Origin of the sequence: Shewanella metallivivens, from assembly GCF_028750675.1 — a bacterium.
GTDB lineage: Bacteria > Pseudomonadota > Gammaproteobacteria > Enterobacterales > Shewanellaceae > Shewanella > Shewanella metallivivens.
Map to the genome: position 1 here is coordinate 115,343 of NZ_JAQQPZ010000001.1, position 461,373 is coordinate 576,715.

Annotated in this window: 383 protein-coding genes, 3 tRNA genes, 3 rRNA genes and 5 pseudogenes (2 of these 394 only partly in view); 237 read left to right on the top strand and 157 right to left on the bottom strand. The window is 42.2% G+C overall.

Translation table 11 applies throughout. The features are described from left to right. From PQR79_RS00505 to PQR79_RS00525, 5 genes are all read left to right on the top strand, one after another. Positions 1-479: the 3' portion of an alpha/beta fold hydrolase gene (locus tag PQR79_RS00505; RefSeq protein ID WP_238106040.1), read on the top strand. 397 nt of this gene lie to the left of the window's left edge; the window shows 479 of its 876 coding nt (coding positions 398-876); its start codon lies beyond the left edge, outside the window; its stop codon occupies positions 477-479. A gap of 57 nt (positions 480-536) precedes the next feature. Then, positions 537-2,231 (top strand): olefin beta-lactone synthetase, encoded by a 1,695-nt coding sequence (oleC, locus tag PQR79_RS00510; RefSeq protein ID WP_238106039.1) that lies wholly within the window; start codon positions 537-539, stop codon positions 2,229-2,231. A 9-nt stretch (positions 2,232-2,240) separates the two neighbouring features. After that, a complete protein-coding gene (gene oleD / locus PQR79_RS00515) occupies positions 2,241-3,302 on the top strand; it encodes a 2-alkyl-3-oxoalkanoate reductase (RefSeq protein WP_238106038.1) in 1,062 nt (353 codons plus the stop codon). A gap of 126 nt (positions 3,303-3,428) precedes the next feature. Then, on the top strand, positions 3,429-4,613 hold the full coding sequence (gene megL / locus PQR79_RS00520) for a methionine gamma-lyase (protein WP_238106037.1): 1,185 nt from the start codon (positions 3,429-3,431) through the stop codon (positions 4,611-4,613). A gap of 779 nt (positions 4,614-5,392) precedes the next feature. Next, on the top strand, positions 5,393-5,674 hold the full coding sequence (locus PQR79_RS00525) for a GIY-YIG nuclease family protein (RefSeq protein ID WP_238107716.1): 282 nt from the start codon (positions 5,393-5,395) through the stop codon (positions 5,672-5,674). Positions 5,675-6,633: 959 nt separating this feature from the next. Here PQR79_RS00525 and PQR79_RS00530 read toward each other — a convergent pair. Genes PQR79_RS00530 through PQR79_RS00540 form a run of 3 tightly spaced genes read right to left on the bottom strand, consistent with a single transcriptional unit; the run spans position 6,634 to position 9,892 of the window. Next, the gene (locus PQR79_RS00530) at positions 6,634-7,134 is read right to left on the bottom strand and encodes a hypothetical protein (protein ID WP_238106036.1); all 501 of its coding nucleotides are present in this window, start codon (positions 7,132-7,134) and stop codon (positions 6,634-6,636) included. Continuing rightward, the gene (locus PQR79_RS00535; RefSeq protein ID WP_274408350.1) at positions 7,134-9,224 is read right to left on the bottom strand and encodes a bifunctional diguanylate cyclase/phosphodiesterase; all 2,091 of its coding nucleotides are present in this window, start codon (positions 9,222-9,224) and stop codon (positions 7,134-7,136) included. Before PQR79_RS00535 ends, PQR79_RS00530 begins: the two co-directional genes overlap by 1 nt. Before the next feature lie 20 nt (positions 9,225-9,244). Continuing rightward, complete coding sequence (locus PQR79_RS00540; RefSeq protein WP_238106034.1) at positions 9,245-9,892, bottom strand: transglutaminase-like cysteine peptidase; 648 nt, start codon at positions 9,890-9,892, stop codon at positions 9,245-9,247. Between the two features lie 2,409 nt (positions 9,893-12,301). Between PQR79_RS00540 and PQR79_RS20245 the strand changes: the two genes are divergently transcribed. From PQR79_RS20245 to galU, 20 genes and pseudogenes are all read left to right on the top strand, one after another. Next, positions 12,302-12,883: a hypothetical protein gene (locus tag PQR79_RS20245; protein ID WP_368389120.1), complete on the top strand. Its 582-nt coding sequence runs from the start codon at positions 12,302-12,304 to the stop codon at positions 12,881-12,883. Positions 12,884-13,504: 621 nt separating this feature from the next. Next, positions 13,505-14,119 (top strand): O-antigen ligase family protein, encoded by a 615-nt coding sequence (locus PQR79_RS00550; RefSeq protein ID WP_274408351.1) that lies wholly within the window; start codon positions 13,505-13,507, stop codon positions 14,117-14,119. Further along, the gene (locus PQR79_RS00555; RefSeq protein WP_238106030.1) at positions 14,116-15,069 is read left to right on the top strand and encodes a hypothetical protein; all 954 of its coding nucleotides are present in this window, start codon (positions 14,116-14,118) and stop codon (positions 15,067-15,069) included. The genes PQR79_RS00550 and PQR79_RS00555 overlap by 4 nt, the downstream gene beginning before the upstream one ends. Before the next feature lie 52 nt (positions 15,070-15,121). Continuing rightward, entirely contained in the window at positions 15,122-16,117 is a 996-nt protein-coding gene (locus PQR79_RS00560; RefSeq protein ID WP_238106028.1) for a hypothetical protein, read from the top strand. 22 nt (positions 16,118-16,139) lie between these two features. Continuing rightward, positions 16,140-17,183, top strand: a complete 1,044-nt coding sequence (locus PQR79_RS00565; protein ID WP_238106027.1) for a glycosyltransferase family 4 protein — start codon at positions 16,140-16,142, stop codon at positions 17,181-17,183. Next, positions 17,183-18,004 (top strand): 3-deoxy-8-phosphooctulonate synthase, encoded by an 822-nt coding sequence (gene kdsA, locus PQR79_RS00570; protein ID WP_238106026.1) that lies wholly within the window; start codon positions 17,183-17,185, stop codon positions 18,002-18,004. Before PQR79_RS00565 ends, kdsA begins: the two co-directional genes overlap by 1 nt. 22 nt (positions 18,005-18,026) lie before the next feature. Further along, complete coding sequence (locus PQR79_RS00575; protein ID WP_238106024.1) at positions 18,027-18,587, top strand: KdsC family phosphatase; 561 nt, start codon at positions 18,027-18,029, stop codon at positions 18,585-18,587. A 12-nt stretch (positions 18,588-18,599) separates the two neighbouring features. Beyond that, positions 18,600-19,364, top strand: a complete 765-nt coding sequence (gene kdsB / locus PQR79_RS00580) for a 3-deoxy-manno-octulosonate cytidylyltransferase (protein WP_238106023.1) — start codon at positions 18,600-18,602, stop codon at positions 19,362-19,364. Then, the gene (locus PQR79_RS00585) at positions 19,342-20,271 is read left to right on the top strand and encodes a KpsF/GutQ family sugar-phosphate isomerase (RefSeq protein WP_238106022.1); all 930 of its coding nucleotides are present in this window, start codon (positions 19,342-19,344) and stop codon (positions 20,269-20,271) included. Before kdsB ends, PQR79_RS00585 begins: the two co-directional genes overlap by 23 nt. 2 nt (positions 20,272-20,273) lie before the next feature. Then, positions 20,274-21,557, top strand: a complete 1,284-nt coding sequence (locus PQR79_RS00590) for an oligosaccharide flippase family protein (RefSeq protein WP_238106021.1) — start codon at positions 20,274-20,276, stop codon at positions 21,555-21,557. A 263-nt stretch (positions 21,558-21,820) separates the two neighbouring features. After that, a pseudogene (locus PQR79_RS20250) lies at positions 21,821-22,116 on the top strand (adenylyl-sulfate kinase). A gap of 124 nt (positions 22,117-22,240) precedes the next feature. Continuing rightward, positions 22,241-22,414, top strand: coding sequence for an adenylyl-sulfate kinase (locus PQR79_RS20255; protein ID WP_368389123.1), 174 nt, complete (start codon positions 22,241-22,243; stop codon positions 22,412-22,414). A gap of 180 nt (positions 22,415-22,594) precedes the next feature. Further along, positions 22,595-23,995, top strand: coding sequence for an undecaprenyl-phosphate glucose phosphotransferase (locus PQR79_RS00595; protein WP_238106014.1), 1,401 nt, complete (start codon positions 22,595-22,597; stop codon positions 23,993-23,995). Between the two features lie 722 nt (positions 23,996-24,717). Next, complete coding sequence (locus PQR79_RS00600; protein ID WP_238106006.1) at positions 24,718-25,920, top strand: outer membrane beta-barrel protein; 1,203 nt, start codon at positions 24,718-24,720, stop codon at positions 25,918-25,920. A gap of 8 nt (positions 25,921-25,928) precedes the next feature. Next, positions 25,929-26,462 (top strand): polysaccharide biosynthesis/export family protein, encoded by a 534-nt coding sequence (locus PQR79_RS00605; protein WP_274408374.1) that lies wholly within the window; start codon positions 25,929-25,931, stop codon positions 26,460-26,462. Continuing rightward, on the top strand, positions 26,462-28,672 hold the full coding sequence (locus PQR79_RS00610) for a GumC family protein (RefSeq protein WP_238105989.1): 2,211 nt from the start codon (positions 26,462-26,464) through the stop codon (positions 28,670-28,672). Before PQR79_RS00605 ends, PQR79_RS00610 begins: the two co-directional genes overlap by 1 nt. Further along, a complete protein-coding gene (locus PQR79_RS00615) occupies positions 28,672-29,400 on the top strand; it encodes a tyrosine-protein phosphatase (protein ID WP_238105986.1) in 729 nt (242 codons plus the stop codon). Before PQR79_RS00610 ends, PQR79_RS00615 begins: the two co-directional genes overlap by 1 nt. Before the next feature lie 179 nt (positions 29,401-29,579). Next, complete coding sequence (locus PQR79_RS00620; RefSeq protein WP_238105977.1) at positions 29,580-30,284, top strand: hypothetical protein; 705 nt, start codon at positions 29,580-29,582, stop codon at positions 30,282-30,284. A gap of 391 nt (positions 30,285-30,675) precedes the next feature. Further along, positions 30,676-32,013, top strand: coding sequence for an O-antigen ligase family protein (locus PQR79_RS00625; RefSeq protein WP_238105974.1), 1,338 nt, complete (start codon positions 30,676-30,678; stop codon positions 32,011-32,013). Positions 32,014-32,654: 641 nt separating this feature from the next. After that, a complete protein-coding gene (gene galU / locus PQR79_RS00630; protein WP_238105972.1) occupies positions 32,655-33,545 on the top strand; it encodes a UTP--glucose-1-phosphate uridylyltransferase GalU in 891 nt (296 codons plus the stop codon). A gap of 361 nt (positions 33,546-33,906) precedes the next feature. Here galU and mnmC1 read toward each other — a convergent pair whose 3' ends face one another. Then, entirely contained in the window at positions 33,907-35,988 is a 2,082-nt protein-coding gene (mnmC1, locus tag PQR79_RS00635; protein WP_238105965.1) for an FAD-dependent 5-carboxymethylaminomethyl-2-thiouridine(34) oxidoreductase MnmC1, read from the bottom strand. A gap of 132 nt (positions 35,989-36,120) precedes the next feature. Between mnmC1 and fabB the strand changes: the two genes are divergently transcribed. The 9 genes from fabB (at position 36,121) to purF (ending at position 50,229) form a co-directional block, all read left to right on the top strand. After that, the gene (fabB, locus tag PQR79_RS00640; RefSeq protein ID WP_238106162.1) at positions 36,121-37,335 is read left to right on the top strand and encodes a beta-ketoacyl-ACP synthase I; all 1,215 of its coding nucleotides are present in this window, start codon (positions 36,121-36,123) and stop codon (positions 37,333-37,335) included. Positions 37,336-38,316: 981 nt separating this feature from the next. After that, a complete protein-coding gene (locus PQR79_RS00645; protein ID WP_238105945.1) occupies positions 38,317-39,444 on the top strand; it encodes a 4-phosphoerythronate dehydrogenase in 1,128 nt (375 codons plus the stop codon). A 166-nt stretch (positions 39,445-39,610) separates the two neighbouring features. Continuing rightward, complete coding sequence (locus PQR79_RS00650; RefSeq protein WP_238105942.1) at positions 39,611-40,627, top strand: aspartate-semialdehyde dehydrogenase; 1,017 nt, start codon at positions 39,611-39,613, stop codon at positions 40,625-40,627. Between the two features lie 297 nt (positions 40,628-40,924). Beyond that, on the top strand, positions 40,925-44,917 hold the full coding sequence (locus tag PQR79_RS00655) for a FimV/HubP family polar landmark protein (RefSeq protein WP_238105933.1): 3,993 nt from the start codon (positions 40,925-40,927) through the stop codon (positions 44,915-44,917). Between the two features lie 155 nt (positions 44,918-45,072). Then, positions 45,073-45,858, top strand: a complete 786-nt coding sequence (gene truA, locus PQR79_RS00660; protein ID WP_238105931.1) for a tRNA pseudouridine(38-40) synthase TruA — start codon at positions 45,073-45,075, stop codon at positions 45,856-45,858. Positions 45,859-46,082: 224 nt separating this feature from the next. Next, a complete protein-coding gene (folC, locus tag PQR79_RS00665) occupies positions 46,083-47,357 on the top strand; it encodes a bifunctional tetrahydrofolate synthase/dihydrofolate synthase (RefSeq protein ID WP_238105921.1) in 1,275 nt (424 codons plus the stop codon). A 45-nt stretch (positions 47,358-47,402) separates the two neighbouring features. Further along, complete coding sequence (locus tag PQR79_RS00670) at positions 47,403-48,032, top strand: SPOR domain-containing protein (protein ID WP_238105905.1); 630 nt, start codon at positions 47,403-47,405, stop codon at positions 48,030-48,032. 152 nt (positions 48,033-48,184) lie between these two features. Then, positions 48,185-48,673 carry a CvpA family protein gene (locus PQR79_RS00675; RefSeq protein ID WP_238105897.1) on the top strand — a complete coding sequence of 163 codons (489 nt, stop codon included), beginning with the start codon at positions 48,185-48,187 and terminating at the stop codon, positions 48,671-48,673. A gap of 41 nt (positions 48,674-48,714) precedes the next feature. Further along, positions 48,715-50,229: an amidophosphoribosyltransferase gene (purF, locus tag PQR79_RS00680; RefSeq protein ID WP_238105888.1), complete on the top strand. Its 1,515-nt coding sequence runs from the start codon at positions 48,715-48,717 to the stop codon at positions 50,227-50,229. A 919-nt stretch (positions 50,230-51,148) separates the two neighbouring features. On the opposite strand, the gene PQR79_RS00685 is transcribed toward purF, so the two are convergent. Next, on the bottom strand, positions 51,149-51,847 hold the full coding sequence (locus tag PQR79_RS00685; RefSeq protein ID WP_274408352.1) for a tRNA (adenine(22)-N(1))-methyltransferase: 699 nt from the start codon (positions 51,845-51,847) through the stop codon (positions 51,149-51,151). A 435-nt stretch (positions 51,848-52,282) separates the two neighbouring features. On the opposite strand from PQR79_RS00685, the gene PQR79_RS00690 reads away from it, so the two are divergent. Both PQR79_RS00690 and msrA read left to right on the top strand, forming a co-directional pair. Continuing rightward, complete coding sequence (locus PQR79_RS00690) at positions 52,283-54,238, top strand: DNA topoisomerase III (protein ID WP_238105875.1); 1,956 nt, start codon at positions 52,283-52,285, stop codon at positions 54,236-54,238. 388 nt (positions 54,239-54,626) lie between these two features. Beyond that, complete coding sequence (gene msrA / locus PQR79_RS00695) at positions 54,627-55,220, top strand: peptide-methionine (S)-S-oxide reductase MsrA (RefSeq protein ID WP_238105851.1); 594 nt, start codon at positions 54,627-54,629, stop codon at positions 55,218-55,220. A 73-nt stretch (positions 55,221-55,293) separates the two neighbouring features. Here the strand turns inward: msrA and PQR79_RS00700 are convergent, their stop codons facing one another. Continuing rightward, the gene (locus tag PQR79_RS00700) at positions 55,294-56,229 is read right to left on the bottom strand and encodes a LysR family transcriptional regulator (RefSeq protein WP_238105842.1); all 936 of its coding nucleotides are present in this window, start codon (positions 56,227-56,229) and stop codon (positions 55,294-55,296) included. A 138-nt stretch (positions 56,230-56,367) separates the two neighbouring features. Between PQR79_RS00700 and PQR79_RS00705 the strand changes: the two genes are divergently transcribed. The 5 genes from PQR79_RS00705 to PQR79_RS00725 all read left to right on the top strand — a co-directional run bounded on the left by PQR79_RS00705 (position 56,368) and on the right by PQR79_RS00725 (position 61,071). Beyond that, on the top strand, positions 56,368-57,393 hold the full coding sequence (locus PQR79_RS00705; RefSeq protein ID WP_238105840.1) for a zinc-binding alcohol dehydrogenase family protein: 1,026 nt from the start codon (positions 56,368-56,370) through the stop codon (positions 57,391-57,393). Between the two features lie 48 nt (positions 57,394-57,441). After that, complete coding sequence (locus PQR79_RS00710) at positions 57,442-57,732, top strand: putative quinol monooxygenase (protein WP_238105838.1); 291 nt, start codon at positions 57,442-57,444, stop codon at positions 57,730-57,732. A gap of 162 nt (positions 57,733-57,894) precedes the next feature. Then, a complete protein-coding gene (locus PQR79_RS00715) occupies positions 57,895-59,373 on the top strand; it encodes an ATP-binding cassette domain-containing protein (protein WP_274408353.1) in 1,479 nt (492 codons plus the stop codon). A 254-nt stretch (positions 59,374-59,627) separates the two neighbouring features. Further along, positions 59,628-60,173, top strand: coding sequence for a thioredoxin family protein (locus PQR79_RS00720; protein ID WP_238105836.1), 546 nt, complete (start codon positions 59,628-59,630; stop codon positions 60,171-60,173). Positions 60,174-60,414: 241 nt separating this feature from the next. Next, positions 60,415-61,071, top strand: coding sequence for a nitroreductase family protein (locus tag PQR79_RS00725; protein WP_238105834.1), 657 nt, complete (start codon positions 60,415-60,417; stop codon positions 61,069-61,071). A 131-nt stretch (positions 61,072-61,202) separates the two neighbouring features. Here the strand turns inward: PQR79_RS00725 and PQR79_RS00730 are convergent, their stop codons facing one another. Further along, on the bottom strand, positions 61,203-62,492 hold the full coding sequence (locus PQR79_RS00730; RefSeq protein WP_238105824.1) for an alpha/beta fold hydrolase: 1,290 nt from the start codon (positions 62,490-62,492) through the stop codon (positions 61,203-61,205). A gap of 169 nt (positions 62,493-62,661) precedes the next feature. Between PQR79_RS00730 and PQR79_RS00735 the strand changes: the two genes are divergently transcribed. From PQR79_RS00735 to PQR79_RS00775, 9 genes are all read left to right on the top strand, one after another. Continuing rightward, entirely contained in the window at positions 62,662-63,306 is a 645-nt protein-coding gene (locus PQR79_RS00735) for an MBL fold metallo-hydrolase (RefSeq protein WP_238105822.1), read from the top strand. Positions 63,307-63,426: 120 nt separating this feature from the next. Next, on the top strand, positions 63,427-64,446 hold the full coding sequence (locus tag PQR79_RS00740; RefSeq protein ID WP_238105820.1) for an XdhC family protein: 1,020 nt from the start codon (positions 63,427-63,429) through the stop codon (positions 64,444-64,446). Positions 64,447-64,448: 2 nt separating this feature from the next. After that, positions 64,449-65,066, top strand: coding sequence for a nucleotidyltransferase family protein (locus PQR79_RS00745; RefSeq protein ID WP_274408354.1), 618 nt, complete (start codon positions 64,449-64,451; stop codon positions 65,064-65,066). A 133-nt stretch (positions 65,067-65,199) separates the two neighbouring features. Further along, positions 65,200-65,652 (top strand): (2Fe-2S)-binding protein, encoded by a 453-nt coding sequence (locus tag PQR79_RS00750; RefSeq protein ID WP_238105787.1) that lies wholly within the window; start codon positions 65,200-65,202, stop codon positions 65,650-65,652. A gap of 2 nt (positions 65,653-65,654) precedes the next feature. Then, a complete protein-coding gene (locus PQR79_RS00755) occupies positions 65,655-67,898 on the top strand; it encodes a xanthine dehydrogenase family protein molybdopterin-binding subunit (RefSeq protein WP_238105784.1) in 2,244 nt (747 codons plus the stop codon). A 451-nt stretch (positions 67,899-68,349) separates the two neighbouring features. Next, on the top strand, positions 68,350-69,795 hold the full coding sequence (locus PQR79_RS00760; RefSeq protein ID WP_238105767.1) for a methyl-accepting chemotaxis protein: 1,446 nt from the start codon (positions 68,350-68,352) through the stop codon (positions 69,793-69,795). 91 nt (positions 69,796-69,886) lie between these two features. Continuing rightward, a complete protein-coding gene (locus PQR79_RS00765; protein WP_238105765.1) occupies positions 69,887-70,576 on the top strand; it encodes a cupredoxin domain-containing protein in 690 nt (229 codons plus the stop codon). Positions 70,577-70,578: 2 nt separating this feature from the next. Next, positions 70,579-72,912, top strand: coding sequence for an EAL domain-containing protein (locus tag PQR79_RS00770; RefSeq protein ID WP_238105763.1), 2,334 nt, complete (start codon positions 70,579-70,581; stop codon positions 72,910-72,912). 3 nt (positions 72,913-72,915) lie between these two features. Further along, positions 72,916-74,184: a hypothetical protein gene (locus PQR79_RS00775; RefSeq protein ID WP_238105748.1), complete on the top strand. Its 1,269-nt coding sequence runs from the start codon at positions 72,916-72,918 to the stop codon at positions 74,182-74,184. A gap of 86 nt (positions 74,185-74,270) precedes the next feature. Here PQR79_RS00775 and xthA read toward each other — a convergent pair whose 3' ends face one another. From xthA to PQR79_RS00825, 10 genes are all read right to left on the bottom strand, one after another. Further along, positions 74,271-75,077, bottom strand: coding sequence for an exodeoxyribonuclease III (gene xthA, locus PQR79_RS00780; protein WP_238105739.1), 807 nt, complete (start codon positions 75,075-75,077; stop codon positions 74,271-74,273). Further along, complete coding sequence (locus PQR79_RS00785; RefSeq protein WP_238105737.1) at positions 75,077-75,376, bottom strand: YciI family protein; 300 nt, start codon at positions 75,374-75,376, stop codon at positions 75,077-75,079. The genes xthA and PQR79_RS00785 overlap by 1 nt, the downstream gene beginning before the upstream one ends. Before the next feature lie 36 nt (positions 75,377-75,412). Next, complete coding sequence (locus tag PQR79_RS00790) at positions 75,413-75,964, bottom strand: septation protein A (RefSeq protein ID WP_238105719.1); 552 nt, start codon at positions 75,962-75,964, stop codon at positions 75,413-75,415. Positions 75,965-76,074: 110 nt separating this feature from the next. Continuing rightward, positions 76,075-76,983, bottom strand: coding sequence for a transporter substrate-binding domain-containing protein (locus tag PQR79_RS00795; RefSeq protein WP_238105717.1), 909 nt, complete (start codon positions 76,981-76,983; stop codon positions 76,075-76,077). Positions 76,984-77,138: 155 nt separating this feature from the next. Then, positions 77,139-77,942, bottom strand: coding sequence for a tryptophan synthase subunit alpha (trpA, locus tag PQR79_RS00800; RefSeq protein WP_238105701.1), 804 nt, complete (start codon positions 77,940-77,942; stop codon positions 77,139-77,141). Further along, positions 77,935-79,146: a tryptophan synthase subunit beta gene (gene trpB / locus PQR79_RS00805; protein WP_238105691.1), complete on the bottom strand. Its 1,212-nt coding sequence runs from the start codon at positions 79,144-79,146 to the stop codon at positions 77,935-77,937. Before trpB ends, trpA begins: the two co-directional genes overlap by 8 nt. 56 nt (positions 79,147-79,202) lie before the next feature. After that, positions 79,203-80,606, bottom strand: coding sequence for a bifunctional indole-3-glycerol-phosphate synthase TrpC/phosphoribosylanthranilate isomerase TrpF (gene trpCF / locus PQR79_RS00810; protein ID WP_238105682.1), 1,404 nt, complete (start codon positions 80,604-80,606; stop codon positions 79,203-79,205). Further along, positions 80,599-81,642 (bottom strand): anthranilate phosphoribosyltransferase, encoded by a 1,044-nt coding sequence (trpD, locus tag PQR79_RS00815; RefSeq protein ID WP_238105674.1) that lies wholly within the window; start codon positions 81,640-81,642, stop codon positions 80,599-80,601. The genes trpCF and trpD overlap by 8 nt, the downstream gene beginning before the upstream one ends. Then, complete coding sequence (locus PQR79_RS00820) at positions 81,642-82,244, bottom strand: aminodeoxychorismate/anthranilate synthase component II (RefSeq protein ID WP_238106160.1); 603 nt, start codon at positions 82,242-82,244, stop codon at positions 81,642-81,644. The genes trpD and PQR79_RS00820 overlap by 1 nt, the downstream gene beginning before the upstream one ends. A 29-nt stretch (positions 82,245-82,273) precedes the next feature. After that, positions 82,274-83,830, bottom strand: coding sequence for an anthranilate synthase component 1 (locus PQR79_RS00825; protein ID WP_238105672.1), 1,557 nt, complete (start codon positions 83,828-83,830; stop codon positions 82,274-82,276). A 448-nt stretch (positions 83,831-84,278) separates the two neighbouring features. Between PQR79_RS00825 and rnm the strand changes: the two genes are divergently transcribed. The 4 genes from rnm to scpB are packed head-to-tail and all read left to right on the top strand — an operon-like array spanning position 84,279 to position 87,255. Next, on the top strand, positions 84,279-85,139 hold the full coding sequence (rnm, locus tag PQR79_RS00830; RefSeq protein WP_238105663.1) for an RNase RNM: 861 nt from the start codon (positions 84,279-84,281) through the stop codon (positions 85,137-85,139). Then, positions 85,136-85,756 (top strand): L-threonylcarbamoyladenylate synthase, encoded by a 621-nt coding sequence (locus PQR79_RS00835; RefSeq protein ID WP_238105660.1) that lies wholly within the window; start codon positions 85,136-85,138, stop codon positions 85,754-85,756. Before rnm ends, PQR79_RS00835 begins: the two co-directional genes overlap by 4 nt. Before the next feature lie 33 nt (positions 85,757-85,789). Further along, positions 85,790-86,578 (top strand): segregation and condensation protein A, encoded by a 789-nt coding sequence (locus tag PQR79_RS00840; RefSeq protein ID WP_238105652.1) that lies wholly within the window; start codon positions 85,790-85,792, stop codon positions 86,576-86,578. A gap of 35 nt (positions 86,579-86,613) precedes the next feature. After that, positions 86,614-87,255, top strand: coding sequence for an SMC-Scp complex subunit ScpB (scpB, locus tag PQR79_RS00845; protein WP_238105649.1), 642 nt, complete (start codon positions 86,614-86,616; stop codon positions 87,253-87,255). Between the two features lie 28 nt (positions 87,256-87,283). Here scpB and PQR79_RS00850 read toward each other — a convergent pair whose 3' ends face one another. Then, positions 87,284-88,207, bottom strand: a complete 924-nt coding sequence (locus PQR79_RS00850) for a LysR family transcriptional regulator (protein ID WP_238105639.1) — start codon at positions 88,205-88,207, stop codon at positions 87,284-87,286. A 187-nt stretch (positions 88,208-88,394) separates the two neighbouring features. Here PQR79_RS00850 and PQR79_RS00855 point away from each other — a divergent pair, with 187 nt between their 5' ends. The 5 genes from PQR79_RS00855 to PQR79_RS00875 all read left to right on the top strand — a co-directional run bounded on the left by PQR79_RS00855 (position 88,395) and on the right by PQR79_RS00875 (position 94,489). Next, positions 88,395-89,474, top strand: coding sequence for an efflux RND transporter periplasmic adaptor subunit (locus tag PQR79_RS00855; RefSeq protein ID WP_238105637.1), 1,080 nt, complete (start codon positions 88,395-88,397; stop codon positions 89,472-89,474). A 3-nt stretch (positions 89,475-89,477) separates the two neighbouring features. Further along, positions 89,478-92,561, top strand: a complete 3,084-nt coding sequence (locus PQR79_RS00860; RefSeq protein ID WP_238105622.1) for an efflux RND transporter permease subunit — start codon at positions 89,478-89,480, stop codon at positions 92,559-92,561. A 213-nt stretch (positions 92,562-92,774) separates the two neighbouring features. Then, positions 92,775-93,647, top strand: a complete 873-nt coding sequence (gene rluB / locus PQR79_RS00865; RefSeq protein WP_238105620.1) for a 23S rRNA pseudouridine(2605) synthase RluB — start codon at positions 92,775-92,777, stop codon at positions 93,645-93,647. A 176-nt stretch (positions 93,648-93,823) separates the two neighbouring features. Further along, positions 93,824-94,156, top strand: a complete 333-nt coding sequence (locus PQR79_RS00870; RefSeq protein ID WP_238105617.1) for a hypothetical protein — start codon at positions 93,824-93,826, stop codon at positions 94,154-94,156. A 247-nt stretch (positions 94,157-94,403) separates the two neighbouring features. Further along, positions 94,404-94,489, top strand: a tRNA-Leu gene (locus tag PQR79_RS00875). 310 nt (positions 94,490-94,799) lie between these two features. Here the strand turns inward: PQR79_RS00875 and PQR79_RS00880 are convergent. After that, positions 94,800-95,075 carry an HU family DNA-binding protein gene (locus PQR79_RS00880; protein WP_238105615.1) on the bottom strand — a complete coding sequence of 92 codons (276 nt, stop codon included), beginning with the start codon at positions 95,073-95,075 and terminating at the stop codon, positions 94,800-94,802. 270 nt (positions 95,076-95,345) lie between these two features. Between PQR79_RS00880 and PQR79_RS00885 the strand changes: the two genes are divergently transcribed. The 3 genes from PQR79_RS00885 to rplY all read left to right on the top strand — a co-directional run bounded on the left by PQR79_RS00885 (position 95,346) and on the right by rplY (position 98,009). Further along, positions 95,346-96,767 (top strand): L,D-transpeptidase family protein, encoded by a 1,422-nt coding sequence (locus PQR79_RS00885; protein WP_238105613.1) that lies wholly within the window; start codon positions 95,346-95,348, stop codon positions 96,765-96,767. Positions 96,768-97,054: 287 nt separating this feature from the next. Next, positions 97,055-97,606 carry a peptidoglycan L,D-endopeptidase MepK gene (gene mepK / locus PQR79_RS00890; protein ID WP_238105603.1) on the top strand — a complete coding sequence of 184 codons (552 nt, stop codon included), beginning with the start codon at positions 97,055-97,057 and terminating at the stop codon, positions 97,604-97,606. 115 nt (positions 97,607-97,721) lie between these two features. Further along, entirely contained in the window at positions 97,722-98,009 is a 288-nt protein-coding gene (gene rplY, locus PQR79_RS00895; RefSeq protein ID WP_238105601.1) for a 50S ribosomal protein L25, read from the top strand. 64 nt (positions 98,010-98,073) lie between these two features. On the opposite strand, the gene tamB is transcribed toward rplY, so the two are convergent. Both tamB and PQR79_RS00905 read right to left on the bottom strand, forming a co-directional pair. Next, positions 98,074-101,943: an autotransporter assembly complex protein TamB gene (gene tamB / locus PQR79_RS00900; protein WP_238105591.1), complete on the bottom strand. Its 3,870-nt coding sequence runs from the start codon at positions 101,941-101,943 to the stop codon at positions 98,074-98,076. Next, on the bottom strand, positions 101,940-103,730 hold the full coding sequence (locus PQR79_RS00905; protein WP_238106159.1) for an autotransporter assembly complex protein TamA: 1,791 nt from the start codon (positions 103,728-103,730) through the stop codon (positions 101,940-101,942). Before PQR79_RS00905 ends, tamB begins: the two co-directional genes overlap by 4 nt. Before the next feature lie 210 nt (positions 103,731-103,940). Here PQR79_RS00905 and PQR79_RS00910 point away from each other — a divergent pair, with 210 nt between their 5' ends. The 3 genes from PQR79_RS00910 (at position 103,941) to hrpA (ending at position 109,486) form a co-directional block, all read left to right on the top strand. Next, positions 103,941-104,975, top strand: coding sequence for an isoaspartyl peptidase/L-asparaginase family protein (locus PQR79_RS00910; RefSeq protein ID WP_238105582.1), 1,035 nt, complete (start codon positions 103,941-103,943; stop codon positions 104,973-104,975). 141 nt (positions 104,976-105,116) lie between these two features. Continuing rightward, positions 105,117-105,533 (top strand): CBS domain-containing protein, encoded by a 417-nt coding sequence (locus tag PQR79_RS00915; protein WP_238105579.1) that lies wholly within the window; start codon positions 105,117-105,119, stop codon positions 105,531-105,533. Positions 105,534-105,610: 77 nt separating this feature from the next. Next, positions 105,611-109,486, top strand: a complete 3,876-nt coding sequence (gene hrpA, locus PQR79_RS00920; RefSeq protein ID WP_238105570.1) for an ATP-dependent RNA helicase HrpA — start codon at positions 105,611-105,613, stop codon at positions 109,484-109,486. Positions 109,487-110,079: 593 nt separating this feature from the next. Here the strand turns inward: hrpA and PQR79_RS00925 are convergent. From PQR79_RS00925 to ackA, 3 genes are all read right to left on the bottom strand, one after another. Continuing rightward, positions 110,080-110,532: a hypothetical protein gene (locus PQR79_RS00925; protein WP_303648137.1), complete on the bottom strand. Its 453-nt coding sequence runs from the start codon at positions 110,530-110,532 to the stop codon at positions 110,080-110,082. A 652-nt stretch (positions 110,533-111,184) separates the two neighbouring features. Further along, the gene (gene pta, locus PQR79_RS00930) at positions 111,185-113,332 is read right to left on the bottom strand and encodes a phosphate acetyltransferase (RefSeq protein ID WP_238105561.1); all 2,148 of its coding nucleotides are present in this window, start codon (positions 113,330-113,332) and stop codon (positions 111,185-111,187) included. 53 nt (positions 113,333-113,385) lie between these two features. Further along, the gene (ackA, locus tag PQR79_RS00935; RefSeq protein WP_238105552.1) at positions 113,386-114,588 is read right to left on the bottom strand and encodes an acetate kinase; all 1,203 of its coding nucleotides are present in this window, start codon (positions 114,586-114,588) and stop codon (positions 113,386-113,388) included. Positions 114,589-114,815: 227 nt separating this feature from the next. On the opposite strand from ackA, the gene yfbV reads away from it, so the two are divergent. Further along, entirely contained in the window at positions 114,816-115,253 is a 438-nt protein-coding gene (gene yfbV / locus PQR79_RS00940; protein ID WP_372940608.1) for a terminus macrodomain insulation protein YfbV, read from the top strand. 53 nt (positions 115,254-115,306) lie between these two features. Here yfbV and pflA read toward each other — a convergent pair whose 3' ends face one another. From pflA to cysK, 6 genes are all read right to left on the bottom strand, one after another. Continuing rightward, on the bottom strand, positions 115,307-116,044 hold the full coding sequence (gene pflA / locus PQR79_RS00945) for a pyruvate formate lyase 1-activating protein (protein WP_238105540.1): 738 nt from the start codon (positions 116,042-116,044) through the stop codon (positions 115,307-115,309). A 79-nt stretch (positions 116,045-116,123) separates the two neighbouring features. Beyond that, on the bottom strand, positions 116,124-118,406 hold the full coding sequence (gene pflB, locus PQR79_RS00950; protein ID WP_238105538.1) for a formate C-acetyltransferase: 2,283 nt from the start codon (positions 118,404-118,406) through the stop codon (positions 116,124-116,126). Between the two features lie 383 nt (positions 118,407-118,789). Beyond that, entirely contained in the window at positions 118,790-120,322 is a 1,533-nt protein-coding gene (locus PQR79_RS00955) for a DUF3360 family protein (protein WP_238105530.1), read from the bottom strand. 895 nt (positions 120,323-121,217) lie between these two features. After that, on the bottom strand, positions 121,218-122,114 hold the full coding sequence (locus tag PQR79_RS00960; RefSeq protein ID WP_238105528.1) for a LysR substrate-binding domain-containing protein: 897 nt from the start codon (positions 122,112-122,114) through the stop codon (positions 121,218-121,220). Positions 122,115-122,316: 202 nt separating this feature from the next. Continuing rightward, positions 122,317-125,157, bottom strand: a complete 2,841-nt coding sequence (locus PQR79_RS00965) for a TonB-dependent receptor domain-containing protein (RefSeq protein ID WP_238105512.1) — start codon at positions 125,155-125,157, stop codon at positions 122,317-122,319. A 743-nt stretch (positions 125,158-125,900) separates the two neighbouring features. Next, positions 125,901-126,866 carry a cysteine synthase A gene (gene cysK / locus PQR79_RS00970; RefSeq protein ID WP_238105504.1) on the bottom strand — a complete coding sequence of 322 codons (966 nt, stop codon included), beginning with the start codon at positions 126,864-126,866 and terminating at the stop codon, positions 125,901-125,903. Positions 126,867-127,254: 388 nt separating this feature from the next. On the opposite strand from cysK, the gene PQR79_RS00975 reads away from it, so the two are divergent. Both PQR79_RS00975 and PQR79_RS00980 read left to right on the top strand, forming a co-directional pair. Next, complete coding sequence (locus tag PQR79_RS00975; protein ID WP_238105483.1) at positions 127,255-128,376, top strand: beta-ketoacyl-ACP synthase III; 1,122 nt, start codon at positions 127,255-127,257, stop codon at positions 128,374-128,376. Between the two features lie 37 nt (positions 128,377-128,413). Beyond that, on the top strand, positions 128,414-129,643 hold the full coding sequence (locus PQR79_RS00980; protein ID WP_238106157.1) for a response regulator: 1,230 nt from the start codon (positions 128,414-128,416) through the stop codon (positions 129,641-129,643). 64 nt (positions 129,644-129,707) lie between these two features. Here the strand turns inward: PQR79_RS00980 and PQR79_RS00985 are convergent, their stop codons facing one another. Continuing rightward, positions 129,708-132,053, bottom strand: a complete 2,346-nt coding sequence (locus tag PQR79_RS00985; RefSeq protein WP_238105474.1) for a carbohydrate binding family 9 domain-containing protein — start codon at positions 132,051-132,053, stop codon at positions 129,708-129,710. Positions 132,054-132,228: 175 nt separating this feature from the next. Beyond that, positions 132,229-133,002: a sulfate transporter CysZ gene (gene cysZ / locus PQR79_RS00990; protein ID WP_238105472.1), complete on the bottom strand. Its 774-nt coding sequence runs from the start codon at positions 133,000-133,002 to the stop codon at positions 132,229-132,231. A gap of 160 nt (positions 133,003-133,162) precedes the next feature. Here cysZ and smc point away from each other — a divergent pair, with 160 nt between their 5' ends. The 8 genes from smc to PQR79_RS01030 all read left to right on the top strand — a co-directional run bounded on the left by smc (position 133,163) and on the right by PQR79_RS01030 (position 143,137). Beyond that, positions 133,163-136,588 (top strand): chromosome segregation protein SMC, encoded by a 3,426-nt coding sequence (smc, locus tag PQR79_RS00995; RefSeq protein ID WP_238105470.1) that lies wholly within the window; start codon positions 133,163-133,165, stop codon positions 136,586-136,588. A gap of 21 nt (positions 136,589-136,609) precedes the next feature. Continuing rightward, complete coding sequence (zipA, locus tag PQR79_RS01000; protein ID WP_238105461.1) at positions 136,610-137,653, top strand: cell division protein ZipA; 1,044 nt, start codon at positions 136,610-136,612, stop codon at positions 137,651-137,653. 137 nt (positions 137,654-137,790) lie between these two features. Further along, entirely contained in the window at positions 137,791-139,803 is a 2,013-nt protein-coding gene (gene ligA, locus PQR79_RS01005; RefSeq protein ID WP_438270799.1) for an NAD-dependent DNA ligase LigA, read from the top strand. Positions 139,804-139,857: 54 nt separating this feature from the next. Further along, positions 139,858-140,364, top strand: coding sequence for a DUF2919 domain-containing protein (locus tag PQR79_RS01010; RefSeq protein ID WP_238105436.1), 507 nt, complete (start codon positions 139,858-139,860; stop codon positions 140,362-140,364). Between the two features lie 65 nt (positions 140,365-140,429). Further along, the gene (locus PQR79_RS01015) at positions 140,430-141,629 is read left to right on the top strand and encodes a cyclic di-GMP phosphodiesterase (protein WP_238105434.1); all 1,200 of its coding nucleotides are present in this window, start codon (positions 140,430-140,432) and stop codon (positions 141,627-141,629) included. Positions 141,630-141,645: 16 nt separating this feature from the next. Beyond that, a complete protein-coding gene (locus PQR79_RS01020; RefSeq protein ID WP_238105415.1) occupies positions 141,646-142,452 on the top strand; it encodes an SDR family oxidoreductase in 807 nt (268 codons plus the stop codon). A gap of 50 nt (positions 142,453-142,502) precedes the next feature. Then, complete coding sequence (locus PQR79_RS01025; protein ID WP_238105413.1) at positions 142,503-142,736, top strand: RNA-binding S4 domain-containing protein; 234 nt, start codon at positions 142,503-142,505, stop codon at positions 142,734-142,736. An 11-nt stretch (positions 142,737-142,747) separates the two neighbouring features. Next, positions 142,748-143,137, top strand: a complete 390-nt coding sequence (locus PQR79_RS01030) for a ribonuclease E inhibitor RraB (RefSeq protein WP_238105411.1) — start codon at positions 142,748-142,750, stop codon at positions 143,135-143,137. A gap of 77 nt (positions 143,138-143,214) precedes the next feature. On the opposite strand, the gene PQR79_RS01035 is transcribed toward PQR79_RS01030, so the two are convergent. The 3 genes and pseudogenes from PQR79_RS01035 to PQR79_RS01045 form a co-directional block, all read right to left on the bottom strand. Beyond that, positions 143,215-143,415 carry a hypothetical protein gene (locus tag PQR79_RS01035; RefSeq protein ID WP_238105408.1) on the bottom strand — a complete coding sequence of 67 codons (201 nt, stop codon included), beginning with the start codon at positions 143,413-143,415 and terminating at the stop codon, positions 143,215-143,217. A 343-nt stretch (positions 143,416-143,758) separates the two neighbouring features. Continuing rightward, positions 143,759-144,001 (bottom strand): annotated as a pseudogene (locus tag PQR79_RS01040) (hypothetical protein). Positions 144,002-144,373: 372 nt separating this feature from the next. Further along, positions 144,374-145,051 (bottom strand): SDR family NAD(P)-dependent oxidoreductase, encoded by a 678-nt coding sequence (locus PQR79_RS01045; RefSeq protein ID WP_238105397.1) that lies wholly within the window; start codon positions 145,049-145,051, stop codon positions 144,374-144,376. A gap of 403 nt (positions 145,052-145,454) precedes the next feature. Between PQR79_RS01045 and PQR79_RS01050 the strand changes: the two genes are divergently transcribed. The 5 genes from PQR79_RS01050 (at position 145,455) to PQR79_RS01070 (ending at position 153,636) form a co-directional block, all read left to right on the top strand. Then, positions 145,455-146,216 (top strand): TSUP family transporter, encoded by a 762-nt coding sequence (locus PQR79_RS01050; protein ID WP_238105381.1) that lies wholly within the window; start codon positions 145,455-145,457, stop codon positions 146,214-146,216. 80 nt (positions 146,217-146,296) lie between these two features. Continuing rightward, positions 146,297-147,640 carry an exonuclease subunit SbcD gene (sbcD, locus tag PQR79_RS01055; RefSeq protein WP_238105372.1) on the top strand — a complete coding sequence of 448 codons (1,344 nt, stop codon included), beginning with the start codon at positions 146,297-146,299 and terminating at the stop codon, positions 147,638-147,640. Further along, positions 147,637-151,332, top strand: a complete 3,696-nt coding sequence (locus PQR79_RS01060; protein ID WP_238105363.1) for an AAA family ATPase — start codon at positions 147,637-147,639, stop codon at positions 151,330-151,332. The genes sbcD and PQR79_RS01060 overlap by 4 nt, the downstream gene beginning before the upstream one ends. A 321-nt stretch (positions 151,333-151,653) precedes the next feature. Continuing rightward, positions 151,654-152,928 (top strand): peptidoglycan DD-metalloendopeptidase family protein, encoded by a 1,275-nt coding sequence (locus PQR79_RS01065; protein ID WP_238105351.1) that lies wholly within the window; start codon positions 151,654-151,656, stop codon positions 152,926-152,928. 291 nt (positions 152,929-153,219) lie between these two features. Next, positions 153,220-153,636 (top strand): VOC family protein, encoded by a 417-nt coding sequence (locus tag PQR79_RS01070; protein WP_238105342.1) that lies wholly within the window; start codon positions 153,220-153,222, stop codon positions 153,634-153,636. An 81-nt stretch (positions 153,637-153,717) separates the two neighbouring features. On the opposite strand, the gene PQR79_RS01075 is transcribed toward PQR79_RS01070, so the two are convergent. Then, entirely contained in the window at positions 153,718-154,983 is a 1,266-nt protein-coding gene (locus PQR79_RS01075; protein ID WP_238105340.1) for an MFS transporter, read from the bottom strand. A 675-nt stretch (positions 154,984-155,658) separates the two neighbouring features. On the opposite strand from PQR79_RS01075, the gene PQR79_RS01080 reads away from it, so the two are divergent. Both PQR79_RS01080 and PQR79_RS01085 read left to right on the top strand, forming a co-directional pair. Next, entirely contained in the window at positions 155,659-156,096 is a 438-nt protein-coding gene (locus PQR79_RS01080) for a GNAT family N-acetyltransferase (protein WP_238105338.1), read from the top strand. Then, complete coding sequence (locus PQR79_RS01085; RefSeq protein ID WP_238105336.1) at positions 156,097-156,471, top strand: VOC family protein; 375 nt, start codon at positions 156,097-156,099, stop codon at positions 156,469-156,471. 120 nt (positions 156,472-156,591) lie between these two features. Here the strand turns inward: PQR79_RS01085 and PQR79_RS01090 are convergent. From PQR79_RS01090 to PQR79_RS01105, 4 genes and pseudogenes are all read right to left on the bottom strand, one after another. Beyond that, positions 156,592-157,250: pseudogene (locus PQR79_RS01090) on the bottom strand (nitroreductase family protein). 321 nt (positions 157,251-157,571) lie between these two features. After that, a complete protein-coding gene (locus tag PQR79_RS01095) occupies positions 157,572-158,126 on the bottom strand; it encodes a M48 metallopeptidase family protein (RefSeq protein ID WP_238106156.1) in 555 nt (184 codons plus the stop codon). A gap of 179 nt (positions 158,127-158,305) precedes the next feature. Continuing rightward, on the bottom strand, positions 158,306-158,743 hold the full coding sequence (locus tag PQR79_RS01100; RefSeq protein ID WP_238105334.1) for a DUF3010 family protein: 438 nt from the start codon (positions 158,741-158,743) through the stop codon (positions 158,306-158,308). A 135-nt stretch (positions 158,744-158,878) separates the two neighbouring features. After that, positions 158,879-160,234, bottom strand: a complete 1,356-nt coding sequence (locus tag PQR79_RS01105) for a DEAD/DEAH box helicase (RefSeq protein ID WP_238105331.1) — start codon at positions 160,232-160,234, stop codon at positions 158,879-158,881. Positions 160,235-160,424: 190 nt separating this feature from the next. Here PQR79_RS01105 and rssA point away from each other — a divergent pair, with 190 nt between their 5' ends. From rssA to nrdG, 3 genes are all read left to right on the top strand, one after another. Beyond that, positions 160,425-161,369 carry a patatin-like phospholipase RssA gene (gene rssA, locus PQR79_RS01110; RefSeq protein WP_238105329.1) on the top strand — a complete coding sequence of 315 codons (945 nt, stop codon included), beginning with the start codon at positions 160,425-160,427 and terminating at the stop codon, positions 161,367-161,369. A 229-nt stretch (positions 161,370-161,598) separates the two neighbouring features. Beyond that, positions 161,599-163,716 carry an anaerobic ribonucleoside-triphosphate reductase gene (nrdD, locus tag PQR79_RS01115; RefSeq protein ID WP_238105315.1) on the top strand — a complete coding sequence of 706 codons (2,118 nt, stop codon included), beginning with the start codon at positions 161,599-161,601 and terminating at the stop codon, positions 163,714-163,716. Beyond that, complete coding sequence (nrdG, locus tag PQR79_RS01120; protein ID WP_238105292.1) at positions 163,716-164,186, top strand: anaerobic ribonucleoside-triphosphate reductase-activating protein; 471 nt, start codon at positions 163,716-163,718, stop codon at positions 164,184-164,186. The genes nrdD and nrdG overlap by 1 nt, the downstream gene beginning before the upstream one ends. Here the strand turns inward: nrdG and PQR79_RS01125 are convergent. Continuing rightward, positions 164,173-165,411, bottom strand: coding sequence for an NADH:flavin oxidoreductase/NADH oxidase family protein (locus PQR79_RS01125; protein ID WP_238105291.1), 1,239 nt, complete (start codon positions 165,409-165,411; stop codon positions 164,173-164,175). The two genes, nrdG and PQR79_RS01125, sit on opposite strands and share 14 nt — an antisense overlap. A gap of 266 nt (positions 165,412-165,677) precedes the next feature. After that, on the bottom strand, positions 165,678-168,128 hold the full coding sequence (locus PQR79_RS01130; RefSeq protein ID WP_238105289.1) for a TonB-dependent receptor: 2,451 nt from the start codon (positions 168,126-168,128) through the stop codon (positions 165,678-165,680). Positions 168,129-168,604: 476 nt separating this feature from the next. On the opposite strand from PQR79_RS01130, the gene PQR79_RS01135 reads away from it, so the two are divergent. The 3 genes from PQR79_RS01135 (at position 168,605) to PQR79_RS01145 (ending at position 170,554) form a co-directional block, all read left to right on the top strand. Further along, positions 168,605-168,961 (top strand): YibL family ribosome-associated protein, encoded by a 357-nt coding sequence (locus tag PQR79_RS01135; protein WP_238105274.1) that lies wholly within the window; start codon positions 168,605-168,607, stop codon positions 168,959-168,961. A gap of 37 nt (positions 168,962-168,998) precedes the next feature. Continuing rightward, positions 168,999-169,607: a GTP cyclohydrolase II gene (ribA, locus tag PQR79_RS01140; protein ID WP_238105251.1), complete on the top strand. Its 609-nt coding sequence runs from the start codon at positions 168,999-169,001 to the stop codon at positions 169,605-169,607. Between the two features lie 146 nt (positions 169,608-169,753). Further along, the gene (locus PQR79_RS01145) at positions 169,754-170,554 is read left to right on the top strand and encodes a hypothetical protein (RefSeq protein WP_274408356.1); all 801 of its coding nucleotides are present in this window, start codon (positions 169,754-169,756) and stop codon (positions 170,552-170,554) included. 66 nt (positions 170,555-170,620) lie between these two features. Here the strand turns inward: PQR79_RS01145 and PQR79_RS01150 are convergent, their stop codons facing one another. The 9 genes from PQR79_RS01150 to suhB form a co-directional block, all read right to left on the bottom strand. Further along, positions 170,621-170,983, bottom strand: a complete 363-nt coding sequence (locus PQR79_RS01150; protein ID WP_238105225.1) for a VF530 family protein — start codon at positions 170,981-170,983, stop codon at positions 170,621-170,623. Positions 170,984-171,093: 110 nt separating this feature from the next. Further along, entirely contained in the window at positions 171,094-172,554 is a 1,461-nt protein-coding gene (locus tag PQR79_RS01155) for a carbon starvation CstA family protein (RefSeq protein ID WP_238105211.1), read from the bottom strand. 164 nt (positions 172,555-172,718) lie between these two features. Continuing rightward, entirely contained in the window at positions 172,719-173,429 is a 711-nt protein-coding gene (btsR, locus tag PQR79_RS01160; protein WP_238105209.1) for a two-component system response regulator BtsR, read from the bottom strand. Further along, positions 173,426-175,102 carry a sensor histidine kinase gene (locus PQR79_RS01165; protein ID WP_238105190.1) on the bottom strand — a complete coding sequence of 559 codons (1,677 nt, stop codon included), beginning with the start codon at positions 175,100-175,102 and terminating at the stop codon, positions 173,426-173,428. The genes btsR and PQR79_RS01165 overlap by 4 nt, the downstream gene beginning before the upstream one ends. A gap of 103 nt (positions 175,103-175,205) precedes the next feature. Then, positions 175,206-175,550, bottom strand: coding sequence for a replication protein RepA (locus tag PQR79_RS01170; protein ID WP_238105187.1), 345 nt, complete (start codon positions 175,548-175,550; stop codon positions 175,206-175,208). Then, positions 175,537-176,205 (bottom strand): AAA family ATPase, encoded by a 669-nt coding sequence (locus PQR79_RS01175; protein WP_238105093.1) that lies wholly within the window; start codon positions 176,203-176,205, stop codon positions 175,537-175,539. Before PQR79_RS01175 ends, PQR79_RS01170 begins: the two co-directional genes overlap by 14 nt. A gap of 100 nt (positions 176,206-176,305) precedes the next feature. Beyond that, complete coding sequence (locus tag PQR79_RS01180) at positions 176,306-176,608, bottom strand: PilZ domain-containing protein (protein WP_238105082.1); 303 nt, start codon at positions 176,606-176,608, stop codon at positions 176,306-176,308. Positions 176,609-176,790: 182 nt separating this feature from the next. Next, positions 176,791-177,201 carry a phosphate-starvation-inducible protein PsiE gene (locus PQR79_RS01185; RefSeq protein WP_188924509.1) on the bottom strand — a complete coding sequence of 137 codons (411 nt, stop codon included), beginning with the start codon at positions 177,199-177,201 and terminating at the stop codon, positions 176,791-176,793. Between the two features lie 161 nt (positions 177,202-177,362). Continuing rightward, complete coding sequence (gene suhB / locus PQR79_RS01190; protein WP_238105068.1) at positions 177,363-178,166, bottom strand: inositol-1-monophosphatase; 804 nt, start codon at positions 178,164-178,166, stop codon at positions 177,363-177,365. Between the two features lie 149 nt (positions 178,167-178,315). On the opposite strand from suhB, the gene trmJ reads away from it, so the two are divergent. From trmJ to PQR79_RS01255, 13 genes are all read left to right on the top strand, one after another. Continuing rightward, positions 178,316-179,038 carry a tRNA (cytosine(32)/uridine(32)-2'-O)-methyltransferase TrmJ gene (gene trmJ / locus PQR79_RS01195; RefSeq protein WP_238105066.1) on the top strand — a complete coding sequence of 241 codons (723 nt, stop codon included), beginning with the start codon at positions 178,316-178,318 and terminating at the stop codon, positions 179,036-179,038. 17 nt (positions 179,039-179,055) lie between these two features. Continuing rightward, on the top strand, positions 179,056-179,877 hold the full coding sequence (gene cysE, locus PQR79_RS01200; RefSeq protein WP_238105064.1) for a serine O-acetyltransferase: 822 nt from the start codon (positions 179,056-179,058) through the stop codon (positions 179,875-179,877). 231 nt (positions 179,878-180,108) lie between these two features. Continuing rightward, positions 180,109-180,570, top strand: a complete 462-nt coding sequence (gene iscR, locus PQR79_RS01205; protein ID WP_160054303.1) for a Fe-S cluster assembly transcriptional regulator IscR — start codon at positions 180,109-180,111, stop codon at positions 180,568-180,570. A gap of 82 nt (positions 180,571-180,652) precedes the next feature. Beyond that, a complete protein-coding gene (locus PQR79_RS01210) occupies positions 180,653-181,867 on the top strand; it encodes an IscS subfamily cysteine desulfurase (RefSeq protein WP_238105061.1) in 1,215 nt (404 codons plus the stop codon). A 32-nt stretch (positions 181,868-181,899) separates the two neighbouring features. Then, entirely contained in the window at positions 181,900-182,283 is a 384-nt protein-coding gene (iscU, locus tag PQR79_RS01215; RefSeq protein WP_188920068.1) for a Fe-S cluster assembly scaffold IscU, read from the top strand. Positions 182,284-182,303: 20 nt separating this feature from the next. Then, positions 182,304-182,627, top strand: coding sequence for an iron-sulfur cluster assembly protein IscA (iscA, locus tag PQR79_RS01220; RefSeq protein WP_188920066.1), 324 nt, complete (start codon positions 182,304-182,306; stop codon positions 182,625-182,627). A 48-nt stretch (positions 182,628-182,675) separates the two neighbouring features. Then, a complete protein-coding gene (hscB, locus tag PQR79_RS01225) occupies positions 182,676-183,200 on the top strand; it encodes a co-chaperone HscB (protein ID WP_238105044.1) in 525 nt (174 codons plus the stop codon). Between the two features lie 64 nt (positions 183,201-183,264). After that, positions 183,265-185,124 (top strand): Fe-S protein assembly chaperone HscA, encoded by a 1,860-nt coding sequence (gene hscA, locus PQR79_RS01230; protein WP_238105042.1) that lies wholly within the window; start codon positions 183,265-183,267, stop codon positions 185,122-185,124. Between the two features lie 8 nt (positions 185,125-185,132). After that, complete coding sequence (fdx, locus tag PQR79_RS01235) at positions 185,133-185,468, top strand: ISC system 2Fe-2S type ferredoxin (protein WP_188920057.1); 336 nt, start codon at positions 185,133-185,135, stop codon at positions 185,466-185,468. 146 nt (positions 185,469-185,614) lie between these two features. Further along, positions 185,615-186,526: a 30S ribosomal protein S6--L-glutamate ligase gene (rimK, locus tag PQR79_RS01240; protein ID WP_238105021.1), complete on the top strand. Its 912-nt coding sequence runs from the start codon at positions 185,615-185,617 to the stop codon at positions 186,524-186,526. Between the two features lie 123 nt (positions 186,527-186,649). Beyond that, entirely contained in the window at positions 186,650-187,081 is a 432-nt protein-coding gene (gene ndk / locus PQR79_RS01245; protein WP_238105019.1) for a nucleoside-diphosphate kinase, read from the top strand. A 1,109-nt stretch (positions 187,082-188,190) separates the two neighbouring features. Then, positions 188,191-190,866 carry a TonB-dependent receptor gene (locus PQR79_RS01250; protein ID WP_238105016.1) on the top strand — a complete coding sequence of 892 codons (2,676 nt, stop codon included), beginning with the start codon at positions 188,191-188,193 and terminating at the stop codon, positions 190,864-190,866. A 1,090-nt stretch (positions 190,867-191,956) separates the two neighbouring features. Next, complete coding sequence (locus tag PQR79_RS01255) at positions 191,957-194,476, top strand: TonB-dependent receptor plug domain-containing protein (RefSeq protein ID WP_238105005.1); 2,520 nt, start codon at positions 191,957-191,959, stop codon at positions 194,474-194,476. A 90-nt stretch (positions 194,477-194,566) separates the two neighbouring features. Here the strand turns inward: PQR79_RS01255 and PQR79_RS01260 are convergent, their stop codons facing one another. Then, positions 194,567-194,932, bottom strand: a complete 366-nt coding sequence (locus PQR79_RS01260; protein ID WP_238105003.1) for a TraR/DksA family transcriptional regulator — start codon at positions 194,930-194,932, stop codon at positions 194,567-194,569. Between the two features lie 141 nt (positions 194,933-195,073). After that, a complete protein-coding gene (gene dusC / locus PQR79_RS01265) occupies positions 195,074-196,018 on the bottom strand; it encodes a tRNA dihydrouridine(16) synthase DusC (RefSeq protein WP_238105001.1) in 945 nt (314 codons plus the stop codon). Positions 196,019-196,360: 342 nt separating this feature from the next. On the opposite strand from dusC, the gene PQR79_RS01270 reads away from it, so the two are divergent. From PQR79_RS01270 to PQR79_RS01300, 7 genes are all read left to right on the top strand, one after another. After that, complete coding sequence (locus PQR79_RS01270) at positions 196,361-196,789, top strand: HvfA family oxazolone/thioamide-modified RiPP metallophore (RefSeq protein WP_238104985.1); 429 nt, start codon at positions 196,361-196,363, stop codon at positions 196,787-196,789. Between the two features lie 112 nt (positions 196,790-196,901). After that, entirely contained in the window at positions 196,902-197,750 is an 849-nt protein-coding gene (locus PQR79_RS01275; protein ID WP_238104975.1) for an HvfB family MNIO-type RiPP peptide maturase, read from the top strand. A 44-nt stretch (positions 197,751-197,794) separates the two neighbouring features. After that, positions 197,795-198,553, top strand: coding sequence for an HvfC family RiPP maturation protein (locus PQR79_RS01280; protein WP_238104960.1), 759 nt, complete (start codon positions 197,795-197,797; stop codon positions 198,551-198,553). Positions 198,554-198,928: 375 nt separating this feature from the next. Then, entirely contained in the window at positions 198,929-199,294 is a 366-nt protein-coding gene (locus PQR79_RS01285; RefSeq protein WP_238104947.1) for a YbaN family protein, read from the top strand. Between the two features lie 132 nt (positions 199,295-199,426). Further along, positions 199,427-199,978, top strand: a complete 552-nt coding sequence (gene apt / locus PQR79_RS01290; RefSeq protein ID WP_238106155.1) for an adenine phosphoribosyltransferase — start codon at positions 199,427-199,429, stop codon at positions 199,976-199,978. Positions 199,979-200,127: 149 nt separating this feature from the next. Beyond that, entirely contained in the window at positions 200,128-202,980 is a 2,853-nt protein-coding gene (dnaX, locus tag PQR79_RS01295; RefSeq protein WP_238104945.1) for a DNA polymerase III subunit gamma/tau, read from the top strand. Positions 202,981-203,123: 143 nt separating this feature from the next. Beyond that, complete coding sequence (locus PQR79_RS01300) at positions 203,124-203,456, top strand: YbaB/EbfC family nucleoid-associated protein (RefSeq protein WP_188921788.1); 333 nt, start codon at positions 203,124-203,126, stop codon at positions 203,454-203,456. Between the two features lie 54 nt (positions 203,457-203,510). On the opposite strand, the gene PQR79_RS01305 is transcribed toward PQR79_RS01300, so the two are convergent. Next, the gene (locus tag PQR79_RS01305; protein ID WP_274408357.1) at positions 203,511-203,657 is read right to left on the bottom strand and encodes a hypothetical protein; all 147 of its coding nucleotides are present in this window, start codon (positions 203,655-203,657) and stop codon (positions 203,511-203,513) included. A gap of 516 nt (positions 203,658-204,173) precedes the next feature. Between PQR79_RS01305 and PQR79_RS01310 the strand changes: the two genes are divergently transcribed. The 8 genes from PQR79_RS01310 (at position 204,174) to nadE (ending at position 212,059) form a co-directional block, all read left to right on the top strand. Further along, positions 204,174-204,671 (top strand): hypothetical protein, encoded by a 498-nt coding sequence (locus PQR79_RS01310; RefSeq protein ID WP_238104943.1) that lies wholly within the window; start codon positions 204,174-204,176, stop codon positions 204,669-204,671. Then, complete coding sequence (locus tag PQR79_RS01315) at positions 204,664-204,897, top strand: helix-turn-helix transcriptional regulator (protein WP_238104941.1); 234 nt, start codon at positions 204,664-204,666, stop codon at positions 204,895-204,897. The genes PQR79_RS01310 and PQR79_RS01315 overlap by 8 nt, the downstream gene beginning before the upstream one ends. Before the next feature lie 186 nt (positions 204,898-205,083). Continuing rightward, positions 205,084-205,683: a recombination mediator RecR gene (gene recR / locus PQR79_RS01320; RefSeq protein WP_238104939.1), complete on the top strand. Its 600-nt coding sequence runs from the start codon at positions 205,084-205,086 to the stop codon at positions 205,681-205,683. Positions 205,684-205,952: 269 nt separating this feature from the next. Then, entirely contained in the window at positions 205,953-207,866 is a 1,914-nt protein-coding gene (gene htpG, locus PQR79_RS01325; protein WP_238104929.1) for a molecular chaperone HtpG, read from the top strand. A gap of 65 nt (positions 207,867-207,931) precedes the next feature. Next, positions 207,932-208,795 carry a tetratricopeptide repeat protein gene (locus PQR79_RS01330; protein WP_238104927.1) on the top strand — a complete coding sequence of 288 codons (864 nt, stop codon included), beginning with the start codon at positions 207,932-207,934 and terminating at the stop codon, positions 208,793-208,795. Positions 208,796-208,930: 135 nt separating this feature from the next. Further along, positions 208,931-209,575 (top strand): adenylate kinase, encoded by a 645-nt coding sequence (gene adk / locus PQR79_RS01335; protein ID WP_238104919.1) that lies wholly within the window; start codon positions 208,931-208,933, stop codon positions 209,573-209,575. Between the two features lie 216 nt (positions 209,576-209,791). Then, the gene (locus PQR79_RS01340; RefSeq protein WP_238104899.1) at positions 209,792-211,096 is read left to right on the top strand and encodes an inosine/guanosine kinase; all 1,305 of its coding nucleotides are present in this window, start codon (positions 209,792-209,794) and stop codon (positions 211,094-211,096) included. Between the two features lie 132 nt (positions 211,097-211,228). Then, a complete protein-coding gene (gene nadE / locus PQR79_RS01345; protein ID WP_238104897.1) occupies positions 211,229-212,059 on the top strand; it encodes an NAD(+) synthase in 831 nt (276 codons plus the stop codon). Here the strand turns inward: nadE and PQR79_RS01350 are convergent. After that, entirely contained in the window at positions 212,056-212,613 is a 558-nt protein-coding gene (locus PQR79_RS01350; protein WP_238104895.1) for a DUF6942 family protein, read from the bottom strand. The genes nadE and PQR79_RS01350 overlap by 4 nt on opposite strands. Positions 212,614-212,690: 77 nt before the next feature. On the opposite strand from PQR79_RS01350, the gene PQR79_RS01355 reads away from it, so the two are divergent. Next, positions 212,691-214,142: an alpha/beta hydrolase gene (locus PQR79_RS01355; RefSeq protein ID WP_238106154.1), complete on the top strand. Its 1,452-nt coding sequence runs from the start codon at positions 212,691-212,693 to the stop codon at positions 214,140-214,142. Between the two features lie 47 nt (positions 214,143-214,189). Here PQR79_RS01355 and PQR79_RS01360 read toward each other — a convergent pair whose 3' ends face one another. Further along, positions 214,190-215,095, bottom strand: a complete 906-nt coding sequence (locus tag PQR79_RS01360; RefSeq protein WP_238104893.1) for a substrate-binding domain-containing protein — start codon at positions 215,093-215,095, stop codon at positions 214,190-214,192. A gap of 205 nt (positions 215,096-215,300) precedes the next feature. Between PQR79_RS01360 and PQR79_RS01365 the strand changes: the two genes are divergently transcribed. The 7 genes from PQR79_RS01365 to PQR79_RS01395 all read left to right on the top strand — a co-directional run bounded on the left by PQR79_RS01365 (position 215,301) and on the right by PQR79_RS01395 (position 222,734). Next, positions 215,301-216,749, top strand: a complete 1,449-nt coding sequence (locus PQR79_RS01365; protein ID WP_238104891.1) for a sigma-54-dependent transcriptional regulator — start codon at positions 215,301-215,303, stop codon at positions 216,747-216,749. Between the two features lie 283 nt (positions 216,750-217,032). Beyond that, positions 217,033-218,922: a TonB-dependent receptor plug domain-containing protein gene (locus PQR79_RS01370; protein WP_274408358.1), complete on the top strand. Its 1,890-nt coding sequence runs from the start codon at positions 217,033-217,035 to the stop codon at positions 218,920-218,922. A 3-nt stretch (positions 218,923-218,925) separates the two neighbouring features. Continuing rightward, positions 218,926-220,341 (top strand): ATP-binding cassette domain-containing protein, encoded by a 1,416-nt coding sequence (locus PQR79_RS01375; protein ID WP_238104887.1) that lies wholly within the window; start codon positions 218,926-218,928, stop codon positions 220,339-220,341. 2 nt (positions 220,342-220,343) lie between these two features. Further along, positions 220,344-221,051, top strand: a complete 708-nt coding sequence (locus PQR79_RS01380) for an energy-coupling factor transporter transmembrane component T (RefSeq protein ID WP_238106153.1) — start codon at positions 220,344-220,346, stop codon at positions 221,049-221,051. Positions 221,052-221,076: 25 nt separating this feature from the next. After that, positions 221,077-221,622 (top strand): core component of ECF transporter, encoded by a 546-nt coding sequence (locus PQR79_RS01385; RefSeq protein WP_238104885.1) that lies wholly within the window; start codon positions 221,077-221,079, stop codon positions 221,620-221,622. Next, the gene (locus PQR79_RS01390) at positions 221,619-222,413 is read left to right on the top strand and encodes a DNA-binding protein (protein WP_238104883.1); all 795 of its coding nucleotides are present in this window, start codon (positions 221,619-221,621) and stop codon (positions 222,411-222,413) included. The genes PQR79_RS01385 and PQR79_RS01390 overlap by 4 nt, the downstream gene beginning before the upstream one ends. Positions 222,414-222,428: 15 nt before the next feature. Next, the gene (locus tag PQR79_RS01395; RefSeq protein ID WP_238104881.1) at positions 222,429-222,734 is read left to right on the top strand and encodes a hypothetical protein; all 306 of its coding nucleotides are present in this window, start codon (positions 222,429-222,431) and stop codon (positions 222,732-222,734) included. 119 nt (positions 222,735-222,853) lie between these two features. Here the strand turns inward: PQR79_RS01395 and PQR79_RS01400 are convergent, their stop codons facing one another. Continuing rightward, the gene (locus PQR79_RS01400; protein WP_238104879.1) at positions 222,854-225,019 is read right to left on the bottom strand and encodes a diguanylate cyclase; all 2,166 of its coding nucleotides are present in this window, start codon (positions 225,017-225,019) and stop codon (positions 222,854-222,856) included. Between the two features lie 352 nt (positions 225,020-225,371). Between PQR79_RS01400 and PQR79_RS01405 the strand changes: the two genes are divergently transcribed. The 4 genes from PQR79_RS01405 to PQR79_RS01420 all read left to right on the top strand — a co-directional run bounded on the left by PQR79_RS01405 (position 225,372) and on the right by PQR79_RS01420 (position 230,032). Next, positions 225,372-225,638, top strand: coding sequence for a DUF4212 domain-containing protein (locus tag PQR79_RS01405; RefSeq protein WP_188921825.1), 267 nt, complete (start codon positions 225,372-225,374; stop codon positions 225,636-225,638). Positions 225,639-225,649: 11 nt separating this feature from the next. Then, positions 225,650-227,368 (top strand): sodium:solute symporter family protein, encoded by a 1,719-nt coding sequence (locus PQR79_RS01410; protein ID WP_238104877.1) that lies wholly within the window; start codon positions 225,650-225,652, stop codon positions 227,366-227,368. A gap of 130 nt (positions 227,369-227,498) precedes the next feature. Beyond that, a complete protein-coding gene (locus PQR79_RS01415; protein ID WP_238104875.1) occupies positions 227,499-229,346 on the top strand; it encodes a DUF294 nucleotidyltransferase-like domain-containing protein in 1,848 nt (615 codons plus the stop codon). An 8-nt stretch (positions 229,347-229,354) separates the two neighbouring features. Then, on the top strand, positions 229,355-230,032 hold the full coding sequence (locus PQR79_RS01420) for an exonuclease domain-containing protein (RefSeq protein ID WP_238106152.1): 678 nt from the start codon (positions 229,355-229,357) through the stop codon (positions 230,030-230,032). A gap of 100 nt (positions 230,033-230,132) precedes the next feature. Here PQR79_RS01420 and PQR79_RS01425 read toward each other — a convergent pair whose 3' ends face one another. After that, entirely contained in the window at positions 230,133-231,218 is a 1,086-nt protein-coding gene (locus tag PQR79_RS01425) for a ketoacyl-ACP synthase III (RefSeq protein WP_238106151.1), read from the bottom strand. Between the two features lie 97 nt (positions 231,219-231,315). Then, a complete protein-coding gene (locus PQR79_RS01430) occupies positions 231,316-231,990 on the bottom strand; it encodes a GntR family transcriptional regulator (protein WP_238106150.1) in 675 nt (224 codons plus the stop codon). A 213-nt stretch (positions 231,991-232,203) separates the two neighbouring features. Here PQR79_RS01430 and gmhB point away from each other — a divergent pair, with 213 nt between their 5' ends. The 9 genes from gmhB to PQR79_RS01475 all read left to right on the top strand — a co-directional run bounded on the left by gmhB (position 232,204) and on the right by PQR79_RS01475 (position 245,181). Next, positions 232,204-232,755, top strand: a complete 552-nt coding sequence (gene gmhB / locus PQR79_RS01435) for a D-glycero-beta-D-manno-heptose 1,7-bisphosphate 7-phosphatase (protein ID WP_303648141.1) — start codon at positions 232,204-232,206, stop codon at positions 232,753-232,755. A 699-nt stretch (positions 232,756-233,454) separates the two neighbouring features. Next, a 16S ribosomal RNA gene (locus PQR79_RS01440) occupies positions 233,455-234,996 on the top strand. 217 nt (positions 234,997-235,213) lie between these two features. Then, a tRNA-Ile gene (locus PQR79_RS01445) sits at positions 235,214-235,290 on the top strand. 138 nt (positions 235,291-235,428) lie between these two features. Continuing rightward, positions 235,429-235,504: transfer RNA gene (locus PQR79_RS01450), tRNA-Ala, on the top strand. 534 nt (positions 235,505-236,038) lie between these two features. Further along, a 23S ribosomal RNA gene (locus tag PQR79_RS01455) occupies positions 236,039-238,932 on the top strand. Between the two features lie 230 nt (positions 238,933-239,162). Beyond that, positions 239,163-239,278 (top strand): 5S ribosomal RNA (gene rrf, locus PQR79_RS01460). The 16S, 23S and 5S rRNA genes sit together here with 2 tRNA genes alongside, the layout of an rRNA operon. A gap of 977 nt (positions 239,279-240,255) precedes the next feature. After that, positions 240,256-241,281, top strand: a complete 1,026-nt coding sequence (locus tag PQR79_RS01465) for an HlyD family secretion protein (protein WP_238103363.1) — start codon at positions 240,256-240,258, stop codon at positions 241,279-241,281. Positions 241,282-241,296: 15 nt separating this feature from the next. Then, on the top strand, positions 241,297-244,053 hold the full coding sequence (gene rbbA / locus PQR79_RS01470) for a ribosome-associated ATPase/putative transporter RbbA (RefSeq protein WP_238103364.1): 2,757 nt from the start codon (positions 241,297-241,299) through the stop codon (positions 244,051-244,053). A 3-nt stretch (positions 244,054-244,056) separates the two neighbouring features. Then, positions 244,057-245,181: an ABC transporter permease gene (locus PQR79_RS01475; RefSeq protein ID WP_238103365.1), complete on the top strand. Its 1,125-nt coding sequence runs from the start codon at positions 244,057-244,059 to the stop codon at positions 245,179-245,181. 91 nt (positions 245,182-245,272) lie between these two features. On the opposite strand, the gene PQR79_RS01480 is transcribed toward PQR79_RS01475, so the two are convergent. After that, positions 245,273-245,503: a hypothetical protein gene (locus PQR79_RS01480; protein WP_188740784.1), complete on the bottom strand. Its 231-nt coding sequence runs from the start codon at positions 245,501-245,503 to the stop codon at positions 245,273-245,275. A gap of 363 nt (positions 245,504-245,866) precedes the next feature. Here PQR79_RS01480 and PQR79_RS01485 point away from each other — a divergent pair, with 363 nt between their 5' ends. Then, entirely contained in the window at positions 245,867-246,313 is a 447-nt protein-coding gene (locus tag PQR79_RS01485; protein ID WP_238103366.1) for an Hsp20 family protein, read from the top strand. 135 nt (positions 246,314-246,448) lie between these two features. Here PQR79_RS01485 and soxR read toward each other — a convergent pair whose 3' ends face one another. After that, positions 246,449-246,892: a redox-sensitive transcriptional activator SoxR gene (soxR, locus tag PQR79_RS01490; protein WP_274408359.1), complete on the bottom strand. Its 444-nt coding sequence runs from the start codon at positions 246,890-246,892 to the stop codon at positions 246,449-246,451. Positions 246,893-246,992: 100 nt separating this feature from the next. Here soxR and PQR79_RS01495 point away from each other — a divergent pair, with 100 nt between their 5' ends. Continuing rightward, positions 246,993-247,409 carry a VOC family protein gene (locus PQR79_RS01495; protein ID WP_238103367.1) on the top strand — a complete coding sequence of 139 codons (417 nt, stop codon included), beginning with the start codon at positions 246,993-246,995 and terminating at the stop codon, positions 247,407-247,409. 55 nt (positions 247,410-247,464) lie between these two features. Here PQR79_RS01495 and pepE read toward each other — a convergent pair whose 3' ends face one another. Further along, complete coding sequence (gene pepE, locus PQR79_RS01500) at positions 247,465-248,175, bottom strand: dipeptidase PepE (protein WP_238103368.1); 711 nt, start codon at positions 248,173-248,175, stop codon at positions 247,465-247,467. A gap of 256 nt (positions 248,176-248,431) precedes the next feature. Between pepE and htpX the strand changes: the two genes are divergently transcribed. Both htpX and PQR79_RS01510 read left to right on the top strand, forming a co-directional pair. Continuing rightward, complete coding sequence (htpX, locus tag PQR79_RS01505; RefSeq protein ID WP_238103370.1) at positions 248,432-249,295, top strand: protease HtpX; 864 nt, start codon at positions 248,432-248,434, stop codon at positions 249,293-249,295. 313 nt (positions 249,296-249,608) lie between these two features. Beyond that, positions 249,609-252,101: a sensor domain-containing protein gene (locus tag PQR79_RS01510; protein ID WP_238103372.1), complete on the top strand. Its 2,493-nt coding sequence runs from the start codon at positions 249,609-249,611 to the stop codon at positions 252,099-252,101. A 62-nt stretch (positions 252,102-252,163) separates the two neighbouring features. Here PQR79_RS01510 and PQR79_RS01515 read toward each other — a convergent pair whose 3' ends face one another. After that, complete coding sequence (locus tag PQR79_RS01515; protein ID WP_238103374.1) at positions 252,164-252,523, bottom strand: hypothetical protein; 360 nt, start codon at positions 252,521-252,523, stop codon at positions 252,164-252,166. A 49-nt stretch (positions 252,524-252,572) separates the two neighbouring features. Then, positions 252,573-252,836, bottom strand: a complete 264-nt coding sequence (locus PQR79_RS01520) for a hypothetical protein (protein ID WP_238103376.1) — start codon at positions 252,834-252,836, stop codon at positions 252,573-252,575. Between the two features lie 135 nt (positions 252,837-252,971). Between PQR79_RS01520 and PQR79_RS01525 the strand changes: the two genes are divergently transcribed. The 6 genes from PQR79_RS01525 to PQR79_RS01550 all read left to right on the top strand — a co-directional run bounded on the left by PQR79_RS01525 (position 252,972) and on the right by PQR79_RS01550 (position 258,787). Next, positions 252,972-254,483, top strand: a complete 1,512-nt coding sequence (locus PQR79_RS01525) for an ATP-binding protein (protein WP_238103378.1) — start codon at positions 252,972-252,974, stop codon at positions 254,481-254,483. Between the two features lie 2 nt (positions 254,484-254,485). Then, positions 254,486-255,190, top strand: coding sequence for a response regulator (locus PQR79_RS01530; protein WP_238103380.1), 705 nt, complete (start codon positions 254,486-254,488; stop codon positions 255,188-255,190). A gap of 496 nt (positions 255,191-255,686) precedes the next feature. Continuing rightward, the gene (locus tag PQR79_RS01535; RefSeq protein ID WP_238103382.1) at positions 255,687-256,559 is read left to right on the top strand and encodes a 6-carboxytetrahydropterin synthase; all 873 of its coding nucleotides are present in this window, start codon (positions 255,687-255,689) and stop codon (positions 256,557-256,559) included. A 68-nt stretch (positions 256,560-256,627) separates the two neighbouring features. Beyond that, entirely contained in the window at positions 256,628-257,494 is an 867-nt protein-coding gene (locus PQR79_RS01540) for a M23 family metallopeptidase (RefSeq protein WP_438270800.1), read from the top strand. Between the two features lie 152 nt (positions 257,495-257,646). Next, positions 257,647-258,042 (top strand): ACT domain-containing protein, encoded by a 396-nt coding sequence (locus PQR79_RS01545; protein ID WP_238103386.1) that lies wholly within the window; start codon positions 257,647-257,649, stop codon positions 258,040-258,042. A 100-nt stretch (positions 258,043-258,142) separates the two neighbouring features. Then, entirely contained in the window at positions 258,143-258,787 is a 645-nt protein-coding gene (locus tag PQR79_RS01550; protein ID WP_274408360.1) for a DUF3047 domain-containing protein, read from the top strand. A gap of 56 nt (positions 258,788-258,843) precedes the next feature. On the opposite strand, the gene PQR79_RS01555 is transcribed toward PQR79_RS01550, so the two are convergent. The 4 genes from PQR79_RS01555 to PQR79_RS01570 all read right to left on the bottom strand — a co-directional run bounded on the left by PQR79_RS01555 (position 258,844) and on the right by PQR79_RS01570 (position 262,940). Beyond that, on the bottom strand, positions 258,844-259,179 hold the full coding sequence (locus PQR79_RS01555; RefSeq protein WP_160054244.1) for a TehB family protein: 336 nt from the start codon (positions 259,177-259,179) through the stop codon (positions 258,844-258,846). Between the two features lie 66 nt (positions 259,180-259,245). Further along, positions 259,246-260,391 (bottom strand): NADH:flavorubredoxin reductase NorW, encoded by a 1,146-nt coding sequence (gene norW / locus PQR79_RS01560; protein ID WP_238103389.1) that lies wholly within the window; start codon positions 260,389-260,391, stop codon positions 259,246-259,248. After that, positions 260,388-261,875 (bottom strand): anaerobic nitric oxide reductase flavorubredoxin, encoded by a 1,488-nt coding sequence (gene norV / locus PQR79_RS01565; RefSeq protein WP_238103390.1) that lies wholly within the window; start codon positions 261,873-261,875, stop codon positions 260,388-260,390. Before norV ends, norW begins: the two co-directional genes overlap by 4 nt. Positions 261,876-262,106: 231 nt before the next feature. Beyond that, the gene (locus PQR79_RS01570) at positions 262,107-262,940 is read right to left on the bottom strand and encodes a LysR family transcriptional regulator (protein WP_238103391.1); all 834 of its coding nucleotides are present in this window, start codon (positions 262,938-262,940) and stop codon (positions 262,107-262,109) included. A 102-nt stretch (positions 262,941-263,042) separates the two neighbouring features. On the opposite strand from PQR79_RS01570, the gene PQR79_RS01575 reads away from it, so the two are divergent. From PQR79_RS01575 to PQR79_RS01590, 4 genes are all read left to right on the top strand, one after another. Then, positions 263,043-264,254: a YbfB/YjiJ family MFS transporter gene (locus tag PQR79_RS01575; RefSeq protein ID WP_238103392.1), complete on the top strand. Its 1,212-nt coding sequence runs from the start codon at positions 263,043-263,045 to the stop codon at positions 264,252-264,254. A gap of 120 nt (positions 264,255-264,374) precedes the next feature. Then, a complete protein-coding gene (locus PQR79_RS01580) occupies positions 264,375-264,689 on the top strand; it encodes a hypothetical protein (RefSeq protein ID WP_238103393.1) in 315 nt (104 codons plus the stop codon). A 66-nt stretch (positions 264,690-264,755) separates the two neighbouring features. Further along, on the top strand, positions 264,756-265,214 hold the full coding sequence (locus PQR79_RS01585) for a GNAT family N-acetyltransferase (protein WP_238103394.1): 459 nt from the start codon (positions 264,756-264,758) through the stop codon (positions 265,212-265,214). A gap of 10 nt (positions 265,215-265,224) precedes the next feature. Further along, positions 265,225-265,503 (top strand): hypothetical protein, encoded by a 279-nt coding sequence (locus tag PQR79_RS01590; protein WP_238103395.1) that lies wholly within the window; start codon positions 265,225-265,227, stop codon positions 265,501-265,503. A 64-nt stretch (positions 265,504-265,567) separates the two neighbouring features. Here PQR79_RS01590 and PQR79_RS01595 read toward each other — a convergent pair whose 3' ends face one another. Together PQR79_RS01595 and PQR79_RS01600 are read right to left on the bottom strand one after the other, a co-directional pair. Beyond that, complete coding sequence (locus PQR79_RS01595) at positions 265,568-266,137, bottom strand: VOC family protein (RefSeq protein ID WP_238103397.1); 570 nt, start codon at positions 266,135-266,137, stop codon at positions 265,568-265,570. 39 nt (positions 266,138-266,176) lie between these two features. Further along, a complete protein-coding gene (locus PQR79_RS01600) occupies positions 266,177-266,659 on the bottom strand; it encodes a L,D-transpeptidase family protein (protein ID WP_238104159.1) in 483 nt (160 codons plus the stop codon). 211 nt (positions 266,660-266,870) lie between these two features. Between PQR79_RS01600 and PQR79_RS01605 the strand changes: the two genes are divergently transcribed. Together PQR79_RS01605 and PQR79_RS01610 are read left to right on the top strand one after the other, a co-directional pair. Continuing rightward, positions 266,871-267,701, top strand: a complete 831-nt coding sequence (locus tag PQR79_RS01605) for an ion transporter (protein ID WP_238103399.1) — start codon at positions 266,871-266,873, stop codon at positions 267,699-267,701. A gap of 83 nt (positions 267,702-267,784) precedes the next feature. After that, the gene (locus PQR79_RS01610) at positions 267,785-269,278 is read left to right on the top strand and encodes an MATE family efflux transporter (RefSeq protein ID WP_238103401.1); all 1,494 of its coding nucleotides are present in this window, start codon (positions 267,785-267,787) and stop codon (positions 269,276-269,278) included. Between the two features lie 77 nt (positions 269,279-269,355). Here the strand turns inward: PQR79_RS01610 and PQR79_RS01615 are convergent, their stop codons facing one another. From PQR79_RS01615 to PQR79_RS01630, 4 genes are all read right to left on the bottom strand, one after another. Continuing rightward, positions 269,356-269,583: a DUF2986 domain-containing protein gene (locus tag PQR79_RS01615; RefSeq protein WP_238103403.1), complete on the bottom strand. Its 228-nt coding sequence runs from the start codon at positions 269,581-269,583 to the stop codon at positions 269,356-269,358. A gap of 216 nt (positions 269,584-269,799) precedes the next feature. After that, the gene (locus PQR79_RS01620; protein ID WP_274408362.1) at positions 269,800-270,249 is read right to left on the bottom strand and encodes a hypothetical protein; all 450 of its coding nucleotides are present in this window, start codon (positions 270,247-270,249) and stop codon (positions 269,800-269,802) included. A gap of 149 nt (positions 270,250-270,398) precedes the next feature. After that, positions 270,399-270,755 carry a glutaredoxin family protein gene (locus PQR79_RS01625; protein ID WP_238103407.1) on the bottom strand — a complete coding sequence of 119 codons (357 nt, stop codon included), beginning with the start codon at positions 270,753-270,755 and terminating at the stop codon, positions 270,399-270,401. Positions 270,756-270,861: 106 nt separating this feature from the next. After that, the gene (locus PQR79_RS01630) at positions 270,862-273,975 is read right to left on the bottom strand and encodes a DUF748 domain-containing protein (RefSeq protein WP_274408363.1); all 3,114 of its coding nucleotides are present in this window, start codon (positions 273,973-273,975) and stop codon (positions 270,862-270,864) included. Between the two features lie 303 nt (positions 273,976-274,278). Between PQR79_RS01630 and PQR79_RS01635 the strand changes: the two genes are divergently transcribed. The 4 genes and pseudogenes from PQR79_RS01635 to PQR79_RS01650 all read left to right on the top strand — a co-directional run bounded on the left by PQR79_RS01635 (position 274,279) and on the right by PQR79_RS01650 (position 276,107). Then, positions 274,279-274,662 carry a GNAT family N-acetyltransferase gene (locus PQR79_RS01635; protein ID WP_238103410.1) on the top strand — a complete coding sequence of 128 codons (384 nt, stop codon included), beginning with the start codon at positions 274,279-274,281 and terminating at the stop codon, positions 274,660-274,662. 149 nt (positions 274,663-274,811) lie between these two features. Further along, the gene (locus PQR79_RS01640) at positions 274,812-275,510 is read left to right on the top strand and encodes a DUF445 domain-containing protein (RefSeq protein WP_238103411.1); all 699 of its coding nucleotides are present in this window, start codon (positions 274,812-274,814) and stop codon (positions 275,508-275,510) included. 72 nt (positions 275,511-275,582) lie between these two features. Then, positions 275,583-275,932 (top strand): annotated as a pseudogene (locus PQR79_RS01645) (VOC family protein). After that, a complete protein-coding gene (locus PQR79_RS01650) occupies positions 275,913-276,107 on the top strand; it encodes a DUF1289 domain-containing protein (RefSeq protein ID WP_372940316.1) in 195 nt (64 codons plus the stop codon). Before PQR79_RS01645 ends, PQR79_RS01650 begins: the two are co-directional and overlap by 20 nt. On the opposite strand, the gene PQR79_RS01655 is transcribed toward PQR79_RS01650, so the two are convergent. The 4 genes from PQR79_RS01655 to PQR79_RS01670 form a co-directional block, all read right to left on the bottom strand. Continuing rightward, positions 276,104-276,607 (bottom strand): GNAT family N-acetyltransferase, encoded by a 504-nt coding sequence (locus PQR79_RS01655; protein ID WP_238103413.1) that lies wholly within the window; start codon positions 276,605-276,607, stop codon positions 276,104-276,106. The genes PQR79_RS01650 and PQR79_RS01655 overlap by 4 nt on opposite strands. Before the next feature lie 144 nt (positions 276,608-276,751). Then, positions 276,752-278,416: an asparagine synthase B gene (asnB, locus tag PQR79_RS01660; protein WP_238103414.1), complete on the bottom strand. Its 1,665-nt coding sequence runs from the start codon at positions 278,414-278,416 to the stop codon at positions 276,752-276,754. Positions 278,417-278,864: 448 nt separating this feature from the next. Next, positions 278,865-280,517, bottom strand: coding sequence for a M28 family metallopeptidase (locus PQR79_RS01665; RefSeq protein WP_238103415.1), 1,653 nt, complete (start codon positions 280,515-280,517; stop codon positions 278,865-278,867). A gap of 312 nt (positions 280,518-280,829) precedes the next feature. After that, positions 280,830-281,576, bottom strand: coding sequence for an HAD-IIA family hydrolase (locus PQR79_RS01670; RefSeq protein WP_238103416.1), 747 nt, complete (start codon positions 281,574-281,576; stop codon positions 280,830-280,832). Positions 281,577-282,087: 511 nt separating this feature from the next. Between PQR79_RS01670 and PQR79_RS01675 the strand changes: the two genes are divergently transcribed. Beyond that, positions 282,088-283,704: a methyl-accepting chemotaxis protein gene (locus PQR79_RS01675; RefSeq protein WP_238103417.1), complete on the top strand. Its 1,617-nt coding sequence runs from the start codon at positions 282,088-282,090 to the stop codon at positions 283,702-283,704. 72 nt (positions 283,705-283,776) lie between these two features. On the opposite strand, the gene PQR79_RS01680 is transcribed toward PQR79_RS01675, so the two are convergent. After that, complete coding sequence (locus PQR79_RS01680; protein WP_238103418.1) at positions 283,777-285,153, bottom strand: L-serine ammonia-lyase; 1,377 nt, start codon at positions 285,151-285,153, stop codon at positions 283,777-283,779. A gap of 221 nt (positions 285,154-285,374) precedes the next feature. Here PQR79_RS01680 and nagZ point away from each other — a divergent pair, with 221 nt between their 5' ends. Next, positions 285,375-286,400: a beta-N-acetylhexosaminidase gene (nagZ, locus tag PQR79_RS01685; protein WP_238103420.1), complete on the top strand. Its 1,026-nt coding sequence runs from the start codon at positions 285,375-285,377 to the stop codon at positions 286,398-286,400. A gap of 219 nt (positions 286,401-286,619) precedes the next feature. Here nagZ and PQR79_RS01690 read toward each other — a convergent pair whose 3' ends face one another. From PQR79_RS01690 to PQR79_RS01700, 3 genes are read right to left on the bottom strand one after another with little or no spacing between them, the layout of a single operon-like run. Further along, entirely contained in the window at positions 286,620-287,615 is a 996-nt protein-coding gene (locus PQR79_RS01690; protein ID WP_238103421.1) for a peptidoglycan binding protein CsiV, read from the bottom strand. Next, positions 287,615-291,139, bottom strand: a complete 3,525-nt coding sequence (mfd, locus tag PQR79_RS01695) for a transcription-repair coupling factor (RefSeq protein WP_238103422.1) — start codon at positions 291,137-291,139, stop codon at positions 287,615-287,617. The genes PQR79_RS01690 and mfd overlap by 1 nt, the downstream gene beginning before the upstream one ends. A gap of 49 nt (positions 291,140-291,188) precedes the next feature. Further along, the gene (locus PQR79_RS01700) at positions 291,189-291,785 is read right to left on the bottom strand and encodes a hypothetical protein (RefSeq protein WP_238103423.1); all 597 of its coding nucleotides are present in this window, start codon (positions 291,783-291,785) and stop codon (positions 291,189-291,191) included. 157 nt (positions 291,786-291,942) lie between these two features. Between PQR79_RS01700 and PQR79_RS01705 the strand changes: the two genes are divergently transcribed. Genes PQR79_RS01705 through PQR79_RS01720 form a run of 4 tightly spaced genes read left to right on the top strand, consistent with a single transcriptional unit; the run spans position 291,943 to position 295,383 of the window. Beyond that, a complete protein-coding gene (locus PQR79_RS01705; RefSeq protein ID WP_238103424.1) occupies positions 291,943-293,187 on the top strand; it encodes a lipoprotein-releasing ABC transporter permease subunit in 1,245 nt (414 codons plus the stop codon). Further along, entirely contained in the window at positions 293,187-293,894 is a 708-nt protein-coding gene (gene lolD / locus PQR79_RS01710; RefSeq protein ID WP_238103425.1) for a lipoprotein-releasing ABC transporter ATP-binding protein LolD, read from the top strand. The genes PQR79_RS01705 and lolD overlap by 1 nt, the downstream gene beginning before the upstream one ends. Continuing rightward, the gene (gene lolE, locus PQR79_RS01715; protein WP_238103426.1) at positions 293,891-295,132 is read left to right on the top strand and encodes a lipoprotein-releasing ABC transporter permease subunit LolE; all 1,242 of its coding nucleotides are present in this window, start codon (positions 293,891-293,893) and stop codon (positions 295,130-295,132) included. Before lolD ends, lolE begins: the two co-directional genes overlap by 4 nt. 14 nt (positions 295,133-295,146) lie before the next feature. Next, a complete protein-coding gene (locus tag PQR79_RS01720; RefSeq protein ID WP_238104160.1) occupies positions 295,147-295,383 on the top strand; it encodes a DUF3624 domain-containing protein in 237 nt (78 codons plus the stop codon). 9 nt (positions 295,384-295,392) lie between these two features. Here PQR79_RS01720 and PQR79_RS01725 read toward each other — a convergent pair whose 3' ends face one another. Further along, on the bottom strand, positions 295,393-296,187 hold the full coding sequence (locus PQR79_RS01725) for a siderophore-interacting protein (RefSeq protein ID WP_238103427.1): 795 nt from the start codon (positions 296,185-296,187) through the stop codon (positions 295,393-295,395). A 139-nt stretch (positions 296,188-296,326) separates the two neighbouring features. Here PQR79_RS01725 and PQR79_RS01730 point away from each other — a divergent pair, with 139 nt between their 5' ends. Continuing rightward, positions 296,327-296,761 carry a MarR family winged helix-turn-helix transcriptional regulator gene (locus tag PQR79_RS01730; RefSeq protein ID WP_238103428.1) on the top strand — a complete coding sequence of 145 codons (435 nt, stop codon included), beginning with the start codon at positions 296,327-296,329 and terminating at the stop codon, positions 296,759-296,761. A gap of 78 nt (positions 296,762-296,839) precedes the next feature. On the opposite strand, the gene PQR79_RS01735 is transcribed toward PQR79_RS01730, so the two are convergent. Then, positions 296,840-297,349 (bottom strand): DUF2062 domain-containing protein, encoded by a 510-nt coding sequence (locus PQR79_RS01735; protein ID WP_238103431.1) that lies wholly within the window; start codon positions 297,347-297,349, stop codon positions 296,840-296,842. A 76-nt stretch (positions 297,350-297,425) separates the two neighbouring features. Here PQR79_RS01735 and PQR79_RS01740 point away from each other — a divergent pair, with 76 nt between their 5' ends. Genes PQR79_RS01740 through PQR79_RS01755 form a run of 4 tightly spaced genes read left to right on the top strand, consistent with a single transcriptional unit; the run spans position 297,426 to position 302,882 of the window. After that, positions 297,426-299,849, top strand: a complete 2,424-nt coding sequence (locus PQR79_RS01740; RefSeq protein ID WP_238104161.1) for a DNA internalization-related competence protein ComEC/Rec2 — start codon at positions 297,426-297,428, stop codon at positions 299,847-299,849. A 37-nt stretch (positions 299,850-299,886) separates the two neighbouring features. Then, positions 299,887-301,698, top strand: a complete 1,812-nt coding sequence (gene msbA / locus PQR79_RS01745) for a lipid A export permease/ATP-binding protein MsbA (RefSeq protein WP_238103433.1) — start codon at positions 299,887-299,889, stop codon at positions 301,696-301,698. Between the two features lie 10 nt (positions 301,699-301,708). Beyond that, positions 301,709-302,716, top strand: a complete 1,008-nt coding sequence (lpxK, locus tag PQR79_RS01750; protein ID WP_238103434.1) for a tetraacyldisaccharide 4'-kinase — start codon at positions 301,709-301,711, stop codon at positions 302,714-302,716. Beyond that, the gene (locus tag PQR79_RS01755; protein ID WP_238103435.1) at positions 302,706-302,882 is read left to right on the top strand and encodes a Trm112 family protein; all 177 of its coding nucleotides are present in this window, start codon (positions 302,706-302,708) and stop codon (positions 302,880-302,882) included. The genes lpxK and PQR79_RS01755 overlap by 11 nt, the downstream gene beginning before the upstream one ends. A 290-nt stretch (positions 302,883-303,172) precedes the next feature. On the opposite strand, the gene PQR79_RS01760 is transcribed toward PQR79_RS01755, so the two are convergent. The 4 genes from PQR79_RS01760 to PQR79_RS01775 form a co-directional block, all read right to left on the bottom strand. After that, positions 303,173-304,060, bottom strand: a complete 888-nt coding sequence (locus PQR79_RS01760) for an MBL fold metallo-hydrolase (protein ID WP_238103436.1) — start codon at positions 304,058-304,060, stop codon at positions 303,173-303,175. Positions 304,061-304,164: 104 nt separating this feature from the next. Then, a complete protein-coding gene (locus PQR79_RS01765; protein ID WP_238103437.1) occupies positions 304,165-307,230 on the bottom strand; it encodes an efflux RND transporter permease subunit in 3,066 nt (1,021 codons plus the stop codon). Continuing rightward, entirely contained in the window at positions 307,227-310,478 is a 3,252-nt protein-coding gene (locus tag PQR79_RS01770; protein WP_238103438.1) for an efflux RND transporter permease subunit, read from the bottom strand. The genes PQR79_RS01765 and PQR79_RS01770 overlap by 4 nt, the downstream gene beginning before the upstream one ends. Before the next feature lie 12 nt (positions 310,479-310,490). Beyond that, positions 310,491-311,561, bottom strand: coding sequence for an efflux RND transporter periplasmic adaptor subunit (locus PQR79_RS01775; protein ID WP_238103439.1), 1,071 nt, complete (start codon positions 311,559-311,561; stop codon positions 310,491-310,493). A 296-nt stretch (positions 311,562-311,857) separates the two neighbouring features. On the opposite strand from PQR79_RS01775, the gene rhlP reads away from it, so the two are divergent. Continuing rightward, positions 311,858-312,688, top strand: a complete 831-nt coding sequence (gene rhlP, locus PQR79_RS01780) for a rhombotarget lipoprotein (RefSeq protein WP_238103440.1) — start codon at positions 311,858-311,860, stop codon at positions 312,686-312,688. 59 nt (positions 312,689-312,747) lie between these two features. Here rhlP and PQR79_RS01785 read toward each other — a convergent pair whose 3' ends face one another. Next, the gene (locus PQR79_RS01785; protein WP_238103442.1) at positions 312,748-314,034 is read right to left on the bottom strand and encodes a citrate synthase; all 1,287 of its coding nucleotides are present in this window, start codon (positions 314,032-314,034) and stop codon (positions 312,748-312,750) included. Positions 314,035-314,445: 411 nt separating this feature from the next. On the opposite strand from PQR79_RS01785, the gene sdhC reads away from it, so the two are divergent. The 9 genes from sdhC to PQR79_RS01830 all read left to right on the top strand — a co-directional run bounded on the left by sdhC (position 314,446) and on the right by PQR79_RS01830 (position 325,026). Continuing rightward, on the top strand, positions 314,446-314,841 hold the full coding sequence (gene sdhC, locus PQR79_RS01790; RefSeq protein WP_238103444.1) for a succinate dehydrogenase cytochrome b556 subunit: 396 nt from the start codon (positions 314,446-314,448) through the stop codon (positions 314,839-314,841). Then, complete coding sequence (sdhD, locus tag PQR79_RS01795; protein WP_238103446.1) at positions 314,835-315,182, top strand: succinate dehydrogenase, hydrophobic membrane anchor protein; 348 nt, start codon at positions 314,835-314,837, stop codon at positions 315,180-315,182. The genes sdhC and sdhD overlap by 7 nt, the downstream gene beginning before the upstream one ends. Beyond that, positions 315,183-316,949 (top strand): succinate dehydrogenase flavoprotein subunit, encoded by a 1,767-nt coding sequence (gene sdhA, locus PQR79_RS01800; RefSeq protein ID WP_238103447.1) that lies wholly within the window; start codon positions 315,183-315,185, stop codon positions 316,947-316,949. Positions 316,950-316,965: 16 nt separating this feature from the next. Then, a complete protein-coding gene (locus PQR79_RS01805) occupies positions 316,966-317,673 on the top strand; it encodes a succinate dehydrogenase iron-sulfur subunit (RefSeq protein WP_160054164.1) in 708 nt (235 codons plus the stop codon). 200 nt (positions 317,674-317,873) lie between these two features. Further along, positions 317,874-320,696 carry a 2-oxoglutarate dehydrogenase E1 component gene (gene sucA / locus PQR79_RS01810; RefSeq protein ID WP_238103448.1) on the top strand — a complete coding sequence of 941 codons (2,823 nt, stop codon included), beginning with the start codon at positions 317,874-317,876 and terminating at the stop codon, positions 320,694-320,696. 29 nt (positions 320,697-320,725) lie between these two features. After that, positions 320,726-321,916: a 2-oxoglutarate dehydrogenase complex dihydrolipoyllysine-residue succinyltransferase gene (gene odhB, locus PQR79_RS01815; RefSeq protein WP_238103449.1), complete on the top strand. Its 1,191-nt coding sequence runs from the start codon at positions 320,726-320,728 to the stop codon at positions 321,914-321,916. 76 nt (positions 321,917-321,992) lie between these two features. After that, positions 321,993-323,159, top strand: a complete 1,167-nt coding sequence (sucC, locus tag PQR79_RS01820; protein WP_238103450.1) for an ADP-forming succinate--CoA ligase subunit beta — start codon at positions 321,993-321,995, stop codon at positions 323,157-323,159. Continuing rightward, positions 323,159-324,031 carry a succinate--CoA ligase subunit alpha gene (sucD, locus tag PQR79_RS01825; RefSeq protein WP_188916543.1) on the top strand — a complete coding sequence of 291 codons (873 nt, stop codon included), beginning with the start codon at positions 323,159-323,161 and terminating at the stop codon, positions 324,029-324,031. Before sucC ends, sucD begins: the two co-directional genes overlap by 1 nt. A gap of 68 nt (positions 324,032-324,099) precedes the next feature. Continuing rightward, positions 324,100-325,026 (top strand): AEC family transporter, encoded by a 927-nt coding sequence (locus PQR79_RS01830; protein WP_238103451.1) that lies wholly within the window; start codon positions 324,100-324,102, stop codon positions 325,024-325,026. A 63-nt stretch (positions 325,027-325,089) separates the two neighbouring features. Here the strand turns inward: PQR79_RS01830 and fur are convergent, their stop codons facing one another. Continuing rightward, positions 325,090-325,521, bottom strand: a complete 432-nt coding sequence (fur, locus tag PQR79_RS01835) for a ferric iron uptake transcriptional regulator (protein ID WP_188916637.1) — start codon at positions 325,519-325,521, stop codon at positions 325,090-325,092. A gap of 356 nt (positions 325,522-325,877) precedes the next feature. Between fur and cobB the strand changes: the two genes are divergently transcribed. Further along, entirely contained in the window at positions 325,878-326,609 is a 732-nt protein-coding gene (cobB, locus tag PQR79_RS01840) for a Sir2 family NAD+-dependent deacetylase (RefSeq protein ID WP_238103452.1), read from the top strand. Between the two features lie 43 nt (positions 326,610-326,652). Continuing rightward, a complete protein-coding gene (locus PQR79_RS01845; RefSeq protein ID WP_238103453.1) occupies positions 326,653-327,081 on the top strand; it encodes an AAA family ATPase in 429 nt (142 codons plus the stop codon). A 53-nt stretch (positions 327,082-327,134) separates the two neighbouring features. Here the strand turns inward: PQR79_RS01845 and PQR79_RS01850 are convergent, their stop codons facing one another. From PQR79_RS01850 to ggt, 3 genes are all read right to left on the bottom strand, one after another. After that, on the bottom strand, positions 327,135-329,231 hold the full coding sequence (locus tag PQR79_RS01850; RefSeq protein ID WP_238103454.1) for a bifunctional 2',3'-cyclic-nucleotide 2'-phosphodiesterase/3'-nucleotidase: 2,097 nt from the start codon (positions 329,229-329,231) through the stop codon (positions 327,135-327,137). Between the two features lie 414 nt (positions 329,232-329,645). Next, the gene (locus tag PQR79_RS01855; protein ID WP_238103455.1) at positions 329,646-331,817 is read right to left on the bottom strand and encodes a M3 family metallopeptidase; all 2,172 of its coding nucleotides are present in this window, start codon (positions 331,815-331,817) and stop codon (positions 329,646-329,648) included. A 223-nt stretch (positions 331,818-332,040) separates the two neighbouring features. Further along, positions 332,041-333,792: a gamma-glutamyltransferase gene (gene ggt, locus PQR79_RS01860; RefSeq protein WP_238103456.1), complete on the bottom strand. Its 1,752-nt coding sequence runs from the start codon at positions 333,790-333,792 to the stop codon at positions 332,041-332,043. A 113-nt stretch (positions 333,793-333,905) separates the two neighbouring features. Between ggt and PQR79_RS01865 the strand changes: the two genes are divergently transcribed. Then, positions 333,906-335,081 carry a GNAT family N-acetyltransferase gene (locus PQR79_RS01865; protein ID WP_238103457.1) on the top strand — a complete coding sequence of 392 codons (1,176 nt, stop codon included), beginning with the start codon at positions 333,906-333,908 and terminating at the stop codon, positions 335,079-335,081. 15 nt (positions 335,082-335,096) lie between these two features. Here the strand turns inward: PQR79_RS01865 and PQR79_RS01870 are convergent, their stop codons facing one another. From PQR79_RS01870 to PQR79_RS01880, 3 genes are all read right to left on the bottom strand, one after another. Continuing rightward, on the bottom strand, positions 335,097-335,714 hold the full coding sequence (locus tag PQR79_RS01870; RefSeq protein ID WP_238103458.1) for a LysE family translocator: 618 nt from the start codon (positions 335,712-335,714) through the stop codon (positions 335,097-335,099). Between the two features lie 101 nt (positions 335,715-335,815). Next, positions 335,816-336,856: a 4-hydroxyphenylpyruvate dioxygenase gene (gene hppD, locus PQR79_RS01875; RefSeq protein WP_238103459.1), complete on the bottom strand. Its 1,041-nt coding sequence runs from the start codon at positions 336,854-336,856 to the stop codon at positions 335,816-335,818. 68 nt (positions 336,857-336,924) lie between these two features. Next, complete coding sequence (locus PQR79_RS01880) at positions 336,925-338,085, bottom strand: homogentisate 1,2-dioxygenase (RefSeq protein ID WP_238103460.1); 1,161 nt, start codon at positions 338,083-338,085, stop codon at positions 336,925-336,927. Positions 338,086-338,303: 218 nt separating this feature from the next. Between PQR79_RS01880 and PQR79_RS01885 the strand changes: the two genes are divergently transcribed. Further along, entirely contained in the window at positions 338,304-339,230 is a 927-nt protein-coding gene (locus tag PQR79_RS01885; RefSeq protein ID WP_238103461.1) for a LysR family transcriptional regulator, read from the top strand. A 136-nt stretch (positions 339,231-339,366) separates the two neighbouring features. Continuing rightward, a complete protein-coding gene (locus PQR79_RS01890; protein WP_238103463.1) occupies positions 339,367-340,155 on the top strand; it encodes a TIGR00266 family protein in 789 nt (262 codons plus the stop codon). A gap of 65 nt (positions 340,156-340,220) precedes the next feature. Here the strand turns inward: PQR79_RS01890 and PQR79_RS01895 are convergent, their stop codons facing one another. Together PQR79_RS01895 and PQR79_RS01900 are read right to left on the bottom strand one after the other, a co-directional pair. Then, the gene (locus PQR79_RS01895; RefSeq protein WP_238103465.1) at positions 340,221-340,682 is read right to left on the bottom strand and encodes an EVE domain-containing protein; all 462 of its coding nucleotides are present in this window, start codon (positions 340,680-340,682) and stop codon (positions 340,221-340,223) included. A gap of 97 nt (positions 340,683-340,779) precedes the next feature. Next, the gene (locus PQR79_RS01900; RefSeq protein WP_238103466.1) at positions 340,780-341,190 is read right to left on the bottom strand and encodes a YccF domain-containing protein; all 411 of its coding nucleotides are present in this window, start codon (positions 341,188-341,190) and stop codon (positions 340,780-340,782) included. 221 nt (positions 341,191-341,411) lie between these two features. Here PQR79_RS01900 and PQR79_RS01905 point away from each other — a divergent pair, with 221 nt between their 5' ends. Continuing rightward, positions 341,412-342,374, top strand: coding sequence for a 1-aminocyclopropane-1-carboxylate deaminase/D-cysteine desulfhydrase (locus tag PQR79_RS01905; protein ID WP_238103467.1), 963 nt, complete (start codon positions 341,412-341,414; stop codon positions 342,372-342,374). Between the two features lie 175 nt (positions 342,375-342,549). On the opposite strand, the gene PQR79_RS01910 is transcribed toward PQR79_RS01905, so the two are convergent. From PQR79_RS01910 to PQR79_RS01930, 5 genes are all read right to left on the bottom strand, one after another. Next, positions 342,550-342,723 (bottom strand): hypothetical protein, encoded by a 174-nt coding sequence (locus PQR79_RS01910; RefSeq protein WP_188924209.1) that lies wholly within the window; start codon positions 342,721-342,723, stop codon positions 342,550-342,552. Positions 342,724-343,361: 638 nt separating this feature from the next. Then, a complete protein-coding gene (locus tag PQR79_RS01915; protein ID WP_238103468.1) occupies positions 343,362-344,039 on the bottom strand; it encodes a ChrR family anti-sigma-E factor in 678 nt (225 codons plus the stop codon). After that, complete coding sequence (locus PQR79_RS01920; protein WP_238104162.1) at positions 344,032-344,694, bottom strand: sigma-70 family RNA polymerase sigma factor; 663 nt, start codon at positions 344,692-344,694, stop codon at positions 344,032-344,034. Before PQR79_RS01920 ends, PQR79_RS01915 begins: the two co-directional genes overlap by 8 nt. 144 nt (positions 344,695-344,838) lie before the next feature. Next, positions 344,839-345,429: an LON peptidase substrate-binding domain-containing protein gene (locus PQR79_RS01925; RefSeq protein ID WP_238103469.1), complete on the bottom strand. Its 591-nt coding sequence runs from the start codon at positions 345,427-345,429 to the stop codon at positions 344,839-344,841. 53 nt (positions 345,430-345,482) lie between these two features. Further along, positions 345,483-346,037: a lipocalin family protein gene (locus PQR79_RS01930; protein WP_238103470.1), complete on the bottom strand. Its 555-nt coding sequence runs from the start codon at positions 346,035-346,037 to the stop codon at positions 345,483-345,485. 184 nt (positions 346,038-346,221) lie between these two features. Here PQR79_RS01930 and PQR79_RS01935 point away from each other — a divergent pair, with 184 nt between their 5' ends. Beyond that, the gene (locus PQR79_RS01935) at positions 346,222-347,166 is read left to right on the top strand and encodes a chemotaxis protein CheV (RefSeq protein WP_238103471.1); all 945 of its coding nucleotides are present in this window, start codon (positions 346,222-346,224) and stop codon (positions 347,164-347,166) included. Between the two features lie 100 nt (positions 347,167-347,266). On the opposite strand, the gene PQR79_RS01940 is transcribed toward PQR79_RS01935, so the two are convergent. Both PQR79_RS01940 and PQR79_RS01945 read right to left on the bottom strand, forming a co-directional pair. Continuing rightward, the gene (locus tag PQR79_RS01940; protein WP_238103472.1) at positions 347,267-347,908 is read right to left on the bottom strand and encodes a hypothetical protein; all 642 of its coding nucleotides are present in this window, start codon (positions 347,906-347,908) and stop codon (positions 347,267-347,269) included. Positions 347,909-347,995: 87 nt separating this feature from the next. Continuing rightward, the gene (locus PQR79_RS01945; protein ID WP_238103474.1) at positions 347,996-348,355 is read right to left on the bottom strand and encodes a DUF2750 domain-containing protein; all 360 of its coding nucleotides are present in this window, start codon (positions 348,353-348,355) and stop codon (positions 347,996-347,998) included. Positions 348,356-348,580: 225 nt separating this feature from the next. On the opposite strand from PQR79_RS01945, the gene PQR79_RS01950 reads away from it, so the two are divergent. From PQR79_RS01950 to ushA, 5 genes are all read left to right on the top strand, one after another. Further along, entirely contained in the window at positions 348,581-349,828 is a 1,248-nt protein-coding gene (locus PQR79_RS01950; RefSeq protein WP_238103476.1) for a lytic murein transglycosylase, read from the top strand. Positions 349,829-350,003: 175 nt separating this feature from the next. Continuing rightward, positions 350,004-350,486, top strand: coding sequence for an FKBP-type peptidyl-prolyl cis-trans isomerase (locus tag PQR79_RS01955; RefSeq protein WP_238103478.1), 483 nt, complete (start codon positions 350,004-350,006; stop codon positions 350,484-350,486). Positions 350,487-350,585: 99 nt separating this feature from the next. Beyond that, the gene (locus PQR79_RS01960; protein WP_188916519.1) at positions 350,586-350,813 is read left to right on the top strand and encodes a DUF3389 family protein; all 228 of its coding nucleotides are present in this window, start codon (positions 350,586-350,588) and stop codon (positions 350,811-350,813) included. 73 nt (positions 350,814-350,886) lie between these two features. Further along, on the top strand, positions 350,887-351,552 hold the full coding sequence (locus PQR79_RS01965; protein WP_238103479.1) for an alpha/beta hydrolase: 666 nt from the start codon (positions 350,887-350,889) through the stop codon (positions 351,550-351,552). A 307-nt stretch (positions 351,553-351,859) separates the two neighbouring features. Beyond that, a complete protein-coding gene (gene ushA, locus PQR79_RS01970; protein WP_238103480.1) occupies positions 351,860-353,584 on the top strand; it encodes a bifunctional UDP-sugar hydrolase/5'-nucleotidase UshA in 1,725 nt (574 codons plus the stop codon). A gap of 94 nt (positions 353,585-353,678) precedes the next feature. On the opposite strand, the gene PQR79_RS01975 is transcribed toward ushA, so the two are convergent. The 6 genes from PQR79_RS01975 to PQR79_RS02000 form a co-directional block, all read right to left on the bottom strand. Then, positions 353,679-354,524, bottom strand: a complete 846-nt coding sequence (locus PQR79_RS01975; protein WP_238103481.1) for a D-hexose-6-phosphate mutarotase — start codon at positions 354,522-354,524, stop codon at positions 353,679-353,681. Positions 354,525-354,631: 107 nt separating this feature from the next. Beyond that, a complete protein-coding gene (locus tag PQR79_RS01980) occupies positions 354,632-355,246 on the bottom strand; it encodes a DUF938 domain-containing protein (protein ID WP_238103482.1) in 615 nt (204 codons plus the stop codon). Then, the gene (locus tag PQR79_RS01985) at positions 355,246-355,908 is read right to left on the bottom strand and encodes a response regulator transcription factor (protein ID WP_238103483.1); all 663 of its coding nucleotides are present in this window, start codon (positions 355,906-355,908) and stop codon (positions 355,246-355,248) included. The genes PQR79_RS01980 and PQR79_RS01985 overlap by 1 nt, the downstream gene beginning before the upstream one ends. A 189-nt stretch (positions 355,909-356,097) precedes the next feature. Beyond that, the gene (locus PQR79_RS01990) at positions 356,098-356,535 is read right to left on the bottom strand and encodes an acyl-CoA thioesterase (RefSeq protein WP_238103484.1); all 438 of its coding nucleotides are present in this window, start codon (positions 356,533-356,535) and stop codon (positions 356,098-356,100) included. A 104-nt stretch (positions 356,536-356,639) separates the two neighbouring features. Beyond that, a complete protein-coding gene (locus PQR79_RS01995; RefSeq protein WP_238103485.1) occupies positions 356,640-356,906 on the bottom strand; it encodes a Rho-binding antiterminator in 267 nt (88 codons plus the stop codon). A 28-nt stretch (positions 356,907-356,934) separates the two neighbouring features. Beyond that, on the bottom strand, positions 356,935-357,480 hold the full coding sequence (locus PQR79_RS02000; RefSeq protein ID WP_238103486.1) for a SixA phosphatase family protein: 546 nt from the start codon (positions 357,478-357,480) through the stop codon (positions 356,935-356,937). 238 nt (positions 357,481-357,718) lie between these two features. Between PQR79_RS02000 and PQR79_RS02005 the strand changes: the two genes are divergently transcribed. Continuing rightward, a complete protein-coding gene (locus PQR79_RS02005) occupies positions 357,719-358,957 on the top strand; it encodes an HD-GYP domain-containing protein (protein WP_238103487.1) in 1,239 nt (412 codons plus the stop codon). Between the two features lie 94 nt (positions 358,958-359,051). Here PQR79_RS02005 and PQR79_RS02010 read toward each other — a convergent pair whose 3' ends face one another. Together PQR79_RS02010 and ppsR are read right to left on the bottom strand one after the other, a co-directional pair. After that, positions 359,052-360,116, bottom strand: coding sequence for a 3-deoxy-7-phosphoheptulonate synthase (locus tag PQR79_RS02010; protein ID WP_238103488.1), 1,065 nt, complete (start codon positions 360,114-360,116; stop codon positions 359,052-359,054). Positions 360,117-360,320: 204 nt separating this feature from the next. Then, the gene (gene ppsR, locus PQR79_RS02015) at positions 360,321-361,133 is read right to left on the bottom strand and encodes a posphoenolpyruvate synthetase regulatory kinase/phosphorylase PpsR (RefSeq protein ID WP_238103489.1); all 813 of its coding nucleotides are present in this window, start codon (positions 361,131-361,133) and stop codon (positions 360,321-360,323) included. Between the two features lie 126 nt (positions 361,134-361,259). Between ppsR and ppsA the strand changes: the two genes are divergently transcribed. From ppsA to PQR79_RS02045, 6 genes are all read left to right on the top strand, one after another. Next, positions 361,260-363,629 carry a phosphoenolpyruvate synthase gene (gene ppsA / locus PQR79_RS02020; RefSeq protein ID WP_238103490.1) on the top strand — a complete coding sequence of 790 codons (2,370 nt, stop codon included), beginning with the start codon at positions 361,260-361,262 and terminating at the stop codon, positions 363,627-363,629. A gap of 117 nt (positions 363,630-363,746) precedes the next feature. Continuing rightward, positions 363,747-366,797, top strand: coding sequence for a D-2-hydroxyglutarate dehydrogenase YdiJ (gene ydiJ, locus PQR79_RS02025; protein WP_238104163.1), 3,051 nt, complete (start codon positions 363,747-363,749; stop codon positions 366,795-366,797). 9 nt (positions 366,798-366,806) lie between these two features. Further along, positions 366,807-367,244, top strand: coding sequence for a DUF1285 domain-containing protein (locus PQR79_RS02030; RefSeq protein ID WP_238103491.1), 438 nt, complete (start codon positions 366,807-366,809; stop codon positions 367,242-367,244). Between the two features lie 295 nt (positions 367,245-367,539). Further along, entirely contained in the window at positions 367,540-367,959 is a 420-nt protein-coding gene (locus PQR79_RS02035; RefSeq protein ID WP_188916505.1) for a MarR family winged helix-turn-helix transcriptional regulator, read from the top strand. 315 nt (positions 367,960-368,274) lie between these two features. Next, entirely contained in the window at positions 368,275-369,612 is a 1,338-nt protein-coding gene (locus PQR79_RS02040) for a M24 family metallopeptidase (protein WP_238104164.1), read from the top strand. Positions 369,613-369,656: 44 nt separating this feature from the next. Next, entirely contained in the window at positions 369,657-370,313 is a 657-nt protein-coding gene (locus PQR79_RS02045) for a Bax inhibitor-1 family protein (RefSeq protein ID WP_238103492.1), read from the top strand. A gap of 459 nt (positions 370,314-370,772) precedes the next feature. Here the strand turns inward: PQR79_RS02045 and PQR79_RS02050 are convergent, their stop codons facing one another. The 10 genes from PQR79_RS02050 to PQR79_RS02095 are packed head-to-tail and all read right to left on the bottom strand — an operon-like array spanning position 370,773 to position 378,710. Next, a complete protein-coding gene (locus PQR79_RS02050) occupies positions 370,773-372,482 on the bottom strand; it encodes a Na(+)/H(+) antiporter subunit D (RefSeq protein ID WP_238103493.1) in 1,710 nt (569 codons plus the stop codon). Beyond that, the gene (locus tag PQR79_RS02055; RefSeq protein ID WP_238103494.1) at positions 372,472-372,786 is read right to left on the bottom strand and encodes a hypothetical protein; all 315 of its coding nucleotides are present in this window, start codon (positions 372,784-372,786) and stop codon (positions 372,472-372,474) included. The genes PQR79_RS02050 and PQR79_RS02055 overlap by 11 nt, the downstream gene beginning before the upstream one ends. Position 372,787: 1 nt before the next feature. After that, positions 372,788-374,254: a monovalent cation/H+ antiporter subunit D family protein gene (locus PQR79_RS02060; RefSeq protein ID WP_238103495.1), complete on the bottom strand. Its 1,467-nt coding sequence runs from the start codon at positions 374,252-374,254 to the stop codon at positions 372,788-372,790. Beyond that, positions 374,251-375,741: a monovalent cation/H+ antiporter subunit D family protein gene (locus PQR79_RS02065; protein ID WP_238103496.1), complete on the bottom strand. Its 1,491-nt coding sequence runs from the start codon at positions 375,739-375,741 to the stop codon at positions 374,251-374,253. The genes PQR79_RS02060 and PQR79_RS02065 overlap by 4 nt, the downstream gene beginning before the upstream one ends. 5 nt (positions 375,742-375,746) lie before the next feature. Continuing rightward, positions 375,747-376,106, bottom strand: a complete 360-nt coding sequence (locus tag PQR79_RS02070; protein ID WP_188916495.1) for a cation:proton antiporter subunit C — start codon at positions 376,104-376,106, stop codon at positions 375,747-375,749. Further along, the gene (locus PQR79_RS02075; protein WP_238103497.1) at positions 376,103-377,083 is read right to left on the bottom strand and encodes a DUF4040 domain-containing protein; all 981 of its coding nucleotides are present in this window, start codon (positions 377,081-377,083) and stop codon (positions 376,103-376,105) included. Before PQR79_RS02075 ends, PQR79_RS02070 begins: the two co-directional genes overlap by 4 nt. Next, positions 377,080-377,439: a monovalent cation/H(+) antiporter subunit G gene (gene mnhG / locus PQR79_RS02080; RefSeq protein ID WP_238103498.1), complete on the bottom strand. Its 360-nt coding sequence runs from the start codon at positions 377,437-377,439 to the stop codon at positions 377,080-377,082. The genes PQR79_RS02075 and mnhG overlap by 4 nt, the downstream gene beginning before the upstream one ends. Continuing rightward, positions 377,432-377,713, bottom strand: coding sequence for an MrpF/PhaF family protein (locus PQR79_RS02085; protein WP_238103499.1), 282 nt, complete (start codon positions 377,711-377,713; stop codon positions 377,432-377,434). Before PQR79_RS02085 ends, mnhG begins: the two co-directional genes overlap by 8 nt. A 2-nt stretch (positions 377,714-377,715) precedes the next feature. After that, positions 377,716-378,237, bottom strand: a complete 522-nt coding sequence (locus PQR79_RS02090; RefSeq protein WP_238103500.1) for a Na+/H+ antiporter subunit E — start codon at positions 378,235-378,237, stop codon at positions 377,716-377,718. Then, positions 378,234-378,710 carry a Rap1a/Tai family immunity protein gene (locus PQR79_RS02095; RefSeq protein ID WP_238103502.1) on the bottom strand — a complete coding sequence of 159 codons (477 nt, stop codon included), beginning with the start codon at positions 378,708-378,710 and terminating at the stop codon, positions 378,234-378,236. Before PQR79_RS02095 ends, PQR79_RS02090 begins: the two co-directional genes overlap by 4 nt. 434 nt (positions 378,711-379,144) lie before the next feature. Between PQR79_RS02095 and PQR79_RS02100 the strand changes: the two are divergent. Together PQR79_RS02100 and PQR79_RS02105 are read left to right on the top strand one after the other, a co-directional pair. Beyond that, positions 379,145-379,535, top strand: a pseudogene (locus PQR79_RS02100) (hypothetical protein). A 48-nt stretch (positions 379,536-379,583) separates the two neighbouring features. Next, complete coding sequence (locus tag PQR79_RS02105) at positions 379,584-379,988, top strand: NUDIX hydrolase (protein WP_238103504.1); 405 nt, start codon at positions 379,584-379,586, stop codon at positions 379,986-379,988. Here the strand turns inward: PQR79_RS02105 and PQR79_RS02110 are convergent. Then, positions 379,950-380,972 (bottom strand): Gfo/Idh/MocA family protein, encoded by a 1,023-nt coding sequence (locus PQR79_RS02110; protein ID WP_238103506.1) that lies wholly within the window; start codon positions 380,970-380,972, stop codon positions 379,950-379,952. The two genes, PQR79_RS02105 and PQR79_RS02110, sit on opposite strands and share 39 nt — an antisense overlap. A gap of 3 nt (positions 380,973-380,975) precedes the next feature. Continuing rightward, the gene (locus PQR79_RS02115; RefSeq protein ID WP_238103507.1) at positions 380,976-381,290 is read right to left on the bottom strand and encodes a putative quinol monooxygenase; all 315 of its coding nucleotides are present in this window, start codon (positions 381,288-381,290) and stop codon (positions 380,976-380,978) included. 106 nt (positions 381,291-381,396) lie between these two features. Here PQR79_RS02115 and PQR79_RS02120 point away from each other — a divergent pair, with 106 nt between their 5' ends. Next, positions 381,397-382,263 carry a LysR substrate-binding domain-containing protein gene (locus tag PQR79_RS02120; RefSeq protein WP_238103508.1) on the top strand — a complete coding sequence of 289 codons (867 nt, stop codon included), beginning with the start codon at positions 381,397-381,399 and terminating at the stop codon, positions 382,261-382,263. A 43-nt stretch (positions 382,264-382,306) separates the two neighbouring features. Here PQR79_RS02120 and PQR79_RS02125 read toward each other — a convergent pair whose 3' ends face one another. From PQR79_RS02125 to PQR79_RS02140, 4 genes are read right to left on the bottom strand one after another with little or no spacing between them, the layout of a single operon-like run. Then, the gene (locus tag PQR79_RS02125) at positions 382,307-382,708 is read right to left on the bottom strand and encodes a CBS domain-containing protein (RefSeq protein ID WP_238103509.1); all 402 of its coding nucleotides are present in this window, start codon (positions 382,706-382,708) and stop codon (positions 382,307-382,309) included. Further along, complete coding sequence (locus PQR79_RS02130; protein WP_160052915.1) at positions 382,705-383,055, bottom strand: P-II family nitrogen regulator; 351 nt, start codon at positions 383,053-383,055, stop codon at positions 382,705-382,707. Before PQR79_RS02130 ends, PQR79_RS02125 begins: the two co-directional genes overlap by 4 nt. A 3-nt stretch (positions 383,056-383,058) precedes the next feature. Beyond that, positions 383,059-383,826 carry a DUF1538 domain-containing protein gene (locus PQR79_RS02135; protein WP_238103510.1) on the bottom strand — a complete coding sequence of 256 codons (768 nt, stop codon included), beginning with the start codon at positions 383,824-383,826 and terminating at the stop codon, positions 383,059-383,061. 21 nt (positions 383,827-383,847) lie between these two features. Then, positions 383,848-384,585 carry a DUF1538 domain-containing protein gene (locus PQR79_RS02140; protein ID WP_238103511.1) on the bottom strand — a complete coding sequence of 246 codons (738 nt, stop codon included), beginning with the start codon at positions 384,583-384,585 and terminating at the stop codon, positions 383,848-383,850. 245 nt (positions 384,586-384,830) lie between these two features. Here PQR79_RS02140 and PQR79_RS02145 point away from each other — a divergent pair, with 245 nt between their 5' ends. Then, positions 384,831-385,952, top strand: coding sequence for an energy transducer TonB (locus PQR79_RS02145; protein WP_238103512.1), 1,122 nt, complete (start codon positions 384,831-384,833; stop codon positions 385,950-385,952). Positions 385,953-385,972: 20 nt separating this feature from the next. Here the strand turns inward: PQR79_RS02145 and PQR79_RS02150 are convergent, their stop codons facing one another. The 5 genes from PQR79_RS02150 to PQR79_RS02170 all read right to left on the bottom strand — a co-directional run bounded on the left by PQR79_RS02150 (position 385,973) and on the right by PQR79_RS02170 (position 391,241). Then, positions 385,973-386,317: a hypothetical protein gene (locus tag PQR79_RS02150; RefSeq protein WP_238103513.1), complete on the bottom strand. Its 345-nt coding sequence runs from the start codon at positions 386,315-386,317 to the stop codon at positions 385,973-385,975. Between the two features lie 358 nt (positions 386,318-386,675). Continuing rightward, positions 386,676-387,062, bottom strand: a complete 387-nt coding sequence (locus tag PQR79_RS02155; RefSeq protein WP_238104165.1) for a CBS domain-containing protein — start codon at positions 387,060-387,062, stop codon at positions 386,676-386,678. A 186-nt stretch (positions 387,063-387,248) separates the two neighbouring features. After that, positions 387,249-388,988: a bifunctional ornithine lipid synthase OlsF gene (gene olsF / locus PQR79_RS02160; RefSeq protein ID WP_238103515.1), complete on the bottom strand. Its 1,740-nt coding sequence runs from the start codon at positions 388,986-388,988 to the stop codon at positions 387,249-387,251. A gap of 13 nt (positions 388,989-389,001) precedes the next feature. Next, the gene (locus PQR79_RS02165) at positions 389,002-389,904 is read right to left on the bottom strand and encodes a UDP-2,3-diacylglucosamine diphosphatase (RefSeq protein WP_238103516.1); all 903 of its coding nucleotides are present in this window, start codon (positions 389,902-389,904) and stop codon (positions 389,002-389,004) included. 305 nt (positions 389,905-390,209) lie between these two features. Next, positions 390,210-391,241 (bottom strand): Glu/Leu/Phe/Val dehydrogenase dimerization domain-containing protein, encoded by a 1,032-nt coding sequence (locus PQR79_RS02170; protein ID WP_238103517.1) that lies wholly within the window; start codon positions 391,239-391,241, stop codon positions 390,210-390,212. A 279-nt stretch (positions 391,242-391,520) separates the two neighbouring features. Between PQR79_RS02170 and PQR79_RS02175 the strand changes: the two genes are divergently transcribed. Continuing rightward, complete coding sequence (locus tag PQR79_RS02175; protein WP_238103518.1) at positions 391,521-391,961, top strand: DUF4826 family protein; 441 nt, start codon at positions 391,521-391,523, stop codon at positions 391,959-391,961. 448 nt (positions 391,962-392,409) lie between these two features. Here PQR79_RS02175 and PQR79_RS02180 read toward each other — a convergent pair whose 3' ends face one another. The 6 genes from PQR79_RS02180 to PQR79_RS02205 all read right to left on the bottom strand — a co-directional run bounded on the left by PQR79_RS02180 (position 392,410) and on the right by PQR79_RS02205 (position 398,300). Beyond that, entirely contained in the window at positions 392,410-393,549 is a 1,140-nt protein-coding gene (locus tag PQR79_RS02180; RefSeq protein ID WP_238104166.1) for a ribosomal protein uL16 3-hydroxylase, read from the bottom strand. Between the two features lie 86 nt (positions 393,550-393,635). Then, on the bottom strand, positions 393,636-395,006 hold the full coding sequence (purB, locus tag PQR79_RS02185) for an adenylosuccinate lyase (protein WP_238103519.1): 1,371 nt from the start codon (positions 395,004-395,006) through the stop codon (positions 393,636-393,638). A 39-nt stretch (positions 395,007-395,045) separates the two neighbouring features. Beyond that, positions 395,046-395,678 carry a high frequency lysogenization protein HflD gene (gene hflD, locus PQR79_RS02190; RefSeq protein WP_274408364.1) on the bottom strand — a complete coding sequence of 211 codons (633 nt, stop codon included), beginning with the start codon at positions 395,676-395,678 and terminating at the stop codon, positions 395,046-395,048. A 3-nt stretch (positions 395,679-395,681) separates the two neighbouring features. Next, positions 395,682-396,800, bottom strand: coding sequence for a tRNA 2-thiouridine(34) synthase MnmA (gene mnmA / locus PQR79_RS02195; RefSeq protein WP_238103520.1), 1,119 nt, complete (start codon positions 396,798-396,800; stop codon positions 395,682-395,684). 237 nt (positions 396,801-397,037) lie between these two features. After that, positions 397,038-397,571: an NUDIX hydrolase gene (locus tag PQR79_RS02200; RefSeq protein ID WP_238103521.1), complete on the bottom strand. Its 534-nt coding sequence runs from the start codon at positions 397,569-397,571 to the stop codon at positions 397,038-397,040. A 51-nt stretch (positions 397,572-397,622) separates the two neighbouring features. Next, entirely contained in the window at positions 397,623-398,300 is a 678-nt protein-coding gene (locus PQR79_RS02205; protein ID WP_238103522.1) for a pseudouridine synthase, read from the bottom strand. A 379-nt stretch (positions 398,301-398,679) separates the two neighbouring features. On the opposite strand from PQR79_RS02205, the gene PQR79_RS02210 reads away from it, so the two are divergent. Continuing rightward, positions 398,680-400,902 carry an NADP-dependent isocitrate dehydrogenase gene (locus tag PQR79_RS02210; RefSeq protein ID WP_238103523.1) on the top strand — a complete coding sequence of 741 codons (2,223 nt, stop codon included), beginning with the start codon at positions 398,680-398,682 and terminating at the stop codon, positions 400,900-400,902. A gap of 130 nt (positions 400,903-401,032) precedes the next feature. On the opposite strand, the gene cspD is transcribed toward PQR79_RS02210, so the two are convergent. After that, positions 401,033-401,239: a cold shock domain-containing protein CspD gene (gene cspD / locus PQR79_RS02215; RefSeq protein ID WP_160052900.1), complete on the bottom strand. Its 207-nt coding sequence runs from the start codon at positions 401,237-401,239 to the stop codon at positions 401,033-401,035. A gap of 196 nt (positions 401,240-401,435) precedes the next feature. Here cspD and clpS point away from each other — a divergent pair, with 196 nt between their 5' ends. Beyond that, entirely contained in the window at positions 401,436-401,744 is a 309-nt protein-coding gene (gene clpS, locus PQR79_RS02220; RefSeq protein ID WP_238103524.1) for an ATP-dependent Clp protease adapter ClpS, read from the top strand. A 43-nt stretch (positions 401,745-401,787) separates the two neighbouring features. Beyond that, on the top strand, positions 401,788-404,046 hold the full coding sequence (clpA, locus tag PQR79_RS02225) for an ATP-dependent Clp protease ATP-binding subunit ClpA (protein ID WP_238103525.1): 2,259 nt from the start codon (positions 401,788-401,790) through the stop codon (positions 404,044-404,046). A 235-nt stretch (positions 404,047-404,281) separates the two neighbouring features. On the opposite strand, the gene infA is transcribed toward clpA, so the two are convergent. The 3 genes from infA to aat all read right to left on the bottom strand — a co-directional run bounded on the left by infA (position 404,282) and on the right by aat (position 405,995). After that, positions 404,282-404,500, bottom strand: coding sequence for a translation initiation factor IF-1 (gene infA, locus PQR79_RS02230; RefSeq protein ID WP_011496276.1), 219 nt, complete (start codon positions 404,498-404,500; stop codon positions 404,282-404,284). A gap of 78 nt (positions 404,501-404,578) precedes the next feature. Then, positions 404,579-405,298, bottom strand: a complete 720-nt coding sequence (locus PQR79_RS02235; RefSeq protein WP_238103526.1) for an arginyltransferase — start codon at positions 405,296-405,298, stop codon at positions 404,579-404,581. Beyond that, entirely contained in the window at positions 405,288-405,995 is a 708-nt protein-coding gene (gene aat, locus PQR79_RS02240; protein WP_238103527.1) for a leucyl/phenylalanyl-tRNA--protein transferase, read from the bottom strand. The genes PQR79_RS02235 and aat overlap by 11 nt, the downstream gene beginning before the upstream one ends. Positions 405,996-406,047: 52 nt before the next feature. Between aat and PQR79_RS02245 the strand changes: the two genes are divergently transcribed. Beyond that, the gene (locus tag PQR79_RS02245; RefSeq protein WP_238103528.1) at positions 406,048-406,536 is read left to right on the top strand and encodes an outer membrane lipoprotein; all 489 of its coding nucleotides are present in this window, start codon (positions 406,048-406,050) and stop codon (positions 406,534-406,536) included. Between the two features lie 110 nt (positions 406,537-406,646). Here the strand turns inward: PQR79_RS02245 and PQR79_RS02250 are convergent, their stop codons facing one another. After that, on the bottom strand, positions 406,647-407,000 hold the full coding sequence (locus tag PQR79_RS02250) for a hypothetical protein (protein ID WP_238103529.1): 354 nt from the start codon (positions 406,998-407,000) through the stop codon (positions 406,647-406,649). Between the two features lie 341 nt (positions 407,001-407,341). On the opposite strand from PQR79_RS02250, the gene PQR79_RS02255 reads away from it, so the two are divergent. Both PQR79_RS02255 and PQR79_RS02260 read left to right on the top strand, forming a co-directional pair. Next, entirely contained in the window at positions 407,342-408,094 is a 753-nt protein-coding gene (locus tag PQR79_RS02255) for a Nif3-like dinuclear metal center hexameric protein (RefSeq protein WP_274408375.1), read from the top strand. A 44-nt stretch (positions 408,095-408,138) separates the two neighbouring features. Beyond that, positions 408,139-410,091 (top strand): monovalent cation:proton antiporter-2 (CPA2) family protein, encoded by a 1,953-nt coding sequence (locus tag PQR79_RS02260; RefSeq protein ID WP_238103531.1) that lies wholly within the window; start codon positions 408,139-408,141, stop codon positions 410,089-410,091. 141 nt (positions 410,092-410,232) lie between these two features. Here the strand turns inward: PQR79_RS02260 and metG are convergent, their stop codons facing one another. Further along, on the bottom strand, positions 410,233-412,269 hold the full coding sequence (gene metG / locus PQR79_RS02265; RefSeq protein ID WP_238103533.1) for a methionine--tRNA ligase: 2,037 nt from the start codon (positions 412,267-412,269) through the stop codon (positions 410,233-410,235). 155 nt (positions 412,270-412,424) lie between these two features. On the opposite strand from metG, the gene apbC reads away from it, so the two are divergent. Genes apbC through PQR79_RS02310 form a run of 9 tightly spaced genes read left to right on the top strand, consistent with a single transcriptional unit; the run spans position 412,425 to position 419,515 of the window. Then, the gene (apbC, locus tag PQR79_RS02270; protein ID WP_238103535.1) at positions 412,425-413,540 is read left to right on the top strand and encodes an iron-sulfur cluster carrier protein ApbC; all 1,116 of its coding nucleotides are present in this window, start codon (positions 412,425-412,427) and stop codon (positions 413,538-413,540) included. A 9-nt stretch (positions 413,541-413,549) separates the two neighbouring features. Beyond that, complete coding sequence (gene udk, locus PQR79_RS02275; RefSeq protein WP_238103537.1) at positions 413,550-414,188, top strand: uridine kinase; 639 nt, start codon at positions 413,550-413,552, stop codon at positions 414,186-414,188. Positions 414,189-414,210: 22 nt separating this feature from the next. Beyond that, positions 414,211-414,795: a dCTP deaminase gene (gene dcd / locus PQR79_RS02280; protein ID WP_238103538.1), complete on the top strand. Its 585-nt coding sequence runs from the start codon at positions 414,211-414,213 to the stop codon at positions 414,793-414,795. Between the two features lie 5 nt (positions 414,796-414,800). Then, positions 414,801-415,628, top strand: coding sequence for an aminodeoxychorismate lyase (gene pabC, locus PQR79_RS02285; RefSeq protein WP_372940419.1), 828 nt, complete (start codon positions 414,801-414,803; stop codon positions 415,626-415,628). Beyond that, positions 415,628-416,638, top strand: coding sequence for an endolytic transglycosylase MltG (gene mltG / locus PQR79_RS02290; RefSeq protein ID WP_372940421.1), 1,011 nt, complete (start codon positions 415,628-415,630; stop codon positions 416,636-416,638). Before pabC ends, mltG begins: the two co-directional genes overlap by 1 nt. Then, complete coding sequence (gene tmk, locus PQR79_RS02295) at positions 416,638-417,282, top strand: dTMP kinase (RefSeq protein ID WP_238104169.1); 645 nt, start codon at positions 416,638-416,640, stop codon at positions 417,280-417,282. Before mltG ends, tmk begins: the two co-directional genes overlap by 1 nt. A gap of 17 nt (positions 417,283-417,299) precedes the next feature. Next, on the top strand, positions 417,300-418,298 hold the full coding sequence (holB, locus tag PQR79_RS02300) for a DNA polymerase III subunit delta' (RefSeq protein WP_438270802.1): 999 nt from the start codon (positions 417,300-417,302) through the stop codon (positions 418,296-418,298). A 46-nt stretch (positions 418,299-418,344) separates the two neighbouring features. Then, positions 418,345-418,671: a PilZ domain-containing protein gene (locus PQR79_RS02305; protein WP_188916460.1), complete on the top strand. Its 327-nt coding sequence runs from the start codon at positions 418,345-418,347 to the stop codon at positions 418,669-418,671. Between the two features lie 55 nt (positions 418,672-418,726). Beyond that, positions 418,727-419,515, top strand: coding sequence for a TatD family hydrolase (locus PQR79_RS02310; RefSeq protein ID WP_238103542.1), 789 nt, complete (start codon positions 418,727-418,729; stop codon positions 419,513-419,515). A gap of 269 nt (positions 419,516-419,784) precedes the next feature. On the opposite strand, the gene rsmF is transcribed toward PQR79_RS02310, so the two are convergent. Then, positions 419,785-421,239, bottom strand: a complete 1,455-nt coding sequence (gene rsmF / locus PQR79_RS02315) for a 16S rRNA (cytosine(1407)-C(5))-methyltransferase RsmF (protein WP_238104170.1) — start codon at positions 421,237-421,239, stop codon at positions 419,785-419,787. Positions 421,240-421,360: 121 nt separating this feature from the next. Between rsmF and PQR79_RS02320 the strand changes: the two genes are divergently transcribed. Continuing rightward, complete coding sequence (locus PQR79_RS02320) at positions 421,361-422,587, top strand: nucleoside recognition domain-containing protein (RefSeq protein WP_238103543.1); 1,227 nt, start codon at positions 421,361-421,363, stop codon at positions 422,585-422,587. 382 nt (positions 422,588-422,969) lie between these two features. Here PQR79_RS02320 and PQR79_RS02325 read toward each other — a convergent pair whose 3' ends face one another. From PQR79_RS02325 to PQR79_RS02335, 3 genes are all read right to left on the bottom strand, one after another. Next, the gene (locus tag PQR79_RS02325; RefSeq protein ID WP_238103544.1) at positions 422,970-425,612 is read right to left on the bottom strand and encodes an MlaD family protein; all 2,643 of its coding nucleotides are present in this window, start codon (positions 425,610-425,612) and stop codon (positions 422,970-422,972) included. After that, positions 425,599-426,195 carry a paraquat-inducible protein A gene (locus PQR79_RS02330; RefSeq protein ID WP_238104171.1) on the bottom strand — a complete coding sequence of 199 codons (597 nt, stop codon included), beginning with the start codon at positions 426,193-426,195 and terminating at the stop codon, positions 425,599-425,601. Before PQR79_RS02330 ends, PQR79_RS02325 begins: the two co-directional genes overlap by 14 nt. 88 nt (positions 426,196-426,283) lie before the next feature. Further along, positions 426,284-426,913 carry a paraquat-inducible protein A gene (locus PQR79_RS02335; protein WP_238104172.1) on the bottom strand — a complete coding sequence of 210 codons (630 nt, stop codon included), beginning with the start codon at positions 426,911-426,913 and terminating at the stop codon, positions 426,284-426,286. Between the two features lie 211 nt (positions 426,914-427,124). Between PQR79_RS02335 and PQR79_RS02340 the strand changes: the two genes are divergently transcribed. The 14 genes from PQR79_RS02340 (at position 427,125) to PQR79_RS02405 (ending at position 450,655) form a co-directional block, all read left to right on the top strand. Beyond that, positions 427,125-427,418: a YebG family protein gene (locus PQR79_RS02340; RefSeq protein ID WP_238103547.1), complete on the top strand. Its 294-nt coding sequence runs from the start codon at positions 427,125-427,127 to the stop codon at positions 427,416-427,418. A 50-nt stretch (positions 427,419-427,468) separates the two neighbouring features. Beyond that, the gene (locus PQR79_RS02345) at positions 427,469-427,927 is read left to right on the top strand and encodes a GAF domain-containing protein (RefSeq protein WP_238103549.1); all 459 of its coding nucleotides are present in this window, start codon (positions 427,469-427,471) and stop codon (positions 427,925-427,927) included. A 274-nt stretch (positions 427,928-428,201) separates the two neighbouring features. After that, positions 428,202-428,822: an RNA chaperone ProQ gene (proQ, locus tag PQR79_RS02350; protein WP_238103550.1), complete on the top strand. Its 621-nt coding sequence runs from the start codon at positions 428,202-428,204 to the stop codon at positions 428,820-428,822. Between the two features lie 21 nt (positions 428,823-428,843). Beyond that, entirely contained in the window at positions 428,844-430,895 is a 2,052-nt protein-coding gene (gene prc / locus PQR79_RS02355) for a carboxy terminal-processing peptidase (protein WP_238103551.1), read from the top strand. A gap of 117 nt (positions 430,896-431,012) precedes the next feature. Beyond that, a complete protein-coding gene (gene pepN, locus PQR79_RS02360) occupies positions 431,013-433,574 on the top strand; it encodes an aminopeptidase N (RefSeq protein ID WP_238103552.1) in 2,562 nt (853 codons plus the stop codon). Positions 433,575-433,666: 92 nt separating this feature from the next. After that, on the top strand, positions 433,667-433,882 hold the full coding sequence (locus tag PQR79_RS02365) for a DUF2835 domain-containing protein (protein WP_238103553.1): 216 nt from the start codon (positions 433,667-433,669) through the stop codon (positions 433,880-433,882). 316 nt (positions 433,883-434,198) lie between these two features. Beyond that, on the top strand, positions 434,199-436,247 hold the full coding sequence (locus PQR79_RS02370) for a DUF1302 domain-containing protein (RefSeq protein WP_238103554.1): 2,049 nt from the start codon (positions 434,199-434,201) through the stop codon (positions 436,245-436,247). Positions 436,248-436,260: 13 nt separating this feature from the next. Next, a complete protein-coding gene (locus PQR79_RS02375) occupies positions 436,261-437,625 on the top strand; it encodes a DUF1329 domain-containing protein (protein ID WP_238103555.1) in 1,365 nt (454 codons plus the stop codon). A gap of 49 nt (positions 437,626-437,674) precedes the next feature. Continuing rightward, on the top strand, positions 437,675-438,685 hold the full coding sequence (locus PQR79_RS02380; RefSeq protein ID WP_238103556.1) for a WD40/YVTN/BNR-like repeat-containing protein: 1,011 nt from the start codon (positions 437,675-437,677) through the stop codon (positions 438,683-438,685). 49 nt (positions 438,686-438,734) lie between these two features. Further along, entirely contained in the window at positions 438,735-441,041 is a 2,307-nt protein-coding gene (locus tag PQR79_RS02385) for an efflux RND transporter permease subunit (protein WP_238103557.1), read from the top strand. A 326-nt stretch (positions 441,042-441,367) separates the two neighbouring features. Then, positions 441,368-446,212: an NAD-glutamate dehydrogenase gene (locus PQR79_RS02390; protein ID WP_238103558.1), complete on the top strand. Its 4,845-nt coding sequence runs from the start codon at positions 441,368-441,370 to the stop codon at positions 446,210-446,212. Positions 446,213-446,272: 60 nt separating this feature from the next. Further along, entirely contained in the window at positions 446,273-447,292 is a 1,020-nt protein-coding gene (pyrD, locus tag PQR79_RS02395; RefSeq protein ID WP_238103560.1) for a quinone-dependent dihydroorotate dehydrogenase, read from the top strand. Positions 447,293-447,463: 171 nt separating this feature from the next. After that, positions 447,464-447,997, top strand: coding sequence for a cell division protein ZapC (locus PQR79_RS02400; protein ID WP_238103561.1), 534 nt, complete (start codon positions 447,464-447,466; stop codon positions 447,995-447,997). 363 nt (positions 447,998-448,360) lie between these two features. Continuing rightward, positions 448,361-450,655 (top strand): putative bifunctional diguanylate cyclase/phosphodiesterase, encoded by a 2,295-nt coding sequence (locus tag PQR79_RS02405; protein ID WP_238103562.1) that lies wholly within the window; start codon positions 448,361-448,363, stop codon positions 450,653-450,655. A 135-nt stretch (positions 450,656-450,790) separates the two neighbouring features. On the opposite strand, the gene PQR79_RS02410 is transcribed toward PQR79_RS02405, so the two are convergent. The 5 genes from PQR79_RS02410 to PQR79_RS02430 all read right to left on the bottom strand — a co-directional run bounded on the left by PQR79_RS02410 (position 450,791) and on the right by PQR79_RS02430 (position 455,444). After that, positions 450,791-451,540, bottom strand: a complete 750-nt coding sequence (locus PQR79_RS02410) for an SDR family oxidoreductase (protein WP_238103563.1) — start codon at positions 451,538-451,540, stop codon at positions 450,791-450,793. A 74-nt stretch (positions 451,541-451,614) separates the two neighbouring features. Then, positions 451,615-452,316, bottom strand: coding sequence for a histidine phosphatase family protein (locus PQR79_RS02415; RefSeq protein ID WP_238103564.1), 702 nt, complete (start codon positions 452,314-452,316; stop codon positions 451,615-451,617). Between the two features lie 2 nt (positions 452,317-452,318). Next, positions 452,319-453,386 carry a phosphotransferase family protein gene (locus PQR79_RS02420; RefSeq protein WP_238103565.1) on the bottom strand — a complete coding sequence of 356 codons (1,068 nt, stop codon included), beginning with the start codon at positions 453,384-453,386 and terminating at the stop codon, positions 452,319-452,321. Next, a complete protein-coding gene (locus PQR79_RS02425) occupies positions 453,386-454,213 on the bottom strand; it encodes an SDR family oxidoreductase (RefSeq protein WP_238103566.1) in 828 nt (275 codons plus the stop codon). The genes PQR79_RS02420 and PQR79_RS02425 overlap by 1 nt, the downstream gene beginning before the upstream one ends. A 10-nt stretch (positions 454,214-454,223) precedes the next feature. Then, the gene (locus tag PQR79_RS02430; RefSeq protein ID WP_238103567.1) at positions 454,224-455,444 is read right to left on the bottom strand and encodes an acyl-CoA dehydrogenase family protein; all 1,221 of its coding nucleotides are present in this window, start codon (positions 455,442-455,444) and stop codon (positions 454,224-454,226) included. 174 nt (positions 455,445-455,618) lie between these two features. Here PQR79_RS02430 and PQR79_RS02435 point away from each other — a divergent pair, with 174 nt between their 5' ends. Continuing rightward, on the top strand, positions 455,619-456,554 hold the full coding sequence (locus PQR79_RS02435; protein ID WP_238103568.1) for a LysR family transcriptional regulator: 936 nt from the start codon (positions 455,619-455,621) through the stop codon (positions 456,552-456,554). 46 nt (positions 456,555-456,600) lie between these two features. After that, entirely contained in the window at positions 456,601-457,740 is a 1,140-nt protein-coding gene (locus PQR79_RS02440) for a sensor domain-containing diguanylate cyclase (protein ID WP_274408366.1), read from the top strand. A 141-nt stretch (positions 457,741-457,881) separates the two neighbouring features. Here PQR79_RS02440 and PQR79_RS02445 read toward each other — a convergent pair whose 3' ends face one another. Then, positions 457,882-458,196, bottom strand: coding sequence for a hypothetical protein (locus PQR79_RS02445; protein ID WP_238103571.1), 315 nt, complete (start codon positions 458,194-458,196; stop codon positions 457,882-457,884). A gap of 201 nt (positions 458,197-458,397) precedes the next feature. Between PQR79_RS02445 and PQR79_RS02450 the strand changes: the two genes are divergently transcribed. Together PQR79_RS02450 and PQR79_RS02455 are read left to right on the top strand one after the other, a co-directional pair. Next, entirely contained in the window at positions 458,398-458,892 is a 495-nt protein-coding gene (locus tag PQR79_RS02450) for a putative 4-hydroxy-4-methyl-2-oxoglutarate aldolase (protein ID WP_238103573.1), read from the top strand. Positions 458,893-458,917: 25 nt separating this feature from the next. Continuing rightward, positions 458,918-460,756: an AsmA family protein gene (locus PQR79_RS02455; RefSeq protein WP_238103575.1), complete on the top strand. Its 1,839-nt coding sequence runs from the start codon at positions 458,918-458,920 to the stop codon at positions 460,754-460,756. Between the two features lie 72 nt (positions 460,757-460,828). Here PQR79_RS02455 and PQR79_RS02460 read toward each other — a convergent pair whose 3' ends face one another. Next, positions 460,829-461,373, bottom strand: the final stretch of a protein-coding gene (locus PQR79_RS02460; RefSeq protein WP_238104173.1) for a lytic transglycosylase. 1,009 nt of this gene lie beyond the right edge of the window; only the last 545 of its 1,554 coding nucleotides appear in the window; the start codon falls outside the window, past its right edge; its stop codon occupies positions 460,829-460,831.

The window sequence follows — 461,373 nt, forward strand, 5'->3', positions numbered from 1 at the left end:
CGTTTCATTTGCCTAAAACCAAGCCGTTTCCGTGGGCATTATGGATTTGCCGTGAAACCTTACTCGGCACCTTACTGGTTCGTGGTTTAAATGCGTTTTCGTCAGCGGCATCGTACGTGGGTGTTAAGCGTAAACCCATGAGTAAAGAAGTGCGCGAAGCCTATGTCGCCCCGTTTAATTCATGGAAAAACCGCATTTCAACGTTGCGTTTTGTGCAAGATATCCCCTTAAAGCCAGGCGATCGTAACTATGATCTTGTAACCCGTATCGGCGACAGCTTAAGTCAATTTACGACAGTGCCAACATTGATTTGTTTTGGCTTAAAAGACTTTGTATTCGACAAGCACTTTTTGGCAGAATGGCGCCAACGCATGCCTCATGCGCAGGTACACGAGTTTGCTGACTGCGGTCATTACATTCTCGAGGACGCCAGCGATGAAGTGATAGAGCTAATTAAAGACTTTATCGCCCAAAACTAATTAATAAAAGGCTCACTTGAGCCTTTTATTTGTTTTAACCGTCTACAATGATTGCTTATGACTCAAACATCCACTCAAGCTAATGCTAATATCTGCCAGCACCTTCAACGTGCTGCGCAAAACATGCCGACAGCGCTAGCGGTAGCTGTGCAACAAGCCAAGCAAGGTCAGTTTAAATATCAAGAAATCGACTTCAGCACACTGCATCAACAATCAGACACGATTGCCAAAGGTTTATTGCAGTTTGGCCTTACGCGTGGCATGAAAGCCGTGTTGATGGTCACCCCAAGCATTGAGTTTTTTTCGTTAACATTTGCGTTATTTAAAGCCGGTGTTATCCCTATTTTAGTCGACCCAGGCATGGGCATTAAAAACCTCAAACAATGCTTTGAAGAGTCACAACCAGACGTGTTTATTGGTATTCCTAAAGCGCATATCGCCAGGCGGGTATTGGGCTGGGGTAAAAGTAGTGTAAAACAGGTCATTAATGTCGGCGGTTCAGGTTTACAGCGTTGGTTAGCTAATGCAACAAGCCTTGAAACCATCATCGAGCTTGGCCAAAACGTCAGACAACCATTTTTTATGGCAATGTTAAAACCTAACGACATGGCCGCCATTTTGTTTACCAGTGGCAGCACCGGTACCCCAAAAGGTGTGGTGTACAGCCACGGCATGTTTGAAGCACAAATCAGTGCGCTTAAAAATGATTATGGCATTAGCCCTGGTGAGCGCGATTTAGCCACGTTTCCATTATTCTCGTTATTTGGTCCAGCCTTAGGCATGGCTTCAATTGTGCCAGACATGGACGCCAGCAAACCCATTACCGCTAATCCCGCAAACTTATTTGCCGCCATCGAGCAGTATCAATGCAGCAATATGTTTGTTAACCCCGCCTTACTTGAACGTTTAGGCCAGGCAGGCGAGCAAACTCAGCATAAGTTAAGCAGTGTACAAAGAGTCATTTCAGCAGGTGCTCCCGCGACCATTAGCGCCATAAAACGCTTTAGTAAAATGCTCAACCCTAATGTGCAAGTGCTTAATTCTTATGGCGCTACCGAGTCTTTACCTGTCAGCATGATAGGCAGCGATGCGTTATTCAACACAAGTAATCTTACCGATCAGGGTAAGGGGATATGTGTGGGTAAACCTATTTCGTCGGTTGATATCAGCATCATCGCGATAACCGATGACCCCATCGAAAACTGGGACAGCATTACCCCATTAGCCGCAAATCACATTGGTGAAATTGTGGTTAAAGGCCCTATGGTGAGTCAATCATATTATCAGCGTGACCAAGCCACTAAAAATGCCAAAATTAATGACAGTGAAGTCTATCGTCACCGCATGGGCGATGTCGGGTATCTAGACGATGACGGATTATTATGGATGTGTGGCCGCAAAGGGCATATTGTTGATGCAAAACGTGGCGAGCAACGGTTAAAACGCTATTTTACCATTCCGTGTGAGCGCGTATTTAATACACATCCGCAGGTAAAACGTTCGGCATTGGTTGGGGTTGATGTTGCCGGTCATACCGTGCCGGTTATCTGTATTGAATTAAATAAAGACATCGTATGTTCAAATGCGAATGTGCTGTACCAAGCGTTAATCAAACTTGCAGAGCAACACCCTCACACCGAAGGCATTAACCGCTTTTTAATCCACCCTGATTTTCCGGTAGATGTGCGCCATAACGCCAAAATTTTCCGTGAAAAGCTCGCCGTTTGGGCACAAGCAAAGTGGCGAGAGTAAGGATACTGCATGAAACTAACTGATTTAGCCCCCCAAGAGCAAAACGCTTTAACCTTGCTAAGCGCTCAAGTCAATAAGGTGTTTGTCACTGGCGCGGGTGGCTTTTTAGGTTTTGCCATTTGCCAGCGTTTACTGGCCGCAGGCATTAGCGTGGTTGGGTTTGCCCGTAGCAATTACCCTCATCTTGTTAAGTTGGGTGTTGATATGCACCGCGGCGACATTAGCGATTTTGCCAGTGTCAAACAGGCTATGCAAGGTTGTGACATGGTGTTTCATGTGGCCTCAAAAGCGGGTGTTTGGGGGAGTAAACAAAGCTACTACTCACCCAATGTTGATGGCGCAGCCAATATTATCAATGCTTGTCAGGCGCTTAATATTCCATCACTTGTGTATACCAGCACCCCAAGTGTCACCTTTGCTGGCGTTGATGAAAACGGCATTAATGAGTCAGCACCTTATGCCAACCAGTACCTCAATTATTATGGCGAATCAAAAGCAATCGCTGAACAAATGGTGCTAGCCGCCAATAGCGACAGCTTAAAAACAACCGCGTTACGACCACACCTTATTTGGGGGCCACATGATCCTCATTTAGTGCCACGAGTCATTGAGCGAGCCAAAGCAGGGCGATTAAAGCTGGTGGGTAAACAAGATAAACTGGTCGACACCATTTATGTCGACAATGCCGCCTATGCCCATATTCTGGCTGCGGTCGATTTAGTCAATGCGGCTAACAGTGCCGGTAAAGCGTACTTTTTAAGTAACGATCAACCCATCACCATGGCCGCGATGTTAAATCAAATTTTAGCGTGTGCCAATTTAGCCCCTGTCACTCAGCGCGTGCCTGCTGGTGTTGCTTATGCCGCAGGTGTAGTGCTTGAAACCGTATATGGCCTGCTGAATAAAGCGCAAGAACCCATCATGACCCGCTTTGTCGCCAGGCAACTATCGACCAGTCATTATTTTGATATCAGCGCTGCCAAACGTGATTTAGGCTACCAACCCTTGGTGAGCATAGCGCAGGGCATGCAACGACTAAAGCAGTCTTTAAATGCAGACACAACGATGTAACATTGTATTTACAACCTATCTCACGCTTATTTAATACTAACGACTTGGCTAACCTGCAATCCTCTGTATCTTAAAACCTGACCACGACCAAAATAACTTAATAACAAAGTGGTTCAGGGAGAGACAATGTCACACAACAAGCACAAAGCATGGAACCCAGCTACCTTAGCCATTCATGGCGGTCATCAACGCGAAGCCTTTGGCTCGCTCACTACGCCACTTTATCAAACAGCCACCTTTGTATTTGACAGCGCAGAACAAGGTGGTGCCCGCTTTGCAGGCGACGAGCAGGGCTATATTTATACCCGCCTAGGTAATCCAACAACAGCAGAGCTTGAGCGTAAAATGGCACTGTTAGAAGGTGCAGAAGATGCCGCCGCAACCGCATCTGGCATGGCTGCTGTATCAAGCGCACTGTTAACCCATTTGCACGCAGGCGATCACTTGGTTGCATCAAAAGCAGTTTATGGCTGCACCTTCGCCCTCATGACCACCCAACTCACGCGCCTAGGCATCAGCACCACATTAGTCGACTTTACCGACATGCAAGCCGTTGAAGCCGCAATAAAACCCAATACCAAAGTGTTGTTTTGCGAAACCCCAGTCAACCCTCATTTGCAAGTATTCGACCTCAGTAAAATGGCAAGCATCGCCAAAGCCCACAACTTAGTGTCGATAGTCGATAACACCTTTATGACGCCACTATTGCAGCAACCGCTCGCCCTAGGCATAGACATGGTGATCCACAGCGCCACCAAATACTTAAATGGTCATGGCGATGTAATCGCAGGTATAGTGTGTGGAAACGCAGAGCACATGCACCACTTAAAGTTTGAAATATTAAAAGACTTTGGCGGCGTCATATCGCCCCACGACGCATGGTTAATATTACGTGGGCTAAAAACCTTAGATGTACGCTTAACCCGCCATTGCGACAACGCCGAACAGCTAGCAACATATTTAGACAACCACCCTAAATTTAGCCAGGTATTCTACCCTGGTTTAGCCCATCACCAGGGCCACTGCTTTGTGGGTAAACAAATGAAACGTGCTGGCGGCGTTATCGCATTCGAACTTAAAGGCGACAAACAAGATGCGATTAACTTCGTCAACCGACTCCAACTATTCACCATCGCCGTCAGCCTAGGCGACGCCGAATCCCTCATTCAACACCCAGCCTCCATGACTCATTCACCCTACACCCCAGAAGCCAGACAAGCCGCAGGCATCACCGACAATTTACTACGCATCTCAGTGGGGTTAGAAGATGTACAAGACTTAATCGCCGACATAGAACAAGCCCTGCTGTAACTTGGCTTTGACTGTTGGTCTTTCTTGCAGGACGAAGTCCGTGATTGTCACTTGCAGCTAAGCGACCTTGATACTTAACAGCAATACCTGGATCCCTGATAACAGATCTCAGGGATGACGGCAAAAGATGACGGGCGGTGAAGAAACACCTGGATCGTCCCGGTAACTCTTATAAATCCGGGATCTAAGCCCTCAGGGATGACGGCAAAAGATGACGAGCGGTGAAGAAACACCTGGATCCCCGCCAAAGGCATGCGAGGATGACGTGCGGGTGGGGCATGACAGCGATGACCATAGCAGCATCATTCAACCACGCCTACTACTCCGTCATTAGCTGATTCGTATTCAGATGACGCCCACTACACCGTCGTTCCGGCAATGCTTTTGAGCCGGAATCCAGGTGTTGGCTTTTGCTCTTATGTCTTTTCTTGCAGGACGAAGTCCGTCCTTGTCACTTGCGGCAAAGCGCCCTTGATACTTAAAAGCAACACCTGGATCCCTGATAACAGATCTCAGGGATGACGGCAAAAGATGACGGGCGGTGAAGCAACACCTGGATCCCCGCTAAAGGCATGCGAGGATGACGAGCATAAAGAGCAACACCTAAAACCAAACGCCGCTTACTACTCCGTCGTTCCGGTAATGATTTTTGAGCCGGAATCCAGGTGTTGATTTTTATCTTTTGTAATTGGTTACAGATTTAAAGCTCTGACGCTGTGCAACGAAGCTCACAATTAACTGCTATATTTTTTACATTATTTAAGCAGAGCAAAATGTTTATGGTTAAGCAATCATATATCTACATAATGGCGAATCGGCCTAATGGCACATTATATATTGGTGTAACCTCTAATTTGGTGAGGCGCGTGTACGATCATAAAGCCGGTTTAAATGATGGTTTTACTAAAAAGTATTCAATTAACCAATTGATTTACTACGAAGTGTTTGATGATATATATAATGCAATTTCGAGAGAGAAACAGCTTAAAAATTGGAAGCGAGAATGGAAAATAGGATTAATTGAAAAATTTAATCCACGCTGGGAAGATCTTGAAATCTAGAGATTAAAAATAAGGTCAAAAGAAACACCTGGATCCCTGATAAAAGCACTCAGGGGTGACGGCATAGAGCAACACCTGGATCCCCGCCAAAGGCATGCGAGGATGACGTGCGGGTGGGGCATGACAGCGATGACCATAGCAGCATCATTCAACCACGCCTACTACTCCGTCATTAGCTGAATTGTATTCAGATGACGCCCACTACACCGTCGTTCCGGCAATGTTTTTGAGCCGGAATCCAGGTGTTGGCTTTTACTCTTATGTCTTTTCTTGCTGGACGAAGTCCGTCCTTGTCACTAGCAGCGAAGCGACCTTGATACTTAACAGCAACACCTGGATCGTCCCGGTAACTCTTATAAATCCGGGATCTAAGCACTCAGGGATGACGGCATAGAGCAACACCTGGATCCCCGCTAAAGGCATGCAAGGATGACGTGCGGCTGGGGCATGACAGCGATGACCATAGCTGCATCATCCAACCACGCCTACTACTCCGTCATTAGCTGATTCGTATTCAGATGACGCCCACTACTCCGTCGTTCCGGCAACGCTTTTAAAGCCGGAATCCAGGTGTTGGCTTTTGCTCTTATGTCTTTTCTTGCAGGACGAAGTCCGTCCTTGTCACTTGCAGCAAAGCGCCCTTGATACTTAAAAGAAACACCTGGATCCTCAATGGAAGCACTCGAGGATGACGGCAAAAGATGACGGGCGGTGAAGCAACACCTGGATCCCTGATAACAGATCTCAGGGATGACGGCAAAAGATGACGGGCGGTGAAGAAACACCTGGATCGTCCCGGTAACTCTTATAAATCCGGGATCTAAGCACTCGAGGATGACGGAAAAAACTGACGAGCGGGTAGAGCAACAATACCTACCAGCTACCACCTAGTTCCTTCTTTTACAAACACCCACAAAAAAGCCCATATTAATGGGCTTTTAATACTTATATCGGGCTAATTAGTTGCCAGAAGCACCAGCTCCGCCGCCGCCACCACCGCCGCCATTATTACCACCGCTGTTACCGTTACCACTGCCAGGGTTTGGTCTATTAGCCGCTGCAATCGCTACAGGGTTGTTAGAGTTAGCAGCGTTATTCGAACCAGCAGCAGTTGCAGCATTGGTTGCCGCAGTCACTACACTAGCAGACACGCCGTTTACTGCAGCAACAGCTGCAATTTTGTCTTGTGATACACCTGCTGTGGTCGCAGCAGCAAGAATTTTAGCTTGTGCAGCTTCGTCAGTGCCAGCCGCTTGTAGTGCAGCTGCCAAAATGGCTTCTGCTTCTTCTGCGGTTGCTCCAGCAAGCATTTGTTCAGTGTAATCGCCTACAGTGCCAGCGGCTACTGCGGCTTCTAAGCCTGCGTTGTAATCGTCCAGGCTGGCAGCTGAAACACCGGCAGACATCCCAGTTGTCAACAGCGCTGAAACAAGTAATAAAGAGAGTTTATTTTTACGCATTATGTTGCCTCGTGATTGGTTGATTGACTAAAGTCGTTCAGCTGCAATGCACATGTCCATGAGTGGTTAGCGTTTGCAGGAATAATTGTACTGAAATTCCGTACGGCATACAATCCATTACCTTGCAATCCGTCTATATTCATGAGTGAAAAATGTTCACCTATCAGAGCCGACTCTACCTGTGGCGCAATGATTTTTATGCCAATGCCATGGCATATTTGGGTCACGGTTTGCACAAAAAAGCGCGTATCAGCCTGGGCGATATCACGCACATAACTAGGATCAATCTTAATATAATCAATGTTTAAGTTTCTAATGTAACAAAACGAACTTAAGCTAGAACCAAATCGCTCAATGGCAATATCAATATCTAATTGTTTTGCGCGGCGAATAAATTTCTCGGTCGATTCCAAAGAAAGCATGGCGCCCGACTCGTTAAATTCATACAAAAGTGGTGGAAGCGTTTTGTGCATTTTTTGATAAATATCGAACAACCAATCAGTAAATACCGGATTATGTAGCGCACGGTTACTAATATTAATGGCCACACGGGTATGTTCAATGTGCGAAAGCTTATAAAATATAAAACACACAACGGCTTGTTCAAGCTCCTGTAACACACCTAAACGTTCTGCCATGGCAAACACGTCTAATGTCGACAACATTTCACCGTCTACTTTAAAACGCACAAATGACTCAACATAAAGAATCGACTGATTGTCGTCCACAACAGGTTGCAGCATTAAATCAAATATCTTGTCTAGCGGAATACACTTAATGGCAAAGTCATTTGGATGACAATGGCTAATCTCATTTGTAAAATACTCAGTAAACTGAGTTAGCATACCCACCCATTCTTCTCGAGTGTGATTCTTTTGCATTGACTGGGGCGTCACTAAGCCTTTGTCGTTTTGTGCATACTGATTATGCACAAGTTGATGGTCTAAACGCTTAACCACCTCTGCAAATTCCTCTTGGTGATTAACCCGCGTAAGCGAATGCTTAGCAAAACCATGTACAAACCGATCAGAGGCTTCGATGTTAATACTACTGGCAATTTGCTGGTCTATTGTTTTAGCGGCGTCTTCAGTTAATAAGCTTAAAAAAGCAAACTCAGAGCCTGAAATACGGTACAAAGTCGCATCTTGTAAGCTGCTCATCTGCTGACTAAATAACTGCGCCCCAGACAAAATATAATCATCACCACTGCCATAACCCTCCATGTCGTTAATGTGTTTTAACGAGGTCATAGACACTAAACCCAAATAAAATCGATTACCGTGTACATCATATTCTGCCTGAATCGACTCAAAACGTTTTAACAATGCACGGCGGTTAGGCAAGCCGGTGTGTGGGTCAATGTAAACCTCTTGCGACAGCGCTTCAGCAAGCTTGGTTTGCTCGTTAAACGAGCGCTGCACATTTTCAACCATGCGGTTAATGGCATTAACCACGGTGCGCAGTTCAGAGGTAAACGGATTAATCGAATTAAGCGTAAAACGTTTTTGAATAACTGACTCAGCTTGTTTTTCAATGTGGCGTAACGGATTAAGCACCGCTTTTAAAATCAAATAAGCGCAAATCATTGCCACAAACAACTGCAACAAGGTTGCGGCTAAACTGCTAATGGCATGGTCCCATAAACTTTTATAAGAGGTACCCGCATGCGACTGTACTTCTAATGTGCCAGCAATACGCCAGCCGTCGCTTACTTCACTGGTCATTATCGGAGGGTGCAAGGTAAACCAGTCAATAAACCACTGAGGTACAGCAAAATTACCATTAGGATTGTCGCGTTTAAATAAAACCTTTCCATCAAGGTCGGTAAACGTAATATGCTGATAATAACCAGAATCAAAAATGGCATTGGTCATGGTTTCGGCAATCACCAGGCCTGCTTCGTCCATGTAAGGTGATATAGACAACCCCAAACTGTGGGCTGCACCTTGCGCATGCGAGGCTAGTTGCTCATTTAAATAGTCGCGCATGTTCGACACATTGTTATACAGCGCCGCGCCAAAGCTAAATAAAGACAAACATGCAATCAATAAATACAATTGCAACCGTAAAGACATTCCCTTTCTAAACATAATTGTCAACCTTGTAAAAGTTATTCACCATTTTCTATTCGCTGCATTAATATAGACCAATCATTAGTCCCTTTACTGTCTGGTTTAGTTGAACTTAAACCATGTGCCTTTGCTAACCACAACCCTTGGCCATTAAAAGAATAAATGGGCTTTAAGTCTGGCCTACGGTTTGCCGACAACACTTTGCGGTTAAGATTATCTAACACCAGCGGCAACGACGACGGCGTCTCAAAATAAATCAACACCATGTGCGGCTCGTCATAAGTTAATGCACGCACGTACATTAAGCGCAGTTTGTGTTCATCCATGCCCATGGCAATCAGAGTCATGTACTTAAAAATGGCATAATCTTCACAGTCACCACTACCAGTACCCAGCGACTCACTGGGCGTTGCCCAGTAGTCTAATTTGTTCCAATGGGCTAAATCAGATTTAAACTCAATCCGCTCATTAGCAAACCGATTTGCCAACAATAAACGCTCGTAATCATCACTATTTTGGCCATCATTAATTGCTGCATGCCAATCAACAAAATCATCAACCTTTTGTTGGCCGTAACGTTCGCTTATTCTAGTAAAAAAAGCATCAGTAAATAAGTTGTCACTCAAAGAAGCAAAACACACAGCCGAAAACACCACCGGTACAATTAGCCAATGGCGATAAGTCATGTTACTAAAAAAAGTAAAACAGCTGTTCAAAGTACCTACTGTCAATGCCTATTTAAAAGTGCTTGTAATAAATCTACATAAATGAATTTATAGCAGCGCACATCATAATCTAGTTAGTCTTAAAACGACAATAAAATGGCGACAAAGACAACTCCCCAGCGTTTAAAACGTGACACTTTATTTTAGATCATTCAAAAGTTGTACAAGTCACAGGACCAATTTGTTATCTCAAATTAGCCACATTTACAATTAAATTTGACGCTGTCAATTTGTTGGCATGTTAATTGTTTGTTGTAGATTGAACCTTGGTTATTACACAGTCACTAAGTATCGCTGCGAGCATATAACACGCAAGTGTTGAGTAAAATATAAACATAATCTGTGCAATTAAAACGCACGCGCGCACAAAATATAACCTAAAAAACATACGAAATAAAACTAAAAATCATTAAAAACAGTACCTTGTTGTTTTGTCTTTATTAAGCGAAAGGTTAAGGCAATACAAATGCAAAAAAAGGATATATCCAAAGTGATGTATTTTGGATTGCACCAAAACAGTACTTTTTGACCCAAAATGTGACATATAAAGTGCCAATATATTTCACAGTCAGTTAAATTACACAACGAGTCGGGTTGGTCATAAATATGAACAGGTCAATTAATAGGCACTCTTATCGTCAAGGTTATCAAGTGGGGATTATTGTCGTTAAAGTGTAGTTACAAGTGTTTAAAATCAGCAAAAGTGATGCAAAAATAACATTTAATAAAATAGCGTCAAAAAACTGTCATTAAATTACGGTATACATTATAATTGCCGAATCATTAAGAGGACTGACGTAAAAACAGAGAGTAGAAAGGGAACATTCATACAAGGCATGACGCCACCGAGAACTGTTGTTGAGGTACAAAATCAGCCGATTTTACCTCATTAGTTACCGATGCGATCTCATATCGTTGTTGTTTCCTATTGTGTCCAAAATACATACTTTTAGGTGTAAAGCCTCAATGGCATCACCATTTTAAAATGTATGGCCAGCTGCAATAAGTGGTAGCAAATAAAGCATCACTTATCAGCCAAGCAAGCGAGCATTAGCCGCAGGACCTTTTCTACAGTTTCCCTCAAAACGTCAATACCTTAAAAGAAATACAAAATACAAATAAAAATAACAAGTTAGCAGGTTTTACAGCAATCTAGAGGCTGCAATCTAGTGGCGGTAGCGTGCCTTTTTTCAGGCAAAAGCATCTTTCACCGTCACCTTAGCTTCACCGCACGTCATCCTCGAATGCTTAGATCCCGGATTTATAAGCGTTACCGGGACAATCCAGGTGTTGGTTGCATGCTTTACCTTCTCAGCCCGTCATCCTCGAATGCTTAGATCCCGGATTTATAAGAGTTACCGGGACGATCCAGGTGTTGCTCTAAAGGCTGTTGCTTCACCGCTCGTCATTCCTGAATGCTTGTATCAGGAATCCAGGTGTTGCTCTATTAAAGCGGTAAAAAGCTGGATTCCGGCTCAGAAACATTACCGGAATGACAAAATAGGGAACCCAGGTGTTTCTCTTGATTTAGTCATAAAAGCTGGATTCCGGCTCAAAGCATTGCCGGAAAGACGAAGTAAGGGCCTAGTGTTGCTCTAATCTGTCATCCCTGAGATCTGTTATCAGGGATCCAGGTGTTGCTCTTGATTTAGTCAAAAGCTGGATTCCGGCTCAAAGCATTGCCGGAAAGACGAAGTAGGGCCCTAGTGTTGCTCTAATCTGTCATCCCTGAGATCTGTTATCAGGGATCCAGGTGTTTCTCTTGATTTAGCCATAAAAGCTGGATTCCGGCTCAGAAACATTACCGGAATGACGAAGTAAGGTCCAAGCGTTGCTCTAATCTGTCATCCCTGAGATCTGTTATCAGGGATCCAGGTGTTGCTCTTGATTTAGTCAAAAGCTGGATTCCGGCTCAAAGCATTGCCGGAAAGACGAAGTAGGGCCCTAGTGTTGCTCTAATCTGTCATCCCTGAGATCTGTTATCAGGGATCCAGGTGTTTCTCTTGATTTAGCCATAAAAGCTGGATTCCGGCTCAGAAACATTACCGGAATGACAAAATAGGGAACCCAGGTGTTCACTTGATTTAGTCATAAAAGCTGGATTCCGGCTCAGAAGCATTACCGGAATGACAAAGTAAGGGCCTGCTGTTGGTTGCATGCTTTACCTTCTCAGCCCGTCATCCTCGAATGCTTTAATTGGGGATCCAAGTGTTCTCTTGATTTAGTCAAAAGTTGGATCCGGCTCAGAAGCATTACTGGAATGACAAAGTTAGGAATCCAGGTGTTGCTTTATCTTTATGCTTTTACCTAGAACATCACTCTATCAAATACGCATTAAAACCAATTTACGATCAACAGGAAGTTAATCAAATGAAAATTGCCATCGCAGGCACAGGCTATGTCGGCCTTTCTAATGCAATGTTACTGGCACAACATCACGAGGTTGTGGCTGTCGATATTATCGAGCAAAAAATTAGCCAGCTAAACGATAAAATCTCGCCAAAAGCCGATGTTGAAATCGAAGACTTCCTCGCCAACAAGCCGTTAAACTTTACCACGACCCTAGATAAACACGCTGCTTATACCAATGATGAAATTGATATTTCGCGTGGTGATGCCATCGTTAAATCAAATAACCCAGATACTACGTCAGAATTGTTCGAAGCAATACTTGTTTCGATGGACGAAACAGCAGTGCAACCAGATAAAGACTACGAATTTAAAGTAGGCACAAAAATCACCTTACAAAATGTAGCAGTAAACGGACTACTACTTAACAAAATATATTCGTATAACATACATAGGTCTAGTCCAGTAGTTATAGATGAATATAATAGTGTTCATGGTACAGGCTCATTTATTGTAATTGATAAGCTCGCTAACGTGACCGTGGGTGGCGGATATGATTGCCGAGAAATAAATTCATCAAATAATAAAAATGAATCAGTTTGAAAATACAAAAAGCTGAAGTTTAATTAAATCACTATATGTGTGAAATTATCCTGGATAGGGTCGTAAATTTAAATGATTGAAAACAATATTATGGAAAGAATTATTTTTAACAATGTGTTCATTCAGAAGTTATAAAGCATAGGCATATTAATATGAAATATATTGGTTATACCTCTGTTTTTAGTTTGTCTTTAGCATTCTTTTTTATGGCGTTTGAGAGTGCTTATAGATTATATTCATATTTGTTTTTATTTCTGTTCGTTTTTGCATCTTTTGTAGGCGTCTTATTCTTAAAAAGAAATTTCAAAGTTATAAAGTTTAGTCTCGATGTAAAACTACTTTTATTGATAGTTTCTTTTCTTTGTGCAATGAATATTTATTGTAGTTACAAAACAAACAACTACATGGAGTGGTTTGATATTTTTAGAGTGGTTTATGTTTTATTGGTTATTCTGAGTTTGCATATGTCTATAAGCATTTNNGGGGGGGTGGTATACTGATAAGTTAGTCATATTTATAACCTTTTTTAGTATTTTATCTTTATTTTTATATCGCTTTGGATTTTATTTAGATAGCACTAATTTTTATGCTTCCATGCTGTTGCTACCTGCAATGCATCTATTGATTGAAAGAAAGTACAAATATTTTACTTTTGTTTTAATGCTAACATTAGTTTTAGGTTTTACTTTTGAAGCAAGAGGTGCATACATGGGGGTTATATTATTCCTATTAGTTTATTGTTGCAATCGTTTAGTTAAAATACCTCCGTTTATTATGATGTGTGGCATAACTTTTATTCTTTTAAACCAAATTCTATTACTACTGAACCCAAGCATCATTGCTGATGAGATTTTAAGTTATAGACCAACAATATGGAATTATTATATTTACGAAGGCTTAGAAAATTTCTTGTTTGGTGGAGGTCCAATACTAACATATGTTTCTGAGGGCGCTGCAGCATACTATCAATCTATGATTGGAAGAGGTGTTGGAACAGCATATGGGACACAGTCAATGTACGTATTGTATTTTTATGAATCGGGTATCATTGGCTTGTTTTTGTTAATGTTTATTATGTTTATTGTTTTTTGTTCTAAATCAAAGTATGTAATTCCATTTTTTTCAATTTCAGTTTTAGCATTTATGGAAACAATAAAAATAGGTGCAGTTTCAATATATGGCTTGCCATTCACTTATTTTTTAGTTTTATCCCTGGTTACAAAGAGTAAACAATGAAAACGAAAATATACCTACATATCGGCTACCCTAAAACAGCTACTAGCGCAATGCAAAAACATGTGTTCCCTGAAATCAAAGGTTTAAATTACTTAGGTAAAAATGAGAATGCAAAATTTAAATTTGAGAATAAATTATTAGAAGGTGTGTTGTATAACGCTTCAACTATGGAACATTCTTTATTTAGAAAGCAGGTAATTCGAGAAGATTTATTTCAAGGTTTTGATGGTGAATTATTCTTATCAGAAGAAGTATTACTTTTCAATATATTTAGGCCAACACTTTGGCAGAGTAAAACTCTATGCATTCAAGATATTGTCAGAAACCTTAAACTCCTAGAGACTACTTGCGACGTAGAATTTCATATAATTATTTCAATTAGAAAGCAACTTGAAATGTTAACGTCAATATATGCGCAGTGCTTCAACAGTTGTTATTCTAGACTTGACGAAACTCAAAGCTTTGAAAGTTTTTTAGATTATTTTTTTAAATGCTCACAATTTTATAATGCTCTAAATTATGACTACGTTTTTTCTAAATTCAATGAGGCATTCGAAAAAGTAGAGATAATGGTTTATGAAGAGCTTAAATATAACAAAAAATTGTTTTTGTCCTCTCTCGGTGAACATATGGGAGTAATAATAGATATAGGTGAAATTGAAAGGGATAATGTAAGAAATACAGGCAGTTATAAAAAGGTGGATGACTTTTCTCTTTCTGACTTACTTGGTAGAATGAGACATAAAATTTACTTTCTTAGAAATATTAAGTTTCCTCGTTTAAGAAAAGCTTTTCATAAAGTCAAATTAAAAAAGATGGCAGATGTTTCAACAACTATTGTAATAAACGACGATAAAAAAAACTTTATTGTTGGTTTTTATAAAGATTCAAATAAAAGTTTAGAGTACAAATATAACATTGATTTAACTCGGTACGGTTATTTCAAGTGATGATAGTTCACATTCTAACGTATAATAATTAAATTATAGAAATGGTCATTATATGAATATTTTATTTTTACAACAGAAAAGCTACTTTTCCGAGCTAGGTATTGAGTTTGAAGGTTGTGAGTCTACGTTTGGGTGCATTTTTACATTTAAATTGACTGCGTACCTGAAAAAATTTGATCTAATCGTTAGTTGTCTAGAACATGACAAATCAGCAAGAGAGGTAATTAATTTTGCAAATGCTATCGGTATTCCAACAGTTTTTTTAATGGATGGAATTTACGATGATGCTAATGCAAAGAAAAATCCTCTTCTTAAAAGTATGAATATTGATTTTTTCTCTCCGTGTATTTATTCAAATGTGTTTTTGTTGAATAATTCCTTTAAAAATTACCTAGAAAATGAATTTGATACTAGATGTTTTCTGTATACACCCAAAAGGGCAAGGCTAATTATTGACGACACAACCAAAAAAAATGGGTTCCTTATTACAACTGCAATAACCCCATATTTTAATAATGCTGAATTTAATGTTTTGATTGTATGGATTAAAAGGTTGTTGGTCGATTTGCAAGATCTCGATCTAAAGTTTTTTGCACGTATATTTGATGAGAAAATATTAAAAGAAATTCCTGAATTAAAAGGTTGTAACAATACTTTCGAATCACTCTCAACAGCTATTTCGCGTTCAAACGGCGTTATATGTACTCCATCGACAGTGTTGCATAGTGCAAATCTTTATGGTTTTAAAACTATGGTTTTAAATTATAGAGGAGGCAGTACATATTTCGATTGTGACTATGATATTAAAGATTTAATACAGTTGAAAACTAGTTTGTCTACTATGAGTTTTAGTCACTCCAAAGATGCTCGTTATATCTGGAGTAGTATAAATTTAAAAGATTATACTTATCATAAAAGGAATGGGGTTGAGACTAAATGGAAAGGTTTATATATTAATATAGGGTATATACAGCGTCTAATATACAACAGTTTGCCGAAAAGGATGAGATGTAAAATTAAAGACACTTTAACAAAAAAGGTTATATAATTTGAATCTTACAGTTTTACACATGGCGGAAACATTGAAAGGTGGGATCGCTTCAGTAATAAATGTAATTACTTTAGATGATTTATCTGAAAGCTTTGTTTGCGGCCCTGACGAGCATGAAGATTATATCGAATCAAATAATTTTATCGGGTTCAAAGGTAGTTCTAGAGGGGTTTTTAGGACTGTTTTATTTGTAACTGCTGCTGTGAAAGCTGTATTTAAAATTAAGCCTGATATAGTTCACTTGCATAGTTCAATCGCTATTTTGGTTGTTCCATTTATTTTTCCTTTAAAATTAACAGGAAATTTTAAAATTGTTTATCAGCCACATGGGGTTTTTTACGACCCTCAAAAACGTGGTAAAAATATTATAAAAAATATAATTATATTAATTGAATTTTTATTAGGTAAATTAGTGGATAAGGTAATTGCTATATCTCTCTATGAATCCAAATTGCTTAATAAAGTTTTTAATAGCAAGACGACAGTTTTGTACAATCCTTGTACTAATATGCCTATGAACTTAAACCTAAATAGTAATTTAATAAAAGAGCGGTATTACCTTTTTATAGGTCGATTAGATGAGCAGAAGGGGTATGATTTATTAATAAAAAATTGGTCATTTGTGTCGGACAGTACCTTAAAGATAGTCGGTGAAAACGTTATTGGTAACTTCGATAAATCAAAGGTTACCAACGAAAATATAATCTTTTTAGGGTGGCAAAATAAGGATGAGATTTCCCAATTACTTTTTGGTGCAGAGGCTTTAATTGTGCCAAGTCGCTGGGAGGGGTTTGGTTTAGTTGCGATTGAGGCTATGGCTCATGGTGTGCCAGTTATAGCATCGAACAGAGGTGCTTTACCTGAGATTGTTACTAATGATATTGGTTCTATTTTTGAATTAGATAACTTTAGCGCTTCCCTTAAAGAATCAATAGCAGCTATTCAACAAAAAGATAATGTATACTTAAGAAACAATTGCATTGCCTATTCTAAAAAATTTAATAGCACGAATTATATTAATGAATTACATAATTTATACAAAAAATTATCAAAGGATAAATAATGAAATATTCAAACCAAAGTCCATTCACCCTCTTTGGTGGAATTAATGTTTTAGAAGATTTAGATTCTACGCTATTTGCATGTGCAAAGTATGTTGAAGTTACTGATAAGCTAGGTATCCCCTATGTATTTAAGGCTTCTTTTGATAAAGCGAACCGGTCTTCGGTCGATTCATTTCGTGGCGTTGGTTTAGATAAAGGGTTGGCAATATTTAGCAAGCTTAAAGAAGAATTTGGTGTCCCAATTATTACAGATGTACATGAAATACCTCAAATATCACCCGTTGCAGATGCAGTTGATATATTACAAATTCCTGCTTTTTTAGCGCGCCAAACCGATTTTGTAGTCGCAGTTGCAAAGGCTGGTAAAGCTATAAATATCAAAAAACCACAATTTATGAGCCCAACACAAGTAAAGCACATTGTGACCAAATGCCGACAAGCAGGCAACGACGATATAATACTTTGTGAACGAGGTAGCTGTTTTGGTTACGATAATTTAGTAGTCGATATGCTGGGTTTTTCACAAATGAAAAAAGTATCAGATAACAGCCCTATTATTTTTGATGTAACACATAGCCTGCAACAACGCGACCCATTAGGTGATGCGTCTGGTGGGCGAAGAGAGCAAGTGTTAGAGCTTGCTAAAGCTGGGATTGCGTTGGGTATAGCAGGCTTATTTTTAGAAGCCCATCCAGATCCTGATAATGCAAAATGTGATGGACCCAGTGCGCTTCCATTAGATTTATTAGAGCCTTTTTTAAAACAAATTAAAGAGCTTGATGATTTAATTAAATCTCAGCCAAAGATAGTTATTCAATAATTTGATAGAAAGGTAACTAAAATTGAAGAATAACCATAACTTAAAAAATATTAAACTTGTTTTACTCGATGTCGACGGTGTTATGACAGATGGCTCTATTTATATTTCTGAAAATGGAGAAAGTGTTAAAAAGTTTAACGTTAAAGATGGCTTAGCTATTGAGTTATTGCGCTGTCATGGTATTTATACTGGCGTTGTTTCTGGTAAAGCCAGCGCAGCACTTACTTCTCGTTGTGAGGCGTTAGGCTTTGATTTTATTATAACTGGTTGTAAAAATAAGTTGCCTAAAGTTAATGAGGTTTGTCAGTCCCTTGATATTTCTATAAATGAAATAGCATTTTGCGGTGATGATATACTCGATTTACCTGTAATGGAGCCTTGTTGTGTAAGTTTTGCTCCTGCTGATGCACATGAACTAGTATTAAAAAAAGCTGATATTGTATTAAATGGTATTGGTGGTAGTGGTGCGGTACGTGAACTCGCCGACATGATACTACTTAGCCGATTACCCTCATTGGAAGATGTTTATCGACCTTTGTTAACTAAAATTGCAGCAGATGATGTAGTTTCACTAGAACAGTAAATTGAGTACAAAATGATTAAAGTAGTTATTCCGGCAAGGTTTGGTTCGTCACGTTTACCGGGTAAACCTTTACTTGAGTTAAAGGGTAAACCTTTATTTTGGCATGTTGTTCAACGTGTTTTAGAGTCAGGTGTTTGCTTAGAAGATATTATTATTGCAACAGACGATAATAGAATTTTTGAAGTGGCTAAACAGCTGAGTCTTCCTGTTTTAATGACCAATAATCAACACGAAAGTGGAACAGATAGGGTAAATGAAGTTGCCAAACATTTCGGCTGGGAAAGCGATACTATAGTTGTTAATGTACAGGGGGATGAGCCATTAATTCCACCTTCTGCAATTGCAAGCGTAATTGCGTTTGCTGTTAAAAACAAAAATTATGAGATTACGACTGCTGTGTCAACAATCGAGTCAATGATTGACTTAAATAACCCAAATATTGTTAAGGCAATTGTTGCAGAAAATGGGCGTGCACTTTATTTTACGCGATGTGCTGCACCGTTTAATCGAGATGAACCAGATACAATTTTAAATTGTTTTAGGCACATTGGCATTTACACTTATCGATGCAATGTTTTAAACAAGCTGTGCTCGTTAGCGCCAGCTAAATTAGAAAAAATTGAAAAGTTGGAACAGCTAAGAGCTTTGAGCCATGGTTATTCAATTGGTGCAACAGTTCTTAATAATGCTCCACCTCATGGTATTGACACTTTTGAGGATTACAAAGATTTACTCAAATTAATGGAAGATGAAGATGGACTTAAAAAGTATCGCTAGGGAAGTGATAAACACGGAAATTAAAGGTTTAGAGCATGTTGCGGAAAATATTGATGCTAACTTTAGTGGCGCTGTAAACGAAATTTTATCCACTAATGGCCGAGTTATCATTTGTGGGATGGGTAAATCAGGTATTATTGGAAAAAAAATAGCTGCGTCTTTTGCAAGTACAGGTACTCCCAGCTTTTTTATGCATCCCGGCGAGGCTTTCCATGGTGATTTAGGTATGGTTACACCTGATGATGTTTTTGTTGCTATTTCATATAGTGGAGAAACTGATGAGGTTTTAAAGCTATTACCTTTTTTACGTAATAACGGCAATAAAATAATTTCTATTACAGGTAAGCCACATTCTACATTATCGATAAGTTCAAATTTTAATTTAAATGTCGCAGTACCAAAAGAGGCCTGCCCATTGCAATTGGCTCCTACAACTTCAACTACAGCTACGTTAGTTTTAGGCGATGCATTAACTGTCGCGCTAATGAAGTCAAGAGGATTTAAGGAAGAAGGTTTTGCCAAGTTTCACCCTGGCGGGAGTTTAGGTAGAAAGTTATTAAGTAAAGTAATTGATGAAATGATCACTGAAAATCTACCTATTGTAAATAAAACAACAACAGCATCAGATTTAATTCAAATTATGACTTCAAGCATGCAAGGGTTGGCAATTGTATGTGAATCAAACCAGTTATTTGGTATTGTAACGGATGGTGATTTACGTCGTGCAATGAAAAAGTTTGGTTCAGAAGTGTTCACTAAAAAAACTGAAGATATATGCTCAATTGGGGCTAAAACAATTTCACCAGAGTCTTCTATGGAATTTGCTTTTGATTTAATGACTGAACTGTCAGTTAATTCACTTATAGTGACTGACAATAACACTGTTGTCGGAATATTGAAGAAATAAATGTGAAAAATGAACTCTTATTAAAATCATTACAAGTATTCTTTGTCAGAGGTTTTGGTGCCGCAGCGGGCTTTTTTTTAACACTTACGGTAACTAACATAGGTAGCACTCATGATGCAGGGTTGTTTTTGTTTTGCTTTGCCCTTATTAGTGTTTTTGCGACTTTATTAACATTTGGTGCGCCACAGGCTCTTATACGTATCGTCGGTGCTAATCACGGTAACTGGAGTGTAATTAACTACCAATTTTCTATTATTATAAAAATTGTGTTTGTTTCTTGTTGTTTGCTGTGGGTGCTTTTTTATTTTTTTAACAGAGAGGCAGCTCTTTTTCTGCTAAACAATCCTCTATTGGCGGACTTATTACCTTTAGCAGGATTAGCTGTTTTACTGTTTGCCTTTGTACAGATTTTTGCTTCAGCGCTTCAAGGAAAGCAGTACTCTGTTTTAGCTAGTATGGTTCAAAATGTAATAATGCCTGCATGTTTTATTGTATTTTTGGTTGCTATTTTTTTATTAGGGTATGAAGTTAAAGCAATACACTTTTTAATTATTTATATAGCTAGTTTATTTGTAGCTTTATGTGTAGGTGTATGTTTTTGGCTTAAGGATTCAAATAGTTATATTAGTTATCAAGTTGGCTTTCCTGCAGAATTACGTTCGAGTTTATATCCATTATGTATAGTTAGCGTAATGACTCTAAGTGTTCAATGGGCAGGGCAATTTGCTACTGCACGCTATTTAGACACTTCTGAGATTGCTTTTTTTGCGTCTGCACAGCGCACAGCACTTTTAGCTAGTTTTGTTTTAATTGCTGTAAACTTAGTTGTAGCTCCCAAATTTGCACGAGCCTTTGCTGGAGGGGATTATAGTGATGTTAATCGTTTATCCCTTTTATCAAGTCGTTTGATGGTGGTTATGGCTTCACCGATTTTGTTATTCATGTTTATATTTCCTGATTTTTTAATGGGCTTATTTGGTGAGCAATATGTAATTGCTGCTCCATTATTACAAATTATGGCAGTCGGGCAATTCATTAATGTAATAACAGGTTCGGTTGGCTATTTATTAACTATGACTAATCATGAAAAGGATTTTAGAAATGTAGTTTTATTTTCTGGTCCGTTGGCAATTATATTAGCATTCGTATTAACTAAAGAATTTGGTGTAATTGGTGCCGCTTATGCTACAGCCATTGCGCTAGCTACTCAAAATTTATTAGCAGTTGCGATGGTTAAAAAGCGCTTAGGGTTTAACACGCTTAATATTTTTAGAAAAATAGTATAAAGCCCACTTTGATTAGTTTTCATTAGGATGATATGTAGTGCTTTGTGCTTTGTTAATTGTCTATTGCTGAAATAAAGTTTAGGTTTGGCTATTAAATTAATGTGATGGTTTATTCTTCTGGTCAATATAGATTACTAGGCAATATTAAATTTTTTCTTTCAGTTTCAATAGTGTATTTGGTTACCGCTATTTATGTAAGACCTAAGGTGTATGGGTTTCAATAGTTATTCTTAGATGTTTTTAAATTAATATTCGAGATATCAATGGTTCAAAGCCAATATAGACAAATAATTCAGCCAAATAGTAAATCAACTGATGTCGTTTGGCATCAGTCAACGGTTAGCCGCCAAGAATGGAGGGAAAGAAACGGACACAAACCTGTACTCTGGTTTACTGGGCTAAGTGGTTCTGGTAAATCTACCATAGCGAATGCGGTTGATAAATTGTTGTATATTGGCTGCCAAACTTATGTATTGATGGTAACCAGGTTCGCCATGATTTAAATGGTTATTTGTTGTTTATTGATAAAGACCGTATTGAAAACATTCGACGTGTATGAGAGGCCGTTAATCTTTTCGCTGATGTAGGGTCTTTGATTTTAGTAGTCTTTATTTCACCATTTCAACCTGCACGTAAAACGATATAAAACAATTCTACAAGACGAATTTATAGTGATTTTTTAGATACGGCGATATCGTTTTGTAAGTAGCGAGACCCCAAGGGTATATAAAAAGGCATGGCTTGGTGTAATTAAACATTTTATAAGCATTGAGTCTACTTATGAGGAACCAACAAACGCTAATGTTATTGTCAAAACAATAAGTTGTAAAGTTTTTAGCTCTTTATGGTTATATTAAAAATCATAATTAATGAAGGTAAAGTGTTTGCAGCGTTTAATTAAACGACTGCAACTACCATTTGATAATATGTGGTCCAGTGTTAAATTGTTAATCTGATAATTAATTATTCAATAGTCGAGTTTTGCTGTTATAGGCAAAAACCAAATTTTAGTTTAGTAACTTTTTTAGGTGAGTCAAATGGACAGACCATCCAAATTCCAATTTGTTGGTTCTTCTTCTAGTTTTTTATTGCGCATTATTGATATGTCGTTGGTGGTATTTGCCTTGTTGGTGATAATGCAAGGCTATAATGTTGCCTTTAATAAAGATTACTTATTAACCTTATCTGGTGTGTTATTACTGTTTAGTTATATTGGCGAGTCTGTTGGGTTATACCGTTCGTGGCGTTTGGGTAAGTTTGCTCACATGTGCCGTTTATTAATTGGTGTTATTACTGTTTGTTTTTTACTTATTTTTACTGTGATGTTTTTGTTTAAGTACACTGAAATTTATTCGCGTGTGGTGATGGTAGGTTGGTACCTATTTACGGTGACGTTATTACTGAGTTGGCGTTTATGTGTGCGCGAAATAAAACGCGTAAGACGCAGTAAGGGCCTGAGTGTTGAAAAAGTCGCGATTGTGGGGTTAACCCAAACCGGCATGAATTTGTATAACGAAATTTGGAAACACGATGAATTAGGTTTTGACTGTGTTGGTTTTTTTGACGACAGAGAACCCAGCAGAATAGTCGATTTAGAACCTAAGTTAATTGAGGGAAATATTAATCACGCGATTGAGTTGGCCAAAAGTGGTGCAATTCAAAAGTTGTATATTTGTTTGCCCCTATTAGCAGAGAAACGCATTGCTGATATTATTGAGCAGCTTGGTGACAGTACTGTTGATGTGTTAATTACCCCAGACTTTTTAATGAAAAACTTAATGAACGGCCGTATTGGCAGTGTGGGTGAAGTAGACACCATTAGTGTATTTGAATCGCCGGTAAATGGTATGAAACGTTTTTATAAACGCAGCTTTGATATTGTATTTAGTTTGTGCGCCATTATGGCAATTTCGCCTGTGTTGTTAATTGTTGCCATTGCAGTTTATATGTCGTCCCCAGGCCCTGTGTTATTTAAACAAGACCGTTATGGTTTAGATGGTCGCAAAATTAAAGTGTGGAAGTTTCGCTCTATGACGGTGACCGAAAATGCCAGCAAAGTCACCCAGGCACGTAAAGGTGATGCGCGTATTACTAACGTGGGGGCATTTATTCGCCGCACCTCATTAGATGAGTTACCACAGTTTTTTAATGTATTAAAAGGCGATATGTCGGTGGTTGGCCCGCGGCCTCACGCGGTAGCGCATAACGAAGAATACCGTAAATTAGTGACTTACTACATGCTGCGCCACAAGGTGTTACCCGGCATTACCGGTTGGGCACAAATTAATGGCTGGCGCGGCGAAACCGACACCCTGAATAAAATGGAAAAACGTGTTGAATTTGATCTTGATTACATACGTAACTGGACACTCTGGTGGGATGTAAAAATCGTATTTTTGACTTTTTTTAAAGGCTTTGTTGGCAAAAACGTATATTGATTTTAAGTCAGTCATTCTTTTAATTTTTAGTACGTCATTCCAGTAACGTTTTTAAAGCCGGAATCCGGGTGTTGGCTCTTAAGACAAGCACAAAAGCAAAAGCAACACCTGGATCGTCCCGGTAACTCTTATAAATCCGGGATCTAAGCACTCAGGGATGACGAGCGGTAGGGCAAAAGCATTTACGTTATACCGGTAACGCCTGCTACTACGTCGTTCCGGTAATGCTTCACCTTCGTCATTCCGGCAATGATTTTCAGTCGGAATCCAGGTGTTTAGTACGTCGTTTCGGTAACGTTTTTAAAGCCGGAATCCAGGTGTTTAGTACGTTATTAAGGCAACGTCAAAAAGCAACACCTGGATCCCTGATACGAGCATTCAGGGATGACGGGCGAAAAGATGACGAGCGAATAAAGTATTTGAGGTTGATGAGCCGGTTTAGATTTTACGATTTTTAGTCCTAATTGTTGGATACCGATTTGTAATTTAGGGAGGTGATGGCACTTGGTTATAAAGCACTCTTTGGATTTAGTGAATAACGTTGGATGTTACTTTGTAGCAATTCAATTTGTGAGCTGAACAATTAAGGCGATTTTTGTTACTGGGTCATAAATCAATATACCTCTGCAAATTTTAATTAATAGTTTAAAGATAAAAGCGACGGGTGAAAGTGAGCAGATAAATCACTTCTCTTGTTACCTATGGTTTATATAAGGATATAAATGATGAACATTCCATTTAAAAAGCGTTATTGTTTTGCTGCTTTAATTTGTGTTGCAATGTCGCCAGCGATGGCGGCCGAAGAACAAGCTGGTGTGATACAAACGGCCTCTGGTGTTGACTTTATCCCCTATTTAACAACTGGGTATCGATATGACGACAACATTGCCAGTACCAAAACATTTAAAACCGACAGCTGGATTTTAGGTGTGACGCCTGGTTTGCAGGGACAGTTACTAGATGGTAATAGCGAATACCTTTTTGAGACGGGCATTGATTATGGTTCGTTTTCAAGTGGCTCAGACGATAACTATTTAGATTTTAATTTAAGTGGCTCGGCTGATGTTGAGTTAAACCAATCGAATTCATTTAACGTAAACGCGGCTTATAACATGGGCCATGAAGAGCGTGGTAGTGGGGTGTTTGAGGGTGCGGGTGATGCACAAGACGAACCTGCTACATTTGATACTTACAATGTAGGTGGTTATTACGAGTATGGGGCAAAGTCGACACCTGCCCGTATACAGGTTAATGCCAATTACTTTGACAAAGAATTTACTAACTTTGAAGCGTTAACCTTGTATCGTAATTATACTGATACCGATTTTGGCGCGACCTTTTTTTACGACAGTGGTGCCTCGGTCAGTTGGGTGTTTGATACTAGCGTGATTACGACCAATTACGATAACGTTGACCCTACCGGTGACCGCGACAGCACCAACACTAATTACCGCGTGGGTGTTGACTGGGAGGCGACAGCGTCTACCTCTGGTTCTATCCGTGTTGGTAACCAAGAAAAAGACTTTGATAATAGCGCACGTAAAGATTTTAGCGGTTTATCGTGGGATGCCAGTGTGACCTGGTCACCTTTAACTTATTCTGCTTTTACCTTTAGTAGCGGCAACAGTGCAAAAGACCCAAGTAGCGATGGTGACTACATTGAGGCCACCACTTATGGCGTGAGTTGGAACCACGGTTGGAGCGACTTTTTGTCGACTAATGTGGCTTATAACCAAACTGATGAAGACTATGTGGGGGTAGACCGTAATGATAAGTTGAAAGTGTATTCGCTTTCGGCTTCTTATATTGCGTCGCGTTGGTGCACTTTGGTTGCGGGGGTTGACATAACTGAGAGTTCGTCTAGCGATGCAACTTACGGTTTTGACCGCAATGTTTATTATATTAATGCTCAGATGACACTATAGGTTTTATGATGAAGTTGTTTTTTATATCGTGTTTATTTGCCTTGCTTACGTTGTTAAGCCCTATGACTTTTGCCGATGAAGTTGATGACGGTTATCGTTTAGGTGCTGGCGATACTATTGTCATTAAAGTGTTTGGTGAAGATGATTTAACACTCGAAACGCAAATTACCAATAGTGGCAAAGTAAATTATCCTTTTTTAGGCACCATTTCGGTTAAAAATTTGTCGATAAAGCAAGTCGAAGAGTTGGTGTATAAAGGCTTAAAAGGAGATTATTTGGTTGAGCCTAATGTGTTTGTGGGCATTGTGTCTTATCGACCATTTTATATACACGGAGAAGTAAAACAACCTGGTGGTTACCCCTACCAACCTGGCATGACAGTGAACCAGGCTATTGCGTTGGCAGGGGGGCTTACCGAGCGTGCGTCGAAAGATAAAATTTTTATTTCGCGCGAAGGGACAAAATCAGAATCAGTGAACGGCACGATTAGTAGTCAAATTAACGCTGGCGATACTATTACAATTGAACAGAGATTTTTTTAATGACGTCCCAAGCTAATGTATTAATGAACGATCCTAATTCGGCGCAACAACCTAATGAGCAGGTCATTGATTTACGCAAATTAATTAAGCCAGTGATGCAGTCTAAATGGCGTATTTTGGCATTTGCGTTGCTTATTACCGCATTAACCACTTTTGTGGTGTTTAGTTTAACGCCTATTTTTAAGTCAACTGCGACACTGTTAATTGAGGCTGAACAAGCTCGTGCGATTAAAATTGAAGAAGTGTATGGCATTAACTCTGGCCAACAAGAATACTATTTAACCCAGTTTGAAATTATTAAGTCACGTTCTATCGCTGAGCGAGTATTTAATGATTTAGACTTAATTAACCATCCTAGTTTTGAAGCTAAACCGTCGATAATGTCGCAGGTTAAGCAATGGTTAGACTTTTTACCTTTGCCGCAAGCAGAGGCAGAAAGTGAGGCGGTTAAAAAACAAAAGTTAATTGATGAGTTTATGGAGGACATAAATGTGTCGCCAGTGCGTAAAACTCAGTTGGTTTATATTAGCTACGATAGCCCAGATGCAGAATTAGCCGCCAAAGTGGCTAATGCTATAGGTGATACGTATATTTTAAGCCAGTTAGAAGCCAAAATGGGCATGACTAGCAAGGCTAATACCTGGTTAGGCGGGCGTTTAGAAGATTTACGTTTAAAGCTTGATGCTTCTGAGCAAAAACTGGAACTTTTTAGAACCCAAAATGGTTTGGTTGATGTTGAGGGCGTAACGGCACTTGATGCCAAAGAGTTAGAACGTTTAAGCGACGAAATTACCGTTGCACGCTCAAATAAAACCCAGGCTGAAAGCTTTTTGGCTGTGGTCAGAAAGTACGGAAAAACTGACATTAGCCGCCTAGAGAGTTTACCTGAAGTGACCTCGCACATATCGATTCAAAACGTCAAAAAAGAAGTGGTGTTGGTTGAGCGTAAAGTGGCTGAGCTTAAGCAAGTGTATGGCCCTAAGCACCCTAAAATGATTGGTGCTAACGCTGAGCTTAAAACTGTACAAGATAACTTGCGCGTGCAAATTGGCCGTTTAGTGCAAGGTATTGAAGACGATGCGCAGTCTGCTACACAAAAATTACAGGCATTAGAGGCGCAATTTAATCAGTCTAAGGGCTCGTTTCAAAATTTAAGCGCTGTTGATACTGATTACCGCAGACTATTGCGAGAAGTGGCGACAAATCGTCAGTTGTTTGAAAGCTTTTTATCGCGCCAAAAAGAAACCGAAGTGACTGGCGACTTTGACTCGCCAGTGGCCCGTTTTACCGACCGTGCTGTGATGTCATTAGAGCCTGTTAAGCCTAAGAAAAAGTTAATTGTGGTGTTGGCGTTTGTTGCTAGCCTTGGTTTAGGCATTGTGTTGGTGTTGGTGTTTGACTCAATGAACGACACAATTAAGTCTACGGCAGATGTAGAGCAATTGTTGGCACAACGTGCTTTAGGTTATATCCCTAAAGCGGCTAAGAGGGCGTCTTTTGAGCAAATTAACTTTGCGTTTTTTGACCCCGAGCAGAGGTTGCATTCTGAAAGCGTTAGGTCAATTAGAACTTCTTTGTCTTTATTGGCTATTGGTGAGCCTTTATCTGTGATTGAGGTGACATCGTCGTTTCCTAACGAAGGGAAAACCGCTGTGTCGATGAATATTGCATTTGCTTATTCTGCTATGGAAAAGGTATTGATTATTGATGCTGACATGCGCAAACCTAATATGGGGATGCGTTTTGGTTTACCGTCGTTTCAACACGGTTTAGCCAATTATTTAACGGGCACTGATGCTATTTCGCAATGTATTGTGAAAGACGTTAAGCCCAATGTTGATTTGATGCCAGCTGGGGCTGTGCCGTTAAATCCGTTGGAGCTTTTGTCGTCACCTCGATTTGCCGAACTGTTGGCAGAGCTTAAAGGTCAGTACAGTAAAATTATTGTTGATACCCCACCCGTGCATGCTGTGAGTGACGCTTTAGTGATGTCGTCGCATTGTGATGCGGTGATAGCTGTGGTTAAAACCGGTTATACACGTACAGAAGCGATTAAGTTAACCCTGGCTAAATTAACCCAGGCCCGTGGTAAAGTGTTTGGTGTGGTGTTAAACCAATTTAATACTGACGAGGCGCGCCAATATTACGGACAGTATGGTTACTACCAGGCTTATGGTCACGACGTTGATACGGCGGAGAAACCTGCTTAGTGATTGATTTACATTGTCATATATTACCTGGCATTGATGATGGAGCTAAGTCTGTTGACGAGGCTCTAGCATTAATTACGTTAGCCGAGCAGCAAGGTATTACCCATATGGTGGCAACACCACATATTCATTTGGGGATTTTTGATAATAGTATAAGTACCATTACTGCAGCATTTAATTTATTGCAACAGAAACTGGCTTTGTCGGCAGTTGGCGTACAGGTTAGGGCGGCCGCTGAGGTTAGGATTTGCCCTGAGATTATGTGGTTTATTGAGCAGAAACAGTTGCCTTTTTTGGGGCGTTATCAGGATATGGATGTATTGCTACTTGAGTTACCAAGTAGCCATATTCCACCCGGTACCGATAAGTTAATTAATTGGTTGTTAGGTAATAATGTTGTTCCTATGATTGCTCATCCAGAGCGAAATAGAGAGTTGCAGGCTTACCCTGATAGGATTAACTTGTTTGTTCAATCTGGTTGCTTATTGCAACTGACCGCGGCATCTTTACTTGGTGATATGAGCCACGCTGCCCAGCTAGTTGCAGAGCAATGGGTTACTGAGAAACGCTACACCGTGGTGGCATCTGACTGCCACAGCCTATTGAGGCGTCCTCCTAAATTATCGCAAGCTTGGCAAAGGATTAGTGAGCTTACTGATATTCATTATGCCAATGATGTTACTCGTATTACGCCTGCGTTAATTTCTTCTTGTTTGTTCAATGACTAACTCGATAATAAACGCCTTTCAAACAGCCTTTTTCCTTGTAATTGTATTGAGCCGACAGAAAGTAGGCGAGCGATTGACACATTATTTCGCCCTGTTAGCACCGCCAATGGCAAGCGTTTAACGTTTTGGTTTTTAATAGTATAAGTGCATACTTCATCTCGAGTTCAGGTTCATTATTTATGTCGATAACACTTTATTTTCGCCAGTTTTTTATTTTGTTGATGTTATTCGGCTTGGGGGGGCTATTACCTTTTGTTTTTAACCAAGGGGTGGCCAGTGCATATCATTTTAAGTCGAGTTATTACTTAAATGCGTGGGAAGGCAAAACGACGGTTGATGAGATTGAGTACCGCGATGCGTATTCTGCTGCGTTAAATGCGTATGAGAGAGATAGCTTGAGCCCACATTACCGCATCAGACTGTCGAAGGTGATGGAGTGGGGTGTGTATTTGGGCTTTGATTCATTTTCTAACGATGAATTTAATACCCTATTAAGTGGTGCTATTGCGTTACGCCATAATTGGCCTTCAGCTTATAGTGATTATGGATTTAATTTGGCTTTTTATCAGGACAAGCCTGATTTAGCATTTGAACAATTACGGATAGGTTTAGAGTATGGCCCGTTTGAGCCAGAGGTGATACAAAAGATATTAACCATAGGGTTTGCGTATTGGTCCACTCTTTCGATGGACGATAAGTATTTAGTGTTTGAAAGCTTAAAGCTTGCTCCAACCATGAATAATGCAACCCGAAATCATTTAGTTAAATCGGTTAGCTTGTATGATAAAAAATCATTAGTGTGTAGTTACTACAGCTACCTCCCAGAGCCATTACCCGAAAACACAGCAAATTGGATAGCACATAATTTGTGTAAAACGACTTAAAGCAACACCTGGATCCCTGATACAAGCACTCAGGGATGACGGGCGGTAGAGCAAACGCATTTACGTCATTCCGGTAATGTTTCACCTTCGTCATTCCGGCAATGATTTTGAGCCGGAATCCAGGTGTTTAGTACGTCATTCCGGCAATGATTTTGAGCCGGAATCCAGGTGTTTACTTCGTCATTCCGGTAATGCCAACTATTACGTCATTCCGGTAATGCTTCACCTTCGTCATTCCGGCAACGCTTTTAAAGCCGGAATCCAGGTGTTGGCTCTTAAGGCAAGGCCAACTACTACGTCATTCCGGTAATGTTTCACCTTCGTCATTCCGGTAATGTTTTAAAGCCGGAATCCAGGTGTTGATATTTCACAAGAGGTTATTTTACATTTCATGAAGCCATCTTTATCGGCCAGCAATTTTTTTATCTTGGCCCTTTGTTTTCTTATTATTTGGATACCAATCCCACTTGCCAGTAATCGTATTTGGGCATGGTCTATGGTTGAGTTTTATATTATTGCTTTGACGATTGTGCATCTTGGATTTTGCTTGGTTCGAAAGCAATTGTTGTTTACTCAGCCATGGCAAAAGTATTGCTTGCTGCCCATTTTGTTTTTATCGCTATTTACCCTTATTCAATGGTCTGGACTGGTTAGTAGTATCAACACTGTTGATGTTTTTCAAACAAAGCAGCAGCTAATTAAAACTGTGTGTTTTGGGTTATTTATTTGGTTATTGTCTGTACATTGTATTTCGGCAAGAATGCTGCGTTGGGTATGTGTTGCCATTATAGTCTCTGCATGTATCCAGGCTTTTTATGGCAGCGTGTTGAATTTAATAAATCTTCCAACATCGCCGATTTTTGGTTTTATTGATGGCGATAGAGCTAAAGGTTCGTTTGTTTATCAAAACCATTTTGCTAACTTTTTAGCATTATCGATTAGCATTGCTTTTGGCTGGCTAATCTCTGAACTAAAAACAACTCGTTCTGGGCGGTTTGACTTTAGAACCTTTATGTTGGGGGTCTTTGAAACGTTAATTAGTAGTAAGATTATTTTACGTCTTGCGATTGTAATTATGATTATTGGTTTAATTTTAAGTCGTTCACGTATGGGAAATGCGGGCTTTTTTACGGCATTAATTGTAGTGTCTTTACTGGCATTATTGATTTATCGTAACCCTCCTAAAATGTTGAAACCTCTGGTTATTAGTATTTTTATTTTAGATTTAATTATTGTTGGGTCTATTTTTGGTGTTGAAAAAGTAAAACAGCGAATTGAAGATACTTCTTTTGCCGCTGAAACTCGTGACGATGTAGTCCGTGACAGTATTCCCATCATTGAACAACATTGGCTGACAGGGAATGGTGCGGGTAGTTTTTATACTGTGTTTCCTCAATACCAATCTGTGCCTTACTCAAGTTTTTACGACCATGCCCATAATGAATATATTCAGTTTGCTGTTGAATATGGTGTCGTGGTGACCGCTATTTTAGGCTTGTGGGTGTTGTATGCCTTATGGTTAGCCTGCCGAACCATGTATTTGCGTAATAACAAACTTTATAAAGGCATTGCTTTTGGTTGTGCAATGGCCATTGTGCACATGCTGATCCATTGTACGGTGGATTTTAATTTGCAATCACCAGCCAACACTTTGCTGTTTTTAACTATTTTAACTTTGTGTTGGCTAGTGCGGTATTTACCATCGGATAACCCCAAAAAATCGAGATAAGCGCAAACCCGCGGTTGGTTTATCTTTTTTGCTCGTCATCCTCGAGTGCTTAGCTCCTGGATTTATAAGCGTTACGGGACGATCCAGGTGTTTCTTTTGCTCTACTGCCCGTCATCCTCGAGTGCTTTCATTGAGGATCCAGGTGTTTCTTTTAAGTATCAAGGGCGCTTTGCTGCAAGTGACAAGGACGGACTTCGTCCTGCAAGTCAATGCATTCGAGCAAGAGCCAACACCTGGATTCCGGCTTAACAGCATTGCCGGAACGACGAACTTTACACCTGGATTCCGGCTTAACAGCATTGCCGGAACGACGTAGTAGGAAGTAATACTGTAACGACTGGCGTAGTGGGCATTGCAGGATGAAGTAGTGGCTGTTTTTTGAATGTTCCACCCGCTCGTCATCCCTGAGATCTGTTGTCAGGGATCCTGGTGTTGTTCTTTCTGCTTGTCATCCTCGAATGAATTTAAGAGATCATGTAGTTGTGAGCATTGATGACATGGCCTAATTTTGTTTTACTAACTACTTGTCACTTGTATCTTTTTACTTTTTACTTTTTACTTTTTACTTTTTATTTTTTATTTTTTATTTTTTATTTTTTATTTTTAACTTTGCTATTAGCGCACGCTAAATAAGGATATCTATGAAAGTTGTTATTCCCGTTGCCGGTTTAGGTACTCGTATGTTGCCTGCCACAAAAGCAATCCCAAAAGAAATGCTGCCTTTGGTGGATAAACCGCTTATTCAGTATATTGTTGATGAATGTGTGAGTGCCGGGATTAAAGAGATTGTGTTGGTGACCCATGCCAGTAAAAATGCCATTGAAAACCACTTTGATAAATCTTATGAGCTTGAATCTACTTTAGAGAAGCGTGTTAAGCGTCAGTTATTGCACGAAGTACAGTCTATTTGCCCTAAAAACGTGACCATTATGCACGTACGTCAGGGTGAAGCTAAAGGGCTAGGGCACGCTATTTTATGTGCAAAACCTTGTATTGGTAATAATCCGTTTGCGGTTGTGTTGCCTGATGTCATTTTAGATTCGTATTCAGCTGATCAACGTACTGAAAATTTAGCGTCAATGTTAATCCGCTATCGTGAGTCTCAAGCTAGCCAGATTATGGTTGCGCCTGTTCCAGAAGACCAGGTACATAAATACGGTATAGCTGATTGTGGCGGTGAAACCATTAACCCAGGCGATTCGACTAAAATCTTTAATATGGTTGAAAAACCAGAAACGGGTACCGCACCTTCAAATCTTGCCGTTGTTGGCCGTTATGTATTGTCAGAAAAAATTTGGGATTTATTAGAGCGCACACTTCCTGGTGCCGGTGATGAAATTCAGCTGACAGATGCTATTGATATGTTGATTGAATCAGATACGGTAGAAGCATTTAACATGACAGGTAAGTCACACGATTGTGGTGACAAATTAGGATACTTAAAAGCCTTTGTGGAGTATGGGTTACGCGACCCTAAACTTGGCGGTGACTTTAAGAAAGAGCTTGCAGGTTTATTAGAAGAGTACAGATAAGTTTTGTTCTGTTCGCCGTCATCTTCGAATGTTTTAGGTATTGTGGTTTTATTAAGAGTAACTGGGACTATCCTGCTGTTTCTTAGTTTTTAGGCCCTTGGCTTTGCTCCACCCGCTCGTCATCCTCGAATGCTTTAATTGAGGATCCAGGTGTTTCTTTTAAGTATCAAGGGCGCTTTGCTGCAATTGACAAGGTCGGACTTCGTCCTGCAAGTCAATTCATTCGAGCAAGAGCGAACATCTGGATTCCGGCTCAAGAGCATTGCCGGAACGACGGAGTAGGAAGTAATACTGGAACGTCGTAGTAGTGGGTGTTGCTTTTCTTTTATGTGTTCCTGAATTGTCATGTCTTTATCTGCATTTAAAAAACCCACATCAATGCTTTGCCTTTTAATAGCTTGCGTAGCCACATTCTATTAGGGCTGAGTAGGGCTTGTAACTCCAGATTGAGAGGTGACAGTTGGCCACATAAGTTTGCGGCTAAACATTCGGCAACGAGTGGGCCTGAGCTTAGGCCACGTGAGCCGAGGCCGCCTAAAACATATAAGCCGTCATAAATAGGTGCTGGCGTTGTTTGCCAGTAACGTTGCCATTGGCTAGGTTTGTCTTTTGATTGTTGCTGCAGAGCATATCGCTTAAATAACTCATCAACATCAGTTGCGCATCCCATTACAGGGAAGTGATCGCGGCTGACCATCCTTACGCCAACTCTGGCATCGTTGTTTGAAACATCAATATCGTTTGGCCAGTTTGAATTTGGGAAGCTTTGCTTCATTTTTAGGCTGTTTTCGTGTTGTTCTTGCGGGCAAAAATCAAGATGGGTTGGGTCTTTTACATAACTTGCGCCTACGCAATGCAGTTGATTATGTTGCGGGGTTAAGTAGCCGTTTGCACAAATGACAGTAGACAATTGTGCCAATTCTCCTTGTGCGGGGATATGGCTAACCTGGCCTCTAAAGCCACTGATTTGTAATTGTTTTGTTTGCTCGTAGTCGGTAAGTTGTGCGCCCGATGCCACAACTAATTGTTGATGGGTTGCAATGGCCAATTTTGGGTTGTCGCTAAACAGTTGCCAGCCTTGTGAGCCTGATTCAATGCGATTGATTTGACTATTATAGACAACCGTGACGTTAGCGAGTGTTTGCGCTTTGCTAATGGCCGCTTGTGCAAATTCAAACGGGCACACCCAGCCGCCGAGTGGATAATAAAAACCAGATTTATCGATTTCGAGGTTGGCGAGTAGACTTGCTTGTTTGGCATCAACTGCTGTCGCGATTTCGGTTGGCCATTGTTGGCCGTTGATGATTTTGGTTAACCTGGTTTCGCTGCGCTCGTCAAACCCGGTGTGCAATACGCCGCACCATTGATGACCAATGTTATAGCCGTCATCAATTAACGATTGGATTTGACGACGACTGAATAAAAACGCTTGTTGAAAAAACTGACTTAACGAGCCATTTTCTGGGGTGAGTAGTGGATAAATGGCCCCTTGTTTATTGCCTGATGCCCCCTGGCCAAGTTGTGCATCTTTACAATAAATAATACAGCTTTTACCCCGCTGAGCTAACGACAGTGCAAGGCTTGCTGCTGCAATGCCACCGCCAATGATCGCAATTGTGTCATCTTTATCGCTTATTGATGGTAAGGGGTTATAAGCAAATTGTTGATTAAGGTGTTGCCTCATCGCTTGGCGCTCTGCCATTGCAATATCATCAATGCTTGTGGGTGTTTCTGCTAAAATAGTATTAAAGCCGCAAAGGGTTAATTGCTTATCGATTGCGTTTGGGCAGGTGTCTGAGGTTGTAGTTGACGCTCTATAAAAACTGGCGTTATCACTGCTGAATCGAGCATATTGCCATAACACGGTTTGATTAAAATAGTGATCTACTTGGTTTGGTTGGCTCGTATCGGGTAGGGCAAACCAATGTTGAATGCGTTGTTTGCATGGTGTAGCAACGCGTTTAAGCTGTTTGAGCGGTTCGCCATAATACACATCAATTATCAGCCGAGTGTTATTGAGTGTTAAACGCTGACAACCATCGATGGCGGTGAGTTCAGTATTAAGTAGTGCACTGGCGTAGGGCATTAATGGATGCTTGACGTCTAATAGCCCTTGTTGTTGCCAGTTTTTTTGCAGCTGTTGTCGATTGATAGATTGATTAGCAATAACAATAAGGTGGACACTTAAGTGAGTATTTTTGTGGATTGCCGCTTGCAACAATAATATTTCATGGGCATCGGCAATACCTAACTGGCCAAGAGTGAGTAAATTATCTTGGTTATGTGCAATAGATTGACCGTCACTGGTTTGCAATACAGTGTCGATATACTGCTGTACTAATTGATAATATTGATTTTTGTAAACGCTATTATCGTCCAACAATTGGCTTTTATGCTTAGGTTGTTGATTGTGTAACGCAGATAACAAAGTGGTTTTATTCAAAATATTTTACTCAGGCCACATAACTTGGCATTATTTTACCTGCGTTTATGGAAAGCTGACCACTTAATTGCTTCAAACCAGCTATGATTGCCGCAATTAAGTACCGACATGTACCAAATGGATAGCAAAAAAATGAAAAGAGTTGTGATCACCGGAATGGGTGTTGTTTCAAGTATTGGTAATAACAAGCAAGAAGTAACAGAGTCGCTAAAAGCGGGTCGTAGCGGTATTACTCACTCAGCGCAGTTCGAAGAAATGAAATTACGCAGCACTGTTTGGGGTGATATTAAAATCAACCCAGCTGACCACATTGATCGTAAAGCACTTCGCTTTATGGGTGATGCCGCCGCTTATGCATATATTGCGATGCAAGAAGCTATTGCTGACGCTAACTTAACTGAAGAACAATATTCTAATTTCCGTGTTGGCCTTGTTGCTGGTACGGGTGGTGCGTCATCTAAAAACCAGGTTCAAGCTGCAGATACACTTCGTGAAAAAGGCGTTAAGCGTGTTGGACCTTACATTGTGCCACGTATTATGGCCAGTACGGCAAGTGCTTGCTTAGCTACTCCATTTAAAATTAAAGGTGTGAACTACTCAATTAGTTCTGCTTGTGCGACTTCAGCACATTGTATCGGCCACGCTGTTGAGCTTATTCAAATGGGTAAGCAGGACATGGTATTTGCTGGCGGCGCAGAAGAAGTTGATTGGACGTTAACCATGGGCTTTGATGCTATGGGCGCGTTATCAACTAAGTATAATGATACACCTGAAAAAGCGTCACGTACCTACGATGCAGACCGTGATGGTTTTGTTATCTCTGGCGGCGGCGGGATAGTCGTTGTTGAAGAGTTAGAGCATGCGTTAGCACGTGGTGCAAAAATTTATGCTGAAATCATTGGTTATGGCGCATCTTCTGATGGTTATGACATGGTTGCTCCGTCTGGTGAAGGTGCTGTACGTTGTATGCAAATGGCACTTGCTGATGTTGATGCGCCAATTGATTACATCAACACTCATGGAACATCAACCCCGGTTGGTGACATGCGTGAGCTTGAAGCATTACGTGAAGTGTTTGGTGACAACGTACCTGCAATTGCATCGACCAAATCTTTGACGGGTCACGCGTTAGGTGCTGCTGGTGTACATGAAGCTATTTACAGCATGATCATGATGGAAAACAATTTCCTTGCGCCAAGCATTAACATCGATAACCTTGATGAAAAAGCCGCTGGCATGCCAATTGTACAAGAAATGCGTGAGGCAGAACTTAATACTATTATGAGCAACAGCTTCGGTTTTGGTGGTACTAACGCCACACTAGTGATGCGTAAATACAAAGCCTAATATAGTGTTAGCAGCATAGATTGCTAAACTTCATAAAAGCCAGCATTGGAAACAACGCTGGCTTTTTTGTATTTTTGCTCACGTCATCCTAATAATGCTTTCTACTCCGTCATCCCGGTAACGTTTTTTAAAGCCGGGTTCTAGGTGTTTTTTTGCTTTTACACAAGATCAAAAGAAACACCTGGATCGTCCCGGTAACGCTTATAAATCCGGGATCTAAGCACTCAGGGATGACGGGCGAAAAGATGACAGCGAAGAAGAAAGCATTCGCTATTTTCTACGTCGTTCCGGCAATGCTTTTGAGCCGGAATCCAGGTGTTGGCTCTTAAGGCAAGGGCAAAATCATTTACGTTATACCGATAACGTTCAACTACTACGTCGTTTGCTCATTCGTACTCAGATAACGTCCACTACTACGTCGTTCCGGCAATGATTTTTAGCCAGAATCCAGGTGTTGGCTCTTACTCGTTTGCATTAACTTGCAGGACGAAGTCCGTCCTTGTCACTTGCAGCAAAGCGCCCTTGATACTTTAAAGCAACACCTGGATCCTCAATTAAAGCATTCGAGGATGACGTGCGGGTGGAGCATTCAAAAAAACAGCCACTACTTCATCCTGCAATGCCCACTACGTCTGTCGTTCCAATATTGCTTCCTACTCTGTCGTTCCGGCAGTGCTTTTGAGCCGGAATCCAGTTGTTGGCTCTTGCTCGTTTGTATTGACTTGCAGGACGAAGTCCGTCCTTGCCACTTGCAGCAAAGCGCCCTTGATACTTAAAGCAACACCTGGATCGTCCCGGTAACTCTATAAATCCAGGATCTAAGTTCTCAGAGATGACGGCGTTAATTCGTTGTTTCTGCAACTAAGGTTCTATAAAAACGTAAATGACTTTTTTCTCGTTCCTTTGTTGGCTTTGGTATAAGATACGGCGCATAAAAATGCGATGTGTAGTCGTTAAATTCGCTGACAAATAAGATACCCGATGAAAATAATTGCTGATGAAAACATGCCGTATGTTGATGCCCTGTTTGGCGACCTCGGTGAGATTGAATATGTTAATGGCCGTAATCTAAGCGCAGAACAAGTGAGTGATGCTGATGTGTTGCTCGTGCGCTCGGTGACTCCGGTTAACGCCGCATTACTCGACATTGCACAAAAGCTTAAGTTTGTGGGTAGTGCCACCATTGGGACTGACCATGTAGCAGTCGATTATCTTGCCTCGCGTGGTATCCCTTTTAGCAATGCGCCAGGGTGCAATGCCACTGCGGTGGGTGAGTATGCATTTATTGCCATGCTAGAGTTAGCTCAACGTTTTGGTGAAACCCTACAGGGCAAAGTGGTAGGGATTGTTGGCGCTGGTAATACGGGCACTGCCGCTGCTAAATGTTTAGAGGCTTATGGCCTAAAGGTATTGTTGTGTGATCCCGTTAAAGCTGAACAAGGCGATATCAGAGAGTTTGTGTCATTGGATACGTTAATCGCTCAAGCCGATATTATTAGCTTACATGTGCCAATTACTAAGATTGGCGAGCATAAAACCTGGTATTTATTTGATGAAGCACGTTTAAATCAACTACGACCTAATACCTGGTTGTTAAATTGCTGCCGTGGTGAAGTGATAGATAATCGCGCGCTAATTGCTTTTAAGCAGCAACGCGACGATGTCAAACTGGTGCTTGATGTATGGGAAGGCGAGCCCAACCCTATGGCTGAGTTAGTGGCTTTAGCTGAGTTTGCTACCCCGCACATTGCTGGTTATAGCTTAGAAGGTAAAGCTCGCGGTACCTTTATGTTGTATCAAAAACTGTGTGAGGTGTTAAACCTTGAGGCGAATAAATCATTAACTAGTTTGTTGCCACCTTTTCAATTTAGTCAGGTTTGTCGTCAGGATGAGTTGAGTGAAGGGCAGTTATTAACCTTGTCGCGCCTAGTGTATGACTTACGTGATGATGACCGAAAGTTTAGAGGCTGTTTTGCCACGGCAACAGGGTTTGATCAAATGCGTAAAAATCATACTTATCGCCGCGAGTACAGTGCCATTACACTCAAGAGTGAAACAGCGGTAACGCCTGTGGATCATTTAATGTTACGTACATTAGGTTTTAATTAATTTGCAGCGATAAATGGGCATGATAATGATAAAAGTACGCTTTTTTGTCCAGTTGAGAAAAAATCACTTGAAAGCAGGCTTTTTTAACACATTAACCCTAGTAAAGCACAACGAAACTAGGGTAGATTGATTGCTCAAACAGGATAATAGGAGTCGAGCGTTAATTATGTCTCAGGAATTTAATGTAGTCGTTTTAGGTGCATCGGGCGCAGTGGGTCAAACTATGATTGAGATCCTCGAGCAGCGTAATTTTCCGGTAGCTAAGTTGTTTCCATTAGCGAGCAGTCGCAGTGCTGGCGAAACGGTCAGTTTTCACGGTAAACAAGTAGAAATTCTTGACGTAGAAACGTTTGACTGGAACCAGGCTCAAATTGGTTTCTTCTCTGCTGGTGGTGATGTGTCTGCTAAATGGGCACCAATTGCAGGTGATGCTGGTTGTGTGGTTATTGATAACACATCACATTTCCGTTACGACATTGATGTGCCATTAGTGGTTCCAGAAGTTAACCCAGAAGCGATTGCTGATTTTCGTAACCGCAACATTATCGCCAACCCAAACTGTTCGACCATTCAAATGTTGGTTGCACTCAAACCCATTTATGATGCGTTTGGTATTTCGCGTATAAACGTTGCGACGTACCAGTCTGTGTCTGGTACGGGTAAAAAAGCCATTGAAGAATTAGCGGGTCAATGCGCTAAGTTACTCCAAGGTTTACCTGCTGAGCCGTCTGTTTATCCTAAGCAAATTGCGTTTAACGTATTACCGCAAATTGATGTGTTTATGGAAAATGGCTACACCAAAGAAGAAATGAAAATGGTGTGGGAAACTCAAAAGATTTTTGGTGATGACGAAATCGTGGTTAACCCAACTGCGGTACGCGTACCTGTGTTTTATGGTCATTCAGAAGCGATTCATATTGAAACACTTCAACCTGTTGATGCAGAAGACGTTAAAGCTGTTCTTCGTAACGCGCCAGGTGTCGAGTTGTTTGAAAGCGATGACGAATACCCAACGGCAGTGACTGAAGCTGCGGGCAATGATCCAGTATATGTTGGTCGTATCCGCAAAGATATTTCTCATTCTCATGGTATAAATTTATGGGTTACTGCCGATAACATTCGTAAGGGTGCGGCTTTAAACAGTGTGCAAATCGCTGAAATTTTGATTAGAGATTATTATTAATTGAGCTTTGCTCAAGGTTAATTCATTAATCAATAAGTGATTTAGTTTAAAAAGCCTGCAGCCAGCAGGCTTTTTTTGTTTTACTTGTGCCAGTAGTAGCAGGGCTGGCGGAACTAGTTTATAGTCGTAAACGTATCATTTTTAACATCTATACCGCTTTTTTAGATGCAAACGTTAGCTTAAAATCGATGTGATTTGATATAGTAATGACATATACATAATAAATATTAATGATAAAAATTGCCTATAGCCTGTTGCCAAGATGGTAACTCAATTGCGCTTAAAGGGAAGGATTGGATGACTTTGCGTACTTCTTATATTTTGGGTTTAATTGCCTGTACGACCGTTGGTTTCACCAGTTTACAGTTAATTGATTCTGTGCATGCAGAAACACTGAAAATTACGGGGCCAAATGGCGAGGTTAAGCAGCAAGCTAAACGCCAGTATGGTCCAACAACGTCAAGAGACACCTTTTGGAGTATTGCCCAAAAAGTTAGACCCAATGATCGCGTGAGCGTTTATCAGGTGATGGCGGCATTGTTTGACGCCAACCCCCATGCGTTTAGTGGCAATAATTATAATACTCTCGAACGAGGGATGATTTTATTAATCCCATCTGCAGAGGTGATGGCTGCCATTCCTGACGATGTTGCTCGTCGCCGCGCTGAACAAGATGACCGCCAAATTAGTCGCCCTGCAACTGCCGCAAAAGTGACCCCACAGCCCGCTTCAACTAAACCTTCTCCAATTGTAGAGGTCGTTAAAAAACCTAATACTGATAAACCGCTGCAAATTGTGCAAAACACCCCTGCTGTTGAAGTACAAACTCAAGCATTAAAACAAGCCAATGCCGCAGAAGTAAAAGATCTTAATAGCGTCCTTGATAAAGCGAATGCTAAAACCTTGATGTTGACTGACGAGCTTGCCCGCGCTCAAGACGAATTAATGGTGAGTCACAATGATAATCAAGTGCTTAAAAATAAAATTGAGCAGATGTCGTTAAACATTTCATCGCTTGAAGAAGACTTACAACTGCTAAATGAGAAGCACGATAAATTAAGAGCCGAGTACGAAAAGCTATTACAACAAGCCGATAATAAAGAGCCTGTTGTTGAAGAACCTACAAATTTTTGGCGCAGCTTAACAGACAACACCATGCTGTTGATTGTGGCTGCATCAGTGCCGTTATTATTACTGTTTGGGCTTATTTTTTGGTTATTAACACGCCGTAAAAAAACCACGCAACAGGCTGAAAATGAAATTGCCTCAAGCGATGACACCGAAACTGTAGCGAAACAGGCGAGTACTGCAACAGCGTTAAATGAGGACGATAATGCCGATGATGTTGTGATCCATTTAGATTCTGATGACGATGAGTCCATTGACGATTTATTAAATATAGACAGTGATGAATTACAGCCAGAAGTTTCAATGGCTGGCGACAGTGAAATGGACTTGGCGTCTGAGATGTTGGTTGGTGAAGACTCTGACGATGACGAGGGGTCGTCGTTAGATGATTTATGGGCCGAAGCTATGGAGGAGCAAGACTCTGAACTGGAGCCGCTTGACGACGACGATGATTTAGACAGCCTACTCGCCGGATTAGATGATTTACCCGCTTCTACTGTTTCTTCTGCTGCTCCAGAAGATGATTTAGACAGTTTATTGGCCGATCTTGATGAGGGTGTTAATAATAATGATGAGTTAGATGATTCAGCAGAAAATGATATTGACTCGTTACTCGCTGAATTTGATATGCCAGCAGAACGCGAAGAGTCTGCAGAGGAGCAACCTGAAGTTGTTGATGAGTCACTCTCAAACGATGATGACATTGATTCGCTGTTAGCTGAATTTGATATGCCAGCACAAACTGACGCAGAGCCCGTCACCGAAGCTGATGAACAAGCAGAATCGAGTGAAGAATCTGATGATTCAAACGTTGCATCCGATGATGATATTGATTCGCTGCTAGCAGAATTTGATATGCCAGCACAAACTGATGCAGAGCCCGTCACCGAAGCTGACGAACAACCAGAATCTAGCGAAGAACCTCGCGAAGAATCGAGTGAAAAGCCCGGTGAAGAACCTGATGATTCAAATGTTGCATCCGATGACGATATTGATTCGCTGCTAGCAGAATTTGATATGCCAGCACAAACTGACGCAGAGCCCGTCACCGAAGCTGACGAACAACCAGAATCTAGCGAAGAACCTCGCGAAGAGTTGAGTGAAGAGTCGAGTGAAAAGCCCGGTGAAGAATCTGATGATTCAAATGTTGCATCCGATGACGATATTGATTCGCTGCTAGCTGAATTTGATATGCCAGCAGAAACTGACGCAGAGCCCGTCACCGAAGCTGATGAACAACCAGAAGCTAGCGCAGAACCTCGCGAAGAATCTAGCGAAGAATCGAGTGAAAAACCGGGTGAAGAATCTGATGATTCAAATGTTGCATCCGATGACGACATTGATTCGCTGCTAGCTGAATTTGATATGCCAGCAGAATCTGATGCCGAATCTGAACAAGAATCGGCTCAAGAACCTCAAAACGAAGCCTCGTTAGATGCTGAAGACATTGCAGAGACGTCTGACCGTGATGAGCTATTGGCTGAGCTTGAGATTGATGATAGCGATGAAGAGGCCAGTGATGATGATATCAATGCATTACTCGCAGAATTAGAAGCAAGCCCAGATGAAGAGGCGACACAATCGCTAAATAGTGAAACCGTGAATGAGCAAGATGATATCGCGGCGTTGATTGCGGCAGAGCTGCAAGATGAAGATGAAGATGAAATTGAAGCAAGCTCTGAAGTAGATGACCAAGACATTGATGCGTTACTGGCAAGTTTAAACGAACCGGTTATTGAATCAAGTGTGGCCGATATTAGCACTGCTGAAAATGCACCTGCAGATAATAATGAAGATTTATCTGAGCAAATTGCGGCTGAATTAGCTGACGAGTCTTTTGAAACGGAAACACTAGATTCAAGCGATGATGATATCGATGCTTTACTCGCAAGCTTTGACCAAGACGATGATAAAGATGATATTGCAGCGCAAATAGCAGATGAGCTAGATGATAGCGACGATGAGGCAATTTCAGCCGATGTGACCGACAGCAGTGATGAAGACATTGATGCACTGCTAGCCAGCTTCGATGAGCCTGAAGTCACGCCATCATTAAATCTTGATAGAGAAGATGACGAAACACAAGCCATTGACACGTATCAATTAGATGATTCAATTGAAGTTGAAGACCAAGATTTATTTAATGAGCTTGATGCATACTTAAATGATTTAGATAATTCGCGTAAACAAGCTGACACAGGTGCACAGCCTGAAGATGAGCACGATAAAACCTTTTTCGACCCTGGTTTAGATGCGTTATTGGCAGAAAGCACTGCAACTGAGTCAGCTGACGAAACCGATGCTAAAACTGATGATACTGTTGTTAATGATGAGACAGAATCATCAGATGATGAACTTGAGTTTAGCCTAGATGCTGAAGACATAGATGGGCCATTAGTTGAGGACATCAGTGACCAAGATGCAGAAGATGAGCTTAATGCGCTACTGGCTTCAATGGGTGATGACGATGTCAGTCTGTCGTTAGATGACGATGCAGAAGAAGTTGATGAATCTACTCAAAATGCTGCGGCAAAGGCGAATCGAGATTCTGGTTTTTTTAATGATTTAAAAGCCAATAAACCTAAACCTGCCATGCTAGATTGGGAAAGCGATTTACTCAAGGCTGCTGAGTCTGCAGTTGATGAGCAAGAACCGCAACCTACTGTTAGCGATGATGATTTATTAGCGGCGTTTTCACAGTCGTTAACAGAGGATGACAGAGACAATTACACCTCTGAAGATGATTACCTTCTTAACGATGACAACCTCACGGTCGATGAAGCGCTTGCCGCATTAGACGAAAAAGAGCGCAGTAAATCAGCTCAATATAGCGTTAGCGATGACGACTTAATGAGTTTTGAGCGTGAAAACGGTTATATTGATATTGATAAACTGCTGAATGATGCCGATGAAGACGTTGATAAAACCGACCAGTATAAAGACGTTGATGTTGATGTAGGTGAGGTTAACTCGTTAATTGGCAACGCAGATATGATTGATGTCGATGACGAAGAAAACTCAGTTAATGCGAAATTAGATCTTGCACGTGCTTATATTGAAATTGAAGATCAAGACAGTGCCAGGGCTCTGTTAAAAGAAGTTCAAATTGATGGTAATGAACGCCAAAAGGCAGAAGCCGCCTCGTTGTTAAAAGGATTTTAATCAGCTTTTAAGCCATAAAAACGGTGCAAATGTATGCACCGTTTTTTTATTGCGAACATAACTCCCATCTCGAATGCGATGACTCGTGCCAAATCATTACAAAATGGATCAAATTGATATAAACTTCGCGCCATTAAATTGCTGAGGAAATTGAAATGCGAGTTGCGTTAGGTATTGAATATGATGGTAGTGGTTTTTTCGGATGGCAGCGCCAGGCCGATGTCGATTCAGTGCAAGCTCAGCTTGAAAAAGCATTATCATATGTGGCAAATGAATCAATAGAAGTCTTTTGTGCCGGCAGAACCGATTCTGGTGTACATGGCACAGGTCAGGTGGTGCATTTTGACACCACCGCTAAACGCCCATTAACCGCGTGGACATTAGGCATTAATGCTAATTTGCCCGACACCATTGCTGTACGCTGGGCCAAAGAGGTTGACGACAGTTTCCATGCTCGCTTTAGTGCGACAGCACGCCGTTATCGCTATGTGATATACAACCATCAATTACGCCCAGGAATATTACGTTCAGGAGTGAGTCATTATCATGGTGATATTGATGAAACCTTAATGCATCAAGCTGCACAATTATTGTTAGGCGAAAATGACTTCACCAGTTTTCGTGCTATTCAGTGTCAATCGAATACCCCATTTCGTAACGTGCATAAAGTATCGGTTACGCGCCAAGGGATGTATGTGATGGTTGATATTCAAGCCAATGCATTTTTACATCATATGGTGCGTAATATTGTGGGTTCGTTACTTGAAGTTGGATTAGGTAATAAACCGATTGAGTGGATAACTGAATTACTGGCACTTAAAGATCGCAATCAAGCTGCCGCAACGGCCAAGCCTAATGGCTTATATTTAGTTGATGTGACGTACCCTGAGCAGTATCAACTGCCTAAACTGGCACTTGGGCCGTTATTTATGTTGGATTAAGCCATTGTTAAAAATGTATGTCTAATCAGATTTTGCGGTATAAACTGAGACGAAATCTCGGCAATAAAAATCAATACATTTTGAAATGAATCAGACTCGCAACGTAATTGACCCATTAGGTTAAAAGAAGCAAATTTTGTTATTTTGGCTTATTTACCCCACCTCTTAACCTGAGTTAAGGTTAAACAAGTAACTCGTTAGTAGAGTTTAAATGGTATTTATATATGTCGACCATCAATGAAGTAAATGTGCCTGAGCAAGATGCTAGTCTAGCGCAATGGCTAGATTATTTACTGGCTATACACCCAAGCGAAATCGATATGGGCCTGACCCGTGTTGAACAAGTCGCAAAGCGGTTAGATTTATTAAGTTTAGCACCAAGCAAAGTGATTACCGTTGCCGGAACGAATGGTAAAGGCACAAGCTGCGCCATGCTAGAGTCTATTTTGCGTCAATCTGGCCTATCTGTTGGGGTATACAGCTCGCCACATTTATTGCGCTATAACGAGCGGATCCGTATTAACCAGCAAGATGCCAGCGATGCAGCATTGATTGAGGCTTTTTGTGCCATTGAAGCTGCCCGTGGAGATATTTCACTGACTTTTTTTGAATACGCCACACTTGCCGGTTTGTATTTGTTTAAAGCTGCAAGCGTAGACGTTGCTATTCTTGAGGTGGGATTAGGTGGGCGTTTAGATGCCACTAACATTATTGATTCAACGGCTGTGATCTTGACCTCAATAGATCTTGATCATCAAGAGTATCTTGGAGACAGTCGCGAACTCGTTGGCCGTGAAAAAGCCGGGGTATTTCGGCAACATTGTGTTGCCGTAGTGGGAGAGCCTGACTTACCTAAATCAGTTAAAGATTATGCTGAGTATATGCATACTAGTTTGTACCGCGTGGGCCATGAATTTAACTACCAAGTGTCTGATGCCGATTCTGCACTGTGGGACTTTACATCAGTACAAAACAACTATTTAGGTTTACCTGTGCCGAGTTTACCCCTACCTAACGCAGCTAGTGTAGTAGCGTTAGTTAGCCAATTATGGCCGCAGATCACTGAGCAGCAAATTGCCGATGGGTTAGTACAAGCCAAACTCGCAGGGCGCTTAGAGCAAGTTAGCCAGCAACCATTAATTTTACTGGATGTTGCCCATAATCCACATGCTGCACGCTATTTAGCTAACCAGTTACAAGCTTATCAAGGCAAACGAATTGTGGCTGTGTGTGGCATGTTAAAAGATAAAGATATCAAAGCGGTGATACAGACACTTTCTCCGCACATTAACCAGTGGAATCTAGTGAGTTTAGATAACCCTCGTGGGGCGTCTGCACAATTATTGTATGATGCATTACCACAGGCGAGTAAATTAAACGCGCAACAATATCACGATATGAGCAGCGCGTGGGACGGTGTACAAAAAGACATCAGTGAAGACGATGTGGTTATTGTGTTCGGTTCTTTTTATACTGTTGCAGGTTTTAAGTCTGTTTAGTTCGTTTTAGTTTGATAGGTTAATTTTTTTAAAAGGGAATTCGCTTTGAATCGTCAATTTCAAAATCGTTTGGTCGGAACCATCGTGCTTGTGGCTTTAGGGGTGATTTTTTTACCTGATCTATTAGATGGCAAAAAGACCCAAGTTGTAGAAGAGTTTACTGAAATACCGTTACGGCCTTTAGCCAAAAATACCCACAATTCAACCGAAAGTGACCAAGCTAAAGACACCATCGAAGAGTTTCAGGTGTTAACCATTGCTGAGCCACAAGATTTAAACAGTGATGTGGTTGAACTCGGTGACGATAAGCCCGTAGAGGTGGCTCAAAAAACTGACCCAAAACCGCAAGCGACAACACCAGTTAAGCCTCAAGCTAAACCGACCGTCGAGATGACGCAAACAAAAACACCTGCAAAAACTGCGATAACAGCAGGTTACACTTTACAGTTAGGTGGGTTTAATAACGCCGCCAATGTCAGTGCGCTAGTGGCACAACTGCGTAAAGCTGGGTTTACCGCTTATACCTTGCCTGTTAAACCGGTTGATGGAAAACTGACTCGGGTATTTGTTGGGCCTGAGGTGTCTGAAGCTAAACTTAAAGCTCGTCAGGAGCCTATTTTCAAATTAACTGGATTAAAGGGCAAGATCATCGCCTACAATCCTCAAGACCATTAACCTGTTCAGGCGGTAGACTCAGTGCGTGGTTGAAAATGTCAAATTGATTGTTCGCAATCGCGCATGAATAATTTATGCAATCAGGGGTGAGAAACATCTCTGTCTCTGTTAGAATCGCGCCGTCTTGAACCCTATACCGGATCCCCATTTTCATGGTTTGGATTGATTACGCAATTATTATCATTATCGGGTTATCAACTATTATTAGTTTAATCCGCGGATTCGCAAAAGAAGCCATGTCACTTGTGGTTTGGTTTGCCGCTTTCTTTATCGCTAGCCAGTTTTACCTCGATCTTGCCGCGCATTTAACTCAAATGCAGGACGAGTTAGTGAGAAACGGTGTCGCGATCGCCATTCTGTTTGTCGTTACCCTGATCCTAGGGGCTTTAGTCAATTATTTATTAGGTCAGTTAGTGTCTAAAACTGGCTTGTCAGGCACAGACCGTGTACTTGGTTTGTGTTTTGGTGCCATTCGTGGTGCTTTGATTGTAAGCGCATTACTGTTTTTTATGGATGCATTTACTGCGTTCCCAGATACCGTTTGGTGGAAGGGCTCAGTACTTGTACCCGAATTTGGCGTGGTTATTCAGTGGTTTTTTAACTATCTCGAAAACACCTCCAGCTTTGTACCCAAAATCTAAAATTATAAACATAAAACACCTTACAGTGAGGAACCTTACCCATGTGTGGTATCGTCGGAATAGTAGGAAAATCAACAGTTAACCAAACCATTTATGATGCGCTGACTGTGCTTCAACATCGTGGACAAGACGCAGCAGGCATTGTGACGGTAGACATCAATGCGTTTCGTTTACGTAAAGCAAATGGCTTGGTTAAAGATGTGTTTGAACCCAAACACATGCAACGTTTACAGGGCAATGCGGGTATTGGCCATGTGCGTTATCCTACCGCGGGTAGTTCAAGTGCATCTGAAGCACAACCGTTTTATGTTAACTCGCCGTTTGGTATTTCGTTAGCGCATAACGGCAACTTAACTAACACGCTTGAGTTAGCTGAAAGCCTGGTCAAAAAACGTCGTCATGTTAATACCACCTCTGACTCAGAAATCTTGCTTAATTTATTAGCCGATGAGTTACAAGAAACCCGAAGCTTGTCGTTAAGTGCTGATGAAGTATTTGATGCCGTTGCTAAAGTGCATGCGCAAACACGCGGTGCTTATGCTGTAACTGCGATGATTATTGGCCAAGGCTTAGTTGCGTTTCGTGATCCATTTGGTATTCGTCCATTGGTGCTCGGTAAAAACGAAACTGCTACTGGTACTGAGTATATGGTTGCTTCTGAAAGTGTTGCATTAGACGCTGTAGGCTTTGAAGTGATGCGTGATGTCGCTCCAGGTGAAGCGATTTATATTTCACTTGATGGACAGTTATTTACTCGCCAATGTGCTGTTGACCCAAGCTATGCGCCGTGTATTTTTGAATTTGTGTACTTTGCTCGTCCTGATTCAAGTATCGACAAAGTGTCTGTGTACGCAAGCCGCGTTAACATGGGTGCTAAGCTAGGTGAAAAAATCAAAAAAGAATGGGAAGATCACGATATTGATGTGGTTATTCCTATTCCTGAAACTTCGTGCGATATCGCATTAGAAATCGCCCGTTGCATGGATTTACCGTACCGCCAAGGTTTTGTTAAAAACCGTTATATTGGCCGTACCTTTATTATGCCGGGTCAGCAAGAGCGTAAAAAGTCAGTGCGTCGCAAGTTAAACGCGATTAATACCGAGTTTAAAGGTAAAAACGTGTTGCTAGTGGATGACTCGATTGTGCGTGGAACAACGTCAGAGCAGATCATCGAAATGGCCCGCGAAGCTGGTGCTAAAAAAGTGTACTTTGCTTCAGCGGCACCAGAAATCCGCTTCCCGAACGTGTATGGCATCGACATGCCTACTTCAAATGAGTTGATTGCTCATGGTCGTGATGCTGATGAAATTGCAAAAATCATTGGTGCTGATGGGATTATCTTCCAGGATTTAACTGACTTAGTTGAAGCCGTAAGAATGGAAAACCCAGAAATTAAGCGTTTTGAAACCTCAGTATTTGACGGCCATTATATTACCAACGATGTTAACCAGTCTTACTTAGACCACTTAACTCAGTTGCGTAATGACGATGCTAAAGCTAATCGAAACAAAGATATTGGTACCAACTTAGAAATGCACAACGAGTGCCATCCATAAGTTAACCACGTTATTGCTTCGACTTAAAAAACCAGCATAAAACATGCTGGTTTTTTTATGGGCCTAAAATGGCTTAAATGCTAAAACCTAAAACCTAAAACCTAAAACCTAAAACCTAAAACCTAAAACCTAAAACCTAAAACCTAAAACCTAAAACCTAAAACCAAAATCGACAGCTACACCTGGATCCCTGATAAAAGCACTCAGGGATGACGGGCGATAGGGCAAAAGCATTTACCTTATACCGATAACGTTCAACGACTACGTCGTTTGCTCATTCGTACTCAGATGACGTCCACTACTACGTCGTTCCGGCAATGCTGTTGAGCCGGAATCCAGGTGTTCAGCCCGTCGTTCCGGTAATAATTTTAAAGCCGGAATCCAGGTGTTCGCTCTTAAGGCAAGGGCAAAAGCAACACCTGGATCCCTGATAAAAGATCTCAGGGATGACGGGCGAAAAGATGACAGCGAAGAAGAAAGCATTCGCTATTTTCTACGTCGTTCCGGCAACGCTTTTTAGCCGGAACCCAGGTGTTCAGCCCGTCGTTCCGGCAATGCTTTTTAGCCGGAATCCAGGTGTTGTTTTTACGTTTCAAGCAAAGTCAAAAGCAACACCTGGATCGTCCCGGTAACTCTTATAAATCCGGGATCTAAGATCTCAGGGATGACGGGCGATAGGGCAAAAGCATTTACGTTATACCGATAACGTTCAACTACTACGTCGTTTGCTCATTCGTACTCAGATGACGTCCACTACTACGTCGTTCCGGCAACGCTTTTTAGCCGGAATCCAGGTGTTCGCTCTTAAGGCAAGGGCAAAAGCAACACCTGGATCGTCTCGGTAACTCTTATAAAGCCGGGATCCAGGTGTTTGCTCTACGCTTTTACAAGCCCACAAAACGAGTGACTCTTCTGATTTCTAAAAGCGAACCATTCGGTAATCTTGCTGCGCTTGTGCTGCTTTTTGCGGATTAGACAGACTTATTTTTTGATAATGTGTCAGCACTTTATTTAAATAACGCTGCGCAATATCACGTTGTGCTTCAGAGTGGTACTGCCACAGTTTACTGCCGACAGGGCTAATAAGAGTGCTTGGATCATTGTCATGTGACGATGCTTTGCTGTGGCGAGATACATACAATATTTCATAAAATCGGTGGTTTTCTTCAAGCAAAATTTCGTTAATTAAACGGCAATTAAGTTGAATCAACTTTTGGCGTAATTCGTATTGGTGGTGTACGGGGCAGAGCATAAAGTCGATGTGTTGTTCAGGGTTATTACGGCAAATGGAATTAACGAGCTCTATCATCAAATCGCCACCCACGCCGGCGATAATAACCAATGGCGTTTCAGGATGATCAGACAACGGGATTTGGGCAACATCCATACAATGGACTTGCCATTGCGGGGGAGTTTGCAGTGGGTAAAAGCGTTCGAGCTTACGTTCAAGCTGTTGCATCAAATTTGGCACAATATCGACAAAATGAATGGTCGTTGCCGCCTGTCTTGATAATAACGCCGCACCCAATAAACCATGGTCGCAGCAACAATCCCAAATGTGCGTATAGCCTGTTGGGATCATGTCATTAAGTTGGGTTAAGCGCTGGCCAAGTTTCATTGTGTTATACCAATTCCATTAATTATGTGRCCAATCAGAGTCACTCAGATTGTTCAGTTTGAGGCGCATTGTTGAAATAATGGTTATTCCCTTCTAAGRCAATGCAACAAAGAAATGAACGGTCTGAGTGTCTCCTGCAAGGCGGGTTTCTGTGCCTTCTATACTGCTTAATAGCATTTTGACGTAGAACAACTATGTCTTCAATCCTATTACTTGCCTAGAAGGCACAGAATTCCCGCTGAATGACCAGATAATTAGTGGAATTGGTATTATTCATTTATAAAAATAAAACCCGCATTGTAATGATTTTTACCGTGAATACTATGTGATTTGCAGCAAGATAAATTTACAGGTAATCTATACTGTAATTTTATACAGTTAATTGGTGCAATTCATGTTTGCGTTCACTGAATCTTTGCGACCTGATAATGGATTATGATTTTATATATTGCTGAAAAACCCAGTTTAGGCCGAGCGATTGCCGATGTGCTGCCAAAGCCTCACAAAAAAGGTGATGGTTTTATAACGGTTGGCAACGGTGATTGTGTGTCATGGTGTATTGGTCATTTGCTCGAACAGGCTGAGCCAGATGCCTATGATGATGCCTTTAAATCATGGAAACTTGAGCATTTGCCCATCGTGCCACAAACCTGGAAGCTACAACCAAAACCTAAAACCCGCAGCCAACTAACCGTGCTGCGTAAACTGGTTAAGCAAGCATCATCAATTATTAATGCTGGCGATCCGGATAGAGAAGGGCAATTGCTGGTCGATGAAGTAATTTCATATTTAGGCATAAAAGGCGACAAACTCAATCAAGTTCAGCGTTTATTAATTAGCGATTTAAACCCACAGGCGGTAAAACGCGCGCTAGGGCAGTTACGCAGCAATCGTGAGTTTGTGCCGTTATCAACCTCAGCATTGGCACGCAGTCGCGCCGATTGGTTATATGGCATGAACATGACCCGTGCTTATACTATTCAAGGGCGTAAAGTAGGTTATCAGGGAGTATTGTCGGTAGGCCGAGTGCAAACTCCCGTGCTCGGATTAGTGGTGCGCCGCGATGATGAGATTGCCAACTTTACCCCCAAAGCATTTTACGAAGTGCTAGCCCATTTACTGACTGACCAACAACAAGCATTTACTGCTAAATGGCAACCGAGCGAAGCGTGCCAACCCTACATGGATGAAGATGGCAGAGTGCTAGCCAAAGGGTTAGCTGAAAACGTTGTTTCGAGAATTACCGGTAAACCTGCAGAAATCACTAAACTAGAAGCAAAAGATAAACGGCAAAATCCACCACTGCCATACAGTTTATCGTCATTGCAAATCGATGCTGCCAAACGCTTTGGCTTGTCTGCTAAAGAAGTGCTCGACACTTGCCAGAGTTTATATGAGCGACATAAGTTAATTACTTACCCACGTTCTGACAGCCGTTATTTACCCAAAGAGCAGCATGCATTAGCCCCAAAAGTATTAGATGCTGTGCTTAAAGGCGCTGCAGGGTTAGTTGAAGGCTGTGATGCGCCTAATGCCAAACTTAAATCTAAAGCTTGGGATGACAGTAAGGTGGACGCTCACCATGCGATTGTACCTACCGAAAAAGCGGCGAACTTATCAGCATTATCAAGTAATGAGGCTAAGTTGTACCAACATGTCGCGTGCCAATACCTTGCGCAATTTTACCCCGCTTATGTGTATGCCGAAACTGCCGTTGAGGTGACCATTGCTGGTGGCTTATTTACCACCAAAGCGCGCCAGGATAAAACGTTAGGTTGGAAACAACTGTTTAAGCGGGCAGCAGCAAGCCAAAACCAATCAAGTAACAATGAAGATGAAAACGACGATGCAGTACAGTCATTGCCGCCGTTGGTAAAAGGGCAAATACTGCAATGTGAGCGTGGTGAATTATTAGAAAAAATGACTCAAGCGCCGAAGCATTTTACTGACGCGACCTTATTAGGTGCCATGACGGGCATTAGCCGTTATGTGACCGATAGCGAGATTAAAAAAATCCTCAAAGAAACTGACGGCCTAGGCACCGAGGCCACACGTGCAGGCATTATTGAGTTGCTGTTTAAGCGCGGATATTTGGTTCGCCAAGGGAAAGCCATTAAAGCGACGCCAGTGGGCGTTGGCCTAATACGCAGTTTACCCGATTCTGCCACCACACCCGACATGACCGCATTATGGGAAAACAGCCTCGATGCTATCAGCCAAAAACGCTTAAAGTACGATGCCTTTATGCAGCCATTGTTGAGCCAGTTAGATAGCCTAATTACTCAAGCATCAAATCAGTTACCCTCTGCATTACAAGGTGTTGCCAGTAGTGCGCCAAAGCGTAGTTTTAAAAAACCGTATAAAAAGAAGACTAATACCATTGCGCGTTAGCAAGTGATCTCTCAGCGAGAATTTAAAAGGGCTTAAACAAGGCGAATGACTGAATGAATAGTTATTCTCTTTCGAAGTCATGCAACGCAGTGTAAGCCCTTTTAAAACTCGCCTGAAAGGAATGCCCCAGCCGCTTTTGCTTTACGTTCTCGCTATTTGAAAGGGAACAACCATTACTACATAGCGGCGCCTTAATCAAAAACCGCTGGACGCATTCTGAGTGGTCACTTATTAATGCGCAATGGTATAAGGCAAAAGCGAAATAATTTAGGGTATGTTAATTGGTATGGTAAAAGGATTACAGAGCATCAATGCCAGAGTGAACTTTTACGTCATTCATTACATACTGTAAGTATATAAATATAGATACAAATTAAAGGAGGGTGCTATGAAAAACACACTAGTGTTAACCGTGCTTGCTGCAAGTTTATTGGCTTATGCGTCGAATGCCTGTGCAGATAAAGCCATTTTGGCTGGCGGGTGTTTCTGGTGTATGGAGTCTGATTTTGAAAAGCTTGATGGTGTCACTGATGTCGTTTCTGGATTTACGGGCGGAAACATTAAAAATCCTACATACAATGGTAACCATCGAGGTCATTATGAAGCAGTTGAAATCACCTATGACCCTAGCAAAGTCAGCTACACCGAGCTGTTAGAGCATTACTGGGTCAACATTGACCCTTTTGATGCCCAAGGCCAATTTTGCGATAAAGGCTCGAGCTATTTAAGTGCTATTTTTGTGGCAAACGAGACAGAAAGATCGATTGCACAACAGTCTAAAAGCAAAGTCGAAAAGCAGTTTCCTAATAATAAAGTGGTCACCCCTATTTTAAATGCGTCTATATTTTATCCGATAAAAGACGATGAGAGTTACCATCAGGACTACTATAAAAACAATCCACTTCGCTATAATGCTTACCGCTGGAGCTGCGGCAGAGACAAAAGGTTAGCAGAGATTTGGGGTGACAAAGCAACACATTAGGTTTGTGCTTATGCCCTGCGATTACTGACGTTCGTGGTCACAGGACACATTCTTCATGCCAACAATTGACTAATTAATCCAGCACACTTTTATCTAAAATGCCTTTAGCAATTAATTGTTGTAACAAGTCGCGGGTTTGCTGTTTGAGCATGTCGCGTAATAATCGGGTAGCTGGGGTGATGGATTGTCTGCTCGGAAATATTAACCACAGTTCAGTGGATTTGACCTGATAGTCTGACATGATGGTGACAAGTTTATTTGTCAGTAAATCATGTGCCAAATCTAAGCATGATTTTGCTGCAATGCCTTTGCCGTTCACACACCAACGTCGTACTAAGTCAGCATCATTGGCGACACGATTACCTGATACTTTCACTTTAATGCTGTCATTGCCCTGGGTAAATTCCCATATGTCGTGGGTTAAGTTTTGTAGTTGATACAGCAGCGCATTATGTTCGGCCAAATCTTGTGGGTGTGTTGGCGTACCATGCTGGTCTAAATAGGATTGTGAGGCACAGATTAATCTTGGCACATTGCAAATTTTAAACCCATATAAATTTGCATCATTGGGTGATCCATAGCGTAATGCTAAGTCAACTGAGTCGCGGTAAAAATCAACGTTAGTATCACTAATACTGACGCGTAAACTCACTTTTGAGTGAGTATCCATAAAGTCGTCAATCCAAGGGATAACGACATTACGTCCCAAATCAGATGACACCGATAAGCGTAAGTCACCGTCAATGACATCAAGCTCACCTTTCATATTTTGTTTGGCTTGATCAAGCATCAACATGGCTTGCTCGCATTGCGGAATGTATTTCTCGCCGGCGCTCGATAAGCGTAATTGCCGTGTGGTGCGAATAAATAACTCTGCGCCTAAATGGGCTTCAACTCGCTTTAACGCTGCACTGGCTGTGGCTGTGCGCATGTCTAAATGGGTTGCTGCAGCGGTAATACTGCGAAACTCGGCAACCTTGAGCACCACTTGTAAGTCTTCTAAAAGCATGATTATCCATTTTTGATTGATAATGTTTCAATTATTATGCTGTTTATGGCGAATAAAACAAGCGCTAATATAGCTTCATCAAGTTAGAACCTTATTTTATAAATATTAATTGCCCATTAGATTATTAGGAATAACAGCATGAAAGCCATCGGATATAAGCAGTCTTTACCTATCACAAACCCAGAATCATTAATTGATGTCACTTTAACGCAGCCTATTGCAACAGGTCGTGATTTATTAATTAAAGTGAGTGCCATTGCAGTTAACCCTGCAGATTATAAAGTGCGCTTAAACATGCCGCCTGCAGACGGTGAAGTAAAAGTGATAGGCTGGGATGCAGTAGGTGAAGTGATTGCGGCCGGTGACAAGGTAAGCCAATTTAAGCCGGGTGATATTGTTTACTATGCGGGCGACATTACCCGCCCAGGCAGTAATGCTGAATATCAATTGGTTGATGAGCGTTTAGTGGGCTTTAAGCCAAAGAGCTTATCAAATGCTGAAGCCGCAGCGTTACCTTTAACAGCCATTACTGCATGGGAGTTATTGTTTGAGCATTTAACCATTAAGCAGCAAAGTCCAGGCGTTACTGAGAAATCTGACGAAGTGATTTTAGTGGTTGGCGCAGCGGGCGGTGTGGGCTCTATTTTTGTGCAAATTGCTAAAGCCATTACCGGCGCGACTGTGATAGCAACAGCGTCACGTCAACGTTCTAGCGATTGGGTTAAAAAGTTAGGAGCCGACTATGTTGTTGACCACACCAAACCACTTACTGCGCAAATAGAGGCCTTAAACATTGGGCCTGTGACCCACGTTGCTAGCTTAAATAGCACCGATGTCTATTTTGACAGTTACACCGAAGTGTTAGCGCCATTTGGTAAAATCGCCATGATTGACGATCCCCAAGCGCTTGATGTTACTAAACTTAAGCTTAAGAGTTTGTCATTACACTGGGAATTTATGTTTGCTCGTTCAATGTTTCATGCCGCAGATATGCAAGCGCAAAGTCGTTTATTGAATCGTGTGGCAGATCTTGTTGATCAGGGCTATATTCAAACCACCTTAGGCCAGCACATGGGCGCAATAAATGCCGCTAACTTACGTGCAGCTCATGAAGCATTAGAAGCAGGGAGTGCGATAGGTAAAATTGTACTTGAAGGTTTTTAATATTAAGTCATATAAAATATCAATTAGACCCAATGTATAGGATATAACATGTCGCAATTAACGATTGTTGCCAATATCATAGCTAAAGCAGATAAAATTGAGTTCGTGAAAGCGGAATTACTTAAACTGGTTGAAGTGACGCGCACAGAAGAAGGTTGCATTAACTACGACCTACATCAAGATAATGCCAACCCTGCTCATTTTATGTTTTATGAAAACTGGCAGAGCCGTGAGTTATGGCAAGCACATATGGGCAACCAGCATATCGCTGAGTATGCGGCCGCGGTTGAAGGTGCTGTTGTCGAGTTTGTATTAAATGAAATGACGGTTATCGCCTAGATTTTGCAGTTTATACGATGAAAAAAGCAGATCATGACAATGATCTGCTTTTTTTTTCGATAAATGAAGGCTTGGTTGGACACTCAATCAATGTAACTGATATAACAGGCATATTTATCCCTGGTTCAGGTTGTTTAGTGTAGAGCGTATGGAAGGGTAACAATGGAAATTAGATTTGCACAACTGCAATGCAGTTCTTCTAGTGTCACGATGAAAATTGATGATTGGCTTATTGAATCGCAACAATCTTGGGGAGTGTTTAGTACCGAAGGTGATGTAGGCGAAATGCTCGGACAATTATTGACCCAACCTGATGACGACAAAGCCCTAGTGTATTCTGGGCAGATCACTGGGGCAGATCCATCACAGGTCGCATTTGTTTCATTGCAACAACAACAGCAATTGTTGGAAAATATTTTAGCCCAGGATGACAGCGAGTCTCTGGGGTATACCGATCCTAAATCGACCGTTTTTAGAGTTATTTTTGATCAGTGCCATGATAACAACTTAACCCATCAATTGTTGCAACAGTTAGATTTAACTCACCTCAGTCAAAGCAGTTTTAGCCAATTATCGACCGGTGAAGGCCGCAGAGTCATGTTGGCGAGAGCTTTAGCTACTCAAGCGCCTTTTTTAGTATTAGATGAACCCTACGCGGGGCTCGATGTGGAGCATCGCAGCACCTTAACGATGTATCTTGAGCAATTATCACGCACTCTACAAATGCTGGTGGTGGTATCACGTGAAGAAGATATGCCGCAGTGGATAGAACACGTAGCCTTGTTTAGCCAGGGGAAATTCGACAGCGTGATGAGTAAAGAGCAATGGGTTAATCACCCTGTTATTCATCAATTAACCGCACAATCTGGGCAGCAGAGCGAAGAGTTATTAGCACTTATTCGGCGTCATCGTCACAGTGCTAAGTTTGCCGACCCTGTATTTGAGCTGCATAACGGCCGAGTTGCTTACAGCGATAAAGTGATTTTTTCTGGGGTGAATTGGCGCATTGACAATGGCGTGCATTGGCAAGTTAAAGGGCCAAATGGCTGTGGTAAAAGCACCTTGCTAGGACTTATTTTTGGCGACCATCCGCAATGTTATAGCAACGATATCGATATTTTTGGTAAAAAAAGAGGCTCGGGCGAAACCATCTGGGAAATCAAACAACATATTGGCATGGTGTCGTCGGCTTTACATATGCAGTATCGGGTAAATTGCAGTGCCATTGATGTGATTGTATCGGGTTTTTATGACTCGATTGGCTTGTATCAAAAGCCGACGCAACAGCAAGTAGCCATCGCAACGGAATGGTTAGCCATGTTACATATGGGGCATTTAGCTAAAACAGCGTTTAAACAATTAGAATATGGCCAGCAACGTTTATTGTTAATTGCTCGGGCGATTGTTAAACAACCCACGTTGTTGATCCTCGATGAGCCCTACCAAGGCTTAGATTACTTAGGCCGCAGACTGATTAAAAACTCACTTGAATTGATTGCCAAAGAACAGCTAACCCAATTGCTATATGTATCACATTATCAACAGGATAGCCTTGATAGCATTGAGCACTTTATTGAGTTTGTTGTCGACGATGCCCACCAAGGGTATCGGGCTGTAGTCTCTGGGCCAACGATAAAATAAGTCATTCTGAATACTTGTGGTTTATTTTGCTGTCCTGCTATAGAGGATGGCCATCTTGTGGATGTGTTTCATCTGCCGATGAGCGCTGGTCTTTCATTCGATTATTAAATAAAAATTGAAAATGTTTCAATTTTTATGATGTTTATGGCGACTTAAAATCTCGGTATGATGACCTCAACAAAACATGGATTGCCAGAGAGTTGATGTGAGTTAACTTAAGTGCAGCATACACCCATTAATAGTGGTAAATAGATATGTTACTCGATACGCCCATTTGTGACTTTGGCTGGAAAGCTCCTGATTTTACTTTGAAAAATCCTAATGGTGATGCGTTTACGATGAGTGAACATTTGGGTGAAAAGGGCTTGTTGATTATGTTCATTTGTAATCATTGTCCTTATGTTAAAGCCATTGCATCGCGTTTATCCAAAGACACTCAACAATTAATGGCAGAAGGGATTAATGTGTTGGCTGTGATGTCGAATGACTATCAAACAGTAGACGCTGATTCGCCAGCTAATATGCTTCGCTTTGCCGAGCAACACGGTTTCTCATTTCCGTATTTAGTCGATGAAGACCAACACGTCGGTAAGCAGTATGGTGCGGTGTGTACCCCTGACTTTTTTGGCTTTAATCACCTTGGTGAGTTGCAATATCGTGGTCGTCTAGACGATGCACGCTTACAAGATGACTCGAATCGAGTGCCTGAGTTAGTCAATGCCATGCAACTGATTGCTGCAATTGGAAAAGGCCCTAAACAGCAAACCGCCAGCATGGGTTGTTCAATTAAATGGCGTTAATCATACATTGAAAAAACAAACCTAAGCACAATATTGGTATAACCCTTTAATGAGCGCCTTGTATACATCGCGCTATCGTGAACGAATTTTTCCACAATACAGCTCTGACTAACCAGAGTGGTATTAAGCAATATTTGCTCATTATCAACACTCTGATAATGAGTAACAAAGGCTATCGATAATCGTGTTGATATCGATACCTCAACATTATTAGTCGTTTAACATTTTTACGGAGCATCACATGACCCACGCTATTATTTCTGATTTAGAAAAACGTTACACAGCAAAACGCTACGATGCGACTAAGCGCGTATCCGCTGAAGATTTAGCCGTTATTTACGATGCAATGGTGTTATCACCTTCATCAATTAACTCTCAACCATGGAAATTTATCGTGATTGAAAGTGATGAAGCCAAGCAGCGTTTGCATGACTCTTTTGCTAACAAATTCCAGTTTAACCAGCCACATGCTAAAGCGGCTTCGCACACCGTGTTGTTTGCTTATAACCCTAAGTATACTCGTGAAGATTATGCCAAAGTGGTTGACCAAGGGATTACTGATGGCCGTACTAAGCCTGAAGATCGTGAAGGTGCATTTGGTGCGTTTGCGTTTGTGGATTTAAACACAGACGAAGCTGGTAACAACGCGGCTTGGACTAAGTCACAAACTTACCTTGCACTGGGTAATACCATGCACACACTTGCACGTTTAGGCATTGACTCTACTCCAATGGAAGGCGTTGACAGCGACATGCTTGGACAGATTTTTGAAAAAGAATTAGACGGTTATGTTTGTGATGTCGCGTTAGCCTTTGGTTATCACCATTCAGATGAAGACTATAACGCTAAATTACCTAAGTCTCGCTTAGCTGCTGAGCAAGTCTTACAAGTATTGTAATGGGGGTATCGTTGTAAAACGATCCTGTCTCGATAAAAACAGGGCGCAAGACAGAGTCTTACGCCCTGTTTTTATTTTTAAGGTATTAATAACAATTCATTAATCCAAATAATGGCTTACGTAAACAATGGCTAACGCAAACAATGACCACGGTTAAGGCTAATGAGTTTATCTAAAATACGTTCGCCATCCATACGAATGCCGTTGTGTTCATACTCTGAGGTGAGCCAATATTTAAGGTTATTGACTTGCTTGGTTGTTTCTAAACTGTATTGCATCTCTACATACATATCTTCGCTATAAATGGCTGCCGCTACCGGCACCTTATTCGCGGCCAGTGTCTCAAGGTTATACAAGCTTGGCCAATCTTTTTTCGCCGCAATTAAGTTTGCAGCCTGCTGTAGTGGTTCAAGTTGTTCAAATTGTGAAAACATCCACGGATAAATCATTTCGCCAGTAAATAATAATGGTTTACCGGGTCGATAGTTAAATTGACTAAACTCGGCTCTGACTCTGTGCGCAGCCCAGGCAGATGCTTGTTGTTGGCAATAAATAGACTCGTGCATTAAGGCAAAAATTGGGTTGGTATTGTAGTCGAGAAATTGACTAAATTGATGTAAAAATAATGGATTTATATCTGTGCCATGGGCGGTTTCAATCAAGGCTTGCTCCAGCAAATAATAAACAGCTTCTGGCCCTTGTTCCATGCCTAAATTAATGCCCAGGAGCTGGAGTTTTTCAACGGTGAGTAATTCACCTGTCGCCAAATACACTTTATTGTCGAAAATATACTTTGCCAAATTGTCGACTAAAGTCCGAGCATCGTTAAAGCGGCTAAAAAAATCGTTGTTTTTGGCAATCACCCGCTGATAAGTGGCTTGATAGACATCATCTGCAGTGCGGGTTAATGATGGAATACCGCCAGTGATGTAGGCTTCTTTAAGTCCTTCTGGTGCAGCAGACAAATAATGCAATACACAAAAACCACCGAAGCTTTGACCTAAAATACTCCAAGGCTCGCTAGGTGACAGTTTGGTGCGAATATACTCGGCATCGCGAATAATATTGTCAGCGCGAAAGTGAGTTAAATAATCAGCTTGGTCTGTGGTGCTCATGTAACTTAAGCTGGTGGCATTGACTGGCGTAGATAAGCCCGTTCCTCTTTGATCAAGCAATAACACTCGGTACTCCGTTAAAGCCCGCTTAATCCAACCACTATTATTCAATGGTCTTACGGCCGCAAACCCCGGACCTCCTTGAAAAAACACTAAATAGGGCAGTTGCTTATGTTGATTTTCAACGCTAACAATTTCTCTAACAAAGACGGTAATTTGCTTACTGGGACTTTGTTGATAATCGAGCGGTACCGAGAAAAAGTGTTTACGAACTTTGATGTCTGCTAAGGTGTTATCAATGTGCATATTTAGCCTGCTGAGTCTTTGCGGGTTGCCATCGCATTTTTTTATTACCTATATTGTACATCAACAATGCAAAGCTTGATGGGTATCACATTAAAAAGCTATCTAGATCAACACTGCCTAGGTAAAATTAACCGATAATCAACATATGATCATAAGCGCGAGGTTGTCGATGAAGTATCAAATCATCCCTGTCACCCCTTTTCAACAAAATTGCAGTGTTATTTGGTGTGAAAAAACCTTAAAAGCCGCGGTAGTTGATCCCGGTGGTGATATTGAGCGAATTTTGGCTGAAGTGACCAAATTGGGGTTAACGGTGGACAAAATTTTACTGACCCACGGGCATATTGATCATGTTGGTGGCGCAGCCAGTTTGGCGGCTAATTTATCTGTGCCCATTATTGGCCCGCATGAGGCAGATAAATTTTGGTTAGACAACTTAGTGAAGCAAAGCCAAAATTTCGGTTTTGCGCGTGCAGAAGCATTTGAACCCACGCAGTACCTTAATGAAGGCGATGAAGTGACGGTTGGCGAGCAAACCTTAAGTGTATTGCATTGCCCTGGTCATACTCCAGGCCATATTGTGTTTTACAACGCCAGTTCTAATTTAGCCTGGGTAGGTGATGTGTTGTTTAGAGGTTCAATTGGCCGTACCGACTTTCCGCAATCTAATCATCAAGACTTATTACATTCTATTACCACCAAACTATGGCCATTAGGTAAAAATGTAAGCTTTATTCCCGGCCACGGGCCAATGTCGACATTTGCCGAGGAGCGCCAACACAATCCGTTTGTGGCAGACCAGTTATTTGACTAAAAATTAACTGTTTGCATGCCATTCATAAAATTAAGACATAAATTGAAACCATTGATTCTTTGCATTGTAAAGGCAGTCTGTTAGCTTAGAAGACTGCGTTTATTATGATGGACAGTTTTCATGGTTCAACACCTTGTTGATTTACTCGATGCCTGGTTACCTACTTATCAAGAAGACTGGGTTGTAGCAGTGTTAACTCAAGTGCAAGGGTCTTCTTATCGTAAACCCGGCGCTATCATGTTATTTCACCCTATGGGTAAAAGTTTAGGCATGTTAAGTGGCGGTTGCCTTGAGGCCGATCTTCGTCGCCATGCCCAGCGAGCAATCCAAACCCAACACGTTTTGCAATTAACTTATGATGCGACTGATGAGTCTGACACCAGCTATCAACTAGGTTGTGGTGGTATCGTCAACATTATGATGGTGTCGCTCAATAAAGCGAACAATTACTTGGGTTTAGTCAACGTTCACGATGCATTAATGCGGGGGGATAGCGGCTTCTATAAACTCAATATTGCTGATGATGGCGCGCCGAGCAATGCGGTTTCTGGAACCTTCATTGAACAAGGTCTGGATGGGCAAATTACCGTTACCCTGAATACCAAAACCGAAAAAGTGTTTGAGCAAGGCACAACCTTGTTAACGATTCCGCTTCGCCCTCCGGTTCATATTGGGATTTTTGGTGGTGGTTTAGATGCAAAACCCATTGCGCAAATGGCCCAAACCATGGGCTGGAAAGTCACTGTTTTTGATGAGCGTACCGCCTACGCACGTAACTATGATTTTCCTGGTTGCCAAATTATTAAGCACCCGTGCTCAAGTGTCTCTTCCGACGTACTCAACACCTTAGATGCGGCATTTGTGATGAGTCATAATTTGCAAATAGATGCTAAAACATTAGCGACTTTGCAACCTCTGTCTTTAGCCTATATCTCGTTATTAGGTCCAGCGCATCGCCGTGAAAAAGTGCTTAACTTAGCCCAATTAAGCGTAGATGACTTTAGCGGATATTTTTCAGCTCCAGCAGGTTTAGCATTAGGTGGCGAGCTACCTGGCTCGGTAGCATTAAGTATTTTATCTCAATGCCATGGTGTGCTGTACCACAGCAAATTAACCAGCCTTGATAGTGTGATGTTATAACCATGGCAGCGAATGTTACGGTCAATATCGCGACGGTTATTTTGGCCGCAGGTGCCAGTCGCCGTTTTAATGGCTGTAAAATCACTGCACAGATTCAGAACGGGCAAAGCTTATTAGCCCATAGTATTGCAACGCTCAAGCAGGTGACTCAAACTGCCAATATTCCCCCTGCCGCGGTAGTGTTAGGCGCGCACATCAATGATGACATTATGACAATAACCGAAGGCTTGCCACGGATAATGAATTCGCACTGGCAAGCAGGGTTATCCAGTTCAGTGAAACACGCTGTGGCTTATGCAATTGACGTTAACGCCGATGCATTATTGTTAGTATTGGCGGATCAAGTGGCCATCACTGTAGATGAGTATTTGAGTTTAATAGAGGCTTTTTTGCATAAAAGGAAAACCTGCTGCAGTTTTTATCTGCAAGATGTGGGCGTGCCTGCTATTTTTTTAGCTGATGATTTTAGCGCGTTAATGGCGATTGAAGGTGATAAAGGTGCTAAAAGCGTGTTAAAGCAACATGCAAAAAATAATAATATTTTGATGTTGCCTATCGAGAATGCCGCAAGTGATATCGATACCCCTGCCGATTTAGCCCATTGGTTAAATCAACAATAATCCGTTTACTTAACTAGAGCGAGTTCAGCTAAGTTTAATCGAGTTCAAGTAACGTTATGCCAATGCAAACAATAATAAGCGTGACTGCAAGTATTTAGTGTAGTCAATCGTTTGCCCTAATTAAGGAGTGATTATGACAACCCCAACACAAAAACTACTGGTCAATGGTAAGGATTTCACCCTTGATGCCGACCCCAATATGCCGGTGTTATGGGCGTTACGTGACATCTTAGGTTTTACTGGAACCAAGTTTGGTTGCGGCGCGGGCTTGTGTGGCGCCTGTACTATTCATGTAGATGGAAGTCCAATGCGGGGATGTTTAACCACTCTTAAGCAAGTGCAGGGCAAACAAGTCACTACGATTGAAGGTCTTGAAGCACAAAAACTCAAACAGGCATGGCTTACACATAATGTGCCTCAATGTGGTTATTGCCAGGCCGGGCAATTAATGTCTGCTGCAGCGCTATTAAAAACCACCGCAACGCCTACAGATGCGCAAATTGATGATGCTATGTCGGGCAACATATGCCGTTGTGGTACTTATCCGCGTATTAAAGCCGCGATCAAATCAGTGTCGGAGGCTTAATCATGACGACATTTACCGCAGTTGAAAATATTAGCCGTCGTAATGTACTCAAGTTATTTGGTGCCGTAGGGGGTGGTTTAGCCCTTGGTGGAACCAGTTTAGCGTGGAGTCCAATGGCACTGGCACAAGACAAACAAGCCTTAATGAATTTATTTGTCGCCATTGGTGAAGACAATAAGGTGTATTTAACTTGTCATCGTTCTGAAATGGGGCAGGGTATTCGTACTGGTATACCGCAGGTGTTAGCCGATGAACTCGAAGCTGACTGGGACAAGGTGGTTGTGGTGCAAGGGTTGGCTGATAAACGTTATGGCAGCCAAAACACTGATGGCAGCCGCAGTATTCGTAAGCATTATCAGCGTATGCGTCAAATGGGGGCCACGGCTCGTACCATGCTAGAACAAGCCGCAGCCCAGCAATGGAATGTGCCCGTTTCTGAGGTGTATGCCAAGGCACATAAGGTGCATCATAAGGCAAGTAATCAGTCTTTATCTTATGGTGATCTGGCAATTGCTGCGTCAACATTGACTATGCCTGAGCTCGATACGGTGTCACTTAAACCGGAAAGTGAATTTGTGCATATTGGCAAGTCACATACCATTGTTGACATGGATGCCATGCTTACCGGTAAAGCCAAGTATGGTTACGATATCAAGCTTGATGGCATGTTATACGCCAGTATTACCCGTCCTCCCGTATTAGGCAGCGACGTGGTGAAACTTGATGACACCAAGGCTCGTAGTATTGCAGGCGTTGTGGATATTATTACCTTGCCAGTGCCTAAAGGCGCGCCATTATTTCAACCGCTTGGAGGCGTAGCTGTTATTGCCACTAACAGCTGGAGTGCGATTGAAGCACGAAAAGCCTTAGTGATTACCTGGTCTGAATCTGTCAATGACAGCCATGACTCTGATGTGTACTTAAAAGCATTGGTTGAGCGAGTAAAGCAGCCTGGCAAAGTTATCCGTCAATTTGGCGAGTCTGTCACGGATTGGCCAGCAGATAATACCGTGAATGCAGTTTATACCGTCCCTTATTTAACCCATGCCATGATGGAGCCGCCCGTTGCCACCGCAAGTGTTACGGCCGATGGGTGTGAAATATGGGCATCGACGCAAACACCGCAAAGTACTCAACAAAATGTCGCGGGCGCACTTGGGTTAACGCAAGAGCAAGTAAAGGTTAATGTTACCTTGCTAGGCGGCGGTTTTGGGCGTAAATCCAAGCCCGACTTTAGTGTTGAAGCGGCGGTGTTATCACAAAAGCTAATGAAGCCGGTTAAAGTGTGCTGGAGCCGTGAGGATGAGATCCAAAACGGTTATTACCATGCGATTAGCGCGCAAATGTATCAGGCTAAAGTTGATGATAATAAGTTACCAACAGCATTGCTTGCGCGTACCGGGTTTCCGGCGATCAGTTCAACCTTTGCTGAAGGTGTTGAATATCCGTCCGACGGCGAACTTGATCTTGGTTTTAGTGATGTTCCCCTTGCACTTGAACATATTCAACTTGAAGCAGTAAAAGCCACCGCCCATACGCGTATTGGCTGGATGCGTTCGGTTTGCAATATTCAGCATGCATTTGGTATGGGCAGTTTTGTGGATGAACTGGCGGTTAATGCCAACACACCCTGTATTGATATGTGGCGCCAATTGTTAGGTAAAGCTCGCATTGAAAACTTTGAAAACAACGGTTTTAAATATGGTAATTACGGCGAAGAATTAGCCGACCATCCTGTGGATGTGGGGCGTTTTTTGAACGTGTTAGACACACTAGAAAGCGCACTTGCTAAAGCGCCTAAAGCTGCTAAAAATCAAGGCTGGGGCATGTCGGTTCACCGCAGTTTTGTCAGTTATGTTGCGGTGGCAACCCTAGTTGAGGTGGTTGATAACCAACTTAAGGTGATCAAATCTATTGCGGTAATGGACGCTGGCACTGTGGTGAACCCCGATAGAGTGCATTCGCAGTTAGAAGGTGCGGTGATTTTTGGCCTGAGTTTGGCAATGATGGGCGATATTAGCTTTAAACACGGTAAAGTGGTGCAATCTAATTTTCATGATTACCCATTAATGCGTTTACCTCAATGCCCAGACATTGAAACCCATATTGTGGCGTCTACAGCTAAACCTGCTGGTGTCGGCGAGCCAGGCGTACCACCTGTTGCGCCAAGTTTAACCAATGCGATATTTGCAGCAACCGGTAAGCGATACCGTGATTTGCCATTAAATAAAGTATTATCTGTGTAGTATTTTTAAAACGTGTTTTCTGCGAAATATGTGAACATGAACACTTTAGTTATTTTACCTTAAGTCGATAATATTTAAGCCAAATGCCTATGTGTATTAGCACATAGGCATTTTTTATATTGAGTGACAGTTCACCATGGATTGGCCTTGTTCTACTATACTGAACAAGGTGTAACTCTTTCATTAATTTGTTTATTAGGCTAGGCCCTGTTGATATTTGCTGGTTGAATGTTGTTTGAGTTAAAAACGTTTTAAGCCGAACCCTACGGGCAGCGTTTGTTGGTCATTTTTACTGCGTTATCGACTTTTTTTGTAGAATAACTACGCCTCAAAGTCTCTGCAGCGCAGTTGTATATGTGAATAATGGCCAACAATTTGCTGCAAAAACAAGCTTGAAAGTTCAACAGGTGCTAGCTTTAGCTTGCGGTAAATTGCCTTAGGAAGCGTGAATATGAAACAGATCCAGTTTAGAAAAATTGACGCAATCATGATTAAATTCAGCCTCAACGGTAAATTTTGGATTGTGTGTTCAATCGTCGCGGCAATTACCAGTGTGATTGCATTACTTAACTATCAGCAAGCGAGCAATCTTATTGCGCAGGCATCGCAAGCAAGAGTCAGTGCCAGCGTACAAAGTTTTGCTGACGTCGCTAAGCAACAGGATTTATCCACAGCCGAACTCCAACAGTTTGCGTCGAATAACCAATTGCAGTTGATCCATAAAGACAACACTGGCCGAATGGATGATACAGTCACTGCTGCCGCAAGTGTTGGTAATCAATATTTATCTTTACATCAAGATGTCAGCCAATGGGAGCAAGAATCACTGAGTGATGCGCAATTTATGCTGTTCATCGCGCTAGTGGGATTACTGCCGCTGTTTCAACTAAGCTATTGGATTTCGACCTCATTGGGCGGTGGGCTGTGGGATATGTACATGGCTATTAAACGCTTAGCTGATGGGGATTTAAGTTATAGGCTGAACTTTTTTGGTACCGATGATTTTAGTTTAATCGCCAGAGACATTGACCGCTGTGCTGATAACATGAGCGAAATGGTGCAAGCCATACGCAATAATGCACAAACGTTAGCAACCGCTGCGAATGAGTTTAATCATCAGGCGGTGACGAATGACGAGCTTATTGATCAACAACATCACTTTTTAGATTCAGTGTCTCATGCCATGGAACAAATGACCTCAGCCATTGCTGATGTGTCTCACCATGCGAGCGAGACCTCGTCATATACGCAAAATAATGCGCAGCAAATGAAGTTGAGCCAGCATAAAATTGATGATGCGGTTAAGCGGATTAACTACTTATCTGAGCGCATTGGCGAGGCATTTTCATCGGTAGAGCAGTTGTCTCTTGATGCGACTCAAATTAATGAAGCTGTGACCACCATTGACAGTATTTCAGAACAAACCAATTTATTGGCGCTAAATGCAGCCATTGAAGCAGCTCGCGCTGGAGAACAAGGCCGTGGTTTTGCCGTTGTTGCTGATGAGGTGAGAACCCTTGCTGGCCGGACTCAGGAAGCCACAGTGCAAATTCAGAAAATGATTGAAGGGTTGCAAAAGGGCTCTAAAAATTTAACCAATATTACCAATGTGATAGTTGAACAAGCCGATCAAAGTAGTGACAGTATTAAAGGCGTAGGTGATGATATTACCCACATGGCTGGCTCTATCAATTCTGTATTTGATATGAGCAGTCAAATTGCCGCATCAGCCGAACAACAGAGCACATCAGCAGGCGATATTTCAGGGCAAATTAATCGTATTCGCCAACAATCTGAAACCATTAGAACCTCTGCTAAGCAGTCAACTGTATTAGCTAAAGAACTTAATGACTCGTCAAAAGGTCTTTCTGAAATATTAAGCCAATATAAAATTTAGCCAATATTGAAATAAATCATGTTGTTGTTTGGTCTATTATCAGTGGGTATGACCCAGACAATAATAACTTGGTTAAGTGAAAGGAATGTTGATGGCAGTTTTATGTATAAGTAGTGTTAAGTTAAAATCAAGCCTCAAAATGTTGTTGGTTAGCATAGTCGCTTTGCTGTTTACTCAGAGGGTTTTAGCGCAACAAATTACCGTGCTCAATCAACAAGGGCAACCCGCAGTCGATTTGGTGGTGTACTTACAACCGCACAACGAAGCTAACCTTGTGGTTGAATTTGTACCAGTAAAAGCTGAAGTTCATCAAAAAGATAAGCGTTTTTCACCTTACATTACTGTGGTGCAAAAAGGCCAAGAGGTTGCGTTTGTTAACCAAGATGACATTACTCACCATATATACTCAGCACTAGGTCCAAAACGTTTTTCGTTTAAATTGCGCAATGAGCAAGAACAAGAGTTAATTTTATTTGAAAAGTCCGGCCATGTGTCGATGGGATGTAATATTCATGACTGGATGTCGGGACACTTGTTGGTGGTTGATACCCCATTTTATGCTATCACTGACAGCCAAGGGCAGGTTGTTTTTGATTCACTGCCAGAGGATGACTTTACTGTGCAGGTTTGGCACCCGCAATTAAAGCTCACCGACAACCAACAGTCACAAACATTTCATTTACCTCAAGAACACCCACTGACCATTACCTTAGAGGCAGAATTTGATAGTATCCCTAAACAACAAAGTTTAGATGAATTTGAATTCCTAGAGGGATATTAATATTGGTTTTGTTTAATCGTCTGCAGACACGGATTTTTGCGTTTTTTGTATTGGTTATTATTGCGGTACTGGCCCTGTCTTTTTGGCTTTCATATCAATCTAATCAACGACTCGAACAACAATATGTTGCCAATCAACTTGAGGTAGCGAGTTTGGTGTTTGAGTCGCAATACGATAATCGTAATTATTATTTGGCGGCGTTTGCGTCGACTGCGGCAAAAGACTTCGGCTTAAAAGACATATTTATTGACGGTGACAACCGCAGTTTTTTGGTGGCGCTCAATAATCATCGTGGACGGATTAATGCGTCACTCGCCATGGCGGTGTCGGCTGATGGCACGGTAATAGGGCAATTGGTTGCTTCACAAGATGATTTGGGCCAAGAAATCGTTGCGTTAGGTTCAGAGCAGCATGCGTCTTTTCGTTATCATATCGACACTGAGTTTGACCAAATTAGTCCATTTTATTTACTCGATGATAAGTTATATCAAATCAAGTTTTCGCCCTTGACGAGTGGCGGTGATAGCGTGATTGGTTGGGTGGGTTTTGGTTTTTTAATTGGTGATTCATTAGCCAACTCTTTGCAAAAACTCACCGGTTTAAACAGCGGCTTTATGTTAATTGAGCAAGACGCAATCAGTCATGTAGGTCATTCTGGCTTGGCAATTGAACAACATGATACTCAGCTAGTTACCCAATATATTGTTAACGATCAGCTAGATAGCGACTATATTTTATGGAAGCAATTTTTAGGTGAGGTGGATGATAAATCATTACATGCCTACATGTATAAATCGCGCTCTGATTTACTGGCATCATTAGAGTCGCAATGGTTACAGCAAGTGGCGGTGCTACTGTTGATGCTACCAGTGTCGCTATTATTGGCATTTTGGATTTCGGGTACCATTACCCGTCCTATTAAGCAATTGATTGGCCAAGCGCGATTTATTGCCAAAGGAAATTACCATTCTAATGTGAGTGTCGATTCAAGTGTTGAGTTACAGCAGTTGGCTAGCGAGTTTACCTCGATGCAGCAAGCGATTGTGGCGCGTGAACAAGCCATTGAGCATCAAGCCTTTCATGATCCCTTAACGAATTTAGCTAATCGAAACCAACTGCACAGGGTGTGTGAACCCTGGATTGAGGCTGGTTCATCGATGGCGATATGCTTAATTAATATTCGCCGTATGACCGAGGTGAACGTGACTTTAGGTCATGTTGTGGGTGATGAAGTGATTAAAGAAGTGGCTAAGCGTTTGTGTCATATCAATCCAAATGCCTTAGCATGCCGTTTGTCGGGTGATGAGTTTGTACTGGCTTTTAAAGAGTTTGAGCACTCAACGTTTGACCGTTTTCTCGCGATGCTGCAAGTACAAATTGGTCAACACTATTGCTATAAAGATATCTCGTTGCATCTACAATTTACTGCTGGAGTGAGTTTTTCTCAGCCTGGTGTAGATATTGTGACCTTATTAAGACAAGCAGATACCGCATTGCAGCATGCTAAAATTAATAAGCGCGATTATCAAATTTACGATGCCAATATTGATAAAAACAGTATTGAACGTTTTCAATTAATTAATGAACTGAAAGAAGCCATTGAACAAAATCAATTAGTGCTTTACTACCAACCTAAATTGAATTTAGTTCAGCAAAAAATTACTCATGTTGAAGCATTAGTGCGTTGGATACATCCTAAACGCGGCATCATTCCACCAGATACCTTTATCCCCATTGCTGAAAAAACCATGCAAATGGACGCGCTTACTCGCTGGGTGATTACCGAGGCAATGGCGCAATATCATCGTTGGCAGGCTAAAGGGGTCAACATGAGTATTGCAGTGAATATTTCGGCCGAAAACCTAAAAGATGAGCTGTTTTGTCACTGGGTTATCGAGACGTTAGCGCAACATAGCGTCCCGGTATCGGCTATGACCCTTGAAATCACCGAAGATGCGGTCGTGTCAGACCCTGAGCTTGCGATTAAACAGCTGACCTTATTGCGTAACAATGGCTTAACTTTGTCGATTGACGACTATGGCACGGGGTATTCATCGTTGGCGCAATTAAAACAATTGCCTGTTGATGAACTAAAAATTGATAAGTCTTTTGTGCAAAAGTTACTTCATACTGAGGCCGACCAGATTATTGTGCAATCAACCTTACAATTGGCGCATAATCTTGGGCTTAAAGTGGTCGCAGAGGGCATTGAAGATAATGAGACGTTGCAGTGGTTAACTGAGCGCCACTGTGAAATGGGCCAAGGTTTTTATTTGTCTAGGCCGTTGCCTGAGTTACCGTTTAACGACTGGCTCAGCCAATCAGAGTTTAACTAGGAGTTGCTTATTTACCGCTTAATCATCATTGCTTGTGGTTTATTGGGTATTAATCAGGTCAAGGCTGAGTCGAATGATTTTGCTTTGAGCAATGTAGAGCATAGCATCCATGGTGTCGTTGATATCCGGGTTGGCTATGCTGATACTATAGACTCTTACCTTGATGGCGGATTAGGTAAGCTCGCTGCCAACAATGGCGGCCAAGTCGCACTGTCTCAATTAGGGCTCAGTTATCACAGCCAATGGGGCGACGCGTGGTCGAGCCGTATTGTGGCTAATGCCTATGTCGATGGGATTAATAATGGTATTGGGTTAACTGAAGCCATGGTGCGTTATCGCGATATTCCAAGCGAATCGGGTATTCGTCTCGACGTAGAGTTTGGCTTGATGTACCCCAAAATTTCATTAGAAAACGTCGCCACAACATGGGCATCGCCTTACAGTTTAAGTTATTCAACAATGAACAGCTGGCTTGCTGAAGAGGTGAGGCATATCGGTTTATCGACCACGGTTGAGTCTTTAGGTAAATACCGTCAATCAGCCCATGATTTTTCGTTAACAGCCGAAGCGTTTATGTATAACGACACCACGGGCGCGATGTTATCTTGGCATGGTTGGACCCAAAGTTCACGCCAAACACTGCTGCAAGAAACCCTTCCCATCACTGCCATACCAGCAATGCAACCCGGTGGTATGCTTGATGAGCAAGCGGCAAACTCAGACCCTTTTAAAGAACTTGATGATCGTATTGGGGCGCATGTAGTGGCTAAGTGGACTTGGCGCAACAACGGCAGTGTGCAAGCGGGTTATTACGACAATAACGCGGATACCTTAATTGTTAAGCAAGGCCAATATGCGTGGTTAACTCAATTCGGTCATATTGGCGCCAAATGGCGTTTGCCTATGGGGATCAATTTAATCAGTCAGTATATGCAAGGCAGTACGATAATGACCAATACCGATGGTTGGCCTGTGGTCGATAATGACTTTCACTCAGGTTATATCATGCTAAGTAAGCGTTGGTCGCAGCATAGAGTGAGCTTGCGAGTAGAAGACTTTTCAGTGACCGATAATGACGACACGCCAGAGGATGATAACAACGAAGATGGCCAGTCGATGACCTTGGCTTATCAATATCAACTTGATAGACCTTGGTTTATCCAGCTTGAATACAATGTGATTGATTCAACTCGCCCGGCAAGAAGGTACCTTAATCTGCCTATCGATCTGATTGAGCAGCAATGGCAATTGTCGAGCCGCTACTTTTTTTAAAGCCAATAAAAAACGCTACACCATTAATGGCGTAGCATTTTATTGCTGAACTATTTCACTGCCGAACTTAAGTGCGCTGAGTGAGCTTAACTTAACCTGGTCCAAATAGGCGCATGATCAGACGGTTTGTCGATACCGCGTAAATCATAATCAACGTCAGACTCAACCACACGAGACACCAAAGATTGGGTCACTAAAATGACATCAATACGCAGACCGCGATTATCATCAAAGCCTTTACTGCGATAGTCAAACCATGAATAACGCTCTGTGCGACTTGGGTGCAAGTAACGGAAACTGTCGATAAATCCCCATTGTAGCAAGCGCGCTAACCATTCACGTTCTTCTGGCTGAAAACTGCATTTGCCGGTTTTTAACCAACGCTTTGCATTGACATCGCCAATGCCAATATCTAAATCAGTGGGTGAAATATTAATATCACCAATAATTGCGATGTCTTCATCTGCTTGATGGTGCCTTTCTAGGTGCAGCATCAAATCTTGATAAAACTTACGCTTGGCTGGGTATTTGGTTTCATGGTTAATGTTTTCACCTTGCGGGAAATAACCATTGAATACCGTTAATGTACGGCCATTATCTTGTCTGAACTGGCCAATGATTAAGCGGCGCTGGGCATCTTTATCGTCGGTTTCAAAGCCTTTAATAATATTAAGCGGCTCTGCTTTAGACAGCATAGCGACACCATAATGGGCTTTGCCACCATGGTAATGCACCTTATAACCCATGGCTTCAACGTCGGCGACGGGAAAAGCTTCGTCGTGTACTTTGGTTTCTTGCAGGCCAATGATGTCAGGAGAGTGGCTGTCGATTAGCGCTTGCAGTTGATGCAAGCGAGCACGTAAGCCATTAATGTTAAATGAGACAATTTTCATTAAGGCAAAACTCGTTTAAACGGTTTAACGATAACGCTTTTGTATACACCTGCACCAATATAGGGGTCAACGTCAGCCCAAGCTTGCGCGTCTTCTAAAGACGGGAAGTCTGCGACGACTAACGAGCCAGTAAAACCGGCTTCACCTGGGTTTTCATTGTCGATAGCTGGGTGGGGGCCTGCGGTTAATAAGCGGCCTTCGTCGGCTAAAGCTTGTAAACGAGCTAAATGCTCTGCACGTACTGATAAGCGTTTTTCTAAACTATTTTCAACGTCTTGAGATGAAATCATGTACCACATATTGACGGCTTCCTTATTAAAAGTACGAATTGATGATCATTGACCATCTTCAGGTTTTATTGGTTCATCTTGCATATTTCTGTACAGATAAACCACGGTAATCACAGTGTTGATTAAGGTGAGGGCGGTAAGGCCAAACACTTTAAAGTTTACCCAGGTTTCAAGAGGCAAACTAAAGGCAATATAAATATTTGCTAAACCACATAGTACAAAAAAACTGACCCAATACCATGTGAGCTGAGTCCAGATTTTGTCGTCTACTGTCATTTCTTTTCCTAGCATGCTTTTCAGCGCCGGTTTTCCCATGACTTGTGACACAATTAACCCCATTGCAAATAAGGCATAGACGATAGTGACTTTCCATTTAATGAAGGCATCATCATGAAAAAACAACGTCAGTGAACCAAACACTGTGACCATGGCAAAGGTGGCTAAATGCATTTTTTCAATGTGTTTGTATAGTAGGTATGTCACCACTAATTGAATGGCGGTAGCTACGATTAACACACCTGTAGCAGTATAAATGTCATAAAATTTATATACGGCAAAGAAAATGACTAAGGGTAAAAAATCTAACAATTGCTTCATAAATATCTCAAACAGAATGGGTCTACAAAACCAGCGTTGTGGTTTATCCAACGATATAATAAGGCTCGATTGTACATGAGCAGCCTCGGTTTATGAACAGCAAGCTTGTGCTATTGATATGTTGGGGTGTTTTTTGGGGTTAGGGTGATCCACAGTTGTGGCTCATTAAGTAGCGAGGCACTTTTTTTGGAAAGGTAGGGGTTGGTTAGTACAATTTCTGTACGTTGATCCAGTTGAGATTTTTGGATCATATCTTGGGTGATGGGGTGGTGATAAAATAGGTCATCAAAACTGCCATCAACGATTGATTTTCGCAGACCATATTCTATACGTTCAGCTAACCGGGTGTTGGCCTTATTCACAAAAAAATAAATTGGTGCCGGGTAGTTTAGCAAAAATCGCTTATCTAATATCACGTCTGGATAACGAGCCAGATCACGCCATGGTTCATGTATTGCACGAGGGTAATAGTCAAACCGGCCTTTTAGTAACATGGCAATGAGCTTTCTATCAATACTGCCGATAACCTTAAAACCATTACTGTGTAAAATGTCTATATCGGGCCAGTCAGTGCCTTGGCCCATTAATGTTTGCTTAATGCCACTCGCGTCCATTTTTTCAAATGTTGCTTGATCGCGTTTACGAATAAGACCAATTCTGTAGCCCATTAATCCTTTTAATAGTGGGATGTAAATCGCTTGTAATTGTGCTTCTCGTTCTATACTCGTCATGGTCCACACTACGTCAATGATGTTGTTTTCTTCCACCATTTTCAGAGCACGGCCTTGAGGCATATCAATCATGACAGCGTTGAGTTGATAGTCGCCATATTGATCGCGACTTTTTTCTAATGCCAATTCGAGTAACGAAATAAAGTAAGCTTGTTTAGGGTCTATGCCCTGAATCGCTGCGTTATAATAAACTACAGTTTTAGGTTTAGCAGAAGCGTCAACGGTATTAAAGCCGCTGTATATCGCAAGAAAGGTAATCGTTAAAATCCTTATCAACGAACGTGTCATTTTTGTGCCCCGGATGTAATACTCAATGTAATTTTGTTAGTCACATTGCATTTTATTGAGTATAGCGGGGATAAAAAAAGGAGCAAACACGTTGCTCCTTTTTTAATCAACCAAGATGCTTGTTTAAGTGATTGGCTATATGCATAAATTATCGCTTATGTTGCCGCTTTCATTGCCGTGGTAAACGCTGCAAGCTTAGCCAACAATGTGGCTTCATCATGTTGGTGTGCTTCAATGATCTTGACCACTGCCGAGCCTGAAATTGCGCCTGCAGCGCCTGCGCTAATGGCGTCACGCACTTGCTCTGGCTCTGCTATACCAAAACCGAGCAAGGGTGGTGGTGCATTAAACTCTGCAAGCTGGGCTAAGATAGTCTCAATGGGTTGGCCTGCTTTTGATTCGGTACCCGTGACACCTGCGCGCGACAATAAGTAGGTGTAGCCTTGGCCATGCTCACTGACTAACTTTAAGGTATCTGCATCGGCATTTGGCGGTGCAATAAAAATAGGCGCGATGCCGTGTGCTTTAGCAGCTTGGCTAAAGGGGGCTGACTCTTCAACCGGCACATCGGCAATTAATACAGAATCAACACCAGCTGCTTGGGCTTTGGCATAAAAAGCATCAATACCATTAGCAAACACCAGGTTAGCGTACAGTAATAGCCCTATTGGTAAATCAGGATGTTGTGCGCGTACTTTCGCGATGAGCTCAAAACAATCCTTTGGCTTAGTGCCTGCTGCTAACGCGCGTAAGTTAGCGCCTTGAATCACTGGGCCGTCGGCGAGGGGATCTGAAAACGGAAACCCTAATTCAAGGGCATCGGCACCGTTATCAACCAAGGTTTGAATGATTTTTAACGACAGCTCTAGGCCTGGGTCGCCAATGGTCACAAAGGGAACAAACGCGCCTTTTTGTTGAGCCTTGAGGGCTGAAAATGTTGCTTGATAACGGTTACTCATTGCCACTCTCCTGTTGCTCTTTTTTGGCTGCTAAAATGTCTGATACGGTGAAAATATCTTTGTCACCACGGCCTGATAAGTTAACCACCAGAATGGTTTCTTTGGTGGCTTCTTTGGCTAGGCGTACAGCGTAAGCTAACGCATGGGCAGACTCTAATGCCGGGATAATCCCTTCGCAGCGAGCTAACTCTTGGAACATGTCTAATGCTTCATCATCGGTTGCAGACTCATAACGAGCACGGCCAATGGCGTTTAAATGTGCATGCTGTGGACCAACAGAGGGGAAATCAAGCCCCGCAGACACTGAGTATGACTCTTCAATTTGCCCTGAGCTGTCTTGCATTAATGGTGACTTCATCCCAAAGAAGATTCCGGTTTTACCGTGCTTAAGCGGTGCACCGTGCATAGGGGTATCGATCCCTTTGCCGGCAGGTTCAACGCCAATTAATTCAACCGACGGCTCATCGATAAAGTCTGCAAACATGCCAATTGCGTTAGATCCACCGCCGACACAGGCAATGACGGCATCTGGTAAACGGCCTTCTTTTTCAAGTATTTGCTTTTTAGTTTCAGCGCCAATCATGCGCTGAAATTCACGCACGATAGTTGGAAAAGGATGTGGACCCGCTGCAGTACCTAATAAATAATGCGCTTTGTCGTAGCTTGCAGACCAGTCTCGCATGGCTTCGTTACAGGCATCTTTTAGGGTTGATGAGCCAGAGGTTACAGGGATAACTTCTGCGCCCATGAGTTTCATGCGGAACACGTTTGGCGACTGACGCTCAACATCTTTGGCACCCATGTAGACTTTACATTTTAAACCTAAAAGTGCACAGGCTAGGGCGGTGGCAACACCGTGTTGGCCCGCACCCGTTTCGGCAATAATTTCTTTTTTGCCCATGCGTTTAGCAAGTAAAGCCTGACCTAATACTTGGTTCGTTTTGTGTGCACCACCATGGAGTAGGTCTTCACGCTTAAGGTAAATTTTTACCATTGGGTTTGGGCTAAGGTTGCGGGTTAAGGTTAATGCTGTTGGGCGGCCCGCGTAATTTTTTAATAAATCGTTAAATTCAGCATGAAAGCTTTCATCTTGTTGTGCATCAACAAAAGCTGCTTCAAGTTGCTTTAATGCTGGCACTAAGATTTGTGGTACGTACATACCACCGTATTCGCCGAAATAAGGGTTAAGCTTGAGCTCGGTCATAAATGTTCCCTTTGAGTCATCGTGTTATTGCTAAAAATGTTGTCGTAATGTGCAAACTAGTTACGGCGTAATTGGGTGAATGCTTCAATCAGTTTTTGATGATCTTTATGGCCCGGTGATGATTCTACCCCAGAGTTAATATCGACCCCATAAAAGCCTTGCTGACTGGCCTGATAAACATTGTCTGGCGTTAATCCGCCGGCCAACATGGCATCGGCTTTATTGTCGATATCGGCTTGCCAATTAAAGGTGTGGCCGGTTCCGCCAAATTGCTCGGCCGACTTGCTGTCGTATAAATACTTGTCAGCGCCTTGGGGTTTGTTGGCTACTTCACCTGTTTGGCTGTCAATAGCAACCGCTTTCCAAATTTGAGTACTGAGCTGCTTTTGCGTGAATAATGCGTGCAGGGCATCAATCTCGAGCGTGGTTTCATTGCCGTGTAATTGCACCGCAAATAGCTTAAGCGATTGGGCTAGGTTGGCGATGATTTCAGGCTGCTCATTAACAAATACCCCAACCATGTTCAGGGCAATGTGTTGTTGCTGCATTTGCGCAATCAGTTCTGCTGCCTTTTGTGCGCTAACCGCTCTTGGCGATTTAGGGTGGAAAATCAATCCACCAAAAACGGCGCCGGCTTTTGCTGCCGCGGCGATGTCGTCAATGCGAGTTAAACCGCACACTTTATTATTGCCATAAATTAACTGGCGACAGGCTAAATCGATATCGGCTTGTGCCATGATAGAACTACCAACAAGGTAACCATCGACCAAAGGATTTAAGCGCTGAGTTTGCTGGTGGGTATAAATACCTGACTCGCTAATGACAACTCGGTCTGCCGGGATATGGGGTGCTAAACGTTCTGTGGTGGCTAAGTCGGTACTTAAATCACGCAGATTACGGTTGTTAATGCCGATAATCGGGGCGTTGAGCTCAATTGCGCGTTGTAATTCCGGCTCATTACTCACTTCAGTTAAGGTATCGAGTTGATACTTAGCTGCTTCGTTAGCCAGTAGTCGATATTGATCGTCATCGAGCACAGACAGCATTAATAAAATGGCATCGGCCCCTTGATGCGCTGCGAGCTTCACTTGATATGGGTCGACAAAAAAATCTTTACAGATAATCGGCTGGGTGACGCGTACACGCACCCTAGGGATGTAGTCCATGTCGCCTTGAAAAAACGCTTCGTCGGTGAGCACCGAGATCCCCGCTGCGTATTGAGTGTAAATGTCGGCAATGGCTTCAACATTAAAATCTGCGCGGATAAGGCCTTTAGAGGGACTGGCCTTTTTGCATTCTAAAATAAACTGTGCATTTGGTGCTTTGAGCGCATGGTATAAACTACGATCAGATTGTTTGGGCTGCAAACTGGCTTCAGGAAAGCGCAGTTTTAGGGCAGCAATATGGGCAACTTTGGTATCAACAATGCGTGTTAATACGTTACTTTCAGGGTTACTCATGGTTTTCTCCAGCTTGGCTTGCCGCGGCTAAATCAGTTAACAATGTATAGGCTTTGCCTGTTGCGAGTGTAGCGAGTGCCAGTTGGGTGCCTGCATGAACCGAATCACAAATCCCGCTAACGTACAGCGCACAACCAGCATTAATGGCAACCGCATCACGATGGGCTATTTGGCCTTGCCCTTGTAAAATCGCTTGAGTGATTAGCGCATTGTCGCTTGGCTCGCCGCCTGTGAGCGCACTAATGTCTGCGCGAGTGACCCCAAGGTCTTCAGGGGTGAGTTCATAGGTACGTACAGTTCCATCTTTTAGTTCTGCTACATGGGTAATATCGTGCAGTGCCACTTCGTCTAGGCCGCTACCGTATACCACCATGGCGCGTTTTACACCAAGGGCATTAAGCACTTGTGCTATCGGTTCAATTAACTCGAGTTTGTACACGCCAAGTAGCATTGCTTCAGGCTTTGCCGGGTTAATTAATGGCCCAAGCACATTAAAAATCGTGCGGGTTTTAAGTGCCGCTCGAACAGGAACCGCATGCTTTACCCCGCCATGATAGTGCGGTGCAAATAAAAAGCATAATCCGAGTTTATCTAAGCACTGGCTGGCGGTTTCGGGCGCCATGGTTAGCGCGATACCGCAATGGGATAATAAGTCAGAAGAGCCCGATTTACTCGACACACTGCGGTTGCCATGCTTTGCCACTTTAGCGCCAGCAGCGGCGGCCACAAAAGCCGCGGTGGTTGAGATATTAATGGTGTTGTAACCATCGCCGCCAGTGCCGACAATATCGACAATACCGCTTTCAATCGATTGCGCTGAGCGAGGGAAAGGTTTGGCAGCTTGTCTTAACGCATCAGCTGCACCAGTGATTTCGTCAATGGTTTCACCGCGCATTTTTAAGGCGACTAACATCCCTGCCATGGTGGCCGGTTCCATTTCGCCGTTGATGATTGCGCTAAAAATTTGCGCTGTTTGCTCACGAGTTAAGCCATTGCCTGTATAAAGATGGTCAAATAAAGGTTGTAGATTGTCCATTATGCGCCTCCTTTTGCAGTGTTGTCTTGGGTTAAATAGGCCAAGGTTTGGGTCAATAATTGGCTACCTAAGGTGGTTAATATTGACTCTGGATGAAACTGAAATCCAATCGCCTGGTGTTGTGGGTGCAATAGTGCCATTGGCATATCATCTGTGGTGGCTATCACTTCAAGGCAATCTGGTACCCGTGTTGCCACTAAGCTATGGTAGCGCGCGACCGGCAGTGGCGAGGGAAGGTTAGCAAATACGCCTTTGCCATTATGAAAGGTTGGGCTGGCTTTACCGTGTACTACAAAAGGGGCGCGCTCAACTTTACCTCCGTAGTATTCAGCCATTGCCTGATGGCCTAAACAAATACCTAGCATGGGCACTTTACCGGCCACTTTACCAATCAGTTCCATCATGCAACCGGCTTCGTGCGGGGCTCCTGGGCCTGGGGATAATACTAAAGCGACTTTGCTGGTTTCATTGATGAGTTTTTCAGCTAAATAGTCGGCGCTTACATCGTTACGGTAAATTAATACTTCACAGCCTAAACTGCGGAATTGATCCACCAGGTTGTAGGTGAATGAGTCGAAGTTGTCGAGTAGGTATAATTTCATTGGCGCGCTTGTTTGTTCGGTCGTGTTGCTCATAGTCCACCTCCCATTTTGATGGCAGAAATCACTGCCTGGGCTTTTTGACGGGTTTCGTCGGCTTCGGCTTGGGGATCTGAGTCAAACACGACCCCTGCACCAGCTTGAATATAAGCCACGTCATTTTTAACAAAGGCTGATCGGATAACAATGCAGGTGTCCATGTCACCTAAACCGTTGACATAGCCAACGGCCCCGCCATAACTGCCACGACGGGCTTTTTCTGCTTCGCGCACTAGCTGTGAGGCGCGTACTTTTGGCGCGCCCACTAAGGTCCCCATGTTCATACAGGCCTGATAAGCGTGCAGGGCATCTAAATCGAGACGTAATTGGCCGGTAACTCGACTGACTAAATGCATCACGTGGGAGTAACGATCAACTTTTAATAGTTCGGCCACTTTACGGCTACCACTTTGGCTAATACGGGCGATGTCGTTGCGGGCTAAGTCGACCAACATTAAATGCTCAGACAGTTCTTTTTTGTCTAAACGCAGCTCAAGCTCGATGCGGCTGTCTAAATCAAAATCAATCTCGCCTAGGGCGTTTTTACCGCGCTTGCGGGTACCGGCAATAGGATACACTTCGACTTGGTTACTGGCGGCATCGTATTTCAGGGCGCTTTCTGGCGATGCGCCAAATAAGGTGAAATCTGGACCACGGAAGTAGAACATGTAAGGACTTGGGTTGGTTAATCTAAGCGCGCGGTAGGCTCCTAGGGTATTAGGGCAAGGCAAACTGAAGCAACGAGACGGCACAACCTGGAAAATATCGCCAGCGACAATGTGCTCTTTTAAATCCACGACTGTTTCTTTGAATGCTTCGTCACTGATATTTACGCCAGTGTCAGCATCGACAGGCTTTAGTACAGCAACATCACCTAATGTTGTACATTGCTGACTGACGGTGTCGATTTGAGTTTGCAGTTGCGTTTTAATCGCAGGATCTTGATTAAATTGATGGCTAACAATATCTGCTAGTTGCGTTTGGTGATCGATTAATATCAAGGTTTCAGCAAGGTAAAATAAATAGTCAGGGCAATCGTTATTGGCATTAGGTGCAGCGGGTAGGGGTTCTACCGTGTCGATTAAGTCATAAGCCAGTACACCACCTAAAAATAAGTCTTCAAATTTAACCTCATTATTAGTGTGAATGTGCTGCACAAACATGCGTAAACCATCAAGCGGTGATGTCGACTTTAAGCGCGCATCTTCATCTTGTAACTCGGTGGCTTTTTGCAAGGTGACGATTAATTGATTAGGTTGGCGTTGTAAGCTTGCGTGGCTAAAGAATGTGGCAATTGGCTCAAGTAAGCTGGCGCCATTATCGGTTAGGGCGCTAAACGTCAGTTGATAACCATCACAGCGGATCATCATTGCAGCGTGAGTTAACACGATGCTTTTAAGATGATCTTTACTTTCGACTTCGGCAGATTCAAGCAGCATAGTATGCGGCGCGTTTTGGGTGATTTGCTGGTACAGATTCAGTGGATCTGTATGGTAGGTTAACGCCTGTTTTTGCGTGCTAACCTGAGCGAGTTGAGATTGTGTAGTCACTATGCTGCCGCTCCTTGGGTAATTATGTTTATCATCTGGTTTGCCTTAACTGTTGTTTAACCCGGTAATTCCTATGGGCCAAATAACAATAAAGCCCACATTTCTGCGGGCTTTTTGGTAAAATCTTGTCTCTTAAAATGAGCACAACGCTTCACACCACCCGTTAATTTGGGAAGTGCCACCACCAAGAAATGTGTAATGAAGCTACAGAGTGTGTCATTGTTAATCGCTATTTTAGGGTTCATCTTTCGTGCCTATAGGAAACCCCAGCTGGGCATTAAAGTCAATTGAATATTACTCAAAAACCGCTAAAAAATGTGTTGAGTCCTGTCTGCTGATGATTTATTGAACGTAATGTAAGGCGTTAGCCTAAAAATAGTTGTTATTTACTCAGATTTAATCATTAATCCCAGCAGTATTTTTATTGGTATTCTTGTACAATAAACAGATGATTACACAGACACTATTGGCCGATCTTCATAGCCACACGACCGCCTCTGATGGTCAACTGACTCCAACTCAATTAATTGCTCGCGCCGTTGAAAAGGGCGTCGAGATGTTTGCTATTACCGACCATGACACCGTTAATGGCTTAGCTGAAGCCCACATTGCCAACCAAGCGCATGAGACGCCACTAAAGTTGATAAACGGCTGTGAAATCTCGACGCGATGGAACAGTTTTGATATTCATATCGTTGGGCTTAATATTGATATTACTCATGCAGGGTTATTAACTTTTTTAGCTCATCAACGCCAACTGCGTGAAGTGCGAGCACAAGAAATTGGCGAGCGTTTGGCCAAAGCAGGCATCGAAGGGGCATACGCCGGTGCTAAAGCCATTGCTGGCGATGCGGCGTTAAGCCGGGGTCACTATGCACGTTGGTTAGCTGATAATGGCCATGCGACAGATATGCCCAGTGTGTTTAAAAAGTATTTAGCCCGCGGTAAAACAGGGTACGTGCCCAATAATTGGGGCGACATGGCCACTGCCATTGAGCAGATCCATCAAGCGGGAGGGCTTGCGGTGCTGGCCCACCCTAGCGGTTATAAGTTGTCGGCAAAATGGCTTAAACGCCTTGTGCGTGAATACGCCGAAGCGGGTGGCGATGCCATGGAAGTAATTTTGGGCCAACAAACATTGGACGATCGCAACAATCTTATTGCACTGAGTAAACAGAATAATCTGCTTGCCTCTGTGGGCAGTGATTTTCATTTTCCGAGTAATTGGATCGAACTAGGTAAGAACTTATACCAACCCCAGGGGGTCGAGTGGGTTTGGCAATCTCATAATTGGATGGAACGGACATGAGTCAATTTTTTTATATTCATGATGAAAACCCACAAGCTCGCCTGATTACTCAGGCTGTGGCGATTCTCAAACAGGGTGGGGTCATTGTGTATCCTACCGATTCGGGTTATGCACTGGGTTGCATGATTGGCGACAAAAATGCCATGACCCGTATGGTGCGTATTCGTCAGATAGAAAACGACAATAATTTTTCGTTAATGTGCCGCGATTTATCTGAACTGGCAAACTTTGCCCGGGTTGACAACCAAGCGTATCGCTTACTTAAAAGTTGCACACCAGGGCCATACACCTTTATTTTTAAAGCAACCAAAGAAGTGCCGCGCCGCTTACAGTGCGATAAAAAACGCACTATTGGTATCAGGGTGCCGAATAACTTGATTGCATTAGCGCTGCTTGAAGCGCTGGATGAGCCAATGATGAGCACTAGCTTGGTGATGCCAAACGAGGAGTTTGCTGAGTCAGACCCTGAACATATTCGCGATATTTTAGAGCATCAAGTTGATGGCATTATCCACGGTGGTTATTTACCTGAAAAGCAAACCACAGTGATAGATATGTCTGAAGATGAGGTGGTGATTTTACGACGTGGTGCTGGCGATACCAGTACGTTTGAATAAGCCTCTTGTTAAACTGAATCCAAAGGAATAATCATGCAAGGCACTCAACAAAGCCTTCCGCTAGCAGTCGTGCGCGGCCAAGCGATAGACAGCATGCCGCTAGACTTGTTTATTCCGCCAGAAGCGCTAGAAGTATTTTTAGAAACCTTTGAAGGCCCTTTGGATTTACTGCTGTATTTAATTCGTAAACAAAAACTGGATGTGGTTGATTTACCTATTCAGCAAATTACTCATCAGTATTTGGCTTACATTGAGATTTTAACCGAAGCGCGTATTGAGTTAGCTGCAGATTATTTGGTGATGGCCGCTACCTTAGCCGAAATTAAATCGAGATTATTATTGCCTAAAATGGCCAACGAAGATGACGAGGAAGAAGATCCTCGTGTGGTGCTTATTAGGCAGCTAAAAGCCTATGAAGTGATAAAACAAGCCGCCGCCGATTTAGATGAGCTCCCTCGTATTGACCGCGATGTGTTTCAAGCCTCTGTAATGGCCGCTCCCAGTATTAAATCTGTTGTTGTACCACCAGAGGTGTCGCTAGCCGATATTGCCCGGGCATTTGGTGAGGTGCTTAAACGCATTGATGCGAATGAAGATCACCATGTTAAGCGCGAGCAGTTATCAACTCGTGAGCGCATGAGCCAAATTTTAGCCATGTTATCGAGCTCTGACTATATTAGTTTTGAGCGTTTATTTGATGTGAGTGAAGGACGGGCTGGAGTGGTGGTGAGCTTTTTGGCGTTAATGGAGTTGGTTAAAGAGTTGCTGGTTGAGCTTGTACAAAATGAGCCATTTTCACCTATTTATGTTAAAGCGTTTTAACGGCCGTTTACCATTGTTATTGAGTCCTGGGTGCTATGAATCAAATTAATGCCATTCAATTAAAACAACTTATCGAAGCCAGTCTGTTTGTATTGGGTAAGCCTTTAACCGTCAAGGCATTAAACGAAACCGTATTGGCCGACTTTAGTGTGTCGCGCGTGCGTATTCAAGACGCTCTTGATGAGCTGCAGTTAGATTATCAAGACCGTGGAGTGCAGCTGGTTAAAGTTGCCAGCGGTTATCGGTTCCAAACGCAAGAAATTCTTAGTCCATTTTTACAGCCGCTATGGCAAGAGAAAGCGCCTAAGTATTCACGTGCCACCATGGAAACGCTTGCCGTTATTGCTTATCGTCAACCGGTAACTCGTGGTGATATTGAGCAAATTCGTGGTGTGGCCATTAGCAGCCATATTATTAAGAGCCTACTTGATCGCCATTGGATTAAAGTGGTTGGCCATAAAGAAGTGCCCGGCCGACCAGCTCTGTATGCCACAACCAATCAATTTTTAGATTATTTTAGTTTAAAAAAATTGGCAGATTTACCGGCGCTAACCGATGTTGCATCATTGCAGGCATTGTTTGATAAGGCCAGTATCGCCCTCGATGAACCACTGCCTGATGATGACAGTGAACAAATTGATAGTGATAACAAGCAGCAGGCTGACTCTAGCAAATAACCCCTAATCTAGTTTTTTGAGCGAACGGTTAAATCCAGGGTTTGGCACCCACATTTGAATGAGGTGTGTTTTGGAGTGGAAGCTCAGCTTGCATGAAGTTTAGCAAGCGTTGCCCTGTTAAATTAAAAAAGCGTCGTGACGGGTAAACTAAATACACCACCCCAATATAGGGAGGTAAATCATCAAATAAGCGCAACAGTTTACCTTGTTGCACATCCTCTACACATAAACCTTCTGGTAAATAACCAATTCCTCTACCTAACCGAGTGGCCTCATAAGCGAGATGAATGCTATTGGTACACAGGTTGCCTTTTACCGCTTGCAAAACATCATTTGCTAACGGCACTTCGCTGAACGTCTTACCGTTTGGAAAACGAAATAAAATGGAATTATGTTGCTCAATATCAGCAAGTTTCAGTGGCGTTCCTGCTTTTGCGAGGTATTCTGGGCTGGCAAAAAAGCACATTGCTTCACTAAGGATGGGTTTGGCCACCATATCAAACTCGGTAAAGGTTTCATTGATCATGAAAGCGATGTCAATGTTGTTACGCACCATATCGAGTGGTTCTGTGCTGGTGATGATCTCAATAGAGACTTTTGGATTTTCATCCATAAAGGCAAATATTTTGCTGATCACATTCATTATTTGTGGCACTGGAAATATTAAGATACGTAAATGAGCAGTTAACTCCGCTTTGGTGTCAGTGATTTCTGCTAAGGTTTGCTCAAGATCTGCCAACATTGTTAAGGTTTTTTGATAAAACTGACTGCCAGCAGATGTTAACGAAATAGAACGGCTTAAGCGATGAAACAGCTTAATATTTAATGATTCCTCTAAAGAAATTAACCGGCGACTGACGGTCGATTTTGGTAAGTTGAGTAGGTTTGCTGCTTCAAGTATGCTGCCGGTTTCGACAATACGGTGAAATAAGGCAATGTCTTCGGTTTTCATTCATTGTGCCCAAAATTGTAACGGATAAGTCAAACTCAAATAATGGGATTGATATTCCCAAACAAACCCGTTTAATGCAACTGTAAATCAGCGTATTGTTGTCGTACTTATGTCAATATTTATCCCTCTTCGGACTTATTATCTTTATACCTATGTCTGTTGCATTATTATCACCAAGGATTTTTCGATGAAATATCACTCAATGTTACCGCTAACATTGCTGGTTTCTGTGTTTTTTGCTGGTTGTTCGCAAGCTGAAAAAACCGTAGAGAAAGACGTTATTCGGCCTGTTAAATTATTTGAAGTCTCTGAGACAGCGGCTAACCAAATACATAAATTTCCTGCGAAAGTGGCGGCTAATAGTCGTGCTGAATTATCGTTTAGAGTGTCAGGTCAGTTAGTCAAACTTGATCTTGTTGAAGGCGAACAAGTTGAACAAGGTTATTTGCTGGCAAAGTTAGATGATCGTGATGCTAAAAATAACCTCATGACGAGCGAAGCTAATTACGAGTTTTTGTCGGCAGAGTTTACTCGTAATCAAGCCATGTTTAGCCGTAAATTGATTTCTCAAGCGGCCTTTGACAGCAGTAAAGCACAATTAAAAACGGCTAAAGCAACCTTAGAAGCCGCGAAAGATCAACTCAGTTACACCCGCCTTGAAGCGCCTTTTAGTGGCACCATTGCTAAGCGCATGGTTGATAACCATCAAATAGTACAAGCTAACCAAGGTATTTTGACTCTCCAAAATAATCACTTATTGGATATTAGCATTCAAGTGCCAGAAGCGATCGTCGCCAAGTATGTACAAAAAGTGAACCACGACTTAAAAGCTAAAGTGCGCTTTAGCGCGATGAACGACAGAGAGTTTATCGCGAGTTTTAAAGAATACTCTACTCAAGTGACACCCGGGACCCAGGCGTACGAAGTGGTATTTTCATTAGTGCAACCTCAAGATGTGCGTTTACTGCCTGGTATGAGCGCTGAATTAACGATTAGTGAAACGTCGATTGATGACAGTGTTTTTACCGCAGTGGTCCCGATTACCGCTGTGGATAAAGCTGATACTAATGGCCAAGTGACGGTGTGGAAGTTTGATCCAAAAAACGGTGTTGTTAGCCCTGTAAGTGTGACACTCGGCCGCGTGAGCAATGAAGGTGTTGAGGTGTTAACCGGCTTAAATAAAGGTGACTTTATTGTTGCCGCAGGTATCTCTCAGTTGAGCGCAGGTATGAAGGTCAAGCCATTACACTGGCAGCGAGGAGTATAAGCGATGAGTGTTGCTGAGTACTCAATTAACAACAAAGTGATTAGCTGGATGTTTACGCTATTGCTGCTGATTGGCGGTAGTGTGGCATTTACTGGTTTAGGCCAGCTCGAATTTCCTGAATTTACCATCAAGCAGGCGTTGGTTATTACCGCATACCCTGGAGCATCGCCAGAGCAAGTTGAAGAAGAGGTGACCCTGCCGCTTGAAAATGCCTTACAGCAGTTAGACGGGGTAAAACACATTACTTCAATTAACAGCGCTGGTTTATCGCAAATTCAAATCGAAATTAAAGACAGCTACGATAAATCTCGTTTGCCCCAAGTGTGGGACGAAATGCGTCGTAAAGTCAGCGATACCGAAGGCCAATTACCACCCGGAACGGCTACACCACAAGTGATTGATGACTTTGGTGATGTGTACGGTATTTTACTTAATTTATCGGGCGATGATTTTAACAACCGTGAATTAAGTAACTACGCAGACTTTTTACGCCGTGAACTCGTGTTGGTTCCTGGGGTTAAGAAAGTGTCTGTTGTAGGCAATATTACTGAACAAGTGGTTATTGAAATATCTCAACAGAAGCTGTCTGCTTTAGGATTAGATCAAAGCTACATATATAGCCTAGTGAACAATCAAAACGTGGTGTCTAATGCCGGCAGTATCGTTATTGGCGACAATCGTATCCGATTGCACCCAACGGGTGAGTTTAGTTCAGTAAAAGAGTTGTCTCGTCTCGTGGTGAGTTCACCGGGTAGTACCGAACTTATTTATTTGGGCGACATAGCCCATATTGCCAAAGATTACGATGAAACACCGAGTGTGATTTATCACAACAGAGGCCAGTTAGCGCTCAGTTTGGGGATTTCATTCTCAAGCGGGGTCAACGTGGTTGATGTGGGTGAACGCGTCAATCAGCGCATACAAGAGTTAGAGTCGCAACGACCTATCGGTATGGCTTTAGATACTGTTTACAATCAAAGTCATGAAGTTGATAACACGGTTCAAGGCTTCTTAGTTAACTTACTTGAGTCAATTGGGATTGTTATCGCCGTATTGTTGCTCTTTATGGGGCTTCGGTCAGGTTTATTGATGGGTCTTATCCTGTTACTGACCATTTTAGGTACTTTTATCATGATGAAAGTGCTTGGCATTGAGCTGCAGCTTATTTCGTTAGGAGCATTGATTATTGCACTAGGAATGCTGGTTGATAACGCCATTGTGATCACTGAAGGAGTGCTCATTGGATTACAGCGTGGTAAAACTCGTTTAGCCGCAGCGAAGCTGATTGTATCGCAAACACAGTGGCCGCTATTAGGTGCAACCATTATTGCCATTATCGCTTTCGCACCAATTGGTTTATCACAAAATGCAGCGGGTGAGTTTTGTCGCTCGCTATTTCAAGTATTGATGATTTCATTGTTTATCAGTTGGATTACGGCTATCACATTAACGCCATTTTTCTGTAATGTGTTGTTTAAAGATGCAGAGCCAGGTGATGAAGAAAGTGACCCTTACAAAGGTTGGTTATTTACCGCTTATCGCGGCACATTATCATTCGTGCTTCGTAATCGTATTGTCACCTTATTGTTAGTTCTGGTTATGTTGATATCGGCCGTGTTTGGTTTTGGCTACATCAAAAATGTGTTTTTCCCTGCGTCGAATACGCCGATTTTCTTTGTGGATGTATGGATGCCTGAAGGAACAGACATTAAAGCTACCGAGCGTTTTATATCACAGATAGAACAAGAGCTGATGCAAGAGGACGAGAAAAACAATACCGGCATGGTGCATTTGTCGAGTGTTATTGGCCAAGGCGCACAACGTTTTGTATTGCCATATCAACCTGAAAAAGGTTATGCCGCATTTGCACAGATGCTCATCGAAATGGAAGATTTAGATGCCGTTAAAGCGTACATGCCAAAAGTTGAACGCTATTTAACGCAACGCTTCCCGCAAGCGCAATACCGATTCAAAATGATGGAAAATGGTCCTTCGCCAGCAGCGAAAATCGAGGCTCGTTTTTACGGTGAAGACCCTCAAGTGTTACGTGCTTTAGCAACGAAGGCCGAAGCTATTTTCCGTGCTGAGCCGGCAATGGATGGTGTACGTCATGATTGGCGTAATCAAGTGCCTGTTATCCGCCCGCAATTACTCAATGCCCAAGCTCGTGAGACTGGGATCAGTAAGCAGGATTTAGATAACGCGTTACTGCTTAACTTTAGTGGTAAGCAAATTGGCATATACCGTGAAACCAGCCATTTATTGCCGATTATTGCTCGTGCCCCTGCGGAAGAGCGATTGCACGCAGACAGTTTATGGAAAATGCAAATTTGGAGTACCGAGAACAATACTTTTGTGCCAGCAACGCAAGTTGTCAGTGAATTTACTACTGAATGGGAAAATCCTTTGGTGATGCGCCGAGACAGGATCCGCATGTTAGCTGTGTTGGGCGATCCTAAGTTAGGTTCAGACGAAACCGCTGACTCAGTGCACCGCAAGGTAAAAGCAAAAGTCGAAGCCATTGAGTTACCCTCAGGTTACCGATTAGAGTGGGGCGGCGAATACGAATCCGCGGGCGAAGCGCAAACGGCTGTATTTAGCTCTATTCCACTGGGCTATTTGGCAATGTTTTTAATTACCGTATTGTTGTTTAATTCGGTAAGGCAGCCTTTAGTGATTTGGTTTACTGTGCCACTGGCGGTTATTGGGGTATCAGCAGGCTTACTGTTGTTTGACGCACCTTTTAGCTTTATGGCTTTGCTTGGTTTGCTGAGTCTGTCGGGCATGGTGATCAAAAACGGTATTGTATTAGTTGAACAGATAAACCTTGAACTTCATGATGGCGCGGCACCGACAAATGCATTAGTGCATTCTTGTGTAAGTCGTGTACGCCCAGTAATGATGGCAGCCATCACCACAATGCTGGGGATGATCCCGCTCATTAGTGATGCCTTTTTTGGCTCTATGGCGATCACGATTATCTTTGGTCTTGGGTTTGCATCTTTGTTAACTCTAGTGGTATTGCCAGTGATGTATAGTTTATTGTTTAACATTCGTTTCGATAAACAAGATATCCCTCACGGTTAAATACAAGGTAAGTTAAACTTAATGACCGCCGCCTCATCTCTCTGGGTTGGCGGTTTTTTTTGTTATTTTTTGCTCGTTTGCCACATTCAGCGTATAATCAGCGCACTTTTCTAATTGTATGCGCTATAGGCGGGTACAATCCTAAAAAGACAATAAAGCAAAATGTAATGAACCTTTTGCTTTTTATAGAATTTCTTTAAAGAGTCCCCGCTAATGAGTGAAAAATTGCAGAAAGTCTTGGCCCGTGCAGGCCATGGCTCCCGTCGTGAGATGGAGGCATGGATTGCTGCAGGCCGAGTTAGTGTTGACGGTGAAATTGCCAGTTTAGGCGATCGTGTTGAAGCTGATGCTAAAGTACGTATTGATGGCCGCGCGATTTCATTAAAATCAGCAGATGACATTATTTGTCGTGTGCTTGCTTATCATAAACCTGAAGGTGAAATCTGCTCGCGTAAAGATCCTGAAGGCCGTACAACCGTATTTGAACGTTTACCTAAAGTGCGCGATGCACGCTGGGTTGCCGTCGGTCGTTTAGATATAAATACCTCGGGTTTATTGTTATTCACCTGTGATGGTGAATTAGCTAATCGTTTAATGCATCCATCAAACGAAGTTGAGCGTGAATACGCCGTGCGTACCTTTGGTGAAGTGCCAGAGGCAGCGGTACAACGTTTACGAACAGGTGTAACGTTAGAAGACGGCCCTGCACAATTTGATAGCATTAAAGCGGCTGGTGGTGAAGGTATTAACCAATGGTGGCATGTGACTCTACGTGAAGGGCGTAACCGTGAAGTGCGTCGTTTATGGGAATCACAAGAAGTGCAAGTAAGTCGCTTGATCCGTGTGCGCTATGGTCAGGTTGAGTTACCCAAAACCTTACCCCGTGGTGGTTGGATTGAGCTACCCATTGATCAAGTTAACTATTTACGTCAACTTGCTGGTTTAGAGCCTGAAACTCGTTCACTGCTTGGCACAGACAAACACAGTGTTGCCCGCTCTAAAGTGAAAAGTGCTAAAATCCGCCGTGCTGTTCGCAAGCATAAAGTGGGGTCAAACCACGGAAAGCCAACCCGCCAACGTGACTAGTTACAGTGGTTGGGTTCTACTCATAAAGGTCGCTTAGGTGGCCTTTTTTATTGGCTGATATTTTAGATTAAATTCTACTTGTTTAAAGTCCAATCTCAGATATGATCCGCACCGTAATTAAGGCTATACCTTACAAGCTCTTTGTCAGGCTTAGGTATTATTGTGAGTGTTTGAAAATGATGAAAAAACTGTTTGTATGTCTATTGGTGTCGTTGGTGGTTGGTTGTGCGTCAGCACCAAGCTGGGAAGGCATGTCTGAGCGTGAAATTAGTCAATGGAAATCAATAGGTTTTGATGCCACTCAAGCTCAAAACTGGCGAGTAAGAGGTTTTAGCGCTAACGAGGCCGATGGTTGGGTGCAAGCTAATTTTAGTTTAGACACTGCCACTATTTGGGCTAAAGAGTCTTTTAATGTAGAAGAAGCGCAGGTGTGGTCAGAAGCGGGCTTTGACATTGATGACGCAGTGACCAACCGCAGTAAAGGGTTAACACCTGTTAGAGCGAATTAATTACGCGAGTGGTGAAGGATAATATAGAAGACTGCTGAGGTTAACTTACTCAGTTTGCTGTAATTTAAATCGAATTGACGAATTTTGAAGCGTTCAGTTCTGTTAAGATAATATTTTTGTTGCTTGGTGTAAAAAAATCAGTAAAGTATGCACCAAGTTAAGCGGGACGCGAAAAACGACCTAAATTAACTTGGTGAAAATCGAAATTTAGTGCCTTGATATTTGATATCAAAACACAGCAAGTTTTGCCCGAGTGGTGGAATCGGTAGACACAAGGGATTTAAAATCCCTCGCTGAATAAGCGTGCCAGTTCAAGTCTGGCCTCGGGTACCATTATTTACAGTAAGAAATGACATACGTAAGTATGGTGTAAAAAAGCCTCAACTCATGTTGGGGCTTTTTTGCATCTGTCATTTAACCTTTAACCTTTAACCTTTAAAGTTAAAGGTTAAAGTCAAAAGTAAAATCCCTCGTGCTCTGGTTGAACATCAGGCGTGCCTACATTCTTGGCCTGCATTGCTATTGGGGGGAGTTTAAGCGTATGAGGAAGCCTATTAGCCTCAATCATGCTAAGTAAGAGGCTAATCAATTAGGTTAGGGTACGCGTTTAGGGACGACGAAAACCTGTATAAGTAGACACGGTTTAGTCATTGAGTGATGCTTTTAACGCTGGCGCCGCTTTAAAACTAGGTTGGTTAAACCCGTCAATCTCGATGGTTTCACCTGTTTGTGGATTTCGGCCTATTTTAGGTAAATGGAAGCGGAGCTCAAAGGTGCCAAATTGCGGAATATAGATTTTCTCACCTTCTGATAAACCTTGATGAATGACGTGTAAAATTTGATCAAGCTGCTGTTTGACTTGAGTTTGAGGGATATCCATTTTGATTGCCATCGATTGGATAAGTTGCTTTTTATTCATTGTTTCCTCTTTGCTAAATGCGCTGCTAGCGCACCTTATATCAATTCACATTCTGTCTTCCTAGTTGTCTATCCATTAATTAATGTTAACTGGTTAATTTTTATATTCATGCATGATTTGTGTACTGGTAGGTAACGCTTTGGTATGAAGTTTTGTTACTTAAATGTATCTGTCATTCAAAGGTGATATTTTTTGCCATAATCAATTTAGCGATTTAACCATGATGTGAAACGTGACAATATGGAGGTGTAGTGGCAGATGGAGAAGTGCATGCTTAACAAATCGAAGCGGCCAGTCGTTGTAAGTATTATCAGTTTATGGCTGATATGTTTGCTACCTTCTTCATTGGTTCAAGCCTCTGAGCAGTATAATAATTTAACTCAACATGTCTTACTGCAATATTTAGCTGAGCCCACGGCTGAGCGTCAAAAATACCTCGCTATTTTACAATCAGGATCTGCCGCTCAACAATTAGAATATATCGATAATATCCAACAAAGTGTGGCTGACTTTTGGCATAAAAAACAAGTGTCATTAGCTTTTGATACGTTAGATGGTCATGCATCTGTGATTGATAAAAATATTGCCTTAGAGCCTGCTGTCGATGATTACCTTGGGGTTATCAATTATCTGCGTAAATTAATGTGGTTAGCCGAAACACAAGAATGGCAAGCCATTGAGCCTGGTGGCTTACTGCGACCCGGTGATGGCCATCCGAGTATCAAACAAATTAGTCAGCGCTTGTGGTTGCTCGGTGATGCCAATGAATACCTTGCCGATGAAGTGGTGTATTTGCCGACTTTGGCAGAGAGTGTGCAGCGTTTTCAATCTCGTCACGGTTTAAAGGCCGACGCGGTTATTGGCCCAAGAACTTTATTTTGGTTAAACCAAACACCTCAACAACGCGCAACAATGTTAGCCAAAAGTTTTGTTGAAAAAACGACCTACCTAAGTCAATTGCCGCAACCTTATCTGTTGATTAATATCCCCGCATTTCAAATGGTTTTAGTCGACGATGATCAGGTGGTATTGTCATCGAAAGTGATTGTTGGAAAGCCATACCGACAAACCCCGCAGATGACGGGGCAAATATCGAATATCATTATTAATCCGACCTGGACAGTGCCAAGGCAACTGTTGACTCAAGACATTTTGCCGCATGTGAGGCAGAACGGTCATTACTTCACTGACAAACGTTTTGATGTGTTTGATTATGAGGGTAATCGAATTGATTATACGCCGCAGCAATGGCAGCAAGAGGCCAGAGGACGCTTTCCTTATCGTGTGGTGCAACGCCCAGGTGGTGATAATGCGCTAGGTCGATATAAATTTCATTTTAATAATGATCAAAACATCTATTTACATGACACTCCAACCAAGTCTTTGTTCGCGCAGTCTGATCGTGATTTATCGTCTGGATGTGTGCGTATTGAAAAAATACAGCAATTGGCAGATTGGTTTGCTAACCGCCTCGTGATCGACAAGCGTACCTGGAAACGCTTACAGGCTAATTATACCAAAACTCAGTGGTTTGCTCTGTCGTCGACCTTGCCCGTGCACATGGTGTATTGGCCTGCTTGGGTCGACGAGCATCACCTTGCACAATATCGAGATGATATTTATCAATTGATACCGCCACAATCACTGAACTTATTAAGCCAGAAAGAACAGCCTAAAGGTGTCGTGCAATAACGATGGTACTCGCAGCAACTGTAAAACGATAAGATAACTGTTTAAATGAAACAAAGTTAATAAATATCTTGTTTTAGCTAACCGCTTGAGCAGTATCACACTATTACCTCCATTTGTGTGTCAATCGCCTATCCCTACATTACCAGACTTGCATTTATCGCTATTAATGTTTAATTTACTCATCAGTTGGATAAAAAAGCAACAATGCAAGTCTGGCGTTGTGATGACGAAAATCGTGCTTTAATAGCCGATAAGTAATGTAAATTAGTAATTAAAGTGGTGTGTAAATGACAATTGAGTGCCTAACTCGTCGGCAAGTTTTATTAGGCTTAAGCGGTGCCGCTGTGGCAACGATGTTGCCCAATACCGCGCAAGCAAGCCGTTCTACTCACGGTGTTAAAGAACTTCATTTTTATAATCGCCATACAGGTGAAAGCAGCCAAGGTAGTTTCTGGGTTGATGGCCAATATCAAGCAGATATTTTGACTGAGTTTAATCAGGTTTTGCGCGATCATCGCCAAAATGTAGCTGCACCTATTGATAAACGTTTATTTGAATATTTGTATAAATTGCAACTTACATTAAATAATCAAGATGAAATCCATGTTATTTCAGCTTATCGTTCGCCTAAAACGAATCAAATGTTGGCCTCAAAAAGTAAAGGTGTTGCAAAAAAGAGTTATCACATGAAAGGTATGGCAATGGACATCGCGATTCCTGGTGTTAGCACTAAAAACCTTCGTGACGCGGCGGTGTCTTTAAAGCTGGGGGGAGTGGGTTTTTATCCTCGTGATGGCTTTATTCATGTTGATTGTGGTCCGGTCAGGCGTTGGGGTTAACATTCGCTTGTGAGGCTTCATCGGTTATGGTAATATCCGCGCGCTTTATTTGAGTCATCGTTGGTCGAAAATGATGACGCCTTTATACTTTTATTATTAAGTGAGTGACTAACTAATGTCTTACACATTCAACGCACAAACCCGCACTGAAATCGGGAAAGGTTCGAGCCGCCGCCTACGTCATGCTGGTCAAGTTCCTGCTGTTATCTATGGTGCTGGTCAAGAGCCTGTATCAATCAAGATTGCACACAAAGATGTCATCAACCTTCAATTAAACGATGATTTCTACACTTCTGATTTGACTATCGTTTTAGATGGTAAAGAAATCAAAGTACGTGTACAAGCTGTACAACGTCACGCGTTCAAGCCAATGATTGAACACTTTGACTTCAAATTCGCTTAATAGCTAATTTGAAATAAAAAGCGCCCAAGGGCGCTTTTTTTGTGTCTTAATTTTATGCTAGAACCTAGTCGATTTCGAAACTGTAGTAGATATCTAACGACTGGCTCAACGTGCTTGATACACTTTCAAGGTACAGTTGTGACAATAAATAATAGCGTACGGTCATTTCATACCCTGGATTAAATACTCCTACACCATATTTAATCATTAAATCTTCACCGATATAGCCACTCACTGCGACTTTGCCATCATCATTGGTATCTAGTTGAACGTTAGAGAAACCAAATTTCTCAATTAATCCTGTCGCAGTGCTGCCGATACTGTTCATGGCACCACCATCAAACTGGGCCCCTAAACTGAGTGCCGCTCCCATCATTAATGAGTTACTTTGTTCATTTGAAGTAGAGGTAAACCCTTTACCTGTTAAAATATAAGATAACACTTCAGCTTGTTCTTTTACCGGGCTAGAAAACAATGTCACTACTGGTCGCATTGGGGTTCCTGTGACTCTTACGCCAGCGGTAATATCTTCATCTTTAATATCGCGGGTCGCTTCAATATTCAGATTAGGCACTGATATTGGTCCGACAAACTGAACCTCACCAGTATCAATGGTGAGTGTTTGCCCCATAAATTTGTAACTGCCATTATTGATCTTAACATCACCAAATAACATTGGTGGCTTAAAGGCTTGTTGTTGTAATAGTAAATTACCAGAGAGCTTTCCTTTAAGGCCCATGCCATCAACGGTAAGGTTTTTGCCTACATTGACATTAACATCCGCAGTAATGGCATACGGACTGGTTTTCACCGTCTGTTCTGAAATCGAGTCGTTAAACACAACGTCATTTGATACAGCGATACCGCCCTCTGCTAGTGGCACAATCTTGATCTGTCCAGATGGCACATTTATCTGACCTTTTACAGCAAATAATTTTTGGTCGAAGGTCATGTTAATGTCAGGAGAAACACTTAAAATCGCCATTGGCGGCTGAATAACGGCCAAATTACTGCCTTTAATATTTATATCACCACTAAACTGGCCTTGTGGCCATGCTAGAGTTCCTTGTGTGCTCACTTCGCCATCGCCCATATGCCATTGGCCGCTGAGTTGTCCTTGTTGGCCTTCTAGCGCTAAAGACAAATACAGCTTGTCAATCAATGTTGGGTTAGAAGAGAGGGCAAACGCTCCATCATTGAGCTTAATATTACCTGATACGCGTGGTTCCATAAGCGAGCCATTTAATGTTAATCGACTAGACAGTAAGCCTTCTAAGGTTGCAAGCCTTGGGAAAAACTCACCAAATGGAGCCAAATTTAATGCATTAATGTCGATGTTACCTTGCAATGTCCTATCTGGGGTGATGTTGACACTCAGTTGGCTTTGCCAATTAGCAATACCTGATGAATTAAAACTAAGGCTACTGTTGACTTGTTTTTCATCGAGTGATGCATGGAGTAATAATTGTTGATAATCAATGCTCACCGGCTTTGTTTTAGCGCGGGTGAGGGTAATGTTGCCTGGCATTAGGGTAAACTGTAAATCAGCGGTTGGTTTTTTGCCTTTGGCCCAATGGATTTCGCTAGTAAGGGCTGCTTGGCCGTCCCAGGTTATTTTTTTCGATAAAATCGGGGCAAATAACTGCCCAGGATTACCTGAAAAATTAATATTTGCTTGCCCGGTATGACCTAAATTGATGTCGTTGACTAAACAAAGTCTATTGTGTGGGTGCACTAGGCAAAAACCACTGAGCTTGCCGATTTGCTTTGATTGGTCCCAGTTTATGGTTATGGGGGTGTTTTGCTGCCATATGCCGAGCGCATTCGCTATATTGAACTGAGTCAACACGCCTTCAAACCGTTGTTTATCAAGGTCACTGGTACTGGCTAATTGGCTGTTAATTACGATATCGCCGAGCGTGCTCAGTGTGGTTTGTTGCTGATGTTGGTCACCTTCGCTGCGTAAGGTCAGTTCACTTAATTTGTAATTGTTCCAAAAAAGTAACGAGTTTTTGATGTCGATACTGTAGCGATGCTGCTCATAAGGTTGGTAATTGGCAACCAATGACACGTTATCGATTTTACTGCCGTGATAACTTAACTTATTAATTTGCGCGTCAACATCAACAATCGGATTGGCGCTATTACCACTGACATCGACCTTAGCATATATACTGCCGCGACCACCTTTGAGCCATTGTCTTAAATCGGGCACATTGAGTTCAGCATCAATATCCCAAATTGTGTCGGCGGTGCCGTTAACGATTAAATGTGCTCCTAACGCGTGTGCCTGCAAGTTATCAGCATTGATAGCAAGCGCCTGGTTGAGCGTAATATTGCCTTGTAGATTGAGTGGATACCCATTAAGGCGTCCGCTAAGATCAGCCTGTTCAATTGCTACTTGCCAGTTGTTTTTATTCACCATGCCCTGGTGAGTAAAGTGGCCACTAAATAGACTTGTCATCGGGCTATATTGACTGAGGTAGTCGATATGCTGCAGTTGAATATCATTGGTTATCACGTTGACTTGCCAGTTGAGATCATTTTTATATGATAACTGGCCGTCTAAATCGATATTGCCAGCAATTGACTTGACACTTAACTGATTAACTTTAAGTGTTTTATTACGATTATCAATATCGGCAACAATATCAAGATTAGGGTGATAAGGTGTCGTCAATTGCCCTTGTAATTTGGCTATTTGGTCGTGTAAATCACCTTGACTACTTAAGTGTTTTATTTGAGTGATATACTGAGGTTGTAGCATTGGCCATTGTATATAGGTATCGCTAAGCTCGAGCTGGTAAGCAAGCTGTGCTGAGGTGAGGTCTACGGTTGCTGCCAAGTTAAACCGATTATCACCTTTGGCGATGGCATTTATATTGAGCTGAGATAAGTCTTGAGTTAACTCAAGACGTAAACTGTGATTTGTTAACCCTGGCAACTCATCCACTTCTTTGATATTAGCCTGGAGTTTGAGCGTTAGCGGGTAGTTTTGTTCAAACGCGATATCACCAATTACTGTCACATCGCCATAATCATGTGCGATGTCGAGTTGGCTAATACCAAGCTGGAAGGCTCTAAAGTTAGCCCCTAATCTGATGAGGCTAAAATGATCAACCCGCTCTCCAATAATCAGCTCGCTTTGTGTTGCCTCTAATTGTTTTACTTTCAGCGGAAATGGCATGTATATTTGCGGCAAATTGGCTAGTGGCCAATCGTTTTCGTTGAGGTCATCTGCCAGGTTTTGTTGGGTTGACGTTGGGGTGGTTGGAATGTTGACCATCAGACCTAAACTGCTTAAGTGGTCAATTTGCAAACCGCTTTCATTCCAAATCGCTTCTGTTGCCAACTCATCAGCGTGAAAAATCATCTTGTTAACGGTGACATCAACTTGTTTAAATTGCGCTTTATTAAGGCTTATCGTTATAGGTAATAGTAACTCTTGATGACTGGTTTGTTCAGGCTCTATGGCCTCGCCATGGCTAGGCGTACTATGGGGAATATCATCAGTAACAATATCAACCTTAAGCTTTGATGCAGAGAGGTTTGACACGCACACCTGACTGTTAATAAGGCAGGTCGGTATCCAATTAAGTTCAACGTCTTGTGCATCAACACTGATGCCGGGCATTGTCCATGATAAGTGATCTAATGTTAAGTCACTATTAAGCGTGCCTGATTGATAGTGCGCGCTAATATCACTAACAAATTGATTAACTAGCACGACAGTCACTTTACTGCCAAAAGGTGTACCAATTAATACCGCAATCAGCATCAATAATATCAGTGGCACATAGATTAAAATGCGGGTGTAGAGCTTTATAAAACGCCATATTTTGGCTTGTAAGCTCAGCGGTGCGTGCTTTTGCTTTGTCGTGGTTTGTGTGTTGTCATCCACTGGCGGGGTTTGTGGTGTTGTTTTATCTATCATAAGTCTGTCCCCATGGTTAAATGGAAACGATAAGAACGTGCAACCGTTTCGGTTTCTTTTAAACCAAAACCTAAATCAAGTTTGATGGGGCCAATTGGGGAAATCCAGTGAACCCCCCCCCCCACAGCGACAACAGGTTCAAGTTGACCAGTATCAAAAGCATTACCCGCATCAACGAAGCTAGCAACTCGCCAGGTAGGGGTTAAATAATATTGATATTCGATACTTCCCACCGCCAAATAACGCCCCCCAACAACTTGGCGCGATAGGCCTCCCTCGCTATTGGTATAATCAATATAAGGGCCGAGCTCTTGATAACTGTAACCACGAATACTTTGATCTCCACCGGCAAAATAACGCAAAGACGGCGGAATTTGGCTGATATCATTATCACTGGCAATGTTGGCGCCTAAATCAATCCGCGCCACAAAACGGTGATTATCGAATATCGTTTCTATCCATTTAAAGCGAGCTTGCAAGCGGGCTAAACGGATGGTCGACCCTAAAGACGGATCGGCATATTGCACACTGTATGTTTGTCTAAATCCCGATTTAGGGTCCAAGGTATTATCACCACGGATAGTTTTGGTGAGGTTATAACCCATTAAATATAAGCGCGGGTCATAATCGGTATCTTCTTGCTCATAAAACTCTCTAATAGACTCAAGAGAATAGCCATATAGCCAATTGTGTTTTGAGCGTAATTGCCTCGACAACCCCAGTAGATATTTTTCAGACTCTAATTGGCCTGTATTCTCGAATGAGCGACTTTCTTCGTCATAATCCTGAGTGACGCCATAAGTGTCGCGTAATAAACCAGCCTTTATTTTTAGCTGGTCATTTAACGGATGACTCAATGGAATGGTATAGGTGGTTAAGATTTTTGGGCGCTCAGGAGACCATTCAGCAGTGGTTTCTTGAAAGTGACCATAACGGTTAATTTGCGGGGTCCGCCAAGTGAGTCGCACTCTAGGTTCAAAGGTGTCTTCGGTACTGTTACCGATGTCGGCACCTAAACCGACTTCAATTAAATGGCTTGGTTTTGGGCTTAACTCTACTTTGATAGGGACCAGACCATCGTTGATTTTATCTATTTGCGGCAAGACTTTAATATTACTAAAGTAACCTGTATCTAATAGGTTACGGTTAAATTCGGTTAATTGCTGAGTCGCGTAGGGGGCGGAGGCATCAAATGGAATTAAAGCTGCTAGTACGTCCTCATTTAATGTGCTGCCATTAAAATCGACTTCTCCAAACACATAACGTTTGCCGGAATCAAACTGTAAATTAATTTGTGCAGTATTTAAATCACGATTGATGCTGATTTCTGAGCGGGTGTATTGACCATCAAAATAACCTCTTGCTAATGCAAGGGTAACCAGTTGTGATTTTATTGAATCATATACCCCATGATTTAAGGTGTCGCCAGGCTTTATTTTGAGGGTGTTTAGCCATAAAGCAAACATGTCATCTTGCAGCATGTCGCCAGTGAAATTAATATCAACCCATTGAATAACAACCGGATCGCCAGGAGTAATATTGATATTAAGCTCCCAAGGGCCTGACTCCGTTTCTTTAATGTCAATATCGACAATCCCATGGTAATACCCCATTGACTCTAAGGCATCTTGAGTATTGTCTTCGACGGTAAATAAAAACGCTCTGCGCTGCACATCAGAGTCAGGCAAGGTGCCCAGATGCGCATTGATATTATTGGTTAGCTTTTTGTTGGCACCACTGATGTTCACTTTTAACCAATTTGCGTCAGCCAGCGCAAAGCCTGACATCAGTAAGGTCAAAAATAATAATAACAATTGGCCAAAAGTAATACGTTGAGTGGACAAATTAAGCAAATTTTCCAAAAGTGATGCGGGTGACATGTGTCACCATGATTAGAATGCTATTGTCGCTATAAAGATGAAAACTCGCAACATTATCATTGTAATAAGTCATATAAATGGTTACAAAGATATACGTGTTTCAAGGACTTGCCGATCATGAATAAATTATATTTAACCTTTGCCTTATGTTTAGGCCTTGGCGCTAATAGCGTACTAGCTCAAGAACAAAGCCCGATTACCATTGCCATTCACGGTGGCGCAGGCACTATTAATGCGGCTGATTTGACCGCAGAGCAACAACAAGCCTACCGCGACAAGCTGACTGAAGCTGTTAATCGCGGTTACCAGATATTAGAGCAGGGAGGAGAGAGTGTTGATGCGGTAAAAGCAGCAATTAACATTTTAGAAAATAGCCCATTATTTAATGCTGGTGTTGGCGCGGTCTATACCTTTGATGGCGGCCACGAACTTGATGCGTCAATTATGGACGGTAAAAGCATGAATGCCGGTGCCGTCGCTGGGATAAAACACATTAAAAACCCAATAGATTTAGCGATAGCAGTCATGCACAAATCACCCCATGTCATGTTGTATGGCGAGGGGGCTGAGGAGTTTGCCTTAACTCAACAATTTGACTTAGTGCCAAATAGTCATTTTGATACCGCACATCGTTATTCACAATTACTTGATGCCAAAGCCAGTATTATCAAGGCTGAACATGCTAACGGTGGTGATTATCAAGCGTCTGTTAGTATGTTAAAAGCGCATTATAAATTTGGCACCGTTGGCGCAGTTGCGCTTGATAAAAAGGGTAACTTAGCGGCTGGGACGTCAACGGGTGGTATGACAGCCAAACGCTTTGGCCGTATTGGCGATTCACCCGTCATTGGCGCGGGCACTTATGCTGAAAATGGCGTTTGTGCTGTATCTGCAACAGGGCATGGTGAATACTTTATACGTTACCAAGTGGCTGGCGATATTTGTGCAAAAGTAAAATACCAACACAAAACCATTATCCAAGCCGCAGATGAGGTGATTAATCATACCTTAGTCACCGCAGGTGGCACAGGTGGGGTTATCGCGATTGATCAACAAGGTAACATTGCAACGCCATTTAATACCCAGGGAATGTACCGCGCAACTCGTCATCAAGGACAAGAAGCCAAGGTCATGATATGGCGAGAAAACTAATTGTTTATTAACCGATTAAGTTAATCGGTTAAATTTACTGTCCAGATAATTATTCTTGACTAAACTTAAGTTATATCGGCATTAATCGATATGCTTTTTATGTTTATATTTGCACCAATTGTTGTGCATTTTGGGGGTTATATGGATTCGATTAAAATTAAAGACCACATGGATAGACGTCCTGTTTTACTCAATAAAAATATGTCGTTAGCCATTGCAGTTGAACAGCTGCTTACTCACAATAAAAGTGGTGCACCGGTTGTAGATGAAAAAGGTGAGCTGGTGGGCTTTTTATCGCAACAAGATTGTTTAGCTGTGATGTTAAAAAGTAGTTACCACTGCGATATGACCAGTATTGTTGAAGATTGCATGAAAAGCCCGGTGTTATCTGTTGCGCCCGATGACAGTATTTTACAATTAGCTGAGCAAATGCTCGGTGCTAAACCCAAAATATACCCAGTAATAAGCAGTGGTAAAGTGATTGGTACGATTAATCGTACCAATGTACTTAACGCCATGAATACCTATATGCAACAGTGTTATCTCACTCCGGCATAACAATCGTCAAAATCAATACCATTATGCTGTTTTCCTTGCTAGGATCGCTTTTTTCGATGTAAGCAAGGGAATCAGATTTGAATTCGGACCTTCACCCGCTATCTAAGGCGTATCTTAATCTTTGTTATCAAACCGATGCTGCTAAAATCCGTCGTCGATTATTTCGTATTAATAAAGAAGCCGAGTCTGAAAAAAAATCTCAAACGTTAGCGCAACTCACCGAAGAGGCAAAAAAAGCCTATGCCAAAGCGCAACAACGTTTGCAATCAAGGCCTGTCGTAAGCTACCCAGACGAACTTCCGGTATCGCAAAAGCGCGAAGACATCGCTTCAGCCATTGCCAATAATCAAGTTGTGATTGTGGCCGGTGAAACGGGCTCAGGTAAAACCACTCAGTTACCTAAAATTTGCTTAGAGTTAGGCCTAGGAACACGCGGCCTTATTGGGCATACTCAACCGCGCCGTTTAGCCGCCAGAAGTGTTGCCAATCGCGTCGCTGATGAGCTTAACAGCCCACTGGGTGAAGTGGTTGGTTTTAAAGTGCGCTTTGCCGATGCCATTAGTGACAATAGCTACATCAAGCTGATGACCGATGGTATTTTGCTGGCAGAATTAACATCAGATCGTTTTTTAAATCAATACGACGCCATCATTATCGATGAAGCCCATGAGCGAAGCCTTAACATTGATTTTATCTTGGGGTATTTAAAGCAAGTACTCAAAAAACGCCCAGATTTAAAAGTCATTATCACTTCGGCAACTATCGATGTTGAGCGTTTTTCTAAGCATTTTAATCATGCGCCTGTCATTGAAGTCTCAGGCCGTACGTATCCTGTTGAAACTCGATACCGACCACTTGTACGAGATAACGACGCCGACCTTGATGTCAGCGACGGTATTTTTGCCGCGGTAGATGAGTTAATCGCTGAAGGCCCAGGCGATATTTTGATCTTTATGAACGGTGAGCGCGAAATTCGTGACACCGCAGAGTTACTGCGTAAACAACAGTACCGCGACACAGAAATTTTACCTTTGTATGCGCGCCTGTCGTATGGCGAACAGTCTAAAGTGTTTAAAAGCCATATTGGCAGGCGGATTGTGTTGGCCACCAACGTGGCAGAAACCTCATTAACCGTGCCAGGTATTCGTTATGTGATTGACCCAGGTACTGCACGCATTAGTCGTTATAGTTACCGCACTAAAGTACAACGCTTACCCATTGAGCCAATATCGCAAGCCAGCGCCAATCAGCGTCAGGGGCGTTGTGGTCGTGTTGGCCCGGGGATTTGTATTCGTCTTTACGATGAAATGGACTTTATTCAGCGTCCTGAATTTACCGATCCTGAAATTTTGCGTACCAATCTCGCTTCGGTTATTTTGCAAATGTTGGCAATTGGCTTAGGCGATATTGCTGGTTTTCCATTTATTCAGCCACCCGATCAAAAACACATTCGTGATGGTTTTTTATTGCTTGAAGAACTGCAAGCCGTTAAAAAACACCGCAATGACCTAGTGTTAACGCCTCTGGGTAAAGATTTAGCCAAAATCCCACTCGACCCACGATTAGCCCGTATGGTCATCGAAGCCAATAAGCTAGGCTGTTTACATGAAGCGTTAGTGATTACTTCAGGCTTGTCGATTCAAGATCCACGTGAGCGCCCCATTGATAAAAAGCAAGCTGCCGACGAGTGTCATCGCCGCTATGCCGATAAAGACTCAGACTTTGTTAGTTGGGTAAAACTGTGGGATCACGTTAAAGATCAAAAACATGAATTGTCTGCGAGCCAATTTAGAAAACAATGTCGCGACGAGTTTTTAGCCTATTTACGTGTGCGTGAATGGCAAGATTTATACACCCAAGTTAAACAAGCAGTACACGAGCTTAAATGGCGCGTGAGCGACAATGCCGCCAGTTATGAGCAATTACACAAAGCCTTATTGTCAGGCTTGCTCAGCCATATTGGCTTTAAAGGTGAAAACAACGAGTATTTAGGTGCCCGTAATCGTAAGTTCTTTGTGTTTCCTGGTTCGCCGTTAGCCAAAAAAGGCCCTAAATGGATTATGGCCGCCGAGTTGACTGAAACATCACGTTTGTTCGCCCGTTGTTGCGCCAAAATAGAGCCAGAATGGTTGGAGTCTCTGGCCTCGCATTTGGTGAAAAAGAATTATGTAGAACCGCACTTTGAAGCCAAAGCAGGCAGTGTTATTGCACTTGAAAACCAGGTGTTATACGGCTTAACCATCGTTAATCGCCGCCGCGTGCAATATGGGCCAATTGATGCTGTCGAGGCGCGTGAGATCTTTATTCGTAGTGCATTAGCAGAAGGGCAGTTACAAACCAAAGAGGCCTTTTTTGTTAATAACCAAACATTGCTTAACGATATTGAATCGTTAGAGCATAAGTCGCGTCGTCGCGACATTTTGGTAGACGAACAAGTGCTGGTGGATTTTTACGAACCGCTGATCCCTGCCGGTATTTACAATGCACCCTTGTTTTTTGCTTGGTGGAAAAAAGCCCGTCAACTCACTCCTGACTTATTAGATTACAGTCAGGCTCTGTTGATGCAACGCAGTGCTGATCATATTTCGGCGTTGGACTTTCCTGAAGTGTGGCACAAAGCTAATTTGGCATTAAAAGTCAGTTACCATTTTGAGCCTGGCAATGTTGATGATGGCGTGTCGGTGCACATTCCTGTGGCGCTGATAAACCAAATTGACGATAGTGATTTTGATTGGTTAGTGCCAGGACTGCGTGAAGAAAAGCTTGTGGCTTTAATTAAGTCGCTTCCCAAAAACTTGCGGCGTAATTTTGTGCCCGCACCAGATTATGCCCGTGCTTGTTATCAAGCGATGAAACCATTTGAACTGCCTATGATTGAGTCCATGTGCAAGCAATTGCTGCGCATGAGTGGCGTGCGGATTTCAGTTGATGACTTTGATTTAACCCAAATCACTGAACATCTTAAAATGAATTTTAAGATTGAAGATGATAAGGGCCGCCTTGTGGCGCAAGGGCGAGATTTAGAAACACTAAAAGGGCAGTTGCAAGGCGTAGTGGCAAAAGCTATCCGTAAGGTGGCTGATAAAGGCATTGAACAGGAGGCCATTACCCGTTGGACCTTTGGTGACTTGCCCGTGCAGTACCAGCAACGTAAAGGCAACTACGAAGTTAAAGCTTATCCGGCCCTAATCGACAACAAAACTGATGTGTCGATTAAACTGTTTGATGATGAGCATGAAGCTAAGCGTCATCACCGAGTGGGCTTACGCCGGTTATTGCTAATCAATATTCCGTCGCCCGTTAAGCATTTGCAGCAAGCGTTACCTAATAAAGCCAAATTGGCGATGTACTTTAATCCGTTCGGGCAAGTACACATTTTGATCGAAGACATTATCAATGCGGCTGTACAGCAGTTACTTGATCAAAAGCAATTAGATATCCGTAATGAGGCTCAATTTGAGCAAGCCAAAGATTGGGTTCGCCAAGAGCTTAACCCAACCGCGGAACACATAGCCTTAAATGTTGAGCAGGTGTTGACCATTTACCAGCGGATTAAAAAACGCTTAAAAGGTAAAATCAGTTTAGACATTGCCTTTGCAATGAGTGACATTCAAACCCAGTTAGACAGCCTCGTTTACAAAGGGTTTGTTGAAGACTGTGGTTGGCAACGCCTCGCTGATGTTGCACGCTACCTTAAAGCGATAGAAAACCGCCTAGAGAAATTACCGGTTGATCCTACTCGTGACCGCTTACATATGCACAGTATCAGTAAAGTGCAGGATGCACTGACGGCACAACTGGCAAAAGTGCCTCGCTCTCAACCTGTACCGCAACAATTGGTTGAGGCGAGGTGGATGATTGAAGAATATCGAGTGTCATGCTTTGCTCAGGTGTTGGGCACTGCGTACCCGATTTCAGAGAAGCGGATCCTTAATCATATTAATCAAGTCTAGCTTAGTGCCGCTGACATTCGTTCAGTAAATAGGCCTTTTAGTTGCTGCACTGCCAATAACACATCGATGTCCGCATAGATGTGTTATTTTTTTTGAAAGTCTTTCATTATTTCTAACGTAAAACAGTGTTTTCTACCATTTTTGACTTAAAAAGCGTACAAAACTGAAAGTTTTTTGTAATTCGCTGTTTGAAACCGAAGGGACTATTGCTATACTCGCCAGCAGAAGAACGTGATTGGAACTCTTCTCTGTGTAAGGTAAATGTCATCCCTCACATCGATATTGTGTATTGAGAGGTACATAAGTTGATGAATAAAATAAGACAGGCCTTCTCCCCCCCTACGACCTAGAAATACTGGAGTGATTATGGAAGTTCATGAATACGAAAATGCTTATTACCAAGTAAAAGATGACGTGTTAGAGTCTTTACCTTCTGACGAAGAATAAGATGTTTGAACGAGCATATTAATGCCATGGTATACGTGCCAACACATTAAATACTCCGCGACACAGCAATAAAAATAGCAGCCTAGGCTGCTATTTTTATTGCTTATTTTCTAATTAATTTTATTGGTTAACTTGTCATATTAACATTAACCTTCAATTCTGCCTTTTTCGGGTAGGATTTCAACAATCACCCAAGAGTTACCTTTTTTGTGTAAACGGATTGTGCGATCGTCTATCCACTCTCGGCCGCCTTTTAATCCTTCCATTTTTACCACAACGGTAACATCGTCAGTAAATTTACGGAAAAAGTCGATATCAATTTCATCAATCGACATCGTAACTTGTTTCATCGATAAGCCGAGCACATGACGCTGCACAGCTGAAGCGATATGATAATGATCCATCACCTCTGCGATATCAGCGGCGACAAACTGTTTGGCTTTTTGTACATCTTTGTCGATGTAAATGGCTTGAAAAAATCCAAGTGATACTTGCTCAGGGGTGAGTTTAGGTTGACCATTTTCAGCCGACTGCTCACACCCACTGAGAAACATTAATAACAGTAGGGCAATTAATTTAATTGGGTTTATTTTTAACATAAGCTTATGACAACTCAGTATTTTAACTTTTGTATTTTAACCTAGTATTGCTATTTATCATGGCTCTGACAAGGTCGGTAATCGTTTTATTCTCTTGAATGAATAAAACTTAGTCATCGTTGACTGTACATCATTGGCGTGAGGCTAAGTTAACCATCTTTAATACTAACAACATACAAATCACTGTCGTATTTGTGTAATTAAAACACAGCTTAGTTATATTTTGCGCAGTTAATCACTATTTTAAAGGGTTACAGGCTGATTTACTTGACGATTCAAACAACGCATGTCATACATAACTATATTAGTTAATTAGATCATATTTGATCGCAGTGTTGATGCACTAAAATTAACAATTATTGTGGATGCTTATCGTTGTAGTTTTATAACGAATATAGGCGTCATAAAAGTTAATGTTATCCACAGAAACTGTGGACAAGTTTGTTGATGACTGTGAGTTGTTTGCGTAACTCACTGTAAACGTTTTTGTTTTTTTTGCGGTTAAAAAGTGCCTCTTCTGTAGTTCTCCGTCATTTTCTTCACTAACCCCGTAAAATCCGCAATACGTTCTAAATTGTCACTGATAGAAAAAAGCACTGATATTGAATCAGTGCTTTTTTGTTGGTGCGATTTACCCCTAGGGAATGAATCGTTACTTGTTGCTGTTTTGCGATGCCTGAATAGCCGTTAACGCTATGGTATAAACAATATCATCAACCAATGCGCCACGAGACAAGTCATTAACTGGCTTACGCATACCTTGAAGCATTGGGCCAATACTGATTAAATCAGCACTACGTTGTACCGCTTTGTATGTGGTGTTACCCGTGTTTAAGTCTGGGAATACAAATACTGTTGCTTTACCTGCTACTGGGCTATTAGGCGCCTTAGACTGAGCAACGTTTGGCATGACAGCTGCGTCGTATTGTAATGGGCCATCGATAACTAAATCTGGGCGTTTTTCTTTAGCAATACGTGTCGCTTCACGGACTTTGTCCACGTCAGATCCCGTACCTGAATTACCCGTTGAGTAACTGATCATTGCTACGCGTGGCTCAATACCAAAGGCCTTTGCTGATTCTGCAGACTGAATAGCAATATCGGCAAGTTGTTCAGCGTTAGGATCAGGGTTAATGGCACAGTCACCGTAAACTAATACTTGATCAGGCATTAACATAAAGAAGATTGACGATACTAGGCTCGAACCCGGTGCCGTTTTAATTAACTGCAATGGTGGACGAATTGTATGGGCTGTCGTGTTGACCGCACCAGACACAATGCCGTCAACTTCATTTTCTGACAACATCATGGTACCTAATACCATGTTGTCTTCAAGTTGTTCACGCGCTACGACTTCAGTTAAGCCTTTACTGCGACGAAGCTCAAGCATAGGTTCGACGTATTTTTCGCGTACCGATTCTGGTTCAATAATCTCAATGCCATCACCAAGCACAACATCTTGTTGTGAAGCAACACGCAAGATTTCTTCGCGGTTACCGAGAAGCACACAACGAGCAATACCGCGCTCAGCACAAATGGCCGCCGCTTTAACTGTTCTTGGTTCTTCACCTTCAGGCAGTACGATGGTTTTACGAGCAGCTCGGGCAAGTTCAGTCAACTTATAACGGAATGCTGGTGGTGACAAGCGGTGTTCACGAGGCGAATCTTGAGTCACACTCTCAATCCATGTTTGATCAATGTGGCTGGCAACATATTCTTGTACACGTTCAATACGCACAGCATCATCAACAGGCACTTCATGATCAAAACGTTGAATATTCAGCGATGTTTGCCAAGTGTTAGAGTCAATTAAAAACACTGGCAAGCCTGTTTCAAAGGCCTGTTCACATAATCTCATGACTTCTGGTTCTGGCTGATACCCTCCAGTAAGGAGAAGTGCACCTATTTTGACGCCATTCATTGCGGCAAGGCATGCTGATACGATGACATCTGAGCGATCGCCAGAGGTGACCAGTAACGAATTGGCTTTAAAGTGCATTAGCATGTTTGGAATGCTGCGAGCACAGAATGTCACTCGGCGCATACGACGGGTGTGCATTTCACCTGCGTTGATGATTTTGGCATTTAAATGCTTAGCTAAATCAGATGCTCTTGGTGAAATGAGCTCTAAATTGTAAGGCACGCTACCTAAAATACGCAGTGGGCTTTTTCCCGGTAACTGGAACATGCCAGAACTGTCAACGGCTTGGGTTTGTTGATCGTCAAACACTTCAGATAAATCTGGACGCGTACGACCTTCATCATCCACAGGTGCACCAATTTTATTGATGATGGCACCAATAAGACGTTTGTTCTTTTGACCACCCCATGAATTGTACGCAATCTCTAGACGGTTCATTAAGGCATTTGGGGTATCGTTACCCGGTGTAGCTATAAAGATAACGTCAGCATCAAGTGCTTTAGCTATTTCATAGTTAATGTCGTCGGCAAACGGGTGGCTGCGCGTTGGCACTAAACCTTCAACCACTAAGGTTTCTGTGTTGCTGGCACATTCAGCTGCACGAGCAATAATTTGCTCCATTAATACATCTAATTGCTCTGAACGAATTAATGCTTCAGCGTGAGCCATGCTAAACGGCTCCAATGGGTTTACCGTTGGCGATGTACTTAAAATAGTGGTTGAGCGCTCAGGACCATTATCGCCAGGACGAATTTGGGCGATAGGTTTAAAAAATTGCACTTTAACGCCTTTGCGTTCGAGTGCACGAACCATACCTAAACTTAACGATGTTAATCCCACTCCAATACCAATGGGAATAAGCATAATATTACGAGACATGATGACCTCTTAAATTTGTGTTAATCATGTGAATTAATCAAAAAGTAAGTGTCTTACTTTGCTGCCACTAATTTCATTGCGTCTTCTGCAATAACCCATTCTTCATTGGTTGGGATAACCATTGCGACAGTACTACCAGGTTTTGTGATCACGCCTTCTTGGCCAAAACGTGCGGCTTTGTTTAAGGTGTTATCAACTTCAAAGTTAAAGATCTCAAGAAGATTAAGAACTTTTTCACGAATAAGATCTGAGTTTTCACCAATACCGCCAGTAAAGATTACAGCGTCTAAACGTCCTAATGGTACAGTGTAAGAGGCGATATATTTAGCCAGTCTGTAGCAGAAAATGTCTAATGCTAATGTGGCGCCTTTATGACCATCTTGATAGCCTTCTTCAATGCCGCGACAGTCATTAGTTAATTCAGAAATACCCAATAAACCACTTTGTTTGTTTAGCAGGTTATTCACTTCATCAAGGGTGTAACCAAGTTGCTTCACTAAATGGAAAATGATTGATGGATCTAAATCACCACAACGTGTACCCATGACTAAGCCTTCTAACGGGGTTAAGCCCATTGAAGTATCAACGCTTTTGCCACCTTTAATAGCCGTAACAGATGCACCGTTACCAAGGTGAGCACAAATGACGTTAGTGTCGGCTAATTCTTTGCCTAATACTTTGGCTGCTTCACGGCTTACAAATAAATGGCTAGTACCGTGCATGCCATAACGACGAATACCATGCTCACGATATAATTTGTAAGGTAGGGCATAAACGTAGGCTTTTTCTGGCATAGACTGATGGAAAGCAGTATCAAACACAGCAACTTGCGGTAATGTTGGGAATGATGCAATCGCAGCGCGAATACCAATTAAATGAGCTGGGTTATGCAAAGGTGCTAATGAAGCACAATCTTCAATGCCTTGAATGACTTCAGGTGTAATGATCACAGAGCGAGTGAACTTTTCGCCGCCATGTACGATACGGTGGCCAATGGCTTTAATTTGAGCCGCTAGCTGTGGTTGAGCACCTAAGATGTTATTTACAATAAACTCGACTGCTTCACGGTGCGCGGTAAATGCGCCAAGTTTGGCTTCATTTTTGCCGCCATTGAATTTCCATTTAATGCGAGAATCTTCTAAACCAAAACATTCCGCAAGACCTGAAATTTGTTCATCGCCTGTTTGAGCATCAATGATGGCAAATTTTAATGATGAACTACCGCAGTTGAGTACGAGTACTAATTTGTCTGACATGTTAACGCCTTCTAAGTCAATGAAACTAAATTAAATTGTAAAAAGTCCATTTCGGTTAAGGTTTATATTCACTCATAAACATTACACTTGGTTAAACCGGTTGAACTGAACCGCTATAAATGAAACGCTGTATATAGCGGTTAATTCAGCAGTGTATTTTGGTCGATACACTGTATTATGTTATTGTTAAACCCATGTACTAGGTCGTTTAGGTACCCATATTGAACATGAATTTGCTTACTTTATTTGCTGATGGTCGTCGTTATATGAAGACCTGGCCAATGGTGCGACAACTGGGGTTATATTTCCCTGAATACCGTGTTGTCAAAGCCACGCAATTAGCCATTATTGTGATGCCCATTTTGGGTTTGGTTGCCGCAGCAAGTCAGCTTTATGTATTGGGCTGGGACTATTTACCGCAAGCTATCACTGTGTTGTTATTTTTTATCAGCTTACCCATTCAAGGTTTGCTGTGGCTTGGTTGGCGAGCTCGCCACCCTTTGCCATTGTCATTATTCGATTGGGGCAACCAACTCAGTTCGACTTTGACTGAAATGGGTATTGCTTGCCAACCTCTAGGCGCCAGAGCTTGTTATTTAGACATGGCCGCCATTTTAAAATTGGCCTTTGAACGTTTAGACCGAAGTTACTGGGATGAATTATAATTCATCTTGTACTTAAACGGTCGCTAATTTAGCGTTAAAGGCCGTGATCAGGTTTAGTATGTTGCTTTTATGCCCCGTTCTAAAAACACTTGTTGCAGTTGCTGCATGGTTTCTGAACTTGGTGCTTGAACGTTCGCCAATGCGTAGTCTTCACCAAAGGCTTGCCACTTGTGTTCACCAAGGGCGTGATAGGGCAGTAATTCAACTTTTTCGACATTTTGCATCGGTTTTATAAAGTCTGCTAATGCAATTGCTGACTCAACATCTTCGGTATAGCCCGCCACAACAACATAACGGATCCAAGTGCGTACTCCTTTTTTAGCGAGGTATTGAGCAAATTGCAGGGTGCGCTGATTACTGACTTTAGTTAAGTCGATGTGTTTTGCATCATCCATTTGCTTGATATCAAGTAACACAAGATCGGTATTGTCGAGTAGTTCATCAATAACAGGTTCGTATTTACGTACAAAGCCATTGGTGTCTAAGCAAGTGTGGATACCTTGGCTTTTACACGCTTTGAACAGTTCACTGACAAATTGTGCTTGCAGTATGGCTTCACCACCGCTGGCTGTAATACCGCCGCCACTGGCTTCCAGAAAAGGTTGGTAAGAACTCACTTGGCTCATAATGTCGTCAACAGACATTAATTTGCCGCCATCTAGATCCCATGTATCACGGTTATGGCAATATTGACAGCGCATTAAGCACCCTTGCATAAACGCGATATAGCGGATGCCTGGCCCATCGACTGTGCCAAATGATTCCACTGAATGAATACGACCTAGCGTCATTGAAGTTCCTTACTATGTTAATAAAAAAAAGGCTGTATCAAGAATGGTTATTCTTAGATACAGCCAATTTTAGCAGAGACTACAGACCTTTAGTGAAAGTACGTGTGATAACGTCTTGCTGTTGCTCAGGTGTCAGTGCATTAAAGCGTACTGCGTAACCTGATACACGGATGGTTAATTGTGGATATTTGTCTGGATTCACAATTGCATCTTCTAGCATTTCACGGTTCATCACGTTCACGTTTAAGTGCTGGCCACCTTCACGGTTTGGTTTACTTAGGAAGTAACCGTCCATGAGTGACGCTAAGTTAGCACGACGACCTGTGTCATCTTTACCTAGTGCATTTGGCACAATTGAGAAGGTATAAGAAATACCGTCTTGTGCGTGAGCAAATGGCAGTTTAGCTACTGAAGTGAGTGATGCGATTGCACCGTTTTCATCACGACCATGCATTGGGTTTGCACCTGGAGCAAATGGCGCGCCTGAACGACGACCGTCTGGTGTATTACCTGTTTTCTTACCATAAACCACGTTAGAGGTAATGGTTAAGATTGACTGAGTCGGTACGGCGTTGCGATACATTTTCTTATCGCGAATTTTTGCCATAAAGCGTTCAACTAAGTCGCAAGCAATGTCATCAACACGTGGGTCGTTATTACCAAATTTTGGATAATCGCCTTCAATGTCAAAATCAACTGCAATGCCGTCTTCATCACGGACAGGCTTCACTTTAGCAAATTTAATAGCAGATAATGAATCCGCAGCAATTGATAAGCCAGCAATACCACAAGCCATAGTACGGCGAACGTCACGGTCATGCAGTGCCATTAGTGCTGATTCGTAAGAATACTTGTCATGCATAAAGTGGATTGCATTAAGTGCTGTGACATATTGAGTTGCTAACCAATCCATTAAGCCGTCTAAACGGGACATTACGTCATCAAACTCAAGTACGTCAGCGGTAATTGCGTCTGCTTTTGGTGCGATTTGTGTTTTCAGTTTTTCGTCAACACCGCCATTGATAGCATAAAGCATGGTTTTGGCTAAGTTGGCACGAGCACCGAAGAACTGCATGTGTTTGCCCACAACCATAGGGCTTACACAACAGGCGATAGCATAATCGTCAGACTCAAAGTCATTACGCATTAGGTCGTCGTTTTCATACTGAATAGAGCTGGTATCAATTGATACTTTTGCACAGTAGTTTTTAAACGCTTGTGGTAACTGAGTTGACCATAATACTGTGATGTTTGGCTCTGGGCTTGCACCCATGTTGTATAACGTATGTAAGTAACGGAAGCTTGATTTAGTCACCAATGTACGACCATCAATACCCATACCGGCCATTGATTCTGTTGCCCAGATTGGGTCGCCAGAGAATAACTCATCGTATTCAGGGGTACGTAAGAAACGAACCATACGAAGTTTCATGACGAAATGGTCAACCATTTCTTGTGCTTGTTCTTCAGTGATTAAACCATTTTTAAGATCACGTTCGATGAAGATATCGATGAACGTTGAAGTACGGCCTAAAGACATTGCCGCGCCGTTTTGACTTTTCACTGCAGCTAGGTAGCCAAAGTAAGTCCATTGGATAGCTTCTTTAGCGGTTTTAGCCGGTACAGAAATATCGCAACCATATTTAGCTGCCATGGTTTTCATTTGTGCTAATGCGCGATGTTGTTCAGCAATTTCTTCACGTAATTGGATGACGCTTGATAAGTCATCACCTGCTTCCATTTGTGCTTGAAGCGAAGAGAATTGGTTAAACTTATCTTTCATTAGGTAGTCGATACCGTATAACGCGATACGACGATAGTCACCAATAATACGGCCACGACCGTAAGCATCAGGTAAACCAGTTAATACACCTGATTTACGACAAGCCATAATTTCTGGAGTGTAAACATCAAATACGCCCTGGTTATGAGTTTTGCGTAATTCTGAATAGGTGTATTGAATGTCTTTATCAAGTTCACGCCCATAAGCTTGGCAAGAACCTTCAACCATGCGAATACCACCGTTAGGTAACATTGCACGCTTTAATGGTGCGTCAGTTTGTAAACCAACGATTGTTTCAAGATCTTTGTTGATGTAACCCGCATCGTGAGAAGTAATGGTTGACACTAAGTCTGTGTCAAAATCGACAGGAGCGTGAGTTTGGTTTTCTAACTTGATACCTTCCATCACTTTATCCCATAAAGATAAAGTGGCAACGGTAGCACCTGCTAAAAATGATTCGTCACCCTCATAAGGCGTGTAGTTCTTTTGGATAAAGTCACGCACGTTTACTTCTGTTTTCCAATCGCCTGCTACGAAACCTTCCCACGCGTTGGCAAATAGTTCGGTTTTATCTGTCATTTACTTAACCCTCTGGTTGATTAACTACGGCTAGGATGCGAGTAAAATTGCTTGCCTATCCGTTGAGTGTTTGCATTCTTGTCTAGGGACATTCGCTAGACTGAGTCGTTTACCGCTTCTGCGACATTCTTGGCAACTTGTGTACCTAACTCACTTAATGACGCTTCAGATGTAGTAACCGGCTAATGGTTTAAATTGGTAAGACCATTTATCCATATATTAATAATAGCACAAGACTTTGGTATTTTCGGCACAATTCGTTAATCGATTGGCAAAAGTGTTAACTGCATAGCATATCTTTTTGTTCTTAGGTGTAAGTCAATATCAAAAAAAAGCGAAACCGGTGAGTTTCGCTTTTTTTACGATTTTATAACATTGGCCCGTTATAGCAGCGCTGGAATGCCTTCAATCATCCCAACGGCGAGCATAGCCGCTAAACAAATCACAAAGGCAAGACCCGGAATAACAATACGATCAGCAAATGATAATGTCTTAGGACGCTCTTTATCACCAATCAAACCATTATTATCAAGTAGCATGGTTAAAGCCCACGCCAGTACAGGGTTTGCAACAAATGCCGCAAAAATACAGATGCCAGCAGCTTGTGAGCTTGTGGTGTCTTTTACCATTTGTAAGCCTGCTTCAAGTAAAGGTAAAAATACCCCTACAAGCAATGCGATAGACATGACCGGACGCCATACCGTGATATCCATTGGATATCCCACAATCGCAACAATAATACATAAACTACCCAGTAAAATGGCTCCGGCTGGAATAGGGCGCTTAGCGATGGCCGCAGGGATCATGTATGTTCCCCAAGATGAAGTGATGTTACCACCACCCACGGCAGTGCCGACCATCTGTCTGATTGAACATGTGGTCATGGTGTCATCCACATCCATTAAGACTTTTTCTGCGCCTTTAGGGTAGTTCAACTCTTGGAAAATACGATGACCTAAAAAGTCCGGTGACCACATTGCTACAGCTAAAATGGCAAACGGTAATGAAGCAATAAAATGTGCCATATCTGGTAAGCCTAATTGCCAACCTTGCTCAGTTGAGCCCCACCAATAAACTGGGTTTAAGTTAGGAATGCCAGGGGCTGTAGTGAACTGCAGGTCAAGCCCTGCGCCTAAACCGAAAGACAGTGCAATTGCGGCAATTGAACATAACGGAATCGCTAACCAGCGTTTACCAAATTTAGCTAATGCAGCGTAAATCACCACGTTAATCACTAAAATAATAAAGGCAACATAGCCCAAAGAGTAATCTAAGGCATGCTTAGCTTGCAGTCCGCCAGCCCAATCAAATAATGAGCCAATTTGGCTTTTTGCGCCCATAAATCCCAGGAACACTAATAAGCCACCTGCAACTCCGCTACTGGTTAGGTTGACCAGTTTTGAGCCACCTTTAAAGTAACTTAACAGTAAACCAAATATACCAATTAAGATTGCAAGCGCTAATGGGTGAGCACCGGCAAGCGCAATGGTACCAATTAACGGGATCATTGGGCCATGGTTGCCACCCAAGTTCGCCCTAGGGTTAATTAAGCCTGAACTGATAATACAAAATAGTAATGCGGGGATAAGCATTTCAACACGAACAATTTGAATCGCAAACTCAGCGCCTAGATTTACATGCTCCCATTTTTCACTGAGACCTGCAGCCCATGCAGCCATCACCGCCGAGTACATCACTGTAATACCGATGGTACCAGCAATGGCGGGGACTAAGTCTTCCCACTCAAAACGAAAATCTCGTCCAGGAAGGTTAAGACCCCAGCGTCTTGGCTTCATGATTTTGAGTTCGTTTTCAAGGTAGGCATCGCGGGTTTCAAATTCACTCGCAGGGCGGTGAAGTTCGCTATAGCTTGCTTCTTTTTTAGGTGTTTCTGAATTGCTGACTGTTTCTGACATATTTCTCATTCTCCGAAAAGAACAGGTTATTTCATCAATTGATGAAGTTGAGTGTGTTCCATTGAGTGATGGCGGTGCCCATTAGGTCAGCTAGCCAATGAGCCCTATGAGCTCGGGTCACTATATCTATTCACGGTGATATTTTGTTCAAATTTACCGCAAAGATGTCCATTTATCGGCTTACTCTTCTTGGTAAGACCAATTTACCTAGCGAATTTTAGCATAGGGGATGCGTGTCATCACTTGGTATCGATAAAGTTGATGCTTTGATTGCTCGAACTGCGAGCTGGTTAACAAGTTGGCAGCAAAATACGATCAAGAATACGATGTCAAAACACCTTAAATTCATCAAATTGGGGTACTAAAATAGAGAGTATCAATTTTTTTGATAGTCCATAGTAATAAAGAGTATATGCAACGATTGATATTTGGGTGGGTGTGTTGGCTATTTTTTAAGATAACGATCTTGGTAATCATTGTTTTTAGCAAATAATCGTTTTTGCAAATTTCGGTATTGCACAACTGAAACACTCAACATGACACCATAACGCTCGTGATTGATGGTAATAACAATCCGCATTAATAAGTGACCAGGCAGAATGTGTTCAACGGCGTTTGATTAAGGCATGGCTATACCGTCATGGTCGTCCCCTTTCAAATAGCGCTAACGCAGAGCAAAAGCGGCTAGGGTATGCCTTTGTGGCGTGTCTTTAAAGGGCGGAGACTGTAGCGGTGTACGGGGTGGACTCATTGAGGTTTAACAGTAGAAAGAGCGTGCGAGATAATGATTATCGAGATGATTATTAATAAGATAGCTTTTGTCGATGAGCTATCTGTTACGCATTGACGGACTTATCTATGGGCTCTTATCGGAGCCCATAGAGGAAAGAAAAGATTATAAAATGTTACGAGCGACTCGTTTTGCTTCAGATATTAAGCAGTCTCTTAGCGGGTTTTCACCAGTGTCGTGACGCCAAATAAACGATAAGTTTCGATTTAAGTTCAGTTCTGGTGTGCTTAACATGACTAGCTCACCGCTCGCGATGTCTTTTTCGACATCAAAATAGGGCAGACAACTTAAATAGACACCATTTTTCACTAAGGCTTTTAATAATCCCACTTGTTCATATTCTTTCCACACGTTGAGTTTGCCCATCAAACCATGAATAGCGGCATCAAAAATACGTCTGGTACCTGCGCCCGGTTCTCGTAGCACCCATTTAGCTTGTTCTAACTGGGATATGCTGGTTTGTTTACTTAACGCAAAAGGGTGGTGAGGTGACGCTATCACCACAAGGCGGTCATCAACCCAGGGTTCTTGGTGCAAGCGGCTATCATCAATTCGTCCTTCAATGACCCCAATATCAAATTGATAATCGAGCACTTCTTTTGCAACATGATCACTATTTTCAACGGCAATTTCTATCCTAAGCTCAGGGAAGTCATTATCGATTTTGCTGATAAGACTGGGTAATAAGTGTTCAGCTGCCGTTTGGCTTGAACATAATTTTACGGTGCCACTGATAATATGTTGTTGATGAAGTCCTAATGCAATTTGTTGTGCATCTTGAAGTAATTTTTGTGCTTTAGGCCGTAGCCATTGGCCCCAGTGACTGACAATAAGTCGGTTACCTTGACGAATGAACAATGGTCGCCCGAGTAAATGTTCTAGCTGGCTTAATGACATGCTGACCGCAGATTGGCTCATGGATAACTTTTTTGCAGCCGCACTGACACTTTCTAAGCTGGCTACAGCATCGAAAACTGCAATTTGTTTAAGTGTATAGTGCATAAGTTACCTATTGATAAATCAGTTTTTAAGTGGTTATGTTCGACTATTTTTATGACAAGGTATAGTCGCGATTACTGGTTTTGTGGCGCAGTTAGCAGTAATTTACCTCAACTCAAGATATGGACACGTTTTAATGGCCTGATAAATAAAAAACGGCATCCGAAGATGCCGTTTGCTTACTATTAATTAAAACAACTCACGATTAAAATTGATAAGTTGCTGTAGTGTGGAAGTAACGACCTACGTTGTCATAAGCTGAACTTGCAGCTTCAGTACCTGTAGTACCGTAAGGTAAATCCCGGTTAAATATGTTGTCGATACCAAATTTCAGCGTAACGCCTGAGTCGAAGGTGTAGGCTACAGATGCATCACTAATATAGTAATCACCGTATGCCATTGCGCTGCTTGGGTTTGCGTTATTGTCTAACGTGTAGTTAGTGTATAAATCTACGGCTTGAATATAACGTGTTCTCCAAGAGTAATCCCAGTTATCAAGTGCAAAGGTGATACTCCAATTGGCTTGCCACTCAGCATAGCCTGCAGTGCCAGCTAACTCCTCATATGTGTCTGGCTCATCTTGGAAAGAGTAGTCATCACGTTTTAGCAAGTGTGTGGCAATTAAGTTGGTGCGAACATCGCCCTCAAATGCTTCGAAGGTGTAGCTGATATCAAAGTCGATACCCGCGGCTTCAAGTGCAGCGATGTTTAAGGCAAACTGTCTAATTTGAGTGACTTCACCTGTGGTTGAATCACGAGTAATTAAACTGCAGTACTGGTTATTTACGCCATTTGTTGAATCAACACAGCGGTCAAGAATGTCTTGAGCTCCTACAGCGCTAATGGCATTCTCGATTTCAATGTTCCAGTAGTCAGTTGTAATTGATAAACCATCAATAAAGCTTGGCTGATAGACCACACCGATTGTGTAACTTTTTGATTCTTCCTCTTCTAATTCTTCATTACCGCCGCTTAACCCTTCAAGGGTTTTGTCGTCGTAATCTGAGTCAAAGCTGCTTGAAACACCTAGCGCCGAACAGTTAGCTTCGCGAATTGATGAGTCACTTAAATCGCTTAAGTTAGACGTACGGCATGGGTCGTCAACACTGAAGAACGTTTGACTTGCTGCGCCATAAAGTTCACTGATGTTAGGGGCTCGGATAGCTTCAGCATACGTGGTACGAACACGAATTTCATCATCGACTTCCCAGCTTAAACCGGCTTTCCAAGTTGTTGCATTACCAATGGTGCTGTAGTCTGCAAAACGAACTGCTAAGTCAAGGTCTAACTGGCGAACCATGGGTAAATCGGCAAGTAACGGTAGAGTGATTTCAGCAAAAATTTCGCTAACGTCAAATTCACCTTTGTCTTCACCTAATACGTTAAAGAAAGTTCCTTCTGCATTGTCTGGTTCAAAAATTTCACTTTCTTCTTTACGGTACTCAACACCCGTTGAAAAACCAACATAACCCGCTGGAAGCTCAAACAAACCTGAGTTTGTCATGGTGCCACCTAGTACTGTTTGTTTAATAACAGAGGTACCCGTCGACGTAGTATTGATATAATCAATGGCTTCTTGGCTTGGTGCGCCGTAACCAAAAATATCAACCGCGACACAGCCTTCAGCTCTTGCGGCTTCGTCACGACAAACTGCTTCACCATCAACTAAAATTGAATCTAGTGCATTTTCATAGTTACTGAAAACAAGGTTGTTACTGTTAATACGTTCTAGGTCGGTTTGACCGTAAACGGCATACACGTCGTAATCCCAATCTTCAAAAACAACACCTTCAAAACCCAAGACATAACGTTGTGTTTCGCGAGTATCATCTTCAACACGCACTCCTAGGTCTGTCATAAAGCGGCGTATATTAATACTATCAACGTCATTGGCTTCCATGAGTGACACAAGCTCAGAGCTGATAAATGCGTTATCGATGCTGACATCATTGGTTGGATCAGCAAAGAAAAATGCTGGTTGACCTTCGTCTTTAGACTGACTATTAGCGTATTTAGCTTCAAAATACACGTTATGGTCATCGTTTAGTTGGTAGTTTGTTTTGAAGTTAACGTTATAACGTTCAAATTCTGGCTGTAAAATCACAAACTGGTTTAAGTTAGTGAAATCACAATCAGAACAGCGAATGCCATCAACGTTCTCGCCTAAATACACATCTTTCATTGAGCCGTCGGCATTAAAGGTTTTCCAACCGTCTAAATAAAATGTACCCGCGTTGCTAATACTGTAATGGCCTGCATTAGGGGTTAAGATTTTATCTGGATCTGCAGGATCGTTATTATCAACAGTACGGTCTGTGTTAGTTAGGCTTGCAAAAGAGGTTGATGTTTGGTCTCTATCAAATGCATTAAGCTGCTCTTGTGAGCTGTATTCAACGGCAAAAGCAACGTTACCGTCACCTTGAGCAAAATCTTTACCATAAGAAATAGAGAATCGATCTTTGTTAAAATTACTATCGTCAGCCCAGCCTTTGGTCGCAGAAACATCTAAACCAGTAACATTTTTCTTTAAGATAAAGTTAACCACACCGGTTACCGCATCCGCACCATAAATAGCAGATGCACCACCGGTAATCACTTCAACTTTGTCAATCCATACACTTGGGATTGTATTAACGTCAACAGACGATGTACCCGCAGAGCTTGATACATGGCGTTTACCGTTAACTAATACTAAGGTTCTGGCTGTACCCATACTTCTTAAATCAAGTAAGTTAAGACCAGAAGTACCGATTGAATTACCTGAGTTAGCCAGTGAGAAGGTGCTGCCTAAGGCGGGTAATTGGTTTAGCGCTTCACCAATGTTAGTCACACCTGTAGATAATAATTCGTCACCACTAATCACGGTCACAGGTGTTGGCGCAATGGCTCCTTCACGAATAATACGTGAACCCGTTACTGAAATACGTTCAACATTTGATTCAACTGCTTCTTCAGCAAAAGTGTTGATTGATGTGGTGGCCGATAAGGCGACACCACTTATTAACGCAACGCGCACCGCATTGGCTAATTTTGAATTAACTTGCATTTTATCACTCCCAGAAATGTTTTTTATTATGGTCTACATGTCGTCAATATTTAGCGTGCTGTATTGACGTAACATTACACGAGCATGTGTATAACCATAAAGTGCATAAAAAACAACAGGGGGATTTTTGATTTACAACCAATTCAGTATTAACGCAAGTTATTATTTATGTTCACAAATAAAGAACAACTGTACAGCTTTAATGCAAATTTTTCAGCGCTACGATTTACAAAAGCTGAATTTGTTAATTATGTGTTTATAATGGAGCAAGTTAAGGTGTTTACTGGCATTGTATTAAATATACAATGTTATTTTATTGTGTTTTTTATATTGGTTTTCTTATGATGAAAAATATTAAAGATGTGATTTAATTTGATATAAATCACCATTTGTTATTTATTTAAATGAAAACCATTATTTATAAGTAAATTAAAATAATGGACAAAAAGTATATTTGTAGTCATGTTGTTTTGAATTTTTATTTATTAAAAATGATTATTTAGTTGCATGCCTAACCCGGTTTGGTGGTGGTTTTAATCAGCTGTGTCACGGATGCTGGAGGTAGAGCAACTATGCCTACAATACTATTACTTGCCTAGAAGACACAGAACTCCCGCTGAATGACCAGATAATGAGTGGAATGGGCATGATAGGGTGGGGAAACGCCTTGGATAAAAAATGCCAGCAACATTGCTGGCATTTGATTGTTGACCCAATATAGATTTACATCAGGTCGGTATTACTTATTGTACGTTTTCACTGTCACCGAATTCACCCGCAAACAACGCAGAAGATAAATAACGTTCTGCAGCAGATGGCAATACAACAACGATGGTTTTGTCAGCAAACTCAGGTAATGCAGCGATACGATTAGCCGCGACAACAGCTGCACCAGAAGAAATACCCACTAAGATACCTTCTTCTTTCATTAAACGACGTGCCATTTCAATTGACTCTTCGTTACTCACAGCTTCAACACGGTCGATAATTGACAAATCTAAGTTACCAGGAATAAAGCCTGCACCAATACCTTGGATTTTATGTGGACCGGGCTGAATAGGCTGTCCAGCTAACGCTTGGGCAATAACCGGTGAATCTACAGGCTCAACGGCGACAGAGGTAATGGTTTTACCTTGTGCTTTTAAGTAACGGCTCACACCTGTCAATGTACCACCAGTACCTACACCAGCAACAAATACATCAACTTCACCGTCGGTATCGTTCCAAATTTCTGGACCGGTAGTTTTTTCGTGTATTTCTGGGTTAGCAGGGTTACTGAATTGGCCTAGTACTAAATACTTTTCTGGTGCTGACTGGCGAATTTCTTCTGCTTTATCAATTGCACCTTTCATGCCTTTAGCGCCTTCAGTCAGTACTAAGTTAGCACCTAATGCTTTAAGCAGTTTACGACGCTCTAAACTCATGGTGTTTGGCATCGTTAGGGTTAGCTTGTAACCACGAGCTGCAGCAACATAAGCAAGCGCAATACCAGTGTTACCTGATGTTGGTTCAATCAGTTCGATATCTTTAGTTAACAAACCTTTCTTTTCGGCATCCCAAATCATGTTAGCGCCAATACGACACTTAACACTGAAACTGGGGTTACGAGCTTCAACTTTTGCTAACACATTACCGTTACTAACACGGTTTAAACGAACGAGTGGGGTATTACCTAAAGTGTATGAATTATCTTCGAAAATTTTGCTCATGGATTATTTGCTCCTATGGTTGCATTGTCTAATCATAATCGGCTGCACAATATTTAGAAGTGAAAGTTTGTTCTTCTTTATTCCTTTTAGTTATTAGCGATAATGCTGTTATACTAAAATGACGGTTTTAGGGGGCAAAATCGACGTTTAGGGTAAATAAACGCCTGTTGATGGTCTGACCATTATGCAAATTTAATTTAGTATGACGAAAACAAAATATAAAATACTAGAATAGCTGCAATAAGTTAATTCGCTCAACTGAGATGCGATAAGACTGATTTTGAGGGTGATGAGTGTAATGAAGGTCATCATGTTTAACTCAGGTCATGGGAACGTCTTTTCGTTGATGAGCATTAACTCACTCACTTACTAATAATGGTAGAGCAAAATGAATAAAGTTGTGATTTCAGGTAGCGGTTTATATACCCCACCTTATAGTGTGTCTAACGATGAATTAGTGACCTGTTATAACAGTTACGTAGATCAATTTAACCAACAGCATGCCGCCGATATTGAAGCGGGTAATACTGCTGCTTTAGCCTACTCATCAAGTGAGTTTATTGAAAAGGCTTCGGGCATTAAAAGTCGCTATGTCATGGTTAAAGAGGGTATTTTAGACACCGACGTGATGATGCCATTAATTGCCGATAAGCCGTCTGAAGCGTTATCAATGCAAGCCGAAATGGGTATTGCCGCGGCAACACAAGCGTTAGCGCAAGCTAACCTTGCCGCTGAAGATATTGATTTAGTCATTGTAGCGTGTGCTTATACCCAAAGAGCTTACCCAGCCATTGCGATTGAAATTCAACAAGCCATGGGGACCAAAGGTTTTGCTTACGACATGTTAGTGGCTTGTTCGTCTGCCACTTTTGCGATTGTCAACGCCGTTAATGCTATCCGAGGTGGAACCGCCAATCGTGTATTAGTGATTAACCCAGAATTAACTTCACCACAAATTAATTTCCGCGATCGCGATAGCCACTTTATTTTTGGTGATGTGGCTACTGCCGTTGTGGTTGAGCGTGCAGAGCTTTCAACCTCAGAACACGCGTTTAGCGTGTTGTCGACACGTTGTGTCACTGACTACTCAAGCAATATCCGCAGCAACTTTGGTTTTGTTAATCGTTGTGATCCCGCGCAAGCAAACAGTGCCGATAAATTGTTTCATCAACAAGGCCGTAAAGTGTTTAAAGAGTTACTGCCAATGATTTACCAACATTTAGATGCTCAATTTACTGATGAGCAGATAAAACCTGATGAATTTAAGCGTTTATGGTTGCACCAAGCCAATATAAACATGAATTTGTTTGTAGTGAAGAAGCTTCTTGGTGATAATGTTGAACCCTCACAAGCTCCTATCGTTCTTGATGAGTATGCGAATACAGCATCTGCAGGATCCGTGATTGCATTCCATAAATACAACCAAGACTTCAAAACCGGTGACTTAGGTTTACTGTGTTCATTTGGGGCAGGATATTCGATAGGTAGTATCGTTTTAGAGAAGTGTTAAGTGGCCGCGTTAGGCCACCGTAATTAAGGTGAATATGTTGCGTATATTGATTGTTGAAGACAGTACAACCGTATCTAAAATCTTAAAACATTTGATTATGCAAGAACTTGGCTACCAGGTCGATGTTGCTCCAGATATGTCCAGTGCTTTGGCTTTGTTGGAGCAACACCAATATTTTGTTGTGGTTGCAGACTTAAACTTACCCGATGCTTCAAATGGTGACATAGTGCGTCTGGTGTTATCGTCATACAAGACACCGTGTATTGTACTGACCAGTAATTTAGACGCTAACCAGCGCCGCGAAATTCTTAAGCTCGGTATTGTTGATTATATCCCGAAAGATAACCGATACAGCTATCAGTATGTCGTTAAGCTAATCGATAGATTGTATCGTAATCAGTACGTTAAAGTGTTAGTGGCCGATGATTCTGTGGTGAGCCGTAAGTTTGTGCGTATGCTACTTGAGCATCATTTATTCCAAGTCATTGAAGCCCATGATGGCGAAGAAGCACTCGCGATATTAGCACGCGAGCCAGATATTCAGCTGCTGATCACCGATTACAATATGCCAAACATCGATGGCGTTGAGTTAATCTTGCGAATACGCGAAAGCTATAATCGTGAAGACATCGCCATTATTGGTTTATCTAATGATAATGACGAGAGTTTGTCTGCAAAATTTATTAAAAACGGTGCCGATGATTTCTTGCAAAAACCGTTTGTGCATGAGGAGTTTCATTGTCGGGTGCTTAACACATTAGACTCGCTCGACATGATGCGTAACTTGTGGGCTAAAGCTAACCGAGACTATTTAACCAAAGCCTATACACGGCGTTACTTCTTCACTGAGCACAATGCTAAAGAGGGGGAGTTAGGGACCTTGTCTGTGGCATTAATTGATTTAGATTTTTTCAAAAAAATTAATGATACCCATGGCCATGATGTGGGCGACCAAGTGTTAATTGAGTTTGCCCAGCGACTCGAAAAAGCGTTTGGCGCTAATTTTACCGTTGCCCGCTTTGGCGGCGAAGAGTTTGTCGTGGCGTTTAAGGGATTAGACAGCACTAAAACCAGTACCTTAATGAACAAATTTCGGGACCAATGTGAAGCTAACCCTATTAGTACCACCGCAGGTGATTTATCGGTGTCGTTTAGTTGTGGCGTTGCGACCAGACATAATGAGTCGTTAGATCACACATTACACCGTGCAGACGAATTACTCTATCAGGCTAAAGGGGCGGGACGTAATCAGGTGATGAGCCAATAAAGCTGGCGCTATGACAATATCATGCCGTTGAATGTAACCATCAACGGCATTTTTATTGCTTGATTTATAACAACCACGCGTAACTCATTTTCATAAAAAAGGTTTTGTCATTTTGAGTCAGCGAATCTACGTCATCATTTGCAATAAAAGCATCTGAGTAACCAAGGTAAAATACACTTTGCGGGTTTAATTTATAACCATAAAGCAACTCATTACCTAAGTCTTCATAGAGGTGGTTTGGGCTTTGGTATAAATACAGGCTAGGGTCACGTTTAATGCGAGTGTAGACGCTGCTTAACCGAATAAAACTATTAAGTGTCAGTTGCCAATTTAATCTTAAATCACTGAGGTTTGCCGTAAGTAAGCGGCCATCGTCTACATCTAATGTTTGATAACGGTGTGAGATATCAAGCACTAACGATTCTGTAATTTTCCACTCAACACCAGGGTTAAACATATTGACCGAAGCTGGTCGGTTATTGGCATAATCAATGTCATCGCCAAAGTAGGAGTCCAGTTCTAACTTGAGTGAACCTATTGGCGTAAAATGAGTGTAAAACCAGCCTAAGGTTTCTTCAAACATGGTGGTGTTATCGTTAATGGCAATATTGCTTGGATCATGGCGTCTGCCAACTCTCTCGCGCGCTATAATCCCTGCAGCAATGTAACTTTGCAAACCGCCTTCAAACTCAATGAACATTTCTGTTTCTTGTTCTAGACGTTCATGATTTTGACTATGGGTAATATCCCAATCTCCGCCTAATTCTATTCGGTTAAAGAAATGGTTATCGGGATACCAGTTATAACCACCGCCAACCACAAATTTGGCTAAATCCACTTTATCAATAAAACCTAAATCGGCTCTAAAATCGCGGCCAATCGATTCATATTTGCTCGACACATACCAATTTCGGCGTTGATGTTCATAAGCGATATTGTACATACCGTCATTAAACTCACCGTCTTTATGGGTGCGCAAAACCCGTTCATTAATCGCGCATTCGCTAATATCACAATCACCGATAATTTGAGCGCAATCATCGCGGCCACAAAATTGATTAAAAAACTCATCAGGATACTGGGTGACAGAATGAGCGTATTGCGCTGTAAAGGTATCTTGTTTGGTCGGCTGATATTTAATGTCGCCGCTGACGAGGTAGTTATGATAATCATCGGCTTGCTTTAAGGTTAACAAACCGCCAACAGAAAATTGCTTACTGGGGTCAAAGCGGTACCGACTTGCCACGTTATGACTTGGATCATCTATCACCGCAATGTCTGAACTTAAATTGCCTGGTACCAAAAATTGACTTTGAATATCATTGGCGGCTAACACTGCAAAGGTATGGTCATCGGTTTTACTGGTGAGCTTTATGCCATAATCGGGCGAGCCAATATTACGGGTATGGAGTAAATCTAATTGGGTATCAAAATAGTCTTTGTTGTCTAAAAAGAAGGCGCGTTTTTCAGGAAAAAAGAGGGCAAAGGTATTGTTAACATCTAATTGGCCAGCATCGGCTTCGACCTGAGAGAAATCTGGGTTAATGGTGGCATTTAATAAGGTGGTTGGTGTTATCCCCCAACGTAAATCTAAACCAGCTTCTACGTTGGTATCATCTGTCCATGGCCCTGTAGGCGAAACATCACGTTGACTATTTTGGTTGGCAACCAGTGAGGGGGTCAGTTGCAAGTCTTTACCTTGAGTAGCGCCAGCAAGGCCTGAGGCAGTGCCGAGCTGGCAAAGCTGGCATGACACATTGCGATCAATTTGATGAGTCGACAAGCGATGTGTTTCGTTTCTTGGATAAAAACGCACTAGCTCGATTCCCCATGTTTGTACAGGGTGACGATCATCAAAGTTAAATAAACGCAGGGGCAACTGTATTTCAACTTGATAGCCCTGCTCGGTTATTTTACCCTTGCTATACCAAATACCATCCCAGGCATCACTTTCTTGGCCTGTGAGTTCATTTTCAATCGAATCGCTCTGTACCCCGTAGGCATTGATAAAAAACTGATAAGCCAAACGGGCATTGTTAAAGGTATCGAGCTTAATGCCCACCATATCGTCGCCCCATGCATTATCTCGATCTCTTAGGTTGGCGCGGATGTTGTCTGGTGTAGGGTCATGGGCAATAAAGGCAAAATACAAGCTGGTGTTCGAGGCAAACACTTTGGCATACGTATTAACAGGGGCAGCGGTATTTTCTGCGGGCGAGGTTTCATATTGCAGCATCACTTGCGCAGCCTGTTGCCAGGCGGCCTCATTAATGTCGCCATCAACGTCAATCTCTTCATTAACGGTAGGAATGTCTAGATGAAATTGTTGACTTGAACCAGCATGAACGTATGGAGACAATAGGTAAGTTAAAAGGCTTATAGCAAATAGCGCACGAAAAGAGTTAATCACAATTATGGTTTCTCGTTATTGTTATTTTGTGTATTGTCGCAAAAAATAGTGCATATGGCAGGTCTGACTTGTAAATAAAGTATCAATGAATTGTTACGGGTTGTGTTGTTGCTGATGAGTTTTTGCGATAAAAAAGCCCGCTCAATTGAGCAGGCCAGTGATGATTACTTGTCGATTACTCAGGGGCAATTACTGGGTGCTTATAGGCTTCGCGATATTTATCTACCCACATTGATGTTGCACCACAAATGGCTACAGGCATCACAATAAAATTAACGACAGGGATCATTGAGAATAATGTCACAGCAGCGCCAAAGCTGAAACTGGAGCCTTTGGTGTTCTTTAGTGCAAATTTCATGTCATTAAACGTGACTTTGTGGTTATCAAACGGATAATCACAATATTGAATTGCCATCATCCACGCGGTAAATAAAAACCATAAAATTGGCGCGGCAGTTTGGCCAATGACAGGCACCCAAAATAATACTAAAAACAGCAGTGCTCTGGGTAAGTAATATTTTAGTTTGGTCCATTCACGGCCCAAGACCCGTGGCAGATCTTTGACCATATCCATTGATGTGCCGGTATTTAAGCTTTTACCTGTGAGGTGTTGTTCTACTTTTTCGGCAAGTAAGCCGTTAAAAGGGGCGGCTAACCAGTTCATTACTGAGCTGAATATAAACGACATGACCACTAACATCGTTAGCACAGCTAATGGCCACAACAAAAATTGTAACCATGTAAGATAATCAGGTAGTTGGCCGTTCATCCAATCAAAAAGAACCGTTAGTTGGCCCACAGCAAGGTACATCGCTCCAGCAAAAAGGATGAGATTGATCATTAAAGGGATAAAAACAAACGAGCGTAAACCCGGCTGTTTAATCAATTGAAAGCCTTGAATAAAATAATTAACGCCGCTCTTCTTAATGCTTTGAGAGTTATTTATCATCTAACACGCCTATTTTGTGACTCATGCTGTTAATTTTGACCAGCCAACGGCAATAAAACAAGCGTTAAACTGTTTCAAAAGGATAAAAATCGTTACAAAATGCGGCTCAATTGCTAAAGTGAGCTGCTTTTTCCTTTTAATGCGTACCTGAACTGGCAACATGAGATTAAAACAAATAAAACTTGCTGGATTTAAGTCGTTTGTGGACCCAACTAAAATCCCTTTTGATAATGCGTTATCAGCAATTATTGGTCCAAACGGCTGCGGTAAATCCAATGTGATTGATGCCGTGCGTTGGGTGCTGGGAGAAAGTAGCGCCAAAAACTTACGTGGCGACTCGATGACCGATGTTATTTTTAACGGCTCATCTGCGCGTAAACCGATTTCAGTTGCCGGTGTTGAACTGGTATTTGAAAACTCCCAAGGCCGCTTAGCCGGACAATATGCCAGTTACCAAGAAATCTCCGTTAAGCGGCAGGTTAACCGCGACAGTGAATCAACCTACTTTTTAAATGGTCAAAAGTGCCGTCGTAAAGACATCACCGACCTGTTTATGGGCACCGGATTAGGACCGCGCAGTTATGCGATTATTGAACAGGGGACGATTTCCCGCTTAATAGAATCTAAACCACAAGAACTACGAGTATTTATTGAAGAAGCCGCAGGGATTTCTCGTTATAAAGAGCGCCGCCGTGAAACCGAAAACCGCATTCGCCATACCCGAGAAAATCTTGAACGCTTAAACGACATTCGAGTTGAATTAGGCGCGCAGCTCGACAAGTTATCACAACAAGCGAAAGCGGCTTTACAGTACCGTGAGCTTAAAACTAATGAGCGCCTACTACATAGCCAATTATTAGTGATCCGCTATCAAGAGTTATTAAGCCAAACTGACAAACTTGACCAAGAGTCGAGCGTGCTTGAAACACAAGCTGAACAGTTGCAAACAACCACCCTGCATAGCGAAACCATGGTGACTCAACTTAAACAGCAGCTTGAAGAGCTAAGTGACACTGAGCACAAGTTAGTTGAGCAGTATTATCTCACCGGCAACAACATCACTAAATTTGAGCAGCAACTTAAGCATCAACAACAGCAAGATACGCAGTTACAAGAGCAAATGAGTGCGTTACAACAACAAATTGCCACTGGTGAGCGCGCCATTGCCAATTTAAATGAGCGTTACCAACAACTTGTTGCCCAAGCGGATGCTTTAGCGCCACAAACAGAGCAAATTCAGGCTGAACTCGACCTCATTGACGAGCAGTTATCAATTGTTGAAGACGCCTGTGATGAACAACAATCACAACTCACCCAATACGCTGAAATGCTAGCGACCACTAAAATGCAGTTGGCATTGTCGCAATCGAGTTTGACTCATCAACAACAAAGCTTGCAACAAGATGAACGTCAAAAAAAGCAACTTGAACAAGAACTGTCAGCGCTAAATCAACAAGACAGTCAAACCCAGCTACACGAGACTGAAACCCAATTAACCGCATTGGTTCAAGCCCTTAGTACAACTGTTGAACAACAACAGGAACTTGAACAACAAGTCAGTGCGCAGCAGCATACGGTTGAGCAACATCGTGAGGCGTATCAAAGTCTCAAGCAAACCATGACTCATCGACATTCACGATTGCAGTTAATTGATGAGTTACTTGCTGGACACACACAAGCAGAAGGCCTGCAATTATGGCAAGTGGTTGATGTACAACCCGGCTGGGAGAAAGCTGTTGATATGGTACTGCAAGGGGTGAGCCAATTACCCGTGCTGAACCAAGCTCATGATGTGCCTACTGCTCAGCGTATTGGTTTTTCCCTGAATAAGGCGCTAAGCAATAAAGCGTTCAGCACTCAAGTTAACCTTACGCCGTGGTTGAAGTCTGTTCTCTGGGCAAAGAGCCTCGATGAAGCTACTCAGCAACTGCCTCACATAGAAGAGGATCAATACATTGCAACCCAAGAGGGCTACTTAGTCGGCCATGGGTTTGTGCTGAATCATACTCAATCAGGCCAGTCTGCCTTGGTGTTAAGTCAAGAGCGCAACGAGCTCAGTGCTGAACTACAAACGCTACAGCATCAACTTGACGCAGCCCAACAACAGCTCACTGAACACATGCAAAAAGCCGCGGCGGATCAACTTGCACTCGGCCAAGTACAACAGCGCAATCATCAATTACAAATACAACAAACTAAGTTGCAATCAACCGTAAGCAGTTTGCAACAACAGCGTGATGAAAAGCAGCTAAAGCAACAACAGTGTCATGATTTGCTTATTGAGCTTGAGCAAACGCATCGTGACAAGCAAATACAGATTGAAGCCTATGAAGTGCAAATTGTCAGCCAAGAGCAAGCGATGTCAGATGCCATCAATCAACACGAGGTGGCACAACATGCATGGCAAAATAGCCAAGCTAAATTACGAGAAACCAAAACAAAACGGCTAGAGGCTGTCAGCAAGCTGACACAACAACAAACGAAAGTGCAACAACATGCCACGCAACAAGCTCTTAGCCTGCAACAATTACAACAGCAAACGGAAAAACAGACCGAATTATCAAGTCAATACACTGTGCTGCAAAAAATGTTGCAAGACAACCAACATCAGCGTGGCGAGCATCAAATTGCCCAATTATCAGCCCAGTTAACTGACGCGCTCGAGCAACAGCAAGCCCTTCAGCTACAACTGCAACAAAATAGGGCTCAACAAGCCGAGCTGCAAACCAGTTTTGATAGCTCAGTATTGATGCAAAAACAACAGCTTGTAGCGTTACAAGACTTGACTCAAAAGATAAGCGCGTTAAAGTTACGTCGTGAGGGTTTAAAAGGGCAAGCAAATGCACAACTGCAATTACTGCAAGAGCAGCAAATTCAGTTACAACAAGTGATTGCCGACATGCCCGAACATGCAACGGCAAGTGTGTGGGCTGAGCAGCTCGAAAAGGTGAAACAAAAAATTAGTCGTTTAGGTGCGATTAATTTAGCGGCCATTGAAGAATTTGAAACTCAACGTGAGCGTAAAGCTTACTTAGACAGTCAAGATGATGATTTAAATAAAGGCCTCACCACGTTAGAAGATGCCATTAGAAAGATAGATAAAGAAACCAAAACCCGCTTTAAGGCGACATTTGAAGCGGTCAATCACGATTTAGGGCAGTTGTTCCCTAAAGTGTTTGGCGGTGGTCGAGCATACTTAGCGCTCACCGATGATGACTTGCTCGAAACCGGAGTCACCATCATGGCCCAACCGCCAGGTAAGAAGAATAGCACCATACATTTACTTAGTGGTGGAGAAAAAGCCTTAACCGCTTTATCATTAGTCTTTGCTATTTTTAGACTAAATCCAGCACCTTTTTGTATGTTAGATGAAGTTGATGCACCTTTGGATGACGCCAACGTCGAACGTTTTTGCCGCTTATTGCAAGAAATGTCACAAAGCGTGCAGTTTATTTATATCAGTCACAATAAAATAACGATGGAAATGGCTGATCAACTTATTGGCGTTACTATGCATGAACCAGGCGTTTCAAGGATAGTCGCAGTGGATATTGAAGCCGCAGTTGCCTTAGCCGACGCGGTATAAATTTGAAAGACAGGGATACTAATGAAAGATCTACAATTGGTGTTGTTTATATTAGGCGCGATCGCAATTATTGCGGTGTTAGTGCACGGTTTTTGGTCAATTAGAAAACAACAACCTAAATCAATGAAGCAAAGTCCGATGGCTGGATTTTACAAAAACCAAGCTCAACGTAGAGACTCTGAAGGTTTCGATGCTGATGGTATTGGTAAAGTGCGAGTACGCAAAGCTGACGAAGTAGAAGAACCGGTGATTAAACCGATCTTAAAAACCAATCTAAGCCAAAAGCCAACTGAGCCCAAATTAAATGATGCTCCGCTGCAAGATACATCAAAACAAGCGCTTGGCAAAACCGAGCAGCCATCGCAACAACCATTATTTGCAGATGACGATCAAATGCCAGAAGTGAAACCATCTGCTCATGCTTCTTTAAGCACCCCGAAAAAGATTGTAAATTCGTCAACCAGCACTGGCAAATTAGAAAGCTATACAGGAAAACCACTACCAACAAAACCTGAGCCAACAAAACCAGTTCCTACCAAAGTTGAACCGCTCATACTTGACGAGGCGCCACAAACAGTCAAAACCGAGCCTCAAGTTCAGTCTTCGGTTGCTGCTGAAGTTAAAGCCGACCCCGCACCGCAAAGCAATGCGCCAATTGAGCCAACCGATGTGTTAGTGCTGCATATTGTGGCGAAACCGGGAGAGCAAATTCATGGCGCTGAATTATTGCCAAGTTTGCTGTCGCTTAACTTTAAGTTTGGCGACATGGATATTTTTCATCGCCACATTGATAATGCAGGCACAGGAAAAGTCTTGTTTTCATTGGCTAATATGTTAAAGCCAGGGGTGTTTGACCCAGACAACATGGAGCAATTTGTTACCCAGGGCGTGGTGATGTTTATGACACTGCCGGCATATGGTGACCCATTAATGAACTTCACAATTATGCTTAATTCAGCGTATCAAATTGCTGATGATCTAGGGGCAGAACTGCTTGACGGCCAACGTCAACCTTGGTCTGACGCGACTAAAAAAGACTACATAAGACGTGTTAATGCTGCATAAGTAAAGCCAATATTGTTCTGATAATTAACGCTTTAAGGCCGCAGCTGCGGCCTTAATTGTTTTATTCCATAGGCAATAGTGGTCAATACAATTTGATGATACGAATTTAAGTTAACCCTTGTATGACGGATACCCAAATGCACCCAATTCAAACCGAAATGGATCAACTGACTCAGGCCATTAATCAACACAACATTCGCTATTATGTTGATGATGCTCCCTCGATCCCCGACGCTGAATACGACAGACTGATGCAACGTTTGATTCAACTTGAACGTGAATATCCGCAATTAACATTACCAGACTCGCCAAGCAAAAGAGTTGGCGGTATGGCGTTGCAAAAGTTTGATCAAATTCCCCATTTAAAACCCATGCTCAGTTTAGATAATGCGTTTGAACAAAGTGATTTTGACGCATTCAATAAACGTATTACCGATAAAGTCGATCAAGTTGATTATGTTTGCGAACCTAAACTCGATGGCTTAGCGGTGTCGATTACTTATCGTAACGGGGTACTTGAACGTGCGGCGACCCGCGGCGATGGCTCGGTTGGTGAAGACATTACAGAAAACGTCCGCACCATTCGCTCAATTCCGCTTAAACTGCGTGGCGAAGGCTTTCCTGAACTGGTTGAAGTGCGCGGTGAAGTCTTTATGCCTAAAGCGGCATTTGAGGCGTTAAATCAACGTCAAATCAGCAAAGGTGATAAAGTCTTTGTTAACCCACGAAATGCCGCTGCAGGCAGCTTACGCCAGTTAGACAGTAAAATTACCGCTTCACGCGCCCTAGGTTTTTACGCCTATGCTCTGGGTGTTGTCGAAGGCGAATCACAACCGATGCAATTGACCCATTTTGGCCAGTTAACCCAACTTAAACAGTGGGGGTTACCGATGAGTCCAGAAGTGAAAGTGTGTGACTCTGTCGAAAAAGTCTTTGCTTATTATCAAGATATTATGACACGTCGTAGTCAACTTGATTATGAAATCGATGGCGTAGTGATTAAGGTTAATGACATTACTAAGCAGCAGTCGTTAGGGTTTGTCGCCAAGGCTCCACGATGGGCCATTGCGTATAAGTTTCCGGCACAAGAAGAAATGACCTTGCTCGAGTCGGTCGATTTTCAAGTGGGCCGTACTGGTGCTGTGACACCTGTCGCTCGGTTAAAGCCTGTGTTCGTCGGTGGTGTGACTGTCTCTAATGCGACATTACATAATGCAGATGAAATCGCGCGCCTTGGCGTTAAAATTGGCGACACTGTAATTATACGCCGAGCAGGGGACGTTATTCCGCAAATTGTTGCCATCGTTGCAGAGCTTCGTCCAGATGATGCTCAAGATATTGTGTTTCCGCAACATTGCCCAGTGTGTCAAAGCGTGGTTGAACGTTTAGAAGGCGAAGCTGTTGCGCGTTGCAGTGGTGGCTTGTTTTGTGAAGCTCAGCGCAAAGAAGCCATTAAACATTTTGCATCACGTAAGGCGCTTAATATTGATGGCATGGGCGATAAAATTGTTGAGCAATTAATTGATAAGGAATTAGTGAAAACCCCAGCAGATTTATTTTCGCTTACTGCCTCAGCTGTCACCATGCTAGATCGTATGGCAATGAAGTCAGCCACGAATATCGTCAACGCGATTAAACAGGCCAAAACCACCACTTTAGCGCGTTTTTTGTACAGTTTAGGTATTCGAGAAGTCGGCGAGGCAACGGCGGCGAATCTTGCCCAACATTTTGCCGATTTTGAACGTATCCGCACTGCCAGTGTTGAACAATTGCTTGAAGTGAGTGACGTAGGGGAAGTGGTAGCCAAACACATAAGCCAATTTTTCGCTCAGCCACATAATATTGAGGTAATAGAGCAATTACTTGATGCAGGTATTACCTGGCCAGCGATAGAACAAGCAGATGAGTCGCAGTTAAGCCTTAAGGGGCAAACCTGGGTGTTAACGGGGACGCTAACCCAGCTTAATCGAAATGATGCCAAAGCGCAGCTACAAGCCTTGGGGGCTAAAGTGGCTGGCAGTGTCTCTAAAAACACCGATTGTGTGGTTGCCGGCGAAGCTGCAGGGTCAAAGTTAGCAAAAGCTCAAGAACTTGGCGTTAAAGTGATTGATGAGCAAGGGTTATTAGACTTACTCAATGCAAGCCATTAATCTGGTAATGATGACAATTGGAGTTATGACTATGGCCGCCGATAAGAGTATATTGTGAATTTTAGTCATATTACCTGGCTTGATGATCGGGGTCATATCAAGCCACCGCTATTTTTGTATTTAATATTGGTGTTTCTGGCTCGTGGGTGGTGTATTTTTGTTGCTTCACTCACTCAGTTTAATGATCGTTCCGGGCTTGTGCGGCTGTTTTACCCAGAAAAAACTGACTTTATCTTAGCGTTAGTTGCTGGTGTCGGTGCAGTGCTAGTGTATGGATTGATTATCGCTGAGCGAAAACGCAGCTGGCTAATATTAAGGCCATTTTTTAGTAAAAGTATCTGGTTTTTATGGGCTTTACTCATTTTAGATGGGGTATTTTTACTGCAAAGAATTGTGCATGATGACTATTTATTTAAACTCGGTTACTCACTCGATGCACTCTTTTTATTTTGGTCTGTTATTTATGTACTAAAATCAAAGCGGTTACATTACTACTTTGCCGATTGGGCTGTCGATGATATTGAACAGCCTGAGGTGACTGAAAAACGTAATAAACCATAATGGTATTATCGACCCAATGATATTCTCATTTCAGCCGAGTAGGCTATTGTGAAAGGATCACGACTTTGGCAAAAGCAGAATTAACCAAAATACCTGTATCGCAAATGGTTATCGGTTTAACCGTTAAGCTGCCTTTGTCGTGGACTAGCCATCCATTTTTCCGCAGTAAAGTAAAGCTAGAACAACAAGTGCAAATCGAGATGATTAAAGGTCTCGATGTCGAGTTTGTTTATGTTATCGATGGGTTTGATTTATTACCTGAGGTCGAAGAAGTAATAGAAGAGATCCCCGTCGAAGAAGAGCAAGTCAAAGAGATTGATTACCGCCCGTTAGCTAAAAAAAGTATGCGAGTCAGTCAGCAACGTTTTGTTAAGTCTGTCAATGACAGCCGTACTGTGTTTGGTAAGGTGTTGAGCGATCCTGAAGGTGCCTACCGTGAAGCGGCCACTTTGGTTGAAGAGTTAATTGAACATTTGTACGAAAGCGAAACGCCCCATCTAACCCTAGTAGGCAGTGGCGAAGTTGATGCGAGTGTAACTCAACATGGTGTTTCAGTTGCGGTTTTGTCTATGATGATTGCTTATGCGTTATCACTAAGCAAAAAAGAAATGCGTGATATTGCACTAGGCAGTTTGTTTCATGACATCGGTAAACTAAAAGTGCCTGAAGACATTAGGCGCAAACGAGGTGAATTAACCGATGTCGAAGCTAATTTTTTAAAAATGCATCCTAATTTTGGCTACGATATGTTAAAGCGCACGGGGTTATTTCCTGAAGCGATGCTCGATATCGTATTACACCATCATGAGTTTATAGACGGTAGTGGCTTTCCTCACCAATTAACTGAAGCAAAAATGTTAATCACTACGCAAGTTGTATCATTAGCTAATGATTACGAAACCTTGCTTAATCAATATCGTACTCCACAAGTTGCCTTAGGCATATTATTTAAAAATCACAGTAAAAAGCACAGTGATAAAATTATTTCGGTGTTGGTTAAAATACTTGGCATTTATCCACCCGGTACGATTGTACGCTTGTCTGATGACACTATTGCCAAAGTGATGATGACGACTTCTGATGTTAAACAACCTCATGTGTGGTCTTGTGATGTGCACGGCGCTGATCCCTCCTTTCGCTTTTTGCTCAATGAAGACGTGCAGGTAAAAGAGGTCATCAAGTTTGAAGAACTAACCGATGGCGCGGTTAAAACATTGCAAGCAAATAACCCGATTAGCTTTTACTTTAATCATTTTAACCATTAAATCATCAAGAGAAACAATGAATACAATAACTGTTATTGGATGTGGTTGGTTCGGTCTACCTTTGGCCAAACACCTCATTAATCAAGGTTTTCAAGTTAAAGCGTCGAAACGTAAAGTGGATGATTTAGTCTCGTTACCGCAATTAGGCATTGAAGCTTATCAGCTTGATTTAGCCAACGTTACCAGCGACATCAAATCCTCTTCATTATTTGATGCCGACGCTATTATTATTAATATTCCACCGAGACTTCGTCGAGGTGATTCTGATTACATTGCCTATTTAACCAAACTTAAATCATTAATGGGTACACGGCAGTATCAAAAGGTGATTTTTATCAGTACAACGGGTGTGTATCCCTCAGCAGATCAAACGGTAACTGAAGCGGATGCCAGCGCATTTAGTGATGCCAGCACCACATTGTTGCAAGCTGAAGCAATGTTTCTGGGAATGCCAAATAGCTGTATTGTTCGGTTTTCAGGTTTAATTGGCCCTAAGCGTCATCCTGGACGTTTTTTTGCGGGTAAGTCTGATGTGAGTGGCGCTAATATGGCGGTTAATTTGGTGCACTTAGACGATTGCATTGCTGCAGTTAGCTTAATTTTATCGAGTCATGACACTTTGCCGATTTATAATCTGGCCGCCCCGATGCACCCAACGCGTGGCGAGTTTTATGTTAAAGCGGCTGAACATCTTGGGCTAACACCCCCAGAATTTAATCAACAACAACAGCCAAATAAAGTGATTGATGGTCAGTTAATTTGTCGTCATTTAGGTTATGAGTATCGTCAACCTAATCCGCTTAAAATGCTTGATGCTTGCTAAACGAGCATAGGCTATAATAGCCGGCATATTTTGGATAAAAGGCAATTATTGTGACAACTCAAACTCAAGCGTTTGCATTACTCCCTGGTGATGAATTCGTAGAACTGTACAAAGTATTAAAAGTACAAGGCCTAGTAAATGGCGGTGGCGATGCCAAGCATGTTATTACTGAAGGTCAAGTGACCGTCAATGGCGAAATTGACACCCGTAAACGTAAAAAATGCGTGGTTGGTGACATTATTTCGTTTAACGGTGCAAACATTGAAATAGTTGCGGCGCAATAAAGGACAAATACATGCAATTCCCTGATGATGATAATGGCCAAATGTTGGCTGCAATGGCAGAAGCCGGTATTGATTTAACCCAGTCTCTTGAAGTGGACTTTTTCTTAGTGTTTGACGACCAGCGTGATGCAGAATCTGCTATTGAAGCGTTAACACAAACTGAGTTACAAGGCGAATTAGAGCTTAACTTTGACGAAGAAAGTACCAAGTGGGAAGTGATCGTGTGCCTACAAATGGTGCCAGAATATGATGCACTTGTTGCCAAAGAAACAGAGTTAAATAACTTTGCACAAGAGTTTGACGGTATTTCTGATGGTTGGGGCGTAATGCAACATCAACATGGCGACGATGAGTTTGCTGACGATGATGATCACGAATGCAATGAGCATTGCCACCACTAAACCTATTTAGGTGTCTAGTGATAAAAGCCGTTAATGCTCTGTATTAACGGTTTTTTTATTGCTCCAACATTAACAGATTATTCTTTGATTTCTTCAACCACTTCTTTAGTTTCTCGGCCAATGGCTTTTACCGTGTCGCGAGTGCCGTGTCCAATTGCTGTTGTGACCTTTTTGGTTGTGTGGCCAATTTCTTTGCCCGTTTCTTTTAACTGTGCACACGCTGACATGCACAACATAACAGCCAATTGTACTAATATTAAGGTGACTTTTTTATGCATTATCGTTGCCTATTAATCATTGAATAATAATCATATCATCTGCTTATTGAGAGAGTAATACTAATCCGCATTAGCATATGCTCTTTTAGCGAACGTTATCAGTGAGGTAGTCGAGGCAGCCTTTTGAGGGCATAGTGCACTATGTTAAGAAAGGCTAACAAAGAAGACCACGCTGATAAATTCGCCCTTCGGGGCTGCATCACAAACCCCATTACGGCTTCAAATGACTTTGATGTAGAATGACTACACCTGCAGTCATTTTCATTGTACTGGGTCTAGTGACGCAGCCTAAAATAGATCACATTCTAATAAGGATTGGTATAAGCTTAATGAATGTGTCAACTCAGGGGGATATTATGGATGTTAATGCCACAAAAATAGGCCAAATTATCTTTGTGCTCACCATTATCCTAGGGCCTGTTGACCTTTCAAGGTTGTTTTTGCAGCGAATTGTTGGCCATTTGTACAAGGCAGAGACTTTGAGGTGTAGTTATTCTACATAAAAAGTCGATAACGCAGTAAAAATGACCAACAAACGCTGCCCACAGGGTTCGGCTAAAAACGTTTTACTCTTTGTTGAACGGATTTTGCTTAGATGACTAGGCTACAATCCATTCGCCTCGATTAAAACGTTTTTAACTCGAACAAAATTCAACCAGCAAAGATCAACAGGCCCTAGTGTTATTTACCTTACAGTTTGCCCAAGGTAAAACGACTAATTTGCCCTTAATTGGTTTTTACGCTATTTTGCTCAATGTTATTTTTGCTCCAGCAGGTTGGATCTATTGTTGGTACTGGTCAACAAAACCTATATTACCCAAAAATAAACCCAACTAGGTACACTATTTATAATGGCGTATAGGTATGCCTTACCGTCTCAATAGGGGATAAATATCGCTGATTTAGCCGAACAATTCGCTGCAAAAACAACCTTAAAGATCAACCGGCCCTAGGTTGCTTAGCCACGGTTTATGGTTAAATCAGATACATAGCCGTGCTGCGTCGCGAGTAAAGCATTTTTTAGCATCAGCGCAGCTTCATCTGCGGTCATAAAGCTTGATGTGTCAATATCTTTGCCGCTGGTAGACCAAAAATCGGTCGCCATGCCACCAGGGTAAACCGCAACCAACTTCATTGGGCTACCTTTTAGCTCTACTCTTAATGATTCCACTAAGCCTTTTACAGCCGATTTTACAGCACAATATGTTGACTCGTTTGCTTTACCGATTTGTGCCGCAGTAGACATGACCACCACCACATTGACTTTTTGATCGCGATATCGGCTCACGAGCTCTCGTAATACTAAAATACTTGAAGTCAGATTGTTGTTGATGAGTTGGTTGATTGCTTGTGGGTCTTGCTGTTCAATCGGGCCAAAATAGCCACTGCCAGCACAATGAATTACCGTAGTCGGCGGTGAAGATAGCTGAGAAAACAAGCGGCTGACATCTTCTGCAACACATAAGTCAGCAGCTTGTACAGAGACATTGGCTTGTTCGGTTGGGCTGAGTTTCGCGATAACCGCCGCCAGTTTTTGTTCGCTGCGGCCACTAATCAATACATTGTGATTGTCGGCTGCATAACGTTGAGTGAGTGCCGCGCCTAAGCCGCTGCTTGCACCAGTAATAACTATCATAATAAACCTTTAGGCAATTTTTCACTAAGCTGGTCACTATACCAATGCGTATACAAACCGCAATCATGGCAAGAGTGAATGGCGGATTAAGTCCTAATTCAGTAAGTAACCTCAGCTCTGGATAACAAACGCCTTTCAAGCAGTCCTTTGCCTTCCTCACTGCGTTGAATTAACTTGCAATAGGCTAGCTATTGACGCGTTAATTCGCCTTGTTAGCAAAACAAATCACAAGCTTGACAGTGGATTTTAGTCAATCTATTGATTTATATCGTTATCAATACATCTCTTATCCAGAGTTGAGGTTAAGTATGAATAAATAACGCTTTGTATTTTGTCGTTAAAGATTGTCTAATAACGCCTTGTCATTTCTGACTCACGTTTGTCGCTATTTACGAGAACCTCCATGTTTGAACTCACACTCCAACTCGCGTTGATTTTATTTGCAGTCGCTTTGCTTGCCGGATTTATTGATTCAATAGCCGGCGGTGGCGGCCTTTTGACCATTCCTGCATTAATGTGGGCCGGCTTGCCTCCTGCAGCGGCGCTAGGTACTAATAAACTTCAAGCCTGTGGTGGCAGTTTTTTTGCCAGCTTGTACTTTGTTCGCAAAGGCATGGTGGATTTACGCAGTATGAGATTGTCGTTGATGTGTGCTTTTATTGGAGCGGCTATCGGTACTATTTTTGTGCAAATGATTGACGCTGAGTTACTTGAGCTGGTTTTGCCGTTTTTAATTTTAGCGATTGGTTGTTATTTTTTATTTTCGAAAAAAATCAGCGAAGATGATCGCCAACAAGTATTAAGCCCAAGTGTGTTTGCCTTTACTGCAGCACTAGGGGTGGGGTTGTACGATGGTTTTTTTGGTCCGGGTACCGGAAGCTTTTTTGCGTTAGCTTTTGTATCACTTGCCGGGTTTGGCCTTGCAAAAGCCACCGCACATGCCAAATTACTTAATTTTGCCACCAACATAGCGTCATTAATTTTCTTTTTAATTGGCGGCCAAGTGGTGGTGATTTTGGGGTTAATTATGCTGGTGGGGCAATCTATTGGCGCAACACTGGGGTCACGGTTAGTGGTGACTAAAGGTGTTAAAATCATTAAGCCTTTGGTGGTGGTGATGTCATTTGGCATGAGCCTCAAACTATTGTGGTCACAATATATGTAATCACCGTTATAGGCATCATTTGGATTGTTAACTCGCCACTCGTGTTGACAGTTGATTGTATTTTTAATTAAAGGGATTTTATGCGCATTATTCACACATCTGATTGGCATTTAGGGCAATATTTTTACGGCAAAAGCCGCGCCGAAGAACATCAGGCCTTTATGCGGTGGTTGCTAAGCCAAATTGAACAACAGCAGGTTGATGCATTGATTATTGCCGGTGATATTTTTGATACTGGTACTCCGCCAAGTTATGCCCGAACCTTATACAATCAATTTGTGGTGCAAATTCAACAAAGCGGTTGCCAATTGATTATTTTAGGTGGCAACCATGATTCTGTCTCTACCCTTAATGAATCAAGACATCTTTTAGCTTGCCTGAATACCACCGTGATACCAGGTGCATTTGACAGTGTTAATGAGCACGTTATGCCACTCAACAACCGTCAAGGTGAGGTGGGGGCTATTTTGTGTGGGTTGCCGTATTTACGACCACGAGATATGGTACTGAGCGAATCGGGAGAATCCTCGGGAGATAAACAGCGTAAACTAGGCGAAGCTATTAGCGATTTATACCAGCGCTGTTTTGAGCAAGCTTGTGCGTTAAATGCCACATTACCCAGCCCCGTTGCGATTGTGGCCACCGGACATTTAACCACCGTAGGCGCCAGTACATCAGAGTCGGTGCGTGATATTTACATTGGCAGTTTAGATGCCTTTAATGCGGCGCATTTTCCACCAGCTGATTACATTGCCCTTGGGCATATTCACCGCCCGCAAGTGGTGGCTAAGTCTGAACATATTCGTTATAGCGGCTCACCCATCCCCCTCAGTTTTGATGAGTTATCAAGCCAATATGAAACCAATAAGTCTGTGTTTCTAGTCGAGTTTATTGGCAGTAAACTTAACTCCGTTACGCCATTAATGGTGCCGCTGTTTCAGCCTATGCAAGTATTAAAAGGCGATTTAGCCAGTATTGAGCAACAACTGAGTGCTTTTGATGATAAACACACTACAGAACAAACCACTTGGTTAAGCATTGAAGTGTCACAGCAAGACTATTTATCTGATTTACAGTCGCGAATTGCCGACTTAACTCAAGACAAGGCAGTGGAAGTATTACAATTAAAACGGGCCCGTAGTCAACGTCAGCAACACATTAAACAACTGGACAACGAAACCCTATCAGAGCTGAGTGTCAGCCAGGTGTTTGCCCGTCGTTTAGCTCAAGAGCAATTTGAAACCGAAGCGCAACAAGCGCAGCTCAGTAGAATTAACCAATACTTCGAGCAAGTGGTCGCCGAGGTGGAGGCTGAGCGAGATAGCCAAGAAACTGCCGCAAGCCATGTGCTGCAAGAAACAAACAGTCCAGCAATGACTGCAAATAAACAAATGGTTAACGTGCAAGAGGGTGAACAAGGATGAAAATTTTAAGCCTTCGTTTTAAAAACATAAACTCTCTTAAAAATGAGTGGAAAATCGATTTTACCCAATCACCCTTTGCCGAAAACGGCCTGTTTGCGATTACCGGCCCAACAGGTTCAGGTAAAACCACCATTTTAGATGCCATTTGTTTAGCGCTATATCATCGCACGCCGAGATTAAATAACATTTCTAAAACCACCAACGAGCTGATGACGCGTGGTACTGCAGAATGCTTAGCCGAAGTGGAATTTGAGGTAAAAGGCGTAGCGTATCGCGCCTTTTGGAGTCAGCGCCGCTCTCGGGATAAAGCTGATGGCAACTTGCAAGATGCACAAGTTGAACTGGCTAAGTTAAGTGACGGTAAAATCCTTGCCAGCCAGATTAAACGCAAAGCTGAATTAGTCGAAGAAATTACTGGCCTTGATTTTGCCCGCTTTACTAAGTCGATGATGTTATCGCAGGGGCAGTTTGCAGCGTTTTTAAATGCCGATGCCAATGACCGTGCAGAACTATTGGAAGAACTGACCGGTACTGAAATATATGGATTAATTTCTGCGCGAGTACATCAACACTTTAGCGATGCAAAAACCAATTTAAAAGTGTTAGAAGCCAAGTTAGGCAGTGTTGAATTATTAGATGATGAGCAGCGTAAAGCACAAGAGCTGCACATTGAGCAACTCAACCAAACTTTAAGTGAGCAGCAAACGCAGGTATCCCTATTTAGCGCGTATTTAACTTGGGCCGATAACACGCAACAAGCACAAACTGCGTTACGCCGCGCCAATGAGCAAAAACAACAAGCCATTGAGCGCCAGCAGCAACATCAAGGTGAACTGATACAATTGGCACACAGCGAGCCTGCTCAGCGCATAGCCCCTTTATTTGAGCAACAACACAAAGCGCAGCAAAAAGTCACGGCCTTAGTTACGCAAATAACTGAGCTAGGTGAGCAGACGCAGTTAGCACAATCTGATTTACTGACCCATCAGACCCAACATCGTCAACATCAGCAACAGCTTGAACACAAGAGCCAAGCACATAAAGCCTTATTGACCTTAATTGACCAACAAGTCGTGCCACTTGATCAACAGATCCAACAGGTTAATTATCAGCTATCGCAGGTGTTATTGGGTTATCAGACGACTCAGTCACAACAACACAAAGCGCAACAACAGCAGCAACAACTGTTAAGCCAGCAACAATCACTAGACGCTGATAAGCAAAAAATTGAACAACAACTTAATGCGCTGCCACAGGGGCAAGATATTGAAAAAGCCTTTGGCGCGTGGCAATCGCAATACGCACAGGTGCAGCAATTAACTGAGCAACTGACGCAGCTTGAACAGCAAAGGCAACAACATCAACTCAGTACCGAGCAGACACAGGCTTCGTTAGACCAATTGAGTCCACAAATAACGCAAGCGCAATTGGTACTGACACAAATACGCGCGCAGCAAACTGAGAGCCAACAAGCATTGGCAAACTTATTGGCCGGTGAAGATGAGTCGCAAATCAGCGCGCAATATCAGCAATGTGTTGACCAACAAGCTGGGCGTTATCAGCTTGGCCAACTGTTTACGCAATTTTCACGCTCACAACAGCAATGCCAGCAATTGAGCCAAGAGTCGGCTCAGTTTGGCAGTGAACTGCAAGCTACCACGCAATCATTAATTGCCGTTCGAGCGCAGTGGAGTGATAAAAATCAACAGGTTAAAGATGTACAAACCTTGTTACAACAAGAGCAGCAAATCGCTAATTTGACCTTAGAGCGAGCCAAATTAAAAGCAGGCGAACCCTGTGCCTTGTGTGGGTCGACTGAGCATCCATTAGTGGAGCGCTATGAGGCGCTTAATGTGTCAGCCACTGAGCAACGGGCACAACAATTACAAACTGAACTCGACACCATCAAAACGCAAGGTGAGCTGCTTAAAAACCAACAAACTGCACTGCAAGTCAAATTTGATCACAGCGCAACGTTGCTTAAACAGACACAAGCCGAATTGCTCAATATCGAACAACAATGGCAACAGCAAACTCATGCCTTGTCTGTGAGTTTAGCCCTCGATACTCAACAGCAATCAATGTTGGATGACTATATTGCCACAGCTGACACTCTGCAGCAGCAATTAGCGACAAAGCTCACTCAGCTCAATCAATGCCAAAAAACCTTGCATCAAGATCAACAGCAATGTGTTCAAGCAGAACAAGCCTTGAGCAAACTAATTAATCAGCAAGGTTTGCTGACACAACAACTTGAAAATGCCAAACAAAGTCTTGTGGCACAACAGCAGCGGATTGACACCCTAACCGAGCAACAAACTGATATGGTTAATCTGCTCACAAAGCAAATAACCGCCAATGGGTTGAGCGCGCCAACGCCTCAAGAAGTCACGCAGTGGTTAGTGGCATTACAACAACAGTTAACAGATTGGACCGAGGCGCAACAACAAGCGGTCGATAACCAACAACAATTGACGATAACCCGCGAGAAGCTGACCACTCACCAGCAACAACTCGCCGAGATAAATGAGCAGTTAACCGCCAAGCAGCAACAGGTAGACCAAGTACAAGGCCAACTTGAAAGCTTACAAGCCAAGCGTCAAAGCTTGTTTGCAGACAAAGTGGTTGATGATGAAAAGCAACTCAGCCAGCAGACGTTAGAGAAAGCTCAGCAACAATTGGCACTTGCAGAACAGCAATTACAAGCGGCAGATAAAAAACATTCAGCGTTAGGGGTTCAGTTGCAGGGTGTGACTCGGCAAAAGGCCGAAGCAGTACAAGAGTTACAACAACTGCAAGCACAATGGCAAGATGCGTTACAACAGAGTCCATTTACCGATGAAACAGCGTTTAATGCCGCATTATTGACACCGCTTGAGCGTGAAACATTACAACAGCTTAAGCAACAACTCGATAATGATATTGTTAAAGCAAGCACCTTAGTTGAGCAAGCTTTAGCAAGGCAAACTGAGCTGACTCAACTCGGTAAACAGCATGCTTATGATGTGACTCAACATGAGGTTATTGCACACAAGCACCAAGCGCTCGACGCTGAAATGCAGCAACATAAACAAACCTTGTGGCGTTTAACTCACGAACTCGAGCAAGATGCGAGCAAAAGGGCAGGGCAGCAACAACTGCTAATTGAACAGGCTCAACTGCAACAAGAATACGATGATTTAGCTTATTTACATTCGTTAATAGGTTCACAAAAGGGCGATAAGTTCCGTAAATTTGCCCAAGGGCTTACTTTAGACCATTTAGTGGCGTTAGCAAATCGGCAACTAGAACGCCTCCAAGGACGGTACTTATTGGAGCGCAAAGAGTCTGACGCGCTTGAACTGCAAGTGCTCGATACCTGGCAAGGAGATGCCGTGCGCGATACTAGAACCTTGTCGGGAGGCGAAAGCTTTTTAGTGAGTTTAGCCCTTGCATTGGCGCTTTCTGACCTTGTGAGTCATAAAACGAGCATTGACTCACTGTTTTTAGATGAAGGCTTTGGTACGTTAGACAGCCAAACCTTAGATACTGCGCTAGACGCTTTAGATAATCTTAATGCATCGGGCAAAATGATCGGGGTGATTAGTCATATTGAAGCGATGAAAGAGCGGATCAGTGTGCAAGTAAAAGTGAATAAAATGAACGGGCTCGGTATCAGCAAATTACAAAGTGAATTTGCTGTTGTAGGATAATGATCGGCTTCAAACTCCCATGATTGCTGCAATCAAGTTCAAATTAATTATTAATTAAATGACATTTTATATTTGTAATATGATTTTTCTTTGATATAAAAGAGCGTTGATATGCAGTTTGAGTGCAAAAGTCGGTGTTTTAAGCATTTTACCGGACGGCGTAGTATCAAACATTGGGGCATATTTTTAATAAAAATGATGTGAAGGCATGGACTTAGTTCTGTGCGCTATTTCGCAATAACAATTTGCAGTAAAAGAAAAACAATAAATATAAAGCGGTCATCTTTTAGGGTGGATTAGACATTGCTAACGAATAAGATTATGGGTTTCCAAAGACCAGATGTAAGTTCGCTGAACTTACCTAATATACATAAGAAGTTATTACTGGCAAGTGTGTTTGTGGTTGGTGCCGCGTTGTTATGGCCAACACAACAAGAGTTTTCATCTCAACGTATTCCTGTTGCTATCGATATTGATTCACTATTACCGCACATAGCACAGCAATCTCAAGTGCCCGCCGCTATTCAACAAGTGACCCCAATATTAGATCGCATGATTGAACCCGGTGACACCTTAAGTCACTTGTTTGAACTTGCCGGTATTGATCAACGCACCATGTATAAAGTGCTAGAGGCCGACCTAGAAGTACTGGCGTTAGATACATTATTGCCAGGCAACCGTATCCAGTTTTGGGACAATGCCAACGGTGAACTTGAGAAATTGGAACTGTATTTTAATCCTGCTCATCAAGTGGTGTTTACTCGCTTTGAAGATGGCAGTTATGAAGTGAACGACATCCACATTGATGGTATTTGGCAAAATCGTATTGTCGGTGGTGAAATTAACGGCTCATTTTATGTTTCGGCCAAAAATGCAGGCTTAAGTGCTGGCGAGATCCAAAAAGTCGAATCATTATTAAAATCGAAACTCAACTTTTCACGTGAATTACGTGCCGGCGATACCTTCTCGGTGTTGGTCAATGACCAATTTGTTGAAGGTGAACCCACGGGGGTAACCTCAATTGAAGGTATTCGAATCAATACTGGTCGTCGTGACATTACCGCGTTTCAAAATACCGATGGCAATTACTATGATGTTAACGGCCAGAGTTTGGCGCCAGCTTTTCAACGTATTCCGTTAAATCGTAAAGTACGTTTAAGTTCGCGCTTTAACCCTAACCGTAAACACCCGATTACCGGTCGTGTTCGTCCCCATAACGGTACTGACTTTGCCACGCCTATTGGCACCCCAGTGGTTGCGCCAGGAGAGGGGGTTGTCACCATGGTGACAAAACATGCGTTTGCGGGTAATTATATTGTGATTGAGCATGACAACAAGGTGCGTACGCGTTACTTACATTTGTCGAAGTTTTTAGTCAAAAAAGGCCAACGAGTCACTCGCGGTCAAGTGATTGCTCTCTCGGGTAATACCGGTGCATCAACCGGCCCACATTTACACTATGAATTTATTGTTAATGGTCGCCCAGTCGATGCAATGAAAGCCAATATTGCAGAAGCAAAAGTGTTGCCTAAAAAGCAATTGCAAGAGTTTCAGGCATTAGTGCGTAGTCGAACAATGATGATGGACTTAGGTTAATCTTCACTGACTCTTTATTGTTCAAAAGACCATAATAAAAATGCAGCCTTAGAGCTGCATTTTTTTCTTAGATTATTAGCTGTTTATCGATTTTTTCTTCGCCTTCTTTTGAACAGCGCGACGCGATCTTGATGGGGCGTTCACATGAAAGCCATGAGGTTTCCTTAGCGAAGTACTTTCGCCGAGCTGGGTATCGATGACAAACTACCTCAGTACGATTCAACCCGTGGTTTATCAACATGTTTGACTGGTCGCTTAAATCCCATTCAAATGTAGGTAAAAAATAAAACAATGAAACAGAATATTGTCCATATTGCTCTTGTGGTAAAAGATTACGATGAAGCAATTGATTTTTACGTAAATAAATTAAACTTTGAGCTTATTGAAGACACTTATCAAGCTGAACAAGATAAGCGCTGGGTTGTTGTCGCGCCGCCAAACTCACACGGCACGGCGATATTACTGGCTAAGGCATCAAAGCCTGAACAGCAGGGTTTTATTGGTAATCAAACGGGTGGTCGCGTGTTTATCTTTTTGAATACTGATGACTTTTGGCGTGATTACAAGCGGATGAGATCAATTGGTATTCACTTTGTGCGTGAGCCACAACAACAAGACTACGGAACTGTTGCCGTGTTTGAAGATTTGTATGGCAACCTGTGGGATTTACTTCAGCTAAATCCCGACCACCCAATGGCAAAAAGGTAGTTATTAACAGTTATCTGCTTATAAGCTCTAATGCTATTCATCCATTGTCATTTTACTCAGCTTGCGGGTTCATCGCTGAATTTATTGCTTAACATTATCTGCATCGGCTTCTGTTCTTGGGTCCATTTCATAAGCCGTTGGACTGGCCATGTCGGTGACAGCCCGAAAGCTTTCTTTGGTTTCGAGGCTTGCCGGGATTGTGTGGCTACGGCGTCTTAATAGCACGATGATAAAAAAGGTGGCAAGGCATACACTGGTAAAGGCGTATAGCCCTTGAGCACCTATGATCCCCATAGCAAGTGATGCGATTGGTGCACCTATGGCAGACGATAAGCCAAGCGTGATGAGCATGGCACTGCTTATTTCAACAAAATCTTCTGAGGTCGCGTTGTCGTTAGCGTGAGCTAAGCATATTGCGTACAACGTCATACAGGTTCCTCCCCAAAAAAAGGCTGAAATTGCAGCAGGCCAACCGCCAAAGGTGTTGACAACGTAGGGAAGGCCGATAAATAACAGTGACACCAAAGCACCTGCCAGCGCTGTCAACATCAAGACACTTCGTCGATCAAAACGGTCAGAAAACTTGCCCAAAGGTACCTGAAAACAAGCACCACCAAGCACTGTTGCGGATAAAAATGCGCCCAATTGAATACTGTTAAAACCATTATCTTTAGCGTAAATAGGGGCTAAAGCCCAAAATGCACCTGTGACAAAGCCTGCCACCACCGCGCCAATCAATGCAACATGAGAGTGTTGCCACACCTTAGGCATATTCAACTTGACTTGTTTTACCACCGCAGGTGCTGATGAACGTGTTAGTGACACCGGAATAATGGCGATAGAGATAAAAATAGCGGCAAGACCAAATAGCATCGATTCACGCTCGCTGCCTAAATTAAACAGTTGTTGGCCACACATCACCATGACTAGATTTAATGTGGTGTAAATAGACAATATTGAACCTCGGTTACTTGCTGATGATGTACCGTTTAACCAACTTTCGATAATCATATATAAGCCAGAAATCATCACTCCTATTAAGAATCTCAACAACATCCAACTGTAAAACTCGGGCAGTAAAGGAAACAGTAAAATGACGACAGAGTAACAGGTTGCCAATACTGCAAAACTTCGAATATGGCCCACTCGTTTTAACATCAAGGGTGTGGCCAAACAGCCAGAAACAAATCCCAAAAAGTATCCTGAACCCGTTAATGCCACTTGTGTATCACTAAAACCAGCACCACTGGCTGCAATGGGCAGTAATGTGAGCAATAAACCATGGCCAAGAATTAAAAATGCATTCGATATGAGTAATGCTGAAAGTGGGATTAATGCGTTTAACATGTGACTCCAATAGGTTGCTTATGCAGTAAATGATTAATTTACATGGTAAGAACCAAGGTTGATTGTCATAAGATCAGAATTAGCCCTAGGGCCTGTTTGATTAAGCTCAATAGCGCATTCTGGTACAACGCTGCGTGCGACATAACACAGAACGGGGCGATGATGTTGCAAGACACGCCAGTGGTTATTGCTTAAATAGCCTGCGATAGCACATTTCAGTGCGACATAAAATGAAAGGAAGATTTATGCCAAGTCTAGGGGTAATATTTTTACATTTTGAATCATGGTCTTGAGGTTTTTTCAGTGATTTTTTTGTGCAGATGTCTATGACAATGGTGTAATGTTGAGCAGCATTGCACCGAAATCGAACAATATTGACCCTTTATATCTATCAACATGGCTAAATTAATTGTTGTTATTGGATTTGCTCACAAAGAGGTTAAATTGTAAGTTTATTCGGGCTATGTTTGCCTATATTAGATCTGCTGAGTTGAAAATAATGTGCAAGCCTAATCACGTATCTTACCGTTTTAAGTCGTTACTATGCCTGTTTGCCAGGGCGTGATAATTGCGCCCAGGCAACTGATTTTGATACTCAATTATTGCTTGACTGCGTATTGCTACAGGTTAGCGATTAAACTCAACTTTACTTATGTGCAATTAGAGGAACTCGGTTTGAACATTGAAATTATTGACCAAGAAGCCAACGATGTGGTGGGTCAACTCACTGCTGGTTTGCGTCAATTTAACGTTGAACATTTAGGTGATGAGGCAACACAACCACTGACAATCGTTGCAAGAAACACTACAGGTGACATTGTTGGTGGCGTAGTAGGGCGAACTATTTACAAAAACTTGCTGATTAATTTGGTGTGGATTGATGCACATTATAGAGGGCAAGGCTTAGGTCAAAAGTTGATGCAGGTAGCACAAACGCAAGCCATTAAGCGGGGGTGTCTGATTGCACAACTTGATACCCTGGATTTTCAAGCGCCAGGGTTTTATCAAAAATTAGGTTTTATCATCATAGGCACTGTGCCTAAATTTCCGGGTAGCCCTGAGCGTTATTTTATGATGAAACACCTGTCTTGCAACGAAACCAACGAGGGTTAAATGGATCTCAATCAAGTCACTTTACCTGTATTTGACATGAAAAAAGCGGTAGCCTTTTATCAAGTCTTGGGGTTTACCTTAATCGTTGATACGCCACATTATGCGCGCTTTGAATGCCCGATGGGGCAGAGTACATTTTCGTTATCATTAGCGCCTGAATCGACGATGAATGGCGCGGTGATTTACTTTGAGCATGAAAAGTTAGATACCTGGGTAGATGACTTGTTAGCAAAAGATATAGAGTTTGCTCAACTCCCAACTGATGAAGCGTATTTGTGGCGAGAGGCGGTATTGTTTGACCCGAGTGGTAATAAGTTGAAGTTGTACTGGGCGGGAGAGAATCGTTTAAATCCGCCTTGGCGAGTTAATTCATAAACCGGAGCGAGCCGCTGCCAGAGTTTACTATACTGCGTTGTGGTTAGGTGTAATGACGTTATCGTAATGTTAATGGGGGGGCTAAGCGATGTGCTGTCGCATTAACCCCATCATAATCAGTTATAACTCGATGAAGATATCTTCAAGTGCTAAACGTGCTTTAGGTAGACCGTGATTATAGTCTTCGCCATCCATGTGATAACCCATGGCTAAGGCCACGTCACATACATAACCCTCTAATTCGTGTTCAAACTCTTTACCAATTAAGGTGGCATCGACACCTTCCATTGGGGTTGAATCAATCCCTAAACGTGCCAGTACATGCAAAGTATTACCTAAGGCTATGTAGGTTTGTGCTTTAGTCCAGTAGCCGTTATAACCACTTTCATCAGTATTAACCTCTGCAAAGGTAAACCCACCATTGAGCATATTATCAAACATCTCAGCCGGTAAATGGCCTGAGCTGACTTCGATATCCACTACTTTTTTGTACTGTTCTTTAGTAAAACGAGGATTGTAAGCAAATAAAATAATATGTGATGCCGCTTTTGCATGGTGTTGGTTAAATTGATACATGTTGGCATAAGTGTCATGAAAACGCTGCTTGGCTTCATCACTTTCTATAATGATAAATTTCCATGGTTGTGCATTAATTGAAGAGGCAGATAAACGCATTGCTTCTTTTAGCACGTCCATATCTTCAACAGATATACGTTTGCTTGGGTCATATTTTTTGCAGTATAGCGGTTGTTTAGATCTTGAATGATTTGATGAGACATGTTTTTCTCCACATTAATATTTAAGCACACACTTTGATGTTTTATAAACGAATTGTGATAGCGAACTAAAGCCTGTAGCTTTCTAAGTTGTGTGGATAATAAAGGTCATCACGCCGAATAGACATATTCATATCGTCCAATTATTATGGATAAATAGGTCCACAATAAGCTGTCTTACGACACAGCAACAAGGGCATTTGTAACCAAATGTTAAGCGAAGATGTCACTCATTAGGGTTAAGTGTGCAAATAAGCGATAGGCGTTAGTGTGAGCCGGGTAGGCGGTTTTACAAGGTGTGAAGCGTTGTTTAATACGCGAGGCTTAAGCGTAAGGCGATTGCCCTGCTTCTTCGGCGACAAGCCATACTCGCATATCAAACTCGAGCTGATGATAGTCTGGCAGCATAAAGGTGCATAATTGATAGAAGGCTTTGTTGTGGTCTTTTTCTCGCAGATGGGCGAGTTCATGCACCACCACCATTTGCAACAGTTCAAATGGGATCTGCTTTAAGCGTGATGAGATACGGATTTCATTTTTAGCTTTCACTTTACCGCCTTGGCGTCGATTGACATAAGAATGTAACCCAAGTGCGTGGTGGCTGACGTTAATTTTTTCGTCAAAAATCACTTTGGCTAATGGATCCGATTGGCGCATATAGGTGTTTTTCAACTCGATGGTCATATCATACAAGGCTTTGTCAGTGCGGATATCGTGCACGCGCGGGTAGCGACTTAAAAAATGTGCGCCTAATGCATTAGTATCAACCAATTGACGTATTTGCTCGACGATGTCAGCGCGATAACCGCTCAAGAAGCGTAATGCACTGAGCTCACTCTGACGCTGTTTAATATCAGCGCTGGTAATGAGTTTGCTCATGTCTGTTTTGGGCTTTAATGCTTGGCTTGCCGATTTTAGTGGCATTTTAGGCGGAGCTTGACGGTTTTTAGGTTTGTTGTCTGACATGAGTGCAATTTGCGTACTAAAGTAAAGTGAGTGGTAATGACATGATAGTGGGTTACTGATTATTGCAGTAACGCCACTATCATGTCGCAGACTTACGCTTTACCAAAGATAATGCGGTTGTGTTGTACATAAGCCACATCAAACGCGTTTTGTTGTACGCGCTTAAGATCTAACGATTCAAAATCAACCTGCGGTGGATTACGCTTTAACTGCTCTTTAATCGCAACGGGGCTAATGAGGTTAACGGGAAGCTCAGTTAATTGAATCGCAGCTTCAAGTTTAAAACTGGTGGCGCTACCGGCTAATTTACCTTTTTGTTCACGTTCAATAATGACAATTTGATCAACTTTGTAATCTTCCATTAGTTTGTGGAATGCAAAGTGAAACTCACGAATACTCTCAGTTTCATTTGAGTTTGATACGCTAAAAGACACTTTACGACACGCGGGTACGTTGAAGGTTTCGCCTTCATAAGTCAGCATGCTGATAATGGCTTCGCCACCCTTTAATTCTACACCACAAATTTTCATGTTAATCCTTACTGTTTCTATACTGCACACCCATTTACGCAGATGTGCCGTTGTGCTTTGAGTTGCGCAAATAGTCGTGCGCATCCTTTTATATTGTGTGCTTAAAAGACGTTTATTGTTCCAAATTGAGGATATTTAGTCTTCTGAGCTGTTATTTTCTTCAATAATTTGAATGGGTTTGGCTTTACGGCGCATTGGTGCGTCACCAACGTCAACACCGGTAATAAAGCGTTTGTCGCGCTTAGGTGCGGGTTGTGCCTTTTTGGCCTTACTGGCTTTATTGCCTGGTGCGACCTTGGTTTTGCTGGTGGCAGTTTTACCCGTAGTTGGTTTATCTTTTAAGCCACTGAATTTGGCTTTCATGCCCTCGATAACAGTGAGGTCAAAGTTTTTACGTAAAAATAGCTGCACTTTTTTAAAGCTGTCCCAATCTTTAGGGCCAACAAACGAGATTGCATCACCTTTAGCGCCAGCACGACCCGTTCGGCCAATGCGGTGTACGTATTCTTCTGCAAATTTTGGCATGTCAAAGTTAATCACTAATGACACGTTAACTAAATCTAACCCACGCGATGCCACATCGGTGGTGACCAGTATTTGTGACTGACCACGGGCAAACTTGTCCATAATTTGATTACGCGCAGATTGCTTTAAGTCGCCACTCAGTGCTGAAGTGGCAAATCCTTGCGATGCAAGTAAAGTGGCTAAACGGTCTGTGTCGGCACGTGTTGCAGTAAAGATGATCACCTGCTTGTGCTGTTCTTGCTTAAGAATGTGTTGTAACAGCGCTTGTTTGTGGTCTAAGTGATCCGCAAGGATGATGCGCTGCACAATATCTTTATGCTCAGTGTACGACTCACCAATAGCTACATGGCTTGGCGTTTTAAGTAAAGTAGCAGCAATTTCGTTGATGCTGTCATGGTCTAGGGTGGCAGAGAACATTAACGTTTGGCGACGCTTATGATCAGCTGCATTGTTAATGGCTTTTAACTGCGGTGCAAAGCCTAGGTCTAGCATACGGTCTGCTTCATCAAGTACCAGCAATTCAAGCCCGTTTAAATACAAATGGCGTTGTTGTAGGTGATCGGCAATACGACCGGGTGTAGCCACAATAAAGTGTGGGTCACGCGCTAATGCTTTAGCTTGGTCGTTAAAATTTTCACCGCCTAAAACGCTAATGGCTTTGTATTGGGTGTTGGCGACTAATAAACGCAGTTGCCCATAGACTTGCTGGGCTAATTCGCGCGTTGGCAGTAGTACTAATACGCGCGGATCTTTTTTAGACAACGCTTTTGTTGAGATAACTCGTTGCATAGCAGGCAATAAAAACGCCAAAGTTTTACCTGAACCTGTTTTAGACGAGGCCATTAAATCTTTACCTGATAAGGCTATGGGCAGTGCTTGTGCTTGAACATCGGTCGGCGTCGTAATGCCAAGGTGTTTTAAACTGTCAAGCAGGCGCTTGTCCAACGAGAAATCGGTAAATTGCAAAGGTAAATCCCCTAAAAAATGATAGCCACGGATTATAGCTGTTTCACCGTGCTATAGCCAACAAGAGTCGCTTTCGTTATGCTATTTTTTGACAGTCATCATTTGTATGTCAAATCGATAGGAAGATGGTTTTTTCCATAAACGATTAACGTTGAGTGATGGTTACCATAGTGTGTTGAAAGGAATAAATATGACAAAGCCGACGGTCGGATTAGCTTTAGGCAGCGGCGCCGCAAAAGGTTGGGCGCATATTGGGGTCTTAAATGGATTAGCCTCGTTAAATATTTATCCAGATAAAATCGCTGGCTGCTCTGTGGGCGCATTGGTTGGGGCTGCTTATGCCAATGAACATTTAGCTGAACTCGAAACCTGGGTCAGTGGTTTTTCTAGCTGGGATGTGCTCGGGCTAATGGATTTAGGCTGGCGTAAAGGCGGATTAATTAGCGGCGAAAAAGTGTTTGATGTTTTAGCGGGTCGTATTGGCGATCTCAACATTGAACAGCTCAAACGTCCTTTTGCCGCCGTGGCGACTGATTTATATTCTGGCCAAGAAATTTGGTTCAGAGAAGGGGACTTACGTCATGCCGTGCGAGCATCATGCTCGATGCCGGGTTTTTTACCTCCAGTTCAACAAGACAATCGGTGGTTAGTCGATGGCGCGGTGGTTAACCCTGTACCTGTGTCGTTGTGCCGGGCCATGGGCGTTGATATTGTTATCGCCGTCGATCTAAACGGTCATCGCCGTGGTCATATGCACATGTTGCCAGAGCAAATTAAAAGTCGCCAACCTAAGCCATCAGAACCCATAGCAGAAAAAAAGCAACTTGAGTCGGGGTTTATGGACTTATGGGGCAAAGGTAAAGACTACATGAGTGGGTTAACCGATAAGTTTTCGCTTGGCGGCAGTAAATCACATCCTGGGATGATTGCGGTCATGTCGCAATCGATGGACATTCTTGAGCAGCGTCATAAACGGTCTCGCTTAATGGGCGAGCCGCCTGATATTTGCATCGTGCCCGATGTTGCCGACATTGGCACCATGGAATTTCATCGAGCTAAAGAAGCCATCAAAGCGGGTGAAGCCGCAGTTCATGACATTGCCCATTTGTTAGAAGCAACATTATCTGGGCGTTAATCTGCAACAACAGGCCATACATCCAGCATGGTACCTAGATGTGGCCTGTTGAGCATTTTTAGCACCAGTAAATTCAACAATACTGTTATACCCGCCAGTCTGCTTTCTTATGATCTGGATCAAAGAAGCTTATCCCGATATAGCGCCTAATACACATCATATAGTGTTAATTGATTATGCTGCGCCGATATATGGTGTTTTACGCAGCATTCAGAAAAAGGTGAATTGTATGCTTGTTGTGGTGAAAAGGGACGGATGCCGTACTGCGTTTGACGCGAGTCGTATTAAAGATGCGGTAGTGGCTGCAATGGATTCTGCAGGACAAGCAGACCATCAATATGCGTTAGAACTGGCTGAAACTGTGCAAGCGCAAATGGCTGATAAAGCCCAGGTGGATATTCATGAGCTACAAGATGCTGTAGAAGTTTTGTTAATGTCTGGCCCATTTAAGTCTGTGGCGCGTCATTATATTGAATATCGCCACGACCGCGACAAACACCGTGAAGCACAAAGCAAATTAAATTGCGCTATTCGTGGTTTAGTGGAGCAATCAGACAGTGCCATTTTAAATGAAAATGCCAATAAAGACGCTAAAGTTATTCCCACTCAGCGTGACTTGCTAGCCGGTATTGTGGCTAAGCATTATGCTAAAACGCATTTATTACCTAAAGATGTGGTCGCCGCTCATGAAAAGGGTGAAATCCATTATCACGATTTAGACTACGCGCCTTTTTTCCCGATGTTTAACTGCATGTTGATTGACTTAGCCGGCATGCTGACACATGGCTTTAAAATGGGTAATGCTGAAATTGACACACCTAAGTCTATTTCGACAGCGACAGCCGTTACGGCGCAAATTATTGCCCAAGTGGCGAGCCATATTTATGGTGGCACAACCATCAACCGTATCGATGAAGTGTTAGCAGAGTTTGTGCAAAAGAGTTATCAAAAGCACCTTGCCGTGGCTAAAAAGTGGCAGGTGGCTGACGAAGAAGGGTTTGCGATGACGCAAACCGAGAAAGAGTGTCATGATGCGTTTCAGTCTTTAGAGTATGAGGTCAACACCTTACATACAGCTAATGGACAAACGCCCTTTGTGACCTTTGGCTTTGGCTTAGGCACCTCGTGGGAGTCACGTTTAATTCAGCAGTCAATGCTCACTGTACGTATGGCTGGCCTGGGTAAAAACCGCAAAACAGCCGTGTTCCCTAAATTGGTGTTTGGCATTAAAGATGGCGTGAATCATAAACCGACTGATATTAATTACGACATTAAAAAAATGGCGCTTACGTGTTCGAGCATGCGCATGTATCCGGATATTTTGAATTACGATCAAGTGGTAAAAGTCACGGGGTCGTTTAAAACTCCAATGGGATGTCGCTCATTTTTGGGTGCTTATGAAGAAGACGGTCAACTCGTACACGAAGGGCGCAACAACCTAGGGGTGGTGAGCTTAAATTTACCGCGTATTGCGTTAGAAGCGGGTAATGATGAGCAACGCTTTTATCAATTACTTGATCAACGCTTATTAATCGCTCGTAAAGCGCTTGATACCCGTATTGCGCGTTTAGAAGGGGTTAAAGCACGTGTAGCGCCGATTTTATACATGGAAGGTGCATGTGGTGTGCGCCTAAATGCCGATGATGACGTGAGCGACATCTTTAAAAATGGCCGTGCTTCTATTTCATTAGGCTTTATTGGGTTACACGAAACCATCAATGCCATTTATGGCCACGATAAGCATGTGTTTGATGATGCTGCATTACGTGATAAAGCGGTGGCCATTATCAGTAAACTTAAGCAAGCCACTGAATCCTGGAAGCAAGAAACCGGTTACGGCTTTAGCTTATACAGCACCCCAAGTGAAAATTTATGCAGTCGTTTTTGCCAGCTTGATACCGCGCAGTTTGGGGTTGTTGCTGGCGTGACCGATAAAGGTTATTACACTAATAGCTTCCATTTAGATGTCGAGAAAAAAGTTAATCCATTCGATAAGATTGATTTTGAGCAACCATATCCTGCAATCGCGAATGGTGGGTTTATTTGCTACGGTGAATACCCGAATATGCAACATAACATCGAAGCGTTAGAAAACGTGTGGGATTACAGTTATAGCCGGGTGCCATACTATGGCACTAACACACCCATTGACGAATGCTACGATTGCGGCTTTATTGGCGAGTTTAATTGTACCAGCAAAGGGTTTGTGTGCCCTAAATGTGGCAACCATGAACCTAGCCGAGTGTCGGTCACTCGCCGGGTATGCGGTTATTTAGGCAGCCCAGATGCAAGGCCATTTAACTTTGGCAAACAAGAAGAAGTTAAACGCAGAGTGAAACATTTGTAATGCATTACAGTGCTTATCACAGTGTTGATGTCATCAATGGCGAGGGCACCCGCTGTACATTATTTGTCAGCGGTTGCGAACATGCCTGTAAAGGATGTTATAACCAAAGTACTTGGCGTGTTGATGCGGGCCATGTATTTAGCCAAGCACTTGAAGACCAAATTATTGTTGATTTACAAGACACGCGCATTTCACGCCGAGGCTTATCGTTAAGCGGTGGCGATCCGCTACACCCTGCTAATGTGGAAACCATTTTACATTTAGTTGAGCGGGTTAGGGATGAATGTCCCGACAAAGACATTTGGTTGTGGAGTGGTTATCAGCTCGATGAGTTAAGCGAGGCGCAACAAGCTGTGGTTGCACTGGTTGATGTATTGATTGACGGTAAGTTTGAGCAAGACAAAGCTGATCCCGCGCTATTGTGGCGCGGAAGCAGTAATCAGATTGTCCATCGATTTAGCCGTGAGTGATCCCGAGCATCTTGCGATAACGCTTTGTCCGCTGTTTGGTTTTAAATTGATCGACCAATAAACTCCACACTGGTGAATCATCGGTTTGTGGCACTTGCCCCTGACTCATACGCCTTAATTGACGTTTAATGATAGCCATCGTTGCTAATCCCGCCAACGGCTTACTTTGCCAGTCGACTCTTGGTAACTCTGGTGTAAAGTCGGGCTGAGTTTGCCATATGTTTACTAAGCTAGGGTAAAATGCCAGTGCACTGGCAATACCGCATATCGCAAAGCCTGCATCGAGCACTTGCTCGGCAACCGCTTTACGCCGAATGCCACCAGTTAACATTAATGGAATAGGCGACTTGGCCACTAATTGGCTGGTTAAGCTGAGAAAATAAGCTTCGCGGGCGAGGGTGCGTTCATCGGCGCTTCTGCCTTGCATGGCTGGTGCTTCATAACTGCCGCCAGATAATTCCACCATATAAACCTGATGTTTCGCCAACATAGCGATAACTTTTTCGGCATCGTCAATATCAAAAACACCACGTTGAAAGTCAGCTGAATTAAGCTTTACCGCAACATCAAATTTATCTCCGCAGCGTTGCCTTACTTGCTTAACGACTTCGAGCAATAACGTTGCTCTATGTTCAAGGCTGCCGCCCCATTCATCGGTGCGCTTATTAGTGAGTGGTGACAAAAATTGTGCAATTAAATAACCGTGGGCAGCGTGGATCTGCACGCCATCAAAGCCTGCTTTCTGGGCTAAACTTGCCGTGGTCACGAACCGACTGATAACATCGTTAATTTGTTCATGAGTCATGGCCTGAGGTTGTGAAAACATCGACGAATGTTTGCCTAAATCTAGCGCGATAGCCGAAGGTGCTAGGTTTTTACCGCCCATAGCCTTGAACACTTGTCTGCCTGGGTGATTCAGTTGCATCCATACACGGGCATTGTTTTGCTTAGCAATACTGGCCCATTGTGTAAAAGGCGCTAAATCACTGTCGACCTCTAACGCCACTCCGCCTGGACCTGTCATGGCATAACGGTCAACCATGACATTACCGGTAATCATTAAACCCACGCCACCTTTTGCCCATGCATCGTAAAGTGCAAACAACGCGCTATCGGGTTGTTGTTTTGCATTGGCGAGGTTTTCTTCCATGGCGGCTTTGGCAATACGATTAGGGATAATACTACCATTTGGTAAGGTATATGAGCTGAATAAACTGTTTGCCATGAAATCTTGTCCTTAATGAAGGGGATTAGATTATCCCTCTTTATACCCATCAGGATAAATAAATGATCAGAGATTGCAGCGAGGTAGTTGTTCTACCTTCAACATTTCTAACGAAGTGATAAGCGATGTTAACCAGTAAGCATGATCACGTTTTTGTGCTGATTGGTATTACTTTATGCCTGTCATCATAAAGTAATACCACCATAAACAAAAACACTGCCAAGCACAGTAACGTGGTGGCAGTGTTTAGTGTAGAGTCGTTTTGATTAGATACGGTAGGTTACCGTTAACTTAGCGTTACGTTCTTCGCCAGGCAAACCACCTAAGAACATGGCTTTTTCGTAATATGATTTGTTAAGCAAATTATTAATATTGAGCTGAACTTTATAACGTTCAACATTATAACTAATGGCCGTGTCAAATACGGTGTAACTAGGAACATAGCCATCAGGTATACCAAATGAGCTTGAGTTAGTGCTGCGTTCTCCCACATATTCGGCCCCTAAACTAATAGAAACGGGGGCGGGAAGGTTGAGTTCAGCAGCGTAAGTAACCCAAGTGCTTGCCGTGACGTAGGGTACCCCTTTTTGGCGTTGCCCATAGTCACTACTATTTGGGTTTTGGTTGTCTCGTGCATCTTGATATACCGCATTTGCGTTAACTTGCCATTGATCGTTCAAATAGGCATTGAGATCTAATTCAACCCCTTTAGTGTCTTCGCTACCATCATAAAAATAGGGTTCGATGTCAGTGGTTGTCTGGCTGCTGTCATAATCAGGGTTTGAATAAGCCACGTTTGTGCGTGATGTTTTAAAAAACACCAATGACGCCAGTAATTGATCGTCAAATGCTTTTGTACGCAAACCAATATCGCTGCTGATTGATTCAGAATCATCTCTGTCAGCCTCACTGCCTGTAACATCACCGAGCACGCTGTAGGCAGTACGCCCTTTAGAGTGATTGACGAAAATTGAAATATCGTCAGTTGGCATATAAGTTAACCCTAAGTTGTAGGTTATGCCGTTATCTGTGGTATCTGCTTCCGGTTGGGGCTCTGCTAAACTACTGCTGTAACGTGAATCAACACCTAAATGTTCGTAGCTTTGTTTGATTTCATTAAACGCGATGCCAATACGGCTAGTAAACCCGCCACCTAAATAACCAACATGTTGTATACCGACACCCCAAGCGGCAACGGTTTTATTGTAGTTACTGGTCAATAATGGATCGTAGTCTTCAAAATCGCCTTCACCCCAATTAGGATCTCTAATGTCGTAGATATAAGGAAGTGAACCTTGGTATGTCACATCACCATTGCTGTCTGTTAATACATAATCAGCATCCCAAATTGAGTATTGTTGAAAACGAATGCTACGGTCTTCAAAGTTGGCATTCACTAACAATTCGTTTTCGATGTTGCCAATATCAAAGTTGTATCGTAAATCGGCAAAGTATTGCCATGATTCTTCATCAGCAGAGACTTTACGGTATTCCTGACGACGGGCAGCAAAAGGATAGAGTACGTCGTCTTCAACAAGTGGGGCACGAGGATCATCGTTAATGACCCCGTTTCTTTCCCAATAAACATAGTTATAGGCACCCGTTTGGCGAGCAAAACTGGTTTCATAATTACGGTACTGCAACTGCTGATTTAAAAATAGGCTATCAGTTAAGTAAATATTATGGGTTAACTTGAAGCGCAGTTCTTCGCCTTCGTTATCTTTAGCCATCGGCGAAATTAAGCCATTATGTCCAAAGTCATAGGGTGTTTGCCCATCTGTGCTACTGAGAGAGTCTGCGAGTTGTTGACGCTGTTCATCTGAGAGTTGCACCCCATTGCCATTAGGATCATTAACCAGATCTTCCCAGCTTACCTGGTCAGCTGTTTTACCGTCGACAGAGGCTGCATTATAGATACGGATAGGATGGCCAATGGAGTCGACAGGAATTGAATCATTGATGTAGGCCACAGATAGCATGATATTTTGGTCATCGTTTAAGTCAAACTTCAACGAACCATACACTTCATCTCTATCGGTTCCGAGATCACGATAGCCATCACTGCGTGCGCTTTTGGCAACGAGTCTATAGGCCATATCTTCACTGACAGCACCAGTGCTATCAGCCATAAATGAATAAGTGTCCCATTGGCCTACTTCAGCTTCAAATAGATGTTTACTGACAAATTCAGGCTTTTTTTCGATTAAATTGATCACGCCGCCAGCACTGCCTATGCCGTATAGTCCTGTCGCTGGACCTTTTAATACTTCAACTGAACTGACGTTAGTTAACGATCTTGTTGGGTTAAACGTATTACCTAAACCGGCACCACCGTACATTCCGTCATAGGTATAATTGGCACCTAAACCACGAATAATTAAATTATCCCCTATGCCATAGTTATTACCTGCTTGCGTTACACCACTGATATTTCTTATTAAATCTTGCATATTGCTCACGCCTTGTGAGTCAATTAAGGATTCATCGACAATCACTACAGCAGCAGGTGTTTCCATAAGCGACATGTCAGATTTTGTTGCAAGTCCAGAATTCTTGACGACTTGATTTTGACGACCATAAACCGTGATTCGCTCATAATCTTCAGATGAGATTTGAGGTTCTGTGGTGGTGTCTATCGGTACGTTTTCTTGAGCATAAACAGAAAATAGCGCACTCTGACATGCAATAGCGAGCAGTGACAAACGAAGAGATTTCATACATGCGACCTTTGTATAGATAATGACGCGAATGATAATGATTATCATAAAGATTGCAGTGTTATTATTGTTTAAATGTAAACATTTACATTTAAACACAAAGGGTTGTGTGAAAAATAACCAGGAATGTCGTAGAGTTTAATCATCGTATTAATCATGGTGTTAAACGCTGTAGAAGGTGAGTCGAGACTACTTGTGGCTATTTGACCGTGATTAATGAGTGGAATGATTCAAGTAAAAGTGATTGCCAAAGAAAATACGATAAACACAATTTTAGTTTACCTCATTTATGTTTTTGAAAGTGTCATTAGATGGTGCACTGAATAACAGCAAAATTGTTAGTTGACTCAGATAACCTTGGTTTGGTTGTCGCATATTAGGTGGTTTTGGGTATATAATCTGCGTCCGAAAAGGTGTTGTATCGGCACAATAAAGTCGCCTTTCATTAAACACACCAAAGTATTTAAGGTATTCAAATGAATTTAAAGCAAGAGCTGCAAACATTAAATGATAAATTAGACAAATTTCGTCGCAAGCTCGCAGCGGCAGAGCAACGCGGTGATACTGCGGTTATCATGCAGTTTAAGAAAGAAATCGCGACTGTGACTAAGCGTATTGCCAGCATTAAAGGTCAGCAAACTCGCCAGTTAAGCAAAGAAGGTGCTGCATTAAAAACGCTTGGGTTTAAGCGCGTGCTAACGAAAGCTGAACAAGCTGATATGGGCAAGCTAAATAAGTCTGTTAAAGGCTTGGTTGTTGTGCATCCATTGACGGCATTAGGTCGCGAAATGGGCATTTCAGAAGTCACTGGTTTTGCTCCTGCTAAATTTTAATTACATCTTTTACAGTTAGTTGTCGTAAGGTTAATTCATGTCGATAAAATATATCGCAACATCTAAATTACCCACTCCTTGGGGTGTGTTTGATATGCACGGTTTTGAAGAAACCGCTACAGGTAAAGAACATGTTGCGCTGACATTTGGCCAAATTGATCCTAATCAAGCTATATTGGGCCGAATTCATTCAGAGTGCTTAACGGGCGATGCGTTATTCAGTTTGCGTTGCGATTGTGGTTTTCAATTACAATCTGCAATGCAAAGTATTGCTGAAAAAGGCCAAGGTTTTTTACTGTATTTACGTCAAGAAGGGCGTGGTATTGGCTTGCTTAACAAAATTCGTGCTTACGAGTTACAAGATGCCGGTGCCAATACGGTTGAAGCGAATGTGCGTTTAGGCTTTGAGGCTGACATGCGTAAATACGACATGATAGCGCCCATGCTTAAACAAATTGGGGTTAAAAAAGTCAGTTTAATGACTAATAACCCGCGCAAAGTAATGGCCATGCAGAATGTGGGCATTGAAGTGGTTGAGCGTATTCCATTGCAAGTGGGCAAAAACCGTTACAATGAGTCATATTTAAAAACCAAGTCTACTGAGCTTGGTCATATGATGTCTGAACATCATTTTAACGATGAATAAGCAAAACGAACAGTAATGATATGGCAATGAAACCCGAGCGTCATCTTTGGCTTTTGGATTTATCACCTTTTACTCAATCAACGTTTGCTTTCCCCGCGTTAAGCCGCTTCGTTTTATCCATCTGCGCAGTTATCGGTATAAGCAGCATGAGTTATCATGCTGTAGCCGATGAACTTATTAGTTCTGAACCTGACGCCTCTCATTATGCCTTTGCCAATTACCTTGGTAGCGGTATTTACCGTACTTCAGGCCAAAGCGCTGCAGTCGTTAATGTGCCGTTAGGGTTTGATTTAGATGAATCTGATGAGCATAGACTAAAACTGCGCTTAACCGCTTCATTTGGTTTTTTTGATTATTCGTTTAATGATTTGCCTGGCGGCAGTTTCCCTGAAAGTGTCGGAACGCTCACCGTAACACCCGGTATTGAATATCACTGGCTGGTGGACGAGCAGTTAACCATCGAAAGTTATGTGGATTTAGGTTACGGCCATAATTTTTCTACCTATAGCCATGTGGGGATATTTTCGACAGGTTTGTCGACTCAATATCGTTTTGGCTCTCCTGAATATAGCCCTGTGTGGGTTAATCGTATTTATTATGCCGGCTATAAGAGTAATCAAAACGACAGTACTGAAGGGTATTCGGTATTAAAAACGGGTGTGGATTTTGGCGTAAATTTTGATTGGGCATGGGATGACACTCGCGTTGAGCCTCGCTTTTTTGTTGGCGGGCATTGGTATTTTGATCAACTGAAGTTTGTGACGCCAGTGGGGGATGATGTGTTGACTTCTTATACGTATGAAGTCGGAACGACGTTAGCGTTTTCAAAGCCACTGACATTAGCCGCAATAGGATTAGACAGTGTTGAATTTGATCGTTTGGGGTTCAGTTATCAAGTTGGTGGTGGTTTAAAAGTATGGCGTTTAATTTTTGAGTTTCCGCTGTAATTACATTGTGTTATTGCAATCCTCAACATAAAAAGTGCTGAATTAACAGCACTTTTTATTTTAGTATTATCCATTACCCCAAATGTCGGCATTGACCGGTTTGCTTGGGGCATCCGTTGCCTCAGCGGTCGGTTTTTTAATAGACTGAGGCTTTTTAGCGGCATTATGCGTCTTGGTTGCAGGGTTGCGTGAGTCAACTTTAGGCGGCGGTAATGGTAGCTTATTGGCCTTTAGATACAAGTATTCAACTTTGTCACGCGCCCAAGGGGTTTTACGCAAAAACGTTAAGCTCGACTTAACACTTGGGTTTTCTTTAAAACACTTAATGTTAATTCTAGAAGCTAATTCTTCCCAACCATATTTTTCAACAAGTTCGGTTACGATAGTTTCCAGCTTAATGCCGTGAAGAGGGTTGTTTGCTTGTGTCATGGACCGTTTGAGCTAATTAAGTTTGCCGTTATTATACCTGCATAATGGCTAAAGTGATATCTACACAAAAACGGCAGCCGAGGCTGCCGTTTGTCATGAGAGGGAGAAAATTATTGTTCGTTAGCTAAGGTGATGTTGTCTTCATCATCCGAATCAATATCGCCTTTACCCTTGGTTTTGATGATAATCAGTGCTGCAATAATTGCTGTGGTCACAATACCTGCCACTGTTGAAACTGTCATCGGCAAACCTGCACCTAAGGTCGTTGAGTTCAGCATAAAGCTAATCACTACACAGGTCATAAACATTGCTGGTACAGAACAAATCCAGTGGAACTTATTATGACGAAGCAAGTAAGCTGCAGCAGTCCAAAGCATCAATACGGCGGTGGTTTGATTCGCTACACCAAAGTAGCGCCAGATGATACCGAAGTCGACTTGCGTTAATACCGCACCGATAGCAAATAATGGTATGGCCAACAAAAGGCGTTTTGGTAACTCAACTTGTTTGATGTTAAAGAACTCAGCCAAGATTAAACGAGCAGAGCGGAATGCCGTATCGCCAGAGGTAATTGGCAGTACGATAACACCTAAGATGGCTAAGAAGCCGCCAAATGCGCCAAGTAAACCGTTAGACGCTTCGTATACGACGTTTGCAGGGTTACCCGCCATACCAGCATTAAGACCTTCAACACCGCCAAAGAACGATAATGCAATAGCACACCAGATTAACGCGATAACACCTTCACCAATCATGGCACCAAAAAACACAAAGCGGCCATTTGATTCGTTTTCAACACAACGTGCCATTAATGGAGATTGAGTTGCATGGAAGCCCGATACTGCACCACACGCAATTGTAATGAATAGGGCAGGCCATAATGGCATGTCGTTAGGGTTAAGGTTAGTAAAGAAGTCACCCATTTCAAAGCCAGGTAACATAGTGTGTTCAGATGACAGCATTAAGGCAATGGTTAAGCCTACTGACATAAAGACTAATAACGCACCAAAGAAGGGGTAAAAACGACCAATAATTTTATCGATTGGTACAATCGTTGCGATTAAGTAGTAGCAGAAAATGACCCCAACAAAGATAGCAACATCGTAGCCTGTTAGTTTGCTTAATAATCCTGCTGGTGCTGAAATAAAGACCACGCCCACTAACAATAATAAAATAATCGCAAACAAATTCATAAAGTGTTTAGCGTTTTTGCCTAAGTACTTACCGGCTAAGTTAGGTACTGATTGGCCATTATTGCGAACCGATAACATGCCTGAGAAGTAATCGTGAACTGCACCGGCAAATATACAACCAAACACAATCCATAGCATAGCTGCGGGGCCGTATAGAGCACCTAAAATAGGACCAAAAATTGGACCGACACCGGCAATGTTCAACAGTTGAATTAAGTAAACTTTCCCCTTTGACATAGGCACGTAATCGACGCCATCCGTTTGGGTAAAAGCAGGTGTTTGTCTTTGGGTGTTAATGCCGAATACTTTTTCAACAAAAGCCCCGTAAATAAAATACCCACCGATGAGTAAACCAACGCAGAGTAAAAACCAAGTCATTTTTATATCTCCCCATAAATATAGTAAGACAAGGTTAAAGCATCTCTGGCATAAATAGGGGCCAAACTCAGTAAGCGGTCAATATGGTGGGGTAAGCGGTAAATAAAACCTTTAAACCGTTTTTAAATGAAGCAAAGCGTGCGGCACATCACGCTGCATCAGTGCTATTGAAATCCTAACAATTGCTTTAACTCTTTGAGGTACCGACGTGACACTGGGACTTTTGCTCCCGTATGAGTGGTGACTTCTGCGCCGCAATCTGTGATTTCTATTTCAAATATTGCATTAGTTGAGAGTAAATATTGTTTATGACATCGAAACAACGACGTTTTTTCTTCGAGTACCTTGAGGGTCAGTTGGGTGTGAGAGACCCCTTTATTTGAATGGACATGAATCCCGCCCACATCGCTAACAATAAATTCAACATCGGCGGTAGCGACCACTTTGAGTTTGCTGCCAGTGTAGCAAGGCAAGTGAGCCAGTTGGCTGGGTAATAAGTTTGCCATTGGTTGTGGCGTCATATTACTGCGCACTTTATCCAGGGTTTGAGTAAAACGATTTTCATCAATTGGCTTTAATAGATAGTCAAATGCATTGTTATCAAAGGCTTTTACTGCGTATTCATCAAAGGCGGTAATAAATACAGCTCGCGGCATTTGTTCTGGGTTGAGCATGGCAATTAATTCCATTCCGTTGATCCGCGGCATTTGAATATCAACAAAGATTAAGTCAGGCTTAAGTTGGTTAATTTGTTGTAAAGCTTCTATGGCATTACCGCATTGGCCTAACACGTCAAAGTCTGGATGTTTGTCGAGTAAATCAGCCACTTCCTGACGAGCAAAGGGTTCATCATCAATAATTAAACAGCGGATCATAATGTGACCTCTTCAAGGGGAATACGCACTTGTACGCGAGTAAATTTATCTGCTTGGCAGTGCACCTCTATGCCATATTGTTCGCCAAAAAGATTTTGTAATCGTTTATGGACTAAGTTCATACCCAATCCTTCGGTATTGGTTGATGGTTTATATAGCCCGGCATTGTCGGTGACACTGAGCAGCAGGTCATTGCCGTCTGTGCTGGCTTCAACGTTTATCACCCCTTCATCAAACAGCAAGGATGTACCATGTTTAACTGCATTCTCTATTAATGGTTGTAAGGTAAATGCCGGCATTTTGTGATGATGATAAATGGCTGGAATAGCAATGCTGACATTTAGCTTGTCGATAAATCGCGCATGTTCAATGGCGAGGTAAGCATCGATATGTTCTAGCTCATCACCTAAGGTGACCAAGCCTGTAGTGCGGGTGAGATTGATGCGCAAAAACTGCGACAATTGCTTGATGAGCTTTTTGGCCATGGCCGGGTCGCGGCTAATAATCGCGCCGATGGTGTTTAAGGCATTAAACAAAAAGTGAGGATTAACCTGAGCGTGGAGTAATTTAATTTCTGCTTGCATCAATAAGTTTTTTTGTTGTTCAAAGCGGCCATATAAAATTTGGTTTGAGAGTAGCCGGGCAATACCTTCACCCAGAGTGCGGTTGATATTAAGGAACAACTTATTTTTAGGCTCATACAGCTTGATTGTACCAACCACTTCGTCATTACTGCGCAAGGGAATAACTAAACTAGAACCCAGATTACACTGTGTTGATATAGAGCAAGCGTAGGTGGTGTCTACGCCATCGGCAAACATCACCTTGTTTTGAGCAATGGCATCTAAGGTGATTTTCGATGAAATCGGTGTGTTTGGCAGATGATGGTCGGCGCCAATGCCAATAAAGGCTAATAGTTTGTGTCGGTCGGTAATCGCCACCGCACCAACCCGGGTTTCTTCGATGATAATTTGCGCCACTTTTTGGCTCGACTCTTCATTAAATCCTTTCGATAAAATGCCAACACTGCGCTCAGCAATTTTTAGCGCATTGGTTGAAAAGCTCGAAGATAATTTATCGAACATGGTTTTTTGGTCGCGAACGATACTCATAAACATCGCCGCGCCCAAGGAGTTAATTAATAGCATGGGAGGCGCAATAACATAAACCAATGCCCAAGCTTGTTCGAATGGCTTGGCAATTAACAGGATTAAGCTCATTTGTAATAATTCAGCGGTAAACGTCACCATAAAAACCCGGGCGGGATGATATAACGACTCTTCTTTACCAGATTTCTTGAGATAATAGCTAAATAAGCCTGCAGATAAGCCTTCGAGTGTCGTTGAAATCGCACACGCTAGATCGGTAAAACCGCCCATAGAGTAACGGTGTAAACCGCCCGTTAAGCCAACAAAAAAACCAGTCACTGGCCCGCCAAGTAACCCGCCTAACACCGCGCCCATCGCACGGGTATTGGCGATTGCGCCGGTGGTTTGTTCACCAAAATAGGTTGCCATAATGCAAAATAGTGAAAACACCACATAAATAAAGATTTTGTGGGGTAAGCGTTTTGAGCTTTCGGCAAATAACTTAAATAGTGGTGTTTTACTGACCAAATAAACAATAACCAAATACACGCACATTTGCTGCGTGAGTAATAAAATCAACGACATGAGTTCTCTCAAGGTAGTCATATCGGTTAGGTATTCCTAACCGTGGTTTTGTGATGCTGCTAATTTAGCATGCGTGAATAATATTAAGGGATATGGCGCGTGGTTAACGTGACGACTTACTCAATATGGTTAATTGAGTCGTGTCTTGCTGCTGATAAAATTCATCTATCAACACTCTGAGGATTTTTGATTTAGCCATCTTGGAGGTTTTGGCTATTTCCTCCAGTTGTGAAATGCTTCTTTCTGTGAGAGTAAATGTGGCATGGCGGTAGATTTTAGTGCTCTTTTTATCGAGCCCCTTTAAAAACTGCGCTGTGGTTTGGCTCGTCGTATTTTGCCCTGCGGTTTTACCTAAAGCATAGTTGTTGGCATCTTCAATAAACTCATCAACCGACACTTTATTGCGAGTGTCTTTGAGTTTCTTGCGTTTAAGATCAGTTAAACTCATAGCGGTTTTCTGGTGGAATGGCAAAAAGCTCATCAGCAATGGCGCGGATCTCGTCGGCAGCTTTACCATCGGGTTCTATTTCTAATACAGAAGAGCCACTTTCTTCACTGTCATCGTAGATGTTACGGCTAAAGGTAACAGAGTCTAGCGCGCGTAACCCAAATGATTGAACCACTTCTTTGGCTTCTAAAATGCGTTTAACTTGCGATGGAAGTGCAGGGCACTGGGTAATGACAATCGACGCCACCATTTTAGGGTTAACCATTTTACAGGTGCTTAGCATGTCCTCCATGTGCGGTAATGTTTTCAAATCACGGCGCTTAGGGCGCAATGGAATCACCACATAAGTTGCAACTGACATAGCCGCTCGCATAGCTAAATTATCCTGGCCGCCACAATCGACAATCACGTAGTCAAAGCGCTCGTCTAAACTTAATAAGTCATTACGGATTTTTCCGTAGAGTTGGATACAGTTAATGGCTTTTAAGCTGGGGTCATTGTTACGAGCTTGGATCCAATCTGATGTAGTGCGCTGTGGGTCACAATCAACCATCAACACATTAGCATTGAATTTTTGGGTAATATACACCGCAAGGTTTTGGGCTAAACAACTTTTACCGCTACCGCCTTTTTCTCCACCAACGAGCAATATCATGTCTGGGTCCTCTATGCTTAACTAACGCTGCAAATAGTTGATGCTGGTTATTGATTGAGTATAGAGCAGCCCACTAAGACTGCATGAAATATTCAATGATTTAAATTAATTGAAGCGCAATATGGTAACTTTGTGCATTACATTCAGTGCATCGGCACACTTGGCCTTTGATAGTATTTTGCTTAGGCGTGTTCTCATTAAATGTGACCGCCACTAAGTCACCGAGTTTAAACGCCGCTTTAAAATCAAACAAAATACCTTTACGGGCTAAATCGATACAAATTCCATGGTCTTGGCAAGATTCACCTTGGGCGTTTATCCAATCTAAACGTACTCGCTCAGCTTCCATGTCGACTCGAAGTGAACCGCGTTTTTCATCAAATCCAGTTGGCTCTTGGCCCATAGTGTCGCTCCTTGAATATCAAAACCCAGAAATAATACGTCATTGTCTGCCATGTTATATGGCCTAATGTTTTTTCTTAACCATATTGTTAGCACAAATGCTTTGTTAAGCAAGCGCTAAGCTATCCTTGTATTAAACTCAATAACGTTAATAAGGCTTGTTATTGATGCAGTATTCAGTGGTTAACTGTCGTAATCTTGGTTTTTAGGGTAAGGCATTTTTAACTGACCCCAACGAATAACGATGACAGTACAAGCCAAAACTATAGTGGATAATGAGATGGCCAAAATGCGCCAGTCTTCCATGCCCTTCATGTCTAAAATTAGGTATCGCGCCAATGCCACAATTGCGATGTACAGTGGCATGCGGATTGGCAGTTTGCCTGACTCAATGTAGTTAACCACCATGGCCAATACTTCGAGATAAATAAACAGCAATAACAGATCAGCCAATTCAACCGTGCGAATGTCAATCATGTGGAGAATTTCTTCGCCAATGGCAAATAAGGTGGCCAGAGCAATGATGAACAAGACTAAGTGTTCAAAGCTCTTTAAGGATTTGATACTTAACTCTTTAGCTTTATGTAGTGGCATAGTTGTTATTCTGTAAGCAAATGAATCTGCATTATCGACGAGTTTCGCTAATTTGCCCAGTGATCCGCTTCAACTTTAGCAAATTCAGAGACAAAAAAACCGCTAATAGCCATAAATGCTAATAGCGGTTTTTAATGATGTCTTGTCGAGGCGATATAAGCTTAGCGCTTTAACCCTTCGTTTAGTAACGGACGCATGGTTTTAACCAGCTGCGTGGTGACTTTTGGGCTACCAGCAACAATGTTGCCAGAAGTCATATAATTGTGAGCGCCCATAAAGTCGGTTACTGTACCGCCAGCTTCTCGGCAAATTAAGTCGCCAGCAGCGATGTCCCATGGCTTTAAGCCGATTTCAAAGAAACCGTCTAAACGACCAGCAGCAACGTAGGCAAGGTCTAATGCCGCAGAACCTGCACGACGTAAATCAGCACATTGTGGGAATACTTCACCTAAAATAGCCATGTAGCTTTCGGTGTGTTGACGTGCCTTGAATGGAAATCCAGTACCAATAATGGTACTGCTTAAGTCATTGACATTGGTTACACGTAAACGGAAATCGTTTAGTTTGGCGCCTTTACCGCGAACGGCAGAGAACAATTCTTCACGAACAGGATCATAAATAACGGCAACTTCAATTTTACCTTTATATTGAACTGCGATAGAAACCGCAAAATGAGGAATACCACGAACGAAGTTATTAGTGCCATCCAAAGGATCAACTATCCAAACGTAATCTTTGTTGTCGCCACGGTTTTCACCGTCTTCTTCGCCCACAATCGTGTGATCTGGGTAAGATTTACGAATTTGATAAGTAATAGTTGCTTCTGCTTCCTTGTCTACACTAGTCACAAAATCATTAATACCTTTACTACTAACCTCAACACGGTCAAGTTCAGTATAGGCGCGCATAATAGTTTGGCCCGCAGCGCGTGCAGCGCGCGTGGCAATAGTCAGCATCGGATGCATTGCAATCCCCTGGATGTTAAAGAACGAGTAAAATAGCGCCCGCATTATACTTAATTTAACAAATATATCAAATGCAGATTTTCATATAACGTAATAAAAATGACTGTGTTAATATGCGAGCAATATTTTTTGTTGAAAGAAAGTGCTACATGCTCAGTAATATTCGTGTCGTTTTAGTTGGAACATCGCATCCTGGCAACATTGGCTCTACCGCAAGAGCGATGAAAACCATGGGATTATCAAATTTATACCTTGCAGAGCCTCGAGTTGAGCCTGATGGCCAGTCAATTGCCCTTGCAGCTGGTGCGTCAGATATCTTAAAAAATCTTACTACAGTTGATTCATTGCAAGATGCGATTGCCGATTGCAGTTTAGTGATTGCCACAAGTGCTCGTAGCCGGACATTAGATTGGCCGATGCTTGACCCTAGAGAAGCAGGACAAAAGCTGACACAAGAGTGTTTAAATGGCCCTGTTGCCATTGTGTTTGGTCGTGAAAACCATGGTTTAAGCAATGAAGAGCTACAACAGTGTACTTACCATGTGGCAATACCAGCTAACCCTGAATACAGTTCACTTAACTTAGCGCAAGCGGTACAGATCATCTGTTATGAAACGCGTGTGGCGCATTTAGCCCAGACAGAAGCGCCAGCAGAAACTGAAGAATATCCGTTGACAGTTGAACTCGATCGATTTTTTGTACACTTAGAGTCAACCTTATCTAAAACTGGTTTTGTGATAAAAAATCATCCTGGTCAAGTGATGACTAAACTCCGTCGTTTATTTACTCGTGCGCGAATTGAAGCGCCTGAAATGAATATTCTTCGTGGTATTTTGAGTTCCGTTGATAAGAAAATGGACAAACAAGACTAATCCGTAAGGAACACACCATGGGCGTCATTGCTAGAATTAAAGAAGACATCGAGTCGATTTATCATCGTGATCCTGCTGCAAACAGTACCCTAGAGATCTTATTTAACTATCCGGGTATGCATGCCATTTGGATACACCGTGTGAGTCATAAATTGTGGTTGGCCAAATGGCATTTCACTGCGCGCTGTTTATCGACGTTTTCACGCTGGTTAACTGGAGTCGAAATTCATCCGGGGGCGATCATTGGTCGGCGCTTTTTTATTGATCATGGTATGGGCGTAGTAATTGGTGAAACAGCCGAGATAGGTGATGATTGTACGCTGTATCATAGTGTGACTCTGGGGGGAACCACATGGCAAGCGGGTAAACGTCATCCCACACTGGGTAACAATGTGGTGATTGGTGCTGGCGCTAAAGTATTGGGCCCTATAACAATGCATGATGGTGCGCGAGTGGGTTCGAACTCTGTCGTAGTAAAAGATGTGGCAAGCGATCACACTGTCGTAGGGATCCCCGGTCGAGTGGTTGCATCACCAACGAACCAATCAAAAGAAAAAACTGAACGCCGCACTGAAATGGCTAAAAAGTATGGCTTTGATGCATACGCTGTGTCACCAGATAATCCTGATCCCGTTGCAAATGCCATAGGGCAAATGCTTGATCACATGCACTTAATGGATTCTAAAGTCCAAGAGCTATGCCAAGCTATTCAGCAAATGGGCGGTGAGGTGTGTACCAAAAAGTTACCAGAATTAACCGTCGATGCCTTCGATGAAGCTGAGCGAAATGCAGCCAGTAATCGTAAACAAGATATCGATAAGTTTGACCCAAGTATTTAACCATAACTAAGTCATTGTAGATTCAGGTCAAAAAAATAGCCGATAATGCGATTAATTACCTTATCGGCATTGAATCTTAGCGTATAAAAAGGTTAAATAGCCCCGCGAAAACCGATACCTTTTTGTTATATCAAATACCTTAATACCTGAGCTATTGAGTAGGATTAATACTTGACTAAATTACTCGGGTATGATGAAATTACTGCATACTTTTTGGGAGCAGTACAAGTTATGAAACTTACATCAAAAGGTCGCTATGCAGTGACAGCTATGTTAGATGTTGCTATTCACTCAGCTGCAGGCCCAGTGCCCTTAGCCGATATTTCTGAAAGACAAGGTATTTCTTTGTCTTATCTTGAACAACTCTTCGCAAAGTTACGTAAACATGGTCTAGTGTCGAGTGTTCGCGGACCTGGTGGGGGTTATCGTCTAGGTTTAGAAGCCGTTGATATTTCAGTGGGTATGGTCGTGCATGCCGTTGATGAATCTGTAGACGCCACTCGCTGTCAAGGACAAGGTAACTGCCAAAGTGGTACTCGTTGCCTAACCCATTCTTTATGGGGCGACTTAAGTAAACAAATTTCTGAGTTTTTAGATGGTATTTCGCTTGCAGGCTTAATGCAAAAACGCGATGTTCAATTTATCTCGTTAAAGCAAGACGAAATGCAAAAGGAACATAGAGTGAGTTTGTAACTCAGCTATGTTGATTGATAAATAATTATTATTTGTACGTTGTATGTAGCCTCATCTGAGACTGCTAAGTACGGAGTGTGTTATGAAGCTTCCTATCTATTTAGATTATGCCGCAACAACCCCTGTAGATCCGCGTGTCGCAGAAAAAATGGTGCAACACATGACAATGGACGGCGTGTTCGGTAATCCAGCATCGCGTTCACATCGTTATGGTTGGCAAGCTGAAGAGGCAGTTGATATTGCCCGTAATCAAGTTGCTGACTTGATTAATGCTGACCACCGCGAAATTGTTTTCACTTCTGGTGCGACCGAATCTAGTAACCTTGCCATTAAAGGTATTGCTCATTTTTATCATAAAAAGGGCAAGCACATCATCACCAGTAAAACTGAACATAAAGCGACATTAGACACTTGTCGTCAGTTAGAGCGTGAAGGTTACGAAGTCACTTATCTTGAGCCAGAAGCGAATGGCATCATTCCAATGGAACGTTTAGAAGCGGCCATGCGTGATGACACTATTTTAGTTAGCATCATGCATGTTAACAACGAAATTGGTGTCATACACGACATCGATGCAATCGGTGAGTTATGTCGTTCAAAAGGTATTTTCTTCCACATGGATGCAGCGCAAAGCGCAGGTAAATTACCGATTGATGTGCAAACCACTAAAGTAGATTTGATTTCGATTTCGGGTCATAAAATGTATGGCCCTAAAGGTATCGGTGCACTTTACGTTCGTCGTAAGCCACGTATTCGCCTTGAATCTCAAATGCACGGTGGTGGACACGAACGTGGCATGCGCAGTGGTACACTCGCGACCCACCAAATTGTTGGTCTAGGTGAAGCTGCGGCAATTGCCAAACAAGACATGGTTGAAGACAGCGCACGTATTACCCGTTTACGTGACAAATTATGGAATGGCATTAAGCACATTGAAGAAACCTATATCAATGGTGACATGGAACAGCGCTACAGCGGCATCTTTAACGTAAGCTTCAACTTTGTTGAAGGCGAATCGCTAATGATGGCACTGAAAGATTTAGCTGTTTCTTCAGGTTCAGCCTGTACCTCAGCCAGTTTAGAACCAAGCTACGTTTTACGTGCTTTAGGTTTAAACGATGAAATGGCTCATAGCTCAATTCGTTTTTCTATCGGTCGTTTTACTACCGATGAAGAAATTGAACATGCTATTAAAACGATAACTGAATCTATTGATAAGTTACGTGAAATGTCTCCTCTTTGGGAGATGTTCAAAGATGGTATCGATTTGAACCAAGTTCAATGGGCACATCATTAATCGTTTAACGACAAAGATTTAGGAGCAATATCATGGCTTATAGCGAAAAAGTAATCGATCATTATGAAAACCCACGTAACGTAGGTTCATTTGATAAAAACGATCCATCTGTAGTGACCGGTATGGTTGGCGCACCAGCATGTGGTGACGTAATGAAACTGCAACTTAAAATTGGTGCTAATGGCATTATTGAAGATGCAAAGTTCAAAACATACGGTTGTGGTAGCGCGATTGCATCAAGCTCACTGGTAACTGAATGGGTTAAAGGCAAAAGTGTCGACGAAGCAGCAACAATTAAAAACGCTGATATCGCTGAAGAACTTGCATTGCCACCTGTTAAAATTCATTGTTCAATTTTGGCTGAAGATGCCATTAAGGCAGCAATTGAAGAGTATAAAAGTAAGCAAGCTAAGTAAGACTTAGACCTGGAGTATAGATGGCTATTTCAATGACACCAGCGGCAGCAGACCGAGTCAGATCGTTTCTTGCTAACCGCGGCAAAGGCTTAGGTTTACGCCTTGGATTGAGAACATCAGGTTGTTCAGGTATGGCATACGTTATTGAGTTTGTTGATGAGCTCAATGACGATGATGAAGTCTATAACATCGATGGTGTGAACATCATCATCGATGCTAAAAGCTTTATTTATTTGCAAGGAATTGAGCTCGACTTTGTCAAAGAAGGCCTAAATGAAGGTTTTCAGTTTAATAACCCTAATGCAAAAGGCGAATGTGGTTGCGGTGAAAGCTTTACCGTTTAAACATTACCTGAGCCGTTTTATCGAAAACAGTAAGCATGATATCTGCCCATGAATTATTTCGATCTGTTTAATCTAGAACCTGCCTTTGATATCGACACCGCCTTACTTGCAGAGCGCTACCGCGAACTGCAACGGGCGGTACATCCCGATAAATTTGCCAACGACACTGAACAACAAAAAATGTTGTCTGTACAACGTACAGCGCAAATTAATGATGGCTACCAAACGCTTAAAAACCCCTTACGTCGTGCCGAGCACATGTTGAGTTTACGTGGCATTGAATTAAGCCATGAAACCACCACGCTTAAAGATGGTGCATTTTTAATGCAGCAAATGGAATGGCGTGAAGCATTAGAAGACATCCAGCATAGCCAACAACCTCAAGACTTAATTGACGAGTTATACGACTCTTTCAGCGAATTTGAATCATCATTGTCGGTTCAATTAGCCACGTTACTCGCCTCAAATGATCAAGCTGATGCATTATTAGCAGCAGATCAAATACGTAAGCTTAAGTTTATGGCAAAATTGCAAGATGAGTTAAGCCGTATTGAAGATGGTTTGCTTGACTAACTAAGGCATACATTAAATTTTATGACTAGCACTGCTGGTCAATAACACAACAAGTTGGAACACTATGGCACTGTTGCAAATTGCAGAACCTGGCCAAAGCGCCGCACCACACCAACATCGTTTGGCTGTGGGGATCGATCTTGGCACCACTAATTCATTAGTGGCCACAGTTAGAAGCGGACTTGCATCGACCTTAGCAGATGACAATGGCCGCCACTCATTACCCTCCGTAGTGCATTATGGTGAAGACGCTGTGCAAGTGGGTTTTGAAGCCCAAGCTAAGTCTGCGTTAGATCCACAAAACACCATAGTATCGGTTAAACGTTTTATGGGCCGTAGCTTAGCTGATGTGCAATCAGGTGTTCATAAATTACCTTATGCATTGCATGCAAGTGAAAATGGTTTACCTGTTTTTAGCACACCAATGGGCCAGGTTAATCCTGTACAAGTGTCAGCAGAAATTTTAAAGCCGTTAATTGCCCGAGCTGAAACCACACTAGGTGGTGAGCTGCAAGGTATTGTGATTACCGTACCGGCTTATTTTGACGATGCTCAACGTCAAGGCACAAAAGATGCGGCTGAATTACTCGGCGTGAAGGTACTGCGTTTACTCAATGAGCCCACTGCAGCTGCGATTGCTTACGGATTAGATTCTAAGCAAGAAGGCGTGATTGCGATTTATGACCTAGGTGGTGGTACTTTTGATATTTCAGTTCTGCGCCTAAATCGTGGCGTCTTTGAAGTATTGGCTACTGGCGGTGACTCAGCACTTGGCGGTGATGACTTTGATCATCTATTAGTGAGCTATTTACAACAAGTGTGGAATATCACTGAGCCTAACAACCAGTTGGCGCGTCAGTTATTAATTGAAGCACGTCGTGTTAAAGAAGCCCTAACAGAAAATGACAGTGCTGATGCTAGCGTTGTGATTGATAATCAAACATTAACGACTTCAGTTGATAAGTCATTATTTAACGAACTGATTGGCGCGTTAGTGAAAAAAACCATTAGCAGTTGTCGCCGTACTTTACGTGATGCTGGTGTGAGTGTTGATGAAGTCATTGAAACCGTGATGGTGGGTGGTTCAACGCGTGTACCGTTAGTGCGAGAGCAAGTTGAAGCTTTCTTTAAAAAAGCCCCACTGACCTCCATTGATCCAGATCGCGTTGTGGCGATTGGCGCTGCGATTCAAGCCGATATTTTGGTGGGTAATAAACCTGAATCGGACTTGTTATTGTTAGATGTTATTCCGTTATCGCTTGGTGTAGAAACCATGGGCGGACTGGTTGAAAAAGTCGTGACCCGTAACACCACAATCCCGGTTGCCCGTGCGCAAGAGTTTACGACGTTTAAAGACGGTCAAACGGCAATGGCATTCCATGTGGTACAGGGCGAGCGTGAATTGGTTGAAGATTGCCGTTCATTGGCACGCTTTACGCTTCATGGTATACCTCCGTTGGCCGCAGGTGCTGCGCATATTCGAGTGACGTTTCAAGTGGATGCCGATGGTCTGTTAAGTGTTACCGCGATGGAAAAATCAACCGAGGTGAAAACCACCATTCAGGTTAAACCATCATTTGGTTTGTCTGACACTGAAATTGCCACCATGCTCAAAGATTCAATGAAGCATGCAAAAGATGACATTACTCGTCGTATGCTTGCTGAGCAAAAAGTCGAAGCCGCACGTGTTATTGAGTCGCTTAATGCTGCACTGGGTAAAGACGGTGATTTACTCGAAGAGCAAGAGCGTCAGCTATTGGCGACTGCCATTGCAGAGCTTGCAGCAACAGCGCAACAAGATGATGTTGATGCAATCGAGAAAGCCATTGCTAAGTTAGATGAACAAACTCAAGATTTTGCGTCTCGACGCATGGATAATTCTATTAGAACGGCGCTAAAAGGGCAGTCGGTCGATAACATATAGGTGAAATAATGCCACAGTTAGTATTTTTACCCCATCAAGAGCTTTGTCCTGACGGCGCAGTTCTCGAAGCTGAAATTGGTGAAACCATTTTAGATGTTGCGCTGCGTAACGGTATTCACATCGAACACGCTTGTGAAAAGTCATGCGCTTGTACCACATGCCATGTGGTTGTGCGTGAAGGTTTTGACCAACTAGAAGAAAGCGATGAGCTTGAAGATGACATGTTAGATAAAGCATGGGGTCTAGAGCCTGAAAGCCGCTTGTCTTGCCAAGCTAAAGTCGTTGACTGCGATATGGTGATTGATATTCCTAAATACACCATTAACATGGTTAGCGAAGGCTAATTGATAATAACGCAAGCTTAATTCAAGCATATAAAATGAGAGTCAATCATCAAGATTGACTCTTTTTTTATTTCTGGTCATTCCAGTCATTGATTTTACATAAACTCAGCGTATGATGCGCGAAAATTCCTATTTTGGAGCACTCTGTGCGCATCGCAATACTGTCTCAAGGCCCGCAATTATATTCTACTCGTCGCTTAGTCGAAGCTGCTGTTGCTCGTGGTCATGAGGTTAAAGTGATCAACCCTGTAAAGTGCTATATGAATATCAATATGACCAAGCCGAGTATTCATATGGCTGGTAAAGATTTAGGTCATTTTGATGCAGTGATCCCGCGGATTGGTGCGTCTGTGACGTTTTATGGTTCTGCGGTATTGCGCCAATTGGAAATGATGGGTGTTTACTCTGTAAATAGCTCAATTGGCATTGCTCGCTCACGTGATAAATTGCGTTCAATGCAATTATTGTCCCGTAAGGGGATTGGCCTTCCCATTACTGGTTTTGCGAATAAACCCAGTGATATACCAGATTTAATCGACATGGTTGGCGGTGCACCGTTAGTGGTTAAATTACTCGAAGGCACCCAGGGGATAGGTGTCGTGCTTGCTGAAACCCGCAAAGCAGCAGAAAGCGTGTTAGAAGCCTTTATGGGCCTTAAAGCTAACATAATGGTGCAAGAATACATTGCCGAAGCACAAGGTGCGGATATTCGCTGTTTTGTATTAGGCGATAAGGTGATTGCAGCCATGAAGCGACAAGCCAAACCTGGTGAGTTTCGCTCAAACTTACATCGAGGTGGCAGCGCCACTTTGGTAAAGCTTTCACCTCAAGAACGTTCAGTGGCCTTACGCGCGGCGCGCACTATGGGGTTAAATGTGGCTGGGGTTGATTTATTACGTTCAAATCATGGGCCTGTCGTCATGGAAGTGAACTCGTCGCCGGGGCTTGAAGGGATTGAAGCGGCAACAGATAAAGATGTTGCTGACGCTATCATTTGTTTTATCGAAAAAAATGCCAATAAGCAGAGCAAAAAAAGCGCTGAAATGGGCGTTTGTTAATCTAAATGACATACACAAATGCTGAAATGTGATTGCTGACGTTGATAAGGCTAGGCATTTTCAGTTTAATTACGTATAATCCGCGCGAATTTTTTAAACTTGCTCACATTAAGGAAGCTAGTTATGGCGATCGAACGCACATTTTCTATTATCAAGCCAGATGCAGTTGCTAAAAACCACATCGGTGCTATCTATAACCGTTTTGAATCAGCTGGTCTAACGATCATTGCTTCTAAAATGGTTCACCTTTCGAAAGAACAAGCTGAAGGCTTCTACGCAGAACACAGTGCACGTCCTTTCTTTGGTGCTTTAGTGTCTTTCATGACTTCTGGTCCAGTGATGGTTCAAGTGTTAGAAGGCGAAAATGCAGTACTAGCTAACCGCGAAATCATGGGTGCAACTAACCCAGCTGAAGCAGCACGTGGTACTTTACGTGCAGACTACGCTGCAAGCATTGACGAAAACGCAGTTCACGGTTCTGATGCAGTAGAATCTGCAGCTCGTGAAATTGCTTACTTCTTCAGCGCTGAAGAATTGTGCCCACGCACTCGTTAATCTTCGCTTGTAAGATGATAAAAAGGAGCCTCATGGCTCCTTTTTTGTATTGAACAGCAACAATGTCCATCTAGTAGCTTCCGTCACTCAGTCGTTAACATCTTGTAAGCAGTCCAGCGCTTACACACGATAGCCAACGCCAAGCGCCAATCTCTAAGACTCAACACTCAACAGTAATCTCAAACTCTTATGCCAATCCGCGTGCATCTAGCACCGAATATTCAATCAACATTAATACCGCATAACGGTATTTCGATGGCTTTTTACAATAGGTTTTATTTTTCCATTCAATTGATGTTAATCAAGCAGCAGTTATCTGCGTAGAGGGCGCCTAATTGGTCGCTTTAGTCACCTTGAGATACTCAGTAAATCCGATACTTTTCCTGCAATAAAATGTTACCTGTTTGTTGCGTGCGAGATGTTGCTTTTTTGAGTGATAAATGAGCTGTTTGGCGAGTGTAAGGTCAATATCATGGGCTAGTTTGATGCTTTATTACACTGTTTTTTTTGCATCGGTAAGTGTGTAAATAAGCTTTTTGAGTTATTTATTAACATAATTTGAATAAGAATAGACGTATAGGGTGCGTTTAAGTTTAATTGTGAATAAATAGTCGTTGGGTGATAAAGACAAATCTGCTGCTTTTTAGTTCAAATGAATAATACTTTAATTTAATTTACAAAAATAGTAACAGATGCATTTTGTGGTTGATTGTTTAATTATTGTTGCAGGTGTGTTTTTTGTGTTTTTCTTAGATCTTTTGTTTGTTTATTTATTGTTTTATTATTTGTGTAATTTCAATTAATAAAAAGCAACATAATAACAACAATAATGCTTAATTTGGTTTATTTTCTTGATTTTATTATAAAATATTTTTTGTTAATTAATTGTTTGATTTATTTTAATTATCATTTCACTATCATTTTGTTTACATGTTGCCATTGTTGACTAAATGTTTTTTATTCTTCAATAATGTAACCCGATAATTTGTTTTATTAATTATCTACATACCATATAAAAATTATAATTACTTATAATCACGAATAAATTACTTATGAATTACTTATAAGTTACTTATGTGTGTTTAATATAAGTTAAAGGGAGATTATCCATGAGTTCATTAACGTTAACAGCTAAGGCGGTTCGCCGTAGTATTCTAGCTGCGACAGCAGTGTCGGTTGGTTTTTCAGGCTTAGTATTTGCCGAAGAAGTGGAAAAAGTTGAGCGTATTGAGGTTACAGGTTCACGTATTAAGCAAGTGGATATGGAAACGTCTTCGCCTGTTACCGTATTAAGTGCCGCAGATATTGCACTTACAGGTGAAAAAACAGTTGCTGATGTTCTGAACAACTCATCAATTAACGCATTCGGTTCATGGCGTGGAACATCTGGCTATGGTTCAGGTGCAAGTGCAACGAGCTCAATTAACATGCGTGGTCTAGGTTCTCAGGCAACGTTAGTTTTACTCGATGGTCGTCGTATGCCTGGTACGAGTTCCAGCTCGGGTTCAACTGCTGATACTTCGCAAATTCCGATTGCTATTGTAGAACGAATTGAAATTTTACGTGATGGTGCCTCTGCCGTTTATGGTTCAGATGCAGTTGCAGGCGTAATTAACATCATTACTAAAAAAGAATTTGAAGGTGTTCAATTAGATTACAGCACTGAAATACCTGATGTTGAAGGTGGTGACGCGACTCGTTTCTCTATTGCAACAGGTTTCAACACTGATAAAGGTAACATCACTTTCACATACGAATACTATGATACCGAAGCTGTAATGGATAGTGACATTTGGAATATGGATGACGATTCTTATGGTGATTATAGCTCATTCAGTTCAGTACCAAATGGTTATTACAATACAGGTGAAGTAGATGAAGATGGTGATGATGTTTATGGTTTCTACTCAAACTCTGAAATGTGCGATGATACAGAAAACGTCGTAAATGGAACTGATGGCGATAACAATGGCCGTTGTTACTATAGCTATGGTGAAGTGACTAAACTTTTCGGTGATATGACACGTAACTCGTTTATGACTAATTTTAGTTATGACATTACTGATAATATTCAATTCCGTGGTCGTGGATCTGCATCATTAAGTGAAACCAATACACGTTATGCTGGTACACCTGTTTCGACTAACTACCCAGTTATGTCTGCTGATAATGCGTATAACCCAACTGGCGCAGACATGACCATTTATATGCGTTCTGTGCAACTCGGTGAGCGTGATACGTTAACTGAAACCAATAACTACGATATGTTAGGTGGTTTAGTTGGATTCACTGATATCGGTAACGGTATCGATTGGGAAGTCAATGCTCAATATTCAGGTTCAACAACTAACTCATTTAACTACAACTTGATTAATGACGACATTATTCAAAGCGAAATCGATACTGGTAACTACGATATCTTCAACACCAGTGGTATGAGCTACGATGAGTGGGATGAATCGATGACTGAGTTGTACAGTGCAGCAGCTCATACCGGTGTTTACCAAGGTAAATTCGATAGTACTCAGATTGATGGTTTAGCTTCTACTACACTGATTGATAATGACAACTTCACACTTGCTATGTTAGTCGGTGCTGAGTACGAAATGATCAACTTCAAGCAAACTTCAGACCCAGAATCAGCAGCAGGTATTATCTCAGGTGGTTCAGGTGGTGATGATGTCGATGCTGAACGTGATCGTACAGCAGCATACACAGAAATCCAAATGGGCTTACCTTCAAATATCGATGTTTCGTTAGCCCTTCGTTACGAGCGTTATGAACAAGAAGGTTCGCTAACTGGTGCGACAGGTGTTGTGACTAACTCTTCAACATTTGATGCTGTTGTACCTAAAATTGGTGTGAGCTGGCGCCCTATTGACAGCTTATTAGTACGTGCAAGTTATGGTGATTCATTCCGTGCGCCTAATATGGGCGAGATGTTTTCATCTCAATCGTTAAGCTTTGAAACTGCATATGACTCAGTATGGTGTGAAGCGAACAACGATTCAGATGCTAACTACTGTGCTACAGGTAACCAGCATAAAACATGGTTTGGTGGTAACCCAGACCTAGAAGCTGAAGAAGGTAACTCGCTAACATTAGGTGCAGTTTGGAATGTTACTGATGCTTGGAGTGTTGAACTTTCTTACTACGATATTACTTACGACAACAAGATTGAAGCTGTCAGTGCAACAGATGTTATTCGTGACGAAGTACTTAATGGCAGTTCAGACTCGGTGACTCGTGGGGCTGATGGTAAAATTGAATACATAGAAAGTGGCTACATTAATATGTCTTCAGTTGAAACCAGCGGTTTAGATTTTGCCACATCGTATAATTTAGAAACGAGTTTCGGTGACTTCAACTTCAAAGTTGATATGACACATGTATTAGAATTTGTAGAGCAAACTGATTCTGATTCGGTTGCAATCGATTACGCAGGTTTGCAAGATTATCCGCAATGGCGTGGTAACTTAGCTGCATCTTGGTACTACAGCGACTTTAACGCTGCTTGGACAACTGTGTACATTGGTAGTCAGTCTGGCGATTACTGGCGTGACCTCGGTTACGATTATATTACTGATACACCGGATTACTTTAAACACAACATCCAGTTTGGTTATACCCATGATTGGAACGGTACTATCACAGTGGGTGTAAATAACGTCTTTGATGAAGAAGCACCAACTTGGTACGACTTCTCTGGTTACCGTGATGTAAATACTGACTTATATGATGTATTAGGTCGTACTTTCTATCTACGTGTTAACCAAAAATTCTAAACGAGTGTAGATACTAAAAACCTCTGCTATTTGGAGGTTCCAGATTAATGAAAACCCCCACTTTTTTAAAGTGGGGGTTTTATTTTGTTTTTTATTAATACCAATCCGCATTAATAAGTGACCACTCAGAATGCGTCCAGCGGTTTTGATTAAGGCGTCGCTATGTAGTCATGGTTGTTCCCTTTCAAATAGCGAGAACGTAAAGCAAAAGCGGCTGGGGCCTTCCTTTGTGGCGAGTTTTAAAAGGGCTTATACTGCGTTGCATGACTTCGAAAGAGAATCACTATTCATTCAGTCATTCGCCTTGTTTAAGCCCTTTTAAATTCTCGCAAAGAGATCACTTGCTAACGCGGAATGGTATAAGGATTACATTTGCTTGTTGTGTACTCGTGAAGTCTTGGACTGTCTAGGCATATTTTGGCATCGATGTGATACTCCCTATACTCATTCTATTGGTGGTTTTGCTGACTAATTACTGACCATCTGGACGGTGTAATGGTCATTAAGAGCGTTAAACTCAACGTGCTTTTTTGATGGGCTTCTTCGTTTTAGGCGAGTGTCGGTAAGGGCATTAATAAGTTTTTTGAGTTATTTATTAACATAATTTGAATAAAAATAAGCGTATAGAGTACGTTTAAGTTTAATGGTGAATAAATAGTCATTGAGTCACAAAGACAAATTTGCTGTTTTTTAGTTCAAATGAATAATAATTTAATTAAATTTACAAAACAGTAATGGATACATTTTGTGATTAATTTCGACTTTATTGTTGTGAGTATGTTTTTTATGTTTTTTATAAATTCTTTATTTGTACCTTTATAGTTTATCGTTTGTATTTTTTTTAGTTTATAAAAACAACATTAAAGTAACAATGTTGAGCGAATTGCATTATGTGTCTGATTGTAAATATAAAATAATTAGTCAAATTAATTATCAAGTTTGATTTTATTATCATTTTGTTTACATGCCACCTTTGTTGACGAAAAGTTTTTTATTCACTAATAATATTTTGGTAGTTGGCTAGGTCGATTATCAATAATTAAAAATATAACAATTGGTTTTATTTAATTCCAAGAATAGGGAGTTTTTCATGAGTTCAGTAACATTGACTGCCAAAGCAATACGCCGCAGTTTATTAGCTGTAGCAGCAACAAGTGTCGCAACAACAAGTTTATTTTCTTCTGCTGTTATCGCGGCAGATGACGAGAAAGTTGAACGTATCGAAGTTACTGGTTCACGTATTCAGCGACAAGATATGGAAACGGCATCACCTGTGACCGTTATTTCTGCCGAATCGATCCGTGCAGAAGGTTTTACCTCTGTCGATGAGCTGCTCCAGGCGCAAACGTCAATGGCCGGTGCCGCTTTAGGTTCTAGTTCAAACAATGGTTCAGATGGTGTAGCGCAAGTCGACTTACGTGGTATGGGGTCTCAACGCACGTTAGTGCTATTAAACGGCCGTCGTATGGTGAACTCTGGCTCAGGCGCAGACAGTTCTGTCGATTTGAACTCGATTCCCGTGGCAATGATTGCACGTGTTGAGATTTTAAAAGATGGTGCGTCAGCCGTTTATGGTTCTGACGCCATCGCAGGTGTGGTTAACATCATTACTAAAAAAGATTTTGAAGGATTCCAATTAGATCTTAACGGTAGCACTACCAGCGAAAGTGATGGTGAAACAGGGGAAATCAGCGGTTTATACGGATTTAATACCGACAGCGGTAACTATACATTTGGTGCGGCTTATTCAAAGCGTGAAGGCGTGATTCAATCTGACCGCGATTGGACGGAGCCTGGGTACAGTTCTTATCTTCCAACGGGTTCACTTGATGGTATGGTGCAAGATGGTGCCGGTGGTTGGGAAGAACGTTCAACCGGTTATGATTATACGACAAGCAGCTACTACCAAACGCCAAACGAGCGTTACAGCTTGTTTGCTAACATGGTCCAAGAACTCGACAATGACCTAGTATTAACGGCTGATGCGTTGTACACCAAACGAAAATCTGATCAACAGTTAGCACCACAACCCGCATCAGTCATGCTAGATGTGTGTGATAGCGATGCGGATAGTTCATGTGTCACGTTGACCGATGCGATGACAGATGCTGGTATTTCAGCTGATGACACTGGCCGTGTTGAATATCGCCGTCGTATCACAGATGCTGGACCGCGTATTTATTCACAAGATACCGATACATTCCGGATCTCAGCGGGTCTTGCTGGTGAGCTTGATATTAATAATGGTATGAACTGGGATGTTGCTTACACCTACGGTAAGAACAAAGCAGAATCTACCGTTGCAAACTCAATTAATGCGACCAATCTGTCTGAGTCAGTTTATGCCAATCAAGATGCTTGGTTCAGTGGTGACGCATTAACAACAGATATTGTGGATGATATCAGCTATACCGACAATGCTGATGGCGGAAATGAGCAACACGTTATTTCTGCGGGCCTAAACGGCGATTTATTTGATGTGAGCGCGGGTACCGTCGCGTTTGCGATTGGCGCAGAATACCGTTATGAAAGCGGTTATTACAACCCCGATCCAGTGACTGTTGCCGGTGACAGTACAGCTGCACAGCAAGATGCAACCGATGGCAACTACGATGTTATCTCTGTTTTCCAAGAAGTGAGTGTTCCGTTTACTGATAAACTCACCGGTGAATTTGCACTGCGTTATGACGATTATTCAACATTTGGTAAAGCCTCTACCTGGAAAGTCGGTTTAACCTATGAAGCAACCGATGATTTAATGCTTCGTGGTGTTGCAGCAACGGGTTTCCGTGCGCCAAGTATCAGCGAGCTATACGGCGGAGACACAGGTTCATACGATTATTTAGACGATCCATGGGGTAACGAGCAAGATTCACAAATCTTGGTGCGTTATACCTCAGATGAAGATCTACAAGCAGAAGAATCAGACTCATATACAGCGGGTTTAGTCTACTCACCAAGTTATGTTGAAGGATTATCGTTAACGCTTGATTACTGGCGCTTCAAAGTGACTAATGCCATTACTCGTTTGGATGTTCAAGCGGGTCTAGATGCGTGTTATGCCGATGCCTCATCTTCATCGTGTGAAACCTTTAATATTGGTTCAAATGGAGATTTAACTAATCTAACGAGTTCACTCACTAACGTTGGCAGCCAAGATACCAGTGGTATTGACTTTAACTTAGCCTACAGCTTCAGTGCATTATCGCTAGATTGGAAAATCAACAATGATACCACCTACTTACTGAACTTTGAGCAAGAAGGCATTGATTACACGAATATGATCGACGGTAACTTTGGCGCTTATGCTGAAGTGCGCAACAACTTTAATATCCAAGCTGGCCAAGGTGATTGGAACGTTATCTATTCGAACCGTTATATCGGTGAAATGGAAGATCTAGGTACGGGCGATGATGTTGATGCCGTGCTTTATCACAACATTGCGGGTACCTATCATGTGTCTGAAATGATTACATTAAGTGCTGGTGTGAAAAACATCACTGATGAAGAGCCATCAGATGTGTCTAACGGCAGCGATGGTGGTACGGTACCAGAAGTGTATGACACTGTAGGCCGCCAGTACTTCGGCGGTGTAAGCATTAAGTTTTAATTGATAGCGCGTTAAGAGTGCACCTATTGGCACTGAAAGACAAAAGCCTGCAATTGCCGCAGGCTTTTTATTTGGCGCTAATATCAGGCCTTAGTGACTTAAACGTAGCTCGAGTCGGTGTTCACTCATATATTTACGCTGACAACTTGCACAGCGCTGCTCAGTAGGATCGTTAATTAATCGACTTATTTCGATTTCCATTTCACAATCAGAGCATAAACCGTACAAGCCCAAATCTAATTGACATAAGGCTGCATCGAGTTTCATTAATTGAGTAAACAATTCCGTATTCGCTAACTTAACTTGTGGCATAAAATCAATAATATCCTCAAGAGTCGCTGTTTGAGCAAGCTCTGCAGAATCTGGAGAGACATCTTTGATAATAAGCAATAGTTCACGACGAAGCCTGAGTTCAAGCTGTTGTAATTTTTGCTGTATGTCCAGAGAGTTGTGCAACGGAGGTAACCTTTACTGATATTGTCACTAGAAATTCTATTCTAAGCACAAAATATCTGCAGGTTATGACTAAGATCAATTCTATAGGAGATTTTTCAATTCAGGCTGCTAATAAGCCTAGCTGCCTGATTGAAAAGGCGATTAGCGTATGGTTTGATGTGCGTTTTGAAGTACTTTGACGATGTCTTCAGTGGTTTTAAATACCCGTAATTCACGAAACAAAGCATCCGCTTCAGGATATTGACGATTTAAATAACTAAACCATTGCTTGATGCGTGAAGGGTAATAATCAGATTTACGGCCATTGAGCTCTTTTTCAGTGTAATTCATTAATAATGTGAGCGTTTCAAGCCAAGAATAGGGCGCAGCACCCGTTTTGATGGTGTCTCCTAAATTAGGCAACGAAATCGCTCCGCGGCCAATCATAACACTGTCACAACCCGTCACATCCATACATCGTTGTGCGTCTGCGGCATTCCAAATTTCGCCATTAGCAATAACAGGGATGGGCAAACGTTTGCGTACTTCGGTGATGTATTCCCAATAAGCAGGTGGTTTATAGCCGTCAGTTTTGCTACGGGCATGAATGGCCAGTTCAGTTGCACCTGCCTCATATACTGCTAAGGCATTTTCCATAAACAGGGATTTATCTTCGTAGCCTAAACGGATTTTTGCGGTTACGGGTTGCTCAATTGGGACCGCATCACGCATGGCTTTAACAATATTATGAATATTTTCAGGGTATTGCAGTAATACCGCACCACCTTTACTTTTGTTAACCGTTTTAGCAGGGCAACCAAAGTTAGCGTCAACACCATTCGAGCCGAGTTCAATGGCCCTTATTGCATTTTGTGCCATCCACTCTGGTTCTTGTCCGAGTAATTGTACTCTTACGGGTGTGCCCGCTGGAGTGAGTCCGTTATTAAGCAACTCTGGGCATAATTTATAGAAGACTTTTTCGGGTAATAACTGATTGACCACCCGTACAAACTCTGTAACCACCAAATCAAACGGGTTAATGGTAGATAAAATATCACGCATATGGTCATCAACCACACCTTCCATCGGAGCTAAAATTACGCGCACAATACACCTTACTGAATAAAAAAGTGCGCTATTTTACCTTGTTTAATTCGTGATAGCAGCATGATTAACAGGGTTGAGGTGTTCTATTTTAATTATATTGTTGATTAATATTGAAATTTACCCTGATGTCAAGGTTCATTGGCTGATTGTGCATCGTATATCTGTGTTATATTTTGTGTTAATTTTATGCAGTCCTAGCAAGATTTGCTTACAATGAGGGTGACTTTTTTCACATTTTTCATTTATTTTGAAATTAATTTTACATACTGCAGGTCTTTTTAACCAAGCCGGCAATAATGTTGGTCACCAATACACAATCAAAACACGAGGAAGATAACTATTATGAACTCTATCAAACAAACTACTGTAGCTGTTGCGTTAGGTGCTGTTGTGATGACTGCTGGTTTTACTGCTGAAGTACAAGCTAACCCATTTGGATTCGAACAATTAACTGCTGGCTATCAATTAGATGGTGGCGAAGGTAAGTGCGGTGAAGGTAAATGCGGTGGCGACATGAAAAAGTCTGCTGAAAAAGCCAAAGAAGGTAAATGCGGTGAAGGCAAGTGTGGCGGCGACATGAAAGAATCTGCTGAAAAAGCAATGGAAGGTAAATGTGGCGAAGGCAAATGCGGCGGTGACATGAAAAAGTCTGCTGAAAAAGCAATGGAAGGTAAGTGCGGCGAAGGCAAATGCGGTGGCGACATGAAAAAGTCTGCTGAAAAAGCTAAAGAAGGGAAGTGTGGTGAAGGTAAATGTGGCGGTCAGAAATAATCCACTATAACTTGATTATAAGCATTTGATAATGCTCATGCTTATCTGCCACAATTAAGGCCTGAGTTTCAGGCCTTAATTTTATCTCTTTTTTATGGTTCAAGGATGCATTATGTCAAATGTGCAACATCCCACATTTAAGCAAGCCAGTGTTGGTTTAGGGCTGCGCCGTGAAATGCTTGATGAGTTTTGCCAGCATGTGCCAACGGCAATTAACTTTTTTGAGGTTGCCCCAGAAAATTGGATGACTTTAGGTGGCAAGTTTGCACGTCAGTTTAGGCAGTTAACTGAGCAGCATCAATTTTTTTGCCATGGACTGTCGTTATCCATTGGAAGCCCTGAAGCACTAGATACTCAATTTATCAAACAGATTAAGCAATTTTTAGACAGCCATAATATAGCTGTCTATTCAGAACATTTAAGTTATTGTTCGGGTACAGGGCATATGTACGACTTGATGCCCATTCCTTTTACAGATGAAGCCGTCATTCATACCGCCAAGCGTATTAACCAAGTCCAAGATATTCTCGAACGGCCATTTATTCTTGAAAACGTGTCTTTCTACGCTGCCCCGGGAGCGCAAATGAGCGAGCAAGCATTTGTTAATGCTGTGCTACAAGAAGCTGACTGCAAATTGCTACTCGATGTGAACAATATTTATGTTAATGCGATTAATCATCAATATGATGCCAGTGCATTTTTAGCAGCGATGCCGAGCGAGCGCATTGCCTATTTACATATTGCTGGCCATTACGAAGAAGCGGCAGACTTAATGGTTGATACCCATGGTGCTGATGTGATTGATCCAGTGTGGGCGCTATTGCAGCAATGTTATCAGATACACGGTGTACACCCGACGTTGTTAGAACGTGATTTTAATATTCCTAAAACTGAAGTGTTATTAACTGAAATCAATCAAATTCATCAATATCAACAGGCTGCACTTAACGGGATTAAGTAAGCCTTGAGTTTCATTGACACTTAATTAGTCATTAAGGACTCATTATGAGATTTATTGAAGTACAGCAGCAATTTATGGATTACATCCGCGACCCCAGTTTGCCTATGCCTGAGGGGATTGAACCGCGGCGGATGAAAGTGTACCGAGACTTATTTTTTAATAATATCTCAGGGTTTGTTGCCAGTGCCTTTCCGGTACTCAAGAGCTTGTATCAAGATGACACATGGCAGGCACTCGTTCAGCAACTTTTTGCCAAACATGACTGCAAAACCCCGATATTTGTTGAAATAGCCGGAGAGTTTTTGACTTTTTTACAACATGAATATCAAGTAACAGAAGATGACCCTGTGTTTATGTTGCAACTCGCCCATTATGAATGGTTAGAGCTGTGTGCTGCCGTGGCGCCAGATATTGCTCCGTCACAACGACTCAATGCTGACGATGTTGAGCAATTTAACTTGTGTTTATCACCGAGTGCTAAAGTCGCTCAATATGCCTTCGATGTGCAGCATATTAGTGTTGATTACCAACCGATAGAACCCACTGAGCAGGCTAACTTTTTTTGCGTATATCGTGACTCGAACGATGAAGTGGCTTTTTTACAATTAACGCCATTAAGTGCACAAGTGTTAGCGTATATAGAACAAACCTCTCAAGTTCAACAGGTTAACCTAGATGCGATTGTTGAGTGGCTAGCAGATCTTTATCCGCAAATGTCGGCAGACTCACTGTTGTCCGGTTGTGTTCCCCTGTTACAACAGTTAGCGCTAAAAGGCATTATTGTTGCGGCTACGGATGCATAATAGTCATATAAAATTTAAGGTTTTTATTTTATCAATATGTGTCTAAAATGAGCCACTTTTTGTGATATGCCTCACGTAAAAAGTTTGTGCTATCACGTAAAAATGTGGTTAGCGCAATAAAATCTACCGAGCAATTGCAGTCACAATATCACCTTAAATTTAGGAATTATCATGAGTCAGCCGTTTAAAGACCCGTTTAACATCGTTTATTTTATTGGTTTTATTTTGGTTTTATTGATTCCAACGTTGCCGGCGACGCTTTCTTGGTTGAAAGTAACAGGTTTAATTTAACGCTGAATTCAGGTTAATCTGTAATGATATTGCCTTATTAAACCACTCTGATAGAGTGGTTTTTTGCTTTAGGCGAGGACACCAATGGCGTTAAAACGTGGTTTTTTTCTTATTATTGGCTTATGCAGTTTGGTATTAGGCTTAATCGGTATTGCATTGCCATTATTGCCTACCGTGCCATTTATTTTATTGTCTGCTTTTTGCTTTGCTCGCTCAAATGACCGCTTGCACCATTGGTTAGTGACTCACCCCTGGTTTGCAGAGGGTATTCATCAATGGCAATCCAAACGAGCATTGAGTCGGCCATTGAAGAAAAAAGCCATGATAATGAGTGCACTGAGCTTTTGTATTAGTATCATTATTGTGCCGCTGGTGTGGGTTAAAGTCATGCTGTTATGCATGATGCTCGTTTTATTATTTTTTTTGTGGCAGATCCCAGAGTTAGAATAATAAATCAGCAGTTAATGCATGACAGTTGCAACTGAGATCAAACGGGCATAAGATCCAAGCAGAATTTTTACCAGAGTCCACCCATAACGTGGACTTTTTTATTGCGTAATCACTTTTAAACAGAGTTAACTTATTATGATGAACCAACACAGTTTAGCGCTTATCAAGAACAGTATTAAAACCATTCCTGATTATCCAAAACCAGGCATTATGTTTCGTGATGTCACTAGTTTGTTAGAAAGCGCTGAAGCGTATAAAGCGACTATTGCGATTCTAGTGGCTCATTATCAATCAAAAGGCTTCACTAAAGTGGTCGGCACTGAAGCTCGTGGCTTCTTGTTTGGTGCTCCTTTAGCATTAGAACTTGGTGTTGGTTTTGTTCCTGTTCGTAAGCCCGGTAAGCTACCGCGTGCCACAATTAGTCAAACTTATGAATTAGAATACGGTAAAGATACCTTAGAAATTCATACCGATGCGATTAATGCCAACGACAAAGTGTTAGTTATCGACGACTTACTCGCGACGGGTGGCACCATTGAAGCTACAGTAAAACTGATCCGCGAGCTTGGTGGTGAAGTAGGCCATGCCGCTTTTGTTATTTCATTACCTGAAATTGGTGGCGAAAAGCGTCTGCACGATTTAGGGATTGAAGTATTAAGTTTGTGTGAGTTTGATGGCGAGTAGCAATATTAAAATAACTGCTAATTAATTAGTCAGTTAACTACTTTAAAGGGTATCAAAATCCCGCTCAACAATAGCATGCCAGCCCGTGGCATGTTATTGTTATCCCCTTTAATGGGATTGACTCCCGATGGCTCTCTGTGGGGAATTTCATGTCTTATCAAGTGCTCGCCCGCAAATGGCGTCCTGCTAAATTTGAACAAATGGTTGGTCAGTCCCATGTATTAATGGCTTTGACTAACGCCTTAAGTCAGCAACGTCTTCATCACGCTTATTTATTTACAGGTACTCGTGGTGTCGGTAAAACCAGTTTGGCACGACTTTTTGCCAAAGGACTTAACTGTGAAACAGGCGTCACTGCAAATCCATGTGGTGAATGTTCAAGTTGTATTGAAATTGCCCAAGGGCGTTTTGTCGATTTAATTGAGGTCGATGCGGCGTCGCGTACCAAAGTGGATGATACTCGCGAGTTGTTAGACAACGTGCAATACCGCCCATCGCGAGGTCGCTTCAAAGTGTACCTCATTGATGAAGTCCACATGCTATCGCGCAGTAGTTTTAATGCCTTATTAAAAACCTTAGAAGAACCACCAGAACACGTAAAATTCTTACTGGCCACCACAGATCCGCATAAATTACCGGTCACGGTATTGTCGCGTTGTTTACAATTTAATCTGAAAAGCTTATCGCAACAAGAAATCACCCAACAGCTAGAGTTTGTTATCACTCAAGAGCAGTTGCCTTTTGAGCCTCTCGCCTTGACCTTGTTAGCTAAAGCAGCCAATGGCAGTATGCGTGATGCATTGAGTTTGACAGATCAAGCCATTGCGTTTGGTAGCGGCCAAGTGATGCTTGAGCAAGTGCAAACCATGTTGGGTAGTATTGATGAACAACACGTTATCGCATTATTAAAAACCTTGTGCGATGCCGATGTCGGTCCTCTAATGCAAATGGTTGCCAAAGTGCTAGCCTTTGGGGCAGACGCCGAAGAAGTATTGCGTAGCTTGTTAGAATTACTGCATCAGATTACATTGACTCAATTTGCCCCCGCTGCCGCCCAACAGTCACTCTTTGCAGAGCAAATTTTAGCTTTTGCCCAGCAATTAGCACCTGAACAAGTGCAACTGTATTATCAAATGTTACTCAATGGCCGTAAAGATTTAGCCTTTGCACCCGATCCTAAATCGGGTCTTGAAATGGCCCTATTGCGAGCAGTTGCATTTACCCCAGAAAAACAAGTTAAACGTTGGGTAACCACATCTCCAGCCAAGATAGATTTATCAAAAACGCAAGAGGTCACAGATACAGGCCCAAAGCCTGATAACACTGCAGCGCTAAATCAATCTGTATCGGCGGATACTCAATCAAATACTGTTCACTCAGACGCCGATAAAGCCGATGAGACGAGTGCAGAGGTCAGTGAACCACAGAGTCCAATTATTGATAAACATTCGGCAGTTAATGCTCAAGTGCCAATGACTCAAGCGCAATCTGAAGTGGTTGAGCCTATTGGCGCAGAAGATGATGAACTTGACGTTACTGACGCTGCCTTAAGTGCTGAGCAAAGCCTATTAGTGAGTCAGGCCGAAAGTTTGGGCTATCAGTCCCAAGCTGAATGCGCCCCCGCGCAGAGTGATGCGCAAGAGACATCCAAGGTAGATGCTTTAACGTTGGATGCGTTAAAGACTGAGGCACTGACGAGCGAAGCAGAAGAAGACAAAGAGGGCCCTCAAAAGGCAATTGATAATACTGAGCCTGCAGCAGAAGCTATTGAAGTTAGCGTTCAACTTAACACAGATGCGGTTATTGAGCCGGTTTCCAATGCGGATCCGTTTGATGGATACTCATTTAATGACTTCGACCAAGAGAGTGATTATCAACCTTCTGATCATGATGATTATTTAGCGTATTCGGCGCAAAATGAACCGGGGGCATTCGATGCAATTGCTCCAGAGCTGCAAGCTACCACATCCGCTGGCGCTCAAGATGAGTCTAATGCAGAACAAACTGCACAGGTAAACGACCCAGAAGACTCGCAAGCTGACACCTTAGACTTTTTGGATATGGTATTGGCCAGTCGTGATTCGTTGCTTGCCGATGTCGATGCGTTGCAACAAAAAGAGCAAAGCGCCAGTAAAGCGCCTAGCACCATCAAGACTTCATTTGGCCCCAAAGCGAAAGCCTCCGAGCCTGACGTTGCCCCTAAATTTGACTCACAACAACCTATCACTGAGACTCAAAGCCTTGCGCCAGTAATCCCTGAGTCAAATAATCCAACGCCAGTAATATCGGCTAATGTTGAGCCGAGTAATACACCATCACAACCAACGGTAATACAAGATAGAGCACCTTGGGTCAAACCTGCACCAGGTGAGAATGTTACCGCTTTTTCAGACGTTGCAGCAAAGCCTGAACCCGAACCCCAGAGCCCCCAAGTTGATGCTCAAGTTAATCCAGCGGCAGCAGTCAATCAGCATATTGATGCGGAGCCATTAAGCAATACAGCTCAAGCGCCTGCAAAGGAGCACACGAGTGAGCGAGTGCCTTTTACGCCCCACAGTATTAAAGGAAATGAGCTTGATTTACATTGGTATAAAGTGATGACCCATGTTTCAGTCGGTGGGCGCGTTCGACAACTCGGGGTTAACTCAGTTTTGCAAGCGCACTCCAACTCAATCGTTTTAGTGTTAAAACCTGATCAAAAGCATTTGTCAGCGCCCATTGCTATCGATCAATTACAAGTCGCACTAACAGAGTATTTGCAGCAGCCAATCGAGGTGAAAATCCAAATTGGTGTTGTTGCCAATCGTGAAACCCCCTTGGAATTACGCAAACGCTTTCATCGTGAATTAATTGCCCATGCCGAGCAGTCAATATTACAAGATGACAATACCCAGTGGATGATCCAGCGGTTATCAGCACAACTAGACAGTGACAGTATTGAATATCCGCCCGAACAATTGGCGCAAATCGCCCAAGAAATTGCTCAAATAGCGGTTCAATAATGTTCAGTAAAACGTAATTTAGGTTGAAATGAACATATCTTCATCTCAAAAATGTTCAGTCTAGATTGCCAATCACATTTTTTTCAGTAAGATTAGCGCCACTATGGCGACTTGCTAACAACCTCAATTAGAGAGAGACGACTATGTTTGGTGGAAAAGGCGGAATGGGCAATTTAATGAAACAAGCCCAAATGATGCAAGACAAAATGGCAAAAGTGCAGGAAGAAATTGCACGTACCGAAATGACCGGTGAAGCCGGTGCTGGCCTAGTGAAAGTGACAATGACTGGCAGCCACAATGTCCGCAAAGTTGAAATCGACCCAAGCTTAATGGAAGATGACAAAGAAATGCTAGAAGACTTGATTGCTGCTGCATGCAACGATGCTGCGCGTCGTTTAGAAGAAAATCAAAAAACTAAAATGGCCGAAGTGACTGGCGGTATGCAATTACCACCTGGAATGAAAATGCCATTCTAATCGTTGTCTTGTACCACACAAAAAAGCTCAAGCATAAATGCTTGAGTTTTTTTGTTATGCGTCTGAGTCTGAGTCAGTTGGTACTGCGTCCAATACCACATAACCTTGGGCTTGATAATCATTAACACATTGTTGAAATTTGTTTTCGAGTTTGATGTCATCTAAAAATCCCAAAGCATACGATGCGCATTTTACTTTCATTTTTTGATCGTTTATCAAAATGGCTTCTTTTTCAACTCTGCAAATCCCATCACATATGCAATGTCGATAAATTTTAGGTTAATGACATAACCCAGCGCCACAGCGACAATGATAATAATCAGCTTTTTCTATTATTAATGATTCCATGAGTTTTCAGTGAGCGTTTACTGTTCAATTTAGTATGTCGCATTATCGCCGGGTATAAAACGAGCAGCAATCCCTGTGTTAAATAAAAATTCACATTAAACCATTGTTTTAATGGTGATTATTGCGTTTTTAATGGTTTTGCTTGGCGAGTATGTGGTTAATCTAACCAATGATTATTGCTAATTGATTTTGCTAATCGTGTCACAGGTTTACGTCTTTTAGTCGCTATCGGTGGTCAGGGAAAAGGTTAAGAATTCAATATGAAGTATCTAATTTTTAACTCAAAGTTAAAAATATTTGACATTGCGTGATTGTGGATTATGATAGGTGAAGTTAAAAATTTTATACATAAAGTATACTGAGGTTGACATGGACAACAAACAGAAATTGATTCAATGGTTACAGGAAACCAGCTTTAGAGAGTTGACGTTATCGGTCGATTTTCTAGTGACAGGGTATATTGGTTATTTGTACGTGAGTGCGTTAGTTAATGCTACGCCTGAACAATTAGCGTCTATTACATGGTTATCGACGTTATTACTGCAAATTATTATCTATTCAATTGTATTAATGGTAATCAGTTACATTGTGCTGGGGTTAATTAGTGATAATGAGCTGAACCAACCGATGGATGTCAGAGAAAAACAGATTAATTTGGTCGGCTATAAATACAGTGCCATCATTTTACAAGTAGGGGTGATTTTAGCGCTAGTTCAATATAATATCGCCGCCCAAGGTTTTGAGTTTATGCAATCGAGTGTGCCGCATTTACCGTTGCATATTTTAGTGGGTGCCTTCTTATTGGCCGAATTAGCGCACTATGGCGTGCAGTTGTACAAGGGGCGTACAGGAGACATTTATGGGTGATCCTGCTGACAATAAACTTGGGATTTCAAACTCTATCCGTACGTTACGGTTTTTACATAATGAAATGACCCAAAAACAATTGGCCGATCTAATCGGAGTGACCCGTCAAACGGTAATGGCCATTGAGTCAAATAAGTACTCACCAACGCTTGAGGTAGCCTTTAAAATTGCTGAGGTATTTAACTTGCCCATCGACCAAGTGTTTAGTTACCGCTCTGCGAAGTAATCTGGGCACGTGCAGAGATCGCAACAGATAAAGTTTTGCAATCATTCTTATCAACGATGATAATCCATGCATCCTTTTGATGCAGACTTTTTGCTTCGACAATGGGTTAGATTGATAGTGTTAGCCGCTCAATGGCTTAGGTGTAATGTTGACACAAGTGTTTATTTATTAAGGTATTGGCAATTTATGAAATTTAGTCCTTTGGTTGATGAGTTAATCCAGTCTTTACGCGGTTTACCTGGTGTGGGACCTAAATCAGCTCAACGTATGGCGTTTCAATTGCTTGAACGTGAACGTAAAGTGGGTTTAAAACTGGCTGACTCATTACAAAAAGCCATGTCAGAAGTCGGCCATTGTCAAAGCTGCCGCACGTTTACGGAACAAGAATTGTGTCCTATTTGCTCAAGTCACCGCCGGGTCAATGCTGGTGTGATTTGCGTGGTTGAAACACCAGCAGATGTATTAGCGATTGAAGCCGGTGGTCACTTTACAGGCCGTTACTTTGTGTTACTTGGGCATTTATCGCCTCTTGATGGTGTAGGGCCTGAAGAGTTAGGACTGGCGCTACTCGAACAACATTTAGCCTCTGAGGATGTCAGTGAACTCATATTAGCGACCAATCCTACAGTGGAAGGGGATGCCACCGCGCATTTTATTGCTGATATGGCCAGACGTCATAACGTGGTGATTAGCCGTATTGCTCATGGCGTGCCCGTGGGCGGTGAGTTGGAGTATGTTGACAGCACTACATTAGCGCTATCATTTAACGGACGAATTCCCCTTTAATCATCCCTCATCATGAGTATGACCTGCCAATAATATATTGGCAGGCCTTTGTTTATATTGTCGACATTGAGTACTATTTTTAAGCATTTATTGGGGGTAATTGATCTTTGTATCGAAAAAAGTGTCGTTGCTGGTGATTTATTCGACATTAAAGTGTTTTTCCCCTTGAAAACAATTTAAAGCCCCCCATTTCTTGGTTATCGAAGATTTTTATACGAGTGGATGATTCGACTCGTTTTGTATTAACGTAACACCAAGGGAAATTATTCATGTCACAACAAGAAACTCATGGCTTTCAAACCGAAGTAAAACAACTGCTGCATTTGATGATCCACTCTTTGTATTCAAATAAAGAGATTTTCTTACGTGAATTAGTCTCAAATGCGGCCGATGCTGCAGACAAATTACGCTATCTAGCCCTAACCGACGATGCCTTGTACGAGGGTGATGGTGAGCTTAGAGTGCGTGTGAGTGCCGATAAAGAAAAAGGCACTGTGACCATATCGGATAACGGTATTGGTATGACACGTGATGGCGTGATTGAACATTTAGGTACCATTGCTAAATCGGGTACTAAAGAGTTTTTCAATAACTTATCTGGCGAAGCCTCAAAAGACTCGCAACTTATTGGTCAGTTTGGTGTGGGTTTCTACTCAGCCTTTATCGTCGCTAAAAAAGTGGTTGTACGCACGCGAGCTGCCGGTCATGCCGTCAATGAAGCGGTATTATGGGAGTCAGAAGGTGAAGGTTCATTTAACGTTGAAACCGTCACTAAAAACACTCGCGGTACTGAGATCACTCTGTATTTACGTGACGAAGAAACTGAATTTGCAGATGAATTCCGTTTACGTTCAATTATTTCAAAGTACTCAGACCATATCTCTATTCCGGTAGAAATGTTTGAACCAGGTCAACCAGAAACCGAAGGTGAAGACGGCGAAAAAATTGCAGCTACTGAGGGCACTTGGAAGCCAATGAACAAAGCGACAGCGCTTTGGACACGCAATAAATCTGATATTACTGATGAAGAATACCAAGAGTTTTATAAGCATATATCACACGATTATGCCGATGCACTTAAATGGTCTCACAATCGTGTTGAAGGTAAGCAAGAATACACCAGCTTATTGTATATTCCGGCAAAAGCGCCTTGGGATCTGTTTAACCGTGACCACAAGCACGGCTTGAAACTGTTTGTGCAACGTGTATTTGTGATGGATGATGCCGAGCAATTTATGCCAACTTACTTACGTTTTGTAAAAGGCTTAATCGACTCAAAAGATCTGCCACTCAACGTATCGCGTGAAATTTTACAAGACAATCAAATTACCAAAAACCTGCGCCAGGCATTAACTAAACGTGTGTTAGGTATGCTAGAAAAAATTGCTGAAAATGATGCCGAGAAATACCAATCATTTTGGGCTGAGTTTGGCCAAGTATTGAAAGAAGGCCCTGCTGAAGATTTTGCTAACAAAGAACGCATTGCCGGTTTATTACGTTTTGCTTCAACGCATGATAACTCTGCGGCGACCACTGTGTCGTTAGACGCTTACATTGAACGCATGAAAGAAGGTCAAGATAAGATTTACTATATCGTTGCCGACAGCCATGACGCAGCCGTTAACAGCCCACACTTAGAGTTACTCCGTAAAAAAGGCATTGAGGTTCTCTTAATGTCTGAGCGTATCGACGAATGGTTAATTAACCACTTAACTGAGTTTAAAGGTAAAAAGCTGCACTCAGTGACTAAAGGTGATCTTGAGCTCGGTTCATTAGAAGATGAAGCAGACAAAGAAGCACAAGAAAAAGTGGCAGAAGAAGCTAAAGCCCTTGTTGAGCGCATCAAAACGGCATTAGCGGACAAAGTGTCTGACGTTAAAGTGACAAGCCGTTTAACTGACACTCCGGCCTGCGTAGTGACTGGCGAGGGTGAAATGTCGACGCAAATGATTAAATTGATGCAAGCGGCAGGACAACCTGTACCTGAGTCAAAACCAACATTTGAAATCAATCCAACACACCCATTGGTTGAGCGTTTAAACAATGAAGCTGACGAGCAGTTATTTGCCGATTGGTCTAACTTGCTTTTACAACAAGCACTCTTGTCTGAAAAGGGTAGCCTGTCCGATCCGTCGGCGTTTATTAAGCTAACCAACCAGATGCTAATGGCCAGCTTTAAATAAGTAAACCTAAACAGTTAAAGCGGACATTCAGTCCGCTTTTGTTTTTGTAAGTTACCGGGGGCACTATGGACTACCTGATTAATTTAACGAAAGAAAACATTCAGCAAGTTGTCGATACCTCCATGGAAAAAATGGTGGTATTGGCATTTTGGGCACAACAGCAACCTGAAAGTGTACAAATGCTGCAAACCTTAACGCAAATAACTCAAGCCCAGGCTGGGCGTTTTATTTTGGCGAAAGTCGATTGCGAAACCGAGGTTGAAATTGCCAACTACTTTCAAATTCAAAATTTACCCACCACATTAGTATTAGATAAAGGCCGCCCGATTGATGGCTTTGCCGGGGTGCAAACAAAAGAGCAAGTTGAAGCCTTACTTGACAAACATTTGCCGCCTATGTGGATACAAGAGTTTGCTGCAATTAAACAACTGTTAGCAGAAGGCGCATTAACTGCCGATGAGTTAGAGCAATTAGCTGCACAACTTAAAACCGTTTATAGCGATTCACAACAAGCTGCTGAAGTGGCGTTAGTGATGGCCGATGTTGCTTTACAGCAAGGCTTACTTGCTGAGGCGAAAAGCTTACTTACAGGTATAGGCCTTGCTGATCAAGACAGTTACTACCAAAACTTAATGGCTAAATTGGCTTTAGCCGAAGATGCAGCTGATACACCAGAAATTAGACAACTACAACAAAGCGTTGAGCAGCAGCCTGACAATCTTGATTTGGTTGTTTTACTCGCTAAAGCACTCAATGCCGCACAACGAAACGAAGAAGCCTTAGAACGATTGTTTGCTATTTTGCAGCAAGACATGAACGCACTCGACGGTAAAGTTAAACAAGTCTTCATGGAGTTATTGACCGCATTAGGTCAAGGCAACACCTTAGCCAATCAATATCGACGTAAATTGTATACCTTACTGTATTAAACGAATTGATGCGTTTTTGTTACAAGCCTTATTAGATTTAGGTCTAATGTCATAACAAAAGCGCTATTAAAAGGGCGGCATATGTGCGAAAATCGCCGCCCTAAAAAGAACACAAACTTAAAGAGGACTTTTGAGATGCGCATTATTTTATTGGGTGCCCCAGGTGCCGGTAAAGGGACCCAAGCTCAGTTCATTATGGAGCAGTACGGTATCCCACAGATCTCAACCGGTGACATGTTGCGTGCAGCCGTTAAGGCCGGTACGCCACTAGGTTTAGAAGCCAAGAAAGTAATGGATGCAGGTCAATTAGTATCTGACGATCTGATCATTGGTTTAGTTAAAGAGCGTATTGCGCAAGACGATTGTGCAAAAGGGTTCTTACTTGACGGCTTCCCACGTACTATTCCTCAAGCTGATGCAATGGCAGAAAACGGTATTGAAATTGATCACGTGATCGAAATCGATGTGCCAGATGAAGAAATCGTTAAACGCATGAGCGGTCGTCGTGTTCATTCTGGTTCGGGCCGTGTTTATCACGTTGTGTTTAATCCACCTAAAGTGGAAGGCAAAGATGATGTGACTGGCGAAGACTTAGCGATTCGTCCAGATGATGAAGAAGCCACCGTACGTAAACGTTTAGGCATTTACCACGAGCAAACTAAACCATTAGTTAATTACTATGGCAAAGTTGCTGAGCAGGGGCGTACTCAATACAATAAATTTGATGGTACCCAATCTGTTGCTAAAGTCAGTGAGCAATTAGCAAGCGTCTTAAAATAATCGCTGTCTAACACTGAATAAAAACCTGCTTCGGCAGGTTTTTTTATAGCATTTTTTTGAGTATCTAATCCTTTATACAGAAAAACAAAAATAACTATGATAAAATCTGCCGCCATTTTCGCAGAGGGTGACTTTTCAACGTTGAATGTCGCCAAAGGCAATTAATTTCACACTTAATTTCACACTGGCAAGGATGCTAAGCTATGAGAGCCCAATATGAAGTTTCCTGGTCAACGTAAGTCAAAACACTATTTTCCTGTAAACAGCCGTGATCCTTTATTGGCCCAACTGACACAGCAACCGCAACCTTTTTCTACCTATGTGTGTGGTATTGATCAAACCCTCGTGGACATTGAGGCAAAAGTCGAAGACGAATTGCTTGCACGTTATGGATTACCAAAAGGTAACTCTACGTTGATTAATGATCAGCAGGCACATGATTTATACCATGAGCTTAAATCTAAAGAGATGATTAGCGATGAGTTTGCTGGCGGAACGATTGGTAACACAGTACACAACTATTCCATTTTAGCCGACGACCGTTCAGTATTATTTGGTGTCATGAGCCAAAATATTATGGTTGGCAGCTACGCATACCGTTATTTATGTAACACCTCATCAAAAGTCGATTTAAATTACTTACAGCCTGTTGATGGCCCTATTGGTCGCTGTTTTACCTTGATTTCTGATTGTGGTGAACGCACTTTTGCCATTAGCAAAGGGTCAATGGACAAGTTAACGCCCGAGTTTATCAATAAGGACGTCATCCAAGGCAGCTCAGCGTTAGTGTTAACCGCTTATTTGATGCGCGCTAGTGAAGGTGATGGCATTACCGATGCAGCAATGACTGCGATTGAGTATGCTAAACAAGCGGATGTGCCAGTGGTGTTAACCTTAGGGACGCGTTTTTTAATTCAAGAAGATCCAACCTGGTGGCAAAACTTTATTAATGACCATGTGACGATTTTGGCCATGAATGAAGATGAAGGTGAGGCGTTAACAGGCTTTAAAGATCCACTATTAGCCAGTGAAGCTGCACTTGAATGGTGTGACATGGTATTAACCACCGCCGGTGCGATTGGCTTATATACCGCAGGTTATGCAGAAGACAGTGCTAAACGCGAAACCAGCCATATGCTATTGCCGGGTGCCATCCCAGAGTTTAACCGCTATGAGTTTTCGCGCCCCATGCTTAAAGATGATTGTGAGACACCAATAAAAGTGTACGCACATATCTCACCTTATATGGGCGGACCAGAGCTTATTCGTAACACCAATGGCGCGGGTGATGGTGCATTGTCGGCACTGTTACATGATTTATCCGCCAATACATTCCATAAAGCCAATGTACCAGGCTCTAGTAAGCATAAACGTGATGGTTTATGTTACTCATCGTTTTCGCAAGTGTGTAAGTACGCAAACCGCGTAGCATATGAGGTGCTAGCCCAGCACAGTCCACGTTTATCTCGTGGCTTACCTGAGCGTGAAGACAGCCTAGAAGAGTCATACTGGGAACGTTAATTCAGCTTAATGTAAAAAAAAACGATAATGATGAATCATTATCGTTTTTTTTTGGTAGGATTTTAATAGAATAACCTCAGCTCAGAATACACCCTATTAGCCCCCCAATTTATAAGCCATCAGGAGCGTCACGTGAAAGGACAAATCTTAAGAGAGATGCATGTACTTAAAGCTATTGAGCCTGAGTTTGAAATTCAGCGCCGTGTGGCATTTATCAAAGCGAAACTCAAAGAGTCTCATAGCCGTTGTGTTGTATTAGGGATTAGCGGCGGTGTTGACTCTTCATTAGCAGGGCGTTTATGTCAATTAGCTGTCGATGGACTTAACCAAGAGCAGAACGAAATCTCGTATCAATTCATTGCTGTTCGTTTGCCGTATCAAGTGCAAAAAGATGAAGACGAAGCCCAGTTATCGTGTCAGTTTATTCAACCTTCTAAACAAGTTACCGTTAACATTGCCGATGGTGTACTAGGAGTACATCACGCAACTTTAGCGGGTTTAGTTGAAGCCAATATTGAACTGCCAGATGAAAACAAACTCGATTTTGTTAAAGGTAACGTCAAAGCCAGAATGCGGATGATTGCGCAGTATAATATTGCTGGCGTGTTAGGTGGTTTAGTCGTGGGTACTGATCACAGCGCAGAAAACATTACCGGTTTTTATACTAAATTTGGTGATGGTGCCTGTGATTTAGCCCCATTGTTTGGTTTAAATAAACGCCAAGTACGTAAATTGGCAGCCTTTTTAGGCGCACCTGATTTATTGGTTAATAAAGCGCCAACCGCTGATTTAGAAGACAACCAACCGCAGTTAGCCGATGAGGTCGCATTAGGGCTAACCTACGATCAAATTGATGACTTTTTAGAAGGCAAAGACGTGCCCAAAGCGGTTGAAGATAAACTGGTTAGCATTTATAAGCGTACTCAACATAAGCGTCAACCTATCCCAACCATTTACGATTAGTCCTCGGGTAAATCTTCGCTGGCAATCAGCTGCCTTGTTGTTTCTATCAAGGCATTGGCATATTGTCGGTAATCTAAATACGGCGTCAGTAAACATGTTTGCTGGCGCTGTATTTTATTATTGGGGTCGACTGTTTGCGGATGTTCAATGGTGTGCATACCAAGCCGTTGTTGGGTTTCTTTACCGCAGACAAGGTGCCAACACTGTGGGTTAAACAACTGCTTAGTAGCATGGCTCGAATGGCTAGGGATGATCTGTATTTGGCAGCTTAATCGGTGTGCTGACGATTGTGGCGACACATCTTGAAGTAGACGCTGTCTGATTTGCTTCCAGGCGGCACCATTGTTTGCGTTTAGGTCAGAGTGTCGACAACAAATTTTAGCCATAATAGTGACAATTTTACGCCAATGATTGCCATTTAATGCAATGATATCTGTGATGGCATTTGCTTGATTATGCTGCCAGTTAGGTGGCAATAGTGGTGGGGTAGGTAAGTAGAAAATAATCTCTGCTTTACTGGGCCCCAAAGTTAATGTTGTTGTCTGTGATGGCATCTCATTCCTGTGAGACTATATTGAATAGTCATTGTTACAAAAGACATAGTTTACGATCATCATTGGTTAAGGTAAAAATGCGTGCGATTGTCATAGGTTCTACAAAACACCTGCTGTTTGCCTGTTTTTATGCGGCATTAGGGATTGGTGTGGCTATTTTGATCACTGCCGTGTGGCTATTAAATGATCGGCCTAATTTATCTTTATGGCACACCACTCATCTTACTTCAGAATATCATCAACAGTCAGGTTTAGCTGATTTTAGTCAATACCTTAAATTAGAAGATAAATTGTTTGCAGAGGTTGAACGCAAAATATATCGTCAATATCAGCCTCGTTTATCATCACCTTTGAACCGCTATGAACGCCACAGTATGTCCGATCCTGCTTTATGGCAGCAAAACTGGAACCGGTCTTTCGAATGGCCTAATACTGATGCCGAATTTGGTTTATTATTACTTCACGGTATGTCTGACTCTCCTTATGCCATCTCACATATCGCTGAGCATTATCAACATCAAGCGCACATTGTCGGTTTACGTTTACCAGGCCATGGCACGATACCTTCAGGGCTCACCAATATTACTTGGCCTGATTTAGCCGGTGCTGTGGCGTTGGCAACTGAGCATTTATCTCAAACCTTAGCGGGTAAACCAGTATATGTGGTGGGGTTTTCTACCGGGGCGGCATTAGCGTTAAATCATGAGCTAGAAAATATTAGTTTACATAAGCCCCCCGCATTTGCCGGGATGATATTTTTATCGCCAGCGGTGGGGTTGGCTCCAATTGCGGCTGGAGCGTATTGGCAAGCTAAGTTAGGTGGTTTGCTAGGCCAAGACAAGCTGTATTGGAACAGTATTCAGACCGAATATGATCCATTTAAATATTTATCTTTTGCGGTCAATGCCGGTGATGTGGTTTATCAGCTGACTCAGCGCAATCAAACATTAATGACACAATTATCACCAGAGCAGATGCGGTTAATTCCACCTATGCTGACATTTCAATCTGTGGTTGATAATACAGTGTCTTCACTTGCAGTGGTAAAACAGCTTTATCAGTTACTGCCTGAGTCCCAAGGACACGAATTAGTGCTATTTGATGTCAACCGTGTACGCAGTCATAATTATTTACTCATTCAAGATCCATTAGCTGAATTTGCCCCTTTTTGGCTGACAAACCCGTTGCCTTATCGGTTAAGTCTTATTGAAAATAGCCCTCATAATGAGCCATATGTCCGAGTACGAGAGCTTAGCCATAAATTACCCGTTGAAGAAGTTGTTGAGTTAGGGTTAACGTGGCCTGCTGAGGTTTATTCGTTATCACATGTGGCGCTACCGTTTCCAATTGAAGACCCATTGTACGGACCACTCGCAAATGAAAACAAAGACATCATACAAATTGGCCGGGGAATATATCAGGGTGAACGGGGCATTTACAGCGTAACGGCTGCAGATATGTTACGCCAAAAATGGAACCCATTTTACCCTTATATGATGAGTCGGATTGATGCGTTTACAGCACAATGATGTGAATGTTTACCTGGCTTATTATTACTGGATTTTGGTGCGGTTAATTATTGGCCTCGCCAGATAATTTGGCCGCTTTCAACCAGCTTATAGCCTGACAGTAGCTGGGCTAATTGTGCTGTTTGTGGCTGTTTTAATAGTGTTAATAATGCCTGTAATTGACGTCTAAAAAAGATACTTTGCGACATAACAAAGTCAAAAGACTCAGTAAGAAGAGGAATAAAGTATAAGCCACTTTCTTTTGCAACGGCTTCACAACCAAAACCGATATCCGCATTATTACGGGCAATATATCCGGCAAGTTCTCGTTCAGAGTTTGCTGTTGCGGTGAATTGTAAATCATCAACGTGAGTATTATGAGACATCAACCAATTTTCTAGGTGTTGTTGGCTCCCAGCCCCTTTTTGACGGGATACCCAACGCAGCGGCTGCTTTGGAATATCGATATTGTCGTTAAATAACTCGGCCATTTCTTGTCGAACCATTAATCCTTGATGGCGCTCATAACCACTGACCATTATCCATTGTTGGTGGTTTGGAAAGCTTGCTAATAATGAAAATATACTGTCGCGATCATCATTGATACTCTCCCAGTGAATACTGCAGACATCGGCATAACCGCGAGACAATAACTCTAAACCTAATGTTGAGCCTGTAGCGCTGTAACTGATGATTTTTTGATGTTCACTTTTAGCCATTAATTGTGCGACCAACATCGACAACAAAGGGTCGTCACTGCCAGTGATGTGCATTCTGTCAGAGAGCATTCCACTATGGCAAGAGTCCATTAACCAGCGGTCTATCAATACTTTAGGAAATAACCATTTCCCCGTTACTTTTGTGGCTGGCAGGATGTGGTGATTTGCCATTGAGTAGACTTTCTTTTCATTTAAATCGAGATATTCTGCGACTTGTTTGGTGTTCATGTAAATGATGTTTGATTCAATAGGCATATAATTCTCATTAGGATGTTCATGAAACCCAATCTTTATTTATTGTAAGGTGAGTTTAACGCTTTGAAAATCTTCTTGTTAAAAAACTGAGCCAACAGAACTAATTTTTATTTTTTACGTTGTGTTTAAAAGTGGTATTAGCGATCATAGAACCTAATATGACCCGTTTAAGGGAAGGGGATGACTGACACTAAGGTACATTGTTATGAGTGTTGAGCAAATACACTGTGTAAAACCTGAGCAAGCGGTATTAGTGATAGAGCCTGATCTGTCTATTTGGCAGGCATTATCTTCACTATTGAAGCGCTATTTCGGTTTAGTGGAACTTGCTCGTAATGTTGAACATGCCTCAGCGCTGTTTCAGCGGTTCAACTTTAATCTATGTATTATCGAGTTAAGTGTTGTTGATGAGTTTCAATCCTTGTTCCCTGATGTTAATCAAAGTGTTAACTCAGATACTAGCGCGACACAATTGAACAAAGTTAACGATCCATTACAGATTAACGCCACGGTAAAGTCGCCATATTTAGCCTTTCCTCAACAATTTATTGTCATTAGCCCGTCGCTGAAATCTGAAGATATTTTATATGCTATGCGCAAAGGCGCCTGTGATTTCATTGCAAAACCGATTGATGCAACTGAGGTGAATGCGGTGATTTCTCGTTGGTTACTTCAACGGTCATCAGTGGTTAATACTTCTATCGTTGATACCTTAGATACCCAGACAAATAGTCCCAATAGCGCATTTTCAGTACTGATTGGTGACAGTGTCGCCATTAAACAGGTAAAGAAAACATTAAACATCATCAGCTCTACTGGTAATGCATTATTACTTGAAGGGGAGGTGGGAACGGGTAAAAAATTGGCGATGTCTCAATTACAGCAATCATTATGTTCACCCAGTGATTTAATGATGATTGATTGTCGCGCCCCGAGTGAACTCGATGCGAAAAAGATCGGTTTGTATTGTGCCAACACCTTACAAACAACCTGGTTAGTGTTTAACCATATTGCTGAATTGCCGATGGACAAGCAAGTTGAGTTACTCATCGCATTAGACTCAATAAAGTTAAATGGTTATCAGCATGTTAGGTTGGTCAGTATGAGTTCAACAAGACTATTCACTCAGGTACAAAAAGGTGAATTTTTAGTTGAGTTGTACTATCGCCTTGCTGAGTTTATTGTTGCGTTACCACCATTGCGCCAACGCGCTGAAGACATTGTCATGCTGACGAAATATTTCATTAATCGCTGTTTAATACAGCACAATACCGATCGTAAAGCATTGTTAAATGATTATTCAAAGTGGGGCGTCTCAGATTTTCAATGTTTAACTGATTATGATTGGCCGGGGAATATTCAGGAACTAAAAAATACCATTGAACAATGTTTATTACTCAAAGTTGCGCCTAAGGATTACTTTCAGCAATTACCCGCAACGCCCAATCTTATAGGCGCTAATCAAGTTGACACACCACACAGTAGCCTCGGACAACATTACCTCCCTATAGACTGGGATTTAAAGTGTATTGAGAAGGCGCATATCATCCGAGTGATTGAGCATTATGACGGTAATAAAGTGCTTGCCGCTGAACATTTAGGCGTGTCCCGTAAAACGGTAGACCGTAAAGTGAAAGAGTGGGAACGCGATTAGTTATATTTTATTCGCGTAAATTCGAAGACTCCTTTAGTTTTACTTTTGGACAAATTGTCCATTTCTGTTTTTTTTATTTCCTTTTAAGTGATTTTTGTTGCCTCAGTTATAGTTTTTGTTAATCAAGCTTGAGCTTAATTGAGGCCATCGGCAAGAATACTCGCACTCATAATTGGACCTTCAGAAAACAGGAAGATGTTGCCCCGTGAATCAAATTAACCTTTCGCGCACACCCTTACGTGTTTCCCTTATATCGCTTGCGATCTTCGCTAGCTTTAGCACTATGGCTGATGATATTGAACGAGATCCTCTATTAAAAATTCAAGAAGTCATTGTTGTAAAGGGTCAAAGTGCATCTGCAGTTGAATCATCAATGACTCACTGGAGTCTATCAAGAGCTGACATTGAAGCTTCAGGCGCAAAAAGCTTAGATAAAGTGTTGAAAAATGTGCCCGGGATATACGTGCGAGTCGGCGGCCAAGGTACACCAAGGGTGGATATTCGTGGCTTTAAAGCGAGGCATGTGATTTATTTAATCAATGGTGTACCAGCCAATGGTGCAGAAGATGGTCAATTTGATCCTAGTGTTGTTCCTACCGCATTAATTGAGTCTATTGAAGTGTCTGTTGGACCATCATCGGTTCTATATGGCCCAGGTGGGGCTGGTGGTGTGATTAACATCATTACTCGTGAAGGCGACATGGAAGCGAATGTTTCAGGTAACCTCGAGTTTTCTGAAAATGATACCACTAATGGCAACATAAACGTTGCTGGCAGCAGCAGTAACTGGCAAGGCTTTATGAGTTATAACCATCAAGAGACGGATGGTTTTCCAATGTCATCAGATTATGATGATACTGATGAGCAAACTGGTGATACCCGTTTAAATGCGGATAAAACCTTAGATAATGTGTATGCACAAGGCAGTTACTTTGTGTCTGATGACACAATGATAACGGGTAATATTGACTACAATTCAGCAAGCTGGGGTAAGCCAAGTTCTGACGGAACGGGTTCAAATAAAGTGAAATATGAACGCGTTGATGATTTTGATAGCCTGATATTGCAACTCGGTTTTGCGCATAAATTTTCACCGTCGCTGGTATTCCGTGGTTTCGGTTATCATAACGAGAGCAAAACCTTGGATGTCTCATACAAGAGCAGTGATTATGAAGACATTAAGTCGAGTGAAGACAGCACTTCTACAGTTCAAGGTGCTAACCTGCAATTGGTAAAAGATTTTTTTGATTATGGCATATTAACAACCTCGATTATTAGTGAAGATCAACGCTGGGAGTCGACCAGTATTACCTCGGGTTCTGACACAAGTGAGCAATTTGATAAAGATGCTTGGTTACATACGTTAGCAGCAGAGTATCAGTATCAGAGTGATGATCTTTATGGCATCACCTTAGGCTTAGCGGCTCATAATCATCAGCAAGACCAAGGTGATGATGATAATTACTCAGGGCAATTATCAGGTTACTGGAATGTCGCTGATAGCAGTAAAGTGCATGCCGGTATTGCCCGAAAAGTTCGTTTCCCTTCATTAACGAACCTGTATTCGCAATCTTCAGGTAATGAATCATTATCCCCAGAAGAGTCTGCACATGTCGAATTAGGTCTTAAACAGGACTTAGGCTACCAAACCGAATTCGATGTAACAGGTTTCTACACTGAAGCAAATGATTATATTGCCAAAGATGACGACAGTGTTTATCAAAACTTAGGCGACTATAAATTTAAAGGTGTCGATTTATCGATTAAAAATCAATATTTTGATGATTTGTTGTTGACGGTTTCTTATAGCTATTTGGACTCTGAAGCATTAGATGACGACAATATTAGCGAGCTTGAGTATCGACCAAAACATCAATATCGATTCCAAGGCCAATATCAATTTGATATTGGATTGAAAGTGAACCTTGATATTGAGCACATTACAGATCAAACCTTCTATACCAGTGAGAAAGTCAGCGGTGTCACCGTGTCGGTGCAGAACGAATTGGACAGTTATACCCTCATCGATCTTAACCTTTCACAGCCTATTATGGGTGATAATTTAGCCGCTTATATCAGAGCGACAAACTTATTAGATGAAAATTATTATCAAAGTGAAGCACTGCCTCAAGCCGGTCGACAAGTGTTTGTGGGTATTAACTGGCAGCTTTAACTCATGACGTTACTGGCATTGCATCAGGTTGAACTGCAACAGGTTGATTCAACTTATTTGTATCAGAACCTTAATCTCCAGATTAATCCTGGAGAATGCCACTGTATTATCGGTGCGACCGGGTGTGGTAAAACAACCTTGTTACAGCTGATGGCAATGCCAAATCAATTTAATTATCAAGGGCAAATATCCCACAGTCCTGAGCTCATTATTGGCATGATTATGCAGGACCCACATGTGCAATTGGTGAGGGAGACAATCGGGGCTGAAGTTGCATTTGGGCTTGAAAATTTGTCTGTTCCTGCTGCTGATATGTTGCCGTTAGTTGAACAGGCGTTAGCAAAAGTAGGGTTAGCCTTGCCGCTCAACACCGCTGTGAGTCATCTCTCTTTAGGGCAAAAGTATCGTCTGATGCTGGCTGCTCAATTGGTATTTGAACCTAACTTGATGTTAATCGATGAACCCTGGGCGCAACTTGACAATCAAGGTATTAACGAGCTTTGTAAGGTGTTAACAGACTTATTGGCGGCCGGAGTCAGTGTTGTGATAGTGGAGCACAATACAGCACCATTTAGTGAAATTATTGATTTTCAATGGCAATTGGCCTTAGGCGAACTGCTCCCCGCAACTCAAGCGTTACAAGCAAGTGACCCGGTTGCCGATAACATCAGTCGTCATTCTGCCTCCTTATCTTTAAGCGATAACATGCCAGTGAATATGACTCAGCTGCAACATTCTAATGACCCCAATGTTGTGCAACGCAATTGTTTACTGACCCTGTCAAATTTGACCATTAGGTATGCTAATCAAATGGCAACACTGCACATCAATGAAACGGTGAGTCTACATTCAGGTGATATTGTGGGTTTATTTGGTGAAAATGGTTGCGGTAAAACCAGTTTACTTAATCAAATTGTTGGTGTGAGCAATGAGTATAAAGGCCATATTTCGCTATTCGGTAAAACGCCTAAATTGGGAATATTTGGGGCGAATTTAGGTTTTTTAATGCAAAGACCGTCAAGGCAACTTTTTGAAATGACGGTACTGCAAGAGCTTGAATTTAGCCTTAAGCGATTTGGTTTACCTTTATCTAATGCGCAAGAGATATTAACGCAATTAGCGTTAACGCCTTTAGCATCTCATTCGCCGCATAAATTGTCTTATGGGCAACAACACCTCGTGGCATTGGCATCAGTGCTGTGCATAAAACCTAAAATCTTATTATTAGATGATCCTTTTGCTGGATTAGATAATCATTATTTTCCACTGGTGATTAATGCTTTAAAACACTTTTCTGAAAATGGCGGAGCAATTGTTTTTTCAAGTCATCGCCCCATATTGTCTTCACTACTGAGTAAGTGTTGGCTTATTGAGCAGCAACACCTTACTGAACACTGTGTGTTAAAAAGAGCGTCATAGTGATGATAGATTTAAAATCAGCCAAGCCTGACAAATACACATTAACTGACGTAACGCCTGTGGATAATGCATTAAACGACGCTATTTTGCGTTCAAAGCAAAAGCTAATCTTATGCAGCGGTGCCATTGTTTTCAGTATTGTTTTATCAATGAGTGCCTTTTTAGTGTTACAACAACACCTAGGTTACTTATTGCTCATCAATATTTGCCTGCTGGTTCATGCATGGCTTTGCCAAGCTAAACTCGCCCCGTTAATCAAACTATTTATGCTCCAATCACTGGTGACCATCGGTCTGTACGTCTTGCTTTATGGTCAGGAGCGATTATTTGAAGCGGTCATTGTGGTCACTCGAATCATACTGGTGATGTTACCGAGCTGGTGGCTTGCAAGTACACAATCGAGCCATCAAATCAGTCAGGTACTCAGTTTATTGCTGCCGACAAAATGGGCGTTTGTGGTGACGACATCAATAAAAGTATTACCATTTATTGGTCAAGAAGCGCGAGACATTTACCATATCCAATGCTTACGTGGTGCCCGTATTACCCCTAAGGCATTAATGAATCCTATCAATTGGTTTGAGCTGGTTAAATGTGTTTTATTTCCCTTGCTTATTCAATTATTAAGTTTGTCAAAACACATTGCACATTCTGCAAACCAACGACATTTCGATAAATCATCAACTCACACACATTGGCCGTTAAACTAGCGTTATGACATTAAGGTACTCGTAAATGAATTCGAGATTTAATTTACACCATTCTTTGTTTATTGGTTTTTGTGCAACATTACTTGTGGTGATAAAAAGTATGTTGCGGATGAAGCTAGGCTTTTCTGGGCATTCAATGTTTTTAATGAGTGTTTTTTATTTAGTGTGCTATGGCGCCACCAATAAGGTTGGCAGTATGACGTTATGTGGACTGTTGGCGGGCATGTTAGCGATGATTTTAGGGGTTGGCAAAGGCGGGGTATTCATCTTATTAAAGTTTACCTTACCCGCAATCGCAATGGATATCGGCTTATTGTTTATCGCGACGCTATTCTCACTTAGGGTAAGACTGATTTTATTGGCCTCAATAGGCTCAGTTGCCTGGGCTCTTAAGTCTGGTGTGCAAGATATTTTACTGGGCATGGACATCAATATTGTCTTAATCCAATTTGGGATTAACTGCCTAAGCGGCGGTGCATTTGCTGTGTTAGGTGCATTATTAGTACCGCTGATTTTAAAGCGTTTAGATGCGCATGATTTACTTATTAAAAATGGGATGCGAGATAAATGACAACAACCTGGTTAATTTGTATTGACGATACTGATGATATTGGCACCAAGGGCACTGGTGAAATAGCCGAGGAGATAATGCATCTTATTGAGGCTAAGTCTGCTTTGAGTTCTGTCAATAAGCAGGGGGGCAATCGTGCCACTTGGGTAACACGGCATCAGTTATTTGTGCATCCAGATATTCCATACACTTCTCATAATAGCGCAATGTGTTTTGAGCTGGAATCTGATTTAACGTTAGATCAAATCAAACAGTTATGCATTGTACATTTAGTGGCAGAGAGTGCAGCGGTAGCCGATCCAGGTTTAGCGATTGTTGATAAACACTCATTAAGCGCTGACGATTGTCAAAAGCTTATTTGCTTTGGCGTTGATGCTAAACAGAGGGTTAAGTCTCAACATGATGCATACCAACTGGCTAAAACCGTTAATGTTGATTTATCTGAACATGGTGGTAGCGGGCAAGGCGTGATTGGTGCTTTAGCGGGCATTGGCTTACGTTTATCGGGCAATGATGGCAGGTTAAAGGGCCAAGTCTCAGTGGGATTATCTGCAGCGGTCCCGTCAGTATTACTAAGTGTTGAGCACATCACCGAGCATTGTGGCCTTGATGGTGTTATGGATGTTAATGGGCATATGCTCGAAGGTCACGAACAAATTTTATTGAGTGGTAAGGTTAAAGCCGTGTTCCATCGACATTTATTTTTGTTGTTGGTGCATCAAGTACCAGAGCCACAAACGGGTGCGCTGCAATGGTGTAATGCGTTAAGACAACAGTTGAAAAAATATTGAGCATGGAGGCATGCAATGAAGCGAAGCAATCACAGTCTACTTCAAGAGTTTGATGACTCAATCATGACGCCGTGGTTTACTTATGTGCCTGCGATTCAAAGTTCTACTGTTGCGGCTGGACGTTGGATATTTCGTTTTGACAATAATCATTTACTTCAATCTCGTCAGGCCGCTAAGGTTTGCCAATATTTTATCGAAGATGATGAAGATGAGATGATTGACGATGTATTGCTAAGTTGTTTTAACTGTATGCAACGGCGCTGGTTAGTTGATGGGTTTGAATGTGTTGGCTTACCAGTAAACAAGCCATTAGCCGAATAATTGAGCCTATCGATTAGGCTCAACCCTGTGCTTTTATCGTTTATATAAGGCTTTGTTTGTGCAGAACAGTTTGTTTTTCTGGGCAATAAAACGCTTTTTGTTGAGTTCGCTTTTAGCCATTACTCCGTGATGATATCAATCACGGTTCTATTGCGCCCGTCTTGTTTAGCTTGATATAGATTATCATCTGCCACTTTAATCCACTTGTCTAAATCATTAGCATAATCAGCATTAGCGGTAATGGCACCAATACTGACGGAGACGTTGAATTCGCGCTTGTCTTCAGGTGAGGTGAACTTTTGTTCAGACACGGCTTCTCTAAAGCTATTAAGGTGGTGCTTAATGTGCAATGCGTTACTCAATGGCAATATTAATAAGAACTCTTCTCCACCATAACGGGCCACAATATCAATATCTCGCTTAAAATATTTTTGTAATAACTGAGAGAAAATACGTAAACATTCGTCACCTGCTAAATGGCCATAGTTATCGTTTATATCTTTAAATAAGTCTAAATCTAACACGACTACGGTTAGGGCTTGTTCGCTGCGCATGCAAAAGTCGAGCACTTCGTTAAATTTATTTTCAGCATAACGGCGGTTAAATAAGCCTGTGAGAGGATCTCTGTCGACTAACTCTTTAAGTTTACGGTTAGCATTTTCTAATTCTTCAGTGCGTTTGGCGACGGTTTCTTCTAATTGAACTTGATTGTCAATCAACTGCTGTTTACTGGCGGCTAATCGTTGGTACAAATTAAACACTTCTTTAGGAGAGTTTTCATCAATACTGGGCACTTTTGTCGTGCCCGTTGCTGATGTACTGAACTGATCTGCTACCACCTCGAGCGGCACAGTTAATAGTGCGCTGAGTTTTCTGGAAATGTAAAAAGTACAAATCAGTGAAATAAGTAACATAAGAAAACTGCTAAACATTTGTTCTTCAGCCAACTTAAGTAAAGGTGAGAATTCTTTTAAAATATAAACGGTCCAGCCATTATCCAGTGTTTTATGGGCATAGATGTATTCTGGCACAATCGAATCTGGCTGTTTAATATTGAGTAATTCAAGGCTGGTTCGGTATACACCATCATTGACAGTAAAATTAAACGGTGACAACGCGGTTAATCCGAGACTTTCAGACGCATAAATAATTTGATTTTGCTCATCGACCATGACCACCGACTCATCGTCGGAATATTCATTGTTTTGGTCTACATGGGAGAAGTGACTTAAATCTAACGATCCTTCAACAATACCCGCTGTCGTTGTGTGCTGAAGATTGGTATAGAAGGGCGCACTCATGGCTATGATCGCATCATTACCAAAACCTCGTCCTAAAAATACTGATGACACAAATAGTCGGTGATTGTAAAACGATTCAATGAAATAGTCGCGGTCTTTAATATTAATGTTAACTTGAGCATCGATATTGATTAAGCGTGACGCGGGGCTCGCTGCAATAATATCTGCGCGAGGATCTGCTATTAGCATACTGATGAAACCTGGGTAGCTTTCGTGCAAATTAACCAGCATCTTTTGCCATTGATTAGGGTCATCCGCCACGATAGTGAGTTGCTTTGCCGCATTATTAATCACGGTTTTGTGGCTTTGTAAGTAATTTTGAGCTGATGTTGCTAAATGGGAAACCGCGTCATTGATGTTTTGTTTCAACATGGCTTGTTGGCGTTCTAAAAAATAATAATTAAATATTAATGCCGAAAACAATAGGGTAAGTGTCACCATAAGGGTGAAAAAATATGTTAATTGAGCACTCAACATACGCCGATGACGGTCTTTAACTTTACCTTTAAAAAACCATAATTTAGGTATGGCTAAAATGAGTAGTGAGGCTAGGCTGGTATACACTAATCCATTTACGCCTTGTTTAGCGATAATAAAACCTAAATGCGAAGAAGGGATATCCATAATAAAGGTGACATACAAGTACACCAAAGGCGCACCGATTATGAGCCAATAAGCGGCATCAGCATATAAAGCATAGATATCTAACCGCCGAGCATAACCTAAAAATAACGCTTCAAGCCCGAAAAATAAGTAAACATGAGGGCTGTCCCAGTTGATCATTAACCCTGTCGACGCAAACATGGCGGTTAACAATGCATACCAAGGTCCAAGTAATACGGCGGCAATGACCGTCACGGTATTTCCCAGCACAAATTGCACATTGGCGAAAAACTGAATGGGATAACAGTTGATGAGTAGACCTGCAATACCTAGAACAATAGAAAACAGCAGGTGTTGTTTGTTAATGCTGGAAAGCTTCAAAAAGTAATCCTTATTGATTTTATTATAAAAACCATCACGGCAATTCAATACTTATCTCAAGAAACTGATGAGATTTCAATGTAAACCCCAATTTATATTGTGTTCTTTTGTGGCATAAAAGCCAACTTATCATGGCAGAACGTCGGATTTTTGTTCGACCTTGGTCTAAGCCAGTTTAAGCACTTTAATTAAATCCCTCAATAAAAATTCATGTAAGCTTCTGATAAACAGTTGTTTTATTTGTTTTGTTTATATTTTTTCGAAAAAGGTACGACTAAGGTCTTGATTGTGGTGCTGCCATGAGTTGCTAAATTAACAATGACTTTACAAAAACTAGCACAGGGGAGTCGCAATGAGTTTTGAAAATAACGATAAGGCAGCGGGTTATTGGCGTGAGAATTTACGTCTAGTACTTAGTTTGCTTGCAATTTGGGCTGCAGTGTCATTTGGCTGCGGTATTTTATTAGTTGATGTACTTAACGAAATCACATTTATGGGATTCAAACTGGGGTTTTGGTTTGCGCAGCAGGGTGCAATGTATGTATTCGTGGCGCTGATTTTTGTTTATGTAGCGAAAGCTAATGCATTAGACAAAAAATACAATGTTCAGGAAGACTAAGGGGCACTACGATGGATGTTCAAACACTCACTTATTTAATTGTCGGCGCCACTTTTGCGCTGTACATCGGGATCGCCATTTGGTCTCGTGCAGGTTCTACTAAAGAGTTTTATGTTGCTGGTGGCGGTGTTCACCCAGTGATGAACGGCATGGCAACTGCGGCAGACTGGATGTCTGCGGCATCATTTATTTCGTTAGCAGGTATTGTGTCATTTGTTGGTTATGACGGTTCAGTGTATTTAATGGGCTGGACTGGCGGTTATGTATTACTTGCTTTGTGTATGGCGCCTTATCTACGTAAGTTTGGTAAGTTTACCGTGCCAGACTTTATTGGTGACCGATATTATTCGCAAACGGCCCGTACCGTTGCGGTAATTTGTGCCATCTTCATTTGTTTTACCTACATTGCAGGTCAAATGCGTGGGGTTGGTGTGGTGTTCTCTCGCTTCTTAGAAGTCGAGGTGGAAACTGGCGTATACATAGGTATGGCGGTGGTGTTCTTTTATGCGGTATTAGGTGGCATGAAAGGGATTACCTACACTCAGGTAGCGCAATATTGTGTATTGATTTTTGCCTTTATGGTGCCAGCTATCTTTATTTCGGTCATGATGACGGGTCATATTTTACCTCAAATCGGGTTTGGTGCTGAGCTCATTGATGCCGCGGGTAACGGTACCGGGGTGTACTTACTCGATAAGCTCGATGGTTTATCTGCCGAGTTAGGCTTCTCCCAATACACCGAAGGTTCTAAAGACATGATCGATGTGTTCTTTATTACGGGTGCATTGATGTTTGGTACTGCTGGTTTACCACACGTAATCGTGCGTTTCTTTACAGTACCTAAAGTAAAAGATGCGCGTGTATCAGCGGGTTGGGCTTTAGTATTTATTGCAATTATGTATACCACTGTTCCTGCTCTATCTGCGTTTTCGCGAGTCAATATGATTGAGACCATTAATGGTCCTGATTCTACTGGTGTGCCTTATGAAACCGCACCTACTTGGATTAAAAACTGGGAAAAAACCGGTTTAATTAAGTGGGAAGATAAAAACAATGATGGCAACATTTTTTACACCAGCGGTGAAAAAAATGAAATGAACATCGACCGTGATATCATGGTACTTGCTACCCCAGAAATTGCTTCGCTACCAGCGTGGGTTATTGCCCTTGTTGCTGCGGGTGGTTTAGCGGCGGCATTATCAACATCAGCAGGTTTATTGTTAGTTATCTCAACATCGGTATCGCACGATTTACTCAAGAAAAACTTAATGCCTGACATCTCTGATCAAAAAGAGTTGATGTACGCCCGTATTGCTGCTGCATTAGGCGTGGTAATGGCCGGTTACTTTGGTATTAATCCACCAGGCTTTGTGGCTGCGGTGGTCGCGATTGCATTCGGTTTAGCAGCGGCGTCATTGTTCCCTGCTATTATCATGGGCATTTTCTCTAAAACCATGAACAAAGAAGGCGCTATTGCCGGTATGGTGATTGGTTTATTATCTACTGCCAGTTACATTGCTTACTTTAAGTTTATCAATCCAGCAGCTAATTCATCTGACAATTGGTTCTTAGGTATTTCACCTGAAGGTTTTGGTATGGTGGGCATGTTTATTAACTTTGGTGTGGCATTTGCGGTCAGTAAAGTCACCACAAAAATCCCTGATGAAATTGTGGCTATGGTAGAGTCTATCCGTTTCCCTAAAGGGGCTGGCGAAGCACACGACCATTAATCATAGTGCTTGATTATTAAGCTAAATTTACAAGAGCGCTTCGGCGCTCTTTTTGTTGGTCTTTAGTCCTATAGCGCTGAGTTTAAAGGCTTTGCTATAGTGAAACAGGTAAACAACAGGGAGATGAGTGATGGATGCAAGCGAGTTACAACCCGTAGAACAATTTTTGGCTGCACATTCTCCATTTGATTCATTACCTGATGAGGTGATTAGCCGATGTGCTAAAACCATTACCGTGGGCTATTACAGTAAAGCTTCTGCTTTTGTGGAGTTTGATAAAGATAACCCTAAATTATATATCGTCCGCAGTGGTGCATTTGAGGTGCGCGATCCTGAAGGTGTATTAGTCGACCGAGTTGCAGAAGGTGAATGCTTTGGATTTTCGACGTTATTGTCGGGTGAAAAAGTCGTTAATAAGGTGGCTATTTTAGAAGACGGCTTAGTTTATCATTTACCTCAGTCATTGTTTGCACAGTTACGAGCTGAACACCGCAGTTTTGATCAGTTTTTTACCCGAGCATTTGCCAAGCGTTTACGCAACGAAGGGCGCTTTAAAGCAAAAGATCTCACCACAACCAGTCGCATTACTTCAATTATGTGTTCCAAACCCATCGTTATTCAGGCTCATGCTAGTGTAAATGATGCCGCAAAACTGATGCGTGAATACAGAGTTTCATCAGTATTAGTGATTGATAATCATAAATTGGTGGGCATTTTAACTGATCGAGATTTACGTAATCGTGTTATCGCCGAAGGGTTAGGGGTTAACACACTGGTAAGCCAAGCCATGACGGTTAACCCCATTACTACCCACGCCAATGCGCTGGTGTTTGAAACCATGTTAACCATGAGCGAACATAACATACATCACTTGCCAGTGGTTGAGGGCAGTCAGGCTATTGGCATGATCACCAGTACCGACATTCTTCGCGCACAACGTTCTCAACCTTTATTGCTTATCGGAGAGATTGGTCGCCAAGCCAACATCGATAGTTTAATCCAAGTCAGTAAACAAATTCCGTTACTGTTACAAAATTTGATTAGCGCCGATGCGAGAGCTGAAGAAATAGGCCGAGTGTTGACGTCGGTTACTGATGCATTAACACGCCGCTTAATTGAGTTAAACCAACAGATGTTGGGTAAAGCACCGATGGCTTTTTGCTGGTTAGCATTTGGCTCGCAAGGGCGCCAAGATCAAGTAGCGTGTTCAGATCAAGATAATGGTTTATTGTTAGCCCATGAGCCGGATGAGTTCGCTGCGGCGTATTTTGACACCTTAACCAAAGCCGTGTGTAAGGGGCTTGATCAATGCGGCTATGTATATTGTCCTGGCGATATTATGGCGCAAAATCCTAAATGGCGTTTACCGTTAAACCAATGGAAAACACTTTTCAAGCATTGGGTGCTTGAGCCTGAGCCTAAAGCTTTAATGCACGCCAGTATTTTTTTTGATATGCGCCCAGTATTTGGCCCTATGAGTTTATTCAGTGAGTTACAAGATGAGGTATTAGCCTCGACGAAAGATAATGATATTTTTCTTGCTGGCATGGCAGGTAATTCGCTAACCGAATCTCCGCCGTTAGGCTTTTTTAGAAAATTTGTCCTTGAACGCGATGGCAGTGAAGTTAAAGGCATGGATTTAAAACATAAGGGCAGTGCGCTGATTAATGACATCGCTCGGGTTTACGCGTTAAGCGCGGGTATCAAAGAGGTAAATACGGCTAAAAGGATCAGAGCCTTAATGGATGCCAATATTATTAATCGTAAAGATGCGCTTAATCTTGCCGATGCTCATGAGTTTATTGCTCATATGCGCCTAGCCAATCAAGGATATCAGGTAACCCATAATGTACCGGTTAATAATTTTTTAAAGCCACAGCATTTATCATCATTGCTACGGCATCAACTGCGTGATGCATTTAAGGTAGTGCATGACGCACAAGCGGGTATAAAGCTGAAATTTTTGAGGAGCTTTTAGTGGCCAACCTGTGGTGGATAAAAGCGTTACTGTGGCGTAGTAGAACAAAATCATTACCTTTGCCTTTAAAAAATTACTTAGCGGCAATCACACCTGTGTTAAGTAAACGTTTTATCGACGCACCGTTAATGGCAATTGATCTGGAAATGACTGGGCTAGACCCACTAAAAGATCAGGTGATAAGTATCGGTATTGTGCCCATTTCGAATGGCGTTATCCCGTTAGATAAGGCGCAACATTTAATGATTGCGATTAGTGGAAGTGTTGGCCAAAGCGCCACGGTGCATGGCATTGTTGATAATCAATTACATAAAGCACTTTCAATTGAAGAAGCCATGCAATGGTTTTTAGCCGAAACGCAAGGCCACATTTTAGTCGCCCATCATGCGCCGCTAGATATACAGTTTATTCAACAACAATTAGTACGTTGTTTTGGACAATCAATACCTTTGGTGTTTATCGACACCTTGGCGATAGAAAAAAAACGCTGTTTAAGACAACAAGATGTACTAAGGCAAGGATCTTTAAGATTAGGGGCAAGTAGGGAGCGGTATCACCTACCGGTTTACTCTGCGCATAATGCGTTGGTTGATGCCTTATCTTGTGGCGAATTGTTATTAGCGCAAGTTGCCGCGATGGGAGAGATGAAACAGTTGTCGCTGAAAAACCTTATTGATATATATTAATACCAATCCGCATTCTGAGTGGTCACCTATTAATGCGGATTAGTATAAGAAGCCAGTCTTGAACACTGGCTTTTACTTTTAAAAAACAGATTAAAAGTAATTATGTTTCCTTGTTTTCTACTTTACTGAAAAAGTGATCAACTGCAGGCTTAATCATTTCTAAAGCAGTTTTGTCACAAGGTGGTAATTCGGCGTCACTGGTCTTTATCGGTGTCGTGCGCTCCCCCCATTTGAGTAGCAACGCCGCTGAGGTTAACCCTGCGCCAAATGCACACGACAAAATGGTTTGTCCCGCGACAATTCTACCCTGTGCTAACGCATCGCAAATGGCGATAGGAATTGTTGCAGCAGAGGTGTTGCCATAGTCAGCAATATTCACAAAAGCTTTTTCTTTTGGAATTTTCATTCGAGTGACTAGAGTATCAATAATCCGCTCATTGGCTTGATGCGGAATAACAAAATCAACATCATCAATATTGGTATTGCATTTTTCAAGCACTTTAGCGCTTAAGTTGCCCATGCCATGAATCGCACGTTTAAACACTTCTTGACCGTTGATGTGGATATAAAAGTCGAGTGACTCACTATCAAATCGGTCCATTTGAGTGCCAAAGTTAGACTGTAAAATATGACGACCTTCAGGATCGTTATTTAACTCATAACCTAGTATGCCGCCAGGGGTTTCGCTTGCTTCAAGCACAATCGCTCCAGCACCATCACCAAACAGTACAGCGGTTTCACGGCGAGACCAATCAAGGTAAAACGACAGACGCTCAGCACCAATGATGAGCACTTTTTTATTTTGACCGCTTTTTATCATTGAGCTAGCCAAACCGACGCCATATAAAAAACCACTGCACGCAGCATTAATGTCAAATGCTGCGCATGTAGCACCAATATTTGCCTGTACAGTTGAGGCAATGTTTGGGATTAAGGTATCTGGGCTTGCCGTGGCTAAAATAATTAAGTCAAGCTCACTGCCGTCAATGCCCGCAGCTGCTAGCGCATGTTTGGCCGCGACAGAAGCCATTTCTGACGTATTAACGTGGCTGATATTACGCTTACTAATACCTGTACGAGTCTTGATCCACTCATCGGTGGTGTCCATGAACGTGGCTAAGTCATCGTTAGTCAGTGTCGCTGGTGGAACAGACTTTCCCCAACCTGTAATATGTGCATACTGCATAAGCGTTCTCTCAATACGTTTTAACAATTAAATAAATAGCTTTAATATCAAATAATAATATCAAACCTGTACGTTTGATTAAGATTTATTATTGTTGTTATGACTTAATTTTTTGTTCAACTAATTTGGTAATTGAAGCGGCAGCACTCAAAATGTGCTCATGTAACAATGCCGTTGCTTTTTCGACATCGCCGACTTTACACAGTTCAAGTAATATTCTGTGTTCACGTTCTGCGGTAGGGATACCACCGGTAAATAACAGTTGTAATCGAATATAACGATCACAATTGGTATTTAGCCCATGTACAACATCTAATGTGTGTGGTCTATTGGCTGCTTTATACAAGCGAGTATGAAAACGAGTGTTGAGCTCGCTCCAACTCGCGACAGACTCTTTGAGCTTAAAAGCTAACTCTAATTGTACGAGTACAGCTTCTGCATCTGCAATATCTTGTTCTGTTAAATTGGGAATTGCCTTCGCCAATAAATCAGATTCAATCATGGCTCGCAACTCAAATAATTCAGTAACTTGCTCAACAGACAATTTTGTTGCCGTGGCCCCTTTATGAGGCTCAAAGTTAATCAGACCTTCAGCTTCTAATTGCACTAATGCTTCGCGAACAGGAATACGGCTTACGTTCAACTGTTCTGCAATGGCTGACTGTCTGAGCGGTTCGCCTCCTTCAATATCACCAGAAAGGATCCGTTCTCTGAGTACTTCCACAACAAGTTGTGTGCGGGTTTTGTGAATAATGGGAGGTATATTGCTCATGTATTTTTTATCACTACTAAGATCTTCGAGCAAGGGTAACGCTTAGACGGCGCTTTATAAAGTGAAACCTATAGATAAATATCGATAAACATCATAAATGTAATCTAAAACAACTTAAAATAAACAAATTAGTAAAATTTAAGGGGTTTTTCTGGCACCCAATCGATGTCGGTGGGATAATCTAAGGTGTATTCTGTAAGGGGAGTGATTAGATTGAAGAAGGCTGTATTTTTAGATCGTGATGGTGTGATTAATAAAGACACGGGTTATGTGCATAGCGTAGATGACTTCGAATATATCGAAGGCGTGTTTGAAGCATGTTTGGCATTAAAAGAAATGGGCTATCTTCTTGTTGTTGTCACTAATCAATCAGGTATTGCTCGCGGTATGTACAGCGAAGATGATTTTCATCACCTAACTGAATGGATGGATTGGAACTTTGCTGATAAAGGTGTCGAACTCGATGGTATTTATTATTGTCCACATCATCCCGAAAAAGGGATAGGTGAATACAAACAAGACTGTGATTGTCGTAAACCTAAACCAGGAATGTTGACTTCCGCTGCTTCATTTTTAAAAATCGATTTGAGTCAATCAGTAATGGTTGGCGATAAAGCCGATGATATCCGTGCAGCACATGCCGCAGGTGTTCAAACTGCCATCTTGGTTCGTTCAGGTAAAGTGGTCGACGAGGCAGGCATTGCGCTTGCCACAACCGTGCTTGATAGTATTGTAGATGTGCCACAATTTTTACGTCAGCGCTAATCTTTCAATTTGGCTTTCAAAGCATGAGCTAACAATCACGTTATAATAGCGCATGCTTTATTGCTGTTTGTCATTATTACCCCACAGCATTCTCATCCACTTTATCTCTTTATCATGTGTTAAAAGACTGATTATTACTCTGATATACTGACTTAACATAGCTTTAACCTAGTTTGACACTTATTTATAGTTCAATGGGATGAATCGAACACTTTATATATAGGCTAATGCGTAACACTGGCCATTACATTGCCATTAAAGGCAACATAGAATGATAACAACAGGCCATTTTTGTTCATAAAACCAACTATAACAACCCAAAATAAGTCGTTGAGTTTAAAAACTGTGCAATTAGGCAATAAACTTAAGAAAAAACATTAAAAGGCCTTGCACAATAAAATGAGTTCCCTATAATGCGCACCACTGACACGGAACACGGCGTCTAACGCTGGTTACCAAGTCCGCTCTTTAACAATTTATCAAGTAATCTGTGTGGACATTCACAGGTATTGAGTTATTCGAAATTGTCTTCTTGTTCTTCGGAATGTAGGCAATCAAAAAATTTAACTCAATGATGAGAATGTTCATAGTTATATGACACTGCAGTAATGTAGTGAATAATTTGTGAGCTCTTTGAGCGAAGCGAATTATAACAGTAGAATTCATTGAGCCGTTCGACGTAGTCGAACAACAAAACTTTAATTGAAGAGTTTGATCATGGCTCAGATTGAACGCTGGCGGCAGGCCTAACACATGCAAGTCGAGCGGTAACACAAGGGAGCTTGCTCCTGAGGTGACGAGCGGCGGACGGGTGAGTAATGCCTAGGRTCTGCCCAGTCGAGGGGGATAACAGTTGGAAACGACTGCTAATACCGCATACGCCCTACGGGGGAAAGGAGGGGACCTTCGGGCCTTTCGCGATTGGATGAACCTAGGTGGGATTAGCTAGTTGGTGAGGTAATGGCTCACCAAGGCGACGATCCCTAGCTGTTCTGAGAGGATGATCAGCCACACTGGGACTGAGACACGGCCCAGACTCCTACGGGAGGCAGCAGTGGGGAATATTGCACAATGGGCGAAAGCCTGATGCAGCCATGCCGCGTGTGTGAAGAAGGCCTTCGGGTTGTAAAGCACTTTCAGTAGGGAGGAAAGGGTATTGCTTAATACGYAATATCTGTGACGTTACCTACAGAAGAAGGACCGGCTAACTCCGTGCCAGCAGCCGCGGTAATACGGAGGGTCCGAGCGTTAATCGGAATTACTGGGCGTAAAGCGTGCGCAGGCGGTTTGTTAAGCCAGATGTGAAATCCCCGGGCTCAACCTGGGAATTGCATTTGGAACTGGCGAACTAGAGTCTTGTAGAGGGGGGTAGAATTCCAGGTGTAGCGGTGAAATGCGTAGAGATCTGGAGGAATACCGGTGGCGAAGGCGGCCCCCTGGACAAAGACTGACGCTCATGCACGAAAGCGTGGGGAGCAAACAGGATTAGATACCCTGGTAGTCCACGCCGTAAACGATGTCTACTCGGAGTTTGGTGCCTTGAGCACTGGGCTCTCAAGCTAACGCATTAAGTAGACCGCCTGGGGAGTACGGCCGCAAGGTTAAAACTCAAATGAATTGACGGGGGCCCGCACAAGCGGTGGAGCATGTGGTTTAATTCGATGCAACGCGAAGAACCTTACCTACTCTTGACATCCACAGAAGATTGCAGAGATGCGATTGTGCCTTCGGGAACTGTGAGACAGGTGCTGCATGGCTGTCGTCAGCTCGTGTTGTGAAATGTTGGGTTAAGTCCCGCAACGAGCGCAACCCCTATCCTTATTTGCCAGCACGTAATGGTGGGAACTCTAGGGAGACTGCCGGTGATAAACCGGAGGAAGGTGGGGACGACGTCAAGTCATCATGGCCCTTACGAGTAGGGCTACACACGTGCTACAATGGCGAGTACAGAGGGTTGCAAAGCCGCGAGGTGGAGCTAATCTCACAAAGCTCGTCGTAGTCCGGATTGGAGTCTGCAACTCGACTCCATGAAGTCGGAATCGCTAGTAATCGTAGATCAGAATGCTACGGTGAATACGTTCCCGGGCCTTGTACACACCGCCCGTCACACCATGGGAGTGGGCTGCAAAAGAAGTGGGTAGTTTAACCTTCGGGAGAACGCTCACCACTTTGTGGTTCATGACTGGGGTGAAGTCGTAACAAGGTAGCCCTAGGGGAACCTGGGGCTGGATCACCTCCTTACCTATACGACTAACTCAATACCTAAAATGCAGCAATGCATGTGAGTGTTCACACAGATAACTTGATAGAAAGAAAGAGAAAGATATCGAAAGGTATTTTTTGCGGATTTTGATTGTTAATCAAGGCGCTTGAGGAATGAGGAAGGATGTGTAGTTCGCTACATGACGACCGAATGACGAAAGCAACGCTGAGTAACGATTAAAAGACCAAAAAGAATGGGTCTGTAGCTCAGCTGGTTAGAGCGCACCCCTGATAAGGGTGAGGTCGGTGGTTCAAGTCCACTCTGACCCACCAAATCTTCTTTAACTCTGCGTTAATTTATACCTCGTTTAGCAAGCTAAACGTCGGCATAAATGGCCTTGATTTAAATCGATTTGGCTTCGCCAATCTTAGTGATTGGATACCGGATATCAATCTCAACTGCATGTAAATGGGGCTATAGCTCAGCTGGGAGAGCGCCTGCCTTGCACGCAGGAGGTCTGCGGTTCGATCCCGCATAGCTCCACCATTTACTTGTTGGTTCAATGGGTTTGGTCAATACGCTATAAAAAGCGGTTCGATCCCACTCACATTGCTCCACCATGACATGCATTGGTTAGAGATGCCAAAGATAAACAAAATTTATCTTTGGCTTTTTTAAGCCCGCTCTTTAACAATTTGGAAAGCTGATAGTATTTAATTGCATGAGTCTGTCATGTGATTAATTACAAATCGTTTGATACGGCACTTTATTTTAAGTGACGTATCAAACATTGAGTTCTCAAAACACTGTTTAAGTGTCTTGAATATTCTAAAAACTAAGGCGATTTCGTGTGCGAAAGTGCATGAATTATCAAAGTAAAAACCAGCTAGTTGCAATGCAACTCAAGTTTTTCTTATCTTTTGTTAATGCAAAGGGTGAGCGCAGTTAATCGCTTATTAGGCAAGGCTTGAAGTTGAACGACGAATGAGTGTAGCAGCGCTACATGATTGAAGAGTGAAACTGAAMACGCCGCATAATAAGATGAGTAACAAGCGTAAGAAAGACCCATTTGGGTTGTATGGTTAAGTGACTAAGCGTATACGGTGGATGCCTTGGCAGTCAGAGGCGATGAAGGACGTAGTAACTTGCGAAAAGCGTTGGCGAGCTAGTAACAAGCATTTGAGCTAACGATGTCCGAATGGGGAAACCCACTCACATAAGTGAGTATCTGTACATGAATACATAGTGTGCAGAGGCAAACCCGGGGAACTGAAACATCTAAGTACCCGGAGGAAAAGAAATCAACCGAGATTCCCCTAGTAGCGGCGAGCGAACGGGGATTAGCCCTTAAGTCAGTGGGGTGTTAGTGGAATGTGTTGGAAAGCACAGCGGCACAGGGTGATAGCCCCGTACACGAAAACTAACCATTGATGAAAACGAGTAAGGCGGGACACGTGACATCCTGTTTGAATATGGGGGGACCATCCTCCAAGGCTAAATACTCCTGACTGACCGATAGTGAACCAGTACCGTGAGGGAAAGGCGAAAAGAACCCCTGTGAGGGGAGTGAAATAGAACCTGAAACCGTATACGTACAAGCAGTGGGAGCGGTTCTTGAGACCGTGACTGCGTACCTTTTGTATAATGGGTCAGCGACTTACATTTTGTAGCGAGGTTAAGCGAATAGCGGAGCCGTAGGGAAACCGAGTGTTAACTGCGCGTTTAGTTGCAAGGTGTAGACCCGAAACCCGGTGATCTAGCCATGGGCAGGTTGAAGGTTGAGTAACATCAACTGGAGGACCGAACCGACTTATGTTGAAAAATGAGCGGATGACTTGTGGCTGGGGGTGAAAGGCCAATCAAACCGGGAGATATCTGGTTCTCCTCGAAAGCTATTTAGGTAGCGCCTCGTACGAACACCATTGGGGGTAGAGCACTGTTAAGGCTAGGGGGTCATCCCGACTTACCAACCCTTTGCAAACTCCGAATACCAATGAGTGCTATACGGGAGACAGACGGCGGGTGCTAACGTCCGTCGTCAAAAGGGAAACAACCCAGACCGTCAGCTAAGGTCCCAAAGTGTATGTTAAGTGGGAAACGATGTGGGAAGGCTTAGACAGCTAGGATGTTGGCTTAGAAGCAGCCATCATTTAAAGAAAGCGTAATAGCTCACTAGTCGAGTCGGCCTGCGCGGAAGATGTAACGGGGCTAAACATACCACCGAAGCTACGGGTGCATGCCATTAGGTGTGCGCGGTAGAGGAGCGTTCTGTAAGCGGTTGAAGGTGAAGGGGTAACCCACACTGGACGTATCAGAAGTGCGAATGCTGACATGAGTAACGATAAAGGGAGTGAAAAACTCCCTCGCCGAAAGACCAAGGGTTCCTGTCCAACGTTAATCGGGGCAGGGTGAGTCGACCCCTAAGGTGAGGCCGAAAGGCGTAATCGATGGGAAACAGATTAATATTTCTGTACTTCTGCTAACTGCGATGGAGAGACGGAGAAGGCTAGGCTAGCGCGGCGTTGGTAGTCCGCGTTTAAGGTGGTAGGCTGATTTCTTAGGCAAATCCGGGAAATCTTAAGGCCGAGAGCTGATGACGAGTCACTAAGGTGATGAAGTAGTTGATGCCATGCTTCCAGGAAAATCTTCTAAGCTTCAGGTTAGTAGGAATCGTACCCCAAACCGACACAGGTGGTCGGGTAGAGAATACCAAGGCGCTTGAGAGAACTCGGCTGAAGGAACTAGGCAAAATGGTACCGTAACTTCGGGAGAAGGTACGCTCTTGGCGGTGATGAGACTTGCTCTCTAAGCTGCTGGGAGTCGCAGATACCAGGTGGCTGCAACTGTTTATCAAAAACACAGCACTGTGCAAAATCGCAAGATGACGTATACGGTGTGACGCCTGCCCGGTGCCGGAAGGTTAATTGATTGGGTTATCGCAAGAGAAGCTCATGATCGAAGCCCCGGTAAACGGCGGCCGTAACTATAACGGTCCTAAGGTAGCGAAATTCCTTGTCGGGTAAGTTCCGACCTGCACGAATGGCGTAATGATGGCCACGCTGTCTCCAGCCGAGACTCAGTGAAGTTGAAATTGCGGTGAAGATGCCGTATACCCGCGGCTAGACGGAAAGACCCCGTGAACCTTTACTATAGCTTGGCACTGAACATTGAACCTACATGTGTAGGATAGGTGGGAGACTTTGAAGCATGAACGCTAGTTTGTGTGGAGTCGTCCTTGAAATACCACCCTTGTAGTTTTGATGTTCTAACTCTGACCCCTAATCGGGGTTGAGGACAGTGCCTGGTGGGTAGTTTGACTGGGGCGGTCTCCTCCCAAAGAGTAACGGAGGAGCACGAAGGTTGGCTAAGTACGGTCGGACATCGTACGGTTAGTGCAATGGCATAAGCCAGCTTAACTGCGAGACATACACGTCGAGCAGGTACGAAAGTAGGTCATAGTGATCCGGTGGTTCTGAATGGAAGGGCCATCGCTCAACGGATAAAAGGTACTCCGGGGATAACAGGCTGATACCGCCCAAGAGTTCATATCGACGGCGGTGTTTGGCACCTCGATGTCGGCTCATCACATCCTGGGGCTGAAGTCGGTCCCAAGGGTATGGCTGTTCGCCATTTAAAGTGGTACGCGAGCTGGGTTCAGAACGTCGTGAGACAGTTCGGTCCCTATCTGCCGTGGGCGTTGGATGATTGAAGGGAGCTGCTCCTAGTACGAGAGGACCGGAGTGGACGAACCGCTGGTGTTCGGGTTGTTATGCCAATAGCATTGCCCGGTAGCTACGTTCGGAATCGATAACCGCTGAAAGCATCTAAGCGGGAAGCGAGCCCTAAGATGAGTCATCCCTAGGTCTTTAAGACCTCTAAAGAGCCGTTCGAGACTAGGACGTTGATAGGCATGGTGTGTAAGCGTTGTGAGGCGTTGAGCTAACATGTACTAATGACTCGTGAGGCTTAACCATACAACCCAGATGGGTTTTACTGATACTTAGTATTAGAATAGAGCACTTAGATAGTGTGATAACTCAACAAAGCGAGTCTGAAAGACGACTGCATCAGCTTTCCGAATCATTATTTAATGCACCAAGAATAGTGCGTTAGATAAAGGAGCAATTTATCAAATACATCCGTGTATTTGACCCTAACGGGCCGCACTAAAGTGCGTTAAAAATTTGTTCCGTACAATTTTTTGTCTGGAAACCATAGAGCTGTGGTACCACCTGATCCCATTCCGAACTCAGAAGTGAAACACAGTATCGCCGATGGTAGTGTGGGGTCTCCCCATGTGAGAGTAGGTCATTTCCAGACGCCTAATAAAACAATGAGGCCACCCTAATCGGGTGGCCTTTTTGTTTTGCGATAAAATACTTCTCGAATATTAACCATAAAATAGTGTGGTCGATATGCCGATGTGAGAGTAGGTCATTTCCGGATGCTCGAAAGAGTGGTGAAAAGCCCGTTGCTAATGCAACGGGCTTTTTTACATTTGGAATTTGAGCAAATAGTATTGTTGATAAATATACAGTGCTTGAATGCATAGCAGGTGAAGATAGAACTTTCGTTTTTGTTTTTTGTTACGTCAGGTTATACCAATCCGCATTAGAATGTGCTCTTTTAGCGAAAGTTATCAGTGAGGTATTCGAGGCAGCCTTTTGAAGGCATATGCACTACGTTAAGAAAGGCTAACAAAGAAGACCACGCTGATAAATTCGCCCTTCGGGGGGGGCGTCACAAACCCCATTACGGCTACAAATCACGTTGATGTAGATGACTACACCTGCAGTCATTTTCATTGTACTGGGTCTAGTGACGCAGCCTAAAGTAGATCACATTCTAATAAGGATTGGTATTATTCACTCTAAGTGTGAGGAGGATCAAGGTTTAACCTGTTTTGTTGATACAAGATTTAATTGAGTTAATGCACTAATTTATCGTTTGAATGGGGGGGACGTTGTGAATTCCATTTTCTACCTTACCAAGTATCATCATTTGCTGCACTTGTGCGTTAAGTAAACATATCGATAAATGATATCTCGATTTATCAGTGAAGATAGCGGCTTTTACAATCTGATATTGAATTCGCTTTAGCTGTTATTGCAACGAGGTTACGTATTCCGATCCATTGTCTCTGCTCATTATTTACGTTGCAATGTTATGTATGTCAGGCCCTTAGTCAATTAATACTGTTCATGATAGTGCAATGAAACATGGCTTTAGCAGCGATTGAGCAATGTCAGCTTGTTGCTTAAAAAATGATGTTGTCACTTATAGAAGGATTTTAGACAATGAATAGCATACTCAAAAAATTTATATATACAGTTGTTTTTATAGTGCTTATTGCAGGCTTTTGGTGGGGATGGCAATGTTTGCAAGAGCCCCCTTTAGCCGATGGATTGGTGTCAGGAAACGGCAGAATTGAGGCTGTTGAAGTTGATGTTTCGACCAAAATCGCGGGAAGGGTTGATACCATTTTTGCTCAGGAAGGAGACCTTATTCAGGAGCAACAAGTTGTTGCACAAATTAATACCGATCAATTACGTGCTCAACTATTGGGTGCTGAGGCCAATGTGGCTAGTGCTGAAAGCCAAGTTGCTTCGGCACTTGCCGCAATCGAGCAAGCAAAGGCAGAGGAAGTTTTAGCTGAACAAGAATTATCTCGAGCTAGAGAACTGGTTAAAGATAACCATATTAGTAAAGAAACCTACGATACAAGAGTCAGCCAGGTTGCTGTAGCTAAAGCGGCGCTTCAAGCGGCCAAGGCCGGCCTGGTTTATCGGGAACGTATGGTTGATGCGGTTAAGGCAAGCACTAAAGAAATCCAAACTCAAATTGATGATTGTGTACTTAAATCGCCAGTCACTGGCCGAGTTATATATCGGCTTGCTGAACCAGGTGAGGTGCTTGGTAGTGGAGGTAAAGTGCTGACCATGGTTAACCTTGCCGATGTTTATATGGAAATATTTGTACCATCAGCTCAAGCAAACCGTATCGCGATAGGTGCTGAGGCGAGAATTAAATTGGATGTGCTCGATTTTGTTGTTCCTGCATCAGTCAGTTTCGTGTCACCTGAATCGCAATTTACTCCTAAGCAAGTTGAAACCCTCAGCGAACGTGAAAAGCTTATGTTCCGTGTTAAGGTACGGATCCCTCAATACTTAGTTCAAAAACACATTGCCGATGTTAAAACTGGGGTGCGCGGTGTCGCTTACATTCGCCTGAGCCCTTTACCCGGAGAGCAATTGACTCCGTGGCCTGATTTTCTTCAACAATTGTTACCAGACTCTGAGCCTAATTCTGTTAATCAGTATTAATGTAGGTACATAATTATGGACCAACAACAAAATCCGATCGTCTGCATCAATAATGTCAGTCATAAATATAACAAAGTCATCGCGATTGAAAACGTGACTCTTAGTATTCCTTCAGGACAAATGGTGGGTTTGCTCGGCCCTGATGGGGTGGGTAAATCTACCTTGTTGGCACTGATATCTGGGGTCAGAAAATTACAGAGTGGTAGCCTTGAAGTGCTTGGCGGTGATATGGCCTCAGCCCGACATCGCTCAAATGTTGGCCCTCGTATTGCTTATATGCCTCAAGGTTTAGGTAAGAATTTATACAGTGAGCTTAGTGTAGCCGAAAACCTCGATTTCTTTGGTAAATTATTTGGCCAAGGTTCCAATGAACGTAAAACTCGGATTGAGCGACTGACTCATGCAACGGGCCTTAATCCATTTTTATCAAGGCCTGCAGGTAAACTATCTGGTGGGATGAAACAAAAGCTGGGGTTGTGTTGTTCGCTTATTCACGATCCAGATTTATTGATATTAGACGAGCCAACCACGGGGGTTGACCCGCTTTCAAGACGTCAATTTTGGCAATTAATTCACACTATACGCAGTGAGCGGCCAAGTATGAGCGTGATAGTGTCTACGGCGTATATGGATGAGGCCGAAGGCTTTGATTGGTTAGTGGCAATGGATGCGGGCCACGTATTGGACTCGGGCAAACCTGAAGCACTCAAACTCAAAACCCAATCTGAAAATATCGAACAAGCCTTTACTCGGCTACTGCCTAAAGAAAAGCGCGGCAGTGGTCATGCCCTTGTTATTCCTCCTTTTGAAAAAACAGATGCTTCACCTGCGATTACTGCCAAGGGGTTAACCCGGCGTTTTGGTGATTTTACTGCTGTCAGTAATGTGAGCTTTGACATTCAAGCCGGTGAGATTTTTGGCTTTTTGGGTTCAAATGGTTGTGGTAAAACAACCACCATGAAAATGTTGACCGGTCTGTTACCCGCGTCGGAGGGGGAGGCGTATTTATTTGGAAAACGCGTCGATGCCGACAATATCGACATGCGTAATCGAGTTGGGTTTATGTCGCAAGCTTTCTCCTTGTATGGAGAGTTGACTGTTAAGCAAAACCTGAGTTTACATGCTCGTTTGTTTCATCTGTCTGCGTCGAAAACTGCAGAACGAATTGATACGTTGGTTGAACGTTTTGGTTTGCGTAAACAAATGGATGATTTGGCATCATCACTGCCACTAGGGATCCGCCAACGCTTGTCGCTTGCTGTTGCGGTGATCCATGAGCCAGAAATGCTGATCCTTGATGAGCCCACATCGGGTGTTGACCCTGTTGCCCGTGACGAATTTTGGGAGTTGCTTATTGAGTTGTCACGTCGCGATAAAGTCACCATATTTATTTCAACCCACTTTATGAATGAAGCGTTACGGTGCGACCGTATTTCATTAATGCATGCTGGTGAAGTACTGGTCTATGATGAACCACAACACCTTGTAGAAGCCAAAGGATCAACGTCGCTCGAAGAGGCTTTTATCAGTTATCTTGAAGATGCGATGGAGCAGAAGCCTCAAAAGCAGACTTTGCTTGAGCTTGCCAATGTCGAAAAAAACACAAGATTAACCCACAACCAACCACAGGCTATAAAACGTTTTGGCTTTAATTTGTCCAGGCTGTTGGCGTATAGCTATCTTGAAATGATGGCGGTAATGCGTGACAAAATCCGCCTGGCATTTGCCTTTTTCGGCAGTGTAATTTTGTTAATTGTGATTGCTTATGGGATTTCGTTAGATATTGAAGATCTCACTTTTGCGGTACTCGATTATGACCAAACACCGCAGAGCCGAGAATACATTAGTCACTTTCAAGGCTCTCATTATTTTATCGAGCGGCCTGTATTACAAAGCAAAGACGAGCTGGAGAGACGCTTGCGGTCAAACGACATCACTTTGGCGATAGAGATCCCAGCTGGTTTTGGTCGTGATATTAAAAAGGGGCAGACTGCACATGTTTCGGCATGGATTGATGGTGCTAATACCACCCGTGCAGGCACTATCGAAGGCTATGTCACTGGTGGCTATATTTGGTATCTGACTCAATTAGCAACAGAGGCGGGGGTGGATGCCAGCGCATTGTATAATGTTGATCTTCAGTCTCGTTATCGCTATAACCCTTCATTTGAAAGTATTTATTCTATTGGGCCTAAAACGCCAGCGCTATTGTTATTATTCTTTCCGGCAATTCTAATGGCTGTGAGTATTGCGCGCGAGAAAGAAGTCGGTACGATCACCAACTTTTTTGTTACACCAACCAATAAATTTGAATTTCTCATTGGAAAACAGCTTCCATATATCGCCATTGGCATGGTCAATTTTTTTATTTTGACCTTTTTGGTGGTGTTTTTATTGCAAGTTCCGTTAAAAGGCAGTTTGTTAGGGCTCACGATTGGGGCATTTTGCTATGTGTGTGCTTCTACCGGTATTGGTTTAGTCGTGTCTTCTGTCACTAAAACTCAAGTTACAGCGGTGTTTGCCACGACTATCGTTTCGCTATTACCGACTGCGTTGTTTTCGGGGTTAGTGCAACCCACATCAACTTTAGAAGGTGGTGGGTACATTATCGGTATGGCTTGGCCGGCAACCTACTATATGCATTTGAGTGTGGCGGCATTTACTAAAGGCTTGACATTTTTTGACCTAAAAGGCGACATCATGATGTTGTCAATTTATGGCCCTATTTTAGTGGTTTTTGCTGCCGCATGTTTGAAAAAGCAGGAGGCATAATCGATGAAAATCTGGAGCAATATTTTCTGGCTTGGCACTAAGGAGCTTCGCAGTGTCATGGGTGACGTTACCATGATAATACTAATTGTGTTTTTATTCAGTGCGCAAATTTATTCGCGATCAACCGCCATTAGTGAGTCGGTCAATAATGCATCAATTGCGATCGTTGACGAAGATCACTCAACGCTGTCGCGTAACATTGCCAATGCTTTCTATCCTCCTTATTTTAAGTTTGCAGAGCAAATATCTGCGAGCGAGGTAGACCAACTCATGGACCAAGATCGCTTTATGTTTGTGGTAAGCATTCCACCGCGTTTTGAGGCGGATGTGCGTGATGGGCGCTTACCGAGTGTGCAAATCGATGTTGATGCGACCGCTGTGACTCAAGCAAGCTTAGGTAATAGCTATATTCAAAGTATCATCACTAAGGAGGTTAACTTTTTTGTTAATCGGTCTAATGCAACTATCGATTACCCCGTGGTATTAGTTCAACGACGCGCGTTTAATCCTAATGGCACAATGAGCTGGTTTAGTTCAATGGGAGCGCTGCTCGATAATGTCACCTTGTTGGCTATTATTCTGACCGGTGCAGCCTTACTGCGTGAACGTGAGCATGGCACAATCGAACATTTATTGGTCATGCCGCTGACGTCATTTCAAATCATTATGTCCAAGGTTTGGGCCAATGGACTAATTGTGCTGATAGCCTTTTCGTTGTCACTTTTCTTTATGGTCGAAACATTATTGGATGTCCCCATTGCGGGATCGCGTTGGTTATTATTGGGTGGGACGACGATTTATTTATTTTCAGCAGCCTCAATCGGGATATTTCTTGGCACCATAGCCCGCACCATGGCGCAGTTTGCTTTATTGTTAATGATTGTCATCATTCCTATGATGTTATTGTCTGGGGGCATTACTCCCATTGAGAGTCAACCTGCAATTGTTCAACCATTTACATGGATTTTCCCTTCACGGCACTTTATGGCATTTTCGCAGTCAGTCGTCTTTCGTGGGGCTGACTTTAGTATTGTGTGGCCCGAGCTATTGAATATCATCACCTTGGGGATGGTATTTTTTGTTAGCAGTCTAGCGCTGTTTAGACGCTCAATTGCTGTCAATAAGTAGTGGGATAGTTGACTGGTTATTTTATCCATCATGTTGTTAAATCATTAAGCCACCTATAAAGGTGGCTTTGTGGTGTTAACAATAATACAAGTTATGCATTATTAATTTTTTGTTTTAAGTCATATGAATCTTCAGTAATAACCCGTTCTAATACTTCAATGCGTTGACGTAATGAGCTGATTTCATCGTGCAGTGATTTATTATTATTTGCTTGTTCGTTTGCCGCTATGCTTTGGCGCTCTTTAAGCTTCATTATGCTAACAATAAAACTGCCTATAATGGCGATGATTGGGATTAATAGTGCCAGTGTCGCAGGGTTCATAACATATCCTTATTGATGTATTGCGTTGTGAGTTATTGTGACGTTTTCAATTAGAATTACCAGTGACAAAAGTCATTTAAACAGGATTACAGTCGTAATTAATCATAATTATTGAATTTTAAGATGTTGAATAAATGCCATTTTTTAAATTTTATATCCATTTTAAATTTTTTTTATTCAATAGCCTTGATATCAAACACGGTGTCCATATATCTAATTTTGTAGCAGAGATAGATAACGAAATGCTCGAATGAGGTTTTACTACTCTGACTATGACAGTGCCGTAAGGGCTGTTATCAACGTCGCTACTTTTATGAAAAAGTGGTCATTATTTTACATATTGCTTTAGACAAGGATATGAACATGCGAAACTTTAATCTTACTCCAGATTTAGCCCCTCTTTACCGTAGCGCAATTGGTTTTGATCGTTTAGCCCAACTTGCTGAACATGCTGCAGCTAACAATGCTAACAGTGGTTACCCTCCCTATAATATCGAACTGCTTGGTGAAAATCGTTATCGCATCACTATGGCGGTAGCTGGCTTTGCAATGTCTGAGTTAGACATTATGAGTGAAGGCGAAAAACTGTTAGTGAAAGGCAATAAGACAGCAAAAACTGATGAGCGTAAATATTTGCACCAAGGCATTGCAGAACGCGGTTTTGAGCGGACCTTCCAGCTAGCCGATTATGTCCGTGTTATTGGTGCAGAATTAGAGCACGGTTTGCTCAATATTGATTTAGTACGAGAAATCCCAGAGGCTATGAAACCTCGTAAAATTGATATTACTGCAACCAATACGCTTAGTTAGGCTGTTATTGCTAGTTTTATAAATTTAGCGGCTTAAGTGTTAATGATCATTTAAGCCGTGTTTCCAATCCGTTATTTTATCTCCCTTATTTACGCTTTTTTGAGATCGCCTAGTTTCTTTTGAAGCTCGGCATTTTTATGTTTTATTTAACAGTACCGGACCGGGGCCCTGTTTTTCAAGAATATCATCGGGATTGTACAGTGGGCAGTTTTGCATGGATAAACAACCACAACCGATGCAACCTTCGAGTGAATCTTTCAATTTTTGCATCTTGGCAATCCGCAGTGTCAGCGTCTGGTTCCATTGGTTAGATAAATTTATCCAATCTTGTTTCGTGGCGGTTCGCCCATTTGGCAGACTGGCAAAGGCCAAGTGTATCTCATCGAGAGAAATGCCTAATTGTTGAGCTGCTTTGATGAGTGAAATCCGGCGAATGACTTCTCGTGAGTAGCGTCGCTGATTTCCTTGATTTCGCCAACTGCTTATTAAGCCTTTTTGTTCATAAAAATGAATTGCCGAAACATTCATGCCACAACGTTTTGCCACTTGGCCCACACTCAATTCTGTATTTATTGACACTGTTCTCCTCCAAATTTTACATTCTGGCAAAAATAACGCTTTACCTCAAGTTAACTTGAGGTATTAAGCTCGGTCTTATTCTTAATAAAGGAGAGACACAATGCACTTAGAACATGTCAATTTGGTTGTGAACGATTTAGAAGAGACATTAGTGTTTTATCAGGCGGCATTTCCCCATTGGAGAGTGCGTGGTGGTGGTGACTCAACTTGGCATGGTACACCACGAAAATGGTTGCATTTTGGCGATGACTATCAATATTTGTCGCTGAATGACTCTGGGACCGGAAAGGCGCGTGACCTTACAAGCAATGCGATTGGTTTAGCACATTTTGCTTATGTGGTGGATAACGTCGATGCATTAGTGATAAGGCTTGCAAACGTCGGTTATAAGGTGGCGATTATGGGCGCGGCTAACGAAGCTTATAAGAGCCGTTATTTTATTGACCCTAATGGTTTTGAAATTGAGTTTGTTGAGTATTTAACTGACATTCCCAGCGAACGAAACCAATACGATTAATTAAGCAACCATTGGACCTATGACAAAAGCCCAATGGCATTTATCTCAAACCGTGTTATTTGAGATACTTTGATAAGTCGCTGTTGGCGGCAATCTCAACTTCTTGTTGCTTACCATGAAATAAATAGGCAGTTTGATCGCCGATTAAGGTTAATTTATCTCCTTGGCGCCATAACGCGCTGCCTTCTTGGATACCAATCACAGGAGTTAACGGGTCAACAATGGTGAACTCTAGTAAGCGTTGAGCACGAGTTTCACCGTTATGGCCTGGCATTTGGTAATTGGTGTAATGTGGATTTAACTGAAAAGGTAAAATATTCAGTGCCGTAAATGAGGGTGGTTCAATGATTGGCATATCATTTGTGGTACGGATACTGGCTCCGGTAATGTTTGAACCTGCACTCCAACCCACATAAGGCATACCATTTTGCACTTTTTCGCGGATTAAATGCACTAAATCGTAGCGATAAAGCTCGTTTAACAGTTGGAAAGTATTGCCACCGCCAACCAAAATACCAGCGGCCTCTTGGATGGCTTGTTTAGGATCGGCAAACTGGTGAATGCTGTTAATGGTGATAGGTAGCGGTGCTAATGCCATTTGCACTTTGGTTAAATACTCATCATAACTGACGCTAACACCGGCATAGGGAATAAATAGCCATTGTTGACCGGGTTGAGTCAGTGGAAGGATAAGATCAATAGTATGGGTTAAATAGTCTGAGTCACCTACACGTGAAGCGCTCAACATTAATGCGTTAATGGTCATAAACATGCCTTATTGTTATTTTATTTTTGACAGTTTATCAAAGATTAACCAATGCATACACTGAGTTAGCACTTTTTCAGTTTCAATTAATATAATCTGCCTAGACTCTGCTCGCTAGCATTTTAAGCCTGTGTTGTATCAGCGTAAAAGAGTCATAAATCTTTTTTAATATAACTAAGCTTGAATTCTATTTTTATGGACATATTATGTCTGTAGTAACAATTGAAAATCGGCATTTTGCCATACAGGAGCTTAAATGAAGCGTATATTTTTGTTGATCGCAACCAACTTTGCCATCTTACTGGTTGCCTCAATCGTAATGTCTATTCTTGGGGTAAATACCCAAACGATGGGTGGACTGTTAGTATTTGCTGCCATTTTTGGTTTTGGTGGCTCATTTATCAGTTTAGCCATTTCAAAATGGATGGCGAAGAAAACCATGGGTTGTGAAGTCATTACTCACCCACGTGACAATACTGAACGTTGGTTAGTTGAGACGGTAGCGCGTCAAGCTGAAAAATCAGGCATTAAAATGCCTGAAGTGGCCATTTATCAGTCGCCAGAAATGAACGCATTTGCCACAGGGCCAAGTAAAAACAATGCATTGGTAGCGGTAAGTTCGGGTTTACTTTACGGCATGACGCAAGATGAAATCGAAGGTGTATTAGCCCATGAAGTGAGCCACGTTGCTAACGGCGATATGGTGACCTTAACCTTAATTCAAGGCGTGGTGAATACCTTTGTTATTTTTGCCGCGCGTGTGGTAGCTGGTATTATCGATAACTTTGTTGCAAGTAGCGATGAAGAAGGTGAAGGCCTAGGTATGTTTGCCTATATGGCAGTGGTGTTTGTATTAGACATGCTGTTTGGTATATTGGCATCTATGATTGTGGCTTACTTCTCACGTATCCGTGAATTTAAAGCTGACGAAGGTGCAGCTCAGTTAGCGGGTAAAGGCAAAATGATTGCTGCGCTTGAGCGTTTACGCCAAGGCCCTGAAAGCGGTGCAATGCCAGCTCAGATGTCTGCTTTTGGTATTAATGGCAAACGTTCAATGGCTGAACTTATGATGAGCCATCCACCGTTAGAGAAGCGCATTGCCGCACTAAAAAATAGCTAAAACTAATACTTTACAGTTAGTTATATGGTAAACATAAATAAGGAGCTTTAGGCTCCTTATTTGTTTTTAGCGTATATTTAATGTTCAAGATAACGGATTTATTGATTTAAGATAGTTAGTGCAGTGCTATTTAGGCTTATAGTATGAAATAATCATGTTCATTGTGGCTGGGTTAGTATAGGAAGTGGGCTTTTGATAGTCTGTTCACTTTGAAGGTTAATGCTAGTCCGTCATTATCTGTACTATAGTTGGATGACTATATTGTTAATTGGTGGTACAGAACTTATTTATTATGTCGATTTAGGAAGGTGTTATGTTGAAAGAAGCTATTTCTCAAACTCAACTTGGAGAATGGCAACAGGAAATTAACGACATTTCTGCCGAATTTCGTCTGACTATCACTTTTAACCAAATTGATGTGACAGCACATCGTCTACAAGCTATCTGTATTAGCCAAAGCGCTAAAGAGCGCACCTGCCAGCAACATCAAATCAGTTTATTACATTATATTGGTACCCTTAATGATAATGCAGAGGTAAACCAGTCAAGTACTGGGGTATACCATCAACTTATCCGTGATGAACAAGGGCTACTAATGGCAGGACTTTCTTTTAGTGCTGTTAATGATGATCTTGATAAACCAGAATTATTTGCCCCCTTAAGTGCTATTCAAATTCGTATTGCTGATATGTTAAGCAGTGCCATCCGTGTATATCTTTCGAGTATAGATTTAGGGGGCCAACCCAACGTTAATGTCACCCATGATGTCGACTTACAAGCATTTATTGATGCATTTGACGAACATATTTGGATTAAAAACTTAGATGGGTTTTACATTGCCTGCAATAAGAGTGTTGAGCGAGCATGGCGAAAATCAAAAGAGCAAATTGTCGGGAAAAATGACCATGATTTGTTTGATATGCGTACTGCAGAAGCGTTTATTCAAGGTGATGAGTTAGCCATCAATACCGGCTCACCCGTGGTGGTATCAGAATGCGAGGAAGTCGACGCCAATTACAATAAAGTCTGGCTTGAAACCATTAAAGCTCCCGTTAAAGATGACCAAGGTCAATTAACTGGAGTTATCGGAATGACCCGAAATATTGCAGAACATAAAGAAGCCCAAGAACAATTAATATTAGCGGCTAATGTGTTCCAAAATGCCGTTGAAGGGGTGGTTATAACAGATAAAGAAGGTAATATTACTGATATAAACCAGGCGTTTACCGATATAACGGGTTATAGCCGCGATGAAGTGCTAGGTCGCAATCCGAATATATTGAGCTCTGGACGTCATCCAAAAAGCTTTTTTGAACGTTTATGGAATACTTTATTAGTTCAGGGGAAATGGCATGGCGAAATTTGGAATCGTCGTAAACATGGCGCTATTTTTCCGCAAGCCATTACTATTAGCGCCGTATTTGATAAACAAAATATTATTCAATATTACGTAGCGGTGTTTGCCGATATCTCTGTACAAAAACAAAACGAAGAAAAACTCAAAAATCTGGCTTATTTTGATCCTTTGACCCAATTGCCTAATCGCATGCAATTTATGTCATTAGTTGAACAAGAATTGAATCACTCCAATCGTGCTAAAAAGCAGTTGGCGATTTTATTTCTAGATATCGATTTTTTTAAACACATCAACGACAGTCTAGGCCATGTGATTGGTGATGAAATTCTGGTTGAATTAGCTAAGCGACTATCTTATGCCCTATCTGATTTTGATGTGCTTGCGCGTTTAAGTGGTGACGAGTTTGTGGTCATGCTACCTGGCATTATGAGTACAGACTCTGTTACCTCATCGGTTGATAGGATCCGCAGTGTATTTGAGCGACCATTTATTTTGGATAACTCACAATCTGTTAGATTAACCGCCAGTATGGGGGTCGCTATTTATCCAAGTGATGGCGATGACCATGACAGTTTATTGCGAAATGCCGATGCAGCTATGCATCGTGCAAAACTCGATGGCCGTAATAATTATGCTTTTTATACTGAGTCGATGACTAGACAAGCGGTAGAGCAATTAAAACTGCAAACGGCATTGCATCATGCGTTGGCTAACGATGATTTTTATCTCGTTTATCAACCCAAATTAACATTAAAGGATTTATCTCCTTGCGGTTTTGAAGCGCTTATCCGTTGGCATGATCCTATTTTAGGTGACATATCACCTGCAGCGTTTATTCCGCTAGCGGAAAAAATTGGTTTAATTTGGGACATTGGATTATGGGTGTTAAAAACGGCGTGTTTACAGGGTGTAGAATGGCTAACTCAAGGAAAGACGTTTGAGCGGATATCGGTTAACGTGGCCAGCTTACAATTACAGCGTAATGATTTTGTAGATAAAGTCAGACAAATATTACTTGAAACAGGCCTTCCAACTAAGCATCTTGAGTTAGAGGTGACTGAGTCGTGCATGATGCATAACCCTGAGGCCATGATTCACGATTTAAAATTATTAGGAGCTATGGGGATTGCACTAAGTATTGATGATTTTGGTACTGGCTACTCGTCACTTAACTATCTGAAACGCCTTCCGATTGATAAACTTAAAATTGATCAGTCATTTGTTGGGGACATACCTCACGATGTCAACAATACCGCCATCGCTAAAGCTGTTATTGCTTTAGGGCATGCATTAAATTTACAAATTATTGCAGAGGGTGTCGAAACCGAAGAGCAGGCAGATTTTTTACGCAGAAACGGATGTGATTTAGCCCAAGGTTATTTGTACAGCAGGCCTAGGCTACCCGATGCACTCACTGAGTTTTTACCGTTAGTGAATGCAAGAGAATAACCTTACACAAAACAAAGCCAGCATATAGCTGGCTTTGTTATATCAAGTGACTCGCCTTGTTTTTAAGCGTATACGTCGACGTTTACCGTAGATGAATTACTGGCTGTTTGCGTTTCGCCATCATTGTAAATACTGCTCAACGCTTCATAGAAAATACTGCCGATATCTTCGTCTGATAAGCCTTCTGTCATCGGTTTTAACTCGTCTAAAACCGATTTAAGTTCTGCTTGTTGTTCATCCGTTAGCGATGCCAACATATCCGTAGTCAATTGCTGCTCTTCCTCAGACAAGGTTGATACTGCAGTCTCTAGTCCTGGTGGTACGCTGCCTTTTGGTGGCGGAGGGCCATCCGGGCGTGGAGGACGCTGAGGATTTTCTGTTGATGTCATTTGGATCGCGGTGTTGCTACTCGTCACTTGCATAGTCACTCCTTGTCTGTTTTGGCATAGACGTTAAGGGCACAAAAAGACGTTAGTTACGTTCTCTTTGACCTTGTTGCATATCTTGTGGTGGATTATCCGGTACAGCTACCAGCTCACCATTAATCATTTGGCAAGTAGCTTCAATACTATCACCACGTGGTGTTTCAAAGCTAACTTGGCTGTTTTCTGAACTGCTTGCACACGCATCAATTGCTTCTTGTGGTGGCTTGCCGCCTGGAGGGTTAGCGAATGCGCCCGCTGCAGCAAATAAACTAAGAGAAAGTAAACCAATAGTGATTGGGTTAAGGGTCATGTTGACGCTCCTTGGTGAGATACTTCGGATAATATACGATATTAATGTGGAGGAATTGTGCAGAATCTGAGGAGATTGCAATCCGTTGTTCTCGATGACTAGTTTGCAGTTATATTGCTGGTTATACTGTAGTTTATGAAAATATCTCAGAAATTATTTTTAGCCTTTGTTGGCTTAACCTGTGTTGTTCTTATCGCGACCTTATCGTTAGCGAGGTGGAGCTTTGATCAAGGTTTTCTAGACTTTATAAACAATTTAGAGCAAGAGCGCCTTGCCAGTTTGTCGGTTGACTTGCTGACACTATATGGTGCTTCTTCATCATCGGCTAACAGTAACCAATCTACAGAGATTTGGCATCTAACCAAGTCATCTTCGCTCAATCAGATCATTTCACAGCATTCAGTTATTCCTTACAAGCCAAGACAAGATAACATTGGCGGTCCTAAAAATATTGGCCCTGGTTTATCCGGCTTACTACCTCCAAGACCAAGAGGCGAACCAGGAGGATTAGGGCAACCACAAAGACTCCCACCACATAAAAGACCACCATTTGATAAGCAACGTATAGGGCCTCCCACAGGCTTATATTCAGCAGAACAAGTGCATATTGCCGGTGATGCCATCGAGGAGTCTGTTGAGCGTATAAGTATGCCTCTGGAATATAATCAGCAAGTGGTAGGGTACTTGTACAGTCTGCCGATCCGTGAAATTCAATCGTCTTCAGCAACTGCATTTGCACAACAGCAGCGATGGACCAGTATTGGTATCGGTTTAGTGTGTTTAATGCTTGCCAGTGCATTAGCTTGGTGGCTCTCACGATTTTTATTAGTGCCTGTAAAGCATGTTATGCAAGGCATTAATCATTTGTCTGAAGGGGATTACGAGCAACGTTTAGCGACTACGCGTGTAGATGAATTAGGCCAGTTAATGGTCAATATCGACCATTTGGCGATGACTTTAGCTAAAAATCGCAGTGCAAAGAATCGTTGGTTAGCTGATATTTCTCATGAGTTGAGAACACCGTTGAGCATTTTGTGTGGCGAAATCGATTCGATAAAAGCCGGTATAAGGGCGTTCGATCTGCACCAGCTACAATCAATAGAACAAGAGGTGTTACGTATGAAACATCTAGTGGATGATTTATATGAACTCTCTTTATCTGATGTTGGCGGCCTGCGGTACCATTTCAAGCCTCATAACATCAGCGAGTCTTTGGAGTGCATTTTAGGCACCCTATCAACATCTATGCTAGATAAAGGCTTGACCTTAACGCATCACATTATGCCCAAACTGTTTGTGTCTGCAGATGTTAGGCGCTTAGAACAGTTGTTTATGAACTTATTAATGAATGCCATGGTCTACACTGACAGCCCAGGCCAAATTGATATTCAATTGGTGCAGCAAGATAATATGATCTGCCTAACACTCAACGATACTAAACCCAGTGCCACAGAAGATGAATGTGAACATTTATTTGAACCATTATATCGTCAAGACACCGCCAGAACCCGCCGAGGTAGCGGGGCGGGTTTAGGGCTAACGATCTGTAAAAATATTGTAGAAGCCCATAACGGCAAGATTAGCGCAATGCCATCTCCAATGGGTGGATTATGCATTAAAGTACAATTACCTTTGTTAAGGAAGTGACCATGAGTGGATTTTCTCATCAAGAGCCAATGACAGTTCTGGTGGTAGAAGATGAACCTAAAATTGCACAGGTTTTAGTGGATTTTTTGAAACTTGAAGGGTTTAACACCCAAGTACAATACGATGGCCGTGATGTGATTGATACGATTAAAACGCAATCTATTGATTTTGTGATTTTAGATTTAATGTTGCCTTACAAAGATGGTTTAACCATTTGCCGCGAGATCCGTCAGTTTTCAATGATGCCTATTTTGATGTTAACTGCTCGTGTTGATGAAATTGATCGCCTCATGGGTTTAGAACTGGGGGCTGATGATTATGTGTGTAAACCGTTTTCTGCAAGAGAAGTCGTCGCCAGAGTGAAAACGATTTTGAGACGGGTAGAAAACACTCAAGGTAGTCAAAATGAGCAAGTGATCCGCTATAAACACATAGATTTGAATATTGAACGGTTTAAGTGTCATGTTGATCGACAAGAAGTTGAATTAACCCCGGTTGAATTTAGATTGTTACAAACCTTGCTTAAACGCCCCGGTGTTGTCCACTCTCGCGACAGCTTGATGCAAGTGTGTTATGTCGACGACCGCATTGTAAGCTCACGTACGATTGACAGCCATGTTAAAAATTTACGCCACAAACTTGCACAGGCCACTAAACAAAAAGAAGTGCTTCACTCTATTTACGGTGTTGGTTATAAGGTTGAATAATTACTAGCCTACCGAACCTTTTCTACGTTATCTCCTTAATGTCTGCACAGTTTCTGCATAATTTTTGTTTACACTGTGCAAAGGTTTTTAGGGATAACAGTATGTCTTCATTGATGATTTATTTATTATTGTGTAGCCAAAGTTGCATTATTTTGTGTTTGCTTGTGGCTTTTTTCTCCGTTGATTCTGGGATAAATACAATAGATCCTGCTCAATAATCCCACCGCAACATTGTTGATCATCGACCTATGACCAGCAATTACTCAGATTTTATTTGCCTAATCGTTTTGATTACTCGCTCATAGACAGGCTTTTGTTTAGAATGTCAGTGTTATTGACGTTGTATTACGGTGTTGGTTGCTTTTTACCACCTTGTATTAGACCAAGAGGTGATACCCCTTGGTATGTAGACGTCTTAAAATACCTTTTCCATTGGCATGTGCCATTCGGGATACATTTATACTGAGGTGGACTGTTTTTCTGCCTAGGAGCATTAATGCAACTGTTTGTAAAAGATTTAACCGTTATCGATTTTTCTTATCTTTGTCCAATACGTGGCATGGTAGGAGAAAGCTGGATTGTCGATGTATTACTCGATGGCGGCTTAGATGAACAAAATATGGTGTTAGATTTTTCAAAAGTAAAACGCACCATTAAAAACACCATTGATGATATTGCTGATCATCGTTTACTCATCCCTACCGCGTGTAGCGAAGTGCGCTGGCAACAAAAAGGCGATCGTGTTTGGATGGACTTTACTAGCCAGAAAGGGGATATCCACTTGGCGTGTCCGTCACAAGCATTTGCGCTTATTCCTACTGAGATTATTGATTTTGAAAGTGTGAATGATTTTCTCAAAAAAGCGCTGCGTGAAGCACTGCCAGATAATGTTCAAGGCATTAGCCTAACCTTACGTAACGAGGCGCTCGATACGCCATTTTATCATTATAGCCATGGTTTACGTAAGCATGATGGTAACTGTCAACGTATTGCACATGGCCATCGTAGTCCTGTTACAGTGTTCGAAAATGGTATTGCTGAACCTAAATGGGATCAATATTGGGCTGACCGTTGGCAAGATGTCTATTTAGGTACTGAAGAAGATTTAGTCCCGGTGGCGACACTTGCTCTATCAAAGCAAACCAGTATAAGCGACGAAACCCATTTCGGTTTTCACTACATGGCACCACAAGGCGATTTTCAGCTCGCGATGCCAAAACAATGTTGTGATTTAATTCCACACGACACCACTGTCGAACTGCTGGCGGAATACATGGCCACGACGTTAGCTAACAAGGTGCCTGAAAGCCACTTTAAAGTGATAGCCTATGAAGGTATCGGCAAAGGAGCCATTGCGGTTAAAGGTTAATCGAGTAAGATGAACGGGCTGCCTAAAGGTAGCCCTTTTTTTATTTTTTTTACAAGGAATGCGGTTTTATGTCAGTTAAGCAATCACCTTTAAAGGCAATTTCTACAGCGGCTTTGTTCATGGCCAGCGTATTGGGTTTTAGCACCAGTGCGACCGCAGTGACTTTTCAAGGCAAGTTTGAACAAGGTGCATTGGTTCGTGGTACTGTTCCAGCGGGTAGCAAAGTCTTATTAAATGGCCAAGCGATAAAAGTGACGCCCACAGGGCAGTTTGCTATTGGGTTTGATCGAGATGCCGCCGCAGAGCAAGTTGTTAAAGTGACGTATCCAGACGGATTAACCGAAATTAAACCGCTTAACATTGCCCCGAAACAATACAAGATTGATCGCATCACGGGGATTAGCAAAAAAATCATGAAGCCTGATCCCGTTGCACAAGCAAGAGCGGCAAAAGATGCCAAGCAAACCCGTGCAGCAAGAGATATATTTTCAGAGCAACAGGCGTTTATGCAATCATTTATTTGGCCGGTAACCGGACGTATTTCAGGTGTTTATGGCAGTCAACGAGTGTATAACGATGTACCTGGAAACCCACATTATGGTGTAGATGTTGCTCGTCCTACAGGCACTGAGGTGGTAGCGCCTGCTGATGGTGTCATTACCCTCGCGGAACCTGATATGTTTTATTCTGGCGGTACTGTCATTATTGACCACGGATATGGGGTGAGTTCAACGTTTTTACATTTGAGTAAATTATATTTAAACGTTGGTGACAAAGTAGCGCAGGGCGATAAAGTGGCTGAAATTGGCGCCACAGGCCGCGTGACAGGTCCGCATTTAGATTGGCGTTTAAACTGGTTCCAAATGCGCTTAGACCCAGTGTCAATTGTACCGCCAATGGAAAAAGTGTTAGCGGCACAAAAAGTGGCAAAATAAGTTTATTGTCCCGAGCTTAGGTTATTAAGCATTAAGCATTAAGCATTAAGCATTAAGCATTAAGCATGTTATTCGCGGTCATCTTGCAATAACACGTGCGAGTCCTGTTATAGCGTGCTAAATCAATGGATTATCAAAAAGGATTGTAGACTATGAGTGGTATGACTGACTTAGAGCAACTCTTAGCGTCAATGAACCCTAAATTGATGGATGGCGAATTTGTATTTTGTACCGTGCAGGGGGACTATCAACAATATAATCGATTAGCACCACTTGCCACATTTCGTGAGAGTGAAGGCTTAACGTTAGTGATCAGTAAAGAGGCTGCTATATCGGCAGACTTGGCCTTTGAAGCAAGTTTTAAACAAATTACTCTAACAGTGCATTCAAGCCTTGAAGCTGTTGGATTAACGGCTGCAGTAGCGGCTAAACTCACAGAATATAACATCAGCGCTAATGTTATCGCAGCGTATTATCACGACCATATTTTTGTGCCTTCAAACAAAGCCCAATTAGCCTTAACCGCACTAGCGGAGTTTAAGCAATAATCATTTATTGTCATCTTTAGTTTGCCTTGAGGCCGTTTTTCTTACTCAAACACACCGCTCAATAACAACATTGGAGAGTCACATGTGCAAATGGATATTCGTGTTTTTGAATTTTTTGCTATGTGTGAGCGCGCAAGCGGTGACCAATTTAACGGCGTTAAGTGAGCAAGGCATTGAACAATGGCAAACGAAAGAATTTTCAGGTAAATCAATTTATAGCGTTGGACAATACAAAGGCCAAATGGCGCTTAAAGCCATTAGCCAAAATGCAGCATCTGGACTTGTTTTAGAAAAGAAGATCAATCTACTTAATACGCCTTATTTAAGTTGGAGTTGGTTAGTTGAAAAAACGTTGCCACAGTTAGATGAACAAAGTAAAAGCGGTGATGATTTTGTGGCGCGTATATATGTTGTTATCGATGGCGGACTGTTTATTTGGAATACCAAATCACTTAATTATGTCTGGTCGAGTAATCAAGCCAAAGGCGAGTTGTGGGATAACGCGTTTGCTGGCTCAAGGGTTAAAATGTTGGCGATACAAGGCCAAGACTCAAAAAGTGGTGTGTGGTATCAAGAAAAGCGCAATGTTTACCAGGACCTTATTGATACATTTGGCGACAAAGGCAGTGCAAAAGCTAACCAAAAAGCTTATCAGCACATTGATGTGATTGCGATTATGACCGATACCGATAATTGTGGTCGTGATGCTGAATCCTATTATGGCGACCTATTTTTTAGTGAATAAATCAGTGGGGGCAGCTTGTTGCTGCCCCTGATCGCGATAAAAGTATCATTGTAAGATTATTTGCTATTAAACATCGCTTGGCCGGTTTTATCTTTTTCGGACCAAAAATTAATATTGAACTGTGCATCAGGGCTTAACTCAATGCGATGCCAGTACTGCGGAGGGCTGGTGGCAAATTGGCCCGCGTTAATCACCACTGTCACTTCTGGTTCGGTTGCTTCGCTGTCGGCAAAGCCATAGTAAGTGACCACGCCTTCCATCACACACAACTGACCAAAAACACCTTCGGCGGTATTATGGTGAGTCAGTAGGGCCGCAGGCACATTGTCTTTGGTAAAAAATGGCGTAGAGCGTTGAATAGTCCAGTTAGCTGGAATGCGTTGATGAGACATAATGTTCTCCTTAGGGTGCTGTTTACCAATGCAATACCAAGTAAACAGCACCGATTTAAATATAGGTTAAAAGTTTGCGGGTAAAGCCCTGAGTAACGGGAACGTGTTGTTCATATGCCCTTGGGTGACCACAAAGCCAATAATTTGTTTTTGCTCGTTAAAGGCTTTAACTGAACAGCCATTTGCGTCAATGTCTACCTGCCAAGATGACACCCCCTTAACCGTGTTGCCACCTAATTGAATGGGCATTTGTGGTGTTTTAACCTTAACTAGCATCGCTGGTAAACTTAACGTTGTGGGTTGGCCTAATAAGGTTTTTGCCAGAGCATTGGCGCTTAACAAAATGGGTTGTAAGTACGACATCACTTTGCCATTGATTTCGGCGCAATCGCCTAACGCGTAAATGTTATTCACAGAGGTTTGCAGTTGATGATTAACCACGATGCCATTGTTAACTTCAAGGCCTGTTTGTGTCGCTAGGGCCACATTCGGCTTTAATCCCGCTGCCGAAATGACGCAATCGATATCATGGGTTGTGCCAGAGCTCAGCGTGGCACACATCGTAGACTCATTTTGATTAAGTGCAGTGACCGTTTGGCTAAACTCAAATTTTACACCGGCCTCAGTTAGCTTAGTTTGCAGCGCAGAGGCGATAAGGTCGGGCAACATGTTCGTCATTACGCCTTTACTTGGGTCGACCACCACCACATGTTTGCCACTGTGACTTAAATCCATTGCGATTTCGGTACCTATCAGCCCTGCGCCAATCAACATTACCCGCTTCGCCTCATGCAATTGCTGTTGCGCGCTGGCAAACTCTTGCAAGCTGTTTAACGTCATCACGTTATGGGTGGCGTTACCTTGCATAGGCGGAACAAATGTTTTGGCTCCAGTCGCCAACACTAATTGTGAGTAAGGATAGGCGACATCGTTAACCCACACGCGTTGTTGTTGGCTATCGATGCTGTCTACTCGCGTTAAGGCATGCAAAGTAATGTTGTACTGTGCAGCAAACTCTTGAGCTGATTGGCGAATTAAATCGTTACTGGTTTGCTGGTGACTAAATACATGGCTTAAATCTGGTTTATTGTAATCATGGCCCTCATCAAGGGTAAAAACGGTAATCGGTTGTTGTGTATTTGTGCGTCTAATGGTTTTAATCAATTGATATGAACCAAAGCCACTGCCAATAATGATGATAGGTGCATTCATGATGCTTTCCTCTGTGCAACCGGTGTAAATACCTCTTTACCTAAACCACAATCTGGACAAAGGAAAAAGTCTGGTACTTCGCTCCAAGGCGTTCCCGGCTGCACATCTTGGTTTGGCTCGCCTAATACGGGTTGATATACCCAGTTACACACGGTACATAGCATGTCTTGTGTATCGTTAGAGGTTGTAGCACATGATGTTTGGACTGCAGGTGCGATAGATACTGTAGATTTAACCGCTTGATTTGGGTTAAGAGAAGATGAAATTGAATCGACATTACTGAGATCATGTAACGCCCAACTTTTAGCGATTTGGCGGCCATGTTCACGGCATTCGCGCATGGCTTTTCCGTCGGGTTTCCATTTGGCTTTTAGGCCGACAGTGGTTTCAAAACCGGCGTCGGTTAGGCGAGTGTGAATGCGGTCTACTGCACCGCCATTCCAGCCGTAGCTGCCAAATGCACCGGCTTTTTTATCTTTAAAACGTAATCCGGTGATTTCTTCTAGCATGCCAGCCACTTTTGGCATCATGACATTATTCATGGTTGATGAGCCGACCAAAATCCCTTTTGAGCGGAACACATTAGCAAGAATGTCATTTTTGTCGTGGCGCGCCACATTAAACACTTTAACAGAAACGCCAGGGTCAACATCATGGATCCCCTGGGCAATGGCATCAGCCATCAAGCGGGTGTTGTTAGACATTGAGTCGTAGAAAATAGTGATGCGGTCTTCTTGGTAGTTATCAGCCCATTGCAAATACTGATGAATGATCTGTGTTGGGTTGTCACGCCACACCACGCCATGGGCGGTGGCAATCATATCAACAGGCAGGTTAAAGCCTAAAACCTCGTTAATTTTAGCGGTTACCAGTGCACTAAACGGGGTTAAAATATTGGAATAATAGCGTAAGCATTGATCCATTAATTCAATCTGGTCAACTTCATCATTAAACAAGCGTTCATCGCAATAATGCTGACCAAAAGCATCGTTACTAAATAGCACGGCATCTTGAGTTAAATAGGTCATCATACTGTCTGGCCAGTGCAACATTGGGGTTTCGATGAAGACCAATTGTTTACCGTTACCGATATCTAGGCTATCGCCAGTTTTGACAATATTGAAGTTCCATTCAGGGTGGTGATGCAAGCCGGTAATAGAGTCGATGGCATTTTCGGTACAATAAATTGGAGTATTAGGGATTTTTGCCATGAGTGCGGCCAATGCGCCAGAGTGATCTTCTTCAGCATGGTTAATGACAATATAATCAATGAGATTAAGATCAATTTCCATTTCAAGGTTTTGAATAAATTGCAGACTGAAACGATGGTCTACAGTATCGATTAGGACATTTTTTTGCTCACGGATAAGGTAACTGTTGTAACTGGTGCCCTTGGTGGTTTTATATTCAGTGCCATGAAAGTCAAGAATTTCCCAGTCGCGTTGGCCAACCCAATTGATATTGTTTTTAATGTGAATAGTCATATTTACACCTGTAATAATTAAACGTTAATCGTTAAAAAGTAAAATCCTTATCTGATAACGATGTTATTGCAGGTGTCGTGCCAACACTTTAAATGCTTATTTATCAGTGGTTTATTGTTTTGTTGAAAACATACTTTGTCATGTAGACAGTATTCGATGGTGTAAAAATGACACCGTTATGGTCATGTTGACACTCTTGAGGTTCGCTTCGGTGTGGACAATAAGGTTAAGCTATTTTGTCAGCAAGGTGGCTAGGGTTAAAATACCAGATTCTAATGGGCTGTCTTTACGATAAACAATGGACAACTGAACATGTTTAGGGCCATGACTTACAGGTGTCATAACCAATGATTTTTCATAACGGCTGCCGGCCACCATATTTTTACCAATAATGGTATAACCTAATCCTGCAGCAATGCAGCCTAATACGCCATCTGCACTACTCATTATCATGAGTTCATCATTGCCTCGACCAGCTTGTTGTCGCCACAGCATGGCATGTTGTCGGTAACCGCAGCCTTCATCTCTAACCAATAATACAGGGTCATATTCGCTGTCTCGCGGTGTCACCATGATTAATTCTTCTTTAACGATTGGGATCACTACCAGATTTTCATGTTGAGGAGCATTGCCAATTGCAGCGCAATCGACTTTATTATTTAACACCGAAAACACTAACCTTTCGCTGGTGTCGGTATGAATCTTAGTGCGAATTTCAGCATGGTTGAGCTTAAGTTGTTTAAGCGCTAAAGGCATGTGTACGGCGGCAAATGTTTCGGGCATTCCAACACGTAACTCGTAAGTGTCTTTATTACGGGAAATAGCAGAAATAGCTTGATGCTGTAATAACAATATTTGCCCTGCGTAATCGTATAGTTGTTGCCCGTTTGGGGTTAGTTGCAGTTTTCTGCCATTCAGTGTGAACAGTTTCGTGTCGAGTTCTGCTTCGAGCTTTTTAATCCTATTAGTGATATTGGACTGCACGGTATTGAGTTTATCTGCCGCCCCTTTAATGCCTTGTTCATCGACCACGGCTTTAAAGGTTTTGAGTATTAACATTTCCATATGGTTCTCAATTTAAGAAGTTTTGCTTCAAAATAATTCAATTTTTAACATTAGCAGGTTGACGTATTGTTTGTTAATCATTTTTCGATTAGGCGGAAGGAAATGTTAAAGGAATTGACCGCTTTTCGTGTTTATTTTGCAGGTATTTGCAGCTTAATCGTCACTGTTGGGGTGGCACGATTTTCCTATAGTTTGCTATTACCCATAATGCAGGACAGTGCTGGTTTAACTGAGTCCGGAGGTGGTTGGTTGGCGACCACTAATTTTATGGGCTATATGTTTGGCGTCTTTGTGGCGGCGAGCATGCATAATCTGCATTATAAATATAATTTACACCGTGTTTATTTACTCTTGAGTGTGGTGACTTCTGCTGCCATGGTGATGACGACCGATATTATAACTTGGGCAATATTACGTTTTATAGCAGGGGGTTGTGCCTCTGGCGGATTTATCATTGCTTCAGGTCTTATCTTAAAGTGGCTGGTAAGACACAATCATCGCGCCGAATTAGGGATCCACTTTGCGGGTGCCGGCCTAAGCATTGTTATCACTTCATTGCTGTTCGAGTTAATGCTCGGCTTGTCGGCTGATTGGCAGCAGCAATGGCTGGCCCTAGCGCTGCTGGCTGTTGTGGTTTCTATTCCTGCATGGTGGTGGATGCCGCATCCCTCAGCCGGTGAGCAGCAAGGAGAGGTTGCTAATGATAATCCACCCAGCCGCGAATTTAAGTTACTCATGATGCTAGCCTATTTTTGTGCCGGTTATGGCTATGTGGTTAGCTCAACCTTTATCGTCGATATTGTCGAGCGCACAGAGGGATTACAAGGCCAGGGCAGTTTAGCTTTTTTGTTAATTGGTATTGCTGCCACGCCTGCCGCATTAGTGTGGGATAGAATTGCGCGTAAAACGGGTTATGTAAAGGCGTTATTAGGTGCTTATTGTTTGCAAGCCGTGGGGATTATTCTGCCTGTGATGAACGACAGCTTAACCGTGGTGATTATCAGTGCGTTATGTTTTGGCGGCACCTTCATCGCCTGCGTCAGTTTAGTGTTAACCATGGCGGGTAAGTTTTATCCCAGTAACCCCGCCAAGTTTATGGGCACGATGACTTTATTCTATGGCGCAGCACAAATTATTGCGCCTGTTCCGACGGGCTATTTAGCCGAATACTTTGGCAATTATGATATGGGTTTATATGTTTCGGCCAGCGTGGTGATGATGGGAACGCTATTTTTACTTGGTTTACGTAGACTCGAAAGTCGTGCTGTGATGGGTCAAGGTTTAGACAAAGAAAACCAGGTGGTTATTGGTTAATTATAAAAGTAAGTCTTAATGTCAAAACCAAGTATTTAATTGATAGCTGACAGTAAAATAATCGGTTAACTTATCCTGTGTTTTTCATAAGCTTTTACATCGTGCGAGGGATGAAGATATATGAAGTTTTTAGGATTAATGACAGGATGTATATTACTAAGCGGTTGTGCAACGGGTTATCAAGCTTACACCTGGTCTGGTGGATATAAAGACAAAGTGTTGGGTGAAAAGCATTTCCTTGTAGAATATTATGGCAATGGCACAACCTCAATTGAAATGCTTAATTTGTTTTGGCAAACGAGAGCCGATGAATTATGCCCTAATGGCTATGATGTCGTCGATGAAAACAAAGGTAAAACAGATGGTGGGATTTTTTTAGGCGGGGTGACTGCTATTGATCATCCTTGGTTAAAAGCTGAGATTCAGTGTAAATAATAAGTTGTACTTTAGTCATGGGTTAATGCTTAACGATAATTCTAAATATAAAAGGAATGTTAGTTAATGGACATTTTGCTGGATGATTTACAAGACGCTGGTGTGATTGAATTATTACAAGCACATTTAGCGGACATGTATGCTACTTCACCACCCGAAAGTGTGCATGCATTAGATATCGACGCATTAAGCCACCCCAGTATTACGTTTTGGTGTGCAAAGCGACAAGGCGAGGTGATAGGTTGTGTCGCGATAAAAGAGCTCAACAATACCCATGGCGAAATCAAGTCTATGCGTACATCTGCAGCGGCAAGAAACCAAGGGGTGGCGACAGCATTGTTGTTGCATTTGCTCAGAGAGGCAAAACGTCGAGGTTATCAGCAGTTGAGTTTAGAAACTGGCTCGATGGATTTTTTTGCACCCGCAAGACGATTGTATCAACGTCATGGCTTTGAATATTGCGGCCCATTTGCAGATTATCAGGCTGATCCTAATAGTCTGTTTATGACCAGATTCATTGATTAAATGAAGCTCAATGTTGATTAAAGTAAAACCAAGTAAAGCGCTTATCGTTGAAATGGCTAAACGCTCATCCATCTTCGTGGTTATTTTTGTTATTGCCATTATGATGTTGATGACGCCAGAAGGTGAATGTATTGCGTTTTTAGGTCACCGTTTGTGCAGTGGAATAGAGAAGTGGCTAATCGTAAAATGGATATTCTTTTTTGATTCAATATTACTCGCGTATACTGCGCTACCTCTATTACATTACCTTGCACTACGATTTTTAATTAAACATAAAAATAGACGTTGAATGGGTAACATTAAATATGTAACGCAGATTGAATCTACAATGCATGACTTATGAGGCGATGCATTTATTGTTCGCTGGCGATAATAGTTTGAATATCATGCGGATGCACTTTTACGCAAATGCCATTGGCTTTAAATGCGATGGTTGGGTTGGCTAAACGCTCGTTATCACCTTTAGGTGAACTCTGTTTCACGTTAATCTTTCCAACCCCAGCTTGAGCATTATCTATGATGCTGGCCAATTGTGGTGCTTGTTCAATTAGCTCAGCAACAAGGGCTTCACAGGTTTGCGCTTGTGATGGAAACACCAACTCAATATGCTCCCAACCTTCAACCGGGTAAGCTTTATCTGAGGGAAAGGGCAGCTCAACGCAGTTAATCTGCATTTTACCCATCACTAATGGCTCAGTTAACTTGATGATTAAAATGGGTCTGCCATTAATCATGTTATTTGAAATAATCTCGCCATATTGGCTAAATTCATCGGCAAGTAACTGCGCCGTTTGGTCATTATTAACCCGCAATGCGGCGTGATCGGCCTGTAAAGATAAACGGTCTAATCCTAGCTGCTCAACAAAGGCAGTTATCCGCCTGCTAAAGTCAGCCCAGGTTTGTTGTAGATGTTGGTAGTTCATGTGCACACTCAAACAATTTATAGCGTAAAACGAAAGTGGTTATGGCCAAATCTCAATTGGGGTGCCGGCATCAATCATTTGCCAAAGCTCGTCCATTTCTTTGTTGGTGACCGCAATACAACCATTGGTCCAGTTGTATTTTTGTGCTTCTTCAGGCGGTAAAGGGGAACGAGGGTTTTCACCGTGGATCATGATCATGCCACCGGCAGGAATGCCGAGTGCGTCCGCGCGTAATTTGTCTTCTTCGTTAGGATATGAAATATGAATCGATTTATAAAACGCACTGTCTGATTTTTTGTAATCTAAGGTGTAACGGCCTTGTGGTGTGCGCTGATCGCCTTCTTTAAGTTTATGTCCTTGTGGTACATCGCCCATGGCAATGAGGTAACTTTTAACCACTTTACCTTCGCGTAATACGGATAAACGCGACTCTGATTTATTGACAACGACTAAATCTACTTTAGCGTGTAACGATTGCGACGATGAAGCATTTGCCCAAAGTGGACAACACAATAAAAGCATAAATACTGTAGACAGGGCGCGCATGAAATCTCCGTAAACCAATGACCATTTTAATTTTTATTGTAAAATGACTGATTCAGAATGTTAAAACTCGACAGTCAATGTTAGATTTTAACGACATCAAGGGTTAATTGATATTAGTTAACCGAGTTTATTTGCAAGATTTTTGCAAGTTCACCCAAAAGATTGCCTAAATATAGCGAAATCTGAAATGAATACTGAAGAAAAAGCGGATAATCCGTTTAAACAACAATTACGAAGTGTCATTTTTGGTACTGAAACACCGCAAGGTAAACGTTTCGATATTATTTTGATGATATGCATTGTGTTGAGTGTGCTGTTGATCTTTATTGACACTATTGAGCATATTAATGAGCAATATGGACAGTTAATTAGTATCGCTGAATGGAGCTTTACGGTATTGTTTACCGTTGAGTACATATTGCGATTATACTGTTCGCTTAATCGGTTACATTATGCTCGCAGTTTTTTTGGTATTGTCGATTTAGTGTCGATTTTACCCAGTTATTTAGGCTTAATTTTTCCTGGCGCAAACGTGGCCTTAGCGCTGCGAGTGCTGCGTTTGTTCCGGGTATTTAGAGTATTAAAGCTATTACGCTATTTAAGCGATGGCAATTTGTTATTAAAAGCCATGGTCCAGTCGAGCCGTAAAGTGTTTATGTTTTTCTTTTCGGTCAGCCTTATTATCATGGTGCTCAGTGTGATTATGTATGTGGTTGAAGGGCCAAATAATGGCTTTACTTCTATTCCTAAATCCATGTATTGGACCGTCGTCACGATTACGACTGTCGGTTATGGTGACATTACGCCACAAACGCCGTTAGGCCAGGGCATAGCGGCATTAACCATGTTGATTGGTTATTCGATAATTGCCATACCCACGGGGATTTTAACTGCTGAAATCTCCCACGAAATGGTGAGAACTCGTGATTTACGCAAGTGCAGTAATTGTGGCAAAAAAGGTCATGATAATGATGCTGATTATTGTAACCATTGTGGCAGCGAGTTAGAAAAACTCTAGATTTAAACACCACCCAGCTTTATTTCATCCAGCGTTTAACACCCAGATACAGTTTTACTGGGTGACTTTGTTCAAGGATAAGCATGACCACAGCAAAATTTGTTGAAGGGCCTATTTTACGTCATATATTGGTGATGAGTTCGACCGCAGCGGTCGGCATTTCGGCGTTATTCGTTGTTGATTTACTCGATATTTTCTTTTTAAGTTTGTTGGGTGAAGTTGAATTGGCTGCTGCTGCGGGTTATGCCAGTACTATTTCATTTTTTACCACTTCAATTGGGATTGGGCTGTCGATTGCATTAGGAGCGTTAGTGTCTAAGGCGGTAGGCGCGAAAAATATTAAACTGGCCAAGCGTTTGTTTTTAAACAGTGCATTAGTGACTTTGTTTACGAGTGTGCTGGTGGCCATTGTGGTGTTTAGTTTTATTCCTGAGTTATTGGCTTTAGTTGGCGCGACAGGGCGAACCGCTGAGCTGGCACAAAGTTACTTAACCATATTGATCCCTTCATTACCGTTTATTTGCTTAGCAATGGCATTAGGTGGCGCGCTACGAGCAGTAGGTGATGCAAAATTGTCAATGATGTCGACACTGGCTGGAGGCGGTGTTAATGCGGTGCTCGACCCTATCTTTATTTTTACGTTAGCGATGGGAATCGAAGGTGCGGCGGCAGCATCTGTTTTGGCTCGTATCGCGGTGTTTATCATTTCTGCTCGTGGTGTGGTGGTTAAGCACAAGTTAATGGGCCGATTTTCATGGTTGGAGTTTAAACAAGATTTAGGGGTGATATTTTCAATTGCGGCACCGGCGATGTTAACCAATGTGGCCACGCCAATAGGTAATGCGGTGGTAACCCGTGCCATTGCAGATTTTGGTGACAGTTATGTGGCTGGTTGGGCGGTGTTAGGCCGACTTATTCCGGTCAGTTTTGGGATGATTTTTGCCTTGTCTGGCGCAGTAGGGCCTATCGTTGGGCAAAATTTCGGCGCAAATGAGTTTGAGCGTGTGCGCTTGAGTTTAACCAAGGCGATTCAATTTTGTGTAGTGTATGTGTTAGCCATGTCGTTGATACTCTTTTGGCTGCGAGGTGTGATTGTAACTAGCTTTGATATGAAAGGGGATGCTGCAGAGTTGATTTTGTTCTTCTGTCAGTATATTGCGGTGTTCTTTATTTTCTCGGGGATTTTATTTATTGCTAACGCCTCGTTTAATAATTTAGGTAAAGCTAAGTATTCAACTTTATTTAATGTGGGTAAAGCGACCATTGGTACCATTCCTTTTGTGTATTTTGGCGCACAATGGGGTGGCGTTTACGGGGTGCTTATTGGGCAAGTTATTGGTGCGGTTATTTTTGGTGTTGTTGGTATACTGTGTGCGTATCGCCTTGTTGATAAAATTAGCCATCAAAGTGTTGTCTCCGTTGATGCTAACAAAAAGCTGTTAGAAGATGATGCAATGAATATTGATATGGTCGCCGCGCCTTTACCTACGTCAGGACGAACCCAAATGGGACAGTTAGATGAAGAGCCTTTGTGTAAGCAGTTAGCCCAACAAGATGCTAAGGCAAACAAAGAGTAATGGGTATAAGGTTACTTAAATCAACAAGCCCCTATGACGAGTGACGTGATAGGGGCTTTTTTGTCGCGGCGAGTAAGCTACTTTTTGTCTGCCGTTTCGGGCGTATCAGTAACGTCTTGCGCTGGTGCATCGGTTTCGTTATTGGCAGCGGCTTGTTCTGCTGCAGCCAACGCGATTTTTTCACGCTCAGCTTTAGAAATATAACGCTCAACAGGTTTGCTGCTTGGGTTAGATGGCACAACTTTGTTTTTACGCGCCTTAGCACGCTTGGCCAACTTTTTGATCATCTCTTGCTTTCTATTCATCTGACTTCTTACTGTGTAAACGACAAACTATTCATATCATTTCAGAAGATAAATGGCTTATCAAAACGAGAAGACGCTGGTCTAATTGCCATCGGCGGCTTCACGAGAAAATTGGAGGCTAATTTTAGCGTAATTGCTGGGGAGTATACAGCAGTTTATCAAAAAGAGTTTACCTGACTCGTTAGCGCTATCAATGGTGATAAAACCGCGTTGGTCTTATCGGGCAAACTTTTTAATGTCTTTTTCGGTGGCACCGTCGTTACATTCACCACGTATTTCAGCGCGATCGGTTTCAACATATCGACTCAATTCAATAAAACCGTTTTTGCAGTAACCGCTCATTTCAATAGTTTTTTGTAACCCTATATCCACTTGTTGATGCCACAGTTCGAGGCGTTTTTCTGCATTACGTTGTTCAGCGAGATAACTCTGTAAATCTTGTTTACGACGCGTTACACGTTGTTCATGAGGCTGATCATTGGGCAGGGCACGGTCGGTTACTGTTGCGAGTTTCGCCTTATAAGTAAAGAGTTTAATCCCATCGCCTTTAATTTGTGTGCTAAAGCTGTCACGAAATTGGCCAGCAAAGTCCATCGGGTCCGGTGGGCTTGAGCTGCACGCACTCAACAACACTGCACTACAAATAACTAAGCAAGTTTTAAACACTGATATCCCCTAAAATCAAAAATAATGCAATAAATCATACCTTAAGCAACCTTGCAGAAGATAGCCTTTACTCGGGTAAATTTACTTAAAGATGGTATTTACAATGTTAAGCCGCAATCACTACGGCTTCATTATTGCCAAACAAGATGTTAAGCAAAGCGCTTGTTTAGGTACGTGGTAATGGCCTTTGATTCATATAGCCATTGAGTTTGACCGTCTTGCTCTATGCGTAAACAGGGCACTTGTAACTTGCCGCCTTCAGCAGTCAATATGGCTTTATGTCGCGCTTGTTTTGCATCAACGAGGTTAATGTTCAAATTTTGACGACGCATTTCACGGCGCACTTTTACACAAAATGGACATGCAGCATATTGATATAACGCTAATGATTGTGTTTGTTGGTCGATAATATCCTGTTGCTCTGGTGGGCGTTGACGTTTTTTTGGGGCAAATACAAAATTTAATAACAAAATCATTCGACCTAAAATCCAGCGAATAATAAACATATCTATCCTTAATCAATATTATGATAACCCCGTTACTTTTTGGATAACGGGTTAAAAAAAATTAGCCGCAGTCTACTCGAAGTGAGTTCTGGTTAACAGGGCTTAACTATTTTGCTTGAAGCTCTAACATCGCAACTGATGCATTTTGATTGGTGTTTATTCGGCTTTCAAGCACAAAAACGTTACCTGCATCGATTTGGCCTTGCTCTACTAAATACGCTTTTACGGCACGGGCACGTGCTTGGGCAAGCAAGCCTAGGTCGTCGGCACTCACTTGTTGATTGTTTTTCAACATATTGTACAAGCTAATATGCCAGCGAGTGAGCAATTCTTCTGAGCTGAGTTCTGGCGTTTCTGTCATTAAGGTTTGTTTGATGTCGCTAGGCAATTGGCCCAACTCTTGTTCAACCAATAAATAAAGCGCATCGGTTAATGGCCCTGATGTTGGGAATTGACTTGCCGACAAATGTTTTGGCAAGTTGCGGGGCTTTATGGCTGCGGTTTTGGCGAGCTTTTTGTGAAGTTTAAGTTCAGCTAGGGCAGGTTGGTCGTTGGCAACATCAACACTGCCTTTAATATTGAGGTTCAGTAAGGGTCTTTCAATTAATGCGCTGGCGAGTTTGTCTAACGTTAACTGTTGTTGGTGTTCAATGTTACTGACACCAGGATCAAAATTGACTTTATCGATGGCTTCTTCGCTGCCTACAAGGCCGGCTATAAATGAAAAAGGTGAGGTCACAACTTTGGTGATGACGTTACCCAGTGCATTAATGATAATGCTACCAAAGCTAAAGCTCGGAGAGTCAATGTTGCCAGCCACATCAACACCTAAGTCGATGACACCGTGACGGTCTTGCAATAATGCAACGGCAAGGCTAACCGGCAAACTTGTGGCTTCTTCACTATTACTGCGTTTACCCAGTTTTAGTTGGTCAATGACAAGGTGGTTGCTGCCAATCAGGGCACTGTCTTTTAATTGGTAGTTTAAATCTAATGAAAGTTGGCCTTTGTCAATGTAATACCCTGCATAGGTGCCTGAATATGGGTTAACCGATGTCAGCTCAACTTTTTTAAAGTTGAGGTTTAAGTCCAAATACGGATGCTCTAGTAAAGGGTTAACATCGCCTTTTAACGTAACAGGGGCATATTTATCAATTTTACCTGCTAAATCTACTGATGCAGTTGTTTGCGGGTTTGAAGATAAATTGGTGATGTCACCATTGAGTAACTCAATACCTGAAGCAAAGTTGGGTGTGAGTGAGTTATCTGCAAAGAATGCTGAGCTGTCTTTAAAGCCTATTCGATTAATGTTGAGCTGCATTTCTGCCGTGTCGGTATTCGCTTTTGATGTCTCTTGTGTCGCAGCACTGGCCGATTGAGGCTTGTTTTTTTGGGTTTCTAGCTTGCCTATTGTTGGTGCAGGGGCATTGTCATGAATTAACTGGCTGATATTCGTGCTTCTATCTGCAGCAATAATCAAGCGGCTAAACAGGCTGTCAAAATTAATCTCATCAATATCAATTTTTGCTTGTTTACGGTCATAGGACAGCTGGTTTATATCCATACTTTCCCAATTTAATAAAGGTTGTTTGAGCACATTGTCTGTAATGTCGAGTTGTGCTATTTGAGCTTGGCCTTGGTAAATTAAGTTGTCGTTAGCATCTGCCGTTAATGTCCCTTTTGTTGAAAATACACCATCTTTAACGGTGACATTAATATAAGGGGCAATGTATGGCTGCAAGCGAGTCAGTAGCATATTATTAAAGTCGATTTCGGCATTAATGCTTTGGGCTAATACATCAATTTGACCGTTAGCACTTAATTGACTTTGTTCGTTAATGCCGGTTGAGAATTGGTAATCAATAGGGTTTGAAAAATCTGACATCATTTTACCCGTGCTGACATTCAGAGGCCCAAGCTGCCAAATGATGATGTTGTCGCTCGCAATCCCTTCGCCTAAGGTAATTTGATACTCGTCGAGTTTGAGTTTATTTAGGGTGACTAACCATGGCTGGTCTTGCGAGACCGGCTGCGTTGATTTTGCTTGGGCGGCACTGTCTTCGCTGTTGGTTGAATGAGTTGCTGTAGTGCTATTATCAGTGTTGCTGACTAATTCAGTGTTTTTAGGGAGTAACAAAGCGGCTAAATCAGCGCCTGTTGGCGTGATGTTGAGGTTAATCTTCCCCTTTTTGGTGTAAAGCTCATCAATGGTCACGTGTTGTTTTGGGGTATCAATATTGATGTTATTTATCGCCAAAACACCAATCGATATTTTTTCATCTTGCTGATGAAGGGCTTTAACATTTTCAATGATGATCCTAGCCCGGCTAATCTTAATGTCACTTATTGGGGCCAGAGCTGCATCTTGTAGTGCAATGTTATAATGCCCATTAACGCTCAATTGTCCTTGAGCTAAATTTATTGCAAATAGGTGGTCAATAAATGACCAGTAGCGTGATAGGTCGATATTAGCGACATTGATATCGCCTTGAAGCATTAAGGGCGATAATTGCAGTTGACCTTGTAGGTTTAACCCGCCTTGGTACTGATCTTCAATGGCGATGTTAAATTGATTCACTAAGTCTTGCTGGTCATCAATGGCAGCCAAAATACTATCAAATTGACTGAGTTTAAATTGAATGTTGGGATAGCTAATCAAGGTGTCGGTTACTTGGTCATCTAAGGTGAACGAGCCTTGTATAAGCTGAATATTTGCCATGCGCATTGATAACATCGCAGCCGTTTGCGGTTGCTGCTCAGCTTGTTGCGCACGACTGTCATTGGCTATGCGCTCTAAAATATCACTGAAGTTAAAGACATCATGTTGGTCATCTCGATGACGAACAACTCGAATGTTAGGTTGCTCTAGCACCACATCTTCTAATACTAGCCCCATGAGTCGAATTGATTGCCAGACTTGTAAATTAGCGTATAAACGCTCAAAACTGACAAATTGAGTGTCATTACTTTGTTCATTAATCGCAAATCCAGTCACTGTGAGTTCTGTGGTAAAGGGGTTAATGCGAATGTCTTGCACTATGACATGACGTCCGAGTATTTCACCTAACTGTTGCGGCAATTGTTGCTTTGCTATAGCCGGAATTAAACCGCCTAAAATGGCGCACAACAGTAAATACATGATTACGAGCCCCAATAACCATTTTTGATAGGTTGGGCGACGCTTAAAATGGGTGCGAATTGGGGTAATAAAAGATGTCATAGGGAAGTTATCTTGATCAATGCAGGGTCACAATGGTCTATAATAACAAATAAAATGAAATCAGAGGATTATTTTATAACCCAAACAGATTAATTTACTTTGCTCTTTAATGATGCTAAATTGTTAATGATTAATTTTAAGTTTATGTAATTAATAGGTTTATCTTTAGTGCGGTAGCCGTTATCTGTTTGCGAAACACGCCTAGTTGGTGTAATAGTTTATTGGTATGTAACTGGTAATCCGCTTGTTAACTTAATGTACAGTAAGCTCGGCTGCTGTTATGACTACTTTCAAGGATGATTAATGCAAATTCGTCTCGCTTCGAGCACTGATCTAGCACCACTGAGTCAACTTTTTGATTTGTATCGGCAACAACTTAATCAGCCAGCTGATTACTCCGCTTGTCATGCTTTTTTAAGTCATCGTTTAGCTGAAAATGACACCATGATCTTTGTCTGTATAAAAGATGACGTGATGGTGGGTTTTACACAGCTTTATCCTTCTTTTTCTTCTTTATTATTATCTCCGGTGTGGTACCTCGAAGATGTTTATGTTGTGCCTGAATATCAACAAACTGATGTCGCCGAGTTAATGTATCAAAAGGCAGAACAACTTGCTCAAAGTACAGGGGTTTTATTGATTAATCACTTTGAAGCACAACATATAAAAGCGCTCTGTTCGGCTTAACGGCTTAAATTAACTCGTCATCAAAACAAGCTACGAACCTCGGTTTATTTTCTGATAAAATGGTCGAGGTTTTTTTGTGTCCTCTATCAGGGTTTACCCTTTAAGGTGTGAGCCGGTAACAGAGGCGAGATAATGTTAAGGAACAAAGATTGAACAAGAGCGTAGCGACAAATTTAATAGCAGCCATTTTTGTATTGGTTGGTTATGGGTTAGGGCAACAAATTGTGTTGACCATTGGTTTATTTGCCTTGTCGGGTGCAATGACCAACTGGTTGGCCATTCATATGCTGTTTGAAAAAGTGCCAGGTTTATATGGCTCAGGTGTTGTGCCGTCGCGTTTTGAAGAGTTTAAGGCTGGTATTCAACATTTAATGATGCAGCAATTTTTTACTCAAGAAAATATTGATCGTTTTTTAACGGGTAACAGTGCCAGTAGTATTGATTTAACGCCAGTGATTGAAAAAATTGATTTAGCCCCTTCATTTGACGCGCTGGTTGATACCATCGAAAAGTCGTCATTTGGTGGCATGCTGGCGATGTTTGGCGGCACCGAAGCGTTAGTTCCGCTTAAAGAGCCTTTTATTGAAAAAATGAAACAATCTTTGGTCGAGCTCGCGCAAAGCGACCAATTTAACGCTATTTTAGTTAATGAGCTTGAGCAACCGAGTGTGATGGCCGATATGCAGGCTAAAGTGGCTAACATTGTCGAACAGCGTTTAAATGAATTAACCCCTGAACTGGTTAAGCAGATTGTTCAAGATATGATTAAAACCCATTTAGGTTGGTTAGTGGTATGGGGTGGTGTTTTTGGTGGATTGATTGGCGCGATTGCTGCGCTGGTGCAATAAGTCGGCTATAAAACCCGCAAATCCACTGCTCGCCATTGATACAGTGTTTAATTCAATTTAACAGAGGTGATGATGAGCCAGCACAACAAGATTAATTATTTAGAAATACCGGTTAAAATGTGCTGGCCACTAAAACCTTTTTTAGCCAAGTGTTTGGTTGGACATTTCAGGACTACGGCCCAGATTACAGCTGTTTTTTACAGGTGGGTATTGACGGTGGTTTTTATCAATCATCCAGTTCGTTTACGTTGGCGAGCGGCTGCCCATTGATTGTGCTGTACAGCCATGACTTATTGGCGACACAAGCTGCAATTACCCACGCGGGTGGTTTGATTAGCCGTGATGTTTTTAGTTTTCCGGGGGGTAGACGTTTTCATTTCACGGACGTAAATGGTAATGAATATGCCGTATGGTCAGAATAAACCCACAGTTGAAACGCCTTGTGTGAGACATTGTTGCTTAGACAGTAACGATATGTGTTTAGGGTGTCGTCGCTCGTTAGATGAGATTTTGGCTTGGCATTCGATGAACGATCAACAAAAAAGCGCGTTGATAGCGATTATGCAACAACGCGCTATAGCCTGTAAAAATCGTTAGTGGGTTTGCGTTTCAATATCGGTTCTAAACAGAGTAAACCCACGGGCTTGATAGTTTTGCAATGCACTTGGATGGTCTAACGAACAGGTATGCACCCACACTCTTCGGGTATCGGGTAACGCCCAGGCATGTTCAATGGCTTTAGTGAGTAGATAGCCGCCATACCCTTGACCAATAAAGCGCTGTCCTAGACCAAAGTACATGATTTCGACATTGCCATCTTCTTGCTGCTGTAATTCAAAATAACCTGCTGGCGACCCATCGACATAACCAACATATAGATACAGGTTACTGGCTTCGCTATAAACTTGCCATTGACTGTCTGTCCACGTGAGTTTATCGGTCCACTCCCATGCTGCCCCCACAAACTGATATAGAAATCGATTAAACTCATATTGTTTAACCTTGGCTTCGATAAGCGTTAATCCGTTCGATTGATGCTTGGGATTGAATTGACTACGGTCTGTCATTTCTAAATGATAAATACTGATCTGTGGCATTGGTATGGTTCTCTTTTTAATGCTCAAGCTGAACTTAGGATCGTCAATGTATTTCAAAAAGCCCAGTTAACTGGATTGAATCAACAGGCCTAGTATAAACAAAAACACCACCGATTAAGGTGGTGTTTATGAGGCAACTTGCAATTAATAGGCGCTAGCGTGAACGTTTTTAACTGCACGGCCTGATGGGTCGTTAATGCCTTGTAAGCTGGCGTCCCATAATAGTGCTTCTGGGGTAGAGCAAGCGACGGTTTTACCGCCAGGTACTGTTTCAGCCGCACTGGCTAACGGGAAGAACTCTTCAAAGAAACTGCGGTAGAAGTAGGCTTCTTTCGACTCTGGCGTGTTGTATGGGAACCGGAATTTAGCGTTAGCAAATTGTACGTCATCCACGTTAGCCGCAGCATGTTCTTTTAAGCCGTCAATCCAAGAGTAGCCCACACCATCACTAAACTGCTCTTTTTGACGCCATACCACTTCTTTCGGTAATTTGTGTTCAAATGCTTCGCGTAAAATATGTTTCTCAATACGGCCGTCTTTAGACATTTTCGCTTCTGGGTTTAGGCGCATGGCCACGTCGATAAATTCTTTATCTAAAAATGGAACACGGGCTTCAAGTCCCCAGGCTGCCATGGCTTTGTTAGCACGTAAGCAGTCAAATAAGTGTAGTTTGTCTAATTTACGCACCAATTCTTCATGGAAAGCTTGTGCGTTTGGTGCTTTATGGAAGTATAAGTAACCACCAAACAATTCATCGGCACCTTCTCCAGACAATACCATTTTAATGCCCATGGCTTTGATTTTACGTGCCATTAAGTACATTGGGGTGGCGGCACGAATGGTGGTGACATCGTAAGTTTCTAAGTGATAAATCACTTCTTTAATGGCATCTAAACCCTCTTGGAACGTATAGATAATAGGGTGGTGAATGGTGCCAATGGCATCCGCTACTTTTTGCGCGGCAACTAAGTCTGGAGATTCGGCTAAACCGACCGCAAATGAGTGAAGTTGTGGCCACCATGCGCCAGTTTCGCCATCGTTTTCAATACGGTGTTTAGCATAAGTTTGGGTGATTGCTGATATCACAGATGAGTCTAATCCACCTGATAAAAGTACACCATAAGGCACATCTGACATTAACTGACGTTTTACCGCGGCTTCTAGCGCGTCACGTAACTCTTCAACACTGGCAGGGTTATCTTTAACTGCATCGAATGCTTTCCAGTCTCGTTGGTAGTAATGAGTTGGTTTATCATCAGCTGAGTATAGGTACTGACCAGGTAAAAACTCTTCTACTGTTTTGCACACTGGCATCAGTGCTTTCATTTCTGAAGCCACGTAAAAGTTACCCGATGCATCAAAGCCAGTGTAAAGCGGGATAATACCAATGTGATCACGACCAATTAAGTAAGTGCCTTTAGCTTTGTCGTACAACACAAAAGCAAAAATACCGTTGAGTTTGTCTAAAAAGTCGCAACCGTATTCTTGGTAAAGCGACAGGATGACTTCACAATCTGAGTTTGTTTGATATTGGTATTTATCACCCAGTTGAGCTTTTAATTGCTTGTGGTTATAAATTTCACCGTTTACAGCAAGTACGATGTTGCCATCTTGGCTGATTAGCGGTTGTGCGCCGTGGTCTACGTCAACGATGGCTAAACGTTCATGCGCTAAAATCGCTTTGTCGTCTGCATAAATGCCAGACCAATCAGGTCCGCGATGACGTAATAACTTTGACATTTCTAAGGCAACTTGGCGTAGTTGGCTTGCATCAGATTTGATATCTAAAATTGAGAATATTGAACACATAATACGGCTCCAGCAGCGTTGGCTAATCTTTATCTGTTTGCTACTTTGCCAGCATTTTTGTTAACTGCCAAGTTAGTTTTTTGAGATAACCCCATAAATATGGTCTTTTTAATGATTTAATCTTCATTCATTTTGGTTTTGAGTGAGCTTTGTTTAATTAAATGTTCATTTTATTGATGAATTGATAATTATCTTGTTTATATCGTCAAGATTTTTACGATTCAACAATGCAATTTAAATAAATGCACAGTTGCACTGATTGAGTGCGTTTGCTGTTTATTTGAGCAAATAGGCTAGAGCCTTGGTTTTGCTTTGTGTATAAGCAGCACGTTGAGTCGCATACGAACACATTTTATGCACAACATTTGTGCATGAAATGTGTGCATAAAAGCCATAAAAAAGCCCATCAACAAGTTGATGGGCAAATCCTTGGGTGGGAAGGAATACGTTATTTAGCTGGGCGTAATGGGTGAAATTCTGACGCGGCATAATACCCTGGCCAATGTTGATTATTACCAAGCAATTGTGCTGCTTGGTAATAAACGGCTAAATCTTGTAGAGCGCCCGATAAGTCCCATTCAGCTCGATAATGATCGCACACATTGTGGTAACAGCCTTTCATGGTGTCGCTCATGGCTGCTTTGTATTGCGCGGTGGCTTCATCGAGCGGCTCGGCGCCACCACCGGCAAATACTGCAGGAACACCTAATTTTGCAAAGCTAAAGTGATCTGAACGAAAAAAACCGCCTGATGCTGGATTGCTTTCTGCTGTGGTCACTCTATTTTGGGTCGCGGCAGCTTGCTCTAAATACATTTCCAATTCAGATTGGCCTTTACCTACGATGGTATAATCTTTGGTTTTACCAAAGATATTAGTGCTGTCGAGATTAAATACTGCGACCGTTTTATCGATGGGGTAAATAGGGTTTGCTGCGTAGTAGCGTGAGCCGAGTAAGCCTTGCTCTTCTCCTGTGGTGGCGATAAAGGTCAACGAACGTTTAAGACCATGACCAGCGTTAGCTTGCTCAGCAAATTGACGGGCAATTTCCAAAATGCCTGCGGTGCCAGAGGCGTTATCTAACGCGCCATTGTAGATTTGGTCACCTTCTTTGCTGTCATCTTTACCGATGTGATCCCAATGGGCGGTAAACACAATGTGTTCATCTGCTTGGCTACTACCTGCTAAGGTTGCTACAACGTTGTAGCTGTCTGCGTAGTCAGCTTTATTAGCAAATTTAATGGAGGCGGTTTGCGCTAAATCAACGTTTAATGCACTGTCGGCAGCGCGGTCCACTAATGCGCTGAGCGACAAGCCGGCTTGGTCAAATAAACGCATAGCGCTGTCTAATGTTATCCAACCTTCAACTTGTACTCGAGCATCTTGTTGCGCTTTAGCGAGCACTAAATCTTGTTGAGGTCCGGTCCAGCTGTTTTCAACCACAGACCAAGGGTAAGAGGCTGGCTTAGTGTCATGAATAATAATGGCGCCAAGGGCTCCTTGTCTGCTGGCTTCTTCAAATTTATAACTCCAGCGCCCGTAATAGGTCATGGCTTTGCCATTAAATTTTTGTTCATCGGGATGCGCAAAACCGGGATCGTTTACCAATATGACAGCAATCTTACCTTTCATGTCGATGTCTTGGTAATCGTTCCAATTATATTCAGGTGCGTTGATGCCGTAACCAACAAAAACCAGCGGAGCATCATTAATGCTCACTTGGCCGTTATCGTGTCGGCTGCCAAGTACGATATCTTTGCGATATTGCAAATCAATTCCCGCAAAATTGACTTGCTGATGTTCACTGGCGGTATAGCTCACCATCGGCACAGCTTGTAAATAGTGGCCATTGACAGCACCTGATAGACCCATTTCTTTAAATGCTGCAGATAAATAATCCAGCGTGAGCTTTTCGCCAAGGGTGGTGGGTGCTCGGCCTTCAAACTTGTCTGATGACAAGGTTTTAATATCATCTCTAAAGCGTTGTTCATCGAAACTAACTGAAATGGGGGCGACTTGAGAAATGGCTGTCGTAGTGGGGGCATCGTCACCATTGCATGCACTGAGCAGCGCAACAGCGCAAAAAGGAAACCATCGTTTCATGCTCTATCCTGATTATCGTTTTTATATTTTCGGATCAGCATAATGGATCAAGCCAGCGCGCGATGACAAGGGCACTGGCTTGAAAATGTGTTACCTAATGTAAATGAAATGTTTATACCTAATGAACTTGAAGATACGTGTTTCAGAGCTTCAGCGTATTTTCAATACTAGGCGTGTTGATGCTGCGTTATTAATTTTGGAAAAGGAATAACCATTACCCACAATCAATGCCTTGTCTAAACGCGTGTAAATTCTTGCTGAAATCGAGCATCTTCAGGTTGTTTGGGCATATATCATTTACGGTTACCGAGCTTACACTACGTCAATGTCGCCAGCACAGGCGAATATATGGTTTGGTCTAAATGGTTCTTTTTCAATATCTGCCATTTGGCTCACGCCACTGGTGACTAAAATGGTTTCAAGGCCGGCTTGAAAACCTGCCAAAATATCGGTGCGCATGTTGTCACCAATAATAACGGTGTTTTCTGAATGACCTTGGATATGATTCAATGCTGAGCGAATAATCCATGAGCTTGGCTTGCCGACGTAAAATGGCATTTTGCCTGTAATCCTTTCAATGGCAGCGCATAATGCACCACAAGCAGGGCTATACGCTGGGCCATGGGTGTCTGGATTGGTGGCAATAAAACGTGCACCGCCAGCGACAAAGCGAGATGCTTTATGGATCATGTCCCAGTTGTATGAACGGGTTTCGCCCACAATAACAAAGTCTGGGTTAATGTCGGTTATCGTAAAGCCTGCGTTGTACAACTCGTGGGTGAGGGCGCCTTCACCAATCACAAAGGCTTTGGTGCCGGTTTGGTGTTTAAGAAAGTCAGCCGTTGCCATCGCCGAGGTATAAAAGCAGGTTTCTGGCACATTAATGCCCGCAGCACCTAGACGATTTTGTAAATCTTTACCTGTTTGAACAGGATAATTAGTGAGAATAACCAGCGGGTTGCCTTGCTCTAGTACACGATGAATAAATTTATCACTACCTGGAATTAACTTGTTGTCGTGCAGTAACACACCATCGATATCACAAATAATATTTTTCATTGTTTCATTTCTTCCTTCAAATACAACCTGCCTACATCTAATGCTAATTCAGGCCAGAAAACAACGATTAAATACAAAAATGAAGGCATTGAATAAATAACATCAAAAGATTGTTGGTGAAAATGCATCATGATGTAATAAGCGTGTTTTTTGGGGGGAACCCATCGAGTCTGCATGAATTTAAGCGCTCACAACTCAAATCAACAATTGAAATCAACCGACATCAGTCAATCATATACACAATGCTATTACCGAATTGCATTTTTGATTATTTGTATTTTAAAACAACAAGTTATTTTTAAAATGTCTTTTCTAACTTGTCGCCATTGCAGTATGATGTAGAGGTTATAAATTTGTGAGGGATTATGAGTTTGTAAGACTTTAGACTGCGCCCTCACACATTTTATGATGAATATTGATCGAGGTCTGATTGCTTGTGTGCCGTTAATGACAGTCTTATTGCCCGGCGATATCCTATAAGATAATTTAGGATACACATTTAAGGTCCTCAATGATGCTTGATTTATCAATAAAAAGAATGCTTCAAATAACGAGCGCACTTGCTTTATCTGCAATGATTATTCTTTCTTGGGTAGGCAATACGCAGCAATCGCGAATTCATAAGCGTGTGGTTAACGAAGAAGCTCAAGTCGGTGCTATTTTAGCACTCAAAGATACGCGATATTACGTTGTACAAATTCAGCAATTTTTAACCGATGTTGGTGCCACTAAAAGTGATGAGGCAAAAGCAGAAGCGCTTGATAGTCTCAATGGGGCATTGTCCCAACTCGATAAACTTATTGATACAGCCCCAGAGTTTTATCAGCAAACCAAAGAGATTAAAGGCAAAGTCAACGATATGTATAAATCGGGCCTTAATATGGCCGATGCTTATTTGATTCAGGGGACAGAGGCGGGAAATCATCTTATGAAAGGCTCCGGTGGTTTTGATGAAGTTTCATCGGATCTTGCGGATGATTTAGACCAACTTGCTAATCAAATAGATCAACAATATACCACTGCAGTAAAACAAACCTTGTCGGCAAATGTGAGTGCGGCGCGGGTGCAGTTTTGGGGCAACCTTGCGTTGGGTGTGTTTCTTGCCATGATTTTGTTTGTGCTATACCGCGCGATTATTAACCCCTTAAGAAAATTAGATGAGTCGATGCGCAATGTCGCCTCAGGAGCGAAAGATTTAACGGTCAAACTTGATGACAGTGGCAACACTGAAATCGCCACAGTGGCGACGAGCTTTAATGCGTTTGTGCAGCAGATCCATGATTTAATTACCGACTTTAATGACAATAGCCAACAATTAGGCACAGCCAGTGTGCAGTTAACGACAAGTAGTAATGAAACTTTAGCCGGCATGCAGCGCTTGCAAAGCGAAACGGAACAAGTGGCTACTGCGATGAATCAAATGCAGGCAACGGTCATTGAAGTTGCTAACAATGCAGAGTTGGCTGCACAAGCAGCAAAAGACTCCGATACCCAGGCTGTGCAAGGTGACAAAGTGGTTCAGTTAACCATTACCTCGATTGAGCAGCTAGCTAACGGGGTTGAACAAGCTGCTAGTGCGTTACATCAGTTAGAAAAAGATACCGATAACATTGGCAGTATCTTAGAGGTGATTCGCAGTATATCTGATCAAACAAACTTACTGGCACTGAATGCGGCTATTGAAGCAGCCCGCGCAGGTGAACACGGCCGTGGTTTTGCGGTTGTGGCCGATGAAGTGCGAACGTTATCAAAGCGCACTCAGGATTCAACTAATCAAATTCAACAAATGATTTCACAATTACAAGCTGGTGTGAAAGATGCGGTGTCGGTGATGGATTCGAGCCGTCAACAAGCGTTAAACAGTACCGAACAAGCTGCACTTGCTGGCGAGGCGTTGTCAAGTATTACGCATTCTGTGGCGACTATAGCCAATATGGCGACACAAATTGCCACTGCTGCTGAAGAACAAACGGCAGTAACAGATGAGATTAATCGCAATATTGTCAATATCAGTGATGAGGCGGGTTTAACGGCAACCAACGCGCAGCAATCATATCAAGCCAGTGTCCAAGTTGATGAGTTGTCACAACAACTTCGTCGCCAAATAGGCCAATTTAAAACCCATTAATGTGTTAGCGCTAAATACAAAAATGCCTGTTATTGCTAACAGGCATTTTTTATTAAAGCATATCGACCTAGATTAACATTCAACAATGTTTACAGCTAACCCGCCTTTGGCGGTTTCTTTGTACTTACTGCGCATGTCTTTGCCGGTATCCATCATGGTTTTGATGACTTTGTCTAGCGACACTTTGTGGTTACCGTCGCCGCGCAGTGCCATGCGTGAAGCGTTAATGGCTTTTACCGCGCCCATAGCGTTACGCTCAATGCATGGTACTTGCACAAGGCCGCCAACAGGATCGCAGGTTAAGCCTAGGTTATGTTCCATGCCGATTTCAGCTGCGTTTTCAACGTGCTCGACGGTGCCGCCCATAATTTCTGTCAATGCTGCAGCTGCCATAGAGCAGGCTACGCCGACTTCACCCTGACAACCTACTTCAGCACCAGAGATAGAGGCGTTTTTCTTGTATAAAATACCGATAGCCGCTGCCGTGAGTAAATAGCGGCTACACACGTCAATATCGACTTCTTGTACAAACATATCGTAGTAACATAATACCGCAGGGATAATACCGGCAGCGCCATTGGTTGGCGCGGTGACGACGCGATCGCCTGCGGCATTTTGTTCGTTAACCGATAATGCAAATAAGTCGACCCAATCCATTGCCGTTAATGGGTCGATATTATTACGTCCTTCTGCTTTTAAACGGCGATACAGAGCAGGTGCACGGCGGCGTAGTTTTAAGCCTCCCGGTAAAATACCTTCTTTTTGATAACCGCGCTCAACACAGTTTTTCATGGTTTGCCAGATATGCCACAAACCTTGTTTTACTTCGTCTTCGCTGGCGATACTCAGTTCGTTAGCCATCATTAATGATGAAATGCTTAAGCCGTTATCACAGCACAGTTGCAGTAATTGTAACGCACTATTGAAGTCGTAAGGCGCTTGTTCTATTGGCGTTGCAGGCGATGCATTACGTTGGGTGATTTCATCCTCATCAAGAATAAAACCGCCGCCAACAGAATAATAAGTGCGCTGATAAATACATTCGCCTTTTGATAATGCATATAAGGTCATGGCATTGGCGTGTGCCGGAAGGGTTTTACGCCTATGGTAAGTAATACCATCTTCACGAGTAAACTTTACGAGGCGTCCATCGGCGAGGGTCAGCTTTTGACTGTTGGATACGGTTTCTAAAATGGCATCAATACCGTCGGTATCGACGGTTTCTGGATCTTCCCCCATTAACCCTAAAATCACCGCTTTACCGGTACCATGGCCTTTACCTGTTTGGCCAAGGGAGCCAAACAATTCTGCTTGTAATTCATCGGTTTGAGCCAATAAATTATTGTCTGCAACATGTTGGATAAACATTTTTCCGGCCTTCATTGGTCCCACTGTGTGTGAGCTTGAAGGGCCAATGCCAATTTTAAACATGTCAAATACGCTAATCATTTTGAGGAACCCTTGCTGAGTCGTTTATTGTTTTGCTTATTAATGAGTATAATCGCCTTATATCATCTTGGCGGATTATCTCTTTTGTTGGCAGAGTATCCCACAGTTTGATGCATGACAGTTCATTAGATTTTTTTATGCATAATTTTTCACATTAGCTTGCCTTATCATGCACAATAACGGCAAGTTTACGACGCTGTCGATAGTATTAGGGGAACAGTTTGAGCTATTTAATGATGGATTTGGCTGGTTTAACAGTGTCTGAGCTGGAAACTGCGCAATTACGCCACCCTAGAGTGGGCGGGGTTATTTTATTTACGCGTAACTTTGAAAATAAAAATCAATTAATAGAATTGGTTAAGCAGATTCGTCAAATTCGTCCTCAATTATTGATTGCCGTTGATCATGAAGGTGGACGAGTACAACGTTTTCGCGATGGTTTTAGCTTAATTCCTGCTATGGGTGATATTTTACCTACGGCAAATATGGATTTAACATTAGCAAAACAATGGGCGAAAGAGTGCGGCTTTTTAATGGCGCTAGAGTTGCTTGAATGTGATATTGATTTAAGTTTTGCTCCGGTTTTAGATGTTAATGGCATTAGTGAAGTGATTGGTAAACGCAGTTTTAGCCCAAACCCCGCAGAAGTGACAGCGCTTGCGCAACAATTTATTATTGGCATGAATGACGCGGGTATGGCTGCAGTGGGTAAGCATTTTCCCGGTCATGGTAGTGTTGCCGCAGACTCACATATTGCTATGCCTGTGGATGCTCGTGCAAAAGAAGAGGTTGAAGCCTTTGATATGGTGCCCTTTAAACAGTTAATTGGCCAACAACTGTTACAAGGAGTGATGCCTGCGCATGTTGTGTATTCAGCAATAGACCCTCATCCTGCTGGTTTTTCGTCTTATTGGTTACAAAGTGTGTTACGCCAGCAGTTAGCCTTTGAAGGGGTGATATTTTCTGACGATTTAGGCATGAAGGGCGCAAGCTTTGCGGGTGATTATTTAGGCCGAGCAAAAGCGGCGTTAGATGCAGGTTGTGACATGATTTTAGTGTGTAACGACCCTGTAGGGGTACAAGCTTTATTGAGTGACTTTGTCTGGCCGGCTGATGAGCCATTGCATACGGCCTTGAGGCTTAAAGCTAAGCCTGAACAAGTTCAGCTTGCGTTAGCGCAGCATGTTCGTATCGAGGCGGCAAAACAAGTCGTGGATACCATTCGACGTTATACCAATCCGCATTAGCATTTGCTCTTTTAGCGAAAGTTATCAGTGAGGTAGTCGAGGCAGCCTGTTGAGGGCATAGTGCACTATGTTAAGAAAGGCTAACAAAAAATACCACGCTGATAAATTCGCCCTAAAATAGATCACATTCTAATAATGATTGGTATTAATCTAAGCTTTTACTTAAGAGCAATAAAAACCGGATCAGTGGATCCGGTTTTTTATGGGTAAAATGATGTGTCAGCTTGAATAAGGCATTGGCTGTCCTTGTGGTGTATAACCTGTTAAATCAATAGGTTTTACACTAGTGGGTTGGGCCATTTTACGAATTTGCATCACGATACCCAATTGTGGGTGGTCAAAATAATGTAGCTCACCACTGCGTACCCGGCGATTTTGAATGAGCGGAATACTCTGTAAAAAGGGGGCTAATTGCTTTTTACCTTCAATCTCTAATGCTGCGTACTCATTAAATGCAGCCGGCGTTGATTCAATCATTTTTTGAGTCGGTTTGCGTAAGGCTAAATTGTTTTCGATGTAGAGGTAATGGTTTAAATAAATGTTAATTGACCCATCGAGCTCCCAAACCGGTTTAACTTTTGGCGCTTCATAAAACCCACCTAGGGTACCGTAATCGCCCATTGACATGCTCATACTGGTGTCAGCAGGTTTATTAACACTTAAGCCGTAGTAGTCAAACGTTTTAGAGTAATCTTTACCGCCAAATATGCGCACCGGTTTTGCTAAACGACGCGATTGCATATTTTGCTGCCACGTTAAATGCACTAAACTTTTTACGTAAGGTTCACGGCTGATGGTGCGAATAATGTCTTGAAATTGGCCTTGGCTTTGGGCAAGTAATACTGTGCCTTGACCTAAAAAGGCTGATTGTGGTGTTGCCGCACCGATACTCACTGGCACTTCGCTTGGGTGAGAAGCGATGTTGTTACTGACTTTGGGATCGTCACAGTTGCTCGTGTCGCTGGCCCAATCAGTAGAAGTACACCCCGTTAAAGCCGACGCAACCCCTGTGATGTCGGTACTTATCACTGGGGTGATCATATCGACTGTGTTATTAGCTAATGTCGGTGGTGAGGCTTCGAGCCACTTTTCAACCGAAGGGTTTTGGCGTTCAAATACAAATACTTCAACTTCAAACCATGACTCTGCATGGGCTGTAACGCTGTACGATAGCGCTGTGATAGTGGCGATAGATATCGCAATTTTACGAAGCACTATTTGTCTCCAGTTTGATGTTTAGCGAACTGTTCAAGCAAGGTGTTGACTAATTCAAGACGCTCTTTGCTTGTTTCAGCAGGAATGTTGAACTTTAACTTATTTGGCCCGTCCATTCGATAGATTTGTGGCTGGTTTTGCAACAAACCAATAATAAACATCGGATCGACGCTGTTTTCTTGACCAAATTCAACACTGCCGCCTTTGGCGTGCATTTCAATTTTAACAATACCCAGTGCGGTCGCCTGATGTTTAAACAGGGTGATGGCCATTAAGTTTCGTGTTGGGTCGGGCAACATACCAAAGCGGTCAATAAACTCGACTTTAAGTTCGTCGAGCATGTTGTCGTTTTCGCAATTGGCGATACGTTTGTATAGCGACAAGCGCATATTGACGTCGTTAACGTAATCTTCAGGCAGTAGTGCTGGAATGCGTAAATCGATTTCTGCTTTGGCGCTCATCATGTAGGCAAGGGACGGCTCTTTACCTTCTTTCAAGGCTTTAACAGCGGATTCGAGCATTTCCATGTACAAGCTAAAACCAATTTTAGAAATATGGCCGCTTTGCTCATCACCTAATAATTCACCTGCGCCACGGATCTCTAAATCTTGAGTGGCGAGCATAAATCCTGCGCCTAGATCTTCTAATGCGTCGATAGCTTCAAGACGTTTACGGGCGTCGGGTGTCATGCGTTTAGGGTGCGGTGTCATCATATAGGCATAAGCTTGATGGTGTGAGCGTCCTACACGGCCACGTAACTGGTGTAGTTGTGCTAAACCAAACATGTCAGCACGATCGATAATAATGGTATTTGCGCTTGGTACGTCAATACCGGTTTCGATAATGGTCGTACACACCAACACGTTAAAGCGTTGGTGGTAAAAGTCTGACATGACTTTTTCGAGATCGCGTTCGCGCATTTGTCCGTGTGCAGTAACAACCCGAGCCTCAGGCAGTAAGTCTCGAATGTTTTGTGCTGTTTTTTCAATGGTTTCGACGTTGTTGTGTAAGTAATAGACCTGGCCGCCACGAAGAATTTCACGCAATATGGCTTCGCGTACTGTGGCTTTGTCGTATTCGCGCACAAAGGTTTTTACCGCTAAACGTTTGGCGGGCGGTGTGGCAATAATGGATAAGTCGCGCATGCCAGACATGGCCATATTCAGGGTGCGCGGAATGGGCGTGGCGGTTAAGGTTAAAATGTCAACGTTAGCTCGCAGCGCTTTAATCTTTTCTTTTTGACGCACACCAAAACGATGTTCCTCGTCGATAATCAATAAGCCCAAGTTATCGAAATTGGCTTCGGCAGATAATAATTTATGGGTGCCAATCACGATATCGACTTTTCCGGCAGACAGTTGTTCAACCACGCTGTTTTGTTCTTTGGTGGTTCTAAAGCGTGACATCACTTCGATGACAATTGGCCAGTCGGCAAAACGGTCTTTAAAGTTTTCGTAGTGTTGCTGGGCAAGTAGGGTGGTTGGCACTAATACCACCACTTGTTTACCAGCATTTACGGCCACAAACGCAGCTCGCATAGCCACTTCGGTTTTACCAAAGCCCACGTCACCACACACTAAGCGGTCCATCGCCAGTGGTGCTTGTAGGTCTGCTAATACGGCGTTAATGGCGGATTCTTGGTCTACCGTTTCTTCAAACGGAAAGCCCTGGCTAAATTGCGCGTACTCTTGCTCGTCAATGGCCATAGCATCGCCAGGGCGAGCCTGGCGACGGGCGTACACGTCGAGTAGTTCTGCTGCCACATCACGGATACGCTCAATGGCTTTTCGTTTCGCTTTGGCCCAGGTTTCGTTACCGAGTTTGTTAAGGTGTGCTTCACCGTCGCCGCTGGCGTTAAAACGGCTAATTAAGTGCAGTGATGACACTGGCACATAGAGTTTGTCGCCACCTGAATATTCCAGTTTTAGGTATTCAGCAACCAGTCCACCCGTATCGAGGGTTTCTAAGCCCTGATACAAGGCTACGCCGTGTTCTAAATGAACTATGGGTTGGCCGACTTTTAGTTCTGCTAAGTTTTTAACTAAGACATCTGAGCTAACTTGCTTTTGCTTTTCACGGCGACGTTGCTGAGAAATACGTTGGCCGAATAGTTCGGTTTCGCAAATAATGCTGATTGCACCTTTGGGCGTATCGGTTAATACACAGCCACGACTGAGTGGCGATACCATTAAACCTATTTTGTCTTTGGCATCAAGGTAGTCATTAATATGGTTGAACTGTTTAGGCTTTATACCTATTTTACTGAGTAGCTCAAGTAGGGCTTCACGGCGACCTTCAGATTCTGCACTGAACAACAATTGTGTGTGGGTGCTACTGTATTCTTGCAGGGCAATAAGCGGTTGTTTGAGCTTGTGATTTGCATTAACGTCGGGCAATTTATCAACGTTGGCAACCATCGCGCTACTTGGTAGGTCTATTTGTGCTAACGGCTGGCCGGCGTTGTCGGTGTCGTTAACATGATGTTGCTGAATAATTTGCGTGCGAGTTAGCGGTTTAAAGGCGGCAAATAATTCGTCTTGCAGCAAATATAATTCTTGCGGTGCGAGCAGCGGTCTTAATGGGTCTATGCGCCTGTCTTCATACCGTACTGACACTTCATGCAAGTGGTTTTTGCTGGCTTTTTCGATGTCGCCTAGGGTAATGAGTTGACTGTCTTTGGGTAAGTAATCAAACAGTGTGGCGGTGTCATCAAAAAACAAAGGTAAGTAGTTTTCAATGCCTGCTGGCATTAAATTGCGGCTCACCAGTTGATATATCGATTCCGCTTCTTTTGAGATCACTTCAAAACGTCGACGGTAGCGTTGTCTAAAGCCTTCAATGGCGTTGCTGTCAGTAGGGAACTCTTTTGCAGGTAACATGCGTATGGCATCACGCGCCATCCCCGATCGTTGAGTATCAACATCAAAAAAGCGAATTGACTCGACTTCGTCATCAAACAGTTCTATGCGCAACGGTTGGCGAGAGCCCGTGGGGAAAATATCTATAATTGAGCCACGAATAGCAAACTCGCCATGCTCATACACCTGTTCAACCAAATGATAGCCGGTGTCGGTTAGGTGCTGTCTGGCTTGTTGCAAGCTGTAGGTATCGCCCTTGTTAAGCACCATGACATTGGCTGTCATAAACGATTTTGGCGGTAGGCGCACCATTAGGGTGTTTACCGGCACAATGACCACGTTATGTTGATGTTGGCTAATATTGGCTAGGGTTTCGAGCCGTTGTGAAATCAAATCTTGATGTGGCGAAAAGTTGTCGTAGGGTAAAGTTTCACGGTCTGGAAATAAGCACACATTGATATTGCTGTTTTGCAATAAATAGCTTAATTCGACTTCCAGTGACAGTGCACTAGGGGTGTCGTGAGTGACAATAATACTGGTACCAATATGTTGCTGAATTAACTTGGCTAAGGTAATGGCCTGAGAGACCCCACCTAATGTTGCCAATGTTTGCATTTGTTGGCCTTTTTTTACACTCGGCGGCGTGAGTACACTAAATTGTTTCATTAAAATCTTTTTCAATTCCGTTTACAGTCAATGTGTATTGAAACGCGAGTTAACGTCGTTGTTTATCAATATGTTGTTTGCGTTTTTTGAGCATTTTTTGTTGCACGGCCAAACTGGCTTTTACCAATTGTTCGATATCATCTTCAAGAATTTGGCTAAATTCAAGCTGGCAATGCCACTGAGCGTCTTGGTCATCGTCTTTGGCGATGGGGGTACATTGTGTGACTTGGCAAATGCACATTAAGGCGACCACTTCAGTATGTAAATAAATATGGGTTTTATGGTACTCCCCCACATTTAATGCAAATGAGCTGGTAATGCTAATGCCGCTGCCACCAAATTGATTGCCTTTTACTTTTTGGCCTTCTTGTACTTCTTTTTCAAGCACATGCTGTAATACTAAATCCACTTTACGTGATTGCAGCTTTAAAAAGTCCACGACGGCTTTGGCGTCATTATCTAAATTACGCAGTTGTAATAAGCAGTTGGCTTCAAGGCTTTTCACTTCGGTTAGCAATTTTAAGCCTACCGATTGCATGTCTTTTAGCTCATCTTCAGTGGGCAAACCTAAGGTTGCATCCCACGGTGAAAGGTATGCGTTGAAGTTATGAGGCACACTAAAATAAGAATTGCTGTCAGGTATCAAGGTTTGCCTCTTTATTTATCCCACTAATAGCCCTATTATCGTGCCCAACTTAATGATTTAGCAAGTCATACGCAATGGCTTGTTGGTTTCATCTACACAATTAGCTTGTTTGTCAGACTAATACGCTGTGATGAGCGCATAGGATTAGTATTTTTTTATGAATTTCGGATTTTCGTTTTTTATCGGCTACCGTTACTGGCGTGCACGAAAAGCCAATGCTTTTGCCTCTTTTATTACTTTTTTTGCTGTCTCAGGTATTTTTTTAGGGGTGGCGGCATTAATTGTGGTGAGTTCGGTGATGAACGGTCTCGAAGGACAGCTTAAAAATCGTATTTTGGGTGCGGTACCGCAACTCACTTTAGTCAACGAAGTCGGTTTTAATGACTGGCAATCGCTCACCCAACAGGTGTTAACTGACGCAAGCTTAAATCAGCATATCCGTGGTGTCGCTCCTAGTACCACGACACAAGCGATGATCCAGTCGAGCAAAAACATCAGCGCAGTGCAAGTGTATGGGGTTTACCCTGAGCTAGAGCAAACCTTATCCAGTATTGCCTCCCATACGTATTCAAATGCTTTTGAGCAGCTATCCGCCGGGGATTACAATATTGTGCTTGGTAGCGAACTTGCCCGTAAGCTTGGCGTGAACAGTGGTGATAAAATTCGTTTACTCAGCGGTGATGGTGTGGTGTATTCGCCTATGGGCCCAGTGCCAAGTCAGCGAAAATTTACTGTGGCTGGTATCTTTGAAATGGGCTCGCAAGTTGATGCCAGTGTCGCCTATGTACATTATCAAGATGCGCGTAAGTTGAAGCGTCAAAACAGTCAAGAGATTGATGCATTACGTGTGTATTTAGCCGACCCATTTAGTGCGCCACTCATTGCCCCAAAGATGGTGAGTGCCTTTGCTAAGCAAGGTGTTGAGATTAAAACCAGCGACTGGCGCCAAGAGTATGGCCATTTATTTTCTGCAGTGAAGATGGAAAAAAACATGATGTCGTTGATGCTCAGTTTAATCGTTGCCGTTGCGGCGTTTAACATGGTGTCGGCATTAGTTATGATGGTTGTGGATAAAACCACCGATGTTGCGGTATTAAAAACACAGGGTGTTACGACCTCATCAGTGATGGCCATCTTTATTGTGCAAGGGTTGCTGAATGCGTTACTGGGCTTGATTTTAGGTACCATTATCGGCATTGGCTTAACCTTAAATTTAAATAGCATTTTATCTGCGCTTGGCATTGCTATTTTAGGGGCAGGGCAAACCTTGCCGGTTGCATTGTCGATAACCCAATTGAGTTTTATTATTGCGGGCTCACTGTTAATTACCTTACTTGCCACCCTATACCCTGCGCTGTCCGCTGCTAGGGTTCAACCTGCAACTGCTTTGAGATACGAATAATGAGTCAAACACAAACCGCGTTATTACAAGTTAACCACGTCAGTAAGCAATATCATGATGGCGAAGTGATTACCCATGTGCTTTCTGGTGTGGATTTAACGGTGTACAAAGGTGAGCAATTAGCCATTGTCGGAAGCTCTGGTTCAGGTAAGAGTACGTTATTGCACATTATGGGGACCTTAGACACGCCTACATCGGGGGCAGTGTTATTAGATGGTGAAGATTTATATCAATTGTCCTCAGCTCGCCAAGCACAGGTCCGTAATCAGGATTTAGGTTTTATTTATCAATTTCATCATTTATTGCCTGAGTTTACCGCGTTAGAAAACGTAGCAATGCCGGCATTCATCCAGGGTAAAGATAAAAAGCAAACCTTGGCTGATGCACAAAAGCTGCTTGAACGCGTTGGGTTAGGGCATCGTGTTAATCATATTCCTGCGCAGTTGTCTGGCGGCGAACGTCAACGTGTGGCGATTGCACGTGCTTTGATTAACAAACCTAAGTTGGTGCTGGCTGATGAGCCTACAGGTAACTTAGATGCCAGCAGTGCTGATAATGTGTATGCAATGATCCGAGAATTGGCTCATCAATTTGACACCGCCTTTGTCGTGGTGACCCATGATTATAAATTAGCGGCTAAGATGGATCGTCAATTAACCATGAAAGATGGTGTGTTGCAAAGTGTTGAGGCAGGACAAACCGAATGAGTAAGTGGTTACCGTTAACCATTGGCTGGCGTTTTTTTCGCGCGAGGCAGTCAAATCGTTTTATTGGCTTTATTTCATTTGCTTCTACCGCGGGGATTGCGCTCGGTGTCGGAGTGTTGATTGTGTTGTTATCAACCATGAATGGGTTTGAAAAAGAGCTACAACAACGGTTACTCGGCGTGGCATCCCATGGCGAGCTTGTCGGTGTTAATGAACCGATAGCCGACTGGCAAGTGATTGCCAAAAGTGCACAAAATTTATCGCAAATCACCGGCGTGGCACCGTTTATTCGTTTGCAGGGGTTAGTGCAAAAGCCGGGTGGTTTTCAAGGATTAATGGTCAGCGGGATTGATATTAACCACGAAGCCGATGTGTCGACCATTAACCAATATATGTCAGCCGAGGCATGGCAATCGTTGCAGGGCAATCAAAATAACATCGTTTTAGGGCGGAGTTTAATTGAAAAGCTTGAACTTAAGGTTGGTGATACAGTGGCAATGTTTACCCCTGATGCCAATAACAGCCAATTAACGTCGGCTAAAAGTCATCGGTTTGTGGTGTCGGGTGTATACCATGTGGGCGGTGAAATTGAATCGACTCAGGCGTATGTGCCCATTGCTTATTTAGCTGACATTTTAGGTTTAGGTACAGGGGTGACTGGGGTGCGTATTCAAGTCGACAATGTACTCAATGCGGCTTCTGTCACCCGAGATTTAGGGTTTGCTCAGGAGCAATATTTGTACATTAATGATTGGACTCGTTCACAAGGGCATGTTTATCAAGACATTCAATTGGTTCGATTGGTCATGTACCTTGTATTGGCACTCGTGATTGCGGTGGCCTGTTTTAATATTGTGTCGACATTAGTGATGGCGGTGCGCGATAAGGCTTCTGAAATTGCCATTTTAATGACCATGGGCATAAGCCGCGGCGCAGTTATGTTGATTTTTATGCTGCAAGGGGCGTTAAACGGCATCATGGGCTGTACCATTGGCGGCATTATTGGGGTTATTTCTGCTTATAACTTAAGTGCTATCGCACAGGGGATAGAGCAGCTATTTGGTTTTCAGTTGTTGGCATCTGATATCTACTTTATCGACTTTTTACCCTCTGAATTACATACCCAAGATGTGGTCGTTGTGTTGGTTATCGGCTTGGTGATGAGCTTACTTGCCACGATTTATCCTGCTTGGAAAGCCACAAAAATAGCCCCAGCGACAGCATTAGCGGGTCGATAACGAGTGTAAACGTGATGGCATGTGAGCAATGTACCGACTCTATATTTAGACAAAAAATTGGTCGATGTCAGCGCTGTATGGTGCAATTGACTGTACTGAGCATACTGACTTGGCCAATTTGGTGGCGTTTTTTTGTAGACCAGCCTAAAACGGTTGAGTCTATTGCACTGCTGTTTTTTGCGATAAGTTTTACTGGCCTGCTTTGTTTGCATTTATTAGTGTGGTGTTATCGCAGACTTTATCAAAAATGAGACCAGCGCTTATAGCGGTTCAAGCTGCTTTTGCTGACCAAAGGTGTCGGCGTCGGTTCCACGTTTCCAATATCCTGTCGCACTGATTGCCCGCAGCGGCAACTGTTGCTGTTCGAGAAAATGCTGTTTAATTGTACGTACTTGTGACGCTTCCAAACCGATAAACACTTGTGTGTCTGCAGGGACGTTATCGAGCTGCATCACTTTTGCTAATAACCATTCATCTTGTTGTAAATCAGTGATATTAGGCGTTAATACTAACCAGTCGACTTTAATAAAGGGGTGCGATGCCAGTAAGGGCTTTTCTTGTTCACTGTGGGCTAGCATAATGACATGACCTGTTGCCGTTGCAGGTATGCGCTTAATTAACGCATTAACGGCATTGATTGAGGTTGAGTCGCCCAACAAGACATAATGCTTGGCGTCAAATTGGCTCATTTTTAATGGCCCAGGCCCAGCAATGGCCACCTTATCACCGACTTGAGCCGTGCTTGCCCAATCTGTTGCCGGTCCGCGATGTTTGTTTATGACAAAATCGAGACTCAGTAGGTCTTGCTCTGCGTCAAAGTCGCGAATGGTATAAGATCGCTTAAGTGCTGCATTAGGGCCACTGACTTGTGTGTTTAGTTCAACTTCACCCGCTTGAGGGATGAGCACTTTTACATAAGCACCTTGTTGATTGGCGGGGAAGTCAGCCAATGGCTCACCGCTTAATACAATACGGCGTAAGTATGGACTGATATCGTTAATATCACAGATGTGAGTCACTCTTACGATAGGTTTTTTGGTGCGAGGGGAATTCATATAGGCTACCTGTAAAATGGAGTTGCACATGCGGGTGGTTTAGATGATAATGTCTACTATAGTTGCGGTGGTTGACTAAGTCAACTACATTTGTGCGTTCAGTTGTCATTGTTCACTGAGATTGCACTAAGGAAGTTTTGTGTCTGAGAATATAAAAGAACCACTGTTTAATTTACTACACAGTATGAAGCGCTCATTACGCCAAGCTATAGAGGTCGGTGATTTAGGGATTACCCCGTTACATATGCGGGTACTTAAAATTATCTCTTTTTATAATCAGAAGGTCACTGCCAATGATATTGTGCAGAAAACCCTGATAGACAAAGCACAATTAGCGAGATTAATTAAAGAGCTTATTGGGTTAGGTTATGTGAGCAAACTCGATAATCCAAATGATAAGCGTAGTTATTACTTAGGTATTAGCGGTGAAGGTGAGCAGATCGTTAAGCAATTGAGCGTTGCTGAACATCGGGTTAACGAGATAATGAAAACTGGCTTAACCGAACAAGAAATTGCTGATTTTGCGCGTTTAGCAAAACAAATGGCGCATAATTTAAATCAACAAAATGAGTAACGATGTTAAGTCGTACACTGACAATCTAAAGGCCACTCTCAGTGGCCTTTTGATTACTTTTCAAAATGCGGCGAGTATTTATCCGCCTTTTCTTTGCTGCCATTTAAATAAAATCGAATAGCGCCACATACTTTTAATCACCACAAATCCTGCAATTGCAGACACGATACCTAATGCGATGCACCCCACTAAAAAGGGTGGGCCAATTGTCGATATTGATGCTTCAATCCATGTCCATGTTGCTTCAAAATGAAATGCCTGAGCTTTGTGGCCCAAGATCTTCGTGCCGATCAAATACGCGGCATAAAACATAATGGGCATTGTCAGGGGATTCGTTACCCACACGAGTGCGACAGCAACGGGTAAATTAACATTAAAAAGTATGGCTAAACCCGCAGCTAATACCATTTGAAATGGCATTGGAATCCATGCCACAAACAAACCTACCGCAAAAGCCCCTGGGGCTGATTTTCGATTTAATGCCCATAAATTGGGCTTATGCAACAAGGTGCCAAACATCCGTAAATACTTGTGGTCACGGAGTGTTTCGGGTTTTGGCATAAATCTTTGGATTATTTTTTTTGGCATATTTGTCGATTAATGTCTTAACTCATTCACTATGAATCGATTTATCTATGGCTTTTGTGCCTGTTCTTTATCAGCGATGTTATGGCCCTCGCTGGCACCCATCTGGTGTTTGCCTATCTTGTGCTTACTGGTGTTGTGTTGCCTTAAAAAAATCCCGTTTTTAGCTGGCGGTATCTTTGCCATTTTTTGGATTAGTCTGATTTTTCAGAGTCTTTACTTGCACCAAAATGCTGAAAAACCCGAGCTAATTCAATTTAAGGCGCAGATAGTATCACTTGTTAGCCAAAACAGCGACTGGATAAGTTTTGATGTGCGAGTTTTACCTCATCCACCGTATTCATCTTATTTTGAAGCAATGGCCTTACATAATGTGCAGCGATATTACCGATTAACGTGGCAAAAGCCAGCGAAAATTGAACCTGGGCAAATTTGGCAGTTTAGTGCCCGAATGAAAGGCATCAGCAGTATTCAAAATCAAGGTGGCTTTAATCAACAAAAGTACTTTATTAGTCAGCACATTATTGGTAAGGGGCGAGTTAAGCGGGCAGAGCTAATCAGCCATTCTACCCATTTAAGACAAGCGATTATTGATATTACCGTTCCGGTTTTAGCCAAACTAACAGAAGGCGATATTTTACGCGCGTTGATTTTTGGCGACAAAAGCCAATTAAGTGAGCAACGTTGGCAGCAATTACGGCAAACCGGTGCAGGGCATTTGGTGGCGATTTCAGGATTACATTTATCCGTCGTATTTGGCTTGTTTTATGGACTGTTAATGTTGCTGTCACGCTTGTTTGTTGCCACTCAGCATCGTGCATATGGCATAGGTATTATACTATTGGCTGCGGGGATTACCCTCGGCTACGGTTATTTGTCTGGCTTTGCCGTTGCTACTCAGCGTGCACTGTTAATGATGTTGCTATTAGTGACATTGACTGTCGTAAAGCAATATAGCAATAGCTGGGATCGCTTACTTTATGCATTATGTATCGTGTTATTGCTTGATCCATTTGCCATGTTAAGTGCGGGCTTTTGGTTATCATTTTTGGCATTAACAATTATATTGTTAGTCGTTAAACCTGAACCTATTGACGCCGAGCCCAACTTGACTCATCAACACGATACGGCACAATCCGTTTCAGTGTTTATTAGCACCAAACTTTATCGTTTTTATCAGCAAGCCATTCTCGCTGTCAAAGTATTGTGGTCTATTCAGTGGCGTTTAGCTATTGGCTTAGGATTATTGCAGGCAGTGTTGTTTGGCACCATGACACCTCACAGTATTTGGCTCAATTTATTGTTTGTACCTTGGTTTAGTGTGGTGGTGATCCCTGTGGTCATGTTAAGTTTTTGCCTGTGGTTAGCTACGTTTTGTCTTTTGCATTTATTAGCGTTATCACCAACGGTGATTAATGATATGGGCGAATTGATATTTTTTATCGCCAATATCAGTCTTGAGCCGTTTGTGTGGTTGCTTGCTTTAAGCGATGACTTGCCATTGAGTTTGGTGCAGATTAACGACCAGTGGTTAATGACGTTGTTGTTTTTATTACTGGCGTTTGCAGTAATGTATTATCGTCGCTACAACACCCGTTATGCTTCCTGGGGATGGTATGGCGTGGTGATGTTATTTTGCTTACCGCTTGTGTTACAAATCTACGATTTGAGTCGGCAAGCAATGCTAATCAGTCATAAGCCGAACGCTGCGCCACAATGGCAAATGCATGTGCTTGATGTTGCACAGGGCATGGCGGTGGTTCTGCAACGAGGTCAACATGGATTAATCTATGATACTGGTGCTGCATATGGCGACTTTAGTTATGCCGCTCGCGCCATTGTGCCTTTTATTACAGCCAAAGGAATAACCAGTCTCGATTACATTGTTGTGAGCCACGATGATAATGATCATGTGGGTGGTTTATCACTGTTATCTAAAACGTTTCCGAACAGTGGCATTATTGCTGATTTTAATGTTGAACCTTACGCCAAGCGTGCAGCCGACCAAACTTGTAGTGGTAAGCTAAGATGGCAAGGTATTGAGTTACACTTTATCGACAATACCTTGCACAGCGTTAATGACAATGATCAATCTTGTGTGGTGCGTTTATTTGATGGTTATAGTGCTGTGTTATTAACGGGTGATATTGAAGCGCCGCGTGAGCAAGCATTACTTAACGCTGATATAACGCTAGCTGCAGAGGTATTATTCGTTCCCCATCATGGGAGCCGAACGTCGTCTATTCCAACGTTTATTGCGGCGGTTCAGCCTCAAGTGGCAATCACCACTGCAGGTTTTGCTAATCAATATGGTTTCCCTAAAGAAGATGTCATGACACGATATCAAGATCGTGGCATCCAAACCCTACAAACCGGGCATCAAGGACAAATAAGCTTCATCTTCACAGAAAAAGGCTACAAAATAGCCACTTACCGTCAAGATTTAGCGCCATTTTGGTACAATCAATTGTTTAAATTTGGTGAGACACTTAAAGCAGAGTAGAATACGCCCCATGTTTGCTAGTTAAGTATTGGATTCAATGTCAGCATCAACTTCTAATGATAAGAATGAAATTTGGGTCGTTTTTAAACGTCTGATGACCTATGTCGTGCCTATGAAAGCCAAGTTTATTATGGCGGTACTTGCCTTACTGACTTATGGTGCGGTAGATGCCGCTTTTATTGCCTTTATTAAGCCTTTTATTGATGAGGGGTTTAGCCAAACCCCTTCGGTTGTCGCTGGCGTTGATGTGCCAACTCACGGTGGGTTTAATGCCGACAATAACATTATGTTTATGGCGCCCATTGTGGTCATTTTAATGTTCAGCCTTCGTGGTATCGCGAACTTTGTTTCTACTTATTGTGTGTCATTTATCAGTGCGCAATTAATCATGGATATGCGTCAGCAAGTCTTTGAGCATTATTTACGATTACCAGTCAGTTATATTGACCGTGAAAACAGTGGCAACCTGATCTCACGGGTCACCTTTGATACAGAGCAAATTGCGCGTGCGTCAGGCAGTGCGTTAATTTCAATTGTACGCGACAGTATGACTGCAATCGGCATGCTAGTCATTATGTTCTATTACTCGTGGCAGCTTTCATTGTGTATTTTGGTGATAGGCCCAATCATCGGGATTGTGATCAGTGTTGTCAGTCGTCGTTTTCGTAAAGTCTCTAAGCAAATTCAGTCGGCTATGGGCGGAGTCACGGCGACGACTGAGCAAATGATTAAAGGTCATAAAAACGTATTAGTGTTTGGTGGACAAAAAACCGAACTGGAGCGTTTTTATAAAGTAAACGATCGTAATCGTTATCAAAATATGAAGTTAGCTGTTGCTCAGTCTGTTAGCCAGCCACTGATTATGGTTATTGGCTCATTTGCGCTGGCATTTGTACTGTATGCCGCCACATGGGACAGCATGAAAACCGATTTAACCGCAGGTACCTTTGCCGCTATTTTGGGGGCGATGCTTGCCATGTTACAACCGATTAAAAACTTAACTCGTGTTAATGCTGAGTTTCAGCGTGGTATTGCGGCCTGTACAACGGTATTTGAATTACTCGACACTGCGCCAGAGACAGATAACGGTACGTTTACTGTTGATCGCGTACAAGGCAAACTTCGTTTTGATAACGTGACATTTTCATACCCTGAACAAGATAAAGCCGCACTTAATGGTATTGATTTTGAAGTTAAACCGGGTAAAACCGTGGCATTAGTGGGACGTTCTGGTTCGGGGAAATCAACCATTGCCAGCTTGATTACCCGTTTTTATTGTGGTTTAACTCAAGGTGATATCACCTTAGATGACACCAGTATTTATGATTATCAGCTTAAATCATTGCGTAATCAGGTGGCGTTAGTGTCACAACAAGTCACGTTATTTAACGACACCATTGCCAATAACATCGCCTATGCATATCCCGGTGAAGTGACCCGCGACCAAATTGTTAAGGCAGCAGAGCTTGCCTATGCAATGGAGTTTATTAATACCTTACCCGAGGGGTTAGAAACTCAAGTCGGCGAAAACGGTGTATTACTCTCAGGTGGTCAACGCCAACGTATTGCGATTGCAAGGGCCATGCTTCGTGATGCGCCAGTGCTCATTTTAGATGAAGCAACCTCTGCATTAGATACCGAGTCTGAAAAAGCCATCCAAAAAGGCTTAGATAATTTACGTCATAACCGCACCTCAATTGTGATTGCTCACCGCTTATCGACCATTGAAAGCGCCGATGAAATCTTAGTGATTGATCAGGGGCAAATTGTTGAGCGCGGTAATCATAGTGAGTTGATTGCGCAGGCGGGCATTTACGCTAATTTGTATAAGATGCAGTTTAGCCAGTAGGGCGTAGGTTATGCAGCAACTCATTCATCGCATTTGGTATCAAAACCATTGGGCTAAATGGTTATTATTGCCACTATCCTGGTTATTTGCTTTGTTATCGACAACTCGGCGACTGTTGTTTCGTTTCAATATTAAACACGCCAGCCATTTGCCTGTGCCTGTTATTGTGGTGGGTAATATTACTGCCGGTGGCAGTGGTAAAACCCCCACCGTCATATACCTTATTGAATTACTACGCCAGCAGGGGTATCGACCAGGAGTGATAAGTCGCGGCTATGGCGTGGATATTCAAGGGTGTTTAGTGGTCAGTACTGGTGCAAAGGCCAGTGATGTTGGCGATGAGCCAGCAATGATTGTGGCGCGCACGCAGGTACCTATGGTGGTGGGGGCTAAGCGAGTTGATGCAGCGAACTTTCTGCTGGCCAATTTTGATGTTGATGTGATTATTTGTGATGATGGCTTACAACATTATGCGTTAGCAAGAGATATTGAGATTGCATTAGTTGATGGCGACCGCCGTTATGGTAACCAATGGTTGCTGCCTGCAGGTCCTTTGCGGGAAGGGCTTTGGCGACTTAATAGTGTTGATTTTGTGATTAATAATGGCGGCCCAGTTCATACTAACGAGGTGTTGATGAGTTTAACGCCAGCACCGTTAGTTCAAGTTGATAATACATTGACAGAAAAGTTTGACTCACAAGACGCTATTGTTGCTATGGCTGCTATTGGCAATCCGCAACGTTTTTTCAATACAATGAGCCAATTAGGTTATAACATAGCGAACGCTGTAGAGTTTACCGACCACCAGGCATTTGAACCAATGCAATTGAAAGCGTTATCTCAAGGACATCCATTAGTGATGACAGAAAAAGATGCGGTTAAATGTCGCGATTTTGCCCAAAGTCACTGGTGGTATTTACCGGTAAATGCGAAGCTTACCCCAGAATTTGATCAAGCATTTTTGAGCCAACTGCAATTGGTGGCTCAAACTAAAAAAGGATTGTCTCATGGCATTTGATAAAAAATTACTCGAAATTGTGGCTTGCCCTGTATGTAAAGGTAAGTTGGAATATGACAAAGAAGCACAACAGTTAATTTGTAAATTTGATAAATTAGCTTATCCCATTACGGACGGTATTCCTGTGTTACTTGAAAATCGTGCCACACCATGGGTTGCTGAATAACCGTCATGTGGCCGATATGCTGTTAAATATAAAACGTCCTTTGGGCGTTTTTTTATGCCCGATGAACAGTAAAAAAGCTTATACCAATCAGCACAAAAATGTGAGCATGCTTAGTGGTTAACATCGCTTATAATCTCGTTAGAAATTTTGAGGGTAGAACAACTACCTCGCTGCAATTTCTGCCTTGTTCTAAGCGATTTTTCCTATGCAATCTCTGATCTCATATTTATTCTGATTGGTATTACAAAGTAGCAAGTTTTTTTATAACCGTTAATTGTTTAGTATTACCGTTAGAGTATGTTTTTAGACTGTAAATCTTGATAAAGAGTGTCTATCCATTTCTCTGCCGAAATAAACTGCCATCCCCAATCTTGATATTCTTGTGGCACACCTTGCTGTTTTATTTTAGCGAGGTCGTGTCCCATTTCAATTTCACCTCGCATCCAATTAATGCAGTCGTCGAGCATATGTTTAAATTTTAATAATTCGTTTCGAGTTGCAAGCTCACCATGTCCTGGGATCACCTGAGTGTTGTTGTCGAGTTTGTCTAATATGGCACTGACATTGTCGCGATACCCCATAACCGAACCGCCACCATTTAAGTCGATGTATGGGAAGCGGTCTTTAAAATACAAATCACCCATGTGGACAATATTGGCTTTTTGCCATATCACTACACTGTCGCCGTCGGTATGGCCTGGGCCAAGATGAATAACTTCTAACGTGTCTTGGTTAAAATGTATGGATATGTTTTCAGCATAGGTAATGACGGGTAAGGCTGATGCTGGTGTTTTACTGTTTTCACTTAAGCGCTTTAATACGTTGTGATGGGCAAGGATGGTGCCGGTCGCACCAAAATGTGCATTCCCCCCAGTGTGGTCACCATGGTAGTGAGTATTGACAATATATTTAGGGACGCCTGCTTGGATCTCATTTAAGGACGCTGAAATTTTACCCACTAATGGGGCAAATTGATCATCAATAATCAAAATACCGTCGCTACCTGCAGACACGCCAATATTACCGCCTGCGCCCATAAACATATAGGTATTGTCAGCGAGCTTTTTTGAGGTGATGTTGATATCGCTCATGCTGTCTTCGGCCATAATATTGCCACTGAGCGCTAATATGGCCAGTGTGCTGAATCCAATCAATTGAGTTTGAAATCTGTGTTTCATGTTTGTCCCTTTTTGCGCTGTTATACCTGCGATAAACTGCCGTTTAATACTGATACTCTGGCCTGTTAGATCACTTATAGGTGGCACATTTTTTATTAAAAAAATTATCGAGCCCAAGGTAACAGCTTTTGGGCAAAACGGTTGGCTAAACCTAATCTAATCGCTGCATTATGGCGCATTAAGTATAGTGCCTGGTAACACAATGGCACTAAATACAAACTGGTTACCGTTGAAAAGATGAGTCCACCAATAATGGCAATGGCCATTGGAGAGTAAGGTGGCCCACCACCGCCGATTTGGGTGTCACCCATAGCAAGTGGGACTAAACCTAGTACCGTTGTTGCCACTGTCATTAATACAGGACGCAAGCGGGTAATGCACACACGACTGATGGTTTCGCTCAGTTTATCCAACTCAGGTGTCATTTGGTTAATTTGATCCACTAATACAATACCGTTATTGACCACAATGCCCATTAAAATCAAGATACCAATCATCGCCATGACTGACATTGGGGTTCCTGTTAACCACAAGGCCCAAAATACGCCAGTGATTGAAAACATGATTGAGGTAATGATGGCAGTGGGAAGCAATAATGATTCAAATAATGCTGCCATCACGATATAAATCATTGCGATAGCCAATATCATGTTGACGGCCATGATGGACTGATCTTCATCTTGACGCTCAAAACCACCACGAAGTGAATAGCCATAACCGTAAGGAAAGTTGACTGAATCCATGACTTGGGTGATTTTTTTCTGTGCTTCCTCTGTGGTGAAATCATCTAAGTTGGCACCAATTGATAAGGCTGTTTGGCGGTTAAAGTGCCTGATGGTGTCAAAGCGAGGCAATATGGTTGCTTCGGCTAAACTGTCGAGAGTATAAACCCTATCACCTTGGCGGATAATCGGCAGTTGTTTTAGTTTCTCAAGTGAGTGTTGCCAACTTTTATCATACGCCAACTCGATACGAAGTTCGCCGCTTGGGTCATGCCTAAATGAGCGTAAAGGTGAGCCACGCAGGGCGATTGCAATGTTTGAAGCAATATCACTCAAGGTTAGATCAAGTCTTGCTGCCATTTCCCGGTTAATCACAATAACCACTTCTTGTTGAGCGCCATTAACCTCAGAGCGAACATCCACTAGGCCCTCAATATTACTTAACAATGGTACCACTTGCTCGCTAAGACGAATAAGCTCAGTGGTTGAGCGGCCAGTTAATGTCACTCGTATGCCATTATTTTCATTACCCCAACCAAATTGTGGTGTGGCGATTGAAAATTTAGGAAAACCCTCACGTATCATCTTTTTCAGTTCGCCCATTTCAATAGGAATATCTTTTTTTAACAAGATGGTCGATTGCGCATCTTGTGGCGCGTAATAACTGTATACCGCGTCGATATAAAAGGCTTCTTTATTGCTGTATAAATAGTCTTCCATACGATTAATCATCGCTTCGGTGACGGCAAGGTTATGGCGTCCTTCCAATTGATAATTGATGTATAAACGATCATTTCCTTCGCCGTCGCCTTGGTCTTGCTGCACTAGGCTTAATGGCAGTGCTGTTGAAATGAGTAGGGCGACAGCGATGACGCCAGAACGTTTTGGGCGGGCTAAAATCCAATTTAAACTACGGTGATAAAATTGCCCTAAACGGTTGTTGTCATTAACGGGTTTTATTTCAAAGTGAAAGCGATTCAGCATCAGTGGAATAAGGGTTTTCGCCACTAATAAAGAGGCTGCTAACGAGATACAAATAGCCACGGCTACGTGTTCTAAAAATATGGTGAGCTGTACTTTAACACCAAAAATATTCGGTAAAAAAACGATTGCCGTGGTGAGTGTGCCCGCCAATACTGCCAATGATACTTTTTCTACGCCTGTTAATACTGCGAGCTGGTTAGCTGTTATTTGGCAAGTATCATCGATATGTGCGGCTTGTTTTTCCTGCAGCACACTTTCGGTGACGACTACGGCATTATCAATCAGCATACCGACAGCTAATAACAGCCCCATCATGGATAAAATATTCAGGCTATAACCTAAAAAGTACATTCCAGCTAAGGTCATACATAGCGAAATAGGTACAGATGACACCACGACTAAAGTCATTTTTAGATTGCGTAAAAATAAATATAACACCCCAAATGATAATACCGCGCCCATTAAACCGGCAAGGAGTAAGTCTTTTAATGACGATTTAACACCAAAGGCTTGGTCTTCCATGATAAACAATTTAATACCGTTAAATTGCTGGTCTTGCTTAACCCGTTCGATAACGTTAAGCACGCGGTCTGATACTTCGACTAAGTTAGCACCAGACTCTTTAAATACATCAATGCCCACAGCATATTTTTGATCTAAATGGCGGCCTTCTACTTTTTCGGGCAATGCGTAACTGACTGTTGCGATATCTTGTAACTGAATACCTGGCACGATCACGAGTGTATTGATGTCGTCGAGACTGGTAAATTCTCCCTTAGGTGTGACCTGGAACACTTGTGATTGAGTGCGAATAGTGCCTGCGCTAATGACGAAGTTTTCCGTTAATAAGCGCGTGCGCAAATCAAGGCTATTTAGCCCTGTCGATACCAATTTGTCGGCATTCAGGCGAATTTCAATTTGCTTTTGTTCCACGCCATATAGCGTCACTTTTGATACGCCATCGACACGCTCGAGCGGTTTACGTAATTGTTTGTCGAGTAAATCAAAGGCGTTTGACAGTTCACGCTCACTTGAGATCCTAATCGTCAACACCGGCATATCGGCAGTCGAAAACTGTTGAATAATGACGCGCTCCACATCTCTTGGCAGTAAATGCCTCACCGAGTCTATTTTCTCGCGTGCTTCTAAGCTTTTTGTGGCAACTTCTTCGCCCCATTTCATGTTTAGTTGAATAAAAGCGCCGTCTTGGGTTGAATCAGAACGAACCTCTTCAATACCGCTCATGGTCGCCAGTGACTCCTCCAACACTTTAGTGATGTCACGCTCAACTTCAGCAGGGCTTGAACCTTTGTAGGGCACATTAACGACAATTTGCGGAATATCAATGCCCGGAAACATCTCTAGCGGCAGCATGCGGCTCGCAGCCATGCCAAATAACATAATAGCTAAGAAAAACATGCTGGTGGTGACCGGGCGTTTTATCGCTAATTGAGTGATATTCATGCTGGTGTCTCCGCAGTATTGCTCTGGACATCTTTGGCATCATATTGCTTGCGGTCAAATAGGGCATACAATGCTGGAATGACCAATAATGTCAGTAGTGTAGACATACAAAGACCAAAAATTACGGTAATAGCCATCGGCGCCCGCACCTCACTGCCATCACCCATGCCAATGGCCATGGGTAATAAGCCCAAGGTGGTGGTTAGGGTGGTCATCATGATTGGGCGAAGACGAGATTGCGCGGCATCATTAATGGCGCTCAGTTTTTCTTGTCCTTGTTGACGCAGTTGATTAATTCGGTCAACCAGTACAATGGCATTATTCACCACAATCCCGGCCAACATAATTAGGCCAATGAACACCACAACACTGATGTGGGTACCGGTAATGAATAACCCGACGATACTGCCAGCAACTGCCATCGGCACCGCAATAAGAATTAATAACGGATGCAGTAGCGATTCAAACTGGCTTGCCATCACCAAGTAAACTAAAAAGATAGCCAATACTAGTGCGATGTTAAGCGACTCAAATGAGTGCTCCATTTCTTCATTTTGTCCACCAAAACGGGCTTGAATAGAGCTTGGTAGCTGTTGTTTTGCCAATATTTCTTGTGCTTTAAGTACCGCTTCAGTTAAATCGCCATAGGCTAAGTTTGATGACACAATTGCCACCCGTTGTTGGCTAATACGGTTAATGGCTGAAGGGCCAATTTGCAGGTGCACCGCAGCTATGGCACTTAATGGAATGGGTTGGCTGCTATTAGGATTAATAATTAACGATTCGATGTCGCTTATTTGATCGCGCTCGGCTTGTTCGCTGCGCACTAAAATATCGACTTTACGGTCGCGTACCGTAAATTGACTGGCAATGGTGCCGCCGACTCGCTGAGCGATACGATTTGCTACCGTTGGCGCATCCATGCCTAGAGCGGCTAAGCGGGCATGATCAAAGCGAATGCTGATTTCGGGTTGGCCATCGCGCAACGTAGTATTGATGTCGCTAAAACGATCATTGTCTCCTAAGGCCTTGACCAATTGGTCGGCGCTTTGTTTCAGTAAAGTTAAGTCATAGCCTGATAGCTCAATTTCGAGTGGGGTTTTAAAACTAAATAGTTCAGGGTGTTCTATTTGAGCTTCAAGCTCAGGGATGTTGCGAGCGGTTTGACGTAGCACTTGGCTAACGGCATTAAAGGCTAAATGATCGGCCAATACCACTTGCAATCTGCCCCAGTTTTCACCGCCACGCGCAGTGTCTGAGGTCATTAAACCGCCACTGCCTGCTTGGCTATAGGCACGTTTTACATCATCACGGTCTTTAATTGATAATGCCAATTGTTGTAATACTGCATCCGTTTCAGTTACTTCGGTGCCAGGGGGTAATAATATTTCCACATAAAATTCCCCTTGGTTCATTGGTGGAATAAGCTCCATCCCGAGTTTAGGCAGTAAACTGCTCGAAGCTAATGTCACTATTAACGCAATCACTAAGGTCAGCACCTGATGACGTAATGCATGGCGCAGTATGCGGTAATACGTTGCTTCTACACGTCGATAAACCCAGTTAAAACTCGCGCAAATGGGAGTAAATAAAAAACCAAGTACACTGCTGATAAAGCGGCTGGAGACGATAATAGCAGTGAGTAAACCTGCAGGTAAGTAGCTAAATAATAACGTAAACGGGAATTTAATTACTGTCACTAGGTAGTAAACGATTTTACCTCTGGTATTAGTGGGCTTTACCACTTTTGGCGAGACAACGGGGTCCGGAAGACTCGTAAATCCTTGGCGAGAGGCCAGCATTGGGATTGCCGTTAACGCAACAAATAATGAAGCGAGTAGTGCAAACGTAACCGTTAACGCTTGGTCTGCAAATAATGCTCCGGCAATGCCGTCGACAAACACTAAGGGTAAAAACACCGCTAATGTGGTTAAGGTTGAGGCAAAAATAGCGCCTGCGACTTCTTTACAGCCTGTCACTGACGCATCAATCTTACTCATTCCTGCTGATTTATAACGGTCAATATTTTCCAATACCACAATGGCGTTATCCACCAATAAACCGATGGCCAGCGCAATGCCGCCCAGTGACATAATGTTTAAGCTGATGTCGGCAAAATACATCATATTAAAGGTGGCAATCACCGAAAATGGAATTGAAATAGAGATAATCAAAGTAGCAATAATATCGCGCAAAAACAGATATATAACTAACATCGCTAATAAGCTACCAAATAGGGCTGCGGAGGTTACTTCATTAACTGCGCTTTCAATAAATTCAGACTGATCGTAAATGACGTTAAGCCGGTTTTTAGTGTTAACTTGATTGATGTTTGCCAGCTCTGCGTGGAGTTTTTTTGCGACCGCAACCGTATTGGCATCACCTTCTTTATAAATGGCTAACTCAATGGACTCTGTCTCACCAATCCGCGTGATATCGCTGCGCTCTTTATAGGCATCGGATATGACAGCAATATCAGACAGTCTCACGAGGGTTTGCTCGTTACGATAAACAATGACTTGGCCAAGTTCTTCGAGTGAGTTGAATTGATTTAAGGTTCTGACTAAGTATTCTTTGTCACCTTGTATCACTTTGCCTGCAGATAAATTGATGTTTTCTTCATTAATGCGACGTTTAATTTGGTCTGCATTAAGGTTCAATTGACTGAGTTTTTGTTGATTAAGCTCAATATGTACTTCTTGCTCGAGTCCACCCGATAACCTTACCGCAGCAACGCCCGACAATGCCTCAAGGCGACGCTTAAGTTCTTCATCTGCAAAAGTACGCATTTGTTTAAGTTGCTCTGCATCGGCGTTGGGTACTGAAAATGCTAAGCGCATAATGGGATCAAGGTTTGGGTTAAAGCGTAATAACAGTGGCTTATTAATATCTAACGGGAGCTCAATGGTATCAATTTTTTCACGTACTTCTAAACTTGCCATGTCCATGTTGGTGCCCCATTCGAACTCGAGCACCACATCGGACATGCCTGAGCGTGAAATAGAACTAATTTTACGCAAGCCTTTAACCACACCGACTGCTTCTTCTATGGGTTTGGAGACAAGTTGTTCAATTTCAACCGGCGCAGCGCCATCGTATGCGGTGCGAATGGTCACGCTCGGGTAACTTAAATCGGGTAACAGTTTGACGGCAAGGCGAGAAAATCCCACCATACCAAATAGCATTACGGCAAGCATGAACATCCACACCGTAACGGGACGCTTAACTGAGGTATTTATCATTGACATGATCTTGCTCCGTTATCGAATGGCTGCAAAGCTAAGCGGGGTAATGATTTCTACCAATGATTGGTCTTTAAGGTTTTGTTGGCCACGAATGACAATTTGTTCGCCTGCACTCACACCCGACACGATCTCAACCGTGTTGTTTTCTCGATAGCCAAGGCTCACTTCTCTGCGTTCAGCTTTGGCATCTTTGACCACATAGAGTGCTTGAGTATTATCTTGATTAATCAGGGCATTATAAGGAACAGTTAACACATCTTGATGGGTGTCGTATTTAAGCTCCACTCGAGTAAACATACCTGCTTTTAAGGCCGCATTTTGGTTGGGGACCGCTAATGTCACCTTAAATGTGCCGCTTTGGGCATCAACAATTGGACTGATACGCAATACTTTTGCGTCAATGGCAGCTGTGTGGTTGGATTGTTGTTGAATAATACTGGCATGTTGGCCAATGCGTAAGCTGGCTAGCTGTTGCTCTGGTAAATGTAAAATCCCATGAAGCTGATCTTGATTGACCACATAAAATAGCTCTTGAAACTCTTTAGCCATATTGCCTAATTTGATATGACGTGCAGCAATCACACCATCGATAGGCGAGGTGATGAGGCTTTCTTTAACTTGGAGTTCGGCGAGATCGCGTTGTGCTTTTGCTGCTTGTAGATTAAATTCAAGTTTAGCCAAGGCATCTTGGCTAATAAACTCTTTATTGGTCATTTTATTTAAACGGTTTAGCTCTTGTTCAATGATTTGCACTTCGGCTTCAGAACGATTGAAATCGTAACGTTGGCGTTTTGCGTCAATTACCGCAAGCACTTGCCCTTTGGTGACTCTATCACCTTCTTCCACATTAATGAGTTCAACGATGCCTGCAATTCTGCTCATCACATGTGATTCTTCTGGCGCTTCGAGTGTGGCAGTTGTGCTATAAAATGACGATACATTACCTGTCTCAACCAATGCCGTTTCTACCGGTATAGCAAATTTTTCTTCTTCTTTTGTTTGTTCTGCTTCACCCGAGCATGCACTTAATGTTGCAATGCAAAGTAATGGGATTGCCAATTTTTTCATGCTGTTAAACCTATCCATGAGGTACCTGCCAGTGTTATATTTTTGAAATCAATGACCGTGATGTATGATGCTTTGCATAGATTAATAGGCATCACGTTATCATGTGTAATCAATGTTAATGAATAACCAGTAAGCACTTAACGTGCCAAATTTAAAAGATTCTATTTAACAATAGCTTACTTATTTGGCTTGATAAGGTTAGCTAAACTGACAATGTTAAAATAGTTAAAATAATTAACTATTAGTGAAATTGGTTAATGTATAGATGGCGTCTAATGTGGCGTCCGAAGTAAACATTCAATAAGGAAATAATAATGAGAACAACATGGTTAGTTGTCGCGGCATCTGCATTGATGCTGACATCGTGCAGTTCACTCGTCAGTCAACAAACGGGTAAACAATCAGTTTCGAGTAGTTTGATGACGTTTTTGTACCCAGAGCAAACCGCTAAAGCTCCCCATACTCCTGAGATTCCACTATTAAGTTTACCTGTTAACGTTGGGATTGCTTTTGTCCCGTCAACCGGTTGGAAAGGTAATGCCATTCATAATAAAGATCAGTATGAATTGCTCGAAAAAGTCAAAGCATCGTTTGTGCAATATGATTATATCGATCGCATTGAGGTTATCCCCAGCACATATCTGGCTGGTGGTGAAGGATTTAGTACATTAGAGCAAGTTGGACGCTTATACGATGTCGATGTGATGGCATTAGTGTCGTATGATCAAGTGACTAAATCAGTAGAAAATAATGCTGCATTACTATACTGGACGATTGTTGGGATGTACGTCATCCCGGGTAATGAAAACACGGTGCAAACCTTTGTTGATACTGCGGTGTTCGATATAAAAAGCCGAAAAATGTTATTTAGAGCTCCTGGAATAAGTAAGTTGGCGCAACGAACCACCGCGATTGGGGTTGATGAAACCTTATCTGAGAAGTCTATGCAAGGATTTGATTTAGCCGTAACGGACATGACTAAAAACCTAGGTGATGAATTGGCACGCTTTAAAACAAGAGTGAAAGAAGAGAAAATTGCTAAAGTCGAACATAAGGCTAACTACAGTGGTGGGGCGATAACTCCCATTAGTTTGTTAATGCTATTTGTGATGGCGATGGGAAGGGTGAGAACAACCGCTAAATAACACGATAAAATAGTATAAAAAAAGCGCCTTTCGGCGCTTTTTTGCAACTAATCAAAAGATTAGCGCTTATCAACACTCACAAATTCACGCGCTGACTCACCAGTGTATAACTGACGTGGACGGCTGATTTTGTGGCCAGGTTGATCTAACATTTCTTTCCAGTGAGAAATCCAACCAACAGTACGTGACAATGCAAATAGCACAGTGAACATACTGGTAGGGATACCAATGGCTTTCATGATGATACCAGAGTAGAAATCGACGTTCGGGTATAGTTTCTTAGAGATGAAGTATTCATCTTCTAGGGCAATACGCTCAAGTTCCATTGCTACGTCTAATAACGGATCAACCACTTTAAGTTCTTTAAGGACTTCATGACAGGTTTCACGCATGACTTTAGCGCGAGGGTCGAAGTTCTTGTAAACACGGTGACCAAAGCCCATTAGGCGGAATGGATCGTTTTTGTCTTTCGCTTTCTCGATAAACTCAGGAATGCGATCAACGCTGCCAATTTCTTCTAGCATCTGTAGACACGCTTCGTTAGCACCGCCATGAGCAGGCCCCCATAACGAAGCAATACCTGCAGCAATACATGCAAATGGGTTTGCACCTGAAGAACCCGCTAAACGAACTGTAGATGTAGATGCATTTTGCTCATGATCAGCATGCAATACAAAAATACGGTCCATTGCTTGTTCTACAACAGGATTAACTTTGTACTCTTCACACGGAGTAGCAAACATCATTGACAAGAAGTTACCCGCATAACTTAAATCGTTACGTGGATAAATAAACGGTTGTCCCATTGAGTACTTGTAGCACATCGCTGCAATTGTCGGCATTTTCGACACTAAGCGGTAAGCTGCAATTTCACGATGCTTAGGATTGTTCACATCAAGAGAGTCTTGATAGAAAGCAGATAATGCACCTGTTACACCACATAGCATTGCCATTGGGTGTGCGTCACGACGGAAGCCTCTGAAGAAGAATTCAATTTGCTCATGTACCATAGTGTGTTGTTTCACTGTGGTCACAAATTGTTCGTAATCAGTTTTAGACGGTAACTCACCGTATAGAAGCAAGTAGCATAAATCGAGATAAGTCGATTCAGTTGCAAGCTCGTCAATGGCATAACCACGATGTAACAAGATACCTTGCTCACCATCGATATACGTAATTGCTGACTCACAAGATGCAGTAGCTAGAAAGCCTGGATCAAAGGTGAAATAACCTTTTTTCCCCAGTGTACTGATGTCGATAACGTCAAAACCTTCAGTACCTTTCTTAATCGGTAGGTCGATTGAATCGTTTCCTGGTAACTCTAATTTGGCTATATTATCAGCCATACCCCGTTCTCCTTACTTCATTCTTTTCTATGAGTGCGGCATGTTAAGCGGACATTACTGTACAGCGAATGTGGATCACAGATCAATTTAAATAAGCGTTTAAATTTGTTAGACCATGGTATATATCGGCGCAAAACCGCTCTGTGCTTGCATTAGAATAAAAAATTAATAAAAAAACTAATTTTGCATAATGTGAGGTTTGTATTTGACAATTCGCGCGAGTATACTTGCCTGCGTCCCTAAGGGAGACCAACATCACAGTTTAGTCATCATGAATTTACGAGCTAAATAGTGATTTCTCAACTGATTAACGATGTATGAGAGTAGTCTGTTTTTTGTTTAATCGTGTTATGCCGAATGTCGACATTGTCCATTAAGCAAAAAATAGACACATAACAAAAATAATGCTCAATGGAGCTGAGTGAGCAGAACGTGAAGAAGCAAAGACCTGTCCATCTAGACCTGCAAACGATTCGCTTTCCTGCAACAGCGATCGCGTCAATCCTACACCGCATTTCCGGTGTCATCATGCTATTTGCTATTGGTATCCTTCTTTGGTTGTTAAATTCAACTTTAACATCAGCAGAAGGTTTCGCTAGCGTACAATCCTTGTTCGATGGTTTCGTGATGAAGTTCATCCTCTGGGGGATTCTAACTGCGTTGGGTTATCACTTATTAGGTGGCATTCGTCATTTAGTAATGGATTCCGGCCGCTGGGAAGAATTACCTTCGGGTGTCGCATCAGCTAAGGCTACATTTGCACTAGCAGCAGCCTTTTCAATCATAGCGGGGATTTGGGTATGGTAACAAACGCAGCAAGTTTTGGACGCAGTGGTGTTCATGACTACATTTTATTACGCGCAAGTGCAGTGATTCTCGCTTGTTATACTGTCTTTTTAGTTGGCTTTATCGCGTGTAGTGCCCCGTTAACCTTCGAGATTTGGAATGGCTTATTCAGTTCACTTCCAATGAAAGTATTTACCCTAATAACGCTCGTTGCTTTACTTATCCATGCGTGGATTGGTGTATGGCAAGTGTTGACTGACTATGTCAAACACACTGCGTTACGTGGTGTATTACAATTTACCTTTGTTGTGGTCGCGTTTAGTTATTTAGCGTCAGGCATTGTAATAGTGTGGGGTGTATAAGTGAGTATTCCAGTACGCGAATTTGATGCAATCGTAATCGGCGCTGGTGGCGCTGGTATGCGTGCGGCATTACAGATTTCTAAAGAAGGTAAAAGCTGTGCGCTTTTATCAAAAGTGTTTCCAACTCGTTCACATACCGTGTCAGCTCAAGGTGGTATCACCGTAGCATTAGGTAATGCGCACGAGGACCATTGGGAACAACACATGTATGACACGGTTAAAGGTTCTGATTTTATCGGTGACCAAGAAGCCATCGAATTTATGTGTCAAACCGGTCCTGAAGCGATTATCGAATTAGAGCAAATGGGCTTACCATTTTCTCGTTTTGAAAACGGCACTATTTATCAGCGTCCTTTTGGTGGCCAATCTCGTAACTTTGGTGGCGAGCAAGCGGCACGTACTGCCGCTGCGGCTGACCGTACAGGGCACGCGCTACTTCATTGTCTTTACCAACAAAACGTCAAGCATAAAACAGATGTTTACTCTGAATGGTATGCTTTAGATCTCGTTAAAAACGAAGATGGCGTGATTGTGGGTTGTACTGCAATTGAAATTGAAACCGGTGAAATTGTTTACTTTAAAGCTAAAGCAACCATTTTAGCGACCGGTGGTGCAGGGCGTATTTACGCATCGACCACTAATGCTCACATCAATACTGGCGACGGTGTTGGTATGGCTGCTCGTGCTGGCGTTCAGTTACAAGACATGGAAATGTGGCAATTCCACCCTACGGGTATTGCTGGTGCTGGGGTACTAGTAACCGAAGGATGTCGTGGTGAAGGTGGATACCTGTTAAATAAAGACGGCGAACGTTTTATGGAACGTTATGCTCCTAACGCAAAAGATTTGGCATCTCGAGACGTGGTTGCACGTTCAATGATGACTGAAATCCGCGAAGGTCGTGGTTTAGATGGTCCATTAGGTCCACATTGTCTGCTAAAACTTGATCACTTAGGTAAAGAGACTTTAGAAGCCCGTTTACCAGGTGTATGTGAATTATCTCGAACGTTTGCACACATCGATCCGGCTGATGGTCCTATTCCAGTACTACCAACTTGCCATTACATGATGGGTGGCTTGCCAACTAAGGTCAGTGGTCAGGTTATTCGTAAGAACGACGACGGCACTGAACAAGATGTATTAGGTTTGTTTGCTGTAGGTGAGATAGCTTGTGTATCGGTTCACGGTGCAAACCGCTTAGGCGGTAACTCATTACTTGACTTAGTGGTATTTGGTCGCGCTGCAGGTCAACATTTAGGTAAAGCATTAGATGCAACACCTGATCCAAAAGCGGCGTCTGACGTAGAAATTAATGCATCACTTGCCCGTCTTAATCGTTGGGAAAACAACAAAGACGGTGAAGATCCTGCGGTTATCCGTAAAGACCTTCAATTGTGCATGCAATTAAATTTCTCTGTTTTCCGCAGTGGTGATGCCATGGCAGAAGGTTTAGAACAGCTTCAAGCTATTCAAAAGCGTCTTGAAAATGCGAAGTTATCTGACAATTCAAAAGAATTTAACACCCAACGTATTGAGTGTTTAGAGTTAGATAACTTAATGGCAACTGCGCTTGCGACTGCTTATGCAGCTAATTTCCGTACTGAAAGCCGCGGCGCGCATTCTCGTGAAGATTATTTAGAACGTGATGATGACAATTGGTTATGTCACAGCTTATTTGACCCTGTAACGACTGCGATGAGCAAGCGTGATGTCAATATGGCACCTAAATTACGTGAAGCGTTCCCACCTAAGAAACGTACCTACTAAGGCAGGAGTTGCAAAGATGAAATTAACATTTGCATTGTATCGTTATAATCCTGATGTAGATACCAAGCCTTACATGAAGGATTACACCCTAGAAGTGCCTGATGGCTCTGATATGATGGTGTTAGATGCGTTAATTAAACTGAAAGAACAAGACCCAACGCTTGCGTTCCGTCGTTCATGCCGTGAGGGTGTGTGTGGTTCTGACGGTCTGAATATGAATGGTAAAAACGGCCTAGCGTGTATCACGCCATTATCGACCCTTAAAGGGAAGAAAATTGAAATCCGTCCTTTACCAGGCATGCCGGTAGTTCGTGATTTGGTTGTAGATTTGACTCAATTCTACAAGCAATACGAAAAAATTAAGCCTTATCTGATTAATGATGAAAAGGCGCCAGCTCGTGAACATTTACAATCACCTGAAGAGCGTGCTCATTTAGATGGTTTATATGAATGTATCATGTGTGCATGTTGTTCTACTGCTTGTCCATCATTCTGGTGGAACCCGGATAAGTTTATCGGACCAAGTGGTTTACTCCATGCATATCGTTTCTTGATTGACAGCCGCGACACGGCAACTGAAGAGCGTTTATCTGAACTAGATGATGCTTACAGTGTGTTCCGTTGTCATGGCATCATGAACTGTGTTGATGTTTGTCCAAAAGGATTAAACCCAACTAAAGCGATTGGTCACATTAAGTCAATGCTGCTTAAGCGAGCTGTTTAATGCACCAAACAGAGCAAAATAGTTTACGTTATTGAGCTCGATTGAGAGTCATCTTCCTAGTGGGGATGGCTCTTTTGTGCGTTTAAGTAAGACCTTCTGCTATTATCTTTGAGATAATTTCAGTGTACGTGTGATGTAACTTTAGTTACTCACTGTTATGTTTATGGCTAGCACGTGTATCAAGTTTGAAAGGAATAACAATGCACCAAGGCATCATGAAAGCCTGGCTCGATTCATCACATCTAAGTGGTGCTAACTCGACCTACGTAGAAGAGATGTATGAAGCCTATCAAGAAGATCCGCAATCAGTGACTGCTGATTGGCAGCTTGTTTTTGATAACCTCCCGCCCGTGAACGGTGCCTCAATTGAAGTACCTGAAGCCGCCCACTCTAAAGTTCGTGACTATTTCCGTAGCTTAGCCCTTGAAAGTCGCTCTAAAGGCGCTGCACGCGTCAGTGACCCTGAGCTAGATGCGAAGCAAGTTAAAGTTCTACAGTTAATTAATGCTCACCGTTTTCGTGGTCACCAAAATGCTAATCTCGACCCATTAGGGTTATGGAAGCGTGAAGCTGTTCAAGAATTAGATCCGGCTTATCATGGCTTAACCGCTGAAGATATGCAGCGCGAGTTTAATACTGGTTCATTCGCCTTAGGCGGTGAAACCATGAAGCTTGCTGATATTATTCGCGCGTTAAAAACCACTTATTGTGGTTCAATTGGCGCTGAATACATGCACATTACTGACACTGACGAAAAGCGTTGGATCCAACAACGTCTTGAGCCAACGTTAGGCAAGGCAAACTACGATAACGCGGTAAAAAAACGTATTCTTGAAGGCCTGAACGCTGCCGAGGGTATGGAAAAATACCTTGGTGCTAAGTTCCCGGGTGCCAAACGTTTCTCGTTAGAAGGTGGTGACGCGCTTGTTCCTATGATGCGTGAAATCATTTATCGTGCTGGTGAAGCTGGTACTAAAGAAATCGTCGTAGGCATGGCTCACCGTGGTCGCTTAAATCTATTAGTCAATATTCTAGGTAAGCGTCCTGCAGAATTGTTTGACGAATTTGCCGGTAAACATGCAGATACCCATGGTTCAGGTGACGTTAAGTATCACCAAGGTTTCTCATCCGATTTTGAAACGCCAGGTGGTAATGTCCATTTAGCGTTAGCCTTTAACCCATCTCACTTAGAGATCGTTAATCCAGTGGTTATTGGCTCAGTGCGTGCTCGTCAAGATCGTCGTGGTTGTAAAGACGGTTTACAAGTGATGCCAATTACCATTCATGGTGATTCGGCAATTACAGGTCAGGGTATTGTACAAGAGACATTTAACATGTCTCAAACACGTGGTTTTACTGTGGGCGGTAGTATTCGTATCGTAGTCAATAACCAAGTGGGCTTTACTACGTCTAATCATGCTGATGTGCGTTCTACAGAATACTGTACTGATATCGCTAAAATGGTTCAGGCACCCATTTTCCACGTTAATTCAGACGACCCAGAAGCCGTTGCGTTTATTTCTCAGCTTGCTGTTGATTATCGAAACGAATTTAAGCGTGATGTTGTGATTGATTTAGTGTGTTATCGCCGCCATGGTCATAACGAAGCGGATGAGCCTAGTGCAACACAGCCGTTAATGTATGCCAAAATCAAGAAACACCAAACTCCCCGTAAAATCTACGCTGACAAACTGATTGCTGAAAATAGCATTGCCGCTGATGAAGTCACGGGCTTAATTAACCATTACCGTGATGCATTAGATGCCGGTGATTGTGTGGTGAAAGAATGGCGTCCAATGACGTTACACACAGTTGACTGGACACCTTATTTAAATCGCGAGTGGGATGAAGATTATGCCAGCGCCATGACCATGGAACGCTTACAGAATCTTGCTAACAAACTTGTGGATATTCCACAAAACCATACATTGCAATCTCGCGTAGCGAAAATTTACGGCGACCGTCAAGCGATGGCGAAAGGCGAGAAGCTACTTGACTGGGGTTTCGCTGAAACGCTAGCTTATGCCTCTATCCTTGAAGATAACAAGCGTGTACGTATCACCGGTCAAGACTCTGGTCGTGGTACTTTCTTCCATCGTCATGCTGTTCTGCATAACCAAAAGGATGGCACCACTTATTTACCATTGCGTAATGTGGCAGATGAGCAAGCGCCCATCGACATTACTGACTCAGTATTATCTGAAGCATCAGTTTTGGCCTTTGAATATGGCTATGCCACAGCAGAACCTGGTGGATTAACCATTTGGGAAGCGCAGTTTGGTGACTTTGTTAACTGTGCGCAAGTGGTTATCGATCAGTTCTTATCATCTGGTGAGCAAAAGTGGGGCCGTTTATGTGGTCTAACAATGTTGCTTCCGCATGGCTATGAAGGTCAAGGTCCTGAGCATTCGAGTGCCCGTTTAGAGCGTTTCTTGCAACTGTGTGCTAACCACAATATGCAGGTGTGTATCCCGTCTACACCGGCGCAGGTTTATCACATGTTACGTCGCCAAGTGGTTCGCCCTATGCGTCGTCCATTAGTGGTGATGTCACCTAAATCGTTACTACGTCATCCATTAGCCGTGTCTAGTATGGAAGAGCTTGCTGAAGGCACTTTCCAAAATATTATTGGCGAGGTGGATACCTTAGATGCCAGTAAAGTCGATCGCGTTGTGTTTTGCAGCGGTAAAGTTTACTTCGAGTTACTTGAAAAACGCCGTAAAGAAAACATTAATAACATTGCCCTTATTCGTGTTGAACAGTTGTACCCGTTCCCTGATGTGGAAATGCGTGCAGCACTAGAAACATATCAACATGTTAAAGACTTTGTATGGTGTCAGGAAGAGCCGCAAAACCAAGGTGCATGGTACTGTAGTCAGCATCACTTCTGGGCTAACATTCCTGCAGGCGCTCAATTAACTTATGCCGGTCGTGAAGCTTCAGCTGCACCTGCATGTGGTTATCCTGCGTTGCATGTACACCAGCAAGAATCATTAGTGAATAGCGCATTAAAACTGTCGTAATAGATAATTTATATAAAGGGAAGCTTTCAATGAGTATCGAAATTAAGGTACCCGTATTACCAGAATCAGTTGCAGATGCAACGATTGCTACTTGGCATGTTAAACCTGGTGAAGCGGTCACTCGCGATCAAAACTTAGTTGATATCGAGACTGATAAAGTTGTATTAGAAGTGGTTGCTCCAGAAGACGGTTCTATCTCTGAATTGTTATTCCAAGAAGGTGACACTGTTTTAGGCGAACAAGTTATTGCTAACTTTGTTGCGGGTGTTGTTTCTGGTCAAGAAGTGACTAAAGCTGAAGCGCAAGCTCCTGCTGCAAGCGAAGCGACAAGCGATGAGTCAAGTGATGCATTAAGCCCATCTGTACGTCGTTTAATTGCTGAGCATAATTTAGATGCTGCCAACATTAAAGGTACTGGTGTAGGTGGACGCATTACTAAAGAAGACGTTGAAGCGTTTGTTAAGTCTGCACCTGCTGCCAAGGCGGCCCCTGCTGCAGCACCGGTCGCGCCATTAGAAGGTCGCAGCGAAAAACGCGTTCCAATGACTCGTTTACGTAAAACCATTGCTACTCGTTTATTAGAAGCTAAAAACTCGACTGCAATGTTAACCACGTTTAACGAAGTGAACATGAAGCCAATCATGGATATCCGTAAGCAATATCAAGATATCTTTGAAAAACGTCATGGTATCCGTTTAGGCTTTATGTCTTTCTACATTAAAGCGGTCACCGAAGCGCTTAAACGTTTCCCTGAAGTTAACGCGTCAATCGATGGTGATGACATTGTTTATCACAACTATTTCGACATCAGCATCGCTGTGTCAACGCCTCGTGGTCTGGTAACCCCAGTACTACGTGACACTGATACCATGAACTTAGCTGAAATCGAAAAAGCGGTTCGTGAATTAGCTATTAAAGGCCGTGACGGTAAATTATCTGTTGCTGACATGACTGGCGGTAACTTCACTGTGACTAACGGTGGTGTTTTTGGCTCGCTAATGTCTACGCCAATTTTGAACCTGCCACAAAGTGCAATCTTAGGCATGCATGCCATTAAAGATCGCCCTATGGCAGTCAATGGTCAGGTTGAAATCCTGCCTATGATGTACCTAGCACTCTCTTATGACCATCGTATTGTTGATGGTCGTGAGTCTGTTGGCTTCTTAGTCGCAATTAAAGACTTCTTAGAAGATCCAACTCGTCTGCTACTTGATCTATAAGTGAGTAGATAAAACCCTCGTCGCTGGCTCAGGTTGAGCCAGTTGGATTTGATTAGAAGTATATGGATAGATCATCATGAATTTGCATGAGTATCAGGCAAAAGCCTTATTTGCCGAATATGGTTTACCAGTCTCTGAAGGTTTTGCATGTGATACTGCTCAAGAAGCAGTAGAAGCAGCGGGCCACATTGGCGGAGATTTATGGGTTGTTAAGTGTCAAGTACACGCAGGCGGCCGCGGTAAAGCTGGTGGCGTTAAAGTGACTGGCAGTAAAGACGAAATCAGAGCATTCGCTGAACACTGGTTAGGTAAAAACTTAGTGACTTACCAGACTGACGCTAATGGTCAGCCAGTGGCTAAGATCCTAGTTGAAAGCTGCACTGACATCGCCAACGAATTGTACTTAGGTGCAGTTGTTGACCGTAGCACACGTCGTGTTGTGTTCATGGCATCAACTGAAGGTGGTGTTGAAATTGAAAAAGTGGCTGAAGAAACGCCAGAACTTATTCACACTGCAATTATCGATCCGTTAACAGGTCCACAAGCTTACCAAGCGCGTGATCTTGGCTTCAAGTTAGGTTTAAACCCAACGCAAATGAAGCAGTTCACTAAGATCTTCATGGGTCTTGCGAACATGTTTAACGATCATGATTTTGCATTATTAGAAATCAACCCACTTGTTATCACAACTGAAGGTAACCTTCACTGTTTAGATGGCAAGATTGGTATTGATGGTAACGCATTATTCCGTCAACCAAAAATCAAAGCAATGCACGACCCATCACAAGATGATGCTCGTGAAGCGCATGCGGCTAAGTTTGAATTAAACTATGTTGCTTTAGATGGCAACGTTGGTTGTATGGTTAACGGTGCAGGCCTAGCAATGGGCACTATGGACATCGTAAACCTACACGGCGGTAAGCCTGCTAACTTCTTAGACGTTGGTGGTGGGGCAACGAAAGAACGTGTTGCTGAAGCATTTAAAATTATTCTTTCTGACGCAAATGTTAAAGCTGTATTGGTTAACATCTTCGGTGGTATTGTACGTTGCGATATGATCGCTGAAGGTATTATCGGAGCAGTGAAAGAAGTTGGCGTTAAAGTGCCAGTCGTTGTACGTCTTGAAGGTACTAACGCCGATTTAGGTCGTGAAGTATTGGCGAAATCTGGTCTTGATATCATCGCGGCAACAAGTCTAACTGACGCGGCTGAGCAAGTAGTTAAAGCTGCGGAGGGCAAATAATGTCTGTTTTAATTAACAAAGATACCAAGGTAATCTGTCAAGGTTTCACTGGTGGTCAGGGTACTTTCCACTCTGAACAGGCGATTGCTTATGGCACGCAAATGGTCGGTGGTGTTTCTCCTGGAAAAGGTGGTCAAACTCACCTAGGTCTTCCAGTGTTTAACACGGTTAAAGACGCGGTAGCGGCAACAGGTGCAACAGCAACGGTTATCTACGTACCAGCACCATTTTGTAAAGATGCAATCCTTGAAGCAATCGATGCTGGCCTTGAGCTAATCGTTTGTATTACTGAAGGCATCCCTACACTTGATATGCTACAAGTGAAAGTGAAGCTAGAAGAAACTGGCACTCGCATGATCGGTCCTAACTGCCCAGGTGTTATTACTCCTGGTGAATGTAAGATTGGTATTATGCCTGGTCACATCCACAAGCCTGGTAAAGTGGGTATTGTGTCACGCTCTGGTACATTAACGTACGAAGCGGTTAAGCAAACTACTGATGAAGGTTTCGGCCAATCTACTTGTGTAGGTATCGGCGGTGACCCAATTCCTGGTACTAACTTCATCGACGTATTGGAAATGTTCCAAAACGATCCACAGACTGAAGCGATTGTTATGATCGGTGAAATCGGTGGTAACGCTGAAGAAGAAGCGGCTGCTTATATTAAAGCAAACGTCACTAAGCCTGTAGTATCTTACATTGCGGGTGTTACTGCACCAGAAGGTAAGCGTATGGGTCATGCTGGCGCAATTATCGCTGGCGGTAAAGGTACAGCTGAAGATAAGTTTGCAGCTTTAGAAGCGGCAGGTGTAACCACTGTTCGTTCTTTAGCAGACATCGGTAAAGCATTACGCACTAAAACTGGCTGGTAATTCATTACCTAGCTTGATAAAAGGCGCTTAGGCGCCTTTTTTGTTCCTTTTTTATATTGGTATTATCTATGGCCATTGTGAATATTATTTTTCCAATTATGTTGATAGTTGCACTTGGCTATGGGCTTACTCGAGCAGGTTTTTTTAGTAAAGAACAGATTGCTGGGCTGAGCAAATTTACTTTTTATGTCAGTATTCCAGCGTTTTTATTTACCAATATGTTGGCAGCACCGTTTGCCCAAAGTATTGATCCCTCTTCGTTATTGGCTTTTTATTTACCTGTGTTATTCGTATTTGCTGTTGGATATCAAATTAATCGATATTTTGGTGCTAAAACTCAACAGCGCAGTGATGCGAGTGCTGTTTTTGCATTAGGCTGCAGTTATTCCAACACTGTGATTGTGGGCTTGCCTGTTATCACCGCCGCATTGGGTAAAGCAATGATTGGTTCGATATTCATGATCATTACCTTTCATAGTGCCATTTTATTTGCGCTGACTTTTGTATTGGCCGCTCGTTCGCAACAGCAAGGATTTTCGTGGCGCAACTTTACTCGCTCTATGGTGTTTAATCCGGTGGTATTAAGTATAGGACTTGGGATTATAGCCAATGGACTCAATATAAGGTTAGGCCAACAACTTGATGATGGGTTAGCATTATTAGCGAAACCGGCTCTGGCTTGTGCTTTATTTGTGTTGGGTGCCAACCTTAGTTTTTATCGAATAGGCGACAATTGGCGCTTTGCCTTGCTAGCCAGTGCTGTAAAAATACTATTATTACCGGCTTTGGTTTACCTCATGGCGGATAAGGTGTTTGAGTTTTCTGCACAAAACACCATTATGTTAGTCTTGTTAAGTGCTTCACCGTTAGGTGTCAATGCGTATTTTATTGCGACAGAGATTAAACAATATGAATCAACCTTAGGGAGCACAGTGGTGTTATCAACCTTGTTATCAGTATTGAGTTACAGCTTATGGCTGGCATGGTTGATTTAGTGTGGGTAAAATAGACAATAAAAAAACCAGCAACATTGCTGGTTTTTTTGCATAACACAGTGACTATTCGTCGGCGTGATCGCAAGTGTCGTTGGTGCAGTGTCCATAAAGATACAAACTGTGGTGAGTCAGTTTTATATTATGACGCATAGCAATTTCGTCCTGGCGGCGTTCAATCACTTCATCAGAAAACTCAATCACTTTGTCACAAGTTAAACACACCAAATGGTCATGGTGTTGTTGTGTCGACATTTCAAATACGGCTTTGCCACTTTCAAAATGGTGACGATTAAGGATCCCGGCATCGTCAAATTGGTTTAATACTCGATATACCGTTGCTAAGCCAATTTCTTCGCCAACCTCAAGTAGTTTTTTATACAAGTCTTCCGCACTGATATGCTGATTCTCAGGCTCTTGCATCAGTTCTAGGATTTTAACTCGCGGCAGCGTTATTTTTAATCCGGCTTTTTTTAGCGCTTGATTTCCATCTGTCATTGCTAATCTCTTGATTGCAGAACCCATCGGTTCATCGGTGGATAATCTAATCATTATATGTCTTGAATATAAAAACATAAACCTCTTAACGCGCTTAATCAACCTATATGAAGAATATTTAGTAAAACATTTACTTAAGTTGATAGTATTTACGTGATATTGCTTAAATATCATCAGTAAACTTACTAATACTAAGGGATTATTGCACCTATAAGATGTAGGGTTATGATGAGACTATGTGATCTGTAGATGAAAAATGTTGCTTATTGGTCGTAGAGTTTAATGATATCGCCCGATAAAGTGTTAATGTTAAATTATAGCAATATGTGAATCATAACAACAATAAAGGACGTAACATGTACCGGCAAATTGTGGTACTGACCGGCGCGGGGATTTCAGCTGAGTCAGGCATTAAAACTTTTCGTGATCAACATGGTTTATGGGAGGAACATCATATAGAGGATGTTGCCACACCCGAGGGGTATGCCCGTGATGTCGAGTTGGTTGAACGTTTTTATAATTCACGTTGGCAGCAACTCCACAGTGGCGAAGTGTTACCCAATGCAGCCCATGAAGCGTTAGCCAAACTGGAAGCTGAATTTGATGGTGAATTACTCGTCATTACTCAAAATGTTGATGATTTACATGAGCGAGCGGGGTCTCGTCGGCTATTACATATGCATGGTGAATTATCAAAAGGCCGTTGCCCACAATCATTACAAACGTTTGTATTACGCGAACCTTTTGGCGTAGATAATTGTTGCACCTGTTGTATTCCGGGTAAACGCTTACGTCCACACATTGTATGGTTTGGTGAAATGCCCTTTGGTATGGATAGAATTCATGATGCATTAGACCATTGTGATTTATTTATCGCCATTGGTACATCGGGAACTGTCTATCCTGCCGCAGGTTTCGTCGATTCAGCAAATCATCATGGTGCACAAACGGTTGAAGTTAATTTATTGGCGGCAGACAGGCACAGTCAATTTCAGTATCATTTAACCGGTAAAGCGGGGGAGATTGTGCCAAAGTTAGTGGACAAAATTCTAGCAGGCGAGGTGATTGGCAGTGACTCAGGGGAGTGACATCTTAAGCTCAAAAGGGACTCATGCTAAGGTCGCAATTATTATGCGTGGTTTACCAGGGAGCGGTAAGTCATATTGGGTTGAACATTTTATTGGTTTATTAGGCATTGAACAGTCTATGCATATTCGCCAATACGGTTACTTTTCAACCGACAGTTATTTTTATGTAGAAGGTGAATACCAATTTAATCCACAAAAGTTAGCTCAATATCATCAAGCCAATTTAACTGCTTTTATTCATGCTTTAGCACGCCAAGAACCTGTGGTCATTTGTGATAATACCAATGTGGCTAAATGGGAGTTTATGGCTTACGAAGCGGCGGCAAATGCGTTAGGGTATCAGGTTCGCGTCGTGTTAGTGGGTCAACCTAAAAATGCTGAACATCAACAATTATGCGCTGAGCGTAATCGTCACCATGTCCCTTTAAGCCATATTAAAAAAATGGGTCATTTGTTTGAAATAACCGAGTAATTAAGCATTAAAAAAGGCGCTAAAAGCGCCTTTTTTGTACCATTTTCAATGTATTATTGCGGCGTAACCGGGGTAGTAAGGTCAATGCTATAAATAGCAAAACCTGATACAACATCATCGGTTGTGGGTAACTTCACCATTTTACGTTGTTGATTTTCTTCAACAAACTTATCAGCTAGTTCGCTATCTTGCGTTTCAAAACGAATGTCTAATGCAACGGTTGCATTGTCGATGGTTTTAAAGTCCCAGTTGTAGTCAGCAGATGGGTCAACCATTGCATCATATCCGCCAGTCGCATTAGGTTGTGATTGGTCAGTGATATAAGCAGATAACGCATCACGGTTGGTATCTGGTAGTTCAAGCACTACGTGATCAGAACCTGTGCCTGCAAATGAGCCACCAAACGCGCGGTAGTTATTTGACGCAACAATAAATGACATTTCTGCTAATTGGTCACCGGTGATCACATTGCCTTCATCATCAGTGTAAGCTAAATCAACAATACGATTAGCATCAGCATTAACCACTTCACAGCTACGGTCAAACTTGCTTGGTTGAGTCACGTCAATTTTATACGTTAAGCCATCGATAACATCAAAGTTGTACGTTGGGTGACCAGCACGATTAATTAAGTTTTGTGGAGTACTGACTGTTGGGTCAATTTGGTTAAATTGGTTGGCTGAACATTCTAGCCAATCTTTTAACTCTGCACCGGTCGCTTTTACTGCAACCATAGTATTTGGGTAAAGGTATAAATCAGCCGCGTTTTTGTATGACAAGTTACCCGCAGGCACTTGCACATATTGGCTTGCATCACCTTCAGCATAACGACCACCGGCTTTAAATGGCGCAGAAGCAGACAGAATCGGTAAGTCTTTTAAATCATCGGTGATTAAGGCTTTAACGCGCGCAATTTGAGCATTTGATACAATTTGAACCGTAGGATCATCTTGTACTAATGTTAAAAAGCTATACATGTCAGCAGCTGCAACACCAATGGGTTGGCTTACATATTCAATCGTACCGTTATGTTCTACTTCAATTGCATCACGTAAACTGTCTTCACCATCAACTAAAGCCACTTTGTTGGTGTTGTCGTAAATTGGACGTGCAATTGCTGTTGACTCTTCATGAATGACAGTCCATTTGTCTTCAACTTGGCGTAATACTAAGTCAACGACACCAAGGTTATCACCCCAACGACCAGGCATAACTGCAGGAACGCCGTTTAACAGGCCTTTCTCTACGTCAGTGTTCGGTAAGTCGCTATAAGTTGCTGATGGAAAAACCGAATGGCTATGACCGAAGAAGATGGCATCAATGCCATCAACATTGGTTAACGCGTAAGTTGCGTTTTCAGCCCATGGATCACCAGGGTTTTCACTTGAGCCAATACCTGAATGTGGAATAGCTAAAATAATATCAGCGCCTTCAGCTTTCATTTGAGGCACAAATTTATTGGCAGCTTGAACAATACCTAATACTTCGACTTTTCCGTCTAAGTTAGCTTTATCCCATTGAAGGATTTGAGGGGGCACGAAACCGATATAACCAATTTTTATGGTGTGCTCGTTACCTGCAACGTCAGTAACGACTTTATCTTTGATGATATATGGGGTAAACATGTTTTCATTAAATAACACATCATCCCAACAGCCGTCTTTGTCAGCACAAATTACGTTAGCATTAATATAAGGGAAGTTAGCACCGCCTAATGATTGCTCTAAAAATGATAAACCGTAATTAAATTCGTGGTTACCAATATTGCCGACTTCATAATCAAGCGTGTTCATCGCTTTATAAACTGGGTGGGTATCGGTAAGTATATCGTTTTCAGTTTTGAATTTATTTGCAATATAGTCACCCATCGGACTACCTTGTAATAAATCACCGTTATCGACTAATACTGAGTTTGTGACTTCAGCACGAGCAGCATTGATTAGGCTTGCTGTGCGCACAAGGCCAATGGTTTTATCTTCACTACCTGAATAATAGTTATAATCCATCATATTAGTATGAAGATCAGTAGTTTCCATGACGCGTAAATTAATATCTGCGCTAACAACACTTTTGTTATCGTTGTCAGAGTCACAAGCTGTCATGCCCATGGCGCCAGCAATAACAACGGCTAGTAGTTTTTTATTTAACATATTTGTCTCTCTGTTTTTTGACCCCGAGGCGTACTTTTTTGTTTTTGCCTCATACGTAGAGTTAACATTTGTTATCAATATTGATGACAAAGTGAAAACACTGAGCGAGTATAAACATGATAAGTGAATAAATTGTGATGAAGCGCCAATTTAATTTAAATAAAAGGTGCGTTTGCTCAATTATTCGGCGTTATTGGTGCTGTGAAGTACTTAATGATGACGTTAAATAAAAGAATTAGCGGTGGATACATTAAACACTATGTTTAGCATTTATGATTGGTTATGAATTTAATTAATATAATAAAATGGCGGTGTTAATTTTTGTTTTGAATATATATTCATTTAGATTGTTGTTATATTCGCAGCGACATCATTGTCACTGCGAATATAAATATAACTTAAGTTAATGATGGCTTATTTTAAAAAGCCTCTGCTGCGTAATAAAGGGTCAATACCTGCTTCTTTCCCTCTAAACTCTATGTAAAGCTCCATAGGATCTGCGCTCCCCCCTTTCGACAAAATATTATCGCGGAATTTTTGTGCGGTGATAGGATCAAATATGCCGTTTTCTTTGAATGCTTCAAACGCATCTGCGCTAAGAAGATCAGACCATAGATAGCTGTAATAACCTGCTGAGTATCCGCCAGCAAATATGTGCGAGAAATATGTACTGCGGTATCTTGGGGCTATTTCATTAATTAAGGCCATTTTGTCTAATGATGCCTGTTCAAATTTTGCAGCATCTCGAAGGGTGTTATCTTCCAATGAATGCCAATCCAAATCTAAGTATGTTGCAGCCATGTATTCTACAGTGGCAAAACCTTGGTTAAATTGACTCGCAGCCTGGATCTTTTCAATTAATGATTGTGGGATGACTTCACCGGTTTGATAGTGTGTTGCAAATTGCGCTAACACTTCAGGTTGTGTCATCCAATATTCCATGACTTGAGAAGGAAACTCGACATAATCTCGCGGCACGGCGGTGCCCGATTGTGATCGATATTTCACATCAGATAACATCCCATGTAAAGCATGTCCAAATTCATGGAATAGGGTACTTGCTTCATCAAACGTTAATAAAGCTGGCTCATTACCCGCAGGGCGAGGGAAGTTAAGCACATTAACGACAATGGGTTTAGAGTCAACACCATTCATATTGTACTGTTGACGATACACATTCATCCAAGCGCCACCACGTTTACTTGGACGGACAAAATAGTCGCCCATAAACACTGCCATCAGGCTACCGTCTTTATCGTAAACTTCCCAAGTGCGAACATCTGGGTGATATGTTGGCAAGTCATCACGCTCTTTAACGGTTATCCCATATAAACGGTTAGCAGTATAGAAAACGCCTTTTAAGGTGTTGTTAAGCGTAAAGTAAGGCTTAGTTTGTTGCTCATTAAAGTCGTATTTAGCGACACGGATTTTGTCTGAGTAATACCACCAATCCCAAGGTTGGATGGTTATGTCAGCACCTTGAGCATCAACCAAAGCCTGCATGTCGCTGACTTCATTGTTGGCTTTCTTAATTGCTGCAGGCCACACTTTATCAAGTAACTTGTATACGTTATCTGGGGTTTGTGCGGTGCGATCTTCGAGTACAAAGTGGGCATGGCTCTTATAGCCCATAAGTTGAGCAACTTCAGCACGTAATGCCGCTACCTGAGCTAAAATAGCTTTGTTATCGTGTTCGTTATTATTATTCGCTTTTGAGATATAAGCATTATATATCTTCTCGCGTAACGCTCGGTTATCGGCATAAGTTAAAAATGGCGTAATTGAAGGACGGTTTGTGGTAAATATCCATTTCCCCGGATGCCCTAGACGAGTCGCTCTGCGCGCAGCTGTGTCGATCACATCTTTTGGCAGCCCTGATAATTGCTCTGGCTTATCGAGGATTAATTGAAATGCATTGGTTTCAGCAAGTACATTATCACCGAAACTCAGGTTTAATTTACCAATTTGCTCATTTAAATCGCGTAATTTAATTTTATCTTCTGCCGATAAATTGGCACCGCCTCGAGTAAAGGCACGGTAAGTATCGCCGAGTAACTTAGCTTCTGCACTATTGAGTGATAGGCTTTCGCGTTGGTCATAAACGGCTTTGACTCGTTTAAACAACTTATCGTTTAGGTAGATATCATCTTTTGAGGCCGAAAGTTTTGGCGAAATTTGTTTAGAGATATCTTGTAGAGCCTCGTTTGTATTCGCGCTAGTTAAGTTAAAAAACACATATGTGACTCTTGTTAATAAATCGCCAGAAAACTCCATTGCTTCGATGGTGTTGGCAAATGTTGGTGCCTGAGGATTATTTGCAATCACCGATATTTGTTGTTGTAGTTCTGCAATACCGGCCTCAAAAGCGGGTAAAAAGTCATCTGGGGTAATACTGGCAAAGTCTGGAATGTCAAAGAAGGTGCCATAAGGCTTAAAAAATGGATTATCAGCGTGTTGTTGTTTTATTTGCTCTGCTGTTAATGGCACTTCTGTTGAAACGTGTTGGGTTGACGAAACAGAACATGCATTTAGTGCGAAGATTAACGCAATGCTGGCGACAATAGGTTTAAGGGTTGCTCCCTTCATAAGGTGTCCTCTTGATTAGGTTTTCTATCCTCAATAATGAGCAATAAAATGTGAGTCGTTATTGTTTTGGTTTTTACGGTCAACATTTTACTTATTTAGACGTGAAGATGATGAAGATAGATGTAAAGATTTTGCTTAGTTTGTAACAAAAAAACCGAGCAACCTAGGTTGCTCGGTTTTCATTGGCCGATTTGTCGATCGTTCAGAGCTTATAATCGTGCCATTAATGACCGATTGCCGCTGAGCCTGCACGTCTTGGGTCTGACGCCCCAAAAATACCTTGTTCAGTCACCATAATGGACTGAGTGCTGCCAATCGATTGTTGAGTTTTTACGTGATGCCCTTTTGCTTCTAACAGTGAAATGGTATCACGGTTTAACGTATGTTCAGCCCATATAAAGTCTGGCTGCCATTGGTGATGGATACGTGCCGCTGCGGTGGCTTCTGCAATATTCAATTTATGGTCAATCACATTCATAATGATTTGTAAGGTAATGTTGATAATACGTGAACCACCAGGGCTACCTGTCACGATGAAGGGTTTTCCATCTTTCATTACAATGGTTGGGCTCATTGAGCTTAATGGGCGTTTATTGCCTTGTACGGCATTGGCGTCACCACCAATTAAGCCGTATCCATTTGGCGTTCCCGGTTTTACCGAAAAGTCATCCATTTCATTGTTGAGTAAAATACCGGTGCCTTTTGCGACTAAACCTGAGCCATAGCTAAAGTTAAGGGTGTACGTATTAGCAACAGCGTTGCCCCATTGGTCAACAACAGAGTAATGAGTCGTTTGATCGCTTTCATAACCTGCAAGTTTACCCGGTTTAATTTCACTGCTTGGGGTGGTTTTGTTTATCGCGATTTTATCGGCAATAGAATTGGCATATTCACGGCTAATTAATTGTTTTACTGGCACAGTAACAAAATCAGGGTCGCCTAAAAATTCACTGCGATCAGCATAGGCATACTTCATGGTTTCAGCCATAAGGTGTAGCGTATTTGCCGTATTGTGTCCTAACTGATCAATGGGGAATTTTTCGAGGACGTTGAGCATTTCAATAATATGAATACCGCCTGATGACGGTGGCGGCATAGAGACGATTTCGTAACCACGATAATTGCCGCGCACAGGTTCACGTTCAACCACTTTGTAGTTTGCTAAATCTTGCAAACTCATTACGCCACCGGCTTCTTTTACCGCCGCAACGATTTTCTTCGCCGTTTCACCTTGGTAAAAACCTTCGCTACCTTTCTGGGCAATGAGTGATAACGAGTGCGCGAGTTCTGGCTGCTTTAAAATTTCATCCACCTGATAGTCACTGCCATCAGCATGGTAAAAAATTTCAGCAGAGCTTGGCCATTGCGCAATGCGTGATTTTAAGCCGCTTAAAGAATTCGATAAATCAGAGGTGACAACAATGCCGTCTTTGGCTAACTTTATTGCTGGTGCAATGACTTGTTTTAAACTCATGGTGCCGTATTTTTGTCTTGCAAGTTCCATCCCCATGACGGTACCTGGCACACCCACCGCTAAACCATGTTCACGGCTTAGTTTATCAACGGCGTTACCTTGTTCATCTAAAAAGATATCTTTATGAGCTTTGCTGGGCGCTGTTTCACGGTAATCTATCGCGATGGTTTTATTTTGTTCGGCTAAGTGCACTAACATAAAGCCGCCGCCGCCAATGTTACCTGCGCGTGGCAAGGTGACGGCGAGGGCATATCCGACCGCAACAGCGGCATCAACAGCGTTACCGCCTTGCTTTAAAATATCAACACCAATTTGGCTGGCGATAGCTTCTTGGCTTGAGACCATGCCATGTTTGGCATAAATTGGCTGGGCGGTTGCCATTTCGCTGAAAATAGAGGTTTCATTAGCATAAGAAGGTGTACTATTTAGCGCGGGGTTGCACAAGGTGATAGATAATGCGGCGCTAAGTAATAAGGGTTTCAATTTAGGGAGTCGTTTCACGATCTTTCCTTGGTGTTGATTTATTTGATTAAGTTGTAAAACATGCCACATGATCGCGACAATTGGTATGAGAATGTAGGCCAATCTATTTAAGCATTAACGGGTAGGTATCGGTGAAAAATAACGAGACGTTAGTTTATCAATTCAGATTTATTAATACCATTAGTGAAATAACAAAAATTCAATGGAATGAATATTTTGATGCTAGTCAACCGTTTACGCGTCATGAATATTTATCCGCTTTAGAATTAAGCCAATGTGTAAGCCATAAAACCGGCTGGCAACCGCATCATCTGGTGGTGAGTCAAGATGATACGATTGTAGCGTTAATGCCGTTGTATATTAAAACCCATTCTTGGGGCGAATACGTCTTTGATTGGGCGTGGGCTGAAGCGTATGAGCGTAATCAATTAGACTATTATCCTAAACTGGTGAGTAGTATTCCTTTTACGCCAACAACGGGTGCTCGTATTGGTTTTTTGCCTACGTTAAGCAATGGTGAAAAACAGCATGTCACTTCAGAAATCATTACAGTAATAAAGCAGCAATTAAGCGAGCGGCAATGGTCTTCTTGGCATGGATTATTTAGCCATAAAGCTGAACATACCCTGTGGGCAAATACCGGCATTATTCAGCGCCATGGATGCCAATTTCATTGGCGTAATAATGGTTATGTGGACTTTAATGATTTTTTAAGCAGCATGAACTCCAGAAAACGCAAAAATATCACCAAAGAGCGTGCGCAAATACAAAAGGCGCAATTACGCTTTACCTTTGTCAATGGAACTAACGCCACCGATGAGCAATGGCAAGGTTTTGTTCGCTGTTATCAACGGACTTACCTAAAGCGATCGGGTCATCAAGGGTATTTGTCTGCAGATTTTTTTAAGTTAGTCGCCCAAACAATGGGGGAGTCAATCAGATTATTAATGATTCACAATACACAAGATGAGTTGGTGGCATCAGCGCTTTACTTTGTTTCAAACACCCATTTGTACGGTCGTTACTGGGGGGCGCTGAGCGATTACGATGGTTTGCATTTTGAAGCCTGTTATTATCAAGGCATCGAATATGCAATTGCTAATCAACTAAGTGTGTTTGATGCTGGCGCGCAAGGTGAGCATAAAGTGGCAAGAGGTTTTTATCCGGTAGCGACTTATTCAAGCCATGTGATTAATCATTCTGCATTTAGTGATGCCATTGCAGATTTTTGTCAGCAAGAGCAAGCACACATTAAATTGTATATTGAGCAAATGACGCAACAGTTACCCTATAAAACCAGTAATTAATCTCGTTTTTGGGTGTTAATCCAGCGCGAGCCACACACCTACGAGCATCATTAAGCTGCCAGCGATACGGTTCATCCAGCGGATATTATCGCCGCGGCTTAAAAACAAACGTAAGCTTTTGCCGCCGCTGGCATAGGCCAACATCGATACACTTTCGGTTATCATAATAATACCCAGCAACACACCAAGTTGCGGACCAACTGGATTGTCGACATTGATAAACGGTGGCAATAACGAAATCATAAATGCCCAACCTTTCGGGTTGGCAATGGCAGTAATAAACCCCTGGCTTATTAAGCTTGCTCGGCGGGTGTTCACTTGTGTACTGTCAATGACTGCCATTTTGCCTTTGGCGCGCCACATATTAATACCGATATAAATTAAATAACCGCCACCCACCCACTTCAGTAAATCAAATACCTGTGGGTAATTAAGCATAATACTCGCTACACCTAGCACGGCTGCAATGGCCACTAATGCCACACCGACCAGTTCACCTAGCATCATCCATAAGGTTTTGCGTACTCCAACACTCATGCCCAGTGTCATGGCTAAGGTCATGCACATACCAGGGGTGATGGAGACAAAAAAGAAGGTAGGAATAAACACGGCAAGTACGGCGTAATCAGGCATTGGCGTCAATTATCAATAACAGAATGTGGCCAAGTGTAATGGCCTAAAATGATAAAAACCAGCAATTTGCTGGTTTTTATGTATCAAATTATACCGATTGCTTACAACACACCTCGTTTGATTTGGTCGCGTTCAATAGATTCAAATAACGCTTTAAAATTACCCTCACCAAAGCCCAAGTTATTTTTACGTTGAATGATTTCAATAAAAATAGGGCCAAATAAGTTTTTAGTGAAAATTTGCAGTAAATAACCTTCTTCGTCACCATCAACTAAGATTTGATGATGCTTAATACGCTCACGGTCTTCAGTGACCTGCGGTAACTTCTCAAAAATAGTGTCGTAATATTCAGGAATAATATCTAACGTTTGTATTGATGTGCCTTCCATCGCATCTAAAGATGCCACAATATCTCGGCTTCTAAAGGCTAAATGTTGTACGCCAGGGCCGTTATATTCACCTAAATATTCATCGATTTGGTTGTTGTTATTGCCTTTACCCTCATTGATTGGGATACAGAAACTGCCATCGGGAGAACGTAATGCATAAGATACTAATGCTGTTTGTACGCCGCTAATGTCAAAATATCGCACTTCGGTAAAGCCAAAGATATCCTTATAAAAGTTAGCCCATTTTTCCATGGTACCTTTGTAGACATTGTTGGTTAAGTGGTCGACTTCCATAAAGCCTTTTTCGGGCGTGACAACCGGTTGGTCTAAATCGATAAAGTCAGTTTGATAGATATTGTTTTGCTCACCAAAGGTGTCGATGAAATAAATTAAGCTGTCGCCAATACCGTAAATGGCCGGGTAGGGCATGTCTTTGTTTGCATCATCAGCGGGTTTTGCACCACGATTAACTGCTTCTGTGAACGCAAAGTTAGCATCCTCAACGCGCCAGCCCATTGAGCAAATTGCTGGGCCGTGTGATTTAGCAAATTCAGCTGAAAAACCACTACGGTTTTTATTGAGCAAAAAGTTAATGTCGTTTTGTTTGTAGTAGACGATGTCGTTATTTTTGGCTTTTTTTAACATCGAAAAACCAAAATCAATAAAGACCTGGTGCATATATTGAGTATCTGGGCTGGAAAATTCAGTAAATTCGATACCTAAAAGCCCCAGTGGATTAAGTTCGCTAGCCATTTTGTTTTCCTTTATTTTCTGTCAACACGCCATCACTCTTTGGTGACTTGGGTTAGTTAAATTACATCTTAGTTTTCTAACCAAGAACGGTTGTAGTCAGCACTCATGCAATGTTTAACATGGGTGGTTAAATTGAGTGGGGCGAAGGTATCGACCATCACTGCGTATTCGTATGTTTCTGTTTTACCAATTGATGCTTCTGTACGGCCTGGTTGTGGGCCATGTGGCACCCCTTTTTGATGCAGCGTCATGTAACCGGCTTCAATACCAGTGCGGCTCATAAAGTCACCGTCAACGTAATAAAGCACTTCGTCACTGTCGATATTGTTGTGGTAATAAGGTGCCGGGATCGACTTAGGGTGAAAGTCATAAGGGCGTGGCACAAAATTGCAAATAACAAAGTTGTGTGCACTAAAGACTAAGTGCTCAGACGGCGGTAAATGAATTTTGCCAACTTTGGGGGCGTACTCGCTAATATTAAACGCCCAGGGATACACACAACCGTCCCAACCGACTAAATCGAATGGATGCCATTGCAACATCATTTGCTGGTAGCGCTCGCCAAATTTACACACTAAGGCAAACTCACCTTTTTCAACTACGGCATCGGTTAAGGTTGGGGTGCGAATATCACGCTCGCAATACGGCGCCGACTCAAGCATTTGGCCGTATTCATTTCGAAAGTGTTTTGGTACTTCCACCATTGACGATGATTCAATCACAAACAAGCGTACGTTTTGATAATCGTTAAAGGTTAATTGGTAAGTAGTACCGCGCGGAATAATCAAGTAGTCCCACTTTTTGGTGTTAATCACGCCGTATTCGCTTAACAGTTTGCCTTCGCCCTCGTGGATAAAAACCACCTCATCGGCATACGCGTTGCGGTAAAACGCATTTGTAGGCTCTGTGACCTTAGCGGTATACATGGCGACATCGTTATTAAAAAAGATTTTATTACGTGCGCTAAAAAAATTGCCCTGACAATCGGCCTGGCGAGAGTCGAGTTTATAGTTTTGAATTAATGGGTCTTGCCATTGCTCGCCATGACTTAACGCGTATGGTTTAACATCAATCGCTTTGGTTGGCATATTATGGTGATATTTATTGGAATAAATATTTGAAAACCCATGAGTTGAGAACAACTCTTCGCGGTAAAGCTCACCATTGTCTTTTTCGAAAGCGATGTGACGCTTTGGCGGCACTTGACCTTGTTTAACATAGAATGGCATTTGATTGTCCTCTGACTCATCGACAGCATGTGACGTGGCTGAGTGTTAATTATTGTTATGGCCTAATCGTACTGGGCAAACCAATATGTGATCTTATTAACAATTTAGTGGTAAAGATCAACAAAAAAAAGAATAATAAATAACTTGTCTTAATCAAATTATTAGATTGTCTTGTTGGCTTTACATAAGTGTATTGATAACAAGACACAGGAGTGGGTATGCGGATTGATATTGATGCGTTTAATGTTCTGCAAGTCCTTGTAGAAGAAGGGAGTTTTTCTAAAGCATCTGAACGTTTACATAAAGCGCAATCGGCGGTGAGCTACCAGGTTAAGAAGTTAGAGCAACATTTAGGGGTGACATTATTTAATCGCGATAATTACCGAGCTGAGTTAACGCCTGAGGGTAAAGTCATTTTGGCTGAAGGCCAGCGACTATTGCAGCATTTGGCCAATATAGAACATTTAGCCAGCCGTTATAGTCAGGGCTGGGAGCCAAAGCTTGAATTAGTGATTGATGGCGCGTTACCTATGGAGCCCATCATGAGCGCATTAAAGTTGATGTCAGAGCATAATATCCCCACCAAAATTCAGTTAAATATGGAGTTCTTAGGTGGTGTGCAACATCGATTTGAGCGCGATCAAGCAGATCTGATGTTAGTGAAAGATTATCGTACAGGGCCGTCTTATCATCCTAAGCCCTTGCCGACGATAACCAGCGTGTTGGTGGCTTCTCGATTGCATCCATTGAGTCAACGACAAGGCATTAAATTGCCTGAGCTACAACAACATGTAGAGCTCACCATTGAGGATTCATCACCTGATAAACGTGCCCGCGATGAAATGCAATTTGGCGGTGATAAAGTGTTTTATCTTTCGGGCTTTATTATGAAAAAAAATGCCTTACTAAAAGGTTTGGGTTTTGGCTGGATGCCCGATTTTTTAATCACTGAAGAATTAGCCAATGGTGAGTTAATGGCAATTGATTTTATTGGCGGCAATCGTTTTCGTTTTACCCCACAATTGGTGTCAACATTAGACCGACCATTAGGCCGAGCAGGGCAATTATTTACTGAACTTATCTTGCAAGAATTTGCGTTATATCAACAGCAACAAACAGGATTAAGCGGGGCAGGCTTAGGTTAATTAAGTGATATCAATCCCTAAGACATATTATGTCGCAAAGTTTCCATAGGAATGACAGTAACATCTTGTTAACCTAATGTATTAATATCGTCCGTGTAACGCTTAATCAGCCACACTCATTTTAAAGGAGCAAAAAATGACCAGAAAATGTCACGAGGTCGACTACGAAATTATTGGTTCAAGTATGCAATTAGTTGAAATTGAATTAGATCCCCATGAAGCTGTGGTCGCTGAAGCTGGTGCGATGACATATTTAGAAGAAGACATCGCGTTTGAAGCCAAAATGGGGGATGGTTCTGAACCTGAATCTGGCTTTTTTGGTAAATTATGGGGTGCTGGAAAACGAGCCATTTCGGGTGAGGGCATTTTTATGACTCACTTTACTAACGAGGGTGGCCGTAAACGTAAAGTGGCTTTTTCTGCCCCTTTTCCAGGTACTGTTTTAGCTATCGATCTTGCAGAGCATAATGGTGAACTGATTTGCCAAAAAGACAGCTTTTTAGCTGCTGCGTTGGGGACTCAAGTCACGATGAAGTTTAATAAACGACTTGGTGTGGGTTTTTTCGGCGGTGAAGGTTTTATTTTACAAAGTCTTAAAGGCGATGGAATGGCGTTTGTGCATGCGGGTGGCACCTTAATTAAAAAAGAGCTACGCGGCGAAACCTTACGAGTTGATACCGGCTGTTTAGTGGGTTTTACCCCTGGGATTGACTATGATATTCAGCGTGCAGGTTCATTAAAATCTATGGTGTTTGGTGGTGAGGGCTTATTCCTCGCGACATTACAGGGTCATGGTACTGTGTGGCTGCAAAGCTTACCGTTTTCTCGCATGGCTGACCGTATTATTGCACATGCACCTTCAAGTGGAGGAAAGGATCAAGGCGAGGGTTCTGTGCTCGGTGGGATCGGACGTATGATTAATTAACTTTAGGTTTGATAAAAATAAGGTGACTGAATTCAGTCACCTTATTTTTTATGTTTTATTTTAAATCACTGACCTAACATGACAATATGGGTAAATTCATTAGCTGTGACAGGTTGTACACTTAACCGTGCACCTTTGGTGACCAATACCATGTCCTGTAAAGCTGGGTCACTTTTGAGTTGCTGTAAACTGACGATATGATTGAGTTTTGCAGTAAATTGAATATCCACTTGCCACCATCGCGGTGAAACGGGATCTGACTTAGGGTCAAAGTAACGAGATTGCGGCTCAAATGCACTCTCGTCAAGTTTAGGCTGACTAACAACAGTGGCAACACCGACAACGCCTGGCACTTTGCAGCTTGAATGGTAAAACAATACTTGATCACCAAGGCTGATTTGATCACGGATAAAATTCCGTGCTTGGTAATTTCGAATACCTTGCCAAGCCATTGTATGATTTGGGCTGTCTCGCAAATCATCAATACTGACGTCATCGGGTTCGGACTTCATTAACCAATATTTCATGGCTGACTCTTTTAAATTCAATATTGTGGTTCATATTATCATCCACACACTAAAAAGCCGACAACATGTTGTTATCGGCTTTACGGTAAGAGGTTGTTTACACTGGTTTGGTAACGACTGTTTGACCAATTGGGGTCAAACTCAATAGGGCTAACTTAATATGCTGTATTGCAAATGGGATACCAATGATAGTGACAAAACAGGCAAGTGCATGGGCTAAATGACCAATCGCCAACCAAATACCAAAGAATAAAAACCAAATAACATTACCGATTAACCCTAAGCTGCCAGTACCAAGATCTTCATGACCAGTTAAATGTTTGCGGTTAACGCTTTCTTGTCCAAATGGCCAAAACGCCATTTCACCAATCACAAAACATGCACGACCAAATGGAATACCGATAATACTGATAAAGCATAATAATCCGGCAAGCCACCAGGCTAAACCCATTACAAAACCACCTAAAACAAACCATGCAATATTAAACAGTAAACGTAAAAGTGACATTGTTTTTCCTTATTGATATCTAAAAATACATAACGGGTACTTCACTGAATTAAGTATAACGTAGCGATATTTATGCCAAAATTGTAAGTTATTGATTATATTTGTTTTGTTTTGTTTTTAAATAAGAGTTTAAGGATCATGTTAGTGAAATTACAAAATCAATCGGTAAGTTTTATCATTTATTAGTTAAAATACTCATATCAAGGATTAAGAGATCGCCAATGTTCGCTATAAGCCCCGTTCAGCCAATGCTATTTGAGCAAAGACCTATCTTTGTCAAGCGAGATGATTTATTACATCCTGACTTTAGCGGTAATAAAGCTCGTAAGTTTTATCATTTTTTATCGCACGATTTTGGGCATATTACTCGACTTGTTGCCTCGGGTTCTGCCCAGGCAAATTCGTTATATTCGATGTCAGTGTTGGCCAAACAACAAGGTTGGCAATTTGATTATTATGTCAGTCATATTAGTGATTTTATTCTCCAGAACCCAAATGGAAATTATGCAGCGGCCATTGCCAATGGCGCTAATATTATTGATGTCAGCCAACTTAACCTAGGTAATCAATATCAGCAGATGCATTTAGATGACGTCGTACAATATATTGTTGCATCAGAGTACGCTAACGAAAACTCATTGCTACACATCCCTGAGGGAGGACGCTGCGAGTATGCTGAAACCGGTGTCGCCATATTAGCGACAGAGATGATTGACTGGGCACAACTACGTAACACCAAAGAGTTAAAAATATTCTTACCCTCGGGAACGGGTACTACAGCAGCGTATTTAAATAAGCAGGTGATGCAGCAATTGGTAAGCAATAATAGTAAAGGTATCAATATTGAGGTGTTAACCTGCAGTACGGTTGGCGGGGATGATTATTTACGTCAACAATTTTCGCAATTAGTTACTCCAGAGTATTTTCCAACCATAGTGAATGACGGACGAAAATACCATTTTGGCAAATTAACTCAGCGTTGTTTCGATATGTGGCAGACGGTTTGTCGCTCAGGGATTGAGTTTGAATTGTTGTACGATCCGGTGGGTTTTTTAGTATTAAAACATTATTTACAGCAACATCCGCACTGGGACGGTGACATCTTGTATGTACATCAGGGTGGTGTATTAGGTAATCAAACCATGTTACCTAGGTATCAGCGTAAATTTGGTCATATTGGCTAAATCAGAAAGTGGCTTACCGTTAACAAAGAAAAAGTTAACGTTAGAGTTAGTGAGATGTAACAAGGGGAGGTTCATTTTGCTCTGTTTTAATAAACATCGGTAAGTAAGAGGAGAATACCGAGAAATGAGTTTATTAAATAACAGAGCAAATGATTAACGCTAGGCGTTAGGAGTATTACTTATTTGCAGTAATTAACCATTTCATGAAGTTTAGTGCTTCAGTACGTTTTGAAAAGGTTTTTTTGTTTTTACCTTGGCTGTCGGTAAAAGCAATTGAGTTTTTGTTTGACGAAATTGAGTTAACTGGAAAACTAACTGAAATTTCATGTCCGTTAATGTTGTATGACATATGCCACACTCCTTATTTTTGCTAATCACCCTTGGGTGAGTAAATTGTTCAATAAAATATCCTTGGCATTTTTAGTGGTGCAAAAGATTAACTTGTCGAGATTTAACTTAACCTATTCTGAACTCACTAATCAAGTGTTGTGATATAAATAGTTGATTAACGTCAGTTTAACTTGTGACCACCAGGGATGATCCGCTTTAACTTCACAACTAAAATATTACGTTTTCACTTAACTTAATAAGTTGAACATAATTATATGACAACAAAATGACCATAAAAGTTTGTTTTTTGAGTAATACAAACATTGGCCGCTAAGGTCATTAACCATGTACAGAAGCTTGTCTTGGGTTTACGAAGGAAGTTGAGCAGACTTTCAGGTAGGTACCAAAATTAACAAGATTTTTAAATCTGTGTAGATTCTATACTCACTTTTCATTTATAGCAACACCGTTTTTGCTAAAAAAGACAAAAGATAATCAAATTACTTGTAAAAAGTTTTTTTACATGTCGATTTTTTTGGTAAACAATTGAAAATATTGGTTTATAATTAATCTGAATTGATTTAGCAAACCCACATTAAAATGATTAAGTTGCGACAACCTCAGTTATCGCAACTTAGCCATTGCTAATGAGTTCAATTAATACAGTAAATCGCCGATAGGGTTAAGCAACTTACTGAACCCCTTAGTAAAGTACAGTGGTGCATCAACGATGGTATAACACAAACACCCTTCAGTGGTTTTAGGTGAATGTTGATGTGCTTGATCAAGCAGCATGAAATCACCAGGCTTGTAAGTGTTGTAGCAATCGCTAAATTCGCCCGCTAATAATAAGGTTAACTCAGCCCCTTTGTGGGTATGCTCTGGTATTTCTCCATTGGCTGCAATGTGCAACAAGCTTGCTCTTGCTTGTGGCTCACCAGTGTCTAAACGTAAACGACTCACCTTACCTATGCCTTGCCATGAGGCATTTATCTGTTTTCTAAATACCCGTGGTAATGCATATTGCTGCCCCTTAATGGTCACAGTGTTGTCTGCATCCTGAGGTTGTTGAATTGATTCTATGTCTAAGTTGTCTAATGTTGATGACATAAATTGGCTTAAAAGGGCACTTAGGTCAGCGTCATCAGGTTGCTTTGCTACAGTTTGTTGTTGCTCGAACTCTTGCTCAGATAGGGCAATGGTCATTTGATCGAGTTGTTGCTGACAATGGTGGCACAATTCAGCATGAGCAGAAATGGCAATCGACATCGATAATGGCAGTTCACCTTTCGCATGGAGAGACAGCAAATGCTGATCAGGGTGGTAATTAATCATAATGTTTCTCCATAAAGCTTTTTAACTTTTCTAGCCCGAGTCTAAGTCGAGATTTGACGGTACCGATAGGAATATTAAGTTTGTCTGCAAGTTCTTGTTGTGTCAGCTCTTGCATATAAATCCCTTGCACGACCTGACGTTGTAATGGTGGTAGATCTTCAACATGTTGTAACAAACTGGCTGACAGTAAAAAGTCATCATCATTATTTTCAGCATCATCAGACTCAAATAAAGGCCAAATGTCATTGCCAAATGCATCTTCACGGTTATGTTGTACTTTACGAAGCATGTCAAAACATTGGTTGCGCATGATGGTGAACACCCAAGTACTCACGGCCGCTTTGTCAGCGTTGTATAGGTGAGCTTTGGTCCATACTCGTGACATGGTTTCTTGAACGAGGTCCATGGCTAAACCTTGCTGACTTAGACGCTGTACCCCAAATGAGTTTATTTTAGGAGCAAAATGACTAAATAAGCTCGCGAAAGATCGCTTACAGCGGTTATTAGCCACTTGCATCATTAAGCGAGCAAGTTCTTCTGCCATTGGATTGGGTTCGTCTGATTTCATAGCACCACTTCGTTGATTGGACGATCTTGCAATAAGATTTCCTTTATCATAACGAGTTTGTGCGCTTTGTGATTGAACATTTTCCATTTTTTTCACTCGCATCCAGTAAAAACACAATTGAACAAGTAACTTATTGCCATTTTGCAAGCCAAAATGCAGTCTGCAAGAGGGTGTTGTTTATTCATTAATATCTTATACGCAAGGTTAAGATGTACGGATCACATTCGAGTGTTATTTTATAATGTCGAATAAAAACGATTTAGCTAACAAATGGTCATGGCTGTTTATGCATTGATACTTTTCTTTGGCACTTAAGGGGATAATTTCTAACCAACGCTGACAAACCCAGGCGATATCATTAAAGTTATCATCCGAATAATGAGCTAAGTGTTGTGGATATTGCTGCAGTAGTTGTTTAAGCGTTTTACTTAAAAACTGATCTTTTTTACGCTCTAGTGGCTTAATGTGTGGCTGTGCAGCTTGGGCTTCAATAAGATCGCTCGGCCAACTGTCTATTAATGTCACGTCGGCACGCTTTAACCCATCGTGTTCAACATCGATTTGGTTAATCGAGAAGGTTTGCTTGCCTTGAACACTAATACCTAGGAGACCATCGTCGAGGGTTTCGAAGTCGATGATCTCCGTTAACGTACCAATGGGTAAAATGGTTTTTTTGTCATCAGCAAGCATACATAACCCAAAGCCCTGTCCACTTTTGAGTGACTCAGACACTAAGCGTTTGTATCTAGATTCAAAAATACGAAGTTGCGTGTACCCTTGTGGGAGTAAGCAAATGGGCAATGGGAAAATTGGGATAATCATTACAGCCTCTGGATCATATAACAGTGCATCTGAAACATTGTACGAGTCAGCGGTTATTGTTGATCACCTTGTTGCACCCAAATGAGCTTACCTTCACTTATTGATAAGGCCGCAAGCTTATTGATAAACCGCTGTTTGATGACAGGGTCCAATATTGGGCTGCGCGATAAAATCCAAGCATATTGATTATTAGGCCCAATCACTAATGAGTCAGTGTACTGACCTTGGCTATTTTGTTCGATATCATGGATCTGATAAGCGCCGTAAAAAGGCCCAAAAAAAGACACCTTGAGTAAACCTTTGTCATCACCGTCAATAAAGTAGGCTTTGCCTTCTGCTTGGTCCCATTGCTGCTCGTCTTGTTTAAATCCTTTATTAATCACCACCACTTTGTCACCGTCAATGCGGTATTGCGCTGTCACATTGGTCATTCCACGTTCAAATGAATGATCTAGGCGGGCAATCTCATACCAGGTTCCTAGGTACTGGTTCAGTTCAAACGGCTTGACGACATCCACTGGTTCATCGATGACCGTGCAGGCTGATAGTCCAAGCAACGATAATCCGAATAATGGTAAGGCGATGAGATGGTGTAATGACTTTTTCATGGTTAACTCCGTTTTATACAACAATAGCGTTTAATGTCGACTATACGACTTAAGGGGTTGGTTTGATCTTGAATTGCCCGGTTTAATCTTATTTTGTCGGTTGTGTCATGCTTACAAAGTCCTTTTACAGGCGTTTTTTAGTATAATTAACCTGATTGTTATTTTTAGTTAGGTGGATTGTTTCATGAATAAAGTGTTAGATACGGTAGACCAACGCACCCAATTAGTCGGTGAAAACCGTTTAGAACTGTTGTTATTTCGCATTAGTTCCACACAATTATTCGCGATCAATGTGTTTAAAGTAAAAGAAGTGGTTAAGCTACCTGCAATCAATATACTACCCGGTAGTGATCCTAAAATTTATGGTGTTGCGAATATCCGTGGCGCATCCATACCTGTTATCAACTTACGCAAAGCGATAGGTTTTTCAACAATGCCTGTTACTGACGACAGTAACTTAATCATTACTGAGTACAATCGCAGTGTGCAGGCCTTTTTAGTGGGTAAAGTTGAACATATTATTAATATGACTTGGAGTGATATTATGCCGCCGCCGAAAACATCTGGGGCACATAATTATTTAACTGCAATCACCAAGGTTGAGCAAGAGGGAATAACGCACTTGGTGTCTATTATTGATGTGGAAAAAGTATTGGCAGAAATCATTGATTATGATGTGAGCTTGTCAGAAGGAGTGCTCGACGAGAGCCTTGTGCCGAGTATGCCAGGCCGTAAAGTATTAATCGTTGATGATTCATCGACCGCTCGTAAACAAGTTCGTGACACATTAACACCTTTAGGCATTGATATCATCGAAGCTTCAGACGGATTACAAGCGTTGAGGTTACTGCAGTCTTGGGCTGATGATGGCAAACATGTGGCCGATGAGCTGTTAATGATGATAACCGATGCGGAAATGCCAGAAATGGACGGCTATAAGCTGACCGCTGAAGTACGCGCCGACCCGCGTATGGCTGCGTTATTTATTACCTTAAATACCTCATTAAGTGGTAGCTTTAATAAAGCCATGGTTGAAAAAGTGGGATGTAACGAGTTTATTTCTAAGTTTCAACCTGACTTGCTGGTGGGTGTAGTGCAAGATCGTTTACGCAGTCTGTTGGCACAATAACATTGCAGTGAGTGCGTTAATTAGCGCACTCATTCAAAGCAACTTGAGCCAACCGTGTGTCAATGACAAATCTTCGCGAGTTATCAAAGTGACTGACTTGTCACTGATCTGCATCTTCAATTAATTCGTCGATAATTTTTCGTTGGTGTTCATGGGTAATGCCAATATTAAGTCTGGCAATTTTTATCGCATGACCAAATTTTGCTTTGCCTAATAATGTCACCAACTGTTGTAAAAATCGCGCATCTAAAGACAAGGTATTACTATAGTGCTCTATGGCTTTGGGTAAAGAAGTAAACCTCACACCGTCAAACTCAAACCCTGCTTGATAATGACCATGCTCACCGTCGAGAATTATGCCATCAAGACTTAGGGGCCAACCTTTTGCGTTAATGCGTCCCTGAGCTATTTGATACATCATCCAGGCACTTTTTTTAAAGCCACCAAAAATTTTGCACTCAAATTCAGATTCTGCCAACTCTTGTTCCGTCCAATTAATGCCAATGGCTAAATCTTTGCGGTAAATATGCATTAATTGATCTTTAACCGCATCGCGGCAATCCCAAATTGAGGTTAACGGGTTCTTTTTGGCTAATCCTAAACATTCTTTACAAGCTGGCACCGCTAGCGATGGATGTGGCGTGTGAGTCATGCGGTAGTAATCAAATACTTGATTACTGGGTTCTGCGCAAAACCAGCAGGTATGACGCTGCTCGAATGGAATATCAATTAATGTAGGCATAAGGAGGCACGCTTTCAGTAACAAATGGTGTACTTAAAATAAAAAAGCCGCTCATAAAGAGCAGCTTAGATATTTTGATTCAAAAAATTACTCTTTTTCGTAATCGACTAATTCTTTAGCTAATACGATAGGGTCAATTTCTTCACATTCTTGGTCGGCTTCCCAATCAACACCAATTAATACGCCATCGTCATTTAAATCGCCAACCCAGTATTCTAAAAACTCAGTTAGGGTAATGGTCACTGCTTTGTAGTCGGCCCATTCTTCAGTGCAATGACTGGTTGCGGCTTCTTCACTCGACCATAAAGGCATGACATCAGTGTCTTCAAATTCAGAAGAATCACATACAACCCAGCCTTCACCGGTTTCATCTTGTAAGCCCCAGAGTGTTTGATGCTGTTTTACGTTTTCGATAAAGCTGATTAGTGCAGGTGTTTGTTCGGTCATGATAAGTCGCTTCAATGAGTGAGAATTGATTTCATTATACGGACTCAACGCATAAGGAAAAGGCTTAATTAATGACAATTATGTTTATGTTGAAACTTTGTACCAATTGAAATGTAAAAACACAATTTCTGATAAATAAACAGGGTTTAATGCTATCACCTCTTGTTTCCTGCATGGCGATGCGTCACGATATTCGTCATTCATTTGTGATAATTAAGTGTTTTCATGACCCATAAAAGCCGTTTTTCAGTGTTTATTGCTTCCATGTTTGTTTCGAGCTCATTACTCAGTGCTTGCGCTGCGTCGGCATCACCTGAGTCTGCTATTAAGCCCGATCCAGAATCCGTTCAAACGGATTTTGCGACTTGTGTGATTAACTTGCAGCAAAAAGCCAAGGTGGCTGGGATCTCACAGCACATTATTGATACAACCGTGGCTAATTTAAAGTATGTACCTAGAGTCATTGAACTTGATAATCAACAGCCTGAATTTACCACAACCTTTGGCGACTATTTTGAAAAACGCGTCACACCTTGGCGGGTCGAGCAAGGCCGCAAAATGATGGCAAAACACCATGACTTATTGACTAAATTAACCCATGAGTATGGTGTGCCAGGTCAATATATCGTTGCTTTTTGGGGCTTAGAAACTAATTTTGGCAGTTATAAAGGCAACATGCCTGTACTGGATTCTTTAGCAACGTTAGCTTGCGATCCTCGTCGCAGTGATTATTTTACCGGTGAATTATTACAGGCACTTAAGCTTAAACAGCAATACCAATTTGACGACAGTAAAATGGTCGGGTCGTGGGCCGGTGCAATGGGGCATACTCAGTTTATGCCAACCAATTACCGCAAGTATGCTGTAGACGGCGACGGTGATGGCATTGCTGATTTATGGAATAGCGAAGCCGATGCGTTAACCTCAGCGGCTAATTTTTTACAACACCTTGGTTGGCAAGCCGATGAGCGTTGGGGCAGAGAAGTATTGCTCCCAAGCAATTATTCATTTGAGTATTTAGGCAGTAAATCGACCTTACCATTAAGCCAATGGCACGCGCTCAATATAAAAAAAACCAATGGTCAAGCTATCTCAACTCCGGACATGCAAGCCGCGTTGTATTTACCCGCGGGTCATACCGGGCCGGCATTTTTAGGGTATGCCAACTTTAATGTCATTATGCGCTGGAATCGCTCGGAATTTTATGCGATTTCGGTAGGACATTTGGCAGACAGAATTAATGGGGCGCCAGCATTAAGCCGTGCGGTGCCTAAACAGCCACGATTAAGCCGTGATATCGTTAAGCAATTGCAAGTCAAACTGAATGAGCAAGGGTTTGATGTGGGTAAGCCGGATGGCATTTTAGGCCGCAACTCGGTGTTAGGTTTGCAAGGTTTTCAGAAAAAGCATGGTTTAATTGCTGATGGTTTTCCTGATGCAAAGACCTTCGATAAGCTTGGGATTAAGTTATAAACATAAGCATTCAACGTGTGTACATCTAGGGCCAGTTGATCTTTCAACGTTGTTTTTTACTCGAACAAAATTCAACCAGCAAAGGTCAACAGGCCCTAGTTGAGGCTAACTTTTTTGTGGATGCCTTAGCGGGCTTTTGTTAAGCTTCGGCAAATTTTTGTGTTAAGGAATAATGATGAGCATTAAAGACGATATGATTGTGCAGTTTAATTACACGCTGCGCGATGAAAAAGGCGAAGTAATTGAGTCAAACGAAGGACGCGATCCTATTGCGTACTTACATGGCCATGACAATATGATGCCTGGTATCGAAGATGCTATTACCGGTAAAGAAGTGGGCGACAAGTTTTCTGTCACACCACCTGCAGCCGACACTTATGGTGAACGTCAAGAAGGCGCAGAGCAACGTGTTTCTGTAAAGCATTTGGTCGGTGCTAAAGTGTGGAAACCCGGTATGGCTGCCATGGTACAAACCGAGCAAGGTCAACGCCAAGTGACTGTAGTTAAAGTCGGCAAATTTATGGCAACAGTTGATGTTAATCATCCATTAGCTGGCCGTGAACTGACTTTCGACATTGAAGTTGTCGGTACACGCGATGCATCAGATGAAGAAATCGCCCATGGTCATGCTCACGGTGCAGGTGGTCACCACCACTAAGTAACCTGATCTCGGGTTAAGTAAGATTGCTGTTTAACTTGAAATCCCAAGTGAATCACTTGGGATTTTTATTTGTGGTGCGCATAAAAAGGAAAAATCATGGTCATCGACTTTTCAATCGGTAAAATTATTGTCACCGTGAATGAAATTCAGTGTCGTTTTCATGACAACCAGATTGTATTAACAGCCTCGGTAGATGATATTAGTTGTTTTCACCAAGGGTTAGTTATTGCTGCCGATGCTGGCACAGTGCGTTGGAGCATCAAGCTTGATAATGCTGCGCAATTAGAACAAGTATTAAATTGTACGGGAATACAAGCCCAGTAATACCTGGTGCATCCAGATTACTCATAACACGTAAATGTATGATGCAGCAACGATGCGATAAAAAGGATAAGTTATGTCATCTTTAGAGAAAATTGTAATTGAACCACAAACCTCTGCTACAGCCTGTGTAATTTGGCTTCATGGATTAGGCGATTCAGGCGCAGGCTTTGCGCCAGTGGTTCCGGTGTTAGGTTTACCAAGCGATCACAGTATTCGTTTTGTGTTTCCTCATGCGCCAGAGCAAGCCGTCACCATTAATGGTGGCTTTGTGATGCGCTCTTGGTATGACATTAAAAGTATGGATTTACATGACAGAGCAGATTTACAAGGGGTGATGGCCTCTGAGCAAGCTGTGAAGCAACTGATCAATGAGCAAATTGCCCAAGGCATCAGTGCCGATAAAATCGTGCTTGCTGGTTTTAGTCAGGGTGGGGTGATGAGCTTATTTACTGGCTTGCGCTTTGAGCAACGTTTAGCCGGTATTATGGCACTGTCTTGTTATTTACCTGGTGGAGAGGCATTACCTGAGCAATTAGCTGAAGCCAACCGCTCCACACCTATATTGCAACACCATGGTGAGCAAGACGATGTGGTGCCATTGTTTGCCGGTAAAATGGCCCATGATGCGTTAGTGGCTGCTCATTATCAGACAACTTGGCACACTTATTCAATGGCGCATAGCGTACTCCCTAATCAATTAACTGACATTGGTCAATGGATACAACAACAACTTAAATAAAAGTATTGTTGCATTGTTTTGATATGTAAACAGTAATGTTTTTTTATATCTTGTTAAAATAAGTGTTTTTTTAACGACTTAGTGGGTAAAACCATTAAGTCGTTTTTTTTACTTTTCATTAACTAAAATTTTAACATTTCATTGTTTTTTTAATGAGACAATTTTAATCATAAATGATTGTAAATATTGGATTAAATGTCATATTTTGTAATAAAAATGACATCAAATGCCGTCAATGTTGTAATATTAAGTCCGTGACATGGATATGTCACAGATTTAAATAACTTATTATAATTCGGGGTAAATCATGACAAACATGTTAATTAAAGGATTAGTTGCAACAGCTGTACTTACAGCATTAACCGGTTGTGGCAGTGACAATGACAATAATGAAGTAGAAACTCCTGTTGCAACAACGTGTGCAGAAGCGGGGGCAGAGTGTAAAACCTTCACCGTTTTACACACTAACGACAACCACGGTCGCTTTTGGGAAAACAGCGATGGTGAGTATGGTATGGCTGCACGTAAAGCACTGATTGATCAAATTCGTGCAGAAGTAAGCTCAAATGGTGGTGAAACACTGGTGTTATCAGGTGGTGATATTAACACCGGTGTTCCAGAATCAGATTTACAAGATGCGCTACCTGACTTTATCGGTATGAACGAAATTGCTTATGATGCAATGGCTGTTGGTAACCATGAATTCGATAACCCTCTTGCGGTACTTGATTCACAACGTTCAGTTGCAAACTTCCCAATGCTTGCAGCAAATATTTATAAAGCAGACGGGACTCGTTACTTCGACGCTTATAAAATATTTGATGTCAATGGTTTACGTGTAGCTGTTATTGGTTTAACGACTGAAGATACGGCAAAAATTGGTAACCCAGAATATATTTCAGATATTACCTTTACCGATCCTACAACTGAAGCAGCGAAAGTGATTGCTGAAATCAAAGACGCTGGTACTGCAGATATCATTTTCGCGGCCACACACATGGGTCATTATGCAGATGGTGAAAACGGCAGCAATGCTCCTGGCGATGTGACTTTAGCACGTGCGCTTACTGAAGGTGACTTAAGTGCCATTATTGGTGGCCATTCACAAAACCCAGTCTGCATGGAACCTGATACAAATGCTTACGCTGACTTTGAGCCTGGCGATGATTGTGCTCCAGATATGCAAAACGGCACTTATATCATGCAAGCACACGAATGGGGCAAATACGTTGGCCGTGCCGACTTTGAATACTTCAATGGTGAATTACAACTTGCAAGCTACCAATTGATTCCAGTGAACCTGAAAAAGACTGTCACAGATGCAGATGGCAATGAAACTGAAGAGTTTGTTGCTGATGAAATCACACCAGATGCTGACTTAGAAGAATTGCTTTCTTATTATCAAGAGCGAGGCCAAGGTCAATTAGATGAAGTGATCGCGACCACTGACGCTTTGTTAGACGGTGAACGTGCTAACGTGCGTAACATGCAAACTAACCTAGGGCGTTTAATTGCAGAAGCTCAACGTACCAAAGTGGGTGCAGATATCGGCGTGATGAACTCTGGTGGTGTGCGTGCTTCAATTGAAGCGGGTGACATTACTTACCGTGATGTACTGACAGTTCAACCATTTGGTAACACAGTAACGTTAATGACCATGACAGGTGCTGAAGTCACTGAGTATTTAAATACAGTCGCTTCTTTCCAACGTGGTGCAGGGGCTTATGCTCAAATCACTGGCGTTAAAATGACCGTTGATTGTACCGCTCAAACCGTTGCTATTAGTGAAATTAACGGCAAAGATTATAGTGCCACTGATTCTTATAGCTTCACGGTACCAAGCTTTAACGCTGCGGGTGGTGACGGTTACCCAGTGTTAGACCCAATCCAAACGGGTTATGTTGATGCTGAAGTGTTATACACTTTCTTCCAAGAGAAAGCGTCAATTGTTGCAGCAGATTATGCTCCAGTGGGCGACATAGTTTATGAAAACTCTGACAGCACATTAGGTTGTACTATTACAGCTAACTAATTAAAGTTTAGGATTACATCCTAATACGTTAATGAATACGTGATTAAGTAAAAAGGTAGCCTAGGCTACCTTTTTTGTTGCTTACAATGAGTGGTTACTGCCATGCAATATGCGTGGTGAGTGTATGGCTTTCACCTGGGGCGAGTTTCACGTTATCTTCTAACACATTAGCCGCTTCTAAACACACCATCGTGAGATAATCATCGCTATTAAAGCGAGAGAGTCTTACCGATTTGTCTATCCACGGGTTCCACAATACTGCTGATTGACTATTTTCACGACTCACAAGAATGGTACCGTGCGGTGTATGCAGTGTTTGTAGAGGAGCTAAATCGGTATAAACACGATCGGTTTCTCGGTCAAACTCAACACTGTCTTGTGATTGTGTTATCGGACCTTGACCAAACTCGATATATTTTGAGTGGCTAAAACCGGTAGCCTTTAACTGATGAATATCACCGATAGGGAAATAGCTGTGTAAGGCTTGGGTTAAATTAACATGAGTGTCACCCAAATTGGTGTTAACAATACTAACAGATAAGGTTTCGCTTAACGTAAATAACACTTTGACTTCAGTGTTATGTGGCCAATATTGTTGTTCAAACTCACTCTTTGGCAAGGTAAACACTAAGTCTACAACTTGATTACGCATGTTAACTGATTCTAGTGACCAGATTTTATTGCGGGCAAAACCATGTTGTGGATATTCTGGGTTTTCATGTGTGCCAAACCAAGGCCAGCATACCGGAATACCACCTCGGATCCCATTGCCCGGTTGGTAATCATCTGCAGATGACACCCATAATAAAGGCGGTTTACCTTTTGGAGTAAATTGATCTATTTGGGCGCCTTGCATGAAGATCCGTGCTTGGCAAAGTTCAGTATTTACGTCTACATACTCAAGACCATTAGCGTGTTTTTGGGTAGTAACAGAACCCATAGTGTGTGTCCTTGTGTTAAACAACGTTAGTATTAAATCGCCAGAAAAGTAAATAGCTTAGCGTATTTAGGGCAAAGTGATAAACAGAGATTAAATTGTTCGATTGATCAGCGGGTAAAATACAGCATTCTGTTGTTTGCCGGCATGGCAACATCTTGTTGTAGATGTAAATCGTGTTGTTTGGCGAGTGATGTAATCCATTCTATATCGCGAATACCACAATGAGGGTTTTGTTGTTTTAGCCAATCATCAAATTGTTGATTACTGGCGCTAGTATATTGGCCTACATAATTAAAAGGACCATAGACAGCAACACAACCTTCATTAGCGAGTACTTGGTCGCAACCTGCAAAAAAAGCTTCAACTAGCGGTTTGCTCATAATGTGCAAGGTATTGGCACTAAAAATGGCATCAACTTGAGAAGCAAGCTTTGGCCAAGATTGGCTAACATCTAATACTACGGGATCCGCTAGATTACGTAATGAGAAATGTGCTAGCCGCGCTTTTAGGTTGGGCAAGTATGCTAATTGATCGCTAGGTTGCCAATGAAGATGGGTTAAATGCGTTGCAAAGTGAACACTGTGTTGTCCCGTACCCGAACCCACTTCAAGCACATGGTTTGATTGAGCAAACCATTCTATTAATAGGCTTAAAATGGGTTGTTTGTTGTTTTCACATGCTTGCGAAAAGGGCAGTTGTGCCAGCGGGACGATATTTAACATTAAGACAGATCGACTTTTTCCATTTCCAATTGTTGTAATGCAATGACGGCTTGGGTTCGGTTACGTACTCCTAGCTTTCTAAATATCGCGGTCGCGTGTGCTTTAATCGTGGCCTCAGACACTCCAAAATCATAAGCGATTTGTTTATTAAGTAAACCCTCCGCAAACATTTGCAATACACGATATTGCTGCGGGGTTAAATCAGATAGCCGGCTCGCCATTTTGTCAGTAGGGTCATCCGAAATAGGGACTAATTCAGTGCCAGAAGGTAGCCAAATATCACCATACAATACAGCGCTTAAAGCTTCTGTTAATGACTCCATCGACGCAGATTTAGGAATAAACCCACTACTACCATAATGCACGGCACGGCTAATAGTATTGATGTCTTCATGTGCCGATATCACCACCACAGGTATGTCAGGGTAGTGCGTTCTTAGGTGTATCAAGGTCGAATAACCATGAGAACCAGGCATTTGTAAGTCTAATAAGATTAAATCAAACTGTGCGTTTTGAGTATCAAGTACTTTTTGCAGTGCTTCGGCACTGTCAGCTTCGACCCATTCGGTTTTTTCGAACGCACTGCTTAATGCTTGTCGTAGTGCATTACGAAATAACGGATGATCGTCAGCGATGATGATGTTTAAATTTTCGAGCTTCATGGCGTTTTTTATTCTATGTTGCACGTGAAGATTAAATCAATGTAACAGAAAACCAATCGAGTGTTCTATTGCTTTATGTGTCAAAATGCTGCTTTTTTGTGATTAAACAGCAAACTATAGACTTTAGTCTAGGCTGATGTCACATTTTTACTCAATCAATGCCTTTATGTGCTGCACCCATTACCATCATTAAGCATGGGGCCACACGTGTGTAGGTTGTCGACTTTCATCGACTGCAACAAAAGTAAAGACTCCGCGAATGGCATGCTCTCGATGATCTTTGTACATGTCTTCAACATAAATATTAACCTCTACTTTTAATGAGGTGTTACCAACATGAATCACCTTGGCAATCAGCTCAGCTAAACTGCCCGCTGGTATGGCCTTTTTAAAATCGATACGATCAGAGCTAACTGTCACTAAGGATTTTCGACAAAAACGAGTTGCCGCAATAAAGGCTGTTTCATCCATCCAGGCTAATGCATCGCCACCAAATAAGGTGTTGTGATGGTTGGTATTCGACGGAAAAATGGCTTTAATCACGCGTGCTTCTGATTGCGCGATGCGGGCGGCCATATCTTCAGGGAATTGAGTTTCTGTTTGAGCTGGGTTGAGAGCAAGAGACATACTTGAACCTAATATAATGCAAAATGACAGGGATAAAACGCTGCGCATTGTACTGTATTGGAACCTGTTGTGTCAGGCTAATTGTACTTTATTACTCGGTTATATTAATCAATTAATGACAGATGACTAAATAATGCATTAGGGGTCAGTACATCTAAGCGGACAATATCGCTTAAGGCGATAACAAGTGGCTGTTGCTGTTTATCAATTCCTTTTATTGCTTCTTGTTTTTTACCTTCAACATTGATGTAGCAAGTGGTGTTAAAGCGTCCCTGTATCTCGTTGCTAGACACTAGCATCAATTTCACTTCATATTGCTTCATGCATAAGATTTCGATGAAGTCATAATCACTACACTTTATTGGCGTCATGGGTATTACTCGTTAATGGACATCACATTTAATAGCGCAGTAATACTGTCGAAATTGCGCGGTTAAGATGGTCTACGGTGATGATGTATAAACGATCAAACTCATTGGCATCATCAATTAGCGGTTGTTTGTCTACGCCAAGCCGCTCAGCTAATGCCGTTGTGGTATTACTGTGACCGACCACCAAAATGTGACCTTGCTGACTTAACAGCACTTCTGCTGTTTTTTGAAGATCTGCAGGATGGTATAAATTCAGTGCGAGGTGCTGGTCTTCAGCAACCGCTAATGCAGTTTCACGTGTGCGCTTGTAATCTGTGGTGTACACTTTGTTTAATGGGGTGCTGGATAACACATTGGCTAAACGCAGTGCTCTTAATTTGCCTTGTTCGCTTAAGCTTGGATCTGCACCTTGGTTTTTTTCCGCATGACGAACTAAGTAAAACACTTTTGTTTCAGCAACGGCGGTTATGTTTTTAGTCTCTATACTTGTGGCATTGACTGTAAACACACTGCAACACAATATAATCAAGCTGTAGAGAAGGTTATTCAGAATTTGGGTTTTACCTAAAGTCATGTTATTTATCCATTAATGAAATCATTGAAGTTCAACGCTCCAAATGTTAACAGAATTTTAATCGTGTTACTGTTATCTGTGTAGACTGAAAAATATCTGCAGTATCTATCGTTATTGTTCACAACATAATGGTTAAATGATGAATCATATTTTGCGAGTTTTTCAATGACCAACAATACTTATTTACCTTTAGCTGTTTAGCCACAGGTTCAGCAAGACAATTAAATAAGGATCATTTATGTCTTCATCATTAGCGGCTGAAATTATTCAATTAGAACTGGATGATGCTTTGCCTGTTTGGCGCCATACCATTTTTATGCGTTTATTTACCATTTTAGCGGTCATTTGTATTCCGGTTTATATCACCAGTGTGTATTTCTGTATCGAAGAAGGCATATGGTTTATGGCGGTATTCGATTCGCTCGCTTATGGTCTGCTATTGTTTGTATTGTTTTACCCCAATATACCCGACTCGATGCGTTATTTATTTGGTTGTTACTTATCGTTCTTGATTGGTGCAGGCTTTTTAGTCGTATTAGGCCCTTCTGGTGCTGGTTTTTTTTGGCTATTTGCTTTTCCACCATTGACCAGTGTGTTACTCGGTGACAAATCTGCAATTACAGCACAGATAGTCAATATCATTTTCTTGTTGGGTTTAGGGGGCGCATACCATTTACAATGGCTTAATTGGCCTGTAATGGAGCATTTTTCGACGGTTATTTGGTATGTGGTGGTGATTAACTTCATAGTGACTTGTGCCATTGTGACTCAATCAACATCGTATTTGTTGGGTAAATTAAGTCAGTCTTTGCAATCAACTATTGCTTCTAGGCAAGCGACTGTAATTGGTTTAGCCAAACTGGCAGAGTACCGCGATAATGATACTGGCGCACATTTAATACGTATGCAGCAGTATGCCAACATGTTGGCCAAACAGCGCCTAGAAGATGAACAAGTACCCGAAGAATTAACCGATGCTTTTATCCAAGAGATTAGTTTATCTTCAATCTTGCATGATATTGGCAAGGTGGGCATAGCGGATCATATTTTGCTTAAACCGGGACGATTGACCCCAGAGGAATTTGAACACATTAAATCACATCCTGTTATAGGTGCTAAAGTGATTGATAGTTTGTTGAAATATGCGCCACAGTGTGAATTTTTATTGATGGGCCGAGATATTGCTGGCGGTCACCATGAAAAATGGGATGGTAGCGGTTACCCTAAAGGTCTTGAAGGTGAATCAATTCCGTTATCTGCAAGAATTGTCGCATTAGTTGATGTGTATGATGCGTTAACATCACCCCGTTGTTATAAACGTCCTTTCACCCATGAAGAAGCCAAAGACATTATCATTGCTGGGCGGGGAGGTCATTTTGATCCTGCATTAGTCGATTGCTTTATGCAGATTGAACATCGCTTTGCTGAGTTATCGCAAGCTTCTTTGGCACACCATTCTGCAAGTTATGAACCCTAGGGGCTATAAGTCGCGTTTAAACATCAACGGCCATAATAATGCCAGTCTATGAAGACTGGCATTATTTTACGCACTCAATTAACGTGAACGGGCGTTACTTGGCAAGCAGGTTTTTGCGATCACGCGAGGCTTTGGCTAAATCACGTAATAACGTTTCAGAATCAGCCCAATGCAAACAAGCATCAGTAATACTTTGGCCATAGGTTAAAGGCTCACCTTTAACCACTTTCTGGTTACCTTCAATCATAAAGCTTTCTGCCATGATGCCGGCTATGGCAGTACTGCCATTACGCATTTGTTGCATAATACTATCAGCTACATTTAGTTGGTTTTTATGCTTTTTCTCACTATTTCCATGGCTAAAGTCAACAACCATACGTTGCGTCACGCCTACTTTCTCTAGTTGTGCACGAGTCACTTCAATGTCTTCTGCTGAATAATTTGGTTTTTCACCGCCACGTAAAATAATGTGGCCGTATGGGTTACCATGGGTACGGTACACCGCCATTGCACCATCTTTATCTGGAGAGTAAAAAATATGCGGTACTTGCGCTGCACGAACGGCATCTACTGCGATATTGATATTACCGTCAGTACCATTTTTAAAGCCAACAGGGCAAGATAGTGCAGAAGCCATTTCACGGTGAATTTGGCTTTCAGTGGTCCGTGCACCAATGGCACCCCAGGTGATAAGGTCGGCAATGTACTGACCATTAACCATGTCTAAAAATTCAGTGGCGATAGGCAGTTTTAGTTCCGTTATTTGTTGCAGTAACTGACGTGCCATGCGCAGGCCTTTATTTGGACTAAAGCTACCATCCAAATCAGGATCGGATATTAAGCCTTTCCAACCCACAATAGTACGTGGTTTTTCAAAATACACTCGCATCAATATACACAAGTCGTCTTTCAGTTCATGGTGCAGTGCAGATAGCTTTTGTGCGTATTCTAAGGCCGCTTTAGTGTCGTGTATGGAACAAGGGCCAATAATCACTAGCAAACGTTGATCTTCACCCGCAATGATTGCTTCTACTTCGCGACGTTGTGCTACAAGGTAATCCGCTGCGTCTTGAGTTAAAGGATATTCTGAAGCCAACTGAGCAGGAGAGATAACTTTGCTTAATAAGGTTGTTCTAAGTTCATCTGTTTTAATAGTCATGCGTATTACCGAAAAATCGTGAGATGCATCAGCATCATAATGCCTCGGATTATATACCCAAAGAAGTGAAAGATGCGAGGGTTCGCCTAGGATTCTACCCGTTAAAAAACAGATTGCCCTAAGCGTTTAAGACGGATCAACTAGGGTTAAATTCATCATTGATGAATAAATACCCTAATTAAGCAGTGGCTGATTGTTTATTTTTTAGAACATGTGACGAGCTAAACCGGTAATGTCGAGGATTTTTGTGGCGATTTCCTCTACTGAATGATTCGTGGTATTCACAAAAGGAATACGTTCTTTTTTAAACAACATCTCTACTTCTTTGACTTCAAGGCGGCATTGTCTTAACGACGAATAACGGCTGTTTTCCATGCGGCTTTGTCTAATTTCATGCAGTCGATGTGGATCAATTGTAAGGCCAAATAATTTCGATTTATTACGTTTAAGCGATTCCGGTAACTTAAGATGATCCATGTCATCCTCAGTAAAAGGGTAGTTTGCAGCCTTAATACCAAATTGCATTGATAAGTATAAACTCGACGGCGTTTTACCACAGCGTGACACACCTAATAAGATAATGTCGGCTTTATCCATGTGTTTCATGGTTTGGCCATCATCATTTTCCATCGCATAATTAATGGCGTCGATACGGGTGTCATAACTGTGATTACTTTTACCATGAGTACGATGCAAAATAGGCTTTGCTTGCACCCCTAAGTGTTGTTCGAGTGGCGCAACAAAGGTATTCAAAAAGTCGTAATCGACACATTCACTCGAAAAAATCACATTGCGGATCTCGGGATTAATGATCGAATGGAACACAAGTGGCCTTTCGCCTGTTGTAATAAAACAATCATTTATTTGTTGTTTAACTTTTTGTGCACGTTGGACCGTTTCAACGAACGGAATTGTAAGTGCTTCAAATTCAATGGGAAACTGTGAAAGCACCGCATGACCAAAAACCTCTGCTGTGATCGCGGTCCCATCTGAAATATAAAATACTTTTGGCGTCATTATGACCTCTTGTAGTAATAAAATTACAAATAAAATTATAGATTTACGCGTGTTGTATGGGAGTGTAAGATGCTATTGCCCTCGTGTGAAGTGGCCACTGAAATAAAAACTTGCGGAGATAAAACTGTGCAGCAATACGTACTCTGGTATCAAGAATTAGGCATGGGTGATGTAAACAAGGTTGGCGGTAAAAACGCATCCCTTGGAGAGATGATCAGCAATCTAGCTAATGCAGGAGTTCAAGTCCCTGGTGGTTTTGCTACGACCTCTCATGCGTTCAATGAATTCCTTGAACAAAGTGGAGTTAACCAGAAGATTTTTGACATTCTGGCTACATTGGATGTTGATGATGTCAATGAACTGGCGAAAGTCGGTGCACAGATCAGACAATGGGTGATTGAGACCCCATTCCAGCCTGCATTAGAAAATGCTATTCGTGAAGCTTATGAGCAATTATCAAGTGAAACGCAAGACGCTTCATTTGCCGTGCGTTCTTCAGCAACAGCAGAAGACATGCCGGATGCATCATTTGCGGGTCAACAAGAAACATTCTTAAACGTAAAAGGGTTTGATGCCGTCATGCTAGCAATTAAGCATGTATACGCCTCACTCTTTAACGATCGTGCAATTTCTTATCGTGTTCACCAAGGTTATGAACATCAAGGTGTGGCTTTATCTGCTGGCGTGCAACGTATGGTGCGATCAGACAAAGCGGCTTCTGGGGTGATGTTTACCATGGACACTGAATCAGGTAACAACGACGTTGTCTTTATCACTTCATCATTCGGTTTAGGTGAAATGGTAGTACAAGGCGCGGTTAACCCTGACGAATTTTATGTGCACAAACCAATTTTAACGCAAGGACATCAAGCTGTAGTGCGTCGTAACATTGGCAGTAAATTGATTCAAATGGTTTACTCAGATGATGCCTCGCATGGTAAGCAAGTCAAAATTGAAGATGTTGCCGCAGAGCAACGTCGCGAATTCTCTATCAATGATGCCGAAGTGATGGAATTGGCTAAACAAGCCATGATCATTGAGCAACATTATGGCCGTGCGATGGACATCGAATGGGCAAAAGACGGCAATGACGGTAAGTTGTATATCGTTCAAGCGCGTCCTGAAACGGTTCGTAGCCGTGAAGATGTGCAATTAATTGAACGTTACCACTTAAAAACCAAAGGTGATGTGATTTCTGAAGGTCGTGCAATTGGTCATAAAATCGGCTCTGGTGTGGCTAAAGTATTAGCTTCGATTGAAGACATGGACCAAATTGAGCCAGGTGATGTATTAGTCACAGACATGACCGACCCAGATTGGGAACCAATCATGAAGCGCGCAAGCGCCATTGTGACCAACCGTGGTGGCCGTACCTGCCATGCTGCGATTATCGCACGTGAATTAGGTGTTCCTGCTGTTGTGGGTTGTGGTGATGTCACTGACCGCATTAAGAGTGGCGATCTAGTGACCGTGTCTTGTGCTGAAGGTGACACTGGTTTGATTTATTCTGGTGTGCAACAATTTGAGGTGGTAACAAACCGCGTTGATACATTGCCATCATTACCAATGAAAATCATGATGAACGTGGGTAACCCAGATCGTGCCTTCGACTTTGCTCGTTTACCAAACGAAGGTGTTGGTCTAGCACGTTTAGAGTTTATCATTAACCGTATGATCGGTATTCACCCTAAGGCGTTGCTTGAATTCAACGACCAAACGGCTGAACTACAATCTGAAATTAATGACATGATTGCCGGCTACGACTCGCCAGTTGAATACTATGTTGCTCGCTTAGTGGAAGGTATTGCTTCAATTGCATCTGCATTCTATCCGAAAAAGGTTATCGTACGCATGTCAGACTTTAAGTCTAACGAATACGCAAACTTAGTCGGTGGTGATCGCTATGAACCAGAAGAAGAAAACCCAATGTTGGGCTTCCGTGGTGCTAGCCGTTATATTTCTGAATCATTCCGCGATTGTTTCGCGCTTGAATGTGAAGCTATTAAACGTGTTCGTAACCAAATGGGCTTAACCAATGTTGAAGTGATGATCCCATTTGTTCGTACCGTTAAAGAAGCATCACAAGTTATCGAATTACTGAAAGAGCAAGGCTTAGAGCGCGGTAAAGATGGTTTACGCGTGATCATGATGTGTGAGCTTCCATCTAACGCCTTATTAGCTGACCAATTCCTTGAGCATTTTGATGGTTTCTCTATCGGCTCAAACGATTTGACTCAGTTAACACTTGGTCTTGACCGTGACTCTGGCATTATCAGCCACTTGTTTGACGAGCGTGATGACGCGGTTAAAATATTGCTGTCTATGGCCATTAAAGCGGCGAAAGCCAAAGGTGCTTATGTCGGCATTTGTGGTCAAGGCCCTTCAGACCATTCAGACTTTGCTGCTTGGTTGGTTGAACAAGGCATCGATACTGTGTCATTAAACCCTGACACCGTCATCGATACTTGGTTATATTTAGCAGAAGCTCATGGATAAATAGTGTTAAAAATGCAGTTCAACCTGCATTTTTATCATGTTGTAACAAAAGCCGCTTTTTAGCGGCTTTTTTTTGTTTATAATGGCAACAATATACCCATAATGAATAAGTCCTCTATGTTACCTTTACTATCACATAAACAAACATTAGAACCTATCTATCTAGACTATCTTGACGCACTTGAACAAAGTGAGTTTGAGGGTGAAATAGACAAGAGATACAGTGCCCGGCTTATTCAAGCAACCGATAATTCGGTATACCAATTTTTACCTCAAGCAGTAATTTATCCATTACATCAACAAGATGTTGAACTTGCACTGACGCTGGCATCACAGCCCAAATATAAATCGGTCACTTTTAGTGCACGAGGCGGTGGTACCGGTACCAATGGTCAATCATTAACCCATGGATTGATATTGGATGTGTCTCGCCACCTTAATCAGGTACTCGAAATTAACGTCAAGCAAGGCTGGGCGAGGGTACAAGCTGGTGTCATTAAAGATGCATTAAATGATGCATTACGACCTCATGGACTGTTTTTTAGTCCTGATTTATCTACGTCTAATCGTGCCACGATTGGCGGTATGGTGAATACTGATGCATCAGGCGCGGGTTCATTGGTTTATGGTAAAACCTCAGATCATGTATTAGGTGTCACTAGCGTACTGGTTGATGGCAGTGTATTAAGCACTCAGCCTCTGGCTGCAGAGGCTATTGATAATCAGCCTCATGGTGACAACGCTCTGGCCAATAATATTGTCAGCCAAATAGCAGCTGTATGTCAGCAAAAACGCGATACCATTATTGAACGCTTTCCCAAATTAAACCGTTTTTTGACTGGTTATGATTTAAAACATGTGTGGAATAATGATCTGACTCAGTTTGATTTATCACGCATTTTAACGGGTTCAGAAGGCACACTTGCGGTTATCACTGAGGTAAAATTGAATTTAACTCCATTGCCGACGACTCGGATGATGGTCAATATTAAATATGACTCTTTTGAATCAGCGTTACGCCACGCGCCATCGCTGGTTAAAGCTCAGGCTACCGTGGTTGAGACGGTTGACTCAAAAGTATTAAACCTTGCTCGCGAAGATATTATTTGGCATTCAGTCGCCGATGAAATTAAATCAGTGCCTAATAAGGTGATTGAAGGCCTTAACATGGTCGAATTCGCCGGTGATGACAGTGATGTTAACGCCAAAGTGGCCAGTTTAGAGGCGATGTTAACGGAGCAACTTAGCCAACAACAATATGGTTTAGTTGGCTTTCAAATTACTGGCGATCGCAACAGCATTAATAATATTTATGGCATGCGTAAAAAGGCCGTGGGCTTACTCGGTGCGACTAAAGGAAGCCGAAAACCACTAGCATTTGCTGAAGATACTGCAGTACCACCAGAAAACCTTGCTGACTTTATTATGGAGTTTCGCGCATTATTAGATGGCCATAATTTGCAATATGGCATGTTTGGCCATGTCGATGCGGGTGTGTTGCATGTGCGCCCCGCGCTCGATATGTGCGATCAAGCCGATGAGAAACTATTAAAAGTTATCTCCGATCAAGTAGCAGCATTAACCCTTAAATATGGCGGGCTAATGTGGGGCGAACACGGTAAAGGCGTACGCGGCGAATATGGTCCAGACGTATTTGGTGAAGAACTTTATGCCGTAATTGAACAAATTAAAGGCTGGTTTGACCCTGATAATCGTCTAAATCCTGGTAAATTAGTGGCACCGCCACACTCTGGTCCTTTAATGTTTAATGTCGATAGTGCCAAGCGTGGCAGTTTCGATAGACAAATTCCGGTACAAACTCGAGACGCATTTCCCGATGTCATGAACTGCAATGGTAATGGCTTGTGCTTTAACTACAGCAGTTACTCGCCGATGTGTCCATCATTCAAGGTGACAGGCGATAGAGTGCAATCACCTAAGGGGCGAGCAGGATTAATGCGTGAATGGTTGCGTTTGCTTGAAGCCGAAGGTGTTGATGTAGAGCAACTGGCCAAATCTAAGCCCTTGGGCTGGATGCAACGCACCCAAAATACCATTAATAACCAACGTGATTACGATTACTCTCATGAAGTGATGGAATCACTCAAAGGCTGTCTGGCCTGCAAAGCCTGTACAGGCCAGTGCCCGGTTAAAGTCGATGTGCCTAAATTTAGAGCGCAGTTCTTTAACATCTATTACAAACGTTACTTGCGCCCAGCAAAAGATTACTTAGTGGCCGGTATTGAAGATTCATTACCGTTAATGGCATCCATCCCTAAACTGACAAACTTAGCCTCGCAAAACCCACTCAGCCAATGGGTGATTAAAAAAGCCATTGGTTATGTTGATGCACCTAAATTATCGGTACCTACTCTCAAACAGCGCTTAGATGGCCATGTGAGCCGGGGTTATGATTTAGAGGCCTTATGCGCGATCCCTGAAGCAGACCGCAGTCAGTATGTACTTGTAGTACAAGACCCATTCAATAGCTTTTATGATGCAGGTTTGGTTTATCGTTTTATTCAGCTCATTGAAAAGCTGGGGTTAAAGCCAGTGTTACTGCCTTTTAAACCTAATGGTAAACCAACACATATAAAAGGATTTTTAGACAAGTTTGCCAAAACAGCTCAAGACAGCGCCGATTTTTTAAACCGTGTTCACGCGCTTGGTATGCCAATGGTCGGCCTCGATCCGGCGTTGGTATTGTGTTATCGCGATGAATATAAAGAGGCTCTAGGACAACGTCGTGGTCCATTTGAAGTCAAGCTTGCCAATGAGTGGCTAAGCTCTGTCATAGCCACTCGTGCTGAGGCAGCCCCTGTCGCTCACGACGCACCACAGTACACTTGGTTTAGTCACTGTACTGAATCGACGGCAAAACCTAATACGGCCAATGAGTGGAAAACCATCTTTAGTCATTTTGGTGCTAAGCTTAATAGCGTGAACTTGGGCTGTTGTGGTATGGCGGGAACCTATGGTCACGAGCTTGAAAACCTCGAGCGTTCAAAGCAGCTGTTTGATATGTCATGGCAATCTGGTATTGCCGATATTGCTGAACACAGCCAAGTGTTAGTGTCGGGATATTCTTGCCGTAGCCAAGTGAAACGGTTTGCAGGCTTTAAACCCCAGCATCCAATTGAAGCTTTGCTTAAATTAATCAACTCATAAGGCTAAAATATGGCAGATGAAACAACGGCATTAAACTCATTTACTCACCCAGAGGGGGTGGTGTTGTGCAGTGATGATGTGTTGTTTCATATCAAAGCAAATGGTGATTGGCTGTACCTCAATAGCCCGTTACCAGCTAAGTTTGCTGCATTGTTTAGCAGTATTTTGCATTGCATCGACAATGAGTATTTGTTAATAACCCCAATTGAAAAGGTCAAAGTCAGTGTCGAGCAACATCCATTAATATTGGTTGATTATCTGCAAAATACACAAGCGACTCAATTAACCTTCTCCAGCAGTATTGGTACGCAACTACCACCGGTCGATATTGCAGATATTATCGTGACAGATGATGGTATTTATGTCCCATTAATTAGGGGATTAACCGGTATGCTTAATCGAGCTTGTTATTACCGATACATTAACGAATACATTTCTTTTGATTAGCGAGGGAGCATATCTGCTTTTAAATAGTCTTTGGCTTACTCACGCCGTACTTTGGTTTGCAATTGCTAGCTCATGACACATCATGTATTTTGTGAGCGAACATTGATAAAGCTTGATATTTACTATTTTAAATACAAATAGTTAAATTTTTTTAATCTATATATTCACTCAAACTAAGGCTAAAGCGCTTCTCTTAACGTATAGACATGGTAATCTTAATTTGTTCGCGCGAGTTTAGTTGCTCACTATAAGTGATCCCAACTGACCATGCCAATGACGGTGTAGGAGGTATCATTTGAAACGATTTGAAAGTTTAAGTTACCTGATTTCCCATCTTAATATTGCCTTACAGCAAGAACTTGATACGCGCTTAAAGCGCTATGAGTTAGACAGCAAACTGTGGCCTGTGTTATTTGCTCTATGGCAGGAGGAGGGCTTAAGCCAAACTGAGTTATCAAAACGTTGCGATGTTGCTAACTACACCATGACTCGCCTGCTCGATAACCTGCAAGTGCAAGGGTTTATTACCCGTCACCAAGAGGCAGACAATCGTCGTGCTTTTCAAATCTTTCTAACTGACAATGGTAAAGCATTAGAGCAAGATTTAGTCCATGAAGCAGAGTGGGTCAATGAACGCTTTTTAGCGGTACTCACTGAAGCTGAGCAAGATGAATTTATGCGTCTGTTGAACAAAGTGAATCAGTTTAGCCTGTAAGTCTTAAGCACAATTTTGCTTGTCAGTATATCTGTTCGTTTTTGCCCCTAAAAGTGTGTTTTAAATTTGGCTGCGGCCACAACTGTCGTGGCGGTTCACCACACCAGAGCAAGTCGAAACCATCGGATGTTCCCTCTTTATTTCCTATAAAAGATTTGGCCCAGCCGACACAACAAAATTATCTCATGTGATTTAATAAGGATTGGTATTAACGTGTGTTAGCTTATTAAAATCGGCATACTGTGAAATATAAACAAACGCGAATAAAGGGAGTTAATAGTGCGAGTTGCTAATTGGGTCAATTTACCCTTTTTAATCATAGTTCTCTGTGTTACTTCATGTTCAGCTAACGCGGTTGAGATTTTACCGATGCGCGATCGTGCAAAATTTATCGACGATATACTCGCTAAACGGGTTGATCAATTATTACCCAAGCTAATGAATGAACATAAGTTAGATATGTGGGTCATTATAAGCCGTGAGTACAATGAAGACCCTGTCATTAAAACGCTATTACCCGCCACATGGATATCTGCACGCCGTACAACAATATTGGTGTTTGCTCGTAAAAATGACGGAACAATAGGTGCGCATGCCATTGCCCCCTATAACGTTGGCCATGTTTTTGAAAAAGCATGGGATAAAGCAAAACAGCCCAATCAATGGTTAGCGCTTAATGCATTAATTGAACGCTATAAACCGAATACAATAGGTATTAATCAATCTGAGCACTGGGCACATGCCGACGGCTTGGTTGCCACTAATAAAGATAACCTGTTAGCGCATTTACCTGAACAATACAAAACCAACCTTGTTTCGGCAGAGCCTGTAGCTATTGGGTGGCTAGAGCAACGCATTCCAGAAGAAATTGCAGTTTATAAAGATATCGTAAAATTGGCGCATGCAATCATTGCCGAAGCTTTTTCAAACAAGGTTATTACACCCAAGCAAACAACAACTGATGACGTTGTTTGGTGGCTTAGAGAACGTGTTGTTGAACTTAAGCTGCAAACTTGGTTTCACCCAACCGTTTCAATTCAGCGAAGTGAAGAGGTCAATGTTAATCATGAATCCGGCATAAACAATGATGATACAAAGGTAATTTTACCAGGCGATTTATTGCATGTAGATTTTGGAATAAGCTATTTACGCTTGAATACCGATACCCAACAACATGCTTATGTATTAAAACCGGGTGAGACAGAAGCGCCACCGTATTTACAAAAGGCGCTGTTATCTGGCAATCAACTCCAAGATATATTTACTGGGCAATTTGCTCAAGGGTTAACCGGTAATCAGGTATTAGCACGTTCTCGTAAACAGGCAATTTCTCAAGGATTAATCCCTGCAATTTACTCACATCCATTGGGCTATCATGGCCATGGTGCCGGCACTACACTGGGGATGTGGGATTCGCAACAGGGCGTAGTTGGCGATGGTGATTATCCATTACATCTAAACACCGCTTATGCCATTGAGTTAAACAACACCATCTTTATCGACGCATGGCATAAAGACATCAGGATTATGCTGGAAGAAGATGCCATTTTTGATCAATCGGGAGTGTGGTATCTCAATGGTAGACAAACAGCGTTATTGCTCATAAAACCTATTATCAAACTTCAGTCTAATAACAAGTTATTGTTACCATGAAGATGTTCAAATCAACATAAAATCTCAATTTATAAGGATGTAAAATGGAAGTCGATGTATTTAACAGAACCCACACCAATGACAAAATTATCAGTGGGTCTACTTACAACTTTATCATTGGCTTAACGCTGTTATGGGGTTTTGCCATCAATTGGCTTATGGTGCTGAACATTTCGGTTGAATCAATCAGCAGCATTAATCCTATTGTCTTTTTTATTGGATATTTTGCCTCATGTTTTTTAGGGGTTTATCTTTTTAGCAAATCAGATAAGCCTATTGTGAGCTTTATTGGCTATAACTTTGTGGTGGTACCGTTTGGGCTGATTATTAATCTTGTGGTGAGCCAATATAATCCCGATATTGTGCAAGAGGCCATAAGGGTTACCGGCATGGTAACGTTTGTGATGATGCTGTTAGGTTCAATGTATCCAGCATTTTTTAAAAAGATAGCGGGTGGATTAACTATTGCGTTGATTTGTGTGATTGTCGTGGAACTTATTGAAATATTTATTTTTAATACCCACCATGGCATTTTAGACTGGATTGTTGCGCTGATTTTTTGTGGTTATATTGGCTATGATTGGGCTCGAGCTAATGCAATCCCAAAAACAGTTGATAACGCCGTCGATAGCGCTGCAGCCTTATATATGGATATCATCAATTTGTTTTTACGAGTACTCAGAATTCTAGGGCGAAAATAGTCTTCAAAGAACGATTCTTATCAGCGTTCAAATGAAGCTAATCCCATTTGATTGCATCTGGATTGCCATGATGAGCTGTGCCAATCAGAGCCGGACATTGACAGTCTATTACTCTGGAATTTTAAACGATAGGCGTTGTTGCCCAGACGCTTTCGTTCGTACCAAAGGTAAAGCGGATATAAGTGGCTAGTTCATTTTGAGTTATTGGGCTCTTTTTCTATGTTGCAGCACCATAAAACCTTCCCATAGAGTGTTATGTTTATTTGTACTGCTATATTAATTTTTGCTAAAACTCCGCTTGAGTTTATCATTATGAAAACACAGAAATGTTAATTGTGGCATATTTAATCCTAGCCTCCAGCCTGCCCAATACCCATTTTCAACGCGTGTAAAAGTCACTCTCGGATCTGAAAATTATTATGCTAAATGGAGTTAAATAAAACATTTTTCCCATTGAAGCTAAAAGTAATACAACAATACGTAGGCTGATAGCAACCCAGCGATCCATAGTACAGTAGTGCCCACGCGCCAAGATCGCGCGAACACGCTGCGCTCTTGGCTATCTGCTGTATGCGGTTGGCCTAGATAACGCACTACCATACGTTGTAAAAGTTTTTGCAAGCTGTTTCGTTGTTGCGAAATAACTTCACCTAGTGAGCTAACTGCTCGTTCGATCAACTTAACCAATGAAAAGCCCGCACGTCGCCAAAGCCAATCTGTATCGAGACTAATCGTCATGGTTCGCTTCATTAGTGGTAATAATACAAAGAAAGCTAATCCTGAAAATAGCAGCAACTGCAAGTAGAACAGCACTTTACCAATAGAGTAAGGTTGGTAGTCAACAGGGTAAGGTAATAGGGCATAGAGTATTTCTGGGAATACACCCAGTAAAATGCACATACTAGCAAAAATGATCATCGCCAGCCCCATATTCCATGGCGCATCTTTTGACCTTAAACCTGAGTCTTTTTGGAAAAACACAAACCATGGGAATTTGATGCCAGCATGAAGAAATACACCGGCCGACGCGGCGGTTAATGCCATGTAAACCCAGACTAAATTTCCATCGACAGCGGCCTGGGAGATCATGCTTTTTGTTGTAAAGCCTGAAGTCAGTGGAAAACTTGAAATCGCTAGCGCGCCAATAATACCGCAAACGCAGGTAAGTGGCATGGTGCGAAATAGCCCCCCCAACTCTATACATTTATTTTTCCCTGTGCGGTATATAACAACACCAGCACTCATAAACAGTAGTGCTTTATATATAATATGTGCAAAAGCATGAGCCGCAGCCCCATTAAGCGCCATTTCGGTACCAATACCTATGGCAACAACCATAAATCCGACTTGGTTAACTACGGAATAAGAAAGGATACGACGCACATCATTTTCCAATAATGCGAAAATAATACCGTACATAACCATAAATAGACCAATGCCAATCAGCACTGATTCGCCTGGGAATAATAATATCAGTGCCAGTACAGCTGTTTTAGTTGTAAATGCCGACAAAAATACTGAACCCGTGGGTGTGGCTTCTGGGTATGCATCGGCTAGCCAAGCTGACACTGGTGGTGCCGCGGCGTTTATCAATATGCCAATAAGTATCATCCATGTACTGAAATTTGTTGCTAGCATAGGTTGGATTTGGATAGAACCAGTCTCAAGTACGACACCTACTATTCCAACTTTAAGTATTACGCCTCCGAGAAAATGCATGATGGCATAACGCATTCCAGCTGCGCGTGAACCGAGCGTACCACCACACCACACCACAATGGTAGAGAATATCGCCATGAGTTCCCAGTAAACGAACATGGTAATAAGATCGCCGGCAAAACAGACTCCTATAGCGCCTGCAGCGTATGTAAAGGCTGCGGCAAGTTCATACCAACGTGCTATACGAAATGAAAACAGACCTCCAACAAAGACCATTATGGTAAAAATAGTCGCAAATAATCGCCTTAGCGGACTACCTTCGACAGGTTCAATGTTGTAAGTAAGAAATTTTACCGTGCTCTGGACTCCGTCAGGGATCTGCCATATGGCCAACAGGGTAATTATTGGGGCGATTAATATGAACGTTGTTCGTGCGTGCCCTTTAACCAAACATATCAGTACAGCAGCAATTAGCAGGATAAATGCTGGAGAGAAAAATTCAAACCCCATTGCGATTCTCCTTTACCTTGTCATGACTAGGTGCTGAGGTTTTAATTTGTTCTGGTTCATCATAATAGTCCTGAGGACGTTTCAGAAATAGCCCTAATAATTTCGCTATTAATACCATCACCAGGCAACTGACAAATCCATAAACTGCACCGAACCCAAACCAGCCATCAAAGCCGAAATAACCTTTAACGTATATTACTGTCTGCGCAAGAACCACCAAGGTCAGTACAACACTGAAACCAATCCAGAGCTTACGAATAGTTGACGGCCGTACTAACCAGTGTAATTGTTTATCGTCATTCATTTTAACTGAGCCCCTTAACAACTTGGCTTGCCAATTCAATGACTGGACCGTTAAATAAAAAGAAAGCGAGTGTCAGTATGGCGGTCAAAGTCAATGCCAACACAGTTAAAAACGGTGCTTCGCCGTGATCCTTTTCACCTTCTTTTTCGTGTTCAAACCAAACTAGGTATAAAATTGGCAAAAAGTAAGCGGCATTAAGAAGGGTACTGGCAATGATGGTGAATACTGCCACGAGATTATTTGCTTCGAACGCGCCGGCTAAAATGTACCATTTGGAAACGAACCCCGCAGTGGGAGGGACACCAATCATACTTAATGCACCAATTGTAAACGCCGTCATTGTCCATGGCATACGTCTACCAATACCACGTAATTGATGGATTTCAGTCTTTTTAGAGGCAACATAAATTGCGCCAGCAGCAAAGAACAATGTGATTTTACCAAAAGCATGAGCGACCATATGCAAGGCAGCACCAACTTCAGCGAGCGGCTTAAGAATAGCTGTGGCCATGACGACATAAGATAACTGGGCAATAGTGGAGTAGGCTAGCAGACGTTTGATGTTGGTTTGGCGCAATGCAACAAGACTCGCAACAATGATGGTAAATGCAGCAACATATAAAAGCCATTCTGAGCTCGGTGATTTAAATAGATATTCAATACCAAATATATAAATGATTATCTTAGTGATAGCAAAAACACCTGATTTAACTACCGCAACGGCATGGAGTAAGGCACTCACTGGGGTGGGGGCTACCATCGCGGCGGGTAACCATTTATGCATCGGCATGACAGCCGCTTTACCGATACCAAATACAAATAGTGCCAGAAGCAACCCTATTTCTGGGTCATTCAACTTACCCGCGAGGATCCCGCCTGCAGTAAAATCTCCTGTACCTGCCACTGTATAAGTCCAGATGATAGCAGGAAGGAACAAACCAATAGATGTACTCAGTAAAACACCCAGATAAATCCTTGCCGAACGTATCGTAGCTGCATCGCCTTTATGTGCGACTAAGGGGTATGTAGAGAGTGTTAATAATTCATAGCATAAAAATAGAGTGAATAGATTGCCAGCGAAAGCAACACCAACAGTGGCTGAAAGAGCTAACGCGAAGCATACAAAAAATCGAGTTTGGTTTTTCTCTTTATTACCGCGCATGTAGCCAACGGAATATATCGAGTTGATAAGCCAAAGCCCAGATGCCAATGCCGCAAATAGCATGCCCAGAGGTTCAACAGTAAATGTAATACTTAGCCCAGGCATCACCTCGCTTACTTCTATTGAGGGGCTTTTACCTTCCATGAGAGTAGAGATGAGTCCCCAAACAACCCAGATTAGTGAAACAGACGTAATAGCGGTTGCAGCTTCGCGAATATTAGGGCCTATTCGCCCGGCAAGGGAGATAGCGAGAGCGCCTACTAGAGGAAGACCAATAGCGACTAATATTGTAGTTTCTGGTGTCAATTTGAACCCTCCAATAGAAGGGCTGCTGCACTATTTGCGAGTTCTAATGGAACCTGTGGAAACAGTCCGAAGTATATATTGAGTAGCGCAATAAAACCGGTAACTAATAACATTTGTATTGGTGCTTCAGATGTTGGGCCTTCTCCTTCGACAGGAGCTTGGAAGTAAAGCGCCTCAACGATGCGCCAAACATAAACCACCGCCATCAAGGAACTGACTAGAATAATTGCGACTAGCCCGCCCCCCCAAGGACCGCTTTCCAAAGCAGCGGTGATAAGGAGCCATTTACTAATAAACCCTGCAGTGCCAGGCACGCCGATTAAGCTCAAACCACATACAACAAAAGCAGCACAAGTCCAGGGCATACGCGCAGCAGCACCACCGAGTTGATCTAGGCGCAAATCACGATACTGATAAGCTAGACAAGCAACTGCCAGAAACAAGCCACCTTTTGCTAGCGCATGGTTGAACATATGCATTGCGCTGGCGCTTAGTCCAGCCATGCTGACAAAACTAACACCAAGCAAAATATAGCCTATTTGTGCTATAGATGATGAAGCAAGCCGCCTTTTAAGATGTCCTTCGAACATCGCAACTGCAGAAGCAATCAGTATTCCGAGAATTGACAAAGGCATCGCAAACAATGCGAACTGAACTTGGTGATCTTCAAGCGTGGCTTGAAATATCATATAGTCAAATCGGATAAGTACATACAGTGCAACCTTGGTCGCGCAAGCAGCGAGAAACACAGTCACCATGTGCGGAGCATGTGTATAAGCGTTTGGAACCCATACATGTAAAGGAAACACAGCAGCTTTAAGGGCCAACCCAATGGTGATGAATCCAGCAGCAACTAGCACTGGATTTATATCGGTCACATCACCGAGGCGATCTTGAATATCGGCTAAGTTAAGCGTGCCGGTCATCATGTAGATTAGACCTACACCAATTAGATAAAAGGTTGCGCCAATAGTGCCCATCATTAGATATTTGAACACGGCTGGAAGAGCCCGGCGGTCTGGACCTCCAGCAATTAATATGTAGCTGGCCAGAGATGATATTTCCATGAAAACAAAAATATTGAAGGCATCTGCTGATACGACAATACCCACCAGTCCAGATAAAACCAAAAGCCAGGCCGCATAGAAAAGTGGTTGGCGTTCTGATTCAATTTGCTGATCAATACTGGGTTTGGCAGCGAGTAAGGCAGCTGTGCTAGCTCCCGTGATCACCAGCAAAACAATGGCACTAAACGTATCAACCGACAGTGCTATGCCATAAGGTGCGGTCCAGCCGCCCATAGCGTATTGGAGGGCTTGTCCGTCTAAAACTGCCAAAGTGAGCGCAACGGCGATGGAAAAACTCACTAGTGCAACGGCAGTTGCTCCGGCCCAAGCTAAACCTCGCGGTTGTAACAGGACGATAAGCGGTGCCGACAACATCGGTATTACAACTTGCAAAGCTGGAAGGTGTGCTAATAAATCCATAGTAGTCAGTCGGCATCCAAAATTTCGGTTTCTTCAATCGTGCCATAACATTCCTTGATACGCACAACCATGGCCAGTCCCAATGCGAGGGTTGATACTCCAACAACGATGGCTGTTAGTATCAGTACCTGTGGTACTGGGTTTGAAAATATTTGATCTTCTACACCGCTTTGTATGATGGGGGCTGTCCCACCTTCTACCTTGTCCATAGTGATATACATAAGAAATACAGCAGATTGAAATATAGATAATCCAATGAGTTTTTTTATCAAATTGGTTTTGCTAATCACGGTATACAGTCCCACCGTTAAAATGATAGCGAATACCCAATAATTGAAGTAGCCCAGCAGTTCTAATAGTTTCATGACAATCTTTCTCGGGCAGCGAACGCATGGAAAATGGCCAGAAGTGCACCACAAACGGCCATGCCAACGCCGGCCTCGATAATTAATATACCCAACTGTTGTCCAAACACAGGATCAGCGGCTAGTACTGAATAATCTAGAAATGTTCCTCCCATCAACATGCAAACCACACCCACGCCGCCATATAGCGATGCACCGCCTATAACCATACCCAACAGCACCCCGCGAGGTATTGCGCGCAACGCTTCGGATTCACCTTCGAGCAACGCGTAAAGGATTACGCCTGTGGCAATAATTGCACCCGCTTGGAATCCTCCGCCTGGGCCATATTCGCCATGGAATTGTACATAAAGACCAAATAACACGATAAACGGGATCAGCAGTCGGCCAACCACTTGGGGGATCAGGTGGTGGCGTAGACCACTACTTTTTTTAATCACTGGCTGATTTTTTCGTGACGGGCTCACACCAAGAATGAATAAAACCCCAATACAAGCAGCGAAAACAACAAACACCTCGCCCAGCGTATCATAGCCTCGAAAGCTGCCAAGAATTGCGGTGACCACATTGGGAATATCAATATACTCAGGCGTTTTTTCTAGATACCAAGGCGCAAGATGTTGATGCACTGGGGCATCAGGGTCGCCGAGCCGTGGTTTGTCGAAAGTGGCGTATATTATTAGCAATGCCAGAACGCCCACAGTTCCTAGAGCGACCCACCGACCTCCAACTCGAGCTTTTTCCCGGTCACCAGTCAGCTCTAATGCACAGAGGAAGATTACCGTTGTCACTCCAGCACCCACCGCAGCTTCTGTTAGTGCTACATCAGCAGCGTCCAAAATAAAAAAGTTGGCCGCCATGAGTAAACTGAAAATAGATGTCAGCATTACCGCGACAAACAGGTCGTCGGTGCGCACTATAGCAATGGCGGTAATGACGAGAAGGGTCAGTAGAAATAGCGCAAAAATTAAGATCATTCTCCAGCTCCTTCTTTGGGTAATTTGTTAGCCTTGGGGGCGTCGCTGGCACTTCCTTCGTCTGGCTTGAGACCGGATAATAGCGCGGCATTGGCCAACGCATAGGTAGCTGTTGGGCCTGTCAGCAGCAAAAACAGCATAATAGCAAACAGTTTAATTGCGGCTAGAGACAACCCGGCTTGTAGGATCATACCAACAAAAATTAAGATAGTTGCCATGGTATCAGTAAGGCTAGCGGCATGAATTCTAGTGTAAAAGTTTGGCAGACGCAGGCCGCCTATACCGCCGATTAACACGCAGGCCCCCCCGAGAACGAGTAATATCCAACTCAGAATATCTAACGCAAAATCAATCATTTTCTGCCTCGGAATCAGATTTTCTTCGGGAACGATTTTGGAAAAAATTTAATACTGCAAGAATCCCGACCATATTGATCAGGGCGTAGGCCAGCGCAAGATCAAGGAAATCAGGCCGACCGTAAAGAAATGCAATGACGGACAGTAACAACACGGTCTTGGTACCAAACACATTGACTGCCAGTACGCGATCGTAAACGCTTGGTCCTTTAAGTGCTCTCACTAGGGCCAATACCATGGTCACCAAAATGGCTAAAGAGACAACAATATACATAACTAACGGGACTCCAGTGCTGCGACTCGTCGATTTGCTTCGCCTTTTTGTAATTCTTTTGCACTTTCACTGGTCAGGCAATGAATCAATACTTTCCCCTTGTATAAATCTAACGTGACGGTTCCTGGAGACAGGGTAATGGAGTTGCCAAGAATGACTTGGCCCATGTCCGTTTTGGCTTCCGCTTCAAGCACAACTACGGTGGGGCTTATAGGCATTGAGGGCTTCAGGATGAGCTTGGCTACGTCCAGACTCGAAATAATAATCTCTCGAAGCAGCCACAACCAATAGCCTGGCAGGCGAGGCATCAGTCTAAGTAAATTGGTATTATTCCTGAAAAAGCCCATACGATTTGCTAAGTAAATGCTGAGCAAGCAGGACAAAACACCCAAACTCATGACGAGTGGTTTATAGAGTCCTGACCAGAGAAGCCAAGATATTGCTAAAATAAGCAAAAGTAGCAAAACAGACGAGAGTCTTGTTTCGCCGCGTTGAAACGTATGCTGGGCTAGAGTTAATCTCATAGTTTGCAGGGGTAGTTTTTCAGTAATGATTGATAGACGACTTCCATCGCCGGTTCATTTTCTTTGCTGCTATCTTTTTGGGTGATTAGATCGGCGACGATGACGTTAGCTACATCGCGCAATAACAGCGGATCTCCAAGGCAAAAACCGGCTAAGCCTGCGGCTCTAGAACGGTCTAAACGGTTTGGCATACGAGTGCGAATCGCGCGTTCTGAGAAGGTCTCTTTACTGGCGAGGGCACTTTCTGCATTTAGCATGACTCTTGCATCGGTCGCTATTGCACCATCTATAAAGCCTTGAATATATCTGACACAATACTGACCATCAGCGCTTTCTGGTTCAGAATGAAACAGTGCACAGTGCGATGATAGTTCTTGAGCCGTCAGAACTTCTATTGCCTTAGCAGGTGGTACTGACAATAATTGAACGGCCAAGAAAGCGAAAACCATTAAGGGGAAACTACTTTTTGACATATAAATCCTTTTTGTCTAATGACTTAACTGTATACAATTAATCATAGTGCTAAAAGTCTATTTTAGTTTTTTTTTTCATCAATAAAAAAATTGATGATGTATTTTAGAAAAAACATTAGATGAGAGAAAGTATATTCTGGAGTCATAGGGTAAGTTCAATTAGGACATTATTGGGCGCAGGCCATATCTTAAACCAACACCGATATTTTCACTGCGTAGTTATAAATAGTCACTGAACAATGGGAGGTAACAAACAAGCTACCATCAAGGTTCGTTATGCAAACCATTTAAAAATTTATCGCGAATAATCGACTAATGTTGAACTCGTTTTCGCTTGGCTACACTAACTATTACATACTCCAAAGCGGAGCCAGTACCAAAAAGGATTTTGTATGCAAAGAAATAGTTTACTCGTTATTGCAGGTTGCTAAAGTATCTTTGCTGCCTTATTACATATCAGCTGCATATTTGGTGGCAGATTGGTATCTCTTTTTTGGTGCTGGTGAAAGCATGGCTCAAATGGCTGCAGCCGGGGAGACTTATCCCACCATTGTCACTTTAATTATCGCTGTGGTGCTTTTTGTTTGGCGGCTTTATGCATTTTCGGGCGCAGGCTTAATTGTTAAGTTGCCACTTCTAAAAACATGTTTAGTGTTAATCACTGCTGTATATCTCATTCGTGGTGTGGCGGGGGGCATTGTACCTTTTTTCACGTCAGCCTCCGAGATCCATCAAAACGCTATGGCTTTTTGGTTGGTGAGTTCAATCGTTTGTTTTATTTATGGTATTTACTATTTACTTGGAACAAGGCTGTTATGCCGGTAGTTTTCCAACAACAAATATCAAGGCTCTATTTATAATAGGAAAACCATCATGGCTTTTAATGATTTATTTAGACTCAGCTCCCATGCAGTAATCACTAATGACGATGGCCAAGTGCTGTTATTAAAAGCCAATTATGGCGACAAGCATTGGGGTTTACCGGGTGGTGGGCTTGACCCTAATGAAACTATTCATCAGGCATTGCTACGAGAATGCCAGGAAGAGTTAGGCTGTTTGGTGAAGGTGAATTATCTATCTGGGGTGTATTTTCATTCAGCTTATCAATCGCAAGCGTTTATTTTTCGTTGTGAGTTAACCCAAGAGGCCGTGATTAGCTTAAGCGATGAGCACAGTGATTATGCATTCTTCGCTGTTGCTGACTTATCTTTAGTGCAGCAACAACGAATTAACGATTGCCTAGCGTTTAACGGTCAGGTTTTCAGCGCTGCTTTCTAAGGCCGCTTGATGCCAGGTGGTTAACAGGCGCATGATATCTAGTGAGTCTTGCAATTGTGCTAATGGTCTTGGCACTGTGTATTGTTTACTGTCTAGGGCCCCTAGTACCGCTTCTACCTGGTAGTAAAATCCGTTGCCTTTGGCTTCAACATTAACAACTTCTGCATTTTGCTCATATAACCTCACCGAAAAATGATTCCCCTGAGCTTCAGGTAACCAAGGATTTGAGGTGAAATCAATACTTCCTAAGCTGCCTAAAATGGTAAATCCGGCGTGTAAGCCATAATCTTCAGCTGTGTGTAAAAGACATTGCACACCGTTAGCATAAGTCACAATCGCCGTAGATTCACAAATATTGCCATCTTGCCCGCGTCGGCCTGTTGCCTGTAGTTGATATTGTTGGCTGATATTATTGCCAAATTGTTGCTGCATGACCAATTGCATCAAAGATGCAGGGTAACAACCAAGATTAAACAATGCGCCAAGACTGGCCGGATTAACAAATTGGCTGATAGCCGCGCAATACTGGCCGCGAATACTTTTTATCTCACCAATCACCCCAGATGCTATGGTTTGACTTAACTGTTGCATAAATGGATGCGCAAGATACATTAGTCCTTCTAAAAAGAACACCTTGTTGTGCTTAACGGCATCAAGGCTGGCAATGGTTGAAGGCATATCTACCGACAGCGACTTCTCACATAAAATCGCTTTACCTGCATTGGCTGCTTTAATCACATATTCATGGTGTAAATGATTCGGCAGGGCAATATAAATCACATCCACAAGTGGGTCGTTAATTAATGCTTCAAAATCAGTAAATTGATGTGCGATGTTATATTGCGTTGCAAATTCAGCTAACGTTGTTGTGTTACGACCTGCAACAGCATATAGCCGACTTTGGCCTTGTGCTTTTACTGCATCCGCCATTACACCAGAAATAAAGCTGGTGCCTAAAATACCCCAATTAATCATTTTACTCATTGGTTATACCTCTGTAGCTAGGCGTTGATAGTCAAAGGCTTGTTTAAGCTCGGTTAAACCAGCTTTAATAAAGGCTTGAGTATGAGGCGCGACAAAGTGGGCATCAAAGGCGGCTTGATCATCATAACGTTCCCAAAACACAAATTGCTTAGGGTGAGTTTTATGTTGAGTTGCCATCGCAAGTGAGCAGCCTGATTCGCTATTCATGTCGGCGCAAAATTGACGGATTGCAGCAAGGCCTTGGGATAACGGTACGTTATCTTTTATGTGAATTTCAGCAGTAATAAATATGCCTGCTTGATCTAATTTGTAATCCATAACAACTCCTCAAGAATGATGGCTCATCGTAAACCAGTTTTCATGACGGCAACATCGCTCGTTGGTGTTTACAGAAAACACTGTAGGTTTATGATTGGGAGTGAATATGGATAAATTAACCGCAATGCAAGTGTTTAGCTGCGTAGCTGAACAAGGTAATTATGCTGCGGCGGCGCACCAGTTTAATATTAGCCGCACTATGGTGGGCAAGCGCATCAATCAGTTAGAGAGTTATTTAGGCGTTAAACTCCTCAATCGCACCACACGTCAACAAGCGTTAAGCGAGTCGGGTCAGTTTTATTATCAAGAATGTAAAACCATTTTGGCAGCCATTACTGCCGCTGAAAATACCTTACAAAGTATGACGGGCACGATTAGCGGTACCATTAAAATGAACGCACCAGTGAGTTTTAGTAATACAGTGTTAGCACCCATAGTTAATCGGTTTTTATTGCAGTACCCGCAAGTCGATGTTGATTTACGCTTAGACAATAACCTTGTCGACCCGATGTTAGACAGTGTTGATATTCTGGTACGCATTGGTGAGCTTGGCGACTCAGCATTGATTGGTCGGCATATTATGGATTATCACATGCAATTTTGTGCATCCCCTGAATATTTAGCCAATCATTCAACGATTACTGCTATTACCGATTTACATGAACATCAATGCCTTGGATTTAGTTATTCGAGCAATGGTTCGTTGTCGATTGCGCACCAGCAAATATTTGGTAAACGGCATTTTAGATTGTCGTCAAACAGTGGTGTGGTGCTGACGCAAGCTGCCATTGATGGCTTAGGTGTAGTGTTACAGCCTAGTATCGTGGTGAAACAGGCAATAGAGGCAGGCCTCTTGGTTAATATTACGAGCTTAACCCCAACAGAAGCCATGCCGATTCATTTATTGTATAAGGATAAAAACGTGCTGTTAAAAACGCGTTCATTAATCGCGTTCATTAATCGCGTTCATTAATCGAGTTTATTATTGAGCAGCTTAATTGAGCAATAAATTTTATTTAAGACTTAATCATCCCTTTAAGTACAATATCCTCATAGGTTACAAAGCCTAAAATACTGCCTGACTCTACTACGGGGGCTTTATTAATGTTAAAGCGTTCAAATAACCTTGCCGTATAGCGTACATCCATATCTGCAGGTACAGAAAACACCGGTTTTATCATAATTTCATAAATATTGGTGCGCTCGGGGGACTTATCTTTAGCGAGAACCTTCCTTGCTATGTCACTCATTAATACCATGCCGTATTCATCATGTTCATTGCGTTTATCGACCACCAAAATACTGACATTTTTAAGAATGGCCACTTGGATTGCTTCTGCAACTGTGTGCATGCCGTCCACCATAGCGTAACGGTTATTCATCACATCACGATTTAGAGTAGGGGCTGACTGTGTCATATTTGGTCCTCAATATCTTTGCTTAACTTTTCAACCTGATGTGCAACACCGACGGCATCTTCAACATCGATTTGAATTGCAATGCCTTTACCGGAGTTAGTATCAAATTCGCCCACTTTAGCAATGGTTTCTAAAATACAACGGCACATATGTTCTTCAACTAACCATAAAATGACATCTCGCTGAACATCTAATGTAAGGCCCATAAAGGTTTTCTTTTTTTCTAAGCCTTCACCTCGTGCATGATTAATAACCGTGGCGCCAGTGGCACCTGCAAGGCGTGCTGCATCGAGCACTTCGTCGGTACAGTCTTCGTCGACAAAGGCGACGATCAATTTAAAGCGCATAGGTTACTCCTTAATCGCTTTACGTTTAGATAAATAGTCAACGACTTGGGCATAACCCATGACGGTGATCATCGGAAATAAACTGGCAAAGGCGATTAAGCCAAAGCCGTCAATGAGCGGATTTCGTCCTTCAACATTAGTTGCTAGCCCAAGACCTAATGCGGCCACCAACGGAACCGTGACTGTTGATGTAGTTACGCCGCCAGAGTCATATGCCAAAGGTACAATCATTTTTGGTGCATAAAAGGTCTGAATAACAACAATCACGTAACCGGCCATAATGTAATAATGAATGGGGTCACCAACGACAATACGAAAACAGCCTAAGGTAATACCAATGGCCACACCAATCGCGACAGAAATACGCAAACCTTGAATACCGATCGTGCCTGCAGAGACTTGATTGGCTTTAATGGCTACGGCAATCAGTGACGGTTCTGCAATAGTGGTACTAAAACCAATGGCTGCGGCAAACACATATACCCACACATAATCCTGCCAAACAAAAGGATCTGTACTGCCATTTGGGTGTAAAAACTCATTAGTGGTTAATTGGTTCGCCATGGTTTCGCCAATAGGGAAGAGTGCGAGTTGTAACCCGACTAAAAAAAAGGTCAGGCCTATTATCACGTAAATAAATCCGAGCAGCACTTTTCGCCAATGGTGAACTGGGCGTTTAAGTACACCAAGTTGAAAGCCAAATAAAATCACCGCAATAGGGATAACATCGCGGGCAGTGAGCAACAATGTGCTAATTAGCTCAGTAAACAAATTGACTCCTTATCGCACGCATCAGTTTAAAAACACCATGCCGTAAATTAATACAAAAATCATTGGGCTAAGGCTGGCAAAAGCAATGAGGCCAAAGCCATCTAACATTGGGTTTCTGCCTTTAATAACACTGGCAAGGCCGACACCTAATGCCGTGACCAAGGGTACAGTAATGGTTGATGTGGTCACGCCTCCAGAATCGTAGGCAATACCAATAATATTGGCAGGGGCAAAACTGGTGAGGATCATCACTATGATGTAGCCACCAATAATTAAATAATGAATTGGCCAGCCTTTGAGAATGCGGATCACGCCAAGTAAAATGGCTAAACCCACCGAAATCGCTACTGTGATACGCAGCCCCATAGCATAGGAACTCATGGCCTGCTTATTGGCATCAATCGCACCTGCATTGGCGGCAACTTGTGCCGCTTCATTGGCGACCGCCGTGAGCGCCGGTTCAGCTAATGTGGTACCAAACCCCAAGGAAAAAGAGAAAATCACTAACCAAAAGATGCTACCTTTTCGAGCGAGTGCTTCTGCTAATGATTCACCTATGGGGAACAAACCCATTTCTAAACCAAACACAAAAAATGTTAGTCCCAAAACGATAAAGAGTAAGCCAACAAGAATTGAACCTAGCTCAGCAGGCACTTGATGTAGCACAAATATTTCAAAAAAACTGACCACTAAGATGATGGGGACAAGGTCTTTAAAGCTACTGAACATGGCTTGGAGCAATTTACCAATGGCAGACATCTATACTCCTGTGATGATAGTGATGGGTACCGATACCGTTTAGTCGTCGTGTTGATAGATATAAATAATAAGAGCTTTATTGAGTGTGACGGTCTGTAGTCATATCGCAACATATTGTTTACACTGGTTTTCATTAAGTTGACTCAGATCATAAAAATCAGGCAAACTGTGCTGTACATTTTTGGCTGCTTATTTACGTATTGTGCAATAAGGGGTTTCAGATAAAAATAAAAAGGACTTTAACCATGAAAAAAACACTTTTACGCTTAGCCATTATTGCCGCGTGTGCAAGCCATATGGCCTACGCTAACCCTACGAATATGGTCACGGATACGGTCGATTTCTCAAAAGCTTATCAGCAGTATAACCAAGCCGTTGAAGCCAATAACCCTGCCGATATCATCAGCTATGCCCAGCAAGCTTACGAGCTTGGTACTGTAAAATTCGGTGCACACAGCATTGATAGTGCTAAGTTAGCCATGAACTGGGCTAATGCCATTGTTGCGCAGTCGAAGCAGAACAATAATGGCCGGGTGGTGCAAGATGAACAGGTGATAAAAGCCCAACAATTATTTGAGTCTGCTTTAGCGGTATATCGTCAAAAGTTGCCTGAAAATGACATTGCCTTGGTTGATCCGCTCGTGGGTTTAGCTGAAACCACTGCTGATGATACGTATGCAAAAAAAGTGTTGTTTGAGGCGATTGATATTGCCCAAGAGGCGGATAATGAGCTGACCGAAGCTGAAGTGAAAACCATGGCTTTTTATCGTCTAAAGAGCACGGAGTTTTATACACGTGCGGTGAGAGGGTTTGCTTTTGACGCTTATGATATTTATGTTAAAAAATTACCTGAAAACGCAATAAAACGCGTTAATGCCACTTACCTCTATGGAGCATTAAACGAAGCGATGGGTAAGCACACTAAAGCTGTTGATGCTTTAGTTGAAGTGATAAAACAATATCAAGCGTTACCTTACAGCCATCCGCATGAACTGCGTGCCCATGCACTGCTCGTTGATATTTATCAAAAGCAAGGCCAAAGTGATCAAGCCACTGAGCATTGTATTGCCATAGGTAAAATGACGCCGTGGAATGATCAACAAGAACAAACGCCGTTATTTAGAACGCCACCAGATTACCCAATGTCTTATGCAAAGCGTGGTAAAAGTGGTTGGGTAAAATTACAATTTACCGTTGATGAGCAAGGTTTTGTGCAATCTCCACAGGTGCTTGAGTCAAAAGGTGGCAGTCAATTTGAGAAAGAATCAATTGAGGCGCTCAGCCAATGGCGTTACGCGCCCAAATTTGTGGATGGTAAACCGGCAAAGGGCACTTCAACAGTGCGTTTAGACTTTACCCTAGGATAATGTATTTATTGAGTCGTGAATTAGCTTAATAAATACATACTCAACATACCCACACACACAATCACAAAGCCAGATTCAATCATGAACTGGCTTTTTTGTAGCTGTTTTTTACCTTGCTTTAAAATGGTCACCAGTTGGTTTTGTTTGTATATTCTGCACGATATTAATGAGGTTTGCGGGTCGGCTATGAGTTGAAAACGGCACTTTTTACCGTTATCGAGCAATACATCATGCATACTTTGTAAACCAAAATTGAATTTACGCGACACCACTTTGCCGTTAATAAAAACCCGCTCCAGGCCACACCAATTGCTGGCATGTAATTCAATATTGTCTTGATTAAGATGGTAAGAAAATTTAATCATAATGCTCATCCTTTCACATGATAACTGCGTGTTTACTTATACCTATCATTCAAAACTGCATTAACATTGACACTTTTTAATCCTGTTATTAATAAAGCAGAGCAATGTGACATTTTCCAGCACACAAATATGAACAATTTAAGAAATTAGCCTATGTTATTGCTGGCTATGGGAATATTTATTTTTATATTTTTAGTTGCAATGTAGGATTGGTTGAGCATGGGAGAGGTAATACCAATCCGCATTAGAATGTGCTCTTTTAGCGAAAGTTATCAGTGAGCGAGACGAGCACTCATTGTTATAACCCCCGCTTAAGCGAGTGCTGAATAAGTGTGTAATGAGATGAGTTTAGGTTGAATTAAGCGCGGTAATACGCTTTAAGTAAATCTTTCCAGGTAATTATACCAACGATATGGTTATTTTCTAATACAGGAAGGCAGCCGATGTTATTGTCTACAATAAGCTGAGTTGCGAGGTTTATGTCACAATGGGGAGCAATGGTAATAGGGTTATGGCTCATCACTTGATGAACCCGTTTTTGTAAGGTCTCAGTATCTCGAATTAATTCAGCCGCAGTGCCAATATTGGGGCTTAACGCACTTAAAAAGTCTCGATGCGATAAAATGCCTGTTAAGTGATTGTCTTCATCGATAACCAGTAAGTGGTGAAAGCTGACATTATCGAAAATCTCTTTAGCCAGTGACAACCGATCATCCATTTCGATAGTCACAACACGGGTAATCATGATGTCGGCCACGCTGATGTAACGATGTGATGTCGTCGTTGTGTCATTTGTTGTCGGATCAGATGTCTCTGTCGATATTGTCATAGGTGATTCTCCACTCATTTATCTTTTTATATCAGATAAATAATAGCGTAACAATCATTTAACGCTCTATAAACTCATCGAAACACCTTATTTGAACCATACTCATGAGGTAATGGGGTGTTGGGATAAATGGCCCGCTAGGTACTTTTGATATTTAATGGGTTTGAGTTGGTGAATATCCACCAAGACCAAACCATCAATGCAATCGCCAAATTCAGGGTCGATACCAAAGTCTAAAAATTTAACCCCTTGGTTGTCGCACAGTTCGCCATATTGTTTAAATAGCGTTGGTACTGATACTGCCATATTGGCTAACGTCCGTTTGAGTATTTTAAAGTCCTCAGCGTAGTCTGTGCCGTTAAACAAGTGTTGTAATTGGGTTACCCTTTCAGGCGTATATTGATATGAATTAAATGAACTGGCTAATACTTCATCTGTTGAGAAATGATGTTGATAAAAGAACACTATCATTTCTTTTGCCTGCAACGGCATGCTGTCACTTAACGACACAGGGCCAAATAAATAGCGATATTGGGGGTTTTTCACTAAGAAGGCACCAATACCTTGCCATAGGTATTCTAGACTACGACGGCCCCAATATTTGGGTTGTACAAAACTTCGCCCTAGTTCTAAGCCTTGTTCAAAGTAAGGTTGAAAGGCCGGCTTATAGTCGAACAATGACTGGCTGTAGAGTGAGTCCTTGCCGACGCTTTCATGTAATGCTTTTGCGCTGGCAAAGCGATAGGCGCCGACGATTTCTAGGTCATCTTTGTCCCACAAGACTAAGTGAAAGTAATGATTATCATATTTATCAGTATCACGACGCTTACCCGTGCCTTCACCTACGGCGCGAAAAGCGATTTCACGTAAGCGACCAATTTCACGCATTATTGCGCTACTTTGCTGATGTTTATAAAGATAAATTTGTTTGTTGTCTTGGGTTTGCCCGAGTAACTCGCATTGTGATAAAGCATGTTGCAGTTCGCTGCGTTTTTCAGGGTGCGCAATCGCATTTTGGGTAGTAAATAAAGGGCTGCGATTTTTACCAATGCGGTATAAATGATTTTTAAGCAATTTAACTTTGGTTTTGAACGGGAAATCCTGGTTGTTAACCACTTCTTTGGCGATCAATTGTCCGATACGTACCGGCATCACTTGGTCGGCTTGTTTAAACATCTCTTTAACTAACAGCAAGGTGGCTAATGGCTTGTATATCATTGATGCACCGTAAAATGTGGCTGAGTTTTTGGCATCAACAAATATGGGCAGCAAGGGTGAATTACAGGCTCGGGCCATTTTTAAAAATCCTGAGTGCCAATGTAAATCCGTTACACCCGTTGGCCGTAAACGAGACACTTCACCAGACGGGAAAATCAGTACAGCACCTTCGTTTTTAAGGTGGTGATGAATCTCGTCTAAATGTTGTTTGGGTGTACCACCTGTCATATTACGTACCGGCAGTATAATGGAGTGTAAGGGTTTAATGGCCATTAATAATTCATTGGCAACCACTTTGATGTCTGGGCGAACTTGGCTAATCAGTTTAATCAGGGCGAGGGCATCGAGCGAGCCTATTGGGTGATTGGCGTAAATGACCACGCGGCCTTCGTGCGGGATATTTTCAACCTCGTTATTGGGTACGCTATAAGTAAAATTCAAGCATGCTAAAATTTGCTCGACAAAGTCTACTCCGGATAAATGCGCATGTTCATTTGCAATCTCATTACATTGTTTTTCGTGGAGTAAATAACGCAACATGGCTTTAGTGGGGGCCGCCAACCACTGCTTGTTGTGCACATTTGGAAGGTTTTTTTCAACCACATTATCGACAGTAAATATCATGACCTTATCCTTTTTATGCAACGTGCTGTTTTTGAGGTGTGATGGGGGTGTCATGTAGATGACTTAGCTCAATGCTGGTCATTGTCTCTGCTTGTAGGGTTTGCTCATTCCATTTGAGCAGTTGCACATCGCCTTCAAGTGTTTCGGCAATCAAGGTACAGCTTTCTACCCAATCGCCGTCGTTGGCGTAAATTAAGTGCTGCTGATTGATGATGTGCTCAGACAGTTCTGGCTGGTGGATATGGCCGCACACCACCATGTCGACCTGTTTTTTCGCTGCGTAGCGCAATACGGCATCTCGATATTGATTAATGGCTTGCTGGGCCTTATTTACCCGCAGCTTAATAAAGCTGGCCAGTGACCAATAGGGGTAGCCCATCGCACTTCTCACCGCATGCAGTTGTCGGTTTAACCACAATAAAACATCATATAAATGGTCGCCTAATTTGGCGTAGGTGCGGCTAACACACACTTGGGAGTCAAACTGATCGCCATGAAGCATTAAAAACCGTTTGCCATTAATGGACTCATGGATGTGCTGTTTTGCGAGGGTGACACCTCTGAAGTGACTGTCAGCATAAGCTTTAAATGCCTCGTCATGATTACCGGGAATAAATACGACCTGAGTGCCGTTACTGGCAAGCTCTAGAATTTTTTTGATGACTTTGTCATGGCTGTCTGGCCAGTACACTCTTTTTTTAAGGGCCCATACATCCACAATATCACCGACCAAATATAAGTAATCACTTTGACTGTGGTTTAAAAAATGCAGTAAAAAATCTGCTTTACAGTCAACGCTGCCAAGATGAACGTCTGATAACCACAAGGCATGAAATGATTGGATCTGTTGAGGGTGAGTCAGGTGTGAAATCGGCTGTCGTTTTGCCAGCGCTGTTGTTTGATTGCTATCAGTCATCTTCTGCCAGTTTCCCAATACACAGGTTGCGTCAGTGTTAATTTAGAGTAGGGCAGTTAATTGACGCTAAGGTGAACGATTTATTGCAAATTGATTAAGTTTAATGAGAAGACCAATTCCATTCATTGTCTGGTCATTCAGAATGCGTCTAGTGTTTTTGATTAAGGGGGCAATGCAGAAATAGTGCCCCCTTGAATAGCGGTATTAGAGTAAAAGTGAGTTTGTTATTTAACTGAGTGTTGAGTTATTTTTGCCAATGAAAAAGGGAAATACTCAGTATTTCCCTAGGCTAATTCGGCTGGGTATTATCGTGCGGCGTCGATAATGGCTTTGGCCATTTCATCGGCAACAGAACCTGTGGTACGGTTTTCGCTATCTGCGCGGCTAAAGATGGTTAGCAATGTGTTGTAAATTTGCTCTACCTTAGCTTTAGATGCCGCGGCATCATAGTTTTTCTCAAATGAGACATTAATAATGCCGCCAGCATTAATAACATAATCAGGTGCGTATAAAATGCCCATCTGTTTAAGTTTTTCGCCGTGACGCACTTCTGCTAGTTGGTTATTGGCACAACCGGCAACGATAGTGGCTTTTAACAGTGGAAGGGTGGTGTCATTGATTGTTGCACCTAATGCACAGGGGGCATATACATCCACATCTTGGGTATAGATGTCTTGTGGCGCTACAACCGTTGCACCAAACTCTGTCGCTACGCGGTCAAGCGATGCTTGATGAATGTCGGTAACAATTAACTCAGCGCCTTCTTCATGCAAATGTTTACACAGGTAATATCCAACGTGTCCAACACCCTGAACTGTGACTTTAATCCCTTTTAGGCTATCTACACCGCGTTGATGTTTAACGGCCGCTTTAATGCCTAAATAAGTCCCTAATGCGGTTAATGGTGATGGGTCACCTGATTTTCCTTCCATGCCTGCAACAAATTCTGTTTCGCGGCTGGCAATCATGATGTCAGATGTTGATACGCCAACATCCTCTGCTGAATAGTATTTACCACCTAAGCTATTAACAAAGCGGCCAAAGGCTAAAAATAATGCTTCGCGGTCAGTGGTTTTCGGATCGGCGATGATTACGGCTTTACCGCCACCCATGCTTAAGCCTGCAAGCGCATTTTTATAAGTCATGCCACGAGATAAACGCAGTACATCTGTTAACGCTTCATCATCCGATTGATAGTTCCACATACGACACCCGCCAACAGCTGGCCCAAGGTTAGTGTTGTGGACTGCGATAATGGCTTTTAAACCACTTTGCTTGTCATGACAAAATACCACTTGTTCGTGTTCATCGAACGAAACATGATTAAATACTGTCACGTGTAATCTCCGCTTGCTGTGTGTAAAAGTAAAGTAACGTACCTAGGGAATAGAGTCTATTAGGTACAAACGACTGCTTGTTAAATTTATTGCAGCACGATAGCATTTAGCGCTACTCTCAACAAAGCATGATTTAGTTATTTTTGTGATTGATGTGGAAATTTAGCTTGCCACTTTACGTAAACGTAAAGTAACTTATGTTGCATCATTGTTTTTGAGATTGAATTTTAGGTTAATTATTGTACTAACCTGAAACATAACAATAAGATAGGAAGTATTATGACTGAAGAAGTTGCAGAGAATGTCACAGAGCCAACAGTAGACCAAGATGCCTTAAGACAAGAGTGGGTGCGTACTCAGTTTCAAAAAGCCAATCGCTTTTTAGCTGAAAAAGGCGTGATCCCAAGTAACGTATTGGCCAGTGAAAGCCGTTATCTTGCGCCTTATTTAGCCATTTGGAAAATGGAATCTAAGCAGCCTAAAAAACAAACTTTTTGGGTGATGTCTGGTGACTTACCGTCGGATTATGTTGATGTTAAAGTGGCGGCAACTGCGCGTGATGCTATTCGTCATTTTTCATTGATGTGGCAGCTCAAAGCTGAAAACCTCCATCAATCAGGCGCTACGAGAGATGAGACACAACGAAAGTTTGCACAATTATTAGTGTCGCGGGCAGAAAGCCTGTATAAAATGCATCAAGATGAAAAACTTTGGGGCTAATACCCAATTCCACTCATTATCTGGTCGTTCAGCGGGAGTTCTGTGCCTTCTAGGCAAGTCATAGGATTGTAGGCAGAGTTGCTCTACCTTCTGCATCCATGTAGTCGTCGGCAACTGCTCCTGCGTTGCTCTACCTCCTGCATCCATGCAGTCGTCGGCAACTGCTCCTGCGTTGCTCTACCTTCTGCATCCATGCAGTCGTATGTAGCAGTATAGAAGGCACAGAACCCCGCCTTGCAGGAGACACTCAGACTGTCCATTTCTTTGTTGCTTTGCCTTAAAAGGGAATAACCATCATTATTTTAGCAATGCGCCTCAAACTGAACAATCTGAGTGGCTCTGATTGGTCACATAATTAATGGATTTGGTATAGTAGCCCATAAGCGCATTTAAAAAAGGCACCTAGGTGCCTTTTTTGTTTAGCGTAAACTGTCACAACTTAGCGTGATCAGCATTCGTCTTCCGCTAAGTAATATAAACCTTGATTAACCAGTTGGGTTAACAGCTCAAGTAATACGGGGTGCTCAACCAGTTCACTGGCTTGTTCTGGCATAATACTGACATTGTTGGCTAACAGTAGTAATACTGCCTCGCTTATTTCTGCTAATGGGTACTCTTCACCATTAATAAATAACCGCGCATGGTTGTCTTGTTCAAGACGTAATACCTTTAAGCCCCCAATACGCTGAATAATTGCACCTTGTTCTATGGCATCAATTAAGTCATCACTGCTTAATGGCGCTTCGCCTTCACAGATATCGAGTTCGAATCGATTTTGACTCAATAATTTACCTAGCATGGTTTGATAGGCTTGAGGATCTTGGGCAAGTTGTACCAATAAATCCATAATGCCTTGTTGATGCGCTTGGCTAATGAGTCCTGGCGAACTCGGTTCGTCCTTAGACGTAAACCGTTTGTGCCCCTGATTACTGTCGATAAGGCTATCGGCGAGCTGTGTGAGCAGTTCTTGTTGGCTCGGCGCTCTAAAACCAATGGAATATGACATAGCTAACGTCACTGTTTCACCACAATGTGGGTAGCCTGGCGGAATGTATAACACATCGCCTTTTTGTAATACCACATCGATAATTGGCTCGAAATCATCTACTAAGGGTGAGTTTTCATTGCCGCCACGGCGTTTATGTTGACCTTTGTCACCGACTTTCCAGCGACGTTCGCCTTCACCTTGAATAATAAACACATCGTAGTTGTCGATGTGCGGTCCTACGCCGCCACCGGGTGTGGCAAACGATACCATCAAGTCATCAAAGCGCCAGTCGGGTAAAAAGCGAAATGCTTCCACTAATGGCTGTGAAGCAGGATACCAATGGTTAACGGCTTGCACTAATAGCTGCCAGTTATCTTCGCCAAATTGGTCGTAGTCTTCAAATGGACCTTGTACCACGTCCCAATCATCATTTTTTGTGATAACAACGCGCGATGAAATCTCTTCTTCGCAGGCGAGGCCCGCAAGTTCATCTGCGGCAATGGGGTCGTCAAAATCGACAAATGCTTGTTTGATAACAAGCGGTTTCTGCTGCCAATGCTGTTTAATAAAGGCTTGGGTATCAATATTTAATGTGTACATCATTGACCTCAGATGGAGAGTGTTAAATCCAATAAAAAAGCGGTCACAGATGCGACCGCCAAGATTAGCTTGTGTCGATTAAATGACTATTTTAGCTCGTCGACAAAGGCTTCTGCACGGCCGATGTAATTTGCTGGAGTCATTTTTTTCAGTTCAACTTTCACCTCTGCTGGTAATTCAAGGCCATCAATAAATACAGCAAGTTGCTGTGCATCGATGCGTTTTCCACGGGTGAGCTCTTTTAGTTTTTCATATGGCTTTTCGATGCCATAACGACGCATAACGGTTTGCACTGGCTCAGCCAATACTTCCCAGTTTTTATCAAGTTCGGCAAGTAGTTGCGCTTCATTGACTTCTAACTTGCTGATCCCTTTTAAGGTGGCTTGGTAAGCAATGAGCGAGTGCGCCATGCCGACACCAAGGTTACGTAAAACTGTTGAGTCAGTTAAGTCACGCTGCCATCTTGATACTGGCAATTTAGCTGCTAAGTGTTGCATTAATGCATTTGCAATACCTAAGTTACCTTCAGAGTTTTCAAAGTCGATTGGGTTGACTTTATGCGGCATGGTTGATGAACCAATTTCGCCAGCAATGGTGCGCTGTTTGAAGTGACCTAACGCAATGTAACCCCAAATATCACGATCAAAATCAATAAGAATAGTATTGAAACGCGCAATAGCATCAAATAATTCTGCAATGTAATCATGCGGCTCAATTTGCGTGGTGTAGGCGTTCCAGTTAATGCCAAGGCTGGTCACAAAACGCTGTGACAGCTCATGCCAGTTCACTTCTGGGTAGGCAGAAATGTGGGCGTTATAGTTACCCACAGCACCGTTGATTTTACCCATAATCTCAACCGCATTGATTTGGTTTAATTGACGCTCAAGGCGCACGGCAACGTTGGCCATTTCTTTGCCTAGTGTAGATGGTGACGCAGGCTGACCATGAGTGCGTGACATTAATGGCACACTTTTATTGTCATGGGCGAGCTTTTTAATGGCATCAATTATTTGTTGGCAATAGGGCACTAATACTTGCTCGCGTGCTTCTTTTAACATTAAACCATGCGATAAGTTGTTAATGTCTTCAGAGGTACAGGCAAAATGCACAAATTCGTCAATGGCGACAAGCTCGGCATTGTCGGCAATTTTTTCTTTAATAAAGTATTCAACCGCTTTTACATCGTGATTAGTGGTACTTTCGATGGTTTTAACGCGAAGTGCGTCTTCTTCATTAAAGTTATCTTTAATGCTGTCTAATAACGCGAGGGCGATTTCGCTAAATGGGGGAACTTCTTCAATCTCTGGGCAGCTAGATAATAGCTTTAACCAGTTGATTTCAACTTGAACACGGTACTTAGTAAGACCGAACTCGCTGAAAATCCCTCTTAATGAGGCGGTTTTACTACCATAACGACCGTCTACCGGAGAGATAGCAGTTAGTGCGGAAAGATCCATTTGAAGCTCCTTGATGAACTTTGTTGTAGGGTGAATCGATTAATTGTTATTTTGGCTTATTTTAGCGGTATCAAATATCGCTTTTCGGGCAAACACTAAATGGCGACGTTTGCCGCCTAATTGGCGCCACAATACTGCACTGCGCATGGCAGCAAGTAGAAGGGCACGAATTTTATGTTGTACTATGGGTTGCTTTAAGCACTCGGGGTTGCCTGATATTTGCAATTTAGGCCCAAGTTCGCTGATGATGTCGCTATATATACTGGCAAAGTTAGCAATAACTTGTTCGTCAGTGATAGCAAAGTGGTTCAATTGACGATGTATTTGATTGATCCGCTCGGCAAGCATGCCTAAGCCGTTTGCTGAACGAGCCAGCTTTCGCTCTAGTGCTAATACTCCGACTAAGTAACGCGTTGTTTCGACATCTTTATTACTGCCATCGCCCAGTTGATTTTGAATCAACTGGTAGCCTTTATTTAATATGCTTTTATCTTGATAGACATCGGCTGTGGCTTCTGGTTCGGTGACTAAGATGGTATTTAATGTTGCCGCCAGGGCTTCTTTATCACTTTCACCGTGGCGAGCTAAATACTGCACTTGGCCAATTGCCTGTAAAATCCCGGCAAATGCCATAGTGCGTTCAAACAATATGGTTTGTTGAGTTTGACTCACGATTTATCCTCGGATTAAGGTATCGATAATGCCGCCACCTAAACAAATTTCACCATCATAAAATACCGCGGACTGGCCTGGCGTGACAGCGGCAACAGGTTCATCGAATGTCACGGTAATGTTATCTGGGTCTGTGTAGACTAACGTACAGGCCACATCGCGTTGACGGTAACGTGTTTTTACAGTGATTTGACTGTTATTGGCAGGGCCTTTGCGGTCAACCCAATGCAGTTGATTAACGGTCATGCCCTGGGACATAAGGCGTGGATGATTTGCGCCTTGTGCAACCACGAGTACATTACGAATTAAATCTTTTTCGACCACATACCACGGGTCTTCGCTACTGTTTTTAAGGCCGCCAATCCCTAGCCCTTTACGTTGCCCAAGGGTGTGATACATCAGCCCTTGATGAGTGCCTATGACTTCGCCTTCAGCCGTTTCAATGTCACCAGGTTGTGCCGGTAAATAAGTAGCGAGAAAGTCAGTGAATTTACGCTCGCCAATAAAACAAATGCCGGTACTGTCTTTTTTGTCGTGAGTGATTAAGCCCATTTTTTTAGCAATCTCACGTACTTCATGTTTTTCAAGCTCACCGACAGGAAATAAGCTGCGTGCGACTTGTTCATGACTGAGGGTGTATAAGAAGTAGCTCTGATCTTTATTGCCATCAACACCGCGGAGCATTTCAACGCTGCCATCGCTGTTATCACGACGACGCACATAATGGCCCATGGCGATGTAGTCGGCGTCTAAAATCTCGTCTGCAAATTCAAGGAATGCTTTGAATTTAATTTCTTTGTTGCACATGATATCTGGGTTAGGCGTGCGGCCGGCTTTGTATTCGGCTAAAAAATACTCGAACACGTTGTCCCAGTATTCAGCGGCAAAGTTGACGGTATGCATTTTGATACCAAGCTTGTCACACACAGCCTGCGCATCTTTTAAATCCTCTGCCGCAGCGCAATATTCATCGGTATCGTCTTCTTCCCAGTTCTTCATAAATAGACCTTCAACCTCGTAGCCTTGCTGGATAAGCAAATAGGCCGAAACAGAAGAGTCCACACCGCCGGACATGCCGACAATGACTTTTTTACCATTAGAAGTTGGGTTGATTGATGTCATAAATCCTAAAAACCATTGAATAAAGAGAAAATGTATATGGTGGTGTCTGTTAATGGTTTCAAGCTAATGGTAACAATTGACTGAGCTTGAAAGCCGTTAAACAAGGTCAACAATAAAATAAAAGTGATATAAACCTAATCTTATCGTGTAAACATTGCATTTGTGCGGCGCGTATTCTACCACGCATTCGAGCGCTGGGCTATCTTGAAGGACAGTCAATGTAGGGAGAAAACTGAGCTAACGCGTGTGCAAATAGTCTGAATTAAGTAAGGTTAATGGCAAGTGGTGCGGACAAGGTTTTGCATCGCTTTTTTGCGTCAAGTCTCTGGTAGCCGGAGGGGATTGGTCTAATAAACCTGCTTGCTGGACATAGTCATCAATACTTTTGAGCACGAGCGGGCTGCGTAATTGGTCGCCTAACTCACCAATTTGTTCGCGAGATAACCAATGGGTGCGGGTAATGGCGCTGTCGAGTGGCGTGCCTTCAATGGGTTGCTCGAGGTCAATGCAAAAGGTGTAACGTACAAATGCGAGTGTGTCACTGACACTAAATTGATAAATACCGACAATGGCTTGCGGTGCAATGGCCAGCCCTGTTTCTTCTAATATTTCCCGTGAACAGGCATCAATGAGTGACTCGTTTGCCTCTAAATGTCCAGCTGGTTGATTAAATTTAACCTGGCCATCAATTATCTCTTCGACCAGTAAAAACTTGCCTTGGCTGTAAACAACACAAGCGACAGTGGTATTGGGTTTGTAACGTTGAGTCATATATTTACTCCCTTATTTTAGTGCTTTGCCTGTGTTATTTATGGTTAATGATTAGCGTTGGCTAATTTGTTTGTATTGACCATTTTGTAAATCATCTAGACACCATTGACCTATTTTATAACGGATTAATCTTAAGGTTGGGTGGCCTACATGGGCAGTCATTCGTCTGACTTGGCGGTTACGCCCTTCGCAGATTTGTACCTCAAGCCAAGTCGTAGGTATTGATTTTCGCTCTCTTACGGGGGGGACGCGTGGCCAGATCTCGGGAGAGTCCATTATTTTGACCTTTGCGGGTAAGGTTATGCCGTCTTTAAGTTCTACCCCATCGCACAATGCTTTTATAGCGGCCTCTGTTGGCTCGCCTTCGACCTGTACCCAATAGGTTTTAAAGGTTTTTTTATTCGGTTGGGTTAACTTCGCTTGCAGTTGACCATCGTTAGTGAGCAGTAATAGGCCTTCGCTGTCTCGGTCTAATCGTCCTGCGGCGTAAACGTCACTTATCGGAATAAAGTCTTTAAGGGTTTGGCGACCTGATTCATCGGTAAATTGGCAAAGCACATCAAACGGTTTGTTGAACAGCACGATAATAGGGTTTTCAGCTGGTGGTTTCTGTGGGCTTTTGCGTCGAGTCATTTTGCTCGTGCGTTTAGATTTAGGTATTTGTGATAAAGGACGACCATTGGTGGCAGTCTTTTTTTTAAATGAACTGAATTTACCTGAGTTTGCCATAAAGGTATGGATAATATCCTTAATCGTTTAATGGGGGGTTGTAATAAGAATTAACAACTTTTATCTCAGTTTACTGTGTATTCGCCCTTAGTGGAATTTGAAAATTGCTAAGAATGATCTATGATGTCCGCCTAAAAATTGTGATCTGTACCTAATTTATCACTGCCTAAGGTGTATTTTTAACAAAAAATACCGTCGCAATGTGGGAAAAATATAATAAAAAATGGGATAGGGGATTTCACATACAGCGTTCACATAGGATGTGAACGCTCGTAGCAAATCAAGGTTCACTCCCGGGAGTGTTATCCACCAAAGCCCATCAAATGCTTATACAATTTATTCTAATAAGTTATTAATTTACAATAATGTAGGAAATAAAATGAAAGATAACACTCCAACGATCATATACACAGAAACTGATGAAGCGCCAGCACTTGCTACTCTGTCTTTATTACCCATTATCCGTAACTTTACTGACGCTGCAGGCGTAAAAGTAGAAACCCGTGATATTTCTTTGTCAGGTCGTGTTATTGCTAACTTCCCTGAAAAATTAACTGCTGAACAGAAAATTGCTGATGCATTAACTGAATTAGGTGAATTGGCTAACCAGCCAGAAGCTAACATTATTAAGTTACCTAATATCAGTGCGTCAATTCCACAGCTAAAAGCGTGTATTGCTGAATTACAAGCCAAGGGCTATGACATTCCTAATTACCCTGATGAGCCTAAAACTGACGCTGAACTCGAAGCTAAATCACGTTATGACAAAATTAAAGGCAGTGCGGTAAACCCTGTTTTACGTGAAGGTAACTCAGACCGCCGTGCGCCAACATCTGTTAAAAACTATGCTAAGAAAAACCCACATTCAATGGGTAAATGGGCTACTGATTCACAGTCTCATGTTGCACACATGAACGAAGGCGACTTTTACGGTAGCGAGCAATCGGTAACTTTACCAACAGCTGATAAAGTGAATATCGTACTGACACAAGCTGATGGCAAAGAAGTGGTACTTAAAAGTGGCTTAACTTTACTTGCTGATGAAGTGATTGACTCTGCGGTTATGAGCAAAAAAGCGTTAGTCGATTTTTATGCTCGTGAAATTGAAGCGGCTAAGTCTGAAGATGTTTTATTATCGCTTCACTTAAAAGCCACCATGATGAAAGTGTCTGATCCCATTCTATTTGGTCACGCTGTTAAAGTGTTCTTTAAAGATGTATTTGATAAGCATGGCGAATTATTTGCTGAACTCGGTGTTGACGTAAACAACGGCTTTGGTGATGTGTATGCCAAAATTAAGTCACTTCCTGATGCTAAGCGTAGCGAAATCGAAGCGGATATTGCTGCCGTTTATGCTGCACGTCCTGCACTAGCCATGGTTGATTCAGACAAAGGTATCACCAATCTACACGTGCCAAGTGACATCATTATTGATGCATCTATGCCTGCAGCGATCCGTTCATCTGGTCAAATGTGGGGCCCAGACGGCCAATTAAAAGACACTAAAGCAATGATCCCAGATCGTTGTTATGCCGGTGTGTATCAAGAAACCATCGCATTTTGTAAAAAACACGGTGCATTTGACCCAACGACAATGGGCAGTGTACCAAACGTGGGCCTTATGGCTCAAAAAGCTGAAGAATACGGTAGCCACGATAAAACATTTGAGATTGCCGCTGACGGTACTGTGAATGTGATTAATCAAGCTGGTGATGTGTTAATGAGCCACAAGGTTGAAGCGGGTGATATTTACCGTATGTGTCAGGTAAAAGATGCACCTATTCGTGACTGGGTTAAGTTAGCCGTCAGACGTTCACGTTTAAGCAATACGCCAGCCATTTTCTGGTTAGACAGTGCGCGTGCACACGACGCTGAATTAATCAAAAAAGTGACTCAATACCTCGCCCAAGAAGATACTTCAGGCTTAGATATACAAATCATGTCTCCAGTTGAAGCTACGCGCGTAACCTTGGAGCGTATTATTAAAGGCGAAGACACCATTTCTGTTACGGGTAACGTGTTACGTGACTACCTAACTGATTTGTTCCCAATTCTTGAATTAGGCACAAGTGCTAAAATGCTATCAATCGTACCGTTAATGAATGGCGGCGGCTTATTTGAAACAGGCGCAGGTGGTAGTGCACCTAAGCACGTTCAACAGGTAGAAAAAGAAGGCCACTTACGTTGGGACTCTTTAGGTGAGTTTTTGGCACTTGCAGCATCATTAGAACATTTAGCTCAAACAGCTAACAATCCTAAAGCCCAAGTGCTTGCTGATACGTTAGATGTGGCGATTGGTGAGTTCTTAGACAGTAATAAATCACCTTCACGTCGTGTGGGTGAATTAGATAACCGTGGTAGCCATTTCTATCTTGGCCTTTACTGGGCGAATGCACTTGTTAAGCAAACTGCGGATACACAGCTTGCTGAACATTTTGTGCCTTTAGCGCAAGCGTTAGCAGCAAATGAGGCGGTTATTTTAGCAGAGCTTAATGGTTCACAAGGCCCAGCGGTTGATTTAGGCGGTTATTATCGTTTAGATGCGGCTAAAGCTGAAAAAGCCATGCGTCCTAGTGCAACATTGAATAAATTGATTGGTTAATTGATGAGTCAATAGGGCATTACGTGACAGTAATGCCGCTATTGATAATGAGTTGATACGCCATATTTTTAGACAATAAAAAAAGACAGGGATTAAAATCCCTGTCTTTTTGTTTTATAGTCTCTACCTACTATTTTGTAGGTGAGATGGCTGAAGCATGCATTCCTTTAGGACCTTCTTCAACTTCGAAGCATACAGGTTGTCCAGCTTTTAAGGTACGATAACCTTCCATTTCGATAGTTGAATAGTGCGCAAATACATCTTCGCCACCCTGATCTGGGCAAATAAACCCGAATCCTTTGGCGTTGTTGAACCACTTAACAGTTCCGTTTGCCATACTTCCACTTCCTTCTGTTGTCTACTTACCAGTAAGATAGTAAAACTTATTATCCAGCGGTCTATTATTCGCCGCCTGACAAATAGAATGAAATTTGTACGAAAAGATGTCAAGTATAAATTAACAAAAAGACAACATTTAATTAATTTAATAATATCAAGTGGTCGGGAACCAAACGAGAGGCTAGTATTAAACAATGGCTAAATTAGGCAGTGTAGAACATACCGAAGAAAAGGTTGAATCTGAGCTACAACCACCCCATATGTATAAAGTGGTGCTAAACAATGATGATTACACCCCGATGGATTTTGTGGTTGAAGTGTTGCAACGCTTCTTTGATAAAAACGAGCAGCAAGCTGTTGATATCATGTTAGCGATACATCACCAAGGCAAAGGATTGTGTGGCGTTTTCCCATTTGGGATCGCCGAAACAAAAGTTTTTCAAGTAAATCAGTTTGCAAGAGAAAACCAACATCCGTTACTGTGTACATTAGAGAAAGCATAAAAATCGTTTTCTTACAGTCTGTGGTTAAATTTAGGGGGTGCTTATGCTGAACAAAGATCTGGAAGTCACCTTGAACCTAGCGTTTCAGCAAGCTAGAGATTCACGTCATGAATACATGACGGTAGAACATTTATTATTAGCACTTATTGATAATCCTGCCGCATATGAGGCGTTAATTGCCTGCGGTGCGGATGTTAATCGCCTTCGTGAAGAAGTGGCTAATTTCATTCAACAAACCACACCTATTATTGCAGAGTCACCTGAAGAGCGTGAAACCCAACCGACATTAGGCTTTCAACGGGTACTTCAACGGGCCGTTTTTCATGTGCAATCATCGGGGCGTAACGAAGTGACTGGCGCAAATGTGCTGGTGGCCATTTTTAGTGAACAAGAATCACAAGCTGTCTATTTACTTCGACGCAGTGAAATCACCCGTTTAGATGTGGTTAATTTTATTTCCCACGGTATGAGTAAAGACGAAGACACTGGCGAGTCCTCTGATCAAGAGCGCATAGAAGATCAATCTGAAAACAGTGAAGAGCGCAGCATGTTAGCGCAGTTTGCCGCTAACCTTAATCAGCTTGCTAAAGAGGGTACCATCGACCCATTAATTGGTCGTGATGCTGAGATTGAGCGTGCAATTCAAACCTTATGTCGTCGTCGCAAAAACAATCCGTTGTTGGTTGGTGAAGCGGGCGTAGGTAAAACGGCGATTGCCGAAGGGTTAGCGTATCGAATTGTGACGGAACAAGTGCCTGATGTGATGGCTGATGCCACAGTGTACTCGTTAGATTTAGGGTCATTATTGGCCGGTACGAAGTACCGTGGTGACTTTGAAAAGCGCTTTAAAAGCTTATTAAAAGAATTGTCAGCTGATGAGCATGCGATTTTATTCATCGATGAAATCCACACTATTATTGGTGCGGGGGCCGCGTCTGGTGGGGTAATGGATGCTTCTAATTTACTCAAACCCTTGTTATCAAGTGGCAAATTACGCTGCATGGGCTCAACCACGTTCCAAGAGTATCAAAGCATTTTTGAGAAGGATCGTGCATTAGCGCGTCGATTCCAAAAAATTGATATTAATGAGCCATCCGTCGCTGAAACCACTAAGATTTTGATGGGATTAAAGTCAAAATACGAAGAGTATCATGGTGTGCGGTATACCCAAGCGGCTATCAGCAGTGCAGCCAGTTTGTCAGCGAAGCATATCAATGACCGTCATTTACCTGACAAAGCCATTGACGTGATTGACGAGGCGGGTGCTCGTATGGTGATGATGCCGCAAAGTAAACGGAAGAAAACCATTGGCCAGGCTGAAATCGAAGCGATTATTGCTAAATTGGCGCGTATACCTGAGAAGTCGGTATCGTCGACTGACAAAGACATGTTACGTAACCTTGAACGCAACCTTAAGATGGTGGTCTTTGGGCAAGACAAAGCGATTGAGAGCCTTAGCTCTGCTATTAGGTTGTCTCGAAGCGGTTTAGGTTCAGAGAAAAAACCTGTCGGCAGTTTTATGTTTGCTGGCCCAACTGGGGTAGGTAAGACTGAAGTCACCAATCAATTGGCCAACTGTCTCAACCTCAAACTCATTCGCTTTGATATGTCTGAGTATATGGAGCGTCACACCGTATCGCGTTTAATCGGTGCACCTCCGGGCTATGTTGGTTATGACCAAGGTGGTTTGCTAACTGATGCCGTGATTAAAAATCCACATTGTGTAGTGCTACTCGATGAAATCGAAAAGGCGCACCCGGATGTATTCAACTTATTATTACAAGTGATGGATCACGGTACATTGACTGACAATAACGGCCGAAAAGCTGATTTTAGAAATGTCACCTTGGTGATGACCACGAATGCGGGTGTACAAGAAACGATTCGTAAGTCGATTGGTTTTCAGCAACAAGATCACACCCAAGATGCATTAGCTGAAATCAATAAAATGTTTTCACCTGAGTTCCGCAATCGTTTAGATTCGATTGTGTGGTTTAACCATTTAGACATGACAGTGATAGCGAAAGTGGTTGATAAGTTCTTAGTTGAACTGCAAGCACAGCTAGATGATAAGCGGGTCACCTTAGATGTGAGTGATGAAGCACGTACCTTGTTAGCTGAAAAAGGCTATGACAAGTCAATGGGTGCTCGTCCTATGTCGCGCGTGGTCACTGAGTTGATTAAACGTCCTCTTGCTGATGAGATCTTATTTGGTGTGCTTGAGCGTGGTGGTATTGCGCATATTGATGTTAAAGACGGTGAGATTAATATTGATTGTGAGGCCACTGAGAAGGTGTCTTAATAAGCACGTTTACTCTGTAAAATGACAATAAAAAGATGACCAAGTGGTCATCTTTTTTTATCCGCAGTATCCGTATATTCATCACATTAATTATGTCATCCGTTCAGGTGTTTTATGGTTCTTTATACCGCAATACTTTGCTTGCTGCCTGACCAGATAATGAATAGGATGAATAGTAAACTCAACAACAAAAAAACCGACTTACAGTCGGCTTTTACAATGTTGAGGCTAGCGATTAACGTGCGCGGAAGACGATACGACCTTTTGATAAGTCATAAGGAGTCAGCTGAACCGTGACTTTGTCACCCGTTAAAATACGGATGTAGTTTTTGCGCATTTTGCCAGAGATGTGGGCTATCACCACATGTCCATTTTCCAGCTCTACGCGGAACATTGTGTTTGGCAAGGTCTCAAGGATAGTGCCCTGCATTTCAATGTTGTCTTCTTTCGCCATTAATAAGTTATCCCATTAGCCTTCAAATATGAAAAATCGGGCGTATCATGCCCCAAATTCGCTTAACTGTAAAGGGCGTTAGCAAGAAAGAGGTTCAAGTTGTTCATCAATTTGCCAACCTTGTGGTGTTAATATTTGATAAGGTCGATATTGACGCTTGTAACGCATTTTTCGATTTTGATCAATTTGATAGCCTAAATACAGAAAACGCTTGCCCATTGACTTCGCTAATTGGCATTGTATCAATATCATTAGTGACCCTAACGAGCGGTCTGCATAGTCAGGATCAAAATAGCTGTAGATAGCAGAAAAACTGTGGACCATATTATCAGTGACGGCCACGCCAATCAGTCGGTCCTTATCAAACACTTCAATAAACATTGGCGGTAGCCAATCAGACAATAAAAAATCATCATATTGGCTCTGAGATGCCGGATACATAGGACCATCATTGTGACGTTCATTTATATAGCGTTGATAAAGTTCAAAATGTTCAGGACGTGTCTGATAATTGACTTTCCAATGTAAATCCTGATTATTCTTTAAAGTTCTTTTTTGGCGTTTAGACAACACGAAATCGTGAACATTAAGGCGTATCGATTGGCACGCTTGGCAACTCGGACAGCGCGGTTTATAGATTGCATTGCCATTACGGCGAAAGCCCATTGCCAGCAATTGTTCAAATAAAGCCCCGTCAATATGCGGCTCTTGGATAACGAGTAACTGCTCTTTATTGCCTTCAATATAGTTGCAATCAAATGGTTGGCTTATTCCGACACTGACAGATTTAGAATTCAATTAAGACCTCTTGTTTGTTCCATATCGATGGCGATATTGATTGGTCTCGATAACGGTGAAGTAAGGTTAAAAAATCTTGTCTTGGTAGCGCTTTGGCGCCCAAATTGATTAAATGAGGGTTCATTACTTGAGCATCAATGAGTTTAAAACCATGCTGCACCACATGTTGATTAAGTATAGCAAAAGCGGCTTTTGATGCATTGGTTTGTCGATGAAACATTGATTCACCACAAAATACTGCACCCACTGCAATGCCATATAAGCCGCCCACAAGGTGCTCTCCATTCCAGACTTCTATCGAATGGGCTTTGCCCTGTAAATGTAACTCGTAATAAGCCATTTGAATTTCAGCAGAAATCCAAGTGCCATCTTGTGCGCTGCGTGGGGCTGCACAACCCGCAACAACCTCTAAAAAAGCATAATTAATGGTATACCGCCAGCTCGATTTTTTAAGGAACTTTTTTAGGCTTTTGCTGCCAAAAGGATGAGTCGGAAAAAACACGGCACGAGGATCTGGCGACCACCATAAAATAGGGTCGCTGGCATTAAACCACGGAAAAATACCCTCATAATATGCTTTCAGTAAGCGTTGAGGTTGCAAGTCTCCCCCAATGGCAAGTAAGCCATTGGGATCGGTGAGTGCATGTTCTGGCGGCGGGAAGCCGATAGACCGATTTAAATAAGACAGTGAGTTCACAATTGAGTATATTAATTGGCATACCTTATCGTTAACTTAGCGGAAAATAGCGATGTTTAAAATCATAACCGTCACCGGAAAGAGTTTTTTTGCGTTATTACTGACATTTTGCTTGTTTTGTGGGCCAGCACAAGCCGCTTATGAGCGTAACCAAGCTGTGCCGGTTGAAAAAGTGTTGTATGGTAACATTGAGTCGGTACGACATGTGACTGAAAAGCAATTAGTGGAAGATAGCCGCAGCGGTTGGAAAACATTTGGTGGAGCCCTAATCGGTGGTGTGATTGGTCATCAATTTGGTAGTGGTTCAGGACGGGATGTGGCTACGGTGCTTGGCGCACTTATTGGTGGCGGTTTAGGCAGTCAGCATGGACAATCGGCCTATTATCTTGAAAATAAACTGATTGAGTTAATGATAACGCAAGAAGATGGCAGCCAAGTGATGGTGATTCAAGATCTCGACCCTGGCATGAGCTTTAGCGCTGGTGATGAAGTACGAGTGGTATATTTAAAAGGTTATGTCCGAGTCGATTTAGCCATGTAACTCGATTAATCTGACAACAATCGATTAAAAAAAGAATCAATAACATAAAAGGAGCCTAGGCTCCTTTTGTGTTGATGCTAATTTATTTTATACGAATAAGCCGTATTAAATTAGAATCCTCGCGGTAAGGTTTGGCTGCCAACGGTGTTTTCAAGCTTTTGACGCCATAATTGTTTAGGCGTTAACCCACCAGATGTCGCAGTGGCTTTTTTGCTGGGTTGCGTCTTAGCAGGTTTAATGTCCGCTTTAACCACAGTTTTTACGCTAGAGGCTTTTACTTCAGAGGCTGGTCTTGCTGCACACAACTCGCCATGCATGGTTTCAAGTTCGCTAAAACGTACCGATTTACCACCGTCGATTTTATACCAGCTGCCAGCTTGCTTAATCGACACCGCTTTGCCTGATTGTTTTTCAAGTGCCATTTGCAGTTGGCTGATGACCTCTTCTTTAGTCAATGTTGTCATAGTTAATAACCTATTTGTTATCATGTTAAATGAAGGTTGTAATGAATTTTAAAGTGTTAACACTACAAAAGTCCAATTGACTGCTAAAATTGTTGGTTTATCACTCATAAAGTCGTTTTTATCGACATATTTCACTGCTATTGTTGAAATATTCGGGCTTGAGTTAAACTGTATGTCATCGCATAGCGGCGTTAACTCGACATGATTTTTACCATGAGGGTTAATCGCCCAGTAAAGTCATCACCCCCATTATTTTTGGTCACACTCAATCAAGTGGACCCGTTCAGTTTCACAATACTTTTAGGAATATTATGTCAACACATCAGCAAGGAAAGTCCGTCATCTCTCGACAAGATCTCACGGCGTATTTGAATACCTTTTTGAATGTTTCAGCGTTTAAAGACTATGCTCCAAATGGATTGCAAGTTGAGGGTAAAGCCCAAATTCGTACCATAGTCACTGGGGTTACGGCTTGTCAGGCATTAATAGAACAAGCCATTGCTGTCAATGCTGATGCCATTTTGGTACATCATGGTTTTTTTTGGAAAAATGAACCTGAAGTGATCACCGGCATGAAATATCGCCGAATTAAAGCCTTAATGGACCACGACATTAGCTTGTTTGGTTATCATTTACCCTTAGATGCCCACAATGGCATTGGTAATAATGCTCAGTTAGCTTATCAACTGGGGATTTTAAGTCCGCGTGTGTGTGAATCCGTAGCGCAAGACTTATTGTGGCACGGTCACCTTGAGCATCCTGTTACTGCAACTGAGTTTAGCCAATTACTCAATAATGTCCTTAAGCGTGAACCTCTGCATATTGGTGATAATAGTAAGCTCATTTCAACCATTGCATGGTGTACTGGCGGTGCACAAGATTATATCGATCAAGCGGCACAAATGGGCGTTGATGCCTTTATTAGCGGTGAAGTGTCTGAGCGCACTTATCATGCTGCCATGGAGCAAGGGATACATTACTTTGCTGCAGGCCATCATGCCACCGAGCAATTTGGGATTAAGGCGCTTGGTCAACACCTTGCCAGTAAATTTGATTTGACTCATCACTTTATCGATATTGTCAATCCGGTGTAACTTGGCTACGTCGAGTCGTCGTGTTGGGTGATTAAGGAACGTTAATGACGGAATATTTTTTACAGGCTTTTATTTACCTCACCGCGGCAGTGATAGCTGTTCCGTTAGCCAATAAATTGGGGCTGGGATCAGTATTAGGTTATTTGATTGCTGGTGTGGTCATTGGCCCTATTGTTGGGCTTGTGGGCAGTGAAACCAATACTATTCAACACTTTGCTGAGTTTGGTGTGGTAATGATGTTGTTTTTAGTCGGTTTAGAGCTTGAACCCAAAATGCTTTGGGCAATGCGAAATCGGCTTTTAGGCCTTGGAGGTTTGCAAGTCGCTGGCTCGGTGCTTGCGGTCATGGCCTGTGCCATTTACGCCGGTTATCAAACCAGTATAGCTCTCACCATTGGATTAATATTTTCGTTATCGTCGACAGCAATCGTATTGCAAACCTTGTCAGAGAAGCGCCTTAACAAAACCCATGCCGGTAAAAATGCTTTTTCAGTGTTATTGTTCCAGGATATTGCGGTTATCCCAATGTTGGCGTTTATTCCGTTATTGGCTTTACCTGAACTAGTCGAAAAAGCCCAAGTTGCTGCCAGTCGCTTGAGTGAGCAACATGAACAATTAAGCCTAGTGGCATCATTACCGGGTTGGGCTTATGCCATTGTACTGATAGTGGCGATTGGTATTGTGGTGTTAGGCGGACATTACTTGAGTCGGCCCTTATTTAAAATGGTCGCTGAGTCGGGCGCTCGCGAAATATCAACCGCAGCAGCATTAATGCTGGTGATTGGTATCGCGGCGTTAATGAGTTTAGTGGGGATCTCTCCGGCTTTAGGGACATTCTTAGCTGGCGTGGTGTTGGCCAACAGTGAGTTTAAACATGAATTAGAAGCCAATATCGGCCCATTTAAAGGACTGTTATTAGGGCTGTTTTTTATCACGGTAGGCGCAGGGATTGATTTTGCGGTGTTGTTCGCAAGTTTTGGCGAAATCATGTTAATCACCTTGGGTGTGATGTTTATAAAAGCGTTTGTACTGTATTTATTAGCCTTAATATTCAGGATTAAAGGCAGTGATCGTTGGTTGTTTACCCTCAGTCTCGCGCAAGCCGGTGAGTTTGGTTTTGTGCTACTCAGTTTTAGTGTGCAGCAGCATGTTATCCCAACTGATTTAGCGCAAACCTTATCGATAGTCGTTGCGTTGTCGATGTTTTTAACGCCTGGGCTGTTTATCTTGTTTGATAAAGTGATTTATCCGCGTTTTCAAATTAAAACCAATCAGCGAGAGCAAGACAATATTGATGATCAAGGCACGGTTATTATTGCCGGTATTGGCCGCTTTGGCCAGGTGGTGAATCGGTTTTTAGTGTCTAATAATATTAAAACAGTGGTACTGGATTATCAGGTATCACAAGTTGATACCATAAGACGGATCAACACTAAAGCGTATTATGGAGATGCAACACGCCCAGATTTACTGAAAACGGCAGGCATTGACGAGGCGTCTTTGTTTGTAGTGGCCATCGATAACCGTGAGAGCAGTGTAGAGTTAGTTAAATATTTACACCACAGTTACCCTAAACTCAAAATAGTGGCCAGAGCGTTCGATAGAGGGCATGGACACTTACTTAAAGAGGCCGGGGCTGATGTGGTTGAGTCTGAAACACACCATTCTGCGTTAGAATTGAGCGTATCGTCTTTGCAATTGCTTGGGTACAACGACGATTACGTTATGCGGCGCAAAGCCACCTATAAACGCATAGAAAAAGAGGCATCAAACCGGCTGTATAACTTTTGGTTAAAAGAGTCAGCAGGAGAGCGTTTTAGCAATGACTTTATTAAACTATTTATGTTGTACGAGGAGCGTTTAAAGCAAGCTATGGAAGAAGATAATGCGGCGCATCAAGATGATGTTGAAGACCGTTTAGCGCCAGAGAACAGCGCTGATGTTGATTCTGCTCAAGATGAGGCCGTCACAAGCAACAGTAATACCATGCCTACATAGCGACGCTTTAATCAAAAAATGCAGGAAGCATTCTCAATGCACATGCAGATTGGTTTAAATCGTCACCTTATGTCAGATATGATAAAAAAGACCGCCGAGGCGGTCTTTTTTATACGGGCTGTAACAACACCAATATGTGGTCTATTTGACTCGCATACCCGGTTGCGCGCCTTCATGGGGCTCTAAAATAAACAGGTCTTTACCGCCAGGTCCTGCGGCTAATACCATACCTTCAGAGTCACCAAACTTCATGGTGCGAGGGGCAAGGTTGGCAACCATCACCGTTAATTTACCTTCCAAGTCTTCAGGCGCGTAGGCAGATTTTATCCCCGCAAACACTTGTTTGGTTTTACCACCTAAATCAAGTTCAAGGCGCAATAACTTATTGGCTTTTTCGATGTGTTCAGCTTTGCTGATCCGTGCAATACGCAAATCAATTTTAGCAAAATCATCGAAAGTGATTTCTGGGCTAATGGGGTCTTGCGCTAATTGATCAACCGCTTGCTTAGGCGCTGGTGCTTGCGTTGCTTGTAAGTTCTCTTTTGACGCTTCGATAATGGCTTCAACATTTTTCATGTCGATACGTTGCATTAAGGCTTTAAACGGCGCAATTTCATGGCCAGATAAGTCTTGCGCTAGATTATCCCATGTTAGTGTGAGCTGCAGAAAGCCTTCTACATCTTGAGCAAGTTTTGGCAACACAGGTTTAAGGTAGGTGACCAAAATACGGAACAAGTTAAGTGCATTACTGCACACTTGATGCGCTTCTTCTTGCTTGTCATCTTGTTTTACTAATTGCCACGGCGCGGCGTCAGCGACATAACCGTTTGCGATGTCGGCTAATGCCATAATTTCACGCATGGCTTTGCCAAACTCGCGGGTTTCGTAAAACTCTGCAATGGTTTCGCTTTTTGCAAGAAAAGCTTCTGTCAGGCTGGTGTCAGCGACTTTGGCCAGCTTGCCGTCAAAACGTTTACTGATAAACCCTGCCGTGCGTGACGCAAGATTAACGAGTTTACCCACTAAATCTGAGTTAACGCGTTGGGCAAAGTCTTCAAGGTTTAAATCTAAGTCATCAATACGGCTATTTAATTTAGCTGCATAGTAATAACGCAAATATTCAGGATCTAAATTATCAAGATAAGTACGCGCCTTAATAAACGTGCCTTTAGATTTAGACATTTTTGAACCGTTTACCGTGACATAGCCATGGGCATAAACACTGGTAGGTTTACGAATACCCGCACCATCTAACATGGCAGGCCAAAATAGGCTATGGAAGTAAACAATGTCTTTACCGATGAAATGATACACTTCTGCGGTAGAATCGATACCCCAAAAATCATCAAAGTTTAGGTCGTCACGTTTATCACATAAGTTCTTAAATGAACCCATGTAACCAATAGGTGCGTCTAACCATACATAAAAGAATTTGCCCGGCGCATCAGGGATCTCAAAACCAAAATATGGGGCATCTCGCGAGATGTCCCATTGTTGTAGGCCTTGCTCAAACCATTCACCCAGTTTATTGGCCATTTCTTGCTGTAATGAACCCGATTGGATCCACTCTTTCAACATGCCTTCAAATGCAGGTAGGTCAAAAAAGAAATGTTCAGTGTCTTTCATTACCGGTGTGGCACCTGAAACCGCTGATTTAGGATTAATTAAATCTGTCGTGCTGTAAGTTGCACCGCAGTTATCGCAGTTGTCGCCGTATTGATCTTCAGACTTACACTTTGGGCAGGTGCCTTTAACAAAACGGTCTGGCAAAAACATGTTTTTTTCAGGGTCGTAAAGTTGTGAGATGGTTTTGGTTTTAATGTAACCCGCATCACGTAACTTTAAATAGATGTCGTTGGCTAATACACGGTTTTCATCGCTATGGGTGCTGTGAAAATTATCAAATTGGATATTGAAGTCAGCGAAATCTTGTTGATGCTCTTTTTGCACTTGAGCAATCATTTCTTCAGGTGTGATCCCCATTTGCTGAGCTTTGAGCATAATCGGCGTGCCGTGAGCATCATCTGCACAAATGTAGTGGCATTCATGACCACGTAACTTTTGGAAACGAGACCAAATATCCGTTTGGATATATTCAAGCATGTGACCCAAATGGATTGGACCGTTAGCGTAAGGTAGGGCACTTGTGACCAGTATTTTTCGCTGTGATGTTGTCATGTTATCTCTATATCAAATTACACTCAAAATATGCTCCAATCCTAACCGATTGACTTAAATTTTTCATCAAAACATGACTTAAAAAGCGTATTAATCGCTATTTTTTTACTAAGTTCTGATACACTTGTAAAAATTTCACGTTTGGAGCTGCGGTTTTGATTAAAACGCATACAAATTATCAATTAAGTGATGAATTACTATCACCTGTTTTAGATATTTTAGAGGCCTTTGTTGATCCTTATCTGAAAAAAGGCTTAGTGTCAGCCGAGTGTGTTAGTTCGCTGGCAATATCGGGTAAACGTTTACAATTAGGTCTCGTTTATCCTTATCCCTGTATGACGCAATATCGTGATACTGTTATGGCGATAACCAATCGTTTAGCGGTATTAGATGCCATTGACGAAGTTGAATGTGAAATCGATTTCCAACCTCGTGTTTATTCAGCCCTGCCTGCCATTCCTCCTATTCCAAACGTTAAGCAAGTGATTGCCGTTGCCTCTGGTAAAGGTGGTGTGGGTAAATCAACTACGGCTGTTAATCTTGCATTAGCGTTAAAAGCTGAAGGCGCAGAAGTGGGCATTTTAGATGCCGACATTTACGGACCTTCGATTCCGCTAATGTTGGGGATCCCTAATTTTCGCCCGCAATCGCCAGACGGCAAGCACATGACGGCAGCATCTGCCCACGGTATTTCAGCCCAGTCAATTGGTTTTATGCTTAGCGGTGATGAAGCTGCTGTATGGCGAGGACCTATGGCTGCTGGAGCATTAGCTCAGCTTTTAAATGAAACTCAATGGCCTGAGCTTGATTATTTAATTATCGATATGCCACCTGGAACCGGTGACATTCAACTTACCTTATCGCAAAAAGTCCCTGTAAGCGGTGCCGTGATTGTAACAACTCCACAAGACATCGCCTTAGCGGATGCGAAAAAGGGTATCACTATGTTCAGTAAAGTGAACATTCCGGTATTGGGTATTATTGAAAATATGAGTTTTCATTTATGCCCAGAATGCGGCCATAAAGAACACCCATTTGGGACTCATGGCGGCAGCCAAATAGCCCAAAGGTACAATGTGCCATTATTAGGTGCATTACCACTGCATATTAATATTCGTGAATCTATGGATAACGGCGCTCCAAGTGTGATCAGTGAGCCAGAAAGTGAAGTGTCAGGGATATATCGCGAAATTGCTCGTAAATTAGGGGCAGAATTAGCACTTCAACAAGTGACATCAACCGTAAACATTAGCATATCAGACGACGAATAAGGTTAAGAGATGAATTCTCAGCAGTGTGTCATAATTGGGATCGCCGGTGCATCGGCTTCAGGTAAAAGTTTAATTGCCAAAACCATTTTTGAAGAATTGTGTAGTGATTTAGGCACAAATCAAATTGGTGTTATTAATGAAGATGCCTACTACCGTGATCAAAGTCATATGACCATGGATGAACGCGTTAAAACAAATTATGACCATCCGAAAGCGTTAGACCATCAGCTATTAGCGACTCATCTAACCCAACTTAAACAAGGTGAAGCTGTTCATATTCCTTGTTATAGCTACACTGAGCATACTCGGACCAGTGAAACACTTGTCATGCAACCTAAAAAAGTCATTATTTTAGAAGGGATCTTATTATTAACCGATCCTAAATTACGTGATTTAATGGATGCGACGGTGTTTATGGACACTCCACTGGATATTTGTTTCCTTCGCCGTTTAACCCGTGACGTTGCAGAACGTGGAAGAACCATGGAGTCGGTCATTTCGCAATATAAAAAAACCGTGCGCCCAATGTTTTTACAGTTCATTGAACCTTCTAAACAATATGCTGACATTATAGTGCCTCGTGGCGGTAAAAACCGTATCGCCACTGATATTTTAAAGGCCAGAATACAGCACTTATTGGCCAAATAGCCTTTCAGGGAGAAAGTGCAGTATGCGTTTAACAGATATTGAAATTGAACAGTGTTTAGATAATGGCTCGATTATTATCGAGCCACGCCCTTGCATTGATGCTATATCGGGAGTCAGTGTTGATGTCCGTTTAGGCAGCCAATTTCGAGTCTTCGAAGATCATACTGCACCTTACATTGATTTAAGTGGCCCAAGTGCAGAAATGCAGTTGGCACTTGATCGTGTGATGAGTGATAAAATCGATATTACCGATAATAACGCTTTTTTTCTCCACCCAGGTGAATTAGCGCTGGCGATAACTTTTGAAAGTGTCACCTTACCGCCAGATATTGTAGGTTGGTTAGATGGACGCTCATCTTTGGCTCGTTTAGGCTTGATGGTTCACGTGACTGCGCATCGAATCGATCCCGGTTGGCAAGGTAAAATTGTATTAGAGATATACAACAGTGGTAAATTGCCGCTAGCACTTCGCCCTGGTATGACAATTGGCGCACTTAACTTTGAGCGTTTAAGTTCACCCGTTGCGCGACCCTACAACACTCGCAAAAACGCCAAGTACAAAGATCAGCAAGACGCTGTAGCTAGCCGGATCAGCCAGGACAAATAATGGCAATGGTGTGGGTTAACCAAGTAGCGAATAGCACTGTCAGTCCTTTTGACCGCGGATTGGCATACGGTGATGGCGTGTTTGCAACAATGCGTACTGCGTCGGCTAATCAGACTGCGGCGGTTTTGTTTATTGACAATCACCTGTCGCGCTTGCAACAAAGTTGTTTGCGATTAGGAATGCATTGGCAAGCAAGCGATGCATTAGTCAGTCAGCTCTTGTCTTTAGCAACACAATACCCTCAACATTGTATTAAATTACTCCTTACTCGTGGTGAGGGTGGGCGTGGCTATCAAGCGCCAGCACAACCCCAAATCAATGAAATCGTCAGTGTTACTGCTATTCCTGAGCATTATTATCAATGGCAGCAACAAGGGATTGCACTCGCATTATCGCCCATTACACTTGCTCGCCAACCGTTACTGGCAGGCATGAAACACCTTAACCGATTGGAACAAGTCCTAATTAAGTCACAATCCTTGGTAGCCAAGACCCAAGATTGGCTGGTATGTGATACAGATGGTTGGGTGATAGAATCATCAATGGCAAATATCTTTGCGATTATTAATGGCAAGGTAGTGACTCCAGCAATAACACATGCAGGGGTCAGTGGGGTGATGCGCGAACAATTTATCGATGCATTGCTTCAAGATGGCTTTGAGGTGATGGTTAAACCGATGCGTTATGGAGATATTACTGCGGCTGAACATATCGTTATTACAAACAGTTTATTTGGTGTGGTTGATGTACACACCATTGATCAATGTCAATTTAGCCGTTGGACGCACACGTCGCGATTCAGGCACATTTTGAGTGTAAATTTACCATCATGATTAAAACAATAACAACACGATTATTGGCAAGTTTAATTCCACTATTTGCTCTTGTTTGCCTTGGTGGCTACTGGTTTGCTAGTAACTTAATCGCTTTTCAAAAACAACCTTTAAAGCTCGAGCAAGTCCAAGCATTCAATGTTGAGGCCGGAACTTCTATTATCAAACTAGCACAACAATTAGAACAACTTTCGTTGATAACAGACAGTTGGAAAGTTAAGTATTTGGTTAAATTGGAGCCTAAACTAGCACAAATAAAAACTGGCTATTATCAACTTATCCCAGGTGACACTCTCGAGAGCGTGTTTCAGCGTTTTCGATTAGGCCAAGAGGCGGTATTTAGTGTCACCCTAATTGAAGGGAAATCAATTAAAGAGTGGCAACAAGCATTAGCAAAAAGTGAGCATTTAATTGTCGGTAATGACGACTTTAACCAGGTGTTATTGGCAAATGGTGACAGTTCGGGTTTACCTGAGGGTAAGTTTTATCCTGAAACATTTCACTATCATGCCGGTGATAACGTTCAAACGGTGTTGCAACGCAGTTTTGACATGATGCAAATGAGTCTCAAGCAAGCATGGGCCGGGCGTGATGAAGATTTGGCATTAAGCTCACCTTATGAATTGTTGATTATTGCATCCATTATTGAAAAAGAAACCGGCAAGCCAGAAGAACGCGATTGGGTGTCAGCGGTCTTTAACAATCGCCTTAAAAAGGGGATGCGTTTACAAACTGACCCGACAGTGATTTATGGTATGGGCGAGCGCTATAAAGGCAACATTACGCGTAAAGACTTGCGTGAAGCGACGGCATTTAATACCTACAAAATAGATGGGCTACCGCCAACCCCGATAGCAGCACCGAGTCGTGCATCGTTATTTGCCGCAGCAAACCCAGCGAAAGTTAATTATTTATATTTTGTGTCGCGTAATGACGGTAGCCACGTATTTTCATCGACATTAAAAGCGCATAACAAAGCGGTAAACGAATTTCAGAGAAAAAGAAAATGATGAGCCAAGTAGGAAAATTTATCGTTATTGAAGGGCTAGAGGGCGCTGGGAAATCCAGTGCTGTTGCACTTGTTAATGATTTAATACAACAACATACCGGTCAAGCACCGGTGTGTACTCGTGAGCCTGGTGGTACACCATTGGCCGAAAAAATGCGTGATTTGGTCAAAATTGCAGACGAAACTGACCCGCTTTGCGATGAGGCTGAATGTTTACTTATTTATGCCGCTCGAACGCAACTCATTGCTAACGTGATTAAACCGGCACTTGCTAAGGGACAGTGGGTGTTAGGTGACCGTCATAACCTATCATCTCTCGCTTATCAAGGCGGCGGCCGAGGGTTAATGCCGTTAGTTAAAGCGGTAAGCGATGCATGTCTTGGTCGTTTTAAACCTGACTTTACCCTGTATTTAGATATTGACCCAAAGCTTGGACTTACTCGTGCAGCTAACCGCGGTGAATTAGATAGGATTGAGCAGCAAGCCATTGCGTTTTTTGAACGGGCCAGACAAACTTATTTACAGTTGGCAGCACAAGATGACAGTATTGTTGTCATTGATGCGAGTCAACCGATAGATAAAGTGCATCAAGATATTCGCATGCAATTGCAACAAAGTTTACCTATGTTGCACCACAAAGCTTAGCTCTCGCGCTAAAGGACATTATTGACATGAGCGATTATCAATTAGCACAACTCCCTTGGTTAGCCGATGCGCACCAACGTTTTGTGGATGTGCATTATCGCGGAAAAAACAGTCATGCTCATTTGATTAATGTCGACAATGCTTTAGGCGGGATGATTTTGGCTAAAGCTTGTGCTGAAACGGTGTTGTGTGAACAATTGACTCCCGTTGGCGCCTGCGGCCAATGTAAAAGCTGTCTATTGTTAAGTGCCAATAGTCATCCTGATCTACATGTTGTTAAGCCTGATGGGAATCAAATTAAAGTCGATCAAATTAGGCAGTTGTGCCAATCATTAACTCAGACGGCTCAGCAAGGTGGTGCAAGGGTTGCATTGATCACCGATGTAGAGCGACTTAATATTGCCGCGGCTAATGCTTTACTTAAAACGTTAGAAGAACCGGGTAATGACGTGGTATTGATTTTACAAACTAATCGAACATCACAACTGCTTCCGACTATTACTAGCCGCTGCCAAACGCTGGCTTTTAATACGCCAGACAAGCACCAAATCCTGCAATGGTTAGCTCAACAACATTTGTTGCCTGCTGCAAATGAGCAGGGTAAAAGTCATGATGTCACTTGGTGTTTAAGTGTCGTCGGTGGGCCATTGTCTTTGGCCGAGAGTTTACGGAGTAAACATTACCAACAATTGTTAACGTACCGACAAGATTGGGCTCAAAGTTTAAAAAAAGGACATTTAACCAACAGTTTATTATCATTGTCAGAACAACAAATTGTTGATGCACTTAATGTTTTGTATTTGTACTTACGCCAATATGTGTTAAAAAGTAATAGTAAGGTGCAGTTGCAAGATAAGCCGTCTTTACAATTGAACCCATTGGTGCAAGGTAAGTTAATTGAATTCGCAGGGACTGTGATGCAGATGTGCCAAAAGCTGCAAACCATGCCAAGCATTAATACACAGGCTTTATGCCAACAATATATCCTCACGTTTAAGCAGATTATAAACGGATAATGCTAAACGAAACTTTAACTCTTTTACGGAATAGAAAGAATTACTTATGGTCGATCTTGTAGTCAACTACGATAATATACATAAGCTTTATCGTGCATACATGCCATTTATTAAACCGGCAGGCTTATTTATTTCGACTACAGAAAGTCATTATTTAGGTCAAGAATTGACTATTTCTTATCGTTTACCTAATGCTACCCAAGCTAATGAGTTTCAAGGCACTGTCGTATGGATTAACCCATTAGGTGCATCAGGCGGACGTCCGGCGGGAATTGGTGTTAAAATTAAAACGGATGTAGAAAGTCATAAACACCATATCGAAAAATTATTATCAAGCGAACTGTCTTCGAGCGATTTGACCTGTACCATGTAGCTAGGTATTCTTGCGCATCTGATTTAATTGCTAACATTGTTGTGAAAGATTACCCATGCTAATTGATTCCCATTGCCACCTAGACCGCCTAAAAGCGGCTCCTGATACCGCAAGCCTTCACACCATTATGGACAACGCTAAAGCACAAGGCGTTGATTATTTATTATGTGTCAACGTTCGCCAGCAAGGTTTTGAAGCCATGCGCGATAAAGTTGCAGCGTTTAATAATGTGTTTTTATCATCTGGTGTGCACCCATTAGATGTACAAGAAGGCTTAAACATTGAAGACATTAAGCGCTTTGCAACCGATCCTCGGGTCGTTGCCATTGGTGAAACTGGTCTCGATTATTTTTATTCAAATGACACCAAAGCACTGCAACAACAGTGTTTTGAACAGCAAATTGCACTCGCGGTTGAAGTCAACAAACCGTTAATCGTTCATACGCGTGATGCTCGAGAAGATACCATCAATATGCTTAAAGCTGGCCATGCAGATAAAGTGGGTGGGGTATTACATTGTTTTACTGAAAACTGGGAAATGGCCAAAGCAGCGATTGATTTGGGTTTTTACATTTCAGTTTCTGGCATTGTGACGTTTAAAAATGCCGGTGAGTTACGTAGCGTCATACGCCAAGTGCCAAAAGACAGATTACTGGTCGAAACCGATTCGCCTTATTTAGCGCCTGTGCCACATCGTGGCCAAGAGAACCAGCCTGCTTATGTGCGTGATGTTGCTGAATTTGTAGCAGAGCTGCGCGGCGAGAAATTTGATGAGCTGGCTCAATACACCACAGATAACTTCTTTAATCTGTTTAAAGAGGCTGCCACATTAATCGGTCGTTAAAAGCAGATAAAAAAAGACCCAAAACTATCCAATTGTTTTGGGCCTAGGGAAAGGGCTCGGTTAAGAGCCTTGCGCTACTGTGTGGCATCAGACGTATACACTTGCTTTTGTGGAAACAAGTCAATTAATTGTCGATGCCGAATACTCAATGAACTGTGACTAAATTATAGTCATAGTTCATTGGCTTTGCCTAAAAGATAATCAAAATAGTTTGATCTGGATCGGTTTGGGTGCGCAGTAAGTGTGACCTCAATCGCATTATTGTGTATTTATAAACTCAAATTAACGTTATCGCGCACTAAATCTCGGGGTAAATTATTTTTGAGTCTATGCCCCAAATGTTTTACCACACCGATAACCACATTATGATAACTCACTAACATCTCTCCTTGAGCCGTGTCGGTAAGTTGCTTCTGCATTGCTGCTGAAAAGGTATTACTCGCAATATCCCGGCCCATTAAATAATCTTGTGCTTGGGTATCTGACAACGTGATACAACGTGGGTTATTACTTGCTTTAGTTGATAACGCAATAATGGCTTCGTGCTTGGCTTTATAGCCTTTTTTGAGCGTGTCAGCGAGTTTTAGGCCAATACGTTGGAAGCGCATTTTGCCGATCAAAGGCATAAACATCGCCGGAAATAACCAATATTCATCATCGCGAAACATAATGATGTCATCTTGAGGTAAATGGATTGCAAATGTGTCGGCAAAATAGTGTTTTAACGCATGCTGCTGCTTCTCAGTTGCGATGGTAAAAGGGAAGTTTTTTTGTAGTTTAGGTTGTTTTTTTAAACGTTCAACCGAAGCCGTTTTACGCATTTTGGCGACAAAAAAACCTTCACTATCGTAAATCTGTGGCCAAACATGCAAAAATCCCTCTTTAGTGCAGGCTTTATTGGCGCCATCAAATAGGTTTTCAAGTGAGATAAATTCAACTGCATCAGGATAACGTTGTTGTATAAATTGGCAAATGTGTTGGTTTTCTAGTTGGCTTAAGGTACAGGTTGAGTAGACCAATGTCCCGCCTGGTTTTAATGCTAAAAATGCCGATTCAATTAAGTCTTTTTGCGTTTCGCTAATCGCTGTAACATCTTCAATATCCCAATGCTTTAATGCTAGCGGGTCTTTACGAACCGTACCTTCTCCGCCACAGGGCGCATCCAATAAAATGGCATCAAAAGACTCATACAAATATTCGCCAAATACGCGGCCATCGAAATGGGTTAGGGCGGTATGGCTCGCGCCCATTCTCAGCACATTGGCATGCAATACTTTGACTCTGCTGGCTGAATATTCATTAGCAACCAATAATCCATTATTTTGCATTAACGCAGCAATTTGAGTGGTTTTAGAGCCTGGGGCAGAGGCCACATCTAACACACATTCTGGATTCACACTGTCAGAAAATAATGCTGTAGGTGGCAGCATTGAGCTGGCTTCTTGAATATAGAATAACCCTTGTATGTGCTCAATGGCATTGCCTAATTGCACATCATCTTTACCATCAATCCAAAAGCCATCTGCGCACCAAGGAATGGGCTGCAATTGCCAACCCGCTTGGGTCATTATATTGGCAAATTCTGCACTGGATATTTTTAAGGTATTGACCCTTATCGATTTTCGTAATGGTTTATCACATATAGAGATAAACTCATCAAGAGATAAATGAGCCGGCAGTTCTTTCTCTATGTGGCTGATAAAGTTTGGGTTTAATTGGACCATAATAATCAAGTTACACTTTATTTAGCAGAATTGTGCAGATCATAACACGTAATTGTTACCCCTCAATGCCTATGAATACTGTATATTATGCAAAAATTACGTCTGTGTGTCGGAGTTCAGTGTGCTAAATAGGGTCTGGCTTTTATTTTTTATTGTGGCTGCCGTTGCTATCATCATCCAATTATTTGGTGGCAATAACGAGGTATTGAGTGAAACCGTCACGGCATTATTTGCCAGCGCCAAATTAGCCGCAGACATTTCGTTAGGGCTCATTGGTGTGTTAGCGCTATGGATGGGCTTAATGCAGATAGGCGAAAAAGCCGGTGTTGTCAGTCTGTTTGCCCGTTTGTTTGAGCCATTGCTGTCTAAATTGATGCCAGAGGTTCCCCGTGGCCATGTGGCTTATGGCAGCATCAGTATGAACTTAACGGCAAACATTTTAGGTCTAGATAACGCCGCAACGCCATTAGGCTTAAAAGCCATGCATGATTTGCAAAGTTTAAACCCAATAAAAACCGTAGCAACAAATGCACAAATTTTATTTTTAGTGCTCAATACCTCTTCGGTCACTTTGGTGCCAGTCACGGTATTTTTATATCGTGCACAGCAAGGTGCCCCTAATCCTGCAGATGTGTTTTTACCTATTTTATTGGCAACAAGCGCCTCTACCATTGTGGGTTTACTCGTGGTGGCAACCGTGCAGCGCATTTCGCTGTTTAACAGTGTTATTTTAGCTTATGCCGGATTAATTATTGGCTCTTTAATGGCTGGTGTAGCTTATTTAGTGACCTTGTCGGTTGAAGCGATTGGTCAAATCTCTATGGTGCTGGGTAATGGTATTTTATTGATATTAATTTTCAGTTTTATTATGGCGGCAGGCTATCGAAAAATTGCCGTTTATGATGAATTTGTGGAAGGCGCAAAACAAGGCTTTAACCAGGCGATAACGCTAATTCCATATCTGATTGCGATGTTGCTTGCAATTGGTGTGTTGCGGGCGTCTGGCGCGTTAGATTATGCATTACAATTGTTAGCTTCTATTGTTAATGGCTTTGGGTGGGATACACGTTTTATTGATGCTATGCCTACAGCGTTGATGAAACCATTTAGCGGCTCAGGAGCCAGAGCCATGATGCTAGAAACCATGGACCATCATGGAGTCGATTCATTTGCTGGTCGCTTAGCTGCAATATTGCAGGGCAGCACCGAAACCACATTTTATGTGTTAGCAGTTTATTTCGGCTCTGTAGGTATTCGCAACGGTCGTCATGCGCTTAGTTGTGGTCTTGCTGCTGATGCGGCTGGGATCAGTGCAGCAATTGGCGTGTGTTATTGGTTTTATGGTTAGCACTTAATACTCAATGATTTCACTTAATACGGATCAGTTTTTTTGAAGCGGGATTAAACGTAAAGAAAGGCCGATAGTGATATCGGCCTTTATTGATTAATGAACGCGCTATTTATACCAATCCTTTATTAGAATGTGATCTATTTTAGGCTGCGTCACTAGTCCCAGTACAATGAAAATGACTGCAGGTGTAGTCATTCTACATCAACGTCATTTGAAGTCGTAATGGGGTTTGTGATGCAACCCCGAAGGGCGAATTTATCAGCGTGGTCTTCTTTGTTAGCCTTTCTTAACGTAGTGCACTATGCCCTCAAAAGGCTGCCTCGAATACCTCACTGATAACTTTCGCTAAAAGAGCAAATTCTAATGCGGATTGGTATTATTACCTAGCTTGTACTGGTTGCCATTCGGTCCATTCGGCTAACATTTTATGTTGTAGTTTAATACGGTCATTTGCCGTTAAACGATTAGTGTCATTGGTGACATCTTGTGTCGCAATAGCGATGCCGCCAGCAAGAATGGTTTCAAGCGACTGGGCTTCTAATTGTGCGCCAGAAAATAACCCAACATCTAATTTGATCCCTGATGCATCCCAAAATTGACTGCTCTGATTCACGAGATGACGATATTGTGCCTTTACATGAGCATACAGCGTAATATCGATACCGCTGTCAGCTAATTGGTAGCCATCAATTTGACCGACATTAATACCACGGAAAAACAATGGAGTGCCGACCTTAATTGACCCTAATTGGCTATCTACTAGCTGAAACCTCACGGCATCGGCAGGGACGTTAGCATCTAGGCGGGCATGATTTAACGCCGTGAATTGATTTGTTGTGGAAGTATTGTTACCAGGGATAACACCAATATACGGCCCAGTGATTAATGTGTCTGGAGCCTGGATCCCAGCAAGCGAGATTTGCGCTTCTACGACAAAAAATTCACTGTCATCGCGACTAAAACGCTCTGCATAGTCGCCATAAAGGTAGGCTTTGGCGTTAAGTGTGGTCAATGCTGGGTTAAGTTTGACTTGTGAAATCTCGCCTACTTGATGGCCTTGATAACGAATGGCGGCATTTGCAGTAATTTTTGCACTGACGGGTAAAATCAATTCGATGACTTTTGCCTGCATTAACGCTAATTTTTGACTGTCATATAGCCTTAAATTTGCTTGGGTGACATTAGCTGATTTTGTGTCTAAATGCCCAAGAGTAATACTGCCATTTATCGCCCCTTTTAACGGCGAGACATCAATATCAACTCCGGCGAGGCTAGCATTAATAGCCACGGCATTATTGCGCCAAAATACGGTATTAGGCTTGATTAAAGGTGCAAACTTTTTCTCGATATTGATATCAATAGTGAACTTGTCTGCTTCAGCTTGCCAATTGACTTTGCTCACGGAGCCAATTTGCATTTTTTTATAGTAAACAGGTGAGCCTTCGGCTAAGTCAGCACCATCGATACTGGTTAATGTCATCGTGCTCATTTGCTGCTTTGCATACACGCTTTTTGCTGCTTCAATTGACTCATGTAAGGTTAATCGGTCATTGGCAGCGACTAATCTATTACTTTTACCGGGCACTAGACTGATAGCACCTTCTAGCACAGTGGTAAGATCGCGCGTGGTGACACTCACACCACCAAGTGATGCATTAATGGCGAGAGCGCTTTCGGGTACAAAAAAGCTTCCTTGAGTCACTAAACGGGTAAACTCGGGTAAGATTTCGATTTGATATTCTACCTTAGCAAAGTCTTCACTGAGATTAACGCTAACGATTTGACCAATAGGCAATTGTTTATATCGTACTTGTGCGCCATTGCTTACACCTGTATGCGTACTTGCCTCAATGGTTAATACTAATTTGTCTGCAGTGAGCAAATCCGGCGCTTGCGTGGCTAGCTCAAATTGCATTGATTCAGTGGCGCTTAGGGTGCCGGGTAAAACACTGATGACGCTACCGGTAATTAATCGACCAACATTTTTCATGGCTTTGAGTGACAGTTCAGCCCCACTTAACCAAAAACGGCTGTCTGGTGTGATCAAGTCTTTGTATTTATGATCGACTTGAGCTGTAAATTGAACACCATCTTGAGTTAATTGCTTGCTGTCAATCTGACCAATTGTTATGCCGCGATAAACTAGCGCAGTACCTTCATCGATATCATCTGCATTGGCGGCGGTTAAGGTGACGTTAATCCCACCGATTGCGGCTTGCTCGTCATGAAATAATGGATAAGTATCGCCATTTTTTGCCAGTTCAGTTTCTGAGCCACTGTCAAAGCTGATCCCGCCGGCTAAGATTGAGGCAATACTTTCTGTGTTGATTTTAACACCACTTAGCGAAGCGTCTATTTTTAAGCCGGACACATTCCAAAAGCGTGAATCTTTATGCACTAAGTGTGTGTATTGTTCTTGAACGAATGCACTAATAATAATTTGTTTGTTACCATCTAAACGGTAACTGACAACACTCCCCACTGGAACTTGGCGGAAAAACACCGGAGATCCAACATCAATCGAACCGAGTTTAGGTGCTTTAAGTTCCACCATAATCCCTTCGCTACCAGGTAAAATGGCAGGGGCCTCACGCTGTGCTTCAAACTCGGTGGTCGATCGACCTTCGCCAGGTTGAATTGCGATGTAATTACCAGAGAAAAGGGTATCTAAGCCTTCGACACCGGTAATACTGGCTTTGGGTTTGACTAACCAAAATAGGGTGTTTTTATTTAAAAAAGGGTCCGCGCGATAATCCATAATCACTTTGACGTTGACACCTTTGAGATCATCGTCAATGCCAATGTCAGACACCTTACCTACGGTCAGCCCTTGATATTTCACGAGCGTTTTGCCAATGTCGATGCCGGCAGCACTTGGAAAATGGATCATAATTTCGATACCAGATTCTTTGATACTTTTTACCCCAAGCCAAGCGCCTAAAATCAACGCGACCACGGGTAATAACCAGATTGGCGAGAATAATTTTTTCTTCACAACTTTAGGTGATTCAATTTGTGTCATGTGTTTTTTCCAAGCGGTCCCAGAGTAAACGAGTATCAAGCACTTTGGCGGCTAATTGAGTCAGTAGAATCACTAAGGCAAAAGCCGTCGCAGCAGGTGCGGGTTTAGCGTCAAGTAACTGCCCCATATTGACAAGGGCAACCGTCAACGAAATAACAAATAGATCAAGCATCGACCAACGGCCGATCCATTCAATAACATGAAAACCTACCATGAGTTTTCTTTTTGATATGGGCAAATTAAAACTGATCGCCGCCAGATAGGTCGCGAGACCAAATATTTTTAACCATGGCACTAAAATACTGGCGGTAAACACAATAATGGCGATGGGAAACATGCCCGTTTGTACTAAGTGGCTAATACCGCTAAAAATGGTGTCGTTAGTCACCACCCCACGGTTAGTTAATAGGGTAATCGGATACACATTCGCCAATACTAATAATATGGTTGCTGTGACCAATAAAGCCCAGCTTTGTTGCACACTAGCGTAATTGCGTGTGGCTAGTTTACTATAACAACGGCGACAATTACTGTGTGTGATCAGATTGAGTTTCTTACACACAGGACACAAGCATAAGCCCATTTGGTTTCCCTGGATATGCGCAGGTGCCGTGTCCGTATCATGGCTTAAGGGGAGCGGTACTGCATTGACAACCTGCTTGGCAGTGTGTTTAGTGCTCATCAACAAAACTCCACATATGCTCGAGATTATATTCGCGCTGTAAAAATAGAATAATCACAAACAACATCGTAAAACTGAATGTACCCATACCAAAATACACATCTGAGAAATCAGACAGTTGAAAAGCCGACACTAAAAAACTAATCACATAAATTTCCAACATGGTCATTTGGGCAATCAGTCCTTGGTTTTTAAGTAAGGTTGTGTAGGTGCGCTGCCAAAAAGATTGTTGTAGTTTTAATTTAACAATTAGGACTTGCGTCAATATCGATAAAATCAATACTGCAGGGGCAATCACCGCAGCCACCATCACAGCCAGTCCAACAACCCAATAACCTTGTGCCCACACCGCAATTGCTGCCTCAAAAACCGTTGTGGTTCTGATACTGCCTAAAAAATGAATTTCAAGTACGGGTAATAAGTTCGCCGGGATAAAAATAATGAGTGCGGCAATACACAACGCAAGCATGCCGTTTATCGAGCAATAAGGTGCATCATATAATGCAGTATCACAACGAGGACAGAGCGCTCGAGCACTAGAAGGAAGCGCACGTTTTCGTACTGCCAAATCACAGGAACGGCATAAAATAATTGAATCATGATCATCAAGTTCATGCATCAAAAGTGGTTTAATCCATATCAAAAGCGCTGAGTAAAAAGAAGGCAATGACATCTGCCTTGTTATCTGGTTTCTTGAATCATTGCCAATAATGACAACCTGACAAAATATCAATGTTACTTGATAATATCAGAATAATCAGAACACTTGCATCATAAGTTAAATGTGTGAGATTCTATGTACTGTATATAAAAACAGTGAGGATTATATCATGGCAGTGATTACCCAATTTGTCGTGGTTAGAGAAGGGGTGGAAAAGATGACATTCACATCGAAGAAGGAGGCCGATGCCTACGATAAGATGCTTGATATTGCCGACAATCTGCTTCCTTTTTTGGCCCAAGCAGACATCGAACTTGACGAAAATAAGTGCGAACAACTCGCATTTTACATGGCAAACAATAAAGATGAGCTTTCTAACTTGCTAAAAGGCACAGTAAAGGTTAAAACCCCTCCTGCAGCCAAAGTCAAAAAGACCACTGCGAAAAATACTCCAACAGAATAACGACGTTAATGCTTTCAGCCAGCAATTAACGTCAGTGTTAAGGAATGAAAATGAAAACCGAATTTTACCAAACATTAAATCGTCAAGCTCAAGCATTACTTGAAGGCGAGGATGATTTAATTGCGGCAATGGCTAACTTTTCAGCATTACTCAATGATAATCTTGCTGACTTAAATTGGGCAGGATTTTACATTAAGCGCGGTGAGCAATTAGTATTAGGCCCGTTTCAAGGTAAAGTCGCTTGTACACGAATTGCTATCGGCAAAGGGGTTTGTGGCACTGCGGCTGCTTTGAATACGACCCAACGCGTTGCCGATGTACATGAATTCGATGGCCACATTGCTTGTGATTCGGCCAGTAATTCTGAAATCGTTATCCCTGTTCGCCAGGGCGAAGAAGTGGTAGCCGTTTTAGACATCGACAGTCCATTATTGAATCGTTTTGATGAAGAGGATCAAATTGGTCTGGAAATGATGGTAAAAAGTTTCGAATCTGGCTTATTTGCTTAAATAGCGAACAAATAAGGCTAAATCATAGTCGCATTCGCTGCTGCGAGCTTTATAATACGCAGCTGTACACATTTGTACTGGATTTCATTGTCAGCGATGATTTAAGCTGATAGCAAGTTTGGTTAAATTGTTAAGGTTTGTTTCAATGACTTTAGCAAACAGGCGGATAGTGATAATTTGTACGTTAGGCTTTAAATACAAAGCTTAGCGAAAGATGAACGACTGCATGGCATACTCTGCCCAGAACAGTCCCTTTATTAACGTGGAAGTAAAAATGGAATCAACAGACAAGTTGACCGATACCAACGCAATATTAGCGTATTTATATGAAACCTTTCCTTTATGCTTTATTGCTGAGGGTGAAACTAAACCATTAAAAATTGGTCTATTTCAAGACTTGGCTGAACGGTTAGCTGATGATTCTAAAGTCAGTAAGACACAATTACGTGTTGCACTACGTCGTTACACAAGTAGCTGGCGTTACCTAAAGGGTGTTAAAGCCGGTGCACAACGCATCGATCTTGATGGCAATGATTGTGGTGAATTAGAACAAGAACATATTGATCACGCTCAAGCGACGTTAAAAGAAAGTCAAGAAAAGGCTAAAGCTAAACGTCAAGCACAGGCGCCTAAAAATGCAGCTAAAAAGCCTGCAAAGAAAGCTGCACCTAAACGTGCACCAGTGAAAAAAGAACGTCCAGCACCTGTCGCTGCGCCTGTTGTTAAATTAGAGCCTGCAAAGCTTGAAGAATTAAAACAAAAGCAACGAGTCAATGTTAAATTAGGTGCAACACCAGTTCCGGGTGTCGTTACCGACATTAATAAAGAAGATGTGCATGTTCAGTTAGACACTGGCTTGACCATCAAAGTACGTGCAGAGCACATACTATTATAGAAATTTAAGGAGTACTTGTTGATGCGAAAACTTACCTTGGCCGTGTCGATTGCCAGCTTATTTGTCGGCTTTTCGGCGTGGGCAATATCACCAACGATTCAAATCAGCGAGTTACCCAAGCTAGCACAAGAGCCGCAACACAAAGTGGCTAGCAAGCGAGTAACCACATTGTTTACTCGCTCGCACTATCATCGCTTTAACCTAGATGATGCCTTCTCAGAGCAAATCTACTCACGTTTTCTTGAGCAATTAGACTATCGCCGTAATGTGCTAACCGCAGAAGACATTGCCAGCTTTGATCAGTATAAAAATCAATTTGATGACATGGTGACCAGTGGCGATATTAGCCCAGCGTTTACTATGTATGATTTAGTTCAGAAACGTCGTTATGAGCGTTTTGCTTATGCACTAACATTGCTTGACAAAGAGTTTGATTTTACCAAAGCCGGTGATGCCTATGAGTTCGACCGTGAAGACGCCGCTTGGCCAAAAGATGAAGCCGAAGTTAATGAATTGTGGCGTCAACGCGTTAAGTACGATGCATTAAATTTAAAGCTAACGGGTAAAAAATGGCCTGAAATTGTTGAAGTTTTAGAAAAACGCTATAACAATGCCATTAAGCGTTTAAGTCAAACTCAAAGCGAAGATGTGTTTCAAAGTGTTATGAACGCTTTTGCTCGTAGCGTTGAGCCTCATACTAGTTATTTGTCGCCTCGCAATGCAGAACGTTTCCAAATGGAAATGAACTTAAGCCTCGAAGGCATTGGTGCTGTATTGCAAATGGATGATGACTATACCGTGATTAAAAGCTTGGTTGCTGGTGGCCCCGCGGCTAACAGCGAAAAGTTATCGCCAGAAGATAAAATTATCGGTGTGGGACAAAAAGGCAATGATATTGTTGATGTCATAGGCTGGCGCTTAGATGATGTTGTTGATTTGATTAAAGGGCCAAAAGGCAGTGAAGTTGTACTGCAAATTTTGCCTAAAAAGGGTGGCGCTAACGCAAAAACCTTTGAAGTGACTATCACGCGTGACAAAATTCGTTTAGAAGACCGTGCCGCTACCTCAAAAGTGGTTGAGCCAACAGAAGGTCAGTACGCTAACCGTAAAGTCGGTGTGATTCAAATTCCTGGTTTTTATATGAATTTGTCACAAGACGTTGCTAAAGAAATTACTAAGCTTGAACAAGATAATGTTGAAGGAATTATTATCGACCTTCGTGGTAATGGCGGTGGTGCGTTAACCGAAGCAACATTATTAACGGGTTTGTTTATTGATATGGGGCCCGTTGTACAAATACGCGATGCCAATGGCGGTGTTAATCAAAACCGTGATAATGACGGCAAGAGTGCTTATACCGGTCCATTAACCGTTATGGTTGACCGTTATAGTGCCTCGGCCTCGGAGATTTTTGCTGCGGCATTGCAAGATTACGATCGTGCCTTAATTGTGGGTGAATCAACCTTTGGTAAAGGTACTGTGCAACAACACAAGAGCCTAGGTCGCATTTATGATATGTACGAAAAGCCCATTGGCCATGTGCAGTATACGATTGCGAAGTTTTACCGAATAAATGGCGGCAGCACTCAGTTAAAAGGGGTGACACCTGATGTTCGATTCCCGAGTGCCTTAGAGCCTGGAGAATATGGTGAGTCAGAAGAAAAAAATGCGCTACCTTGGGATAAAGTGCCTGTGGCGCAATACAATACTCTAGGTAACGTAACCCCAAACTTAATCAGTATGTTAGATGCCAAACACAAAGCGCGTATTAGTACTGATACTGAGTTCAGCTATATATACGAAGACATTAATGAGTTTAAAAAGCATCACAAAGACAAGACTATCTCCTTGGTTGAAAGTGAGCGTATTGCTTCTCGTGAGTCAGATGATAAACGTGCCCTAGACCGTGCTAATGCTCGCCGCGTTCAAGAAGGTCTTGAAGTGGTTAAATCGCTAGATGACATTGAAACAACTGACGAAAGTAAATTACCTGATGCATTTTTAGATGAAACAGCCTATATCACTTTAGATATGGCAGATGCCGAAAAAATGGCGAAAGCTGCAGCTAAGTAAACGGTAACATTACACAAAAAAACGCGCTTAAGGCGCGTTTTTTCTTAACATTATCAAGAGACTTAATGATATTGACTATCACTAAGTGAAAATGAGTTTGTTCGAAAAGGATCGAGTATGAGTCAAGCACAAGAAAAACATTTAAAAGACTACGCAAAGCCTGCTTTCATGATTACCCATGTTGATCTAAATGTCATTTTAGATGGTAAAAATACCAAAGTGACCACCACCAGTAAAGTGATCCGCAATGGTCAGCATCAACATGAACTGGTGTTAGATGGTGAACAAATATCGCTAAGCTCAGTCAAACTAAACGGCAGTTCAGTTGATTATCGTCAACATGATAATCAATTATTCATTACCACAGCACTCAATGAGTTTGATTTAGAAGTAGTGACTTTACTCGACCCTGAAGCAAACTCTAGTCTTGAAGGTTTATATATGTCAGATGGGGCCTATTGCACTCAATGTGAGGCTGAAGGCTTTCGCCGTATTACCTATTTTTTAGATCGTCCTGATGTACTGGCTATCTATACTGTGCGCATCGAAGCTGATAAAGCTGCATTTCCATTTTTATTGAGCAACGGTAATTTAATTGATAAAGGTGAAATGCCTCGTTCAGGTCGACATTTTGTTAAATGGCATGACCCATTTCCAAAACCGAGTTATTTATTTGCGTTAGTGGCGGGCGATTTTGATTTACTCAACGACAGCTTTACAACGCAATCAGGTCGCGAAGTTAAATTGCAAGTGTTTGTTGACAAAGGCAACTTACATAAAGCCGATCACGCAATGGCGTCATTAAAGAAATCCATGAAGTGGGATGAAACTCGCTTCGGTTTAGAATACGACTTAGATATCTATATGATCGTTGCCGTCGACTTCTTCAATATGGGGGCGATGGAGAATAAGGGGTTAAACGTATTTAACACTAAATATGTATTAGCGGATAAAGCCAGTGCCACAGATGATGACTATCACGGTATCGAATCTGTTGTAGGTCACGAATATTTCCATAACTGGACCGGTAACCGTGTCACTTGCCGTGACTGGTTTCAGTTAAGCCTAAAAGAAGGGTTAACTGTTTTTCGCGATCAAGAATTTAGTTCAGACGTTGGCTCACGCGCAGTTAACCGTATCCAGGCAATCCGCGTGATGAAAAATCAACAGTTTGCTGAAGATGCTGGGCCTATGTCGCATCCAATTCGTCCAGAAAGTGTCATAGAAATGAATAACTTCTATACAGTGACCGTTTACGACAAAGGTGCTGAAGTGATTCGTATGATGCACACCATTTTGGGCGAAGAAGGTTTTCAGGCTGGGATGAAATGTTACTTTGAACGCCACGATGGCCAAGCTGTGACTTGTGACGATTTTGTCAATGCCATGCAAGATGCTAGTGGAAAAGATTTAACTTTATTCCGTCGTTGGTACAGCCAAGCTGGCACGCCTGTTGTGACCGTAACAGATAAATTTGATGTTGATAAAGGCGAGTATCATTTAACAGTTAGTCAGCACGTTGTCTCTAACGGCGTTAAAGGCCAAAGCTTACATATTCCATTCAGTGTCGAACTACTCGACAATGCCGGTGAATCGATAGTCAATAAAGTACTTGATGTGACTAAAGCGAGCCAGACTTTTGTGTTTGATGGGCTAACCAGTGCGCCAACCGTTTCGTTGTTACAAGACTTTTCCGCTCCAGTAAAATTGGTTTATGATTTTTCTATTGATCAATTGGTTCACTTGATGCGTCATGCATCGAGCGAGGTTGCACGCTGGGAAGCCTCTGTGCAATTAGTCAGTCAAACCATTTGGAACAACATTGCTCAATTACAACAGCAACAAGTGATGACCGTCGACAGTCGTGTCATTGAGGCATTTAGAGGTATCATACTCGATGTTAATCTTGACCAAGCGTTAGTGGCTGAGATCTTGTCAATTCCGTCGGCTTCGGCATTGATTGAGCAGGTTGATAGCGTTGATTTAGATGCATTAGAAAAAGCCAGAGAATTTGTTGTTGAAGAATTAGCTACGGCTTGTGAAGATGAACTACTCGCTCGTTATCGTGAGCTTAGTATCTTAGATAATGCAGGTGCACGTGCATTTAAAAATGTCGCACTAAGTTTGTTATGCCAGGTGTCTGATGTGCATGAGAGTGTGGTAGAAAATCAATATTACAATGCGCAAAATATGACAGATTGTCTTGGTGCTTTAAAAGCGGCAACAAGCGCACAATTAACGTGTTTGCCGGCATTGTTGAGCGACTTTGAATCTAAATGGCATTCAACCCCTTTGGTCATGGATAAATGGTTAACATTACAGGCGTTGATGAATACTGACGATGTTATTGAGCAAATTAAACTGTTAACGAAACACAACAGTTTTAGTTTTTCTAACCCAAATCGAGTGCGTTCATTAATTGGTGCGTTTGCCTCGGGCAACACCTATCAATTTCACCGTGCTGACGGTGAGGGGTATCGATATTTAACCCAAATTTTGATTAAATTAAACAAGAGCAACCCTCAAGTGGCTTCTCGAATGATCACGCCGTTAATCCAATTTGCTAAATTTGATGCATCTCGCCAACAATTAATGAAACAGTGTTTGCAAGAGCTTAAAAACTTGCCAGATTTATCTAAAGATTTATACGAAAAAGTCACTAAATCATTAGTCGAATAATCGTATTGTTACGGGCGCTTTTTTAACAACATTAAGTGGCTATATCAACAGATAAAAAGGAGAGCTTGCTCTCCTTTTTTGTGGAGAATACAGTGGAATTATATTTTTCATTAAATGTGAGTTATGAGGCTTTTTTACCTTACTACCAAGGAGTTGCAGAAAAAGTTGAAGTACGAGATCAATATGCAAGGGTGTTACACATAAATGGTAAATATTTTAGACCATTTTTAACCTCTCAAGGCGTACAGGGAAAGTTTAAATTAGTGTTAAATTCCGATGGAAGTTTTAAATCACTGAATAAATTATAGAGCATTTACTTCAAACGTTTGATTGACTCATGTAATGTTAAAGTTAACAAAGTGAAAAACTATAAGTGCATGAAAATAAACTTTTTTCAATAATAGTTCATTTTTTGTATGGTTCATCTTTGAAATAATTCAAATATCTCTGCCAAAATTTCCATGATTTTTTGCTAGACACCGTTAATTTTCTTAAACATTTTCTTTTTTTTGACCTTGCTCAATATAGTTAAATGCTGTAACAATGGTGTTGCCTGTGGGCTAACAAGATGTTGGTTTTAATTCCTATAACAACTAATCCAACAGGTTACGGAGATTAACTAAAATGAATATTGTTAACAAAAAATTTAACAAATCGGCACTCGCTTTGGGGGTGGTGTCGGCACTATGTTTCGGTATGAGTGCTCCTGCATCAGCAGTTTCATTCGATTGGGGTGAGGTTCGAGGAACTTTCGACTCGACATGGACCGCTGGTGCTAGCTGGCGCGTTTCTGACCGTGACTGGGATGGTCAAATTGGTAAGGTAAATCAACCGCAATTTGATTGGTCTGGATACTCTGCTTTTGGTGGCGCTTTTGGTTCAACTAAGTACACTTCGGCTGAGATTTGGGAACAGCCAGGTTCTTACTCAAGTAACAATGACTTGAGTAATTTATTGTATGCCAAAGGTGATACCACATCTGAAATCGTTAAAGGTCTGCATGAACTGTCTTTAAAATATAAAAACTATGGTTTATTTTTGCGTGGTATGTATTATTACGACCGCAAATTAAACGATGCAGATTATGATTTTAATGATCCACTTACAGGTGAAACATTTGACCCTTGTGAAGACAGCAAAGCGTCTGAAGTTCAATGTAAAGACATTCGTTTGCTCGACGCTTTTGTCTACGCAAACTGGGACTTAAATGATGGTGCTAACCCGTTAAGTGTTCGCGTAGGTAATCAGGTCGTATCATGGGGTGAAAGTACGCTTATTTCTCATGGTATAGGTGTTATTAACCCTGTAGATTTAAACATCCTTAATGCTCCTGGTGCTGAATTGAAAGAAGCATTTCGTCCACAGGGCATGGTCTGGGCTTCTTTAGGGCTCACAGAGAACCTCAATGTTGAAGCGTTCTACCAATATGACTGGCAAGAAATTTGGGTACCTACACCAGGTTCAAACTTTGCAACTAATGACTTTGCCGGTTACGGCGGCTATAACCAAAATGCGCAGTTAGGTTTTAACGCTAACCCAGATATCAATCAAGACTTCTTAATTTCTGAATATTCGCGTTTATATGAAGCTGCAGCTGCGAGTGGCTTTGACCCTGCCTATGCTGCATACATGACAGCATACTCTACCAAAGTGGCCTTAACGCAAGACTCAGCAAAAGCGAGTGATGATGGCCAGTATGGTATTAAACTGGGGTATTACTCTCCAGAATTGGGCGAAACCGAATTTGGTTTTTACTACATGAACTACCATAGTCGTCGTCCTATTATCAGTGGTACAGCATCTAACTTTACCAGTGAAGCCATTGGCCGCGATTACGGTCGATTAGCTGCAAGTGGCGGTAATATTGACCGTGATTTATTGCTAAGCATGGAAACATTCACCAAAGCGCAAATCGTATATCCTGAAGATATCCAATTATATGGTTTCAGTTTTAACACCTTAGTGGGTGACACATCTGTTGCGGGTGAAATTGCTCACCGTGTTGACGAACCATTGCAAATTGATGATGTAGAATTGCTCTTTGCTGCAATGCCACAGCAGTTAGCTAATGCTGGTTTACGTGAAGACCTAGACGGTATTTCACAAATGGATGTTTATGATCCTGGTGAAACCGTTGATGGCTATATCACGCGTGACACGACTCAGGCTCAAATGACGTTCACTCATTTATTTGGCCCAACGTTAGGCTTAGATAACTTAACCATGCTTGCTGAAGTGGGGGGTGTTTGGATCCACGATATGCCTGGTTTTGATGAGTTACGTTTGAGCGGTCCTGGCACAGCACGTTCTGGTGGCAATCCAGATATGCCAGGGATCATTGAAGCATTACATAATGGTCCAGAAACGAATCCTTTCCCAACAGATTTTGCGTGGGGATATCGTATCGTTGCTAAAGCCGACTTCAACAACGTGTTTGCTGGGGTGAACATGTATCCGCGAGTCATTTTCTCACATGACGTTGATGGTATCACTCCTGATCCATTGTTCTTATTTACCGAGGGCAGAAAGTCAGTTGCGATTGGTTTGAACTTTGATTATCAAAGTCGTTGGGGGGCGGACCTTTCTTACAACAACTTCTTTGGTGGTGTAGGAACAACAAATGCAATGGCTGACAGAGATTATGTCTCTTTCAACGTCAAGTATTCGATCTAAAAGGATAATTATAATGAAGAAACTGACGATATTATCGGCAGCAGTGATTATGGCACTTGGTGCACCTGCTGCGCTGGCGAAAGTATCACAAGCTGACGCTGACAAATTAGGTACAAGCTTAACGCCATTAGGCGCTGAAAAAGCAGCTAATGCCGATGGTTCTATCCCGGCTTGGGATGGTGGTATTACTAAGCCTGTTGCTGGCTACACTAAGGGAATGCATCATCCAGATCCTTACCCTGAAGATAAAGTATTATTTACTATTACCAATGCTAACAAAGCACAGTACGCAGCATTTTTAACGCCCGGGCAAAACAAGTTGTTTGAGCTTTACCCTGACACTTACAAAATGAACGTGTATCAAACCCGTCGTAGTGCATCGGTTCCTCAGTACGTATACGATGCAACTAAAAGTAATGCGGTCAATGCTGAATTAGTTTCACAAGGTAACGGTATTACGGGGGCAACAATTGGCACGCCTTTCCCAATACCGGCCTCTGGTTTAGAAGTGATATGGAATCACATTTTGCGCTATCGTGGTGTTGACGTAGAAACGTATCGTAGCCAAGCGGCTCCTACATCTAGTGGATCATACACTTTAGTTGAAAATGCTGAAGAAATCCGTTTTGAATATACTCGCCCTGAGATCACTTTAGACAAACTTAAAGAAACCAATACGTTATTTTACTTTAAGCAAGTTGTGACTCAACCAGCACGATTAGCGGGTACTGCGCTATTGGTTAAAGAAACCATGGACCAAGAGGCATTACCTCGTCAAGCATGGACCTATAACACTGGACAACGACGTGTTCGTAAAGCGCCAAACGTTGCGTTTGATACTCCAGGCACAGTATCTGATGGTTTGAGAACCACAGATGACTTTGATATGTTCAACGGTTCGCCTTCGCGATATAACTGGGAACTTGTTGGTAAAAAAGAAGTTTATATTCCTTACAATGATTATAAGCTGCATTCAGACAAATTAAAGTATGACCAAATTTTAAAACCTGGTCATATTAACCCTGAATATGCACGTTATGAAAAACACCGCGTATGGGAAGTGAAAGCGACGTTGAAAGACGGTATGCGTCACATCTATAAAACGCGTGTTTTCTATATTGACGAAGATTCTTGGCAAGTATCGTTGACTGATATGTACGACAACCGTGACGAGTTATATCGTGTTGGTGTTGCACATACTATTAACTACTATGATGCGTTAACAAATTGGAGTACGTTAGAAGTGTTCCATGATCTCCAATCACGTCGATATTTGGCAATGGGTTTAGACAATGAAGGTCGCATGTATAACTTCGATGCGTCGCTCTCTGAGTCTAACTTTACGCCAGACGCATTAAGACGTGCAGGTATTCGTTAATAGCCATAAATGGGGCGCTCAGCGCCCCTTCATTGTTAAGGAAGTTTGTATGACGTTTAGCATGCTTCGCGGTGCAGTGGCGATTGGGATTAGTGCATGTTTATATACTGCTTCAGTAGATGCCCAACTCGATCCACTTACTGTTCAAATTCAACCTTTAGCTCAATCTTCTTTATTACTAGATATTGCCAATGCTGGTGACAATCTCGTTGCCGTAGGGCAACGCGGTAATGTTTTGCTTTACAAAAACGGTCAATGGCAACAAGTGGCGACACCCGTCATCACTCAACTCACCAAAGTGTTCTTTTTTGATGACTTAAAAGGCTGGGCCGTAGGTCATGATGCCACCATTATTCACACAAACGATGGCGGTGAAACATGGTCGGTGCAGATGCAATCGACCAAAATTGAAAAACCTTTATTAGACGTTCGTTTTTATACCGAAAATGATGGCATTGCAGTCGGGGCTTATGGGTTATTTTATCGCACCACCGATGGCGGTAAAACATGGAATGATGAATTTCATCAAGAGCTATTATTTGAAGAAGACATCGGTTACTTAAATGACTTAAAAGCGGAAGATGAAGAGCTTTATTTATCTGAGCGAGCAGCATTATTACCTCACTTTAATCGTTTAATTCGTCTTGCTGATAGGCGCCTTCTGTTGGTTGGCGAATTAGGCATGGTTGCCGTTTCTGATGATGATGGTCAAACATTTACTAAAGTGAATTTTGACTATGACGGTTCGATGTTTAATGCGGTACAAGTCGATGACCAAATTTATGTAATGGGGTTACGTGGCAATGTATTTAAGTCAGATTTAAGTTTATCTGATTGGCAACAGGTTGATTTACCTGTTGAGTCATCAATCAATGGTGCATTGGTAACACAAAATAATGATCTTTACCTTGTGGGAAATGCTGGGATTGTATTGTCAGTTGATGATACCAAGGCAGAAATTATCGCTCGACGTCAAGGTGAAAACATTGTGGCTATTGCTAAGGACAGTAAAGGTCAGTTATGGTTTGCCGGTTCTAAAGGACTGTTCCAGCTTAACTAACCTTATGGTTAGATTGGATAATTAAAACAACAATAATAGGGCCGAAAAGATGTTAGAAAAACTGGTCAATGGATTTGAATCTCATTTATTCCGCAATCGGAAGTGGGTCATCATTTCGTTTATTTTTATTACGATTTTTTTAGGCTATCAAGCTAGCCAATTAAAAATGGATGCGGCATTTAGTAAAAATATCCCGCTTAATCATTCGTACATGAAAACCTACACCAAACACCAAAAAGATTTTGGTGGCGCTAACAGCATTATGGTGGCGGTAGAAGACACGAGTGGTAACATTTTTAACCCCGTATTTTTTGATGCACTGAAGAATGTGCACGATCAATTATTTTTTATTCCAGGTGTTGAACGCTCACAAGTTAAATCTCTGTTTTCACCATCAACTCGATTTACTGAAGTAGTCGAAGATGGTTTTGCTGGAGGACCTGTCATTCCTGCAGACTTTCGTAATGATGATTACAGTTTGCAGATTGTGCGCGATAACATTGAAAAAGCAGGTATTGTTGGCCGTTTAATTGGCAACGATTACACCTCTGCAATGGTTTCTGCTCAATTAATGGAGTTTGACCCGCAAACGGGCAAACCAATTGATACCATTGCGTTTGCTAATCAGTTAGAGCAAGAACTGCGTGGCAAGTTTGAAAACGATAAAATTAAGATTCACATTATTGGCTTTGCGAAAATGGCTGGTGATGTAGCAGAAGGTGCGAAAGGCGTACTGCTATTTTTCTTAATCGCGATTGCCATTACAGCTGTCATGGTTTACCTGTTTTCTAAATCCATTATGTTAACCATTTTGCCATTAGTCTGTAGTTTAGTTGCCGTGTGTTGGCAGCTTGGTTTGCTGACTGTCGTTGGTTTTGGTTTAGACCCCATGTCTATTTTGGTGCCATTTTTGGTGTTTGCCATCGGCGTGAGTCATGGGGTACAGATGATTAATGCTGTGCGTCGTCGAGTGCTTGATGGACAAACAACCAAAGCGGCTTCAGCATCAGCATTTCGCAGTTTATTAGTCCCTGGTGGTGTGGCGTTATTATCTGACACGGTTGGCTTTTTAACCTTACTTGCCATTGATATTGGGATTATTCGTGAACTCGCTATTTCAGCGTCGTTGGGTGTGGCGGTGATTATTCTCACTAACCTTGTCTTGTTACCGTTGGTTATTTCATATTTTGAATTACCTAAAAAACCTGATAATCCACAAAAAACTCAGCAAATTGAAAACCTTTGGCGTTGGCTGTCTAATTTTGCAACACCCAAATATGCCATCATAGTATTAGTTTCAACGGCAGTACTTTATGGTATCGGATTTCAACAGTCTTCTAAGATGAAAATTGGTGACTTACAGGGTGGGGCACCGGCATTACATCAAGATTCACGTTATAACCAAGATACGTTCTTTATTACCGATCATTTCTCAATCACAACGGATGTTATGACTGTGATTGTTGAAGCAACACCTGAGGCCTGTACCTACCATTCAGTATTAACTCAAATAGATCAATTTGAATGGATGGTGGCTAATACCCCTGGGGTTGAGTCAACTGCGAGCCTAGCGTCGGTGGCTAAAAAAGTGAATGCGGGCTTTAACGAGGGTAATCCTCGCTGGGAAATCTTACCGCGCACGACCGCTAGTTTAGTGCAAGCTGTAGGGCAAGTGCCAACGACTTCAGGTTTGCTCAACGGTAATTGTTCTGTCATGCCTGTGTATTTGTTTTTAAAGGATCACAAAGCAGAAACGATTGAAGTGGTTGTCAAAAAAGTGAAAGCTGTGGCTGAACAATTAAACAGTGACAGTCTTCAATTTAAACTGGCTTCTGGTCCTGTCGGCGTTATGGCGGCAACAAATGAAGCGGTAAGTGAAGCACAGCTACCTATGATGCTTTACGTGTATGGTGCAGTGTTCGTGTTGTGTTTAATTAGTTTTAAATCACTTAAAGCTACCATTGCTGTGATTATCCCTCTGTATGTGGTGTCGACATTAGCTCAAGCGTTAATGACATTACTTGATATTGGCCTTGCAGTAAGCACGTTACCTGTGATTGCATTAGGTGTAGGGATTGGTGTCGATTACGGCATTTATATCTTATCGACAATGTCTAACAAACTGACCAATGGTATGCCTGTGCAGCAAGCATATTTTGAGGCTCTTGTTGAGCGTGGGAGTGCGGTTATTTTTACCGGGTTAACGTTAGCCATTGGTGTGAGCACTTGGTTTTTCTCCGATCTTAAATTTCAAATGGACATGGGAATTTTGCTCACCTTTATGTTTTTAGTAAATATGTTAGGGGCAATTATTATTCTGCCCGCACTTTCGGCGATGTTTTGGCGTAAAAAGTAACTAAAACATAGTATTAAATAAAAAAGGGAGCTTAGCTCCCTTTTTTATTTTGCATAGTTAGTCTGTACAAACGATTTTATTGTCATTTTAAACGATTTTCTATGCGCGATAAGGATTAAACAGAGGCTGTACCACTAAAATTTTCCTCGATATAGCAGCAATTTAGTAATAAACTTTGCTGCAGATCTCAAATATGAGTTTCTTTTGTTAAACACAAAACAGTTGTATACGTGATAATTAAAATGACTCGGACCGACTGAATCAACAAGCCGAAGCATCCATATAATGATAAGAGCGCTGCCATAGACGCTTAAGGAATCTGCAACATGGCCTTGAAAGATGCAATGCCTTCAGTACTACTTGAAAATGTAGTTAACCTAATTCACACCAAAATCCCTCATTCTCAAGCTAAACAAGTTGAGCAATTTGCTCATTGTCTCTACGCCCATATGTCAAAAGACGATCTTAATGCTCGTAATGACAGTGACTTATATGGAGCTGTAGTTAGCCTTTGGAATGCGCTTAATAAAACCGCACCGAATGACACCCATATTCGCGTGTTTAACCCAAGTCAGGCCAAACATGGTTGGCAGTCAACTCACAGTATTATCGAGATCATTCAACCCGATATGCCTTTTTTAGTTGATTCATTAACCATGGCGTTAAATAGGATGGGCATCACAGCTCATGTGATGTTACACACCCCACTGGCCGTAAGCCGTGAAAGCAATATTGTTTCTGGCGTGTCTTTTTTAAATGACGCGACTGAGGACAGTGGCAGTATTGCAGTATTTTTGATTGAAATTGATAAACAAAATAGCGATGCCGACATTAAAACGATAGAAAAAGAAATACAGTCGGTACTTGCAGATGTTGCCGCGTCGGTTCACGACTGGCAATTAATGACAGACAGATTAACAGATACTATTACACAATTACCTTCGCGCCCATTTCCAGGTGCAAAAGAAGAATTACAAGAGTCTATTGATTTTTTAAACTATTTAAACGCGCACCATTTCACGTTATTGGGGTACCGTTACTACGAGCTTAAACGTGTTGAGGGCGATGTTGAATTAGTGCCTGATCTTGAATCTAGCTTAGGGTTAATGAATCGCTCTAAACACTCACATCCTGAGCGTGGGTTATTATTATCGTCGTTATCAGATACTGCCCGAAAAGAAGCGCTTAATGATAGCCTACTTGTATTAACCAAAAGCTCTGCTAAAAGCCGTGTTCATCGTCCGGCTTATGTTGATTACGTGGGTGTTAAACGTTTTGACAAGCAAGGTAATGTGGTTGGTGAAGATCGTTTCATTGGCTTATATGCATCTAATTTATATAACCGTAGCCCACGTGAAATTCCACTATTAGGCGAAAAAGTACAACGTATTCTCGACAATTCAGGGTTAACACCACGCTCGCATGATTACAAAGCGTTAATGAATATTCTTGAAAACTTACCACGTGATGAGTTAATTCAAGCCAAAGATCATGAACTGGCTGCCATGGCTCATGGTGTTTTAGAAATACAGGACCGTGATAAATTAAAATTATTTGTACGTAAAGATGGTTTTGGCCGTTTCTTATCGTGTTTAGTTTATGTTTCAAAAGACCGTTACAACACTAAGCTTCGTCAAGATACCCAACGCATTTTAGCTCAACACTTCAAAAGTAATGAAGATGTCGAGTTTACAACTTATTTCTCTGAGTCAACCTTGGCTCGGACTCATTACATTATCAAAGTTGATAATAACAATATGGATGTTGATGTGGCTGCAATTGAAAAAAATCTCATCGAAGCCGCTCGCTCATGGGAAGACAAATTACACACAGCATTGAATAATGAAGTGGGTGAGCAAGCTGGTACTGGGTTAACGAAACGCTATTTAAATGCTTTTCCACCAAGTTATAAAGACGACGTACTTCCAAGTTCAGCCGTTGTTGATATGCAACACTTAGAAGCATTAGATGATGATCATAAATTGGGAATGTTGTTTTATCAGCCGCAAGAATCAGCGTTAAACGACAATAAAGTTCGCTTAAAATTATTCCATAAAGACGAGCCTATCCATTTGTCTGACGTTTTACCCATGCTTGAAAACTTTGGGCTACGTGTGATTAATGAACGTCCTTATGAAGTGAAAACGAGCGACGGTGCCACGTTCTGGATTTTGGACTTCTTAATGACAGTTCAAGGTGCTGCCACTGAGAACCTTGCCGACAGTCAAGACCGTTTCCAAACAGCACTGTTACAAGTGTGGCAAAAGAAACTTGAAGATGATGGCTTTAACCGTATGGTATTGTCGACAGGCCTAAGTGGCCGCGAAGTATCTATCTTGCGTGCTTATGCCAAGTATATGCGTCAAATCGACGCTACATTCAGTCAGTCATACATTGAAGAAACGTTCAGCCGCTATCCAAAATTAGCTGATTTACTGGTGAAAATGTTCATCCGTAAATTTAATCCTAAACTCAAAACGCGTACTTTGAGCAAGTTTTTAGAGCAAATAAATATTCAACTTGATGACGTTTCAAGCCTTGATGATGACCGTATTATTCGTCGTTACTTAGATTTAATTAACGCAACATTGCGAACCAACTTTTATCAAACTGCCGTAGGCGGGTCAGCGAAAGACTATATTTCGTTTAAGTTTGCGCCAGGGTTGATCCCTGAAATGCCTAAGCCATTACCTAAATTTGAAATCTTCGTGTATTCACCCCGTGTTGAAGGTGTGCATTTACGCGGCGGAAAAGTGGCTCGTGGTGGTTTACGTTGGTCAGATCGCCGTGAAGACTTCCGCACTGAAGTATTAGGCCTTGTTAAAGCTCAGCAAGTTAAAAACACCGTGATTGTGCCAGTTGGCGCAAAAGGGGGTTTTGTATGTAAGCAACTCCCTACAGAAGGTGGCCGCGAAGCTTTCTTTACTGAAGGTCAAGAATGTTACCGCATTTTTATCCGTGCGTTATTAGACATTTCTGACAACATTATTAACGGTGAAGTGGTTCCTCCTGTCGATGTGGTTCGTCATGATGAAGATGATGCTTACCTTGTCGTTGCTGCAGACAAAGGTACTGCGACGTTCTCCGACATCGCAAACGCCATTGCGATTGAATACAACTTCTGGTTAGGGGATGCGTTTGCCTCTGGTGGCAGTAATGGGTATGACCACAAGAAAATGGGTATCACAGCTCGTGGTGCTTGGGAATCAGTAAGACGTCACTTCCGTGAAATTGGTGTTGATTGTCAAACCACGCCATTTAGCTGCTTAGCCATTGGTGACATGGCCGGAGACGTATTTGGTAACGGTATGTTGTTATCTGAGCAAACTCAATTGGTTGCTGCGTTTAACCACATGCATATCTTTATCGATCCCACACCCAATATTGAACAAAGTTATATCGAGCGTCAGCGTTTATTCGCTTTACCTCGTTCAAGCTGGGAAGACTACAATACCAAACTGATTTCTAAAGGTGGTGGCATATTCTTACGTTCGGCTAAATCAATTAAGCTGACACCAGAAATCAAGCAAATGCTTGCTACTGATAAAGACAGCATGAATCCAACTGAACTGATGAAAGAACTGCTGAAAATGCCAGTAGATTTGATTTGGAACGGTGGTATCGGTACTTATGTTAAGTCGAGTAAAGAAACACATGCTGAAGTTGGCGACCGCGCAAACGATGCATTACGTGTCAACGGTAAAGAAGTGCGTGCCAAAATCATTGGCGAAGGTGGTAACCTAGGTTGCACACAATTAGGCCGTATTGAATACTGTGCCAATGGCGGACGCATGAACACCGATTTCGTTGATAACGTGGGCGGTGTTGATTGCTCAGACAACGAAGTGAACATCAAGATTTTCTTGAATGCGTTAGTCGCTGAAGGTGAATTAACCGTTAAACAACGTAACCGTTTACTTGAAGACATGACAGATGAAGTGAGCGACATTGTTATTCAAGACTGTAAAGACCAAACCCGTACTATTTCGGTTACTCAAGTGCATGGTGTGTCACAGCTTAAAGAGCAAATTCGTTTTATTCAATATCTTGAAAAAGACGGTAAATTGGACCGTGCTCTCGAGTTTTTACCGAGTGATGATGATTTAGCTGAACGTTTAGCCAATGGCCGTGCGTTAACTCGTCCAGAACTGTCAGTATTAGTGGCTTACGCCAAAATGGTACTTAAAGAGCAATTAGTGACCCCAGAAATCACTGAAGATGCATTTTTAAGTAAATTGCTAGTCGCTTATTTCCCTAAAAAGTTACAAGCGAAATATGCCGATAGAATGACAGCTCATCCACTGCGTGGTGAAATTATCGCGACTTCATTAGCTAATGAATTAGTGAATGATATGGGCTTTAATTTTGTACAACGTATGCAAGATGAGACCGGTGCAACAGTTGCAGAAGCTGCAATTTGTTATACTATGGCTCGAGAAGTGTTTGGCCTTGATGAGTTAACCACTTCGATTACAGATTTAAATGGTGTTGTGCCTGCCCATGTGCAAGGTGAAATGTTACACCAATTACGTCGTAATATGCGTCGAGCATGTCGCTGGTTTATACGTCACCGAAATCGTGCCCATGATATTGAGCAAACTGTTGCATTCTTTAAGCCGGTATTTGAACAGCTTAAAGCCAACGTTGAGCAGTATATGATTGAAGCTGAAGTGACTGCCATTTCAGCGGAGATTACTTCACTAACCAACGAAAATGTACCAGAATCGGTTGCTCAAATTGTCGCAAAAATGAGTACGTTATTCTCTGCGTTGGACATAGCCCAAATTGCACAACTTGAAAACAAAACGCTTGAGTTAGTGTCTGAAACATACTTTAAACTCGGCGCAAAAGTTGAACTGCATTGGTTCTTAGAACAAATTAGTGCTCAACCGGTAGCGAATCATTGGCAAGCACTTGCTCGTGCAGCATTTAGAGAAGAGTTAGATTGGCAACAACGTGCGTTAAGTTCAGCTGTATTACGTACGTGTTCCGATACCTGCGATGCAGACAGTGTCATTAATGAATGGATAACACTCAATAAACCATTACTGGAGCGTTGGTATCATATGCTTGCTGACTTTAAAGTTTCTCAAAATCATGAATTTGCTAAGTTCTCAGTCGCCCTAAGAGAACTGAACTTACTGATTTTGCATTGCGAAGGTCAGAAGTAATCTTATAATGTAAACAAGCCCTGGCGATTGCCGGGGCTTTTTTTAGGTCTAGGAGAAACCATGTTTTACACACTCGCACAAAAAGTCATGTTTCAGATGGACCCAGAGCTAGCGCATAATCTCGCTATTGGCAGTTTGAGAATGACCGGAAATACACCATTAAATTGTTTTTATCGCCAACATGTTAAATCTGCACCCGTGACATGTATGGGGCTTACATTTCCTAATCCTGTTGGACTTGCTGCAGGTATGGACAAAGATGGCGAGTCGATGGATGCTTTTCACGCGATGGGATTTGGCCATATTGAAGTGGGTACTGTCACACCACGTCCACAGCCAGGTAATGACCAACCTCGTTTGTTTAGATTAAAGCCGGCAAAAGGGATTATCAATCGCATGGGCTTTAATAATAAAGGTGTTGATAATTTAGTGCGTAATCTGATTGCTAAAAAATCAGATATTATGGTGGGTGTTAATATTGGTAAAAATAAAGACACGCCTGTAGAGCAGGGTAAAGATGATTACCTTATTTGCATGGAAAAAGTGTATCAATACGCCAGTTATATCGCTGTGAATATTTCATCGCCAAATACCCCAGGTTTACGTGCAATGCAGTACGGTGAATTATTAGATGATTTACTGAGTTCAATCAAACACAAACAAAAAGAATTAGCCGACAAATACGGTAAGTATGTTCCTGTTGCGTTAAAAATTGCCCCCGATTTAACCGGTGAAGAAATCCAAGCTATTGCAGACTCGTTAATTAATAATCAATTTGATGGTGTTATCGCAACCAATACCACATTAAATCGTGATGCTGTAACAGGATTATTGCATGCTGAGGAAATGGGCGGCTTAAGTGGTAAACCTTTGACTGATTTATCGACTGAAGTGATCAAACAATTGTCGATCTGTTTACAGGGTAAGATCCCGATCATTGGTGTAGGTGGGATCAATAGTGCTGCTGATGCACTGGCTAAATTCGATGCTGGCTCTACGATGGTGCAGATTTATTCAGGTTTTATTTATCAAGGGCCTAAGTTGATTGATCAGATCGTTAATGCATATTGTGCAAAATAGCATCTAAACGGCTAAGTTATTGATCAAAAATCATGCCGCGATCGAGTTTCTGATCGACCGATCGCGCTAACACCCTGATACTTATGTTATAATTTATAATTAAATTTTGATATTGCGTGAAAATTCATCTATTATGCTCAGGTGTTCATTTTTATTTAGGTGCAGACGGCCATGTTATTAATGCCAAATAAGGACTGGCATTGGGAATACAATGAGACTTGCAAGCAACTGAGTATTTCATTGGGTTCCGAAATGGAGTTCTTAACCCCATACAAATCAAAAATCCTCATTCCAGATGCATTAACTGCAACTGAATTCAGCATTGAACACGCAAAATTTTATATTAAAATGCTCGAAACGCTGCCAAAAGTACTGCATATTTCTGATGCGGGTATTGTTCAAACGGCATTAAATGCCACTGCCGCCCACTTTTTATTACAATCACAAATGCCAAAATCTTGGTTTTTTGATGAAAGTGATGAATGTGTATATTGTGAAATCGGTAAACTATTTCAATTAAAGTGCGGTTATTCTAAGGTATTGTCGCTTGTTATTGATAATGGTTTGCAGGCTGCAACTGTGATGATTTTATCTCAACAATGCCAGTTATCAGACAGTAAATCATTATCTCAGTTTGATACCATAAAAGTGATGCACAACCGTTTACATCCATTACGTAAAGCCCGGCAAGTTGTTGCAGCATAGTGGATACATGACGACCACAAGTGTATTTTATGACTCAACTCTACCCTAAAATGCTGAACATAACGTTCAGCATTTTGTTTTCTCTTGCATAACCACTTCGCTGCATAACACAGTTAGCACTATAATTAATGTGTGACTCGTGTAAGTTTATACTGATTTTATCCCTTTGTGACTATGGTCAATAGATGAGAATATGTGATAAAACAAATAAGTTAAATTACAGAAGTAGCTGTATAACATAGAAAATTCTGATATTTAATTGGATAATGTTAACTCTGTACAGGTATGTTTTTTTATACGTGTTAATGTTGCATATGTAACTGTTTAACTCTCGTGAGACGCCCTTTAAATATGACCATGAAAATGGAAAATCGCTCGATAGAAGAAAAAATATTACTTGCTGTGACTGCAGCAGCAATACTAATTTTGTCGCCATTTTTGATTAAAAGTATTATCGAGAATAATAAGCTCCGAATTATTGTCGATTTCATTGCTGTTGGTGGAACATCATTCATTTTTATGGGTGTTTGGTTTACCAGTAAAGTTAAGCTTTTTAGTGGTCTATTTGCCATCATTGCTCATGTCACTATTTTATTTGGGATTCATATTGTTGGCAGCGATTTAATTTTTTGGCTTTTTCCTATTATTATTGCCAGCTTTTATCTATTACCGACAGTGATAGCATGTGTGCTTAACAGTTTATTAATCTCTATTGCAGCGGGATTAACTTACCAACATTTTGAACATTTCTCCTTGGCGCTCATTATGGCGTCATTTGTTGTTACTGGGGTTTTTTCATTAATTTTTTCTCTATTTATGCAGCGTAAAAACCGCCAATTATTAGAAAAAGATAAAATAAACCAGCTTCGAAATACTATTCTGGAATTAATCGCCAGTTCGAGTCAATTAACGAAAGTGTTATCTGCGGTGGTACAAGGCATTGAAAATGAGCTGCCAGGAACCATCTGCAGTATTTCGTTAGTGGACGATACAGGAACACAATTACGCTTAGCTGCCGCGCCCAGCTTGCCTGCATTTTATAAAGAGGCTGTTGACGTCATTCCTATTGAAAAAGGTGCGGGTTCTTGTGGTGAAGCTGCAGCACTCGGAGTAAGGGTCCTTGTGACAGATATTGCGACACATCCTAATTGGACTGCGTGGGCGCAGATAGCCCATAAAGCTCAATTGCAGTCGTGTTGGTCTGAACCGATTATTAGCCATAATGGCAATATAATAGGCACGATTGCGATTTATTTTAATGCCACTGTGACACCAACTGAAAACCAATCTGAGTTAGTTGCACAATTTGTCAATTTGACACGCATTGCCATCGAACGAGACAAGGCAGATAACATTATTTGGCATCAGGCTAATTTCGATAATCTAACTCAATTACCTAATCGACATTTATTGCATGAGCACCTTTCTAGCGCGATTGATAATGCCGAACGTGATAAAAAGCAAGTGGTTATAGCGATGCTTGATTTGGATAACTTCAAAGATGTGAATGATTCTTTAGGTCATGCTGCTGGCGATTGTGTGCTTATTGAGTGTGCTAGCCGAATAAAAAATAGCATCCGAAAAAACGATATTGTTGCTCGTTTGGGAGGAGATGAGTTTATCATCGCTTTTGTGGGGACTACGGTTCCTGAAGATATCGACAACATCGGACAAAAACTATTAACCACACTGGCACAACCCTATGTCATTGAACATAAAGATTTTTATTGTACTGCGAGTATTGGTTTAGCTTGTTATCCCAATGATGGTTTAACCATTGATGCGTTAATGACGAATGCGGATCAAGCGATGTATCAAGCTAAAACTCGCGGTCGTAATAGTATTCACTATTTTACGGAAAATATGAGTACTGATTTTCTAAAAAGAATGGAAATCATTGACGATCTTCGCACCGCGGTTGAACAAAAACAATTTCATTTGGTATACCAGCCTATTGTTGATTTACAGACTCATCGTATTGCAAAAGCTGAAGCATTAATCCGTTGGCAACATCCACAAAAAGGCATGATTTCTCCGATGGAATTTATTCCAATTGCTGAAGAGATTGGTCTTATCGTAGAAATCAGTGAATGGATATTCACACTGGTATCTCAACAAGTTGATAAGTGGCGTAAGCTGTATTGTCCAGACTTAACTATTAGTATTAATACTTCGCCTGTGCAGTACAGAAATGAAGGTAAGCTCGTTAAAGCTTGGGCTGATTCATTGATTGCACAAGGTATACCCTGCGAGGCGATATCGATTGAAATTACCGAACATTTGTTAATGGACAATCAAGTTGAAGTCGTCGAGGCACTTGAAAAATTACGTCAACAGGGGATAACCATATCTATAGATGATTTTGGTACAGGGTATTGTTCTTTTTCTTATTTAAAGAATTTTGCGTTTGATTACTTAAAAATCGACCAAAGTTTTGTGCAAAATATGTCGATTGACAATAACGATGCTGCGCTTTGCGAGGCTATTATTGTGATGGCAGGTAAGCTCAATATGCAAGTTATCGCCGAGGGCATTGAAACTGAAGAGCAAAAGCAATTGCTGATTGAAGCGGGTTGTACTTTAGGTCAAGGTTACCTGTTATCAAAACCACTTTCGGTCACTGATTTTGAACAGCTGCTTATCAAACAAAACCAGTAATACTGATATAAAACTTACAGTTATAGTTGATAACTAGGGGTGACTCATTGATTGACGCTTATTACATCGATAGTGTTAAGGCGCAATAAGCGTGCTGCTTTCATTAATTAAGTTGAACTCTGTAGATGGTATCGATTAACTCATTTTACGAATGGTGCTTATTGGTGCAATTCGTAATACCCAATGTAAAATGGCCCAAGGATAACTGGGAACATAGGCGGTTGCTTTTTCTTTTTGAATTGCACTGACCATTGCTTTACACCCCGTTTCGGTATCAACGATAAACGGAACCTTTTTTACTTTTTCATTAATTTCTGTGCGAATAAACCCAGGGTGGATGCAACTGACTTTAATAGGAGTATCCATCACATCGATTCGGATCCCTTCTGTTAATGACGATAGCGCCGCTTTAGTTGCGGCATAAACTGTCATTGCCCGTCTAAAGCCACGGACTGCACTAATTGACGAAATGGTAACCAGGTGGCCGCTGTTTTGTTCGCGAAAGATTGCCATGGCGGCTTCACATTGGGCGATAGCAGCGATAAAGTTTGTTTGTGCTGTTTGTAGGTTGGCTTCAAAATATCCAGTGCCAATTGATGCCCCTTTACCCATGCCCGCGTTCACTATTACACGGTCAAGCTGGCCAAACTCTTGCTTAAACTGGCTAAAAACCTCAAATACCTGCGGATGGTTGTTAACATCTAGTGCTTTTATTAATACAGTGATTTTGGGATTGATGTTGAGTAATTCTTGTTTCAATTCTTGTAAACGATCTATCCGGCGTGCGCACAACGCCAAATTATGATCTTGCTTAGCAAACTCAATTGCCATGCCGCGTCCTAAACCAGAGCTTGCCCCTGTTATCAGTATGTTTGTCCTTTTCATATTATGCTCTTTTTATTGTTTTTGATTGGGTTATCCATAATGGCTTATGTGTTGCTGGCTGTTTCTACTCTTGCCTAGAGTAAACTATACAAGTGACGGTTATCACCCTCAAAAAAACCATGTTCGTTCATTGTAATAAGGCTTAACCGTTGATGCTTAACCTGTAATTGAGTCACGCTAGCATTAACAACTTGTTTATTAATGTTGAAAAATTGGCTTTCAGGAATCGATAATATTTGCATTATCACCGTGCTAATGACACCGCCTGAAGTAAACACAAACAGCGTTTGACCTTCGCCTGCCTGTTGGACCAATTGGCTTAATCCTTGGGCAACCCGTTGACTAAAATGCAACCAGGATTCGCTGTATTGTGTCATGTTATCCGTGTGCTGCCATTGTTTAATGGCTTGGCTAAATAGAGAAATAAAAGCCTTTGCAGGCGAGGGTTGTTGGCTTAGATATTGTTTCATTGCCTCAGGGCTAGCTAAATCGGGGCGGTATACGGCAATCACTTGTTCATGGTCAAATTCATTCCATGCACGGCTTATTTGTATCTCATGATGCTGTAGAGGTGGCGACAAGGTGGCCAAGCAGGTATCCCGGGTTTGTTTATGGCGTAGCATATCGCCACAAATAATCTGGTCGGGACGAATTTTACGTTGATTAAAATGCCTAGCCAAATGTTGTGCTTGACTGTGACCTAATGGCGACAAGTTATCGTAATTGTCACTGCCAAAACTTGCTTGACCATGGCGGATTAAATAGATATTTGCCATATTTATGCCTTTTGTTTCATCGCGCGGTGACAGCGCCACATTAAGTAATTCGAAAAAATCCAAAAATGCTTAAAAGCAGGGTTTCGGGTTTGTTTATGGTGATAACGGTAATAGATTTGCTGCACAATACCCGCTAAGCGGAATAAACCGAAGACTTCATAAAATCGAAAATCATCAATGGTGATATTCATTTTATCGCAATAATATTCAACCACTTGCTTACGGGTTAACATGCCTTCTAGGTGCGTGGGTTGGCGACGGGTCATTTGCGCAATAAAATCATCATCAGCTTCAACCCAGTAGGCAAGGGTGTTACCTAAATCCATTAATGGATTACCCAAGGTCGCAAGCTCCCAGTCAAGTACACCATTCACTGTACTAATGTCATCAGGGGCGAGTACCACGTTATCAAATCGAAAGTCATTGTGAGTTAAGCAAATAGTTTCTTGTTCGGGTTTATGCTGTTGTAACCACTTCATCACACCTTGGCCAGAAGGGACATTCCAGGTTTTAGCTTGGGTATATCGTTGGCGCCAACCTTCGATTTGGCGCTGGGTATAACCTTCACCTTTACCGATGTGATTGAGATTGGCGGTATCGACGTCTACTTTGTGCAATTCAATCAAACAATCAATGACGTTGGTACACAGTGTTTGAGCTTGTAGTTTATCAACACTTAGGCCTTTGGGCAGATTTTGTCTTGGAATGATGCCATCGAGTTTTTCCATCACATAAAACTCAGTGCCTAACACCGTCTCGTCTTCGCAATGAGCGAGCATAGCGGGTACATAAGGGTAAACGGGTTTTAGCGCTTGCTGTAAACGGTACTCACGCCCCATGTCGTGAGCGCCTTTGGCTTTGGTGCCATTTGGCGCGCGGCGTAAAATGAGTTCACAATTGTCGTAAGTGAGGCAATAAGTCCAGTTTGAAGCGCCGCCAGTGTATTGAGTAATGCTCAATTGGCCTTCTAGGCCACCAATATGTTGCTTTAACCATGGGTCGATTATGTTTGGATCAAGCTCTTCACCAGAGCGTACAGACTTAGCTTTATCTAAATATTGTTGGTTCATTAACCTTGCTCCTCCCTTAGCAATTGGCGTAACCGCATTGTTTGCTTTAGGACGATAGTAAAGTACCAACGCAGTGGTAACAATCGCTTGAGTTGGTATAAACGCTTGCCTTGTTGATGGGTTAGCAGCAAAAATTGTTTATTGGCCTCACCTTGATAAGCAATATTAGCCACTTGGGTCGCATCTATTGGCGACTTTTCAAACAATTTTCCTAAAAGTTTTTCCATTGCCGGTAATTGAGTGCGTAAACTACTCCCGAGGTTGGTTTTAAAAAAGCCGGGGCACAATACACTCACATTAATATTGTCGTCAGCAAGTTCGAGTCTGAGCGTTTCAGATAACGACACCACTGCGGCTTTAGATGCGTTATAACTGGCCATAAACGGAATAGGGGTTAAGCCCGCTTGTGATGCCACGTTAACAATGCTGCCAACCCCTTGTTGTTGAAAAATAGGCACAAATTGTTGGCACATATTAACGATACCAAACAGATTGATTTCCATTACCCAGCGCCATTGCGAAATAGGCTCGACTGCCATTTTATCTGCAGATGCCACGCCGGCATTATTAATTAATAAATCAATTTGCGGCCAACGTGATTGAAGGCCATGCGTCAATGCATTGATACTGGTGGGGTCGGTGATATCGCAAGCGATAAAAAATGCCTTACCGCCTTGGGCAATAATTTGCTCGCACACTTGCTCACCCGCTTGCTGATTAATATCGGTAACACACACCTCAGCATTCATTGCTGCCCATTTGAAAGCCAATGCTTTACCTAGGCCTGAAGCGGCACCGGTAATCACAACATGTTGTTTCGATTTCATTGGTTGTACCTTATTTGTATTTAGCCAACTCAAGACGTGAGACCATCGCCATGTGCACTTCATCTGGGCCATCAGCTAAGCGTAAGCTACGTGCCATTGTGGCAAAACCAGCTAACGGCGTATCATGATTCATGCCTGCACCGCCATACAGTTGAATCGCCATATCAACGACTTGAGTTAACATGTTAGGCACTGCAACCTTAATAGCAGAAATATCAGTCATAGCATGCTTAACACCAAGGTTATCGATTTTCCATGCGGCATTGAGGGTTAACAATCTTGCTTGTTCGATAGCTATTCTCGCTTGTGCTATACGCTCAAGGTTACCTCCGAGTTTGATGATGGGCTGACCAAATGCAATGCGTGATTGGCCACGCTCAATGGCCAACGACAACGCCCGTTCTGCTGCGCCGATGGCTCGCATACAATGGTGAATACGGCCAGGCCCTAAACGGCCTTGGGCAATTTCAAACCCTTTGCCGAGCCCCATAATGACATTCTCCTTAGGCACTCGTACATTAACGAGCTCCATTTCACCATGGCCATAAGGTGCATCAAAGTCACCATAAGCGGTTAGCATGCGGGTGATATTGACACCAGGTGTATCAAGCGGCACTAATACCATGCTGTGACGTTGATGTTTTGCTGCATCAAGGTGAGACAACCCCATAAATATCATGACCTGACAGTTTGGATGGCCTAAACCCGTTGACCACCATTTACGGCCATTAACGATAACATCATCTCCGTCTTCAATAATGGTGGCTTGCATATTAGTGGCATCTGATGAAGCGACATCAGGCTCTGTCATGGCAAATACTGAGCGAATATCACCAGACAGAAGTGGGGTTAACCATTGTGTTTTTTGTTGCTCGTTCCCAAAATGATAAAGCACTTCCATGTTGCCGGTATCGGGTGCGTTACAGTTAAATATTTCTGGGGCTAAAATTGATCGCCCCATTTCTTCTGCTAAACAGGCGTACTCAACACACGTTAATCCTTGTGCTAACTGGGTATCTGGCAAAAATAAATTCCATAATCCGTTTGCTTTCGCTTTTGATTTAAGGGTTTCTATTTGGGGAGGTAATTGCCATTGAGTCCAATCACTGCTGTGATTAAGCCGTCTATTATCCGCGAGAATACCTGCTTCGATAGGCAGAATGTGTTGGTCAATAAACGATTTTACTTTGGTTAAATAGAGTTGTGATTTTTCTGCAGTGTAAATATTCATTCAATCGCCCTATGTGATATTAGGTACAAAACGCTAAATAACGTGAACTAAGTCTGTTTATGTTGCCAGCATAACGTAGTAATCTAAGTGAACGAAATGAAATAACTTTTCAGCAATTGATGAATATGGTTCATAGTTGCTTTGAGCACAGTTAAGCTAAACAATGAGAAAAGCATGGCCGATACCAAAGCAATTCAGCAACTTGATCTAAATTTATTAAAAATTTTTGAAGCCTTGTATTTTGAACAAAATATGACGTTAGCTGCAAAATCATTGTTTATTACCCCTTCTGCTGTCAGCCATGCCATTAAGCGGCTTCGTTTAGTGTTAAACGATCCATTATTTGTCCGTCAAGGTCAGCAAATGCAGGCCACGGCAGCGTGCCAACGTATGGCGCCTCAACTGATTAATGCACTCAATCAGATTAGGCAAATATTGCAACAGTGTGGGGAGTTTGATCCATTAACCACTGAGCAAACTTTCAACATTGCTATTCACGAAGCATTAGAAAGCCAACTGATGCCTGCATTGATTACTCACGTAGCAAAATTGATCCCACATGCTAAAATTTGCAGTATGGCTTTATCTCGTGAACAGATATCGCGTCAACTTTCTAATGGAGAGGTTGATTTAGCTATCGATGTGGCAAGGGCTGTTAATGCTCCGTTAATGCATAGTCCACTGTTATCGGATCCCTTTTGTGTGTTGATTGATGCAAGCCTGCAGCCTGAACTCGTCAGTAACTTGAACCGACAGGCTTATTTATTGGCGGAACATGTTGCGGTTTCTAGTCGCCCCATCGGTCGGGTTATGGAAGATTTATTATTGCAACAACAGGGCGTCAATCGCTTAATAAAATACCGATGCCAAAGTTATCAAACTGCAGCAAAGATGGTGTTAGGCTCTCGGTTGATTCTGACTTTACCGCGGTCAATAGCTGAACAGTTTACCGATGCTAATTTATTGATTTGTGCCATGCCATTTAACTTAACTGACATTGATACGCACCTCTATTGGCATAGTAATACTGAAACCGATCAGGCTTTAAGCTGGCTAAGAAAGCAAGTTGTTCGTGTTGTGCAAATTAATCAAACTACTATGGCAGATTGATGTCTGTTATACAGAGCGACAGTATGCGATGTATTGGCATATAGAGGTGAATTTGAATATCAAGCCGTTATTAGCACAGACACCATTTACTCAATTGCGTTTTAGGCACTATCAAATTCATCATTTGTTACTGCCTTATGCGCTGTATACCCTGTGTGTTATTCCCATTTATTTGTTTTTCATTGTGTCCGATATTCACCATATTCACGTAGATTTATGGTTGGTTATCACAGTCAAAATACTATTGTCACTCAGTTGTGTGTTGATATTGCTAATATTACGTAAACGCGCGCCACAATATTTAGAGCTCGGTGAATTTATATTGGTGTTTAGTGTTTTTGCATCACTTACTTATGTTGCCCAGTTGGCAATGATTTTTGGTGATGAGCATTATCAATCAGCTGGTTTGCTTGCGCTCGTGTATGTTGGCTCATTGTCGCGTATGGACTTTACTAAATCATTTACCTTGTTAACCTTAATGTTATTGACTCACCTTGTATTGATTTCATCTGTAAAGCTTAACCAAGATTTTGCCAATGCAATTGATAATTTAACCTTATTTATAGCGGTATATTTTGTGGCTGTTGTGGGGTGTTTACGGCGCTGGTCTGAGTCGAAAAAAAGCTTTTTAAAATTTACCCAAATTCGTAACCAACAGTTAGCGTTACGCAAAAATCAACAAATTTTATCTCAACAAAATCAAACCGACCCGCTAACGGGTCTTAAAAATCGCTTATTTTTATCTGCAAATCTAGCGCGGATATCTTCATCAGCAGATACCTTAACGGTATTAATGATCGACATTGATAACTTTAAGCTGATTAATGATACTTATGGGCATCCATTTGGTGATGAAGTGATTTTAAGAGTGGCAGAGGTGATTAGCCAATATTGTCATGGTCGTAATAAAATTGGTGTGCGTTACGGTGGTGAAGAATTTTTGTGTTTAATGATTGATGAAACTGCAGAACACATAGCGACATTAGCTGAAAGGATTTGTAATGCCATCGCTCAATTAACTTGGCCCATTAAACAGCTCAACGTCACGGTATCAATTGGTGTCTCACCAAATACATTACATAATTCGGATGATTTTAAATTAATTGAACAAGCTGATGAGGCGTTATATCAAGCAAAGAAAGAGGGTAAAAATCGAGTGATAGTATACTCTCATCAACAGTTGTAGGGGGATCCTTTCCCTATAACAGTGATGCAAGTGTTGACGCTGAAGATGGTGTAGTATCGCTTATTGATGAATAAGCAGCAATATGAATGACATAATTAAAGAAGCTAACAATACGATTATAAATAAATACTCAATTAAAGTTTATTTACGTAGCTGTACCATAATATTAATAACATCTTGGTAAGAGATATTATATTGACGAGCTAAATTAATAATTTTAGTTTTGTAAGTTTGAATATGCTCTTGTTTCAGAAGGTCGAGTTGCTTTTCTTCTACTATGCTATTAATCGAGTCTTGTAAGATTTGTAAGCGACGTAAACTGAAATCTAACGACGTAATATAAGCGGTCATTTGTTGCTTATTACGGGCATTTTCAAGGTTGGTTGTAGTGCGCTGTTCAAAGTCTAACTCATCAAACGCATTCATCATTTGTTGTAAATTTAAATCGTTGCTCATAAATGTGGTGTTCTAGATTATTTTCTAAAATTATATTCAAAATTAAAGGTTAAGTCACTATTTAACGTGTTGATGATGATTAATGTAAATAAATTGATCTACTGGGTTGTTGAAAATCGTAATAGATGATCTATCGTTAACAAAACTTGTTGAATTGCTTGATTATTAGTAATCTAAGATTTTAGTTCCCAAGGAGGGTTTATGTTAGATTTATTACCAGACTTATTTGACCATTATCCCGAAAGGTTGACTTTGTTGACTAACTCATGGCGTAGCTTCGGTGCAAAGTCGATATTTTTTGGCGAGGTCGTCACCGTAAAATGTTTTGAAGATAATTCAATGGTGAAATCTGAGTTAGCTAAACCGGGACAAGGTAAAGTATTAGTTGTCGACGGTGGAGGTTCAAGTCGGCGCGCCTTATTGGGTGATATGATTGCACTCAATGCTTATGAAAACGGTTGGGAAGGTATCATTATTAATGGTTGTGTTCGCGATGTGGGAACCATTAGTGAAATACAAATCGGTGTGCAGGCTTTAGGAAGTAACCCGATAAAAACAGATAAAAAAGACGTAGGTGAAGTCAACATAGATATCGACATTGCAGGGGTTAAGATTACTCCAGGTATGATGATTTATGCTGATTTAAATGGGATTGCCGTAAGTCAACACCCCTTAGACCTGTCGATTTTACAATAGAAAAAATACAGACAAGGAAGCAACAATGAAAGCAGTAAAGTGGTTTTTAGCAATTGTGCTCATCCTCATAGTAGGCATCACTGTCTATTTAACGATGTTTTTTGATTTAAATAATTTTAAACCGCAAATTGTCGATGCCGTCAAAAAGCAAACTGGGCGTGATTTACTCATTAAAGATGATTTAAGCTGGAGTATTTTCCCTTCTATCGGCATCAAGTTAGGTGGGATTTCGCTATCTAACCCTGAAAATTTTTCGCCAGCATCAATGTTAGATGTCAAGGAGGCTGTGGCTAATGTCGCGTTAATGCCGCTGTTTAGCCAACAGATTGAAGTCGACTTATTAAAGCTTGATGGGTTAACGCTTAATATCGTCACTCAAAAAGATGGTAAAACCAGTTTTGATGGCTTAAGCGGTGAGGGCGGTTCTGAGCCTGTTAGCGATAAAGCAACCTCAACCAATAGTGGCAATAGCCAGGTGTCACTGCAAACGTTGAATATTGGCGGGGTAGAATTAACCAATACCAATATTAATTTAATCGATATGGCTACTGACACTAAACAAGCGTTTAGCTTAAAAAGCTTTACTTTAGGTCAATTTAGCTTAGGTCAATCTGCTGATTTTGCTTATGAGTTTGCTGCGACATTACCCGATATGCAATTGGCTTCATCGGGGCAGGGTAAAGTACACGTTGACCAAGCGCTAAAAAATATCACCATCAGTGATTTTACCATGAGCCACAATGCTCAAGGTGACAGTTTGCCTAAAAAGTCAATTACGGTTGGCATGACCACACAGTTGCAAATGGCTTTGGACGCGCAAACCATGAAACTTCAACTGACAACGTTGTCTGCAATGGACATAGAGGCTAAGGGCAAAGTGGATATCAATTACGGTAATTCGGTGCCTAAAATAGCCATGATCCTAGATGTGGGTGACATTGATGTGGATGCGTTGTTACCTCAAGAGAGCGCAACAGAAGAGTCAGTAACAGAAGACGCGACCGAGTCTACATCAACAAGCAGTGAACCCGATTTATCAGCATTTAAAACAGTTGATTTAACAGTTAAGCTGAGCGCTAAGTCAATTAAAGTCAGTAATATGCTCACTCAAAATTGGCAAATGGACATGGCGATAAAAAATGGCATATTAACGTTATCGTCGTTAACTGCAGACTTATATGAAGGTAAATTAGCGCTTAGTGCCAAACTTGATGGGCGCAAAGCCGTACCCACTTACCAGTTTGATAAAACACTAACTGGTGTGAATATTCGTCCATTATTAACTGATGCTGCCGAGGTTGATTTACTCTCAGGTAAAGCCAGTTTTCAAGTTAAGGGCAGTGGCTCAAGTTTACTTCCTGAGAAACTGAAAAAGAATCTTGATGCTGTTGGTGAGTTTGAAGTGGCTGATGGTTCATTATACGGAGTGAATATTCCGCAAATGATCCGCAGTGCACAGCAAAAATTAAAAGGTGACTTATCCTCTGGTGCTAAAGAAGAGTTGAAAACCGACTTTACCAGTTTAACGGGCAGCTTTACGGTGAAAGATGCTGTGGTGACCAATCCTGATCTTGCAATGGCTTCACCTTTATTGCGTATTAAAGGTGAAGGCACAGCTAACATTGCTTCAGAAGCGTTAGATTACAACTTAACGACCAGTGTTGTCGGGTCGCTTTCAGGTCAAGGCGATGCTACTGATGAGTCGTTAAAAGGTATTGATGTGCCGTTAACCATTAAAGGCACATTCCAAGAGCCTAAATTTGGTATCGACACCAAAGCACTACTTGAAGGTCAATTTAAAGATGAAGCCGATAAAGCCAAAGAAAAGCTTAAAGAGGGCTTATTTAAAAAGTTAGGTATTTAATCAATAAAGTGTAATACAAACAAAAACGGACAAGCATGGCTTGTCCGTTTTTATATGAGCTAAATGGTTAAGTTAACTGTTGGTTACGATTAACTTTAATATTTGCCCTGGTTGAATTAGCTTACTGTTTTGTAAACTGTTCCACTCAATTAACTCTGCAACGGTAACGTTATACTTGCTGGCAATGCGTGCTAATGAGTCGCCAGATTGCACACGATAGTTAACCGTTTTCTCTTTACCGCTGTTACTCACTGTGACTTCATTAGGGTAAATCACGAGGTTTTTGCCAACAGAGAGTGTTGATTGCTTTTTGAGGTTATTCCATTTCATTAATTGCGCTACAGTGACCTGTTGTGATTGCGCAATCTTCCATAAAGAATCACCGGATTTAACTGTGTATGTTTGCTTGTTAGGGCTAGATTTAACCACCGCTTTACGTGCAAGGACTTGGTCGGCTGTCATGGTCGCTAAATCTGGATCTTTCGCTGCAACCGGAATAATTAAAAATTTTCCCGCAATAATATTATTGCCTTTGATCCCGTTACTGCTTCGAATTAACGTGGCAGTGGTTTCAAATTGGTCTGCAATTTCACTGATGCTGTCACCGGGCTTAATTT

What these genes read in the sequence shown, in the direction of transcription:
- oleC (WP_238106039.1), top strand. Translation starts at nt 537, where the DNA reads ATGACTCAAACATCCACTCAAGCTAATGCTAATATCTGCCAGCACCTT.
- oleD (WP_238106038.1), top strand. Translation starts at nt 2,241, where the DNA reads ATGAAACTAACTGATTTAGCCCCCCAAGAGCAAAACGCTTTAACCTTG.
- megL (WP_238106037.1), top strand. Translation starts at nt 3,429, where the DNA reads ATGTCACACAACAAGCACAAAGCATGGAACCCAGCTACCTTAGCCATT.
- PQR79_RS00525 (WP_238107716.1), top strand. Translation starts at nt 5,393, where the DNA reads ATGGTTAAGCAATCATATATCTACATAATGGCGAATCGGCCTAATGGC.
- PQR79_RS00530 (WP_238106036.1), bottom strand. Translation starts at nt 7,134, where the DNA reads ATGCGTAAAAATAAACTCTCTTTATTACTTGTTTCAGCGCTGTTGACA.
- PQR79_RS00535 (WP_274408350.1), bottom strand. Translation starts at nt 9,224, where the DNA reads ATGTTTAGAAAGGGAATGTCTTTACGGTTGCAATTGTATTTATTGATT.
- PQR79_RS00540 (WP_238106034.1), bottom strand. Translation starts at nt 9,892, where the DNA reads ATGACTTATCGCCATTGGCTAATTGTACCGGTGGTGTTTTCGGCTGTG.
- PQR79_RS20245 (WP_368389120.1), top strand. Translation starts at nt 12,302, where the DNA reads ATGAAAATTGCCATCGCAGGCACAGGCTATGTCGGCCTTTCTAATGCA.
- PQR79_RS00555 (WP_238106030.1), top strand. Translation starts at nt 14,116, where the DNA reads ATGAAAACGAAAATATACCTACATATCGGCTACCCTAAAACAGCTACT.
- PQR79_RS00560 (WP_238106028.1), top strand. Translation starts at nt 15,122, where the DNA reads ATGAATATTTTATTTTTACAACAGAAAAGCTACTTTTCCGAGCTAGGT.
- PQR79_RS00565 (WP_238106027.1), top strand. Translation starts at nt 16,140, where the DNA reads ATGGCGGAAACATTGAAAGGTGGGATCGCTTCAGTAATAAATGTAATT.
- kdsA (WP_238106026.1), top strand. Translation starts at nt 17,183, where the DNA reads ATGAAATATTCAAACCAAAGTCCATTCACCCTCTTTGGTGGAATTAAT.
- kdsB (WP_238106023.1), top strand. Translation starts at nt 18,600, where the DNA reads ATGATTAAAGTAGTTATTCCGGCAAGGTTTGGTTCGTCACGTTTACCG.
- PQR79_RS00585 (WP_238106022.1), top strand. Translation starts at nt 19,342, where the DNA reads ATGGACTTAAAAAGTATCGCTAGGGAAGTGATAAACACGGAAATTAAA.
- PQR79_RS00595 (WP_238106014.1), top strand. Translation starts at nt 22,595, where the DNA reads ATGGACAGACCATCCAAATTCCAATTTGTTGGTTCTTCTTCTAGTTTT.
- PQR79_RS00600 (WP_238106006.1), top strand. Translation starts at nt 24,718, where the DNA reads ATGATGAACATTCCATTTAAAAAGCGTTATTGTTTTGCTGCTTTAATT.
- PQR79_RS00605 (WP_274408374.1), top strand. Translation starts at nt 25,929, where the DNA reads ATGAAGTTGTTTTTTATATCGTGTTTATTTGCCTTGCTTACGTTGTTA.
- PQR79_RS00610 (WP_238105989.1), top strand. Translation starts at nt 26,462, where the DNA reads ATGACGTCCCAAGCTAATGTATTAATGAACGATCCTAATTCGGCGCAA.
- PQR79_RS00620 (WP_238105977.1), top strand. Translation starts at nt 29,580, where the DNA reads ATGTCGATAACACTTTATTTTCGCCAGTTTTTTATTTTGTTGATGTTA.
- PQR79_RS00625 (WP_238105974.1), top strand. Translation starts at nt 30,676, where the DNA reads ATGAAGCCATCTTTATCGGCCAGCAATTTTTTTATCTTGGCCCTTTGT.
- galU (WP_238105972.1), top strand. Translation starts at nt 32,655, where the DNA reads ATGAAAGTTGTTATTCCCGTTGCCGGTTTAGGTACTCGTATGTTGCCT.
- fabB (WP_238106162.1), top strand. Translation starts at nt 36,121, where the DNA reads ATGAAAAGAGTTGTGATCACCGGAATGGGTGTTGTTTCAAGTATTGGT.
- PQR79_RS00645 (WP_238105945.1), top strand. Translation starts at nt 38,317, where the DNA reads ATGAAAATAATTGCTGATGAAAACATGCCGTATGTTGATGCCCTGTTT.
- PQR79_RS00650 (WP_238105942.1), top strand. Translation starts at nt 39,611, where the DNA reads ATGTCTCAGGAATTTAATGTAGTCGTTTTAGGTGCATCGGGCGCAGTG.
- PQR79_RS00655 (WP_238105933.1), top strand. Translation starts at nt 40,925, where the DNA reads ATGACTTTGCGTACTTCTTATATTTTGGGTTTAATTGCCTGTACGACC.
- truA (WP_238105931.1), top strand. Translation starts at nt 45,073, where the DNA reads ATGCGAGTTGCGTTAGGTATTGAATATGATGGTAGTGGTTTTTTCGGA.
- folC (WP_238105921.1), top strand. Translation starts at nt 46,083, where the DNA reads ATGTCGACCATCAATGAAGTAAATGTGCCTGAGCAAGATGCTAGTCTA.
- PQR79_RS00675 (WP_238105897.1), top strand. Translation starts at nt 48,185, where the DNA reads ATGGTTTGGATTGATTACGCAATTATTATCATTATCGGGTTATCAACT.
- purF (WP_238105888.1), top strand. Translation starts at nt 48,715, where the DNA reads ATGTGTGGTATCGTCGGAATAGTAGGAAAATCAACAGTTAACCAAACC.
- PQR79_RS00685 (WP_274408352.1), bottom strand. Translation starts at nt 51,847, where the DNA reads ATGAAACTTGGCCAGCGCTTAACCCAACTTAATGACATGATCCCAACA.
- PQR79_RS00690 (WP_238105875.1), top strand. Translation starts at nt 52,283, where the DNA reads ATGATTTTATATATTGCTGAAAAACCCAGTTTAGGCCGAGCGATTGCC.
- msrA (WP_238105851.1), top strand. Translation starts at nt 54,627, where the DNA reads ATGAAAAACACACTAGTGTTAACCGTGCTTGCTGCAAGTTTATTGGCT.
- PQR79_RS00700 (WP_238105842.1), bottom strand. Translation starts at nt 56,229, where the DNA reads ATGCTTTTAGAAGACTTACAAGTGGTGCTCAAGGTTGCCGAGTTTCGC.
- PQR79_RS00705 (WP_238105840.1), top strand. Translation starts at nt 56,368, where the DNA reads ATGAAAGCCATCGGATATAAGCAGTCTTTACCTATCACAAACCCAGAA.
- PQR79_RS00710 (WP_238105838.1), top strand. Translation starts at nt 57,442, where the DNA reads ATGTCGCAATTAACGATTGTTGCCAATATCATAGCTAAAGCAGATAAA.
- PQR79_RS00715 (WP_274408353.1), top strand. Translation starts at nt 57,895, where the DNA reads ATGGAAATTAGATTTGCACAACTGCAATGCAGTTCTTCTAGTGTCACG.
- PQR79_RS00720 (WP_238105836.1), top strand. Translation starts at nt 59,628, where the DNA reads ATGTTACTCGATACGCCCATTTGTGACTTTGGCTGGAAAGCTCCTGAT.
- PQR79_RS00725 (WP_238105834.1), top strand. Translation starts at nt 60,415, where the DNA reads ATGACCCACGCTATTATTTCTGATTTAGAAAAACGTTACACAGCAAAA.
- PQR79_RS00730 (WP_238105824.1), bottom strand. Translation starts at nt 62,492, where the DNA reads ATGCACATTGATAACACCTTAGCAGACATCAAAGTTCGTAAACACTTT.
- PQR79_RS00735 (WP_238105822.1), top strand. Translation starts at nt 62,662, where the DNA reads ATGAAGTATCAAATCATCCCTGTCACCCCTTTTCAACAAAATTGCAGT.
- PQR79_RS00740 (WP_238105820.1), top strand. Translation starts at nt 63,427, where the DNA reads ATGGTTCAACACCTTGTTGATTTACTCGATGCCTGGTTACCTACTTAT.
- PQR79_RS00745 (WP_274408354.1), top strand. Translation starts at nt 64,449, where the DNA reads ATGGCAGCGAATGTTACGGTCAATATCGCGACGGTTATTTTGGCCGCA.
- PQR79_RS00750 (WP_238105787.1), top strand. Translation starts at nt 65,200, where the DNA reads ATGACAACCCCAACACAAAAACTACTGGTCAATGGTAAGGATTTCACC.
- PQR79_RS00755 (WP_238105784.1), top strand. Translation starts at nt 65,655, where the DNA reads ATGACGACATTTACCGCAGTTGAAAATATTAGCCGTCGTAATGTACTC.
- PQR79_RS00760 (WP_238105767.1), top strand. Translation starts at nt 68,350, where the DNA reads ATGAAACAGATCCAGTTTAGAAAAATTGACGCAATCATGATTAAATTC.
- PQR79_RS00765 (WP_238105765.1), top strand. Translation starts at nt 69,887, where the DNA reads ATGGCAGTTTTATGTATAAGTAGTGTTAAGTTAAAATCAAGCCTCAAA.
- xthA (WP_238105739.1), bottom strand. Translation starts at nt 75,077, where the DNA reads ATGAAAATTGTCTCATTTAACATTAATGGCTTACGTGCTCGCTTGCAT.
- PQR79_RS00785 (WP_238105737.1), bottom strand. Translation starts at nt 75,376, where the DNA reads ATGTGGTACATGATTTCATCTCAAGACGTTGAAAATAGTTTAGAAAAA.
- PQR79_RS00790 (WP_238105719.1), bottom strand. Translation starts at nt 75,964, where the DNA reads ATGAAGCAATTGTTAGATTTTTTACCCTTAGTCATTTTCTTTGCCGTA.
- PQR79_RS00795 (WP_238105717.1), bottom strand. Translation starts at nt 76,983, where the DNA reads ATGACACGTTCGTTGATAAGGATTTTAACGATTACCTTTCTTGCGATA.
- trpA (WP_238105701.1), bottom strand. Translation starts at nt 77,942, where the DNA reads ATGAGTAACCGTTATCAAGCAACATTTTCAGCCCTCAAGGCTCAACAA.
- trpB (WP_238105691.1), bottom strand. Translation starts at nt 79,146, where the DNA reads ATGACCGAGCTCAAGCTTAACCCTTATTTCGGCGAATACGGTGGTATG.
- trpCF (WP_238105682.1), bottom strand. Translation starts at nt 80,606, where the DNA reads ATGAGTAACCCTGAAAGTAACGTATTAACACGCATTGTTGATACCAAA.
- trpD (WP_238105674.1), bottom strand. Translation starts at nt 81,642, where the DNA reads ATGGACAATCTACAACCTTTATTTGACCATCTTTATACAGGCAATGGC.
- PQR79_RS00820 (WP_238106160.1), bottom strand. Translation starts at nt 82,244, where the DNA reads ATGAAATTATACCTACTCGACAACTTCGACTCATTCACCTACAACCTG.
- rnm (WP_238105663.1), top strand. Translation starts at nt 84,279, where the DNA reads ATGATTACACAGACACTATTGGCCGATCTTCATAGCCACACGACCGCC.
- PQR79_RS00835 (WP_238105660.1), top strand. Translation starts at nt 85,136, where the DNA reads ATGAGTCAATTTTTTTATATTCATGATGAAAACCCACAAGCTCGCCTG.
- PQR79_RS00840 (WP_238105652.1), top strand. Translation starts at nt 85,790, where the DNA reads ATGCAAGGCACTCAACAAAGCCTTCCGCTAGCAGTCGTGCGCGGCCAA.
- scpB (WP_238105649.1), top strand. Translation starts at nt 86,614, where the DNA reads ATGAATCAAATTAATGCCATTCAATTAAAACAACTTATCGAAGCCAGT.
- PQR79_RS00850 (WP_238105639.1), bottom strand. Translation starts at nt 88,207, where the DNA reads ATGAAAACCGAAGACATTGCCTTATTTCACCGTATTGTCGAAACCGGC.
- PQR79_RS00855 (WP_238105637.1), top strand. Translation starts at nt 88,395, where the DNA reads ATGAAATATCACTCAATGTTACCGCTAACATTGCTGGTTTCTGTGTTT.
- PQR79_RS00860 (WP_238105622.1), top strand. Translation starts at nt 89,478, where the DNA reads ATGAGTGTTGCTGAGTACTCAATTAACAACAAAGTGATTAGCTGGATG.
- rluB (WP_238105620.1), top strand. Translation starts at nt 92,775, where the DNA reads ATGAGTGAAAAATTGCAGAAAGTCTTGGCCCGTGCAGGCCATGGCTCC.
- PQR79_RS00870 (WP_238105617.1), top strand. Translation starts at nt 93,824, where the DNA reads ATGATGAAAAAACTGTTTGTATGTCTATTGGTGTCGTTGGTGGTTGGT.
- PQR79_RS00880 (WP_238105615.1), bottom strand. Translation starts at nt 95,075, where the DNA reads ATGAATAAAAAGCAACTTATCCAATCGATGGCAATCAAAATGGATATC.
- PQR79_RS00885 (WP_238105613.1), top strand. Translation starts at nt 95,346, where the DNA reads ATGCTTAACAAATCGAAGCGGCCAGTCGTTGTAAGTATTATCAGTTTA.
- mepK (WP_238105603.1), top strand. Translation starts at nt 97,055, where the DNA reads ATGACAATTGAGTGCCTAACTCGTCGGCAAGTTTTATTAGGCTTAAGC.
- rplY (WP_238105601.1), top strand. Translation starts at nt 97,722, where the DNA reads ATGTCTTACACATTCAACGCACAAACCCGCACTGAAATCGGGAAAGGT.
- tamB (WP_238105591.1), bottom strand. Translation starts at nt 101,943, where the DNA reads ATGATAGATAAAACAACACCACAAACCCCGCCAGTGGATGACAACACA.
- PQR79_RS00905 (WP_238106159.1), bottom strand. Translation starts at nt 103,730, where the DNA reads ATGTCAGGCTTTGCGCTGGCTGACGCAAATTGGTTAAAAGTGAACATC.
- PQR79_RS00910 (WP_238105582.1), top strand. Translation starts at nt 103,941, where the DNA reads ATGAATAAATTATATTTAACCTTTGCCTTATGTTTAGGCCTTGGCGCT.
- PQR79_RS00915 (WP_238105579.1), top strand. Translation starts at nt 105,117, where the DNA reads ATGGATTCGATTAAAATTAAAGACCACATGGATAGACGTCCTGTTTTA.
- PQR79_RS00925 (WP_303648137.1), bottom strand. Translation starts at nt 110,532, where the DNA reads ATGTTAAAAATAAACCCAATTAAATTAATTGCCCTACTGTTATTAATG.
- pta (WP_238105561.1), bottom strand. Translation starts at nt 113,332, where the DNA reads ATGTCTCGTAATATTATGCTTATTCCCATTGGTATTGGAGTGGGATTA.
- ackA (WP_238105552.1), bottom strand. Translation starts at nt 114,588, where the DNA reads ATGTCAGACAAATTAGTACTCGTACTCAACTGCGGTAGTTCATCATTA.
- yfbV (WP_372940608.1), top strand. Translation starts at nt 114,816, where the DNA reads ATGAATTTGCTTACTTTATTTGCTGATGGTCGTCGTTATATGAAGACC.
- pflA (WP_238105540.1), bottom strand. Translation starts at nt 116,044, where the DNA reads ATGACGCTAGGTCGTATTCATTCAGTGGAATCATTTGGCACAGTCGAT.
- pflB (WP_238105538.1), bottom strand. Translation starts at nt 118,406, where the DNA reads ATGACAGATAAAACCGAACTATTTGCCAACGCGTGGGAAGGTTTCGTA.
- PQR79_RS00955 (WP_238105530.1), bottom strand. Translation starts at nt 120,322, where the DNA reads ATGTCAGAAACAGTCAGCAATTCAGAAACACCTAAAAAAGAAGCAAGC.
- PQR79_RS00960 (WP_238105528.1), bottom strand. Translation starts at nt 122,114, where the DNA reads ATGCACTATACACTTAAACAAATTGCAGTTTTCGATGCTGTAGCCAGC.
- PQR79_RS00965 (WP_238105512.1), bottom strand. Translation starts at nt 125,157, where the DNA reads ATGCAAGTTAATTCAAAATTAGCCAATGCGGTGCGCGTTGCGTTAATA.
- cysK (WP_238105504.1), bottom strand. Translation starts at nt 126,866, where the DNA reads ATGAGCAAAATTTTCGAAGATAATTCATACACTTTAGGTAATACCCCA.
- PQR79_RS00975 (WP_238105483.1), top strand. Translation starts at nt 127,255, where the DNA reads ATGAATAAAGTTGTGATTTCAGGTAGCGGTTTATATACCCCACCTTAT.
- cysZ (WP_238105472.1), bottom strand. Translation starts at nt 133,002, where the DNA reads ATGATAAATAACTCTCAAAGCATTAAGAAGAGCGGCGTTAATTATTTT.
- smc (WP_238105470.1), top strand. Translation starts at nt 133,163, where the DNA reads ATGAGATTAAAACAAATAAAACTTGCTGGATTTAAGTCGTTTGTGGAC.
- zipA (WP_238105461.1), top strand. Translation starts at nt 136,610, where the DNA reads ATGAAAGATCTACAATTGGTGTTGTTTATATTAGGCGCGATCGCAATT.
- ligA (WP_438270799.1), top strand. Translation starts at nt 137,791, where the DNA reads ATGCACCCAATTCAAACCGAAATGGATCAACTGACTCAGGCCATTAAT.
- PQR79_RS01020 (WP_238105415.1), top strand. Translation starts at nt 141,646, where the DNA reads ATGAATACAATAACTGTTATTGGATGTGGTTGGTTCGGTCTACCTTTG.
- PQR79_RS01030 (WP_238105411.1), top strand. Translation starts at nt 142,748, where the DNA reads ATGCAATTCCCTGATGATGATAATGGCCAAATGTTGGCTGCAATGGCA.
- PQR79_RS01035 (WP_238105408.1), bottom strand. Translation starts at nt 143,415, where the DNA reads ATGCATAAAAAAGTCACCTTAATATTAGTACAATTGGCTGTTATGTTG.
- PQR79_RS01045 (WP_238105397.1), bottom strand. Translation starts at nt 145,051, where the DNA reads ATGATAGTTATTACTGGTGCAAGCAGCGGCTTAGGCGCGGCACTCACT.
- PQR79_RS01050 (WP_238105381.1), top strand. Translation starts at nt 145,455, where the DNA reads ATGTTTGAACTCACACTCCAACTCGCGTTGATTTTATTTGCAGTCGCT.
- sbcD (WP_238105372.1), top strand. Translation starts at nt 146,297, where the DNA reads ATGCGCATTATTCACACATCTGATTGGCATTTAGGGCAATATTTTTAC.
- PQR79_RS01060 (WP_238105363.1), top strand. Translation starts at nt 147,637, where the DNA reads ATGAAAATTTTAAGCCTTCGTTTTAAAAACATAAACTCTCTTAAAAAT.
- PQR79_RS01065 (WP_238105351.1), top strand. Translation starts at nt 151,654, where the DNA reads ATGGGTTTCCAAAGACCAGATGTAAGTTCGCTGAACTTACCTAATATA.
- PQR79_RS01070 (WP_238105342.1), top strand. Translation starts at nt 153,220, where the DNA reads ATGAAACAGAATATTGTCCATATTGCTCTTGTGGTAAAAGATTACGAT.
- PQR79_RS01075 (WP_238105340.1), bottom strand. Translation starts at nt 154,983, where the DNA reads ATGTTAAACGCATTAATCCCACTTTCAGCATTACTCATATCGAATGCA.
- PQR79_RS01085 (WP_238105336.1), top strand. Translation starts at nt 156,097, where the DNA reads ATGGATCTCAATCAAGTCACTTTACCTGTATTTGACATGAAAAAAGCG.
- PQR79_RS01095 (WP_238106156.1), bottom strand. Translation starts at nt 158,126, where the DNA reads ATGAGCAAACTCATTACCAGCGCTGATATTAAACAGCGTCAGAGTGAG.
- PQR79_RS01100 (WP_238105334.1), bottom strand. Translation starts at nt 158,743, where the DNA reads ATGAAAATTTGTGGTGTAGAATTAAAGGGTGGCGAAGCCATTATCAGC.
- rssA (WP_238105329.1), top strand. Translation starts at nt 160,425, where the DNA reads ATGACAAAGCCGACGGTCGGATTAGCTTTAGGCAGCGGCGCCGCAAAA.
- nrdD (WP_238105315.1), top strand. Translation starts at nt 161,599, where the DNA reads ATGCTTGTTGTGGTGAAAAGGGACGGATGCCGTACTGCGTTTGACGCG.
- nrdG (WP_238105292.1), top strand. Translation starts at nt 163,716, where the DNA reads ATGCATTACAGTGCTTATCACAGTGTTGATGTCATCAATGGCGAGGGC.
- PQR79_RS01125 (WP_238105291.1), bottom strand. Translation starts at nt 165,411, where the DNA reads ATGGCAAACAGTTTATTCAGCTCATATACCTTACCAAATGGTAGTATT.
- PQR79_RS01130 (WP_238105289.1), bottom strand. Translation starts at nt 168,128, where the DNA reads ATGAAATCTCTTCGTTTGTCACTGCTCGCTATTGCATGTCAGAGTGCG.
- PQR79_RS01135 (WP_238105274.1), top strand. Translation starts at nt 168,605, where the DNA reads ATGAATTTAAAGCAAGAGCTGCAAACATTAAATGATAAATTAGACAAA.
- ribA (WP_238105251.1), top strand. Translation starts at nt 168,999, where the DNA reads ATGTCGATAAAATATATCGCAACATCTAAATTACCCACTCCTTGGGGT.
- PQR79_RS01145 (WP_274408356.1), top strand. Translation starts at nt 169,754, where the DNA reads ATGAGTTATCATGCTGTAGCCGATGAACTTATTAGTTCTGAACCTGAC.
- PQR79_RS01150 (WP_238105225.1), bottom strand. Translation starts at nt 170,983, where the DNA reads ATGACACAAGCAAACAACCCTCTTCACGGCATTAAGCTGGAAACTATC.
- PQR79_RS01155 (WP_238105211.1), bottom strand. Translation starts at nt 172,554, where the DNA reads ATGACTTGGTTTTTACTCTGCGTTGGTTTACTCATCGGTGGGTATTTT.
- btsR (WP_238105209.1), bottom strand. Translation starts at nt 173,429, where the DNA reads ATGATCCGCTGTTTAATTATTGATGATGAACCCTTTGCTCGTCAGGAA.
- PQR79_RS01165 (WP_238105190.1), bottom strand. Translation starts at nt 175,102, where the DNA reads ATGTCGTTGATTTTATTACTCACGCAGCAAATGTGCGTGTATTTGGTT.
- PQR79_RS01170 (WP_238105187.1), bottom strand. Translation starts at nt 175,550, where the DNA reads ATGAGTTTAACTGATCTTAAACGCAAGAAACTCAAAGACACTCGCAAT.
- PQR79_RS01175 (WP_238105093.1), bottom strand. Translation starts at nt 176,205, where the DNA reads ATGATATTGCTCGTTGGTGGAGAAAAAGGCGGTAGCGGTAAAAGTTGT.
- PQR79_RS01180 (WP_238105082.1), bottom strand. Translation starts at nt 176,608, where the DNA reads ATGGGCCAAGAGCCAACTGGATTTGATGAAAAACGCGGTTCACTTCGA.
- PQR79_RS01185 (WP_188924509.1), bottom strand. Translation starts at nt 177,201, where the DNA reads ATGCCACTACATAAAGCTAAAGAGTTAAGTATCAAATCCTTAAAGAGC.
- suhB (WP_238105068.1), bottom strand. Translation starts at nt 178,166, where the DNA reads ATGCATCCGATGCTGACTATTGCCACGCGCGCTGCACGCGCTGCGGGC.
- trmJ (WP_238105066.1), top strand. Translation starts at nt 178,316, where the DNA reads ATGCTCAGTAATATTCGTGTCGTTTTAGTTGGAACATCGCATCCTGGC.
- cysE (WP_238105064.1), top strand. Translation starts at nt 179,056, where the DNA reads ATGGGCGTCATTGCTAGAATTAAAGAAGACATCGAGTCGATTTATCAT.
- iscR (WP_160054303.1), top strand. Translation starts at nt 180,109, where the DNA reads ATGAAACTTACATCAAAAGGTCGCTATGCAGTGACAGCTATGTTAGAT.
- PQR79_RS01210 (WP_238105061.1), top strand. Translation starts at nt 180,653, where the DNA reads ATGAAGCTTCCTATCTATTTAGATTATGCCGCAACAACCCCTGTAGAT.
- iscU (WP_188920068.1), top strand. Translation starts at nt 181,900, where the DNA reads ATGGCTTATAGCGAAAAAGTAATCGATCATTATGAAAACCCACGTAAC.
- iscA (WP_188920066.1), top strand. Translation starts at nt 182,304, where the DNA reads ATGGCTATTTCAATGACACCAGCGGCAGCAGACCGAGTCAGATCGTTT.
- hscB (WP_238105044.1), top strand. Translation starts at nt 182,676, where the DNA reads ATGAATTATTTCGATCTGTTTAATCTAGAACCTGCCTTTGATATCGAC.
- hscA (WP_238105042.1), top strand. Translation starts at nt 183,265, where the DNA reads ATGGCACTGTTGCAAATTGCAGAACCTGGCCAAAGCGCCGCACCACAC.
- fdx (WP_188920057.1), top strand. Translation starts at nt 185,133, where the DNA reads ATGCCACAGTTAGTATTTTTACCCCATCAAGAGCTTTGTCCTGACGGC.
- ndk (WP_238105019.1), top strand. Translation starts at nt 186,650, where the DNA reads ATGGCGATCGAACGCACATTTTCTATTATCAAGCCAGATGCAGTTGCT.
- PQR79_RS01250 (WP_238105016.1), top strand. Translation starts at nt 188,191, where the DNA reads ATGAGTTCATTAACGTTAACAGCTAAGGCGGTTCGCCGTAGTATTCTA.
- PQR79_RS01255 (WP_238105005.1), top strand. Translation starts at nt 191,957, where the DNA reads ATGAGTTCAGTAACATTGACTGCCAAAGCAATACGCCGCAGTTTATTA.
- PQR79_RS01270 (WP_238104985.1), top strand. Translation starts at nt 196,361, where the DNA reads ATGAACTCTATCAAACAAACTACTGTAGCTGTTGCGTTAGGTGCTGTT.
- PQR79_RS01275 (WP_238104975.1), top strand. Translation starts at nt 196,902, where the DNA reads ATGTCAAATGTGCAACATCCCACATTTAAGCAAGCCAGTGTTGGTTTA.
- PQR79_RS01280 (WP_238104960.1), top strand. Translation starts at nt 197,795, where the DNA reads ATGAGATTTATTGAAGTACAGCAGCAATTTATGGATTACATCCGCGAC.
- PQR79_RS01285 (WP_238104947.1), top strand. Translation starts at nt 198,929, where the DNA reads ATGGCGTTAAAACGTGGTTTTTTTCTTATTATTGGCTTATGCAGTTTG.
- dnaX (WP_238104945.1), top strand. Translation starts at nt 200,128, where the DNA reads ATGTCTTATCAAGTGCTCGCCCGCAAATGGCGTCCTGCTAAATTTGAA.
- PQR79_RS01300 (WP_188921788.1), top strand. Translation starts at nt 203,124, where the DNA reads ATGTTTGGTGGAAAAGGCGGAATGGGCAATTTAATGAAACAAGCCCAA.
- PQR79_RS01305 (WP_274408357.1), bottom strand. Translation starts at nt 203,657, where the DNA reads ATGAAAGTAAAATGCGCATCGTATGCTTTGGGATTTTTAGATGACATC.
- PQR79_RS01310 (WP_238104943.1), top strand. Translation starts at nt 204,174, where the DNA reads ATGGACAACAAACAGAAATTGATTCAATGGTTACAGGAAACCAGCTTT.
- PQR79_RS01315 (WP_238104941.1), top strand. Translation starts at nt 204,664, where the DNA reads ATGGGTGATCCTGCTGACAATAAACTTGGGATTTCAAACTCTATCCGT.
- recR (WP_238104939.1), top strand. Translation starts at nt 205,084, where the DNA reads ATGAAATTTAGTCCTTTGGTTGATGAGTTAATCCAGTCTTTACGCGGT.
- htpG (WP_238104929.1), top strand. Translation starts at nt 205,953, where the DNA reads ATGTCACAACAAGAAACTCATGGCTTTCAAACCGAAGTAAAACAACTG.
- PQR79_RS01330 (WP_238104927.1), top strand. Translation starts at nt 207,932, where the DNA reads ATGGACTACCTGATTAATTTAACGAAAGAAAACATTCAGCAAGTTGTC.
- adk (WP_238104919.1), top strand. Translation starts at nt 208,931, where the DNA reads ATGCGCATTATTTTATTGGGTGCCCCAGGTGCCGGTAAAGGGACCCAA.
- PQR79_RS01340 (WP_238104899.1), top strand. Translation starts at nt 209,792, where the DNA reads ATGAAGTTTCCTGGTCAACGTAAGTCAAAACACTATTTTCCTGTAAAC.
- PQR79_RS01350 (WP_238104895.1), bottom strand. Translation starts at nt 212,613, where the DNA reads ATGCCATCACAGACAACAACATTAACTTTGGGGCCCAGTAAAGCAGAG.
- PQR79_RS01355 (WP_238106154.1), top strand. Translation starts at nt 212,691, where the DNA reads ATGCGTGCGATTGTCATAGGTTCTACAAAACACCTGCTGTTTGCCTGT.
- PQR79_RS01360 (WP_238104893.1), bottom strand. Translation starts at nt 215,095, where the DNA reads ATGCCTATTGAATCAAACATCATTTACATGAACACCAAACAAGTCGCA.
- PQR79_RS01365 (WP_238104891.1), top strand. Translation starts at nt 215,301, where the DNA reads ATGAGTGTTGAGCAAATACACTGTGTAAAACCTGAGCAAGCGGTATTA.
- PQR79_RS01370 (WP_274408358.1), top strand. Translation starts at nt 217,033, where the DNA reads ATGGCTGATGATATTGAACGAGATCCTCTATTAAAAATTCAAGAAGTC.
- PQR79_RS01375 (WP_238104887.1), top strand. Translation starts at nt 218,926, where the DNA reads ATGACGTTACTGGCATTGCATCAGGTTGAACTGCAACAGGTTGATTCA.
- PQR79_RS01380 (WP_238106153.1), top strand. Translation starts at nt 220,344, where the DNA reads ATGATAGATTTAAAATCAGCCAAGCCTGACAAATACACATTAACTGAC.
- PQR79_RS01385 (WP_238104885.1), top strand. Translation starts at nt 221,077, where the DNA reads ATGAATTCGAGATTTAATTTACACCATTCTTTGTTTATTGGTTTTTGT.
- PQR79_RS01390 (WP_238104883.1), top strand. Translation starts at nt 221,619, where the DNA reads ATGACAACAACCTGGTTAATTTGTATTGACGATACTGATGATATTGGC.
- PQR79_RS01395 (WP_238104881.1), top strand. Translation starts at nt 222,429, where the DNA reads ATGAAGCGAAGCAATCACAGTCTACTTCAAGAGTTTGATGACTCAATC.
- PQR79_RS01405 (WP_188921825.1), top strand. Translation starts at nt 225,372, where the DNA reads ATGAGTTTTGAAAATAACGATAAGGCAGCGGGTTATTGGCGTGAGAAT.
- PQR79_RS01410 (WP_238104877.1), top strand. Translation starts at nt 225,650, where the DNA reads ATGGATGTTCAAACACTCACTTATTTAATTGTCGGCGCCACTTTTGCG.
- PQR79_RS01415 (WP_238104875.1), top strand. Translation starts at nt 227,499, where the DNA reads ATGGATGCAAGCGAGTTACAACCCGTAGAACAATTTTTGGCTGCACAT.
- PQR79_RS01425 (WP_238106151.1), bottom strand. Translation starts at nt 231,218, where the DNA reads ATGCAGTATGCACATATTACAGGTTGGGGAAAGTCTGTTCCACCAGCG.
- PQR79_RS01430 (WP_238106150.1), bottom strand. Translation starts at nt 231,990, where the DNA reads ATGAGCAATATACCTCCCATTATTCACAAAACCCGCACACAACTTGTT.
- PQR79_RS01465 (WP_238103363.1), top strand. Translation starts at nt 240,256, where the DNA reads ATGAATAGCATACTCAAAAAATTTATATATACAGTTGTTTTTATAGTG.
- rbbA (WP_238103364.1), top strand. Translation starts at nt 241,297, where the DNA reads ATGGACCAACAACAAAATCCGATCGTCTGCATCAATAATGTCAGTCAT.
- PQR79_RS01475 (WP_238103365.1), top strand. Translation starts at nt 244,057, where the DNA reads ATGAAAATCTGGAGCAATATTTTCTGGCTTGGCACTAAGGAGCTTCGC.
- PQR79_RS01480 (WP_188740784.1), bottom strand. Translation starts at nt 245,503, where the DNA reads ATGAACCCTGCGACACTGGCACTATTAATCCCAATCATCGCCATTATA.
- PQR79_RS01485 (WP_238103366.1), top strand. Translation starts at nt 245,867, where the DNA reads ATGCGAAACTTTAATCTTACTCCAGATTTAGCCCCTCTTTACCGTAGC.
- PQR79_RS01495 (WP_238103367.1), top strand. Translation starts at nt 246,993, where the DNA reads ATGCACTTAGAACATGTCAATTTGGTTGTGAACGATTTAGAAGAGACA.
- pepE (WP_238103368.1), bottom strand. Translation starts at nt 248,175, where the DNA reads ATGACCATTAACGCATTAATGTTGAGCGCTTCACGTGTAGGTGACTCA.
- htpX (WP_238103370.1), top strand. Translation starts at nt 248,432, where the DNA reads ATGAAGCGTATATTTTTGTTGATCGCAACCAACTTTGCCATCTTACTG.
- PQR79_RS01510 (WP_238103372.1), top strand. Translation starts at nt 249,609, where the DNA reads ATGTTGAAAGAAGCTATTTCTCAAACTCAACTTGGAGAATGGCAACAG.
- PQR79_RS01515 (WP_238103374.1), bottom strand. Translation starts at nt 252,523, where the DNA reads ATGCAAGTGACGAGTAGCAACACCGCGATCCAAATGACATCAACAGAA.
- PQR79_RS01520 (WP_238103376.1), bottom strand. Translation starts at nt 252,836, where the DNA reads ATGACCCTTAACCCAATCACTATTGGTTTACTTTCTCTTAGTTTATTT.
- PQR79_RS01525 (WP_238103378.1), top strand. Translation starts at nt 252,972, where the DNA reads ATGAAAATATCTCAGAAATTATTTTTAGCCTTTGTTGGCTTAACCTGT.
- PQR79_RS01530 (WP_238103380.1), top strand. Translation starts at nt 254,486, where the DNA reads ATGAGTGGATTTTCTCATCAAGAGCCAATGACAGTTCTGGTGGTAGAA.
- PQR79_RS01535 (WP_238103382.1), top strand. Translation starts at nt 255,687, where the DNA reads ATGCAACTGTTTGTAAAAGATTTAACCGTTATCGATTTTTCTTATCTT.
- PQR79_RS01540 (WP_438270800.1), top strand. Translation starts at nt 256,628, where the DNA reads ATGTCAGTTAAGCAATCACCTTTAAAGGCAATTTCTACAGCGGCTTTG.
- PQR79_RS01545 (WP_238103386.1), top strand. Translation starts at nt 257,647, where the DNA reads ATGAGTGGTATGACTGACTTAGAGCAACTCTTAGCGTCAATGAACCCT.
- PQR79_RS01555 (WP_160054244.1), bottom strand. Translation starts at nt 259,179, where the DNA reads ATGTCTCATCAACGCATTCCAGCTAACTGGACTATTCAACGCTCTACG.
- norW (WP_238103389.1), bottom strand. Translation starts at nt 260,391, where the DNA reads ATGAATGCACCTATCATCATTATTGGCAGTGGCTTTGGTTCATATCAA.
- norV (WP_238103390.1), bottom strand. Translation starts at nt 261,875, where the DNA reads ATGACTATTCACATTAAAAACAATATCAATTGGGTTGGCCAACGCGAC.
- PQR79_RS01570 (WP_238103391.1), bottom strand. Translation starts at nt 262,940, where the DNA reads ATGGAAATGTTAATACTCAAAACCTTTAAAGCCGTGGTCGATGAACAA.
- PQR79_RS01575 (WP_238103392.1), top strand. Translation starts at nt 263,043, where the DNA reads ATGTTAAAGGAATTGACCGCTTTTCGTGTTTATTTTGCAGGTATTTGC.
- PQR79_RS01580 (WP_238103393.1), top strand. Translation starts at nt 264,375, where the DNA reads ATGAAGTTTTTAGGATTAATGACAGGATGTATATTACTAAGCGGTTGT.
- PQR79_RS01585 (WP_238103394.1), top strand. Translation starts at nt 264,756, where the DNA reads ATGGACATTTTGCTGGATGATTTACAAGACGCTGGTGTGATTGAATTA.
- PQR79_RS01590 (WP_238103395.1), top strand. Translation starts at nt 265,225, where the DNA reads ATGTTGATTAAAGTAAAACCAAGTAAAGCGCTTATCGTTGAAATGGCT.
- PQR79_RS01595 (WP_238103397.1), bottom strand. Translation starts at nt 266,137, where the DNA reads ATGAACTACCAACATCTACAACAAACCTGGGCTGACTTTAGCAGGCGG.
- PQR79_RS01600 (WP_238104159.1), bottom strand. Translation starts at nt 266,659, where the DNA reads ATGCTTTTATTGTGTTGTCCACTTTGGGCAAATGCTTCATCGTCGCAA.
- PQR79_RS01605 (WP_238103399.1), top strand. Translation starts at nt 266,871, where the DNA reads ATGAATACTGAAGAAAAAGCGGATAATCCGTTTAAACAACAATTACGA.
- PQR79_RS01610 (WP_238103401.1), top strand. Translation starts at nt 267,785, where the DNA reads ATGACCACAGCAAAATTTGTTGAAGGGCCTATTTTACGTCATATATTG.
- PQR79_RS01615 (WP_238103403.1), bottom strand. Translation starts at nt 269,583, where the DNA reads ATGAATAGAAAGCAAGAGATGATCAAAAAGTTGGCCAAGCGTGCTAAG.
- PQR79_RS01625 (WP_238103407.1), bottom strand. Translation starts at nt 270,755, where the DNA reads ATGTTTATTATTCGCTGGATTTTAGGTCGAATGATTTTGTTATTAAAT.
- PQR79_RS01630 (WP_274408363.1), bottom strand. Translation starts at nt 273,975, where the DNA reads ATGACATCTTTTATTACCCCAATTCGCACCCATTTTAAGCGTCGCCCA.
- PQR79_RS01635 (WP_238103410.1), top strand. Translation starts at nt 274,279, where the DNA reads ATGCAAATTCGTCTCGCTTCGAGCACTGATCTAGCACCACTGAGTCAA.
- PQR79_RS01650 (WP_372940316.1), top strand. Translation starts at nt 275,913, where the DNA reads ATGCCGTATGGTCAGAATAAACCCACAGTTGAAACGCCTTGTGTGAGA.
- PQR79_RS01655 (WP_238103413.1), bottom strand. Translation starts at nt 276,607, where the DNA reads ATGCCACAGATCAGTATTTATCATTTAGAAATGACAGACCGTAGTCAA.
- asnB (WP_238103414.1), bottom strand. Translation starts at nt 278,416, where the DNA reads ATGTGTTCAATATTCTCAATTTTAGATATCAAATCTGATGCAAGCCAA.
- PQR79_RS01665 (WP_238103415.1), bottom strand. Translation starts at nt 280,517, where the DNA reads ATGAAACGATGGTTTCCTTTTTGCGCTGTTGCGCTGCTCAGTGCATGC.
- PQR79_RS01670 (WP_238103416.1), bottom strand. Translation starts at nt 281,576, where the DNA reads ATGAAAAATATTATTTGTGATATCGATGGTGTGTTACTGCACGACAAC.
- PQR79_RS01675 (WP_238103417.1), top strand. Translation starts at nt 282,088, where the DNA reads ATGATGCTTGATTTATCAATAAAAAGAATGCTTCAAATAACGAGCGCA.
- PQR79_RS01680 (WP_238103418.1), bottom strand. Translation starts at nt 285,153, where the DNA reads ATGATTAGCGTATTTGACATGTTTAAAATTGGCATTGGCCCTTCAAGC.
- mfd (WP_238103422.1), bottom strand. Translation starts at nt 291,139, where the DNA reads ATGAAACAATTTAGTGTACTCACGCCGCCGAGTGTAAAAAAAGGCCAA.
- PQR79_RS01705 (WP_238103424.1), top strand. Translation starts at nt 291,943, where the DNA reads ATGAATTTCGGATTTTCGTTTTTTATCGGCTACCGTTACTGGCGTGCA.
- lolD (WP_238103425.1), top strand. Translation starts at nt 293,187, where the DNA reads ATGAGTCAAACACAAACCGCGTTATTACAAGTTAACCACGTCAGTAAG.
- lolE (WP_238103426.1), top strand. Translation starts at nt 293,891, where the DNA reads ATGAGTAAGTGGTTACCGTTAACCATTGGCTGGCGTTTTTTTCGCGCG.
- PQR79_RS01720 (WP_238104160.1), top strand. Translation starts at nt 295,147, where the DNA reads ATGGCATGTGAGCAATGTACCGACTCTATATTTAGACAAAAAATTGGT.
- PQR79_RS01725 (WP_238103427.1), bottom strand. Translation starts at nt 296,187, where the DNA reads ATGAATTCCCCTCGCACCAAAAAACCTATCGTAAGAGTGACTCACATC.
- PQR79_RS01735 (WP_238103431.1), bottom strand. Translation starts at nt 297,349, where the DNA reads ATGCCAAAAAAAATAATCCAAAGATTTATGCCAAAACCCGAAACACTC.
- PQR79_RS01740 (WP_238104161.1), top strand. Translation starts at nt 297,426, where the DNA reads ATGTTATGGCCCTCGCTGGCACCCATCTGGTGTTTGCCTATCTTGTGC.
- msbA (WP_238103433.1), top strand. Translation starts at nt 299,887, where the DNA reads ATGTCAGCATCAACTTCTAATGATAAGAATGAAATTTGGGTCGTTTTT.
- lpxK (WP_238103434.1), top strand. Translation starts at nt 301,709, where the DNA reads ATGCAGCAACTCATTCATCGCATTTGGTATCAAAACCATTGGGCTAAA.
- PQR79_RS01755 (WP_238103435.1), top strand. Translation starts at nt 302,706, where the DNA reads ATGGCATTTGATAAAAAATTACTCGAAATTGTGGCTTGCCCTGTATGT.
- PQR79_RS01760 (WP_238103436.1), bottom strand. Translation starts at nt 304,060, where the DNA reads ATGAAACACAGATTTCAAACTCAATTGATTGGATTCAGCACACTGGCC.
- PQR79_RS01765 (WP_238103437.1), bottom strand. Translation starts at nt 307,230, where the DNA reads ATGAATATCACTCAATTAGCGATAAAACGCCCGGTCACCACCAGCATG.
- PQR79_RS01770 (WP_238103438.1), bottom strand. Translation starts at nt 310,478, where the DNA reads ATGTCAATGATAAATACCTCAGTTAAGCGTCCCGTTACGGTGTGGATG.
- PQR79_RS01775 (WP_238103439.1), bottom strand. Translation starts at nt 311,561, where the DNA reads ATGGATAGGTTTAACAGCATGAAAAAATTGGCAATCCCATTACTTTGC.
- rhlP (WP_238103440.1), top strand. Translation starts at nt 311,858, where the DNA reads ATGAGAACAACATGGTTAGTTGTCGCGGCATCTGCATTGATGCTGACA.
- PQR79_RS01785 (WP_238103442.1), bottom strand. Translation starts at nt 314,034, where the DNA reads ATGGCTGATAATATAGCCAAATTAGAGTTACCAGGAAACGATTCAATC.
- sdhC (WP_238103444.1), top strand. Translation starts at nt 314,446, where the DNA reads ATGGAGCTGAGTGAGCAGAACGTGAAGAAGCAAAGACCTGTCCATCTA.
- sdhD (WP_238103446.1), top strand. Translation starts at nt 314,835, where the DNA reads ATGGTAACAAACGCAGCAAGTTTTGGACGCAGTGGTGTTCATGACTAC.
- PQR79_RS01805 (WP_160054164.1), top strand. Translation starts at nt 316,966, where the DNA reads ATGAAATTAACATTTGCATTGTATCGTTATAATCCTGATGTAGATACC.
- sucA (WP_238103448.1), top strand. Translation starts at nt 317,874, where the DNA reads ATGCACCAAGGCATCATGAAAGCCTGGCTCGATTCATCACATCTAAGT.
- odhB (WP_238103449.1), top strand. Translation starts at nt 320,726, where the DNA reads ATGAGTATCGAAATTAAGGTACCCGTATTACCAGAATCAGTTGCAGAT.
- sucC (WP_238103450.1), top strand. Translation starts at nt 321,993, where the DNA reads ATGAATTTGCATGAGTATCAGGCAAAAGCCTTATTTGCCGAATATGGT.
- sucD (WP_188916543.1), top strand. Translation starts at nt 323,159, where the DNA reads ATGTCTGTTTTAATTAACAAAGATACCAAGGTAATCTGTCAAGGTTTC.
- PQR79_RS01830 (WP_238103451.1), top strand. Translation starts at nt 324,100, where the DNA reads ATGGCCATTGTGAATATTATTTTTCCAATTATGTTGATAGTTGCACTT.
- fur (WP_188916637.1), bottom strand. Translation starts at nt 325,521, where the DNA reads ATGACAGATGGAAATCAAGCGCTAAAAAAAGCCGGATTAAAAATAACG.
- cobB (WP_238103452.1), top strand. Translation starts at nt 325,878, where the DNA reads ATGTACCGGCAAATTGTGGTACTGACCGGCGCGGGGATTTCAGCTGAG.
- PQR79_RS01845 (WP_238103453.1), top strand. Translation starts at nt 326,653, where the DNA reads ATGCGTGGTTTACCAGGGAGCGGTAAGTCATATTGGGTTGAACATTTT.
- PQR79_RS01850 (WP_238103454.1), bottom strand. Translation starts at nt 329,231, where the DNA reads ATGTTAAATAAAAAACTACTAGCCGTTGTTATTGCTGGCGCCATGGGC.
- PQR79_RS01855 (WP_238103455.1), bottom strand. Translation starts at nt 331,817, where the DNA reads ATGAAGGGAGCAACCCTTAAACCTATTGTCGCCAGCATTGCGTTAATC.
- PQR79_RS01870 (WP_238103458.1), bottom strand. Translation starts at nt 335,714, where the DNA reads ATGCCTGATTACGCCGTACTTGCCGTGTTTATTCCTACCTTCTTTTTT.
- hppD (WP_238103459.1), bottom strand. Translation starts at nt 336,856, where the DNA reads ATGGCTAGCGAACTTAATCCACTGGGGCTTTTAGGTATCGAATTTACT.
- PQR79_RS01880 (WP_238103460.1), bottom strand. Translation starts at nt 338,085, where the DNA reads ATGCCATTCTATGTTAAACAAGGTCAAGTGCCGCCAAAGCGTCACATC.
- PQR79_RS01885 (WP_238103461.1), top strand. Translation starts at nt 338,304, where the DNA reads ATGCGGATTGATATTGATGCGTTTAATGTTCTGCAAGTCCTTGTAGAA.
- PQR79_RS01890 (WP_238103463.1), top strand. Translation starts at nt 339,367, where the DNA reads ATGACCAGAAAATGTCACGAGGTCGACTACGAAATTATTGGTTCAAGT.
- PQR79_RS01895 (WP_238103465.1), bottom strand. Translation starts at nt 340,682, where the DNA reads ATGAAATATTGGTTAATGAAGTCCGAACCCGATGACGTCAGTATTGAT.
- PQR79_RS01900 (WP_238103466.1), bottom strand. Translation starts at nt 341,190, where the DNA reads ATGTCACTTTTACGTTTACTGTTTAATATTGCATGGTTTGTTTTAGGT.
- PQR79_RS01905 (WP_238103467.1), top strand. Translation starts at nt 341,412, where the DNA reads ATGTTCGCTATAAGCCCCGTTCAGCCAATGCTATTTGAGCAAAGACCT.
- PQR79_RS01910 (WP_188924209.1), bottom strand. Translation starts at nt 342,723, where the DNA reads ATGTCATACAACATTAACGGACATGAAATTTCAGTTAGTTTTCCAGTT.
- PQR79_RS01915 (WP_238103468.1), bottom strand. Translation starts at nt 344,039, where the DNA reads ATGATTAATTACCACCCTGATCAGCATTTGCTGTCTCTCCATGCGAAA.
- PQR79_RS01920 (WP_238104162.1), bottom strand. Translation starts at nt 344,694, where the DNA reads ATGGAAAATGTTCAATCACAAAGCGCACAAACTCGTTATGATAAAGGA.
- PQR79_RS01925 (WP_238103469.1), bottom strand. Translation starts at nt 345,429, where the DNA reads ATGATTATCCCAATTTTCCCATTGCCCATTTGCTTACTCCCACAAGGG.
- PQR79_RS01930 (WP_238103470.1), bottom strand. Translation starts at nt 346,037, where the DNA reads ATGAAAAAGTCATTACACCATCTCATCGCCTTACCATTATTCGGATTA.
- PQR79_RS01935 (WP_238103471.1), top strand. Translation starts at nt 346,222, where the DNA reads ATGAATAAAGTGTTAGATACGGTAGACCAACGCACCCAATTAGTCGGT.
- PQR79_RS01940 (WP_238103472.1), bottom strand. Translation starts at nt 347,908, where the DNA reads ATGCCTACATTAATTGATATTCCATTCGAGCAGCGTCATACCTGCTGG.
- PQR79_RS01945 (WP_238103474.1), bottom strand. Translation starts at nt 348,355, where the DNA reads ATGACCGAACAAACACCTGCACTAATCAGCTTTATCGAAAACGTAAAA.
- PQR79_RS01950 (WP_238103476.1), top strand. Translation starts at nt 348,581, where the DNA reads ATGACCCATAAAAGCCGTTTTTCAGTGTTTATTGCTTCCATGTTTGTT.
- PQR79_RS01955 (WP_238103478.1), top strand. Translation starts at nt 350,004, where the DNA reads ATGAGCATTAAAGACGATATGATTGTGCAGTTTAATTACACGCTGCGC.
- PQR79_RS01960 (WP_188916519.1), top strand. Translation starts at nt 350,586, where the DNA reads ATGGTCATCGACTTTTCAATCGGTAAAATTATTGTCACCGTGAATGAA.
- PQR79_RS01965 (WP_238103479.1), top strand. Translation starts at nt 350,887, where the DNA reads ATGTCATCTTTAGAGAAAATTGTAATTGAACCACAAACCTCTGCTACA.
- ushA (WP_238103480.1), top strand. Translation starts at nt 351,860, where the DNA reads ATGACAAACATGTTAATTAAAGGATTAGTTGCAACAGCTGTACTTACA.
- PQR79_RS01975 (WP_238103481.1), bottom strand. Translation starts at nt 354,524, where the DNA reads ATGGGTTCTGTTACTACCCAAAAACACGCTAATGGTCTTGAGTATGTA.
- PQR79_RS01980 (WP_238103482.1), bottom strand. Translation starts at nt 355,246, where the DNA reads ATGTTAAATATCGTCCCGCTGGCACAACTGCCCTTTTCGCAAGCATGT.
- PQR79_RS01985 (WP_238103483.1), bottom strand. Translation starts at nt 355,908, where the DNA reads ATGAAGCTCGAAAATTTAAACATCATCATCGCTGACGATCATCCGTTA.
- PQR79_RS01990 (WP_238103484.1), bottom strand. Translation starts at nt 356,535, where the DNA reads ATGTCTCTTGCTCTCAACCCAGCTCAAACAGAAACTCAATTCCCTGAA.
- PQR79_RS01995 (WP_238103485.1), bottom strand. Translation starts at nt 356,906, where the DNA reads ATGACGCCAATAAAGTGTAGTGATTATGACTTCATCGAAATCTTATGC.
- PQR79_RS02000 (WP_238103486.1), bottom strand. Translation starts at nt 357,480, where the DNA reads ATGACTTTAGGTAAAACCCAAATTCTGAATAACCTTCTCTACAGCTTG.
- PQR79_RS02005 (WP_238103487.1), top strand. Translation starts at nt 357,719, where the DNA reads ATGTCTTCATCATTAGCGGCTGAAATTATTCAATTAGAACTGGATGAT.
- PQR79_RS02010 (WP_238103488.1), bottom strand. Translation starts at nt 360,116, where the DNA reads ATGACTATTAAAACAGATGAACTTAGAACAACCTTATTAAGCAAAGTT.
- ppsR (WP_238103489.1), bottom strand. Translation starts at nt 361,133, where the DNA reads ATGACGCCAAAAGTATTTTATATTTCAGATGGGACCGCGATCACAGCA.
- ydiJ (WP_238104163.1), top strand. Translation starts at nt 363,747, where the DNA reads ATGTTACCTTTACTATCACATAAACAAACATTAGAACCTATCTATCTA.
- PQR79_RS02030 (WP_238103491.1), top strand. Translation starts at nt 366,807, where the DNA reads ATGGCAGATGAAACAACGGCATTAAACTCATTTACTCACCCAGAGGGG.
- PQR79_RS02045 (WP_238103492.1), top strand. Translation starts at nt 369,657, where the DNA reads ATGGAAGTCGATGTATTTAACAGAACCCACACCAATGACAAAATTATC.
- PQR79_RS02050 (WP_238103493.1), bottom strand. Translation starts at nt 372,482, where the DNA reads ATGGGGTTTGAATTTTTCTCTCCAGCATTTATCCTGCTAATTGCTGCT.
- PQR79_RS02055 (WP_238103494.1), bottom strand. Translation starts at nt 372,786, where the DNA reads ATGAATGACGATAAACAATTACACTGGTTAGTACGGCCGTCAACTATT.
- PQR79_RS02065 (WP_238103496.1), bottom strand. Translation starts at nt 375,741, where the DNA reads ATGGATTTATTAGCACACCTTCCAGCTTTGCAAGTTGTAATACCGATG.
- PQR79_RS02070 (WP_188916495.1), bottom strand. Translation starts at nt 376,106, where the DNA reads ATGAAACTATTAGAACTGCTGGGCTACTTCAATTATTGGGTATTCGCT.
- PQR79_RS02075 (WP_238103497.1), bottom strand. Translation starts at nt 377,083, where the DNA reads ATGATCTTAATTTTTGCGCTATTTCTACTGACCCTTCTCGTCATTACC.
- mnhG (WP_238103498.1), bottom strand. Translation starts at nt 377,439, where the DNA reads ATGATTGATTTTGCGTTAGATATTCTGAGTTGGATATTACTCGTTCTC.
- PQR79_RS02085 (WP_238103499.1), bottom strand. Translation starts at nt 377,713, where the DNA reads ATGTATATTGTTGTCTCTTTAGCCATTTTGGTGACCATGGTATTGGCC.
- PQR79_RS02090 (WP_238103500.1), bottom strand. Translation starts at nt 378,237, where the DNA reads ATGAGATTAACTCTAGCCCAGCATACGTTTCAACGCGGCGAAACAAGA.
- PQR79_RS02095 (WP_238103502.1), bottom strand. Translation starts at nt 378,710, where the DNA reads ATGTCAAAAAGTAGTTTCCCCTTAATGGTTTTCGCTTTCTTGGCCGTT.
- PQR79_RS02105 (WP_238103504.1), top strand. Translation starts at nt 379,584, where the DNA reads ATGGCTTTTAATGATTTATTTAGACTCAGCTCCCATGCAGTAATCACT.
- PQR79_RS02110 (WP_238103506.1), bottom strand. Translation starts at nt 380,972, where the DNA reads ATGAGTAAAATGATTAATTGGGGTATTTTAGGCACCAGCTTTATTTCT.
- PQR79_RS02115 (WP_238103507.1), bottom strand. Translation starts at nt 381,290, where the DNA reads ATGGATTACAAATTAGATCAAGCAGGCATATTTATTACTGCTGAAATT.
- PQR79_RS02120 (WP_238103508.1), top strand. Translation starts at nt 381,397, where the DNA reads ATGGATAAATTAACCGCAATGCAAGTGTTTAGCTGCGTAGCTGAACAA.
- PQR79_RS02125 (WP_238103509.1), bottom strand. Translation starts at nt 382,708, where the DNA reads ATGACACAGTCAGCCCCTACTCTAAATCGTGATGTGATGAATAACCGT.
- PQR79_RS02130 (WP_160052915.1), bottom strand. Translation starts at nt 383,055, where the DNA reads ATGCGCTTTAAATTGATCGTCGCCTTTGTCGACGAAGACTGTACCGAC.
- PQR79_RS02140 (WP_238103511.1), bottom strand. Translation starts at nt 384,585, where the DNA reads ATGTCTGCCATTGGTAAATTGCTCCAAGCCATGTTCAGTAGCTTTAAA.
- PQR79_RS02145 (WP_238103512.1), top strand. Translation starts at nt 384,831, where the DNA reads ATGAAAAAAACACTTTTACGCTTAGCCATTATTGCCGCGTGTGCAAGC.
- PQR79_RS02150 (WP_238103513.1), bottom strand. Translation starts at nt 386,317, where the DNA reads ATGATTAAATTTTCTTACCATCTTAATCAAGACAATATTGAATTACAT.
- PQR79_RS02155 (WP_238104165.1), bottom strand. Translation starts at nt 387,062, where the DNA reads ATGATTACCCGTGTTGTGACTATCGAAATGGATGATCGGTTGTCACTG.
- olsF (WP_238103515.1), bottom strand. Translation starts at nt 388,988, where the DNA reads ATGATATTTACTGTCGATAATGTGGTTGAAAAAAACCTTCCAAATGTG.
- PQR79_RS02165 (WP_238103516.1), bottom strand. Translation starts at nt 389,904, where the DNA reads ATGACTGATAGCAATCAAACAACAGCGCTGGCAAAACGACAGCCGATT.
- PQR79_RS02175 (WP_238103518.1), top strand. Translation starts at nt 391,521, where the DNA reads ATGACTGAAGAAGTTGCAGAGAATGTCACAGAGCCAACAGTAGACCAA.
- PQR79_RS02180 (WP_238104166.1), bottom strand. Translation starts at nt 393,549, where the DNA reads ATGTACACATTAAATATTGATACCCAAGCCTTTATTAAACAGCATTGG.
- purB (WP_238103519.1), bottom strand. Translation starts at nt 395,006, where the DNA reads ATGGATCTTTCCGCACTAACTGCTATCTCTCCGGTAGACGGTCGTTAT.
- mnmA (WP_238103520.1), bottom strand. Translation starts at nt 396,800, where the DNA reads ATGACATCAATCAACCCAACTTCTAATGGTAAAAAAGTCATTGTCGGC.
- PQR79_RS02200 (WP_238103521.1), bottom strand. Translation starts at nt 397,571, where the DNA reads ATGACTCAACGTTACAAACCCAATACCACTGTCGCTTGTGTTGTTTAC.
- PQR79_RS02205 (WP_238103522.1), bottom strand. Translation starts at nt 398,300, where the DNA reads ATGGCAAACTCAGGTAAATTCAGTTCATTTAAAAAAAAGACTGCCACC.
- PQR79_RS02210 (WP_238103523.1), top strand. Translation starts at nt 398,680, where the DNA reads ATGAAAGATAACACTCCAACGATCATATACACAGAAACTGATGAAGCG.
- cspD (WP_160052900.1), bottom strand. Translation starts at nt 401,239, where the DNA reads ATGGCAAACGGAACTGTTAAGTGGTTCAACAACGCCAAAGGATTCGGG.
- clpS (WP_238103524.1), top strand. Translation starts at nt 401,436, where the DNA reads ATGGCTAAATTAGGCAGTGTAGAACATACCGAAGAAAAGGTTGAATCT.
- clpA (WP_238103525.1), top strand. Translation starts at nt 401,788, where the DNA reads ATGCTGAACAAAGATCTGGAAGTCACCTTGAACCTAGCGTTTCAGCAA.
- infA (WP_011496276.1), bottom strand. Translation starts at nt 404,500, where the DNA reads ATGGCGAAAGAAGACAACATTGAAATGCAGGGCACTATCCTTGAGACC.
- PQR79_RS02245 (WP_238103528.1), top strand. Translation starts at nt 406,048, where the DNA reads ATGTTTAAAATCATAACCGTCACCGGAAAGAGTTTTTTTGCGTTATTA.
- PQR79_RS02250 (WP_238103529.1), bottom strand. Translation starts at nt 407,000, where the DNA reads ATGACAACATTGACTAAAGAAGAGGTCATCAGCCAACTGCAAATGGCA.
- PQR79_RS02260 (WP_238103531.1), top strand. Translation starts at nt 408,139, where the DNA reads ATGACGGAATATTTTTTACAGGCTTTTATTTACCTCACCGCGGCAGTG.
- metG (WP_238103533.1), bottom strand. Translation starts at nt 412,269, where the DNA reads ATGACAACATCACAGCGAAAAATACTGGTCACAAGTGCCCTACCTTAC.
- udk (WP_238103537.1), top strand. Translation starts at nt 413,550, where the DNA reads ATGAATTCTCAGCAGTGTGTCATAATTGGGATCGCCGGTGCATCGGCT.
- dcd (WP_238103538.1), top strand. Translation starts at nt 414,211, where the DNA reads ATGCGTTTAACAGATATTGAAATTGAACAGTGTTTAGATAATGGCTCG.
- pabC (WP_372940419.1), top strand. Translation starts at nt 414,801, where the DNA reads ATGGTGTGGGTTAACCAAGTAGCGAATAGCACTGTCAGTCCTTTTGAC.
- tmk (WP_238104169.1), top strand. Translation starts at nt 416,638, where the DNA reads ATGAGCCAAGTAGGAAAATTTATCGTTATTGAAGGGCTAGAGGGCGCT.
- PQR79_RS02305 (WP_188916460.1), top strand. Translation starts at nt 418,345, where the DNA reads ATGGTCGATCTTGTAGTCAACTACGATAATATACATAAGCTTTATCGT.
- PQR79_RS02310 (WP_238103542.1), top strand. Translation starts at nt 418,727, where the DNA reads ATGCTAATTGATTCCCATTGCCACCTAGACCGCCTAAAAGCGGCTCCT.
- rsmF (WP_238104170.1), bottom strand. Translation starts at nt 421,239, where the DNA reads ATGGTCCAATTAAACCCAAACTTTATCAGCCACATAGAGAAAGAACTG.
- PQR79_RS02325 (WP_238103544.1), bottom strand. Translation starts at nt 425,612, where the DNA reads ATGACACAAATTGAATCACCTAAAGTTGTGAAGAAAAAATTATTCTCG.
- PQR79_RS02330 (WP_238104171.1), bottom strand. Translation starts at nt 426,195, where the DNA reads ATGGGCTTATGCTTGTGTCCTGTGTGTAAGAAACTCAATCTGATCACA.
- PQR79_RS02335 (WP_238104172.1), bottom strand. Translation starts at nt 426,913, where the DNA reads ATGCATGAACTTGATGATCATGATTCAATTATTTTATGCCGTTCCTGT.
- PQR79_RS02340 (WP_238103547.1), top strand. Translation starts at nt 427,125, where the DNA reads ATGGCAGTGATTACCCAATTTGTCGTGGTTAGAGAAGGGGTGGAAAAG.
- PQR79_RS02345 (WP_238103549.1), top strand. Translation starts at nt 427,469, where the DNA reads ATGAAAACCGAATTTTACCAAACATTAAATCGTCAAGCTCAAGCATTA.
- proQ (WP_238103550.1), top strand. Translation starts at nt 428,202, where the DNA reads ATGGAATCAACAGACAAGTTGACCGATACCAACGCAATATTAGCGTAT.
- prc (WP_238103551.1), top strand. Translation starts at nt 428,844, where the DNA reads ATGCGAAAACTTACCTTGGCCGTGTCGATTGCCAGCTTATTTGTCGGC.
- pepN (WP_238103552.1), top strand. Translation starts at nt 431,013, where the DNA reads ATGAGTCAAGCACAAGAAAAACATTTAAAAGACTACGCAAAGCCTGCT.
- PQR79_RS02370 (WP_238103554.1), top strand. Translation starts at nt 434,199, where the DNA reads ATGAATATTGTTAACAAAAAATTTAACAAATCGGCACTCGCTTTGGGG.
- PQR79_RS02375 (WP_238103555.1), top strand. Translation starts at nt 436,261, where the DNA reads ATGAAGAAACTGACGATATTATCGGCAGCAGTGATTATGGCACTTGGT.
- PQR79_RS02380 (WP_238103556.1), top strand. Translation starts at nt 437,675, where the DNA reads ATGACGTTTAGCATGCTTCGCGGTGCAGTGGCGATTGGGATTAGTGCA.
- PQR79_RS02385 (WP_238103557.1), top strand. Translation starts at nt 438,735, where the DNA reads ATGTTAGAAAAACTGGTCAATGGATTTGAATCTCATTTATTCCGCAAT.
- PQR79_RS02390 (WP_238103558.1), top strand. Translation starts at nt 441,368, where the DNA reads ATGGCCTTGAAAGATGCAATGCCTTCAGTACTACTTGAAAATGTAGTT.
- pyrD (WP_238103560.1), top strand. Translation starts at nt 446,273, where the DNA reads ATGTTTTACACACTCGCACAAAAAGTCATGTTTCAGATGGACCCAGAG.
- PQR79_RS02400 (WP_238103561.1), top strand. Translation starts at nt 447,464, where the DNA reads ATGTTATTAATGCCAAATAAGGACTGGCATTGGGAATACAATGAGACT.
- PQR79_RS02405 (WP_238103562.1), top strand. Translation starts at nt 448,361, where the DNA reads ATGGAAAATCGCTCGATAGAAGAAAAAATATTACTTGCTGTGACTGCA.
- PQR79_RS02410 (WP_238103563.1), bottom strand. Translation starts at nt 451,540, where the DNA reads ATGAAAAGGACAAACATACTGATAACAGGGGCAAGCTCTGGTTTAGGA.
- PQR79_RS02415 (WP_238103564.1), bottom strand. Translation starts at nt 452,316, where the DNA reads ATGGCAAATATCTATTTAATCCGCCATGGTCAAGCAAGTTTTGGCAGT.
- PQR79_RS02420 (WP_238103565.1), bottom strand. Translation starts at nt 453,386, where the DNA reads ATGAACCAACAATATTTAGATAAAGCTAAGTCTGTACGCTCTGGTGAA.
- PQR79_RS02425 (WP_238103566.1), bottom strand. Translation starts at nt 454,213, where the DNA reads ATGAAATCGAAACAACATGTTGTGATTACCGGTGCCGCTTCAGGCCTA.
- PQR79_RS02430 (WP_238103567.1), bottom strand. Translation starts at nt 455,444, where the DNA reads ATGAATATTTACACTGCAGAAAAATCACAACTCTATTTAACCAAAGTA.
- PQR79_RS02435 (WP_238103568.1), top strand. Translation starts at nt 455,619, where the DNA reads ATGGCCGATACCAAAGCAATTCAGCAACTTGATCTAAATTTATTAAAA.
- PQR79_RS02445 (WP_238103571.1), bottom strand. Translation starts at nt 458,196, where the DNA reads ATGAGCAACGATTTAAATTTACAACAAATGATGAATGCGTTTGATGAG.
- PQR79_RS02450 (WP_238103573.1), top strand. Translation starts at nt 458,398, where the DNA reads ATGTTAGATTTATTACCAGACTTATTTGACCATTATCCCGAAAGGTTG.
- PQR79_RS02455 (WP_238103575.1), top strand. Translation starts at nt 458,918, where the DNA reads ATGAAAGCAGTAAAGTGGTTTTTAGCAATTGTGCTCATCCTCATAGTA.